Source organism: Mycobacteroides abscessus ATCC 19977 (assembly GCF_000069185.1).
In the GTDB taxonomy this organism is placed as follows: Bacteria; Actinomycetota; Actinomycetes; order Mycobacteriales; family Mycobacteriaceae; genus Mycobacterium; species Mycobacterium abscessus.
Genome location: NC_010397.1, coordinates 1300658 through 1762030 on the forward strand (window position 1 = coordinate 1300658; position 461373 = coordinate 1762030).

The window sequence follows — 461373 nt, forward strand, 5'->3', positions numbered from 1 at the left end:
GCGGGGGTGGCGGCACCCACCTCGTCGGCGGTGGGTAAACCCAGAGTCATCGTCATGCCATCCAGCGTCGCGTCACCGACGGCACCGCTGCAGCGCGTACCTACCCGAATCGGCTAAGTAGTTACCCCCGCAGGCACGGCGAGAAGGTACCTACCGGACTAGCCGCCGAGGGCGGCGATGAGGTCCTTGATCTTGGCGGCCTCGTCCTCTGTGACGGGTTCCTCGGATTCGATTGCCGTCAGGAATCCGACCTTCAGGCCGGCGCCATTGGCGGTTTCCTGCGCGGTAAGACGCGCCCGTCTCCGTGCGGTGTACAGGCGCTGCCCCAGGGTGGCACTGGGGCTGTTGGCGGCCGCCTTCATCAGGTCGTCGTAGCGATGGCGCACCCCGCTCAGCGCGACGATCACCGAGGGCGTCACCCGACTGCGGCCGGCGGCCTTCGAGATCGCACTCTCAAGCTTGCGCAGACCGCTGAGAACTACGGCAACGCGTTCGCCGTACTCAGGGTCGCTGGGGTCGGGCAGGGTGTCGATGGCGGACGAGTACATGTGCACCGCGGCATCGACGAGGCTGACAATGACTGGGGCTTCTCCGTCATCCGGCACGACTTCAGGCACGACCCATCGACTCCTTCTGAAAAGACCGGTAATGACCCCGGAGTAGGCAGGGGTCGCCGACAACCTAGCGCCGATTCACGGCCCGGACAACCCTTATGGAGGAACGGTTTCTGACCTAACCGTCTACGCTGAGTCTACGAACTGTGCTGTGTTACCTATCTTTTCGGCACCACAGTGTGCTCATAGGGCGTGGCGGCTACAGAATTTGATTAGCCGGTGGACACCGGCGCCAGCGCCTCGGTCCGGCTGGGGCGCTCCTGCCAGATGACAGCGATGAGACACAGCGCCGCCAGGGCTGCCACCGCCAGTGCGAAGGTGACCCCCGCGGTGCGCAAGCCCCACGCCTGCGCCGCGAGTCCCTCGCCGATCACCGGCAGGGCGATGCCGATGTAGGCGACTACGAAGTAGCTGGAGGTCACCTCGGCACGGTTGTCCTCGGGGGTCCGGTCGGCGATCGCGGCCAGCCCACGACTGAAGCTGATGCCCTGCCCGATGCCGACCACCACCGCACTTGCCAGGTACCACGGCAACGATGAAGTGTGCAGCGCCAACACCACCAGCAACATGCCGGTCAGCAGAATCGTGCAGCCGATGAGCAAGGCCTTGGCGGCAGCCACCCGGCGGGTGAGAATCTGTGCCACACAAGAAGATCCGAAAGTGAGAAACACGCTTGCCCCGGCGACCGCATGGTTATCGATGCCGAGCACCCCGGACAGGAATCCGGGAGCAACCGCGGTGAAGGATCCCAGTGCGGCGAATCCGGCGAAGCCCGCCGTCGCGGCGGCGGCGAAGGTAGCGCGCACCTGAGGAGGTAGCGAAAGACGTTGCCTACCAAGCTTTCCGTGTTTCGGTGCGGTCTCCGGCACGAAGAGCAGCGCCGCCACGGCTATCGACACCAGGCCGATGTGAACGACGAACGCCAGATGGGTGGGCCAGGGCGCATACTGCACCAGCACACCGGCGAGCAAGGGCCCCAGGCCCAGGCCGCCGGTGTTGGCGACGGTGGCCACGGCGGCCGCACGTCCCCGCCATGTTTCAGGCGCCGACTCGATGACCGCGACGGTGGCGGCGCCGGTGAAAAAGCCCGCTGACAGTCCTGAGACGATGCGCGCGACCAATAGCAGCGGAACTGAGTCCACGAACAAGAAGATGACCGAGCTGAGGATCGCGAAGCCGGCGCCGGTCAGCAACAGCGGACGGCGGCCGAGAACATCGGACCAGCCGCCGAACATCAGCAGCGCGAACAGCACGCCGGCGGCGTAGGTGGCGTAGACGACAGTGGTGGTGAGCACCGAGAAGTGCATCTGCTGCGAGTACAACGCGTACATGGGTGTCGGCATCGTCGTGCCGATCATGACCGCGGAGAAACTGAACGCGAGCAGGACGAAGGCGGCCGAGCGGCGCAGACGGGCAATCACAACCCAATCTAAGTCACCCGCGGTGCCCTGTTGTTCCCTGAGAGATGACAGATGCGACAGCAATCGCGGCGAACTGCTGGGCCCGAAACCTCACGCTTCCTTGCGTGACGGTTCGTCGCCGTACTGCTGATTGACCGCCCGCAGGAATTTCTCGGCGTCGGTCGGCTCGAGCGGCGGCAGCTCGATGGTCTCGCTGACGATGCCGTGCGGGAGACGAGGCTCAGAGCCCAGATCCGGGATGAAGTTCTTCAGGGCGCCGTCGGTGAAGGGCACGCCGGACTTGACCTGGTTATTGGACACCAGATCGAATGCGCGCGTCATCGCGTCCTGCGATTCCTCGGGCAGCCCCGCCTTGATCGCGGCGATTTCAGTGGGGGACTTGCCATCGAAAGACTGCGCGAACTCGTACAGGTATTGCAGCTGGTTCGACGGGATGGTGACGCTCTTACCGGCCGCTAGGTCCTTGAGCTGCTGGTCGTTGAGAAGCGACGCCGCATGGACACGATTGAGCACGGCTTGGTCTTGCGCGCTGGTGCCCTGGAAATGGGCTCCATCCCGGTTTCCCTGAGCGGAGGTCAGTCCGCAGAAGGGGTTGAACGAGGCGGCCAGTGCATCGCAGATGTCTTCGATCTGTTGCTGGGCTTCCAGCTCTGCCGCCCACCACTTGTCATAGGCCCTGCGCATCATCCGGGTGAACTTGGCGGCGTACCGATTGCCCTTCTCGATGGTCTCGGCGCTGGCGTGGGGCTGCATGATCCAGGTGGCCGTGAGGTCCTCGGCCACGGTGTAACCATGATCCACCGCCTCGTTGTAGAGATCGACGGCTTCGCGCCGATACTCGATCGACTGAAACTCCAACGTCACCAGCGCTTTTGGGGCATCGTCGAGCAACATCTGAGTGGCCAGATAGATCGTCTTCTCATCGCTGGCCGCGGTGTCCTGGATGGCCCGGGCGGTGACGCCGTCCCAGGGCAGGCCGCCGGGCCTGTCGATCGAGTTCTTGTAGTCCTGGGCGCGGTGCTGCAATTCGGCGGCGGCCAGCATCGCTTGGCGCAACGGCACGATCGACTGCTCTGGGTGGTTGGTCAATAACCTTCTGGCCGAATACTCCGACTTCATTGCTGCCTCGACAATGACGCGGCCGAAAGGATGGTCTGCCGAACGTATTCTTCGGTGTCCCCGAACCGGGTTTGGGCCTGCTGAGCCAGGTCGGCCATGTTGACGCAGCGCGCCGCAAACATGCGCTGCAACTCGGGGATGACCTCGGTGACCAGTCGCCTGACAGCCGTCAGCGATGGAGCATCGCCCGGTTCAACCCTGGCGGGGTTATCGGCCCGATTGCAGAGCTTGTGGGCCTGTTCTCGTAATTCCGGCGACAGCTTGCGCAACGCCTCTAGATCAACGTCCAATTGGCCTGACAGCGGCAGCCTCCCCGAGCGTGGCGATCTTGGTCGCCCAAGTTGCCGTAGCGTAACACCGCTGAGGTTGTCAAAGTTCAGAAGGAAGGAATGTCACATTGGCGAGATTGCAGCTTGCGCAAGACCCGGCCGCCGATGAGTTGCTGGAGGACAACCCGCTGGCGCTATTGATAGCGATGCTCCTGGATCAACAGATTCCGATGGAGGTTGCTTTCGCAGGGCCCAAGAAGATAGCCGACCGGATCGGCGGTATCGACGCGCACCAGATCGCGGAGTACGACCCCGACAAATTCGTGGCCCTATGTTCGGAGCGACCCGCCATACACCGGTTCCCCGGATCGATGGCCAAGCGCGTTCAGGTGTTGGCGCAGGAAATCGTCGACGAGTACGACGGCCGCGCCGAGAACATCTGGAAGGCCGGAGATCCGGACGGGCCCGAGTTGCTCAAGAGACTCAAGGCGCTCCCCGGTTTCGGCGAGCAAAAGGCGAAGATCTTCCTGGCCTTGCTGGGCAAGCAGTACGGTGTCCAGCCCAAGGACTGGCGCAAGGCAGCGGGGAACTATGGCGAGAAGGGCACACATCTTTCGGTGGCAGATGTCGTCGACGCCGAGTCGCTGGGCCTGGTGCGCGCCCATAAGAAGGAAATGAAGGCTGCTGCCAAAGCAAAGGCGGCCAAGGCATAACGCCCTGACCGCCTTGCTTCGTAGGAACGAGCTACGGCAGCGCCGCGAACATCGGTGCCGACGGAACCAGGCCGGCCCCGGGGGTGGCGGCGGCCGCGGCGGGCAGCCCGGCAGCGGGAGCTGCTGCGGCGGCGGGGATTCCGTTGACCAGCGCCGGCGGGATCAGCGTCTGCTGCACGCCCGCGGGCAGCAGCTTCGGCAGGTTGGTGGCCCACAGATCAACGGTCTGGGTCACACCCTCGGCACCCGGGATCTGCGAGACGCCGGGCACGTTGCTGGTGGCGGGAACTGACGCCGGGGACAGGGCCGCGGCCGCGGCCGGGGTCAGGCCCTGGGCGGCGGCCGGAGGCACGCCGGGGACAGCCGGAGCCGCACCCGGAGCCGGCGCGACCGCGGGGGCGGCCGGAGCGGCACCCGGAACGGCGGGGGCGGCGGGAGCGGCCGGAGCGACCGCAGGCAGGGCAGGCGCGGCCGGTGCGGCAACCGCTGCGGGAGCAGCAGGTGCGTTACCGAAGCCCGATGCGGCCTGGCCCAGGATGGCGGCAGGGTTGGTCGGGTTCGGGGGAGGGCCGGGGATGGGGTCAGCGCTGGCGGTCGACGCCAGGCCCAGCGCCAGGCCGGCCGACGCGAAGGCTGCGATCGACGCGCCCATGAAGACGTTGGTGATCCGTGACATATTGAACTCCAATGCTGTTTCGCTAGACGTGGTTACTGGTGTTAAACGCCAAGGTAATCCGTTACGCGTGTTACTCAAGTGACGCGTGTGGTGTAGACGGAACCGTTACCAAAACGAGTGAGCGAGGTTATCGAAACTCCCGATGGCGACCGAGAAAACTGAGCCGACCAGGGCGAATGTCGAGCCCCCAATGCCGACACGCGGCGCGTCGGCGTGGCGCCGTGTCCGTGCCTGGGGTCCGTGGCTGTTGGGGCTGAGTGTCGCAGTGCGCCTGGCGTGGGCATATCTCACGCCTCATGGCGCCGATCTGGTCGACCTCCACGTGTACGTCAGCGGTCCGGCGACGTTGGGCCACGGAAATCTTTACGAGTTCACTTACCCGGACAAAACCCCAGACTTCCCGCTGCCCTTTACTTATCCGCCTTTCGCGGCCGTGGTGTTCTGGCCGCTACACCTGATTCCCTTCACTCTGCTCGGGCTGTGCTGGATTTTGGGCACCATCGCTGCGCTGTATGCGGTGGTTCGGCTGAGTCAGCGGCTACTCGGGTTTGACGACGCGCGTGCGGCGGCGGTGTGGACGGCGGTCACGATGTGGACCGAACCGGTGCGGTCCACCCTGGACTACGGACAGATCAACGTGTTGTTGATGCTGCTGATCTTGCTGGCGGTGGCCTCTTCACGCTGGTGGATATCCGGCACATTGATAGGGCTCGCGGGCGGCGTGAAACTGACCCCACTGGTCAGTGGGCTCTACTTCCTGGGCGCGCGTCGCTGGACGACCGCCATCTGGGCCGGCGTGGTCTTTCTGCTCACCGTGGTGGTCGGCATCGCCGTGGTAGGGGAGCAGGGGCGGTACTACTTCACCGATCTGTTGGGTAAGCCGGACCGGATCGGTCCCATCGCCACCGTGTTCAACCAGTCTTGGCGGGGCGGAATCTCCAGGATCCTCGGGCATGACGCGGGATCTGGAGTGCTGGTGCTGTTTGCCTACGCGGTCACCGCCATACTCGCTTTCCTGGCATGGCGGGCCGTGAACGACAGGCTGGGGCAGATCTGCGTAGTGGAGATGTTCGGTCTGCTCATCTCACCGATCTCCTGGACGCATCACTGGGTGTGGATGGTTCCGTTCATGGTGTGGCTGCTACACGGTCCGTGGCGAGACAAAGTGGGCGCGAAGGTCTTTGGATGCGGGTGGCTGGTGCTGCTGTTGATTGGAGTGCCCTGGTTGCTCAGCTTCGCCCAACCTGACATCTGGCGCATCGATCGTCCGTGGCCGCTGGCGTGGGCCGGACTGGTGGACATCGTGGCGGCCATAGCAACGCTGACCTGGATGGCGGTGGTGGGCCGGCGAAGCGGCCACCTTGGTCGGCTACCGTGGCGCCATGTCTGAACATTGGACCGTCCTGGTCACCGGCGCTTCCAGCGGGATCGGCGCGAGTGCGGCCCGAATCTTCGCAGAACGGGGACACCGCGTATTCGGAACCAGTCGCAATCCCGACACCATCACCGATCGCGTCCCCGGGGTGCAGTACCTGCGGCTCGATCAAACCGATAAGGCCAGCATCGCTGAATGCGTTGCCCAGGCCGGTGAGGTGGACATCCTCGTCAACAATGCCGGTGAGAGTCAGATCGGTGCGCTGGAAGACGTTTCGATGGATGACTTCGAGAAGCTCTACATGACCAATGTCTTTGGGCCCGTTGCTCTCACCAAGGCGGTGCTGCCCGGTATGCGGGAGCGGCGCCGGGGCGCCGTCGTCATGGTGGGGTCCATGGCGGGCACCTTGCATGTCCCGTTCCGATCGACCTATAGCTCCGCGAAATCGGCATTGCACACCGTGGCCGACTGTCTGCGCTATGAGGTGGCGCCGTTCGGGATCACCGTGAGCACCGTGGAGCCCGGCGTGATCGCCACCGGAATCGAGACGCGACGCAACCGCATCGTCCCCGATGGATCCCCCTACCGGGACGCATTCCGGACGGTCGATGCGGCCATGGCCGCGCGGGAAGAACACGGCACGGCCACCGATGAACTGGGGCGCCTGGTTGTCGATGTGGCGCTGAGTCCGAGCCCGAAACCTTTGTACGCCAAGGGGAGTAATGCTCCGATCATCATGACCGCACAGCGTCTGCTGCCCGCCCGGTTGTTCCTCAAGTTCCTGGCACGCATGCACGGGCTGAAGGTGCGTTAGGTCATGTTCCCTCAAGGTATGCATCCCACCGGATCGTCAGATGCCTTCCATTCCAAGGACATCGGCAGGCTCCTGCTGCAGTGCCCCGATCGGATCGGCGTGGTCGCGGCCGTGAGCGCCTTCCTGGCCGAAGCCGGCGCCAGCATTATCTCGCTGGCACAGTATTCGACGGAGCCGCAGGGCGGCTGGTTCATGCAGCGCACGGTGTTCCACCGTTCCGGGCTTGCCGCCGCGCGCGACGCGATGGAAGCCAAATTCGCTTCCATCGCCGAAGAATTCGACATTCAGTACCGATTCAGCGAGGCCGCCAAACCCAAACGAGTGGCGATCATGGTCTCACGCACGGATCACTGCCTGCTGGACCTGCTGTGGCGTAATCGCCGCGGTGAGCTGGACATGTCGATCGCGATGGTGATCTCGAACCATCCCGACCTGGCCGACCAGGTGCGCTCGTTTGGGTTGCCCTTCGTGCACATCCCCGCAACCCGCGAGAACCGCGCCGACGCCGAACGCAAGCAGCTGGAACTGCTACAGGGAAACGTTGACCTGGTGGTGCTGGCCCGCTACATGCAGATCCTGTCGCCGGAATTCCTCAACGAGATCGACTGTCCGCTGATCAACATCCACCATTCATTTCTTCCCGCGTTCACCGGTGCCATGCCGTACCGGCGCGCTCGTGAGCGCGGTGTCAAAATGATCGGTGCCACAGCGCATTACGTGACTGCTGAGCTCGACGAGGGGCCGATCATCGAGCAGGACGTGATCAGGGTGGACCACACCCACACCGTCGAAGACCTGGTGCGGCTGGGTTCGGACGTGGAGCGCCTGGTGCTGTCGCGGGCAGTGGCCTGGCACTGCGAGGACCGCGTCATGCGGCACGGGAACGTCACCGCGATTCTCTGATCCGGCGCGCGAGCGACACCTTAGGTCCGCTGAATGCGGCGTGTCTTTGTGCGCAACGCCGCGCTCGTGGCTGCTAGCGGCCGATCTGCGTGTCGATGGTTTCGGCCAGCGCCAGATCCTTGTCGGTGATGCCGCCCTCAGAGTGCGTGGATAGTACGAACGTCACGGTGCGCCATCGGATATCGATATCGGGATGATGGTCGACGGATTCCGCGTGCTCGGCGATGCGGCGCACCGCATCGATGCCGTCGAGAAAGGCGTCGAACGTGACGGCGCGGCGCAGCGAGTCGCCCTCGCGTGTCCAGCCGGGAAGCCCGGCGAGCGCCGCGTTGATCTGGTCATCGGTGAGCAGGGCCATAGTGTCAACGTATAGCGTCGAGCACCATGGCGATAGTGGTCGCGGGCGCGGTCATCGACGGAGACAAGCTGCTGATCGCTCAGCGCGCCAAACCCGCCGAACTCGCCGGGCAGTGGGAGCTGCCGGGTGGAAAGGTCGCCGACGGCGAGTCGGAGCCGCAGGCGCTGGTGCGGGAGCTTCGTGAAGAACTCGGCATCGAGGTCGAAGTCGGTGCCCGCCTCGGCGAGGACGTCGTCGTCGGGAATCTGGTGCTGCGTGCCTATAGCGCGCGGTTACATCCGCAGCACCCGGGTAGCCCGCACCCGCATGAGCATCTCGCGCTGCGCTGGGTCACCGCCGGCGAACTCGACGCCGTCGAATGGGTGGCGGCCGACGGCGGATGGATCCCGGCGCTCAAGCAGGCGCTAGTGGGCACGCGCCCGGTGTAGCACCTTCTTCAGCTCTTTTTCCGAGAGTCCGTGATGCTCGGCCTTCTGCATTTTGTGCACCACAACGGGGCACTTGGTGCAGCGTGGCTTGCTTTTGCAGCACTTCTTCTTGGGCTTGAGCCTTGCGACCTTGCTGGCCTTCACTGGCGTCCTACTTCTGGGGCTGACGATGGGTGTTGCTATGTCCGGCGTCACACCAATTGTTCGCCGGTTTCGTGAACTGTGGGCTGTACTGCCAGAATTGGCAGACGTGACCCATAGTTTCCGGAACGTAGCCATTGTTGCGCACGTCGACCACGGCAAGACAACCCTGGTCGACGCGATGCTCAAACAATCGGGTGCGCTCTCGCACCGAGGTGATGACGCCGTTGAGCGCCTGATGGACTCCGGTGACCTGGAGAAGGAAAAGGGCATCACCATCCTGGCCAAGAACACCGCGGTGCACCGCCACCACGCGGATGGCTCGATGACGGTCATCAACGTCATCGACACCCCCGGACACGCCGATTTCGGCGGCGAGGTGGAGCGCGGCCTGTCGATGGTCGACGGCGTGCTGCTGCTGGTCGACGCCTCCGAGGGCCCGCTGCCGCAGACCCGGTTCGTGCTGCGCAAGGCTCTCGCCGCGCACCTGCCGGTGATTCTGGTCGTCAACAAGACCGACCGTCCCGACGCCCGTATCGCCGAGGTGGTCTCCGACAGCCACGACCTGCTGCTCGACGTCGCCTCCGACCTGGACGAAGAAGCACAGAAGGCCGCCGAGGACGCGCTCGGGCTGCCCACCCTGTACGCCTCCGGCCGTGCCGGTGTCGCCAGCACCGTCGAGCCCGCCAATGGCGAGGTGCCCGAGGGGGACAACCTCGACCCCTTGTTCGACGTCCTGCTCGAGCACATTCCGCCGCCCAAGGGCGACCCGGAGGCCCCGCTGCAGGCGCTGGTCACCAACCTCGACGCGTCGGCCTTCCTCGGACGCCTGGCGCTGATCCGCATCTACAACGGCCGGATCCGCAAGGGCCAGCAGGTGGCGTGGATGCGTGAGGTGGACGGCCATCCGGTCATCACCAACGCGAAGATCACCGAGCTGCTCGCCACCGAGGGCGTAGACCGCAGCCCCACCGAGGAGGCGGTCGCCGGAGACATCGTCGCCGTCGCGGGAATGTCCGAGATCATGATCGGTGACACGCTGGCCGACCCCGAACACGCGCATGCGCTGCCGCGTATCACCGTCGATGAGCCCGCGATCTCGGTGACCATCGGCACCAACAGCTCACCGCTGGCGGGCAAGGTGTCGGGACACAAGCTGACCGCGCGGATGGTGAAGTCGCGCCTGGATTCGGAACTCATCGGCAACGTGTCCGTGAAGGTCGTCGACATCGGCCGCCCCGATGCCTGGGAGGTGCAGGGCCGTGGCGAGCTGGCGCTGGCCATCCTCGTCGAGCAGATGCGCCGCGAGGGCTTCGAACTGACCGTCGGCAAGCCACAGGTGGTCACCCGGCAGATCGATGGCAAGCTGCACGAGCCGTTCGAGGCCATGACCATCGACTGTCCCGAGGAGTTCGTCGGCGCCATCACCCAGCTGATGGCCGCGCGCAAGGGCCGCATGGAAGAGATGACCAACCACGCTGCGGGATGGGTCCGGATGGACTTCATCGTGCCCTCGCGTGGTCTGATCGGCTTCCGCACCGACTTCCTGACCCTCACGCGTGGCACCGGCATCGCCAACGCCGTCTTCGAGGGGTATCGCCCCTGGGCCGGCGAGATTCGTGCGCGCCACACCGGTTCGCTGGTCTCCGACCGCTCGGGCACCATCACCCCGTTCGCCATGATCCAGCTGGCCGACCGTGGGCAGTTCTTCGTGGAGCCCGGTGAAGACACCTACGAGGGCATGGTGGTGGGCATCAACCCGCGGGCGGAGGATCTCGACGTCAACGTCACCCGGGAAAAGAAGCTGACCAACATGCGGTCGTCGACCGCCGACGTCATGGAGACGCTGGCCCGGCCGATTGAACTGGACCTGGAGCAGGCCATGGAGTTCTGCGCGGCCGACGAGTGTGTCGAGGTGACACCGGAGATCGTGCGTGTACGCAAGGTCGACCTGGACGCCAACACCCGCGCGCGCAACCGTTCACGCGCGAAGGCGGCCGCCAACAACAGCTAGGTTCGGCTGATGGCATGCCGCATCAGTGAACTTGTGCTCGATTGTCGCGACCCGGAGAGGCTCGCGCGGTTCTGGTGCGAGGTGCTGGATTTCGTCGTGCTGAGTCGTGAGGAAGATGGCTCATTGGAGGTCGGCCCAGGCGGGGGCTTTGGGGGCCTGCAGCCAACGCTGTTCCTCAGTTACAGCGCCGAACCGCAGCGCGGCAAGTCGCGGCTACATATCGACGTGAACCCCACCGACCGCGATCAGGACGCCGAGCTCGAGCGCCTGCTGCGACTCGGGGCGCGCCCAGCCGATATCGGGCAGACCGGGCAGGAACAATGGCACGTGCTGCAAGATCCCGAGGGCAACGAGTTCTGCCTGCTCAAGGCCCGCCTCAAACCGCTCTGACAAACATCGGCCACGCGGCCATGTCGATCCCGACAGATTGTGGTCACAGCGGTTGCCTCGGCTCGATGAACGTGTTTGAGAGATAACGGCTTTCGCGGTCACGCGACAGCGCCAGTGGGTACTATCGCGATATGGCCGAGCAAACCCAGCCCACATCTCGCATCCTCGAACAGAATGCGGCCGCGGCGCAGGAACTCCCGTTCGCCAATACCGCCGACCAGGAAGACGCCGACCGGGGGTTCATCGCTGCGCTGGAGCCGGGAGTGGTTCGCGACGATTCAGGAAAGGTGGTGTGGGACAACGATTCGTATGCGTTCCTGCAGGGCGCATGTCCAGGATCGGTGCACCCCAGCCTGTGGCGCCAGTGCGGGCTAAACATCCGCCAAGGGCTCTACCACGTCACCGAGGGCATCTATCAGGTTCGGGGCCTGGACATCTCGAATATGACGCTGGTCGAGGGTGAACGCGGAGTCATCGTGATCGACCCGTTGGTGTCCGTCGAGACCGCGGCCGCGGGGCTGGCGCTGTACCGGCACCATCGCGGTGACCGTCCCGTGACCGGGTTGATCTATACGCACTCGCATGTGGACCATTTCGGGGGTGCACTCGGGGTGACCAGCCCCGAGGATGTGGCGACCGGGCGCTGCCCCGTGCTGGCGCCTGCCGGCCTGCTGGAACATGCGGTGGCCGAGAACGTGTACGCCGGACCCGCGATGACTCGTCGTGCCGTCTACATGTACGGCGCATTTCTGCCCAGAGGCCCGCTCGGGCAGGTAGGAGCCGGCCTGGGGCAGACCAATTCGCTCGGCACCGTCACCTTGATCCCGCCAACCGTGGACATCACCCACACCGGGCAAGAGGAGACGGTCGACGGTGTGCGCATGGTTTTCCAGCTCACGCCGGGCACCGAGGCCCCCGCCGAGATGAACTTTCATTTTCCCGAGCGACGGGCGCTCTGCATGGCCGAGAACGCAACTCACACCCTGCACAATCTGTTGACATTGCGCGGCGCGCTGGTACGCGATCCGCATGTCTGGGCGCGGTATATCACCGAGGCCATCAATCTGTACGCCCGTGACTCCGATGTGGTGTTCGCCTCGCATCATTGGCCCACCTGGGGCACCGAACGTCTTGTGGAATACCTTGCCTTGCAGCGCGATTTGTATGCCTATCTGCACGATCAGACGTTGCGTATGCTCAACCAGGGACTGGTGGGTTCGGAGATCGCCGAAGATCTGCAACTGCCGCCGGCGATCGCCGGCGCTTGGCACACGCGCGGCTACTACGGTTCGGTCAGCCACAACGTCAAGGCGATCTATCAGCGCTACATGGGCTGGTTCGACGGTAACCCCGCGCACCTCTGGGAACATCCGCCCGTGGAGAACGCGCGGCGACATGTGGAATTCATGGGCGGCGCTCAGGAGGTGCTGCGTAAGGCGCGTATCGCCTTTGAGCAGGGCGACTATCGATGGGTGGCCCAGGTGCTCAACTACGTGATCTTCGCGGATCCTGCCAATGACGCGGCGAAGGCATTGCAAGCCAACTGCTTTGAGCAACTCGGTTATGGCGCCGAGAATGCCACTTGGCGCAACTTCTATTTGATGGGCGCCTATGAGTTACGCCATGGCAGCGTGGGCACACCGGTCTCGATCGGGTCGCCCTCGATGATGGCGGCGTTGAGCGTCGATCAAATCTTCGACGCACTCTCGTTGCGGGTCAATGGCCCCAAGGCGTGGGACGAACGCTTTGTCAGCGACTGGCGATTCACCGACGAGGATCGGGTACACCGTGTGGAACTGCGTAACGGGGTGCTGGTGCACTATGACCTGCCCGAGACTGCCAATGCGCCGCAGCCTGCGGTCGCCTTTACCCTTACTCGGACGGGGCTCGTCAAACTTCTGTTGGCAGGGGAGGACCCTGGGCGACTGTTCGCCTCAGGGGAGATCACGGTGGAAGGCGATGCGAGCGGGTTCGCGCGGCTGGTCTCGGTGCTTGATGAACCCGATCCAGGTTTTGCGATCGTGACGCCGTAGCCGGATGCGCGCATGTTGCCGCTAGCATTGGACGACAATGGTTTTCGGGGGTTTTGGGGGTGTTGCATTGGGTGAGCTGCAGATCACGTTTGTCAGCGAGCCGATTGTTGAGCCCACGGAGTGGTACTTCGACGAGCCCCATCATGTGGTCGCCGTGTACCAAGGCGGACGAATCCTTTCCAAGGAGATCGATTTCGTAGACGGCCTGTCCCGGCGGTACCTGCCCAAGGTTGGTGATGTCCTGGTTGTTCCCATGGGCAGCCGCGCTGCCATCACCACACAAGGAGAGCGTGCTTCGTTCTGCCGCTTCGATATTCCGACGAGGTTGCTCGACCAGCGAGACCTGCAGCCCAGGGTGGCTTATTCAGATCCGCTGATACTGCAGCTGGCATCGAGGATGTACAGCGTCGCCGATCGCACCGATGTGATCGCGCGATTGTTGCGTGAGTCTTTGGCGGACGTCGTGCGACTGCATCTCAGTGACCATTACGCCGCACTTCGCCCGCGGCCGGAACGTCGCCGGCTGCTGGACTCTGCGATGCAGGCCCGGGTGACCGAGTACATCGAGGATGGTCTGGACGCGGACATCAGCTTGTCGGCACTGGCCGGTCATGCGCAGATGTCCACGAGCGAGTTCCGCAAGGCCTTCACCGAGGTGTTCGGCCACACGCCGTATCAGTTCGTCCTGGACCGCAGGATGAGCCGGGCCAAGCAACTACTTGCGACTACCGATCTGTCCGTTACGGATATCAGTGTTGCCGTGGGTTTTTCGAGCCCTAGCCATTTCGCCACCACCTTCAAGACCCGTATCGGCGTGACACCGACGGCTTATCGCAGCGGTGTATGACTCATTTTCCGCAATATGCGCCAGATTTCGAAGGCGCCGCAACATCGCTCTTGCCTACAGTGGCCGGACGTGGTCACGGGGGACGTGATCGCGAGGGTCGGGCGGGTTCTGGTCTCGCGCTGATGCGAGCCAGACCTGCCCGATAAGACCCAGAGGCATTGTGGTGGAGGAGGGTTCGATTTGGCGGCGCGGCGGCTTTACGTTGCCATTATCGGAACGTTGGGCTTGTGTCTGTCCGTCGTGTCCTGCGGCGCGCAGGCCCCTGACTCTTCCGGAGGATCGAGGCCGCCGCAACACGCGAAGGCTCACCAGACAGGTTCGGCGCCAGCCGACAAGCGCACGGATGCGTACTGCGCTCAGAATCACGATGCGAACTGCGCGGCCGGAACTTACCTAGGTCCGCACGCGGCGCCGGGCGCGGGTGCCGGCTACTGGGACAACAACGGCAATCCTGTCGACGGCGGCCCGGTGGGTGCCGATGGTTCGACCGGCAACAACGTGAGCCAGGAGTACTGCGCGCGGAACGAGGATCCGGCGTGCCCGGCGGGTTCGTATGTGGATGCCAAGGCGATCAAGAATCCGGACGGCAGCAACAGCTATGTGCCGTGCGAGGGCACGATCTGCACCAACCCGAACCACGGCGCAGCGGACGAGGCGGGGGGATGGGACTCGCAGGGCCAGCCGGTGAATGGTGGACCGAAGGGTGCCGATGGTTCGACCGGCAACAACGTGAGCCAGGAGTACTGCGCGCGGAACGAGGATCCGGCGTGCCCGGCGGGTTCGTATGTGGGTCCCAAGGCGATCAAGAATCCGGACGGCAGCAGCAACTATGTGCCGTGCGAGGGCACGATCTGCACCAACCCGAACCACGGCGGCGGTGACGACACGGGCGTGCCCGGAGACGCGGATTCGTCCAACCCGTCGGGAACTGGGCAGGATTCGCCCAGCGGACAGTAGGGTCGCCAGTCGTTAGCCGATTTTCCGGCGCATACAGTCGTACCGGCGGTATCCGGCAGCGGCTCCGGGTGTAGCTGGCCCTTGTTGACATCCGACTCACAGCACCCCACCGATAAGGTTGTTCCTCATGCCGACCGACTCACCGCGCCTGCGACTGTGTGCAGTGCTCGGTGTGGTGCTCCTCGCCGGGTGCTCTGTCAGCGCACCTCCGGCCGTGCAGGGCAGCGAGACAACAAGCTCGACCACACCGCCACCACCCAAGAAAGAGCAGATTGTGGTGGGCATCGACTCGATCGGAGCGGGCTTCAACCCGCATCTGTTGTCCGATCAGTCGCCGGTGAACTCCGCGATCAGTGCGCTGGTGCTGCCCAGCGCGTTCCGTCCGGTGCCCGATTCGGCGACCACCACCGGCTCGCGCTGGGAGATGGACCCGACACTGCTGGTCTCGGCCGAGGAAACCAGCCAGGAACCGTTCACGGTCACCTACACGATCCGTCCCGAGGCACAGTGGACCGATAACGCACCCATCGGCGCCGATGATTTCTCCTACCTGTGGCAGCAGATGCTCACCCAGCCCGGGACCGTCGACCCGGCGGGCTACGGAAACATCACCGACGTGCAGTCGCGTGACGGTGGCAAGCGCGTGGTCGTCACCTTCGACCATAAGTACCCGGCATGGCGCGAGCTGTTCAATGACCTGCTGCCCGCGCACATCGTGAAGGACATCCCGGGCGGGTTCGCCTCCGGGCTGGTCAAGTCGATGCCCGCCTCCGGGGGGCGTTTCCGCGTCGACACCATCGACCCGCAGCGTGACGAGATCCTGCTGGCGCGTAATGACCGGTACTGGGCAACCCAGGCCGTTCCCGACGAGATCCTTTTCCGTCGAGCAGGCGCCCCGACGGTGTTGGCCGATTCGATCCGCAACGGGGACACCCAAGTGGCCCAGGTGCACGGCAGCGGGGTGACCTTCGCGCAGTTGTCCAATATCCCCGGGGTGCGCACCGCGCGCATCGTCGCGCCGCGCACCCTGCAGCTGACGCTGCGGGCCGGGCAGCCGACTCTCACCGACGCGAAGGTGCGACGCGGACTGCTGGGCTTGCTCGATGTCGGGCTACTGGCGGCGGTGGCGGCAGGCAATGAAAACTCCGTCACGCTGGCGGCGGCTCAGGTGCGCTCACCGTCGGACCCCGGGTACAAGCCCACCGCACCCGTCGCATTGACCCGGGACGCCTCGCTCGCGTTACTCAAGGAGGCCGGGTACGAGGCCGTGGAGAACCCGGTGGTGCCCCCGGCTCCCAATGCACCCGCCGGTCCGCCGCAGATCACCAAGGACGGGGACCCGTTGACCCTCGTCATCGGCGCGGCCTCCAACGATCCCACTTCGGTGGCCGTCGCCAACACCGCGGCCGACCAGCTGCGCAACGCGGGAGTGCGCGCGAGCGTGCTGGCCCTCGACCCGCCCACGCTGTACGGACAGGCGATCCCGGACGGCCGGGTAGATGCCATCGTCGGCTGGCACCAGGCCGGCGGAGACCTGGCCACCGCACTCGCCTCTCGGTATGGCTGCCCGGCGCTGCAAGCGGGGAGGCTGCCCGACACTCGCACCACGACGCCGCCACCGCCGCCGGCCAGTAATACACCCGCGCCGCCGTCGCGAGAGGATTCTGTTCGCGCCCCGAGCAATCTGACCGGGCTGTGTGATGAGGAATTGCAGGCCAGCATCGACGCCGCGCTGACGGGTCATGCCGATGTGGGCAAGGTCGTCGATCAGGCCGAGCCGCAATTATGGAAGATGGCAACGGTGCTGCCGATCATGCAGGACACCACCATCGCCGCGGCCGGTCCCAGCGTGCAGAACGTGGAGCTGGCCGGTGCGGTGCCGGTCGGGATTGTGGCCACGGCAGGAGAGTGGAAGAAGACCCGCCCATGACGACTCGACGACTCATGCTGGTGCACGCACACCCCGATGACGAATCTCTGACCACCGGGGGAACCATTGCGCGGTACGCCGCCGAAGGCGCCGATGTCCAGTTGGTGACCTGCACTCTCGGGGAGGAAGGCGAGGTGATCGGCGATCGTTGGGCGCAGCTGGCCGTTGACCAGGCCGATCAACTCGGCGGATACCGGATCGGAGAACTCTCCACGGCGCTAAGACATCTCGGTGTCGACGGGCCCACCTTTCTGGGCGGCGCCGGGCGCTGGCGTGACTCCGGCATGGCGGACACCACGCCGTTGCACCCACGGGCCTTCGCGGGCGCCGATCTGAACGAGGCGGTGGGCGCGCTGACCGCGCTGATCGACGAACACCGTCCCCATGTCGTCGTCACCTATGACCCGTTCGGCGGCTACGGACACCCCGATCACATCCAGGCCCACACGGTGACGACCGCGGCCGTGGAAAAAGCGAGCTGGCAGGTGGCCAAGCTGTACTGGACCGTCATCGCGACCAGTGCGCTGGAGACCGGCCTCGCATCGATCACCCAGCTGCCGCCGGGATGCCAGCCGGCGCCGCTGGATCTCATACCCACCTTCGCCGACGAAAAGATCAGTGCCGCCATCGACGTCTCGGGCCACCGCGAGGCCAAGGTCGCGGCGCTGCGCGCGCACGCTACCCAGCTGACGGTGTCCGACGACGGATCCTCGATGGCGCTGTCCAACCTGATCGCGTTGCCCATCGCGGACATCGAGCATTTCGTGCTGGTGCGGGGCGAGCCGGGCGTGGACACCGGGTGGGAATCAGATCTGTTCGCTGGGGTGGAGTTGTAAGCTCGATTCATGCCACCCGATCAAGACCTGGATCCCAACCAGCAGCACTGGCAAGACCGGCTGGACAACTTCCAATGGGTCGTCGGCTCGCTGGCAGCTCAGCTCGATTCGATCCCGATCTAGGCGCCCTGAACGTATTCGTGCGCGGGTTCGTCATGGCCGCGCTCATTTTTGATGGCGTCATCAGCGCGATTCTGGGCGCCGCTCTGCTCAACACACGCTTCGGCGGGGTCCTCGTTCCGCTCGGCCTGATCATCGCCGCCGTACTCAACGTGCTGCTGGTGTGGAGCGCCCTGCAGTGGGCGCCGACCCCGCGATGGGTTGGGGCATCCCTGTGGGCGTTCGTGGCAACAGCGATGGTGCTCTTATTCGGTGGCCCCGGCGGCGATGTTGTCTTCACCGGGTTTTGGCCCGTCCTGCTGATCGTGATCGGTGTGCTGCCCGCGGCGTATCTTTTGCGCCGCCGGATCGACTAGCCCCGGCCTATCCCAGGTACTCCGACTCCAGCACCAGATCCTTCACCAGAGTCTGATACTCCACGTGGGTCTCGTGCTCGATGGTCTGCCAGAGCTTGCCCTGCTGGTCCTTCATGTACGCGCGGTACTTCGGAGCGCCGGGGAAGCGGACGTTATCGGCGACGACGATCGTGCCCGGATGCAGCCAGCCCCGTTCCAGAAGCCGCTGCAGGTCATCGAGATAAATGTCCTTCCAATGGTCGATGAACACGAAATCCAGACATCCCTCGGTAAACCCGTAGTCCTTGGCCAAGGTGTCCAAGGTGACGCCGTCATCGGCCGTCCCGGTGAGACAGGTGGCCCGATCCGCCAGACCGGCGTGTGCCCAGACTCGGCGTGCCACGGAGGCGTTGGCGCCTGATTTCTCGATGGAGAAGAATTTGGCGCCCGGGGCCGCCCGCGCGATCCGTAGGCCGCTGTAGCCGCAATAGGCGCCCAGCTCCAGGGCGATCTTGGGGTTGGCGCGTTTGACGGCGGCATCGAGCAGCTGGCCCTTTTCGTCGCCGACGTTCATGAGAATCGACTGGTCGTACGCGAAGTTGTCGATCGCCTCGATGGCGGCGTCGATATCCCCGGCCGGGGCGGTCGCGACGACATGCTCGGCGGTGGCTTCCTCGCGACCATCGCCCATCTGACCGGTGCGCATGACGTTGAGGCCGCCGAACACCGCCCGCAGAAACGAATACCGCAGAAATGGGAGTTTCTGCTTGAGGGTTCTCGTAAGACTCACGGTGATCAGCCTAGCGATCCGGGGCGTTTCCGCAGGGTGGCCTCGTTGATGAACCCCCGAGTGGTCGGCTTTTCGGTACGGGCGGATGATCTGAGGGTGACCGACGGTTGTACAAACGTGCCCGACGACGTAACGCCGCTGCCGAACCCCGCGTTTCCCTCCCGGAAGGCGGCGTCATCTACCGCGCTGCGGCGGGTGTTGCGACGTGCGCGTGACGGCGTGACGTTGAACGTCGACGAGGCCGCGCTCGCGCTTACCGCCCGTGGGGACGACCTAGCCGATTTGATGGCCAGCGCCGCGCGGGTCCGTGATGCCGGTCTGGAGTCCGGCGGCCGTCTGGGCGCCGAGGGGCGTTTGCCGATCTCGTATTCACGCAAGGTGTTCATTCCGGTAACACATCTGTGCCGGGACAAGTGCCATTACTGCACCTTTGTGACGGTTCCCGGCAAGCTGCGTGCGCAGGGCCAGGGCATGTACATGGAGCCCGACGAGATCTTGGATGTGGCCCGCCGCGGTGCCGAATTGGGCTGCAAAGAGGCGTTGTTCACCCTGGGGGACCGACCCGAAGAGCGCTGGCCCGAAGCCAAACAGTGGCTGGACGAGCGTGGCTATGACACCACCCTGGACTATGTGCGCGCGATGGCGATCCGGGTTCTGGAGGAGACGGGTCTGCTGCCGCATCTGAACCCTGGGGTGATGAGCTGGGCCGAACTGGCCCGGCTCAAGCCGGTGGCGCCGTCGATGGGCATGATGCTGGAGACCACCTCGCGGCGACTCTTCGAGGACCGCGGCGAGGCCCACTACGGCAGCCCCGACAAAGACCCGGCCGTGCGGCTGCGCACACTGACGGACGCGGGTCGGTTGTCGATCCCGTTCACCACGGGCCTGTTGGTGGGCATCGGCGAGAATCTGACCGAGCGCGCCGAGACGATTCATGCGATCCGCAAGGTGCACAAGGAATTCGGCCACGTCCAGGAAGTGATCGTGCAGAACTTCCGGGCTAAGTCGGACACCGCCATGAAGTCGGCTCCGGACGCCGACATCGATGATTTTCTGGCGACGATCGCCGTGACCCGACTGGTGCTGGGGCCGAAGATGCGGGTACAGGCACCCCCAAATCTGGTATCCCGCAGCGAGTGCTTGGCGTTGATCGGTGCCGGAGTGGACGACTGGGGCGGCGTCTCGCCACTCACCCCAGACCACGTGAATCCCGAGCGGCCCTGGCCGGCGCTGGACGATTTGGCCTCGGTGACGGCAGAGGCCGGATACGACCTGGTGCAGCGCCTGACGGCGCAGCCGCAATATGTACAGGCCGGTGCCGCGTGGATCGACCCGCGGGTACGCGGGCATGTGGAGGCCTTGGCCAACCCGGAAACCGGTTACGCCCTGGATATTTCGCCCACGGGATTGCCGTGGCAGGAGCCCGACGAAACCTGGGAGTCGACGGGACGGGTGGACTTGCATGCCGCGATCGACTCCGAGGGGCGCAACACCGACACCCGCAGCGACCTGGCGAGCGCCTTCGGCGACTGGGAGTCCATCCGCGAGCACGTGCGTGAGCTGAATGCGCGTGCGCCGGAGAAGGTGGGCGCCGATGTGTTGGCGGCCTTACGCTCTGCCGAGCGTGATCCGGCAGGATGCACCGACGATGAATACCTTGCCCTCGCCACAGCCGAGGGGCCGGCGATGGATGCCCTTGCCGCGTTGGCTGATTCGATCCGCGCAGACGTGGTGGGCGACGACGTCACCTATGTGGTGAACCGGAATATCAACTTCACCAATATCTGCTACACCGGCTGCCGGTTCTGCGCGTTCGCGCAGCGCAAGGGTGACGCCGACGCGTTCTCACTGTCCGCGGAGGAGGTGGGCGACCGCGCCTGGGAGGCGTATGTCGCCGGGGCCACCGAGGTCTGCATGCAGGGCGGCATCGACCCGGAACTGCCCGTGACCGGGTATGCGGATCTGGTGCGTGCGGTGAAGAAGCGGGTGCCCAGCATGCATGTGCACGCCTTCAGCCCCATGGAAATCGTCAACGGTGCCTCCAAGGGCGGCCAGAGTGTGCGCGATTGGCTGACCGAGCTGCGTGCCGCGGGCTTGGACACCATTCCGGGTACCGCCGCGGAGATTCTCGATGACGAGATCCGCTGGGTGCTCACCAAGGGCAAGCTGCCCGCGTCCGAGTGGATCGATGTCATCAGCACCGCGCACGAGGTGGGACTGCGCTCCAGCTCGACCATGATGTACGGGCACGTCGACACCCCGAAGCATTGGGTGGCACACCTGCGTGTGCTCGCCGGAATTCAGGACCGCACAGGCGGATTCACCGAATTTGTGCCGCTGCCGTTCGTGCATCAGAGTGCCCCGCTATACCTGGCGGGCGCGGCACGTCCCGGGCCCACGAATCGGGACAACCGGGCGGTACACGCGCTGGCGCGCATCATGCTGCACGGGCGCATCGACAATATTCAGACCAGCTGGGTCAAGCTCGGCATCGAGGGCACCCGCGTCATGCTCCAAAGCGGTGCCAACGATCTCGGCGGCACGCTCATGGAAGAGACCATCTCGCGGATGGCCGGGTCCGAGCATGGCTCGGCCAAGACCATTGCCGAACTGGAAGAAATCGCCGACGGCATCGGGCGGCCGGCGGTGGAGCGCACCACCACGTACGCACGGAGGCCGTCCGCGGCGTAGCGGTTCTTGATTATGCCGAAGCCCTCAGCGCGTCTGCCCGAGTGAGGCAGTTGACATCGTGGCCATCGCGATCGAGTTTCGAGCTGTAGCCGGGTTGTCCGCGGTAAAGGGGTGCGGCGCCCGCCGCTCGTGCGGCCGCGCAATTGGGATATGCCTGCGCAAAGGGAGCGAGGGCGACGCCGATCGACGGGCCGCCGATGAACGCGGCGACGGTGAAAAACAGAACCTTGATCCGCAACTAAGCCTCCCCATGTGCAATGTGATCTTGATATTTACCGGATGCCGGGGTGTTCCGGAGACTGATTGGCCGAACATTCCACTGCGCCAGGTGGTTCCGGACTGGTAACGCCCGACCGAGACAGTGGTCGCGCCGCCAGAAGTGGTGCACAGACCGGCAACAAGTTGACGGTCTGTGTTCGCATCTGACTGATTGGGTCGCGGAGAGTTAACTCCATGGGTCGTTTTGGGCATCGTGATGTCCGTGATTGCCCGACTCGTAGCGACAAGCTTCATCGTTGCCATGCTTGGGTTCCTGGACACGGTCCCGGCCAGTGCCGAGCCCAGAGAGATGGCGCCGCAGATGTATTCGCGGACCACGCGTGACGGCTGGCGGCTACAGATCCGGCTGGATCATGAGCAGGTGAATCCGGTACCCAACCTGGCGGGAGCCACAAACTCACGCGAGGCCTTCATCACCTTGTCGGGGACTGCGACCGCCACCGGCGGCTCCAACCCGATCACCGACAGCCTCTTTGTCATCGGATATCAGCTCGGTTGCCAGTCGGATGTCTCCTCGGGGTTGCAGATCGGTGGATCGGCCGGTGTCGCGCCGTCGGTGAGCCTGGGCGTGGCTCCCAGCCCGTCGGTGGGAGTCGGCGGTAGCGCGGGAGTCAGTGGATTTGTGCAGACGGTGGTGCAGCCGGGTGTCATCGTCAATCTGCCGATGGGCAACATGGTGCTTTCCCATGGCGGGACCGGCGCGCTGGACCTGGACAACGTGCACGTGAAGGCCGATGCCTGCGGCGGCGATGTCACCATCCGCTCATTTGCCTCGTTGCGCGCGTCCACTGAGACCGGTCACACCGAGTTCGCGATCTATGGCGATCCGATCAAAATCTGATGAATAAATTCCTTTGTGCCACAGCAGTTTTGCTGAGCATGGCGGGCTGGGCGCCGGCAGCTGCCGCGGAGCCGGGCAATCCGGCCGCACCAATTCCGGTACCCGGTGGGACGCCCAACTATGCCGCGACCGCAGCCCAGCCGCCCTTTGGGCTGAGTCCGGCCCCTCCGCGTGGGGCGCGTATCTCGGCCGGTGTCGACTCCGGGTACACGGCCCGAATCGGCGCCGGTACGACCGCCGGACAACTGGAAGACCCTCGTGGCATAACCCAAGGAGTAGCGCCATGATACGAACATTGTGTGTGGCAACGGTCGTGATGGGCCTGGCAGTCGGGCTCGCGGTGCCGGCAACCGCCGCGCCGCCCCCGCCCAACCCGGCGCCCTATAACCCAGTCTTTTCCCCTGGGCAGGTGCCGGCGCTGCGCCCGTCGCGCGGAACCCAACTGCCGGTGTTGATGTCGGGGCCGTCACGTGGCCCTAGATTCTCTGCCGGGGTGGATGGGGTTCCGGTGCCCGGTGGCGTCAAACCCGGCGTCGGAACCGGGGATGGGACGTTGGAAAGCCCCACCGGAGCGCCGACGCCCTAACCGTCGTTGTCAGCTTCATTGACACATTGAGAGGCTGGGCGCACGCTAGTGCAATGAGTGAGCCGATCGTCTTCATCAATGTCTTCGAGCTTGCCGCGGACAAGGTCGACGCCTTCCTCGCAGGCTGGCGGAAACGCGCCGAATTCATGGCAGCGCAGCCGGGGTTCGTATCGTTCCGGATACACCGAGCAGTGGTTCCCGGCGCGCGCTTTCAGCTCGTGAATGTGGCGACCTGGGAGAGCATCGAGGCGCTGACCACGGCCACGGGCGACGACCGATTTCAGGCGATGATCCGTGACGCCGCGGCCGAATTCGATGCGATCGCCTATCCGGCGGTATACGAGGTCGCCCTCGAGGTGTAGGTGTGCTCGCCGAGCGTGAAGCTGCTGCGACAAATCCACTGATTTCCCACAGCAGCTTCACGCTCGCGACAGTGCTATAGCTTGGCGGCGAGCTCGGTGCCCTGCCGGATCGCGCGCTTGGCGTCGAGTTCGGCGGCCAGCGCCGCCCCGCCGATCACGTGGACGTTGACCCCGGCCTCTTTGAGCACGTCGTCCAGGTCGCGCACCGACTCCTGGCCCGCGCAGATCACCACATTGTCGACCTCGAGCACACGGGGATCCTTACGCTCCTCGCCGAAACTGATGTGCAGCCCGGCATCGTCGATCTTCTCGTAGTTGACCCCGGCCAGCTCGGTGACCTTCTTGGCCTTGAGGGAAGCACGGTGCACCCACCCCGTGGTCTTACCGAGCCCCTTGCCCAGCGAGCCCTTCTTGCGCTGACACAGATAGACCTCGCGAATTGCCGGGGCGGGAATGGGTTTCGTCAGTGACCCGCGCGCGTCGTGTTCTTCGGAAATGCCCCACTCGGCGCGCCATTCCTTGAGGTTCAGCGTGGGCGATTCATCAATCGTCAGGAACTCGGACACGTCGAAGCCGATGCCGCCCGCACCGACAACCGCAACCCGCTTACCCACGGGCTTGGCTTGCTTGATGACTTCCGGGTACGAGAGCACCATCGGGTGATCGATACCGGGGATGGCCGGCACCCTGGGCTTGACGCCGGTCGCCAGAATGACATTGTCGAACTTGCCGGCGATGAGTTCCTGGGCGTCTACCTTTTTGTTCAAAAGCACTGTGACGCCGTACTTCTTGAGCATGGTGGTGTAGTAGCGGATGGTCTCGTTGAACTCCTCTTTGCCGGGAATTCTGCGGGCCATATCGAATTGGCCGCCGATCTCGGCGTTGGCCTCGAACAGCACCACCTTGTGACCGCGTTGCGCCGCGGTGACGGCGGCCGACAGTCCTGCCGGACCGGCGCCCACCACAGCGATCTTCTTGGTGTGCCGGGTCGGCAGCAGCTTAAGCGTGGTCTCATGACCGGCCCGTGGGTTGAGCAGGCAGCTTGCCTTCTTGTTCACGAAGGAGTGATCGAGGCAGGCCTGGTTGCACGCGATGCAGGTGTTGATCTCGTCGGCGTGGTCGGCCGATGCCTTGTTCACCCAGTCTGGGTCGGCCAGTAGTGGCCTGGCCATCGAAATCAGCTGCACCTGACCGTCGTTCAGAATCTGCTCGGCGGACTGCGGCATGTTGATCCGGTTGGATGCCATCACGGGAATACGGACCTCTTGGGCGATCTTGTTGGAGAGGTCGACAAACGCGTTCTGCGGCACCGAGGTGACGATGGTGGGTACCCGCGCCTCGTGCCAGCCGATGCCGGTGTTGATGATGGTGGCGCCGGCCGCCTCGATTTCCTTGGCCAGGGCCACGATTTCATCCCAGGTCTGGCCATCGGGAACGTAATCTGCCATCGACAGTCGGTAGCAGATGATGAAGTCCGGTCCTACCGCCTTGCGCACGGCCTTGACCACCTCGACGGCCAGTCGTCGCCGGTTTTCCGGGTTACCGCCGAATTCGTCGGTGCGGTCATTGGTGTAAGGCGCGAGGAATTGATTGATGAAATAGCCTTCGCTGCCCATGATTTCGCAGCCGTCGTAGCCGGCCTTCTTGGCCATCTTGGCGCTGTGCGCCCAGTCGTCGATGGTCTGCCAGACACCCTTGGTGCTGATTTTGCGCGGCTTGAACGGGGTGATGGGTGACTTCTTGGCCGAGGCGCTCACCGAGAACGGGTGATAGCCGTAGCGGCCCGAGTGCAGCAGCTGCACGATGATCTTGCCGCCGTTCTTGTGCACGGCGTTGGTGACTATTCGATGCCGGTACGCCTCCAGGGAGGTGGTGAGCTTGCCGGCCAGCGGTTTGAGCCACGCTGTGCGATTGATGGCGTATCCGCCGGTGATGATCATGCCAACGCCGCCCTTGGCCCGCTCGGCGAAGTAGGCCGCCAGCGCCGGAGTGTCCCAGGGGAAGTCTTCGAGGCCGGCATGCATGGAGCCCATGACAACTCGGTTCTTCAGCGTCGTGAATCCGAGATCCAAGGGGGATAGCAGGGTTGGGTACGAATTACTCATCGATTTCACTTTCGTCAGTCCGGGCTGGGACATGTGAGCTGGACAAAGCTGACAGCATTTCGTCGCACCAATCGGTGAAGCCCTCCTCCATGCGGATGCCTCCGCGCAGGACGAGGTATTGGTGCAGTGCCGCCCCGGAGAGCTGGTCCGGAGCGGGAAACTGGCGTTTTTGCATGTGGAGGTAGCCCTCCAGGGCCGCAGCGTGGGCATTTCGCTGAGCGCGGATTTGTTCGATGACCACGTCGCTGTCCGCGTAGGTGGCGGCGCGGACCTTGAGGGCGAGGTCGCGCATGTCGGTGCCCTCGGAGCTGGCGATCCAGCGCGACAACTCGCGATAGCCGAGCTCGGCAACGGTGTAGACCTTCTTCGCAGGTCGCCCCTCTTGGTCGACGACCTGACAGTGCAGCCAGCTGTCGTCCTCCATGCGGCGCAGCGTGCGATAGATCTGCTGGTGAGTGGCGCTGTAGAAGTAGCCGATCGACCGGTCGAATCGGTTGGTCAACTCGTAGCCGGAGCCGCTTTGTTCGGCAAGAGATAGCAGTAGTGCGTGGGTGAGGGCCACACGAGCATGTTGGCACGAATCCCGCACCCTATGCAACTTGTTGCAGTGCAACTGTCTGCATATTGAGTCCAGTTAAGTGCTGGCCACGGTAACTGTAACTAGTAGAAACATATAGCTGCTCGGATCTCTTGGGGGGATTTTCTGGCCCGACCGCTCGCGGGCCCGTGGGTGGACGTCAAGGACAAGGGCTTGCGTCGAGGAGTGCCTCGGCGGACGCGTCTACGCGGGCATATGCGCCAGGTGCGTACACCTCGACGAGTGTGTGGATTGCAATGCGTGTGAACCGGTTTGCCCGGTGGGGCGATTTACTGCGAAGGCGATGCGCCCGAGAAATGGGCGGATGCGTACGGGTCAACGCGGACTTCTTCGTCGGGCTCGGCTCGCCATGCGGTGCGCGCCGGCTGGGCAGAATGATCGGGGCGTATCGCTTGTCGAGCAGCACCCATTCGAGAGCTGAGCGTGCCTGCTAGACGCCGAGCCAAGTTAAACGTTAAGCTAAGTACCTGTAACCGGTGGATACGGCTAGATTGACCTCGTTAGTTAGGACAGCCTGTGTCGCGAGGCACATCTGGGGACCGGGATACTGGCCGCAACGCATGTACTGGACAGGAAATAGCCCAGAAAATATCGAGGAGACCTTCGTGACCTACACGATCGCGGAACCGTGCGTCGACGTTATGGACAAGGCATGTATTGAAGAGTGCCCCGTCGACTGCATCTACGAGGGCGGGCGGATGCTCTATATCCATCCCGACGAGTGCGTGGACTGCGGTGCTTGCGAACCGGTGTGCCCGGTCGAGGCCATCTTCTACGAGGACGACGTGCCGGACCAGTGGACCGGCTACATCCAGTCCAACGCCGACTTCTTCGTAGACCTGGGGTCGCCCGGCGGCGCCGCGAAGGTGGGCAAGACCGATTACGACCCGCCGTCGGTCAAGGAGCTTCCGCCCATGGGTGAGGGACACTGAGCTCGCTCGTGCATTCCAGAGTGTCGGCGTCGCTCCCTGAATTTCCGTGGGACACGATCGCCGACGCCAAGGCGGCGGCTGCGGCACATCCCGACGGTATCGTCGACCTCTCGGTCGGCACCCCTGTCGATAGCGTCGCCCCCGTCATACGTGATGCGTTGGCGGCGGCCAGTGACCTGCCCGGGTATCCGGCGACCGCCGGTACGCCCGCACTGCGACAGGCCATCCGTGATGCGGTGACGCGCAGATACGGCGTTGTCCCACTGGCGGACAATGCTGTGTTGCCGGTGATCGGCACCAAGGAACTCATCGCCTGGCTGCCGACCCTGCTGGGGCTGGGCGCCGACGACCTGATCGTCATCCCCGAATTGGCCTATCCCACCTATGAAGTGGGAGCGCGGCTGGCGCAGGTGCCCACGGTTCGGGCGGACTCCCTGACACAACTGGGCCCGCAGCGCCCCACCCTCATCTATCTCAACTCGCCAAGCAACCCGACCGGTGCGGTGCTTCCTGTCGAACACCTGCGCAAGGTGGTCGAGTGGGCGCGCGAGCGCGGCGCTCTCGTGGTGTCCGACGAGTGCTATCTCGGTCTCGGGTGGGATGCCGAGCCGGTGTCAATTCTCGATCCCAGGGTCTGCGACGGCGAGACCGCAGGGCTGTTAGCGGTGCATTCGCTGTCCAAGACCTCGTCGCTCGCCGGATACCGTGCCGGATTTGTACTGGGCGACGGCTCGGTGGTCGGCGAGCTGCTCGCGGTGCGTAAGCACGCCGGGATGATGGTGCCCGGGCCGGTGCAGGCCGCGATGACGGCCGCGCTGAGCGAGGATGAACACCAGCGGGAGCAGCGCGCCCGCTATGAGCACCGTCGCGACAGGCTGTCGAAGGCTTTGACTGACAACGGCTTCCGTATCGATCATTCCGAGGCAGGTCTGTATCTGTGGGCCACCAGGGGCGATTCCTGCGATGATGCGTTGGCGTATCTGGCGCGGCGGGGAATTCTGGTGGCGCCCGGCCGGTTCTATGGGCCCCGCGGTAGAGAGCATGTGCGCGTGGCGCTCACCGCGACCGATGAACGCATCGATGCCGCAGCGCATCGCCTGACTGCCAGCTGATCCACAGCATCACTGAGTACCTTCAGTGCGTGCTGACGACCACCGCGCCCGAAGCTGCCCCCCGTTCTGCCTCTCGTGAGCGAATCACTCTCTGTGCCTTACTGGTTGGTACGGCAACCGTCTACCTGTGGAACCTGTCGGCGAATGGATGGGCCAACCAGTTCTACGCCGCGGCCGTGCAGGCCGGGTCGGTGTCGTGGAAGGCATTCGTCTTCGGCTCGTCGGACGCGGCCAATTCCATCACCGTCGACAAGCCGCCGCTGTTTCTGTGGCCGATGGAACTGAGTGTCCGGCTGTTCGGCTTCAGCCCATGGTCGATGCTGGTACCGCAAGCGGTCATCGGAGTAGCGGCGGTGGCCTTGCTGTGGTGGGCCGTTCGTCGTAATGCCGGGCCGACGGCCGCACTCATCGCGGGGCTCGTGCTCGCGCTCGTTCCCATTTACGCGTCCATGTGCCGATACAACAATCCGGAACCCATGATGCTGCTGCTCATGGTTGCCTCGGTGTGGGCGGTGCTTGAGGCCGTGCGGGACGGGCGGACCCGGTGGCTGGTGCTCTCGGGTGCCTGCGTGGGGCTGGGTTTTCTCACCAAACAGCTCGAGGCATTGATCGCGGTTCCCGCGCTCGCGGCGACGTATCTGTGGTGTGGTCCGCCGCCGCTCTCGGTGCGTACGCGTCAGTTGGGCGTCGCCGCCGTCGCAGCGGTTCTCGGCGGTGGTTGGTGGGTGGCGCTGGCCGAGCTATGGCCGGCGTCCTCGCGGCCTTGGATCGGTGGTTCCCCTTCGAACTCGTTTCTGGAGTTGACGTTCGGCTACAACGGTCTGGATCGGATCACCGGCAAGCATGCGGGCCACAGCCCCATGTCGGCTCTGGCACAGGACAATCCACTGGCTTCTCAGCAGGGATTCGGACGCATGTTCAGTGCGGTCATCGGCGGCCAGATCAGCTGGCTGTTGGCTGCGGCGCTGGTACTCACCGTCGTCATGGTGGTGTTGCTGCGCAAGGCGCCGCGGATCGATCCGGAACGTGCGTGCGCGGTCGCCTTCGGTGGCTGGTTGGTGGTCGTGTGGCTGCTTTTCGATTTCATGACCGGTAAGGGCGGGATGTTCAGCCCGTACTACACCGTGGCGCTGGCCCCCGCCATCGCCGCCCAAATTGGCCTGGGCACGGCCATGGTGTGGCGCCACCGTGAGACACGTTGGGCGCGATGGCTTTGTGCGGCGCTGGTGTTCGGGACGGGGACGTGGGCGGTGGTGGTGCTGGCCCGCGAGCCGGAATTCGTGCCGTGGTTGCGGTGGGTGATTGCCGCGTCCGCCGTGCTTGCCGCCGCGATCTGGGTCAGTGGCCGGTGCCGCGAGGTCGGTGCGGCGACGACGGCGGTGGCCGTACTGGCGGGCCCGGTCGCGTTCTGCGTGGACACCACCGGTCACGGCACCCACGGAGGACTACCGCTGGCGGGACCGACCGCGGCGCATGCCGACTTTGTCCGGGCAATGAGGCAAGCCGCCAAAGAGGCTGGCGAGCAAAAAGAATCAAAGGCGACACCGGCGCTGGCCGCGATCTTGATGGACGCGCCCAAGGATGACGACCGGACACAGGAGAAGAAGCCCGCCCCGGACCTCACGGAGTATCTCGAACACGATGCCGGCCGGTTCACCTGGATGGCGGCGGCGGTGCGGTCCAATACCGCCGCGCCCTATCAACTGACATCCCATCGCCCTGTCCTGCCAGTCGGCGGCTTCACCGGCCGCGACCCATTCCCCGCGTTGGCCCAGTTCCAGGACTACGTCGCGCGGCACCAGATTCATTTCTTCGTCGTAGAACGTTTGGCGGCACCGCCCGAAGGGGGCGACCGGCCAGAAGTGTCCACCGCTATCACCGAATGGGTGGAGCGAACCTTCACGCCGCGCGGGTTCCATGGTGTCGCGGTGTTCGACCTGACCAGCCCGGCACCTGTTCCGGCCGAGCTGACGGCTACGGTGCCCAGCGATCCCTAGTGATCGATACCTCACCTACCACACGTAACGTCCAGCCGGATTTTGCCGCTACCTGAGGTTTCCTTGCGTGTTCGCGCGCAATCTCCGTCAATCCTCGACACCCGTGGGTGAACAGGACGATGCTTGGTACATGGATGCCATCACCACCGTGCCGGCTCCCAGCAATGAGCCGGTGCTCACGTACGCACCGAACACTCCCGAACGTGACCGATTGACGACGGCACTGGGCGAACTGACCGCCTCACCCATCGACCTGCCGCACGTGATCGGCGGTGCCCGGCGGATGAGTGACGGTGAACGTATCGACGTAGTGCAGCCGCATAACCACCGCTCGGTGCTGGGTACCGTCACCAATGCCGGTCATCGGGAGGCTCACGATGCGGTGGAGGCGGCCATTGCCGCCAAGAATTATTGGGCGACATTGCCTTTCGATGACAGGGCGGCTGTGTTTCTGCGGGCGGCGGACCTGCTGTCCGGTCCGTGGCGTGCCATCCTCAACGCCGCCACCATGCTCGGGCAATCCAAGACCGCGTATCAGGCCGAGATCGACTCGGCGTGCGAGCTGGCCGACTTCTGGCGGTTCAATGTGCAGTTCGCGCGGCAGATCCTCGCCGAGCAGCCCAACAGTGGCGGCGGTGCGTGGAACAGGCTGGAGTATCGCCCGCTGGAGGGCTTCGTCTACGCGATCACACCTTTCAACTTCACCGCGATCGCCGGAAACCTACCCACGGCCCCAGCGCTTTTGGGAAACACAGTGGTGTGGAAGCCCTCGGTCACGCAGGCCTTTGCCGCGCACTTCACCCTGGAACTCCTCGAGGCGGCCGGACTACCGCCCGGTGTGATCAATCTGCTGAACGGGGATGGCATCGCGGTATCCGATGTGGCACTGGCTGATCCGCGGCTGGCGGGTATCCACTTCACCGGCTCCACCCGCACGTTTCAGCATCTGTGGCGCCAAGTGGGTACCAATATCGACAGGTACAACACCTACCCGCGGCTCGTCGGTGAGACCGGTGGCAAGGATTTCGTCGTCGCGCATGCGTCGGCGCGTCCAGAGATATTGCGCACCGCCCTCATACGCGGTGCCTTCGACTACCAGGGCCAGAAATGCTCCGCTGCCTCCCGGGCCTTCGTGCCGCGGTCTGTGTGGGATCAGATGGGCGATGAATTCCTGGATGCCACCTCTGGCCTGAGCTACGGCGACGTAACCGACCTGTCCAACTTCGGCGGGGCCGTGATCGACGAGAAGTCGTTCGCACGGAATGCTGCCGCCATCGACCGCGCCAAGAGTGCCGGCGTCACCATCGCCGCGGGCGGTGAATACGACGACAGTCAAGGCTATTTCGTTCGTCCCACGGTGCTGCTCTCGGACGACCCCACGGACGAGGCGTTCTCCACCGAGTACTTTGGCCCGATCCTGGCCGTGCACGTCTATCCCGACGATGACTATGGACGCATTCTCGATGTCGTCGATACCGGTTCGCCCTACGGACTAACCGGTGCGGTGATCGCCGATGATCGCGCGGCGATACGGCAGGCCAGTGACCGGCTGCGCTATGCCGCCGGAAACTTCTATGTCAACGACAAGCCGACCGGCGCGGTCGTCGGTCAACAGCCCTTCGGTGGCGGGCGCGCGTCGGGAACCGATGATAAGGCCGGATCTCCGCTGAATCTGCAGCGTTGGCTATTGCCCCGGTCGATCAAGGAAACATTCAACGCCCCAACGGAATATCAATACCCGCATATGGAGCGTGAGGATGGCTGAATGGTTCGGGAAAACTGCCAGACCTGCCATCCTGGCGGCCAGCAGATCGGCCCGGCTGCGGCACGCCGCCGAACGCATGCCGCTGACCCGACAGGTAGTACGCCGCTTCGTCCCCGGTGAATCTCAGGACGACGTACTCGGTGCCAGCACCGGGCTGCTTGATTCGGGCCGGTTCATCTCCATTGACTATCTCGGTGAGGACACCACCGACAGCGAGCAGGCCACCCGCACGGTGTCGGCGTACCTCTCGCTGCTGGATGCGTTGGCACAGCGCAGCGATGCCGTGCACACCGGCGTGCGCCCGCTGGAGATCTCGCTCAAGCTGTCCGCGCTGGGACAGGCGTTGCCGCGCGACGGGGAGCGCATCGCTCTGGAGAATGCACAGCTGTTGTGCGCCAAGGCGGATCAAGCTGGAGTGTGGGTGACGGCCGATGCCGAGGATCACACCACCACGGACTCGACGCTGAACATTGTGCGTGAATTGCGGGCCGACTTCCCCGGGCTGGGCACCGTGCTGCAGGCATATCTGAAACGTACCTACGCTGACTGCGTTGACTTGTCGGGTAAGGGCTCACGTATTCGGCTGTGCAAAGGCGCCTATGACGAGCCGGCGGCTGTTGCGCATCGAGACCCCGAGGACGTCGATGTCGCCTATCTGCGCTGTCTGCGCGTACTGATGGAGGGTGACGGGTATCCCATGGTGGCCTCGCACGATCCCGCCATCATCGAGGCGGCGGGCCTGATGGCACGTGAGACGGGCAGAGGTCCCGGCGATTACGAGTATCAGATGCTGTACGGAATCCGAGAGGCCGAGCAGCGTCGGCTGGCCGGTGTGGGGCACCACATGCGGGTCTATGTGCCGTTCGGTGAACAGTGGTACGGATACTTCGTGCGTCGTATCGCCGAGCGCCCCGCCAACATGACGTTCTTCCTTCGCGCACTCGTTTCCGGAGGCTAGCTCTAGGCTGGCTTCATGCTGCTTACGTCGCTTCACCCCAAGTCGCCTGATCTAGCGGACGCGGTCCGTATCGGTGAGGACAGCTGGGGGCGCGGTGACCTCGTGGGTGCTGCGACGGCCGCCGCCGAGCGCATCGGCGGGGCTTCAGGACCGATCGCGGTGCTCGCCCGCCCCAGCATCGACACGGTTCTGGCGGTGGTCGCCGGACTCATCGCGGGCGTGCCGATCGTCCCGGTACCCGCAGACGTCGGGATTGCCGAACGACGCCACATTCTGGCCGACAGCGCCGCGGTGGCCTGGCTGGGTGAATCCCCGGACGAGTCAGAGGGATTGCCCCACGTGCCGGTGCGCCGGCACGCACGCTCATGGCATCAATATTCCGAACCGAATCCCGAGTCGACTGCGCTCATCGTGTATACCTCGGGAACCACCGGTGCACCGAAGGGCGTGCGACTGAGCCGGCGTGCGCTCGCTGCCAGCCTCGACGGTCTTGCGGACGCGTGGGAATGGACTGCCGACGACGTGCTGGTGCATGGTCTTCCGCTATTTCACGTGCACGGGCTGGTGCTCGGCCTGCTGGGTTCATTGCGAGTGGGTAATCGGTTCGTGCATACCGTCAAGCCCACACCAGAGGCCTACGCGGCGGCACGAGGCAGCCTGTACTTCGGCGTGCCGACGGTATGGTTGCGGGTGGCCGGCGATGAATCCTGTGCGCGCGCACTGTCTACCGCGCGCCTGCTGGTATCCGGCAGTGCGCCACTGCCGGTGCCTGTGTTCGACGAGCTATGCCGACTTACCGGGCATGCGCCCATCGAGCGCTATGGGGCCACCGAAACCGTCATCACACTTTCCACCCGTGCCGATGGAGAACGGCGCGCCGGCTGGGTTGGCCACCCGCTGACCGGTGTCCGGACCCGTCTGCTGGCAGAGAATGGGTCTCCGGCCGCCCACGACGGGGAAACCGTGGGCCAGCTGCAGATTCAGGGCCCCACATTATTCAGTGGCTATCACAACCTGCCCGAGAAGACGGCCGAGGTACTCACGGAGGATGGCTGGTACCGCACCGGTGATGTCGCCGTCATCGATGCCGGGGGAATGCACCGCATCGTCGGCCGCGAATCGGTCGACCTCATCAAGTCCGGCGGCTACCGAATCGGCGCCGGTGAAATCGAGACCGTGCTGCTAGGGCATCCAGGCATCGTGGAAGTTGCGGTGGTGGGGGTCCCCGATGACGACCTGGGACAACGGATCGTCGCCTACGTTGTCGGTGATGTGGCAGAAGATGACGTGATCGGCTTCGTGGCGCAGCAGCTTTCGGTGCACAAGCGTCCCCGTGAGGTTCGGCGGGTCGACGCGTTACCCCGGAACGCGATGGGCAAGGTCCTCAAGAAGGAGTTGATCACATGAAGGTGGCCGCAGAGGTCGTCGACCAGATCGACTGGCACTGGACGTCTCAGCTGCGGCCCCGGTTCGATGGTCTGACCGATGATGAGTATTTCTGGGAACCTGTGCGCGGCTGTTGGAGCCTGCGGCCGCGTGGCACCGCGACCACGCCACTGCAGGGCGGTTCGGGCGACTATGTGATCGAATTCGCCGCTCCGCCTCCCGAACCCGCGCCGGTCACGACGATCGGCTGGCGGCTCGGCCACATCATCGTCGGCGTGCTCGGGGCACGTATCGCGAGTCATTTCGGCGGACCGCCCGTCGATTACATGAGCTACGACTACCCGGTCACCGCCGCCGATGCGCTGGGGCGTCTTGACTCCATGTACACGGCATGGCGCGATGGTGTGCTGAGTAAGGACGAGGCCGCACTGGCCGCGCCGGTCGGTCCGGCGGAGGGGCCCTGGGCCGAGAAACCATTCCTGACACTGGCGCTGCATATCAATCGGGAACTGCTGCACCACGGGGCGGAGATCGCGCTCCTACGCGATCTGTACGCCTGGCGGTAGAACTTACCTGCGGGTGAGGGCCTTATTGATCCCCGCGGCGATCACGGTCATCGCGCGCAACGTCGGGTGGAAGGCCATGGGCCCGTAATTCAGCGGGGTCGCCGGGAACGTGTAGCCGTAGACCCAGGGGTCCGCGGAACAAATATCGTGCCCACGAGTCAGATCGGATGCCGATACGAAGAGAGCCCCCGTCGCCTGTGCTGCCTCTTTCGTCTTGGCCGCAAGCGTTTTCGCCAGGAACCGGGCACGGTCGAATTGGGCGCTGGTGATGGGTAGCTTGTCCGGGCAGTATCCCGCGTCTGGCAGCACCGTCATGTAATCGACAAAGACGACGGTGGCATGCGGCGCACGCCGGTGCGCTTCCCGGCCAATCTGTTGCAGGCTCGCACCCACTTGTGTTGCCGCCGTGTCGACCTCATCGTCGGGCCGGATGGTGCAGACGCTCAGCCGCCATGAGAAGGACAAGGCGCCGGGATCTTTCGCGCATGCCCAGGCGACGAGATTGGGCAGATAGTAGATATCGTTTCCACCCGCGGTGATGGTGACAAGTTTGGTGGTGTCGACGACCGCGTCGAGCTGCGGTGGCTGAAAGTGCTGCCCTCCGTGCAAGACATTCTGGGCAGTGGCCCCGGAGCAGGTGACATCGGTGAGGCCCAGGTGGCGCAATCTGGCCAGCTGGTGCGGATAGTTGTTGTCCGAGCGAATACAAAGAATGGGGCTCGTCGGGTCGCGGTCGGGTACGCCGGGACCCGCACCGAACGAACTGCCCAGTGCCACATATTCGTGATTACCCGCCGGGGCACGCTTTCCCTGATACGCGATCAGTGCCGTCGCCGTGCCGACCACCATGAGAACCGCCATCACCAACGCGCCGAGCACTTTCAGTGACAGCAGTGCGCCCCGTGCCAGCCGCGATCGCTGCGCCACGGTGTTCGAAGGCGAGTCGGCCTCTTCCGGCGGCGGGGACATCGAGTACTAGTTGGCGTGCAGCGCCGCGTTCAACTCGAACGCGCCGCCGTCGCGCGATACCACCTCAACCGCGCCGGTCTGCGAATTACGCCGGAACAGCAGGTTATTGGCGCCAGACAGCTCCAATGCCTTGATGGTCTTACCGTCCGGTGTAGCGACCTTGGTTCCCGCCGTGACATACAGCCCGGCCTCGATGATGCAGTCATCGCCCAGGCTGATGCCCAGACCGGAGTTGGCGCCCAGCAGCGAGCGCTGACCGACCGAGATCACCTGGCTGCCGCCGCCGGACAGGGTGCCCATGATCGATGCGCCGCCGCCGATATCGGAGCCGTCGCCCACCACAACGCCGGCCGAGATACGGCCCTCCACCATCGACGCGCCCAGCGTGCCGGCGTTGAAGTTCACGAAACCCTCGTGCATCACGGTCGTGCCGGGCGCCAGGTGCGCGCCCAGGCGTACGCGGTCGGCGTCGGCGATACGCACGCCGGTGGGCACCACGTAGTCGACCATGCGGGGGAATTTATCGATGCCGAACACCGTGACCGAGCTATGCGCGCCGGCGCGCGCCTTAAGCCTTGCGCGCACCGCCTCGAATCCCTCGACCGCGCAGGGGCCGAAGTTCGTCCAGACCACATTGGTGAGCACGCCGAACAGTCCGTCCACGCTGGCGCCGTGTGGCTGGATCAGACGGTGCGAGAGCAGATGCAAGCGCAGGTAAGCGTCGTAGGCATCGACGGGCTTGTCTTCCAGCGAGCCAATCGTGGTGCGTACCAACACCTTCTCGACGCCACGATCGGGGTCTGAGCCAGCCAGCCCGGACAACTCCGCGGGCGCGTCGGGCTCGAAGACCCGTTCGGTGCCGGGGGTGCCGGGGGTGTCGGTCAATTCGGGGGCCGGGAACCAGGTATCCAGAACCGATCCGTCCGCCGCGATGGTCGCCAGGCCAAGTGCTACTGCTCCGCTCACGGTGTACACGCTAGCCTGAACCGGTGGCGCTTGAACTCGCTGGTGACCCGATCGCCCTGACGGCTGCCCTGGTAGACATCCCCAGTGAGTCCCGTCACGAGGCCCAGATCGCCGATGCGGTCGAGGTGGCGCTGCGGGAACAGACCAGTGGTTTCGAGGTCATCCGTAACGGCAACGCGGTGCTGGCCCGTACGAATAACGGGCTCGGTACCCGGGTCATGCTGGCCGGGCACCTGGATACCGTGCCCGCCGCCGATAACGTGCCCAGCAGGCACGAGGGAGAGATCCTGCACGGCTGCGGCACCGTCGACATGAAATCCGGGGACGCCGTATTCCTGCATCTGGCCGCCACCGTGACACCCCGGGTGGACCTTACGCTGGTGTTCTACGACTGCGAGGAGATCGAGTCCTCGGCCAACGGGCTGGGCCGCATCGAACGCGAACTGCCCGACTGGCTCGACGCAGACCTGGCCATCCTGGGCGAGCCGACCGCCGGACTCATCGAAGCGGGCTGTCAGGGCACCCTGCGGGTCGTCATCCGGACCAGGGGCACCCGCGCGCACTCGGCGAGATCCTGGCTGGGGGACAACGCCATTCACAAACTGGCCGCTGTACTGGACAGGCTGGCCGCTTACCGGGCGCGCATCGTCGATATCGATGGCTGTCAGTATCGGGAAGGATTATCCGCGGTACGGATCGATGGCGGAGTCGCCGGGAACGTGATTCCCGATGAGGCGGCGGTCACTGTGAATTTCCGGTTCGCTCCCGATCGCAGCCCCGAGCAGGCGCTCGTGCACGTGCATGAGGTATTCGACGGGCTCGATGTCCAGATCGAACTCACCGACTCGGCCGCCGGAGCGCTGCCCGGCCTGGACCGCCCCGCCGCCGCCGAATTGGTCGGTGCGGCAGGGGGAGTGGTGCGGGCGAAGTATGGCTGGACCGACGTGTCCCGGTTCGCGGCGCGCGGTATCGCCGCGGTCAACTACGGGCCCGGCGATCCCAACTTGGCACATACCCGCGGCGAACACGTTCCCGTCCAGCAGATCACCGCCGTCACCGAGGTACTTCGGCGTTATCTCACCGTGTGACGGGTGCGGCGTACGTTCCGGGTGTCTGACCGAGCGTGCGTCGATACACGTCGATGAATGCGCTCGGTGTGGCCCAACCGCATTGATGCGCCACGTAGGTCACCGGACGATCCTCGGCGAGTAGCCGCAACGCGTGATGGAGGCGGATCTGGGTACGCCACTGCGGATACGTCATGCCCATATCGGTACGGAACAACCTGGTCAGCGTGCGCTCGCTGGCCCCCACCCGCCGCCCGAGGTCGGCCACCGTCCACACCTGGGTCAGATCTTCCTCCACCAGTGCGCACGCCTCGGCCAAGCGCTCATCGTGGGGGGTGGGCAGCCTGAGGGCCTGTTCGGGGCTGTGCCGGAGTTGGTCGATGAGCACGACGCGCAACCGGGCGACTTCCTCCTCGGGCAGATCACCAGGGTCAGAACACGTGATGATGAGTTCGCGCAGCAGAGGTGACACCGCGATGACGGTCGGGCTGGCCAGCTCCACCGGGTAGACACCGGGATCGAAAGCCACCGAATGAAACTGGGTGGGGCCATAGAAGCGGTGCTCGTGACCGGCACCGGACGGTATCCACAACGCGCGGTTCGGGGGTGCGATCCAGGTTCCTTCATCGGTGGTGACTGCCAGAACGCCGCTGGCCGGATACACGATTTGGTGTTCCTGATGCCAATGGCGGTTGATGCGATGACCACCGGCCACCGACATCACCCCGGTGAGGTGGCGGTTAATCAACACAAGATGGCATTTTATCGGAGGCTTACGGCTCGGCAAACCCATAATCTCGTCCCTCGTGACCGATTTGGCGAACGATGAACAGCTGACCGTGCGGCATGACCGGCGGATTACGCCAACACCCGTGTCGGCGTGGAATCGCATGCGGTACTGGGTGATCGCGCATGCTGTCGACGACTTCTACCAGGGCCTGGTGCCCGCGGCCATCCCGTTCTTCGTGCTAGAGCGTCACTACAGCTATGCGGCAGCATCGGGTCTGGCGCTCGCCGCGACGCTGGGAAGCGCGCTGCCCCAGCCGCTGCTCGGTCTCATCGCCGATCGCTGGCGACTGCTGTGGATGGCGCCGGCGGGCCTGGCCGCGGCCGGAATAGGCGCCGGCCTCGCCGGACTGGTACCCGGCTACTGGTTGGTCTGGACGATGCTGCTCGTCTCCGGACTGGGGGTGGCGGCCTTCCATCCCGCTGCGGGGCGCGACGCCCGCCGCGACGCGGGTGACAGCGCCACCGCGATGAGCCTGTTCGCCGCGGGCGGCAGCGTCGGTTTCTTTCTGGCGCCGGCGCTGGTGACACCCGCGCTGGTGTCTGCGGGCCTGGGCGCCACGGCCTGGTTCATCCCGCCCGCCGTCATCATGGGATTCGTACTCTGGCGCTATCAACTTCGCCAGGGTTCGGCGAATTCGGTGGACCGGCAGCTGACGGGCAATGATCGTTGGGGCGCATTCTCGATTTTGGTCGCCGTAGAGGTGGTGCGCTCGGCCGTCTACTTCGGCATGAACACCTTCATCGCGCTATACCTGATCGATCACCTTGATGTTTCCGCGGCGGTGGGCGGTGTGGGGCTGGCGATGTTCCTGGGCGGCGGTGTGATCGGCACACTGCTGGGCGGCCGCATCAGCGACCGCCTCGGCATGATCGCCACCATCCGAGTGGGCAGTATCGTCGCGATCCCCGCGTTCGTCGCGCTGCGGATATGCCCGCAGCCGTGGATCGCGCTGGCGCTGGCCGCCGTCGTCGGCATAACCGTCAACATCCCGTTCGCCGTGCTGGTGAAACTGGGCCAGGACTATCTGCCGACACGTCCCGGCACAGCCGCGGGCGTCACGCTGGGCCTAGCGGTCAGCATCGGCGGATTCTTCGTTCCGCTGCTGGGCGTACTTGCCGATCACCACGGGCCGCAGGCGGTGCTGACGACCCTTTGCGTCGCGCCGATTCTGGCGATAGTGCTGGCCTTCTTGCTGCCGCACCCGGAGCGGGAATAGCGAACCGACGGCGGCGGGTTGGCCGAGACGTGAAACTTGGCGTGGCCATCGGCCGACCCCTCAGCGTGCAGAACTCCACAAACCTCGTCGACACATTCATTGCGCACGCGCGCAGGGTGGCCGAGGCCGGTGTTCGCACACTCTGGCTGGGGCAGATGTACCACTACGACTCGATCACCATGGCCGCCGTTGTGGGGCAGACGGTTCCCGACGTGACGGTGGGGGTATCGGTCATTCCGATCAATCCACGCCACCCCATCGAGGTGTCGGCGGCCGCGCAAACCGCGCAGGCCGCCACGCACGGCAGATTCCAGTTGGGATTGGGGCTCGGCGCACCTGTGATCGAAGGCCCGAGCTACGGCTTGCATGTGGACAAACCGATCCGGCGCCTGCGTGAATACCTGATCACCCTGCGGCAGCTGCTGGACGCCGGAACCGCGGACTTTCACGGCCAAACCCTCACCGTCGCACCACAGTTCACGACCTCACAGCCGGGCGGTGAGAACATCCCGGTATTGGTCGCGGCCATGGCGCCGCAGGCCCTGCGCGCGACCGGCGAACTGGCGGACGGCACCATCCCGCTGCATGCCGGCCCCCGCGCGCTCGGTCAGGAGGTCGTGCCCGTTATCAGCGCCGCTGCCGAGCGGGCCGGACGGCCACGGCCCCGCGTTATCGCCGGTGTCGCCGTCGTCGTCACCTCGGAACCGGAACGCGTGCGGGCGCTGGCCATCGAAGACATGGCCTTCTACGAAAATATCCCGTCCTACCGGAAAGTGCTTGACGCCGAGGGTGTTCAGCACACCGGCGAGCTGGCGATCATCGGCGATGAGCAGCACGTGGCCACCGAACTGCAACGGTACTTCGACGCCGGGGCCACCGAAGTGTTCGCCAGCCATACCGAGTTGGGCGGCCCGCAGGACGAAGCTCGCACGCTGGCGCTGCTGGGCGAGCTGTCCCGCGGGAATTGAGTTGCCGGCGGCCCCTAGGCTGGCTAGGTGCCCGATCAACCCCAAACCCAACTCCACGGACCGGTTCGGCTGCGCCGCGACCGGTGTGAGATAACCACCGCCGACCAGCGCCTGCTGGACAGCCACGAATCCGGAGCGTGGACACACACTGATCAATGGCGGGTGTTGCGCATTCAGAGCGAATTCGTGGAGGGATTCGACGCGCTGGCGCAAACACCTAAGGCGGTAACGGTTTTCGGTTCGGCAAGGACAAAGCCGGATTCACCTGAATACCGGCTGGGGCGGGATCTGGGCACCGCGCTGGTGAATGCCGGCTACGCCGTCATCACCGGGGGTGGCCCTGGCGCCATGGAGGCCGCCAACCGGGGCGCCAGTGAATCGGGTGGCTACTCGGTGGGGCTGGGCATCGAGCTGCCGTTCGAGCAGGGCCTCAACGAATGGGTGGACCTAGGCATCAACTTCCGTTACTTCTTCGTTCGCAAGACGATGTTCGTCAAATACGCGCAGGCCTTTGTCTGTTTGCCCGGCGGATTCGGCACCCTCGACGAACTTTTCGAGGCGCTGACCCTGGTGCAGACGCGCAAGGTGACACGGTTTCCGATCATCCTGCTCGGCACCGAGTACTGGTCGGGCCTGCTCGATTGGATCCGCGGCACCATGTTGCCCGCAGGCAAGGTCGGGGAGCAGGACATTGCGCTGCTCTCGATCACTGACAGTGTCGACGAGGCCGTCGACATCATTCTGGCGTCCGCCGTGAACGGGAATGGGAACCACCGATGAATCAGCCCCTGTCGGTCTGTGTGTACTGCGCCTCGGGTCCACGTCACCCCGAGCTCTTGGATCTGGCGACCCGTCTGGGTACCGCCATCGCCGAACGGGGCTGGACCCTGGTGTCCGGGGGCGGGAATGTGTCGGCGATGGGCGCTGTCGCCCACGCGGCACGGGCCGCAGGCGGGCGCACCATCGGCGTCATTCCGAAGACGCTTGTGCACCGTGAGGTCGCCGACACCGACGCCGACGAGCTAGTGGTCACCACCACCATGCGCGAACGCAAGCAGATCATGGAGGATCGATCCGACGCCTTCATCACGCTGCCCGGCGGAATCGGCACTCTCGAGGAGGTCTTCGAGACCTGGACCGCCGGTTACCTGGGATTACATGACAAGCCGGTGGTGCTGCTGGACCCCGACGGTCACTACACGGGCCTGCTGCGCTGGCTCGATGAACTTCAGGACAAGGGGTACGTGGCGGCACCGGCCCGCGACAGGCTGCTGGTGCACACGGATATTGCCGCCGCGCTCGACGCGTGTAAACCAACGGATTGACGGGGCCTGGCCGTTCGTCAACAATGCGGTGAGCCATTGCCTACTCGGCGGTAAGAACAGGGATGACCCGCTCGCGGGACGACCGACAACAGGGAGAACTAGATGTCCGCAAGCAGCACCATCCCGTCGAATCCGCGTGATCGCGTCCGGTTGACCGATGTGCTCGCGCAGCTGCCCGGTTTGGCGCTCGACCTGCCGATCATGGCGCGGGGCATCCTCAGCGGCATCAAGTCCACGCCCAAGGGGCGGTGGTCGATCGGCGGGGTGTTTGCCGAACGCGCCGCCAAACACGCAGACCGAGTGTTCTTGCGTTTCGAGGGCCAGGACATCACCTACGCGCAGGCCAACGCCACCGCCAATCGGTACGCCGCCACCCTGGCCTCGCAGGGGGTGGGGCGTGGCGACGTGGTCGGCATCATGCTGCGCAACTCTCCCGAGACAGTGCTGTTGATGTTGGCGACCGTCAAGCTCGGTGCCATCGCGGGCATGCTCAACTACAACCAGCGTGGCCATGTGCTGGCCCACAGCATCGGGTTGCTTGATTCCAAACTACTGATCACCGAGGCGGAGTTCGAGGAAGCCATCAGCGAATCCGGCGTCAATGTGGTCTCGCAGCTGACCATCGACGAGCTGGACCGGATGTCGGTTTTGGCGCCTACCGCCAATCCGAGTGCCACCGAAGCGGTGATGACCAAGGATCGCGCGTTCTACATTTTCACCTCGGGCACCACCGGCCTGCCCAAGGCCAGCGTGATGACGCACTACCGCTGGTTGCGGGGTATGTCGGGTATCGGCGACATGGCGTTGCGGTTGCGGCCTGACGATGTGCTGTACAGCTGCTTGCCGTTGTATCACAACAACGCGTTGACCCTGGCCGTGTCCACCACCGTCAATGCCGGAGCTACCCTGGCGATCGGCCGGTCGTTCTCGGTGTCGCGGTTCTGGGACGAGGTGATTGCCAGTCGTGCAACGGCTTTCATTTACATCGGAGAATTGTGCCGTTATCTGCTCAATCAGCCGCCGAAGCCCACCGATCGCAAACACAGGGTGCGCGTCATCGTCGGTAACGGCCTGCGGCCGGAGCTGTGGGGCGAATTCACCGCGCGATTCGGGATCAAGCGGGTCTGTGAGTTCTACTCGGCCAGCGAGTCGAACACCGCATTTGTCAACGCGCTCAATATCGACCGCACCGTGGGCATCTGTCCGATGCCCATCGCGTACGTCAAGTACGACGTCGAGAGTGGTGAACCGGTACGTAACGACAAGGGTTTCCTGACCAAGGTCGGGCCTGGGGAGTCGGGACTGCTGCTGAGCAAGGTGACCGACCTGGCGCCGTTCGACGGGTACACCGACCCGACGGCCTCGGAGAAGAAGCTGGTGCGTGACGCCTTCAAGAAGGGCGACACCTGGTTCAACACAGGCGATCTGATGCGCAACCTCGGCTGGGGTCATGCGGCGTTCGGTGACCGGCTCGGCGACACCTTCCGGTGGAAGGGTGAGAATGTGGCCACCACCGAGGTGGAGGCCGCGATCGAACACAACGACGCGGTGGAGGAGTCGACGGTCTTCGGCGTGCAGGTGCCCGGTACCGATGGTCGCGCCGGAATGGCCGCCATCAAGTTGCACGATGGCGTCGAGCTCGATCCAAAGGCTCTGAGCGACACCGTGTATCAGAATCTTCCCGCGTACGCGCTGCCGCTGTTCATTCGGATCGTGGACACCCTGGAGCACACCACCACCTTCAAGAGTCGCAAAGTGGAGCTGCGCGAGCAGGCGTACGGCGAATCGGTGACCGATCCGCTGTACGTGCTGGCCGGCCGTGCGGAGGGATACGTTCCGTTCTATCCCGAGTACCCGGAGGAACTGGCGGGCGGACAGCGCCCCAAGGGTTAGCGCGTCGTAAACCGGCGCGGCTGGCTTGCCGGGATAACGTTCGAGGCATGGCCGGAACTCGTCGTGCGCGGATAGCGAAACGCCGCCGCCTACGGGTAAGTCGTGCCGACAACGACCTCACCGATGCTCAATGGTCGCAGCTCGTGCAGGCGTGGGGTGGCTGTGCCTACTGCGGTGCGACGGGAACGGCGTTGCAGCGCGACTGTGTGCAGCCGATCTCGCGGGGCGGCAGGTACACCCAAGCCAATGTGGTGCCGGCGTGCGGGTCGTGCAACTCCAGCAAATGCAATGCCGAGGTGACCAGCTGGATGCGGCGCAAACGTCTTGACGAGACGGCGTTTCTGCGTCGATATGTGGAGGTCACTCAGGCGCTGGCCTAGGTGGTGTACACGCCCGTCGGCTCGTCGTGATATCCCTTTGCGCCTATCTCGCGCGCCAGCGGACTGCGGAAATCTTGTTCCGCGGCAAGACAATCGAGGATGCGACGGTAGTCGTACCGTGGTTGCCAGCCGAGATCGTCGCGGGCCCTGGCGTTGACGTAGACCCTGTCGATCGTCGGGAACATGGACCATCCGCGTGCCGCGTACAGGCCAGGCTGCTCCGGGAAGTAACGAGCCACCACGGCTCCCGGATCGGTCCGTAGCTGCGCGGCATCGCCCGGGCTGAAGGGTGTTGTCGCCGAGATCACGTACTTGGCCCAGCCGATCTCGGGTCCGCGTTCGGCGGCCAGCAGGTGCGCGTCGACCACATCGGCCAGATCCACTCGCCGGTACAGGTACTCGTTGGCCTTCACGTTGCCGTCGCGGTAGCGGTTGCGCACCCGGTCGTTGTCGTCCTGCTCGGGGAAGAACCGCGAGGTGCGCAGCACGATCACCGGTAGGCCGCTGTCCTGATGCACTACATGCGCGATGTCCTCGGCTGCGGTCTTGGTGGCCCCATAGATGTTCTTGGGCACCGAGGCCACGGCTTCGGTGATCCAGGCCGCCTCGCGCGCCCCGACCAGCGCATGACCGAAGGCGCTGGTTGTGCTGGTGTACACAAAGCTGCGTACCCCCGCCGCAACCGCCGCCTCCAGCACGGACAGCGTGCCTTCAATATTGGTCTCGACGAAATCGGTGCGCGGGTGCGACCCGATATGCGGCTTGTGCAGTGTCGCGGTGTGCAGTACCGAGGTCATCCCGCTCATCGCCTCAGCCACCAGGCCACGGTCGGCGATCGACCCGACGATATCGGTGGCCGGGCCCGCGGCGATATCGATTCCCACGACATCGACGCCGTCCCGCCGCAGCGTGCGGACCAGTGCCTCACCCAGATGTCCCGAGGATCCGGTGACCAGGAATCGCCTCTCGCTCATGTGCCCATACTGCCGAGGCCCGCAAGTCATTTCGCGTGCCGAGAGTGAAGCCGTTGCGGGAAATCGGTCCAAATCCCGCAGCAGCTTCACACTCGGCGCATGGCGAGGCGGGCTGCCCTGCACAATGAGGACGTGCGTGAGACGTTTTGTGGACGACCCGTCCGCACCGATCGTGCGCTCATCATGGCGATCGTGAACCGCACACCGGACTCGTTCTATGACCGCGGCGCCACCTTTACCGACGAGGCGGCGCAGGCGGCGGTGCATCAAGCGGTGGCCGATGGTGCGGATGTCGTCGACATCGGTGGCGTCAAGGCGGGCCCGGGGGAGAACGTCGACGCCGACGCCGAAATCGCGCGGGTGGTGCCCTTCATCGAATGGGTGCGCGGCGCCCACCCCGACTTGCTGATCAGCGTGGATACCTGGCGCGCCGAGGTTGCGGCGAAGGCCTGTGCGGCAGGAGCCGATCTGATCAACGACACCTGGGCGGGTGCCGATCCCGAGCTACCGGCCGTGGCGGCCGCGTACGGCGCCGGATTGGTTTGCTCCCACACCGGTGGCGCGGTACCGCGTACCCGGCCGTATCGCGTCCATTACGGAACCGAGGTCGACGGCGTCGTGCGGGCGGTGCTCGACGAAGTGACCGCGTCCGCCGAGCGGGCGCTCGCCCTGGGGGTGTCGAAGGACGCGATTCTGATCGATCCGACGCATGACTTCGGCAAAAACACCTTCCACGGGCTCGCTTTGTTGCGCCACGTAAACGATCTCGTTAATACCGGGTGGCCCGTGTTGATGGCGTTGAGCAACAAGGATTTCATCGGGGAGACTCTTGGTGTGGGACTGACGGAACGACTCGAGGGCACCCTCGCCGCCACCGCACTGGCGGCTGCTGCGGGTGCTCGCATGTTCCGGGTTCATGAGGTCGGGCCCACACGCCGCACGCTGGAAATGGTGGGCTCCATCGTCGGGACCCGCCCACCGGCGCGAACAGTGAGGGGGTTGGCATGACCTCAACCGTTGGTATCGACTCAAGCTGGATGTCGCCGGCGCCACAGCTCCCGGGCTGGCTGGAGACCCACAGCTGGAACCGGCCCGAATGGACCGTCGAACAGCTGATCGCCGCGAAGAAGGGACGCACCGTTTCTGTGGTGCTGCCCGCGCTCAACGAGCAGGAGACCGTCGCGGCCGTGATCGACACCATCAGCCCGCTGCTGGGCGGTCTGGTGGACGAGCTGATCGTGCTGGACTCGGGCTCTACCGATGACACCGCCATCAGGGCAGTGGCGGCGGGTGCGCGGGTGGTCAGCCGGGAACAGGCGCTGCCCGAGGTACCGCCGAACCCGGGCAAGGGCGAGGTGCTGTGGCGGTCGGTGGCCGCGACCACCGGTGACCTCATCGCGTTCGTCGACTCCGATCTGATCGACCCCGATCCGATGTTCGTGCCACACCTGCTGGGGCCGCTGCTGTTGGGGCAGGGCATTCACCTGGTCAAGGGTTTCTATCGGCGTCCCCTCAAGGTCAGCGGGGCCGAGGACGCCAACGGCGGCGGGCGAGTGACCGAACTGGTGGCCCGGCCCATGCTCGCGGCACTTCGGCCCGAACTCAGTTGTGTCGTCCAGCCGCTGGGCGGCGAGTACGCCGGGACCCGGGAGCTGCTGTCCTCCGTGCCCTTCGCGCCGGGATATGGCGTGGAGATCGGTCTGCTGATCGATACCTACGACAAGCTGGGACTGGGCTCTATCGCCCAGGTGAATCTGGGAGTACGCAGCCACCGCAACCGGCCGCTGGTCGAACTCGGTGTGATGAGCCGGCAGGTGATGGCCACCATGCTGTCACGGTGTGGGATTCCGGACTCGGGTGTGGGCATCACACAGTTCTTCGCCGACGGTGACGGATTCACCCCACGCAGTTCGACGGTCTCGCTGGAGGATCGCCCACCGATGAATACCCTGCGCTAGGCGTCAGGTCTTCTGAATCTCGCGTTCCCCCGCGGTCGGCGACCAGACCGTGACGATCATGTGGCCGTCTTCGAGTCGTACCGCTGATGCGCCCTCGACATCGGCGACGTAGAACGGTGCGAATCGCCGTCCGCGCAGATCGAATCCGATGGTGGCATAGAGATGTTCGGCAAATCTCGCGTGCAGCTCTAGGTCTTGCTCGTCATGCACGGTGCCCCAGACTTTCGCGTCGCCCCGGGTGAGATGGGTGTCGGTGGTTGCGGTGTGCAGCTCGAAACGGGGATCGCGAGCCAGGTCCGAGAGTTTGGTGGTGCCGGGCATGCCGCCGACGATGAGCCTTCCTTCGAAGAGGCGCGGTTCCATCGGGCTGATGCGCGGGGCCCCGCTGCGCCGCAGCGTCGAGAGGAAACACAGATTGCGGGTATCAGCGTGGCGGCGGGTGAAGACTTCGGCGATAGTGGGAGCCAGCCGCGTGAACTCTCGCCAGGAGGTCATAGTGCCACGGTAGGTCCGGATGTCGGACCTCGCTGGCAAGATCGGTGTCGTGACGTTCGCACTGACGTATCTGCTGGTTCTCATCGCGGTGGCCGCCGTGCTGTTCGTGCTGGGCTCGATGCTGTTCGGGCGCGGGGAGCAGCTGCCGCCGCTGCCCAAGGGCACCACCGCCACCGTCTTGCCGGCCGACAAGGTGACCGGCGCCGACGTGGACGCCGTGAAGTTCTCCCTGGTGTTCCGCGGCTACAAGGCCAGCGAGGTCGACTGGGTGCTGGACCGGCTTGCCCGGCAGATCGACGACCTGCGTGCCGAGCTGGACGAGGTGCGGGACGCCCGAGACAACGTCGACGCCAATGCCGAGTAAGGAACCCACCCGGTGTGCCTGGGCCGTGGATTCGGCCGGATCCACGTTGTACACCGAGTACCACGACACCGAATGGGGACGGCCGCTGTACGGCCGCGATGCCTTGTTCGAGCGGCTATGCCTGGAGGCCTTCCAGAGCGGCCTGGCCTGGATAACCATCTTGCGCAAACGCGAGGGCTTCCGGCGTGCGTTCGACGGTTTCCGACCCGAAAAAGTTGCCCGATACACCGACCAGGACATTGCCCGGCTGATGGCGGATGCCGAGATCGTGCGGAACCGCGCCAAGATCGAGTCGGCCATCTCCAATGCCCGCGCCGTCCTCGATCTGGACACCGATCTTTCGGACTTGCTGTGGTCGTTTGCGCCGAAACGCCGCGCCCGGCCACAGCTTCTTTCGGAGGTGCCCGCGGTGACCGAAGAGAGCACCGCCATGGCCAAGGAACTCAAACGTCGGGGGTTCCGTTTTGTGGGGCCTACCACGGCATATGCACTCATGCAGGCCACCGGAATGGTGGACGATCATGTGCGTTCGTGTTGGGTTCCGCGAGCCGAGACCGCACCTATCTGACGGTCCAGTTGAGGGTCTGCTGTCCCCAGATGCCGCCAATAGGGAACAATGGTCCAGTGAAACGGCAGCTCAGATAGGGAACAATGGTCGGAGATGCCGAACACCCTTGGCTGGAATTTGGAGGGAGCACACGATGGCGGCCATGAAGCCCCGAACAGGCGACGGTCCTCTCGAGGCTACGAAAGAGGGGCGTGGAATCGTCATGCGCGTGCCACTGGAAGGTGGCGGTCGCTTGGTGGTCGAGCTGACCCCTGATGAGGCTGCCGCGCTCGGCGACGAACTCAAGAACGTCACCAGCTAGGGCCCACAGCTCTCCGGGCGCTAGCTGCAGACTTTTTGGTAGATCTGCAGCGTCATCTCTGCGATGTGCGCCCACGAGAACTCTTCGATACACCGTGCTCTGCCGGCGTTGCCGTACGCAGTGGCCCGGGCCGGGTCCGCGACCAGTGCGTTGACCGCATCGGCGAGCCCCGCCTCGAACGCGGCAGCTTCGCTGCTCTCGTACGCCACCAGTGTTCCGGTGACCCCGTCGGCAACCACTTCGGGGATTCCGCCGACGCGCGATGCCACCACCGCGGTGCCACACGCCATGGCTTCCAGGTTCACGATGCCCAACGGTTCGTAGATCGACGGGCACACAAAAACCGTCGCCGCAGAAAGCACCTCCCGCAGCTTGGGCGTGGGCAGAAACTCCCGTATCCAGTGAACGCCGGGCCGGGCCGCGGCCAACTCGGTGACGGCTCCGGTGATCTGCTCGGCGATTTCGGGGGTATCGGGCTCGCCCGCGCACAGGATCAGTTGCACCTCGGGCGAGAAACGGTGCGCCGCGGCCACCAGGTGCGCCAGCCCCTTCTGCCGGGTGATCCGCCCGACGAACGCCACAATCGGACGAGTCAGGTCCACGCCGAGCCCGGCAAGCACCGATCCGGGTTGGGCGAACGCCTCCTCCGGATCCACCGGGTACCACGAGGTGGTGTCGATCCCATTGCGCACCACATGAATCCGGTCGGGGTCGAGGCCGGGATAGGTCGCGATGATGTCATCGCGCATCCCGCCGCTGACCGCGATGACGGCATCAGCGGCGTGTATGGCGGTGTGTTCCACCCACGACGACACCCGGTATCCGCCGCCGAGCTGTTCGGCCTTCCATGGGCGGCGTGGCTCCAGGGAATGTGCGGTCACGACGTGCGGGATGCCGTGCAGCAGCTTGGCCAGATGACCGGCCATTCCCGTGTACCAGGTATGCGAATGCACCACGGTCGAGCCGGCGGCCGCGGCGGCCATCACCAGATCGGCGGACAGGGTGGTCAGGGCGGGGTTGGCGCCGTCCAGCGCGGGGTCGGGCCGATGCACGAACGCGTTGTCGCGGGGCGCGCCCATACAGTGCACGTCGACATCGCACAGTGTGCGCAGCTGTGCAACCAGCTCGGTGACATGGACACCCGCCCCGCCGTACACCTCGGGTGGATACTCCCGCGTCATCATGGCCACCCGCGTCATAGCCACGACCGTAGTAGGTGGCTCCGACGGCCGCTGCCTCTGGCTCTTCACGCAAGCGGCTCATCGCCGGCCCGCCACAGGGTGTAGCGCTGGCCGCTTCTGCCGACTGCCGATAGGTTGATTGCTATGAGGGCATCGCCACACGTTCTGGGGATCGTGCTTGCCGGCGGTGAAGGCAAGCGGCTCTACCCGTTGACTGCCGATCGAGCGAAACCGGCGGTGCCCTTCGGTGGCGCGTATCGCCTCATCGACTTCGTGCTGAGCAACCTGGTCAACGCGCGGTTCCTGCGTATTTGCGTTCTCACCCAATACAAATCGCATTCACTGGACCGGCACATCTCGCAGAACTGGCGTCTGTCGGGTCTGGCGGGGGAGTACATCACCCCGGTGCCCGCTCAACAGCGACTCGGCCCGCGCTGGTACACCGGTAGCGCCGATGCCATCCATCAGTCGCTCAATCTGATCTTCGACGAGGATCCCGAGTACATCGTGGTGTTCGGTGCCGACCACGTGTACCGGATGGACCCCGAGCAGATGCTGGACTTTCACATAGAAAGTGGAGCAGCGGTGACCGTCGCGGGCATCCGGGTGCCCCGCACCGAGGCGAGTGCGTTCGGATGCATCGATGCCGACGACACTGGGCGCATTCGCGAGTTCGTGGAGAAGCCGGCGAATCCTCCCGGTACTCCGGACGATCCCGATGCGGCCTTCGTCTCGATGGGGAACTACATCTTCACCACCAAGGAACTCATCGACGTGATCCGCGCGGATGCCGATGACGACCATTCCGACCACGACATGGGCGGTGACATCATTCCCCGGCTGGTGGCCGACGGCCGCGCGGCAGTCTACGACTTCAACACCAACCTGGTCCCCGGAGCCACCGAGCGTGATCACGCCTACTGGCGCGATGTCGGAACCCTGGACGCGTTCTATGACGCGCACATGGATCTGGTGTCGGTGCATCCGGTGTTCAATCTGTACAACCGGCGCTGGCCGATCCGCGGTGAATCGGAGAACCTGGCGCCCGCCAAGTTCGTCAACGGGGGATCGGCGCAAGAGTCGGTGGTGGGGGCCGGCAGCATCGTGTCTGCTGCGTCGGTGCGTAATTCGGTGCTGTCCTCCAACGTCGTGATCGACGACGGCGCCGTCGTCGAGGGCAGTGTGCTGATGCCCGGCGTGCGGGTGGGGCGCGGCGCCGTGGTGCGGCACGCGATTCTGGACAAGAACGTGGTAGTCGGTGTGGGCGAACAGGTTGGCGTCGATATCGAGCGCGACCGGGAACGCTTCAACGTCAGCGCGGGCGGCGTGGTCGCCGTCGGTAAGGGCGTCTGGATCTGAGCCCTGTCCCCCGTTACCGGCCGTCGGCCTCCTGTAATGCGGGCAGGGTGGCCAGTCGGTTGACCGCGTGCCGGATTGTGGCCGGTTTGAGCTGTCCGTATCCGAGGACCAGCCCGGGATTCGACGGGTCGGGACGGGCCCGGTAGTCGTCGAGGTCGGTGATGTGCATACCGATGGGATCGGGCCTGTTCCACGGCCGCTGATGCTGAAATGCCTTGGCGCAGTGATGCCAAGACGTGCAGGCCGGCCTCGGTTCCGGTGACGTGAGTGACGGCGGCGATTTTTTCCAGGGACTGCAACATGGTGGCGCGGCGGTCTTGGTACAGCTTGCGGACACGGGCGATGTGCCGCGCGAGCTCACCGCTGGTGAGCAGGTGGGTGACGGCTTGTTGCACGGGAGCGGAAACGGTTGCGCCCAGTGCGTCGCGGGTATCAAGGACAGGCTGCAGCAGATGCGTTGGTACGCGTAGATAACTGAGCCGCAGGCCCGGATCGAGGACCTTCGACATCGTGCCCAGATAGATCGTGCTCGCGGTGGTGTCCAGACCGGCCAGGCTGGGCAGCGGGGCTACCCCGAACCGGAACTCGCTGTCGTAGTCATCCTCCACCAGGATCACTCCCGCGTCACGTGCCCAGCGCAAGATATCGCCGCGTACACCGGGACTGATTCGATGGCCTAGCGGGTACTGATGGCTAGGTGTCAGATACGCAGCCTCAATTGGCTTCTCGATGGATTGAAGCCCGCTCAGGAACTGATCGGCATCGGTGACGTCGACCGGTACCCACCGCACCCCGAGCGTCTGGAAGGTCCGGCGTATGTCGGGATAGCCGGGGTCTTCGACGGCGACCGCACGCTCTCGCCATTGGAAAGCGAGTGTGAGAAGTGTCAGGGCTTCGGCAGTTCCGGCGCAGACCACAATCTGCGACGGGTCGCATGGCAATCCGCGGGAGGACCGTAGGTAGGTGGACAATGCCGCACGTAGTGCCGCGCTGCCCGGCGGCGGAGGAGGCGTGGTAGAAGGCTCTATCGACCGCCAGGCCGCGCGCCATCCGACCCGCGAGATATCTCCGGGGTTGAGATCTCCTGGGCGCATATCGATTTCGATGTCTTCATCAGACATCGTCGCGGATCCTGCTGGGTCTCGCGCGACGTCGCTCGTGGCGTGCGGGCGGTGGGAGACGACGGTTCCCGAGCCCTGCGAGGACTCGATCCAGCCTTCACCTTCAAGTTCCTGCAGCGCCGCCACTACGGTGCTTCTGGACACACCCAATGCGGAGGCCACCGCACGACTGGATGGCACGGGCGATCCCGGGCCGAGTACACCGGATTCCAGCGCACTGCGCAATTGTTGAACGATCTGCGCGCGAATACTCAGCCGAGAGGCACGATCAACTCTCATCGGGATGTTCAGAGTCAAGACAACACCTCGCCGCCGCAGGTGACCCGTATCATTTCACACCGCACTGGACTGGTTGAAATCACCGAATGTGGTCTGTCGTCTCACCGCGGCCTCGCGAGACCATGTGTCACATGACAGTGAGCACGACGAATACCGATGATCAACTGCGTGACAGCCCAGACCTTTTGGTGCACCGCTATAAGTGGCTGCAGCGGCGTGAGCGGGCCGACTTGTTCGCGATCCTGGACGCGGGAACCATTGCGCATGTCGGTTTTGTCCGTCCTGACGGCAAGCCGATGGTCATCCCCATGGCGTACGCACGGGACGGCGAGTTCCTGCTCATGCATGGGTCTTCGGGTTCGGGACTGACGCGATCGGCCGTTGCGGGCGTTGAGCTGGTGGCCACGATCTCCATCTTCGATGGTCTTGTCTACGCACAGTCATTGTTTGATTCAACGGTAAATTACCGCTGTGCAATGGTTTTCGGTAGAGCGGTGCCGGTCACGGAGCGGGAACGCGAAGATTGCATCCGCGTGATCTCCGAGCGCCTTATGCCCGGGCGTTGGACAGAAGTGCGGCCGCCGACGAAGCGGGAACTGGCCGCCACGTATGTCTTGCGGATGCCGTTGGACATGTCCAGCGTTAAGGTACGTGAAGGGCAACCCACCGAGGACGCCCGTTCCGGAATATGGACGGGATATCTTCCCTTTGAGTCGGTGGTAGGCGAGCCGGTGCCCCAGTTGGGCGTCGATATTGTTCCGGCCCAATCCATCACCATGGCTGCTGACGTGTGGAAGCAGCGGCTCCGGCGGCCTACATCAGCCGAGTGAATGTCAGGGGTGCCCTCACCACACCAGCGGTACCAGGCGGCTGCGCACCTTCTCGGTGTATTCGTCGTAGCCCTGCAGATCATGGCGCAACATCTTCTCTTCGTCGATGATGCGTACCACCAGCGCGGCAGCAGCCGGGACGGTGGCAAGCAGCCCCCAATACGATCCCAGCGCCAGCGGCATGCCGACCATCATCACCAGAGACCCGGTGTACATGGGGTGGCGCACCAGTCCGTACAACCCGGTTGCCGTGACGGTTTGCCCGGACTCGACGGTGATGCTGGCCGCGGCATAGTTGTTCTGGGCCACTACGAGTGTGGCCATCCCCAATCCGCCGATCGTCAGCACTTCACCGACGATCACCAGCCAGGTTGGCGCCTGAGACCAGCCGAACCGATGATCGAACGCGCTCACCACGACGAGCGCCACGAAGGAGCTCAGGAGTAGGGTGACCGCGAACTTCTGCACCGGGCGCGTCTCGGCCATCGGGCCACCGTGTAGACGTCGTTGCAGCACTGCGGGATTCGATCTGGCCAAGTAGATCGAGGAGACCCCGGAGCAGACCACGAAGATCGCCAGGAAGACCCATGCCTGCCAGTAGTGGAATGTGCCTGCGGGCCAGAACAGCGCCGCGCCGAACACAGCCAGGCCAGTCAGGCCCGAAATCAGGGCTTGTGCACCAGTTTTCATGGATGTTCCTTTCTCAGATCGCGTCGCGCCGGCGATACAGGGCACCTGCGGCCGCGGCCAAACCCGCGCCGAGGACGATAAGAAGTGACATGGTGAGCCATGGATACTCCACGGGTGCGCTGACGCGCATCACCGGCGATAGCTTCACCATCCAGGTGGGCAGCTGCAGTATCCCGGCATAGAGCATGCCCACCGAGAATGCCACCACCACCCAGCCAATCCAGCTCTGCCGCAGGGCGACCGCGACAGCCGCGATACCGCACACGACCAACAGTGCCGGAATCTGAGCAAGACCGGCAAGAATAAGACGCCACACCAGATCCGGGTCGTGCAAGGTGCTGGCGGCGCCCAGTCCCGCGCCGAGACCGGCGATCGTCATCAATAGCGCGCTGCCCAGGGCCGTCATCGCCACCGCGGACAGCAGCCAGGTCCAGCGCGACACGGCACGGGCCAGCACCGCCTCGGTGATACCCGATTGTTCGTCCTTGGCAAGCCTCAGGATCGCGGAAACCGCGTACGCGGTGACCGCGATGGCGAGCACCTGATTGAAGGTGGCGAAAATGCTGTCGAGGCCGTGTGCCGTGAACGCACGGGCCAGTAAGGGGTTGGTGTCGATGGAATCTCGCAGGCTCTTGGCCATCGAACCGAATGCCATACCGCCCAGAAAGACTCCGAATCCCCATCCGGTGATCAGTCCACGCTGTAGTTGCCCGTTCAGCCCGACTACCGTCTTGATCTCGGGAGCGTTGGGGTTCTCGCCGCGGGAGGGTAGTACGCCCGCGTCGTATTGGCGATGTCCTTCCAGCAGGTGTGCGGTCAGCATCAGCGCGAGCGTGGTGCCCAGCAGTAATAGGAAGGGCCACCAGCGCAGGTCGACGAAGGGGCGCATCTGCTGGGCCCATGCCAACGGGGAGAACCAGCTGAGCGCACTGCCCTTGTTGTCGATGATGTCGCCGAGGCCACGAACCACGACCGCCGCGGCCAAGGCCGCCATGGCGGCTCCGCTGGCCGCTCGCGCGGTTCGCCACAGCTGTGCGGTAACAGCCCCGAGGCCGGCGAAAACCATGGAGGCTCCGATGATTCCAAGGCTGATGCCGAGGCTGTTGATGAAGTCGAAGTCGGCTGCGGACAATGCCGCCGTCATGGCGACGGCGAGGACGGCATTCATCAGAGCCACCACGATCAGGGCGGCGTAGGTGCGTGCTTGATGGCCGATCACCGCCGACATCACCAGCTCAGCGGCACCGGACTCTTCTTCGGCCCGGGTGTGGCGGATGACCGTCAGGATGGACATGATGGCGGCAGCGGCGATCATGACGGTCATGAGTTCGTTGGCCACCATGACGCCGACATCGGTTTCGTTGATGCCAAAGCTTGGTCCACTCATGATGATCCCGGCTGGTGTCTTCATCATCGTGACCCGCGCCATGCGGTCGGCGGTGGTGGGGTACATGGACTCGAAGGCCAGCGGTGTGTAGGTCATCAGGAGCGTCAGCCAGCCCACCCACATACAAATCCGGAATCGGTCGCGGCGTAGGGCCAACATGATCAATGTGCCGATGCCGGTCAGTGGGTGCCGGGGTGTTCCGTCGGTACCAGGCCGGTGGATGGGAAGTGTCGCGAAATCGGTGCTCACCGCGAGGCGCCCTGGTACTCGCGCATGAACAATTCTTCGAGGGAGGCGGGGGCCACGCTCAGGTCGACGATCCCGAGACCGGCCAATTGTTCCATCGTGCGGTCAAGATCGCTGCGATCCACGGTGAAGGATGCGCGGTTGCCTCCGATGGTGACGTCGCGCAACTGTGGAATCGATTTCAGTCCTGAGGGATTGGCCAAGGTGCGCACCGTGACCGACGTCCGCATGAAGTGCCGTAGCTCGGCCAATGAACCCGAGAGCACGGTACGGCCGGCGCGCACGATGGTGACCCGGTGACAGAGCTTTTCCACCTCGGCCAGAATGTGGCTGGAAAGCAGTACCGCACATCCGCGTGTCGATACCTCGGCCACGCACTCTTGAAAGACCGTTTCCATGAGGGGATCCAGTCCTGAGGTCGGTTCGTCGAGGATGAACAGATCGGCGTCCGAACAGAATGCGGCTATCAGCGCCACCTTCTGACGATTTCCCTTGGAATATGTGCGCGCCTTCTTGGTGGGGTCCAATTCGAAGCGCTCGATGAGTTCATTGCGCCGGCGGATTGAAATATGTTCGGTACCAAGCATTCTGGTGAGGAAGTCGATGGCCTGCCCGCCGGTGAGGTTGGGCCACAGGGTGACATCTCCCGGTACGTAGGCGATCAGTCGGTGCAGGTCGACGGCATTGACCCAGGGGTCGCCGCCGAGGAGCTGTACGGTGCCGGCATCGGCGCGCAGCAGGCCGAGTAGTACCCGGATTGTGGTGGACTTGCCGGCGCCGTTCGGTCCGAGGAAGCCCGCCACTTCGCCATGTGCGACGGACAAATCCAGGCCGTCGAGTGCCTTGGTTTTTCCGAAAAGCTTCGTCAGTCCTCGTATTTCGACCGCCAAATTCGGATACGTCACTTCGGATCTCCTTTGCTGTGAGATTTATCCTGTTGTACGGCAAAGGCATCGAGCATGGTGGAATCTGTCATCAGGCCCTCGGTGTAGACCTCGATCGCGGGGAAGATCAGTTCATCGGCGTAGCGCCGCAAGATTTCTCGCAGGTCCTCATTCGCGTGCATCTGCACGTAGATGATCAGCGAGCCCACGCTGTTCAGTGAGACCCACAAGGCGCGACCCTTGGGATCGCGGCTCGGCTTGATGGTGCCGGCACGTACCCCGTCCTCAAGGTACTGCTCAGCATCGTCGATCGAACGGCGCAGGAAGGCGCGGCCCGGTTCGCCGCCGGATTGCACGCTGTGCAGCAGATATCTGACCATCGGTGCGAACGTTTCGATTTCGTCGATGGCGTCCAGCCAGACTTGGGGGTCATTCGACGTGATGGTGCGCGATTTCTCCGAGCGGATGTACGCCAGCAGGTAGTCGTCCACCGCTTGCCGGAGCCCGTCCTTGGACCCGTAGTGATGGATGACCAGTGCCGGGCTGACCCCCGCCGCGTCGGCGATGGCCCGCACGCTCGCGCCGTTTCCCTGCTCGCCCCACAACTTGATCGCAGCGTCACGAATGCGGGCGGCGGCAGTGAGGTCGTCGGCTGAACGCATGTTTAGCAGATTAAACATGCGTTCAATGCGAAGTCAAGGAGGTCCCCGCGCTTCGAGCGAGAGCCGGTGCCACAAAAAATGCCGGATGTGAGCGGCGGAGCTCACATCCGGCGGGGAGGCGGTGGGACTGGTTAGTCTCGGGTCGCCGCTAGCAGGCCGTCGCCCAGCGGAATCAGGACGGCGGTAAACCTGCCGTCGTCGGCGATGATACGAGCGGCCTCGCGGACACCGACCACGTCTGGATCGTTGGCGCTGGGGTCGCCGGCCCGTCCACCGGCCGATGCCCCGTGGATGACGACGGCGCCGCCCGGGCGGAGCAGCCGGATGCCTCCGGCCAGGAAATCAGGTTGGTCGGCGGGTGCGGCATCGATGACCAGCAAGTCATAGGACTCGTCGGCCAACCGGGGCAGCACCTCCTGGGCGCGTCCACCGATCAATCGCGTGCGCGACGGCGCGATGGAGGCCTCCGAAAATGCCTGTTTGGCGCTGCGCTGGTGTTCGGGCTCCACGTCAATGGTGGTGAGTACCCCGTCCTCGCGCATACCTGAGAGAAGCCACAATCCGCTGACCCCGGCACCCGTGCCGACTTCGACGACGGCCTTGCCGCCGGACAGGCGTGCGAAAACGCTCAGGAGTGCCCCTACCGCGGGTGTCACCGGGCCCGCGCCCAGGTCAACGGCACGTTCCCGGGCGGCGGCGACGATGTCATCTTCGGAGATGGCGCCCTCGGCGTGGCTCACCATCGCCTCGACGGGGGATCGGTCTGCGCTGCTGGTCACGATTCGATCCTGTCGAGCGCGAGTGAATCTGTCCTGCGACACGCCGAACTCCGCCACGATCGAGCGGGTTTCTTGGATGGAACTGCCTGGTGAGATCGGATCGAGACCGCATTCTCAGGAAGAGTTAAGTTAGCTCCTAAGTGACCCACACCTGGGTGGTAGAGGGTCAGTGCATGTCGCGATCCATCCTGAACCAGAGCCCGAGCGACCCGCGTCTATCCGGGAATAACACCGATGGCATCTGGGTTGAGCAGGCTGACGGTCTCCCCACTGGGGGCGAGGCAGCCGTAACCGAACAGGAGGAACACGCGATTTCGCTTACGCGTATCAGCGAGCCCGATTACACCGAATTCGTCGACGCCGCCAACGCCGACGAACTATCCGGGACCGCAGTATTCGATGCCACTGGAGACCAGGCCGCCATGCCGTCCTGGGATGAACTGGTTCGTGAGCATGCCGACCGCGTGTACCGCCTGGCGTACCGGCTTTCCGGCAGCCAGCAAGATGCCGAGGACCTGACACAGGAAACCTTCATCAGGGTGTTCCGCTCGTTGCAGAACTACCAGCCCGGCACCTTCGAGGGTTGGCTGCACCGCATCACCACCAACCTGTTCCTCGACATGGTTCGTCGCCGCGGGCGCATCCGCATGGAAGCGCTGCCCGAGGACTACGACCGGGTGCCGGCTACCGACCCCGATCCCGAGCAGATCTATCACGACGCCCAGCTGGGTGCGGACCTGCAGGCCGCACTGGATTCATTGGCACCGGAGTTCCGTGCCGCCGTGGTCCTGTGCGATATCGAAGGTCTGTCCTACGAGGAGATCGGCGCCACCCTGGATGTGAAGCTCGGCACCGTCCGCAGCCGTATCCACCGCGGTCGGCAGGCCATCCGGGAGTACCTGGCTGCACACTCCTCGGCATCCGCGCTCGCGGCCGCCGAGTAGCGCGCGACACCATTGGTGCAGGTTGGTACGCAATGAGTACATTCGCGCGCTATCTTCGAGGTAGGCCGGTACGAGTCCGCCGGCCATTCCGAACCGAAGGGAGCGTCGCCGTGGTGGATAGCGGCTCGTTCCGTAGGGCGTTCTCGAGTTTCTCCTCTTTCTCGCGACTGCCCTCCCCGTTCGCCTCGCAGAGTGGGGCACCGGTGGGCGCGCCGCGCCAGTTCGGGTCCACCGAGCATTTGTCCACGGAGGCGATCGCGGCGTTCGTCGACGGCGAACTGCGGATGAGTGCGCACCTGCGGGCAGCGCACCATTTGTCGATGTGCGCCGAATGCGCGCTGGAGATCGACGCACAGCGCCAGGCGCGCACCGCGCTGCGCGACTCCGGAGCCATTCGGGTGCCGGGCTCCTTGCTTGGACTCCTCAGCCAGATTCCGCACATCCCGCATGACGTTGCGCCGCCGCAGCCCTCGGCACACGAGGGTGAGCTGCCGCCCGCGTTGGGTGGTGACGCGGTGCGGCCGGATAGCCGCGCACGTCGTAAACGCCGGTAGGGTGGGCCGGTGACCGCAAATCAGGACACCGCCCCCCGGTTGGCGCCGCGCCCGGTTGACCGGCCGCCTGTCGATCCGGCTTCGCAGCGGGCTTTCGGCCGTCCGTCGGGGGTATCCGGTTCGTTCCAGGGCGCGGACAAGTACCGAGACCAAGGGGAGTACACACCGCGAGTAGGTCCGCCGGACCCGGTGTTGGCACAGGCCTTCGGGCGGCCCGACAACGTGACCACGTCGCTTCAACGCCACCCTGCCGACGCCGGCAAGCTCGACGCCGCCGACGAAGGACCGGATGCCGCGGAGGACCCGTGGCGCGACCCCACGGCGCAGGTCCAGCTGGGCAGGCCCGCCGTCAACAAGGCGCCCGTATCGTTGTCCGGTGCACCGGCCCCGAAGCTGGGTGTGCGCGATGTTCTCTTCGGTGGCCGGGTGTCCATCCCCGCGCTCGCCATTCTTGCCGCGGTCGCACTACTGATCGGTCTGGTCGGCGGCATCATCGGGCGCAAGACGGCCGAGGTAGTCGAGGCATTCACCACGTCGAAGGTCACCTTGACCACCGATGACAGCACCCAGCCCGACGAGTCCCGATTCACCGCGGTGGCCAATGCCGTCAAGAGCTCGGTGGTGACTATCGAGGCCAGTTCGGATGACGAGGTGGCCCAGGGCTCGGGAGTCGTGATCGACCCCAAGGGCTACATCATTACCAACAACCATGTGATCTCCGACGCCGCCAAGAACCCCGGCAAGTTCAAGATCGAGGTCATCTTCAACGACAGCAAGAAGGTGCCCGCCAATCTGGTCGGGCGCGATCCGAAGACGGACATCGCGGTGCTGAAGGTCGACAACGTCGACAACCTGACCGTGGCGCGCCTGGGAGACTCCGACAAGGTCGCCGTCGGCGCCGAGGTCATCGCGTTCGGTTCCCCGCTGGGTTTGCGTAGCACCGTGACCGGCGGCATCATCAGCGCCCTGCACCGACCGGTGCCGCTCTCGGGAGAGGGTAGCGACACCGACACCGTGATCGATGCGCTCCAGACCGACGCCGCCATCAACCACGGCAACTCCGGTGGTCCGCTCATCGATATGAAGTCTCAGGTGATCGGGATCAACACCGCCGGAAAATCGTTGAGCGACAGCTCAAGTGGCCTCGGATTCGCCATCCCCATCAATGAGGCTGCCGACGTCGCGCAGACGTTGATCCGCGACGGAAAGATCGTGCACGCGACCCTGGGCATCAGCAGCCGTACGGTCAGTAACGCGACCGCCACCGGGGCCGAGGTGGCCAACGTCAAGGCCGGCAGCCCCGCGGAAAAGGGCGGCATGCTGGAGAACGATGTCGTGGTCAAGGTCGGTAACCGGACAGTGGCCGACGCCGACGAGTTCGTGGTCGCGGTGCGGCAGTTGAAGATCGGGCAGGAAGCCACCATCACTGTGCTCCGTCAGGGTCGGCCCGTCGAGCTCAAAGTCACGCCCGGTCCAGACGGCTCCTGATGTTCGGCAGTGTCGGCTGGGGAGAGCTGCTGGTCCTGCTGATCGTGGGGCTCGTGGTGCTCGGCCCGGAGCGGCTGCCCGGGGCGATTCGGTGGACCACCGAGTCGCTGCGCAAGGTGCGTGACTACGCCAGCGGTGCGACGGCCTCGTTACGCGAGGAGTTGGGGCCCGAATTCGACGATGTGCGCAAGCCGCTCGCCGAGCTGCAGAAGCTGCGGGGGATGACGCCGCGCGCCGTCATCACCAAACACCTTCTCGATGGCGATGATTCGGTGTTCGATTCACTGACCCGGCCGTTGGACGACGTGAAGAAGGCGGTTACCGAGCCTGCGCCCACGCCGATCGTCAACCCCGAACTCGCCAAGCCCGCGGAGCCCGGGCCGACGCGTTACGACGCAGACGCGACGTAACCCGCGTCCACCCCCACCCTGTCCGCGAGCATGCTCAAATGTGCCCGATTCACGCCGAAACAGGCACATTTGAGCATGCTCGCGCGGGAAGGGTCAGTTACGGCGTGCCGTATCGATGTTCAGCGACATGCCCGCCAGGCCGCGGCTGCGCGTCGACAACTTGTCCGCGACTGCCCGAAGAGCTTGGCCTGCGGCCGAATCCGGCTGACTGAGCACGATCGGCAGGCCGTCGTCGCCACCCTCGCGCACCGCCGGGTCCAGCGGAACTTGGCCGAGTAGCGGCACCTTCGTCCCCACCACCTTGGTCAGGCTTTCGGCGACAGTGTCGCCGCCACCGGACCCGAACACCTCCATGCGAGTGCCGTCGGGCAGCACCAGCCAGGACATGTTCTCGACCACGCCGACGATGCGTTGACGAGTTTGAGTCGCGATCGCGCCCGCGCGCTCAGCCACCTCGGCGGCGGCTTGCTGCGGGGTGGTGACAACCAGGATCTCCGCACCGGGTATCAGCTGCGCCACCGAAATCGCGACGTCGCCGGTGCCCGGCGGCAGGTCCAGCAGCAGCACATCCAGGTCGCCCCAGAAAACGTCGGCCAGGAACTGTTGCAGCGCGCGGTGCAGCATGGGCCCGCGCCACACCACCGGGGTGTTGCCCTGGGTGAACTGGGCGATCGAGATGACCTTCACGTCGTGGGCCACGGGGGGCAGGATCATCCGTTCCACCTGGGTGGGCCGGTCGGAGGTGCCCATCATGCGTGGCACCGAGTGGCCGTAGATGTCGGCGTCGAGCAGCCCGACGGACAAACCCTTGGCGGCCATCGCGGCAGCGAGGTTCACTGTGACGCTGGACTTTCCGACGCCGCCCTTACCGGAGGCCACTGCGTAGACGCGGGTGAGAGAGCCGGGCTGGGCGAATGGGATAACCGGCTCGGGGCTGTCACCCCGCAGTTGCTTACGCAGTTCGGTGCGCTGTTCGTCGTTCATGACGTCCAGTTGCACCCGCACGGTGCCTACGCCATCGACATCGGCGGCGGCCTGCGTCACCCGCTCGGCGATCTCGGCCTTCTTCGGACAGCCGGAGGTGGTGAGGTAGATGCCGATCTCGACGTTGTGGGCGTCGTCGAACGTGATGTCCTTGACCATCCCCAACTCGGTGATGGGACGGCGAAGTTCAGGATCGATAACCCCGGCGAGTGCGCTGCGCACGGCCGTGGTGAGCTCGGATGTCACTACCCGAGTCTAGGGCGTGCCGTTTACGGCCTCGGCGCTGCCGGTGCGGGCGCGGGTCCGGGCGCCGGTCCCAGCTCCACCGGGGGTGGCGGCGGGGCAAACGGGTTGAACGGCTGTGGTGCCTGGTTGGGGGCGAACGGGTTGAACGGCTCGGCCGGGGGCTGCGGCGCGAATGGGTTGAATGGTTCGGCCGGAGGTGGCGGCGGGGCGCAGAAGAGCATGCATGGTGCCTGGGGTGCCTCGGGCGCGGGCGGGACGGCTCCCGGCAGGGCCGCGATGACAGCCCGATCCGGAGTCAGCGGATTGACGATGGGCAGCTGGGCCAGCGGATCGTTGGGCGAGAGCCCTGCGACATCGGTTACCGAACCCGGTCCCAGTCCGCGGGACTCGCCGCCGCCCAGATGGGCCTTGCGCTCGGGTGCGACATCGGCGGCGGTAAGCGGCGGCAGATTGAGCGGAAGCACCCCGGTGGCGTATCCGGCGGCCCAGGCGAGCACGTTCTGCGCATAAGCCACCGAGTTGTTGTAGCGCAGGATGGCCGACATCGTTTGCGAGCGATCCCGCAAATTCAATCCGCCACTGCATAAATATCGGGCGGCGGCCAGGCTGGCGTCGAATACGTTCTGCGGATCGGCCTTGCCGTCACCGTCTCCGTCGGAGGCGTAGTGGTTCCACGTGCTCGGCAGAAACTGCATGGGGCCCATGGCCCGGACGTAGACCTGAGCACCCTGGGTTCGGCTCTGCTCGTGGTCCACGATGACCTCGTTGCCCGGCAGCGTGCCGTCCAGGCTGGGGCCGTAGATGGGCCGGACTACACGGCCCTTCACGTCGGTCGCTCCATTGTTGGCGTGGCCGGACTCGATCCGGCCGATGCCCGCCAGCAGGTTCCAGCTCACGCCGCACCCCGGTGCGGCCTTGGCCATCATCTTCTCGGCGTTCTGATAGGCCTCCAGGGCGATCTTCGGAATGCCAAGGCCACCAGGGGCCATCACGATCCCCGGAGGCGGCGGCGCGATCGCGGCGCTCGGGGCGATGCGGTACTGCGTGGGGGGACGCACCACGGTCACCAGGTTCAGTTCACCGACCTCGGCCTGCGGGGTGGCCGCGGAGACCATCGGAACCGGAACAGGCACGACGGCTTGGCCGCTCACCTGGGCGCTGCTCGCCGCGACCGCGAAGCCGACGACCGTCAGGGCGCTGAGCCCACCGACCCGCAGCCACGGCACGGAGGCCGAGTTGCCCCTGATGCGCGATGCCGCGCCACGCGCATGATTCACCGAGGTCGCAACCCAATGTGGCAGCTCCACTCGGTTCCTTCCTTCGGGCCCGTTTCGGGGCCCCTGTGTGTGCGTCCGGGTCCATCTGTCGGCACTCATTCTGACCTATGTAGTCGTGACGGGTGTGACCGATGTGAACCGGGGAAACGATACCGGCGCGATCACGGCCGGGTTGCAAAATGGGCAAACCCCAGCGAATTTCGGTTGGTCGGCCAATCTCGCTCGGGCACGCCGAGTTCGGTGTATGGCGCTGCCAGAAATGGGCGGGTGGCTATCTCGCGCGGAAGGGCCTCGACATTGGCTGACTTACGGTCAGTATCTAGACGTAAACATAATCAATTGATAGCGTTACAACATGACCGCAGCACCGGATGTCGCCGTCCACTGGGAACTTGGCTCCGATCGGCCCCGCGAGGACCATGGCTTCTTCGGGCCCGATTCGCCGACGTGGAAGGTGTGGACCAGCCCCACAGCACTCATCGGATTCCAGCGCTCGGTGGTGCTGGAACATTTCGAACCGCACCTGGCCGCCGCGGTGGCCGACGCGGCCGGCATCTATCGGGATCCGCGTGGACGGATGGACGGGACCCTCGCCTACTTCCTGATCGTCGCGACAGCCGATTCGCGTACCGCCGTCGAGGCCTCCGAACACCTCCAAAAGGTGCACGCACGGTCCAAGGGCATCGATCCGGTCACCGGAACTCGCTACAGCGCCAACGATCCGGCATCTCAGCTGTGGATTCACGTCACCGGTTGGCATTCTGTGCTCAAGTGCTACGAGGTATTCGGCCCGGGACCGCTGAGCCGGGCCGAGGAGGACCGTTACTGGTCCGAGTGTGTGATCGCCGCCGAATTGCAGACCGTCAATCCCGCCGAGGTACCACGATCACGCGACGAGGTCCGTCAGTACTTCGCACGGATGCGGCCCGCCTTGTGCACGTCCGAACGGGCCCAGCGGGCCATGCACTATCTGTTGCGCACCCCGCGGTCGGGCAGCAGCAATATGCAGTTCTGGGCGATCAGCCGACTGCTGGCACCCGCCACTATCGCGACGCTGCCGCGCTGGATGCGTGAGCTGGGGCAATTCGATCAGCCGGGCATTGTCGACGCCGCCTACCGCCCGCTGGTGTCCGCCGGTATGCGTATCGCAGGCATTCCGGCGGTGGAGACCACGATTCTGCGGCGCAGCCTTCCGATGACGCGCACCGCACTGCGCGATTTCCACAAGGCCAAGGCGCCGCTGCGGCCCGTCACCGTCACGCCGGCCGAGGCCAAGGAGCGGTACGGGAGGCGAGCCACCGCATAGGGCGGCGCCTACGCTGACTATCTGTGACAGCACCCGCGTACCGTCCACGCCGCACCACGCTGGCTGTGCCCGGCAGCAGCCAGAAGATGATCGACAAGGCGAAAACCCTTCCGGCGGACGAGGTCTTCCTGGACCTTGAAGACGCTGTCGCCGCACCCGCCAAGGTAGAGGCGCGCCGGCGCATCGCCGAGGCGCTCAACGCTCCGGGATGGTCCGGCCAGCTGCTGTCGGTGCGCGTCAATGACTGGACCACCGAATGGACCTACGCCGATCTGGTGGAGATTGTTTCCCGGGCGGGCGCCAACATCGACAACATCCTGCTACCCAAGGTCACCGCCGCCTCACACGTGACGGCTCTTGATCTGCTGCTCACCCAGCTGGAGCGATCACACGGGCTGCAGGTGGGTGCCATCGGCATCCAGGCCCAGATCGAGAACGCCGAGGGGCTCACCAATATCGACGCGATCGCATCGGCCAGCCCGCGCATGCGCTCACTCGTCTTCGGTCCGGCCGACTTCATGGCCAGCCTCGGCATGCGCACGCTGGTGGTGGGCGAACAGCCGCCCGGCTACGACGGCGAGGCTTATCACCATGTGCTGATGACCATCCTGGTCGCCGCGCGGGCGCACGGAATCGATGCCATCGACGGTCCCTATTTGAAGGTGCGTGACGTCGATGCCTTCCGAACTGCGGCAGCCCGATCGGCCGCACTCGGTTTCGACGGGAAATGGGTGCTACACCCCGCACAGATCGAGGCGGGCAACGAGATATTCAGCCCGCGGCAAGACGACTACGACAGGGCCGAGCTGATCCTGGACGCCTACGAGTGGCACACCTCGGTCGCCGGTGGTGCCCGGGGAGCGGTAATGCTCGGAGACGAGATGATCGACGAGGCCAGCCGCAAGATGGCGCTGGTGATCGCGGGCAAGGGACGTGCCGCGGGAATGGCTCGCCAGGCGGCCCCTTACGAGCCTCCGACGGGCTAGAAAGACCCCGACGTGCTGCTGCTCCCCGCGGCTATCACGATGAGGACCAATATCCACAGCACGGGGATCACCGCGCCCAGGATGATGCCGGCAATCGCTATGCCCTTGCCGTCCTGCTGTCTGGTCTTGAGCTGATTCAACGCGACGACGCCGAGGATGACGCCGACGATGCCGAGGATGATTCCCAGGTAGCAGGTCACGATCGCCGCGATCGAGGTGATCAGGGACGCGATGGCCAGCCCATTGGTGCCGCCGGTCTGCCCGTACGCGCCGTATCCGTAGGGATCGGCGTATCCCGGCGGGGGATATCCGGGATAGCCGCCGGCGACGGGGTAGCCCGGCGGTGGATAGGTGCCGGGCTGCCCCGGCTGATACGACGGATAACTTTGGCCGTATTGCGGATACGCGGCCTGCGAGGCCGTCGGATACGGCGGGGGCGCGGTGGGATACGCGGGGGGAGCCGTCGGGTAGGCGGAGGCCGGGTACGCCGGATAAGAGGCGGTGGGCTGCCCGGGTGCTTCCCAGGCAGGTGGGGGGCTGGGGGTCGGGTTCGCCGCGACCGCGGGATCGGCCGGCGGCGCGGACTTCTCCAGGGACGGGTATTCGTATCCGGATGAGGCGTCAGGGCTTGATCCGGAAGGCTCGTGACCCGGGGTAGTCATGGCGCAAACCTAGCGTATCGAGGCAGGTATGGGCCGCGCTGCGGGCGGAAAGTCGCAGGTCGCGGTCAAAGGGGCACCAACTGGTGCTCCTGGGCGTTAAATAAGTGCTAGCTAGTGCGCCATCGTGCGCCGCCGACTCTCCAGGAGGACCGTACTCGTGGGACAACCGCTCACACCCGGGCAACCACCACGCTCGACGTCACAGCGCTCCCCGCTGTCTTCGTCATTGTCTCTGCCGACACCGCCACAGGGCTGGCCTATCGGTTCATATCCGACCTACGCGGAGGCCCAGCGCGCCGTCGACTATCTGTCCGATGAGCAGTTCCCGGTCGAGAACGTCACGATCGTCGGGGTGAATCTGATGCAGGTGGAACGGGTCACCGGTCGCCTGTCCTGGCCCAAGGTGCTGGGTGGGGGCATGCTCAGCGGCGCGTGGCTGGGTTTGTTCATCGGCCTGGTGCTGGGAATGTTCAGCACGAATTTGGCCGGATCTTTGGTGGTAGGGCTGACTGTCGGCCTGGTGTTCGGACTGGTCACTGCCGCGGTACCTTATGCCATGACAAGGGGCACAAGGGATTTCGCATCGACGATGCAGCTGGTCGCGGGGCGTTACGACGTGCTGTGCGAGCCGGCGCAGGCCGAGGCCGCGCGCGACATGTTGGCCAAATTAGCCATCTAGACCCGGCCTGTTTCGCGCCCTATGGCGCTGGCCGGTGCTGTCTCCGGTGGCTGCTGAGCCCGACACCGCGGACAGCGCCCGCACCGAACATGTTGCATGTCACCTGGTTTTCGCTCTACGGTTGCCGCGCGGGACGGGTGTACCCGCCGTGTGGGCACGCGGAGGTGCTTGAGACACGTCAACGGACCAGGAGGCGGTCGTGCTGGAGTCGTCGGCCAGATGGTTCCGACGCAAGGGTGTGGCGCTGGGCTCGTCCCTGCTGACCTGCCTGACGCTGGCTTCGCTGACCGGATGTGCCCGCTCCGACGACCAGATCGTGATCCGCTTCTATACTCCGGCCAGCGAGGCGGGGACGTTCTCCGCCGCCGCACAGCGATGCAATAGGGAGCTGGGCGGCCGGTTCACCATTCTGCAGGTCAGTCTGCCGAAACGCGCCGACGAGCAGCGGTTGCAGCTCGCGCGCCGGCTGACCGGCAACGACCGGACCCTGGACCTGATGGGGATGGACGTGGTGTGGACCGCCGAGTTCGCCGAAGCTGGTTGGGCGCTACCGCTTTCCGACGACCCAGCGGGTGTGACCGAGGCCGCCGCGCAGCGTGACGCCCTCGCGGGACCGCTGGAGAGCGCCCGGTGGAAGGGCAAGCTGTACGCCGCCCCGTTGAGCACCAATACTCAGCTGCTTTGGTACCGCAAGGATCTGGTTCCCGAACCGCCCGCTACATGGGATCAGACGGTGCGCGAGGCGGAGAATTTCGCGCGGTCTGAGGGTCCCAGCTGGATTGCTCTGCAGGGCAAGCAGTATGAGGGTCTGGTGGTTCTGTTCAACACACTGCTGTCCAGCGCGGGCGGCTCCGTTCTGGCCGGTGACGGTAAGACCGTTACGTTGACGGACACCCCGGCGCACCGGCAGGCCACGGTCACTGCCTTGCGGACCATGAAATCGATCGCGACAGCCGATGGGGCCGATCCCTCGATCACGCAGACCGACGAGGGCACAGCACGTTTGGCATTCGAGCAGGGCAAGGCGGCATTCGAGATCAATTGGCCATTTGTGATGGCCAGCATGATGGAGAACGCCATCAAGGGTGGCGTCCCGTTCTTGCGACTGGACCGGCGGCCGGACCTGACCGGCGCGATCGGCGATGCGGGCCGATTCGCGCCGAGCGAGGAGCAGTTCGCGGCGGCGTACGAGGCTGCCAGCGCGGCGCTCGGTTTCGCGCCATTTCCCTCCGTGGTGGCCGGCCAGCCGGCCCGGGTCACCATTGGCGGGCTGAACATCGCGGTCGCCAAGACAACGCGATACAAGGCGCAGGCCTTCGAGGCGCTGAACTGTCTGCGCAGCCGGGAGAACCAGAAGGCGACAGCCATCGAGGGCGGCTTGCCGGCGGTCGACTCGTCTCTGTACGACGATCCGGAGTTCCAGGCGAAATATCCGGCGTACGCGATCATTCGCGACCAACTGGCCAACGCCGCGGTGCGTCCCGCCTCGCCCTACTATCAAGCCATCTCGACGCGGGTCTCCGCCGTGTTGGCGCCGATCACCGGTATCGATCCCGAGCGCACGGCGGACCTGCTGAACGATCAGGTGCAGAAGGCCGTCGACGGGCGGGGGCTGATCCCGTGACCGACAGGACAAGCTCCGAGGGCAAGAGGGCCGAACGCCGGCTGGGGCTGCTACTCATCGCGCCGGCAGCGCTGCTGATGTTGGCGGTCACCGCATATCCCATCTGCTACGCCATCTGGCTGAGCGTGCAGAAGTACAGCTTCGCCAGTCCGCAGGATCGCAAGTTCGTGTGGTTCGACAACTACATCACCGTCCTGAGCGACAGATATTGGTGGAGTGCCCTTGTCGTCACACTTGTGATCACGGTGATTTCGGTGCTCATCGAGCTCGTGCTCGGGTTGGCCCTGGCGTTGGTGATGCACCGGACCATCTTCGGGCGGGGCGTGGTGCGCACGGCGGTGCTGATCCCGTACGGCATCGTCACGGTGGCAGCGTCATACAGCTGGTACTACGCGTGGACGCCGGGCACCGGTTACCTGGCGAATCTGCTGCCCGCGGGCAGCGCGCCACTGACGCAACAGATTCCGTCGCTTGCGGTGGTGATCCTGGCCGAGGTGTGGAAGACCACGCCGTTCATGGCATTGCTGTTGCTGGCAGGTCTGGCGCTGGTGCCCGATGATCTGCTCAAGGCCGCCCAGGTCGACGGGGCCAATGGGTGGAGCAGGCTGATCCGCGTCACCGTGCCGATCATGAAGCCCGCGATCCTGGTCGCGTTGCTGTTCCGTACCTTGGACGCCTTCCGCATCTTCGACAACATCTATGTGCTGACCGGTGGCAGCAACAACACGGGATCGGTGTCGATTTTGGGATACGACAATCTGTTCAAGGCCTTCAACGTGGGGCTTGGCTCGGCCATCAGCGTGCTGATCTTCCTGTGTGTGGCCATCATCGCCGTCATCTTCATCAAGGGCTTCGGGGCTTCGGCGCCGACCACGGATGGCGAGGAGGCAAGACGGTGAGCCGCCCCGATTCCTCGCGTACCGCCGGCTGGCTGATCGCCGATGTGCTGGTGCTGTGCTATGCACTGGTGCCGGTGCTGTGGGTGCTCAGCCTGTCGCTCAAACCGACGTCGTCGGTCAAGGACGGCAAGTTCTTTCCGTGGCCGATCACCCTGGACAACTACCGGGGCATCTTCAGCGGCAACGTGTTCACCTCGGCGCTGGTCAATTCCATCGGCATCGGGCTCATCGCGACAGTGATCGCCGTCAGTGTGGGCACCATGGCGGCCTACGCGGTTGCGCGGCTGGATTTCCCAGGAAAGAAGGCGCTCATCGGAGCGGCCCTGTTGATTGCGATGTTTCCGCAGATCTCGCTGGTGACACCAATTTTCAACATCGAGCGCTCCGTCGGTCTGTTCGACACCTGGCCGGGATTGATCATCCCGTACATCACCTTTGCGCTGCCGCTGGCCATCTACACCCTGTCGGCCTTCTTCCGGGAGATCCCCTGGGAACTGGAGAAGGCTGCCAAGATGGACGGCGCCACTCCGGCGCAGGCCTTCTGGAAGGTCATTGCCCCGTTGGCCACGCCCGGCATCGTCACCTCCGCGATCTTGGTATTCATCTTCGCGTGGAACGACCTGCTGCTGGCGATCTCGCTGACCGCCACCGACCGATCCATCACCGCCCCGGTGGCCATCGCGAACTTCACCGGCAGTTCGCAATTCGAGGAGCCCACCGGATCGATCGCGGCAGGCGCCATTGTCATCACGGTGCCGATCATCATCTTCGTGCTCATATTTCAACGACGGATCGTCGCCGGATTGACCTCCGGTGCAGTGAAGGGTTAGCGATGGCTGAGATAGTGCTCAACCAGGTGTCCAAGACATACACGGACGGTTCGGCCGCGGTGCGGGACGTGAGCCTGAACATCGCCGATGGCGAGTTCATCATCCTGGTCGGGCCCTCCGGCTGCGGTAAATCGACGACGCTGAACATGATTGCCGGACTTGAGGACATCTCGTCCGGCGAGCTCACCATCGCCGGCGAGCGAGTCAACGAGAAGGCGCCCAAGGATCGCGATATCGCGATGGTGTTCCAGTCATACGCCCTGTACCCGCACATGACGGTGCGCCAGAACATCGCCTTTCCGTTGACCCTGGCCAAGATGAGCAAGGACGACATCAACGCCAAGGTCGCCGAGGCCGCGAAGATCCTGGATCTGACCGATTATCTAGACCGCAAGCCCGCCAATCTTTCTGGTGGGCAGCGGCAGCGAGTGGCGATGGGCCGTGCGATCGTGCGCAGCCCCAAGGCCTTCCTGATGGACGAGCCGCTGTCCAACCTCGATGCCAAACTACGGGTGCAGATGCGCACCGAGATCGCCCGGCTGCAGAAGCGGTTGGGCACCACCACCGTGTACGTCACGCACGATCAGACCGAGGCGATGACCCTCGGAGACCGGGTGGTGGTGTTGCGCGCCGGCAAGGTGCAGCAGGTGGGCGCGCCCCAGGAGCTCTACGACACGCCGGCGAACCTGTTCGTCGCGGGCTTCATCGGTTCCCCATCCATGAATTTCTTTCCGGCGACGCTCACCGACGTGGGTGTGCAGTTGCCGTTCGGTGAAGTGACTCTCGATGCCGGGCTGTACGCGGGTATCACCGCGCGGAAGCCGTCCGGCGATGTGATCGTAGGCATCAGGCCCGAGCAGTTCGAGGATGCGGCACTGGTGGACACCTACAAGCGGATCACCGGCTTGACGCTGACGGTCAACGCCGACGTGGTGGAGTCGCTGGGTTCAGACAAGTACGTGCACTTCACCACCGAGGGCGGCGCCGCGCACTCGGACGAGTTGACCGAACTTGCCCAGGAGTCCGAGGTCGCCGAGAACGAGTTCGTGGCACGGCTTTCCGCGGCGTCAAAGGTCGCCGAGGGGCAGCCCATCGAGCTGATCATCGATACCGGCAAGCTGGTGATCTTCGACGCCGAGTCGGGTGAGAACCTTTCGCTGGCCGCCACCGCAGAGTGATCAGCGCGCAATGAACTCGGAAGAGATTGTCCGCCGGGTGCATGCGCATCTTTTCGGCCATTTCTCCGGCCGTGGTGCGGGAGAGCCGGATTCGGCCTCGGTGACCTTCTTGGGGTCTGAGCCGTATGAGCTGCTGCGCTATGGGCCCGATGACGCCGGGCTGACACATTTTGCCTCGGTCGGGGCGTCCAGATATCCGATGGCCGATCCAGGGGAGATGATTGCCTCCGAACACCTCGGCCCGCGAGCCGAGGTGTTGATCAGCTTGCACGGCAATGTTTTTCCGGGCCTCGCCCGCTCTCTGGCGGTGCTGGCGGCCTCGCCCGCGGTGGAGGGTCTGGTGCTCACCGAAGATGCGCTCATCGACCTCGGGCAGCCGTTGTGGGACGATCCGGACCGGCAGGCGTTTACCGCGGTTCTGCTACAGGCCAGTGATGTCGCGGATCTGTCGCTGCCGGAACCGCTTTCACCGGTGCGATTCCTGGCGGCGGTACCCATCACCGCCAATGAGGCTGCCTGGGTGCGCCTCAAGGGCGCCGAGGCCCTGCAGGATGCCTGGCGGCAAGCCGATATCGACGTGACGGACCCTTCCCGTGCCCACGCGCAACCTAGCTAGCGCGGCGGTTACTGACCTACGGCGGCGAAATCGGTGGGAGTGGCAACGAAGCCGACCTGAGAGCCTCGGAGGTCCATGACGCACGCGAGCTGGTATCCGGCAACGTATGCGCAGTGCGAGTTGTCGAAGGCGTAGTCAACTCCCGGCAGCAGCAGGGGTAGCGGATGTCCTTCGAATTCTGGTGTTTTGGTGAAGTCCACGTCCTCGGTACCGAACCGCAGCGGTTCCGGCGAGTTGTTGAAGAGATGTGCGGAGTTGGCTCCGTCGGGCGCGCCGAAGAATCTGCCGTGGCAGTCGAGTGCGGACATCCCGCGATGTGACGACGATGTGCAGTATGCACCACTGGGAGTCCGGAACCCGCGGACCGAGTAGGCAAGACCGTCTCGTACGGTGAAGTCCTTGGCGGCTGCCTTCGGCATGGAAGAGAAGTCGGGGAGCGCCGGGTCCGCGAATGCGTTCGGCGCGCACACCAGTGCCAGCATGAGCATCAGTGCCAAGCGCAATGTCATGGTCCCCCCGAATGACGAGTATGTCGGTAAGGAATTACAGCCAGCCGTTCTTACGGAAGTTCCGGTACAGCAGCGTGCACACCAAGACCATGACCAGCAGCACGATCGGATACGCGGCGGGCTCGGCCAGCTCGGGCATGTGCTCGAAGTTCATGCCGTAGATGCCGGCAAGCATCGTCGGAAATGCCGCGATACCCACCCAGGCGCTGATCTTGCGCATGTCGGTGTTCTGCTGCATGGCTACCTTGCCCAGCGCCGCGTTCACCAGCGAGGTGAGCAATTCGTCGTAGCTTCCGATCTTGTCCGCCGCGTGCGTCTGATGATCGAGCACGTCACGTAGGTACCGGCGCACTTCCTTGGTGATCAGGTCATTGTGGTCCTGGGTCAGCTTGGCCAGGGCTCCCGTCAGCGGGCTGATGGCGCGGCGTAGTTCCACGACTTCACGTTTGAGCATGTAAATGTGTTCGATGTCGGTGCTGGACCGGGGGGAGAAGACGTTCTGTTCCATCGCCTCGATGTCGGTCTCGACCAGATCGGACACCTCCATATAGGAGTCGACGACGCGGTCCGCGATGGCATGCATGACGGCGTACGGGCCCAGGCGCATGTGGTCGGGATCGGAGTCCATCTGCGCACGGACCTTGGCCAACCCGCTGTGGTCGCCGTGGCGCACCGTCACCACGAAGTCGCCGCCGACGAAGATCATGATCTCGCCGGTCTCCACGATCTCGCGGGCCGACGAGATCGAATCATGCTCAACGTAATTCACGGTTTTCAGGATCAAGAACAGGGTGTCGTCGTACCGCTCCAGCTTGGGCCGGTTGTGTGCGTGCACGGCGTCTTCGACGGCCAGCCGGTGCAGCCCGAAAGGTTGGGCTACCGCCTCCATCTGATGTTCGTCGGGTTCGTGCAGGCCCACCCAGACGAACCCGCGATCCAGCGAGCGCACCTTTTCCAGCGCGGCGTTCGGGGTGTACTTGCCCGGCAGCCGCACTCCGTCCACGTAGACGCCGCAGTCGACGATGGCCCGGGCGAGCGGCACCGGGATGCGTTTGGCATCGGTTTCTGGCTCACGGCCGCGAATGGGGGAACGCAACGACGACGGGGTGACCGACGGAAATCGCGCCATGATGTGGGCTCCCTGTTCGCATACCAATTCTGCGGAACCGTGCTGCGCGATGGTAACCCGCGAACCTGTGCGAGCGCCTGGAAGGCCGATGTGGTGACGTTCGATATCGCGCGGTGTTCAGTCTGCTATCTGCGGGTGGTGATCACTGGCCAGGCCGTAGTAAAGGATTTCCCGAACAGCATGGGCTAACTGTTCGAAGGCAGCGGGGCTTGGGTCTCGAAGGCTGTAAAAGGCGGAGGCCAGGAGCATTCCATTGACTGCTCTGGCGGCGTGGCCCGCGTCCAGATCACTTCTGAAATAACCGGCGCTTATTCCGTGCTGCAGGTATGTGGCCTGAATGGCGGCTGCGGCGTCATAGAAGGCCAGCACCCGTTCGGCCATATCGTCATCGACAGCGGCGGCTTGTAGGAGCAAGAACCGTGCTGCTTGTGGATCTGCGCTAAGGACGCCTGTCAGCGAAGTCGAAATGTGCTCTGCCTGATCTCGGTACTCAGCCAGGCTGGTAGGCGCCGATGGCGGCAGGTCGAGGAGTGCTGCGGACAGACGTTCCATCAAGTCATCGAGTATTTGTTCGACGATCTCACGTTTGCTTTGGAAGTACAGATAGAACGTCCCCTGCGCGATGCCTACTCGCCTCACTATGTCGGCGATGCCCGTCGCGTGATAACCGCGCTCGGCGAAGCAAGCAAGCGCCGCGCCCAAGATCTCACGCCGAGTCTCCTGCTTGCGACGCTCGAAGCGCGACAACTGTTCGGGCACGTAGTGAGGGTACCGCCACGCCTCCGTTGCTCTTCGGCATTGAAATGAACAACTAATCAGTTATTGACTGATACGTCAGTCGCATGTAACGATGCTAGCCAGACCGGCGCCTGAGACCTCGGGTAGCTCGGTGCGGCGGGTGGGACAGGCAAGCCTGATGGTGTGTGCCGGCCAGCGCTCGCGGCCAGTTCGAGACGCAATACCGATGAGAGGAACCATCTCCATGTCCAGTGCTACCCAGATTGGGATCGCGCCCGCCGCTGAGCTGCCCTCGGCAACAGGACGTATCCGGTTCGCCGGTGCCGTGCTGGCGGCCACTGGCGTTGCCCATTTCATCGCGCCGTGGGTGTTTGACCTGATCACCCGGCCGCTGTTTCCAGACGACACGGCGGGGTGGATACGGCGAAATGGCGCAGCAGAGACAGTGATTGGTGCTGCTTTAGTCGCCGACAAGACCCGCGCTGCTGGAGTATCTGGGCTTGCCGTGTATGCCGTGTTCCTCACCGGCAGGCTTTTCCGTGCTTTGCGGAACCGGACCCGGGCGAGCTAGCCGCTGTGAGGGCAAATCGCCTACTAGGGCCTCGGGATGTAGCGCGCGCTGAAATGAACCTGCGTGACCAAGTTGTTTTCATTACCGGTGCGGGTAGTGGCATCGGGCGTGCGACCGCCCTTGCGTTCGCCCGGGGCGGTGCAAAAGTCATAGCCACGGACCGGAATTTGGCCTCCGCAGAGCAGACGGCAGAGCTGGTGCATGTATCCCGTGGTGTGTGCGAGCCGGTCCTGTTGGATGTGGCCGACCCGCTGGCATGGGAGAGCGCCTTGGCGAGAGTCGAAGAGCACCATGGTATTCCGCGCGTTCTAGTGAACAATGCCGGATACACGACAGCGGGCCGCTTTTTGGACCACTCTGCCGATGACTGGGCAGACTTGGTTGCGGTCAACGTGCGCGGTGCGGTTACTGGGTCGCGTTTGTGTGCGCGCCGAATGGTCGACGCCGGTATCCGCGGGCAGATCATCAATGTGGCTTCGGGAGCCGCGTACACGCCGTTGACCGTCAGCTCGCCGTATTGCACGACAAAGGCAGCGGTAATGATGTTCTCGGAAGCGTTCAGATTGGAGCTACGTCCGCACGGGATCGGTGTGACCGCAATCTGTCCAGGTGCCATCAACACCGGTTTCTATACCGCGGCTCGCCATCTGGGCTCCGACGCCGCCGTCAACACTCAACGCCGGGATCTTTCCGCTGGGGCGATAGCCCGGTTCGGAAGCGGGCCAGATGCGGTGGCCAAAGCCATCGTGCGATCGGTGCGCGCCAACCGCGCCATCCAACCGGTTACCACCGAGGCATATCTGGGGTATGCACTGTGGCGACTCAGCCCCACAGTGATGAAGGTGATCGCGCGGTTGAGCGGGGAAGGCACCCTGCGATACGTCGAAAACACGTCACTGGTGCGCACGGCCATGGGTTGGCTCAAGGAGAGGACCAAGTGAAGCGAAGTGACATCAAGCTGGTTGTGGTGACCGGAGCGGGCAGCGGTATAGGACGGGCCGCAGCTGAACGATTCGCACAGCTAGGCGCGCGGGTGATCGTCAGTGACATCAACGAGGTGGCGGCGGAGGCGACCGTCGCAGCGATTCGGGATGCGGGAGGCGATTCGTGTGCCCGCCGTCTTGACGTAACCGATGTAAACGAATTCGAGGATTTTGCGCGTTGGGTCCAGTCCGAACACGGCGTATGCGATGTCGTGGTCAATAATGCGGGAATCGGCATTCTTGGTGAGGTCATCGATACCACAGAATCGGACTGGGACCGCATCGTCGGCATCAACCTGCTAGGCATGGTCCATGGCGCACGTCTGTTCGCGCAACAGATGGTCGATGCGAACAAGCCTGGCCATATCGTAAATGTCGCCTCAGCGGCAGCGTTTCTTCCGATGCCGAACCTGGCGTCGTATTCGGCAACCAAGTACGCGGTCAAGATGTTCACCGATTGCATTCGCGGCGAACTTGCTCCGAATCATATTGGCGCCAGCGTTATATGCCCTGGGCCAATCATGACCAATATCTTCTCGTCCGCGACCCATACCGGTGCCGATGAGCAGGAGCAGGTGCAGCGCTCGGCGCTTACTGGGGCGGCTTTCGAGAAGATTCGCAGCTGGCATCTGATCCCCGGACCCCAGAATGTGGCGCGCGCTATCGAGAGTGCGGTGGTGTACAACCGCAAGACCGTGTTGGTACGGCCGGAAGCATATTTGGTTTACCTGTTGCGTCGGCTGTCTCCAACGCTGCTGTACGCCTTCTCGAATCTTATCTTTGGTTCGCGCACAATCACATTCGCATACCGGCTAGGTAAGAATCCGACGGTGGCGCGACTGTTGGGCAGGTAACCCGCGAACCTGTGCGAGCGCCTGGAAGACTGACCCGGTGGCCTTCGATATCGCGGTGTTCACCTCAGTGTTCATCACCCTTGTGGTCATCATGGACCCGCCGGGGGCGGTCCCGGTCTTCTTGTCGCTGACGGGGCGACTGCCCGCTCCCGAACGCCATCGGGCCGCATGGCAGGCCCCCGCGGTGTCGTTGACCGTTATCTCGATGTTCGCGATCGGCGGGCAGGCGATTCTGGCGTACCTACATATCGGTGTGCCCGCGCTACAGGGCGCGGGCGGTCTGCTGCTGCTCATCACCGGCTTGTCGTTGTTGATGGGCGGGGCCACCAGTCATGACGCCGACAGCGGCGTCAATGTGGCCTTGGTGCCGCTGGGTACTCCGTTGATGGCGGGCCCGGGGGCCATCGCGGCGACCATCATCGCGGTCCGCCAGGCCGGCCAGAGTGATGGCGCGCAGGCACCGGCGCTTGTGGCCATCGCCGCGGCGATTCTCTGCGTGCACGTGGTGCTGTATCTGACGCTGCGGTTCTCGACGGTGCTGATCAGGGTGCTGCGGGACGGCGGAATCATGCTCTTGGCGCGGGTCGCCGGTCTGCTGCTGGCGGCCATCGCGGTGCAGATGATCGCCGAGTCGGTACGCGGATTCGTGGCGGGCGCGTAACGGGCCGCTCACAGTTCCAGAGTCGCCACCAGTGACATGCAAGGGGGACAGTAGTCTCACGCTGTGACTGCATCCGACGTTGTTGTGACAGATGAAGAGATTTTTGAGGCACATATCGACGGGAAGCTGTCGGTAGAGCTCAAGTCGCCGCTGGATACCCAGCGCGCGCTGTCGATTGCCTACACCCCGGGTGTCGCACAGGTATCGCGGGCCATCGCCGCCGATGCCAGTCTGGCCAAGAAGTACACCTGGGCGCACCGCCTGGTCGCTGTGGTCAGTGACGGTAGTGCCGTGCTGGGGCTGGGCGATATCGGCCCGTCGGCATCGCTGCCCGTCATGGAGGGCAAGAGCGCCCTGTTCAAGACATTCGCCGGCCTCAACTCCATCCCGATCGTGCTTGACACCAAGGACCCCGATGAGATCGTCGAGACGCTGATCCGTCTGCGCCCCACCTTCGGTGCGGTCAACCTGGAGGACATCTCGGCGCCGCGCTGTTTCGAGATCGAGCGACGCGTTATCGAGGCGCTCGACTGTCCCGTCATGCACGACGACCAACACGGCACCGCCATCGTGGTGCTCGCCGCCCTTATGGGTGCTTCCCGGGTGTTGGGACGCGATCAGCAGTCCCTCAAGGTGGTCATCTCCGGCGCGGGCGCGGCCGGCGTGGCGTGCGCCAACATCCTGCTGGCCGACGGCATCAACGATGTGACGGTGCTGGATTCGAAGGGGATCGTGCACACCAGCCGCGATGATCTCAACGAGTTCAAGGCCGACCTCGCCGCGCGGACCAACCCTCGTGGACTCACCGGGGGACAGGCCGAGGCACTCGCGGGCGCCGATGTGTTCCTGGGTGTTTCGGCGGGCAAGGTCGACGAATCGCTCATCGCGACCATGGCCGATGACAGCATCGTCTTCGCCTGTTCCAACCCCGATCCTGAGATTCATCCGCATGTCGCGGCCAAGTACGCCGCGATCGTGGCGACCGGGCGCAGTGACTTCCCGAACCAGATCAACAACGTGCTGGCCTTCCCCGGTGTATTCCGCGGGGCATTGGACGCCGAGGCCACCAAGATTACCGAGCGGATGAAAGTGGCGGCGGCCGAGGCGATTTTCTCTGTTGTGGAGCCGGAGCTGGCGCCCAACAAGATTGTGCCCAGCCCACTGGACCCGCGCGTCGGGCCGGCCGTGGCCGCCGCTGTGCAGGCCGTCGCGCACGAGAGCGACTAGCCGTTTGAGGTTGCGTAGGTGGACGGCGGTGCTGCTGGCGGCAGTGGCTGTTCTGGCCGGTTGCTCGGAAAACCACGGCCCGGCACCGTATCTCACGGTGGTGACGACCAACGACGCGCAGTATCGGGTGCTTGCGCACATCTACGCGGCGGTGGTCAAGGCGACCGGCATCGATACCAAAGTGCGTGAGAGCGCCGATCCGGTAACAGAATTGGACACCGGCATTGCCAGCGTTGCGCCCGGTTTCACCGGGCGAGTGTTGCGACGGTTCGCGCCGCAGCAGCGGCCGAGTGGTGACGAGGAGACGGCGTATAAGGCCATGATCGCCGCACTACCCGCCGGTGTCGCCGCCGCCGACTATGGCACCGCCGAGGATCGGGCAGCGCTGGCGGTCACCAGCTCACCGGGCGCGTCGGCCAAGCCGACGCTGGCGGCCTTCGTACGGCACTGCGATCAGCTGGCCCGCGGTGGGCAGGTCGGCCAGGGACCGGTTCCGCTACCGCGCATCGGGTCGTGCGCTACCGGTACGCCGCGTCAATACGCCAGCGCCGGTGAGCTTTTCGCGGCACTCAGGCGTGGTGAGGTCGCGGTGGCGTGGACCAGTACCGCCAACCCGGCCCTACCGGCCGACGGAGTCACACTGCTGGACGACGAGAAGCAATGGTTACCCGCGAACAGTGTGGTGCCGCTGTACCGTCGCAATGAGTTGACCGAGGCACAGGTGTTGTCGCTCAACAAGGTTGCCGGTGAACTCACTACCGGGGACCTCGCGGCGATGACGCGAGAGGTTTCCGGTGGTGCAGACCCGCAGCGTGTGGTCGGCACCTGGCTCAATGATCACCAGATTTTGCTGCGCGGCTGACCGTAGCGCTCTGACCTGCGTAGATACCTCGGGCAATCAGATTGTGACTTGACCGGGTTATTTGACACGTGGTACCCAAATGTCACTATGGCGATCCCACTGGGCCCCAATGTTGCGGCCACAGCACCTGTACGTCGCGACGGGCTATACCCGGGTGACCAGCCCGGATTACGGCTGCCCAACGGAGTGGAAGGCTGGGCGCGGCCCGAGTTGTCCGCCGTCGTGCGCACCTTCGAATGGATGTTCACCAAATACCGGCTGGGCGGCGGCGGCCTGAGCGTCTATGTGGACGGCGAGCCCGCCCTGGATATCTGGGCGGGTGCGGCGGCGGCCGGACAGGGCTGGACACGCGACACCGGAGCCCTCGTCTTCTCGGCATCCAAGGGCATTGCCGCCACGGTCATCCACCGCCTGGTCGATCGCGGACTGATCACCTACGACGCCCCGGTCGCACGTTACTGGCCGGAGTTCGGTGCCAACGGCAAGTCTTCGATCACCGTCCGGCAGGTCCTCGATCATCGCGCCGGGCTCTCCCGTCTCGAGGGAATCGCCTACCACGCAGAGGAAATCGTCGATCACGAGTTGATGGAGCGGCGTCTTGCCGCCGCCCCCGTCGACAAGTTCTACGGTAAGCGCGCGTACCACGCTCTGACCTTCGGATGGCTGCTCGCGGGGCTGGCGCGCTCGGTCACCGGTAAAGACATGCGGGAGCTGTTCCGAACCGAGATCGCCGATCCGCTCGGGGTCGACGGTATCCATCTGGGGCGGCCACCGCGTACCGCGTCGACCAAGGCCGCCTCGATGTATCCATTCCTGGACTCGATGGCGAACAAGCCCGCGGTGGGGAGGCTGCTGCCGACGGTCATTCGTGCCATCGATCGCCTCCCTGGTTTCGAGGGCGCCATCGGCACGATGTACGGACCAGGCATGGAGCGGATTCTGGCCGATGACGGCACGCTGAATTCGGCCCTGTACGACATGCAGGCACCCGCCGCCAATGCCGTGGCGACCGCGCCGGCCCTGGCCAAGATGTATGCCGCCCTGGCTGGGGATGGCAGTGTCGATGGCCGTGAGTTACTTTCGCCGGAAACGGTGGCAGGACTTGCCCGCAAGACCAATCTGACCATCGACCGCACCATCGTGTTCCCCATGGGCATGCACCTGGGGTACATGTCGCTGCCGATGAACGGATTCCGGGGCGGATTCGGCCACATCGGACTCGGCGGCTCGATGGGGTGGGCCGACCCCAAGCGCAAGATTGCCGTCGGCTTCGCACACAACCGGCTTCCGCTGACCATGGCTCTTGACCAGATCTCCTTCGCGTTCTTGTGGCCCCAGATCGTCAAGGCGGTCGGCTGAAGAGCCGGGGTCGTGAAGCGCCCCCAATCGCTGCGCCCCGATTGGGTATCTGTCTGACATCTACGCCATCGCGCTTGCCTTGATGTCGAGTACCTGGTACTCACTGTTACTTATGGCACAACCTCATGGCCTCGATGACGCGGCCACGGAATTACCGCTACCGGCGCGGCCGCAATTCGCCTACCCTCCGCTGGAACGCGGTATGGAGCTACCGCCGGGAGTGAACGGTTGGGCGCGCCCCGAGTTCCGCGGAGTAGTGCGCGTCTTCGCGTTCGCCTTCACCCGTTATCGCGTGGGTGGGGGCGCCGCGTGCGTGTACGTGGATGGTGAGCCCGTGCTCGACCTGTGGGCTGGGGTGGCGCAGAAGGGTGAGGAGTGGACTCGTGATACCGCTCCGGTGATCTTCTCGGCGTCCAAGGGAGTGACCGCGACGATCATTCACCGTCTGGTGGATCGTGGACTGTTGGACTACCGCGCGCCGGTGGCGCGGTACTGGCCGGAGTTTGCCGCCAACGGCAAGGAAGCGATCACGGTCGATGGGATTCTCTCGCACACCGCGGGTCTGTCGCGGCTTACCGGCATTGCGCACAACTACGAGGAGATGTTCGATCCGGATCTGATGGCCGATCGCCTGGCCGCGGCTCCGGTCGATAGATATTTCGGCAAGCCGGCCTACCACGCTCTGTCTATTGGCTGGCTGATGGGACGGCTGGCCAAAGCCGTCACCGGTAGGGATTTGGAGGAGCTGTACCGCAGCGAGCTGGCCGAGCCGCTGGGTGTCGACGGCATCTACATGGGACGCCCGCCGGCCGGTGCTCCGTCGCAATCTGCTGCGCTCACACCGTATTTGGACCGGGTCGCACGGTCTGGCTTCATCCGTCGCGCTGCCCCTTCCGTGATGGGTGTGCTCGACAAGATGCCCGGCGCCAAGGGCGCCGCGTCGACGCTGTACCAGCCGGGCGCGGAAATGCTGCTCGCTGACGACGGGCACGCCAGCGCCGCGGTGATGGACCTGCGGTGTGGTGCGGGCAGCGCATGTTGCACCGCGCCGGCGCTGGCCAAGCTGTACGCTGCGCTGGCCGGCGATGGCAGCGTGGATGGTGTGCGTCTACTGTCGCCGGACATCACCCGCGGACTGGGGCGCAAGAACAGCTATCGGATCGACCACACGCTCGGGCTTCCGATGGGTTGGCACCGTGGGTATCACTCGCTGACGGCCCCCGTGATCGGTGGCGGCTTCGGCCATATCGGTGCCGGCGGATCCTTCGGGTGGGCCGACCAGAAACGCAAAATCTCGGTGGCCATTGTGCACAACCGGCTTCCCCGCACGATGGTGTTCGATCAAACCGTCATCGGTACCTTCCTGCCGTCAATCATTCGCGCCGCGCGGTAACGCGGCGCAAATGATCGGCCCGGGTTACTTCTTACCCGGCCGGGGCAGGATGAAGCGGGTCACCACGGAGAAGATGTCCTGGTAACGGGCACCGGTGAGCCGGACGATGACGTCCAGGATCTTGGCGTCCGGGCCGACCAGTACCCGCGGCTTCTTCTTGCGTACGGCGGTCAGGATGATGCGGGCAGCGGCCTCCGGGCTGGTGTTCGCCAGGTACTTGTCGAACATCGCGGCCATCGCCTGCTGGTCGTAGCCCTCGGCCGTGGTGGAGTTGCGCGCGATGGCGGTCTTGATGCCGCCGGGGTGCACGCAGGTGACGGCGACGGGCTTCTTGCCGATGATCATTTCTTGGCGCAGTGACTCGGTGAAGCCGCGCACCGCGAACTTGGCCGAGTTGTAAGCACTTTGGCCGGGCATGGACAGCACGCCGAACAGGCTGGAGACGTTGACGACGTGGCCGTCGCCGGAGGCGATCAGGTGTGGCAGGAAGGCCTTGGTGCCGTTGACGACGCCCCAGAAGTCGACATCGATGATGCGCTCGATGTCCTTGAACTGGCTTTCCTCTACCTCGCCCTGGTATGCGATGCCGGCGTTGTTGTAGATCTGGTTGACCTTGCCGAAGTGGTCCTTGATGGCGTCGGCGTAGAGCAGGAAGGCTTCGCGCTCCGCGACATTGAGACGATCCGCACGGACCTCGGCGCCGAGCGCCTTGACCTGGCGTTCGGTTTCGGCCAAGCCCTCGTTGTCGATATCGCTGATGGCGATCTTGGCGCCCGATCGTGCCAGCTCGACGGCCAGTGCGCGTCCGATACCCGAACCCGCGCCGGTCACCACGGCCACCTTGCCGCTGAAGCCTTCCATAAGTGTCTCCTTGTTAGACGACTGTCAAATAGTCAGAGTAATGGGTCAATGGGAACGTTTGGGCATCAGGAACCGCTCGCCGAGTACGAACAGATCCTGGTAGCGCGCACCGGTCAGCCGGACCAGAATGTCGATTGCTTTCGCGTCCGGCCCCACAAGCACGCGGGGCTTCTTCTTGCGTACGGCGGTCAGAATGATTCGCGCCGCGGCCTGCGGTCTGGTTCTGGCGAGCATGTCGAACAACTTCGTGAATTCAGCATGGTCGTAGCCTTCGGCGACCGTGGCGTTGCGGGCCACGTTGGTCTTGATGCCGCCGGGGTGCACGCAGGTGACGGCGACGGGCTTCTTGCCGATGATCATTTCTTGGCGCAGTGACTCGGTGAAGCCGCGCACCGCGAATTTCGCTGCGTTGTAGGAGCTTTGGCCCGGGCATGCCATGACTCCGAAGATCGAGGAGACGTTGACGACGTGGCCGTCGCCGGAGGCGATCAGGTGTGGCAGGAAGGCCTTGGTGCCGTTGACGACGCCCCAGAAGTCGACATCGATGATGCGCTCGATGTCCTTGAACTCGCTGGCTTCCAGTTCGCCATGGAAGTCGATGCCGGCGTTGTTGTAGATCTGGTTGACCGTGCCGAAGTGCTCCTTGATGGCGTCGGCGTAGAGCAGAAAGGCTTCGCGCTCCGCGACGTTGAGGCGATCGGATCGGACATCACCGCCAAGGCTCTTGATCTGGCGTTCGGTTTCGGCCAAGCCCTCGTTGTCGATATCGCTGATGGCGATCTTGGCGCCCGATCGTGCCAGCTCGACGGCCAGTGCGCGTCCGATGCCCGAACCGGCACCGGTCACCACGGCGACTTTGCCGCTGAAGCCCTCCATGGGTACTCCTCAAGATTTACGTTGTCAGGCTGACGTCAATCAGTGAGGGTAATGGATGGCCGTACGGCATGATCATGGCGGCGGGCGAGTGACCGTCAGGTCTTGAGGCCCACACAGATCCAGTCGACGGAAACCAGCGGTGGTGTAACGGGTCGCGCCACCGGGCGGTGCACGACCACCTCAAAGCCCGCACCTGCGAACAACCGTTCCATCTCGGTGGCCGTCGGGAAATGCGCCGGGCCACGTTCGCCGGTGCGGTTGCGTGCCCAGCGCCGCTCCCTGGGGCAGATCGTGGCGACCGAGGCCATCCCGCCGGGGACCAGCACGCGGTAGAACTCTGCCAGCGCGGCAGGCTGGTCGAAGAAATGGAAGGCCGACGTCGTCACTACGGCGTCGAGGCTGGAATCCGCGAAGGGGAGCTGCTCGGCGGGCGCCTTGCGCCACTGCACCTGAGCGCACCGCGCCCTGGCCTTGGCGAGCATGCCGTCGGACATATCAACGCCGAAGACGGTTGCCTGGTGCAACTCTGCCCGAATGCGCGATGCCAATATTCCAGTGCCGCAAGCGATATCGGCAACACGCCGGGCGTCGTGCTCGCATAGCTGCGCTATGGTGTCTGTCTGGGCAGGGCTGTAGATATGGCGCTGCACGAGTGGGAAGTTGTAGACCCTGGACATCAGGGTCCAGTACCGCGTGACCAACTCGTTGAGCGAACGCCGCTGGGCGATGGCAGGCATCTGTGAAATCTAGGAGCGGCGGCGGCGCCGGGTCCGCGACTTGTGCCGACCTTGGTGAAAGACACGAGGCGCGCGGCCGGAAGCTATGACCGGTCCCAATAACCCGCGCGTCCCGGAAGGAACCTTCGAGCAAACCTCCGAACTCACCGGGGAGGCGGTAGGGTGCGCAATGGTCTCATGGATGTGATCCGTGGGGGGTCGGATATTCCACGCTGCGGTGGGAGAAGGTTGGAGTCCGCTGATGACGGCGTCACTCAGTGATCGGTTCATGCGCCGGCTGCCGGAGACGGCGCGTCGCGCGGTGGACTGTTTCGCTGCCGAGGTGCCGTACTACGGGATGCTGCCGCGTGAGGTTCTCGACGGCGAGATAACCGAGTTCACCAAGCAGCATTTCCGGATATTCGCCCGGGTCATGCTGGAGTCGCGTGCGCCCACCGACGACGAGTTCGCGGTATCGATCCTGGCCGCGTCCCGCCGGGCGCAGGAAGATATCCCGCTGCCTGCGGTGCTGGCCGTCTACAACGTCGCAGCGCGGGTGGGCATCGAGACCCTCCGGGAACTGGCAACTCCCGACGAGGTGGACGAGGTATTGGCTGTGAGCGTGCAGCTCCAGCGCTATCTGCAATTGATGCTGCCCGCCGTCACCGCCGCGTATCTCGAAGAGCGTCAGGGCGTTTATGGTGCGGCGGCAGATGCCCGCCGTGACCTCTTCGAGGCGTTGGTCAAGGGAATGCCGTGGGAGGAGGCGGCCGAACGGGCGAGCGTCACGCTGGCGCTGTCGTATCACGTGCTGTTCCTGTACATGCCCGAACCCGCGACCAACACCGTGGTGGCGCGGCGGCGCGCACACCGCGTGCAGGACATCGTCGACGAGTATGCGCGCGAGCCCGTGCTGGCCGCGCTGGATGGTCGCGGCGGCACCATCTTGCTGCCCGCGGTGGGCAAGGTGGAATCACTGCTGCCGTTGTTCTCGGAAGTGGCCGGGGGGCCGGTCACGATCGGGCTGTCCGAGGCGGCCGATCCCGCGGAGATCGCCGCCGCTGCCGATGAGGCGCGCGAATTGGCCTTGCTCGCACTGCGACTCGGCCGGGCGCCGGGGGCGTATCGACTCTCCGATTTACTGTTGGAGTACCAGATCACCCGGCCGGGCAGGGCACGCGACCTGCTGGCCGCGACCGTTCAGCCGCTCGCCGCGCACCCACACCTGCAGCAGGCGCTCAGCGCCTACCTGCAGCACGAGCACGGCCGGCAGCTGGCCGCCAAATCACTACATGTGCATCCCAACACCCTCGACTACAGGTTGCGCCGGGTTGCCGAGCTGACCGGATTGGATCCGGCGCAACCGTCCGCGGCGCGGACGCTCGCCGCGGCGCTCTTGGCGGTCAAGGCACGCTGAGAATCAGAGCTTCCCGCTGAGCAGCTGGATGATCCCCCGCTGCCAGCGCATGAACATCCGGATGGCCCGCAGGGTCAATGAGGTGGAGAACACCGTCTGGACATCCGATCTCGCGGGTAATGCCTTGCCGGTCAGCCGTTCATCCAGCCAGGCGAGGGCGTCCGAGCCGCCGGCCAGAGCCAACACGATGTGCTCGGACGCGCGATCGCGTCGATACGTGACATGAGCGCCTCCGGCGATGTAATCCTCGGCGAGCTGATCGGTGTACTGAATCGGCAGCAGCAGGTCGTGTATCGGGTGATACAGATACACCGGTGCGGTCGGCGTCCGTTGCCCCAACGTCATCTCATCGGTGAGTGCGGTGATCTCCGGCCCATCCATGACTTCTTCGAGGGGGCGGTCCAGGATCTTGTTGAAGTCCAGGAATGGCCAGCGCAGCACCGTCTCCAGGAGCGTCATGCGCTCGGACTTCTCGACGATTCGGCGTCCCCTGCGGTTGAGGTGGCGCTCCAGGAACTCGCGGGCCGGCGGATGAGCACGCATCATCGCCGCGAGCACCGGGATGATCAGGCCTGAGGCGGGCCGGGCGCAGTGGTAGTGCACGAGCGGGCCGGGTTGTGCGGCGGGCGCCCCGATCAGCGCGCCCACCATGTTCAGCTCCGGGGCGTATTCACCCGCCAGCTCCGCCGCCCAAGCTGTCGCGGTGCCGCCACCGGAGTATCCCCACACTGCGACGGGGGTTTGCCAGCTCAGCTGCGGGATGCCGTCGTCGCCGGACGCCGCGATGGTGGCGCGCAGGCCGTCGAGCACGTGGTACCCGGGCTGGCGGGCCACCATCCAAAGCCCGTGCGGTCCCTCGTGGTCGCTGATGGTGACCACCCATCCTTTGGTGAGTGCGGCCACCACCAGCAGGAATTCGTTCTGAGACTGGGTCAGGCCAAAGGATCCCTGCTGCAGGTAATACGACGGGAACCGTTTGGGCGTGACGGCGTCGATGGCGCTCTGGAAGGCCAGTAGCGGCGAGTCCGCCGTCGCACGCTGCGGTACGACCACCGTGGTGACCGTGGTTTCCGGATTGCCATGCAAGTCGGTGCTGCGATAGAGGACCTGCCAGGCATGCAGCTTCAGCGGAATGAGGCCGAAGAGCCCGAGCCGCACTCGGCGGCGTCGCAGCGGTGTCCCCGGTGCGGTGCCTTCCCATCCCTGCGGCGCCGGGCCGAAGAAGGGGTCGTAGGCAGCCGACAACGGCTTGTCGACCTGCAGCGGCCATTCGTCGATCGAGGGCGTTGCCGGAGCAGGCCTGGGCGCGGTACCGGCCGTCATCGAGCCTGTTGTCCTTGCACTGGCGGTCCTATCCGGTCGTGAGCACAGTTCACTACCTTGCGCAGCGTATTGACCGGTTGCGGCGCATGACAACGCAATGACCGCAGATCATGTTCACTCACCAAACGGCCGACGGCACCTTGTGACCGCTCACTTCCTACCCGGAGGTGGGAGCAAAGGCCTCGTCGATGATCTCCTGCTGCTCGACGGCGTGCACCTTCGAGGAACCGGACGACGGCGCCGACATGGCCCGCCGGGAGATCTTGGTGAGGCCGGTCAGGCGCGGCACCACCTCGGGCAGGTTCAGTCCGAAGGTCGGCCACGCGCCCTGGTTGGCGGGCTCTTCCTGTACCCAGATGTATTGCGCATCATCCGGGTACCGGCTGAGGGTCTCCTCGAGTCGGTAGCGCGGAATCGGGTACAGCTGCTCGATCCGCACGATCGCGACATCGTCGCGCTTGTCGGAGTTCTTGCGCGCCAAGAGGTCGTAGTACAGCTTGCCGCTGGTCAGCAGGATCCTCTTGACCTTGCTGCGGTCGCCCACACCGTCCTCGTAGGTGGGCTCCTCGAGCACTGAACGGAACTTGCGGTCGGTGAAGTCCTTGATGTCACTGACCGCAGCCTTGTTGCGCAGCATGGACTTTGGCGTGAACACCACCATTGGCCGGGTGATGCCGTCCAGGGCATGCCGACGCAATAGGTGGAAGTAGTTGGCGGGCGTCGACGGCATGGCCACCGTCATCGAGCCTTCGGCGCACAGCTGCAGGAACCGCTCGATGCGGCCCGAGGTGTGGTCGGGACCCTGCCCCTCATGGCCGTGGGGGAGTAGCAATACCACCTCGGAGAGCTGGCCCCACTTGGCCTCACCGGAGGAGATGAACTCGTCGATGATCGACTGTGCGCCGTTGACGAAGTCGCCGAACTGAGCCTCCCACAACACCATTGCGTCGGGATTGCCGACGGAATAGCCGTACTCGAAGCCCAGCGCCGCGTATTCGGAGAGCGCCGAGTCGTGCACCACGAGACGACCGCCCGTCGGGTTGCCCTCGGCGTCCACACCCACCAGCTGCAGCGGGCTGAACTCGGTGCCGTTGTGCCGGTCGATGATCACCGCGTGACGTTGGGTAAAGGTGCCGCGCTTGGAGTCCTGGCCGGACAACCGCACCACCTTGCCCTCGGCGACCAGGGTGCCGAACGCCAGCAGCTCGCCGAAGGCCCAGTCGACCTTGCCCTCGTAAGCCATCTCGCGGCGCTTATCGAGTACCGGCTTGACGCGCGGATGCACGCTGAAGTCCTCGGGAACCGACAGGAAGGCGTCACCGATGCGCTGCAGCAGCGCCTTGTCGACGGCGGTGACCAACTTCTGCGGCAGCTGCTGGTCTTCCTCGACCGATTCGCTGGGACGCTGTTGATACTTTTCCAGGTCGCGTACCTCGTTGAAGACCCGTTCCAGTTGGCCCTGGTAGTCGCGCAGGGCGTCCTCGGCTTCCTTCATCGAGATATCGCCGCGGCCGATCAGGGCTTCGGTGTAGGTCTTGCGCACACCGCGCTTGGTGTCGATCACCTCGTACATCTGCGGGTTGGTCATCGAGGGGTCGTCGCCCTCGTTGTGGCCGCGCCGGCGGTAGCAGACCAGGTCGATGACGACGTCTTTGTTGAATTTCTGGCGGAAGTCCACGGCCAGACGTGACACCCAGACGCATGCCTCGGGATCGTCGCCGTTGACGTGGAAGATCGGCGCACCAATCATTTTCGCGATATCGGTGCAGTACTCGGTGGAGCGCGAGTGCTCCGGCGCGGTGGTGAAACCGATCTGGTTGTTAACCACGATGTGAATAGTGCCGCCGGTGCGGTAGCCGGGCAGGTTGGCCAGGTTCAGGGTCTCGGCCACCACACCCTGTCCGGCGAACGCGGCGTCACCGTGCAGCATCAGCGGCACCACGGTGAAGCGGCCGCCGTCGGTGCCCACGTCGAGAAGATCCTGCTTGGCGCGCACCAGGCCTTCCAGTACCGGGTCCACCGCCTCGAGGTGCGAGGGGTTGGCGGTCAGTGAGACTTCGATGTCGTTGTCGCCGAACATCTGGATATAGGTGCCGGATGCGCCCAGGTGATATTTGACGTCTCCGGAACCGTGGGCGAGCGCCGGGTTCAGGTTGCCCTCGAACTCGGTGAAGATCTGCGAGTACGGCTTGCCGACGATGTTCGCCAGCACGTTGAGCCGGCCCCGGTGCGGCATGCCGATGACCACCTCATCGAGGCCGTGTTCGGCGCTCTGGTCGATGACGGCGTCCATCATCGGGATGACGCCCTCGGCGCCTTCCAATGAGAAGCGCTTCTGCCCAACGTATTTAGTGGCCAGGAAGGTCTCGAAGGCCTCGGCCGCGTTGAGCTTGGACAGGATGTACTTCTGCTCGGCGACGGTCGGCTTGTCGTGCTTGGCCTCGATGCGTTCCTGCAGCCACTTCTGCTGCTCAGGCTCCAGGATGTGGGTGTACTCGACGCCGGCGTGGCGGCAGTACGCGTCGCGCAGTACCGAGAGCACGTCGCGCAGCTTCATGTACTCCTGGCCCTTGAATCCCGAGACCTTGAATTCGCGGTCCAGGTCCCACAGGGTCAGGCCGTGGCTGAGCACGTCCAGGTCGGGATGGCTACGGAAGCGGGTTTTGTCCAGGCGCAGCGGATCGGTGTCGGCCATGAGGTGGCCCCGATTGCGGTATGCCGCAATGAGTTCCAGCACGCGGGCGTTCTTGTCGACGATCGAGTCGGGGTTGTCGATGCGCCAGCGCACCGGCTCATAGGGGATGCCCAGCTCCCGGAAGATGTCGTCGAAGAAATCGTCGGAGAGTAGTAGCTGATGCACTGTCCGCAGGAAGTCGCCCGACTCGGCGCCCTGAATGATGCGGTGGTCGTAGGTGGACGTCAGCGTCATGTGCTTACCGATGCCCAGATCGGCAATGCGCTCTTCGCTGGCGCCCTGGAACTCGGCCGGGTACTCCAGCGCACCGGCACCGATGATCGCGCCCTGGCCGCGCATGAGCCGCGGCACCGAGTGCACGGTGCCGATGGTGCCCGGATTGGTCAGTGAGATGGTGACTCCGGAGAAGTCTTCGGCGGTCAGCTTGCCGTCGCGGGCGCGGCGCACGATGTCCTCGTAGGCGGCGATGAACTGGCCGAAACCCAATGCCTCGCAACCCTTGATGGCCGCAACGACCAGAGTGCGGTTGCCGTCCTTGCCGGGGAGATCGATGGCCAGACCCAGGTTTACGTGGGCGGGGGTGATGGCGACTGGTTTACCGTCCACTTCGGCGAAGTGGCGGTTCATATTCGGGAAATCCTTGATGGCCTGGACGATGGCGTAGCCCAGTAGGTGCGTGAAGGAGATCTTGCCGCCGCGAGTGCGCTTGAGGTGATTGTTGATGACGATGCGGTTGTCGATCATCAGCTTGGCGGGGATCGCCCGGACGCTGGTGGCGGTGGGGATCTCCAGCGAGGCAGACATGTTCTTGACCACGGCGGCGGCGGCACCGCGCAGCACCTGGGCCTCGTCGCCCTCGGCGGTGGGGATCGGAGGGGCGGCGGGCTTTGGCGCCGCTGGGGCCGTGCTCGGTGCGGACGCGGGCTTGACTGCCGGGGCGGGCGCGGGTGCCGCTGCCGGTGCCGGTGCCGGTGCGGGTGCCGCTGGCGTGGGTGCCGGTGCGGGGGCCGCGTGACCGTTGGCGCTGGCGGTCGCGGGCTCGGCCACCGACTCGGCTCCAAAGTCGCTCAGGAACTCGTGCCAGCTCGAGTCGACCGAAGACGGATCTTCCTTGAATCGCCGGTACATCTCTTCGACCAGCCATTCGTTCTGCCCGAATTGTGGATTTGAACCGTTCACGGCAGTCTTCGCCTCGCTCCGTCTCGTTCGATATTCAGTCCGTTTAGCGACCGGTACCAGGCTAACGCGTCGCCATCGGGGGCGGCATGTCGCCGTTCCATGACAGGGGCGACATCATCGGCGCCACTGATGGCTCAGGGGTGGACTCCCGGTGAACGGCCACCCCTGTCCTGCTTAGCTGTCCGGTGCTACCAGTCGCAGCTGCACCGGCCATGCCGTCGGGGGTTCTCCAAAGGCATTGCGTGCGTTCGTGATTATTCTCTTGCCGATAAAGCGGTTGCCGCCCGCGCCGATCACGGCCCCGATTCCGGCCGGCAACAGCTTGCCCGCCGCCATGGCTCCACGCTTCACGGCGAATTTCTTGGTGAACCGCTTGAGTAGCGTGGCGTTGAGATGACTGAGCGCGGGCACCGGCAGCGTCGAGGTGGCCTCGGCCAGCCAGCCTCCGCCGACGGTGCGCTCCTTGCCCAGCACGTCCGAGACCGTGGTCTCACCGTCCTCACCGAGCAGAACCGCGAGCACCAGCGTATGGCGATGCTCGATCTTGGCGAGTTCGATGTCATGGACGGCAGCCAGCGCCAAAGTGAACAGCGATGTCGCCTCCAGGAACAGCACAGCCTCGCCGGCCGTCGCCGACAGCGCGGCCAGCGTGCCTACGCCGGGGAATGCGGCGGCCGCGCCGACGGCCGCACCGCTGCCCATCACCGTTGCCAGATATCGCTTCTCCAGCATCGCGACGACATCGGCGGGTGTCGCGGTGGGGTGAGTGGCTCGTAGCTTCTGGACGTATGCGCGTACCGCGGGCTCCTGAACCTTGGTGCTCTGGTCCAGGACGAGGGAGAGGAGCTTGCCCGAGGCGCCCGGCTTGGACTCCTTGCTCTTGCCCCCCAACGCGAGCTGCCGCTGCGGTTCGGTGATGCGAGTGCTCATCGGCATGTGTTCCTTCAGTGCTGTGGTCTGGGTGGGTCCACTGGTTGTGAGCGAAGATCTGTTCTCACAGTAGTGAAGACGAATGGCGAGTGTCTTTCGTTCCTCAAATAGGGGTCTAAATGGGTGATTTGCGCGACGTTTTGACACTCGCGCGCTGTCCGGGCAACCGATTTCCTGGCAGGGATCCGCTGGCGCGTGCCGATCATGAGCAAAGTCGTGGCGGTGAGCGCCGCCGCCGTAAAAACGCGGTGACGGGACAGGCGCGCTGTGCTTCGATGTTGACGGACCGGCTCTTCGGTGTGTTGTCTATAGCGACGGCGTTCCGGAGCGGGCGACCTGGGGAAATGTGCGTCGGCGCTGATGAGGCCGGTAATGGGGGCGATGTCTCCTCCTGGATGGGAGTGGAGACTTGACCGATTGAGTGAGACGCAGCTCACATTTGTTAGGGAAGGGAAGGTTTTGCCACGTGCGTGCGCTGAGCACTGAGGTGACGAGTGCCCCCGGTAAGACGACAGTCGATGACCCGGCGACCGATCGCACTCCTGCCGGTTCGGTCTCGCCTCCGGCAACCCGCCTGGGTCGGGCATGGCTCATCACCGTGCTGGGCGCCATGGTTGCCCTGGGCCCCCTCACCATCGACATGTACCTGCCGGCCCTGCCCGACATCGGCTCGGATCTGCACGTCAACTCCACCCTCACCCAGCTGACACTGACCGGAACGCTGGTGGGGTTGGGTCTGGGGCAGCTGCTGGTGGGCCCGCTGTCGGATTCACTCGGCAGGCGGCTGCCGCTGATCGCCGGGGCGATCCTGCACATCGTGGCGTCACTGGCCATCACCATCGCCCCGAACATCGTGGTGCTCGGCGTGTTGCGGGCGGTCGAAGGGATGGGCGCCGCGGCGGCCATGGTGGTGGCGATGGCCGTGGTGCGTGACCTCTATACCGATAAGGCCGCGGCAACCGTGATCTCCCGGCTCACACTCGTCATTGGTATTGCGCCGATCCTGGCTCCGTCACTGGGCGCGGCCGTGCTGGTGCATGGGTCATGGCAGAACGTATTCGCGGCCCTGTCATGCCTGGGCGTCCTGCTGCTCATCCTCGCCGTGGTGGCGCTGCCGGAAACACTGCCCCCGTCTGCGCGACGTCCACTGCGGGCAGGGGCCATCCTGCGGACTTACCGCGATCTGCTGCGCGACAAGGTGTTCGTGGTTCTGGTGCTGGTTGCCGGTCTTTCGTTGTCCGGTCTGTTCGCCTACATCTCGGGTGCCTCGTTTGTGTTGCAGGGACAGTACGGCATGAATCAACAGGTGTTCGCGCTCGCATTCGGTGCGGGTGCCATCGCGTTTGTGGCTGCCTCACAGCTGAACGTCGTGCTGCTCAAGCGATTCGAACCGCAGCAGATCGTGCGGTGGTGCTTGTCGCTGGCTTTGATCCCGGCGGTGGTGCTACTGGTGCTGGCGGGTTTCGGTATCGGTGGGCTCGTCGGCTTTGTGGCTCCGGTGTGGACGTTGATGGCATTGATGGGCTTCGTCATACCGAACGCGCCTGCGCTGGCGTTGTCCCGCCACGGTGAGGCGGCGGGTACTTCGGCTGCGGTGCTGGGCGCCGCACAATTCGGGGTGGGTGCCGTGATCGCGCCGCTGGTTGGGGCATTGGGCAACAACGCGCTGGCCGTCGCCATCGTCATGATGATCGGAGTGGTGCTGGCTCTGGCCGGGCTGGCCGTCGTGAGAAATCGTGTCGCTGCCTGACCGACGACTAAGTTCCGTAGCCGTGCGACCTGAATATCCGCGACCGTGGATCACCTTGTGGGTGGTGCTGTTCGGGTTGTTCATGATCTTGCTCGACTCGACGATTGTGTCGGTCGCCAATCCGGCCATCAAGGCAGGTTTCGGTGCCGATTATTCGTCGACGGTATGGGTGACCAGTGCATATCTGCTGGGCTACGCGGTGCCGCTGCTGATTACCGGGCGACTCGGAGATCAATTCGGCCCACGCTCGATGTACCTGTCCGGGCTCGCGGTCTTCACCGCAGCCTCGCTGTGGTGCGGCTTGGCGGGGTCGATCGGCTGGCTTATCGCGGCGCGCGTGGTGCAGGGGATCGGTGCGGCGATGCTCACGCCGCAGACGTTGACCGTGGTGCAGCGGGTGTTCCCGCCGGAGCGGCGTGGGACCGCGATGGGGGTGTGGGGTGCGGTAGCCGGGATCGCGACGCTGGTGGGCCCGGTGGCCGGTGGTCTGCTCGTGGACGGGTGGGGCTGGCAGTGGATCTTCTATGTCAATGTTCCGGTGGGTGTGCTGGGAATCATCCTGGGCGCCATCTATATTCCGCGAATGCCGACACATCGGCATCGGCTAGACCTGCTGGGGATGGCACTTTCGGCCGTCGGCATGTTTGCCTTCGTTTTCGCGCTCCAAGAGGGAGAGAGCTTCCAGTGGGCTCCTGGCGTGTGGGCGATGATGGCCGCTGGCCTAGTGGTTTTGGGTGTGTTCGTGTGGTGGCAGTCGGCGAACCGGGGGGAGCCGCTGATCCCATTGCGATTGTTCGCCGACCGCAACTTTTCGCTTGCCGGCGTCGGTATCGCGTCGATGAGTTTCTGTGTGATCTCGACCGGTCTGCCCATGATGTTCTATACGCAACTGGCACTCGGCTTTTCGCCGACAAAGGCGGCGTTGACCCAGGCGCCCACGGCGATTGTGAGTGGAATTCTGGCGCCCCTAGCCGGATGGCTGGTCGACAGGGTGCGTCCATCGATACTGATCGGCGGCGGTATCGCGTTGATGATCGCCTCGACGCTGTGGTGGACGCTGTTGATGCGGCCTGAGACCCAGATGTGGCAACTCATGCTTCCGGCGGCGGGTATCGGCGCGGCCATGGCGTGCATCTGGGGTCCACTGGCCACTACCGCGACGCGAAACCTGCCGCCGTCGGTCGCGGGCGCCGGGTCTGGCGTCTACAACACACTGCGGCAGGTCGGCGGCGTGGTCGGCAGTTCGGCGATGGGTGCGTTGATGACGGCGCGATTGACGGCGACCATGCCCGCCATGCCTCCCGGTTCCGGGTCCACCCCGGAGGCAGCGCTGCCTCCGGGCTTGCGTGCGCCGTTCTCGGCCGCGATGGCACAGTCCATGCTGCTGGGTATCGCGGCGCTGGCACTTGGTCTGGTGGCCGCGCTGTTCATGCGGCCCGGAGGCTCACAGGTAGGTGCCGTGCCCCTCGACGATGTGGTCTCCGTCGAAGATTAGGACCTCATTGACGAGTCCGCCCTTGTGGTTTCGGTAGTTGAGGACGAGGGCCCGGGCGCCCACGTAGGTGCCGACCGGTTCGAAGCGCAGATCAGGGTTGCGGGTCAGGGCGTCGGCCGCCAGGACCGCCTCGATGTCGTGGGCGTTCCACGCCGCGAACCACTCCCGGCTGAATGTCTCGGGGTCGACGACGAGTGTCATGATTCCGGGCCGAACAGCACCGCGGGGTTCAGAAACCCTGTGGGATCGAACGCGGACTTGACGGCCCGCATCGCGGCGATATCGCCGGCGGTGCGCGCCATGCCGAGGTAGTCGCGTTTGAGAGTGCCGACCCCGTGCTCGGAACTGACATTGCCGCCTAGATCCGCGATCAGCGTCATCATGGGCTGATACAACGTGGTGGAGTCGGGACAGCGCAACACATTTAAGTGTAGATTGCCCTCGCCTACGTGGCCGAACAGCACGGGCATGGCCCCGGGCACCGCGGCGGCGATCAGCTCGGAGGCACGTCGTTCGAACTCGCCGATGTGCGCCAGCGGCAGCGCCACATCGAATTTCAGCGGCGGGCCGTAGGTGCCCAGCGCCTCTGCGACGGATTCGCGTACCTGCCATAGGCGTTCACGCGAGGTGCTGTCCAGGCCGACGGCGGCGTGCTCGGCCACCCCGGCGGCCTCGAGCGCCTCGGCCAGATCGTCGGTGGGGTCGCTGTCGCGCGCGAGTTCGATGAGCAGCAGCCAGGGGTTGTCGAGGGGGCTTGGGACGCCCAGCCTGGAATCCATGAGCTCCAGCGCGGCGATGCCGTCCAGATCCCGGAAGATACGGCTGGCCTCGACAAGTCGATCCAGGCTGTCGAACCCGGTGAGGGCGGCGACGCTGTGTGTGGGCACCGGGTGTAGACGCAGCTCGAGTGCGGTGATGACACCCAGGGTGCCCTCGGCGCCGACAAACAGGCTGGTCAGATCGTAGCCTGTGTTGTCGGCACGAACATCGCTGTGGCGCTCCATGATTGAACCATCGGGCAGTGCGACTTGAATTCCGATGACTTGTTCGCGCATGTTTCCGTAGCGCACCGTACGCAAGCCCCCCGCATTGGTGGATGCCATCCCACCGAGGGTGGCGGAGTCGCGCGAACCGATGTCGACACCGAACTGCAGGTTCTCCTTGGCGGCGGCCTGTTGCAACGCGGCCAGGGTGACACCGGATCCGGCGCGGACGCGGCGTTCGACCGTGTCGATAGGGCCGATCTCGGTGAGCCGCTCGGTGGACAGCAGTACGTCATCGTGCTCGCTGACCGTGCCGGCGACCATTGAAGTACGCCCGCCCTGGGTGGTGACGGCTTGGCTGCGTTCCTTGCAGACCTTCAGGATCTCGGCGACTTCCTCGGCGGTTCCGGGCCGGATCAGGATGCTCGCAGTCCCGAGATAGCGCCCGGTGTGATCGATGGTTCGTCCCGCCAGGACATCGGCGTCCGTGCTGACGTATCTCTCGCCGACGATCTGGACCAGGGCGCGAGCGAGCGTAGACATGGACCCCAGTGTGGCATCCACATCGCGCTTCGGGGGATTCTACCGACGCCTTGAATTCATTCAAATGAATGAATTATGGTCTAGTGGTATGTCCTCTGCGAAAGGTGTTCTCATGGAATCGGTTCCGGCATTGTCATTGGCCGAGCGTGATCGCAGGTGGGGGCTGGCGCGCGAGTTGATGCGCCGGACGGGCGTGGACGCGTTGATCGTGTACGGCGACCGTGAGGCGGGCGCGCCCGCGGCATTCAACGTCGACGGCTACTTCACCAATGACCGCCTGGGGTCCATCGTGCTGTTTGTGCGGGATGAAGCACCCACCGTGTTGACGTTCGCCTCGATGATGATTGCCGATCACCTGCAGGCGCGGTACCGCGGTGACACGCAGTGGATCGAGCCTGACCAGATCTTTGTGGGCAAGACGGGATCTCATCTGGCCGCGGCCCTGAAACACCGTGGTGTCTCGTCAGGACCGGTGGGCGTACTGGGGCTGGAGCCGTACCCGCCGTTCTATTTCGACGGGGCAATCCCATTCCGGACCTTGCACGCGGTGACCGAAGAGCTGCCCGATATCAGCCTCGTCCCCGTCTATCGCCAGTTCTTCGAGCTGGCCTCGGTGCGCAGCGAGGAGGAACTCCGCTTGGTCCGTCACGCCGCGGGTATCGGCGAGCGGATGTGTGACGCGATGAGGGCTGAAGCCCGGCCGGGCGCGACCGAGGCCGACCTGGTCGCCGCCGCGGTGTCGACATGTCTGCGCGATGGCGGGTACACCGCGGAGGTGCTGATCGGCTCCGGCCCGGAACACATCGGGTGGGGACCGGCGGCCTGGAACTACCGTGCCCAGCCGCCTCGGGTACTAGCGGAGGGTGATGTTGTTCTTGCCGAGGTGTTTTCGCTGTTCGGACTGTTTGAGACCCAGCATCAACCGATGATCGCCATCGGAGAGCCACACCCCGAGTTCCTCCGCGCTGCCGCGGTGGCCCGGGCGAGCTATGAGGCGGGTGTCGGCGCCCTGCGCGCGGGCAATACCTTTGGCGATGTGGTGGACGCGATGGAGGCGCCGCTGCTGGAGGCGCAGGGGTGGCACGTACACCCGCTGATTCACAGCATCAATCCATACGGACCCATCGGTTTCGGCACGGCTCCGGGAATCGAAGTGTTCGCGGATGCGGCGGGTTACGGTGATTGCGGCCGGCCGCCGACCGTGGGGCGGGAGGTTGAACTGAAGGAATCAATGTCATTCGCATTCGAGCCCAACTGTGGATTTGGGAGGCGTCTGGCCAATCTCGGAGGAACCGTGTTGGTGGGTACCGACCGAGGGCTGGAATTGAACGGTAATTCGACCAGGTTGATGTGGGCCGATGGCGTCGGCTGAAGCCACCCGGGCGCGTCTCGTCACTGCGGGGCTCGCTCTATTCGCCGAGCATGGACTCGAGGGTGTCCGTACCCGCGCCCTGGCACAGGCGGCAGGGGTGAATCAATCCGCGATCCCGTACCACTTCGGTGGCAAGGAAGGTGTTTATGCCGCGGTGATCGACCATCTCGTGTCTGAGCTCAGTGAGGCGGCGGGTCCGCCGGGCGACATGCTTCTCGCCGAGCTCATGGAGCGGTTTACCCGGGCGATCCTGCACGGCGCGCAGGCCAGGGACCGGATTCTGCTCATCGCGCGCGAACAGCTCAATCCGACAACGCATTACGACCGCTTGTTCGCCGGGTTCGTCGAGCCCACGCATCGGGAAATCTGTGTGCTGGTGGCCCGGGCCACCGGGGCATCGGCCGACGACCACCTCACGATCATCAAGGCGCACGCGGTGATCGGCCAGGCTCTGGGATTCGCGGTGGCCCAGACGACCTACTTGCGCCGGGTGCGGCGTACGCGCCTGTCGGCGGAGGATATCGATCTCATCGCGGGGGTGGTGGGCGAGATGAGCCGAAAGGCCCTGCGGTAGCGGCTTGTTACGAGAAGGTCTTATCGGGGCTCAGTGCCAGGAATGCCCCAAGCTCTACCAGCCCGTCGGGTGTCGTGGGCAGATACTCGGTCAGTGCCGGAGAACGCACGATCACCGCTTGGAACTTGGCTCTGCTGATCGCGACGTTCAAGCGGTTCCGATTCAGCAGGAACGACATTCCACGCGGTACATCATCGACGGCCGAGGCCGTCATCGAGACAAAGACCACAGGCGCCTGACGGCCCTGGAACTTGTCGACGGTTCCCACCAGTACCTCGCCTAATCCGGCGGCGGCGAGTGTGGCGCGTAGCGTCAAGACCTGAGCGTTGTATGGCGCCACCACCAATACGTCGGATTGCTCCAGCGGGCGCGTGCCGGATTCGTCGGTCCAGTCGGAGCCGATCAGCCTGGCGATCTCGGTGGCGATGGCCTCGGCTTCCTGTGGACTGCTGGTGGCATTTCCCTCGTGGTCAACCAGTAATGTCCGCACGCCGGGAGGCTGCCCCGCCAAGCTGCGCTCTGGCGCCGCGGACTCAAGTTCGCCGTCGTATGAGAGCCGTGAAACATATTGGCACAGGGCAGGATGCATCCGGTACGAGCGTTCCAGGAAGTAGCCGCGGCTGGCCGGCAGTGCCCCGTGCCCCTCGACGAGCCAGCCCAGTGCCGAGGTGTCCACCGGCTCGGGATGCACACCCTGCGACACCTGCGGCAGCTGCTGCGGATCACCAAGCAGCAGCAGGTTGCGTGCTCCGCGCGCTACCGCCAGTGTGTTGGCCAAACTGAACTGGCCGGCCTCATCGATCACCAATAGCTCTAACGCGTCATCTGCCACCCTTGTGGCGTTCGCGAAATCCCATGCGGTGCCGCCGATCACGGCCCCTTGGCCGGTATGATCCGCGATGAATCTGGCATAGTCGCTGTCGCGAATCTGAGTCCAGGCGGCATCGCCACTGTATGGCGATGCCTTCTTGGCCACGCGGTCCGCCGGCACGCCCGCCGCCACCACCTGATCGAGCAGGTGTTCCACGACCGCGTGGGACTGCGCCACCACGCCGACAAGCCAGCGGTCCTGCGTCACCAGATCAGCGATGACCCGTGCCGCGGTGAAGGTCTTGCCCGTGCCAGGCGGTCCATGCACTGCCAGGTAGGACGAATCCAGGGCCCGCAGCGCAGAGGTGATCGCCCCAGCGTATCCGCCAGCGTCGACAGGCGGCAATGGCCCGCCACGGGGGTTGCGGCGCAACAGAATATCCAGGGATGCGGTTCGGGGCATCTCGGGCAACCTATGGGCGACGCCCATCGCTACTTCCTCGATGGCAGCTTCCAGTGCCTTGGTCATTACCGGCGGCCCGGGTGTCAGCGCCATTGGCATCGCCGAGAACACCTCGCCGTTCTTGGGCGTGAGCTCGCGGATCGTTACCTCCACCGGGACACCGCCGGACTCGGTGATCTCCACAACAGTGGCCGAACCGGATGCCCGACGGTCGGGGTCGCCATCGCCGAGCCCCGGCGGCGCCGGAGGTTCGTAGAGTGCATAGACGCTGTCCTCCAGGACACCGCCGGCGAGATCGCCGGTCACCTGCACGTGACGTCGGAGCTTGCGCTGACTACCCGACTTGTGCCAGTCCTCGACCAGCCTCGCGCTCTCCACGATGAAGACTCCGGCGGTATCGGCCCACTCGTCGACAGGATTGTTGAGGCGATCGAAGTGGCTCCACCAGAAGGGCTTTCGCTCCCGGTTGTGATATCCGCGGGCAGCCGCGATCATGGCGGCCGCCGTCTGGTCCGGAGCCCGATCGGCCGGGGCGCCGTCTCCGGCGAAATCTGCCAGCGCGCGCCCAACCTCATCGGATTCCTGCTCCGGTTGTTCGCCTGCGGCCGAAGAAGATGACGACAGATGGGTGATGCCGTGCTCGAAGGCCCGTACCAGTAGCCAATCCCGGAGTTTGCGCGTGGAGGCGCAGTCATACCGGTTGTATTCGGCAATGGAGTCAAGCACTTCTTGGGCCCCGGGGTCGCCGTTGTCCCGGAGAGCGCAATAGCGTGCGTACTCGTTGATCGAGTCGACAGCGGTGGTGACTTCACCGGAACGCTTTCCGGATTCGATGAACAGCGGCTCCAGTGCCTTGAGCCCGTATCCGTTGGAGCCGCAACGAATGCTCTTGCGTACCACGGGATAGAGATCGACCAGAATATTGTCGCGCAACAGGTCGTCGATCTGCTGCTCTCCGATGCCGTATCGACCGGCGAGACGCAGTAGCGCGCTCTTCTCGTAGGCCGCGTAGTGGTAGACATGCATTCCCGGATAGCGGCGACGGCGCTTGGCCACCAGCTCCAGAAATGCGAGTAGGGCCTTGCGTTCGGTGCGGCGATCGTGGGCCCAAATGGGCCGGAATTTCTCATTTCCGGATCTGTCGTATTCGAGCACGCCGAACAGGTACTCCAGCCCCCAATGCACGCCGTCCTCGGTCCACAGCGGGTCGCCCTCGAAGTCGAAGAAGACGTCACCAGGATTGGGGGCCGGCAGCGTGCCCAGCGGGATCGGATCGGCCACCTCGAACTGTGGTGTGCCACTGTCGCGTTGGCGAATCTGTAGTTCAGCTTGCGCCATCAGCTGCCGCAGGCTGCGGGCCGAGAGATCCGCGACGGGTTCGGTGCGGGTGGCCAGCTGTGCGACGGTTCCGACACCTGCCTGCAGCAGCGCCGCACGTTGGCTGACCCGCATGCCCGCGACCAGCAGGAGATCATCCGTGCGCTCCACCTCGGGTTCGCATACCGGACACCGAAAACAGGCGCGCACATGGTGATCGGACCACCGCACCGGTACGCCGCCCGAGAGGTGGTGATCCAACAGGTCTTGCAATTGCTTTCGCCGTTGGCGGTAGACGCCCACCAGGTCTGCCGCGGGATAGTCGACGGCCGAACGGTCGCCCAAGATCAGTCGCACCGACGGCGCGACGGGGACGCCTGTCGCCGCCAGGCTGTCGGCGTAGGCCGCCAGCTGTAGCAAAGCCGTCACTTTGGCGCTGCGGGCCAACTTCGTGTCGCAGACCAGGTAGTGCTCGCCCTCTCGGACCACGAAGTCGGCGAAACCGAGGAATCTGCCGTCGAACATCGCGGCCTGGTAGACGGCGGGATACCCCTGCTCGAAGGCCCGTCGTGTGGCGGCCGCGGCAGCCTGCAAGCCCTCGAGGGTGAAGGCGGGCGGAAAAGGGATGCCGGCCACTCCGGCGCCGAACCGCGCCTGGAGAGCGGAAAGGTGGTGGGCTTCGTGCGCGTCACCCAGGATCGCGGTGCGCGCCAGCAGTTCATCATCGCGCGGGGGTGCCGGAGCCCAACCGAGCTTGGCATCGAACACCCGCAGCAGGGCGTATTCACAGCGCGCGGCAGAGGCTAGATCCGAAGCGCTGTAGACCACCCGGTCGTCGAGGACGAACACCCGATCACTGTAGGTGCTGACTCCGACGTGGCCGCCTTACTGCCCGGCTTGTTGCACCTTTTCCACGCCAGTTCCGTTCCAGCGGAACGACACCACGCTCTCCAGACCCGGGATGCCGTTGGAGAAGTTGAGCACCACGGTGTCCAACGTGCTCGCGGACAGATCGATCGCGTTGTAGCCATAGGTGTCGGGAACACCATGAGAGATCACACCGCCCAGGTGGAAGAACACTGCCCGTGTGGGCGGCTGCGGTTCATGCGTATCGGCCGCGACGATGATCGCCGACAGCGGTGCGCATTTGTTGTAGTTGCCCGCCACGGGCACTGGATTCCAGGTGGCCTCGTTGTTCGGCGCCGGGGGGAGTAGAGCGATGGCCGAGGCAACGGCGGGATCTTTCAGGTTCACCGCGCAGTCGTCCTTGGTCGACGGCAGCTTGGGCTTAACCGGTGCGCTCGGCTGTCCCGGAGACGGCGGCGTCGACGACGGCGAGGCAATGGTGTTTGTCGGGGTTTTCGACACGGTGCTGTCGCCGCCGGTGCATGCGCAGGCGAGTGCCGACAGTACGACGAGCAGAGTCGTCAGCACCGGCGGGGTCGTCCCCAGAACCATCCTTCGCACGGCCCCGGACACTACCGACATTTACCGAAGATGCCGCGGAGGCGGGAGTTGAGCGCGGTTACGCCTAGACTCTTTAACGCCATGACCTCTACAGATATCCCCACGCCCGACACCGGCGATTCGAGTGCACCCCCCGCGGATGACACCGTCACCTTCGCGGACCTGCACATTGCCCCCGAGGTGCTGCGTGCGGTGTCCGACGTGGGGTACGAGACTCCCTCGGCCATCCAGGCCGCCACCATTCCGCCGCTGTTGGCGGGCTCCGATGTGGTGGGCCTGGCACAGACCGGAACGGGAAAGACCGCGGCGTTCGCGATCCCGATCCTGTCGAAAATCGATCTGACCTCCAAGGACACCCAGGCCTTGGTGCTGGCGCCCACCCGTGAGCTGGCCTTACAGGTCGCCGAGGCTTTCGGCCGGTACGGCGCTCACATGCCCAAGCTCAATGTGCTGCCCATCTACGGCGGGCAGTCGTATGTGGTGCAGCTGGCCGGACTCAAGCGGGGCGCTCAGGTGGTGGTCGGTACGCCCGGACGTGTTATCGACCACTTGGAGCGCGGCACCCTCGATCTGTCACACCTGGACTACCTGGTGCTCGATGAGGCCGACGAGATGCTCACCATGGGGTTCGCCGAGGATGTCGAGCGCATCTTGGCCGATACCCCCGAGTACAAGCAGGTGGCTCTGTTCTCGGCGACGATGCCCACCACGATCCGACGGCTCACCAAGAAGTATCTGCACGATCCCGTCGAGATCAAGATCGACGCGAAGACGTCGACCGCTGAGAACATCACGCAGCGCTTCATCCAGGTGGCCGGCCCACGCAAGATGGACGCACTCACCAGAATCCTCGAGGTCGAGACCTTCGAGGCGATGATCGTTTTCGTCAGGACCAAGCAGGCCACCGAGGAAGTGGCAGACAAGCTCAAGGCGCGGGGCTTCGCGGCGGCGGCCATCAATGGCGACATCAACCAGTCCCAGCGCGAGCGCACCATCAACGCGCTCAAGGCGGGAACCATCGACATCCTGGTGGCCACAGACGTGGCGGCGCGCGGTCTGGATGTTGAGCGCATCTCCCATGTGCTCAACTACGACATTCCGCATGACACCGAGTCGTATGTGCACCGCATCGGCCGCACCGGCCGTGCGGGCCGCTCGGGCACCGCGGTGTTGTTCGTGTCGCCGCGTGAGCGGCACCTACTCAAGGCGATCGAAAAGACCACGGGTGCCAAGCTCGCCGAGGAGCCGCTGCCCTCGGTCGAGGATGTCAACGCCCAGCGAGTCACCAAGTTCCGCGATGCCATCACTGCGGCGCTCGCGGCGCCGGAGGTCGAACTCTTCCGCCGCCTGGTCGAGGACTACGAGCGCGACAACAACGTCCCGGTGGCCGATATCGCGGCGGCGCTAGCGGTGCTGTCGCGCGACGGCGAACAGTTCCTGTTGCAACCCGATCCGCCGCGTGAGCCCCGTCATGAGCGCGGGGAGCGTCCCGACCGTGGACCTCGTGGAGAGCGTCCGCGCACCCCCGGACTGGCGACATATCGCATCGCGGTGGGGAAGCGGCACAAGGTGATGCCGGGCGCCATCGTGGGCGCGATCGCCAACGAGGGCGGATTGCATCGCAGCGACTTCGGTCACATCACCATTCGGCCCGATCACTCACTGGTCGAGCTACCTGCCAAGCTGTCTCCCAAGACACTGAAGGCATTGGAGAACACCCGGATCTCGGGCGTGCTCATCGATCTGCGCCCTGCCGGTGGTCCGGACGGTGCGCGTCCCGACCGCAAGTACACCGAGCGCAGACGCGCGGACCACAAACATTCGGACCACAAACGTTCGGAGGCGAAGCGTCCCAAGCGGGCCCCGAAGAAACCATGACGGCAGTTTCTCCCACTGAAAGCGCACCCGTTGTCCGCGCTTCCGGTCGCGTCGCCGCGCTCACGGGCGTTCGGGCAGTGGCGGCCACCCTGGTGGTGGCCACCCATGCGGCCTACAGCACCGGAAACTATGTGGTCGATGGGGTTTCCCCGTGGAAGGCCTATCTGCATCTGCTGCAGTCGCGGCTGGAGATCGGTGTGCCGATCTTCTTCGTGCTCTCCGGGTTCCTGCTGTTCCTGCCCTGGGTGCGCGCCGCCGCCGACAACACAGCTTCTCCGTCGGTAAAACGTTATGCCTGGCACAGGTTTCGGCGGATCATGCCGGCGTACTGGATTCTGGTGGCCATCGCGTACATCTGGTACCACATTCGCGACCAGTACCCGAACCCCGGACACACCTGGCTGGGGTTGTTCCGGAACCTCACGCTGACGCAGATCTACACCTCTAATTACGGATATCGCTATATCCACCAAGGCATGACGCAGATCTGGAGTCTTGCCGTGGAGGCCGCCTTCTACGTGGCGCTGCCGTTCCTGGCCTGGCTGCTCGTCAAGAAGCTGTGCGGTGGGCAATGGCGTCCGGCGCGACTATTGGTGGGCCTGGGCGGCCTTGCGCTGGTGACGCCGCTGTGGATGTCGTTGGTATACACCATCGGTGCCTTCCCCGACGGGGCGAAGCTGTGGTTGCCGGCTTACCTGTCGTGGTTCGTGGGCGGCATGATCCTGTCGGTGCTTGCCGTCATGGGTGTGCGCTGCTATGCGCTGGTCACGGTGCCCCTGGCCGTCATCTGCTACCTCATCGTGTCCACCCGGATCGCGGGAGATCCCACCACTTCGCCCTGGGCGCTACCGCAGGCACTGACGAAATCGATCTTCTACGTGGTGATCGCAACGCTGCTGGTCGCCCCCGCCGCATTGGGCGACAACGGTTGGTATGTCAGGTTTCTATCGACACGGCCCATGGTGTGGCTGGGTGAGATCTCCTACGAGCTGTTTCTCATCCACATGATCCTGATGGAAATAGTGATGGTTGATCTGCTGCATTACCACGTTTACACCGGATCGGTGGTGATCGTGTTCTTGGTGACGATGCTGGTCAGTGTGCCCGCTTCATGGCTGATCCATCGGACCGTTGAGGTGATACTGGCCCGGAGCTCACGTCTGCGGAAATCGCTGGCGCAACGAATGCGGTGATCAGCTTCCGCTCGTCTTCCTCGCTGTCCTCGGGATGAGCGAGCAGCGAGACGATCACCCGGACATACCATTTAGCCTTGGCGTGAGTATCGCTATGGGGCGCCGCGCCATTGATGAATGAGGCCACCATGGCGTTGATGACCTCCGAATGCAAGCCGAGCGAGCCGCCGAAGTACTCGCCCGGACGGAACCAGGCGGAAAGTGTGGGGTCCGCGCGTACCAGCCGCAACGCGGTGACCATGGCTTCGGTCAGCAGTTCGGTGGGGTTGTCGATCCCCGCGACGTGCTCGGTGACCTTCCGGGTGATCACTCCGGCGGCACGATGCACATACGCGATGTGCAGAGCCTCGCGATTCTCGAAGTACCGGTAGAGGGTGGCGCGGGAACAACCGGCAGCCCGGGCGATTTCGTTCATGCCAACGGCCGCGACGCCGTCGCGCACAAATAATTCGGCAGCCGCGTCCAGAATTTTTTCCGCGGCCACCGACGTTCGGGTGTCGCCCAGCCAGCTCATCTGAGCTGGTGTTCGTCGCGCAATTGCCTCATCAATCCATCATCGCACGCGGATGGGTACTGTCAGGGGCCTTCGCACGTACGAGCCGTCCGCCCAGGTGACTCCGTCGAGATCGACCTCGAAATCTGGTATGCGGGTGAGTAGTTCCTCAAGAGCAATCCGCGATTGCATGCGTGCGGCGGCAGCTCCGAGGCAGTGGTGGTTCCCATGGCTGAAGGTGAGAATGTTGCGCGGCTTCCGTAAGACATCCAATTCGGCTGCGTCATTGCCGTATTCACGTTCATCGCGGTTGGCACTGCCGTAGAGCAGCAGTGCGCGACGCCCGGCCGGAATGGTGGTGTCGCCGATGATGACGTCGCGGGTCGCGGTACGTGCCAGGCCCTGCACCGGAGACGTCAGCCGCAGGAATTCTTCCACCGCCCCAGGAATGAGCGAAGGATCATCGATCAATTTCTGGCGCTGGGCGGGGTTCTGATGTAGCAGTTGTATTGCGCCGCCCAGCATTCCGGTGGTCGTATCGTTGCCGCCCGTCACCATGGTGAACGCGAAGCCGAGGATCTGGAGCGTCCCGCTGATGTCTCCGTCCGCTCCGACACCCGCGGCGACCAGGTGCGACACGGTGTCGTCTTCGGGCTCTGCGCGCCGTCGTTCGATGAGACCGGTGAAGTACATCATCAGTTCACCGATGGTCTGGGCGACCTCGCCCTGCATGGCTTCGATGTCGATGGCGCCACCGGAGGCTGCTGCGACGATGCCGTCGGTCCAGGCGTCAAACTGGGTGCGGTCTTCCTCGGGTACTCCCAGATAGTGCGCCACGACCATCGAGGGCAGGGGCTTGAAGAGTTCGACGACGATATCGCCCTCGCCGCGTTCTTTCAGTCGCTCGAGGCGCTGCACCACAAACTCGCGGACCTTCGGTTCTACGGCGGTAACTTGGCGCGGGGTGAAACCGCGTGAGACCAGCTTGCGGAACTCGGTGTGCGTGGGTGGGTCCTGCATGACCATGGGCGGGTTGTCGCCCATGCCGGTTTTCTCCAGGTCGCCGTATGTGACGGTGAGCCCCCGGGCAGACGAGAACGTTTCCCAGTCGCGCGCTGCTTCGTAGACGTCGGCATGCCTGGTGAGCACGTAGTAGTCCTGGTCGGGCGTGTACTCGGGCACCACGTGATGCACCGGGTCGTGGTCGCGCAGCGCCGCGTACATCGGCCATGGGTTGGTCCAATTGTCGGCCGTTCCGGGAACGTAGCGCGGCGCAACGGTATGAGACACATCGACTGACATGTCTTATGTGTAAGGCATGTCAGTCGATGTGTCAATATCGCGCCGGTTAGATCAGCGTGCCGGGATTGAGGATTCCGTCCGGGTCGAGCGCCTGCTTGATCCGGCGATTGACCTCGAGTACCTCGGGACCCACCTGATCGCCCAGCCACGGCTTCTTGAGTCGTCCGACACCGTGCTCACCGGTGATGGTGCCGCCCAGTGAGATGGCCAGATCCATGATCTGTCCGAAGGCGGTTTGGGCACGTCGCGATTCGTCGGGGTCGGTGGGGTCGTGCACGATGAGTGGATGTGTGTTGCCGTCGCCGGCGTGCGCGATTACCGAGATCAGTAGCCGGTGCTGTGCGGCAATGGCTTCCACGCCCTCTACCAGCTGCGCGAGTTTCGGTAGGGGGACGCCCACGTCTTCAAGGAGTAGCGACCCCTTGGCTTCCACCGCGGGAATCGCGAACCGGCGCGCCGCGACAAAGGCCTCGCCTTCCTCCTCGTCATCGGTGGAAAAGACCTCGGCGGCATGGTGATCGGTGAAGATGCGGGCGATGAGTTCGGCGTCCTCGGTGGAAGTATGGCCGCGTTCATCCGAGCGTGCTACCAGCATGGCGCCTGCCGCACGGTCCAGACCCATCTTCAGTTTGTCTTCGACGGCGTTGATCGCCACCGAGTCCATGAACTCCAGCATCGATGGCCGGATCTGTGCGGTGATCGCCAAGACTGCGTCGGTCGCGTCATGCACCGACGAGAAGGTCGCCACCACCGTGCACGGCGTCGGCTGGCAGGGGAGCAGGCGCAGAGTGACCTCGGTGATCACCCCCAGCGTTCCCTCACTGCCGACGAATAATTTGGTAAGGCTCAGGCCGGCAACATCTTTCAGACGCGGTCCGCCCAGTTTGAGGACGGTGCCGTCGGCCAGTACCACCTGCATGCCGAGCACGTAGTCGGTGGTTACGCCGTACTTGACGCAGCACAGTCCGCCGGCGTTGGTGGCGATATTGCCGCCGATGCTGCAGATCTCGAAGGATGACGGGTCGGGCGGGTACCAGAGGCCCTGTGCGGCGGCAGCGGCCTTCACCTCGGCGTTGAGCGCACCCGGTTGGGTAATCGCAACCCGGGTGGCGGTATCGATCGTGATGGTGCGCATCCGTTCGGTAGACAGCACCACCGCGCCATCCTGAGCCGTGGAGCCACCCGACAATCCGGTACCCGCGCCACGGGGGACCACGGAGATATGGTGTGCACTGGCCCATTTGAGGGTGGCAGAAACCTCTTCGGTGCTACGCGGGCGCACCACTGCCAGCGGCATTCCGGCATCGGGATCGAAGGCGCGGTCCTGCCGGTACGAGGCGGTGATATCGGGATCGGTGATGACGGCGCCCTCACCGAGGACGGCGGTGAGGGCGTGGAGGGCGTCCCGGCTCATATCATTCGCGCCGTGGCGCCGGCGTCGATCGGCAACACGGTACCGGTGATATGTGAGCTCGCCTCGTCGACCAGGAACAGCACGGCGCGGGTGACCTCTTCGGGTTTGAGGAAGGGGGCATATTGCAGATGCAGGGACGCGAACACGGACTCCACGTCCTTGAGCGTCGGTTTCTCCAGATCGGGCCGCATCGTGCCGAATACGAAATCATTGTGCGTCATCGGGGTTTCGATATTGCCCGGAGCGACGGCGTTGACAGTGATCCCGTAGCCGACGAGATCGTGGGCCGCGCATTTGGTGAGGCCGATCACGCCCCATTTGGACGACACGTAGGAGGCCTGCGCAAAGTTCGCGCTGTGGCCGAGCATCGAGGACACGGTCACGATGCGGCCGTAGTTTCGTTTGATCATTCCTGGCGCGACGGCCGCGATGGTATTGAAGGTTCCGGTGAGGTTAGTGCCGATAACCTCGTCCCACTGCGCGGATTCGACCTCGGGCAGCAGCGCGATGGTGCTGATCCCGGCGTTGGTGATGGCGATGTCGATACCGCCGAGCGTGTCCTCGGCCTCGGCCACAAACGATTCCAGTGCGGCCCGGTCCTTCACGTCCACCTTGGCCGAGATGCACCGGCGTCCGGTCTTTTCGACCAATGCGACCGTCTCGGCGAGGTCGTCTGCGGTTGCCAGCGGATATCCCACGACATCGCTGTTCTCACAGCGATCACAGATCGCGATATCGGCGCCGGCCTCGGCCAGCGCCACCGCGTGCGACCGGCCCATACCGCGCGCGCCGCCCGTGATCAGTGCAGTTTTTCCCTCGAAATCAGCCACGGAGCCGACCCTACCGAGTTGGTTCCTTGTCGGGCTGCGGTTCGTCCTGGTCCAATTCTCGCAAGACACGCATCCGAGTACTCGCGATGGCGATGAGCAGCATCGGTGCACCGAGGATGACCAGAGTTGTGGCGACACCAAACTTGTCGGCGATGGGACCGGCGAGCATGAAACCCAACGGGCCCGCGCAATACGCGGTGGAAGTCATGACGCCGACCACACGGCCGCGCAGGTGCTCGGGAGAGCGGGTCTGCATCACGAAGTTGGCGATCGGTGCGACCGGGCCGTAGATGAAGCCGAGGCAGGCGGCCAGCACCAGCAGTACGGCGATCGGTGGGAGCAGCGACATACCCAATGTGGTTATGCCGGCGGTAAAGGTGGCGCACAGCATGATGGTGCGACGCTGGAAGTGGCGCACCATGGTCGCATAGCCGAGCGCTCCGAGGAGTCCGCCCACGGAGATCGCCATGAGCATCCAGCCGAGCTGTTGGGGTGCGCCGATATCGCTGAAGTGCTTGGGCAGCAACACGCTTTCGATGGGCAGGTACAGCGCGGTAATCGCCATGTCGACCAGCGCGATGGTGCGCAGGATCTTGATGTTCCAGAAGAACCTCAAGCCCTCGAGCACACCACTGAACACGCCCGTCGGCCGGGTTTCGTGCGCGGGCTTTCCGGCGCCGTCGACCTTGAGGAGGGCGATGGCGATGATCGACACGACGAAGCTGGCCGCGGTGACCCACATGGTGTTGACGCCGCCGACGGACGCGATGAGCAGCCCGCCGAGGCCGGGCCCCACGATGTAGGCGACATTGAAGGTCGCCTCGTACATGCTGTTCATCTTGTCCAGAGACCACCCGGCCGACTTCGCGGCCGCCGGCAGCATGGACTCGCGTGCGGTGATACCTGCCGGATCGAAGATGGCGCCGAGGGCGGCCAGCGCGGCCAACAGCGGGACGTTGAGTCCGGTGGTCATCGCAAGGATCGGGATGGCCGAGACCGATACGAGGGACAGGACGTCGGAGAAGATCGACATGACGCGCCGTCCGAAGTAGTCGACGGCGGTGCCCGAGATGAGTGTCGAGAAGACCAGCGGAAGGGTTCCTGCCGCCGCCACGATGGCAGCGTCAGCCGCGGAACCGTTGCGCTGCAATACAAGCCAGGGCAGTGCGACGATAGAGACACCGTTGCCGATGGCTGCGACGACAGATGCGAAGAGCAGCAGGAGAACCGGCCCGCGATTCACCTGATTGATAGTCGGCGAATCCGCCGTCGGAGTGGACATGTCGCACGAAACCTAGCAGCGGGTGGCGGGGTTGGTCGAGCGATTTTCTTGGCTAGTTGGCTTGCACCGCTGCACGGATGATCTGGGCGGTCGCCTCCAGATCGGGATCGCGCCGAACCATGAATCCCTTTGCGAAGGCCAGCTTGTCACCACCGCGGCGGGGCACCACGTGGAGGTGTGCGTGCATGACCGTCTGGAAGGCGACACGGCCGTCGTTGAGCGCCAGGTTGGTCCCGTCGCTCTGTAGTTCCGAGCCGCGCATGGCATTGGCTATGCGTTGGCCGACCGTCATGATGGCGGCGGCATCATCGGGCTTCAGGTCTGTCAGATCTTGGGCGTGAGCCTTTGGAATCACGAGTGTGTGTCCGCGGGTGATCGGACGAATGTCGAGGAAGGCGAGCGTCGTCTCGTCCTCGTACACACGAAACGACGGTGACTCGCCGGCAACGATGGCGCAGAACACACAGGACATGAGCACACCGTAGCCGGTGAGTGGTCACCTCACCTTCGCCTGCGCCCCCACCGCCTCCTCAACCACGGCTGGACCACCCGAAAACACCCCAACGGCACCACCCAATGGATACCCCCACCACAACTCGATATCGAAGATCTAGAGCTGACCGGTCAGGCTGAGCGTGACGAATTGCGCACAGGGCAAACATTTTTCGTGTCGCGGGAATGAGTCGACCGATATTTGCCCACTCGCGTGATCGGGGTAAATGGGTACCCTCGGGGAGATGTCAGACCTTGCGATTCAACTGTCAGAGTCCGGTCGGGATTGGCTGATCCACAGGCCGGTCGACATCGCCATCTACGTCGTTTTGGCGCTCGCGGTTCGGTACGTGTTGCATCGGGCGATCGACCGCCTGGTGCAAGGCGCGAGGCGGCCGGAATCTGCAGAACATCCCCGACGGCAGTGGTGGGCGTTCCTGCGTCGCGGACGTGATCTGGGGGAGAGTGATCGTCTGGACGAGACCGCGCGGCTGCCAGCGAGGACGCGCACGCTGCGAGGGCGCGCACAGGACCCGGCTCGCGATGCGCGCAGGCGGAAGCGGCGGGCGCAGCGAGCGCAGACCCTCGGGTCGGTTCTCAAGTCGGCGGTCTCGTTTTTGGTGCTGGTCTGGGTGATCCTGCAATCGCTGGCGATCCTGGGAGTGAACGTCGCACCCTTCATCGCATCCGCGGGCATCGTCGGCGTTGCGCTTGGCTTCGGCGCGCAAAACTTGGTGCGGGACTTCATTACCGGAATATTCATGCTGTTCGAGGACCAGTATGGGGTGGGCGACGTAGTGGATGTCGGTGACGCCGTCGGCACCGTCGAGAGTGTCGGGCTGCGGATTACCACGGTGCGTGACCTGCAAGGCACGCTTTGGTACGTGCGCAACGGGGGGATCGCGCGGGTGGGCAATTTCAGTCAGGACTATGCGGTGGCATTTCTGCAGATACCCCTTTCCTACAGCGCCGACGTGGATCTGGCCTGCACGATTGCACTCGAGGCCGCCCGGGAGGCGGTCGCCGAGGAAGCCCTGCGCGACGACGTCATTGGGGCCCCGGAGATGCTAGGCATCGACGGCATCACCGCGGACGCAATCAGTCTGCGGTTGACGGTGGCGGTCCGTGCGAACGCGCAGTGGGCCGTGGAACGTGAATTGCGGCGCCGCATCCTCATCGCATTCGACGAGAACGGCATCCGCCCGCTCTACCTGGATGGATTGTCGAGCGGCACCGTCGAAACCCTTGAGAAAGCGAGCCGGTAGCCTGCGCCCACGCGCAGTACGCTGGTGACATGGCTGGTAAGGAAATCGACAAGCAGCGGGCAAACGCCGCGCTGGCGGTGATCCGGCTGCATCCGGGAATGGCGCTGTTCTTGGCGGCCCCGGTCCTGGCTGTCCTCGGAGCGGTGTGGTGGCTCGCCGGTCTCGGATGGGCACTGGTTCTCGCAGTGGTCATCGTCCTTGCGGGCGGAGCCGCGATCGTCATGCGCCGCAGCTGACGCGGTTCGCCGCCATTTCCCGGTTGTTCGCTGTAGGCGAACACCGCGCGGTGTGTAAGTATGTAATTTTGTAATCATGGCACGAGATCAACAGGCGGATGCTTCTGACGCGGCGGAATGGTTCGCCGGACGCTTGCCCGACGGATGGTTCAGCGGCGCTCCTGAAGTCATCGTCGACCGCGAAGAGATCACCGTCATCGGCCGGCTGACCGCCGCCGAGGGCGAGAAAGAGAGTGAGGCGCACGCGGCGGGCCGCGCCTCCCGCTTTCGGGAAGAGACCCGCGCGCACCGAATGCGCATCGCCGACGAGGCGCAGGCTCGCTACGGACGCAAGGTGTCCTGGGGTGTCGACGTCGGCGAAGATCCTGATCGAATCCTGTTCACACACATCGCCGTTCCGGTGATGACCCGGCTGCGCCAGCCTGAGCGTCAGGTGCTGGATACGTTGGTTGAGGCCGGAGTCGCGCGGTCCCGTTCCGATGCGTTGGCGTGGGCGGTTCGCCTGGTCGGTGAACATACCGAGGAGTGGCTGGACAAGCTGCGTGCCGCGATGACCGAGGTTCGGGACCTGCGAACGCAGGGGCCGCGGCTCTAGGACTGCGTCATCGCGAAATAGGCGCCGTGGCGGGCCAGTAGTTCGGTGTGTGTGCCGCTCTCGGTGACGCGCCCGCCGTCCAGCACCACGATGCGGTCAGCGTCGCGGATGGTGGAAAGCCGATGGGCGATAATGAAACTCGTTCGGTCTCGGCGCAACTCGGCCATGGCCCGCTGTATCCGTAGTTCGGTGCGAGTGTCCACCGAACTCGTGGCCTCGTCGAGTATCAGTAGCTGCGGGCGCGCCAAGAAGGCGCGCGCGATGGTGATCAGTTGCTTCTCACCGGCGCTGATGTTTCCGCCGTCATCGGCGATCTTGGTGTCATATCCGTCGGGAAGCGTCCGCACGAATCGGTCCACATACGCGGCACGGGCGGCTTCGAGAATTTCTTCCTGGGATGCCCCCGGGCGTCCGTAGGCGATGTTCTCGACGATGGTGCCGCCGAACAACCAGGTGTCCTGGAGCACCATTCCCATGCGGGACCGCAGATCGTGTCGGGTCATGGTCGAGACATCAATGCCGTCAAGCAGAATTCGTCCGGAGTCGACTTCGTAGAAGCGCATCAGCAGGTTGACCAGAGTGGTCTTACCGGCGCCGGTCGGTCCCACGATCGCGACCGTCTGGCCGGGTTCGACACGCAGCGACAGTCCTTCGATCACCGGCTGGCCGGGGGAGTAGCCAAAGCTGATGTCCTCGAACTCGACGCGTACGGAGCCGGTCGGCGCCGTCGCCGCAGCCAGCGGGTCCGGCGTTTCCTCGTCGGCGTCCAGCAGCTCGAAAACTCTTTCTGCGCTGGCCAGTCCGGACTGCAGCGTGTTGTACATCGCGGCCACCTGTGTCAGTGGCTGATTGAACTGTCGCACATACTGGCTGAAGGCTTGGATGCTACCCAGCGTCAGACCGCCCGAGGCCACCTTGAGGCCGCCGACCACTGCGACCGCCACGTAGCTCAGGTTCCCGACGAACGCTGTCGCCGGCGAGACCAGGCCCGAGAAAAACTGTGCGCCAAAAGCGCTGCGGTAGACCTCGGCGTTTCGGTCCGCGAAGATGGCTTCGGCCTCTGCGCGGTGTCCATAGGTCTTGACTATGGTGAAACCGCTGTACGTCTCCTCGATATGCGCGTTCAACTTCCCGGTATTGGCCCATTGCGCCACAAACAGACGCTGTGACCGGCGGGCGATGGTGCGCGTCACCCACAGCGACAACGGCACGGTCGCCAGCGTGATCACCGCCAGCAGCGGCGAAATGCTCAGCATCATGGCCAGCACGGCGACCAGTGTGAGCATCGAACTCAGCAGTTGGTTGATGCTCATCTGCAGCGATGTCTGGATGTTGTCGACGTCGTTGGTCACGCGACTCAGGATCTCTCCGCGCTGGCGGGAATCGAAGTACGACAACGGAAGTCGATGTATTTTGTTTTCAACTTCTGTGCGTAGGGCCACCACGGTGCGCTGCACGGTGACATTCAGCAGCCGTGCTTGTACCCATGCCAACATCCCGGCTATCAGATACAGGCTCAAGGCCAACGCCAGAGTCATGCCTATCGCGTGGAAGTCGACGCCTTGGCCCGGTATGACATTCATGCCGGAGAGCATCTGTGCGAACTGACCGTCTCCCCGCGCACGGGCGGTTTCAACGGCTTGCTCCCTGCTTTGGCCCGCGGGCAGTTGCCGTCCGATCACCCCGTTGAACAACAAGTCGGTGGCGTGTCCGAGGATCCGTGGCCCGATCACCCCGATCGCGATACCGATCATCGACAGCGTGATCACCGTGGCGGTCAGGAACCGCTGTGGGGCAAGCCGCTTCACCATGCGAATTGCGGTGCCGCGGAAATCGCGGGAGCGCTCTGCCGGTCCCTGTTGCACGCCGCGAAAACCGATCGCGCGGGTCACGCGAACACCGCCTGGGAATCGCAGATCTCCCGATAGGTCCCGCAGCGCCGCGTCAGCTCGGCGTGGGTGCCGGTGGCGGCTACCCGGCCGTCCTCTAGGACGACGATCTGATCGGCGTCTGCCACGGTCGAGATCCGCTGTGCCACCACGATCACCGTGGCATCCGCGGCCACCTCGCGCAACGCGGCCCGCAGTCGCGCATCGGTGTGCACGTCCAGTGCCGAGAACGCGTCGTCGAACAGATAGATGCCGGGGCGGCGAATCACGGCGCGTGCGATCGCGATGCGTTGACGCTGCCCGCCGGAGAAGTTGATACCACCCTGCGACACCGGCATCTGTAGTCCGGCGGCGTGCTGACGAACGAAGCCGGCCGCCTGTGCCACCTCAAGCGCAGCCCACATCTCGTCTTCGGTGGCATCTGCCTTGCCGTAACGCAAATTGCTCTCCACCGTTCCGGAGAACAGGTAACCGCGCTGGGGTACCAAACCCATTACTGTCCACAGGTCTTCCGGGTCATAGCGGCGAACATCGTTGCCGCCCACACGCACTGAACCGGTAGTGACGTCATGCAGGCGGGGTATCAAGTTCAGCAGGGTGCTTTTGCCGCAACCCGTGGCGCCGACGATGGCGGTGATCATGCCGGGCTGCGCGGTGAACGAAATTTCTTCCAGCACAGCGCGTTCGGCTCCGGGGTAGCGGAATCCGGCGCGGGTGAACTCGACGGTGGGGTATGGGTCCGCGACCCGGACCGGGTCGGCCGGGGCGGTGATGGCTCCCGTCGTATCGAACACCTCGGTGATCCGTTCGGCGCAGGCGGAGGCGCGTGGAACCATGACCGCCAGCATGGTGAGCATCATCATCGACATGAGGATCTGCAAGAAATAGGACAGGAAGGCCACCAGCGACCCCACCTGCATCTGTCCCTGGTCAATGCGTAACCCGCCGAACCAGATCAACGCGACACTGGAGGTGTTGATGACCAGTGAAGTCGCGGGCAGCATCAGAGCCTGCCACCGGCCCGCGGCCAGCGCGGCTTCCGACACCTCGGCAACAGCCGCGCTAAACCGTTTACGTTCCACAGCTTCCCGGGTGAATGCGCGAACCACCCGAATACCGGACAGCTGCTCGCGCATCACCCGGTTGATGCCGTCGATAAGGCGCTGCATACGACGGAAGATCGGCAGCATCGAATGCACGATGTACCAATTGGCCAGCCCGAGTGCCGGCATGCTCACCATGAGGAGCCACGACAATCCCGCGTTCTGGTGAATCGCCATGGCGATACCGCCGACACACATGATCGGTGCTGTCACCAGCATGGTGCAGGTGACCTGGATCAGCAGCTGCAGCTGCTGAACGTCGTTGGTGGTGCGCGTCAACAAGGTCGGAGCGCCGAATCGCGCCGATTCCTCGGCGGAGAACCCGGTGATGTGGTGGAACAGCGCCGACCGCATATCTCGTCCGAAGCCCATACCGGTTCTGGAACCGAAGTACACCGCGCCGATCGAGCAGGTGATCTGCACGAGGGTCACGCCGAGCATCACCGCGCCGAGACGTGCGATGGTGCGGGTATCGCCGTGCGCCACCCCGTCGTCGATGATCGCCGCATTGACGGTCGGTAGATACAGCGAAGCCAGGGTGCTGATGATCTGCAACGTGACGACCACCGCGATCAAGCCGCGGTATGGGCGCACATAGCGTGGCAGGAGGGCCCGCAACTGACCCTGAGGCATGGGCACCACTGTCGCACACGCCGCTCGCAACAAACGCGCAGCTCAGTGGTTGACTCCGGTTTGTGCCGCTACAGTGCACATGTGAGGTTGGGCTTGGGTTCACGCAACGTGTGGAGCAAGTGTGCTGTCGCGCTGGTGATGGTCGCACTCGTATTGACCGGCTGTTCGGGTGGTGACAAGTCAGATCAGCCCAATGGCACCGCATCAAATGCGACGGCGCCGCAGCAGACCAAGTCCAAGGGTGTCGACGGTCCGATGTTCACCGAGTGCGGCGGCGTCAGTGACCAGGCCATGATGCAGATGACCAAGGTCGTGGGCCTGGTGGGCACCGCCAAGAACTCGGTCGGTTGTGTCTGGCTGCGCGGGGGAAGCATCGTCGGTCCGCATTTTTCCTTCAACTGGTATCGGGGCAGCCCCATCGGGCGCGAGCGCGCGACGGAAGAGCGGACGCGCCCGAGTGTCGAGGACATCGAGATCGCCGGGTACAAGGGCTTCATCGCCACCAACGGCTACCCGGGCACCGTCACCACGCTGTGCGAGATCGGCATGGATTTCGGGAACGACTTCATCGAATGGTCCATCAACTTTGAGCCGGGTTCAGGTGCTCCGGACTCCTGCGATGTGGCCAAGCAGCTGACCGAGACGTCCATCAAGGCGGCCAAGAAATGATGCATCGAAAGACGAAGTCACTGTTCGCGGCGGCATGCGTCGCACTCGTCGCATTCGGTTCGGCCGGTTGCGGCGGCACGGTCGACGGCGAGGCGGTCATGCCCGGTAAGGGTGACTCGGCAGAGGGGCCCAACGCCGAACAGAAGTACCCCAACCTGCTCAAGGAATGCGAAGTCCTGACCACGGACGTGCTGGCCAAGGCGGTCGACGCGGACCCGAGGGATATTCAGAGCACATTCGTGGGTGCGCTGTGCCGGTGGCAGGCCATGAGTAAGAGCGGTGGGCTGGTCGACATCACCAGATTCTGGTTCGAGACCGGCAGCCTCGAAGCCGAGAAGGCCACAGCGAACAGTCTCAAGTACAACGTCCAGGAGCGGGCGATTCAGGGAATCCCGTCGATCGTGATGAAGCCACCGGACCAACCGGGCGCGTGTGGAGTTGCCAGCGATGCCGCAGGTGTTGTTGGATGGTGGGTCAACCCGCAGGGCCGAGGCGGAGACTCATGCACGCAGGCAATCAAATTGATGGAAATGACGCTGTCAGTCAACATCTGACGCGTCGTGTTCGCTCGTGCCGTCTTACCGGGATGTTCCTGTGTACCGTGCTGGCCCTGGGCGTCCTGCTGAGCGGGGGCTGCTCAAGTCACCACGGTGAACATGAGGGACACAACGCGTCGACCCTCCACGACGTTCGGGTCGGCCCCGCCTACTCCGAGTGCGGCAGCCTCACCACCCCTGATGTCGCGGCGGTGTTGCATCGTGCCGACCTCAAGCTGGTCGCGAAGACTCCGGCAGGCTGTACATGGACGCCCAACGGATATTGGAGCGTGCTCCCGAACGTCACCCTGTCCTGGTATCGCGGCAGCCCGATCGGGCGGGAGCGGGAGGGGGAGGAGCGGACGCGCGAAGAGGTCAGGGACTTTTCCGCGGCGGGCAAGAACGGATTCATCAGCTCGACATATGGCATGTGCGTCACCGCCCTGGAATACGGCGACGATCAGTTCTTCGAATTGGCGGTCACTCTGCTCGGGGCGGGCCACGGCACCTCCTCGGCCGCCTGCCACTGCGCGATGAAGCTTTCCTCCCAGGTGGCGGAGAAGGTCTGAAAACTGCCCGCTAGCGCGGGACGTGAAATGTGGTGAGCGAGGCGCCCCCCAGTTCGAGCCGTGCCCACGGGGAGCGCGTGGTCAGCACCGCGATCGCCGAGGTCGGGAACTTGGTGGCGATGCGGTTCGCCGCCTCGGCGCTACTGGTCCCGGCGTCGGCGAGTGCGAGTGCCAGCTGTGAGGTGGTGGGCTCATGCCCGACGACCAGCACGGTGACCGCCGAATCCGGCACCGCATTGATCTCGCCGAGGGTGATTCCCGGCGTGGAGTCGTACAGCTTGTCGCTGAACCTGACGAGTTGGCTGTGTATCCCGGTCTGAGTGAGCGTCGCGCGGGTCCGGGTCGCGGTGGAACAGAGCACCGCGTCGATCCGATTGAAATGGTCTTGTAGCCAAGTCCCGGCCTGTGCCGCCTGCCGGGTGCCGCGCAAGTTCAGCGGGCGCTGGTGATCATCGACCCCGGGCGGATAGGCCGACTTCGCGTGGCGCATCAGGATCAGGGTGCGCTTGGCGTCATCCGGCATGATTCGTACCGTAGCGGGGCTGTGCGACGAGCGCCGGGCAAATGCCAGACCTGTGGATAGACCCCTGTGTCGGGTGCCGGGAGACAGGCGCGGCGTCCCCGGGGTTGTCGGTCGGCGGTCATAGACTTTCGTTCGTGAAGTTCCTGCACACCGCTGACTGGCAGCTGGGTATGACACGGCATTTCCTTGCCGGTGAGGCTCAGCCGCAGTACTCGGCCGCGCGTCGAGAGGCTATTGCCTCCCTTGGCGAAGTTGCTGTGGCGCAAGGTTGTGACTTCATGGTGGTGTGCGGTGATGTCTTCGAATCCAATCAGCTGGCACCGCGCGTCATCAGCCAGGCGCTGGAGGTCATGCGCGGTGTCGGAGTGGATGTCTATTTGCTCCCCGGCAACCATGATCCGTTGGACGCCGCGTCGGTGTACACCAGTGAATTGTTCCTAGCCGAGAAGCCGGCGAACGTGCATGTGCTCGACACCGCGGGTCGTCATCAGGTGACTCCCGGAGTCGAGTTGGTTGCGGTGCCGTGGCGATCCAAGGCTCCCACGCATGATCTGGTGGCCGAGCAGCTGGATGGACTACCGGCCGACGGCACACGCCGCATAGTGGTGGCCCACGGCGGTGTCGACATGCTCGACCCTGATCCGACGAAGCCCGCGCTGATCGCGCTGAAAGCCGTTGAGGATGCCATCGATCGTGGCGCCATTCACTACGTCGCGCTGGGAGACAAGCACTCCCGGACCCAGGTGGGATCCAGCGGTCGGGTCTGGTACTCGGGAGCCCCCGAGGTCACCAACTACGACGATGTGGAGTCCGACCCGGGGCATGCGCTCGTGGTGGACTTGGACGAATCCGGAGCGATTCGGGTTGATGCCCATGACGTGGGTAGATGGCGGTTCGTGACGCTGCGTTGGTCGGTGGACAACGCACGCGATATTGCCGACCTGGGGTTGAATCTGGAACTCTTCCCCGACAAGGAACGTACGGTGGTCCGCCTGGCGCTCACCGGCACGCTCAGCGTGACCGACAACGCGGGGCTGGAGGAGTGCCTGGACAAGTACACCCGGTTGTTCGCGAGCCTGCGCACCTGGGAACGGCACACCGATATCGCGGTGGTGCCCGCCGATGGAGAGTTCAGCGACCTCGGGGTTGGGGGATTCGCCGAATCCGCGATCGCGGAGCTCAAGGAGTTGGCGGCCGCCGGCGGGAGTTCCTCGGCGGACGCACAAGGGGCGCTGTCGTTGTTGTTGCGGCTCACGTCCGGTGCTGGGCTCGGCAGCCCGGCGAAGGGTGGTGCGAAGAAACGAGGGGCGGCGGCGTGAAGCTGCATCGGCTCTCCGTGACCAACTACCGCGGAATTACGCACCGCGACATAACCTTTCCCGAACGGGGTGTCGTGGTGGTCGGGGGCGCCAACGAGGTCGGTAAGACCTCGATGATCGAGGCCCTGGACCTGCTTATCGAATCCAAGGATCGCTCCACCAAGAAGGACGTCAAACAGGTCAAGCCCACCTTCGCCGATGTCGGTTCCGAGGTTGAGGCCGAGATCAGTTGCGGTCCTTACCGCTTTGTGTATCGCAAGCGATTCCACAAACGCGCCGAGACCCACTTGACGGTTATCGAGCCGCGTCGCGAACAGCTTTCCGGTGACGAGGCGCATCAGCGGGTTCTGGACATGCTTGACCAGTCCATCGACATGAATCTGTGGAAAGCGCAACGTGTCTTGCAGTCGGCAGGGGCGGGTGTGCTGGATCTGTCCTCGAGCGATGCGCTCACCCGTGCGCTGGATCTGGCTGCCGGACAGTCGGTTGCACTGTCGGGTAGCGAGCCCGATCTGGTGGAGCGCATCGATGCCGAGTACGCGCTGTACTTCACCGGGACGGGGCGTCCCACCGGTGAATGGGCCAGGGCCGGAGCGCGACTGACCGCGGCCGAGGATGCTCTTGCCAGCGCACGAGCGGCCATGGCCGAGGTCGATCAGCAGGTCCGTGAGCACGACGAGCTGACCCAGGAGCTGGCCTCCGTCATCGCCGATCGTGCCGAGGTAAACCGCCGGCTGGCTCCCCTGGAAGAAGCATCCCAAGCCGTCACGACTCTCGTGCAGCAGCACGATAACGCCGTGGTTGTTGCCGAGGCTGCCCAGGCGGCCGCGGTGGCGGCCCAGACGAAACGTGATGAGCGAGCCCAGCTGGTCGCCGATATCCGGGCGCGCAGGGTATCCATAGACATGCTGGCGGAACAGCTTTCCGCCACGGCAGAGGCACACGGCACCGCGCAGCAAGTGTGCGAGGCTGCCGAGGCGGCGGCCGCGCAGGCGACGGAGTCGGTCGACGCTGCCCGTGTCCAGCTGGAGGCGGCCCGGGGCACATTGGACCGTGCACTGGCTCGGGATGAGGTGGATGGGCTGGCCGCTCGGGTTTCCCGTATCGACCTCACAAACCGGCAGCTGGCCTCGGTCGGTGCCGAGCTGTCGTCACTGGTCATCACCGCGCAGAGCCTGGGGGCAATCGAGACGGCGGCGCGTGCGGTGGGCATGGCGGAAGCGGCGTTGGAGACCGCGTCGGCGCAGGTCGAGCTCCGGGCACTCGTCGATGTGGACATCGCCGTCAACGGTGAGCAGTTGCGGGTCGCGGCGGGGGACCGGTGGTCCAGCGCCGCCACGGACACCATCGAGATCACCGCGCCCGGTGTGGCAGTCGCTCGAATCATCCCGGGGCCCAACGCGGCCCAGCTGCGTGACAAACTCGATACCGCGCGCCAGACCTTGTCGGGCGCATTGGCCGATGCCGGGGTAGCCGATGTCGGAGAGGCGCAGAAGCAGTTTGAACGTCGCACCGAGCTGAATGCTGAACGCGACCGGCTGACTGCGCTGCTCGATGGTCTGATGGGGCCGGAAAGCCTGGAAGCATTGCGCGAGAAGCTGAGTCGACTGCGTGAGCTGGTTCCGGAGGCGACCGGTTTGTGGGATGCGATCGATCCCGCGCAGGCCCGTGCCGAAGTTGCCCGGCTTGTCGGTGAAGTGGAACGTCTGCAGGCCGAAGAGGTGACCCATCGGCGCGCAGTCCAGACGGCAGGCCAGCAGCTTGCCGAGAAAGCCGCGGAGGCAATGGCTGCACGGGAGAAGCACGCCGCGCGTGCCGAGGAGCTGGCCGCCGCCGAACAACGCCTCGCCCATGTACGTTCGTCGGCCTCGGATGATCTACTCACCGAGCGCCATGAACGCGCGGTTCAGGCGGCCGACTTGACCAGCAGACGCGTCACCGACCTCGTGAGCCAGCTGGCGGCACTGGAGGCCGACCGGGTGCGCGCCGAACTCGCCGAGGTCTCGGCACGGGCGCAGGCTTTGGATCGGCGACACGAGGCGACGCGAGATCGACTGCGCGATATCTCGGTGCGTCTTGAGGTGTTTGGCAGGCAGGGGCGTCAGGATCAGCTGGATGCGGCAGCCTCCGAGCGGGAATATGCGGCAACGGAATTCGCCCGGATTGGCGCGAAGGCACGGGCCGTCGACACGCTGCGATCGGTGATGATGCGTCATCGCGACGGTATGCGGCTGCGGTATGTGGATCCGTTCCGGGCCGAGCTGGAACGGTTGGGCCGCATGGTCTTCGGCCCCACCTTTGAAGTGGATATCGATAGCGACTTGAGTATTCGCAGCCGGACCCTGGAGGGCAGGACCGTGCCATACGAGTCGCTATCGGGCGGCGCCAAGGAACAGTTGGGCATTGTGGCCCGGCTGGCCAGCGCCGCACTGGTGGCGCCTCAGGACGCGGTGCCCGTCATCATCGATGATGCGCTCGGATTCACCGACAGCGACAGGCTGGAGCGCATGGGGGAGGTGTTCGGTGCGGTAGGCACCGAGACTCAGGTGATTGTGCTGACCTGCAGCCCCGATCGCTACCGCGCGGTCACCGGCGCACAGCGAATCAGCTTGTCGGCCTGACCCACTCAGAAGTACGCATTCGCCGGTAGCGGTGTGCCGTGCAGCAGATTCTGACCGATCACTCGCGCTTTGTAATGCACCGGGTTGTGCAGGCTGATGGTTCGGATGTTTCGCCAATGCCGATCCAGGTTGCGAGTCCGGCTGGCGGCGCTGGCTCCGCCCAGATCAAGGAGCTTGGTCGCGGCATCGAGTGCGACAGCATCGATATGCACCTTGGCCTTGGCCACGGCGACCTGAGCCTCCTGGGCTAGCTGTGCATCGGGTACACCGTCTCGGAGGGTTGCGGTGGCGGCTTCGATGGCATCGGCAGCGGCGAGGACGGTGGCCTCTGCGGCGAAAGCGGTCGCGCTCAGCTCGCCAAGGGTGCGCTGCAGCAGTGGATCATCGACCGGGCGCTCAGTGAGCGCGTGACTGAAGTTGCGCTGACGGGAACGTAGCAGTGCCTCGCCGTCATCCACCACGGCCCGTAGTACACCGGCGACGATTGCCAGGATGTAGAGCTGCAACGAAGCGTACTGAGTGGTGGGCACGGGGGCTGCGTCATACGGTGTTTCGGAGAGGATCTCATCGGCGGCGACGTCGACCTGGCTGAAGATCGTGGTGCCGGTACCGGTGCGTCGTTGGCCGAAGCCGTCCCAGTCGTCGACCAGGCGCACGCCGTCACGATCGCCGGGGACGATCACCGAGGCCACTGAGTCGCGGTCGGTGGTCGCGGTGACGGTGAGGTAGTCCGCGAACAATGTTCCGGTGCTGTAGAACTTCTCGCCGTTCAACCGATACGCGTCGCCCACCGGCAGCAGCCGCGTGTTGAATACCAGGCTGCCCACGGCCAGGGAGCCTTTCTCGCTGAACGCGTTCGCGAATAGATTGCCCTCGTTCACCTTGGTAAGCCAGGCCGCCGACACGGGGTCGGCGAGGGTGCGCAGCCGTTCCTCGACAAACCAGAAGTGGGTGCGGAAGATGTGTGCCACGATAGGGTCGGCTTGAGCGACATCGATGATGGCGGAAAAGAGCTGTCGCACAGAAAGTCCCGCGCCGCCCAGTTCGGTGGGGATGCGCAACCGGCCGAATCCCGCCTCCTTGAGCAGCCGGACTTGATCAAAGGGATTCTCGTCGTCCAGATCACGGTCCCGTGCTCCCTCGGCGACTTGGGCGAGCAGATTCCGGTAGGTGTCGGTGCCGGGCAGCGCGCGGATTTCCAGGACTGACGGAGCGGAAGTCATATCTTCGTTGTACGCAGCATGCTCAGTGGCGGCATCGCTTTGAATCAGCCAGAACCGAAGCGGCAATATGGGGCATGATGATTCCGATCGCTGCGCCCTGGTCTCTGTGCATGCGCTGGCTCACCCTGCTGTGTGCCTTCGTGGTCGCCTGCCTGCTGTTGTTCACCCCTGGTGGCACCGTCCCGTCGGGCCCTCCCGGAGCGGACAAAGTAGCGCACTTTCTTATTTTCGCGATGTTGGGCCTGTGCTCGCGTTTCGCATGGATCAGCGAGAAATCCACGCTGGCTTGGGTTCTGATGTTCGCGGCGGCGTCCGAGGTGATTCAGGCGCTGTGGGTTCCGCGCCGGGACGGGAGCCTGCCGGACCTGCTCACCGATGCGATCGGTCTGTTCACGGTGCTGCTGTTGTGGCGGAAGATTCGCTCGGGCGTGCGGCGGGCTCGGCAATGATGGTGGTCATGGTGCGGGTATGAGCCAGCCCACTAGTCACCAGGTCCAGCTGGCGTAGCGCGCGATTCAGGGCTGCGTCCGCGTCGGCCTTGGTGGGGTGATCAGTATCGACCAGCATGCCGATGGTGTTGAGAATGGAGCTGGCGATGAGTTCCGCCGCGATTTCCAGGTCCTCGGTCGTGTGATGGTTCGTCGCCGGGTTGCGGGCGAGTTCCACCACCACGTCGTTGGTGAGCATGCGCATCTCGTTGTTGATGGCACGCCGGATTTGAGGCGAGCCGCCATGACGTTCACGTACCAGAAACCGGAAATTGTTCGCGTGCTCGTTCACCCGGTCGACCATGAGACGGAGAATTTTGGCGGGGTTGTCGCTGCCAGCCTCGCGCCGGGCTTGGCGAAAGGTGTCACGAAGCGCATGAACGCTCTCCTCGGCCAGAACCGTGCCGAGGTCTTCCATCGATTCGAAGTGCCGGTAGAAGGCAGTGGGAACCAATCCGGCCGACTTGGCCACCTCGCGCAGGCTCACAGCCGCGAAGCCACGTACCTTCAGTAGCTCCAAGGTTCCGTCGAGCAATGTGCGGCGGGTATGCAGTTTCTTCTCGGCACGACTATGTCGCATACCTGTCAGTGTACGGGCGTACTCCTACTGTTTGACCTTGTTTCGTTTGAGACCACGTTGATGCCTGGTATTGACAGGTTCATCTAGCTTGCGCACACTGAGCCCAGTGCACGATTGTTCACTATTTGGTTACTGAGACCGGAAGGACAGTGCAGCATGGTGGGACCTGTTGAGCGCAACGTCAACGTCGTCCAGGAAGTTCTGGAGTCGGTCGGGACTCGGGTCGGCCGGATTATTCGCATCATCACGCGGACTGTGGGGGAAGTTGCACAGGAGGTGAGCGGTGTCGTGGCCGACGGGTTCGAGATCGCAGAAGCCAGCAAGCGGGCGCGTGCCGATCATGAGCGGTGGAATGCCGAGGACTTGGCTGACGCGGGGGCAGGCCAGGAAAGCGAAGACGAGGACCAAGGCGAGGACGACCAGGAGGCGGGCGAGCTCGTCGACCTCGACGACGAGGGTGACGCCGCCGACGAGATCGATGCCACGGCGGAAGAGGTGACTTCCGGAGCGGAGCCCGAGGCGCGCGACAACGCCTCAGCACAAGAAAGGGTCTGATCGTGTCGGCTTCAGCGTTGCAGCCCGAACCCCTTTCCGCGCCGGTCGAGGTGGCCGCCGGTGAGTGTCCGGTCAACCATGACCTGTATCCCGGTGGCCCAACCTTCCTGCGGTGGCATCACACTCGCGTCGGCTACCTGAAGTCATGGAGGCTGGCACTCGGGGCGGTATGGTCCACCTACAGACACACCATTTCGGAGTACCTTGCTGATCTCCCTGGTCAGGACGACGTCATCGTCGCCCGGGCACCCATGCGGAAGGCGGTCATCGTTCGCAATCCGGAATTGGCCCGGCATGTACTGGTTGCCAATCAGGACAACTACATCAAGAGCGCCGAATACGATCTCTTGGCAGTGGGATTCGGCCGCGGACTGGTCACCGACCTCAATGAGGGACTGTGGAATCGCAATCGACGGTTGGTGCAGCCCATTTTCGCCAAGCGGCAGGTTGATCTGTTCGCGCCGCAGATGGCAGAGGCTGCCGCGCGCACCATTTCCCGCTGGGATGAGCTGTACGCAGAGGGTAAGCCGGTGGACATCACCGCCGAGATGAATTATCTGACCATGGATATCGTCGCGCAGACGATGTTCGGAATCGATCTCTCCGGCGATATGGCTGAACGGATGCGGATCTACTTCGCGCGACTGCTCAAGCTATTCGGTGTGGGATTCATCGTCGGGGCCGCTCCGCCGCTGCGCTGGGTGGTGGACAAGCTCGCCGCCCATGGCCCAGATGAATTGTCCTCGCACACACCACGTTTAGCTATCAGGGCACTGCGCATCGGCGCGTCGGTCGCCGCACCGCGCACGATGAAGGGGCTGCGGTGGGTGGAACGCACCATCGACCAGCTGATCGCCGATCACCGCAGCGGCCGCATCGCCAGGCAGGACAACCTCTTGGCGCTGTTGATGGCGGCCGAGGACCCGGAGACCGGGGCCAAGTACACGGACCTGGAGATCCGTGATGAGCTGATGACCTTTCTGGGGGCAGGATTCGAGACCACCGCTGCCGCGCTCGCTTGGACCTGGTATCTGTTGTCCCGCAATCCCGATGCCCGCGCCAAGCTGGGGCAAGAAGTTGATCGGGTACTGGGTGGGCGGCAACCTACAGCCGCGGACGTCGACAATCTCCCCTGGACGGCGGCGGTACTGAACGAGGCCATGCGGGTGTACCCGCCCATTCTCGGGCTGGCGCGCACGGCGAAGGCCGACGACGTGCTGGGGGACTATCCGATTTCGGCCGGAACGACGGTCATGGTTCTCATCGACAGCATCCACCACAACGAACGAGTGTGGGATGACGCCAAGACCTTCGACCCTGCGCGGTTTCTGAAGGAGAACCTACAGCCAGAACAACGAAAGGCGCACATGCCTTTTGGTGCGGGCAAGCGAATGTGCGTCGCCTCGGGGTTTGCGAATCTGGAAGCCATCATCGGGATTGCCGCGCTGGCACAGAACTATGAATTGGATCTGCTGCCCGGACAGCAGCCGCGCCGTGAAGTGACATTCACCGGCGGCCCGGAGGGCGAGATACTCATGCGGTTACGTAAGCGGCATCCGTGACCGCGATGTCCGCACACGCCGATGACCTGCGAACGGACTTGTTGCGCCGATGGTCCGAACCGCATCGGCGTCATCACGATGTCGTCCACGCGCTGGGAAGCGGCCTCCCGGCACAATGTTGCCGCTGAGCTACGTAGACTCGCCTGACGGCGTCAGCGTCGCCGCACCGTGACGCGGCCGTTGTTCTTCGGGCAGGACGCCACTCCGCGCGAGTGCCACTTTTCGTCAGGCGCCGTCGTGGTCTCGATGGTGAAGTGCCGCAACACAGTCCGCAGCACTATATCCATCTCCATGTTGGCAAAGGCGGCCCCCACGCAGCGTCGGGTGCCTCCTCCGTACGGAACCCAGGAGTTGCCCGGCTTGGCGCCCATGAATCGCTCGGGGTCGAAACGCTCCGGGCAGGGAAAAGCCACCGGATCGTCGTGCATCAGATTGATACTCACCACGACGGAATGCCCCTGCGGGATGCGGTATGGCCCGATGTCGACATGTGGTGCCAGCACGTGGCGGCCCGCGAAATCGATGACTGGCCGGCTGCGCTGCACCTCAAGGATGGTCGCCTGGCGGTACTCGTTGCTGTCACCCTGTGCTTCCTCGGCCAGTCGAGACAGTACCTCCGGGTGCCGGGTGATCCGCTCGAATGCCCACGCCAAAGTGGTGGCGGTGGTTTCGTGACCGGCTGCCAGCAGCGTGAGCAGCTCGTCGGAGACATCGCTGCGCGACATCGTGGTGCCATCGTCGTAGGTTGAGCGCAGCAGCAGGGCCAGGATATCGGTGCGGTCCTCGAAATCCGGTGCGGCAAGTGCCTTCTCGATGAGTGAACCGATCACTGCGTCGTAATGGGCGCGGTAGGTCTTCAGTCTGCCCCATGGGCTGAAGCGCCCGTAGTTTCGTTTCGGCTGCGGGATTCGAGTTGTCAGCGAGGCCAACACCACCCAGGGCGGTATCAGTCGGCGCAGCACGTCCAGCTCGGCGCCGTCCGCACCGAAGACCGCGCGCAGGATCGCGTTGAGTGTTATCCGCATCATCGGTTCCATGGTTTCGAACTGCTGCCCCTCGGGCCAAGTGGCGCATTCGCGCAGTGTCTCTTCTTCGATGATCTGCTCGTACTGAACCATCGCCTTGCCGTGGAACTTGGGCGCGAGCAGCTTGCGACGATGTCGGTGTTCGTTGCGCTCCAGGGCGAAGACGGAACCGGGTCCGAGCTGCTGGCTCAAGTTGGGCTGGATATTGCCGAGTATCTCGGTGCTGGTGGTGAAGACCTCGCGGGTGAGATCGGGGTCGGCGACCACCACCGTGTATCCGAACTTCGGGATGTTGATCGTGTAGACCTTCCCGTATTTCTTGGCCAGCCGGCTGGTGGTCCAGCGGCGGGACGCCACGAAGGCAATGCCCTGGGCCAGCTTGGGAAGCGTCACGAGCGGGGGAGCGATGGGCTTGGGGACATCGGCTGCCCGATCGATGGTTGAGATCTCAGTCACGTCACCCTCCACGGCGTTGTGGTCTTAGTAGACATGTGTCTGATAGCACAGCGTACCTCTGTTGTGCCGGTCACACCAGGGAAATCGCGAGAGATTTCACCGGCGGGTCGACTTGACAGGGGCAACTCTGGCACCATGTACCTCGTTCGTCTCAGAAGTCACTGAGGTCTTGGAGGGCGCGTTGATTACACGATGGGCGACCGCCGCGGTTGTCAGCGCCGTCCTCGCGCTCTGTGTCCCGGTGATCGCGAGTGCCGAGCCGCTGGCGGCGGGCAAGGACTTCTCGAAACCCGCGATCGTCATCCTTGGATACGGCCTCAAGCCCGACGGCTCGATGCGGGACAAGCTCTATCAGCGCGTGGCGACCGGTAGGGCTATCGCCAACATGTTCCCAAACTCGTTCATCATCGTGACCGGCGGCAATCCGCAGAACGGGGTGTCCGAGGCCGATCAGATGCGCAATATGCTTGTCGGCCTTGGTTACCCGTCCGATCGGATCATCGTGGAGCCGCGGGCCAACAGTACGGTGCAGAATGCGCAGTTCTCGGTACCGCTGGCCAAACAAGCCGGTGCGTCGGGAATCATTCTGGTGACGAATTCCACGCACCAGCAGCGCGCTGACCGTAACTTCGCCGACGCGGGCGGCAATGTGCTGGCCACCGCGAGCTTCCCCGATGGAGATATGTCGACCAATATCGGTCAGTTCATGCGAGACGTCATCAGCCCGTTCCGCTGACAACTATCGGACGATTACGGTTCGCCTGACGGGAATGAACCCGGCAGAATTGGTGGTTGACCGACCAAGGCGCTCATTGGTGTGCGCCGCCGCGCGCGTTCAGCGCAACGCATCCACCGCATACCGCACAGGAGCCCATTCATGACTGCCGTTGTCGATTCACGCGTGCAGCCGGCGGCACCCGTGTCGCCGCGCGTGCGCCGCGGCGCAATCCTCGCACTGGCCCTCGGTGGATTCGGGATCGGGACAACCGAATTCGTGGCAATGGGGCTGTTGCCCAATATCGCGCACGGCCTGCATGTCACCGAGCCGCAGGCGGGGCATGTCATCAGCGCCTACGCGCTGGGTGTGGTGGTGGGGGCGCCGGTAATCGCGGCGCTCACTGCCCGTGCCTCGCGCCGGACATTGCTTGTCGCACTCATGGTCGCGTTCACGATCGGCAATGCCGCCACCGTTTTCGCGCCGGGCTACGCGGCGCTTATCGCATCGAGATTCGTCGCCGGGCTGCCGCACGGCGCGTACTTCGGCGTGGCTGCCCTGGTGGCCGCGCACCTGGCCGGTCCGGGCGAACGCGCCAAGGCCGTCGGACAAACCATGCTCGGCCTCTCGGTGGCCAATGTGGTCGGTGTTCCCGTGGCCACCTGGCTGGGCAACACGGTGGGCTGGCGTTCGGCTTTTGCCGTTGTCGCCGTCATCGGTGCGATCACGATCGCGGCACTGCTGCGGTACCTGCCCGGGCTGACGGATATGCGGATCACCAATCCGTTGACCGAGCTGGGTGCCTTGCGTCGCGTGCAGGTGTGGTTCACCCTGCTCATCGGCATCGTGGGCTTCGGCGGCATGTTCGCCTTCTACACCTACATCAGCACCACCCTCACCAGCGTTTCCGGACTGCCCAGGGCGCTTGTCCCACTTGCGTTGTCGCTCTACGGCATCGGCATGGTCACTGGAAATGTGCTGGGCGGTTGGATGGCCGACCGGAGCGTGGTTCGAGCCATTGCCGTCGGGCTGGTGCTGGTGGCCGCGATGCTGCTCATCTTCGCGGCGGTGTCAAGAAACCCCTGGGCCGCATTGGCTTTGGTCTTCGCGGTCGGCGTCTCCGGGACGTCTTTGGTGCCGGCGCTCCAGACCCGTCTCATGGATGTAGCCGACGACGCGCAAACATTGGCGGCCGCGCTGAACCACTCGGCTCTCAACATCGCCAATGCCGGTGGGGCATGGCTGGGTGGTTTGGTCATCACCGCCGGATACGGCTATCGGGCGCCCTCCCTCGTCGGTGCCGCGCTGGCGATCGCGGGACTGGTCGTACTGGGCCTTTCGGTGCTGTATGCGCGGTCCAGGGCCGTGGCGTTGCCTAGCCGGGCGGGCTAAGTCGTTAACAATCGCTGTAGGCCGTAGTCGAATTGTTTGTCGCGGGCGGTATTTCGCAGGATTTCCAGTCCGGCCCGGACGAGCGGGAAACGTGACTCGTCGATATCGCTTCGCACGGGGGTGTCCCCGGTGCGCTCGCGTTGGTGTGCGGCCTGTTCTTCGATCGCAAACCCGGTGACGTAATACTGCACAGAGAAGGCGAGTAGTACCGCATCCTGCTTGGTCAGACCCGCGTCCAGGGCGGCGCCGATTGCGGCCTCGCCGAAGGTCAGTGTGTGTGATTCGCGGACAAAAGTACCTGCGAGAATGCGCGCGCCATCTCGATGCGACAGGAGGGCCGCGCGTAGGCGGTGTGCCAGTTCGGCGAGTCGCTCCATGCCCGCCGCGCTGCTGTGTGAGTCATCGGCGACGCCCGTCAATAGGTCGTTGGCGAGGGCGTCGATCAGGGCCTGTTTGTTCTCGACATGCCAGTACAGCGTGCCGTGGTTCACCCCGAGTGAGCCGGCGAGCTTGCGCATCGTGAGGGTGTCCAGCCCGTGTGCCTCGATGTAGGCCCACGCGCCCGCCAACACCGCGGCTCTGTCCAGGCGTGCCATCGCGTCCTTCCTGACTCGCGAGCACGATAGCAACCGCCATACTTGACCATTGGTCAAGTATGGCCCTAGCCTGTGGTTATGCAGCCGGCGAGGGGAAATGGTGCGGGTACCGTCTTGATCTGCGGTGCGGGCATCGCCGGCACCGTGGTGGCGTATCGGCTGGCCCGTGCCGGCCTACGGCCCACGGTGGTGGAGCGGTCCGCGGATTTGCGTCAGGCCGGAAATGCCGTCGATCTGCGCGGCCCTGCCCTGCAGGTGATGGCCGACATGGGTGTGCTCGCCGAACTGGAAACGCGCGCGACGCAGTTGAGCGAATTCTTCCGTATCGATTCATCGGGCAAACGTGTCTTCACCATGGCGCCGCACGTGATCGGTGGTGAGATCGAGCTGTTGCGAACAGAACTCAATGCTGTGCTCTTCAACGCCGCTCAAACCGGTGTCGAGTACCGCTTTGGTGATTCGATCCGATCGCTCCACGAGCGGGGCGACGACGTCGCCGTCACATTCGACAGCGGCAGGCATGGCCATTTCGACGTCGTCATCGGCGCCGACGGGCTGCACTCACGTACCCGTACCCTGGCTTTTGGCCCCGAGAGTGATTTCGTTCGCCATCTCGGTTGTTACCAGGCGCATTTCACCACCGGTAACGTTCTCGGCCTGCGCAACGCAGGCTTGTTGTTGAACCGTCCGGGTCGCACCCTGGGGTGCTACACCGTGCACCAGAGTAGAGAGCTGGTGATCGGACTGTTTTTCGAGTCGGCCCAACGTGCCTACGACCGGGCAGATCCGGCCGCACAGCGCCACTGGATACACCGCGTCTTCGAGGGCATGGGATGGCGTACCGCCGAGCTTCTCGAGGCCATGTGGACGTGCGACGACTTCTATTTCGACTCCATCGCACAGGTATCGCTCGCCAACCCCTGCCGGGGCCGAGTGGCGCTGATCGGGGACGCCGCCTACGGGCCTTCGCTGTTTTCCGGTATGGGGGCCACTCTGGCCGTCGTGGGCGCCGCGATTCTGGCCGACGAAATCTCCTGCCATCCGGGTGACCACCGACAAGCCTTCACGCGGTATCAGAGACGTATCCGCGAGATGGCGAGGTTGAGCCGGGAACTCGCGCAGGCATCCCGGGGCTGGTTCATGCCACCTGCTGACGCACATGACATTCCGCCGGAATCGCAACTCGCGGCCGACAGGGAATCGGATGTTCTTCGCGACCGCACGCTGGCGGCCATGCAGGCCGCCTTTGGCAATCCGTCTTCCCCCGCACGAAACTAGTTTTGTTGGAATAGCCTTTTCGGTATGGCTCGAAGCGGCGAAACAAAAGTTGCGGAGAAGGAATCCATCTGGGCCAGGTGGCGTGGGCGTATTTTCGCGGCCATCGCCGTGCTGTTGGCGCTGGTGGCCGTGTACTTCGCGTTGTCGGCCTTCATCCCGCGCTGGTGGGCGCAACGTATCGCCGATATGTCCGGCCACGGCAGTTTCACCAAGGGGATCGGCAGCGGACTGGCGCTCGGTTTGTTGTGCACCGGAATTCCGTTATTGCTGGCGATGTGGGCATTTCTGATAAGAGGTCGCCGCGGCGGGAAATTCTTCGCGGGGGTACTGACGTTATTGGCCGTCCTCATCGCGATACCAAACTTGATGACGCTCACGATTGTGCTCGGGGCCAGCAATTCCGCTCATGCCGGCGAGCGCGTGCTCGATGTCGAAGCACCCGGATTCCGGGGAGCGACGGCGATCGGGGCCATCGTCGCGCTGTTGATCTTCTTGCTTGTGGCGTTCTTCGTGGTACGCGCCTGGCGTAGGCGGGTGAAAGCCGAGAAGCAGCAGCTCCGAGCCGCCGCGGCCGCGGAAACTGATACCGCGGCCGAATGATCGTGTGTGCCCTCGGCAGGAATCGAACCTGCGGCCTTCTGCTCCGGAGGCAGACGCTCTATCCCCTGAGCTACGAGGGCATCAGGGCTTGGAAAGACTAGCGGAGACAGCCTAGCGCATCCACACGTGGACCCCGACCACCGTTTCGGTCGGGGTAAAGGATTCGGGGCCTGGATACCCCAGCCCATAGGATGATCGCCGTGACTCCCGCCGACCTCGCCGACCTGCTGCGTTCCACCGCTACCACGGTGCTGGACGAGCGAGGTCTGGACACGTCGGCACTGCCCGCCGTGGTGACAGTCGAACGGCCCCGTAATCCGGAGCACGGAGACTACGCCACCAACGTGGCCTTACAGGTCGCCAAAAAGGTGGGCGTCGCGCCGCGTGACCTGGCCGGCTGGCTCGTCGAGGCCCTCGTGTCCCACGCGGCGATCGCCGGGGCCGAGATCGCCGGGCCCGGGTTCGTGAACCTGCGGATCGCGGCCGACGCACAGGGCACCATCGTGGCGAACATCCTGAAGGCGGGGGAGACCTACGGGAATTCCGACGCGCAAGGCACGCACACCATCAACCTGGAGTTCGTCTCCGCCAACCCGACGGGCCCGATTCACATCGGCGGTACCCGATGGGCCGCGGTGGGCGATGCGCTCGGCCGCCTGTTGGCTCGTCAGGGCGCCAAGGTCACCCGCGAGTACTACTTCAACGACCACGGCGCCCAGATCGACCGGTTTGTCCGGTCGCTCATCGCGTCGGCCGAGGGGAAGGAAGCCCCGGAAGACGGGTACGCCGGCGACTACATCGCCGATATCGCCAAGCAGGTCATCACCCAGCGGCCCGAGGCGCTCACGCTGACGGAGCCCGAGAGATCCGAGGTCTTCCGAGAGATTGGCGTGGACTTGATGTTCACCCACATCAAGGAGTCACTGCACGAGTTCGGCACGGATTTCGATGTCTTCACCCACGAGGACTCGATGCACACGTCAGGCCGGGTGCAGGAGGCCATCGCCCAGCTGCGCAAGACCGGAAACATCTACGAGAAGGACGGCGCGTCCTGGCTGCGGTCGAGCAACTTCGGTGACGACAAGGATCGTGTCGTCATCAAGAGCGACGGCAACCCCGCCTACATCGCCGGTGATATCGCCTATTACCTCGACAAGCGCGAGCGGGGCTTCGACCTGTGCATCTACATGCTCGGTGCCGATCATCACGGGTATATCGCGCGCCTGAAAGCCGTTGCCGCCGCACTGGGTTACGACGCCGACAGCGTTGAGGTGCTTATCGGTCAGATGGTCAACCTGGTGCGTGATGGCCAGCCGGTGCGCATGTCCAAGCGCGCGGGGACCGTCATCACCCTCGACGACTTGGTAGACGCCATCGGCGTGGATGCGGCTCGCTATGCGCTGATCCGTTCCTCGGTGGACACCTCGATCGACATTGATCTGGAGCTGTGGGCGTCCGCGTCGAGTGAGAACCCGGTCTACTACGTCCAATACGCGCACGCACGGCTCTGTGCACTGGCCCGCAACGCGGCCGATCTGGGTCTGCAGCACTCGACGGAGCACCTGGAGCTGCTCACCCACGAGAAAGAAGGTGCGCTCATCCGTGGGCTCGGCGAGTTCGGCCGGATCCTGCAGAACGCCGCAGCGTTGCGCGAACCACACCGTGTCGCAAGGTATTTGGAAGACATCGCCGGCGACTACCACCGGTTCTATGATTCGTGCCGGGTGCTCCCGCAAGGCGACGAGACCCCCGGCGACCTCCACGCGGCCCGGCTCGCACTGTGCCTGGCCACTCGCCAAGTCATCGCCAACGGCCTGGACATCCTCGGCGTGAGCGCACCGGAGCGGATGTGAGCGCACACCCGGCAGGCCCCCGCCACGCAGAAGGGGAACAGCACACCGCCATGAGCAGTGCACCACCGGCTAATCCGACCGAATTGGCGTCAAATGTATGGCCCCGCAATGCCTCTCGCGGTGCCGACGGTGAAGTGACCCTTGCGGGCCTGGCCGTCTCCGAACTCGCCGAGCAGTACGGCACCCCGCTGTTCGTGATTGACGAGGACGACTTCCGTTCGCGCTGCCGCGACATGGCGGCGGCATTCGGTGGTGCTGCCCGCGTGCACTACGCGTCCAAGGCATTCCTGTGCACCGAGGTCGCGCGGTGGATCAAGGACGAGGGGTTGGGCCTGGACGTTTGTTCGGCGGGCGAGTTGGCCGTTGCCTTGCGTGCCGAGTTTCCGCCTGAGCGAATCGCGCTGCACGGCAACAACAAATCCGAGGCGGAACTGGCACAGGCGGTACAGGCTGGTGTCGGGCATATTGTCGTCGACTCGATGATTGAGATCGATCGCCTGGATGCTATCGCCGGCCGGGCAGGCGTGGTGCAAGACGTGCTGGTGCGAGTCACCGTCGGCGTCGAGGCACACACTCACGAGTTCATCTCCACCGCGCATGAGGATCAGAAGTTCGGGTTGTCGCTCGCGGGCGGGCAGGCTTTGGAGGCCGTCCGGCGGGTCTTCGCCACCGATAACCTTCGGCTTGTTGGACTGCACAGCCATATCGGTTCGCAGATCTTTGATGTCGACGGCTTTGAGGTAGCCGCGCACCGGGTGATCGGGCTGTTGCGCGATGTGGTCGCCGAGTTCGGCACCGACAAGACGGCTCAGCTCAACATCATCGATCTCGGCGGCGGCCTCGGTATCAGCTATGTGCCGTCGGACGATCCGCCGCCCATCGAGGATCTGGCCGCCAAGCTCGGCGTCATCGTGCGTACCGAGTCGGCGCTGGCGGGCCTGCCCGGGCCGCGGTTGGTGATCGAGCCGGGCCGGGCCATCGCCGGTCCCGGCACTGTCACGCTCTACCGGGTGGGTACCACCAAGGACGTGATCCTCTCGAACGGCCAGCGTCGTTACGTGAGTGTCGACGGTGGGATGAGTGACAACATCCGCACCTCGCTGTATCAGGCCGAGTATCACCCCCAACTGGTCTCCCGCGATAGCGACGTCGCACCGGTGCTGTCCCGGGTTGTCGGAAAGCATTGTGAAAGCGGCGATATCGTGGTCAGGGACGCATGGCTACCCGAGGATGTGGCTCCCGGCGATCTGCTGGCTGTCGCTGCCACCGGGGCGTACTGCTATTCGATGTCCAGCCGGTACAACCTGCTGACCCGTCCGGCGGTCATCGCCGTCAAGGACGGAAGGGCGCGACTGATCCTGCGGCGTGAAACCGTCGAGGATTTGGTGAGTTTGGAGGTAAGTGAATGAGCGACGCGATAGGCGTGGCGATCCTGGGCCTGGGTAACGTCGGCAGTGAGGTCGCGCGCATCATCGAAAGCAGCGCAAGTGATCTCGCGGCCCGCATAGGTGCCCCGCTGGAGATCCGCGGCATCGGGGTGCGCCGCGTTGCCGATGGCCGCGGAGTTCCGGTCGACCTGCTCACCGATGATATCGAGGCCTTGGTCGCACGCGACGACGTCGATATCGTGGTCGAACTGATGGGGCCGGTCGAGCCTGCCCGGCGCGGCATCCTTGGTGCCCTCAACGCGGGCAAGTCTGTCGTCACGGCCAATAAGGCGCTGCTGGCGCAGTCCGCCGGTGAGCTCGCCGAAGCTGCCGAAAAGGCAAGGGTCGACCTCTATTTCGAAGCAGCGGTGGCTGGGGCGATCCCTGTTATCCGCCCGCTGACGCAGTCACTGGCCGGCGATTCGGTAATTCGGGTGTCCGGAATAGTCAACGGCACCACCAACTACATCCTGTCTGCCATGGACAACACCGGTGCGGGTTACGGCACCGCGTTGGCCGAGGCGGGAGAGCTCGGCTATGCCGAGGCCGACCCGACCGCCGACGTGGAGGGTTATGACGCCGCCGCCAAGGCCGCGATTCTCGCTTCGATTGCCTTCCACACCAAGGTGAGCGCCGACGACGTGTACCGCGAGGGCATCACGAAGATCAGCGCCGACGACTTCGACTCCGCGCGGGCACTGCAGTGCAGCATCAAGTTGCTGTCCATCTGCGAGCGGCTGACAGACAGCGAAGGACACCAACGTGTTTCTGCTCGGGTCTATCCGGCGCTGGTGCCGTTGACGCATCCGCTGGCGAGCGTCAACGGGGCTTTCAACGCCGTCTTCGTGGAGGCCGAAGCGGCCGGCGAGCTGATGTTCTACGGCCAGGGCGCAGGTGGTGCACCGACCGCATCGGCAGTGTTGGGAGACCTGGTGATGGCGGCCCGTAACCGGGTGCAGGGTGGACGCGGTCCCCGGGCGTCGCGGTACGCCCAGTTGCCCGTCGCGCCGATCGGTCTCATCCCGACGCGTTACTACGTGCGGATGCGGGTGGCAGACAAGCCCGGCGTGCTCGCTACTGTGGCTGCCGAATTCGCCAAGCGTGAGGTCAGCATCGCCACCGTGCGGCAGGAGGGTGAGGTCGACGAGACGGGCGCCCGGTTGGTGGTGCTCACGCACAAGGCAACCGACGCCGCACTTTCGGAAACTGTTGCCGCTCTTGCCGATCTTGATGTGGTACTGGGCGTCGCGAGCGTCATCCGGCTGGAAGGAACACAAGAGTGACAGTTCATACCCCGTGGCCCGGCCTCATCGCCGCTTACCGCGACCGTCTCCCGATCGGTGAGAACTGGCAGCCAGTGACCCTGCGTGAGGGCGGTACGCCGTTGCTCCCCGCGGCTCGTCTCTCCGAGCTCACCGGATGCACCGTGCACCTGAAGGTCGAAGGCCTGAACCCCACCGGGTCGTTCAAGGACCGCGGTATGACCATGGCCGTGACCGACGCGCTGGCGCGTGGCCAGCGCGCGGTGCTGTGTGCCTCGACCGGGAACACCTCCGCCTCGGCCGCCGCATATGCGGCCAAGGCGGGTATCACGTGTGCTGTATTGATTCCGCAGGGCAAGATCGCGATGGGCAAGTTGGCCCAGGCCGTTATCCACGGTGCGCGGATCATCCAGGTAGACGGCAATTTTGATGACTGTCTGGAGCTGGCGCGCAAGACCACGGCGGATTATCCGACCATTGCGCTGGTGAACTCGGTGAATCCGGTGCGTATCGAGGGGCAGAAGACTGCTGCCTTCGAGATCGTGGATGCGCTCGGCACCGCCCCCGATATCCATGCGCTGCCGGTCGGCAACGCCGGGAACATCACCGCGTACTGGCGCGGCTACAACGAGTACCACCGTGACGGTCTGTCGGACCGCCTGCCCAAGATGCTGGGTGCTCAGGCTGCCGGCGCCGCACCGCTGGTCAACGGGGCGCCTGTCGCCAATCCGGAGACCATCGCCACCGCCATCCGGATCGGATCTCCTGCTTCGTGGTCGGGCGCGGTTGCCGCGCAACAGGAATCGGGCGGCAAGTTCCTGGCCGTCACCGATGAGGAGATTCTCAACGCCTACCGGCTGGTCGCATCCAGCGAAGGCGTGTTCGTGGAGCCCGCGTCGGCAGCCAGCATCGCGGGCCTGCTGAAATCGGTCGCAGACGGCTGGGTTGCCAAGGGTTCCACCGTGGTCTGCACCGTGACGGGCAACGGCCTGAAGGATCCCGACAATGCGCTGAGCGGAATGCCCGAGGTGACTCCCATCCCGGTCCAGGCGAGTGCCGTCGCCGAGGCGCTGGAACTGGCGTGAGCGAGGTGCTGCCCGCGGGGCTGGCCACCACGGTCCTGGTGCCCGCATCGAGTGCGAACCTGGGCCCGGGCTTCGACAGCCTCGGGATCGCACTGTCGCTGTACGACGAGATCGAGGTCAATACAACCGAATCCGGTCTCAAGGTGGCCGTCGAGGGTCAGGGCGCCGGAGAGGTTCCGCTCGACGGTAGCCACCTCGTTGTGCGTGCGATCGAGCGCGGGCTCGCTGCCGGTGGAGCTGCCGCCCCAGGCCTGATTGTCCAGTGCCACAACAAAATTCCGCACTCGCGAGGTCTGGGATCGTCGGCCGCGGCAGCAGTAGCCGGTCTGGGTGTGGCCAATGGGTTGCTTGCCAAGGCCGGGCGCGCGGTGCTTTCCGACGACGTGCTGGTGCAGCTGGCGTCGGAGTTCGAGGGACATCCGGACAACGCCGCGGCCAGCGTGCTAGGCGGTGCCGTGGTGTCATGGTCGGAGACGTCGGGGGCGACCCCGATTTATGCCGCTACCCGCCTCGATGTGCATCCCGATATCAAAATTGTCGCGGCCATTCCCGAGGAGCAGTCCTCCACTGCGCACACTCGGGTATTGCTGCCCCAAGCTGTCACACATGTAGATGCTCGTTTTAATATTAGCCGTGTCGCTCTGCTGACCGTCGCTCTCACCGCGCGGCCGGACCTGCTCATGACGGCTACCGAGGATCGGTTGCACCAACCGCAGCGAGCGTCGGCGATGCCGGCGTCCGCGGATGTCCTGGCGTACCTGCGGAGCCAGGGTGTCGCGGCCGTCCTTTCGGGTGCTGGACCTGCGGTGTTGGCGTTGACAACCGTCGATCTGCCCGATTCGGCGGTGAAATACGCTGAAGATCAAGGTTTCTCACTGGTAGCCATGGCTGTGTCGGCGGGTGTGTCGGTTCGATAGCCGACGTTATGGCTGGTGAGCCCGGGGGACTCGCCGGGGGTGCTGGTTGCTTGATGCTCGGCCGGGGGTTATCCTCGATATCAGTCCCAGCAATTGCAGCTTCTGCGCACCTGCGCCGAGAACGAGGACGATCACAAATTCTTCCTGATATTTCAGTTGTCGCCGACAGGCGGCGATATTGGGCAAGGTTGACGGTGAGCTGCCATTTCTCAGGACCTCGTGCGGCCCTATCTGTGTGGGCCCGCAGCATGAACTTCGCGGCCAGCAACCTAACTGGCCGAAGTGAGACCCCTCGCCCCATGTTTGGCGGGGGAAGGAAAGGAAATCCGTGACCGATACGGACCTCATCGCGACCGAAGCCGCCCCGGAAACTCCGGAGGCGCCCGCCGCAGCCTCATCCGACCGCGCCGGTAAGGAGCGCCGGGGTGACGGACTGGGCGCGCTGTCGACGATGGTGCTTCCGGAGCTGCGCGCGCTGGCCAGTCAGGTAGGCGTGAAGGGCACCTCCGGGATGCGTAAGGGCGACTTGATCGCCGCCATTCGCGAGCATCAGGGCGCGCTTGGTGCGCCGAAGAACAACAATCAGGCGGCGCAGAGCCAGCAGCCGCAGGCCTCGTCGGCACCGGCGGAGGCGCCACAGAAGGAATCGGGCCAGAAGGAATCGGGCCAGAAGGAATCGGGCCTGAAGGAATCGGCTGAGCCGACCCAGACCGCGCTCGATCTTCCTGCCGAGGCACCGAAGCCCGTGGCCGAATCCACGCAGGACTCCGAGGGGAAGAAGGCCGAGAACGGCGCGGCCCCCCGTGAGGGACGTGGTGAGCGGCGTCGCAACCAGAACCAGAACCAGAACCAACCGGCCGAGGGCGAGCGCAAGCAGAACGGCAGCCGCGACAACGCCGACAACGCTGAGAGCTCCGGTCGTGATGGCGGCTCCAGTGGCCAGAACTCGGACAACCAGAACCAGGACACCAACCAGAACCAGGGCAATCGCGGCGATGACGGCGAGGGCCGCGGCCGCCGTGGGCGTCGCACCCGGGAGCGTCGTCGCGGTCGCGATCGCAACAACAACGAGGGCGGCGAGACCGAACTGCGCGAGGACGATGTCGTCCAGCCGGTGGCCGGAATTCTCGATGTGCTGGACAACTACGCGTTCGTCCGTACGTCCGGCTACCTGGCCGGCCCCAACGATGTCTACGTCTCGATGAATCTGGTGCGCAAGAACGGGCTGCGTCGTGGTGACGCCATCACCGGCGCGGTGCGCGTACCCCGCGATCCTGACGCCGGTAATCAGAATCAGCGGCAGAAGTTCAACCCGTTGGTGCGCCTGGACTCCGTCAACGGCGGCCCGGTCGAGGACGCCAAGAAGCGTCCCGATTTCACCAAGCTGACCCCGCTGTACCCGAACCAGCGTCTGCGGTTGGAGACGACCACCGAGAAGCTCACGACTCGTGTGATCGACCTGATCATGCCGATCGGCAAGGGGCAGCGTGCGTTGATCGTTTCGCCGCCCAAGGCCGGTAAGACCACGATCATGCAGAACATCGCCAATGCGATCTCGGCCAACAACCCCGAATGCCACCTCATGGTGGTGCTCGTGGACGAACGGCCCGAAGAAGTCACCGACATGCAGCGCTCGGTTAAGGGCGAGGTCATCGCCTCGACCTTCGACCGTCCGCCGTCAGATCACACCCAGGCTGCCGAGCTAGCCATCGAGCGCGCCAAGCGCCTGGTGGAACAGGGCAAGGACGTCGTGGTGCTGTTGGACTCGATCACCCGTCTGGGTCGTGCGTACAACAACGCGTCGCCGGCCTCGGGACGCATCTTGTCCGGTGGTGTCGACTCGACCGCGCTGTACCCGCCCAAGCGATTCCTCGGCGCGGCGCGCAACATCGAGAACGGTGGCTCCCTGACGATCATCGCCACGGCCATGGTCGAGACCGGCTCCACCGGTGACACCGTCATCTTCGAGGAGTTCAAGGGGACGGGTAACGCCGAGCTCAAGCTCGATCGCAAGATCGCCGAGCGCCGGGTGTTCCCCGCCGTCGACGTCAACCCGTCGGGTACCCGCAAGGACGAGCTGCTGATGAGCGGCGACGAGTTCGCGATCGTGCACAAGCTGCGTCGGGTGCTGTCCGGACTCGATTCGCATCAGGCCATCGATCTGCTGATGAGCCAGCTGCGCAAGACAAAGAACAACTACGAGTTCCTGGTCCAAGTGTCCAAGAACACCCCGGGCGCCGCCGGCGCCGAGGAGACGCAGTACAGCTAACGCGTCGGGTCACTGATATGGATCGGTGATCTCCCGCAGCGGCGCCAGTACCTCGACCGTGTGCTCGTAGTGCTCGTACGGCATGGCGCCCACGTGTTGTCGCCGCTGCGCATGCTCCGACGCGCCGGGCTGTCAGATGCCCCAGACAGAATCCGGTCCCGGCCGGGCAGGCCGGTTAACCGACGGAGACCAACGGGATCCAGATTCCAAAGAGCCAGAACCCCCAGGTCCTGAACCCGTCATCCCAGACGGGTTGCACCCGGTGTCCCCAGTAGTCGAAGGCCTGTGGTGGCGGACCCCAGCGGTCGGGGAGTGGACCACGCCATTCCGCACGCGGTGGTGGCGCCCAGCCCCATGGCGGACGCTGGTCGTAATGCCACGGGTTATCGCGCCACTCACGGCGGTCGTCCTGCCATCGGCCGTCATCACGCCAGTCCCGATCCCGATCGCGCCGACTGTCATCGCCGCGCCAGTTGCCGTTGTTGTGCCGGCCATCGTGGCCACCCCAGTCGTCATCGTCGTCGCCATGAGGGCGATTCGGATGGTCCTGGGTGTAGGCGGGATGGCCGACGGGCTGCGCAAACGCGGGAACGGCACCCATCCCGAGCGTGCCCATCGCCAATGCGCCGACCGCAGCCCCCTGCGCCACAAGGCTTTTCAGATTCATGTGCGACTCCTGTCCGAATATCTCGGCGGTTCGCCCCGACTCAACCGTTCTCAACAGCGGCACCGCGCTGGTTATGCCGCGGCTGCCATGTTGAATATCGACAGGATGTCAACAGCCGTTACATGCCCTGGCTCGGGCACAAATCACGGCTGCGGGATCGCGGGAATCTGAGGTATCGGTGGCGCCTGCGGTACTGGCGGCACCCCATTCCCGTCAGGAATCGGCGGTGCCTGAGGGATGGGAGGCGGTGGCGGGGGAGTGATGGGGTCGGCATTGGCGACACCCTGTGCGCCCGCGAACGTGGCGAGTCCCATCGCCGCCGCGGATACGCCTGTCACGATCAATCTCTTGATGTTGACCTTCTTGATGTTCATGCGGAGTCCTTTCCGAATCGGCTTTCCTGGGCGGTTTTCCGGATCGGCAGTGATTCGCAATTCACGCGCCACCAACCAACGTACGCGTTCTTTGCCCGGGCTGCGGGGCTCCAAGCCCGTTCGCGGGCAGGGCCTCGCCCGAAACAGCGCGTTGCAGCGGGATCCAGATGCCCCAGAACCAGAACTCTCACTGGTTGAATCCGGGGTCCCGCATCGGCGTCACCCTGTGCCCCAGTAGTCGAACGGCGCCGGTGGCGACGGTGCTGGGAGATGCTGCGGTGCGCGGCCGTCGATGTCCGCGAGGCCTGGAATACCGTGTGGGCTGTCGTCGTTTAGGTTCTGCGTGACTGAGCTGGCATAATGGCCTCTCAGCCTTTGAAGGGTTCCGGTTCACGCCGTGACGCAGGCGACCCGGCGACCACAACACGAAGAGGAAACACCATGAAATCGGGTATTCACCCCAATTACGTCGAGACCAACGTGGTCTGCGGCTGTGGCAACACCTTCACCACCCGCAGCACCAAGGAGAGCGGCCACATTGTGGTCGAGGTCTGCTCGCAGTGCCACCCGTTCTACACGGGCAAGCAGAAGATCCTGGACAGTGGTGGCCGTGTCGCCCGGTTCGAGGCTCGCTACGGCAAGCGCAAGGCCGCAGCCGACAAATAGCTTCCTTGCCGACGCCCGGATCTGCCGTTTGTGCAGTCCGGGCGTCGGTTTTTTTGTATGACCACTGCGCGTAGGAATGTTGGGAGGAGGGTGCATGAGCGAGACTCCGCTGATCGACGCGATGCTGGCCGAGCACGCTGAGCTGGAGAAGCAACTGGCCGATCCGGCGCTGCACGCCGACGCCGCCGCGGCGCGCAAGGCCGGTCGCCGGTTCGCGATGCTGTCGCCGATCGTCGCCACCCACCGAAAGCTTGCCACCGCCCGCGACGACCTGGCTACGGCCCGTGAGCTGTCGGCGGACGATCCCTCGTTCGCCGATGAGGTGACGGAGCTGGAATCGTCGATCGCCGAGCTGGAAACGCAACTTTCGGACATGCTGGCACCGCGTGATCCTCACGATGGTGACGACATCCTGCTGGAAGTGAAATCAGGCGAGGGCGGCGAGGAATCGGCGCTATTCGCCGCCGATCTGGCTCGCATGTACATCCGCTACGCCGAGCGGCATGGCTGGAAGGTGACGGTTCTCGATGAGACCGAGTCCGACCTCGGCGGGTACAAGGACGCCACCCTGGCGATCGCGAGCAAGGGCGACAGCGCCGATGGTGTCTGGTCACGGTTGAAATTTGAAGGCGGCGTACACCGCGTTCAGCGTGTGCCGGTCACTGAATCTCAAGGGCGCGTGCACACCTCGGCGGCCGGCGTGCTGGTGTACCCCGAGCCTGAAGAGGTCGAGGAAATCCAGATCGACGAATCGGACCTGCGCATCGATGTGTACCGCTCCTCGGGCAAGGGCGGCCAGGGCGTCAACACCACCGATTCCGCGGTGCGCATCACGCATCTGCCCACCGGGATCGTCGTGACGTGTCAGAACGAGCGCTCGCAGCTGCAGAACAAGGCGCGCGCTATGCAGGTATTGGCCGCGAGGCTGCAGGCACTTGCCGAGGAGCAGGCGCAGGCAGATGCCTCGGCCGGTCGTGCCAGCCAAATCCGCACCGTGGATCGCAGCGAGCGGATCCGCACCTATAACTTCCCGGAGAACCGCATCACCGATCACCGCGTCGGGTTCAAGGCGCATAACCTGGACCAGGTTCTCGATGGAGATCTGGATGCCCTGTTCGATGCGTTGGCAGCGGCCGACCGGAAGGCGCGCCTGCAGGAGGCGTGATGAGCCGCTTGCGTGAGCTGCTCGCCGAGGCAGCCGAATCTCTTTCACGGGCAGGTGTTTCCAGCCCTCAGGTGGACGCCGAGGAGCTGGCCGCCCACCTGCTGGGGGTCTCGCGGACACAGTTGCGCTTTACCGAGGCCGCGGCGGACTTTCCGGGGAGATATCGAGATCTGGTGGCACAGCGCGCGCGGCGCATTCCGTTGCAGCACTTGGTCGGAAGTGCTGCTTTTGGTCCCATCGAAGTGCGCGTGGGCCCCGGGGTGTTCATTCCACGTCCTGAAACAGAGTCTCTGTATGCCTGGGCGGCAGGGCAGCTGGCGCCTCACGCGACGGTTGTCGAGTTATGTGCCGGTTCTGCGGCGCTGGCCATTGCTTTGGCGCAGCACGAGCCGACGGCCCGTGTCACCGCGATCGAGGTCGACGTGGATGCCCTGATCTACACCCGGCGAAACGCCGAGGGTACCGGCGTCGAGGTGGTCCAGGCCGATGTGACTTCGCCGGACTTGCTCACCGAGCTGAACGGCGCTGTCGATCTGATCGTCGCGAATCCGCCTTATATTCCCCAAGATACTGAGCTGGAGCCCGAAGTGGCGCGGCATGATCCGCCGCAGGCGCTTTTCGCCGGCGCGGACGGGCTCGCGATCATCGCGCCGATCGTGATCGCCGCCGGAAGGCTCCTGGCGCCGGGGGGCGCCATCGGTATTGAGCATGACGACAGTAAGGGCGGGCGCACACGCGAGTTGTTTACGGCCTGTGACTTTTTCGATGAGGTTGTGCAGCGGCACGACCTGACCGGACGGCCACGATTCGTCACCGCTCGCCGGAAAATCGCGGCGTCCTAGACTGGGCGGGTGACCGTCGTCTACGACTGCCAAGACGCTGCGACCCGCCAGAGCGGGATCGACGCGGCGGTGAGTGCGCTCAAGGCGGGCGAGCTGGTGGTGATGCCCACCGATACGGTCTATGGATTGGGTTGTGACGCATTCGATTCCGGTGCGGTGACGGCGCTGTTGGCCGCCAAAGGGCGCGGCCGGGACATGCCGGTCGGCGTGCTTGTGGGCTCGTGGCACACCATCGACGGCCTGGTGTTCGCGGTCCCGGCTGCCGCTCGTGAACTTATCGAGGCATTCTGGCCGGGACCGCTCAGCATCATCGTGAGGCACGCCCCTTCGCTGTCCTGGGACCTGGGCGATGCCCAGGGGAGCGTCATGCTGCGAATGCCCATGCATCCGGTGGCCATCGAACTGCTGCGCGCCGTCGGTCCGATGGCGGTTTCCAGCGCCAACGTGTCGGGCCGGCCCGCGGCGCTCACCGCCGCCGAAGCGCGCGGTCAGTTGGACGACAAGGTTGCGGTGTATCTGGACGGCGGACAGGCCGAGCTGGGTGCGGCTTCGACCATCGTCGATCTCACCGGCCCGGCGCCGGTGATCGTGCGGGAAGGTCCGATCAGTCGGGAGCAGATCGTGGAGGTGATCGGCGGCCAAGTCGGACCTGTTGAGTCGGGCGAGTCGGGGGAGCCCACAGAATCGTGAAGTACGGTCGGACGCGTGAGTGAGCTGCTGGCCCTTGCCGATCGCGGCGCGGGCGTCCCGTTGCGGGAACTTGCGCTGGTCGGCTTGACGGCAGCCATCACAACTTTTTTCTGCACCGGTGGTGTGCGGATGTTCGCGACCCGGGTGGGCGCGGTGGCCTACCCCCGTGAGCGTGATGTGCATCTGCAGCCGACGCCGCGGATGGGTGGGCTCGGCATGTACTTCGGGGTCTGCGCCGCAATATTTCTGGCTTCGCAGCTACCCGCGCTGACAAGGGGTTTCGTCTACTCCTCGGGCATGCCTGCCGTCGTCGTCGCGGGGGGCATCATCATGATCGTCGGTCTCATCGACGACAAATGGGGCCTGGATGCGCTCACCAAATTCGCGGGTCAGGTCACCGCCGCGAGCGTGCTGGTCACTATGGGGGTGGCCTGGAGCATGATCTACATCCCATTCGGTGGGGTGGGGACGATTGTGCTGGATCAGATGTCGTCGATCCTGGTCACGCTGGCGTTGACGGTATCCATCGTCAACGCGATGAACTTCGTGGACGGCCTCGACGGTCTGGCCGCCGGCCTGGGATTGATCACCGCGGCGGCCATCTGCATCTTTTCGATCGGGCTGCTGCGCAGTCACGGTGGCGACGTCCTGTACTACCCGCCCGCGGTGATCTCGGTCGTGTTGGCAGGGGCCTGCCTGGGCTTCCTTCCGCACAACTTCCATCGGGCGCGGATCTTCATGGGTGACTCGGGCTCGATGCTGATCGGCCTGATGCTGGCCGCAGCCTCGACCACGGCGGCGGGCCCTATTTCGCAGAGCTCCTACGGCGCCAAGGACATGTTCGTCCTGCTTTCACCCTTCCTGCTGGTGATCGCGGTCATGCTGGTGCCGGCACTGGATGCGTTGTTGGCGATCATCCGGCGCACGCGTGCGGGTCGCAGCCCGTTCAGCCCGGACAAGATGCATCTGCATCACCGTCTCCTGCAGATCGGTCATTCGCACCGCAAGGCGGTGTTGATCATCTATCTATGGGTGGCGATCATCGCCTTCGGGGCCGCCAGCACCATATTCTTCGAGCCCCGCTACGCCGGGGCGGTGGTGGTCGGTGCCATCGGCATCGCGATTGTCGCGACGGTCATTCCATTGCTGCGCCGTGAAGACACCGATCCGGCTTTGGCTACCGCGCCGGACTCAAGTCCGGGGACGGAACCGGTCGTGTACGACGAAAAGTAGTAGGGGTGCATTAACCGCCTCTACCATGTGATACGGTTCTGCCATACCCGAAAACTCACGGGTGCCGGCCACACCGGATCGGCAGGGATTTTGGAAGGTCTTTCCAGACATTTCAGACTCTGGCGGACGGATCAACTGACCGACAGGGAGCTGCCCATTGAGGTGAGTTCAGCGAGCCCTCAGACCTCCTATAAGGTCTGGAACCGACGAACGCATTTTTTTGTTCCGCCACCCCGACAAAGATGTGAGGTGACACCCCAGGTGACAACGCCCGACGCCCCGCTGGTTCTTCCGGCATTGGCGTTTCGTCCGTTGCGTCTGGCGGCTTTGTGTGGCGTGCTCGGTGCCCTGGCTCTGCTGGCCTCCGCTCTCCTGGGGCAGTGGCAGTTCGGCGTCTTCTTCGTTACTGGGCTTGGACTCGGATTGGTGAACGCTCTCCTCGTTCGCCAGTCCGCGGAAGTGATTACCGCGCAAGACAATCCAAGCAAGCAAAAGATGGCCATCAATTCCGCTGCGCGGTTGATGATCATCACCGTCCTCGCCCTGGTGCTCGCCTTCGTGTTCCGCCCCGCCGGACTCGGGGTGTTCTTCGGGGTTGCGTTGTTCCAGGTGCTGCTGGTGTTGACCACCGCCGTGCCGGTGTGGAAAGGGATCCGTTCAGTGAATCAGCCGCAGGCTCAGGTTGAGGGGGCATAGCCCAGCATGATTACGACATTCCAGGCGGAAGCCGCCATCGAGGTCGGTCACCACAAGCACTGGACCTGGCACGGTGATTTCTGGCCGTACGAGCTGACATTCAACGTGGACACCATTGTCGCAACCGCCCTGGCAGGGGTGGTTGTGATTGCGCTGGCGCTGTTCCTGCGTGCCAAGGTCACCTCGACCGGTGTTCCCAACGGTGTGCAGCTGTTCTTCGAAGCGGTCACCGTTCAGTTCCGTAACCAGGTCGAGTCGGCCATCGGCATGAAGATCGCGCCGTTCGTCTTGCCGCTGGCGGTGACGATCTTCGTCTTCATCCTGGTGTCGAACTGGATTTCGGTGTTGCCCGTGCAGTACACCGATGACACGGGTAAGACCGCCGAACTCTTGGCACCGCCGGCCTCGGATATCAACTACGTGCTGGCACTGGCCCTGTTCGTCTTCGTCTGCTACCACATCGCGGGCTTCGCGCGCCGTGGTCTCATCGGCCACCCGATCAAGCTGCTCAAGGGTCACACCTGGGTCACCGCCTTCATCAACCCGATCGAGGAGCTGGCCAAGCCTATTTCGCTCTCGCTGCGGCTCTTCGGCAACATGTTCGCCGGTGGCATCATGGTCGCCTTGATCGCGATGTTCCCCGCATGGATCATGTGGGCGCCCAATGCCATCTGGAAGTCGTTCGACCTGTTCGTCGGTCTTATCCAGGCCTTCATCTTCGCGTTGCTGACGGTTCTGTACTTCAGCCAGTCGATGGAGCTGGACGAGGACCATCACTAACCACATAGACCAACCTGTATAGACCCTGGTAGCACAGCTACCACTTAATAAGGAGGAAGAAAATGGCGGACCCCACAATTGTTGCTGGTGCCCTCATCGGTGGTGGGTTGATCATGGCCGGAGGCGCCATCGGTGCCGGTATCGGTGACGGTATCGCCGGTAACGCTCTGATCTCCGGTGTGGCTCGTCAGCCCGAGGCTCAGGGCCGGCTGTTCACCCCGTTCTTCATCACCGTCGGTCTGGTTGAGGCTGCGTACTTCATCAACCTGGCCTTCATGGCGTTGTTCGTCTTCGCGACTCCCGGCGCCAGCTAATCGGCATGGGTGAATTGCACAGTGTCGCTTCTGCCGTCACGGCAGTCGCGGCGGAAGCCGCCGAAGAGGGTGGGAAGCAGAACAACTTCCTCATCCCCAACGGCACCTTCTTTGTCGTCCTGGCGATCTTCCTGATCGTCCTGGCGGTCATCGGAACCTTCGTGGTGCCGCCGATCCAAAAGGTGCTGAAGGCACGCGAGGACATGGTCACCAAGACGGCCGAGGACAACCGGAACGCCGCTGAGCAATTCACCGCCGCCGAGGCTGACTACAAAGATGAGCTGGCCAAGGCGCGCGGTGCCGCAACGGCGGTGCGTGACGAGGCCAGGGCCGAGGGGCGCGGCATTCTTGAGGACATGCGTCAGCGAGCCAACGCAGAAGCAACTGCCGTGACTGAAACGGCAGCAGCGGAGTTGGCCCGTCAGGGCGAGGTAACCGCCGGGGAGCTGGCGACGAACGTCGACAGCTTGTCCCGGACCCTCGCCGAACGCGTTCTCGGCGTGAGCCTTTCGGAACCAGCGAACGCAGGGCGAGGCTAAACACAGATGTCGACATTTATCGGACAGCTCATCGGTTTCGCTGTCATTGTGTTCCTGGTGGTCAAGTACGTGGTGCCGCCGGTGCGCACGTTGATGGCCAAGCAGCAGGATGCGGTACGCCAGCAGCTCGCTGACAGCAAGACCGCTGCGGACAAGCTGGTCGAGGCCGAAGGCGCGCACGCCAAGGCCATCGAAGACGCCAAGGCCGATGCCGCCCAGATCGCGGAAGAAGCCAAGGCCGATGCGGTCCAGATCTCGAAGCAGCTGCGTGAGCAGGCCGATGCCGAGGTCGAGCGGATCAAGGTGCACGGCCAGGAGCAGATCGTGCTCCAGCGCCAACAACTGATCCGTCAGCTCCGCGGCGACCTCGGAGCCGAATCCGTGCGCCGCGCAGGCGACCTGGTGCGCTCGCATGTGGCCGACCCGTCGGCTCAATCGGCCACGGTCGACCGTTTCCTCGACGAGCTGTCGCAGATGGCCGGCAGCGTCGGTGCCGCCAAACGCCCGGTACCCGGTGGCTACTCCGGTATGCACGCGGCCAGCCGCGAATCCCTGGCTGCCCAGGTGAGCACGTTCCGCGAGACCGCGGCTTCGCTGGATTCGTCGGCGCTCAGTGCGCTCGCCGAGGACATCGCCGCCGTCGCCGAGCTGCTGATCTCCGAGCTCGTGCTGCGCAAGCATCTTTCCGAGCCGGTGGACGCCAGCGAGAACGAGGCCAAGCTGACGCTCGTGAATTCGTTGCTCGGCAACAAGATCGGCGCCCCGGCACTCGCCATCGTGCGTTCGGCCGTCACCGCGCGGTGGTCGGCCTCCAGCGACCTGATCACCTCGCTGGAGTACATCGCGCGGCTGGCACTGCTGGAGCGCGCTGAACGGGACGGCCAGATCGAGGATGTCGAAGACCAGTTGTTCCGGGTGAGCCGAGTGCTCGACGCGGAGCCGCAGCTGGCCACCCTGCTCAGCGATTCGACTGCTCCGGCGCAGGGGCGAGTTGCCCTGCTGACCAACGTGTTGGGCGGACGTGCCAACGAGGTGACCACCGCATTGCTCGCGCAGACGGTACGGCTGCTGTATTCGGTTCGCGCCGAGGTTGCGGTATTGGACGTCGCCGAGCTGGCGGTCGCCCGCCGCGATGAGTCGGTGGCTCACGTGAAGGCAGCCGCACCCATCACTGACGCACAGCGCACCCGGCTGGCCCAGGTGCTCGGACAGATTTACGGCCGCACCATCGCGGTGCAGTTGGATGTGGACCCCGAACTGCTGGGCGGGCTCGTCGTCAACATCGGTGACGAGGAGATCGACGGCAGCCTGTCCACCCGGCTTTCCGCGGCCGCCCTACATCTGCCCAACTAACCACCATTAGACCTACCCCGATAGACGAGCAGGAAGACGAAAAGCCATGACAGAGTTGACGATCTCCTCGGCGGATATCTCCGGCGCGATCGAGCAGTACGTCGCGACGTTCTCTGCCGACCCCACCCGCGAAGAAATCGGCATCGTCTCCGACGCCGGTGACGGCATCGCCCACGTCGAGGGTCTGCCCTCCGTGATGACCCAGGAACTCCTCGAGTTCCCCGGTGGCGTGCTGGGCGTGGCGCTGAACCTCGACGAGCGCAGCGTCGGCACCGTTGTCCTCGGTGACTTCCAGGACATCGAAGAAGGCCAGCAGGTCAAGCGCACCGGTGAAGTGCTCTCGGTACCCGTCGGCGACGCCTTCCTCGGCCGCGTCATCAACCCACTGGGCCAGCCGATCGACGGCCGCGGCGACATCGAAGCCGAGACCCGTCGTGCCCTCGAGCTCCAGGCCCCGAGCGTGGTCCAGCGTCAAAGTGTTTCGGAGCCGCTGCAGACCGGCATCAAGGCGATCGATTCGCAGACTCCGATCGGCCGCGGTCAGCGTCAGCTGATCATCGGCGACCGCAAGACCGGCAAGACCGCGGTCTGCATCGACACCATCCTGAACCAGAAGCAGGCCTGGGAGACCGGTGATCCGGCTCAGCAGGTGCGCTGCATCTACGTTGCCGTCGGCCAGAAGGGTTCCACCGTCGCCGCCGTGCGACGCACCCTGGACGAGGCCGGCGCTCTGGAATACACCACCATCGTCGCCGCCCCGGCCTCCGACGCCGCCGGCTTCAAGTGGCTGGCCCCGTACACCGGCTCCGCCCTCGGTCAGCACTGGATGTACCAGGGCAAGCACGTTCTGATCGTGTTCGACGACCTGACCAAGCAGGCCGAGGCCTACCGCGCCATCTCGCTGCTGCTGCGTCGTCCGCCGGGCCGCGAGGCGTACCCCGGTGACGTCTTCTACCTGCACTCGCGTCTGCTGGAGCGTTGCGCGAAGCTTTCCGATGAGCTGGGTGCCGGCTCGCTGACCGGTCTGCCGATCATCGAGACCAAGGCCAACGATATTTCGGCCTACATTCCGACCAACGTCATCTCCATCACCGACGGCCAGTGCTTCCTGCAGACCGACCTGTTCAACCAGGGTGTGCGCCCCGCCGTCAACGTCGGTGTGTCGGTCTCCCGCGTCGGTGGTGCCGCGCAGATCAAGGCGATGAAGGAGGTGGCAGGCTCGCTGCGTCTGGAGCTGTCGCAGTACCGCGAGCTGGAAGCCTTCGCGGCCTTCGCCTCCGACCTGGATGCCACCTCGAAGGCTCAGCTCGAGCGTGGTGCTCGTCTGGTCGAGCTGCTCAAGCAGCCGCAGAACTCCCCGTACCCGGTTGAGGAGCAGGTCGTCGCCATCTACCTGGGCACCGGTGGTCATCTCGACTCGGTGCCGGTTGAGGACGTCATGCGTTTTGAGCAGGAGTTCCTCGACCACGTGCGCGGTTCGCACGCCGACATCCTCGCCGACATCCGGGAGACCAAGAAGTTCTCCGAGGACACCGAGACCAAGCTGACCAACGCCGTGAACGCCTTCAAGAAGAGTTTTGCGGCGACCGATGGCAGCTCGGTTGAGGTCAAGGGTGTCGCCGCCGAGGCGCTCGACGAGTCCGCGGTCGGGCAGGAAACCGTCCAGGTCCGCAAGCCGGCTCCCAAGAAGTAGCAACGAGCCATGGGTGCACAAATCCGAGAACTGCGCCGGCGGATCAAATCCGCCGGAGCGATCAAAAAGATCACCAAGGCGCAGGAACTGATCGCGACATCGCGTATCGCCAAGGCGCAGGCACGTGTCGTGGCGGCACGGCCGTACGCGACCGAGATCACCAACGTGCTCACGGCGCTGGCGGATGACGCCGCACTGGATCATCCGCTGTTGGTGGAGCGGCCTGAGCCCAAGCGGGCCGGTGTGCTCATCGTGTCGTCGGACCGGGGTCTCTGTGGCGGATACAACGCCAACGTGCTTCGTGTTGCCGAGGAGCTGTACGCGCTGCTGCGTGAGCAGGGCAAGACCCCGGTGGTGTACGTCGTAGGCCGGAAGGCGTTGAACTACTACAGCTTCCGCAACCGCAAGGTCACCGAGGCATGGACCGGCTTCTCCGAGCGGCCCGAGTACGCATCGGCTCAGAAGATCGCCGACACCTTGGTGGAGGCCTTCTTGGCGGGCGCCGACGACGAAGGGGATGACCCGGGTCTGGATGGCATCCTCGGCGTGGACGAGCTGCACATCGTGTACACCGAGTTCAAGTCGATGCTCACCCAGGCGGCCGTCGCCAAGCGGATCGCGCCGATGGAGGTCGAGTATGTGGGCGAGGCCGCCGGCCCGACCACCCAGTACTCGTTCGAGCCCGACGCCACTACGCTCTTCGGCGCGCTGCTGCCGCGCTACCTGGCTACCCGGGTGTACGCGGCGCTGCTGGAGGCGGCGGCATCGGAGTCGGCATCTCGTCGTCGTGCCATGAAGGCGGCTACGGACAATGCCGATGAACTCATTAAGGGACTCACCCTGGAAGCCAACGGTGCTCGCCAGGCCCAGATCACCCAGGAAATCAGCGAAATCGTCGGTGGCGTGAACGCGCTCGCCGACGCTGCAGGCCACTAGAGAACGAGAAGAGACGAGTAATGACCGCACCAACTGCTAACAAGACCGCCGGGCGAGTGGTCCGCGTTACCGGCCCGGTCGTCGACGTGGAGTTCCCGCGTGACGCCGTGCCGCCGCTCTTCTCCGCCCTCAACGCCGAGATCACCTACGAGGCAATGGCCAAGACGCTGACCCTCGAGGTGGCACAGCACCTGGGTGACAACCTGGTGCGCACCATCTCGATGCAGCCCACCGACGGCCTGGTCCGTGGCGTGGACGTCGTCAGCACCGGCAACACCATTGCGGTGCCCGTCGGTGACGGAGTCAAGGGCCACGTGTTCAATGCCCTGGGCAACTGCCTGGACGAGCCGGGCTACGGCAGCGACTTCGAGAAGTGGTCGATCCACCGCAAGCCGCCGGCCTTCGATCAGCTTGAGCCGCGTACCGAGATGCTGGAGACCGGTCTGAAGGTCGTCGACCTGCTGACCCCGTACGTGCGTGGTGGCAAGATCGCGCTGTTCGGTGGTGCTGGTGTGGGCAAGACCGTTCTGATCCAGGAGATGATCAACCGTATCGCCCGCAACTTCGGTGGAACCTCGGTCTTCGCCGGTGTGGGTGAGCGCACCCGTGAAGGCAACGACCTGTGGGTCGAGCTTGCCGACGCCAACGTGCTCAAGGACACCGCCTTGGTGTTCGGCCAGATGGACGAGCCGCCCGGCACGCGTATGAGGGTCGCCCTGTCTGCATTGACGATGGCCGAGTACTTCCGTGACGAGCAGGGCCAGGACGTGCTGCTGTTCATCGACAACATCTTCCGGTTCACCCAGGCCGGCTCCGAGGTGTCGACCCTGCTGGGCCGTATGCCTTCGGCCGTGGGTTACCAGCCGACGCTGGCCGATGAGATGGGTGAACTGCAGGAGCGCATCACCTCGACACGCGGCCGCTCCATCACCTCGATGCAGGCCGTGTACGTGCCCGCCGACGACTACACCGACCCGGCACCCGCGACCACATTCGCGCACCTGGACGCCACCACCGAGCTTTCCCGTGCGGTGTTCTCCAAGGGCATCTTCCCGGCTGTGGATCCGCTGGCGTCGTCGTCGACGATTCTGCTGCCGTCCGTGGTGGGCGAGGAGCACTACCGTGTCGCGCAGGAGGTCATCCGCATCCTTCAGCGTTACCAGGACCTGCAGGACATCATCGCCATCCTCGGTATCGACGAGCTGTCGGAAGAGGACAAGCAGCTGGTGGGCCGCGCGCGTCGTATCGAGCGCTTCCTGAGCCAGAACATGATGGCTGCCGAGCAATTCACCGGTCAGCCCGGTTCGACCGTGCCGCTCAAGGAAACCATCGAGGCGTTCGACAAGCTCACCAAGGGCGAGTTCGATCATCTGCCCGAGCAGGCGTTCTTCCTCATCGGTGGCCTGGACGACTTGGCCAAGAAGGCCGAAAGCCTCGGCGCCAAGCTGTAGTTCGTCACTAGCCATCTGAAGGAGGTGCATTGAATGTCCGAGATTGATGTCGAGATCGTCGCCGTCGAGCGTGAGATCTGGTCGGGTAAGGCCACATTCGTCTTCACCCGCACGACCTCCGGCGAAATCGGCATCTTGCCGCACCACATTCCGTTGGTGGCGCAGCTGGTGGACGATGCGGCGGTGAAGATCGAGCGCGAGGGTAGTGATGACCTGTGGTGGGCGATCGACGGGGGCTTCCTGTCGATCACCGACACCAAGGTGAGCATCCTGGCTGAATCCGCGCAGGCTCGTGCGGATATCGATGAGGCCAAGGCCAAGACCGATTCCGGTTCCGAGGATCCACGGGTCGCGGCGCAGGGTCGCGCGCGCCTCCGTGCGCTCGGCCAGACGGTTTAGCTCTACCCGGCTGATACAAGCGTAAAAGGAACCCGCTTGTGAGCGTGACGGCGATGATCGAGATATCGGTCATCGCCGTCCTTGCTTTGGCGGTGGCCGCATTGAGCTTCCGCCTGCTGAAGTTGCGCAACGGCGGTACCGCGGCGCTCTTACGCGATATGCCGGAGGTAGGGGAGGGCCGCTGGCGCCACGGCGTCATGCGGTACCGCGAGTCACAAGCCGAGTTCTATCGCCTCTCCAGTGTGCGGCTCTGGCCCGATCGCCAGCTGTCACGCCGCGACCTGGAAATCATCGACCGCCGGATCCCACGCGGTGACGAGTACGACATCATGACCGCCGAGATCGTGGTCTTGCAGTTGCGCGATGGTGCGCGCGACTACGAAATGGCGCTGGACCGAGGGGCTTTGACCGCGTTCATGTCCTGGGTCGAGTCGCGTCCCTCACCTCGGGCGCAGCGCCGCAGCCGCTAACTTCTTGTATCCAGCCCGGCGACTAGGCGGGTTGTGCCGGCCCACCCGGCTTCCACAGCGTGTCTTTTCCGTTGTTGGCGACCCGCGACAAGATGAACAACAGGTCCGAGAGCCGGTTCAGATACTTGGCGGTCAGCACGTTGGTGCTGTGGGGATAGGTCTCGATGGCGGTCCACGCTGAGCGTTCGGCCCGCCGGGTCACCGTCCGCGCCGCATGCAATAACGCGGATAGTGCGGTACCGCCAGGAAGTACAAAGGAATTCAGCTTCGGCAGGTTCGCGTTGTACTCGTCACACCAAGCCTCCAAACGGTCGACATACGGCTGGGTGATCCGCAGCGGCGGGTACTGAGGGTCGGCTACGACGGGGGTGGACAGGTCGGCACCGGCGTCGAACAGATCGTTTTGGATCTGCAGCAGTAGGGCACTGACTTCCCGGCCCGGGTTGCCGAGCACCACCGCGACACCGATGGCGGCATTGGCCTCGTCGCAGTCCGCATAGGCGATGAGCCGGGGATCGTTCTTGGGTACCCGCGAGAAGTCGCTCAGACCCGTGGTCCCGTCATCGCCGGTACGGGTGTAGATGCGGGTGAGATGCACGCCACTGGAGGCGGCTCGCTCTGATCGGGGGTTCGTCCCGCCGGTGGATGCCTCATCGGTCATGCGTCGTGACGTTACCCGGCTACGCTGTCGGGCGTGAGCGAGCATTTCTTGGTAACCGGCGGCGCCCGGCTGACAGGCAACGTGGCAGTGACCGGCGCCAAGAACAGCGTGCTCAAGCTGATGGCGGCAGCTCTTCTAGCCGAGGGGACCAGCACCATCACCAACTGTCCGGACATCCTGGACGTGCCGCTCATGGCTGAGGTGCTGCGCGGATTGGGCGCGACGGTCGAGTTGGAAGGCGATGTAGTCAGGATCACTTCGCCCGACGAGCCGAAGTATGACGCGGACTTCGCCGCAGTCAGGCAGTTCCGTGCCTCGGTCTGTGTCCTCGGACCTCTGGTGGGCCGATGCCGGAGGGCCAAGGTCGCGCTACCTGGCGGGGATGCGATCGGATCACGACCGCTTGATATGCATCAGGCGGGGCTGCGGCAGCTCGGCGCGGAGTGCACCATTGAGCACGGCTGCGTGGTTGCGGAGGCAAAAGCCTTACACGGAGCCGATATTCATCTTGAGTTTCCGTCGGTGGGCGCCACCGAGAACATCTTGATGGCAGCGGTGCTCGCTGACGGCGTGACGACCATCCACAACGCGGCACGTGAACCCGACGTGGTCGACCTGTGCACCATGCTGGTGCAGATGGGGGCCGAGATCGAGGGAGCGGGAACGTCGACGCTGACAGTAACCGGTGTTTCCGCGCTTCATCCCACCGAGCATCGCGTCATTGGAGACCGAATCGTCGCTGCCACTTGGGGTCTCGCTGCGGCGATGACGCGCGGCGATGTCACGGTCACGGGCGTGGATCCGGAGCACTTGCAGTTGGTACTGCACAAGTTGCACGATGCTGGGGCGACAGTCACGCAGAGCGACGACGGTTTCCGTGTCGTGCAGTACGAGCGCCCGAAGGCGATCAACGTCGCCACGCTGCCGTTCCCAGGATTCCCAACTGACTTGCAGCCCATGGCAATTGGGCTAGCGGCCATAGCTGACGGCACATCCATGATCACCGAAAACGTCTTCGAGGCCCGCTTCCGTTTTGTCGAAGAGATGATGCGTTTAGGGGCCGACGCGCGAACCGATGGGCATCACGCAGTGGTTCGGGGTATCCGGCAACTGTCCAGCGCTCCGGTGTGGTCGTCGGATATTCGGGCCGGCGCGGGTCTGGTACTGGCGGGTCTAGTGGCGGACGGCGTCACAGAGGTATACGATGTGTTTCATATCGACCGCGGTTACCCGTTGTTCGTGGAGAATCTCCAGAGCTTGGGTGCCGAAGTCGAGCGGGTCAGCTAGCGCTGACCAAGCCCCCGACCCGAAGTTGACTCAAGTTCATTGGACTTGGTACAGTGGTCGGGTTGCCCTGAAAGAGCGAGACCGGGACGAGGAAGCGATTCCGAAATCCCGGTCCTAGGTTGGTGCGCAGTTGACCAGCTGAAACCCCTGAGCGTGACTCAAGTTCATTGAATTTGATATAACTCTCGGGCCGCTCATGAAGAGCAAAAGCCGAAATTAACGAAGCAATTCGGAAATAGCGGCGATCGGATGGTGTGCAAGTGACCAGCCAAAACCGGGAATTTGACTCAAGTTCACCGAACTTGATACGGTTTCCAAGTCGCTCGGAAGAGCGAAAGTCGGAATTCAGGAAGAAATTCCAGAATCTCGGCGATCGGATGGTGCGCAGGTGACCAGCCAAAACCGGGAATTTGACTCAAGTTCACCGAACTTGATACGGTTTCCAAGTCGCTCGGAAGAGCGAAAGTCGGAATTCAGGAAGAAATTCCAGAATCTCGGCGATCGGATGGTGCGCAGGTGACCAGCCAAAACCGGGAATTTGACTCAGGTTCACGAACTTGATACGGTTTCCGAGCCGCCCGAAAGGGCGGAGGCGAGAATAAGGGAGAAGATCCCGAATTCGCTGCCAATACAAATAAATGTGTTGCTTGAGAACTCAATAGTGTGTCAGTGTTTACATAGACATTTAATTATGTCGACAAACAATTCTTTTGACAGTTGTTTTGCCGGGATTAAATTTTGTTTGGAGAGTTTGATCCTGGCTCAGGACGAACGCTGGCGGCGTGCTTAACACATGCAAGTCGAACGGAAAGGCCCTTCGGGGTACTCGAGTGGCGAACGGGTGAGTAACACGTGGGTGATCTGCCCTGCACTCTGGGATAAGCCTGGGAAACTGGGTCTAATACCGGATAGGACCACACACTTCATGGTGAGTGGTGCAAAGCTTTTGCGGTGTGGGATGAGCCCGCGGCCTATCAGCTTGTTGGTGGGGTAATGGCCCACCAAGGCGACGACGGGTAGCCGGCCTGAGAGGGTGACCGGCCACACTGGGACTGAGATACGGCCCAGACTCCTACGGGAGGCAGCAGTGGGGAATATTGCACAATGGGCGCAAGCCTGATGCAGCGACGCCGCGTGAGGGATGACGGCCTTCGGGTTGTAAACCTCTTTCAGTAGGGACGAAGCGAAAGTGACGGTACCTACAGAAGAAGGACCGGCCAACTACGTGCCAGCAGCCGCGGTAATACGTAGGGTCCGAGCGTTGTCCGGAATTACTGGGCGTAAAGAGCTCGTAGGTGGTTTGTCGCGTTGTTCGTGAAAACTCACAGCTTAACTGTGGGCGTGCGGGCGATACGGGCAGACTAGAGTACTGCAGGGGAGACTGGAATTCCTGGTGTAGCGGTGGAATGCGCAGATATCAGGAGGAACACCGGTGGCGAAGGCGGGTCTCTGGGCAGTAACTGACGCTGAGGAGCGAAAGCGTGGGTAGCGAACAGGATTAGATACCCTGGTAGTCCACGCCGTAAACGGTGGGTACTAGGTGTGGGTTTCCTTCCTTGGGATCCGTGCCGTAGCTAACGCATTAAGTACCCCGCCTGGGGAGTACGGTCGCAAGACTAAAACTCAAAGGAATTGACGGGGGCCCGCACAAGCGGCGGAGCATGTGGATTAATTCGATGCAACGCGAAGAACCTTACCTGGGTTTGACATGCACAGGACGTACCTAGAGATAGGTATTCCCTTGTGGCCTGTGTGCAGGTGGTGCATGGCTGTCGTCAGCTCGTGTCGTGAGATGTTGGGTTAAGTCCCGCAACGAGCGCAACCCTTGTCCTATGTTGCCAGCGGGTAATGCCGGGGACTCGTAGGAGACTGCCGGGGTCAACTCGGAGGAAGGTGGGGATGACGTCAAGTCATCATGCCCCTTATGTCCAGGGCTTCACACATGCTACAATGGCCAGTACAGAGGGCTGCGAAGCCGTAAGGTGGAGCGAATCCCTTAAAGCTGGTCTCAGTTCGGATTGGGGTCTGCAACTCGACCCCATGAAGTCGGAGTCGCTAGTAATCGCAGATCAGCAACGCTGCGGTGAATACGTTCCCGGGCCTTGTACACACCGCCCGTCACGTCATGAAAGTCGGTAACACCCGAAGCCAGTGGCCTAACCTTTTGGAGGGAGCTGTCGAAGGTGGGATCGGCGATTGGGACGAAGTCGTAACAAGGTAGCCGTACCGGAAGGTGCGGCTGGATCACCTCCTTTCTAAGGAGCACCATTTCCCAGTCGAATGAACTAGGGAACATAAAGTAGGCATCTGTAGTGGATATCTACTTGGTGAATATGTTTTGTAAATCCTGTCCACCCCGTGGATGGGTAGTCGGCAAAACGTCGGACTGTCATAAGAATTGAAACGCTGGCACACTGTTGGGTCCTGAGGCAACACGTTGTGTTGTCACCCTGCTTGGTGGTGGGGTGTGGACTTTGACTTCTGAATAGTGGTTGCGAGCATCTAAACATAGCCTCGCTCGTTTTCGAGTGGGGCTGGTTTTTGCAATTTTATTAGCTAAGTTCTTAAGGGCGCATGGTGAATGCCTTGGCACTAGAAGCCGAAGAAGGACGTAGGAGGCTGCGATAAGCCTCGGGGAGCTGCCAACCGAGCTTTGATCCGAGGATCTCCGAATGGGGAAACCCAGCACGAGTGATGTCGTGTTACCCACTGCTGAATATATAGGCTTTGGGAGGAAACGCGGGGAAGTGAAACATCTCAGTACCCGTAGGAAGAGAAAACAACCGTGATTCCGTGAGTAGTGGCGAGCGAAAGCGGAAGATGGCTAAACCGCATGCATGTGATACCTGGTAGGGGTTGTGTGTGCGGGGTTGTGGGAGTTGTACTTGCCGGTTCTACCAGGCCGGCGGACAGTAAAAAAGTGTCGTGATTAGCGGAAGTGGTCTGGGACGGCCCGCCGCAGACGGTGAGAGTCCGGTACGCGAAAATCCGACACCTGTCTCGTACTTCATCCCGAGTAGCAGCGGGCTCGTGGAATCTGCTGTGAATCTGCCGGGACCACCCGGTAAGCCTAAATACTCTCTAGTGACCGATAGCGGATTAGTACCGTGAGGGAATGGTGAAAAGTACCCCGGGAGGGGAGTGAAATAGTACCTGAAACCATGTGCCTACAATCCGTCAAAGCCTCCTCGTGGGGTGATGGCGTGCCTTTTGAAGAATGAGCCTGCGAGTCAGGGACACGTCGCGAGGTTAACCCGTGTGGGGTAGCCGTAGCGAAAGCGAGTCTGAATAGGGCGCCCATAGTGGCGTGTTCTGGACCCGAAGCGGAGTGATCTACCCATGGCCAGGGTGAAGCGGCGGTAAGACGCCGTGGAGGCCCGAACCCACTTAGGTTGAAGACTGAGGGGATGAGCTGTGGGTAGGGGTGAAAGGCCAATCAAACTCCGTGATAGCTGGTTCTCCCCGAAATGCATTTAGGTGCAGCGTCGCGTGTTTCTTGTTGGAGGTAGAGCTACTGGATGGCCGATGGGCCCTACTAGGTTACTGACGTCAGCCAAACTCCGAATGCCAATAAGTTAGAGCGCGGCAGTGAGACGGCGGGGGAGAAGCTCCGTACGTCGAGAGGGAAACAGCCCAGATCGCCGGCTAAGGCCCCTAAGCGTGTACTAAGTGGAAAAGGATGTGCAGTCGCGAAGACAACCAGGAGGTTGGCTTAGAAGCAGCCACCCTTGAAAGAGTGCGTAATAGCTCACTGGTCAAGTGATTGTGCGCCGACAATGTAGCGGGGCTCAAGTACACCGCCGAAGCCGCGGCATTCATGCAATACATTCCCTTCGGGGCAGTGGCATGGATGGGTAGGGGAGCGTCCTGCACCCAGCGAAGCTGCGAAGTAATTCAGCAGTGGAGGGTGCGGGAGTGAGAATGCAGGCATGAGTAGCGACAGGCAAGTGAGAAACTTGCCCGCCGAATGACCAAGGGTTCCTGGGCCAGGCTAGTCCTCCCAGGGTAAGTCGGGACCTAAGGCGAGGCCGACAGGCGTAGTCGATGGACAACGGGTTGATATTCCCGTACCCGTGTGTGCGCGCCCATGATGAATCATCGGTACTAACCACCCAAAAGGTTCTAGATCAATCTCTTCGGAGTGCGACGTGAACCCGCTGCGTGGGACCTTCGGTGGTAGTAGTCAAGCGATGGGGTGACGCAGGAAGGTAGCTGTACCGGTTAGTGGTTATACCGGAGCAAGCCCGTAGGACGACATCTAGGCAAATCCGGATGTCATACGTCTGAGAGGTGACGCATAGCCGATTGAGGCGAATTCAGTGATCCTATGCTGCCAAGAAAAGCCTCTAGTGAGTTCACACACGGCCCGTACCCCAAACCAACACAGGTGGTCAGGTAGAGAATACTAAGGCGTACGAGATAACTATGGTTAAGGAACTCGGCAAAATACCCCCGTAACTTCGGGAGAAGGGGGACCTCGCTTGGTGACCGGACTTGCTCCGTGAGCTGAACGAGGTCGCAGAGACCAGTGAGAAGCGACTGTTTACTAAAAACACAGGTCCGTGCGAAGTCGCAAGACGATGTATACGGACTGACGCCTGCCCGGTGCTGGAAGGTTAAGAGGACCCGTTAACCCTTGGGTGAAGCGGAGAATTTAAGCCCCAGTAAACGGCGGTGGTAACTATAACCATCCTAAGGTAGCGAAATTCCTTGTCGGGTAAGTTCCGACCTGCACGAATGGCGTAACGACTTCTCAACTGTCTCAACCATAGACTCGGCGAAATTGCACTACGAGTAAAGATGCTCGTTACGCGCGGCAGGACGAAAAGACCCCGGGACCTTCACTATAGCTTGGTATTGGCGTTTGGTTCGGTTTGTGTAGGATAGGTGGGAGACTGTGAAGCAGGCACGCCAGTGTTTGTGGAGTCATCGTTGAAATACCACTCTGATCGTATTGAACCTCTAACCTCGGACCGTATATCCGGTCCAGGGACAGTGCCTGGTGGGTAGTTTAACTGGGGCGGTTGCCTCCCAAAATGTAACGGAGGCGCCCAAAGGTTCCCTCAACCTGGACGGCAATCAGGTGTTGAGTGCAAGTGCACAAGGGAGCTTGACTGCGAGACCTACAAGTCAAGCAGGGACGAAAGTCGGGACTAGTGATCCGGCACCTCTGAGTGGAAGGGGTGTCGCTCAACGGATAAAAGGTACCCCGGGGATAACAGGCTGATCTTCCCCAAGAGTCCATATCGACGGGATGGTTTGGCACCTCGATGTCGGCTCGTCGCATCCTGGGGCTGGAGCAGGTCCCAAGGGTTGGGCTGTTCGCCCATTAAAGCGGCACGCGAGCTGGGTTTAGAACGTCGTGAGACAGTTCGGTCTCTATCCGCCGCGCGCGTCAGAAACTTGAGGAAACCTGTCCCTAGTACGAGAGGACCGGGACGGACGAACCTCTGGTGTACCAGTTGTTCCACCAGGAGCACGGCTGGATAGCTACGTTCGGACAGGATAACCGCTGAAAGCATCTAAGCGGGAAACCTATTCCAAGACCAGGTTTCTTACCCTTTTAGAGGGATAAGGTCACCCACAGACTATGGGTTCAATAGGCCAGACCTGCAAGCGTAGTAATACGTTCAGGGAACTGGCACTAATCGACCGAAAACTTACTAATAAAATCGCAACCACTATTCGTCGTCATTTGACGACCACACTCCACCACCAGATAACTTGTGTGTTGATCACACGATAGAGTTACGGCGGCCACAGCGAGAGGGAAACGCCCGGTCCCATCCCGAACCCGGAAGCTAAGCCTCTCAGCGCCGATGGTACTGTTCTCGACACGGAACGGAAGAGTAGGACACCGCCGAACATAAATTGGAAATGCCCCCCAGGAAACTGGGGGGCATTTTCATATTCTGGCTGCTAGATTTCTGAAACGGCGTCGCGGTAGAGAGCGGTAGAGATAGGAATCGTGTGCAGGCATTCAAGGGGCGCTTCAGGTTGAAACCGGCCGCCACCACGGTGGGTGCGGTGGTGCTTGTACTGGTCATCTACGTGGGGTTTCTCGCCATCTATCGGATGCTGGATCATCACTCCGGTCCGGAGTCGGCCGACCTGGACCTGTCCCGGGACAACGAGACCGTGGTAGTGATCGACCTCCAGGACCTGCGGACGGTGAACAACCGGCTGGACGCGGAGGTGGTGGTGCTGCCGGCGAAAACGACCCTCGACGCCTTCGGGCTGCTGAACGCGGATATGTCGGTGCGATTGGTGTCCTCCCTCGACTACGGCGAGCGTCATTTTCCGCGCGGCACCCTCCCCGCGGCCATGGATGACACGCTGGTCGCGACGGGTGACGCTCAGTCATGGCCGTTCGACGAATACTCGACCGGTAATCTGCGCGCAGAAGTCATGGTGGGTAATGGCGTTGGACGTCGCCCGGTGCCTGCGCGTATCGAAGTGATCGGGAGTTTGGGCGGATGGCGTGTGTCGACGGCGACGTCGCAGGCTCCCGCGGGCAAGGGCGACCAGACGACGATCCGGTTGGTGCGCGCCCGTGGCACCCTGGCATTCGATGTTGGCATCTGCCTGGTGCTGATCACACTGCCCACAATGGCGCTTATTGTGGCCATCGAGACGGTCAAGGGCAGAAAGAAGTTCCATCCACCGCTGACAACATGGTTCGGCACCATGCTGTTCGCGATTGTTCCGTTGCGGAACATCTTGCCGGGAGCGCCGCCGCCGGGGGCATGGATCGATCAGGCTCTCGTGCTGTGGGTGCTCATCGCGCTGGTGGTGGCGATGGTGCTCTACGTCGAGGCGTGGTGGAAACAGTCCGACTAAACAGGCACCGCGAGTTCGGTGGGTTCGGTGCGTCCGCGCAGCGTCACCGTATCGCCGGAACGCCAATGCAGGGCTTCACGATGGTGTGCGCGCAGCACGGTGTCGAGTGAGGCCACCAGGTGTCCGGGCACCGTCTTGGACAGTTCGCAGAGTCGGGCAGCCTCATTGACCGGATCTCCGATGACGGTGTACTCGAAGCGGTCATGAGCGCCGATGTTTCCCGCTACGGCCTGTCCGGAGGCGACTCCGATTCCGGCCTGACATTCGGGCACCTCGGTACGGAGACGGCGGGCAATGGCGCGTGCGGCGGCAAGGGCTTGGCTCTCGGGGCGGTCCTGCCGGACCGGTGCGCCGAACACCGCGAGGGTCGCATCACCTTCGAACTTGTTGACCATGCCTTCGTATCGGTCGATCTCTTCGACGACGACGGTAAAGAACCGGTTGAGCAGCGCGACGACCTCGACTGCGGGGCGGGTCGCCGCGAGGCGGGTTGAACCGACAATATCGGCGAAAAGCACTGCGATATGGCGTTCTTCGCCCCCAAGCTCGGGCTGTTGCTGCTCGGCGGCCGCCGCTACCTCGCGACCCACATGCTTGCCGAAGAGGTCCCTGACCCGCTCTCGTTCGCGCAGGCCCTCCACCATGGTGTTGAAACCGGCCTGCAGCTCGCCGAGCTCGGTGCCGTCGTAGACGACGAGATCGATGTCGAGGTCATTTTGGGCGACCCGCTTGATCGCGGTCTGGACTTCCTTCACCGGCGTAGCCATCAACCATGACGCGATCCAGATCAGGATGAGCCCGAAAGACGGAATCGCGCCGGCGATGATGATCACCGCCACCGCGAGCTGGCTCACCGTGAGGTTGTGTAGTACCAGGGCGCCGATGCCGGTGATCACGATGCCCGCCGCGGGCACTCCGGATCCCAGCATCCAGGCAAGCACCGTCCGCACCATCACCCCCGAAGCCAGCCTGCGTCGGCGATAGCCTGCCTCGAGCGCGCGTGCGGCGACGGGTCGCATCGCGAACTCGGTGAACAGATAGTTGGCGGCGCAGACCACCGCGCCACTGAAGCCGACGGCGAAGAAGATCTTGGGGATGTACATGGGGTCATAGAGCCCGTAAAGCAGCGTGAATAACGCCACGCCACCTGCCCACAACACCGACTGTATGACGGTGAGACGCCACGGCACAGCGAAGGCGTTGCGCTGGTCGGCCTTGGTGGGTGGGCGCTCGTCCAATGCCCACCGCACTGCTTTGAAGATGCGCCGGGTGCCCCAGACGGCGCCGATGAGGACGGCGAGGGCGATGTAGACGGGGACTATGACGAAGTTGACCCAGGCCGGTGCGTCGAAGACGTTGGGGGTGGGGAACGCCACCGTCACTAGCAAAATCACCACGCCGATCCCGATGAGATTGGCGGCCACCACAAACACGGTCAGGATCAGCTGGATTCGGATCCGCTGGATGAATGTGCTCTCGTCGGCCGTCCCGAGCAGCCAGGAACCGTAGCCATTGCCGGTGTTGATGTTTCCGGTCTGTCCTGTAATCGCGCCCAACGCACGGCCCACCCGCCGCGACACTGCGCGAATCGACTCGTTTGCCATAGTTGTTGCCAGCCTAACGCCCTATACAGTGGGCCGGTGCGTCTCGTCGTTGCTCAGTGCACCGTTAATTATGTTGGCCGGCTGACCGCCCACCTGCCATCTGCCAAAAGGCTCTTGCTCATCAAGGCCGACGGCTCGGTGAGCGTGCATGCCGATGACCGCGCGTACAAGCCGCTGAACTGGATGAGTCCGCCATGCTGGCTCACCGAAACCGAGGGTGAAGGTGGCGATGACACCTCGGAATCGGGTGCACCGACCGTCTGGGTGGTGGAAAACAAGGCGGGCGAGCAGCTGCGGATCACGATCGAGAGCATCGAGCACGACTCCGCGCATGAGCTTGGCGTAGACCCGGGCCTCGTCAAGGACGGCGTCGAGGCGCATCTGCAGGAGTTGCTCGCCGAGCACGTCGCGCTGCTCGGCGACGGATACACCCTGGTGCGTCGTGAGTACATGACACCGATCGGTCCGGTGGACCTGCTGTGCCGCGACGCCGACGGTGCGACGGTGGCGGTGGAGATCAAGCGCCGCGGCGAGATCGACGGAGTCGAGCAGCTGACCCGCTACCTCGAACTACTGAATCGCGACACCACGCTGGCGCCGGTGGCCGGAGTCTTTGCGGCGCAGCAGATCAAGCCACAGGCTCGTACGCTTGCCGAAGACCGTGGGATCCGGTGCCTCACACTGGATTACGACGCTATGCGGGGAATGGACTCGGACGAGTTCCGATTGTTCTGACATGGTTCGTCACGGAAAGCGTCGTCAACCGCGCCGAGAGGTCCCGGCGGCGCTGTCGATCGGCGGTGACCAGGTGGAGCAGGGTGTCGATGGCTTCGACTATCACGTCCGTCGCATCGCGGCAGCGCGCGCCGTCAAGGTGTACCGCTGCCCTGGCTGCGATCACGAAATCGCGATCGGGGTCGCACACGTGGTGGTGTGGCCCGCCGAGGGCAATCCGGAAAGCGGGATGGAAGACCGCCGACACTGGCATACGCCGTGCTGGGGTAACCGCGCGAATCGCAGTCCGACGCGCAGATGGAGCTGACGGGAGCTAGTGCGACTCGGTCGGCTGAACGAGCTCGATGAGCACCCCGCCGGTGTCCTTGGGGTGCAGGAAGTTGATCCGCGAATTAGCGGTGCCGATGCGCGGCTCGTCATACAGAACCCGCACACCCGCGGCACGCAGCTGATCGGTCAGTGCATCGATATCGGTGACCCGGTAGGCCAGCTGCTGCAGGCCCGGTCCCTTGGTGTCCAGAAACTTGCCGATGGGGGAGGACGCGTGCAGCGGTGACATCAGCTGAATCTGAGCGCTGCCGGGCTCGGCCCCGGGAAAGGACAGCATGGCCTCACGCACACCCTGGCCTTCGTTGATCTCCTCGTGCACCAGGATCATGCCCAGGTGCTCGTGGTACCACTCGATTGCCACGTCGAGGTCGGGCACGGCGATACCGACGTGGTCGATGGCGGTCACCAGCCCGGTCGATAGGATCGCGGGTACATCAAGAGGAGACGAAGTCGTCATAACGCAACGGTAACCCGTTCCAGAAAACGGCGTCCAATCAAGAAAGTTACGGAAGGACTCCCATGGCCGCGACAAATAGGTCCGTAATAGTTGCTGGAGCACGTACGCCGGTTGGCCGGTTCCAGGGATCCCTGAAGGACTTTTCCGGTGCCCAGCTCGGTGGCATCGCCATCGCGGGCGCCCTGGCGAAGGCGGGCGTGGCCCCGAGCGCAGTGGATTACGTGATCATGGGGCAGGTGCTCACCGCCGGTGCGGGGCAGATGCCTGCACGTCAGGCGGCGGTTGCCGGTGGGATCGGCATGGACGTCCCGGCGCTCACCATCAACAAGGTGTGCCTTTCCGGTGTGGATGCCATCGCCCTTGCTGACCAGCTGATTCGGGCCGGCGAGTTCGAGGTGGTGGTCGCCGGTGGGCAGGAATCCATGACCAACGCACCCCACCTGCTGCCCAAGAGCCGCGCGGGGTTCAAGTATGGGGACGTGACGCTTATCGATCACATGGCGTTCGACGGCCTGCATGACGCGTTCACCGATCAGGCCATGGGCTTGCTGACCGAGCAGCGCAACGCCTCCGACAAATTCACCCGTGAGGAGCAGGACGAATTCGCGGCTCGTTCGCATCAGAATGCGGCCCGCGGATGGAAGGACGGCGCCTTCGCCGACGAGGTGGTCCCGGTGCGGATTCCGCAGCGCAAGGGCGATCCGATCGAGTTCGCCGAGGATGAGGGCATCCGGGCCGACACCACGGCTGCCTCGCTGGCCGGGCTGCGTCCGGCGTTCAGCAAGGACGGGACCATCACTGCCGGGTCGTCGTCGCCGATCTCCGACGGTGCCTGCGCCGTCGTCGTGATGAGCAAAGAGCGCGCGGAGCGCGAGGGGCTGGAATGGCTCGCCGAGATCGGCGCGCACGGTGTTGTCGCCGGCCCCGACTCCAGCCTGCAGCTGCAGCCCGCCAACGCTATTCGCAAGGCATGCGAGCGGGAAGGGATTTCGCCGGAGCAGCTTGACCTGGTGGAGATCAACGAGGCTTTCGCGCTGGTGGGCCTGGCCTCGATCAAGGACTTGGGCATTGATCCGGAAAAGGTCAATGTCAACGGTGGTGCGATCGCGATCGGTCACCCCATCGGAATGTCGGGTGCCCGGATCACGCTGCATCTGGCGCAAGAGCTCAAGCGCCGTGGCGGCGGCATCGGCGTGGCGGCCTTGTGTGGCGGCGGTGGTCAGGGTGATGCCCTGATCGTCCGGGTGTGATTTACGACGTGTTGTAGTAGATAGGCATTGCGCCGGGCACCGCATCGGGCAGACTGAGGGCATGACACAGCTTTTCGACCTGCGGAGCACTGCAAGCAGGTTCCGCACCGTTGCGTTGCTCGAGGCCGTGAGTTGGGCGGGGCTGCTCACCGGGATGTTCTTCAAGTACGTGCCGGATCCGGGCAACGAGATCGGCGTGAAGGTCTTTGGCTGGATCCACGGGATCATCTTCATCGCGTATTTGGTGGTCGCTTTCCTGGCGGGGCGCGAGTACCGCTGGAAGCCACTTACCTGGTTGCTCGCACTGTTAGCTGGCGTTGCCCCATTGTGCAGTGTGATCTTTGTCATATGGGCCGACAAGGCTGGCAAGTTGCCGATCGCCGGCACTGCGGCGGCCGGTGACCCGGCGCCGTAGTGCCGGCGCACGCGCCGTGACAGACTGGAGGGCGTGACCCGACCACGTCCCGCGGTGGCTGCGGCTGCGGCCATGTCCGGAGCCGTCGACCTTTCCGCCCTCAAGCAGCGTGCGCAGGAGCCTGCGTCCGGTGAGCCTTCGGCCGGCGGCGAATGGACCGTCGAAGTAACCGAAGCGAATCTCGAATCCGAGGTGCTGGCGCAGTCCAACCGGGTGCCGGTCATCGTGCTATTGGGGTCGCCGCGCAGCGAGGCCTCGGCGGCGCTTGCCGCCACGCTGGGTGACCTGGTGGCCGAGGATCGCGGCACGTGGGCACTCGCGCGGGTCAATGTCGACACCAATCCGCAGATTGCACAGGTCTTCGGGGTACAGGCGGTACCGACGGTGGTGGCCGTCGCGGCCGGGCGTCCCCTCACCAGCTTCACGGGACCGCAGCCGGCCGATCAGCTGCGCCGCTGGCTCGATTCGATACTGGATGCGGTGGCAGGCAAGCTGCCCGATGCTCCTGTCTCGGATGATGAGGACACCGAGGAGGCTGTCGACCCGGCGCTTGCCGCGGCGCGCGACGCCCTGGATTCCGGAGACTTCGAGGCCGCTCGCACCGCCTACCAGGGCCTGCTCGACGGCGGTGCTACCGGTGCTGTGGCCGCCGAGGCGACGGCGTCGGTGCGTCAGATCGCCTTCCTGATCCGTGCGACCGGCCAGCCTCAGGACGCGGTGCTCACCGCCAATGCCGCACCCGGTGATATCGACGCCGGTTTGGCGGCTGCTGACGTGGAAGTGCTTTCCCAGCAGCCGGATTCGGCATTCGACAGGTTGGTCGCCCTGGTGCGCGGTACCAGCGACGACGACCGGGCCAAGGTACGCGCGCGCCTGCTGGAGTTGTTCGAGCTGTTCGATCCCGCCGATCCCGCCGTGATCGCTGGACGCCGCAAGCTCGCCAACGCCCTGTTCTGACCTTTTCGCCCGTGCCGGTTAGGAGCTAGGGGAAGCGCTTGGCGCAGGTCTGGTCGTTGCCCAGTACGCCGATCCGGTAGGCGTCGATGCGGGAGAAGCCCGCCGGCGCCGTTTCACCGTTCACATCGCTGGAAGCTCTACCGCTGGACAGCAATTCGGAGACCGCCTCATCGAGGTCGCCGCCGGACAGGATGACCGGTGCGCGCGGGGTCACGATGCCCTTGCCCGCCGCACGTGACGTGAAGTACCCCGTTAGGCAGGCAGTGCGCAGCCCGGTCATGATGCCCTCGGTCTCCAGCCCGGCGGCCTTCTGCGCCGCCAGCGCGTAGCGCGAGACGATCACGCTGAACGCCGAGTAGTCGCCATTCACCTGCGCGGAGAACAGGGCACGGTCCGTCGCAGGTTTGGCCATCTTCTGTAGCGCCTGGGGATCCAGCGCGATGGTGTTGTCCTTGGGGCAGTACGACGCCGGTGCTGTGCCCGAACCGTCGGAACATTTCCCGTCCCCGTAGACGGCCTTGGGCGGATTGTCCATGGGAAACACCTGCGAGGCCGCGGCCAGCACCGCGCCGATGGTGTCCGGGTTGATGGGCCAGTTGTCGCCGTTGGGGCCCACGCCCAGACCGCGGGGCAGCTCGCCGCGGCGCTTGATGATCTCCTGGGAGTCGATGCGCTTGCACGCCATGGGGCCGTCGGTGAAACCGAACTGGAAGGCCGACACGCGCTCAAATGCCGAGCCGTGGATGGCCCATTTCTTGCTGGTGTCGTTGTCGCGGATCGCGATCATCGCGGCCATCACCTTGTTGAGCCCATCGGCGGTGTTGAGGGTAAAGCGGGGTGAATCGCCCTGGGTGACCCAGCGCAGATAGGACCCGGCGAAACAGTCCGCCTGTTGTTCCTGATTGAGGTCCATCAGGTACTCGACCTGGTCCCTGCTCATTTTCGGATCGTCGATCGGGTTGATGAGTTGGGCGTGGAACTGGATCGAGTGTCCGTACTCGTGCGCCATCACGGTGTTCATCGCCATATCGCCCATCTGCTTGCGCAGGAACGGGAACAGCTGTCCGCGATCCCATGCGAACGAGTTGTCCAACGGGCAGAACGCGGCGTTGATGAAGTCGGTCAGGTTGCCCCTGCAGAATTCGAGGTCGTCGTTGTTCTTGCGCGAGTCGACCGAGATGAGCCGGGACACGGGCCGGAAATTCGCGAACGAATCTCCATAGAACTGCGTCCAGAAGTCCTCGATATCGGCCAGGGACACCTTGACGTAATCGTCGATCTCACCGTTGTCGGTGTTCTCGATCTTGCGCTTGGGCACCTGGACTCCGGGCTTCATGCCCGATGGGCCGTCGACCGCCGGCATGCCCGCGACCCGCAGGGGATCGGCGTAGATCGACTGAGCTTGCCCACCGAGCGGGCGCCCACACGACGTGATGACCAGCACCAATCCCACCAACAGTGCTACCCAGCGTTTGGACATCAAGCCACCCCTTTGAAATACGCGAGCGTGCGTTTAGCGCATCCTAATGTTTTCTAGAGACGGTCCGAGACGGGTTCTAGCCAGATGGCAGCGGCCGGCGGCAGTGCCAGCGTGGCAGAGGCGGGGCGACCGTGCCACGGGTTCGCCGAGGCGATGACCTCCCCGAGATTTCCCACGCCGCCGCCGCGATACTGCAGCGCGTCGGTATTGATGACCTCGCGCCAGCGGCCGGTGAGCGGCAACCCCACGCGGTAGCTGCTGTGCTCGACGCCGGCGAAATTGAAGATGCATGCCAGCACCGAGCCGTCGTCGCCGAAACGTAGAAAGCTCAGCACGTTGTTGGCCGAGTCATTGGCGTCGATCCATGAATACCCTTGCGGCGCGGTGTCCTGTGACCACAGTGCGCGGCGCTCTCGGTACACCGTGTTCAGGTCGGCCGTCAGCGCCGCGATTCCCGCCGAGTATCCGTCTTCGCTCAACTGGAACCAGTCGACACCGCGCTCGTCGGACCATTCGGCGCGTTGCCCGAACTCCTGGCCCATGAACAACAGCTGCTTTCCCGGGTGTGCCCACATGTACGCCAGTAGGCAGCGAAGTCCGGCAGCCTTGGCATGGCCGTCGCCCGGTATCCGGGTCCATAGTGTGCCCTTGCCGTGCACCACCTCGTCATGACTGATGGGCAACACGAAATTCTCGCTGAACGCGTACAGCATCGAGAAGGTCATCTCGTGGTGGTGAAAGCTACGGTGGATGGGATCGCGGCCCAGGTACCCCAGGGTGTCGTGCATCCAGCCCATATTCCATTTCATGGAAAAGCCAAGGCCGCCAAGGCTAGTTGCGCGAGTAACGCCGGGCCAAGAGGTGGACTCCTCGGCCACGGTGACGATCCCGGGATGCAGCTTGTGCACCGTGGCGTTCATCTCCTGCAGGAACTGGACGGCCTCGAGGTTCTCGCGGCCCCCGTGGATGTTCGGAGTCCAGCCGCCCTGGGGCCGTGAGTAGTCGAGATAGAGCATCGATGCGACGGCGTCGACACGCAGCCCGTCGATGTGGAACTGGTCGAGCCAGAACAGTGCATTGGCGACAAGGAAATTGCGTACCTCGGGGCGTCCGAAATCGAAAACATATGTTCCCCAGTCCAGTTGCTCGGCCCGGTGCGGATCGGCGTGTTCATACAGCGGTGTGCCGTCGAAGCGGGCCAATGCCCAGGCGTCCTTGGGGAAGTGCGCGGGCACCCAATCGACGAGTACCCCGATGCCCGCGCGGTGCAGGGCATCGACCAGATACCGGAAGTCATCGGGTGTGCCGAGCCGTGAGGTGGGAGCGTAGTACGAGGTCACCTGATACCCCCAGGACCCGCCGAAGGGGTGTTCGGCCACCGGTAGCAGCTCAACGTGAGTGAAACCTTGTGCCAGTACGTATTCGGTGAGCTCGCGGGCCAGATCTCGATAGTTCAGTCCGGGGCGCCACGATGCCAGATGCACTTCGTAGGTGCTCATCGGCTCGAATACCGGATTGCGCGAAGCGCGCTGGGACATCCATTCGCCGTCTTCCCAGGAATACGACGTGGTGCTTACCCGCGACGCGGTGGCCGGCGGCAACTCGGTGGCGAACGCGAAGGGGTCGGCACGGTCGGTCACCGATCCGTCGGCGCCGTGCACGCGGAACTTGTACAGCGCGCCGAGCGTCATGCCCGGCCAGAACAGCTCCCAGACTCCCGAGGAGCCGAGTGTGCGCATCGGTGCGTCATTTCCGTTCCACCCATTGAAATCACCGATCACCGAGACGCCACGCGCATTGGGCGCCCAGACCGCGAAGGAGACGCCGCTGACCTCGCCGTCGGCGGTGACGAAGGACCGCGGATGCGCACCGAGGATCTCCCAGAGTCGTTCGTGGCGGCCCTCGTTGAACAGGTGCAGGTCCACCTCGCCCAGAGTGGGCAGAAACCGGTAGGCGTCGGCGATGACGAGCGATGTGCCGCCGTATTCGACATCGAGGCGATAGTCCAAGAGATTCAGGAAGGGCAGCGCCACGGCGAACAGCCCCGAACCAAGGTGCGTCATGTGATGAATCGCGTCACCGACCACCGCCGCGACGGCACTGGCGCCCGGTTTGAACGCGCGAATGACGGTATATCCCTTGCTCTTCGAGCGCGGATACTCGTGCGCGCCCAGGATTGAATGAGGGTTGTGGTGGGTGCCTGCCAGCAGCCGCGCGATGTCCGCGGCATCCGGTTGCAAAGGGGCGGTCGATGGGCTCACGGGCGGTACACCAGCTGCGTTCGTACGGGTTCGCGAACCTGCGGCAGGTTGAGGATGTGCGCTACGGCCTTGGGCGGATCGAGCCGCACGTAGTTGGCTTGGCCCCAGCGGTATTGCTCACCGGTGAGCTCATCACGTACCCAAAAGGTCTCGTGCCAGTCGAGGCCGAGCGCGGGCAGGTCAACCCAGAGGGTGCCGTCCTCGGGGCCGAACGGGTTGAGGTTCACGACGACCAGAACCGCGTCACCGGTGACCGGATCGAACTTGGAGTACGCGAGCAGCGCGTCATTCTCGACATGGTGGAAGGTGATGTTGCGCAGCTGGTGCAGAGCGGGGTGCAATCGCCGGATCTCGTTGAGCCGGGTGATGAACGGCTCCAATGACTCGCCACGCGCCGCGGCCCCCTTGTAGTCACGAGGCCGCAGCTGATACTTCTCCGAGTCGAGGTATTCCTCGCTGCCGTCACGCAGGGGAACATGTTCGTAGAGTTCGTATCCGGAGTACACGCCCCAGGTGGGGCTCAGGGTGCCGGCCAGGACCGCGCGGATGGCGAACATGCCCGGACCGCCGTGCTGCAAGCTGGCGTGCAGGATGTCCGGGGTGTTTACGAAGAGATTCGGGCGCGCCTGGTCGGCCTGTGCGGCGATTTCCCGTCCGAAGTCGGCGATCTCGGATTTTCCGGTGCGCCAGGTGAAGTAGGTATACGACTGGGTGAAGCCAAGCCGCGCCAGCCCGTAGAGCCGGGCCGGGCGTGTGAAGGCCTCCGAGAGGAAGAGGACGTCGGGGTCGGCGGCTTTGACCTCGCCGATCAGCCACTGCCAGAAGTCGGGTGGCTTGGTATGAGGGTTGTCCACCCGGAATATCTTGACGCCGTGGGAAATCCAGTGCTGAACCACCCGCAGTACCTCGGTGTAGAGGCCCGCCGGATCTGTGTCGAAGTTCAGCGGGTAGATGTCCTGGTACTTCTTCGGAGGGTTCTCCGCGTAGGCGATGGTCCCGTCGGGAAGCTCGGTGAACCACTCGGGATGCGCGCGCACCCACGGGTGATCGGGTGCGCACTGCAATGCGAGGTCCAGCGCAACCTCCAGACCCAGCTTCTGTGCGGTGGCGATGAACCGATCGAAGTCCTTGAGGGTGCCGAGCTCGGGATGGATGGCGTCGTGACCACCGGCGACGCTGCCGATCGCCCACGGTGAGCCCACCTCGCCGGGTTCGGAGATCGGATTATTGTTGCGGCCCTTGCGGTTTACCTCGCCGATTGGATGAATCGGCGGCAGGTACACCACGTCGAATCCCATGGCAGCGACGCGGGCCAGATCTGCGGCGGCGGTCGCCAGGGTGCCGTGCATCGGGCGTCCGTCCGGTCCGACGCCACCGGTGGAACGCGGGAACAGCTCGTACCACGCGCCGTACAGTGCGCGGGTGCGGTCCACCCAGATGCCGTACTGGGTGCCCCGGGTGAGCAAATCGCGCAGCGGGAATTCGTCGAGCAGCCCGAGCGCCTCCACGGACAGCGCGTGCTGAAAACGTACGCCCGGATCGTTGTCGGTGCGCAGTGCGTCCGCGGAATCCAGCAGTGGCTGGCGCCGCTTGCGTGGCACGCCGGTGGCGGCCCGCTCGAACAATCGCGCACCGATCTCCAGATCGTTGGCCAATTCGGCGGCACCCTGGCCGGCTTCCAACTTGGCGGCGACGTTGTGGCGCCAGGTAGCGACCGGATCACCCCACCCGTCGACCCGGAAGGTCCACAGTCCCTCGCGGTCCGGCACGAAGTTCGCGTGAAACCGGTCGAGCGCCCCGCCCGGCTGCATCGGGATATGCACCGGCTTGATGCGTGCCGCGTTCTTGTCCCTGTCGCGAGGGGCCGATATGCGGCGCAGCGGTCCCTCGGCGAGCTGGGGGTAGCTGGGTCCGAGGCATCGCACCACCAGGGTTGCGGCGACGGCGTCATGGCCTTCCCGCCAGACGGTCGCCGCCACCGGCACAACCTCGCCGACGACGGCCTTGGCCGGATAGCGTCCACCCGCGATCACGGGGGCGACATCGTCGATGCCTATGCGTCCGGTCACCACGTCCACCGTAGTAGACGGGCCCCTGCCGCGCGGGATAGCAGCGGCTACCGAACCCTCGGCGACACGCCCGCCCGTGGCGGAAACGTGCGATACGGAACCGCCACCACGCGGCGTGTCGGCGGGGAATTGCCGCAGGGCATGCGCTCACCCGAAATCTCAGTAAGGTTCTGAAGGGTGAAAGCCCTACGTCGATTCACGGTTCGAGCCCATCTTCCGGAGCGGTTGGCGGCGCTGGGTGAGTTGTCCAACAACCTGCGCTGGTCCTGGCACCAGCCCACCCGGGATCTCTTCGCCGATATAGATCACCAGCTCTGGGAGCAGACCAACCACGACCCCGTCGCGGTGATGGGGTCGGTACCGGCGCAGCGGCTCGATGAGCTGGCCGCCGATGACGGCTTTGTCGACAGGGTGGCGGCCCTCGCAGGAGATCTACACGACTATCTCAGTAGGCCGATGTGGTACCAGCGCCAGCAGGAGCGCAACGACGAGGAGGGCGATGAGGGCGGAGCATTACCCGCGGCGATCGCATATTTCTCGATGGAGTTCGGCGTCTCCGAGGTGTTACCGAACTACTCCGGTGGTTTGGGCATCCTCGCCGGCGATCACCTCAAGGCCGCGTCCGATCTGGGTCTGCCGCTCGTCGCGGTGGGGCTGCACTACCGGTCCGGCTACTTCCGGCAGTCGCTGACCGCCGATGGCTGGCAGACCGAGCAGTACCCGCTCATCGACCCCGCCGGCCTGCCCTTGCGGTTGCTGGCGCATGAGGATGGCACCCCCATCCTGATCACGGTCCCGATGCCGCAGGACCGGGTGCTCTCGGCCCGCATCTGGATTGCCCAGGTGGGCCGGATTCCCTTGCTGCTCTTGGATTCCGACATCGCCGAGAACGACCGGGAGCTGCGTTACGTCACCGACCGGCTGTACGGCGGTGATCAGGATCACCGCATCAAACAGGAGATCCTGGCCGGTATCGGTGGCGTGCGTGCCATCCGCGCATATGTCGCGTCGAGTGCTTCTGGGCCGGATGCGCCGTCACCCGAGGTGTTTCACACCAACGAAGGGCATGCGGGATTCCTGGGGCTGGAGCGCATCCGGGAATACATCGGACAGCAGGGGCTGGATGTCGAAACGGCCTTGACCGTGGTGCGATCCAGTACCGTATTCACCACGCACACACCGGTTCCGGCGGGCATCGACCGATTCCCCGTGGACCTGGTGCGCCGGTACTTCGGGGAATCCGGAGATTCCACCTTGCTGCCCGGCGTGCCGGTGGATCGCATCATCGCGCTGGGCGCGGAGGATGATCCCTCCACCTTCAACATGGCCCACATGGGACTGCGACTGGCCCAGCGTGCCAACGGCGTATCACTGCTGCACGGCCAGGTGAGCCGGTCGATGTTCAACGGCCTCTGGCCGTCCTTCGATGCCGCGGAGGTTCCCATCGGCTCGATCACCAATGGTGTCCACGCGCCCACGTGGGCGGCGCCACAATGGCTGGAGCTCGGCCAACAACTGGTCGGTGCCGAGGCGTTCAACGACGCCAGCGGATGGGAGCGGATCCACGAAGTCGATCCCGGGCACATCTGGTGGATCCGGTCGCAGCTGCGCGAGCAGCTGATTCAGGATGTGCGTCGGCGGATACGGGCATCGTGGCTGCAACGCGGTGCCGCCGAGGCCGAATTGGGTTGGGTGGATAGCGCCTTCGACCCGGGAGTGCTGACCATCGGCTTCGCGCGCCGGGTGCCCACGTACAAGCGGCTCACGCTGATGCTGCGCAATCCGGACCGGCTGCGTGAGCTGCTTCTCGATGAGCAGCATCCGGTGCAGCTCATCGTGGCCGGCAAGTCGCATCCCGCCGATGACGGCGGCAAGGGACTCATCCAACAGATCGTGAGATTCGCCGATCAAGCCGATGTGCGGCATCGCATCACTTTCCTGCCGGACTACGACATGTCGATGGCCCGGTATCTGTACTTCGGCTGCGATGTGTGGCTGAACAATCCGTTGCGTCCGCTGGAGGCGTGCGGAACTTCCGGGATGAAGAGCGCACTCAACGGCGGACTCAACCTGTCCATTCGCGATGGCTGGTGGGACGAGTGGTACGACGGCGAGAACGGCTGGGAAATACCGACCGCCGAGGGTGTAACCGACGACCACCGCCGTGACGATCTGGAGGCCGCCGCACTGTACGAGCTGCTCGAACAGAAGGTGGCGCCCAAGTTCTACGAACGCGATGAGCACGGTACGCCACAGCGGTGGGTCGAGATGGTTCGCCACACGCTGGAGAAGCTGGGACCGAAGGTGCTGGCATCCAGGATGGTTCGCGATTACACCGTCGGTTACTACGCTCCTGCGGCCAAGTCGCTGCGCGCCACGGTCGGGGCTGACGGCTCGTTTGCCCCGGCTAAGGAACTGGCGCGTTATCGCGAACGGGTGCAACAGGTCTGGCCGTCCCTGGTCATCACCGAGGTTGACAGTTCGGGCTTGCCGGACACCCCATTGCTGGGATCGCCGCTGACGCTCACCGCCTCGGTGCAGCTCGCCGGGCTGGCGCCCGCGGAGGTCGCGGTGCAAGCCGTCATCGGGCGCGTCGACCTTGACGACAAGCTCTCCGATTCGGAGATCGTGCCGATGGTGCACACCGGAAGCCGCGGCGACGGCGTGGAGACTTTCTCCACCACCACAACGTTGCCGGTCTCGGGGTCCGTGGGCTACACGGTCCGGGTACTGCCGCATCACCCGCTGTTGGCAAGCGACAGCGAGCTGGGCCTGGCCGTGTTGGCCGCCAGCGACCTGGAGCACTAGCGGCGCGATCATCACCCGTAGCGGGTGAGGCAGCGGTCGGTGGTTCCGGCCACGCCGTCGCGGAAGGCATCGATCCGGGAGAAGCCGGCCGGAATGGTGACCCCGTTGACATCGCTGGCGACCATGCCGTTGGTCAGCAGGCCCGATACCGCTTCGTCCAGGTCTCCGGCGCTGAGCACCACTGGGTTCGGTTCCTGGGTGGGTGTCGTGGGCTTGGCCAGCGCGGCCGACGCGACGCCTGTCAGGCAGGCGGCGCGTAACGCGCTCTGCCCGTTGTCCAGTGGTAGACCGTGCTGGTTCTCGACCGCCAGCGCGTAGCGCGAGATGACCACCGAAAAAGCGGTGAAGTCGCCGGTTATCTGCCCCTGGTCGTGCGTGGGCTGCGCCAGATCGGTCAGTCGTCGCAGATCAAGGGCAACGGTGTTGGAGATCGGGCAGTAGATCGCAGGCGGGGATGCCACCCGGCGGCCCGGCTCATCGCAGGCGGCTCCCGACACGGTGAGGCGTGGTGCGGTGGTCCCGTTGGTCGGGTAAACCGACTTGAGCACCGTCATCAGGGTGCGCAAGGTATCGACGGAGATCGGTATCTGCGTCGATACGCCGGATGGCGGGCTCACGGGCAGTCCGCCGCGCCGCTTGGTGATTTCGGCCATGTCGATCCGGGTGCATTCGGCCGCACCGTCGATGAATCCGTGTTGAAACGCCGAGACCCGTTCGAATGCGGATCCGTGTGAGTCGACGATGTCGCCGATCTCGATCGGGTCGTCGCGAAAGGCGATGAGCGCCGCGATGACCTTATTGAGGCCATCGCCGGTGCTGAGTGTGAATCGCGGCGAGTTGTTCTGCGCCACCCAGCGCAAATAGGTGCCTGCGAGGCAATCGGCCATCTGCTCACCGACCAGCGTCTGTGTCCGCGAATCGACCATCTCCGATTGGTGTGCGACGGCGTGCCCGTACTCATGGGCCAGCGTCATCGGCACCGCCATGGTCCCGAACATCCGCACGAGTTTGGGCAGTAGCGCGCCTCGGTCCCAGCCGAGAGCGTTCTGGTTGATGCAGTAGCCGGCGTTGTCGAATCCGGTTGTGGGATTACCGCAGAATTCGCCGGTGTTCGGGCCGGTGCTGTCCCATGACATCAACGACTGGACAGGGTGAAACGTGGCCCAGAATGTCTTCGGGTAAGCCTCTTGCCAGAAGTCCTCGATGTCCGCGATCGCATTGACCGCGAGCCGGTCCATCTGGCCGCTGTCGGTGCCGCGCACCGCCCTGTCGGCCGATGTGGGGTGTGGCCGCAGCCCGGAAGGGCCGTCGACGACCGGGAGCCCGGCGATTTGGTAGGCATTCCCGAGCTGCGAAACCGGGGTGCCGTCAACGGTATTGGCACACCCGGCCAGACCCAGGACACAGCAGGCCAGGATTGTCGTCGACGTGTGAAACCACCTGAGCGGGATCGACATGGCCGTCTCTCTGTAGTGGTTATCCCCGTGTAGGGGAACCTCCTCCAGCATAGGTCGCGTCGTGCTGGTTCCTCAGGCGTTGCAGGGCCGCGGTGACCACCGCCAAATCGTGAGTCGACCAGAACGGAGGCAGCGATGCCCGCAGAAACCCGCCGTAACCCGCCGTTGACATCCGTGAATCGAGCACCGCGACAACGCCTCTGTCGTGCGCGCTGCGCAGTAGGCGTCCGGTTCCTTGCGCCAGCAGCAGCGCTGCCTGGGTGCCCGCTACCGCCATGAACCCATTACCCCCGCGCGAGCTGATCGCTCGTTGCCGTGCCGCGCGCAGCGGATCGTCGGGGCGGGGGAACGGGATTCGGTCGATGAGGACCAGCGACAGCGAGGGCCCGGGTACGTCGACTCCCTGCCACAGCGAGAGGGTCCCGAACAGTGAGGTCTGCGGGTCTGCGCTGAATTGCTCGACGAGAATCGACGTCGCGTCATCGCCCTGACACAGCACCGGGGTCTCCAGCCTGCTGCGCATCACCTCCGACGCTTCCTTTGCGGCGCGCATCGAGGAGAACAGTCCCAGGGTGCGGCCTCCTGCCGCCCGCACGAGGGTTTCGATCTCGTCGAGTGTCGCCGCGCCGACACCGTCACGTCCGGGGGCAGGAAGGTGGCGTGCCAGGTAGAGGATGGCGGACTTCTCGTGCTGGAAGGGGGACCCGACATCGATGCCGTGCCAAGTGGCCTTGATCTCGGTGGGGGAGTCCGCGGCAGGCTCTCGGGCGGGCAGCCCCCACGAGGCGGCCATCGCATCGAATCTCCCGCCGAGGGCGAGCGTGGCCGAGGTGAGAACCACGGTGCGCTGTCCGAAGAGCCGGGTGCGCAGCAGCCCGGCGACCGAGAGCGGGGCAATCCGCAACACGGGGCGTATGGAACCCCGGTTGTCCTCATGATCCAGCCACACCACATTGGGCCGTGCGGTGATGTCCGGTTCGGCCCAACAGGCCAATGCCAGCGAAGCCGCGTCGACGATATCGTCGAGAGCGGCAACCGCTTCCGTGCGTGCGGAGGCCGTTGCCGGGTCGGTGGACTGGCCGGTGGGGATCTCGGTACGCGCCGCGGCGGCAGCATCGCGTAACGCGGTCAGGTAGGTCACGGTTTCCTCGTCCGCGCGGTCGATCGTGCCCGGCCTGCTGTCGTGGATCAGTGAGGAGAACGTCGCCGAACTCGCTTCGAAGCGGCTCGCCGTCTCGGGCGACACCAGGCGGCCGATGCGCCGGATGGTGACCGTGAGGCCGACCGCCGAGAGTTCTTGGGTGGCAACGCTTGTCACTCTGTCGACAAGGTCGTGAGCTTCATCGACGATCACCGCGTCGTGCTCGGGCAGGATGTTGATGTCGGCTATCGCGTCAATGGCGAGCAGGGCGTGATTGGTGACCACCACGTCGGACTGTCCGGCCTCGAGCCGGGCCAGCTCGGCGAAGCATTCTGTGCCGAATGGGCACCGGGTGGCTCCCAGGCATTCGCGTGCCGACACGCTGACCTGTGACCAGGAACGGTCGGGCACGCCGGGTTTGAGTTCATCTCTATCCCCGGTCTTGGTGCTCTCCGCCCAATCGTTGAGCCGCTGTACATCGCGGCCGAGCGCGCTCGCGGCGAAGGGTTCGAACAGGGTATCGGGCGCCTCCTGGTCGGATGCGGCACCGTTGTGCAACTTGTTGAGACACAGGTAATTTCCCCTGCCCTTGAGGATCGCGAACCGGGGCTTGCGGGCCAGCGAAGGCGTCAGCGCCTCAGCGAGGCGGGGGAGATCGCGGTCCACGAGTTGGCGTTGCAGCGCAATGGTGGCCGTCGATACCACCACCGGGGAGGATTGCTCGATGGCGTGCGCAAGTGCGGGCACCAGGTATGCCAAGGATTTACCGGTGCCGGTACCGGCCTGGACCACCAGATGCTCACCGCTGTGCAGGGAGTGCTCGACGGCGGTGGCCATGGTGAGCTGTCCGGCACGTTCAGTGCCGCCGAGGGCCGCGACGGCGGTGGCTAGCAGGCCTGTGGATGAGCCGCTCGCGGAAAGACCATGTGATGTTGTGGATGTGTCGCTCAATTTCTCCTTCAGCGGATCACCTCGACGCCGGCGCGCTGGAGCTCGTCCAGGGCGCGATTCACCGATTCCTCAGAGATGCCAACGGAATAGGCGGTAAGCACGCGAGTATGCAGTCCCTCGTGCGCCGCGTCGCGGGCGGTCGCGGCAACGCAGTAGTCGGTGGCGATGCCCACCACGTCGACGTCATTCAGTTCCCGGCTGTGCAGCCAGGCTGCCAGTGCGGTGCCGTCGGTGGCGACGCCCTCGAATCCCGAGTATGCCGCGCTGTACGCACCTTTGGAAAACACCTCGTCGACGGGGCCCATATCCAGATAGGGATGAAAGTCCGCGCCGGGTGTGCCGGCCCGGCAATGTGGTGGCCAGCTCGTCTGGAAGTCCGGATTCTCCGAAAAGTGGCCGCCGGGGTCGACGTGAAAGTCCCGGGTCGCCACCACCGCGTCATAGGCGCCCGAGCGGGTGAGGTGGTTCAGTGTCCGGGCCAGGGCGGCGCCGCCGGGCACGGACAGCGAGCCTCCCTCGCAGAAGTCGTTCTGCACGTCGACGACGATAAGCGCCCTGCCCATGGATCGACGGTACCCCGGCCGGCGCTCAGTTGAAGATTGCCGACACCTGACGGCCCATGCGCGATATGTAGTCGATCAGTTCGTCGCGGCTGATAGCCAGATCGCCCCGTAGATAATCGATGATGGCGCCCGAGGCAGCGCCCACGAGCGACACCGACAGGAACCGGCGGCGTCCGGGGTCATCGATATCGATGAGTGCCTTCTCGGCCAGTGAGGCGAAGGCGAGGGAGCCCGCGAACCCGGCGCTGCCCAGGGTGGGTTCGGTGAACGGGGCCACCATCAGGACCCGTCCGTAGACGGGGTTATCGACGGTTGCCCCGATGAAGGTCTCGACCGCGCGGGTCTCCAAATCGTCGCCTTCGGCCGCGAATTCGGTGACGACGCGCATCACCGATTCGAGCACGTCCTGGTACACGGCACGCACGAAGTCGTCCCGGTCGCCGAACTCCTCGTAGAAATTGCGTTCGGACACACCGGAGGATCGGCACACGGTGCGGATCGTCAGTGCCGGGCCATCGATGGCGCCGAGGGCGGCGATACCCGCGTCGAGCAATGCCCGTCGACGCGTCGCTCGACGCTCCTCGGGAGTGGTTCCCGCCCATTGCCTTCTGGCTGCCATATGACCTCCGGCCCGAATTATCCCACCAGGCGGGTGGCAATCGCAGGGTCCCCGTGGGAAAGGCCCAGCCCTTCCCACGGCAGGCTCAGCAGCCCGGCGTGCACGCGGTTCCGGGCTTCGGTGAGCGAGTGGTATGCCACAGGCTTGCCCCCGCGCACCAGTGCGGTGGTCAGTATCCGGTGTGGCTCGGGCACTGTCGGTTGACCGGCGTCGGCGCGGTACACGACTTCCTCGGTGATGGTCCCCGTTGGTTTGGCGATGCGCAGGGCGCACTTATGGCCACCGTGAGATTCCTTGTGGCTGCTGCGTTTAGCCACGGGAATGCCATCGATTTCGACGAGCTTGTAGACCATACCCGCGGTCGGTATTCCCGAGCCGGTCACCACCGAGGTGCCCACTCCGTAGATGTCGACGGGCTCGGCGCGCAGCGCCGCGATGGAGTATTCGTCGAGGTCCCCGGACACCACGATGCGGGTTCGGTGCGCGCCTAACGCGTCCAGTTGCGCCCGGACCTGCCTCGCCAGCATGCCCAGATCTCCGGAATCGATGCGTACCGCGCCGAGCGCGGTGCCTGCGACGGCGATGGCGTTCTCCACTCCGGCGGTGATGTCGTAGGTATCGACCAGCAGGGTGGTGCCGACGCCTAGCGCCTCTACCTGTGCCCGGAACGCCTCGCGTTCGGCCTCGCCGGGGCTCATGCCGTCCTTGGCGTGCAGCAGCGTGAAGGCGTGCGCAGCGGTCCCCCGGGCAGGCACACCGTAGCGGCGTTGTGCCTCCAGATTGGATGTCGATTCGAAGCCCGCGAGATAAGCCGCACGGGCGCAGGCCACCGCCGCGAGTTCGTGAGTGCGGCGCGATCCCATCTCTATGAGCGGTCGGTCTCCGGCCGCCGACACCATGCGGGCGGCGGCGGAGGCGACGGCGCTGTCGTGATTCAGGATCGACAGGATCAGGGTCTCCAGGATGACGCATTCGGCGAAGGAGCCACGCAGGGTGAGTACGGGGGACCCGGGGAAGTAGAGCTCGCCCTCGGGGTAGCCGTCGATATCGCCGCCGAATCTGTAGGCGGCCAGGTATTCGAGAGAATCTTCGTCCAGAAAAGTAGACACCGATTCTAATTCAGCAGGTCCGAAGCGAAATTCGGCGAGTGCCTCCAGCAACCGGCCCGTACCGGCCACCACCCCGTATCGGCGGCCGTCGGGGAGCCTTCTGGCGAATACCTCGAAGGTGGCGCGACGCCCCGCGGTGCCGTCGCGGAGTGCCGCGGCAAGCATGGTGAGCTCGTATTTGTCGGTGAGCAATGACGTGCAAGGGTGCGTCATGTGCGCCACGTTAGCGGGAGATCAGGCGGTGTGAGCGGGTGCTCGACGGCGTCGCGTGGTCGCGGGAAACTCCGAACTTCGTGCTGACAGACTCGGCAGTCCCGGTATTCTGGGGCCATGGGTGCGCCGGCGCGAGCCTTGCCAGGGACTACAGCGGAGAGGTCTGTCGAACATGTCGACGAGACTCAGTCGCCGTGGGTCACCATTGTCTGGGACGATCCGGTGAACCTGATGAACTATGTCGCCTACGTGTTCCAGCAGCTATTCGGCTACAGCGAGACCGAGGCCACCAACCTGATGTTGCAGGTCCATCATGAGGGCAAGGCCGTGGTGTCCTGCGGTGCTCGCGAGTCGATGGAGATCGACGTCAGCAAGTTGCACGCCGCGGGCCTGTGGGCCACCCTGCAGCAGGATCGATGAGTCACTGATCCGTGCGAAAGTGGAAGCGCGTCAACGCCTCCGATGGAATTCGGTTGCGTTCGGAGATGGAGCCGCACGAGGCGGCTCTGGTGCAATCCATGGTGACATCCATGCTTGCGATGCTGGACGAGCGCGAATCGTCGGCACCCAGTGATGAACTGGCCCAGCTGACGGGTATCCGCACCGGAAACACCGAGGCCCCCACCGATGTCACCCTGGGGCGGCTGCTACCGGACTTTCACCGGCCGGACCAGGACGGCACCAGCAGCATCGAAGCGGTCAGCGGACTCAACAGCGCCCTACGCAGCCTGTACGAGCCGGAGATCATCGACGCCAAACGCGAGGCCGGGCAACGGTTGTTGCGGACGCTTCCCGCGGACGGCGGGCGATTCGAACTGTCCGAAACGGACGCGCAGGCATGGTTGACCGCGCTCAATGATGTGCGGTTGGCGCTGGGCGCCATGCTGGGGATCGATAGCGAAGGGCCTCAGGAGCTGGCCGTCGACGACCCCATGGCCGGACATATGGACATCTACCATTGGCTGACCGTGATGCAGGAGCTGCTGGTGCTCGCGTTGATGGGTAAATCGGCGGTATGAGCCTGTTCTCTGGGGCGATCACCGATGTTCCGGGAATACTCGTGGGTCATCACCAGCGGGTGGACGCCGATGCGAGCCTCGGAGCAGGCTGGGCCACCGGCACCACCGTGGTGTTGGCGCCGCCGGGGACCACGGGCGCTGTCGACGTGCGTGGTGGGGCGCCGGGCACGCGTGAGTCGGATCTGCTCGACCCCGCCAATACGGTCGCGACCGTCGACGCCGTCGTGCTCACCGGGGGCAGTGCCTACGGGCTGGCCGCTGCCGACGGGGTGATGCGTTGGCTCGAGGAGCGCGGTCGGGGAGTGCCGCTGTCCGGAGGCACCGTGCCCATCGTCCCGGCTGCGGTCATCTTCGATCTGCCGGTGGGCGCCTGGAAGAACCGGCCGGACACTGAATTCGGTTACCGAGCGGCAGAACTCGCCGACGATGCGCCCGAATGGGGTGCGGTGGGTGCCGGTGCTGGCGCCAGGGCCGGAACGCTCAAGGGTGGCGTCGGTTCGGCCAGCGTGAATGTGGGCGACGGAATTGTCGTCGGTGCCCTTGTTGTTGCGAATCCTGTTGGGCTGGTGATTAATCCGGCCACTGGGCGGCCCTGGACCGCCGATATCCTGCCTGAGCTGAGCGCGCCGCCGGCTGCCGAGATCGAGAAGTTGCGGGACCTGCCCGATAAGTCGGTGTCCTTGAACACGACGATCGGGGTGGTGGCAACGAACGCCGCCCTGAGCAAGGCTCAGTGCCGCCGTGTCGCGATCGCGGCCCATGACGGGCTGGCCCGGGCCATCAGACCCGCGCATACCCCGATGGACGGGGACACGTTATACGTGCTGGCGACGGGAACGGGCGAGGGCGATGCCGATCCGCTCACCGCCGCGGTGGGTATCGCCGCCGCCGACTGTGTCGAGCGAGCCGTGGTGCGCGCGGTGGTGGGCGCCGCGAGCGTGGCCGGAATACCCGCATATCGTGACGTGTTGCCAGGAGCGTTTTCGTAATGGCCCCAGTGGCCCCAGAAGGCAGGAAGGACCGTTAGTGCTTCGTATTCGTGCCGACCTGGTCGATGCCATGGTCAAGCATGCCCGCGCCGACCACCCGGACGAGGCATGCGGGGTACTGGCGGGCCCGGAAGGCTCCGATCGCGCCGAGCGGCATGTCGCCATGATCAACGCTGAGCGATCGCCGACTTTTTATCGCTTTGATTCCGGTGAGCAGCTCCGGGTTTGGCGTGAGATGGACGACGCCGACGAGGTGCCGGTGGTTATCTATCACTCCCACACCGCCACCGAAGCGTACCCCAGCCGCACCGATATCAGCTTGGCTGCCGAGCCCGATGCCCATTACGTCTTGGTGTCCACCCGCGATCCCGAGCGGCATGAACTGCGCAGCTATCGGATCATCGACGGAGTGGTCACCGAAGAGGACATCACCATCGTCGAGCAGTACTAGAGAAAAGGATTGTCCACAATGTCGATTCAAGTATCGATTCCCACCATCCTGCGGGTCCACACCGGCGGTGAGAAGCGCGTGACCGCAACGGGTTCCACCCTGCAGGCGGTGATCGCCGACTTGGAGTCCAACTATTCGGGGATTTCCGAGCGACTCGTTGATGACGGTAAGCTGCACCGCTTCGTCAACATCTACGTCAACGACGAGGACGTGCGGTTCTCGGGTGGGCTGGACACCGAGATCGCCGATGGCGATTCGGTCACCATCCTGCCCGCCGTGGCCGGTGGCTAGCAGCGCATGACGCGATACGACTCGCTGCTGCAGGCGCTTGGGAACACGCCACTGGTCGGATTGCAGAGGCTGTCCCCACGGTGGGATTCAGGTGGTGACGGTTCTCCGCACGTGCGGTTGTGGGCCAAGCTGGAAGACCGCAATCCGACCGGATCCATCAAGGACAGGCCCGCGTTGCGCATGATCGAGCAGGCCGAACAGGACGGATTGCTGGAGCGGGGAGCCACGATTCTGGAGCCCACCAGTGGGAATACCGGCATTTCGATGGCGATGGCCGCGCAGCTCAAGGGTTACAAGATGATCTGCGTGATGCCCGAGAACACCTCCATCGAACGGCGCCAGCTCCTCGAACTCTACGGGGCCCAAATCATTTTCTCCCCGGCCGAGGGCGGCTCCAACACCGCCGTCGCGACAGCGAAAGAACTTGCCGCGCAAAATCCTTCGTGGGTGATGCTGTACCAGTACGGCAATCCGGCCAACGCCGATGCGCACTATCGTGGCACCGGTCCGGAGATTCTGGCCGATCTGCCGGAGATCACCCACTTCGTCGCCGGATTGGGCACCACCGGAACCCTGATGGGCACCGGAAGATACCTGCGCGAGAACGTGCCAGGAGTCCAGATCGTCGCCGCCGAACCGCGATACGGCGAGGGTGTTTACGCACTGCGCAACATCGATGAGGGATTCGTACCCGAGCTGTACGACCCCGAGGTGCTCACCACGCGCTTCTCCGTCGGGTCCTTCGACGCGGTGCGCCGCACGCGCGAACTGGTCCAGGTGGAGGGCATCTTCGCGGGCATCTCAACCGGCGCGATTCTGCATGCGGCGCTCGGCATGGCCGCCAAGGCGGTCAAAGCCGGGGAGCGCGCGGACATCGCGTTCGTGGTGGCCGATGCGGGCTGGAAGTATCTGTCGACCGGTGCCTACGCCGGTACCGTGGACGACGCAGAGGATGCACTGGAAGGGCAGCTGTGGGCGTGACGGGATATGGCGGTGGACCTGACTATCCAGGTTCTCCTTCCTCCCGTCGTGAGCGGTCGGGCCGTCCGCAATGGGTCACCGGCGGGGTCTTGGTGGCCTCGTTCGTTGCTCTCCTCTATGTCGTCGAGGGCATCGACTCGGTCACCGGTCACCGCCTCGACGAGAACGGCATCCGGCCCCTGGAGACCGATGGTCTTGACGGCATTCTCTTCGCACCGCTGCTGCACGCCAACTGGGGGCATCTGGTGGCCAACACGGTGCCCGCCTTGGTGTTGGGCTTCTTGGCTGCTGCCGCCGGGGTGGGCCGCTTTCTGTTGGCCACTGCCATCATTTGGCTGCTCGGCGGGGTCGGGACCTGGCTGATCGGCAATATCGGATTGCCATACGAGACGAACCACATCGGGGCCTCGGGCCTCATCTTCGGCTGGCTCACCTACGTGATCGTCAGAGGGTTCTTCAATCGCAGTGTGGGGCAGATCCTCATCGGTGCCGTCGTCCTCGTCCTCTACGGCGGCGTGCTGTGGGGCGTGCTGCCCGGACAGTTCGGGGTGTCCTGGCAGGGACACCTCAGTGGCGCCGTGGCCGGCGTGCTGGCGGCCTACTGGCTATCCGGCAGGGAACGTAAGGTACAGGCCGCACGTGGGCCAGGGGTGCCGCCGAGGCTCACGCCATGAGCGACGCACCCATCGGAATTTTCGATTCCGGCGTCGGTGGCTTGACGGTGGCACGCGCCATCATCGATCAGCTGCCCGACGAGGACATCCTGTATGTCGGCGATACCGGCAATGGGCCGTACGGTCCGCTGACCATTCCGGAGATCCGCACGCACGCACTGACCATCGGGGACGATCTGGTAGGCCGTGGGGTGAAGGCCCTGGTGATCGCCTGCAATACGGCATCGGCGGCGTGCCTGCGCGATGCCCGCGAACGGTATGCGCCGGTGCCCGTCATCGAGGTGGTGCTGCCCGCCGTGCGACGAGCCGTACACACCACGCACAACAACAAGATCGGTGTCATCGGCACCGAGGCGACCATCGCCTCGGGTGCGTACCAGGACGCATTCGCCGCCGCGCGCGACACCGAAATCACGGCGGTGGCATGTCCGCGATTCGTCGATTTTGTCGAGCGCGGCATTACCAGTGGGCGGCAGGTACTTCAGCTCGCTGAGGGCTATCTGGAGCCACTGCAACGAGCCCAGGTGGACACCGTGGTGTTGGGTTGTACCCATTATCCGTTGTTGTCCGGGTTGATCCAGCTGGCCATGGGCGAGGACGTCACGCTCGTGTCCAGTGCGGAGGAAACCGCTAAGGACCTGCTGCGGGTGCTGTCGGAGAAAGATCTGCTGCGGCCGCACCCCGAGCGCCCCGGCACCGCGTCTCCGAACCGCGTCTTCGAGGCAACCGGCGATCCGGAAGCGTTCCGCGCGCTGGCCGCCCGATTCCTCGGCCCGGCTGTGACAGCAGTGCAAACTCGGGCTAGCAGTGTTCCCGGTTACACCGAAATTACCCGTTCCAGTTAGACACCCCTGCGCCCCTGTGCAGAGACGCTTGCCAGGCGTGGCAAGCTAGGGCTGTGCGAGTCACCGTGCTCGGCTGCTCGGGCAGTGTCACCGGACCGGATTCACCGGCGTCTGGTTACCTCCTGACGGCACCGGATGCGCCACCGTTGGTCATCGACTTCGGTGGCGGTGTCTTGGGCTCTCTGCAACGTTTTGCCGACCCGGGATCGGTCTCGGTCCTGCTGTCGCACCTGCATGCCGATCACTGCCTGGACCTGCCCGGCCTGTTCGTGTGGCGCCGGTATCACCCGAATCCACCCAAGGGCAAGGCCATCATGTATGGGCCCGCCGACACACTGGTCCGGGTAGGCGCTGCCTCCGCCGAGATCGGGGGTGAGGTTGACGATTTCACCGACATTTTCGACGTCTTCCCGTGGGCCGATGGCGAGCCCGTCCAGTTCGGGTCGTTGACCGTCACACCGACTCGGGTGGCGCATCCGCCCGAGTCATACGGTCTGCGCATCGAGGATTCGTCGGGCACCGTTCTGGCCTACAGCGGCGATACCGGCATCTGCGACGCCGTGGTCGATCTGGCACGCGGTGCCGATGTGTTCCTGTGTGAGGCGTCATGGACGCACATGCCGGGGCACCGCCCGCCGGACCTGCACCTGTCGGGAACCGAGGCGGGACAGATCGCCACCCGGGCAGGCGTGAAGGAACTGTTGCTGACCCACATCCCGCCATGGACCTCGCGTGAGGATGTCATCGCAGAGGCCAAGTCGGCCTTCGACGGACCGGTACATGCCGTGGTCGCCGGGGAGAACATCGACCTGTAGCTCCGTCACTCACGCTCGGCACCGTCGCGGAGACGATAAGGTCGAAGGCGTGTCCAGACGAGAAGACGGCAGACAAGACGACGAATTGCGCCCCGTGACCATCACACGGGGATTCACTTCGCATCCAGCGGGTTCGGTACTGATCGAGTTCGGTCAAACGCGGGTGATGTGCACTGCCAGCGCCACCGAGGGGGTGCCACGCTGGCGCAAGGGTTCTGGACTTGGTTGGCTGACAGCCGAATACGCGATGCTGCCGGCTTCCACGCACACCCGTAGCGATCGGGAATCGGTCAAGGGGCGTGTCGGCGGCCGCACCCAGGAGATCAGCCGTCTGATCGGGCGCTCGCTGCGGGCCTGTATCGATTTGTCGGCGTTGGGGGAGAACACCATTGCCATCGACTGTGATGTGTTGCAGGCCGACGGTGGCACGCGCACGGCCGCGATCACCGGGGCCTATGTGGCCCTGGCCGATGCGGTGACCTACCTGGCCGCGCACGGCAAGCTGGCAGATGACGAACCGCTCTCGTGTGCGATTGCCGCCGTGAGCGTCGGCGTGGTGGATGGCCGGGTGCGCGTCGACCTTCCATATGAAGAGGATTCGCGTGCCGAGGTGGATATGAACGTGGTCGCCACCGATACCGGCACCCTGGTGGAGGTGCAAGGCACCGGTGAGGGCGCGACCTTTGCGCGGTCAACCCTGGACAAGCTGCTCGATGCCGCGGTGGGCGCCGCCGACCAGCTGTTCGTGCTGCAGAAAGAAGCGCTCGCGTTGCCGTACCCCGGGGTACTGCCCGACGCGCCGCAGAAGAAGGCATTCGGTTCGTAGTAGGCCGGGTTCCATGAAAATACTTGTTGCAAGCCGTAATCCGAAGAAGCTCGCGGAGCTGTCGCGAGTGCTCGAGTCGTCGGGCGTCTCCGGCGTCGAGCTGGTGTCCTTGACCGATGTGCCCGAATACGAGGAAGTGCCCGAAACGGGGGCGAGTTTCGAGGACAACGCACTGATCAAGGCGCGGGAGGGCGTCAAGCACACCGGATTAGCATGTGTGGCCGACGATTCCGGACTCGCCGTGGATGCGCTGAACTGGATGCCGGGGGTGCTGTCGGCTCGTTGGAGTGGACGACACGGCGATGACGCCGCCAACACCGCGCTACTGCTCGCACAGCTGTCCGATATCCCCGACGAGCGTCGTGGCGCGGCCTTCGTGTCCGCGTGCGCGCTGGTGACGCCCGAGGGCGAAGAGGTCGTCGTCGAGGGACGCTGGAAAGGGTCTATCGCGCGGATACCTGCGGGGCAGAACGGCTTTGGCTACGACCCGATCTTCGTGCCGCGCGGTGGCCTGCGAACCGCTGCCGAGTTGACGCCGGAAGAGAAGGACGCGGTGTCGCATCGAGGGCGGGCGCTGGCGGCACTGCTGCCGATGCTGCGCAACCTGGTGAATCTGGGCCGCACCGCGCCCTAGTTCATCGGTACCCCCGATCAGACACTTAGTGCGGCCCCTAGCAGGGGTTTTGGTGCACTAAGTGTCTGCTCCACGGGGTTGGCTAAGGCAACAGGATGATCTTTCCGCGGGCGTGGCCGGTCTGCCCGTATTCGTGGGCTTGGCGAGCGTCGCTGAGCGGATAGGTCCGGTCGACGGTGACCTTCAGCTCGCCGTTGCCCGCCAGCCGGATCAGCTCGGGACGCGCGGCAAGCCGGATTTCGGTGCCGGGGTCTGCGCCGGGTCCGCCGCCGAGTGCCTTGAAGCCATCGCTTGCGGCACGGCCGAATCCGGCGATGGTGGCGATGCGCCCCTTGTCTGCGACGAGGGCCAACGAGACATCGGCGGCCTCGTCGGTGCCGACGAGATCGAGTGCGGCGTCCACAGGCCCGATCGCGCTGACACGCTCTTGCAGTCCGGGACCGTATTCGACGGGAAGGGCGCCGTACCCGCGCAACTGATCGTGGCGTGCCGCACTGGCGGTGGCGACCACCGTGGCACCGCGGGCCTTCGCCAGCTGGGTGGCGAGCAGCCCCACGCCGCCTGCGGCGCCGTGGATGAGGACGGTATCGCCCTCGGTGACGTTGGTGGCTTCCAGGAGGTGGACAGCGGTCTGCCCGGTGAGTAGGAACCCGGCCGCCTCATTGAAGGACAGGCTCGCGGGCTTCTTGAATACCTGATCCGCGGCGGCGATGACTCGGGTGGCATAGCCACCGATCTGGCCTGCGGCGATGACGTCGTCTCCGGGCACCAAGCCGTCAACGCCCGCGCCGACGGCGGCGATGGTTCCCGAAATCTCGAGTCCGAGACGCATCGGGAGCTTGTCGGGGTCAGTGCCGAAGGCACCCGAGTACAGCTTCCAATCGATGGGATTAACGCCCGCGGCCTTGACGTTGATGAGCACCTGTCCCGGGCCCGGGCCGGGGGTCGTGATATCTCGAAACTCCAGGACATCTGCACCGCCATATGATGTCGCGACAATCGCTTGCGTCATGTTCATACACGTACGCAATGCCCGTGCTCATGTCAATATTCCTGACATGAGGGATTTTCTTCTGCTCGTGCGTGCAAGTCCTAGATACCGAACTGTTCCTTGACCTGCTTGGTGCGATAGTGCTCGACGATGAAGCCGAGCAGCGGGATGGTGCCCGCAAGTAGGGTGCCGATGGTGCGGGGCCAGGGCCAGCGGACCTTCACGGCCAGGTCGGTGGTGAAGATCAGGTACACGAAGTAGATCCATCCGTGCACGATCCCGATCCAGCTCGGCGGATGCGGTACCTGCTCAACATATTTGAGCCACATCTCCCAGCAGAGAGCGATCAGCCACACACCGGTGGTCCACGCCAGGATGCGGTATCGCCACAGCGCGCTGCGGATCTTCGCCACCGGGGTGGTGACTACTACCGTCGAATCGGGTGTGGTTTCGTTCTCGGTCACGGGGCAGGCTTCCTATCTTCTTCGGCGAGGGCGGCCAGATATGCGTTGTATTCGGTGAGCGTGCGATCTGCTGGGTCCGGTTTCGCGGCGGCCGGCCGCTCGGGCAGCAGACCTTCGGGGATCTCGGTGACCCGATCGGTAGGCGGCGGGGGCGGACCCTCGTCCTCGTACTGGACGAAGCGGCGATAGGCCCAGATCACGAAGGCCGCGAACAGCGGCCACTGCAGGGCGTAGCCGAGGTTCTGGCCGTCGCCGGTCACGGACTCGAAGCGCTGGAACTGCCAATAGGCCAATCCCAAGAACGCGACCACACTGACGCCGACCAGCACGATGAGTGCCGGTCTCCGACGCCGTGTAGTGGACATCTTCTGACGGTACCGTGCGAAGCCGGTACCGATGCCAACGCCCCTGGTCAGCGCTATGGCTCGAGGAACTCGTCACGGCGTGTGGTGAGGAGTCTGACACTCACCAGGTAACATCGAAGCCCTGCGGGCGTGGCGAAATTGGTAGGCGCGCGGGGTTTAGGTCCCCGTGTTCGAAAGAACGTGGGGGTTCGAGTCCCTCCGCCCGCACAACAGCAGGATGTTCATGCCGTCTTGCCGACCGGCGTCAGCGCGGCCCCTCGAGGCCTTACTTTTGTCGAAATCGACGTTCTGCCGACAACGTGCGAGTGAGCCTCTGCGAAACGTAGATCTCGGCGATCTCGGCGCCCGTCGCCGCCGCGCCTAGACTTGAAAACGTGGTGCGCAGTGACGGTTTGCTTGACATCGACGATTGCCTGAATGCCGACGGGAATATCGAGCTACCGCCCGGAACCACGCTGATATCCCTGATCGACCGGAACATCAGGAACGTCGGGGACATGGTCGCCTACCGCTATCTGGACTTCACCGCTTCGGAGGACGGGCATGCCATTGAACTCACCTGGTCGCAGCTCGGCATCCGTCTGAGCGCCGTCGCCGCGCAGCTGCAACGCCACGTCACGCGTGGCGAGCGGGTGGCCATTTTGGCGCCGCAGGGGCTCGACTACATCGTCGGCTTCTTCTCGGCGATCAAGGCCGGCGCCATCGCGGTGCCGCTGTTCGCTCCCGAGCTACCGGGTCACGCCGAGCGGCTGGATATCGCGCTGAGGGACTGCACGCCCACCGTGGTCCTGACGACGGCCGCCGTGCGCGACACTGTCGAAGAGTTTCTCGATGGGCGGCCGGAGGCGCCACTCGTGCTCGCCATCGACGAGATCCCCGACGAAGCAGGGGAGGGCTTCGAGTACGTGCACCTTGTCGATGACGACGTCTCACATCTGCAATACACTTCCGGTGCCACCCGGCCCCCAGTGGGCGTGGAAATCACCCACCGGGCGGTCGGCGTCAATCTGACCCAGATGATTCTGTCGATCAATCTGCTGGATCGAAACACGCACGGCTGCAGCTGGTTACCGCTTTACCACGATATGGGTCTGTCGATGATCGGCTTCCCAACCGTCTACGGCGGGCACTCCACCTTGATGTCACCCACCGCTTTCATCCGCCGCCCGCAGCGCTGGATCAAGGCACTCTCCGACGGCTGCACAGAAGGTCGGGTGATCACCGCGGCACCCAACTTCGCCTACGAGTACACCGCGCAACGCGGGGTCCCGAAGGACGGTGCGGGTATCGACCTGGGCAAGGCCGTGATGATCATCGGCTCCGAGCCGGTCAGCATCGACGCCATCCGTAACTTCGAAAAGGCTTTTGCCCCCTTCGGTTTACCGTCGACAGCGTTCAAGCCGTCCTACGGTATCGCCGAGGCGACACTGTTCATCGCCAACATCGCCCCGGACGCCGAGCCTTCCGTGGCATATCTCGATCGCACCCAGCTCGCCCGAGGTCGCGCGGTGCCGACAGATCCGGATACGCCCCATGTCAGCGTCCACGTTTCCTGCGGTCAGCTGGCACGCAGTCTGCACGGGGTGATCGTCGATCCCGTCGGCACCGATGAGCTCCCAGACGGTCACGTCGGCGAAATATGGTTGCAAGGCAACAATATTGGGCGCGGATACTGGGGTCGCCCGGAGGACACCGAGAAGGTCTTTCATGCACGGCTTGGCGCAAGACAACCGAAAGGCCATGCGGGCGAGGCCGATATCGAGGGCGACTGGCTGCGCACGGGCGACATGGGCTTCTATCTCGACGGTGAGTTGTACGTCACCGGCCGCCTCGCCGACCACATCGAGGTCGACGGCAGCAGCCACTATCCGCAGGACATCGAGGCCAGCGTGGCAGCCGCCTCGCCTATCGTGCGGCGCGGTTATGTGACCGCGTTCACGGTGCCCGGGGGCGGACTGGTCATCGTCGCCGAGCGCGCCTCACGCACGGCCAAGGCCGACCCGCAGGAGGCCATCGATGCGATCAGCGCCGCGGTCGATGCGGAATATGGGTTGAAGCCCGCCGACGTGCTGCTTCTGTCGGCGGGGGCGATCCCGCGCACTACCAGTGGAAAGCTGGCACGGCGGGCCTGTCGCCGCCACTACCTGGAGGGCACGCTGGGCGTCCACTGAGATCCCAGCTAACTCATTTGCCTCATTTGTCCCACGTCAGCGAGCCCATTCGCCACACTCCCGTCGGCCCGGTAGGTTTTCCGGGCCAGTGGCTACGACGGCTGCGCGGCCCGGGGGACAAGCCGCTAGCAATGTGATGGAGGTGTGCGATGAATGATCTGACAGTCGAAGAGCTGTTCGCGCACAACGATGACGTGCAGAAATCCCGTGCGGTCCGCCTGTTGGCCGCCAAGAATCTGGCCCCCTACATCACGCTCATGGAACGCCACCTGGACCGCAGCGCCAAAGTCTCCGAACCTCAGCTGGTGGCCAAGCTGGACCGGGACCTGAGCGCCGTCGGGCTGGGAGAACAGTCCGGGCTGGCCCTCATCAAGAGCTGGGCGAGCGACGGGTGGCTGCACCGAGCGTCGGACGGCACCGGCCCCGATGCCGAGAACGTCTGCTCGCTGACCGAGGACGCGCGCAGCGCGCTGGCCTTTGTGCGCCGCCTGCGCCGTGCTGACACGGTGGCCACGGGCGGGTCCATTGCCGGTATCGCGGCAGGCCTCAAACGGGTGGCCACCCAGCTGGACGGCGACCCGTCACGCCTGCGCGCCGACATCGAAGCCCAGATCGCAGAACTGCAGACCCAGCTGCATGCCATCGACGACGGATATCGTCCGGAACCGGATATCGTCGATCTTGAGGACGAGACCCGGGCCATCGCATACCAGATGGAACAAGTGATCACCGACATCGTCCGCTACGGCAGCATGCAGAACGAGATCACCGCCGGACTCATCGACGCCGCCGAGGACTCCGACTCCGGCTTCCGCGACCGCGCCCGCAGAATGTTCGCGGACTACGACGCCCTCTTCGATTCCCGCGAGCGTGCCTCTTATTCGGCCTTCACGCGGACCATCCAAGATCCGGATCAGCGAGCCGCGCTACGGAGTGATATTGCCTGTGTCGCAGAGGGTTTGCCTGATCTCGACCCCGGGCTGCGTGAGGTCATGAGGAACTTCTTCAAGCTCGTGTCTCAGCAGATCGCGGAGGTCTCCCGCATCGAACAGCGCTGCGCACAGCGCATCCGGCGGTTCTTCGCCGCCGGCACCACGGAGCAGGCTCGTGGCCGTGCGCGACAGCTCAATGACGCGCTGGCGGCCGGGCACGCTCTACTCAAGATGTCGACGGCGGACTCTCCGATCGACGCCGAGCTACCGATCGGGCGTTCCGCCGCAGCGGCGATCGGCGCGCTGTCTTTCACCATCAAGGACACCGCGCCGCCGGTGCTCGCACAGGACGCCCCGTCGGGGCCGCTGGATTTGAGCGGGTTCTCGGCGCTGGCCACCCAGGTGGATATGGCCGCATTGGCCGATACGGTCAACAGTGCTATTGCCAGTGGCCCAGTTTCCTTGCCCGACATGATCTCTCATGTCGAGGCCCCCTACCTAGGTGATGTGATCGTGTTGTGGTCGCTGGCCCTCAAGCAGGACAACACTGCCGACCGCGAATCGGTAAAGGTGAAGTTCCGGTCCCTCGACGGACAGGACCGGGTGATGGAGGTACCTCAGTTGATGTTCCGTGAACCGGTGCTGGCCACCCTCGAAGAGGAGGGATCGACACTGTGACGACACAGGCTTCAGGGACCGCCCTGGGGAACATCAATTTTGACGACCTGCCGGGTGTCGAACCCGATGCCTCGGCACCGCGAATGGCCAAGGGGCCGCGATTCGACGGCGACACCAGTGAGCTTCCGGACAAGGCCTGCTGGGCGCTGCAGAACTTGGTGGCCCGGCGCTACCTGAGTAAGGACGGTCAGCCCGAACTGTGGGCGTCGATGATCGAGCATCGCAAGGTGCTGGCCGCGCGCCTGTCCGAATTGGACCTGCGGCTGCGGGTGTTCGACGATCTCGAGGTTGCCTACGCCGAACCAGCTCCGTTGGAGAACCCCAGCGTGTACGGCGCCAGGGTGTTGCGCCGGGAACCGTTGGGCACCTACGCGTCGATCGTGGCACTGCACCTGGCCAAGATCGCCAGGACCGCGCACGACGAACATGTATTGGTCAGCCGCGACGATATTCACGAACTTTTCGCCAACGTCTCCCACGACATCGACCGCGACGAGGCGATGCTGCGTGATCGCGTTGACGAGGCGATCAAGCGGCTGTCCAAGGCTGAGATTCTGCAGCGCACCCGCGATGACGAGCACAGCTACACCATCAGCCCAGTCATCAACGCGCTGATGTCGGCGCAGATGATCGAGGCACTGCAGCGTCAGTACGAGCAGTTGCAGCGCGGCGGTGCCGCCCCCGAAGACGCCGACGGCGCAGACCCCACCGACGAAGAAGATGGCGAGACCGATGACGACGAGTGATGCAGCGACACAACAGTTCTGGTTGTCCCGGCTGCAGGTCATCAACTGGGGCGTCTTCGACGGCTATCACAGCATCGAGTTCAGCCGTCGCGGTACGCTGATCACCGGCTCCTCCGGTAGCGGTAAATCATCTCTACTGGATGCGATCTCGCTGGCATTCTTGTCTTCGAACCGCCGTAACTTCAACGCTTCGAGCGACACCACCGCCGCAGGTTCCAGCATGGGCAAGCGTACCGTCGACAAGTATGTGCGGGGCTTGTGGGGAGAGCTGAAAAACCCGGGGGAGCGCCCCAAGCAGATGTTCCTGCGCGGCAAGGGTGGGGCCTGGTCGGCTATCGCCGTCACCTACTCCGGCACCGACGGTCGGGTGATCACCGGCCTGGTACTCAAGTGGCTTGCCCCGGGCTCGGACTCGGACTCGTCCAGCCGCTACTACCTGATCGACGCGGACGCCGACATCCGCGATCTCTGCAATGCATGGGCCAGCAAGGGATACGCCGGCTCGGTATTCGAGGGCGCGGGTTGGCGCGGCCACAAGAGCGAACGCTGGTACCTGGAACAGCTATACGCCGCCGTCGGTATTCAGGGTTCCTCTGCCGCGCAGCAGCTGCTGGGCAAGGCCAAGTCGCTCAAGAGTGTCGGCGGCCTGGAGCAGTTCGTACGCGAGTACATGCTCGATGAACCGGAGTCGATGGCAGCGATATCCGAAGCGCTAGGGCAGATCACACCATTGGTCGACGCCCGTGCCGCCTTGGCGATCGCGCAGCGCCAGCGGCAGACGCTGGGCGATATCGAACAGATCCAACAGACGTACGCCAGCGATGCGGCGCAGTTGGCCACCGTGGACGTCGTGGACCATCACACCGTGCGCGACTACGTGGATCAGCAGCGCCTGGCGCTGGCGGGCCCGGAGATCGATCTGCTGGATACCGAGATCACCCGGCTGGGCGGTGAGTGTGACGAAATCCAGTCGCGCCAGGACATTCTCACGGGAGAGCGGGACAAATTGCTCGGCCGGATCGCCGCTGCCGACAGCAATCTGGCACCACTCAAAAGCGAGCTGGCTCATGCTCGTGCCCGCGCAGAAGAGGTGTCGCGCCGGCGTACGGCCTACGACAGTGCATTGTGGGACCTGGGTCATGAAGACGATATCGAATCTGCCGAGGAATTCGAGGCCATGCGGGTGGAGAGCCTGCGGGCAGTCACCCGGATCAACGCTGAGCTCGAAGCCGGCCACGATGCATATGTCATGGCCGCGGGTGCGCTCTCGACGGCACGTGACCAGCTGCGTGCCGCATCCGCCGAATTCAAGCGGGTCGAGCACCTGGGTACCCCGGTGCCACCGGATGAGGACCGCATGCGCGGGGAGATCGCGGCGGCGCTTGGGCTTACCGCCAAGGACCTGCCCTACGTGTGCGAACTGATGGATTTGCGCCCAGGGCAGGAACGGTGGCGCAAATCTGTGGAGAAGGTGTTGCGCTCCACCGGGCTCTGCCTGCTGGTGCCCGATCAGCACCACCGTCAGGTGCTGCGTTACGTCAACGAGAACCCGATGCGTGGCTACCTGCAGATGGAGCGGGTGATTCCCTCCGGTACCCCGCGGCGCGCCGAGCCGGGCACGCTCGCCGACTGTTTGCGCCTGACCAACCCCAACCACGAATGCGCCAGTGCCGCCATGAATCTGGTGGCCGGTGTCGGCGACTACGTGTTGGTCGACAGCCCCGACGAATTCAGCAAGCACCGCCGGGCGGTCACAGATCAGGGACTCCGCAAGGACGGTGACCGGCGCGCGGTCAAGGACGATCGGCGTGAATTGCGGGCCTCCCAGTACATCTATCAGGGCAACGCCGGTGACAAGCGCGCCGCGCTTTCCGACGATGTGGTCGAAGCGCAGCAGGCGGTGAGTGATGCCGAAAAGTTCATCGGCGAAATGGACACCAAGCGCGAAGAGCTGCGTTCGGAGGTGGTGCGGTGGTCCAAGCTGCACAGCCAGTACGAGTATTGGAGCCAGATTGATACGGACTCGGCCGAAGCTGCCGTGGCGCGTCTGCAGGACCAGTACGACGCGATGCTGGAAGCCAACCCCGACCTGACCGGATTGCAGCAGCAGGCCGACTCCTACCTCGACGAGATCAAGAGGCTCTCCGAACGCATCGGAGCATTGCGCAAGCAAGAATCCGAGCATGATTCGCGCCGGACCCGGCTGCTGGATCTGCTGGACAACCTGAGCCCGCGTGAGGTGGGCGGGCACACCCGATCGGGAATCGAGGCCTACGTGCCCCAACTCTCGTCCAGCCTGGATGTGTTGGAACCCGATGCCTACCGACTGGAGCTGTGGCGGCAGATCGAGAAGGATCAGTCGGTGCTGCGTGAGAGCGTCACCCGCTCACGTAACGAGCTGAACCGGATTCTCAACGCGTACGACCGGGACTTCCCCGACTCTATCCCCAACGACAGTGAGAACTTCGACGAGAAGATCCACGACTATGTCGCGCTCTGCCGCCGGATCGATGAACGCGACCTGCCCGCTGCCTACGAACGGATGCTGCGGCTGATCACCGAGCAGGCGCCCACTGCCGTGTTGCGGCTGCACCAGCTCGCCGAGGAGGAGGCACACCGCATCACCGACCAGATCGACCGTGTCAATAGCGGTTTGGGTTCGGTCGAGTTCAACCGGGGTACCCGGCTGACCCTACGTGCCGAGCCGAAGGCGCTCGAAGCGGTCGGCGAGCTCAACGAGCGTGCCCGGCGGATATCCGGGCGTGCCGTCGCCGTTTCGATGGGGGACGAGAAGGCCATCCACGATCAGTACCAGGACATCCTGCAACTGCGTAACCTGTTGGCCGCTGAGACACCTGAGGCGCGCCAGTGGACGCGCGACGCGTTGGATGTGCGTAACCGCTTCGTGTTGTACTGCGAGGAGCGCGATGCCAGGACCGGCGAACCGATCCGTACCTACAGCAACGCGGGTGCGAATTCCGGTGGAGAACAAGAGAAGTTGATGGCGTTCTGCCTCGCCGGCGCGCTGAGCTTCAACCTGGCTAACCCGGAGACGGGGGACAACCGGCCGGTCTTCGCGCAGCTTATGCTCGACGAGGCGTTCTCGAAATCGGATCCGCAGTTCGCCCAGCAGGCGCTGTCCGCGTTCCGTAAGTTCGGATTCCAGCTGGTGATCGTGGCCACCGTGCAGAACACCACCACCATCCAGCCCTATATCGACAGCGTGGTGATGGTGTCCAAGCCGGACGGCCCGGGGGTGCGTCCGGTTGCTTCGACGCGCACTGTGCCGATCGGTGAGCTCGGTGACGTACGCAAGGCCGTGAGCGCCCGCTAGCGGCCCACGAACTCGGCGGTGGTGCGAGACAGAAATGCCTGCACGCCCAGCGTGGCGTCCTCACTGGTGAACAGTTCACGCACGGTGGGCACCAGCTGCTCCTCGGCAGCCGCATCGCCCTCGCGCACAGCCAATCTGGCATTGCGTAGGGTCGCCTGCACGCCCAGCGGTGCCTGACGCGCGATCGTCTGGGCGATGGCAATCGCCGTGTCGACGTGCTCGCCGACCGGCACAATCTCCTGCACGATGCCGATCCGATGAGCCTCGACCGCGTCGAAGGTGTCTGCGGTCAGCATCCACCGCATCGCGTTGCCCCAACCGGCTGTGCGGGGGAAGCGAATGGTGGCGCCGCCGAACGGGTAGATGCCACGGTTGACTTCGAGCTGAGCGAATGTCGCGGTCTCATCGGCGATCACGATATCTGCGGCCAGTGCCAGTTCGATGCCCAGTGTGAGCACCTTGCCGTGTACGGCGACGAGCAGCGGCTTGGAAAGCTGCCTTCCGTCGACCTGCCACGGGTTGATTCCGCCCTCGGGCGTCAGCGATGCGCCGCCTTGAATCTCGGCGGCCACGCTGGCCAGGTCAAGGCCGGCGGTGAACAACGGGCCCTCGCCGTACAGCACCGCGGCACGCAGGTCGGTGTCGGTCTCGTACTCGCCGAGCGCCAGCGCCAGTTCTTCGAGCATGGTCTTGTCGAAGGCATTGCGCTTGGCGGGCCGGTTCAGACCGATGACCAGGACATATCCATCGCGGCGAATGCGCAGGGTTTCGTAGTCGGACATTGACTTCTCCGGATCGGTGGCGGATTATGTAGAGCATCATACATAGACCGGAACTCCTCGGGAAGGACGACGATTGAGCACCCCGCGCGAACGAATGGTTGCCTCGGCAGCCCTGTTGATCCGCGAGCGAGGAGCTCACGCCACGGCCATCTCCGATGTTCTCGAGCACAGCGGTGCGCCGCGTGGCTCCGCATATCACTACTTTCCGGGCGGGCGGACCCAACTGCTGAGTGAGGCAGTGGATCTGGCGGGCGAATACATCGCCGGGATGATCGATGCCAAACCCTCGGCGGTAGACGCGCTGGATATTCTCGTCGCGTCCTATCGAAAACAACTCGTGCGGAGCGACTTCCGGGCGGGGTGTCCGGTGGTGGCAGTCGCGGTCGAGGCCGGCGATCCGGAGAGCCCAGCCAGTAGTCAGAAGCTGATCGAACACTCGGCGGCCGTCTTCCGGCGTTGGATCGACCTCATCGCCGACAAGCTGGTCGCCGTCGGGGTTGTCCGTACGCGGGCCGACGAGCTGGCGATCCTGATGACGACCTCTCTGGAAGGCGCAATCATTATCGCGCGATCGACTCGCGACATCACGCCAATCGACGTGGTGCACAGGCAGTTACGCACTCTCATTGAGGAGGCCGGACAATGACCGCCGAATGGTTGCCCACCGCATGCATCTTGTGTGAATGTAACTGCGGCATCGTGGTGCAGACGGAGGGGCGCACCCTCGCGAAGATCCGCGGTGACAAGGATCATCCGGGTACCAAAGGGTATACCTGCAATAAGGCGTTGCGGCTGAATCACTATCAGAACAATGCGAACCGGCTGACATCGCCCATGCGTCGCCGTCCCGATGGCACCTATGAGGAAATCGATTGGGATACGGCGATCGTGGAGATCGCCGAGGGATTCAAACACATCCGCGACAGCTACGGCGGCGACAAGATCTTCTACTACGGCGGTGGTGGGCAAGGTAACCATCTGGGTGGTGCCTACAGCGGCGCATTCCTCAAAGCCATTGGGTCCAAGTACCGTTCCAATGCGCTAGCCCAGGAGAAGACGGGTGAGGCCTGGATCGACAAGAATCTGTACGGCGGACACACTCGCGGCGAATTCGAGTATGCGGAGGTGTCCGTCTTCGTCGGGAAGAACCCGTGGATGTCGCAGAGCTTTCCGCGGGCTCGTGTGGTGCTCAATGAGATTGCCAAGGATCCGCAGCGCTCGATGATCGTCATCGATCCGGTTAACACCGATACCGCCAAGATGGCGGACTTTCATCTACGCGTACGCCCCGGTACAGATGCCTGGTGCCTCGCCGCGCTGGCGGCGGTGCTGGTGCAGGAGAATCTCTGTGACGAAGCATTCCTCGCCGAACACGTCACCGGAACCGAAGAGGTTCGGGATGTGCTGCGCACGGTGCCGATCGCGGACTACGCACGGCGCTGCGGGGTGGACGAGGACCTCATTCGGCGGGCGGCCCGCCGGGTTGCGGCGGCCGAGAGCGTGGCCGTCTTCGAAGACCTGGGCATCCAGCAGGCCCCCAACAGTACGCTGAGCTCATATCTGAACAAGATGCTCTGGATCCTCACCGGGAACTTCGCAAAACGCGGTGGGCAGCATCTGCATTCGTGGATGGCGCCGCTCATGGGTGGCTTCTTCGGTTACACCCCGGTGACCGGGGCCCGCATCATCGGTGGCTTGGTGCCCTCCAATGTCATCCCGGAAGAGATCCTCACCGATCACCCGGATCGTTTCCGCGCGATGATCGTCGAGAGTAGCAATCCCGCACATTCCCTTGCGGATTCGGCGCGGTGCAAGGAGGCCTTCGCTGCCCTGGAACTCTTGGTGGTCGTGGATGTGGCGATGACCGAGACCGCGCGGCTCGCACACTACGTGCTGCCCGCCGCCACACAGTTCGAGAAGGTAGAGGCCACCTTCTTCAATCTGGAATTCCCGCACAACACCTTTCAACTGCGACACCCACTATTCGAACCCGAGTCAGGAACCCTGCCCGAACCCGAGATCTGGGCGCGGCTGGTGCGGGCGCTGGGAGTGGTTGACGACGCGGATCTGCAGCCATTACGTGAGGCCGCCGCGCAGGGGCGGGAAGCATACTTGCAGGCATTTTTCGCAGTACTGGCCAATCCGGTACTCGGTGCATTGGCTCCGTACGTCCTCTACGAGACCTTGGGCCCCACACTGCCGAGGGGATTGGAAGGCGCTGCAGCTCTCTGGGGCCTGGCGCAGAAGGCGATGATGACCTACCCGCAGGCGGTGGCTCGGGCCGGTCACCCCGACGGCAACGCCTTGTTCGACGCGATCCTGAACAGCCCATCCGGCGTGACCTTTACCGTCCACGACTATGAGGACGACTTCGCCCTCATCACGCACGCGGACCGCAAGATCGCTCTCGCTATTCCCGAAATGCTTGATGAGATAAAGGGGCTGGTGTCGCGTCCGGCACAGCTGACAACGCCGGAATTTCCGATCGTGCTGTCGGCCGGCGAGCGCAGGGCATACACCGCCAACGACATCCTGCGTGACCCGTCCTGGCGCAAGCGTGATCAGCAGGGAGCTCTGCGGATCAGTCCGCAGGATGCACAACAGCTCGGTGTCGCTGACGGTGAAAGGGTTCGGATCGCGACAGCGGCCGGTGCCGCCGAGGCCACGGTCGAGATCAGCGACATGATGCAGCCCGGTCACGCCTCGCTGCCCAATGGTTTCGGCCTCGACTACACCGACGAGTCCGGGGAAACACATATACCCGGGGTGGCGCCGAATGCTCTCACCTCGTCGGCTTGGCGTGACGAGTACGCCGGAACGCCATGGCACAAGCATGTCCCCGCGCGTTTGGAGACGCTGACCGCCGCCATCTAGACAACACGGGCGAGATACTCGAGGACTGTGCGCCCGGATTCGGTCATGACACCGATGTACCCGTCCGGGCGTACCAGCACCAGTGTCGTTGCCGTAACGTCGTAGTCCGGCGATGGCGTCATCTGTTGAATGCACACGTCGGCGATGACGGGAGCCTGGGCGCCGAACGTCAACAGCGTGAAATGCGTGCCACGTAGCACATCAAACAGGCGTACCCCGTTGTCTAGCAAGGCGTCAGGTGCCCGGTCACCGGCTCGGAGATTTCCTTGAAACACGCGATCGTCGACGGCCAACGAGCATCCACGATATGTGATGTCCATCTGATGTAACTGAGGCGCAGGTCCTTTCGCAGGCGCGAAGTTGCGATGGTGCAGGTCGGTGCTCAGTCCCAGCACGGATGCGGCCACCGGCATCCGTTCTTCCTCATAGGTGTCTAGCAATTTCTCGGGGGCGCCGTAGATGACGGCTGCCAGCTTCCATCCCAGGTTGTAGGCGTCTTGCACACTCGTGTTCAGGCCCTGGCCGCCCGCCGAGGAATGCACGTGCGCCGCATCACCGGCCAGGATCACTCGTCCCACCCGAAATCTGTCCACCATGCGCGCATTCACGCGGTAGAGGGAAATCCATCGCAGATCCCGCAACACAATGTCGTCCCGGCCGGAGCGATCGACGACCAGTTTCTGAACCGCGTCCAGTGTCAGCGCGGGAACATCCTCGGTAGCCATGTTCGCGACAAATTGATAGTGCTCACTGCCCGGTAGATTCCAGAGCGAAAAGCGTTCCGACACTTGACCATCCCGTGTCAGCACATGGCAGAAGGATCCCTCCAAGCCATCGGCCCGCACATCGCCGATCAGCGTTCGTTCCCTCTCGAACGTCTCCCCGGCAAACCCCACGCCGAGCATCTTGCGTACTGTGCTGCGCCCACCGTCGGCACCGACGAGGTATGAGGCGTGGAGCAATTCGGGCGCGCCACCCTGGGACACCATCACGCTGACCGCATCCGATCTCTGCGTGAAACCGACTACCTCACAGTTGAATTCCACATCGCCTCCGAACTGACGCAGCCTGTCCAACAGGATCTCGTCGGTACGCCATTGCGGCACCAACCAAAAACCTGGGTATGGGATGCCTGGGCCCGAGGGGATGTCGGTCCCGAGCATCTCCACAAGGCTGCGCTCGGCGACGACCTCATGGCCCGCGTAGATGCGGAAGGGCGGCATGGCCATGCCCCCGCTGTTGATCGCAGGCGCGATACCGAGATCGTCGAACACCTCCTGGGTGCGCGGGGACAGGCCCTTGCCGCGAGAACCGGGGAACAGATCGGGAGCCTTGTCCAGCACCCGGCATGCGATGCCGCGCCGCGTCAATTCGCACGCCAGCGTCAGGCCCGTGGGGCCGGCCCCGGCGATCACCACTGTCATCGGGCCCCGGGTCGGATAAGGACGAGCAAGACGTCATCGACGAGCCGGCCGATGAACGCGTCGTCAAGGGGGCCGCCCAGGGTCAGGCGATGGGTAAGCATTGCTTCGGCGACATCGTGAATGAGCTGACGATCAACATCGACGCCCGCCTCGCCCCGGCCGACCGCGCGCGACAGCGGAGCGTCGAAGGGAGACAGACCTGGGTCGGCGAGATGGCGACGGATCGCGTCGGAGAGTGTCTCGTCGTGCTCCATCGCGCGTATCAGGTCTGGGTAGAGGGTTGGCGGTAGCGCCTGCGCCTTGCGGCGCAGCATGCCCATTGTGGCGATGAGGTCTGTGCGTAATCCGCCGGTGTCGAAGACCTCGTCGTTGAAGCTCGCATCATGAGCGTCCAGTGCGGCCTTGATCAGTTCGGCCTTGTTGCTCCATCTGCGGTAGATCGTAGTTTTGCTGGCATGGGCCAGTGCCGCAACCGAATCCATGGAGAAGCGGTCGTATCCATCGCGTATCAGTACCTGCAATGCGACCGCGAGGAGCGCGGCGCTACGTGTCTCTCCGCGGGCAACCATGACATAAGTGTACGCATACCGTACACTTATGTCACTCCTTCAGTACCGCCTCGAAGGCCACACGGTCTCCGCGGAACAGGGAGCGCACCCGTTCAATCGGGCGCCCATCGGTGTCGAGGGTGCGCCGGTTCATGAGGAGCATGGGCATGGCGATCGAGGTGTCCAGCAGCGATGCCTCGCGGGGTGAGGCGAGTACTGTTTCGATGCGTTCGACGGCACTGCCGAACTGAACTCCTAGCGCGCGAATCGCCGCGTACAGCGAGGTACTGGGGTCAAAGGTGTTGCGCAACTCGGCAAAGCGTGCTTTGGCCAGGTATGTGCTCTCCAGCCCAAGCTTGGCGCCATCGGCGAGCAAGACGCGCTCCAGGTGGATCACCGTCGACCCGCCGCGGATTCCGAGGTCCCGGCACAGGTCGGCGTCGCCGGTGATGTTCTCCCAGGTGACCAGTAACCGCCCCGGTGTTCGCCCCTGGCTTTGCGCCCCCTCGGTATAGGAGCGTAAAGACAGCGGCTGCAATAGTTTTGGTGCCGCCACCACCGTTCCGCGCCCACGCCGTTCGATACGTCCCTCCACCAGTAGCTCATGCAGTGCCTGGCGCACGGTTTCTCGCGACACCGCGAATCGTTCGGCCAGGTCGCGCTCGGGCGGCACGGGGTCTCCCTCGTTGAGTGCCGAGAGAATGTGTTCCAGTTCGGTGCGTACCTGGTAATGCTTGGGCAGTCGCACATCGGCTGTCATGGCGCCACCACCTTTCGGGCCGTCCCGAGGCTGCCCGGAATGGAACCGGCGGCTTCCTTGTCGCGCACGGTGCGCAGTGACTTCGGAACGGCCTCGAGTTCTTCGATCGCTCGCACGGGGTAGAGCGTACGCCAGATTGGTCTATACCAATTGTTCATGTGGTGTTCGAGCGCGTGTCTCTCATTGGTCTAGACCAATGAGAGACGCTGGCGGCATGCGAGTGATAGTGGTTGGCGGCGGCATTCTCGGCACAGCGCACGCGTGGGCCGCGGTCGAACGCGGACACGAAGTAGTGCACCTGGAACGCGAGGTGGAAGCACGCGGAGCGACCGTTCGGAACTTTGGGTTGGTGTGGGTGTCGGGCAGGTCGGCTCTGGAGCTCAAGATTGCTCAGCGCTCGCGAGATCTGTGGCAGGGGATCGCGAAATTGGTACCGGGCATCGGTTTTCGGCAGATGGGCTCGTTCACGCTGCTGCGCACCCATGAGGAGGTGGCGGTGGCCGAGGAAGTGATGGCGCGGTCCGATGCGGATGAGCGCGGGTTCGCTCTGCTCGAACCTGGGGCCGTCCAGCGCCAGAATCCGGCGTTACGTGGCAAGTTTCTTGCCGGGTTGCACTGTGCGCGTGATGCCGCAGTCGAGTCGCGGGTGGCCCTGCCCGCCATGCGGCTGCACTTGAAGACGAACGGTTGCTACTCATTTGTAGCAGGACGAGAGGTGCGCGCAATCGATACCTCGTCCGCGGGTGTTTCGGTGCGTACCGATGACGGTGAGACGTATCGCGGTGAAGCCGTTGTGATGTGCGCTGGGGCGGCACACGGCGGGTTGGCGCGAGAGCTCTTGGGTGACTTCCCGGTTCGGCGGGTCCGGCTGCAAATGATGCAGACCGCCGCACTGGGCGAGGAACTGACCACGGCCATCGCGGATGGGGATAGTCTGCGCTATTACCCGGCATTCGCCGGTCCGGCACTCGACGCGCTCAATGCCACGCAACTGCAAGAACCTACGGCCGCCGAACACAAGATGCAGTTGCTGTGTGTGCAACGACTACACGGCGGACTGACGATCGGTGACACCCATGAGTACGCCGAGCCATTTGCGTTTGACGTTGATGAGGCGCCCTACCGTCATCTCATCACCACGGCCGAAGAGTTGTTGGGACGCAAGCTTCCTCCTGTGGTGCGTCGCTGGGCGGGCGTCTATTCCCAGTGCACAGATCCCGACCAGATCGTCTACCGGCGTCAGGCGGCACCTGCGGTCTGGGTGGTGACGGGGCCCGGGGGGCGTGGGATGACGCTTGGCCCCGCAATCGGTGCGGATACCGCTGACCTGATGAATCTCTGACCAGGACGAATGGACGGAAGGAAAAATCGTGTCCGACATCCCTATCCGGCTCGCCGTGCTCGATATGGCAGGCACCACGGTCGCTGACGGCGGATTGGTGCTGCAGGCATTCGAAACGGCCGCTACCGCAGGTGGTATCGAACAGGACGGGCCCGAACGGGAACGCGCCCGTCAGTACGTCATCGAGACCATGGGGCAATCCAAGATCGCGGTGTTTCGGTATCTGCTCGGCGACGAAGACAAGGCGCAGCACGCGAACCGAACTTTTGAGGATGCCTATGACGCGCTGATCAGTGACGGTCGCGTCACGCCGATCGACGGCGCGGTGCAGGCTATCTCGCGGCTGCGGGATGCCGGCGTGAAGGTCGCGCTGACGACGGGTTTCAGTGCCTCGACCAAGGAAAAGCTGCTGGCGGCACTCGCGTGGACCGATATCGCCGACCTGACGTTGGCTCCATCAGAGGCTGGGCGCGGCAGGCCGTTTCCCGACTTGATCTTGGCGTCATTGCTTCGCTTAAAGGTCAACGATGTTCGCGAAGTGGCGGTATTGGGTGACACCGCGAGCGACATACTGGCCGGTCGCCGCGCGGGTGCACAGATTGTGGCCGGAACACTGACCGGCGCGCACGACGCCGCCCAACTCGGCACCGCACAGCCCACTCATATCGTGCATTCGGTGGTCGAGTTCCCCGACATCATCCTGCGCCGGATCTGAAATCGGAGCATGAAATCGCCTTGGTGGATGCAGATCCTGAAATGGGCCTCGATCGCGGTGCTCGTCGCCGCGGTGAGTGCGTGTGGCGGGACCGGTGGTGGCAATGGCCCAAACTCGGTCACCGTCTACAGCGCCGACGGATTGGGGCGGTGGTATCAGGCCCGCTTCCATGAGTTCAGTCAAATCACTGGAATCTCGGTGAATCTCGTGGAGGCCGGCTCTGCCGAGGTGGTGTCGCGGATAGCCAAAGAGAAGGCCAATCCGCAGGCCGATCTGTTGGTGACATTGCCGCCCTTCGTCCAGAAGGCAGCAGGGAGCGGACTGCTGGTCGGTGCCGATATCGACATCGCCGCGGTCGACCAGAGGAATCGGGATAGGAACGGCAGATACGTCGCCATTGTCGACAACTACCTCACATTCATCGCAAATCCGGCCGCCGCACTGAAAGACCCGCGGTGGGATGACCTCCTCGATCCCCGATTCCGGGGCAAGCTGCAATATTCGACGCCGGGACAGGCGGGTGACGGGACTGCCATGCTGGTTCTCCTTCAACACCTGATGGGGAACCAGGGGGCTGTTGACTACCTGCGCCGGCTGCAGCACAACAACGTCGGTCCGTCCAGCTCCACCGGAAAGCTGCAGCCGAAGGTCAGCAATGGCGAACTGTGGGTCGCCAATGGGGATCTTCAGATGAACCTTGCCTCGATCCGCGAAGACCGCTCCAATTTCTCGATATTCATTCCGGCGGCCAGGGACGGCAAGCGATCCACCATCTCGCTGCCGTACGTTGCCGCTGTCACCAACGGTGCGCCGCACGTGGAGAACGCAAGGAAGCTACTGGCCTACCTACTGTCCGTGCCCGTGCAGCGGACAATTCCGCGCGAAGCGCTGGGTATGCCGGTGCGCGCCGATGTGCAACCCGAAGCGGGGGCCAATACGCCGGCGCAGGTACTTGAGGGCGTACGCATCTGGCACCCGGACTGGGACCAGGTGGTCAGCACGCTCGATGCGTCGTTGATCGCGTACCACCAAGAGACGGGGAGCTGATATGGACAACAATGCCGAATTCGCCTCGCGTGGAAGGCGCAGCGGCGAAATTCTCGCGGGGAGACCTCCTGAATCCGGGCAACCTCCACGCGCGCCAGTGCACGCACCGGCCATTATCTTCGATCACGTGACCGTTGCCTACGGGCGAGGCAGGAAGAGATCGGAGGCGCTACGGAACTTCAACCTGCGCATCGCCCGCGGCGAGACGGTGGCTCTGCTGGGGCCCAGCGGTTCGGGAAAGTCCACCGCGCTCAAGGCGCTTGCCGGATTTGTGCGACCAGTTTTTGGCACCGTGCGATTGGACGGCGAGGATGTCACGGATCTGCCGCCTGCGAAGCGCGGAATCGGCGTGGTGGTGCAGTCCTACGCGTTATTTCCCCATATGCGAGTGCGCGACAACGTTGCCTTTGGGCTGCGCGCGCGCCGAACCAAATCCGATCGGATCGCGGAGTGCGTGGATGACGCACTGGCGATGGTGAGCATGTCCGCCTACGCCGACCGCTATCCGCGCGAGTTGTCCGGAGGACAGCAACAACGCGTCGCCATCGCGCGCGCCCTGGCCATCCGGCCCCGGGTGCTGCTTCTGGACGAACCATTGGCCGCTTTGGACGCTCAGTTGCGTCTATCGATGATCGCTGAGCTGCGGCAGCTGCAGCAGAGCTTGCCGGACACCGCGATGCTGTACGTCACCCATGACCAGAGCGAGGCGTTGGCGCTGGCAGACAGGATCGCGGTGATGCGTGATGCCGAGCTTGTCGATGTCGACAGCGCTCATAATCTCTGGACACGACCGCCCACCGACTTCACCGCGAACTTCCTCGGGGGCGCCAATCTGATCCCATGCACGGTGGGGCGGGTGTCGGGTGAGTCCGCACTGGTTTCGGTAGGGGACAAGATGCTCAGCGTGACCGTTCCCACACCGGAAATCGGCCGTGACCCTTGGGCTCCCGGCGCGTCTGCCCTGATATGTATACGCCCGCATACACTTTCGATAGTGGGCCCCACGGCGCCTGGTGCGCTGCGCGCGCGGGTAGCGAACAAGGTGTGGCGCGGTGCGTCGACCAGGGTGTCCCTCGCAGTAAGCGGGCTGCCCGACCAACTGATCGATGCGGAGGTGCCGGGGCACGCCGACGTTCAACCAGATTCGGTTGTCGGTGTGAAGTTCCCAGAACCAGCCGGAGCGCTCGTCGCAGTACCGGGGGAGGCGTGATGATCGCAGTTCTGGACCGCGTCGACTCCGCAGGTGCGCAACCCCGCCGGAAACGGCGCAGGGCAGTGCCCGTGCTGTGGGCAATCCCGCCCCTTCTGGTGGTGCTCGTCGCCATCGTCTACCCGCTGCTGCGCGTGCTATCGGATTCTGCCGAAGGGGAGGGGAACAGCACGTGGCGTGCGGTGCTGGGCTCGACGCTGTTTCAGCACGCTCTGGTGACCACGGTGTACATTGCCGTGCTCACCACAATCGGTTGTCTGGCGCTGGGCACGTTTCTTGCCACTGTGTTGGCATTCGTGCCTTTTCCGGGCTCAGAGTTGGTTGGCCGCCTCATCGACACCGTCCTGGCGCTGCCTTCCTTTCTGATCACCCTCGCCTTCACGTTCTTGTACGGTGCCGCGGGTGCGGTCAACGCGCTGATCGCGAACCTCACGGGTGGTTCGCGTCCACTGGAATTTCTGTCCAGCCCCGCCGGCGTGATTCTGGCCGAGACCACCTTCTTCACGCCGTTCGTGGTGCGGCCCTTATTGGCCGCGTTTGTGATCGTCCCGCGTGAACAGCTCGATGTCGCGGCCAGTCTCGGCGCCTCGCCGTGGCGGGTGCTGGCCAAAGTGGTGATGCCGGAGGCCTGGCCGGCGCTGATGGCGGGAGGAAGCCTGGTGCTGCTGTTGGCACTCAACGAGTTCGGGATCGTCCTGTTCACGGGAGCCAAGGAAGTTGTGACCTTGCCGGTTCTGATCTACACCAGGGGAATAGTCACCTTTGATCTTCCTGGTGCCGCAGTGATCGCGACCATTCAGATAGTGCTTTCGCTCGCACTGTACGGCCTGTACCGGATCGTCTTCTCGCGCATGCTGGCCGGGCGAGCCAACAGCGAGCCGAAAGGGGCCTGAGGTGCTGCTGTGGAACGGGCGGAGCAGGTTGATTCTGTGGTCGGTCTTCGCAGTGGTGATCACCGTAGTCTTCATCGCGCCGATCGCCACCGTGGTGCTGGCCGGATTCTCCGGGGCGTGGACGGGTCCGTTGCCAACGCAGCTGAGTTTTATGCGCTACGAAAAAGCTTTGGGGGGAGACGATCTCGCGAGTATGGCGGTCAGCCTGCAAACTGCCGTCATGTCGAGCGGCGTCGCGCTGCTGCTGGGCACCTGGGCGGCGCTGAGCGTGCGTGAGGTGCCCTCATGGCTCCGGCGAGTGATCGACGCCGTATTTCACCTTCCCATCGCGATCCCTTCGGTGGCGATCGGGTTGGGGTTGTTGACAGCCTTCAACGAGCCGCCCTTGCTGCTGGGCGGCACGAAATGGATTGTGATTGTTGCGCATACCGCGCTGGTGCTGGCCTTCGCATTCAGCTCGGTGTCGGCGGCGTTGGAGCGTCTCGATCCCGCCTATCGGCAAGTGGCCGAGTCGCTGGGAGCCGGGTCAGTGCGGGTCGTGAGAACCGTTACTCTGCCGCTGCTGATGCCGTCGCTGGGTGCGGCGGCCGGGCTGGCCATCGCCTTGTCGATGGGAGAACTCGGTGCGACGGTGATGGTGTACCCATCCAGCTGGCGCACTCTTCCGGTGACCATCTTTGGTCTCTCGGATCGGGGTCAAGTCTTCTCAGCCGCGGCGTCCACGACGCTGTTGCTGATGGTGACGCTACTTGCCTTGCTCGTGGTCGGCAGGTTGCGCGGAAAGGTGGCTTTTCGCTAGCCGGCACCGGCCCCGACCGGTGCCGGCGCTCCTATGATGTCGCTGTCCACCTCGGAAGACGGGCACGCATTGGCTGATACCGGCGACGGCCACCATCGTTTTGTGGCACAGCCTCACAGCGAGGACGAAGGTCCCAGCGCGGAGGCGGAACGGCGTGCGGCACAAATGCGTTCGGACGAGCACTCGGTCGCCGGGGCACCACCTGGAATCGCCATGCGCCCTTTTACCTAGGCCTGATGGCCTCCGCCGGTGTGGCCGTCACCTATGGCGGCGTCCGGCTGCTCGGTTGATTACTGGTACAGGTAGACACTTTCGGCGGCGCAAGGGGGCCGGTCCTTGCCTTCGATCTCGTACTTGATTCCGTACGTCGCTTCGACGGTGCCTTTGTCACGACGTTTTGCCGACAGCAGCGTGACGTGCCCGCGCACCCGTGCACCCACATGCAGTGGTGCCGGAAACCGCACCTTGTTCACCCCGTAGTTGAGCACCACGTCGTAGGACGCGATTTCCAGGACCTCGTCCAGGAATGCCGGGGCCAGGGCGAGCGTGAGATACCCGTGCACAATGGTCCCTCCGAATGGGCCGGATTTGGCGCGTTCGGTGTCGATGTGAATCCACTGCCGGTCGCCGGTCGCGTCGGCGAACTCGTTGACCTGTTCCTGGGTGATCTGAACCCAACTGCTGGTACCCAATTCGACTCTGCCCAGGGACAGCAGCTCCTGTGGTGTCGCCAGCTTGGTGGACATACCGCGCGCTCCTTTTCGGGTCGTGGTGCCTGATCGCATTACCGACTGGTGCTGTCGGCTGGACTCTTCATACCCGAGATCGCATGGCTGCCACGGGACAATGCCGAAATCCGGGCGAAGACCTGATGCGGGTAATGTTTGCCGACATGAGGTGGTCGGTACCGCTCGTGCTCGGGTTGCTGCTCGCGGTGATTGGCTGCCAGCAAGGCATCGACGGAGAGCCGACGGCGGAAAGAGGTGCAGGGCCGTCGGGACCGATCCAACCCGCTCAGCTTGACCAACTCCTGACGCCGGCATTGTCGCTGGCTGTGACGCCGGGCAAGCCACTGTTCGAAACCGACATGCAGTCAGTTCTGTGGACCGGTGCCGATCCCGCGCAATGCCAGGGAGTCGTCGGGTATGGCCGCCATCCGCTCTTCCCGACGAACTACACCGGCCGTGAGGCGCGGACGCAGACCGACAACCAGTATCCCAACCAGCACCAGCTGCTCGAGGTTTCGGCCACCTACCCCGGCGATTTCCAGGCATCGAAGTTCCTGGAGTCGGTCCGTGCCACGGTGTCCGCATGTCAACGTCCGGTGGCCGCCTGGGGCGATGACGAGAAACATCACATGGTCACGCCCGGCCCGGTCGCTCCGGGCTCGCCGGACATGGTGCGGTGGTCGACCAATCTCACTGGTGATCAATGGATTTGCGAGTTCACAATGATCGCCAAGGCAAATGTGATCTCGCAGCTTGTCACCTGCTCGCCGGATCGGTCCATCGACAACCAGGCGTTGTCCGACCAGCGGCTTCAGAAGATCGACGAGCTGCTGAATTCCAAGGTCTGAGCCCGATCAGGAAGCTTCGCGCGCCGCGATGTCCTGCGCGAGCAGGTTCTCGGCGCGCTCGATGATGGCTTCGACCGTGAAGTCGAAGTTTGCGTCGGAGATCGTCGCGATCGAATGACCGCGGCTTGCCAGCTCGTGCAGGGTCGGGGCCAGCGTGGCGCTCGGTACCAGACTGCGGGCTTCTCCGGAGGCGGGCATCACGGTATCCATGTGCTCAAGCACCACAACCCCGCGAATATGCAAGGACAACGCGAAATACACATCCAGGGCGTTATCCGGGCTGAAGCCGACGCCGATCAGGGTCCGGACAAGTGACTCCAGGTTTTGGATGCTCGCCTGCAGCGCCTCACTGCTGAGCTCGCTGGTGCGCATCAGGATGAGCTCGACCAGTACCGGTCGCTCTCGAAACGCCTCGCGCATTCGATGGGTGTGGCTGCGCAGCGCGTCCTGCCAGGTTTCGTCGCCGACGAAGGGAGCGGCGAAGTGATACTGCTTGGTCGCACGGTCGGTCATCGCGTCGAGCAGCTCACCCTTTTTGCGGAAATACCAGTAGATACTGGTGACGCCGACATCGAGATGCTTCGCTAGCAGCGGCATGCTCAGCCCACTTATCCCAATTTCCTCGGCGAGCTCAAAGGCTCCGGCGATGATGTCCTCGGCCGTGATGGAGCCGCGGCGCCGCCGTTCCCGCTTGGGGCTGTGTGAAGGGCCCTGTGTGCTGGTCGTCCTGGCCTCGTGGCCGACACCGGCATGTCGCATGTGTAATCCTCGTCGTGCCCCCGTGGCGTCGCTCTTTCCCCGTCCTACCGTTGAAGGCCCTGATAGCAAGTTGGCAGGATACCGCAGGAACGTGGCGGTATGGATGGCTCCCTCTCGCGGCCAGTTCGCTGCGGCGGTGATCCTCGGCTGCTCGCGGGGATTTGCGCGGTGGGGTTCGGCACGCCGGCGGTGCGGTAGTACGGCCACGGCCCCCCGCGCCGCCGATCTGGTAATACCCCTGTGCGGTGCCTGGACGGCCAGGCACCATGGACACTCAGGCTGGCGGCATCAAGAAGGGTGTGGCAATGGCGATTGACCGGGATATCGACAAGGACCAAGACGAGGAGCAGGAAACAGCACCAGCCGCCGCATCGAAGACCACGAGGCCCGGATGGTGGGTGAGGCAGTACACCTTCACCGGTACCGCAGTTGGCCTGGTCTTTCTTTGGCTGTCGATGACACCGTCGCTGCTGCCGCGCGGCCCGCTGTTCCAGGCATTGGTGAGCGGAGGATCGGGTGCGATCGGTTACGCGCTCGGTGTGCTCGTGGTCTGGCTGGTGCGGTACATGCGGTCGCAGGATTCGAGTCCGAAGGCTCCGCCCGTCGCCTGGCGGATCCTCGTTGTCCTCGGGCTGATCGGCACCGTGCTGATGATCGTCTGGTTCCACTTCTGGCAGGACCGTGTGCGCGATCTCATGGGCGTACCCCGGCTGAGTTTCTGGGCACATCCACAGACGGCCGTGATGTCGATCATCGTTCTGTTCGTTCTGGTGGAAATGGGACAGCAGATTCGCCGGCTGATCCTGTTTCTCATTGAGCGGCTCAACCGCGTTGCCCCCAAACGCGTCTCGGCGGTGGTGGCCGTCACGCTGGTGGTGGTCCTCGCGATGGCGCTCATCAACGGCGTGGTCGTCAGGGTGGCGATGGACTTCCTGAACAACACCTTCTCGGCGGTGAACAACGAGGAGAATCCGGATAACCCAGCACCAACCACATCGCTGCGGTCCGGTGGGCCCGGCTCGTTGGTGTCCTGGGCGTCGCTGGGTAACCAGGGTCGCGCCTTCGTCGGCGGCGGCGCCACGGCGCAGGAACTCTCGGCGTTCAACAAGACTCCGGCTACCGAACCGATCCGCGCGTACGCCGGTCTGGAATCTGCCGACGGTATCAAGGCGACCGCGGAGCTCGCCGCGCGTGAACTTGAGCGTGAGGGCGGACTGCACCGGAAGGTGGTGGCGGTAGCCACCACAACGGGAACCGGATGGATCAACCAAGCCGAGGCGGATGCGCTCGAATACATGTACAACGGCGACACCGCGATCGTGAGCATGCAGTACTCGTTTCTGCCGAGCTGGCTCTCGTTCCTGGTGGACAAGGAGAACGCGCGTCAGGCGGGGCAGGCACTGTTCGAGGCGGTGTCGGCACGGGTGCGAGCCATGCCGGAAGCTGTGCGGCCCAAGCTCGTAGTGTTCGGGGAAAGCCTTGGATCGTTCGGCGGCGAAGCGCCGTTCCTTTCGGTGAACAACATCGTTGCCCGCACCGACGGTGCGCTGTTCTCCGGTCCCACGTTCAACAACTCGATGTGGCTGGAAGCCACGCACAACCGCGATGACGGATCGCCGGAGGTGTTGCCCATCTACGACCAGGGAAGGAACGTCCGATTCGTCTCGCGCCCAGAGGATCTCAAGCGTCCAGCCGATCCATGGGCGCGCCCGCGCATCGTCTATCTACAGCACGCGTCGGACCCCATCGCCTGGTTCAACCCGGATCTGATCCTGAGCAAACCCGACTGGCTGCGTGAACCTCGCGGCTACGACGTGTTGCCGAGCATGGAATGGATACCGTTCGTCACGTTCCTGCAGGTGTCTGCCGATATGGCGGTCGCGGTCGATGTTCCCGATGGGCATGGCCACGTCTACGTCAAGGCTGTTGCCGATGCATGGGCGGCGGTTTTGCAGCCCCCGGGATGGACACCGGAGAAGACCCAGCGGTTGCGGCCGCTCCTGCACTCCGGCGCGTAGCGGGCCGCCCGCCCGGGGCGAATGTTCCGTACGGTGGCGGGGTGAGTCACACCCTGGGGTCGAGTAATTACGTGACCACTGCCGACGGGCGTGCGTTGCATTATCAGGTGGCCGGCAGTGGTGAACCGACCGTTGTCTTCGAATCGGGAATGGGATTCTCGCGCACGGCATGGGGTTTGGTGCAACCCCTTGTCGCTCGGCGGCTTCGGTCGGTGGTCTACGACCGTGCCAATCTGGGACGCAGCGATGACGATCCCGCGCCGCGCACGCTGGAACGCATCACCGGGGATCTGGATGCGCTGCTGACGGCGCTCGGATCGGGCCCGTACATCCTGGTGGGCCACAGCTATGGCGGCACCATCGCCCTGGCCGCCACGGCGACCGAGCCGTCGCGTATCGCGGGCGTCGTGCTTGTCGATCACTCTGACGAGAACCTCGAGGCGTACTACCGCCCGGCCTCGCCGGGCATGCGGCTTCTTGGCCTGGCCCACCGCGCGGCGCTGGACATATTGGGCCGGGTGGGTTTGTTGCCTCATGTGGTTCGCCGCATGATGCCCCGGATGCCACGCGATGTCCTCGACGACATGGTGTCCGAAGATCTCACGCCGCGGGCCAGGCGAGCCGCCAATGAGGAGGACCGCCGGTTTGTCGCGGGCATGACAGAGCTGCGCAGTAACCCGCCTGCCCTCGACGGCGTCCCCGTCACCGTCATATCGGGTGCGCGCGCGGAACTTCTCAACGAGGAGACGCGGTCGGAGTTGAACGCCGCACACCAAATGACCGCACGTCGCCTCGGGGCACGTCATGTTGTCGCCCGCAAATCCGGGCATCAAGTTGTGCTGACCGAACCGCGCTTGATCGCCGACGAGGTGTTTCGGATTGCCGGCGCCTAGCGCAGGTGTGTGTCGCGTGTGACAAGCGTGGCTGCGGTGTTTGTTGAGGCCACTGTCGTAATCTGAGGCTTGAGTTTTTGGAGTGCTCAGAACGGCCTGGTGAGATTGCAGTGGTTCCCATATCCCGTCGGGATGTCCTCAAATATGCCGCTGCCATACCGGCGGCGGCGCTCGCGGGTGCGGTGTCGGCGGCAGCGCCACGTGCGAACGCGGCGTCGTTGGGAACTCTCATCGACTATGCCGGCGGTGTCCCCACCCCCGAGTCGATCAAGGCCGCCGGGCACCTGGGCGCTATTCGGTACGTATCGGATCCGCGCAGTCCGGGGCTGTCGGCAGGCAAACCCATCAAGCTTGCCGAGGCACGCGACTTGTACCGAGCCGGTCTGAAGATCGTGTCCAACTACCAGTACGGCAAGCAGGACACCGCTGACTGGCTCGGTGGCCACGATGCGGGCATCAAGCATGCGCAGCGGGGCTGGCAATTGCATATCGCTGCCGGTGGTTCCTACAACGTGCCCATCTATGTCTCAATCGACGACAACCCCACGCCCGAGCAATACAAGAACCAGGTCGCACCGTATTTGAAGGCGTGGGAGACGGTGCTGGGACACCAGCGCACGGGCCTATACGGGAACTCCAAGACCATCGACTGGGCTCTGCAGGATGGGCTGTGCTCGTATTTCTGGCAACACAACTGGGGGAGTCCCAAGGGCTTCGTGCATCCCGAGGCACATCTACATCAGTTCGAGATCGACAAGCGTCAGGTCGGTGGAATCGGCGTCGATCTCAATGACATCCTGAAGCCCAATTTCGGGCAGTGGGTTTAGCGCCTGATTCAGCGAACGCGCGGTCGGATTCCCTCCGTGGTCGCCCTACGGGCCGCGCGGAACCGGTGCGGCCTCTGTGTCCACACGGTGCCCGGTGCGGGCCCGTGAAGCGGGGCGTTCTGGCCGGCTGGTGATCGCAGGTGAGGGCGTACGAGATCGATCCGGCTTACCCGCAAGCGCGGTAGGAGCGTGGTTGCGTGGGCTATCCACCGAAACGGATCTCAGGCCTCCAACGCTGAGGCCTGGCTGATCCGATTGTGCTGAACTTCGGGGGCGATTGTCCTTCTTGATGTTTCGGCTCGGCCGACCCGCCAACCACGCCGTTTCGGCCTGTTCAGAAACGGCGATGGAGATGCCGCAACACGGCCGCTGCGCGCAGGGGGACAACCGCCCAGACCGGATCGATACGACCGGGTCGCGGGCCCGACCGCAGGCGCGGGAGGCTGAGTCCTTCGCCGGAATGGCGATGCCGGCCGAGTCGATAACCTATCCGAGGAGACGTGTGCGAGGTGGTGCGCTGGCCGGGATCGCGCAACGGGACAAACCTCATTAGTCACACCAGTCACATGGGTTGCAACGGCGCGGCAGTGTTAGCAAACATTCGGCACACGTTCTGATTTCTTGCCCTGCTGGCATCCTTGGTAGAGCCGCCCACGCCGACACGCGCGAATGTGGTCGGCGCCACCCAAACGCAACATAACGATTCGATAACAATCGATGTCTGATCTGCGATGTTATACCTACTCGACCGTAACCACCTGCATGCAGCACGTTTGATTCGGCGGTTAGTTGCCAGCGCCTGGCCTGGTGTTACGTAAGCGGTGGTTACTCCCGCGTAGAACTCGGCAGTAACTATTACGCCAGAAGAAATCGCAACCCCTCTTATGACACTCTTAAGTCCGGACCCTGCGGTGATGGTGCAGATGAACGTGCCACAACACGCCCCCGATCGACAGAGACGACGACACGGGTGCGGCTGGACTCACGACTGACGGAAAGACGGGTAGGCGGCGACGTGACGATCAATGAATACGACAAGGTGACCAGCTCTGAGGACCCCGACGCCAACGGTGCGGTCGATCCGGGTCCCAGCGCGGGTCCCGCGCTGATCGATCGTCTGGAGTCCGGTGAGCCGTATGCGGTGGCATTCGGCGGGCAGGGCAGCGACTGGTTGGAGTCGCTCGCTGACCTGGCCGCCTCGGCCGGCATCGAATCGGAGCTGGCCACCCTGGCTGGTGAGGCCGAGCTGCGCCTGGAGCCTGTCGCCAAGGAACTCGTCGTGGTGCGTCCCGTCGGTTTCTCACCGCTCACCTGGGTACGTGCGTTGACCGCCGAAGAGCCCGTGCCCGCCGCCGCGCAGCTCACCTCTGCTGCGGTCTCCATGCCCGGTGTGCTGCTGGCGCAGTTGGCCGCGGTTCGCGCGTTGAAGATCCAGGGGCTGGATCTGGCTCAGCTGCCCCCGGTGGCGGTCATCGGCCATTCGCAGGGAGTATTGGCCGTCGAGGCGCTCAAGGCCCATGGCGCCCGCGATGTCGAGCTGCTGGCCATCGCCCAGCTGGTGGGTGCGGCGGCCACGCTCGTCGCGCGCCGGCGCGGCATCGTGGTGCGCGGTAACCGCACCCCCATGGTGTCGGTGACCAACGTCGACCCCGAACGCATGAAGGCGTTGCTCGACGAGTTCGCCCAGGACGTGCGCACGGTTCAGCCGCCCGCGCTGTCCATCCGTAACGGCCGCCGTTCCGTGGTGATCACCGGCACTCCCGAGCAGTTGTCACGATTCGAGCTGTACTGCGAGCAGATCGCCGAGCGGGAAGCCGCCGAGCGCAAGGACAAGGTGCGCGGTGGCGCTATCTTCAGCCCGGTGTTCGACCCGGTCGACGTCGAGGTGGGCTTCCACACGCCGCGTCTGGCCGACGGTGTCGAGATCGCCGGCCGCTGGGCGGCTGCGGCGGGTCTGGACGTCGAGCTGACCAAGTCTTTGACCGAGGCCATCCTCGTCACTCCCGTCGACTGGGTAAATGAGGTGAACCATGTCGCCGACGCCGGCGCGCGCTGGATCCTTGATCTAGGTCCCGGCGACCTGCTCACCCGGCTGACCGCCCCCGTCATCCGCGGCCTGGGAATCGGGATCGTGCCGACCGCCACCCGTGGCGGACAGCGGAACCTCTTCATGCACGGCGCGGTTCCCGAGGTGGCCCGGGCGTGGACCTCTTTCGCGCCCACAGTGGTGTCGCTGCCGGACGGCTCGGTCAAGCTGTCCACCAAGTTCACCCGCCTCACCGGACGTTCGCCGATCCTTTTGGCGGGCATGACGCCGACCACCGTGGACGCCAAGATCGTTGCGGCTGCGGCGAATGCGGGCCACTGGTCCGAGCTCGCCGGTGGTGGGCAGGTCACCGAGGAGATCTTCAGTAAGCGCATCGAGGAACTGACCGGGCTGCTGGAGCCGGGTCGTCAGATCCAGTTCAACTCGCTGTTCCTCGACCCCTACCTGTGGAAGCTGCAGGTGGGTTCGAAGCGCCTGGTGCAGAAGGCCCGTCAGGCCGGGGCGCCGATCGACGGTGTCGTCGTCACCGCCGGTATCCCGGAGCTGGAAGAGGCCGTCGCGCTTATCGATGAGCTCACCGAAATCGGGTTCAGCCACATCGTGTTCAAGCCGGGCACCGTCGAGCAGATCCGCTCGGTGGTGCGTATCGCGGCTGAGGTTCCGACCCGGCCGATCATCATGCACGTCGAGGGCGGTCGCGCGGGTGGTCACCACTCGTGGGAAGACCTCGACGACCTACTGCTGACCACCTACTCGGAGCTGCGTTCGCGCTCCAACATCACCGTGTGTGTGGGCGGGGGCATCGGCACGCCCGAGCAGGCCGCCGAATACCTCAGTGGCCGTTGGGCACTGAAATTCGGCTTCCCGCTGATGCCGGTCGACGGCATTCTGGTCGGCACCGCGGCCATGGCCACCCTGGAAGCCACCACGTCGCCGTCGGTCAAGCAGATGCTGGTGCAGACCCAGGGCACTCCGGAATGGGTGCCTGCCGGAAAGGCGCAGGGCGGCATGGCCTCCGGGCGCAGCCAGCTGGGCGCGGATATTCACGAGATCGATAACGCGGCATCGCGTTGCGGTCGTCTGCTCGACGATGTCGCCGGTGACGCCGACGCGGTGGCCAAGCGCCGCGACGAGATCATCGCCGCGATGGAGTTGACCGCCAAGCAGTACTTCGGTGATGTCGCCGAAATGAGCTACGCCCAGTGGCTCAACCGCTACGTGGAGCTGTCCATCGGTGACGGTGACAGCACCGCGGACACCGCCGTCGCCCACTCGCCGTGGCTGGACATCACCTGGCGTGATCGCTTCGAGCAGATGCTCAAGCGTGCCGAGGCTCGCTTGCACCCCAAGGATTTTGGTCCTGTCGAGACCCTGTTCGCCGACGACACGCTTTTGGAGCGCCCGGCGGAGGCGATTGCTGCCCTGCTGCAGCGCTACCCGGACGCCGAGTCCGTCAAGCTGCACCCGGCGGATGTGCCCTTCTTTGTCGCGCTGTGCAAGACGCTGGGTAAGCCGGTCAACTTCGTGCCCGTCATCGACAAGGATGTGCGCCGTTGGTGGCGCAGCGACTCGTTGTGGCAGGCGCACGATGCCCGCTACACCGCCGAGCAGGTATGCATCATCCCGGGCACCGCTGCGGTGGCCGGCATCACCCGGGTCGACGAGCCCGTGGGCGAGCTGCTGAACCGATTCGAGCAGGCCGCCGTCGATGAGGTCGTGGCCGCAGGAGTGGAGCCGCTGCCGGTTCGTTCGCGGCTACGCCGCCGCTGGGACGTCGAGGGCCCGTTGGCTACCGTCTTGGACGCGCCAGATGTGTTGTGGTCCGGACGCATTGCCGTCAACCCGGTACACCGGATTGCCCCGGATGGAGCCTGGCAGGTCTTCGAGGATCGCACCGCCTCGCACCCGTCGACCGGCGCGCGCCTGGAGGTCATCGGAGCCGCGGGGTCGGCGACATCATCAGAGGCCGACGGCATCGTCAGATTGAGCGTGCCGCTGTCCGGAACATGGGTCGACATCGATCTGACGCTGCCCACCACCACTCGCGACGGCGGCACCCCGGTGGTGACCACCGAAGCCGCATCCGCCGCCATGCGGACCGTGCTCGCGGTGGCCGGGGGCGCCGATACTCCTGAAGGCCTTCCGCCGGTGGAGAATGGCATCGCACGCGTTGTCGCGCACTGGGATCCGGAACGCGTCGCAGACCACACCGGCGTCACCGCGGTGCTTCCGGCACCGCTGGCTCCCGGATCTTCCGTCGTGCCGGACGCGCTGGTCGGACTGTGCTGGCCCGCGGTCTTCGCCGCCATCGGCGACGCGAAGACAACGGACGGCACCGGTGTGATCGAGGGTCTGCTCTCGCTCGTACATCTGGATCACGCCGCTCACCTGATGGCTGATCTGCCTGCGGAGAGTGCCGAACTGACCGTCACCGCAACGGCTTCCGCGGCTATCGACACCGAGGTGGGCCGGGTTGTCCCAGTTGACGTCACCGTGGCGGCAGCCGATGGCGCCGTGCTGGCCACTCTGCAGGAGCGGTTCGCCATCCTGGGCCGCAACGGAGCCGCCGAGCTCACCGACCCGGTGCGGGCTGGTGGCGCGCTCTCCGAGCATGAGGTGGACACCACGCGTCGTCGCCGTCGTGATGTCAAGATCTTCGCGCCCACCGATATGAGTGCGTTCGCGGTGGTCTCGGGCGATCACAACCCGATCCACACCGACAAGTCCGCGGCGCTGCTGGCCGGCCTGGGATCGCCCATCGTGCACGGCATGTGGCTCTCGGCTGCCGCCCAGCACGTGGTCACCTCGGCCGACGCCTCCAGCACGCCGCCACGCACCCTGATCGGCTGGACCTCCCGCTTCCTGGGCATGGTGCAGCCGGGTGACGAGGTAGACATCCGTGTGGATCGGGTCGGAATCGACTCCGGGGCGGAGGTTGTCGAGGTTCAGGCCAAGGTGGGCGCCGACCTGGTGATGTCGGCCACCGCGCGGCTCGCGGCACCGAAGACGGTGTACGCCTTCCCGGGGCAGGGCATCCAGCACAAGGGCATGGGCATGGACGTGCGCTCGCGTTCCAAGGCCGCCCGCAAGGTCTGGGACAAGGCCGACAAATTCACCCGCGATCGCCTCGGCTTTTCGGTGCTGCACGTGGTCAAAGACAACCCGACCAGCCTCATCGCCGGTGGCGTGCACTATCAGCACCCCGAGGGCGTGTTGTATCTGACGCAGTTCACCCAGGTCGCCATGGCGACCGTCGCGGCGGCGCAGATCGCGGAAATGAAGGAGTCGGGATCGTTCGTCGAGGACGCCATCACCTGTGGTCACTCCGTGGGCGAGTACACCGCGCTGGCGACGGTCAGCGGGGTCATCGAACTGGAAGGTCTGCTGGAGGTCGTGTTCCACCGCGGATCGGCGATGCACGACATCGTGCCGCGAGATGAGCTGGGGCGCAGTAACTACCGTCTGGCCGCGATCCGGCCGTCGCAGATCGGTCTGGACGACGCCGACGTGGATGCGTTTGTCGCCGAGATTGCCGAGCGCAGCGGCGAATTCCTGCAGATTGTGAACTTCAACTTGCGCGGCTCGCAGTACGCGATCGCCGGCACGGTGCGTGGTCTGGAACTGCTGGAGGCCGAGGTCGAAAGGCGCCGTGAAGAGTTCGGCGGCCGGCGCTCGTTCATCCTGGTGCCCGGCATCGACGTGCCGTTCCACTCCAAGGTGCTGCGGGTCGGTGTCGCCGAGTTCCGTCGGTCGCTGGAGCGGGTGCTGCCGATGGACGGCGACCCGAACCTGATCATCGGCAAGTACATCCCGAACCTGGTGCCCAAGCCGTTCACCCTGGACCGCGAATTCATCCAGGAGATCCGCGATCTGGTTCCGGCCGAACCGCTTGACGAGGTGCTTGCAAACTACGACACCTGGCGTAACGAGAAGCCGGTCCTGTTGTGCCGCAAGGTTCTTATCGAACTATTGGCATGGCAGTTCGCGAGCCCGGTGCGGTGGATCGAGACCCAGGATCTGCTGTTCACGGAGGAGGCCGCGGGCGGTCTTGGCGTGGAGCGCTTCGTCGAGGTGGGCGTGAAGTCGGCGCCGACGGTCACCGGGCTGGCCAACAACACGCTGAAGCTGCCCGAATACAGCCACAGCTCCATCGAGGTGCTCAACGTCGAGCGTGATCATGCGGTGCTGTTCGGAACGGACAGCGATCCCGAACCCGAGCCCGAAATCGAAGAACCGGTGGAAAGCACTGCGGCTGCCTCCGGTTCCGTCGAGGCAGCTCCGGCTCCTGCCGCAGCTCCCGCAGCCCCCAGCGGCGGTCCGCGTCCGGACGACCTCGGGTTTGACGCCTCCGACGCCACCCTGGCGCTGATCGCGTTGTCTACCAAGATGCGCATCGACCAGATCGAGCCGGTGGACTCCATCGAGAGTCTCACCGACGGTGCCTCCTCGCGCCGCAACCAGCTGTTGGTGGACCTGGGGTCCGAACTGAACCTCAGCGCGATCGACGGTGCCGCGGAAGCCGATTTGTCGGGGCTGCGTGTGCAGGTCACCAAGTTGGCACGCACCTACAAGCCTTTCGGCCCGGTGCTTTCGGACTCGATCAACGATCAGCTCAAGACGGTCTTCGGCCCGTCGGGCAAGCGTCCCACCGCTATCGCCGAGCGCGTCACCAAGACCTGGGAACTCGGACCGGGCTGGGTCAAGCACGTCACCGTCGAACTGGCACTGGGTACCCGCGAGGGCACCAGCGTCCGTGGCGGAGACCTCGGTGGTCTGGCACCCAGCACGCTGGCCGACGGCAATGCCGTGGATACCGCGATCGACGCCGCGGTGGCGGCGGTGGCCGGCCGTCATGGTGTGGGCGTGACGCTGCCCTCGGCGGGTGGCGGCGGCGGTGCAACCGTCGACGCAGCCGCGCTGAGCGAGTTCACCGACCAGATCACCGGTCGCGACGGGGTGCTGGCCTCGGCCGCCCGTCTGGTGCTGGACCAGCTCGGCCTGTCGGCCCCGGTTGCCGTTCCCGACGGCGCCACCGACACCGAGCTCGTCGAGTTGGTTTCTGCCGAATTGGGTTCGGACTGGCCGCGGTTGGTGGCGCCGACATTCGATGGCAAGAAGGCTGTGGTGTTCGACGACCGCTGGGCCAGCGCTCGCGAAGACCTCGCGCGGTTGTGGATCACCGAGGAAAGCGAGATCGACGGCCAGTGGGAGAGCTTAGGCCTGCAATTCGAGGGCGCCGGGCATGCCGTTGCCACACAGGCCAATTGGTGGCAGGGCAAGTCGCTGGCGCAGGGCCGCAATGTCCACGCCTCGCTGTACGGGCGGATCGCCGCCGGTGCCGAGAGCCCCGAGCAGGGCAAGTGGGGCAGCGAAGTCGCGGTGGTGACCGGTGCTTCCAAGGGCTCGATCGCCGCGTCGGTGGTGGCTGCGCTGCTGTCCGGTGGTGCCACGGTCATCGCGACCACATCGCGTCTTGACGAGGACCGGTTGGCGTTCTATCGCAATCTGTACCGGGAGAGCGCACGTTTTGGCGCCAAGCTCTGGGTGGTGCCGGCCAACATGGCCTCGTACGCCGACATCGACGCGCTGGTGCAGTGGGTGGGCACCGAGCAGTCCGAAAGTCTTGGGCCGATGTCGATTCACCTCAAGGATGCGCAGACCCCGACGCTGCTGTTCCCGTTCGCCGCGCCGAAGGTGGTGGGGGATCTGTCGGAGGCCGGCTCGCGCGCCGAGATGGAGATGAAGGTGCTGCTGTGGGCCGTGCAACGGCTCATCGGCGGGCTGTCGGCCATCGGTGCCGAGCGCGATATCGCCTCGCGTCTGCACGTGGTGCTGCCCGGTTCGCCGAACCGCGGCATGTTCGGTGGCGATGGCGCCTACGGCGAGTCCAAGGCGGCACTCGACGCGCTGGTCACCCGCTGGAAGGCGGAGTCTTCGTGGGCATCACGAGTCAGCTTGGCGCACGCGCTGATCGGCTGGACTCGCGGCACCGGTCTGATGGGTCACAACGACGCCATCGTCACCGCCGTCGAAGAAGCGGGAGTCACCACGTACTCCACCGCGGACATGGCATCGATGCTGCTGGCGCTGTGCACCCCGGAGGCGCGGGTACAGGCCGCGCAGGCACCGGTGGAGAAGGACCTCACCGGTGGGCTGGCCGAGGTCCAGCTCGATATGGCCGAGCTGGCCGCCAAGGCCCGCGAGGACCTGGAAAGCAGAGCAGCCAAGTCCAATGAAATCGATGACGAGGACGACCCGAATGTGATTGCGGCACTGCCATCTCCGCCGCGCGGGTACACTTCGACGCTGCCGCCGGAGTGGGCCGACCTCGACGTCGACCCCGCCGACCTGGTGGTCATCGTTGGCGGTGGCGAGCTAGGTCCGTTGGGCTCGTCGCGTACCCGCTACGAGATGGAGGTCGACGACGAGCTATCGGCGGCCGGCGTGCTGGAGCTCGCCTGGACCACCGGGCTGGTCAAGTGGGAGAACGATCCCGAGGCCGGCTGGTACGACACCGAAACCGGTGAGTTGGTGCCGGAGGCAGAGCTAGTCGAGCGATACCACGACAAGGTGGTCGCCAACATCGGTGTCCGCGAGTTCGTGGACGACGGCGCCATTGACCCCGATCACGCGTCGCCGCTGCTGGTTTCGGTGTTCCTGGACAAGGACTTCACCTTCACGGTGTCGACCGAGGCCGAGGCTCGGGAGTTCGTCAAGTGGGATCCCGAGCACACGGTGATTCAGCCGTTGGCCGATGGCAGCGACTGGCAGGTGACCCGCAAGTCCGGCACCGAGGTGCGGGTGCCGCGCAAGACCAAGCTGTCGCGGACCGTGGGTGCGCAGATCCCGACCGGTTTCGATCCCACGGTGTGGGGCATCACCCCCGACATGGTCAGCTCGATCGACCGGGTGGCGCTGTGGAACATGGTTGCGACGGTGGATGCGTTCCTGTCGGCGGGCTTCACCCCGACGGAGCTGATGCGCTGGGTGCACCCGAGTCAGGTGGCCAACACTCAGGGCACCGGCATGGGCGGCATGACCTCGATGCAGACCATGTATCACGGAAATCTGTTGGGCCGTAACAAGCCGAACGACATCCTGCAAGAGGTTCTGCCGAATGTCGTTGCCGCACACGTGGTGCAGTCCTACGTGGGTTCCTATGGTGCGATGATCCACCCCGTGGCGGCGTGCGCCACCGCGGCGGTGTCCGTCGAGGAAGGTGTCGACAAGATCCGGCTCGGCAAGGCGCAACTGGCGCTGGCCGGCGGGTTCGACGACCTGACACTGGAAGCCATCATCGGATTCGGCGACATGGCCGCGACCGCCGATACCGAGATGATGCGCGCCAAGGGCATTGCGGACAAGCGGTTCTCGCGTGCCAACGACCGTCGTCGTCTCGGCTTCGTGGAGGCCCAGGGTGGTGGCAGTGTGCTGCTGGCGCGCGGCGATCTGGCCTTGAAGATGGGCCTGCCGGTGCTCGCGGTGGTGGCGTACGCACAGTCATTCGGTGACGGTGTGCACACCTCCATCCCGGCTCCGGGCCTGGGCGCACTGGCGGCCGGACGTGGCGGCAAGGATTCGGATCTGGCCCGCGCGCTGAACAAGCTGGGTGTCACCGCCGACGACATCGCCGTCATCTCCAAGCACGACACGTCGACCCTTGCCAACGATCCGAACGAGACTGAGCTGCATGAGCGGCTCGCGGCCTCGCTGGGGCGCTCGGACGGCGCACCGCTGTTCATCATCTCCCAGAAGAACCTGACCGGCCATGCCAAGGGCGGTGCCGCGGTGTTCCAGATGCTGGGCCTGTGCCAGGTGTTGCGCGACGGCGTCATTCCGCCGAACCGCAGCCTGGACTGCGTCGACGACGAGCTGTCCACCAGCCAGCACTTCGTGTGGCTGCGCGAGTCGCTGCCGCTGAAGGAGAAGCTGCCGCTGAAGGCGGGCCTGGTGACCAGCCTCGGCTTCGGTCACGTGTCGGGTCTGGTGGCGCTGGTGCATCCGCAGGCGTTCATCGCCTCGCTGCGGCCGGAGGATCGTGCCGATTACGAGACACGTTCGCGTGAACGCGTTCTCGCCGGTCAGCGCCGCCTGGCATCGGCCATGGCCGGCGGTCGTCCGATGTACGAGCGGCCCGATGGTCGGCGCTTCGACCACGATCACGACGAGTCGGAAAAGCGTCAGGAAGCCTCGATGCTGTTGGATCCGGGTGCGCGCCTGAGTGAGGACGAGGTCTACCACCGGTGATTGTCGGTATCGGGATCGACCTAGTGACCATCTCCGAGTTCGGAGAGCAACTAGCCAGTCCCGGAACGGCTTTCGGGTCCGCGTTCACGCCGGGGGAGCGGCGTGACGCGGCCTCGAAGACCGGAGGCGAGGCGCGGTACCTGGCGGCCCGCTGGGCGGCCAAGGAGGCCGTCATCAAAGCGTGGTCCGGGTCGCGGTATTCGCAACGGCCGGTGCTGCCGGAGAACATTCACCGGGACATCGAGGTCGTCACGGATACGTGGGGCCGCCCACGTATCCGGCTGTCAGGTGCGATCGGCGAGTACCTGGCGGACATGACCATGCACGTCACGTTGACACACGACGGAGACACCGCGGCCGCTTTCGTCGTGCTGGAGCAGGAAGGCCAGCCTTCCTCCACCTGACGTCCGGATGCGGCGTCTGTTACAAAGTGCCTATGCCGGTTCCTGAATTCGTCCTCGAACTGCGGCGGCACATCGGACATGCCCCGTTGTGGCTACCCGGGGTGACCGGTGTGGTTATTCGCGGTGAACAGGTGCTGCTGGTCAAGCGCGCCGACAATGGGGCGTGGACCGCGGTCACCGGAATCGTTGACCCGGGCGAGAATCCGGCGGACTGCGCCAGCAGGGAAGTGCTGGAAGAGACCGGCGTTCGGGCGACACCCCGACGATTGGTGTGGGTGCACGTGAGCCGGCCGATCGTGCATGTCAACGGTGATCATGCCCAATACCTGGACCATGTGTTCCGAATGGATTGGGTTGCGGGATCGCCCTTTCCCGCTGACGACGAGAACGATGCCGCGCAGTGGTTCGATATCACGGCGATGCCGGAAATGACGGCCGACATGCGTCGCCGGATCGAGCTCGCGCTTGATATCGGCAGTGCCGAGACGGTTTTCGAGGTTACTGAGCCTTCGGGCTAGCGCGTTGTGTTGATCTTGAGCGTCGAGCGCGAGTCTGACGCGCAATCTCGACTTGTTTTCCGCGCCACGCTCGCACTCGACAGCCGTCTCAAGCCTCAGACGGAGATGTCGCGGCGCAGCTTGGCGACGTGGCCGGTGGCCTTCACGTTGTACTGCGCCACCTCGATGTTGCCCTTTTCATCCACGACGAACGTCGATCGGATGACGCCCTCGACGATCTTTCCGTACAGCTTCTTCTCGCCGAAGGCGCCATAGGCGGTCAGCGTCGTCTTGTCCGGGTCGGAGAGCAGCGGGAAGTTCACGCCGTCGCGGTCGCGGAACTTGGCCAGCTTTTCCGGCTTGTCGGGCGAGATGCCGATGACGTCAAGGCCGGCCTCGTTGAGTTCGGCCAGGCTGTCGCGGAAATCGCACGCCTGTTTGGTGCAGCCGGGGGTCATGGCGGCGGGGTAGAAGTAGATGATCACCTTGCGGCCCTTGTACGAGGACAGCGACACCTTCTTGCCGTCCGCGTCGAGCAGAGTGAACGTGGGGGCCTTGTCGCCAACTTCGAGCCGCTTGGTTTCCGCCATGACCGGTGCCTTTCTGTTGACCCGTACAGTTGTTGCCCTAGGGTAGTTGCTTGAGTTTCATACCGCGGACGTGGAGGAGTGCACGTGGCCAGGGATCCAGAGGCAATCAAGGCCGATATCGACAAGGCGCGCGATCAGCTCGCGGCCACGGTCGACACCCTGAGTGACCGCGCAAATCCGCAGCGCCTGGCCGAGGACGCCAAGGCGTCAGTGCTGGCCACGCTGAACAAGCCGGCCGTCAAATTCACCATCCTGGGCTTCGGTGCCGTGGTTGCGGTGCTGGTGGTCCGCAAGGTCGCCGGCAAGTTCCGCCGCGACTGATGTAGCGGTTATTTGTGGTCTAGAACTCGAACCGCAGGATGCGGGCCGAACGCTTCATCGAGGTGCTGTACCGCGCCAGTTGTGACGAAATCCGCAACCAGGTGGGAAACAACTCGATCTCGGGCGCATCCACCAGATTGAACTCCTCGACAAATCGCAGCCGGGGGTTCCAGCGTTCCGGCGTGCGCGGATCGTTATAGCCCTCGAATCCCCGCAGCTGATTGACCTTCTTGAACATCTTTTGTGGGAACAGCTTGGAGATCCATACCCCCACCACCATGCGTCCGTAGTCATTGAATGCCAGTTGCCCAGTGCTGAAGTGGTCGGTGATGGCCCGCAGGGTGGCGATGATCTGTTCCTTGGTCAGGAAAGCGAAGAACCCGTCGGCGATCACCATCGCCGGACGATCCGACGGTATCCCGCCAAGCCAATTCGGATCGGTAATAGATATCCCGACGGTGTGTTCGCCCGGGCCAGGGGGCATCACTTCATCGCGCAGTGTGGCCATCCCGGGCAGGTCAACGCTGTACCAGTCGACGGTGGCCGGTGGCTGAATACGTCGGTATCCGTCGTCGAGGCCCGCGCCCATGTCCACTACCACCGCGTTCGGGTGCTCGGTGACAAAGGCGCGCACTCGGTCGTCGAGGAGCTTTGCGCGTAGCGATGATTGGCATACCACCGGGGTAATCACCCCGAGTGCGTGGAAGTCGTAGTCGATTTTGGAGACGGCGGCGGTGGCACCCGGATCCCGCAGGATCGGCCGCCGCCAGCCGTCGTTGACGGCCCTGGCCTTCAGGGTGAGAAAGGCGGTCTCTTCCTCGGGGGTGATTCCGCTGACGTCGATGCCCATGGATTCGACTATACAAGCGTGTAGTCAATTGTCCAGTCGTGTAGCATATGGCGATGGAAACCGTGGATCCCGACGACCTCACCGCCCGTGCCCGGATACGGGACGCGGCATTGCGTGAGTTCGGCGACAAGGGGTACGACGGCGCCACCATTCGGGGAATCGCCGCGCGCGCCGGGGTGTCGTCGGGGCTGCTGCGGCACCACTTCGGGTCCAAACAGGAGCTACGGGACGCCTGCGACGAATATCTGGTCAAGACGATGCGCGATATCAACGAGCAGGTGCAGGCGAATGTGGAACGTGGTGATGTGCACTATGTTTCGGCACGTATCCCCGTGGGCCAATACCAGGCCTACATCACCAGGGCGCTGGTCGAAGGCTCAGCCGGGCAGCTCTTCGACGAGATGGTCGCCATGACGGAGGGCTGGCTCGCGGTCGCGGATCAAAACCGTGCCTACCCGGCCGCTGTCGATGTGAAGTCACGCGCCGCCGTCATCACCGCGATGGCCTTGGCGGTCCCGCTGCTCCAGCAACATGTTTCGCGTGGCTTGGGGGTGGACATCGATTCGCCGGAGGGTGATCTGAAGATGGCGGCCACGCTGGTCGACGTGTACGCCAACCCGCTGTTGACTCCTGAGCAGGCAAAATCGGCGCAGGAAGACCTGGCGCGCAGAATGAGGTAGCCATTGTCGGCGCGGCAATATTCGCTGCATCGGATAACAAGTACGCCGCTACCTCGGTACTCTTGTGCTGTGCCAAGTTTCCGTGCACGGGCGGGAATCCGATGATTATCGTCGCTGGTCTACGGCTTGACGCGACCGTCGTCAAGGCGTCGGCGATGATGCTCTATGTCGTCGGGTTCGCCTTCACCGTGTTCGCCGGCGTCGACGGTGTGCGTCTTGCCGTGGTCTTGATCGTCGGAATCGCGGCGACGATATTGCACTACTGGCCACGGCGCGAAGGGTTTGACCGGATCTCGATAGCGGTCTGCGTGGGTCTGGTTCTCGCCTTCGCGCTCGACGCCTGGTCAACCTGGGTGATCGACCACGCGCCGGCGCACGGCATCGGAATTGGTGTGGCGCGCCTGGTGGCATGGCTGTTGTCGGTCGCCGGCATCCTGGCGTTCCCGCGCAGCCTCTTGGACCGAGACTCCGAGCCGGAAGGCTAGGCGCCGGTTCGCTCCAGTCGCGACGGCCTGGTCAATAGGTAGGACAGCACCCCGGCTGTTCGGGGCGAGCGCGCCTTGGACCACCGGAACAGCAGCCCGCGCAGTAGCGGCACGGGCGACCACCAGAACCACTTGCCCAACGCGCCCGCGATCGCGGGCACCACGAAGGTTCTGACGATGAGTGTGTCGATCATCAGGCCCACGCCGATCGTCGTGCCGGTCTGCTCAATGCTGAGTACGTCACTGGACAGCATGGCGAACATGGTGATTCCGAAGACGATTCCGGCCGTGGTGACGACCCCGCCCGTGCCACCGAACGTGCGGATCATGCCGGTACGCAAGCCCGCTCCGTGTAGGAACACCTCCTCGCGCATCCGCATGGTGAGTAGCAGGTTGTAGTCGGCTCCGACGGCGACGAGTGCGATCAGCGCAATGGACGGTACGGCCCAATGCAGGTCGCGGCCGAGTAGGTCCTGCCAGATCAGTGTCGTGACGCCGAGCGCTGACGCGTACGAGATGATTACTGTCCCGATCACCACCGCGGCGGCGACCGGGCTGCGCAACATGACCAGCACGATGAGGAAGACCAACGCCAGCGCCACGGCGGCCAACAGCAGGAAGTCCTCGCTGACGTATCCACGCAATTCGGCTGTACCCGTTCCGAACCCGGTGAGATTGACCGAACTGCCCGCCAGTGTCCCCTCTTTGGTGGCCTCGCTCACCGCGAGCATGATCTGTGGCGAGCGATGTGCCCCGTCGGCGCCGAACACCTTGCCGTCCCCGAACACCAGCATGCGGGTGGAGTGCCCGTCCGGGCCGAAGTAGAGGCCGGCCGCGCGCTGGAATCGCGGGTCCTGCCACGCGCGTTGCGGGAGGTAGTAGCCGCCCTCACCGCTGCTGCGGAAATCCTCCCGCATGGCCCGCAGGTATTCGGTGAGCCCGGAGAACATGGTGCGTGTCTCTCCGACAGCGTGGGTGAGCTGATCGGTGATGGCGCCGAGCTGCGCGACGGTGGCGCGCATGTTCTTGACCGAATCCACCGCCCCGGAGAATGACTTCTGCATGCCTTGGGCGCCCGCGCCGAATTTGGTGGTGCTGGCAGTCAGTGACGCGGTCGCCGCTACCACGGAGTCCATGGGCTCGACGGCCTTGAGCACCAGGGAGCAGATGCCGTCATTGGCGCAGTTGGGATTGCCGTTGGTGAAGTTGCGCAATGGTTCCATGTACCCGGATACCTGGGACACGTTGTCCTGCAGCGCCTTCATGCCCGAGTGCATGTCGCCGATGCCGCCGTTGAGTTCCCCCAGCCCGTTCACGCCACCGGCCAGGCCCTTTTGTAGTTGGGCGATCGCGCCCGAGAACTGGCTCAGTGTTGCCGACAGCTTGTCGACGGCTCCCAGTCGCTGGCTCATTTGGGCGGTTCCGTCATCCAACTGGTCGGCGATGATCCCGGCTTGTTCGGTCAGGGCGGCTTGTTCGGGGATGGTACCCGCGGGGCGGGAAGCGGACTGCACCATCCGAATTCCGGGGATTTCCATGAGGCCCTTGGTGACTCGCTCGACGGCGATGACACCGGCGGGAGTTCGCAGATCGTGGTCGGATTCGATCGATACAATCTCCGGCAACAGCCGGTTCGGCGGGAAGTGCCGGTCCATGGCCTGATAACCGCGGTTCGCGTGAGTGGAAAGCGGTTGCGCGGCAAGCTCATCGAAACCCAATCGCAGGCCCGCCACCGGCAGGGCGCAGACGACCAGGACCAGTAATGATCCGGCCAAAACAGGTCCCGGCCAGCGCGACACCATGGCACCCACTCGGCGCCAACGGCGTCCCGGTTGCCCGCGTAACGGCCGTGGTTGGGCCAGGCCGCGGCGACCTGCCAGCCCGATGAGTGCGGGGAGTAGCGTCAACGAGGCCACCATGCCGGTGAGTATTCCAATGGCACAGGGTAATCCGGCGCTGCGCAGCATGCCGACCTGCGCAAAGAGCAGGCAGGATAGGGCGGCCGCGATCGTCAGTCCGGAGGCCGCGATGACCGGTGCCACCGACCGGTTGGCGATGACCAGTGCCTGCTCGTGGTCCACTCCCGAGCGTCGCTGTTCGTGATAGCGGCCCAGCAAGAAGATTCCGTAGTCGGTAGCCGCGCCGAGAACCAGCGCGGCGAGCAGTGATACCGAGAAGATGGAGACCTCGATGAGATCGCGTTCCCCCAGGAACGCGACGATCGAGCGTGCCACCGCCAGCCCCAGGCCTACGGTCATCAACGGAATCGCGGCGGTAATGACGGACCGGTACACGACAAACAACAGCACCGCGATAAGCACCACGGTGACACCGGTGATCATCAACATCTGGGTGTCGATGGCGGTCAGTTCGTCGGCGATGGTCGCGCCCGGCCCGGTGACCCAGGCCTGCGTCCCGGGAGGGGCGGGCTGGTCGGCGACGATCTTGCGGACGGCAGCCAGTGCGTCGTTCGCCTTGGCGGCGCCGAGCTCGCCGTTGACCCGGAGCATCGTGTAGACCGCCTTGCCGTCCGGGCTCAGCGCGCCCTCCGCGGTCAACGGGTCGGCCCACAGGTCCATCGCGGAGTCCAGATGGGTGGTATCGGCACGCAATGTGGTCAGCAACCGGTCGTGATATTGGTGCTCGACCGGGCCGAGCTTGTGATCGCTTTCCAACACCAGGTAATTGAGATTGTTACCGGCGCCGTCCTGGAACTGCCGGCCCATGACCGCGCCGGCAGCATTGACCGGCGCGTCCTGCGGCAGGAAGCCGCGGGCGTGGTTATGTGCGGTGCTTTCCACCTGTGGCACAAGTAGATTGCCTGCGCCGGCGAGTAGCACCCAGAGTCCGATGATCAGCACCGCATAGCGGCTGGAGAACCTTGCGATGGCGTCCCACATGCCTGCCGACGCTACGGACATGCCGGGGCGGCCGCGTCGTGCTGCGGGCGAGACATGTTCTCCGACCGTGGTATGACATGTGTATCCACGCCAAGGATGATGTGTGGCGGGGCGACCGCCTCTACGCTGGCCCCATGGATCGGTTCCGGGAGACCGCGCTGCGGCGCCGTGCTCTGGTGCCGTACGAGTTTCCGTGGACCGTCCCCGTGGTGATGTATGGAAGCACGCTACTGATCGTGGGTTGTGCGGTGGCACAGCGCGGCTTCACCCGGCCGTGGGTACTGTTGCTCGCGGCTGGTCTGGCACTGGCTCCGATCCTCATTTTCATCATCGCCGGGCGCAAGCTCAACACGTTCTGGACGGTGGCATGTGGTCTGAGTGCGGTGGCACTGTTTCTGACCTGGCCGCCGAACGTCGTCGACGCCGCTCCTTTCCTGCTGATGTTCACCGTGGGGGAGGTGGGTGCGATGGCCTCGGTACGGGTGGGGCTGGCCGCGACGAGTGCCTGTGCGGCATTGCTTGTGGTGGCCGAGCAGCTACATCACCTGGGTATCTTCTCGCTGTACATGATGTTCTTTGTGCTGTGCGGCTGGATGATGGGCCACATCCTGCAACTGCAACAACGGCTGATCTTGCAAGAACGCGCGCAGCAGGCCCGCATCCAGGAACAAGCTGCCTCCGATGAACGCCGCCGCATCGCACGCGAAATCCATGACGTGATAGCACATTCGCTGTCTGTGACGATGCTTCATCTGACTGGTGCGCGGCGGGCGCTACAAGAGGACCACGATGTGGACGACGCCGTCGCGGGCTTGGTGGACGCCGAACGTCTTGGACGTCAGGCCATGTCGGATATCCGGGGCACGGTCGGGCTGTTGAGTGCCGGACCCGGCGGCGTCGAGCCGATGCGGTTGGCTCCCGAACCCGGGATCGCGGATATCCCCGGTTTGGTCGCCGACTTCACGGCGGCGGGGATGTCGGTGGAGTCGCATATCTACGGTTCCGGTGAGGCTGTCAGCGCCGGAGTGGGTTTGGCGTTGTACCGAGTGGCTCAGGAATCTCTGGCCAATATCGCCAAGCATTCGCCTAGGTCATCTGCCGCAGTGCTCCTCGATATCACCGGGTCGGCGGCGAGCCTGACCGTGAGCAATGACCTGGCTGCGGGGTTGCGTCCAGACGTGTGCTCGGGGGGCGGCCTCACCGGCATGCGGCAACGCATCGAGATGCTCGGCGGCGTGTTCCATGCGGGGCGGGCGGAAGATGGCTGGACAGTTTCGGCGAGTGTCCCGTTGGAATCCAATGGGACAGACTGCCGTTCCCGGCGCAGGAAAGTGCTGTGGCGTCATGACTGACACCGAGGTGGGCGTCCTGCTGGTCGATGATCAGGAGCTTGTACGAACGGGGTTGCGCCGGATTCTGCGTCGCAAGGACGGCTTCGCGATAGTGGGGGAGTGCGCCGATGGGAGCGAGGTCGCCGCTGCGGTGAGCCGGGCGCGGCCCGACGTGGTGATCATGGATCTGCGGATGAAGCAGATGAGTGGTATCGAGGCGATTCGCTTGCTGCATGCCGCGCAGGGACCGCCGGCGCTGGCGCTCACCACATTTGACGACGACGAGCTGCTCTCGGGTGCGCTGCGCGCCGGTGCTGCCGGGTTCATTCTGAAGGACTCGCCCGCCGAGGAGCTGGTACGCGCAGTGCATGCGGTGGCGCGCGGTGAGGCGTACCTGGACCCTGCGGTGACCTCGCGTGTGCTCAATGCCTATCGACGGGCACCCGCCGCAGTGTCGGGGGATGCCCAGGACAAACTCACCGCACGGGAACTGGATGTGCTGGCACTCATCGCCTCCGGGGCAACCAACTCCGAAATCGCTGAACAACTCGTGATATCGGAGGTCACGGTCAAGAGTCACATCGGGCGCATCTTCGTCAAACTCGATCTACGGGACCGTGCCGCGGCCATCGTCTACGCCTACGACCACGGCATCGTGACACCGAAATAGATTTACAGCAGGTTCTTTTCGCGGATGCTCTCTAGAGCCTCGTGTAGCTGTTCGAGCTCGCGGCGCAAGTAGTCACGCGTCGCGACCTCGCCAACTGCCAGCCGCAGTGCGGCGAGCTCGCGGGCCAGGTACTCGGTGTCGGCCTTGGTCTGCTCGGCTCGTCTGCGGTCCTCTTCCAGCGCCACCCGGTCGCGGTTCTCCTGTCGGTTCTGCGCCAGCAGGATCAGGGGTGCCGCGTAGGCAGCCTGTGTGGAGAAGGCCAGGTTGAGCAGGATGAACGGGTACGGATCCCATTCCAGTCCCACCGCGAAGAGGTTCAGCGCGATCCACACCACCACGAATATCGTCTGGATCGCGAGATAGCGTCCCGTCCCGAGGAAACGTGCGATGTTCTCACTCACCCGCCCGACGGCCTCGACATCGAGGCCGAGGGACAGCCGGCGCGAGGTGCGCGGGGTATCGAGCCGCTGGCGTGCCGACGCGTCACTCACGGGCGGTCACCTCCCGCCACAGCCTCCGGCTCTTCGGCGCGCCAGCCATCGGGCATGAGGTGGTCCAGCACGTCGTCCACGGTGACGGCACCAAGCAAGTGGTCCTCCCTGTCGATCACCGGGCCGCACACCAGGTTGTAGGCGGCGAAATAGCGGGTCACCTCGGCAAGCGGAGCCTCGGCGTCAAGGTAGGGCAGGTCGGTATCGAGGATGCCACCGACCATCGCGTAGGGAGGCTCGCGTAGCAGCCGCTGAAGGTGCACACATCCGAGATAGCGGCCGGTGGGCGTCGCCGTGGGCGGCCGGACCACGAACACCAGCGAGGAAAGAGCAGGCGTCAGATCTGGATCACGCACGCGGGCAAGAGCTTCGGCGACGGTAGTGTTGGGGGTCAGGATCACCGGCTCTGGCGTCATCATGCCGCCGGCGGTGTTGGGGGAGTGGGTGAGCAGTCGGCGGACGGGCTCGGAGTCCTCCGGATCCATCAGCGCCAGCAGTGATTCCGCCTCCGCGGGCGGCAGCTCGCCCAACAGGTCGGCGGCGTCGTCGGGATCCATCGCCTCCAGCACGTCCGCGGCGCGTTCGTCCTCCAGCTTGGTCAGTACCTCGGCCTGATCATCTTCGGGAAGTTCCTGAAGGATGTCGGCCAGCCGCTCGTCGTCGAATGCGCCCAGCACTTCGTCGCGTCGCTTGGGGGGAAGCTCGCGGATGGCGTCGGCCACCTCGACCGGCCGCATGCCCTCGAATTGGAGCATCAGCTGGGCCACGCCCTGACCGGGCAGGTTGAGTGTCGACGGCGTCAAGCCCTGGATGTGGCTCCAGTCGGTCACCTGCACACCGGTGCGCCGTCCCAGCCGCCGCGGGCTGCGCACCGCCACCCGGGTCACCACCCAGTCGCGGGTGCGGGTCTGTTCGAGGCCGAGGTCCACCACGGTCAGATCCACGCCATGGAACTGTTCGAGCTCGGGGTCGTCGGTGCGCACCGTGGTGTCGAGCACCTGGCCCAGGACCAGCGCTTCGCTGGGCCGTTGTTCGAAGCGTCGCAGCGAGACATTACCTGTGTTGAGCGTCACCGAGCCTGGCTCAATAGCGGTGACACGCAGCATTGGAACGAAAATTCTTCGGCGCGTGAGCATTTCGACGACAAGGCCGATAACGCGCGGCTGTTTTCGGGCAACTCCCATGCCGATCACGACATCGCGGACCCGTCCGATCGACTCGCCGTCCGGGCCGAGAACGACCAGGCCTGAGAGCCTGGCTGCGAACACCTTGCTCACTGCGGCCATGACAGCAAGATTAGGGGGTAACCGTTGCGGCCGTCCGCAGGTGTCTCGAGTTGGGTGGTTAGGGGCCTATTCCGCCGTACATCAGAGCGATGACGGCCGCCGAGAATCGCTCGGTGTCTTGTACCTCGCCGCCTCGTGACGCGTGCAGCCCGTTGGCGAGAATCATCCCGGTTACCGCGCGAGCGGTGTATTCGGTGTCGAGATCGGCACGTAGGTAGCCTTTTTCGACACCATGGCGCAGGTAGGCCTCGGTGAGATGATCGCTTGTGGAGAGCATGCCGAACACGCGCTCGCGCAGCTCACTGTCGACCGAGCCGGCTTCCAGAAGCAGCAGCGGTAGGTGCGGGTTTTCCCTGAACAGGTGCGCCAGAGCGGCGCCGATCCGGACCGACTGTTGTCGGTATTGCTCAATGTCGTCGGCGAGGCCTGCCGCGTTCTCTGCGCCGATTGCCTCAAAGATCTGTCCGGTGACGTCGTCAATGACATGCTCGATGATGTCCCGCTTGCTCTTGAAGTACCGGTAGAAGGTCCCGTGGCCGATCCCGATTCGTCCGGCGATATCCGCGACGCCTGTGGCGTGATAGCCCTGCTCGGCGAAGCATGCGAAGGCGGAGTCCAAGATCTCCTGCCGCATTTCGCGCTTTTTGCGCTCGACACGGCTGAGTGCGGACGGGCTGGACGACATAAGCGGCGATCCTACCGACCTTGACACCCCTCAAGAATGACATATCATTCCGAAACTGACACGCCATTCCGTTTTCCTGGAGGTAGATGTGAGTCGTTATCCGAAGATCGAGCTGGCCGGTGCGGTGGTCGTCATCACCGGCGGAGCCAGAGGAATCGGCGCGGCGACCGCGCGCCTCTTCGCCGATAGGGGTGCTGACGTGTGGATCGGCGACGTCGACGACGTGGTCGCCAAGGAGACTGCGAACGGCATCCCCAATGCACACTCCGGAGCCCTCGACGTCACCAAACCCGAGTCCTGGGCCGGGTTCCTTGACCAGGTGCGCGCTGAATCCGGGCCGGTGGACATCTTGATCAACAACGCCGGCGTCATGCCACTGGGCGGATTCATCGAAGAAAACGAGCGCACCACCGACTTGATTCTCGACGTGAACGTGCGTGGCCCGCTCAACGGTGCACGGGCGGTGTTACCGCAGATGGTGGCCCGTGGGCGCGGGCACGTCGTCAACGTGGCCTCGATGGCCGGCAAGCTGGCCGTGCCCGGAATGGTCACCTACAACGCGTCCAAGTTCGGCGCCGTGGGGCTGTCGGTGGCGCTGCGCAAGGAGTACGGAAATACCGGTGTCAGTGTCAGCTGCGTGCTGCCGAGCGCGGTCCGGACCGAATTGGCCTCGGGTGCGCCGCTGGGCAAGGGCATGCCCACCGTTGATCCCGAGGATGTGGCCGCCGCCATCGTGCGCAGCGTGGACACTCGCCGCGCTCAGATTTCGGTGCCGGGCTGGCTCGCCTTCGGATGGGGTTTGGTGGACCTGTTTGTGCCGGAACCGGTGGAGCGGCTGGCTCGGCGGCTGATCGATGACCGTCGCGCCCTGACGTCACTGGACCTGAACGCGCGCGGTGCCTACATCGAACGCATTGAACGGCAGAGCAAGGAGCATCAGAAGTGAGCGATACGCGCGATCCCAGGGTCATCGTCGTCGGCGCGGGCATGGCGGGAATCGCCGTGGGGCACAAGCTCAAAGAGGCAGGTTTCAACGATTTCACCATTCTGGAGAAGGGTGATGACGTTGGCGGCGTCTGGTACTGGAATCGATATCCGGGGTTGACCTGTGATGTGCCCTCACAGGCGTACCAATACCCGTTCGCGCCCCGGACCGACTGGCCTCGGCTCTTCGCCACCGGTAGTGAGATTCAGGCGTATCACCGCAAGGTCGCCGAGGACCTGGATGTGATGCCGCATATCCGGTGTGGGCAGGAGGTCACGGCGGCGGAATTCACCGGCAGTGGCTGGCGGGTCACCACCGCGGCAGGGGAGGCGCTGGAGTGCGACTTTCTGATCGCCGCCACCGGCGTGCTGCACCACCCCAACATTCCTGATATCCCCGGACTCGACAGCTTCCAGGGCGCCGTCGTGCACACCGCGCGGTGGGACGACTCGGTGCGTTTGGAAGGCAAGCGTGTTGCCGCGATTGGAACGGGCTCCACTGGTGTGCAAGTGGTTTCGGCGATGCAGCCCGTTGTCGCGCAGGTGACCTCATTCATCCGGACCCCGCAGTGGGTGCTGTGGGCGCCCATGTCGTTGCGGCAGCCGAAGTTCGTGGCCAAGCTCCTGGATGCGTTGCCCACCCAACGCATCGTGCGCTTCACGGCCCTGACGGGCACGGATGCTTTGGTCAACATTGTGACCCGGCCCGGTTGGGGACGGCGTTTGGTGCAGCAGTACGCGCGTGCCTGCCTACATCTGATCCGCGACAAGGAGCTGAGGCAGAAGCTCACCCCGGACTACGAGCCGCTGTGCAAGCGTCAAGTGCTGTCCGGTTCGTTCCATCGTGCTGTACAGAAGCCCAACGTCGAGATTGTCACCGACCGCATCAACAGGATCACTCCGACGGGGATCGTGACGGTGGATGGCACCGAGCGCGAATTCGACGTGATCGTCCTGGCCACCGGGTTCCAGGCGCACAACTACATGCGCCCCATGAATCTGGTTGGCAAGGATGGGTATTCGATTGACGAGGCGTGGGAGAAGGGGCCCAAGGCCTATCGGATGACCGCGATTCCGGGCTTCCCGAACTTCTTCACGGTGCTGGGGCCCAATTCGCCGACCGGCTCGATCTGGCTTCAGCACACGGCCGAGCGCACCGCCGAATACATCATCAGCTGGCTCCATCGCTTCGCTCGCGGCGAGATCAACACCGTAGAGGTGAGCTCCGAGGCCACTGACGAGTTCAATGACCAAGCGCGCGAAGCGATGAAGCCGACCGTGTGGGCCACCGGATGCAACTCCTGGTACCTCACCGAGGACGGATCCGTTGACCTGTGGCCCTTTGACCGCAAGACGATGGAGCAGATGCTGGCCTCACCCGAGGAGAGCCACTACATCGTGCGGTGATCCGCGCTAGTGCAAGTTGAACGTTGTCGGATCCGGCCCGATACGGCCGTCGGACGCGTCCAGCGCGGTGATGCGCTCCACCTCGTCGGTGCTGAGCTCGAAACCGAATACGTCGAAGTTGGCCGCAATGCGGGCCGGCGTCACCGACTTGGGGATGACGACGTTACCGAGCTGCAGATGCCAGCGCAGGATCACCTGTGCCGCACTCACGTCGTGTGCCTGGGCGATGGCGCCGATCGTCGCATCCTCCAGAATCGTGCCCTGGCCGAGCGGCGACCACGCCTCGGTGGCAATGCCGTATTCGGCGTGGAACGCGCGCAGTTCGGGCTGGGTGAACCGCGGGTGTAGCTCGATCTGGTTGAGGGCGGGTACTTCTCCGGTCTCATCGATAAGCCGCTTGAGGTTGTCGACGGTGAAGTTGCTGACGCCGATGGCCTTGGCGCGCCCATCGGCCTGGATCCGCTGTAGGGCCTTGAAGCTCGCCACGTACTCATCGAGTTCGGGGACCGGCCAGTGGATGAGGTACAGGTCCACGTAATCGGTGCCCAGCCGCTCCAGGGAGGCGTCGAAGGCGCGTAGCGCGTTGTCGTATCCCTGGTCGGAGTTCCACAGCTTGGTGGTCAGGAAGACATCGCCGCGCGGAATGCCGGATTCCGCGATGGCGGCGCCAGTGCCCGCCTCGTTGTCGTAGATCTTGGCGGTGTCGATGCTGCGATATCCGACCTGCAGGGCTGCCGACACTGCCGCACGCGCCTGGTCGTCGGGAACCTGCCAGACGCCGTAGCCGAGCTGCGGGATCGTGGTGCCGGAATTGAGCGTCACATTGGGGACTATCTGGGGAACTGTCACGGTCAACCCAACACGAGGCGCCGTCGAGTATTCCCGGGCAGCCGCAGCAGAATGAAACACGATGTACGGCCATTGATCGGTGGGGCGGATTCGTCGCTGAGCGCGTGTTTGGGAACGCGCGGATTGATCTGCGGTGTGCGCACTTCCACCCGGAGCGACGCTCCAGCGCTACCCGAGAGGCGCTAGCTGTGAGTCTGAGTGAAGCCCGGTTCGTCCCCGGTATGCCCCATCAGGGTGGTGTATCCGTGTTGCACCACTGTTCCGTCGTCGGTGGTGATGACGTTCTTTGTGGTGACGATGTCGGCGCCGAAGGCAGTGCGGATGTCGTGCATGTGGACCTCACAGTGCAGGACATCCCCGGTGAGGATGGGGCGCAGCATCGTGAACTGCTGATCTACCTGCGCGATCTTCTTGTCGTTGATGGCGATACCGCAGTGCTGGAGAAACCACTTTTGTGCGGCGTATCCCAGGATGCACAAGAACGTCGGCGGTATCACAAGTTCGTCGTGTCCGAGGGCGCTGGCCGCGGGAAGGCTGTGATGTGCGGGGTGGTGGTTCTGGATGGCGAGGGATAGTTCACGGATCTTCTCGCGTCCGACCACGTATGTGGAGGGGTATCGGTGGTGAGTGCCGATCAGGTCGGGAGAGATGGGCATGGGCCTAATGTAAACGTGCGTTGACTTGTGGTCTGGCACAGGGGTCGGGAAAGGGCGCCAACTCGATGTACTTGTGAGGCTTGGTCATACCGTCGCAATGCCCCCAATGTGGATTGACGGACGGGTGCTCGGGCCGCTTCTCAAAGCATGAGGCCGGTGTAGGCGGAATTGATCCTTGCCTACACCGGCCTATCTGGTGCGCCGTCAGGGGCTCGAACCCCGGACCCGCTGATTAAGAGTCAGCTGCTCTACCAACTGAGCTAACGGCGCGTGAACGTGCGTGGAAGACCTTAGCAGCCTCGGCGCCCGTAACGAAAATTGTAATCGTGGCGATAGGCCCGTCGCGTTGGTTGAGGTCGTCGTGCGTCATCGCGAACCCGTACAATCGTGGCTGATTTCGTGCATCAAAATTCAAAGGGAGCAAAGCATGACCCAGGGTCGTCCACGCCTGCACGCTGGCGCGCGTCGGCGGTGGGTTGCCACGCTTGCTCTGCCCGTTGTGGCAATGGCTGTGCTGGCTGGATGCGCCGGTGCCACCACGCAGGAACCCCCGAAAGTCATTGATAAGGCAACGCCTTACGCCGATCTGCTGGTACCCAAGCTGGCGATGTCGGTTAAGGATGGAGCCGTAGGTGTGGCGGTTGACGCGCCGGTGACGGTGACGGCAGGCGAAGGTGTGCTCGGCAGCGTCACCATGGTGAATTCCGATGGCAAAGAGATCGCCGGCGAGATCGGTCCCGATGGCGTCACCTGGACCACCACCGAACCGCTCGGTTACGACAAGCAGTACACGATCAATGCCGATGCCCGTGGTCTAGGCGGTGTGGCGCGGGCCAATGCGACATTCCGAACCCAGTCGCCCGACAACATGACGATGCCGTACGTGATGCCCGGTGATGGCGAGGTTGTCGGCGTCGGTCAAACGGTAGCCATTCGGTTCGATGAAAACATTCCGAACCGTGCGGCGGCCGAGAAGGCCATCAAGATCACCACCAACCCGCCGGTGGAGGGCGCGTTCTACTGGCTGAACAACCGAGAGGTGCGCTGGCGCCCCGAGTCGTTCTGGGACTCCGGTACATCCGTGGACGTCAAGGTCAATACCTATGGCGTGAACCTGGGCGACGGTGTCTTCGGCCAGGACAATGTGGCGTCCCACTTCACCATCGGCGACGCGGTGATCAGCCGCGTGGACGACACCAACAAGATCCTCAACATCGAGCGCAACGGCGAGATCATCAAGACCATGCCCACCTCGATGGGTAAGGACAAGGCGCCCACCAACAACGGCACCTACATCATCGGTGAGCGGTTCAAGGATCTGATCATGGATTCGTCGACCTACGGTGTCGCGGTCAACTCGCCCGACGGCTACCGCACCAAGGTGCAGTACGCCACCCAGATGTCGTACAGCGGTATTTACGTGCACGCGGCACCGTGGTCCGTAGGCGCGCAAGGGCGCACCAACACCAGCCACGGCTGCTTGAACGTCAGCACGGCCAACGCAAAATGGTTCTACGAGAACACTAAACGCGGCGATGTGGTGATCGTCTCCAACACAGTGGGTCCGGTGCTTCCGGGTACCGAGGGTTTGGGCGACTGGAACATCCCTTGGGCGCAGTGGAAGGCGGGAAACGCCCGCCAGCAATAAAGCGGCACACAGACAGCGAAGAAGCCCCCGGCACTTTCACGTGCGCGGGGGCTTCTCCATCTGTGGGGCCTACCCCTCGATGACCTTCTGGTCGAGGACCCGCTTGGACGGCACCATGACGATCGACTTGGAGTTGTCGCGATCGCGGTAGGCCGATTCCAGGGCCGACGGGATGCTCTCCAGCCTCCCGTGCACGCCCATTAGCTGCTCCAGGATCGAGATGCGCTGCTGACCAATCTCTTCCACCGATCGGCGGGCCTGATCCAGGCGTCGCTCGATCTGCTCGTCGGCCAGGCGCAGGCGACGATCCGCCTCATCTTTGGCGTCGGCAAGGCGTTTCTCGCATTCGCCCTGGATGCTGCGGCGCTGTTCGTCGACGGCGCTCTGCGTGTCGGTGCGCAGTTTGGTCAACTCCTCGTCCAATTCCGTTTCAGCTTTCTCACGCCGCTTGGCCTCGGCGGCACGCAATCGCTCGGACTCGCTGACTGCTTGGGCGACAATCTGATTGGCTTCCTCGCGGGCGCGTGCCATCACCTCGGTGTACTCGGTTTCCAGCGCGCTCTGCCGGGCCGCCATGTCGGCGAGCAGTTCCTTGTGCTTGGTGCGCATGGCCTCGGCATCGGCCTTGGCGGAGGCGATCAGCGCGGCGGACTCGGTGCGCGCCTCGTTCTGCATCTCGGCGACCTCGTCGACCGCGATGCGAAGCATCTTCGCCATCCGGTCGGTCATGGCGTGGGCGGAGGGGGAGGTGTCGCTGAGGGTGGTGACCTCGTCCTTGAGTGAGCTGATCTGCTTGGTGGCGTCCTCCAGCCGGCTCTTGAGCGTCTCCACATCGTTCAGCCCCGACTGATGCATGATGGTCAGCCGGCTGATGTACTCGTTGACCTCAATGGGGTCATATCCATTGCGCGTCCGCGTGAAATTCCGGGTGGACTCGTTGAGGGTGGTCGTGGTCACTTGTACCCCTTGGAAACAGGTATGGAAGCAGTGGACGAGTGTTAGCCCGCGAAGAGTATGGCACGCGTTGCCGGTCACCGTACAGAAGTATTGGTAAATAGTGGCGCACGGTGTTCCCAGATGTCCCGCGCCTTACGCACCTGGTCACCGCATCTATTTCGCAAGCTTCTGCCCCCGTGGGTCGATGTCAGCATGTCGACTTCCGATTCCCGATGTTTGTTCCGCTCCGCTGGCTGGGTTTGCTGAATATTTCGGCAGGCATCACTGCGAGAGGGGGCGGTGACAGGCCTGCGGTTTGCCGCAGGTGTGATCGGGTGACGTACACGCCGCAGGAGTCGTTTCCTGTACTTCATCTTGATAGCGCCAGTTCACATAGCGATGGTGCGATCTACCCCGTCGCGGTACGGGGTATCGGTTCGGTGGGAAGAGCGGAAACGGTGGTACCTGCCGTTCCAACAACAGGTGAGCCCGGGAAACGAACATCGCCCCACCCGATACTTGCGGGTGGGGCGATGTTCTTGGTGGGGTGGCTGACGGGACTCGAACCCGCGACAGCCAGGATCACAACCTGGTGCTCTACCAACTGAACTACAGCCACCATTGCCGCGCAGAGCGGCGTGAAAGATCTTAACCGGTGAGGGCGCCTTAGGCCGAATCGGTATCCGGCGCGTTGTCCAGGTCGGCCACGATTGCGACAAGGTCACTGGTAGAGGGCCCAGGATCGGGGACGAAGGCCGCGCGGCGGTAGTAGCGCAGCTCGCGAATCGACTCCTTGATGTCGGCGAGCGCACGATGCGCCAGGCCCTTGTCGGGTTGGCCGAAGTAGATCCGCGGATACCAGCGGCGGCACAGTTCCTTGATGGAGCTGACGTCGATCATCCGGTAGTGCAGGAAGGCGTCGAGTTCCGGCATGTCACGTGCGATGAAGCCCCGGTCGGTGGCGATGGAGTTACCTGCCAGGGGAGCGGTCTTGGCCGACGCCACGTGCTGACGGATGTAGTCGAGCACCATCGCCTCTGCTTCTTGCAGGGTGACGACCGACGTGCGGACCTCCTTGGTGAGCCCCGATTTGGCGTGCATATCGGCGACCACCGGCGGCATCGCGGCCAGGGCGGCGTCATCGGCGTGAATGACGACGTCAACACCCTCGCCGAGGATGTTGAGGTCACCGTCGGTGACAAGGGCGGCGATCTCGATCAGTTTGTCGGAGCCGAGGTCGAGCCCCGTCATCTCGCAGTCGATCCAGACCAGTTCATCGCGTGGAGCACTCACAGTCTGACCACAGTAGCGGTACGTGCGATCCGCGAGTGTGACGTCAGCGCGGAATTTCGCGAGCAATCCATCGCCGACCCCACCGTCGGCGATGACGGAGACCGTCCGGGGCATTAGGGTCGTGGCCATGGCCGAGCAGACCACCGCGGGAGCCACGCCCGCACAGCAGATCGCCGCCGGATACGCCACCACTGGCCAAGCACTTGAACTGGGTTCGGTCGTGGTGGACGGCACTGTCGATCCGGCGGCGCGTATCCGCATTCCATTGGCGACCCTCAACCGGCACGGCCTCATCGCCGGCGCGACCGGTACCGGCAAGACCAAGACCCTTCAGGTGATCGCCGAGCAGCTCAGTGCCGCGGGAGTGCCTGTGGTCATGGCCGACGTCAAGGGCGACCTATCCGGCATCTCCCAGCCCGGCGAGGCCGGCGACAAGACGGCGGCTCGTGCCAAGGACACCGGCGACGACTGGGTGCCGACGGGCTTCCCGACCGAGTTCGTGTCACTGGGCACCAACGGGATCGGTGTGCCGGTCCGCGCGACCATCCGCAGCTTCGGTCCGATCTTGCTGTCAAAGGTGCTGGGGCTCAATGCCACCCAGGAATCCACGCTGGGGTTGATCTTCCACTGGGCAGACCAACAGCAGCTGCCACTGCAGGACCTGAAAGATCTGCGCGCGGTCATCACGTACCTGACCAGCGATGAGGGCAAGGCGGACCTGAAGAACCTCGGTGGTGTGTCGGCGGCGACGGCGGGCGTGATCCTGCGCGCGCTGATCAATCTGGAGGCCGACGACGGCGACACGTTCTTCGGCGAACCCGAAATCGATCCGAACGATCTGATGCGGACGTCTGGAGACAAGGGCGTCATCACCCTGGTCGAGCTGGGGGCGCAGGCCGCGCGGCCGGTTCTGTTCTCCACATTCCTGATGTGGATTCTGGCCAACCTGTTCACGAAGCTGCCCGAGATCGGCGACGTTGACAAGCCCAAGCTCGTGTTCATCTTCGACGAGGCGCATCTGCTGTTCGCCGACGCGTCGAAGGCGTTCCTGGAGCAGGTGGAGCAGACCGTCAAGCTCATCCGGTCCAAGGGCGTCGGCGTGTTCTTCTGCACCCAGCTGCCCACCGACGTGCCCAACAACGTGCTCTCGCAGCTGGGCGCGCGCGTTCAGCACGCGCTGCGTGCCTTCACGCCCGAGGACCAGAAGGCCCTTGCCAAGACCGTCAAGACCTATCCCAAGACGGATGTGTACGACATGGACACGGCGCTGACCTCGCTGGGCATCGGCGAGGCGATCGTCACGGTGCTCTCCGAGCGGGGCGCGCCGACGCCGGTGGCGTGGACCCGGATGCGTGCGCCGCGTTCGCTGATGGCCGCCATCGGTGACGACGCCATCAAGGCCGCCGCCGCGTCCAGCCCCTTGCAGTCCAAGTACGGTCAGACTGTCGATTCGCGATCGGCCTTCGAGGTCCTCGCCGAGAAGGCTGCCCAGGCGCAGCAGGACGCCCCTGTCGGGCAGGCTCCCGCGAAGAAGAACGGCAAGCCGGCACCTGAGAAGCCCAGCTGGTGGCGCCGGCTGCTCAGCAACAGGAGCTTTCAGAGCTTTCTCAGCGCGCTGGGCAAGCAGCTCATCCGCAATATGGGTAAAAAGTAGTTCTGTCGGGCGGATCGTTGCGTGATCGCCGCTGAGACCTAGGCGTCTGCCGTCCGTTTCGACTGTGGCACAAAGTCTTCGGGCAGCATGCGGGACCACCGCCAGAGGTGCTGCACCAGTCGGCCCTCAAGCATGTCGTTCTCGTTCATGACCCGGACCAGCCGCTCGCCGAAGAACCGCAGGTTCGCGTGATAGTGCGGATTGCGCAGTGCGGTCCACGCCGACCGCAGGGGCGGAAGCCCGGCGTCGCGGTACACGGCCGGTTGCACCATGATCAACGGGATTACCGCGGCGCCGGCGGCAACGATCAAGCGCTCCAAGGCCATCCGGCCGCGGCCCGTTCTCTCTACGGCGCGCGCGAGCGCGACGCGTGCGTAGCTGATGTGTCGGGCCTCCTCGATCACGTGAATCTTGGCGATGGCCCGGGTTCGGGGTTGCAGAGTCTCGTCGTTCATCGTTTGTCGCTGCAACCGGTCCAGTATTTCCTCGACCATCAGCATCATCGAGAAGATTGTGGCCGAAAGTGGCGCCAGCGCGGTGATGCCAACCAATGCCCGCGCGATCATGGGCGGGTTGTAGCTGCGGTCGCTCAAGGTGTTGATTTGGCGACCGAACATCACTGAATGCCGGCATTCGTCGGCCACCTCGGTCAGGGCGTACTGTGCTGTGGCGCTTCGCGGATCGCTGACCGAAGCGAGTTTGAGCATGGGATGCATCAGTGCGCTTTCGGCGAGGATCCCCCAGCTGGCCAGGGCCGACGCCTCCAGGCGTCCGAGCCGGATCTTTTCCTCCTCGGTCATCCGCTCGAAGATCTTGGTGCCGTACAACGAGATGTACCTATCGGGCACATACCGCAGGCCGGGTACGTCGGGGGCGTCCCAGTCGACGTCCACCTCCGGGTGGTAGGAGCGATCGACCGAGGACCGCAGCAGCCGCACAGCCGTGCGCTCGATGGGTGAATCTTCCTCGACGCTGGGCGTTTGTGACATGACGTGCCTCCTGCTACTCAGTGCGCCATTTCGTGACAGTACTGCAAAGTACCGGGTACTTCTAGTACCGTCAATGGCATGGCAGATGGTGGTGATGCCCGGAGAGAACGGTGGGCACGGCACAAAGTGCGGGTGCGTCGAAGGTTTGTTGCTGCGGCCGTGGTCTCGATCGAGCGAAAGGGGCCGTCGGCGACGGTAGAGGATGTCGTCCGTGCCGCGCACTCCGCTAAACCCAAGTTGTACAGGCATTTTGACGATCGCGATGATCTGTTCGACTCGGTGGCGCAGGCCATGGTGGCCGCGATCCGGCGCCGGCTCTCCGGCGCTGTCGACATGGATATGCCGCCACGAAAGTCGGCGCAGCGCGCCGCATCCGGCATTGTCGCGTTGGTGCAACGGTTCCCGCAGTCGACCCGTTTCCTGTTCGAGCATCAGATGGTGGGCGTGCGCGGCAAGCCAGCTCCAGCCCTCCGGCCCGACGGAGCCATCCCCGAACTTGCCGGGGCGATCTCGTCATTCCTGGAGCGGGTCAATGTGCACCCATCCGGTGCCGATCAGCTGGCTGCCGCGCTGATCGGCACCGCGGCGACGACGGCGATATGGCACGTTGCCCAGAGCGGCGAGCCGGATGAGTCGGCAGACCGGCGACTTGCCGAGACGCTATGGGCGTGTGTTGATGTCTTTCTGCGCTCCAAGGGCGTCATCGTCGATCCCGATCGAGCTCTGGATGCAGACCGGGTCCGGACGGCCCGCGCCGCGTTGGTGGACTTGCGGGGCGAGGGTCAGTCGCCGAGTTTCTTGTAGAAGCTGCCCACGATGGGAGCGACAACGGCGCGGGGGGCGTAGCCGGCGGCTACCGACATAGCCTTGGATGTGATGCCGGGGACCACGCGCATCTTGTTGCGTTCCAACGCATTCAGGGAGACGCGTGCGGTGTATTCGCCGTTGATCCACAGGAAATCGGGTACCACCTTGTCCACGATCGAGGCCTCCGCGGGGTCCGGCTCGACGGTGCGCACGGGGCCGGGCGCCAGCAACGTGACGTGCACGCCGGTGCCCTTGAGCTCGCCGCGCAGCGACTCGGAGAAGGTGTTCGCAAAGGCCTTGGTCGCCGCGTAGGTGGCGTTGTTGGGGATCGGGGAGTTGCCCGCCGCAGAACCCGAGATCAGGATGCCGCCGGCTCCGCGCGCCAGCATGCCGGGCAGGACCGCCAAAGTAAGGTCGTGCACCGCAACGGCATTGAGCTGCACCTGCTTGCGCTCCCCGGCCGGATCGAGGCCGCGGATCGGTCCGAAGGTCGCTGTCCCGGCGTTGTTGCACAGGATCGAGATGTTGCGTTCGGACAGCTCTGTGCACAGTGCGTCGCGCGCACCCGGATCGGCCAAATCCACCGCACGCACCTCCACGATCACGCCCGTTTTCTCGCTAAGGGCGTTGGCGAGGTCGTTGAGAATCTCACCCCGGCGTGCGGTGATGATCAGATTGTGGCCACGGGCGGCGAGCTCTTCGGCGAGCGCCGCCCCGATCCCCTGAGAAGCTCCGGTGACGACGGCGCGGGCATCGGGACTTGGTGCGGGTATCGGCATGGAGCAATCGTAAAGGTTGCCGATTTGGCGCCAGGCTACGCTTGTCGGTAATGAGCATGCCTGGGGTCGAAGAGCCTAAGGGGCGTCAAGACCCAGGACCCGGTCGACAATTGGACACCCCCACCTCACGTGGCCGGATAGCTGCGTGGGCGGCATTCGACTGGGGTTCTGCGGCCTTCAACACCGTGATCGTGATGTTCATCTTCACGCCGTACCTGACCGGCCGGGTTGGCGCGGGGCTGCCAGATGGCGTGCCGCAGGGACTGTTGGGCTGGATGATGGGTCTCGGCGGTGTTCTTGTCTTCCTACTTGCGCCGGTTATCGGTGTGTGGGCCGACACCCCGCAGCGGCGCCGCGTCGCGCTGGGCACCCTGACGACACTGGTGGTGGCGGTGGCCACCGCGATGAGCATGGTGCGTGAGGACAATCGCTACCTCTGGTTGGGCCTCGGACTATATTGCGCGGGTTCGGTATTCAACGAGCTGGCGCAGGTGCCCTACAACGCGATGCTGCACGGGCTGACCACACCCGCCAATGCCTCCCGGGTCTCGGGGCTGGGCCTGGCGGCCGCCTATATCGGCGGGGTCCTGGTCTTACTGCTGTGCTATCTGGGCTTCATCTCGGGGGACGGCCCTACTCGCGGCCTCTTTCAGGTACCCGCCGCAGACGGATACGACGTGCGTGTGTCGGCCCTGCTGGCGGCGGCATGGTTCGCGGTGTTCGCCTTGCCGTTGGTGCTCACCCGGCCAGTGCCCGACCCGGCGGCGCCGCCGCCCAGCTCGCCCGGTGTGCTCGGGGTGTATCGGGAGCTGTGGCGCGATCTGGTCGAGCAGTGGCACATGGATCGGCGGATCATCTATTTCCTGGTGGCGAGCGCGATCTTCCGCGACGGGATGGTCGCGATGTTCGCACTCACCCCGGTGATCGCCAACGGCGTGTTCCACCTTTCCGGGGCGGATATCACGCTGTTCGGGGTGGCCGGGAATGTGATGGCGGCAGTCGGAGCGGTCGTCGGAGGATTGGTCGATACCCGGTTGGGCTCCAAGGGGATCATCGTTGGTTCACTGGCCGTGATTGTCTCGCTGGGCATCGTGATGATGTTTCTGACAGGGCAGCCCGCGTTCTGGATCTGTGGGCTTGCCATCGCGGCATTCGTCGGTCCGCCGCAGTCGGCCGCACGAACACTGGTGCTGCGGATGGCGCCGGTGGGCCGGGAGGCGTTCGTCTTCGGTCTGTACACCATGACCGGTCGGGCGGTTTCCTTTGTGGGCCCGTGGCTGTTCGCCACGTTCGCGCTGCTGTTTCACGCCACCAGGGCCGGAATCGCTGGACCGGTGCTGATGATCGGGCTGGGAATGGTCGCGGTGATACTCGTCAAGGTTCCCCGCTATGACCCCGTCCGTGATGAGATCGTCAGCGGCGCAGGCTAGCCCAGCGTGCTGCAGGTCGCCATCTTGCCGGAGGTGGCGCTCTTCTGTGCACCGTTGACGAGCAGTGTGCAGGACACGTCGTGCGAGAAATCGGCGGCGATCACCACGGCGTTGGTCACCTGTTCGGTGTTCAGTTTGACTTCCTTGCGCCACGGAAGTTTGACGTTGAATTCCATCTGCAGCGAACCGCTGGCGTCGAAGTAGGTGACGTTGAGGGCGGGGCCGCGGCCTCCCACCTCGTAGACGACGCTCTCCGTCGCGGCTTGACTGCCCTGTGTGGGTGGATTCACCGGGATCGGCGGAATGGTGAAACTTGGGATGGGGGGTATGGTTGGCTGGCTGGGCGCGGTCGTTGTCGAGGTTCGTGTGGTCGGGCTGGAGACGACGGTCGGGGGTTGTTGGTCTTCACGCTGGATCAGTAGGACCAGGGTGATGATCAGCGCGATGATGACCACCAATGCGCCGATGCCTACCACCCACAGCCAGAAGGTGTTTGACCGGCGCGGCGGCTCGGGATCCTTTGGGGCAGGGCCGTACGACCCGTATTGCTGCCCATACTGCTGCGGTAGCACGGCTGTCTGGTTCGGCTGGGCAGTGCCGGAGAGCGCCGGATACTCGAATGCCTGGGACGCGTACGCCGGATCTTCCGGGTAGTCCAACGGCTGGCTGGACTGCGGCCACGAACCGTATGACGTGGAGCCGCCCGGGGCGGCCGCATCGTCGCGGCGGTTGCTGTCCATGGCCGCCAGGGTACCCGTCAAGCTATCAATGCAGGTGAAGGCCGGTCGGCCGTGTTTTCGGTGGTACGTCGCCGGACATGGGCGAATGGCGAGGTTGTGCTGTGATCCCGGTCACGGTGCGGCACGATAGGGGCCATGACAGCGACCGAACCAGCCACTTCCGAGAGCACACCACCGAAGAAACACAAGGACCGCACCCATTGGCTGTATATCGCGGTTGTCGTCGCGGTGGCGCTCGGTGTGGCCGTCGGCATGCTGTGGCCGGGATTCGGCAGGTCGGTGGGTGTGCTCGGCGAGATATTCGTCAGTCTCATCAAGATGATGATCAGCCCGGTGATCTTCTGCACCATCGTGCTGGGCATCGGATCGGTACGCAAGGCCGCAAGTGTGGGACGAGTGGGCGGATTGGCGTTCGTGTACTTCCTGGCGATGTCGACGGTCGCACTGGCGATCGGACTCGTTGTCGGCAATCTATTGGCGCCCGGCACCGGTTTGCACCTTTCGGGCTCCAACCAGGGTGCGGGAGCCAAGTACGTGGACCAGGCTCACGCCGCCGGCGGCACCTGGCACTTCATCAAATCGATTGTGCCGGAGACCATGTTCTCGGCGCTGACCTCCGGCAGCGTGCTGCAGACGCTGTTCATCGCGCTGTTGGTCGGCTTCGCGGTACAGGCTCTCGGTGGTACCGGCGAATCGATCGTCCGGGGTGTGGGGATGCTGCAGAAGCTGGTCTTCAAGGTCCTCATCATGGTGCTGTGGCTGGCTCCCATCGGTGCCTTCGGGGCCATTGCGAATGTGGTGGGGCAGACCGGCTGGGACGCGGTCAAGGAGCTGGGCACGCTGATGCTTGGCTTCTATGTGACCTGCGCGATCTTCATTTTCGGTGTGCTGGGCACGCTGCTGTGGGCGGTATCGCGAGTGTCGATATTCAGGCTGGTGCGCTACCTGGCGCGCGAGTACTTGTTGATCGTGTCGACGTCGTCCTCCGAATCGGCACTGCCCCGGCTGATCGCGAAGATGGCCCATCTGGGTGTGGATAAGTCCACGGTGGGAATTGTTGTCCCAACCGGGTATTCGTTCAACCTGGACGGGACTGCGATCTACCTCACGATGGCCTCGTTGTTCGTAGCCGACGCCATGGGTGCGCCCCTATCGGTGGGCGAGCAGATCTCCCTGCTGGCATTCATGATGATCGCGTCCAAGGGCGCGGCCGGTGTGACCGGCGCCGGAATGGCCACGCTGGCAGCCGGGTTGCAAAGCCACCGGCCCGATCTGGTCGACGGTGTCGGCATGATCGTCGGCATCGATCGGTTCATGTCCGAGGCGCGGGCGTTGACCAACTTCTCTGGAAACGCGGTGGCCACGCTGCTCATCGCGACCTGGACCAAGACGATGGATCGCGATCGGGTCAAGACGGTGCTCTCGGGGGCCGATCCCTTCGACGAAACAACCATGCTCGACGACCATGCCGGCGAGGCGGTTGTGGACAAGGTGGTCAGCTGACCGCTGGTAGCGTGCGCATGTCGCCGATCGGTGGCATCCTGGAATGAGGTAGCCGATACGAGTTCGCCGAGCGCAGATTCGTTACACCACTTGAGCATTGGTGAACGACGTCGACAGCCGGGCAGAAGTTTGTCGAGCACCGCAGGAGGGTGCCATGAACACGCCGAATGCACTCCCTAAAACGACTTTGATCTGGGCTCCGGGCACCTGGGAAGCGGATGCGGCCGACACCGCGGGCGAGAACCCGGCGGAGGACCGCGCGTTTGGTCTAGGGCTGTGGTTGGTCGACTGGCGCTTTCCCAACCGCTTGAATCGGAACCGCTGGAGCTTCAAGATTCTTGTGCCGCCCGGATACACCGGATCGTTCGGCCCGATACCGGGCGGCGGGAAACCGCCGAATTTCGAAGGGCTTTCCTATCAAGAGTCGGTGGACGCCGGCGTGGACTACGCCGTGGACGTGGTGAATCGAACTCCGGGCCCGCTGGTTCTGGGTGGATACAGTCAGGGTGCCGAACTCGCGTCACGCCTGAGTCAGGAATTCATCAACGGCCGCTTGGCTACCCGTGTCAACGACCTGCATGCCATGGTTACTTTCGGTAATCCCCGCCGAGCCAGCGGGCGTGAGATTTCGTGGCAGCCGACGCTGGCCTTCGAGGGCATCGGAAATGACGAACCGGGTGGCGGTTTGACCGCGCCCGTGCCGTGGTGGGACTACTGCTTCCCGTCGGACATATACGGCAATGCCAACCCCGAGAGCTTCTTGCGTTTCGGATACGACGTGCTGACCGATCTGCAGTTGCATAATCCGTGGGAGCTGGCGGGCAGGCTGGCGGAGACGGTCTCTTCCGGAGAGCTGTTGCGGCGGTTGGATCTTCACCCCGAAAGCTGGTGGTGGCGTGTAACCCATCCCGGACTCTACGTCAGTATCGGGCGCAAGACCGCCAACACCGTTGCCGCGGTCAACGAGTTCCTGGTCACCGGCGCGCACGGCCATTATCACGACCAGCCTCTCTGGGAGGATGGTCCGATACCCGTTTGGCATGCGATCGGCCAGCTGAACGCTCTCACCGGACCGGTCGCCATGGCCGCTTGATGTGTCAGTTCATGCGATATGGGTAGTTTGCGACGATGGCGTCGGTGCGGTCGATGAGGTTGGCGGTCAATACAATTCCGGTCTGGTTGTGCAGGATCTGGTGCCAGCGGCGTTTGGTCTTGATCTCGGTGATGAGTACTGTCACCTGGCGGCCGTCGCACTGACGCTTCTTGACGTACTCGACGAGCGGAGTGACCAGCGAACGATGCTTGGTGGGTAGCACGATCAGCTCAAGACCCGGGTTCCATTGCGCCCAGCGTTTGGTAATCGCCGCGGCCCTCTGGTCCGTGCGGCTGATGGTGACCGGCACTACCTCGCCGCCAAGGTGAAGCGCCGCCTCCAGGAGTTGAACAGTGCGCTTGTTGATGTCGTCGATGGGTACGATCACCAACGGTGTCTGGTCGGGCGGGTTGGGGGTGAGCGTAGGCAATTCGTCAAGGGCCAGTTCGCTTCTGACGCTCCGGTAGTAGTTCTCGGTACGTCCGAACAACAGCACCAGCAGCGGGATGACGATGAGAAGGACCCAGGCGCCCTCCGTGAATTTACTGACAAAGAACACCACCATCGCGATCGCCGACAGTGTCGCGCCGAACCCGTTGAGCGCGGCCTTCCAGTGCCAGCCGGCGGTGCGTGCGCCGAACCAATGCTTGACCAACCCGGTTTGGCTGATCGTGAATCCGATGAACACACCGATCGCGAAGAGCGGCAGCAGCCGATGGGTGTCGGCATCGCTGGCGATGAGGATGATCGCGGAGAACAAGGAAAGCGCGACAACGCCGTAGCGGTAGACCGGTTTCTCGGCGCGCAACCCGAACAGGTGCGGCATCCGGTCGTCCTTGGCCAACAGACTCATCAACACCGGCAATCCGCCGAAGCTGGTGTTGGCGGCGAAGCCGAGGATCAGTGCGACGGTCACATTGGTGACATAGAAAGGCAGCCCGGTGCCGAATGCCGCGGCCGAGAGTTGCGCCAGAATGGTCACGTCGCCGCGGGGGACCACATGATGGGCCTTGATCAGGACGCTGAGCCCGATCAACATGACACCCAACAGGATTCCGAGGGCTACTTCGGTGTTCTGTGCTCGCGTGATGGCGGGGTTCTTGAACGCTGGGACGCCGTTGGCGATCGCCTCGACGCCCGTCAGGGAGGAACAGCCGGCCGCGAAGGCCTTGAGGACCAGGACGATTCCCAGCGCGCTCACCGGTTCGACGGGACCGAGTTCCTTGCCGATGACGGCGACCGGCGTGGAGTGCATCAAGCCGAACACGATCACCGCCAGGATGCAGGCGATGAACAGCAGCGTTGGCAGCATCAGCACCTTGGCCGACTCGCTGATGCCGATCAGGTTGATCACGGTCAGTATCGCCAGCCCGATCAACGTGATGGACAACAGGTGTGGCGCCAGGACGGGAAAGGCGCTCGCCAGGCTCGCGGCCCCGGCGGCGAGGCTGACCGCGACGGTCAACACATAGTCGACCACCAGGCTGGCGGCGGCCACCAGGCTGGCGCCCCGGCCGAGATCCTTCTTGGCGACGGCATACGAGCCCCCGCCCTCGGGGTGCACGGCGATCACCTGGCGGTAGGAGAAGACCAGCACGATCAGCAGCACCGTGATCGCGATGGCCACCGGCAGGGTGAACGCGATGGCGCCGACGCCACCGGCGATGAGGGCCAGCACGATGGCCTCCGGGCCGTAGGCGACGGAGGACAGGGCGTCGAGGGACAGCGCGGCGAGCCCGCCGACAGCGGTCAGTTTGTGCGCGTCGTCCTTGAGGACGCGGCGCAGCCGAGGGTCGGCTACACGCTGCGGTTTGGGCTTGGCGGGAGGGGCTGAAACCACCGGGGGAGAATAGGCACGGACATGGCCGTTTTCGTGGTTCTTTACGGAATCTTGAGGCGATCGGCCGGGCACTACACGGGCGCATGGCAGTGGTGTCAATCACGATGACATCGGCGAACCTATGTCCCATGAGGTCAACGGATGTAGACTCTGCGGCATGAAGGGACTCAGTCTTACTGCGATGATCGCGATGGGTGCGGGTGCTGCGGCGATCGCCATGGCTTCCCCGGCATACGCCGACGACGTCAGCTTCAACGAGACACTGCACTCCTACGGCATCTACGCGCCGCCGGACAAGACTGCCTACCTTGGCAAGATCACGTGCCACCGGCTGGACACGGGCCTGGACAAGGACGCCTACCAGTCCACAGATTTCCTGGCCAAGAACCTGGACCGGAAGAGCAGCACCGAGCAGAAGTGGCAGTTCCTGTCCGCTTCGATCGATGAGTACTGCCCGGAGCAGCGCCCCGTGCTGGAGCGCGCGGCCAACCGCACGTAACCCGGTTCGTTCTTAACCGCGCTCAGCGAGCGCGGTTAAGAACGTCGAGTACCTGAGCAACCAGCTCGTCGATATCGGCCCCGGTGGTATCGAGGACGAGTTCAGGATTCTCCGGGGCTTCATAAGGTGCTTCCACGCCCGTCAAACCCTTCAGCTCGCCGGCGCGGGCCCGCGCGTACAGCCCCTTGGGGTCTCGCTTCTCGCATTCGGCCAGTGGCGTAGCGATGTACACCTCGATGAACGGCAGTTTCGCGGCGGCGTTGATGCTGCGTGCGGTCTCGCGATCGGAGCGCAGGGGCGACACCAGCGATGCCAATGCCACCACGCCGGCATCGGCAAACAGCCGCGTCAGATGCGACACCCGACGGATGTTCTCGGCCCGGTCGCCCGGAGAGAACCCGAGGTCATCGGATAACCCGTGGCGCAGATTATCGCCGTCGAGCAGGTATGCGACCTGCCCCGACTCCACCAGCGCACGTTCCACCGCCACCGCGATCGTCGATTTGCCGGATGCCGGCAGGCCGGTGAACCAGATGATGGCGCCGCGCTGAGCGGTGCTGTCCCAACGGTATTCACGATCCAGCGCCGATGGGTGCCACCGGATATCGGTGCGTGAGTGCGTCTCGGGCTTGACCTCGCGCGCCTCGGTGATGGTTCCGGCGCCGACGGTGTCATTGGACGCCTCGTCGATCAGGATGAACGCGCCGCTGTCCCGGCTGTCGGCATAGGAATCGGCTACCACCACCGAACTGGTGCGCAGGGTGACCGCGCCGATGTCGTTGAGCGCCAACTCGACCGGCCCGTCCAACTCGTCGAGTGTCTCCGGGTCAAGGCGGGTGTGCAGAGCCTGAACCGTGGCCCGCACCGTCCGGGTGCCCTGCTTGAGTGCCAGTCGATCGCCCGCGCGTAGTGGTCCGTTGGTAAACCAGCAGACCGTGGCGTCGATCTCGCGGGCGAGGACCGGCAGCACCGCGTCATCGGCACCGCTCACCAGCACGTCGCCGCGCCCCACGTCGATGTCGTCGGCCAATTCGATCGATACCGACAGGGGGGCCACACCAGTGGCACGACTTTCGTCCAGGGTGTCGACCACCGTCACCGTCGAGCGAGTGCCCGAGGGCAGATTGACCACCGAGTCACCGACACTGAGCGTGCCCGCTGCCAGGCGGCCGGTGTATCGGCGACGTTGTTCGGCGGTGGGGCGTGAGACCCACTGCACGGGCAGTCGTAGCTTGGCTGCCTCTGGCTGTGGGGGTGAAAGCTCTACGTTTTCAAGGTATTCGAGGAGTGTCGGCCCCGAGTACCACGGAGTGTTCTCGGAGCGGTGCACCACGTTGTCGCCATGTTTGGCGGCGATCGGAATGACCGTGATCTCTACCTTGCCGAGCCGGTCGGCTAGCAGATGCAGCTCGCGATCGACTTCCGTGAACCGTTGTGCGTCGAAGTCGACCAGGTCGATCTTGTTGACCGCAGCCACGAAGTGCTTGATGCCCAACAGCTTTGCGATGCGGGCATGGCGGCGGGTCTGCCGCAGCACGCCGGCCCGCGCGTCGACCAGCAGGATCGCCACATGCGCGTTGGAGGCACCGGTGAACATGTTGCGGGTGTAGCGCTCGTGACCGGGAGTGTCGGCCAGGATGTAGCTGCGACTCTCTGTGGAGAAGAAGCGGTAGGCCACGTCGATGGTGATGCCCTGTTCGCGTTCGGCACGCAGGCCATCGGAAAGCGCAGCCAGATCGGCCACGCCCTCATCGTCGGTCACGGCTTCCAGATGGTCCACCGGCAGACTGTCGGTGTCGTGCAGCAGCCGTCCGATGAGCGTGCTCTTGCCGTCGTCCACCGAGCCGGCGGTGGCGATACGCAGCAGTTGGCGGGTGTCCACCGCGGTTGGGGTGCTCATCAGAAGTAGCCCTCTCGTTTCCGGTCTTCCATGGCCGCCACGGATGTGCGGTCGTCGGCGCGGGTCTCGCCGCGCTCGGAGACGGTGGCCACGGAGATTTCCGCGATCACCCCTTCGATCTCGGTGGCCTGGGAACGGACGGCGCCGGTGATGGTCATATCGCCGACAGTGCGGTAGCGCACCCATTCGGTGGCGGCCTTCTCGTCGCCCGTGGGAGTGGCGTACTCGGAGGTGGCCAGCAGAATGCCGTCCCGCTCGAACACCTCGCGTTGATGCGCGTAGTAGATCGACGGCAGTTCAAGATCTTCCAGCTGGATGTAGCGCCAGATATCAAGCTCGGTCCAATTGCTCAACGGGAACACGCGGACCTGTTCGCCCTTGCGGATGCGCCCGTTGTACAGCGACCACGGTTCGGGCCGCTGAGCTCGCGGGTCCCACTGCCCGAACTCGTCGCGGAAGCTCAGGATGCGTTCCTTGGCGCGGGCACGTTCTTCATCGCGCCGGGCGCCGCCGAACGCCGCGTCGAAGCCGCCCGCCTCCAACGCGTCCAGCAAGGTACGGGTCTGCTGTCGGTTGCGCGAGGCCCCCGGGCCCGGGTCGGCGACCCGTCCGGCGTCGATGGTCTCTTGTACCGAGGCGACGATGAGTTTGTGCCCGTGTCCGGTGGTGCGCCGGTCGCGGAACTCGATCACCTCGGGGAAGTTATGTCCGGTGTCGACGTGTAGCACCGGGAAGGGCAACGGTGCGGGCCGAAAGGCCTTCTCGGCCAACCGCAGCAGCACGATCGAGTCCTTGCCTGCCGAGAACAGCAGCACGGGGCGCTGCAGCTCGGCGACCACTTCACGGATGATGTGCACCGCCTCGGCCTCCAACAGCCGAAGCTCGTTGACCTGCAACGGATTTTCTATTGTCGTCATAGCGGCAGCCCCTCCTTTTCAGCATCGGCGCGGTATCGGTCCACCCAGTCGTCGGACCGCTGATCTGCCTGCCGTTCCAGCACCGGCGGCGGTGCGAGGCGCGGGTCTTGTCCCAGCGCCTCCAGCACGGTGCCGACCACCTCGGTCAAGTTGCGCCACAAATATGGATACGAGATGTCGATGGGCTCGATGTTCTCCTCGGCGAACCAGCGCCGCCAGCCCGTCTCCTGCGCCTGCAGCATGGTGATGACGTGTGCGATGGCACCGGCGTGGTACTCGGCCCGGGCATCACGCACCGGGTCGGGACGGCCGCGCCAGACTCGGGTCTGGACCGCGCGCCAAAACGAGACAGCTTGAGACACAACGTCCGGTCGGTATACGTGCACCAGGACCGGGTCGCTGCCGATGACGTCGCGTATCGCGGCGAGCAGGCCCTCGCCGGAGCGGTCGGGGAGACCTTGCGCCCGGTTCAGCAGCAGCGGGGTCTGGTTCCACATGAGCTTGCCGCCCCAGATGCCGTTCGGGGTGCGTCCGACGGTGCGGATGTAGTCGCGCCAGATGGTGGCCGGTGCTAGGTCGGGCTTGCCCTCATCCAGCGGATCCAGCAGCCGCAGGATCGACTCGTCCTGTACATCGGCGAACCATTCCCGTGGCTGCGGGGACATGCTTGTGGTGGGTAGGTACTGGAAGAACTCCTGCGGTTCACCGGCCACGCCGGTCGCACGCAGGGATTCGACCAGCAGGGTGCTACCACTGCGCTGCGATGCGAGCACCAGATATGCGGTGGGATGGTCGGGCATGCGCAGTAGCCTAACCGCAATTGTTTTGTATTCGACTAATTGGGTTCGCCATGAATTGCAATCACCGCGAACAAAACTATTGTTCGATACCGCGTTCGTCGGCGATCGCCGACCGGTTAGCTCCAGGTCTGCCATGGATGCGCAGGAATGTCTCGGTGTATCGCTCGGAAATGCGCGTGCCCGCAAAATCGGAGGGGATCACGTCGAGGGTCTTCTCCCGCCAGTCGTTCAGGCGCAGCGCGAGATCGTTGGCGACGGCCTCGGATGCCTCGTCGGCATCGAGTCCCAGCAGGTTATGCGCCTCTTCTGGGTCGGTCCGCAGATCGTAGAGCTCGCGGTGCGCCCTGGGGCCGGTGATATGCGTCGCGACGGCACGGCCGGGCGGACTGTCGGCAATGTCCCAAGGCAGATCCAGCACGGGGCGCGGCGCGTAATTCTCTATATAGCTGTAATTCTTTGTCCTGATAGCTCGAATAGGATCAAAGGAATCGTGATAAGTTTTGGTGGTAAATACCTCGGAGCGCACTTCTTCGAGTTCGCCCGATTGCTTCTGGATATTACCGGCATGGGAAACCCCTTGCACTTCTTCGGGAATTTCGACTCCGAGAAGTTCCAAAAGGGTGGGCAGCAGATCGACCCCGCTGAAGAGCTCCTCATAGCGAAGTGGTTCGGTCGTGCGGCCGCGGGGCGGGCGCACGATCAGGGCGATACCGGTACCGGCGTCATACAGGGTGGATTTGGCGCGTGGCAACGCCGGACCGTGGTCGGTCATGAAGATCACCCAGGTGTTCTGGTCCAGGCCCGTCTCGGTCAATACCTCCAGTAGTTCACCGACTTTGGCGTCGGCCACTGTAATCGAGCCGTAGAACTCGGCCAGGTCATCGCGCACCTCGGGGGTGTCGGGCAGGTAGTCGGGCACGTCCACCGAGCTGGCGTCGGACGGTGCATAGCGCTCCCGCGGAAAAGGACGGTGCGTCTCGAAGAATCCGGCGGTGAGCAGAAACGGTGACTGCGGGGAATTACGCAACCAGCGGGTCGCATGTTCCACCACATATTCGCAATAGGAGTTGGACACGTCGTACTCGTCGAATCCCAGCGTCGCCGGATACGCCGATTCATGCTGCATTCCGAACAGCGCTGTGTGCCAGCCCGATCCGGACAAAATATGGGGGAGTGTGCGCACCCCGGCGCGGTATTCCCAGCCGTGATGAGCCAGTCCGATTAGGCCATTGCTCTGTGGGTATCGCCCGGTGAAAAGGGAACCGCGCGAGGGTGAGCACAGTGGCGCGGTGGCATGTGCACGGGTGAACAGGATGCCCTCGGCGGCCAATCGGTCCAGGTGCGGGCTGGATACGTCGGGATGACCGTAGACGCCCAGATAGCGACCGAGGTCGTGCCAATGGACGATCAGAACATTGTCCCGTGACGCTGCGGCCACTGTGCTCCCTTCCCGAGGTTCGGCGTTCCAGCCAACAGTGTGCCCCCATTGTCTGGCAACCCTTCGGCTCACGGCGAGCGACTACGCCTCAGCGTGATCCCCAATGCCAGGAAGGTGCCTTGAGCGGATCGAGTCCGATGATCTGTGTCTCGCCCCAATCCTTGGTGAGCTCAAGGCGCACCGCGGGCCCCGCGTCGTCGAAGTAGTCTTCCTCGCCCGCGAGAATCTCGCGCAGTGGGCGGGCGGCGAGGTGACTCATCAGAGCGCTTGCGTGCGTGATCACCACCACCTGAGTCTTGGCGGCGGCCGCCTGGATGAGCGTCGCGAGTGGGGCGATGAGGTCGGGATGCAGTGAGGTCTCCGGCTCGTTGAGCACCATCAGCGGCGGCGGGTCGGGACTCAGCAGCGCGGCGGCCCACAGCAAGAAGCGCAGGGTGCCGTCGGAGAGTTCCGCCGCACGCAGTGGACGCAGCATGCCGGGCTGTTGTACGTGAAGGTTGAACATGCCGTCGGTGACTGCTACTGCCACCGTGGCGCCATCGAAGGCCGCGGCGACCACCTTGTCGAGGGTGTCATTACCGGTCTCGACGATGGTCTGAATAGCTGCCGCCACATCGCTGCCGTCGTTGGACAACACCGTTGTGCGCGTGCCGATCTGCGGCTGACGTGCCGGTGCCAGTGCGTCGACCCGGAATCCGTCGTAAAACCGCCAGCCGCGTAGCGTGTCCCGGACGGCGCCCAATTCCGGAAACTTGCCGGCGAATTCGGAGAGCACGCTGCGATACGTCGGCAGTGAGCGACTGAACCCTTCGAATCCGCGGCCCGATTCCGAACGAGCTTCCACCACCGGGCGAGTTCTTCGGACCAGGGTCGCGCTGGGACGAAGGGAGGGGCCGGTGAAGACAGCCTCACCCTTGATCTCCGGGTCGCGTCCGAATGCCGACTCGCTGGGTGTCGGCAGGCCGAGATCCACCAGGTAACCAAAATCTGTTGACGCATAACCCAGTTCGATCGACACCGGGCGGGTGCGCCTGGTGCCCTGAACGACTCCCGTGCGTCGCGCGCGGTTGAGGCTTTCTGGTCCTGCCCACATAGCCGACTGCAGACCGCCTTGCCGCGCCAGGGAGCCGATGATCTCGCCGCTGCCGCAATCGGCCAGTAGCTGCAGGGCGCGGTACAGCGACGACTTGCCGGTGCCGTTGGCGCCGGTGATAACGGTCAGTTGCGCAAGCGGCAGCACAATATCGCGCAGTGACCGGTATCCGCGGATGGCGACGGTGGTGAGCACGCCGCCAGGTTAGCCAGGGGTACCGACAGGTGAGAGGTGTGTTCGGTGTTCGATCATGACCGAGCTGGCGTCCCCGACTATCGTCCGAAACCTGCGTTGCGCAGCGCGTCCGCCATCGAACCCGTCGGGCGGCTCTCCTCCCGTCGGCCGGAATTCTTGTCGCGGTTCTGGTTTCGGCGCCCCTGATTCCGGTCGTCGCGGTTCCTGTCGTCACGACGGGGAGCGCTGGAACGCTCAGAACGCTTGCCCTGTTGCGGATCGTCGTTGAGTCGCAGGGTCAGGCCGATACGCTGACGTGGAATGTCGACCTCGGTGACCTTGACCCGCACCACCTGGCCGGACTTGACCACCTCGTGGGGGTCGGAGACATACCGATCCGACATCGCCGACACGTGCACGAGGCCGTCCTGATGCACACCGACGTCAACAAACGCGCCGAAGGCGGCCACATTTGTCACGACCCCTTCCAGCACCATGCCGGCCTTCAGGTCCGACACCTTTTCGACTCCGGCAGCGAACGTTGCCGTGGTGAATGCGGGACGGGGGTCGCGCCCCGGCTTCTCCAACTCGCCGAGAATGTCTGTGACGGTGGGTATTCCGAACCGGTCGTCGGCGAAGTCGGCGGGCTTGAGCGAGCGCAGTGACCGTTCGTTACCGATCAGCTCGGCCAGGGTCACGCCCGAGCGGTCCAGGATTTTGCGCACCACCGGGTACGACTCGGGGTGCACTCCGGACGCGTCCAGCGGGTCGTCACCACCGCGAATACGCAGGAATCCGGCGCATTGCTCAAAGGCCTTGGGGCCCAGCCGGGGCACCTCAAGTAGTCCCTTGCGGCTACGGAATGCCCCCACCTTCTCGCGGTGGGCGACGATGGATTCGGCCAAGGACTCGGTCACCCCGGACACGCGTGCGAGCAGTGGCACCGAGGCCGTGTTCAGGTCCACACCCACCGCGTTCACGGCATCCTCGACGACGGCATTGAGGCTGCGCGCCAGGGTGCCGGGGGTGACATCGTGCTGGTATTGACCGACACCGATGGACTTGGGTTCGATCTTCACCAGCTCGGCCAACGGGTCTTGCAGACGCCGCGCGATCGAGACCGCGCCTCGCAGGGTCACATCGAGGTCGGGAAGCTCGTGTGCGGCGTAGGCAGAGGCCGAGTAGACCGATGCGCCGGCCTCGCTGACCATCGCCTTGGTGGGTGCCTTAGCGCCCGCGGCCTTGATATCGGCGATGAGTTCTGCTGCCAGTGCATCAGTTTCGCGTGATGCCGTCCCGTTGCCGACGGCGATCAGCTCGACATTGTGGCGGGCGATGAACGCCGCCAGGGTGGCCTTGGCCTCATCCCACTTCTTCTGCGGCTGATGGGGGTAGATCGCGCAGGTGTCGAGCACCTTGCCGGTGCCGTCCACGACCGCGACCTTGACTCCGGTGCGGAAGCCGGGGTCAAGGCCCAGGGTGGCGCGGGTGCCCGCGGGCGCGGCCAGTAGCAGATCCTTGAGGTTGCGCGCGAACACCCCGACGGCGTCTTCCTCGGCGCGTTGGCGCAGCTTGAGCCGGGCGTCGACGGATGCGGAGAACATGAGCTTGGCGCGCCAGGCGACGCGGACGGTGCTGGCTAACCACGGCGTCGCCGGGGTGTTGGCGGTCAGGTTTACGCCAAGTGACTGCGCAACCATGTGCTCGTACGGTGCGTCATCGCCGCCGTCGAAGTTGAGGGACAGAACCTGTTCCTTCTCACCGCGCATGACGGCAAGTACCCGGTGTGAGGGCATGGTTTCCAAGGGTTCGGAGAACTCAAAGTAGTCGCGGTATTTCTGTGCCGCTTCGGTTTTCGCCGCGTCCTCGGACCATGGGGCCGTCCGCAACGCACCTTCCGCCCAGAACTTGGTGCGGGTGGCGCCCACCAGCTCGGCGTCCTCGGCCGCCCGTTCGATGAGAATGTGGCGGGCACCGTCCAGGGCGGCGTTGGCATCGGCGACGCCCTCGGTGAGGAACTCGGCTGCCACCACATCGGGCACCAGGTTCGGGTCGGCCAGCAGACGGTCGGCCAGCGGTTCCAGTCCGGCTTCGCGCGCGATCTGCGCCTTGGTGCGCCGCTTGGGTTTGTACGGCAGGTAGATGTCCTCGACTCGCGCCTTGGTGTCGGCCGAGATCAGCGCGGCCTTCAGTTCGTCGGTCAGCTTGCCCTGCTCCTCGATAGAGGACAGCACCGCGGCACGGCGCTCGTCGAGTTCTCGCAGGTAGCGCAGCCGTTCTTCCAGTTCACGCAACTGGCCGTCGTCCAGGCTGCCGGTGACTTCTTTGCGATAACGCGCGATGAACGGGACCGTCGCGCCCTCGTCAAGCAGCCGCACGGCGGCTGCGACCTGGGCCTCGGTCACAGCCAGTTCCGCAGCGAGGCGGGCGTTTACAGATTTCACGGTCACGCTCTGAGTCACGCCGAGGGACCCTACCCAATATCGGGGACAAGCTAGGCTCACCGGGTGCGTGTCTGGAGCATGTTGGCTCTGATCTTCCTGGTCGCGGGTTGCGGAGCACAGCGCGAGCAGGCGCCGCGCACGTCGACGTCCACCAGCACCACCACGTCGCAGGCCGCGCCGGGCCCGCAGGCCTCGGTGGAATCGGTTACCCGCTGGATCGAGGCGGGCGATCCCGTCGACGCCGAAAAATATCGGACGATCGATCAAGGTGGCACGCCGGGCCGGCTAGCCGAAGGTGACGTGGCGTTCCGTGCGCCCCGCGAGCTCGGTCCTCGAGTCGTCGGCGGCTGCATCACCCAGGTGAAGTATCAGGACCCGTTGTCTTGCCTGCCGGGTCTTCGCAATGCGCAGCCCCGGCCGCCGGGTTTGCCCGGCCAGTGGATCGGAGGCTGGGTGAGCTTCGACGGCGCCACGGTCACCGTCGGCAGCCTTCACGGTGACCCCGGGCCGTTCATCCAAGGGGTTGGCCTTCCGCTTGAGTATGGCAAGCGTCTGAAATTCGGTGACTACCAATGCAGATCGGACCGGATGGGTCTGTATTGCGTCAACTACCCACATCGCTCGGCCATCCGGATGAGCGAGGAGCTTGAGGTGTACGGGTGCGCTCAACGGGCGACTCCGCCGCACGGTATCGGTATGCAGTACGACTGCGGATGAGTGTGATCAGCCGGCCGGTTTCGGCTTCAGCAGGGCTGCCGAGAAGCGATACAGGGCAAGTAGCGAGATGAAGCCAAACATGAAAAGGATGACGCTGCCGACGGACTGGTTGACCGGGTTGAGGAACAGGCCGAATGCGTAGGCCCCGATGACGACGATGGGCGCGGCATCGACCCAGCCGAGCGGACGCTGCTCCGAGAGCGCGAGTGCGTCCTTGCCCAGCAACGGCAGCAGCACGAACGAGATGATGACGGTGATTAGAAAGCCCCACATCGCCCACCCAATGGGCAGAGCTGGGTCACCGAAGAACGAATCCTCTGGGGCCAACGCTTTGGACTTGCCAACCCATTCATAGATGCCGAACTTGGTGCAAAAACCGTTGGCCAAGAACGCGATCCAGGCATGGAGCATGCCGTACAGCGCGCAATGCCAGACAACCTGCCACGGTCGCAGGGCGCGCGGATCTACCACGATCTTGCCGTCGAGAATCACGTTGATGATCACGTAGATCGGCCATAACAATGCGACCATCCCGACGGGAACGAGCAGGGGGACGTTACCGATATGAGGGCCCATCATCGGTATGTCGCCATAGCGCAGATCTCCCCAGATGAATCCGCCGTAGCTGATGTTGGCCTGTTCGAACGCCCATTCCACGACGGATGCGATGACGAAATAGGCCAAAGCCAGCTTCACGCCCAGGTGTTTGAGCATGTGCCCGAATACCGCGACCACCAGTGCCAGCGAGGTGATGGTCTGGGCGACGACGGGCAGGCCAGCGCCGCCCGTGGAGATTCCCGACCACAGCGTCATGACAACCCACACCACGCAGGCGACGCCGAGGGCTATGTCGATGGGATTGGCCTGCCGCGCTTGGCTGTTCGTGCGGTTGTCGGTGCTGGTACTCATTCTGCGCCGTCCTTTCGGGTCTGAATCCGCCCTCGATTGGAAAATTATTCTAGAACAATTCTCTAGTCAAGGGATGATTCAGTACTCTTCGGGGGTGCCCCCTGCCTCGAACGCCGGTGTCGCCCGTCGTCGCGCGATCCTCGACGCAGCGCTCACGTCCTTCCTGAAGAGCGGTGTGGCCGGCGCCACGGTCGAGGCGCTACACCGGGAATCCGGCGCCAGCGTAGGCAGCATCTACCACTTCTTCGGGAGCAAGGAAGGCGTCGCGGCCGAGCTATACCTGGAAACGCTTCGCGACTACTACAACGCGTATCTTGCGGTACTGCAGTCAAGTTCAGGCCCGCACGATGGGGTGGTGGGTGCGGTGAGCTTCCATCTGCAGTGGGTAGCGGCCAATGAAATGCGGGCGCGTTTCCTGTTCCATTGCCGCGAGTTCGAAGTGATCGAGGAATCGCGCTCGACGATCACCGCACTGCACGAGGACTTCTACTCACAAGCCAGCGCGTGGCTGCAACCGCACGTCGAGAAACGGCGCATCAAACCTCTACCGCCCAGGTTGTGCCAGGCACTGTGGATGGGGCCGTGCGTGGAGTACGCCCGCCTCTGGCTGGCGAGATCGGCCGACTTCGACATGCTCGCTGCAGCGCCGGTTCTCGGGCAGGCCGCGTGGGATGCGGTGAAGGTCTAATCCGTACGGGCGCTGGATGTTCATGCCGGTGGCGGTGGCGCCGGGTTCAGCGCATTCGGGCATAGCTCGCTTTGCACAATGTCCAGGTACACCTGTGGGGCAGGAGCGGGTGCCACGCCATGGCCCCAGGGGAAGGAATTGCCCACCTCTTCGGGCGGGACGCCGTTGTGTAGATCCCGGCACGCCTGGTGACCGGCCTGAATCACGTATGGTTCGGCGTCCTTGTGGATGAAGACTCCCGCGGCGCGCAGGCTGTCCAGGAAGGTGTGGTCATTCGCCTGGGCGATGCCCGCGCTAAACGGGCTACCCACTGACATTCCGACAGCAGCGATCCCGATGACGACCCTGGTGCGGAGCTTGTCCATCCTTGTGTCCTTCCGGTCACCAGCATTATTGCCATGGGGATGGGCCCCGCATTGGCGAATGCCCGAAACGGCCCAAGCGGTTCCGTCATTAGCTGATCGGGCGCGACGGTGGTGACTACCATGCGAACAGACTCGGCTGGACGGGCTAGGGCGGTGCACATCGTGGACAGAGCGTGGCCCGGAGCTGTTGGCGTGGATGCCGCCGAACTCGCGGAGTTGGAATTTTTCGCGGGCAGTTCGACTGGTGCACTTGCTCCGCTGGCGGGGCTGCTCTCACCGCTGCGGGCGGCTGCCGGAGCAGTGCTGATGCGCCAGCGTGAGCCAGCCGACTGGTTCCTGCTCGTGGGCTCGGGTAGCGGTGAAGTCATCCACGCCGGGAACGGCGGAAGTTCCGTCGTCGCGCATCTGGTACCCGGCACGGTAGTTGGCGAAATCGCACTATTGCGGGGGACGGCCCGCACGGCGACCGTCGTGGCCACCCAACAGGTCCAGGGCTGGTCCGGCGGCCGCGACGCATTCGCCACGATGCTCGAAATCCCGGGTGTCTCCGAGTCATTGGTGTGGACGGCGCGTCAGCGGCTGGCCACCTTCGTCACGCCGATACCGGTGCGCCTGCGCGATGGTGCGGAGTTCTACCTGCGGCCCATCTTGCCCGGCGACAGTCAGCGCCTGGCGCGGCTGTCCCCACGCACGGTGTACCGCCGGTTTATGGGAGTGCCGGGTAAGCGGATGATCACCTATCTATTCGAGGTCGACTATCTCGAACATTTCGCGTGGGCCCTCACCGACGAGCCTGACGGTCTCGTCGTCGCCGATGCCCGATTCATCCGGCACACCGATGAACCCGACTGCGCCGAGCTGGCGTTCACAGTGGGTGACGACTATCAGGGCCGCGGGATCGGGACACTACTGATGGAGGCGTTGTCGGTGTCCGCGCATGCCGGCGGGGTGCGCCGATTCACTGCCTCGGTCCTCGCGGAGAACCACGCGATGCGCAGCATTCTGAACAGGTACGGTGCGCGCTGGGAATCGGATGGGCCGGGCGTGGTCACGACGATCCTCGATGTGCCGCGCACGAGGGATCTGAATCTTTCCCCGCGGGTGTCCATACAGATCGATGTCGCTACCCGGCAGATGGTGCAGGCGTTGTGCTGAGGTGAACCAGCGCTCGCGCAGGAATCGGATCTGTGATTTGGGAATTTGGTGACCGGTGGCTCCGATGGGGGTTCCGGAAATGTACTTGCTTGTGCAGTAACGGTTCGACTCGCCGAATCCGGACGAAGCGAGGGGCAGCCAGCGCCCTAGCCGGCCTTGTCGATGGGGATCACTCCGGCTCTTTGACCGCCTGGCGCTAGGTCAGCTCACCGAGTTCTGTCTCGGCAACCTTGGCTGACTGGGTGTCGGCTGGTCATGTCGGGTTGGATCTTGGTGTCACGTGCCCCCAAGGGGGTGCCGTCAACCTTGTTTGCCCTCTGTATCTACGCGATCTTGGCTTATTGATTATGCTGGGCTGATTGTTGGGTCGCAATTCATGTTGTGGTTGCGGATGTCGGGAGGGTGAACCGTCGTTGAGTGCCGTGAACCGTGATGTGACCGAGGCGGCGAGCGTGCTGGCATGCCGTGATCTGACTCATTCCAGCGAACCCCAGGCTGCACCTGTCCCCGAGGCTCCGTCCACCGGCGATACCGCACGCCGGGTCGCGGCTGTTTTCGCTGGGGCGGTGTTGGTGGTGGCGGCGGTCACTGGTCTGCACGGCCTGTATCGGGCAGGTGGCGATGTCGTCGCGTGGAGTGTGTGGGTCGTGGAACTGCTGGCGGGGATGACAGCGCTCGGTGGCGGAATCAAGCTCATCGCGTGGGGTATCAAGCCCGCGATCACGGCAGTGTCTGTTGCCGGTAAGCACCGGTTGGCTGAGCCGGTGCAGGCCGTGATTGCTGCTGTTGCGGTGATCGCCGGGGCGCTGGGTATGTGGTGGACGCTGCGTGGCGGCTATGCCGAGTGGTGGCAACACCTTTCAGGCGAAACCAGCTGGACACTGCTGCTCGGTATCGGACAGATGCTGATGGCCGTCCTTGCCGGAGCGGCCCTGTTCACAGGCGGTAAGTACCTCACCGGCCTGGCCACAGAGGTTTTGACCGATGCCGGGATGCTCGGGGCACGCGACCGCACTCCCGGTAGCGAAGGGGCTGGCGCGCACCGTAACCAGTCCCGCACGGACCGGGACGAGTCGGTGTGGCATCCGGGTCTGGTGGCCGCACTGATCGGTGGCGGTTTGGGGTTGGTACTGCTGACCGCCGGGATCACGCCCCGGCTGTATGTGTGGATTACCGGTCCGGATGTGTTGCCTGCTGTCGCTGCGATTGTCGCGGTGTTGGTTTGGGGTGTGGGGGCCAATCTGGGGTGGTGGAAAGGTCTTGCGGGTCTGTGGCAGTGGGCTACTGATGCTTCGCATAAGGCGGCCGCGACGTCGGGGGTTGTTGCGTTGTTGATGTTCTCGGCGGGTGGATTGGGTTTGGGCTGGTTTACTCCGGCCACGGTGCCCCAAGCGCATGCGCAGTGTCCGCCGGATTGTGGGGGTGGTTCGAACGGGTCTGGTTCGTATGGGCCGGATGCTTCGCAGTTTCAGCCGCCGCAGATGCCCGGTCAGATGCCGGATTATCAGGGTGGGATCAATCAGCCGGCGCTGGACCAAAACAGCTCGATCTCGATCTACAACACGCAGGCTCCGTCGGTCAGTAATAACGGGGTTCAGGGGTCTAGTGGGCAGCAGGGACCACAGCAGAGCTGGGATCAGCCCGCGCATGGCACTCAAATCCCGGATTATCAAAATGCCGCCCCGTATACGCAGGGACCGGGCAGGCCGAATCCGGATTTCAATCCGGGATCGCAAGGCGGGCAAGCCAACCCTGGATCTGATGCGGGATCGCAAGGTGGGCAGCCGAATCAGGGCGCACAGCAGCCTGTGCAACAACCGCAACAGGCATCGCAACAACCGACGCAACAAGATGCTGGGCAGCAGCCCAACCAATCGCCGGATCAGTCCTCCGATCAGCAGAAGATCGACGATCTGACGCGTCAGCTGCAGGAGAAGCAGCAGCAGTCCAGTCAGGATCGTCAACGCATTGATGATCTGACCAAACAGCTGCAGCAGCAGGGTCAGCAGAGGCAGAACGGCAATCAGAAGCTGCCGAAAGCCCCGTCCAAGGACAAAAAGCAGGACGACAAGGACCAGCAAGATCGCGACGATCAGTCCGGTGATAATGATCTGTCCGCGCTGTTGCTCGGTGCGGCCTCCACGCGGCGCCGCAAGCAGGACGAGCAAGACTCGTCTGACCAACAACAGCCGCAAGGCCCCGATACCCAGGCGCTGGCTCAAGATGGTGCGCAGCTGGGTCAGTCGCTGCCCGGTGATATCGCCAATACCGTCTCTGACAGTGTGAATTTGGGGCAGTCGGCGGGGTCGGCGGCACAAAACTTCGGCTCGGCTGCCCAGGCGGGGGCGTCGCTGGCTTCTAGCGCTCAGTCGGGTGCGGTCAACCCGATGGACGCTGTTGCGTTGGTACAAGGGGTTTCTGGAGGGATCAGCGACACCGCTGACGCGGTGGGCTCGGGTGCCTCGATTGCCTCCACCTGGCTCAATAACGCCGGGCAGGGCGCACAACTGGCCGCCGATGCCAACCCGCAGCTCAAGGCCGAGGCCGAGCAGGCGCAGCAGCTCACCCAGGCCGGTGGTCAGGTCGCCGACCTGACCGGCAAGGTCGCAGGCGGTGTCTCCCAGGTCTCCGGGATGGTCAACACCGCATCCAGCCTGGGCACATCCGGTATGCCCGACACCTCGGATGTGGGGGATGCCACCGATGCACTCTCGGGGACTGCGACCGCTGTCAACGGGCCCGGCGATGTCCCCAAACCCACGCCTCCCACGCCCTCGCAGCCCTCTTCTGCCAGTCAGTTACTGGGCAACATGGTCGGTGGGCCCCAGCAGCCGACCCAACCTGCCGCGCCGGGTAATCCCAATGCGGGGAGCCTGCAAGGAATTCTCCAGCCGTCACCTTCAGCAGATGCCGTGCAGAAGCAACTCGATCTGGTCAACCAAGCCCAGGACCGCGTCAAGCAGGCCCAGTCCGTGGTGGATCAATCTGCGGCGCAGGTCTATATGTCGCCCCAGAATGCTCCCGGCCCCGATGATGTGAAGCGGCAGGGCCAAGCACTGTTCGATGCCCGCCGTGAACTCACCGACCAGACCCTTGCGCTCACGGAAATGAATCAGCGACTGATCGATAACGGTCAACCGCCGATTCAGATACCGCTGCTTCCCGACAATGTGTCTCGGCAAGCCTTCCCGCCGGAACCGTCTAAGGCTCAGGAGTTTTCGGGCGCATGGTCTGAATTCAGCAAGAGCACCTACGGGATCGTCCCTGATATTCCTACGGACATTCGCACGGCGACCAACTTTGACCAAGCATCAGGTGCCGATAAGGCTGCTCTCGCACTGGACGGTATGGCTATCGTGCCCGGCCTCGGCGCGATAGGACGCGGACTTAAAGGCATCGAAGGCATCCGAGGCGGCGAGGCCGCCATCCGCGCTGCGGACGACATACCTCTGCCGTCCAAACCCGTCGGCACGTCGGTCGTAACCGACATCACAAAACAGGGCGGACAAGCCGTCTACCAGGGGCTCGACAACCTCGGACGACCCACTGGCATCACCGCACGCATCACCCCAGACATGATCGGCACCGGCGCTAAAGCGGGCAAAGCGAAACCACCTGGGTGGGTGGATAACAGTGGCTTCGCTCGGGGGCACTTGTTTGCAAGACAGCTGGGCGGAGGAAAAGAATCCGAGAACATCGTCACGTTAATCCAGCGTCCGGTGAATGCGCCTGTAATGAGTGGATTTGAGGGTGCGGTACGCACGGCGGTCGAAGGCACTAAGGATGTGCCGGGTCAAATAGTGAACTATACGGTGACGCCGCTATACAAGGGCAGCGAGTTAATGCCCGCAGCCGTACAAATCATCGCTAAAGGCGAAGACGGATTTAATCTTGCCGTCACCATATTGAACAGGTAGCCTGGAGAATGCACACGTCCGCTCCGATGGAGGAATATTCCGGATGGCCTTGATAGAAGATTTGACCGCCCTAGTTGCACCTCCACACGCTGCTAGCCGTGTGGCTAGGGATTGGGAGGCTATCGATGCTCATTTGGGGTTCGTAACGCCGCCTGACTATCGTGAGATCGTTGAAACGTATGGTTCCGGCAAGTTCGATGATTTCCTCATGGTGCTTATGCCCCAAGATGGCAATATCCACCTTGACCTTGGTTCGCAAATTTCAGGATGGCGCGATGCTCTTAGGATGTCCCTAGACAGCGAGAAGTTGCTAGGCGTACCACCTGCGGTGGTGCCTTATCCAATTGAATCGCTTACTGCTTGTGCGTATACAGATAATGGTGATGTCGTCTACTGGTTAACGAACGAATCGGCAGATTCGAATAAATGGCCGGTTGTTATCCAGGCTACGCGAGATAACGAGTGGGATAAATTTGATGGATCGTTGCTTGAATTCCTAGTCTCGGTTTTCGGTAGAACGTATGTCTGCCCCATTTTTTCAGATGATTTCCCAGAACAAGATGGCAGCTATTTCACGCCGTCAGCCTAAGCCCGCGTTTGTGCCTGCGATGTGGTTTATCCCGAGGCCAGCGTGGCTACGCGGGCATTACATGCGCGGTTGTTCGGCCCCCAGTCCGCGTAGCTGTGTGTCTGTTTCGGTGAGCGCGTCGTGCACGTACCCGTAGGAATGGCCGTGTGCGGCAGCTGGGGGGCGGATGCTGCGCCAGCTTCATGGGCGGCTTTCAGCGAGAAATATCCTTCTACCAGCGCCCCCGGCAGGAATCGAACCTGCGACCTAGGGATTAGAAGGCCCTTGCTCTATCCAACTGAGCTACGGAGGCATGCGGCGCTAGCCGGACGGGAGTCTATCGAACCGGTGGCGGTGTGGATCGCATCTCGCCATACCCTTGACTGGTGACCACAGCTCCCACCGCCCGGAAGACCGATTCGCCGATCTGGACAATCGTCGTCGGTCTCGCGGTACTGGCGGGCCTGGTCGCTGCCACCATCGGCGCGTTGTCTCTCGCGGAAGCCCTGCTCGCGACCGGTCTGCCCAACCCTGGCCCCGTAACCTCCTATGGTCTGCCGTTCGTGCGCGCGGCCGCGGAAATCGCCGCCGTAGTTGCCGTCGGCGCGTTTCTGCTGGCGGCTTTTTTCGTGCCGCCACAGACCAGCGGGGTGCTCGACGTGGACGGATATCGCGCGCTGCGCCTCGGCACGGCCGCCGCGACGGTACTCGCGGTGCTCTCCGCCGTCATGGTGCCGCTGTCAGTGTCCGACGTGTCCGGTCAGCCGCTCAGCGATTTCGGTCCGGGAGAGCTGTGGACATTGGCAAGTGAGATCGAAACGGTGAATGCCTGGCGCTGGATGGCCTTCATCGCCGCCGGCGTCGCGATCACCAGCCGTGTGGTGCTGCGCTGGTCGTGGACCCCGCTGCTGGTACTCGGATCGGTGGCCACGCTGATGCCGCTGGCCCTCGTGGGGCATTCGGCCACCGGTGGCGCTCACGACCTGGGCACCAACAGCCTCATCATCCATTTGGTGTCGGCGGCACTATGGGCGGGCGGGCTGGTTTCGCTGCTCATCCACGCGCTGCGCGGCGGCGGGCACCTCGATGTGGCGGCGCGCCGATTCTCCATGCTGGCGCTGTGGTGTTACGTCGCCATCGGCCTTAGCGGAATCATCAACGCCCTGATCCGGGTGCAGCTTTCAGACCTGTTTACCACCCGCTACGGCTGGCTGCTGATGGGCAAGGCCACGGCGCTGCTGCTCTTAGGCGTGCTGGGGTATCTGCAACGGCGTTCGGCGATAACGGCACTGGATGAGGACCCCGAGAACCGGCAGCCACTGATTCGGCTGGCCGGAGTGGAAGCCATCATCTTCGCGGTCACCTTCGGCATCGCCGTCGGGTTGGGGCGCACCCCGCCTCCGCCGCCGGTCAACCTCAATCCATCCCCGGTCGAGGTTGCCATCGGATACAACCTCGATGGTCCGCCGACGCCGGGCCGGCTGATGTTCGATTGGCGCTTCGACCTCATCTTCGGAACGGCCGCCATCGTTTTCGCTATCGCGTATGTCGTGGGTGTGCGTCGCCTCAAGCAACGTGGTGACGAATGGCCCATCGGGCGCACCATTTCGTGGCTATTCGGCTGCGGCTTCTTGCTGATCGCCACCTCATCGGGTGTCGGCCGGTACATGCCCGCCATGTTCAGCATGCACATGGTCGCGCACATGATGCTCTCGATGTTGGTGCCGGTGCTGCTGGTACTGGGTGGTCCCGTCACGCTGCTGCTGCGGGTGCTGCCCGCGGCAGGCAAGAGTGATCCGCCCGGACTGCGCGAGTGGGTCCAATTGGCGTTGCACAGTAAGTTCTCTCGCTTCTTGACCCATCCGTTGGTGGCGACCTCGTTGTTCATCGGCGGGTTCTACGGCCTCTACCTCAGCGGGCTGTATGACGCCGCCGTCGACGTGCACGCGGCGCACCTGGCGATGAATCTGCACTTCCTGCTCAGCGGCTACCTGTTCTATTGGGTGGTCATCGGCATCGACCCGTCGCCGCGCCGTCTGCCCCCGGTCGCGAAGCTGGGCATCGTGCTGGTCTCGCTGCCGCTGCATGCCTTTTTCGGGGTCATCCTGATGGGCACGAAATCGATTCTCGGCGAGAAGTTTTACAGCAACCTGGCATTGCCATGGAGGATCGACCTGGCCGCCGACCAGCACATGGGGGGCGCCATCACCTGGGCAACGGGCGAGCTGCCATTGATGGTGGTGATGATCGCCCTGGTGGTCCAGTGGTCACGCTCGGATGAGCGCCTGGCCCGCCGCCAGGATCGCGCCGCCGACCGCGATGACGACGCGGACCTGGCCGCCTACAACGCCATGCTCGCGAAAATGGCCCAGCACAACGAGAAAACGCGCGGTTAGACCGCTCCGGCCGCGATGGCTGCTGGCCAGCTGCCGTGCTCGCTGATGTCGACGCCGGCCTGTGCGGCGGCACCGTCGCATCCAAAGCCGGTGCGCCACAAGCCGTCATCACATTCGACCTTGCCCAGCAGCATCGGTTCAGGCAGCTGCGCGAGGAAGGTGCCCAGCGCGGCGGGGGAGAGGCGCCAGACCTCGCCGCCGATGCTCACGCCGTTCTCCTCGGAGCGGGTAAGGCCCGGTTTGGGTGGCGTGGTGCGCAGCGCCGACATCCGGTACTTCGTCGCGGTGCGGATCGGGCCGACCCACCGTGCGCCCAGGTCGGTGAGTTGAAACTCCAGCGGGCCGCCTTTGAGATGTGCGCCGAACACCGCAAGTTCATGGGACAGCGTGATCGCGGCAGGCCAAACATCTTGTCCCGCAGGTGCTCCGGTAGCGAGCGCGGCGATGTCGAAGGCGACCGCATCATCGAATGCCCGCGCGATAACCGTCACGCCAAACTGGGCGTCGCCCGCGGTTCCGGCGGGCACCGACACCGCGCACAGATCGAACAGGTTGCAGAAGTTGGTGTAGGTCCCCATGGTCGCGTTGACGCCGATGGGGTTGGCATTCACCTGCTCGATCGTGGGATGTAGCGGTGCTGTCGGCACCAGTAATGCATCCGCACCCGCCAGCGAGGTCATGGCCTGCTCGCGTAGGCGCTGCACCTCGGCGCGGTCGTGGACCAGGCGATGCGCCGGGATATCGCGTGCACCGGAAATGATCTGTGCAACAGTGGGATCCAGCGATGCCTCGGGGTGGGCGTCGATGAACTCGCCCACCGCGGCATAACGCTCGCTGACCAGCGCGCCCTCGTACAGCAGCTTCGCGGCAGCCAGGAACGGGGTGAGATCGATCTCGATGATGGTCGCGCCGGCGGCGCGCAGATCGTCGACGGCTCCGCGAAACGCGTTACACCACACCTCGTCCAGGGCGGGCAGCTCGCGCGGGACGGCGATCGTGGGTTGCGGCGGAGCGGCCAGCCGGGTGTTGGCGGGCCAAAGCCGGGGCCCCGCCGCCGCGCCCATCGCGGCCATCGCCGCGTTGGCGGTGGTTAGGGAGGGGGCGAAAATGGTTACACAATCGTAGGATTCGCATGCCGGAACCACGCCTTCGGTCGAGATGACGCCGACTGTTGGTTTGATGCCGACAATGCCCTGCAGCCCCGCCGGCACGCGGCCGGAACCGGCGGTGTCGGTGCCGATCGCGATATCGGCCTGTCCGGTGGCGACGGCCACGGCGGATCCCGAACTGGAACCGCCGCTGATGTACTCGGGACGGCGGGAGTCCGATACCGCGCCATACGGGGAGCGCGTGCCCACCAGCCCGGTCGCGAACTGGTCCAGGTTGGTCTTGCCCACCACCACGGCGCCTGCCGCACGCAGCGCCGCGACGGCCGGCGCATCCTGATCGGGTACGTATGCGTACTCGGGGCAGGCGGCGGTAGTCGGCACGCCGCCCACGTCCACATTGTCCTTGACCGCCAGCCGTACACCGGCCAACGGCCCTGATGAGGCCTCCAATTCGGCAGCGATGTCATCCTCGGGGCGGCGCATGATCCAAACCGTCATGTCAAGCAAGGTACGGGTGCCCTGACCCATCGGCCACTTATCCCCAATCCAATGTTCATCCACAACCACCGTCCGGACGTGCCCACGTCTGTCGGCGGGTGTCGGTGTCGCCGGGGTTACTGGAGTCACCAAGAGCACCCGCCAGTGGTGCGGAGACAGAGATACAGAGACAGGTAAGAAAGGGCACGGACCATGTTTGAAACTCCAGTGACTGTGATCGGTTCCATCGTCGGGGACCTCAAGCGGCGCCAGGTCGGATCCGACGAGATGATCAAATTCCGCGTCGCCAGCAACGCGCGCCGACGGCGCGAGGACGGCAGTTGGGTGAATTCGAACTCCCTCTTCATCAACGTCACGTGCTGGGGCCGACTGGTTACCGGCGTCGGCGCTGCGCTGGGAAAGGGGGCGCCGGTGATCGTGCACGGTCATCTGCACACCAGCGAGTTCGAAGACAAGGACGGCAACCGTCGTCAGGTGACGGAAATGAAAGCGATCGCGGTGGGGCCGGACCTGTCGCGGACCATCGCCCGGATCGAGAAGGTCGGGTACACCGGCAAGCCGGACGATGCCGAGGCGGCCGAGCAACCCGATCCCGGTGCCGAGGAATCGGCAGTAGTGCAGCCGGAAGGGGGCGAGAGCAGCGAAGAGTCGGTGAACCTGCGGTTGAGCGCTTAACCCAGGGCTGACACCGGCGACTGCGTGGTCGCCTCTCACCTAGGATGGTTCGGGCAGCTCAGCAGAACGGTCGTGAGCTGCGGCGAAAGAACTTAGAGGAGAGGCGACAGCGCGGCATGGCTGAGTACATCTACACGATGATGAAAGTCCGCAAGGCGCATGGCGACAAGGTGATCCTCGACGATGTCACCCTGAACTTCCTGCCCGGCGCAAAGATTGGTGTGGTCGGCCCGAACGGCGCCGGTAAGTCCAGCGTCCTGAAGATCATGGCCGGTCTGGACAAGCCGAACAATGGCGAGGCGTTTCTGGCCAACGGGGCCAGTGTCGGGATCCTGCAGCAGGAGCCGCCGCTGGACGAGACCAAGACGGTGCGCGAAAACGTCGAGGACGGCGTGGCCGTCAAGGCCAAGCTCAACCGGTACAACGAGGTCGCTGAGCTGATGGCCACCGACTACTCCGATGAGCTCATGGAAGAAATGGGCAAGCTCCAGGAGGAACTGGACGCCGCGGACGCCTGGGATATCGACTCCCAGCTGGAGCAGGCGATGGATGCGCTGCGCTGCCCGCCGCCGGACGAGCCGGTGACGCACCTGTCCGGTGGCGAGCGCCGCCGGGTGGCGCTGTGCAAGCTGTTGCTGTCGAAGCCAGACCTGCTGCTGCTCGATGAGCCCACCAACCACCTGGACGCCGAGAGCGTGCTGTGGCTTGAGCAGCACCTGGCTACTTACCCGGGTGCCATCCTGGCCGTGACTCACGACCGATACTTCCTGGACAACGTGGCCGAGTGGATCCTCGAGCTGGACCGTGGTCGTGCCTACCCCTATGAGGGCAACTACTCCACCTACCTGGAGAAGAAGGCAGAGCGTATCGCCGTGCAGGGGCGCAAGGACGCCAAGCTGCACAAGCGCCTGCAGGAAGAGCTCGCGTGGGTGCGCTCGGGCGCCAAGGCGCGGCAGGCCAAGAACAAGGCTCGTCTGCAGCGATACGAGGAGATGGTCACCGAGGCGGAGAAGACCCGGAAGCTCGACTTCGAGGAAATCCAGATCCCCACCGGCCCGCGACTGGGCAATGTGGTGGTCGAGGTCGAACACCTCGACAAGGGTTTCGAGGGCCGCGCCCTCATCAAGGACCTCTCGTTCACGCTGCCCCGCAACGGCATCGTCGGCGTGATCGGCCCCAACGGTGTCGGCAAGACCACCCTGTTCAAGACCATCGTCGGGCTGGAGAACCCCGACGGCGGCGAGGTCAAGGTGGGCGAGACCGTCAAGTTGAGCTATGTCGACCAGAGTCGCGCCGGGATCGATCCCAAGAAGAACGTCTGGGAGGTCGTTTCCGACGGGCTCGACCACATTGTGGTCGGCCAGAATGAAATGCCTTCGCGGGCATATGTTTCGGCCTTTGGCTTCAAGGGCCCGGATCAGCAGAAGCCGGCGGGCGTGCTTTCCGGTGGTGAGCGCAACCGTCTGAACCTGGCCCTCACTCTCAAGCAGGGCGGCAACCTGATCCTGCTCGACGAGCCCACCAACGACCTGGACGTCGAGACCCTGGGCTCACTGGAGAACGCGCTTGAGCAGTTCCCCGGCTGCGCGGTGGTCATTTCACACGACCGGTGGTTCCTGGACCGCACCTGTACGCACATCCTGGCTTGGGAAGGAAGCGACGATAACCCCGCTTCTTGGTTCTGGTTCGAGGGCAACTTCCAGGCGTACGAAGAGAACAAAGTCGAACGTTTGGGTATCGATGCGGCCAGACCGCACAGAGTTACCCACCGCCGCCTGACGCGCGACTAGGGTGAAGTTGCGTGCCGAAACCCGGTACGCAACCTCGGCCAGGAGCGTTCTGCGTGACTGTTAATACAGGGACCACCACTTCCGAAAACACGCCATCCGCCAATGGATCTGGCGTACCGACGATCGAGGCGCTGACGGCTGCGTTCAGCGGCGCCCGGTACATGGGGGAGATGGACTGGGACGAGCCGCTGGAACCTGACGGTCACGCCGCCCCCGCCGCTCCACCGGTGCGGGAGGCGCTCATGCGTGCGCTGCTGCGGTTGGCCGCGCGGCGCCAGCCGCACGAGATCGCGATGGCGACCTACCGCAACGGCGACGACGCGGGACTCGGTACCGCCCTGCAGTTGGTCACCGACTACACGCCGTTGCTGACCGAGTCCATCACCGTGCTACTGCGCAGGCAGGGCGTGGCCATCGTCGACCTGATGGACCCCGTCTTCTCCGTGGAGCGCGCTGCCGATGGGACACTGCTCTCGGCGGCCCCGGTCGACCATCCGCAAAGCGACACGGCGCCCAATGCCGAGTGCTGGATTCATCTGCAGCTGCCGCCGTCCATCGACGCCGAGCGGCTGGCATTCATCGAGACCCAGCTGCCGCACACGCTGGAAGACGGCAGCCACGTCGCCGCCGACACCGACGCCATGCGCGACGCGGTGATCGAACTGGCCAGTGATCTGGACGCCGCGCCCGGCAACGCCAGGTTTTCCTCGGCCGAGCTGACAGAGGTCGCGAATCTGTTGCGCTGGCTGGTCGACGGGAACTTCACGCTGCTGGGATACCAGCGGTGCACCGTCGAGAACGGGCACGCCACCGTCGATGAGTCGAGCCGGTTGGGGCTGCTCAAGCGCCGCGAAGAGGTGCTCCCACAGCTCACCCACAACGATCAGCTGCTGGTGCTCGCGCAGGCCACCACACCCACCTACCTGCGGTATGCCATCTACCCGAATATTGTGGTGATTCGGCAGGACAACGGCAGCGGGCCGGCCATCGAGCACCGGTTGGTCGGGGTCTTCACCGTTGCCGCGATGAATGCCGATGTGCTCGCCATCCCGGTGGTTTGCGATCGCGTACACCAAGTACTTGGCCGCTCGGATGCCACCCAGGATTCGTTGGCCGGTCACATGTTGATCGAGTTCATGCAGAACCTGCCTCGCGCAGAGCTGTTCGCATCCAGCGTGGACAGGCTTTACGACATCGTCACCGCATCCAGAAACATTGGGGCGCACCCAGGTTCGCTGCTCTTTCTGCGGGCCGATGAGCTGGGCAATTTTGTGACCGCGCTGGTGTACCTGCCGCGTGACCGCTACACCACCACCGTGCGGCTCGCCATGCAGGACACGCTGGTGCGAGAGCTTGGCGGCACCGGGATCGACTACACCGCGCGTGTCAGCGAATCACCCTGGGCATTGGTTCATTTCACTGTGCGGTTGCCGGAAAACAGCCCGCACAACAGCATCGACACCTCCGAAGCCAACCGGGTCCGCATCCAGGGGTTGCTGACCCAGACCACCCGCACCTGGAGCGATCGTCTGGTCCGGGCGGTACGCCCCGACTCACCGATCGACAGGGCATGTGCCGAGCGCTATTCCGTCATCCTGCCGGAGGTCTTCAAACAGAACGTCCCGCCCGCCGAGGCCATCGCCGATATCGCCAGAATCGAAGGACTGCAAGAGGACTCCATCGATCTTGCCTACGACGCCGACGAGTTGGGCACCGGTGTGCTCAGCATGTATCTGGGTGGCCGGTCGGCATCACTGAGCCAGGTGCTGCCGGTGCTGCACAGCATGGGTGTCGACGTGCTGGAGGAACGCCCATATCACTTCACCCGGCCCGACGGCCTCGCGGTCTCGCTGTACGCCTTCCGCATCGTGGTGCACCCGGCGATCGCACGCACCTTCGACGCCGAGGGCACCGCGCGCCGCGCCGACCTGCTCACCCGCGCCATTGATGCCGTCTGGCATGGCCGCGTCGAAACCGACAGGTTCAACGAGCTGGTGCTGCGTGCCGGGCTTACCGCCGGCCAGATCACCATCCTGCGCGGATACGCCAAGTACCTACGTCAGGCCGGTTTCCCCTACAGTCAAGCGCATATCGAAACGGTGCTGGCCGACAACTCCCAGACCGCACGCGATTTCGTGGAGCTGTTCGAGGCCCGGTTTGATCCGGAGAGCACCGACGACACCATCGCCGACGCCAAGGCTGCGCAGGTACTCGCCGAGATCGACAAGGTGGTCAGCCTGGACACCGACAGGGTGCTGCGCGCCTTCTTCGGCTTGATCCAGGCCACTCTGCGCACCAATTACTTTGTGAAAAAGGAGGACTCGGCGCGCGCCAAGGGCGTGCTGTCCTTCAAGCTCAATCCGCGTGAAATCGCCGAGCTGCCCGAACCGCGTCCTCGCTTCGAGATCTTCGTGTACTCGCCGCGGGTGGAGGGTGTGCACTTGCGGTTCGGTCCGGTGGCGCGCGGCGGCCTGCGCTGGTCCGACCGTCGCGAGGACTTCCGCACCGAGATCCTGGGGCTGGTCAAGGCGCAGGCGGTGAAAAACGCCGTCATCGTGCCGGTCGGCGCCAAGGGCGGGTTCGTCGTCAAGAATCCTCCCGCCGTCACCGGAGACGCGGCCGCAGACCGTGACGCGTTCCGCGCGGAGGGTGTCGAGTGCTACCGGCGCTTCATCAGCGGCCTACTCGACATCACCGATAACCGCGATCGCACCACCAACGCGGTGGTGCCGCCCGAAGGGGTGCGGCGCCGCGACGGGGACGACCCGTATCTCGTGGTGGCGGCCGATAAGGGCACCGCCACCTTCTCCGACATCGCCAACGATGTCGCGCTGTCCTACGGATTCTGGCTCGGCGACGCGTTCGCATCCGGCGGCTCCGTCGGGTACGACCACAAGGCGATGGGCATCACCGCGCGGGGCGCCTGGGAAAGTGTCAAGAGGCACTTCCTGGAAATAGGGATCGACACCCAGACGCAGGATTTCACCGTTGTCGGGGTCGGCGATATGAGTGGCGATGTGTTTGGCAACGGCATGCTGCTGTCTCAGCACATCAAGCTGGTCGCCGCCTTCGACCACCGGCATATCTTCTTGGACCCCAACCCCGATCCCGCGTCCTCCTGGGCCGAACGCAAGAGGATGTTCGCACTGGAGCGCTCCAGTTGGGCCGACTACAACTCGGCACTGATCAGCGCCGGCGGTGGTGTCTACAGCAAGGAACAGAAGTCGATCCCGATCAGTCCCGAGGTGCGAGATGTCCTCGGCCTCGACAGCGATGTCGTGGAGATGACGCCGCCGCAGCTTGTGCGCGCCATCCTGCTCGCCCCGGTCGATCTGTTCTTCAACGGCGGCATCGGTACCTATGTCAAGGCCGAGAGTGAATCGCAGGCCGACGTGGGCGACAAGGCTAATGATGCCGTCCGCGTCAACGGAAACCAGGTGCGTGCCAAGGTGATCGGTGAAGGCGGCAACCTGGGCCTGACATCGCGGGGTCGCATCGAATTCGAGTTGAACGGCGGACGGGTCAATACCGACGCGCTAGACAACTCCGCGGGTGTGGATTGCTCCGACCACGAGGTCAACATCAAGATTCTGATCGACTCTCTGGTGAGCGCCGGCAAGATCGAGGCTTCCGAGCGGACGGCCCTGCTGGAATCGATGACCGACGATGTGGCCACGCTGGTGCTGGCGGACAATGAATCCCAGAACAATCTCATGGGCACCAGCCGCGCAAACGCGGCCTCGCTGCTGAGCGTGCACGCCCGCCAGATCGCCTACTTGGTCAATGAGCGTGGCCTCGACCGCGAGTTGGAGGCGCTGCCCTCCGAAAAGGAGATCGACCGCCGGGCGGCGCTGGGGATCGGTTTGACCTCACCGGAACTGGCCACGCTGATGGCACACGTCAAGCTCGGGCTCAAGGATGATCTGCTGGCCAGTGACGCCCCGGACCAAGAGGTCACCCTGCGGCGCATGGTGCACTACTTCCCGGACGTGCTGCGTGAGCGATTCGACGCGGAGATCCGCCAGCATCCGCTGCGCAAGGAGATCTACGCCACCATGCTGGTCAACTCCGTGGTCGACTGCGGCGGAATCACCTACGTGTACCGGCTTTTCGAGGATGCCGGGACTGGCTCGGTGGACGGACTCAAGACGTACGTCGCCGTCGAAGCCATCTTTGGCCTGCGTTCGCTGTGGGACCGTATCCGTCACGCCGATGTGCCGGTTGCGGTTTCGGATCGGCTGACGCTGGACATGCGGCGTCTGTTGGATCGGGCATCCCGCTGGCTGATCAGTTACCGGCCGCAACCCCTTGCGGTCGGCGCCGAGATCAACCGCTTCGCCGAGGGCATCGCCGAGCTGAGCCCGAAGCTCACCACGTGGCTGCGCGGCCACGACCTGGAGATCGTCACCAAGCAAACCGAAGACCTGGTGGCACTAGGTGTTCCGTTCGATCTAGCCAGTGATGTCGCCAGTTGCCTGTACGGATTCAGCCTGCTGGACATCATCGATATCGCCGACATCGCCGACCGTGATGGTGCCGAGGTGGCCGATCTGTACTTCACCCTTATGGACGATCTGCGGGTGGATGATCTGCTCACCGCCGTCTCGCAGCTGGAGCGCAATGACAGATGGCATTCCTTGGCCAGGTTGGCGATCCGCGACGACATCTACTCCTCGCTGCGGGCGCTCACCATGGACGTGCTGTCCGTGGGCGAACCCGATGAAACCGGTGAGCAGAAGATCGCAGAGTGGGAGTTCACCAACGCGTCGCGTCTGGAACGGGCCCGCGGCACGCTCGCGGAGATCTTCGCCGCGGGCGAGCCGGACCTGGCGACGTTGTCGGTGGCAGCACGCCAGATCAGAGGGATGATCAGGAGCAGTATCACCGGTCCTGCATGATGGTGGGATGAGCGTGAGCGAAGACCGCACGGCACAGGTGAGTTCTGAGAAGCCCGGCTATGTCGCGGCGGTACCGGTCCGCTGGTCCGATATCGACATGTACCAGCACGTTAACCACGCGACGATGGTGACGATCCTGGAAGAGGCGCGAGTGCCTTTCCTGCGTGACGTTTTTGGCGCTGAGATCACGACCACCGGTCTGCTCATCGCCGACGTGCATGTCAAGTACAAGGGGCAGGTGCGGCTGGCGGATTCGCCATTGCAGGTGACCATGTGGGTCTCGAAGATCCGTGCGGTGGACTTCACCATCAACTACGAGGTGCGTTCGGTCAATGCGGCGCCGGACTCCAAACCGGCAGTGATCGCGGATACCCAGTTGGTCACCTTCCACCTCGATAGCCAAACCCTGCTGCGTCTCACCGGCGCACATCGCGAGTACCTGCAACGGTGGACGCGGCCATGACCGAGGCCGCGCTACGAGTGCCGGACACTCACGACCGCAAGGACCTGGGGACGTTCCTGGCTCGGGTGTCACAGCTCGACGAGTCGGCCGTGGTGCGGCTGCGCGCTCGGGGTGATGGGCGGGTGGTTATCTGGGCCGCAACGCAGTTCGACGTGTTGGCCTGCCGTGCGGTGCGTGGTGAACTCAGAACCCCCGATATCACGGCGGCCGTCGACGAAGTACTGCGTGGTCTACAGAGCCCCGATGCCGATGGATACGTGCACACGGGATATCCGATGGATTCGGTGTGGCGCGGCGCGTTACCGGCAGACAACGGCTTTGAGTATCTCGACGACATCCCGGCACGGTCAGTGCTGGAACTGGCGCAGCGCGGGGGAGAGCTGGCACGCGAGCACGGCAGCGCCCACGGCCCGCCGGTATCGCTGCTTGATCAGTCGGTTGTCACGGTCGACGGAGTCGGCGGTCAGCAGGTGGACGTGCCTATGCGTTGCGTCTTTGCTTTAACGGCAATGGGTTTCATTCCGGCGAGTCCGGCGGAGGATGAGCCGGTACGGGTGCGGGCATTGCCGTCATGGTTGCGGCTGGACGCCCGCTTCGGCTCGGTGTACCGCCATCGGGCCGATCTATCGCTGCTGGTGCGCTAACGGCGGTGACCGATAAAGTCGGTCACCCGGCCAACTGTGGTTTTTGCCGACTCCTCTTGTGATTCAGACATTTATCGCCGTACCGTGCATTTCCCAAATGAGTAGTTCGGCACCTTCGTCTGTGGCGGAAACGCGGTGTCCTCCGGACCGTGTGAGCCGCACTGCGTCGCCCTGCTGAAGGAGGCCTTGGCCCTCGAACTCGGCCTGCCCTCGAGATACGAAAACATGACCGTACAAGGCATCGGGTACATTTACCGAACGTCGCGGATCCAGGAGGGCGACATGCAGTGTGGCGTAACGGTTCCCGAACGAAATGGCCGCGTCGCCGCTGTACTTGGGCATGCCGGACGCTATGGGTAGCAGCGTGTTTCGCCGAAGGTCGCTTGTGATGTCGGATTCTTGGTAACTCGGCGCTCTATCTATTTCATCAGGAGGAATCCACATCTGGACCACGTGCAGCTGCTGTCGTTCAAGTCGTCCTGCGCCGTTTCGCTCCGTATGTGTGATCCCGGTTCCAGCACTCATCCGTTGCACGACCCCTGGGCGGATTTCTCCGGAATTCCCTAGGGAATCTTTGTGCACCGCAGTGCCTTCGAGTACCCACGTAATAATTTCCGTGTTGCGGTGCGTGTGCGCGTCAAAGCCTTCGCCCGGGTCGATTGTGTCCTCATTGTTGACCATCAGAAGGCCATGGGCATTCCCGGCCAAATCGAAATTGCCTGTCACGGGGAACGACTGCCACGACTCAAGCCATTCATTCCGCCAGTGCCACCGATCGGAGGCTCGAACTATACGAACGGCGGACACGTCCTTGGCCACGGCACGTTCCTTCCGCTTCGTAAGGCCGGCGCTAGACGATCCAGGCCGCGGTGTTCCGTGGCAGCTTGCCGTTGACAAGCGGCCCGCTGGTCAGGATGACTTCGCCCTCGGGCAGGTCCACCAGATCGCTGCTCACGTTGAGGGCGCATGTCAGGCCACCGCCTTTGACGCGGAAGGCCAGCGCCCCCGGTGGGCTGCCGTACCACTCCAGGCTGGTACCGGTGAATTCCTTGCGGCTCTTGCGCAATTCGATGGCCCGCCGGTACAGCGACAGCATGGAGTCGGTGTGCTCCAGCTGGCGTTCCACGGTGTACTCGGCCCACCCGTGTGGCATGGGCAGCCAGGTCTGGGCATTGCTCGAGAAGCCGTACGGGGGATCGGTGCCCTCCCAGGGGATGGGTACGCGGCAGCCGTCACGGCCTCGCTCGGTGTGGCCCGAGCGCTCCCATACGGGATCCTGCAACGCCTCATCGGGCAGTTCGACATTCGGTAGCCCGAGCTCAGAACCGTTGTATATGAACACAGTTCCGGGCAGTGCGAGCATCACCAGCGCCATGGCCCGCGCGCGCCACTGACCTATCTGGCCGTCACCGTAGCGCGTCACCTCGCGCTCGACGTCGTGGTTGGACAACGTCCATGTGGGTGTCGCACCCACAGAATCGACTGCGGCAAGCGAGTTTTGGATGGCGGCGCGGATCTGGTCGGCATCGAAGTCGGCTTCGACCAGTTTGAAGTTGAAGCCCAAGTGCAGCTCGTCGGGCCGGACGTATTCGGCAAAGCGGGTGTTGTCGTTGACCCAGATCTCGCCGACGGCCACCACATCGCGGTACTGGTCGAGCACCTTGCGGATCTTTCGGTGGTACTCGTGTACACCCTCGTTGTTGAAGCGTGGGTCCTCGTCGGCGATATGCAGCATCGAGGTTTCGGTGTCTTCGATATCGGGCAGACCGGGCGGTTTGGCCATGCCGTGCGCGACGTCGAGGCGGAATCCGTCGATGCCGCGGTCCAGCCAGAAGCGCAGGGTATCGGCGAAGTCGTCGAATACCTCGGGGTTGTCCCAGTTGACGTCGGGCTGTTCGGGGGCGAACAGGTGCAGGTACCACTGGCCCGGGGTGCCGTCCGCTTCGGTGACCCGGGTCCAGGCCGGACCGCCGAAGACCGAAGGCCAGTTGTTCGGGGGCAGTTCGCCATGTGCGCCCTTGCCGTCCCGGAAGATGTAGCGCTCCCGGGCGTCGCTGCCCGGCGGGCTCTGGAGCGCTTCCAGGAACCACGGGTGCTCGGAACTGGTGTGGTTGGGGACCAGGTCCATGATGACCTTGATGTTGTGGCGGTGCGCCGAGGCGATGAGCCGGTGCATGGCGATCGATCCACCGAAAAGCGGATCGATCTCGCGCGGGTTGGACACGTCGTAGCCGTGGTCCGCCATCGGCGATCTGGTCACAGGATTTAGCCAGATGCCCTCGACGCCAAGCAGGTCAAGGTAGCCGAGTTTTGCTGAAATGCCGTCGATATCGCCGACACCGTCGCCGTCACTGTCACCGAAGGAACGCGGGTAGATCTGGTAGAAGACGGCCCGCGACCACCAGGGGTCGTCATGTTGGCCCAAGTAGGCGGCGGTCACGGTTGATCATTCTGCACCACGGCGGCCCCGGCCTCGAATCGCGATCGGCACTTAGAACGGTGAGTTGACCATTGACTGCGCGGCCATCTCCAGGTAGCTCCATAGCTGGGCACGATGGTCGTCGTCCAGGGTGTTTCGGTCGATGGAATCGACGGCTGTCCGCATACAGCGCAACCATGCGTCGCGTTCGATGGGGCCGATCCGAAACGGTGCGTGACGCATCCGTAACCGCGGATGCCCACGCTGGTCCGAATAGGTACGCGGGCCGCCCCAGTACTGCTCGAGGAACATCCGCAGGCGATCCTCGGCGCCGGTCAGATCTTCCTCCGGATAGAGCGGGCGTAGCACCTCGTCGTCGGCGACAAGCTCGTAGAAGCGGGCCACTATCGCGTGGAAAGTGGCGGCGCCACCGACCGCGTCGTAGAAGTTATCCGGCGTAGGCGCCGGGGACAGCTCTGCCACGTTCTCCATTGTGCTGGTACCCGTATCGGCCGCCGCGCCGGGCTGGTCACGTGATGTTCATTGGATTGACCTGCGAACACGGGGCAAATTGTCATGCGAAGACCGCCGAATCGTGGTGCACTGGTTGTAATGGCGCAACACAAGAAGAGCCGTGGGCACCGGCATAACAGTGCCAGCGCTGGGCCGACCCAAAATGGGACGGCCCGAATACTGCACAGCGTTCCGGGAGTGCCTGAGAGCAGGATTCCTGGGGCGATGCCTCCGCAGCAGTCCAACGACGCCGGTTCCCTTTGGGGCCGGCGTCGCGTGTTATTGCTGAACTCCACGTATGAGCCACTGACCGCGTTACCGATGCGTCGAGCGGTGATCATGCTGCTGTGCGGTAAGGCCGATGTGGTGCACGACGACCCCGCTGCCCCCATCATTCACTCCGCCACGACGTCGGTGGCGGTCCCTTCGGTGATCAGGCTGCGGACCTTCGTGCGGGTGCCGTACCGGGCACGGGTGCCGATGACGCGCGCCGCGCTGATGCATCGCGACCGATTCCGGTGCGCCTACTGCGGCGGACGGGCCGACACGATCGATCACGTGATTCCACGTAGCAAGGGCGGGGCGCACTCGTGGGAGAACTGCGTGGCGTGTTGTTCGTCCTGCAACCATCGCAAGGCCGACCGGCTGTTGGCGGAGCTGGGCTGGTCGCTGCACACCACCCCGATGCCGCCCAAGGGGCAACATTGGCGGCTGTTGTCGTCGGTCAAGGAACTGGACCCGGCATGGGTGCGATATCTAGGGGAGGGCGCGGCATGACTTCCAGGTGCGGTCGGCTACGGTTTGCATCGTGAGCTTCCTCAACAGCCCCACGTATATCGGGATGCCGGTCTGGGTAGCCCTGATCACCCCGGTCGCCTTCGTGCTCATCGGACTTTGGACCATGCGCAAGAAGGGGCCGCACCCCGCGACCTACAACATGAACGACGGCTGGACGCACGGCCCGATCCTGTGGGCCGCCGTCGACGAGAACATTGGTGACGCGCATGGGCACGGCCACGGCCACGCCGGCGCCGAGGCGATTGGAGGGTCCGCAAGTGGCAAGTGGTGACGTCGCAGTCAAGCCCGCCGGAGACCTTCCTCGCGGCTGGGCCGAGACCGTCAGTGGGCGCCTCTCCGGTGTTACCGAGCCCGGCGAACTGTCGGTCCACTACCCGTTCCCCAACTACCAGCTGGCGACGCTCGACGACGCGCTGACGTACGGGTCGCGGCAGTCGAAGGCTCGCTTCTCGGTCTACATCGGCGATCTGGGTAATGACACCAACGCCGGCGCGCGTGAAGTCTTCCTCAAGGTGCCGACCCCGGATGAGGCCGTACTGATCGCTGTTTCCCCGGACCAGCACGTCGTCGAGGTTGTGTACGGCGAGGCACTCAAGGGACGTGGCGCCGAGTCGGCCGCCGACCTTGGTGTAGCCGCCGCGCTGGCTGCCTTCAAAGAAGGCAACCTGCTCGACGGGATCATCAGCGCGGTGCGCGTGATGAGCGCCGCCATCGCCCGCCCCTAGTTCTTCGCGCGGGGTTTCCCCGCGCACCCGCTACGCCGAGCGTGAAGCTGCTGCGAGAATTTCGAACTTTTCCCGCAGCAGCTTCACGCTCGCCGCGTGTCAGGGGTTGAGCGCACACTGCCCGCATGGGGGAACCATTCGTGGGCAGCGAGGCGGTCAGATCCGGCAGGCTGACGGCGTACGCCCTGCGCACCCGCTACGTCGCGATCCACCCAGACGTCTATCTGCCGCGCGGCGCGCAACTCACGCCACTGGTGCGCGCTCAGGCCTCGTGGCTGTGGACGGGTCGCAGGGGGATCCTTGCGGGCCACTCGGCATCGGCGCTCCATGGCGCTCGGTGGATCGATGCAGCGCGCAATGCCGAGATAGTTCATGACAATCGGCATCGACAGCCGGGAATCACCGTCTGGTCCGGGGAAATCGCGCCCGACGAGATCTGCGTCGTCCGGGGAATGCGGGCGACTACCGCCGCCCGCACCGCCCTCGACCTCGCCTGTCGGTGCCCGCGAGGACGCGCGGTGGCCGCGATCGATGCGCTGTGCCGCGCGACTGAACTCCAGATCTCCGAGGCGCTCGAACTCGCGTCAAGACATGCCGGGATGCGCGGCATTCGCCGGGCACGTACAGCTTTCGAGCTTGTAGACGCCGGCGCGCAGTCGCCCAAGGAGACGTGGCTGCGTTTGTTGCTCCGGGATGCGGGGCTGCCGCCGGTAAGCACGCAGATCCTGGTGCACAACGGGGACTTCGTCGCACTCGCCTACATCGACATGGGTTGGGAGGACGTCATGGTCGGCATCGAGTACGACGGCGACCAGCACCGCAGCGACCGCCGCCAGTACCTCAAGGACATCAGGCGGCTAGAGATGCTCGAGGGCATGGGCTGGCTGATCGTCCGAGTAGTCGCCGAGGATCACCCCCACGACATCATTCGCCGAGTAAGGGAGGCTCTAGCCCGCCGAGTGTGAAGCCATTGCGGGAAAAGTGCGATAACCCCCGCAGTAGCTTCACGCTCGGCGCCATGGGGCTATGAGCCGGCGTCGAACTCGCGAGCTCGTAGTGACCTGACGATGCCCGCGCGTCCCTCGGAGACCAGACGGCGCAGTGCCGACGGGACCTCCTTGGCCAAGAAGGCGTCGGCCAGGCCGAGGGCCTCCGGCGATATGTCCCAGGACGGGTACAGGCCGATCACCACGGTCTGGGCCACCTCACTGGAACGGCGCGCCCACACGTCCTCGATGACATCGAAGTACCGACCCGAGAACGGCGCCAGCAGCTCGGCCTGGCCGGGCTGCACGATGCCCGCGATCACCGAACGTGCGGTGATGTTCGGCAGCGAGTCATCCTCGATGACCTGCTTCCACGCGGTCTCCTTCACCTCGGCCACCGGACGGGCCGCGCGCGCCTGCGCCGCCTGGCGCTTGCCCGCCGCGGTCGGATCGCGCTCCAGCTCGGTGTCGATGAACACCGAGGCGTCGGGCTCCAGTGCGCCGGATGCGGCCAGCGCGTTCACGATTCGCCACCGCAGGTCGGTATCCACCGTCAGGCCGGGCAGATCCAGCGATGCCGGATCCGAGTCCAGCAGCGCCTGCAGTACCACGGTGTGGCCGGCCGAGAGCACCGAGCCGGTGAGGGCGTTCACGAACGCCAGCTGATGATCCGAACCCGGCTCGGCGGCGCGAGCCAGCTCCAGCAGCCGATCGGCGAAGGCGGGCCAGCCGTGCTCGCGCGCCCACGCAGGTTCCGCGTAGGAGCTCAGCGCGGTCTGAGCCTGCAGCAGCAGACGCTGTGCCACACCGACTTCCGATTCGGCGTGCACACCCGAGGACACCAGCGCCACGAAGTCGCGTGCTCGTAGCTCGGCCTCGCGAGTCATCTCCCATGCCGCCGACCAGGCCAGCGTGCGCGGCAGCGGCTCGGCGATATCGGCGATCCGTGTCAGCAGCGTCTCCAGGGATTCGTCGTCGAGTCGCAGCGAGCAGTACGTCAGGTCATCGTCGTTGACCAGCACCAGCTTGCCGCGGGAGACGCCAACCAACGCAGGCACATCCGTCAACGGGCCTTCGACGTCCAATTCCTCGCGGTGGATTCTGACGAGTTTGCCGCTGGCCCCGGATGTCGCCGAGTCCGCGGCTCCGGCGTCGTCGTAGATCCCGACGGCCAGGCGGTGCACGCGTGTCTCACCGGCGCCCGGCGCCGCGCCGGACTGCTTGACCGCGAACCGCGTGAACTTACCCTCGTCGTCGACCTCGAAATCGGGGGACAGGGTATTCAGGCCGGTGGTCTTGAGCCACTGTGAACCCCAGTCCGACAGGTCGCGTCCGGATGCCTTCTCGAGTGCGCCCAGCAGGTCGTCGAATGTCGCATTGCCGAAAGCGTGATCGCGGAAATACGACCGCAGGCCCGCCAGGAAGTTCTCCAAACCGACATACGCCACAAGTTGTTTGAGCACGCTGGCGCCCTTGGCGTAGGTGATGCCGTCGAAGTTCACCTCGACGGCGGCCAGGTCCGGAATGTCAGCGGCCACCGGGTGAGTCGACGGCAACTGGTCTTGCCGGTACGCCCATGACTTCTCGACATTGGCGAAGGTGGTCCACGCCTCGGTGTACTCGGTGGCCTCCGCCTGGCACAGCACCGAGGCGAAGGTCGCGAACGACTCGTTGAGCCACAGGTCATCCCACCAGCGCATGGTCACCAGGTCGCCGAACCACATGTGGGCCATCTCATGCAGCACGGTCTCGGCGCGGCGCTCGTAGGAGTACTTGGTGACCTTGGAGCGGAAGACATAGTCCTCCAGGAATGTCACCGCACCGGCGTTCTCCATGGCGCCGGCGTTGAACTCCGGCACGAACAACTGGTCATACTTGCCGAACGCGTACGGGGTGCCAAAGTTCTTGTGATAGAAGCCGAATCCCTGTTTGGTCTCGGTGAATAACCGGTCGGCGTCCATGAACTCCGACAGCGAGGCGCGGCAGTAGATGCCCAGATCGATGGTGCCGTGCTCATCGGAGTACTCGTCATTCCACCGCGCGTACGGCCCGGCGATCAACGCGACCAAGTAGGTGCTCATCTTCGGAGTGGTCGCGAAGGTGTGTACGCCGTCGGCGACGGACAGCGCAGCGCCGTTGGAGATCACCTGCCAATGGGCGGGCGCGGTCACCGTGACGTCGAAGGCGGCCTTGAGGTCGGGCTGGTCGAAGCACGCGAACATCCGCTTGGCATCGGCGGTCTCGAACTGTGAGTACAGGTACACCTCGTCATCGACGGGGTCCACGAAGCGGTGCAATCCCTCACCGGTGTGCGAGTACTCGCAATCGGCCTCGACCACCACGGTGTTGGTGGCAGCCAGGCCGGGCAGCGTGATGCCCTGCTCTTCGTCGTAACCGCTGACATCCAGTTCGGTCCCGTTGAGCTCCACACGGCGCACCGTGCGAGCGGCGATATCGATGACGGTCGACGTCCCCGGCTGCGCGGTGAAGGTGACGGTGCTCGACGAGTGGAAGGTCTCTTCGCTTGGGCCGCCATCGTCGTTGGTGAGGTCGAGGGTGATCGCGTAGTGCTCGACGTCGATCGCAGCGGCGCGGGCCGCGGCCTGGTCACGGGTGAGGTTGGGAAGTGCCACGTACCTAACGTAGCGGGTGCGGGGCGGAAGAGGCGGGACAAGGACGGGGCGCCGAACCGCGTCGGGAACAGGGCGGCACGATGGGGAGTTGCGTTACTTGTTGGCCAACTCACATCTGAAAGGTGCGCTATGTCTGCAGACAAAAAGGATCTTGCCGAGTTCTGGTTTGACCCGCTATGTCCGTGGTGCTGGATCACCTCGCGGTGGATCCTCGAGGTTCAGAAGGTTCGCGACATCGAGGTGAAGTTCCGGGTGATGAGCCTGGCGGTACTCAACGAGGGGCGCGACAATCTGCCGGAGCGCTATCAGGAGCTGATGAAGACCGCCTGGGGGCCGGTACGCGTGGCCATCGCGGCCGAGCAGGCCAAGGGCCAGGAAATCCTGGAGCCGCTGTACACGGCGATGGGAAACCGGATCCACAACCAGGACAACAAGGACCTACCGGCCGTCATCGCCGAATCGCTGGCCGAGGTGGGGTTGCCGGCGGATCTTGCCGACGCGGCCGAGTCCACCGACTACGACGAGGCGCTGCGCGCGAGCCACCACGCCGGCATGGACAAGGTGGGCCCGGACGTCGGCACCCCCACCATCCACGTCAACGGGGTTGCCTTCTTCGGCCCGGTGATCTCCAAGATCCCGCGCGGAGAAGAAGCCGGCAAGCTCTGGGATGCGTCGGTGATCTTCGCCTCGTACCCGCACTTCTACGAGCTCAAGCGCACACGCACCGAGCCGCCGACGTTCGACTAGTAGCGCGGCGGGTTGTCGTAGGTATACGCCTGGGCCGGTGGGACGTAGCCGTGCGGCATCGGGGGTGGCGCGGGCGGTAGCAGGGGCGGCACCGGAGGAACGGGAGTCGGCGGCAGCAGTTTGGGTCGGAAGAATAGTGACCCGGCCTGCTGCCGATTCCGTAGCGCCGCCGCCCGCCAGGTGTGTACCGGGTGCCCGGAGAGCATGTTGACCAGCCAGACGAAGAAGCCCGTCTCCAGGGTCGCCCGGTTGGCCAGCGTGTCGAACTCGACCCGCTTGAGCAGATATTTGCCTGCCGCCATGACGCCGATGGCCCCCTGAATTCCGGTGGGCCGCATGGCATATCCATGGTTGTCGGCGGTGTACTCCATGGACCGTGACAATGACGTGCCCAGGAACGGGACGAAGTTCATCGCGGTCTGGGCGAACTGACGCCAGTACGACGCATGGCCCGCGGCGATGTGACCGACCTCGTGGCCGATGATGAAGGCCAGTGCCTCGGGGTCACGCGCCTCGCCGCCGATTTCGAATAGATCGCTGTATACGACGACGAACCTGCGGAATCCGTGCCCGCTGGCGAACGCGTTGATCTGTCCATTGCCCAGCACGACGTATGCGTCGGGCACCTCCTGCAGGCCGAACCGCTGCGCGGCCTCGACCACCATGGCGTACCCCTCGGGGAACTGGGTGGGCGACATCTTCACGCCGTTGACTCGCTGCTGCCCGTAGAGGATGCCTCGACCTATGAGCAGGGTCAGGGGTGTGGCGGCCAGCGCGACGATGATGATGTTCAGCTGGACGTGCTCGGGGTCCGCCAGAAAACCGATGATGCCCATGATCGCGCCGAGATACAGCAGCACCGTGAACAGGATGACGACGACGAGCAACCCGATCTCCCACGGATGGCGTCGCGGGGGATAGGTGTACTGGGGCAGTCCGACCGGGTACATGCGCGCCACGGTAACCGACCGCGGGGCAACCTGGCGCAACGCGACTGTCACAATTGGGGCATGCGCGTCTATGTGGGAGCCGATCACGCCGGTTACGAGTTGAAGCAGAAGATCATCGAGCATCTTCGGGGCCGGGGTCACGAGCCGGTGGATTGCGGGGCCTTTGAGCTGGACCCGCAGGACGATTACCCCGCGTTCTGCATCGACGCCGCCCGGCGCACGGTCGCCGACCCGGGCAGCCTCGGCATCGTGTTGGGCGGTTCGGGCAATGGTGAGCAGATTGCCGCCAACAAGGTTCCGGGCGCGCGCTGCGCACTGGCGTGGAGCCTGGAGACCGCGGTGCTGGCCCGTGAGCACAACAACGCACAGCTGATCGGGATCGGCGGCCGCATGCACACGGTGCCGGAAGCGCTTGCCATCGTCGACGCGTTCCTGGCCGCCAAGTGGTCGGAGGAGCCGCGGCACCAGCGCCGCATCGACATCCTGGCCGAGTACGAGACCACGCGCGTGGCGCCGCCGGTACCTGGCGCCAGCTCGTAAACGCCTGTGCCGGAGGGTCATACCCTGCACCGGCTGGCCCGGTTGCACCAGCGCCGGTTCGCCGGTGCGCCGGTGTCGGTGAGCAGCCCGCAGGGACGGTTCACCGAAGGCGCGGCCGCGGTCAATGGACGTACCTTTGTCCAGGCGCACGCCTGGGGTAAGCATCTGTTTCACGACTACGGCCCTGTCGGCGTGGTGCATGTGCACCTTGGGCTGTATGGCGCGTTCACGGAATTACCCGTGCCGATGGGCCTGCCGGTTGGTCAGGTGCGGATGCGTATCGAAGGGGCCGAGTTCGGCACCGACCTGCGTGGCGCGACGGCATGTGAGCTCATCGACGCCCCGCAAGTCGACGCCATCCTGGCCCGCCTGGGCCCTGACCCACTGCGTCCCCGATCGGATCCGGCGTCCGCGTTCGAGCGGATCGCTAAGTCGCACAGGCCAATCGGCGCATTGCTGATGGATCAGAAGATCATCGCCGGTGTGGGGAATGTGTATCGCAGCGAGGTGCTGTTCCGTAGGCGGATCGATCCGTACCGCGAGGGGAGCCGCCTCGATCCGGAACAGCTCACCGCGCTCTGGAGCGATCTGGTGGATCGGATGCGCGTCGGACTGCGGGTCGGCAAGATCGTCACCGTCGATCCTGAGCACGACTGCGGCGACCCGTCCTATGCTCCGGACCGCCCGCGCACCTACGTGTACCGGCGTGCAGGTGCGCCGTGCCGGGTGTGCGGAACGCCGATCCTCACCGCGGAAATGGACGCGCGAAACCTCTTCTGGTGTCCCTCATGTCAAATTGGCTGATGACCGCCGTGATGACGCCTGCGGTTGTAAGCTGCGCTGAATGGGACGCCGAGTACCAATAACCCGAGAGGTGGGTTCATGACGCGACCGGGTGCGCCACTGGGAAAGCTCATGGCACGCGCGGTCCGCGGGCTTGGCTCGCATCCGGAACCGGACGATATCGAGACCCGGCTACTGGACGCCGCCATCGAGGTCTTGTCCGAGCGGGGCACGCAGACGGCCACCATCGACGAGGTGGCCCGACGGGCGAAAGTGGGACGCGCCACAGTATTTCGGCGCTTTTCCAGCAAGGACCAGTTGTTCGAGCGGGCGCTTGCTCAAGAAATGCGCAAGTTCCTGGACGAGCTACAGGCGCGTGCGGGCGAGTTTGACGACATTGGCGAGCGGGTCGCAGAGGGATTCGCTGTCTGCATCGAGATTGTGAATCACCCTCTGCTGCGTGGTGATTCACTCGTGGCGAGGATGACCGCAGTGGAAGCGATCACCCAGGGCGATCCGGCTCCCATCGAGCTGGCACGAAACTATCTCGCCGCCCAGATCGACCAGATGCGTGAGGAAGGACGCATTCCGCCGGGCGACTCGCGACGGCAGGTCGACGTCCTGATTCACCTGGTGTTGGGATATCTGGCCGCCCCGGCGACAACCATCGACCTCGGCAACACCGAAGAGGTGCGAGCGTTGGCGCGGGAAACCTTCGCGCCCATCCTGCTCACGCCCAACGTGCCCCTGAAGGCGCCGTAGGTCGTCCTAGAAATCCCCGAAGTCGCCACCGAAGTCGCCGCCGCCGCCATCCCAACCGCCGCCGTCCCAGCCGCTGCCGCCACTGTCCCAACCGCCGCCCTGGTCCCACCCTCCACCTTGATCGGCGCCCGAGCCTTGATCCCAGCCGCCCTGGTCCGCTCCGCTGTCCTGTCCGGCATTCAGGCCGGCGTCGTAGCCGTCCGAATACCCTTGGCCGAAGCCACTTTCGAAGCCCTGCGCACCGTAGCCGACACCGTGCATGCCAGAGAAGAGTGAGTTGAACAGCAGCGCCGAACCCACGCCCCAGGCGCCGGCGACGAGGGCGGGCTTCCACCATGGCTCGGAGTACCAGCCGGCCGGTACCGGGCGCCCTGCGACCGTGCCGCCGGGGTAGTAGTTGGGCGTACGGCCGGACGGCTGCGGCGACGCCTCGATCTCGCGGCCCTCGAAGTTGATGCGACGTTCCTCGCTGACTGCACCGGCTCGGCTCTGTCCGGCGGTCGAGGGGAGTTCGGGTCCAGGATCCATCCCCATGGCGAGTCGGGCCGCCCGCACGTAGTACAGCCCCTCGATGGCGCTTTCCTTGGCCAGCGCGGCCTGCGACGGCGTGCGCGCCTGCTCGATCGCCGAGGACGCCGCCGTGTAGCGCTCGGAGGCATCGGCGAGTGCCTGCCGCGAGGCGTCGTCGGTTCCGCTCAAACCGAGCACCTGGCCGCCCAGCCGCTCGGTGAGCCGACGGGCCTCGGCCTTGGCATCTTCGAGTTGTTCGCCGCGCCGGCGAGTTGACCCCTGTGTGTAGATGATCGCGCCGCCGACGATCACGCCGAGCAGAAGCAGGCCCAGGATGATTTCCATGGCACCTACGGTACTGATGCCGGCCGGAGCGTCAGCGGAGTCGGGGCGGCCAGCCCGGCCGAGAAGAATGCGACGAGATCATCGATCAGGTCTTGTCCATCGGCGCCCGGATCCAGTCCGTATTTCTGTGCCAGCTGCATTCCGTCGAGCACATGAATGGTTGCCATCTTGAGCAGCCGCTCCACCCGATATCCCAGGACCTCCGGCGGTTGGCCGGGCAATAACGGTGCCAACGCCGCTGTCACGCGATCGATACCGGTCTGTACCGAACTGCGTCTGGTTTCGTCGAATCGCTGATCGCCCCCGAGACGTGGCTTGACGCTCACCTCCGCGTACAACGCCACATGGCGTTGATCGACCCGCAGCATGGATTCCAGGAGTGCCCGCACCAGGTCGTCGACGGTATGCCCGGGAGTTCCGGCGACTTCATCGAGGCGTTTGGCTCGTTCTGCCAGCACGGGTTCCATCACCCGCGTCAGCAGCGCGTCGAGCAGCGCCTCCTTGCTGCCGAAGGTGTAGTTCACCGCCGCGACATTCACCCCTGCGACGGCGGTAATGCGACGCAGCGACGCACCGGCAAGGCCGTCGTCGAGCAGAACCTGCTCGGCGGCGTCCAGCAGGAGGGTCCGGGTGTCACGGGTCACAGCAACCTATTCAAACACTGTTTGCATGGACTCCACCAGCGAGCTAGCCTTCACAAACAGTGTTTCAAACACTGTTTGAATCGAGAATTGCCGGACAAGTGGAGGTTGAGAAAGATGGAATTCCTGCAGAAGATGCGCGGCGCAACCGCGCGCCTGGCTGCTGTTGCCGCGGTCGCTGCGGCGATATTGCCCGGTCTGATCGGCGTGACAGGCGGTTCGGCGATCGCGGGGGCCTTCTCACGCCCGGGATTGCCGGTCGAATACCTGCAGGTGCCTTCGCCCGCCATGGGGCGCGACATCGTGGTCGAGTTTCAGCCCGGTGGTCCCCACGCGGTCTACCTACTGGATGGCCAGCGTGCCCGCGAGGATTACAACGGCTGGGATATCGAGACGACCGCGTTCGAGGACTACTACCAGTCGGGTATCTCGGTCGTCATGCCCGTCGGTGGGCAATCGAGCAATTACACCGATTGGTACAACCCGGCCAAAGGCAAAGACGGGGTATGGACGTACAAGTGGGAAACCTTTCTGACCACAGAATTGCCGCAGTGGCTGGGTGTCAACAAGGGCATCTCGCCGGCGGCGAACGCCGTGGTCGGACTGTCCATGGCGGGCCCGTCCGCCCTGACGCTGGCGATCTACCACCCGCAACAGTTCGTATACGCGGGTGCACTGTCTGCGCCGCTTCATCCCTCCGACCAGAAATGGCAGATCCGGGTGGCTATGAGCGATGCCGGTGGCTTCAACGCGGACGACATGTGGGGCCCGGACAGCGATCCAGCGTGGGCTCGCAACGACCCGTTTCTGCACATCGATCAGCTCATCGCGAACAACACTCGACTGTGGATCTATTGCGGCAGTGGTGATGCCACCGACCTCGACAAGGATCGCAACGGCCTCGAGGTCATCTCCGGTGGCGTCATCGAGGGGCAGGTGATCGATTCGGACAAGAAGTTCGCCGAGGCCTATGGCTCGGCGGGTGGCGCCAACGCACACTTCGAATTTCCCAAGGGAGGCATCCACAACTGGACATACTGGGGCAACCAACTACGTGCCATGAAGGCCGATCTGGTCGGGTACCTGACCAAGCCGGGCACGGCCGCCGTATGAGCCGAACTCACCGATGAGAGGAGTGGTCAATGGGCCGCGGGCGCCCCGATCGGGTTCTCCACCTGATCGGGCGTCGGCCCCGGAGTGCTGCTGGAGCGGGTGACGGGAATCGAACCCGCGTAGCTAGTTTGGAAGACTAGGGCTCTACCATTGAGCTACACCCGCATGCGTGCGAGGTTGTCCCGTACGCGCTGATGAATGTACAGCGCCGGGGCGGATCAAATCCAATTCATGAGCGAGGTCACGTCCTGCGATGAGCCGCTTTCGCGGAGAGCATGAGGTAGGCCGTAGGATCACCAGGTCTTGCACGGAGTCTTGGGCGAAGTGATGGACGCAGGTCCGACGGGGTGTAGCGCAGCTTGGTAGCGCATCCGCTTTGGGAGCGGAGGGTCGCAGGTTCAAATCCTGTCACCCCGACAGCACGACAGTATGAAAAAACGCAGGTCAGGATGGCCTGCCGCGAACTACAAAGGAGCACTGCACGTGAAGAGCACCGTCGAAAAGCTGAGCCCGACCCGGGTTCGCATCAACGTCGAGGTTCCCTTCGCAGAGCTCGAACCAGATTTCTCCAAGGCCTACAAGGAGCTGGCGCAGCAGGTTCGCCTGCCCGGTTTCCGCCCCGGCAAGGCTCCCGCCAAGCTGCTTGAGGCCCGCGTCGGCCGTGCCGCCGTGCTGGAGCAGGTCGTCAACGCGGCCCTGCCGGCCCGCTACAGCGAGGCCGTCACCGCCTCCGACGTCAAGCCGCTGGGCCAGCCGGAGATCGAGGTCACCAAGATCGAGGACGGCCAGGAGCTGACATTCACCGCTGAGGTGGATGTGCGCCCCGAGATCGAGCTGCCCGACCTGAGCGGAGTTGCCGTCACCGTCAAGCCCGTCACCGTCGAGGACTCCGAGGTCGAGGCCGAGCTGGACGCGCTGCGCGCCCGGTTCGGCACCCTTAAGGGCGTCGAGCGCGCCGCCGAGAACGGCGACTTCGTCTCGATCGATCTGTCGGCCACCGTTGACGGCAAGGAGGTCGAGGAGGCGGCGACCACCGGTCTGTCGCACGAGATCGGCTCCGGACAGCTGATCGACGGCCTGGATGAGGCCATCATCGGGCTGAAGGCCGGCGAGGAGAAGGTGTTCACCACCAAGTTGGCCGCCGGCGAGTTCGCCGGCCAGGAGGCTGAGGTCACCGTCAAGGTCGGCTCCATCAAGGAGCGCGAGCTGCCGGACGCCGACGACGACTTTGCACAGCTGGCAAGCGAATTCGACACCATCGGCGAGCTCAAGGACAGCCTCACCGAGCAGGTGAAGGGCCGCAAGCGCATCGCGCAGGCCGACGAGATCCGCGACGAGACCATCACCGCGCTGCTCGACAAGATCGAGATCCCGGTGCCGGAGAAGATCCTCGAGGAGCAGATCGGCAACAACCTGCATGAGGCCGTCCACGGCCTGGACCACAACGAGGAGCGTCTCAACGAGCTGCTTCAGGAGCAGGGCAGCTCGCGCGAGGAGTTCGACAAGGACATGCGTGAGTCCGCGACCAAGTCCATCAAGACCGAGCTGCTGCTGGACGTGATCGCCGACAAGTTCGACATCAACGTCGACCAGCAGGACCTCACCGAGCGCCTGGTGCTCATGTCGCGCCAGTACGGCATCGAGCCACAGCAGCTGGTGCAGTACCTGACACAGCAGCAGCAGCTGCCCGGCCTCTACGTCGACGTGCGTCGCGGCAAGGCCATCGCCGAGGTCATCCGGCAGGCCAAGGTGACCGACTCCACCGGCGCCGACGTGGACGTCGACGCCGTGCTGGGACCGCGCCGCGGCGGAGCCGACGAGGCCGGCGCTGAGGCAGAGGCGGCCGAGGAGAAGCCGGCGAAGGCCAAGAAGAGCGCGGACAGCGAGAAAACAGACAAGTCCGAGAAGGCCGAGAAGAAGTCCAAGAAGAAGAGCAAGGACGACGACGCCGAGTAGTGCGCGTCACGCGGCGATGAGAGTCTCGCGCGAAGAGCATCACGCTCTGAGCGAACTCGCCCGTGGCGGGGAGTGCGCAGCAGCCGATGTTGGTTAATGTCGGCAGTACGCAAGATGGTTCTCAAGATTGGTTTCAAGCGAACCCCGAAGAGCTAGACGAAGGCAGGTTGCACAGTGACTGAAATGCGTTCGGCGACAGCCGGGCTCAACCTGATCGACTCGGTGTATGAGCGCCTGCTCTCCGAGCGCATCATTTTCCTGGGTCAGCAGGTGGACGACGACATCGCCAACAAGCTGTGCGCGCAGATTCTGCTGCTGACGGCGGAGGACCCCACCAAGGACATCCACCTGTACATCAACTCTCCGGGTGGATCGATCAGCGCGGGCATGGCGATCTTCGACACCATGCAGCTCTCGGAGTGCGATATCGCCACCTACGCGATGGGCATGGCCGCATCGATGGGTGAGTTCCTGCTTGCCGCCGGAACCAAGGGCAAGCGCCACGCGTTGCCGCACGCCCGCATCCTGATGCACCAGCCGCTCGGTGGTGTCACCGGTAGCGCCTCGGACATCGCCATCCAGGCCGAGCAGTTCCAGGTGATCAAGAAGGAAATGTTCCGTCTCAACGCCGAATTCACCGGCAAGAGCATCGAACAGATCGAGCAGGACTCGGACCGCGATCGCTGGTTCACCGCTCCCGAGGCACTCGAGTACGGGTTCGTCGACAAGATCATCACCCGCGGCAATCTGAACGGCAGCAAGGGAGCCTCCAAGTGATCTCGAAGCACCTCAACCCGGAACTTGCCCCGCAGGCCCGGTACATCCTGCCCTCGTTCATCGAGCACTCGAGCTTCGGTGTCAAGGAGTCGAACCCCTACAACAAGCTGTTCGAGGAGCGCATCATCTTCCTCGGCGTGCAGGTCGACGACGCCTCGGCCAACGACATCATGGCCCAGCTGCTGGTGCTGGAGTCGCTGGATCCCGACCGCGAGATCACCATGTACATCAACTCCCCGGGTGGCTCGTTCACCTCGTTGATGGCGATCTACGACACCATGCAGTACGTCCGCTCCGACATCCGCACCGTGGTGCTGGGTCAGGCCGCGTCCGCGGCTGCGGTGCTGCTCGCTGCCGGCACCCCGGGCAAGCGGATGGCTCTGCCGAACGCACGCGTGCTCATCCACCAGCCCGCACTGTCCGGTGTCATCCAGGGGCAGTTCACCGACCTGGAGATCCAGGCCGCCGAGATCGAGCGCATGCGCGTGCTGCAGGAGACCACGCTGGCCCGCCACACCGGCAGGCCGGCCGAGGAAATCCGCAAGGACACCGACCGCGACAAGATCTTCACGGCCGAGGAGGCCAAGGAGTACGGGATCATCGATGTCGTGCTGGAGTACCGCAAGCTCTCCGCTCAGACAGCTTCGTAGCTGCCGGACGCGAGCCCGGATAACAGTTGCAACACACCGGTCTCCGGTGCGCGTCATCCGGGGCTGCAGTCGGTGTGAGGCGATATGTTCTCCAGCACGGCAGCGCGTAAATGCCGTCGGTGCGATTCGCTTTATCGGTCGCGGTGCGGCCGATATTGCGGGTAGCGTCGGGACCAACAGGTCAGAGGACGTGTTGACACCACGATCCACCACCGCGTGACAGGAAGTAGGACTGGCCACCATGGCACGTATCGGAGACGGCGGCGACCTGCTGAAATGCTCGTTCTGCGGAAAGAGCCAGAAGCAGGTCAAGAAGCTCATCGCCGGCCCCGGCGTGTACATCTGCGATGAATGCATCGACCTCTGCAACGAGATCATCGAAGAGGAGTTGGCCGACGCCGACGACGTCAAGCTTGATGAACTGCCCAAGCCCGCAGAGATCCGCGACTTCCTGGAGAACTACGTCATCGGCCAGGACACCGCGAAGAAGACGCTGGCTGTCGCCGTCTACAACCACTACAAGCGCATCCAGGCCGGGGACAAGGCTCGCGACGCCCGCGGCGAGACCGTTGAACTGGCCAAGTCCAATATCTTGATGCTCGGCCCGACCGGCTGCGGCAAGACCTACCTGGCGCAGACGCTCGCCAAGATGCTCAACGTGCCGTTCGCGATCGCAGATGCCACCGCGCTGACCGAGGCCGGATATGTCGGCGAGGATGTGGAGAACATTCTCCTCAAGCTGATTCAGGCCGCCGACTACGACGTGAAGCGTGCCGAGACCGGCATCATCTACATCGACGAGGTCGACAAGATCGCCCGCAAGAGCGAGAACCCGTCCATCACCCGCGATGTCTCCGGTGAGGGCGTACAGCAGGCGTTGCTGAAGATCCTGGAAGGCACGCAGGCCTCGGTGCCCCCGCAGGGTGGCCGCAAGCACCCGCATCAGGAGTTCATCCAGATCGACACCACCAACGTGCTCTTCATCGTGGCGGGCGCATTCGCAGGCCTGGAGAAGATCGTTTCGGATCGTGTCGGCAAGCGCGGCCTGGGCTTCGGCGCCGAGGTCAAGTCCAAGGCCGACATCGACACCACCGACCACTTCGCAGAGGTCATGCCCGAGGATCTGATCAAGTTCGGGCTCATCCCCGAGTTCATCGGCCGTCTGCCGATCGTCGCCTCGGTGACCAACCTTGATCGCGAGTCGCTCATCAAGATTCTGTCCGAGCCGAAGAACGCGTTGGTGAAGCAGTACACCCGCCTCTTCGAGATGGACGGGGTCGAGCTGGAATTCAGCCAGGACGCGCTGGAGGCCATCGCCGATCAGGCCATCCACCGTGGCACCGGTGCCCGCGGTCTGCGCGCCATCATGGAGGAAGTCTTGCAGCCGGTGATGTACGACATCCCGAGCCGCGACGATGTCGCCAAGGTCGTTGTGACCGGAGAGACCGTGATCGACAACGTGCTGCCGACGATCGTTCCGCGTAAGCCCTCGCGCACCGAGCGGCGCGACAAGTCCGCGTAGGTCCTCGTGCAGAGCGCCATGGAGCTGGCGCGGGCCGAGCGTATCGACCTCGCCGACTTTCTGGCCGGATTGACCGCCGAGCAGTGGGATGCGCCCTCGTTGTGCACCCAATGGCGGGTGCGTGACGTGGTCACGCACATGATCGGGTACGAAGATCTGAGCCGTGCCGAGTTCTACTCCCGAGTGGCCAAGGCAGGTTTCAACCCCAACAAGGCCAATGCCAACCGCGTTGCCGAATTGGCCGGCCGCACGCCGCAGGAGTTGCTGGCGATGGTGCGTGCCGCCCAAACGCCGGGCGTGCTCACATCAGGGTTCGGCGGCCGGATCGCCTTGCTGGACGGCATCATCCATCAACAAGACATCCGGCGCCCGCTGGGGATGCCGCGTCAGATTCCCGGCGACCGGTTGACCGTGGCCATGGATTTCGCGCGGTGGGCACCACCGGTGCGCGGAGCGCTCCGGGCGCGTGGGGTGCGGCTGGTGGCCACCGACCTCGACTGGTCACGGGGGAGCGGACCCGAGGTCACCGGGCCGGCGGAGGCCCTGCTGATGGCGATGGCTGCCCGTCCCTGTGCGCTTGCCGAGCTTGAGGGGCCTGGTAAATCTACCCTGGCGCAACATATTTCGTAGCTGCTCGTAAGCTGGTGATGATGTCCACCGAGTTCCTGAGCCAACCGACGCTAGAGGGGCCAACGCTCACCCTGCGCCCGTTGGGAGAAGACGACCTTGAGCCGCTGTACCGTGCCGCCAACGATCCGCTGATCTGGGCACAACACCCCAGCTCGGACCGTTACGAGCGGCCGGTCTTCGAGAAGTGGTTCGCGGAGGCTCTTGCCGCCAAATCTCTTGTCATCATCGATCACTCGACAGGGGAGATGATCGGGTCTTCGCGTTTTTACGAGTGGGATCCGGACAAGCGCGAGGTGGCGATCGGATACACCTTCATCACCCGTGAGTACTGGGGTGGCACCGTCAACGCCGAGCTCAAGACGCTCATGTTGGATTATGCGTTCATCAACGCCGACCTGGTGTGGTTCCACGTGGCCGCCGCTAATCTCAGATCGCAGAAGGCGCTCGCCAAGATTGGCGCTCACGAGCACCATCGCCAAAAGCGCGAGATCAACGGTGCCCTGGAGGACTACGTGTATTTCACCATCACCGCGACCGACTGGCGGGACGCCTCCGACTGAGCGCGACGCTCGCCGGTTAGCGGAGCGCCGCGCCCGTCAGGGACCGATCAGTGCGCGGCGGGGTCTTCGTCGGGGTCGGTGATGTGCCGAGAACGGTCCTGCTCGGCGCGCTGGGCCGCTTCACGCATCTCGAAGGCGTCCGTGGCGATCTCACCGATCTGCCTGGTGACGTCGACCACCGCATTGGTGATGATCTTGGCGATCTCACCGACATGCTCGGCGGCGGACGACACGACCTCTTGGGCCAGGTCCTTGTTGCGTTCGAACTTGCTCACCACGTCCCCTAACTTACGCGTCCACCAGCTCGCCGGCGCCGCTGGCCGGGGACATCACGTTGCCGCGCTCGTCAACGACGATGACCTCGGGCTCCGGGGTGGTGGCCGCTTCCTTGTGCTTGTTCCGTTCGATGTGGACCACGAGCTGGTCATCACCGCGGAACCAGCCGTTGGGCAGCGACAGGCGGGCGATCTTCTTCCAGGTCGATGAGAGCTGGGCGAACAAGCCGCCCGTGTTGTAGGGCAGACCGTACTTCTGGCACAGCTCGCGCACCTCGGTGGCCATCTCCGGGTAGCGGTTCGCCGGCAGATCGGGGAACAAATGGTGCTCGATCTGGTGGGACAGGTTGCCGCTCATGATGTGAAAGAGCCTGCCGCCCTCGATGTTCGCCGAGCCGAGCAACTGCCGCAGATACCATTCGCCCCGCGTCTCGTTGGCGGTTTCCTCCTTGGAGAAGGTCTGGGTGCCGGACGGGAAGTGCCCGCAGAAGATGATCGAGAACGTCCACAGATTGCGCACGAAGTTGGCAGACATGTTGCCCAGGAAGGTGATCGGGAACAGCGGCCCGGTGAGCGCGGGGAAGATCACGTAGTCCTTGAGAACTTGTTTACTGGCCTTACGCCACATGCCTTTGATCAGCGGTTTGAGGTCGTACCACTTGCGCTTGCCCCTTACGATGTTCTCGGCCTCGAGCTCGTGCACCATGACGCCCCACTCGAAGAACACCATCAGCGCGGTTGCCCAGGCCAGATTGCCCAGGTAGTAGGGGTTCCACTTCTGTTCGGGTGCCATGCGCAGGATGCCGTAACCCACGTCGCGGTCCATGTCGACGATGTTGGTGTAGGTGTGGTGCATGTAGTTGTGCGAGTGCCGCCACTGGTCGGCGGGGCACACCGTGTCCCATTCGAACTCGCGTGAGTTGAGGCCCTTTTCGCGCATCCAGTCGTACTGGCCGTGCATTACATTGTGGCCGATCTCCATGTTGTCCAGGATCTTGGAGACGGACAGGGCGCCCACGGCGGCGAGCCACACCGGCGGGATGAATCCCAAGTACATCAGGGCCCGCCCGGCGACCTCGCAGCCGCGCTGTGTCTTGATGATCGAGTAGATGTACTCGCGGTCGCGATCGCCCAAGTCGGCGACGATACGGTCGCGCAATTCATCGAGGTCCTTGCCCAGCGCTTCGATATCCGCTGCGCTGATGGTGATTTCGTTGCTGGTCATCGTCTATCTCCTGGGGTCTAGAGGTTGATCGAGACGTCACCGACGGGCGCGGTGATGCAGAGCTGGATATGTTGATCGGGATCGTCGTTCTCATCGCCGGTGCGCAGGTTGCGGGTGCACCCGGATGTCTTCACCGCGGTGCAGGCGAAGCAGATTCCCATCCGGCAGCCGAATTCGGGCTGCAGGCCGGCCGCCTCGGCCTGTTCGAGGATCGGTCGTCCGTCGTTCTCGGCGGTGATGCCCGATGTCGCGAAGCGCAGCACGCCCCCGGCCTCGCCGGTGTTGCCCGCGGTGGCGAGGGTGAATTCCTCGGTGTGCAGACGGTCGGAGAGTCCGCGTTCGGCGTATAGCGCGCTGACCGCCTCGTGCAATGACGGCGGCCCGCACAGGAAGGTCTGCGCGTCGGCATGCCAGGGTGCGACGGCCTGCAGCTGTTCGGCGCTGAAGTGTTGCCCGCCGTCGCGGGTGTACTCCACCCGCACCGTCACCGACGGCACCTCCCCGAGAGCGGCCAGTTCACCGGCGTAGGCGTTATCCGCGGCAGTCGGCGCGTAGTAGAGCACGGCGAGCTGTCCCGGGTAGCCATTGCCGACGAGTGTTCTTGCCATTGAGAGCACGGGTGTAATCCCACTTCCGGCTGCGATCAGGAGCGTGCGGATGGGCCGGGGTGCGGGTAGGACGAACGTGCCCGCGGCGGGGGTGATGCTGTACACGTCCCCCACGGCGGCGTGCTTGTAAAGGTAGTTCGAGACGAGACCATCGGGACGGCGCGCGATGGTCAGCTCGATGATCTCCCTGGCGTCGTCGGCACAGGACGGGGAGAAGCAGCGGACGTGCCGCACACCGTCGATCACGACGCCCAGTTGTACGAACTGACCTGCGTGAAAGCCTTTGAACTGGTGTGTTGTGCGCAACGTCAGGGTCACCGACCGGGTGGTACGGCGCTGCACGCGGATAACGCGGGCGCGAGCCTCTTCCCAGGTGATCATCGGGTCGACCAGCTCGAGGTAGCGGTCAACGGCGTGCGGGGTCAGGGCGGCTGTCAGCAGCCTGCCCAGCGACGAGTCGGGGGTGAGGATGCGCCGGGTGGCTTTAGTTAGAAATGTCATTCGAACTCCCTCCGTTAGGTTAACGAATGTACACTGAAATTGTGAACCAATATGCCCCCACTCAGTCAAGCCGTAATCACCGTGTCGGTCATCACAGCGATACAGTGATCGTCATGACCAGTCACCGCGAGCGGGGAGCGCGTGCGGGTGCGTCCTCGCGCCGGGATTCGGTCCGGGGTGAGCAGAAACTGCGCACCCGCACCGCTCTGATGGAGGCCGCCCTCGAGCTCTCACGTACACAGGCGTTCTCGGGACTGAGCCTGCGTGATGTCGCCCGCGGTGCGGGCATTTCACCGACGGCGTTCTATCGACACTTCTCCTCCCTGGACGACCTGGGCGTGGCGCTGGCCGAGGAGGGCATGCGCATTGCCCGCGGAATCGCACGAGAGATACGCCGTCGTGAACCGGCGACGTTGGCGGAGTCGATGCGCATCCTGGCCGAGCAGGTTCAGGAAAACCCGGATCAGCTGCGGTTTGTTGTCACCGAGCGGTACACCGCCCCCACGGAGGTGCGGCGAGCAGTGAACATCGAGATGCGGCTGCTGGCAGGCGAGCTGGCGATTGACCTGGCCCGACGCGATCAGATGCGGTTATGGGATTCCGCCGACCTGACGACGGCGGCGAACCTCATCCTGTCGATCGCCGCCAACGCGGTGGCCGAGTTGGTTCAGCCCGACACCGACACCACCGAGGTGGTCGACAGCGCTTCCAACGCGTTGACGATGGCGTTCGTCGGTCTACAGAACTGGAAACCGGCACAGCGCTAGCCGCGAGGCTCCGATTCGCCCAGTCGTTGATGTAGCCGATCGCGGATCTCTTCGACGGTGTACGCCTCACGTTTGCGTTGATCGCGGGCGACCAGCACGCCTCCGGCGGCCACTCCGACGGCTCCGGCGAGCCCGACCCACTTCCAGATGTTGGCCATCGGTCCAGGCTACGGTGCCAACATGACCGAGCAAGCGAGTGTGTCGATCGAGGAGGCGCTCGACGCGACACGGACCGGCGATATTTGGGTGTTCCGCGGGCGCTCGGGCCCGGACCGGCTGATCCAGACGTTGTCGAACAGCCCGGTCAACCATGTCGGTATGACGTTGGCCATCGATGATCTGCCGCCACTGATGTGGCACGCGGAACTGGGCAACAAGCTCACCGATGTGTGGACGGGCGACAACCATCGGGGCGTGCAATTACACGATGCCCGCGAGGCGATCGAGCGCTGGGCACACGTGTATGGGCAGCGGTGCTGGCTGCGCCAGCTCAGCCCGCGGGTGAGCCGTGAGCAGGAGGACATCGCGCTGCGTGTGGTGGCGCGCATGGACGGCACGCCGTTTCCAGCGACCGCGCGGTTGACGGGCCGCTGGATGCGCGGCCGGCTGCCGACGGTCAGTGACCTCACGCGTGGACTTCCCTTCGTGCACAAGAAGGTTCGCGAGGCGGCCGAGCGCGATATCCAGAAGAAGCGGCAGGCCGGGCTGGAGACCGCGTTTTGTGCCGAGACGGTGGCGATCACCCTGGAGGAGATGGGGTTGCTCGTCACCGAGAAGCGTTCGAACTACTTCGATCCGGGATCGTTCTGGAGCGGTGACAATCTGCCGTTGGCGCCCGGTTATTCATTGAGCAGGGAAATCGCTGTCGACGTGCCGGCGGCTAGCTGACTCGATCCGCTCGGGTGTAGATGTTCATGCTGTCCTCTCGCAGGAATGCCACCAGCGTCATCCCCGATTGTGCCGCGAGATCCACAGCCAGGGACGAGGGCGCCGACACCGCGGCCAGAATGGGAATGCCTGCCATGGTTGCCTTCTGGGCGAGTTCGAAGGAGGCGCGCCCACTCACCAGCAGCACAGTCCCGGTCAGTGGCACCTTGTCGTTTTCGAGTGCCCACCCGATGACCTTGTCCACCGCGTTGTGCCGGCCGATGTCCTCGCGCACCGCCAGCACGGTCCCATCCAGGGTGAACAGCGCGGCCGCATGTAGCCCGCCGGTCGTCGCGAAAACCTTTTGTCTCGAGCGAAGTTTGTCCGGCAGGCCGGCCAGCGTGTTCGATCCGATGGTGGACGGGTCGTCACCGGGGGAGAAACGGCTGATGGTTCGCACCGCGTCCAGCGAACCCTTGCCGCACACACCGCACGAGGACGTGGTGTAGAAGTTCCGCGTCACCGTGGGGTCCGGCGCGGCCACGCCCGGGGCGAGAGCGACGTCCAGAACGTTGTAGGTGTTCAGGCCATCGGGTCCCTCGCCCTGGCAGTACCGCACGGTGAGCAGGTCGTCGCGGCTGGCAATGACCCCCTCGGTGAGCAGGAAGCCTTGAGTGAGTTCGACATCGGAGCCGGGAGTGCGCATGGTGACGGCCACCGCCTGCCCGTTCACCCGAATTTCCAGGGGTTCCTCGACCACGAGTGTCTCGCTGCGGTCGCCACGCCCCACGCCCTCGATGCGCCGGACCTTGCGCCTGTCGGTGACCCTACCCACGGGCGACCAATCGGATCACGACGGCCTTGGACACCGGAGTGTTGGATCTTTCCGCGACATGATCAAGGGGGACAAGCGGATTGGTTTCCGGATAATACGCGGCGGCATTGCCGCGCGGGGTGGAATAGGGTACGACAAGAAAGTCCTCGGCCCGGCGTTCCTCGAGTGTGCCGTCGGACCCCGGGTATTCGGACACCAGATCAACCCGCGAGCCCTCAGACAACCCAAATGCCGTCAGGTCTTCCGGGTTGACGAAGACCACGCGCCGACCCCCCTTCACGCCGCGATAGCGGTCGTCTAACCCGTAAATGGTCGTGTTGTATTGATCGTGACTGCGTAACGTCTGCAGTACCAGACGCCCTTCGGGCACCGGCACCCACTCCAGCGGTGCGGCGGAGAAGTTGGCCTTACCCGTGTGGGTGGGGAACTGGCGATCGTCACGTGGCGGGTGTGGCAGCGCAAAGCCGTCCGGCCGGCGCACCTTGGCGTTGTAGTCGGCACATCCGGGTACCACCCGTGAGATCGCGTCGCGAATGGTGTCGTAGTCGTCGGCGAAACGTTCCCAGGGCACGGGATGCGCGGGTCCCAGGATTGTCCGGGCCAGCTCGCACACGATGGCGACCTCGCTGCGCAGCAGCGTGCTCGGCGGGTGCAGACTGCCGCGTGAAAGATGCACCATGGACATCGAATCCTCAACGGAAACAAGCTGTTTACCCGACTTCTGGATGTCTTTGTCGGTGCGTCCGAGAGTGGGCAGGATGAGTGCGGTGCGACCGTTCACCAGGTGGCTGCGGTTGAGCTTGGTGGAGATCTGCACGGTGAGGGAGCAGTTGCGCAGCGCGGCCTCGGTGACGGCGGTATCGGGCGTCGCCGAGGCGAAGTTGCCGCCCATCCCGATGAAGACACCGACCTTGCCGTCCCGCATGGCCCGGATCGCGTCGACAGTGTCGAACCCGTGCTTGCGGGGCGTGGAGATTCCGAACTCGGAATCCAATGCGGCCAAAAATGATTCGGGCATCTTCTCCCAAATACCCATGGTGCGGTCGCCCTGGACGTTCGAGTGGCCGCGCACCGGGCACACCCCGGCACCGGGCTTGCCGATCATGCCGCGCATCAACAGCAGGTTCGTCGCCTCGCCGATGGTGGCCACCGCGTGCCGGTGCTGGGTAAGCCCCATTGCCCAGCAGAAAATGGTGCGCTGTGAATTGGCCAGCATGTCGGCCACGGTCCGGAGCTGGTCCATATCGATACCCGTTGCCCGGGTGACGGTTTCCCAGTCGACGGCGCGTGTGCGCTCGGCCCATTCTTCGTAACCCGCACAGTGTTTTTCGATGAATCGCCGGTCGACGATGCGCCCCGGGCTGGCGTCTTCGGCCTCCAGTAGCAGTCTGCCGAGCCCTGCGAACAATGCCATGTCGCCGCCGAGGCGGATCTGCACGAACTCGTCGGCAATCGCCACACCATGGCCGACGACGCCGTGGACCTTTTGCGGATCCTTGAATCTGAGTAGGCCCGCTTCGGGCAGCGGATTGACGGCAATGATCTTGGCGCCGTTGGCTTTCGCCTTTTCCAGTACGGACAGCATGCGGGGATGGTTGGTGCCGGGGTTCTGGCCCGCGATGAGGATTACGTCGGCGTGCTCAACATCGGGCACCGACACCGAGCCCTTGCCGATACCGATCGAGTCCGTCAGTGCCGTGCCGGACGATTCGTGGCACATGTTGGAACAGTCGGGCAGGTTGTTGGTGCCCAGGCTGCGGACCAGCAGCTGGTAGCAGAATGCGGCCTCGTTACTGGTACGGCCCGAGGTATAGAAAACCAACCGATCGGGGTCGTCGGCCGCCCTGATCTCGTCGGCGATGAGCGCATAGGCGTCGTCCCAGTCGATAGGGCGGTAGTGCGCTTCACCCGGGCGCAGCACCATCGGGTGGGTTAAGCGGCCTTGCTGGCTGAGCCAGTATTCGGGTGCCTGCCGAAGTTCCTCGACGGAGTGTTCTGCGAAGAACGCGGGGGTGACGGTGCGTGTGGTGGCCTCCTCGGCGACGGCCTTGGCTCCGTTTTCGCAGAACTCAGCGAGTTTGCGGTGGCCGGGGGTCTCCGGCCAGGCGCAACCGGGGCAATCAAAGCCGTGACGCTGATTCAGCTTGGTCAGTGTCGCGGCGGTGCGTAGCGGTCCCATTTGTTCGATACCGCGTTGCAGGGAAACCCCGACCGCCGTCAGTCCCGCCGCCACGCTCTTGGCCCCGGTAACGGCGATATCGGCCTCGGCGTCTCCGCTGGGTTCGGCCTGCCCGTCGTGATGGGCTGTCGGTATCCGGTGCCCGGTCATGGTTCTCATTCTGGACCTGTGGTGCCATTCGGGCGCCACAACCCCTGCTGACATTTCCGCGGTGGACGGTGCGGGGGAGTAACCAAGCAGATGCTTGGCTGATCCTTGTGATTTGCCTCACGTCTACCGGCGGGTAGCGCGGTAACGGCACTGGCCAGGCAGCGGGAATAGCTCGACAGGTGTCAAGTTTTGCACCTGAGGGTATGCCCTGGTCAAGGTCAGCGGTGTGAAAGTGCAATAATCGGTACCGAGAGTGACAGAAAACTCTGCTGAATGGTGGCGTACGTACCGTCACCGCCAGAGTTCGTCGTGAAAGGTAGGTCACCGGTGGGCGACGGAGCCGTATCGGAGAAGCTGGAAAAAGTCGTCATCCGGTTTGCTGGAGACTCTGGCGACGGTATGCAGCTCACCGGAGACCGATTCACCTCCGAGGCTGCGATCTTCGGCAACGACCTCGCAACCCAGCCGAATTACCCTGCCGAGATCCGCGCCCCTCAGGGCACGCTGCCCGGTGTCTCCTCTTTCCAGATTCAGATTGCCGACTACGACATCCTCACCGCGGGCGACCGGCCCGATGTGTTGGTGGCGATGAACCCGGCGGCGCTGAAGGCGAACATCGGCGACCTGCCGCGCGGCGGCATGGTGATCGCCAACTCCGACGAATTCACCAAGCGCAACCTCGCCAAGGTCGGCTACCAGTCGGATCCGCTGGAGCATGACGATATGTCCGACTACGTGGTCTATCAGGTGCCGATGACCACCCTGGCGCTCGGCGCGGTCGAGCCTGCCGGTGTCTCCAAGAAGGACGGCGCGCGTACCAAGAACATGTTTGCGCTGGGGCTGCTGTCCTGGATGTACCACCGCCCGCTGGAGGGCACAGAGCAGTTCCTGCGCGAGAAATTCGCGAAGAAACCCGACGTGGCCGAGGCCAACATCCTGGCCTTCCGGGCGGGCTGGAACTACGGCGAGACCACCGAGGCATTCGGAACCACCTATGAGGTGGCCAAGGCGTCACTGCCCGCCGGCGAATACCGACAGGTCTCCGGTAACACCGCGATGGCGTACGGCGTTGTCGCGGCGGGCCGGCTCGCGAACACCAAGGTGGTGCTCGGCACGTATCCGATCACCCCGGCCTCGGACATCCTGCACGAGCTGAGCAAGTACAAGAACTTCGATGTACTGACCTTCCAGGCCGAAGACGAGATCGCCGGAATTGGTGCGGCCCTTGGTGCTTCGTTCGGAGGTGCCCTGGGTGTCACGAGCACCTCGGGGCCCGGCGTGGCGCTCAAGAGTGAGGCCGTGGGCCTGGCGGTGATGACAGAGCTGCCGCTGCTGGTCATCGATGTGCAGCGCGGTGGGCCGTCGACAGGCCTACCCACCAAGACCGAGCAGGCCGACCTGTTGCAGGCCCTGTACGGCCGCAACGGCGAGTCCCCCATCGCGGTGCTGGCCCCTCGTTCGCCCTCGGACTGCTTCGACATCGCCATCGAGGCCGTGCGGATCGCACTGACCTACCGGACTCCGGTGATGATCCTGTCGGACGGCGCGATCGCCAACGGCTCCGAGCCGTGGGCAATCCCGGATATCGCAAGCTATCCGGCAATCCAGCACACCTTCGCCTCTCCTGACCAGGATTTCGCACCTTACAACCGTGATCCGGAGACGCTGGCTCGTCAGTTCGCCGTTCCCGGAACCCCGGGTCTGGAGCACCGCATCGGTGGTCTGGAGAAGGCCAACGGCTCGGGCAATATCTCCTATGACCCGGCCAACCACGACCTCATGGTGCGGTTGCGCCAGCTCAAGATCGACGGAATCACGGTGCCGGACTTGGAGGTTGACGATCCGACCGGTGACGCTCAGCTCCTCATGATCGGCTGGGGCAGTTCGTACGGCCCGATCGGTGAGGCGTGCCGGCGTGCCCGTCGTAAGGGACTCAAGGTTGCCCACGCGCATCTACGACATCTCAACCCCTTCCCGCAGAATCTGGGTGAGGTGCTCCGCAAGTACCCCAAGGTGGTGGCGCCGGAGATGAACATGGGCCAGTTGTCACTGCTGCTGCGCGGCAAGTATCTGGTGGATGTGCAATCGGTGACGAAGGTGCAGGGTATGGCCTTCCTCGCCGACGAGGTCGAAGAAATCATCGATGCGGCCCTGGACGGGTCGCTCGCCGAAAAGGAAAGTCAGAAGGCTGTTCTCGCGCGTGAATCCGCGGTGGCCGTAGGGGATCGAGCATGACCGACTTGTTGAACGAAGCCAGCACCGCGAACGGAACCGGCAGCCTGAACGGACTGGAGCTTGGCCTGACCGCAAATGCTCTGGTGCCGACCACCGATGAGGAGCAGAAGGCGAAGGACTTCACCTCCGATCAGGAGGTGCGCTGGTGCCCGGGCTGCGGTGACTACGTCATCCTCAACACCATCCGTGGCTTCCTGCCCGAGCTTGGCCTCAAGCGCGAGAACATCGTGTTCATCAGCGGTATCGGCTGCTCCAGCAGGTTCCCGTACTACTTGGACACCTATGGCATGCACTCGATTCACGGGCGTGCCCCGGCCATCGCGACCGGTCTGGCATTGGCTCGTGAGGACCTGTCGGTGTGGGTGGTGACCGGTGACGGCGACGCGCTGTCGATCGGTGGTAACCACCTGATCCACACCTTGCGCCGCAACGTGAACCTGACCATCCTGCTGTTCAACAACCGGATCTACGGTCTCACCAAGGGGCAGTATTCGCCGACCTCGGAGACGGGCAAGGTCACCAAGTCCACGCCGATGGGCTCGTTGGATTACCCGTTCAACCCGGTGTCGCTGGCCCTGGGCGCCGAGGCCACTTTCGTTGGGCGAGCGCTGGACTCGGATAAGAAGGGTCTGTCCGAGGTGCTGCGCGCGGCTGCCGCGCATCGTGGGGCGGCGCTGGTCGAAATTCTGCAGGACTGCCCGATCTTCAATGACGGGTCGTTCGATCTGCTGCGCAAGGAAGGCGCCGAGCAGCGCGTCATCAATGTGCGTCACGGCGAGCCGATCACCTTCGGGGCCGAGGGTGAACTCTGCGTCATCCGTTCAGGTTTCGGCCTTGAGGTGGCCAAGACCGCGGACGTGAAGGTGGAGGACATCGTGGTGCACGACGCGCATTCGGATGATCCGGCCTATGCCTTTGCATTGTCACGGCTGTCCGAGCAGGACTTGGAGCACACCGTGATGGGCGTTTTCCGTAGCGTGCAGCGCCCCACCTATGACGATCTGGCTCGTGAGCAGCTGACTGCTGCTGCCGCGGCCAAGCCGAGCGACACCGCCGCATTACAGGCGCTGTTGACCGGTCGCGATACCTGGACCGTCAGCTAGGCACGCATGCTGCCGGGCAATGGTGCCGGCGGCACGCGGTTCGGTCTCTTCGTCGTCCTGCGCTTGCGGCGGCTGGATTTCTCTTCGCGCGCGATATGCGGTTGCTCTCGTAAGATGCAATGACGTTGACGTTGCGGGCCGGTCAAACTGGCGTGGGAACGCAACCTTCATGCCCGAGATGTGAGGTGAGAAGGCCGTGAGACAGTCGCTGATTGCGGTACTGGCAGCAGTGGCGGCGGTCGCTGTCTCGTTGGGCGGGGCGGTGGTCGCGGCGGCCGCTCCCGGCGCCGGCAATGCCAACGACGTCATCAACGAGCTCAAGGCCAACGGCTATCGGGTGATCATCACCAAGAGCGGGGCCGGAGATATGAGCAAGTGCACGGTCACCTCGGTGGAGAAGCAGTCTCCGGTGACGGATGTGGGTGCCGGGCGCGATGCCCAGAACTATCCCACCACCGTTCCGGTGACCTCGCGCAAGATCGCCGTGGTCGCGCTGCGCTGCTGATCAACACTCGGTCGGGCGGTGAAATGGCTTCTCCGCCAAGGCCTTTCCGCATATTGCGCAAAATTGGTGAATGTGACCCTTTTTTGGGTGAAACAATTGTGCCGCAATTGATAAATGGCAAATAGTGTTGCTCCTGATAAAAGAGTGAATATAGTGAATTTGTCAATGTGCCACGCCGCATGTTGTTGAAGTTCCTATTGTGACCCAAGTGATTTGCCGCCATGGTGGCACGGCTCACAAAATCGACGTGATCTGACTCACTAAGGCCAGGTGGGGGCGACTCTAAGAGAACCTGAGAATTTCCTAAGCGACCTGCGGTTAGTCGCTGAAGATTGGCTCTGTAATTGTTTTGTTATTGGTTTGGTATCCGCGTGTCGCGAGATGACTTTCGCAGAATGGTTCCGTACGGTCCGATCGTCAACAAATTGGAGCAAAGCTCCCAACCGTGAACCCTGTGTGTAAATGGGGCCAGTAATGCCGCCAGGCGGTCACTGGCCGCCGGCCGCCACGTGCCGGTGAGGCAGCAGCCGCCTCCCTTGTCGCGCCCGACCGAGACGGCGCGATCCGACGAAGATGTCCGCCTCCTGGGAGGCGTACCTGAGCCCGCTGCGGTATCCGCGAGCGGGTGTGGTCGGTGCGTGCCCGGCGAGAGGAAAGACATGAAGTACGTCCGCAAAACGCTCACCACCCGTGCCGTCCTGTGGGCCATGGCCCCTGCGCTTGTCGCGGCTCCGATGGCACTGGCTGGAACGGCGAGTGCGGATCCGGTCAACTGGGATGCCATCGCCGCATGCGAGTCCGGTGGCAACTGGGGGATCAACACCGGAAACGGCTACTACGGCGGTCTGCAGTTCAACCTGGGCACCTGGCGCGCCAACGGTGGCTCCGGCTCTCCGCATCTCGCCTCGCGCGAGGAGCAGATCCGGGTTGCCGAGAACGTGCTGGCCCGTCAGGGGATCGGTGCATGGCCCGTCTGCGGGCGGCGCGGCTAGACCCAGGGAAACACAGAACCACCTCCGACACGCCACCAGGAGCGGATCCCCGCATCTTGGTGGCGTGTTGGCATATGTGCGTACCTTTCTTGCATGAACCAACTCGCGGCGGTGGTACTCACCGGCGGGGCATCGCGGCGCATGGGGCGCGACAAGGCGACTCTTCGCTGGTGCGGGGAGACTCTGGCGGGGCGCGTCGTGCGGACGGTGGGCTCACGCTGTGCGCCGGTGATTGTGGTGTGCGCCCCCCATCAGGACGTCGGCGATGTGCGGGCCATCGTGATCGAGGATCTGTGGCCGGGGCAGGGGCCGCTGGTGGCGATGGGGCAGGGACTGCGGGCTGCCGCAGAAAGGGGAGCGGGTCGGGCCTTCGTCTGCGCAGTCGACATGCCTCTGGTTGCCCCGGCTCTGATTGACGAGCTTGCGGCGGGCGGCGATCGCATCGTGCTCGCCACCGCGGGCGGCCGGGACCACTATCTGGCCGCCGTCTATGACGTAGGCCTATGCGAGACCATTGATGAATTGACCACGGCCGGCGAGCGCCGCCTCGGCACGCTCGTCGAGCGCGTTGGTGCCCAACGAATTTCGATATCCGAGCCGAAATGGATCGTGAACGTGAACACAGCGGCCGACCTGGCGGCGTTGCCACCCTTACCCTGACAGTCGTGTCACATTCACATACCCATTCCCACGCTCATCATGGCCTGGGGCCGAAAGGAACCGCGCCCTTCGATTCCACTGCGGCCCGGATAGTGGTGGGCTTGCTCGCCGCAATGGGTATCGCTGTTCTCGTTGGGTTGGTTGCCCTGTGGCCCGAGCATCGCACGGTGGATATTCCGCTGCCGTACCAAAATGCTCATGGCGGAGCGGTAACCACCGAATCGGGCACCGTGCTGGCGACACGCCTCGGGGAATGCGGCAGCCCGTCGACAGGGCAGGTGCTCACCGCCGACCCCGCGGCGGGGCAGACGCCGGATTCGGCATGTGCGCTCGACCTCATCGCCATCACCTCCGGCCCCAATTCCGGCGCCAAGACCCAACTTGAGTTCACCGCAGGCGGTGGGCAGCCGACTCTTGCTGCCGGAGAACACATCCGGATCACCAGGCAGGTCGATGCTCAGGGCGCGACCAGTTACAGCTTCTACGACTACGAGCGGACCTGGCCGCTGATCGCGGTTGCCGCGGCCTTCGCGATCGTCATCTGCCTGGTGGCGCGCTGGCGCGGATTGCGTGCCTTGGTCGGTATCCTGGTGGCCTTCTTGGTGCTTGCCGTCTTCCTGCTTCCGGCATTACGCGATGGCGGCCCGGCATTACCGCTGGCCCTGATCGCGTCGGCGGCGATTCTCTTTGTGGTCATCTATCTGGCGCACGGCGTGAGCATGCGCACCAGCGCGGCGCTACTGGGCACCCTCACCGCGATGCTGCTCGCGGCGGGGCTGTCGTGGGCCGTCATCGAATTGACTCATCTGACCGGCCTGTCGGATGAGCAGAACAATGAAGTCGCCGCGTATATGGGCGGGGTTTCTATCTCCGGGCTGCTGCTTGCCGGATTCATCATCGGGTCGCTCGGTGTTCTCAACGACGTCACGGTCACCCAGGCGTCAACGGTCTACGAGCTCGCCGAATTGGGCGACGGCTCCAGCCGCAGGGATATATTCCTGGGTGCCATGCGGGTGGGGCGCGATCACATCGCCAGCACGGTCTACACCCTCGTCCTTGCGTACGCCGGAAACTCACTACCCCTCATGCTGCTGTTCAGCGTCGCCAATCGGTCCCTGGGCGACGTGCTGACCAGCGAGGGTGTGGCGATCGAGATCGCCCGGTCCGCGGTGGGCGGTATCGCGCTGGTGCTGTCGGTGCCGTTGACCACCGCTATCGCGGCGGCCCTGGCGACGCCGGGCAAGGTGCGCACGGGGGCCTAACCGAAGGCGCAGAACTCGTTGCCGTCTGGATCGATGAGCACCGTCCAGCGGATGTCGGTGTCGGGACCGCGCAGAGCCCGAGCGCCCTCGCGTACCAACTCGGCGGCATCGCCGTGCACATCCCAGTGCCAGCGGTTCTTGACCACGCGCGCGTCGGCAACCCGGACGAATTTCCAGATCAGATCGCCCCAACCGGCCGCCTCGCGCAACCAGCGCAGGGTTCCGTCGGGGCCGGGGGCGAGTGTGCCGCCGACGCGGTCGTGCCACCAGCGCGCTATTTCGGCAGGTTTGTCGCTATCGGTGCAGAGCGCGAAGAGCCTTGCCGGTGTATCGCTTTCGAGATTTGGGTCGAGGAAGACGCAGAACTCGTTGCCCTCGATGTCCGCCATCACCACCCGGTCCGGCTCGTGTTCTTCCAGCAGTGTTGCGCCCAGTGCGACGAGGTCGGCTACGGCGCGGGTGTATACATCGAAATGCACGCGGTTCTTGACGCCCTTGGCCTCCGGCACGCGATTGACCCAGATGTCGACGGCCTTGCCGCGCCGAATGAACGCCTCCCCGGCGTCGTCGACATCGACCTCACCCCCGATGGCGGCGGCCCAAAATTTGGCGACGGGCACCGGCGACGTTGCGTCGATGCAGAAATCCTTGAGGCTGGCACTGGCCGCGGGATGGGATCCGAGATCAGACACAAAGGAATCCTAGGGGCGAACCGCGAGATTACCGGCCTCATATCCGGCAATGCTGCTCAGCTGCCGCCAGAAGACCGAGGCTGGTATCCGGGCCGAGGCCCGGGTCAACAGTCCGCCTACCACCGCGGGCCGGGCGAACGTCACATTGCCGATGTGGCGGCTCCGGCTCACCACAGCGCGGGTGCGCGACCTGCGACGGCGCGCATATTCACGGAAAGCGCTTGGCAGAGATGAACGTTCAGATATCGCGACGCTGAGTACCGCGGCGTCCTCCAGGGATTGGCAGCCGCCCTGTCCCAAGTGTGGGCGCATGGGATGCGCCGCGTCGCCCACCAGCACCACCCTTCCGCCGGCGACCCGCCGTAGGCGACCGCGGTCATAGACATCGCCGCGCAGCACCGAGGACTCTCTGCTTTGGCGCAGCAGGCGCGGGATCGGGTCCGCCCAGTTACCGAACTTCCGTGCCAGGTACTCGATTTCGCCGTCGGGGGCGCGTTGCGCTTCCAGGGATCGTTCACCGGCGAACCAGTAGGTGCGACCGAGAGACAGCGGCAGGTGCCCGAATTCGATTCCCGGTCCCACAGTGAGGCCGGCCAGCTCATCCGGAATGGAGATATCGGCGATACCGCGCCAGGCGGTGTAGCCGGAGTAGCGGAACGCGAGGGGTCCGTTCAGATATTGCGCGACGAGCGAACCGATCCCGTCGGCACCGATCACCGCGGCGGCCGTGAGCGATTGGCCATCGGCCAGCTCGACGGAGGTGCCGTGCAGGCCGTCCCGAACATTGCTTACCCGGGCGCCGTAGCGGACGGTCCCCGGCGTCAGCCGGTTCGCCAGAATCGCCAGGAGTTGATTGCGGTCGGTGACCGCGACAGGCTCGCCCACGGCCTCGGTGAACTTTCCGCTGGGAGGCTCCCGCAGAATTCGCCCGTCGTACCAGCGCATGGTTCCGGCCTCGACCCGTGCGCTTGCGGCACGCACGTCCTCGCCGATACCAAGCGCATCGCACGCTGCTAATGCGTTGGGCCACAGGGTAATCGCGTAGCCGGCGGAGGTTCCGTCACGGTCGTCGACAACCACGACATCACGCCCGGACTGTTGTATCGCGACTGCGGTGGCAAGACCGGCAATCCCGGCGCCAACCACGACGATGTGGTCGCTCATAGCTTGACGTTATGGGTGGACCCCACAGCGGTAAAGGGTCTGGGGTTGTGATGTTCGGCATTCGTTCACTCGGGGCTGATCTGCTTGGCTAAGGTTCACCAAACCCCAGAAATCTAGGAGGAGACCCATGGCCACACTCGACGAGCTGCTCAACGAGATCCCCACCGATCAGATCGCAGCGAAGCTCGGGGTCGACAACGAGACGGCCGACAAGGCGATCAAGTCCGTGGTCCCGCTATTGGTGGGTGGGCTGCAGGCCAACGCCGATGACCCGGATAAGGCCGCCGATTTGCAGGCCAATGTCAACAGTGCCCCCAGTACGCTCCTTGACGGTGGCGTGAATGTTGATGACGTCGACCAGCAGGCGGGCAACGCGGTGGTTGCTTCGCTGTTCGGCGACAACAACGCGGACGATGTGGCCGCGAAGCTGGCGGGTGCCGGCGCGGGGAACAGCGACCTGATCAAGCAGCTGCTACCGATCCTGACCCCGATCGTGCTGGCGTTTGTTGCCAAGAAGCTCACCGGCGGCGGTGCGGCGGCCGCGCCTGCCGAGGCGCCCGCGGCCAGCGGTGGCGGCATCGGCGACATCCTCGGCAACATCCTGGGCAGTGCGGTCGGTGGCGGGGCAGCCGCGGGCGGAAACAACCCGCTCGGCAGCATCCTGGGCAGCGTACTCGGCAGCAAGGGCGGCAGCGACGCCCTCGGCAGCATCCTCGGCGGGCTGCTCGGCGGCAAGAAGTAGTCACCCAGTCTCAATCGGAACGGCCCGGCGCCCCAGGGCCCGGGTCGTTCTGTCATACGGCGTCCCGCCCGCCCGGATGGACTGCACCACCTCCATGCGGGCAGCCGCGTCGATCGCCTAAAACGCCCGTGAAAATCCGACTGGACCGGCAACCCTAGAATCTGATGGGTGACCCAAACCCCTGATACGAACGCCGCCAGCTCCCTACCCACCTCATGGGATCCGGGTGCGGTAGAGGCGGAGCTCTACCAGGGCTGGGTCGACGCCGGATACTTCACCGCCGACCCGTCCAGCGACAAGCCCGGCTACTCGATCGTGCTGCCGCCCCCGAATGTGACCGGCAGCCTGCACATGGGCCACGCGCTGGATCACACGCTGATGGACGCGCTGACGCGCCGCAAACGGATGCAGGGCTACGAGGTGCTGTGGCTGCCCGGTATGGACCATGCCGGTATCGCCACCCAGAGCGTGGTGGAGAAACAGCTTGCCGCTGACGGGAAGACCAAAGAGGACTTCGGTCGCGAGCTGTTCATCGAGAAGGTGTGGGACTGGAAACGCGAGTCCGGCGGCACCATCGGCGGGCAGATGCGCCGTCTTGGTGACGGTGTGGACTGGAGCCGCGACCGATTCACCATGGACGAGGGCCTGTCCCGCGCCGTGCGCACCATCTTCAAGAAGCTGTTCGACGCCGGACTGATCTACCGGGCGGAACGACTGGTCAACTGGTCGCCCGAACTGAAGACCGCGATCTCGGATCTGGAGGTCAAGTACGAAGAAGTCGAGGGCGAACTGGTCTCGTTCCGGTACGGCTCTCTCAACGACAACGAGCCGCATCTGGTGGTGGCGACCACCCGCCTGGAGACGATGCTCGGTGATACCGCCATCGCGGTACACCCCGATGACGAGCGGTACCGGCACCTGATCGGTACCGAGCTGGCGCACCCGTTCCAGGACCGCAGCATCCCGATCGTCGCCGACAACCATGTCGATCCGGAATTCGGCACCGGTGCGGTCAAGGTCACACCCGCGCACGACCCGAACGACTTCGAGATCGGGCTGCGGCATAACCTGCCGATGCCGACCATCATGGACGTTCACGGCCGGATCTGTGACAGCGGAACGCAATTCGATGGCATGGACCGATTCGAAGCACGTGTCAAGGTGCGCGAGGCGTTGGCCGAGCAGGGCCGCATCGTCGCCGAGAAACGTCCCTATCTGCACAGCGTGGGGCATTCCGAGCGTTCCGGTGAACCCATTGAGCCGCGCCTGTCCATGCAGTGGTGGGTCAAGGTCGAGTCGCTGGCCCGAAAAGCAGGAGACGCCGTCCGTTCCGGTGACACCGTGATTCATCCGGCCAGCCTGGAGCCGCGCTGGTTCGCCTGGGTCGACGACATGCACGACTGGTGCATCTCTCGTCAGCTGTGGTGGGGCCACCGCATCCCGATCTGGCACGGCCCGGGCGGCGAGATCGTGTGCCTGGGACCCGACGAGGCCGCCCCCGAGGGCTACGAGCAGGACCCTGACGTGCTCGACACCTGGTTCTCCTCGGCGCTGTGGCCGTTCTCCACCATGGGTTGGCCCGAGGCCACCCCGGAGCTGGAGAAGTTCTATCCCACAAGCGTTCTCGTCACCGGATATGACATCCTGTTCTTCTGGGTGGCGCGGATGATGATGTTCGGCACCTTCGTGGCCGATGGCCCCGCACTGCATGGCGGCAAGGTGCCCTTCGACAACGTCTTCCTGCACGGTCTGATTCGCGATCAGTTCGGTCAGAAGATGAGCAAGTCCAAGGGCAACGGCATCGATCCGCTGGACTGGGTCGAGATGTTCGGCGCGGACGCGCTGCGCTTCACCCTGGCCCGCGGAGCCAGCCCCGGCGGTGACCTGTCCATCGGCGAGGACGCGGCCCGCGCCTCTCGTAACTTCACTACGAAGTTGTTCAACGCCACCCGTTTTGCGTTGATGAATGGTGCCGCGCTCGGTGAGCTGCCCGATGTCGCCGAGCTGACCGACGCCGACCGGTGGATCCTGGGCCGCCTCGAACAGGTGCGGGCCGAGGTGGACGGCGCACTGGACCGGTACGAGTTCAGCGTGGCTTGTGAGGGGCTGTATCACTTCGCGTGGGACGAGTTCTGTGACTGGTACCTGGAATTGGCCAAGGTGCAGATGGTCGACCGTGCCGAGAGCACCCGCGTTGTACTCGCCACGGTGTTGGACACGCTGCTGCGGTTGCTGCATCCGGTGATCCCCTTTGTGACCGAGGTGCTGTGGAAGTCCGTCACCGGCGGTGAGTCGGTGGTCATCGCCGCCTGGCCCACCGGCTCGGGTATCGAGCTCGATGGCACTGCCGCACAGCGCATTGCCGACATGCAGAAACTGGTGACCGAGGTCCGCCGATTCCGTAGCGATCAGGGTCTGGGGGACCGGCAGAAGGTCGCGGCCCGGCTTTCCGGCGTTGGCGAGGCCGGGCTGGACGACCAACTCGCCGCCGTGACGTCGTTGGCCTGGCTGACCCCGGCCGAGGAGGGCTTCAGCCCGACGGCCTCGGTGGAGGTCCGGTTGTCCGGCGCCACCGTGACCGTCGAGGTCGACACCTCTGGCACCGTGGACGTCGAAGCCGAGCGCCGGCGGCTGGAGAAGGACCTTGCCGCCGCGCGCAAGGAACTGGACGGCACCACAAGCAAATTGGGTAACGATGCGTTCTTGGCCAAGGCCCCGGAGGCGGTCGTGGAGAAGATTCGGGTTCGCCAGCAGGTGGCTACCGAGGAAGTCGAGCGGATCACCGCCCGTTTGGCGGCGCTGGCGTGAGTGAACCACTGAGTTCGGAGCCTTCACCCGACGAGATCGCGGCTCTGCTGCAGATCGAGTATCTACTCGACCAACGCTGGCCCGAAACCAAGATCGAACCGTCAACCGATCGCATCGTGGCCCTCATGGAATTGCTGGGCTCGCCTCAGCGCGCGTATCCGTGCATCCATGTTGCGGGTACCAACGGCAAGACCTCGGTGACCAGGATGATCGACGCGCTCTTGACGGCACTGCACCGGCGCACCGGCCGCACCACCAGCCCGCATCTGCAGTCCGCGGTGGAGCGCATTGCCATTGACGGACAACCGATCTCGCCAGCGAAGTACGTGGAGATCTACTCCGAGATCGAACCGTTCGTGGAGCTGGTGGACAAGCAGTCGCAGGAGCAGGGCGGACCCGCGATGAGCAAGTTCGAAGTGCTGGTCGCCATGGCTTTCGTGGCGTTCGCCGACGCGCCCGTCGATATCGCCGTGGTGGAGGTCGGGCTTGGTGGGCGCTGGGATGCCACCAACATCATCGACGCCCCGGTCGCCGTCGTCACCCCCATAGGCATCGACCACGTCGAGTTCCTCGGACCAGACCTGGCCTCGATCGCGAATGAGAAGGCCGGAATTATCAAGCGGCACAAGCTTGACGCGATGACCGGTGAAGCCGGCGCCGATACGGTCGCGGTGATCGCCCAGCAGCAGCCGGAGGCGATGGAAGTGCTGCTGCGTCAAACGGTGGAAGCCGACGCGGCCGTCGCACGCGAGGGTTCGGAGTTCGCGGTGTTGTCCCGGCAGGTGGCGGTCGGCGGCCAGCTCCTGGAATTGCAAGGTCTGGGCGGGGTGTACCCGGAGATCTTCCTGCCGCTGCACGGTGAGCATCAGGCACACAACGCGGCGGTGGCACTCGCGGCAGTCGAGGCGTTCTTCGGGGCGGGGGCCGATCGTCAGCTCGACATCGAGGCGATTCGCTCGGGTTTCGCCTCGGTGATCATCCCGGGACGCTTGGAGCGGGTGCGTAGTGCTCCCGCGGTATTCCTGGACGCCGCCCACAATCCGCATGGGGCCGCCGCACTGGCCGAGACCCTGCAATCGGAGTTCGACTTCCGACGTCTGGTCGGCGTCATCAGCGTGATGGGCGACAAGGATGTCGCGGGAATTCTGGGCGCACTGGAACCCGCATTCGACGAGATCGTGGTGACGCACAACGGATCTCCCCGCGCGATGGAGACGGACGCGCTGGCGGGTATCGCCCTGGAGATCTTCGGTGAGGATCGCGTCGTGGTGGCGCCGACATTGCTCGATGCGGTCGAGACGGCCACCGCGATGGTGGAGGAGGCCGCCGAGGACGGGGGAGCGGAGGGCTTCTCCGGCACCGGCATCGTGATCACCGGATCGGTCGTCACCGCGGGTGCCGCACGGACCCTGTTCGGAAAGGATCCGCAATGAGTGATCCCGAGGACGGCATCGAACCCCGCGCGGACCAGAATGTCGCCGGCGCGGCTCCGCCAGATCCCTGGCGGAGTTTCCGCGGCGTGATGGCGGGCACGCTCATCTTGGAGACGATCGTGGTGCTGCTGGCCATCCCGGTGGTGAAGATGGTGGGCGGGGGACTTTCCCCGCTATCGCTGAGCTACCTCATCGGGGTCGTCGTCGCCCTGGTTCTGCTGTGCGGTATGCAGGGCCGGCCGTGGGCGCTACAGGCCAATCTGGCACTGCAGCTGGTCCTCGTCGCCGGGTTCTTGGTGAACGCCGCGGTCGGCTTTGTCGGACTGTTGTTTCTCGGCGTCTGGCTGCTCATCTGGTACATGCGCAACCAGGTCCGCGACCGTCAGAGCCGCGGCGAGCTGCCGGGTCAGCAGGGCAGCGCTACCGACCAGTAGGCTGTCGCCCGTGACTGAGCGGACTCTGGTTTTGATCAAGCCCGATGGTGTGCGACGGGGACTTGTCGGTGAGGTGTTGAATCGGATCGAGCGCAAGGGCCTGACACTGGCCGCGCTCGAGCTGAAGAACGTCGATGACGCGACGGCCCGGGCCCATTACGCCGAGCACGCGGAGAAGCCGTTCTTCGGCTCGCTGCTGGAGTTCATCACCTCGGGTCCGCTCGTGGCGGCAGTGCTGGAAGGTCCGCGTGCTATCGCCGCGTTCCGCCAGATCGCCGGCGGCACCGATCCGGTGGAGAAGGCGGCGACCGGCAGCATCCGCGGCGACTTCGCCCTGGAGACCCAGGAGAACCTGGTGCACGGTTCCGACTCGCCCGAGTCCGCTGCGCGTGAGATCGCGCTGTGGTTCCCTGCGCTCTGACCCAATCGATCTGATCTGAAACCCACGAGTGTGCGGTTTGCGTCGGTTCCTCCGGGAATCTCGACGTAAACCGCACACTCGATTACGTATATGGGTCGCCTGATGGAGCCCATTTGTGTCTTGGTCCCCGCTACCTGATTCGTATGGGATACTGACTGTGGGTCACGGCACATGCGGCCACAACCGGCCAGCCACCGACCCGAATGACGACACGGCGAGCGCGGTTGCCCGATCGGACTACACCGCAGCACGTCAAGCCATCATTCCAGCCAGGCACCGGGTGGGTTCGGAACTGCGGTATAGCAGCGACGGATCGCTCGGAGCGAGACCACCACAAACCCGGACCTACCCGGGTACATAGAGAGAAAGCCCTCGCGTGGCCGCGTCTAAAGACGCGCCCGGGGGCTTGAGGAGAATAAGTGGCCGACTATGAGCTACCAGAAGACCTACACACCAGCGCTCCAGAAGGGGAACACGCCGCGCTAACGCCGGACACCCCGCCTGCCCCAGCTGAGCAGGGAGAACTTCCCGAGAAGCTGAGGGTGCATTCCCTGGCGCGCGTTCTGGGAACCTCGACACGCCGCGTGCTCGACGCGCTGTCCAACCTGGACGGGCGCGCCCGCAGCCCGCACTCCAATGTCGACAAGCAGGACGCGGCCAAGGTGCGTGAGGTGCTTGCCAATGAGGCGGAGGCGGCTCCCGTAGTCGCCGAGACACCGGCCCCGGTGGCTGCCGAGGAAGCGCCCGCCGTCGTCACCGGCGACTCGGCCGATTCGGCAGAAGACCCCGACAACCCGCCGACCACGCCCATCCTCATCGCCGAGGCGACGGTCATCGAGGCCGCCGCGGTGCCGGTGCCGGCAGCCGCTGCTCCTACCGCATACGACTACGGGCCACTGTTCGTGGCCCCACAGGCTCCCGAGCCCCAGGAACGGCCCGCGCCCGTCCGTACCGAGAAGGCCGAGGACGTCGACGAGGACGCCGGTGAGACGGACGATTCCGACGCCGATGGGGAGGGCGATGGCGATCGTCCGGCACGTCGCCGGCGGCGGGGACGCCGTGGCCGTGGCCGTGGACGCGGCGAACAGGGCGGTGGCGAAGGCTCCGACGACTCCGGTGACGATGCGGCAGCCGAGGGTGGCGAGGCCGCCGAGGGCGATGACGCCGCCGACGGTACCGGGGACGATTCGCCGGCGCCCGACGGTGACGAATCGAATGCCGAGGACGGTGACACTCCCGAGGGTGCCAGTCGCCGCCGGCGCCGGAGACGTCGTCGCAAGGCCGGAAGCGGTGACGACGGGGATGGCCCGTCGGATGACGATCCGCCGAACACCGTTGTGCACGAGCGCAAGCCGCGTGCCGAGCGGGGCGACGAGATTCAGGGGATTTCCGGTTCCACCCGCCTGGAGGCCAAGCGCCAGCGCCGCCGCGACGGCCGCGACGCCGGACGGCGCCGGCCCCCGATCCTGACCGAGGCCGAGTTCCTGGCCCGGCGCGAGGCCGTCGACCGGGTGATGGTGGTGCGGGACAAGACCCGTTCCGAGCCCCCGCACGAGGGCGCCCGCTATACGCAGATCGCTGTTCTCGAGGACGGTGTGCTCGTCGAGCACTTCGTGACGTCGGCGGCCTCCGCGTCGCTGGTGGGCAACATCTACCTCGGCGTTGTACAGAACGTGCTGCCGTCCATGGAGGCGGCATTCGTCGACATCGGCCGCGGCCGCAACGGTGTGTTGTACGCCGGTGAGGTCAATTGGGACGCCGCCGGTCTCGGCGGCTCCAACCGCAAGATCGAGCAGGCCCTCAAATCCGGTGACTACGTGCTGGTTCAGGTCAGCAAGGACCCGGTGGGACACAAGGGCGCACGGCTCACCACCCAGATCTCGCTGGCGGGCCGCTACCTCGTGTACGTGCCAGGTGCGTCGTCAACCGGCATCAGCCGCAAGTTGCCCGATACCGAACGTCAGCGCCTCAAGGAGATCCTGCGGGACATCGTGCCGGCGGACGCCGGTGTCATCATCCGCACCGCCTCGGAAGGTGTGCGGGAAGAGGACATACGCGCCGATGTGCAGCGGTTGCAGGAACAGTGGCAGGGCATCGAACAGAGTGCCACGGACCTCACCTCCAAAGCGTCCGGCGCTGCCGTGGCGCTGTATGAAGAACCCGACGTGCTGGTCAAGGTGGTTCGTGACCTGTTCAACGAGGACTTCTCCAAGCTCATCATCGAGGGTGACGCCGCGTGGGACACCATCGATGACTATGTGAAAACGGTTGCCCCCGATCTTCTTTCGAGGATTGAGCGGTACGAGAGTGGTGAGGGTCCGGACGTGTTCGCGGTGCACCGCATCGACGAGCAGCTGGCCAAGGCACTGGATCGCAAGGTGTGGCTGCCCTCGGGGGGAACCCTCGTGATCGATCGCACCGAGGCAATGACGGTTGTCGACGTCAACACCGGGAAGTTCACCGGAGCCGGCGGCAACCTGGAAGAAACCGTCACCCGCAATAACCTGGAAGCTGCCGAGGAGATCGTGCGGCAATTGCGTCTGCGCGACGTCGGCGGCATCGTGGTCATCGATTTCATCGACATGGTGCTCGAATCCAACCGCGACTTGGTGCTGCGGCGTCTCACCGAGGCGCTGGGCCGCGACCGCACCCGTCACCAGGTGTCCGAGGTGACGTCGCTGGGATTGGTGCAGCTGACTCGCAAGAAGCTGGGTACCGGGTTGATCGAGGCGTTCTCGTCCACCTGCACGCACTGCGCGGGCAGGGGAATCGTGCTGCACGTCGACCCCGTCGACAATGCGAGCAACGCGTCCTCCCCGGCCAAGAAGGCCGAAACCGGACGCCGGGCCAAACGGTCCCGCAAGGGTAAGACCGACGATGTGGTGGTTGCACGCACACCCTCGCACCCCCAGGGCGAGCATCCGATGTTCAAGGCGATGGCGGCGGCCAATGGCCACCACGAAGATGATGAAGACGCGGACGTGAACGAGGATGCGCTGGACGACGACGCGCTCGAGGAGGTCGAGGAGGTCGAGGAGATTGTCGAGACCATCCAGAGCGCCGAGACGCCAGACAACGTACCGGACCAGGACGAACCCGAGCACGAGCCGGCGTCGGCGGGCAGCAATGCCGCGTCGGAGCCGTGGGCCGAAGGTGCACCCGAGGCCGCTGCCACCGAGCCCGGGACGGCAGAGCCCGAGGCTCCGGCAGCGACGCCCGAGCCCGCTGCCGCGGCGCCCACCAGGCCCCGGCGCAGGCGTTCAGCGGCCCGTGCCGCGGGGCCTCCGGTAGAGCACTAGGTCGCGCGTTTATCGCTCCTGGCAGCGTTCCCGGAAATCGCCAAGTGGTCGACGAATCTCGTGCAGATCGGCCTTGACTTGCGGATTTTCCTCTAGGTACTGCTGGGCACGTTGGCGTACCTGATCCTTGGGGAGGCCCTTGAGGCCGGTGAAGAAGTCGTTGACGTCCGGATGCGTGAACAGGTACGACGACGTGGCGGCGGAAACGCCGGTCGCGACGCCCGCCAGGTCAGCGGCCGTGCAGTTGGGCGGGGGATCGGCCGCGGCCATGAGGGGTCCGGCCAGCGACGCGGCGACCGCGCATAGCCCCGCGGTCAACTTGTGCGCGACACGTGCTGTCATGATGACTCCTCTGTTTTCGAATTCGTCAGCGCGATAACGATATTGGTCAGCGTGGCCGGACGATGCTGCCTCCGCCTCCGCCTCCGCCGCCGGGGCGGCCGGGACGCCCGAAATCGGGCGGCGGTGACGGATTGACGGTGGGCGGGGGCGGTGATTCGTGATCGGACCCCAAGATGATGTCCATCTCCCAGTTGTCGCAGGACCAGTCGCTCTCGCAGGGGTAGGGGACGTATGGCGTCGAGGACGTCGTGCTTCCGCCGCCACGCACGTCACCCTGGGCGCACAAGGTGGTCCCGTTCGCGTTGACACAATCGGCCGCGGCGGTCGGCGCGACGATGACGCCGAGCGCCGAGAGGGGGATCACCACGCCGGCCGAGAGGTAACACCGCATCGTTCGCATAGCCGCACCTTCGCGCTCGGGGGCCGATCGCCCGTCCGATCTGTACGGTTATCAGCGGCGGCCCGGGCTCGGTGAGGGCAGTTTAGTTCCGATCACACCCCTGCCGAGCGTGATTGGGGCCTTGGCATCGTCGGCCGCAGGGGTGCCGGTTTGACCCTTAGCCCGCTGGTCACGTACCCTTAGGACCTTAAGAAGACCGTCGCGAGGCTTCCGGCCCGCGGCATGCGGCCCAGCGGAACAACCGAGCGGGCCCACCCACGATCCAGACGCGTCAACCGACCTGGTTGCGCGCGTCCGAACAGCAGAGCAGAGGTAGACGCAACGATGGCGACCTACGCAATCGTCAAGACTGGTGGCAAGCAGTACAAGGTTGCCGTCGGTGACCTGGTGAAGGTCGAGAAGATCGACTCGGAGCCCGGCTCCTCGGTGCAGCTGCCCGTTGCCCTGGTCGTGGACGGCGCCACCGTCACCACCGATGCCGACAAGCTGGCCAAGGTCGCAGTGACCGGTGAGATCGTCGAGCACACCAAGGGCCCGAAGATCCGCATCCACAAGTTCAAGAACAAGACCGGCTACCACAAGCGGCAGGGTCACCGTCAGCGGTTGACCGTGCTCAAGGTCACCGGAATCAAGTAGGAGCGTCTGACACATGGCACACAAGAAGGGCGCGTCCAGCTCGCGCAACGGTCGTGATTCCGCCGCACAGCGGCTCGGCGTCAAGCGGTTCGGTGGCCAGGTCGTCAAGGCCGGCGAGATCCTGGTTCGCCAGCGCGGCACCCACTTCCACCCCGGCGTCAACGTCGGTCGTGGCGGCGACGACACCCTGTTTGCGACCTCGGCGGGCACCGTCGAGTTCGGCGCCCGGCGTGGTCGCCGGGTCGTCAACATCCTCCCGGTCGACGCTTAATTTGTTGTTCAGTGTCCGGCCTTGACCGAACACTGAACAGTTGAAGGAGGCTCCAAATGCCTCGTTTTGTTGATCGCGTTGTCATCCACGCCAAGGCAGGTACCGGCGGTCACGGCTGCGCTTCGGTGCACCGCGAAAAGTTCAAGCCCCTTGGCGGGCCCGACGGGGGTAACGGCGGACGCGGCGGCAGCGTGATCCTCGAAGTAGACCCGCAGGTACATACCCTGCTGGACTTCCACTTCCATCCGCACCTACAGGCGCCCAACGGTACCCAGGGCATGGGGGGCCACCGCAACGGCGCCAACGGTGATGATCTGATCCTCAAGGTGCCCGACGGTACCGTCGTGCTCGACGATGACGGCCGCATCCTCGCCGATTTGGTCGGCGCGGGGGCGCGTTTTGATGCCGCCGCCGGTGGCCGGGGCGGACTGGGCAACGCGGCGTTGGCATCCCGCGCGCGCAAGGCACCCGGTTTTGCCTTGCTCGGCGAGGCCGGAGCCGAAGTAGACCTCACTCTCGAACTGAAAACTGTCGCCGATGTGGGGCTGGTCGGTTTTCCCTCGGCAGGGAAATCCTCTCTGGTCTCGGTGCTTTCGGCCGCCAAGCCGAAGATCGCCGACTATCCGTTCACGACATTGGTGCCCAATCTCGGGGTGGTGACCACGGGCGAGAACTCCTTCGTGATGGCCGATGTGCCCGGACTTATTCCCGGCGCCGCCGAAGGGCGCGGACTGGGGCTGGAATTTCTGCGCCATATCGAGCGCTGCGCCGTGCTGGTCCACGTTGTCGACTGTGCGACGCTCGAACCCGGCCGTGACCCGGTCTCCGATATCGACGCACTGGAAAATGAGTTGGCGCGGTACCAACCCACGTTGCAAGACGACTCCGTGCTCGGCGACCTGGCCGACCGGCCGCGTGCGGTGGTGCTCAACAAGGTGGACGTACCCGAGGCCGACGAGCTTGCCGACTTTGTCACCGAAGAGGTTTCCCAGCGTGGCTGGCCCGTCTTCAAGGTGTCCACGCTGACCCGGGACGGACTGCGGCCGTTGACTTTCGCGCTGTGGGAGATGATCGTGGCGGCCCGCGCGGCCCGCCCCGAACCCGTGAAGACCCGCCCGGTGATTCGGCCCATTCCCGTCGATGAGAGCGGGTTCACCGTTTCTGCGGACCCGCAGAATCCGGGTGGCTTTGTGGTGCGTGGTGTGCGCCCCGAGCGCTGGATTCGACAGACCAACTTCGAAAACGACGAAGCCGTGGGCTATTTGGGCGATCGATTGGCACGTCTGGGTGTCGAAGACGAGCTGCTCAAACTCGGGGCGGAGCCCGGCTGTGCGGTCACCATCGGCGATATGACATTCGACTGGGAGCCGCAGACGCCGGCGGGTGTCGACGTGACCATGAGCGGACGCGGTACCGACGCGCGCATCGACAAGACAGATCGGGTGGGTGCGGCCGAGCGCCGCCAGGCCAGGCGAGTGCGACGTGGGCAGGTGGAGCCGGAGTGAATCCAGGTGCGCAGGCGCGTGAGGCCATTCGCTCGGCGCGCACCGTCGTGGTGAAGGTCGGCACCGCCGCACTCACCGATGAGACGGGGACCTTCAGTGCCGACCGCATGGAATACCTCGTCGAGGTCATCGAAGGCCGGATGAAGGCTGGATCCGATGTGGTGATCGTGTCCTCCGGGGCGATCGCGGCGGGCATGGTTCCGCTCGGATTGACCAAGCGCCCAACGGATCTGGCGACCAAGCAGGCGGCGGCCAGCGCTGGTCAAGTGGCCCTTATCGGCGCCTGGAGTGCGGCCTTCGCGCGTTATGAGCGCACCGTGGGCCAGGTGCTGCTGACCGCCCACGACATCTCGATGCGCGTGCACCACACCAACGCGCAGCGCACCCTCGACAGACTCACCGCATTGCACGCGGTTGCCATCGTGAATGAGAACGACACCGTGGCTACCAACGAGATTCGTTTCGGAGACAATGACCGCCTCTCGGCGCTTGTCGCGCATTTGGTGGGCGCCGATGCGCTGGTGTTGCTCTCCGACATCGATGGACTCTACGATTCAGACCCCCGAAAGGGGAACGCGCGCTTCATTTCTGAGGTGAGCGGCCCCGAGGACCTGGCCGACGTGATCGCCGGCCCTGGCGGTTCGCGTGGTACTGGAGGAATGGCCTCCAAGCTCTCCTCGGCGCTGCTGGCTTCCGACGCCGGTGTGCCGGTGCTCTTGGCCTCGGCGACAGAGGCGGCGGCGGCACTGGGAGACGGCTCTTGCGGAACCGTTTTCGCCGCGCGGCCGCAACGCATGTCCGCCCGCAAGTTCTGGGTGCGTTACGCCGCCGAGGCCACCGGTTCACTGACGCTGGACGCCGGCGCGGTACGCGCGGTCGTGGCGTCCCGGCGTTCGTTGCTGCCTGCCGGTATCACCGGGGTGTCCGGACGCTTCCACGGGGGCGATGTCGTTGAGCTCCGCGACGCGGACGGCACCATGGTCGGCCGGGGTGTCGTCGCCTATGACGTAGCTGAATTGGCGACCATGCTGGGCCGCTCCACCAACGAACTCCCCGAGGATCTACGGCGCCCCGCCGTGCACGCCGACGACCTCGTCACCTGAGCGGTTCACGCATTTGCTCGAAAGAGTGGCACATCGCAACGGCGCCTGATAGAAACGTTCAGCTAGTTTCCAGCTTGGGGGTGTGCCCTGGGCTTCGTGTGGGAGGGTTCAGATGACAGGCCGGATTACGGGGATTGTCAGCGCCTTGGTGGGCGCGGTAGCACTGGTGCTGGGACTGTTCGGCTCGATGGCAGTGGCCACCGCCTCGCCGGATACCGCCGAAGCGCAAATCAAGGGCCTGATCGCCGGTCAGCTGAGCGCACTGCAGGCCGTCGACGCCGTCGCGTACGGCGCCACCTACTGCGCCGACTACCGCGACAAGGTGGAATCCGACCACAGCCAGATGTTCACACCGCCGGATGCCACGCGGCTTGCGGGCGCCAACTCCAAGAAGCTGCGCGCCAAGATCAAAGAGGTCTTCCCGCTGGCATCCAGTGATGCGGTCGAGTCCTTTGTGCAGGCGGTCGCCGACGAAGATCAGGGCGCGGTGGACGCCGCCTGGCACCAGCTGTGGGCGAGCTCGTTCGCGAAGCTGTCGTATCGGGTGAAGAGCGTCGACGTCACCGGCGACAATGCCGAGGCCGTGGTCGCCGTTCGGGTTGGCGGCAAGAGCAGCAGCCAGCGCTGGGAGTTGGTGCGCGAGGACCAGGAGTGGAAGGACTGCACCGCGCCGCCGGAGCAGGACACCATCGAGGGCATTGTCGGCGGCCAGGGCCGCCAGGGTCTGCTGGACGCTCCCCTGACAGGGGAGTAGTCCGCCGGTACCGGTTCTTTGGACCGCGTATGACTGGCGATGTCCTCTCGACCGTTTGGCCCTCTCGACCGTTTGGTGAACGCGATTTCCGCACGGCGCCGACTGGTAGGTTTGCTCGGTGAGGGTGCACGAGCTGATCTGGACTGATAGAAATTAGCTCGGAGGTAAGTGATCTATACGAGCGAGGGTAGTCATGGTTTGCCGGAGATGGGCTGCAGCGGTGCTGGTGGGGGCCCTGTTGCTGGGCGGTGTGGGTTGTACACGAACCGTCGAGGGTGACGGTCAGCCCAACGCCGAAGCGCTAGCTGCCGTGCATGACGAGAAGCAGATCAACGACCTGGTGCAGCAGCAAAACACCTACGCCGGAAATTTTGACTTCGCCAAACTCGCCGAGACCAAGTGCGCCAAGTATCGGGACGCCACGGCCCAGGGCGGACCGCCCATCCCCGCGATGAACGAGATCGTGCCCCCGGAGATCGCCACCACCCCGGGTGCCGGCGACGCGCTGCGCGGGTTGTTGGCCCAGAAGTTCCCCACGGTGCCACCCGATGTCATCAGTGCCGTGGTGGACAGCCTCGTCAATCAGGACGAGCCGGCGTATCAGGCCGCGATGCGCAACCTGCTGAAGTCGCTCATCGTGGTGAAGGCCGAGGTGCAGGACATCGAGATCAAGGGCGATCAGGCCACCGCGGAGCTGACGGTCACCACCACAACCGGCGACAAGCCGCCCAAACGTGAGCAGCAGACCGTCAAGTTCGTCAAGGAGAACGGCAAGTGGCTGGACTGCAATCCGCCGGGCGCCGGTAGCTAGCCGGACGTAACGGACACCGCATCCCACGGCGATAACGTCGTGTGAGGTATCGCAGCCCAGGGGAGGGAACCATGAAGCGCATGCTCGCCGCCACGGCGCTCACCGCCGCACTGACGGCTCTGGGCACCCCCGCGGTCCATGCGGCGCCGAACCGTGAGGCGGTGACCGAACACGTGCGCGCCTGGGAAAAGGCGTACAACGATGTCGACACCAACAAGATCGGCGACTTGACCTGCGACAAATACCGCGACCGCGAGACCGCGAACAATGAGTCGCGGATTCCCACCTGGGACGACTTCGTCAAACCCAGGGACCTGTACGCCAAGTTTCCCAAGCTCACCCAGGAAACGCTTGATCAGCTACTCGATGCCGCCAAGCGCAAGGACGCCGCAGCCTTTCGGCAGGCGTCGGTTCAGGTGGTGCGTGAGAACGCGCATCTGACGGTCACCAATATCGACAAGATCAACGTCATCGAGGCCAAGAACGCGACGGTCACGGTGACCACCTCATCGGTGTGGGGCAACGATTCGCCCAAGACCACCACCTCCGATTGGTATCTGACCTACGAGCGTGACGCCTGGCGTTACTGCAACCCGGTGATCACCGTTCGCTGACTCAGGACCCCTTGAGCGACAGCTCGATCCTGGCGCCGGTCGGCGCGCAGTTTCCGGCTCCCGCGCGCAGCGTGGCCAGCGCCCCGGCCACATTCGCACGCCGGAGGGCAGTCTCGGCACCCTGGGGCCACCAGGCGGCCAGCACCCCGGCGAAAACGTCACCGGCGCCGGTGGTGTCCAGCGGTCGCACCGGGTAGGACGGCACCGTGATCTGCCCTTGCGGACTGCGGTACCGAGAACCCTCGTCGCCGAGGGTGGTCACCAGATGGCGCGACGGGTACAGCCAGGACCGCGCCTCGGTTTCGTTGACGACGACCACGCTCGCCCGAAAGGCCAGCTCCGCTAGGTCGGGGGAGCGCTCGGGTACGGGAGAAGCGTTGAGCACGAATTGCTTTCCGGCCTCGGCGGCCCAGCGGGCCGCGGTCAGCGCCACTCGCACCGGAATTTCCAACTGGCACAGCAGCACGTCGTGCGAGCAGATGATGTCCTTGTGCACCTTCTCGTCCAGGGTGAAGGTGGTATTGGCCCCGGGCGCCACCACAATGCAGTTCTCACCGGAGTCCTCCACGGTGATGGTGGCCATTCCGCTGGGGCCGTCGACCTCGACCAGGCCGTCCAGACCAACGTTGTTGTCCGCCAGGTGAGATCGCAGCATCGGCGCCGCGCCATCGGAGCCCACCGCGCCGATGAACTGCACCGAGGCGCCCGCACGTGCGGCTGCCACGGCCTGATTGGCGCCCTTGCCTCCCGGAGCGGGCATGGCCGATGTCGCCAGCACCGTTGCTCCAGGGGCGGGAAGCTCCTCTACCCGCAACGTCAGATCCATGTTGACGCTACCGAGGACGCATACCGTGGCTAACTCAGTCACCCGCCTAGGTTAGTCCTGGCGCAGCTACATTCCGGGCACCCGGATACCCTGACACGATGAGCGTTTCAACCAACGAGTTGGCTCCTGGAGCCGCGGGGTCGGCGGCGTCCGCTCCGGTGACCGAAGCGCCTGCGACAGCGGACCTGCGCGCGGGCGTTCATGACGCCGCTCGCCGGGCGCGTGTGGCCGCCCGCGACCTGGCCCGTCTGACAGCCGATGCGAAGAATTCCGCACTGCTCGCGGCCGCCGACGCGATCGTGGCGTCCACCGATTCGATCATCGCGGCCAATGCCGACGATCTGCGGCGCGCGCGGGACGCCGGCATCGGCGAGGCCATGCTCGATCGATTGGCCCTGGACACGGCCCGGGTGGCCGGTATCGCCGACGGTTTGCGTCAGGTCGCGGGTCTGCCCGATCCGGTCGGCGAGATACTGCGTGGCTCCACCCGTCCCAATGGGCTGCGATTGCGCCAGATCAGGGTGCCGCTCGGGGTGGTCGGCATGGTGTACGAGGGGCGCCCGAACGTCACGGTGGACGCATTCGGGTTGACCCTCAAGTCGGGCAACGCGGTGCTGCTCCGCGGCAGTTCCTCGGCGGCAACCTCCAACACCGAGCTCGTGCGGGTGCTGCGCAGCTCACTGGTCGCCAGTGGCTTGCCCGCCGACACGGTCCAACTGCTCGACAGCCGGGACCGGGTGACCGTGACTCACCTCATCCAGGCGCGCGGGCTCGTTGACGTGGTGATCCCGCGCGGTGGGGCCGGCCTCATCGACGCCGTGGTGCGTGACGCGCAGGTACCCACCATCGAAACCGGGGTGGGCAACTGCCACGTGTACGTGCACGCCGATGCCGACCTTGCGCTGGCTGAGCGGATTCTGTTGAACTCCAAGACCCGTCGGCCCAGTGTGTGTAATGCCGCGGAGACGCTGTTGATCGACCGGGCCATAGCGGAGGTCGCCGTCCCGCAGCTGGTCGGCGCCTTGCAGGCGGCCGGAGTGACCGTGCATGCCGATCTTCCCGTGCCGGGCGTGGTGCCGGTGACCGAGGATGACTTCGGCACCGAATACCTGTCGTTGGACATCGCGGTCGCGCTGGTTGATGGTCTCGACGCGGCGATCGAGCACATCGACCGGTACTCCAGTGGGCACACCGACGCCATCGTCACCACGAACCTCAGTGCGGCCCAGGAATTCACCGATCGTGTGGACAGCGCCGCCGTGATGGTCAACGCCTCCACCGCGTTCACCGACGGCGAGCAGTTCGGATTCGGTGCCGAGATCGGAATCTCCACCCAGAAGTTGCATGCCCGTGGTCCCATGGGGCTGCCCGAACTGACCACCACCAAGTGGATCGTCCTCGGCGACGGTCAGATCCGTCCCGCCTAACACCTGGAGTACCGTGTCTGACCCTCTTCGCCCGAGTGGCTCATCGCAGTCCCGAACCCAGACCGCGCCGCTGTTCACGAGCATCGACGATGTCACCACACGTTTGGCCGAGACCGGTTACCTCGCCGACACGGCCACGGCCACAGCGGTATTCCTCGCAGATCGGCTGGGGAAGCCGCTACTGGTGGAGGGCCCGGCGGGTGTGGGCAAGACCGAGCTGGCCAGGGCGGTGGCGCACACCACCGGTTCGGGCCTGGTACGGCTGCAGTGCTATGAGGGTGTCGACGAGGCGCGCGCGCTCTACGAGTGGAATCACGCCAAGCAGATCCTGCGTATTCAGGCCGGATCCGGTGATTGGGACGAGACGAAAACCGACGTCTTCGCCGAGGAGTTCCTGCTGTCGCGGCCGTTGCTGACGGCGATCCGTCGCGAGGACCCCACGGTGCTCCTCATCGACGAGACCGACAAGGCCGACATCGAGATCGAGGGCCTGCTGCTGGAGGTGCTCAGCGACTTCGCGGTCACCATTCCCGAACTCGGGACCATCGCGGCGAGCCGAAAGCCCTTCGTACTGTTGACCTCCAACGCCACTCGCGAGCTGTCCGAAGCGCTCAAGCGGCGCTGCCTTTTCCTGCACATCGACTTTCCCGATGCCGAGCTGGAACGCCGAATCCTGCTCAAGCGCGTCCCCGAGCTGCCCGCGTCATTGGCCGAGGAACTGGTGCGGATCATCGGCGTGCTGCGCAACATGCAACTCAAGAAGGTTCCCTCGGTCGCCGAGACCATCGACTGGGGCCGCACCATCTTGGCGCTCGGACTGGACACCCTGGACGATGCCGTCATCGCCTCGACACTCGGTGTGGTGCTCAAACATCATTCCGACCAGCAGCGTGCCGCAGGAGAGCTGAGGCTGAACTGATGAGCACTCGCGCGACGAAGAGACGGCGCTAATGCCTCCGCGTAAGCCTCCGAAGGCGGTGTTGCCCCTGGCACCGCACGGTCTGCCGGGTCATCTGGTCGGATTCGTGGAAGCGCTACGCGAACAAGGTATTTCGGTGGGGCCGTCGGAGACCGTGGATGCGGGCCGGGTGATGACGGTGCTGGGACTGCAGAGCCGCTCCGAACTGCGGGAGGGATTGGCCTGCGCGGTGTTACGGCGTGCCGATCATCGGCCCACCTTCGATGTGCTGTTCGATCTGTGGTTCCCGCCCGCGCTCGGTGCGCGCTTCGTCGAGGTGGGTGAAGAGGGCATCGATATCGACGACATCGAGCAGGTGCGCGACGAGCTGGTGGACCTGCTGGCCTCCGATGCCGGAGACCTACCGCTGAATTCGTTGATCGCCCAGATCGTGGAGGCATATGGGAAGTACAACTCCACCCGCGGCACCTCGTATTCGGCCTACCAGGCCATGAAGTCGCTGTCCCTGGATCAGATCGAGGCCAAGCTGCTGACCGGTCTGCTCGGTGGTGGAGACGAGGACTCCCCGGTCTCGCCTACGGACCAGGCGGTTGCGAAAGCGATTGCCAAGGAGCGTATCTCGAAAGTTAGGCAGCTTGTCGAGGCGGAGACCAAACGCCGTACCGCCGAACAGCTGGGCCGTGAACGCGTGACCGCGTACGGCGTGCCACAACTGGCCGAAAACGTCGAGTTCCTGCGCGCCTCGGGGGAGCAGTTGCGCAACATGCGCCGAGTGGTGCATCCGCTGGCGCGGATGTTGGCCAGTCGGCTCGCTGCCCGGCGCCGGCGTGCGCACACCGGCCAGATCGATCTGCGTCGCACCCTGCGCAAGTCCATGTCCACCGGTGGTGTGCCGATCGACGTCGTGCAGAAAAAGCCCCGGCCCGCGCGCCCCGAGCTGGTGGTGCTTTGTGACGTGTCAGGTTCGGTGGCCGGTTTCTCGCATTTCACCCTGTTGTTGGTCAATGCGCTGCGTCAGCAGTTCTCGCGGGTGCGCGTCTTTGCGTTCATCGACACCACCGACGAGGTGACTCATCTCTTCACGCCAGATACCGACCTGGCTGAGGCCATTGTGCGGATCACCCGGGAAGCGCAGGTGTTCACCGGCGACGGGCACAGCGACTACGGGCATGCGTTCAAGACGTTTGTCGAGAAGTTCCCCACGGTGCTGTCCCCGCGCAGCGCGCTGCTCATCCTGGGGGATGGGCGCACCAACTATCGCAACCCCGCGGTTGAGGTGCTGTCGTCGATGGTGTCCTCCAGCCGTCATGCGCACTGGCTCAATCCCGAACCAAAGAACCACTGGGGAACGGGCGATTCGGCGGCCAAGCGGTACCAGGATGCCATCACCATGCACGAGTGCCGGTCTGCCAAGCAGCTGGCCGCGGTGATCGACAATCTGCTGCCGGTTTAGCGCTCGCGGCGGGTCGGGGCTGAAACAGATGTCGTGCGTGCCCGGCTATGAGCGACAACCGTCGCGGCCTCACCCGGATCACTCCAGTAAGCTGGCAATTCGTGCAATCTGAGCGACGCAGACTTGGGGTGATGGGTGGAACCTTCGATCCCATCCACAACGGTCACTTGGTTGCCGCCAGCGAGGTCGCCGATCGGTTCGCACTCGACGAGGTCATCTTCGTGCCGACGGGGCAGCCGTGGCAGAAGCAGGGACGCAAGGTCAGCCCCGCCGAGCACCGCTATCTGATGACCGTGATCGCCACCGCGTCGAATCCGCGATTCACCGTCAGCCGCGCCGATATAGATCGCGGCGGCGCGACCTATACCGTGGACACCCTCACCGATCTGCGGACCGCCCACCCGGATGCCGACCTGTACTTCATCACCGGGGCGGATGCACTGGCATCGATCTTGTCGTGGGAGAACTGGGAGCAGCTGTTCACGCTGGCCAAGTTCATCGGGGTCAGCCGACCCGGGTACGAACTGAGCTCCGATCACATCGCCCATGCCGAACTCCCGCCCGACGGGTTGTCACTTGTCGAGGTGCCCGCGCTCGCCATCTCGTCGACCGACTGCCGGATTCGGGCGGGCCAGGCACGGCCGATCTGGTACCTGGTGCCCGACGGTGTCGTGCAGTACGTCGCAAAACACCGCCTTTACAGCGGAAACAAAGGAAATCAAGGAGGCCTCGCATGACCGCCGTCGCAGAAGCCGTCGAGCTGGCCACACTGGCCGCCCAGGCCGCCGCATCCAAGCTCGCCAGCGATGTCGTCGTCATCGATGTGTCCGAGCAGCTGGTCATCACCGACTGCTTCGTCATCGCGTCGGCGTCCAACGAGCGTCAGGTGAACGCGATTGTCGACCAGGTCGAAGAGGTGTTGCGCCGGGCCGGGCACAAACCCGTGCGCCGCGAAGGCGGCCGAGAGGGACGCTGGACGCTGCTGGACTACGTGGACGTCGTAGTGCACGTGCAGCATGAGGAAGAGCGTAATTACTATGCGCTGGAACGCCTTTGGCGTGACTGCCCGACCATTCCGGTCGACCTGGACGCGCTGCCCGCCGAGTACTCCACCGACGCACCGGCCGACGCGGAGGAAGGCGCATGATCCGGCGGTTGGTGCTGCTGCGACACGGACAGACAACCTTCAACGCCGACAGCCGCATGCAGGGACAACTCGACACGGGGCTGTCGGATCTGGGCCGGGCTCAGGCCGTGGCCGCCGCCGAGGTGCTGGCCAAGCGGTTGCCGTTGGCGATCGTTTCCTCGGATCTGCAACGTGCCTATGACACCGCGACGGCGCTGGCCGACCGCTGCCACGTCGGGGTTTCCGTCGACGAGCGCCTACGGGAAACACATTTGGGTGACTGGCAGGGATTGACACACCACGAGGTGGACGCCATCGCCCCCGGCGCCCGGGCCGCCTGGCGCGACGACGCGACGCTGGCGCCGCACGGGGGAGAGAGCCGGATCGACGTGGCCAATCGCAGCGTGCCGCTGGTGGCAGAACTCGTTGACTCGGTGACAGAGTGGGGAACCGATGAGCGCGATCATCCGGTGGTGCTGGTTGCGCATGGCGGGCTGATCGCCGCACTCACCGCCGCGTTGCTGCGGCTGGACGTGAGCAATTGGCCAGTGCTCGGCGGGATGGGTAACGCGAGTTGGGTTCAGTTGGGCGGACATTCGGCCGACGGGGCGGGATTCGATGACATCCGGTGGCGCCTGGATGTGTGGAATGCCTCGGCACAGGTGACCAATGACGTCCTCTGACGGTAGCGCCGAGCGCAAGACGCTGCTGGTCTTCGCGGACTCGCTGTCCTACTACGGACCCACCGGCGGACTGGCCGCCAGTGACCCCAGGATTTGGCCCAATATCGTTGCCAAGAAACTTGATTGGGATCTGGAGTTGATCGCGCGGATCGGCTGGACCTGTCGGGACGTGTGGTGGGCAGCAATACAGGACCCGCGCGCTTGGGCGGCGGTACCCACAGCGGGTGCGGTGATCTTCGCGACCGGAGGCATGGACTCGCTCCCGTCTCCGCTACCTACGGCGCTGCGCGAATCCATTCGGCTGATCCGGCCCGCCAAGCTGCGCAGCTGGGTCCGAGAGGGTTACGGCTGGTTGCAGCCCCGACTGTCGCCGATCGCGCGCGTTGCGCTGCCGCCCAAGCTCACCGTGGAATATCTCGAAAAGACACGTGGTGCACTCGATTTCAACCGCCCGGGGCTACCCATGGTCGCATCGCTGCCGTCGGTGCACATCGCCGAGTCCTATGGGCGCGTGCATTCCGGCCGGGAAGCGACCGCGTCGGCCATCGCGGCTTGGGCGTCCGAGCACAAGATTCCCGTGGTGGATCTGAAGCAGGGCGTCGGTGAGGAAGTGTTCTCGGGCCGGGCCAATCCGGACGGAATCCACTGGAACTTCGTGGCTCACGAGCGCGTTGCCGAATTGATGATTGACGCACTGCAGTCTGTGCTGCCTGAGCTCAAGGCCAGGTGAACCATGCCGGTTGTCGTGGTGACGGATTCGGGAGCGCGACTGCAACCGCAAGACGCCGAGATGCTGGGCATCCGGTTGGTGCCCCTGCACGTACTGACCGGTGAGCAGGACCTGCGCGATGGAGTGGACCCCATCCCCGCCGCGGTGTACGAGAAGGGCCGTGCCACCACCGCGGGGGCCTCGCCGGCCGAGCTGACCGAGGTGTACCGGCAGGCGCTCATCGACAGCGGTGGCGACGGGGTGGTTGCGGTCCACCTGTCGGGCAGGTTGTCGAGCACGTTCGAGGCCGCCGAGCAGGCGGCGCGTGAGTGCGGCGAGCGGGTGCACGTTGTCGATTCGCAGTCTGCGGCCATGGGAAGCGGCTTTGTCGCGCTGGCTGCCGCGCGGGCTGCTGCCGCCGGAGCAGACCTGAGTGCGGCGTATCAAGCCGCACGGGATGCGGTGGGGCGTAGTCGCTGCGTCATGGTGGTGCACAAGCTGGATCACCTGCGGCGCAGCGGACGCATCAGCGCCACTTCGTCCTGGCTCGGTACGGCGCTTGCTCTCAAGCCGGTGTTGCAGATCGACGAAGAAGGCAAGCTGGTTCTTGCCCAGCGCGTACGCACCGCGACCAAGGCGATCGGCGCGATGGTCGACAACATCGTCGAGTTTGTCGGTGAGCGCCGGGTCTCGGTGACGATCCATCACGTGGATAACACCGAGACCGCCGAGAAGGTGAATGAACTGGTGTGCTCGCGGCTCGTGACCGCACATGAGCCGGTGATCTCGGAGATGGGACCGGTGCTGGCGGTGCATGTGGGCCCCGGCGCCGTGGGAGTGTGCGCCGAACCGGTGGACTGACCGGGTCTGTCCACAATCTCGTGTTGATCCACAATTGCCGATCTCACGCTGGTCCGGGGCGGTGCCGTTTTCTAGCGTCAAGACATGGAACCCGAGCTGTTACACCGGCGTCTGGCACCCGCCGGGCGCGAGTTCGACGACGATGACGACGACGACGACGATGACGAGGACGATGACGAGGACGAGGACCTCGCGAGGGCGGCCGCCGGGTCTGAGCCGGAGTCGGCTTTACGTTGGCTCCCCGACTCGCTGACTGCGGGCGGCACGCGGGGCTGGCTGGAGTCGGTCCGCACCGACCCGGGCCGTGCCGGTGTCGTCGCCTTGGGTGCGATTGGCGTGTTGGCGGTGCTGGTCACCGTCTTCACCGTGATGCGCCAGCCGCCCGCCCCCGTCAGCGCGAATCTTCCTCCGGTACAACCGGTATCATCCAGCTCGGTGTCGGCGCCGAGTTCCTTGGTCATCAGCGTGGTCGGCCTGGTCAAGCGTCCTGGCTTGGTCACGTTGGCCACCGGTGCACGAGTAGCCGACGCGGTCACGGCGGCAGGGGGAGCTGTCGACGGTGCCGACGTGATCACCCTGAACATGGCGAGGCCAGTCGCTGACGGTGATCAAATCGTGGTCGGCCTGGCTCCGGTGCCGGGGCAGCCCGTGGGGATGGCAAGTTCGATTGTCGCGGCCGGACAGACGCCGGCCGGGAGCACAGGCAGCAAGGGGCCGGGCGCGCCCGGCCGGGTAAATCTGAACACGGCAACAGAATCCGAGCTCGATGCGCTGCCGGGCGTAGGGCCGGTCATGGCGGCGTCGATCGTGCGGTGGCGATCCGAGCACGGGAAGTTCACCAGCATCGACCAGCTCGCGGAGGTGGACGGGATCGGTCCCTCGCGGCTGGACAAGTTGCGCGATTTCGTGGTGTTGTGACGTCGGCGGGTGCTGATGAGCCAGTACTGGATCTCCGGTTGGTGCCGCCCGCGCTCGCCGCCTGGGCTGCAACTGCTACTGGAATTCTCTGGCCGACAGGCTATTTCACGGCAGCGGCGTTGGGCATAGGCGCGATCTGGGTGCGGCTGAGCCGGCGTCGATGGAACGGGGCGGTTGCCGCCGCGGTGGCGAGCATCCTCATCGCGGGGATGGGATTCTCGGTGGCTGCCGCGATACGGCACCATGGGGTGCAGAACCATCCCCTGCGATCCCGGGTGGGGCAGATCGTCACGGCGCAGCTGCGGGTGACCGACGATCCGAGGAGCGTCACGGGCGGTCGCGCGATGATGCGCGCCGACCTGGTCGGTTTGGGTGATCCGGTGCAGGGGATGACAGGTGCGGTGCTGGTTTTCGGATCCTCCTCTCTGCTGGGCCGGGTCGCGGTCGGTGACACGGTGCGGGCGCGCGCGGCCGTTGCCCGCCCCGGTCGCCGTGACTTGACGGTGGCAACGCTCACTGTGGTGGCGGAGCCCTCGATCTTCGGGCATTCGCCGATTCATGGTGTGGCCAACGGTATTCGTGATCGTTTTGTCGACGTTTCTCGAAACGCGCTGCCGGCCGGCGAGGCCGCGCTACTACCGGGCCTGGTGCTGGGGGACACCAGCGCGCTCGACGCGCAGACGGTGGCGATGTTTCGTACGTCCGGGCTCACGCATCTGATGGCGGTCTCGGGGGCCAACGTATCCATCGTGTGCGGGGCGGTGCTGCTGCTGGGCCGGCTGATCGGCCTGCGGACCTCGGTGGTGTTGGCGGGGTTGGTGCTTGTGGGCTTCGTCATTCTGGTGCGGCCATCGCCGAGCGTACTGCGAGCCGCGGTGATGGGTGCGATCGGTCTGCTGGGCGTGCTGACGGCACGCCGCCGTCAAGCCATACCTGCCTTGGCCGCAACAATTTTGGTCCTCCTCGCGGTATCGCCGGGGCTGGCCGTCGACATCGGCTTCGCGTTGTCGGTGGTGGCCACCGCGGCTCTGGTGGTGTTGGCGCCGCGCTGGTCGATGCGCCTGACGGCGCGGGGCTGGCCCAAGCCGCTGGCCGATGCGCTGTGCGTCGCGGTCGCCGCCCAGCTGGTGACCGCGCCTGTGATCGCGGCGATCTCGGGCAGCGTAAGCATGGCCTCGATAGCGGCCAATGTGCTCGCGGGGCTGGTGATCGTGCCCATTACCGTGCTCGGTACCGCGGCCGCGGCTCTCACGGTCGTCTCACCGCAGGTGGCCGGGCTGCTGGCGAGGTTTTGCGGGCCCGAATTGTGGTGGCTGCTGCGGGTCGCCGATTACGCGTCCGCAGGTGGTACAACAGCGATTCCGGTGCCCGCCGGCGTGCTCGGCTTCGCTGTTGTAGCTGTGCTGCTTGGTATTGCGGTGTGGTTGTGGCGCCGGCGGTGGTTCCGTGGGCTTGTCTGGACCGGGGTGCTGTGTGCGCTTGCGCTGATGATTTCGGCGAGAGTGGTGAGCTAGCCGGGCTACACCCCGGACAGGGTGAGTTGGCGCTGAGGCGCGGGCGCCGTGGAAGTTTCATGACGGCGCCAGCAGTGGCGAAGCACGCGCAGCACGAACGTGGGCCGCCTCATCGACCGCGGTGCGTCCTGCATGTTGTTGACCCGCAATATCGTTTCGGTGATGGCGATGTCGTTTCGCGCCGCCATCAGCATCTTCGCGGACCACCATGCCATCAGATTCCACTTGACTCGTTGTCCGAAGGTCGCGCTGTCGGGGGCCGAGCTGTGAAGTGGTGCCGTCATTCTGTTGTGTTCCCACGCCGTGCTGATGCGCTTGCCGACCGTTTGAAAATACCGGCGGGCGAGGTCCGCGTCACCCTCGAACAGGCAGTCTCGCAATGCCGCCGCCTCGAGGAGCGCCATCGTCATACCCTGGCCCCTGATGGGGTCCAGGCTGCAGACGGCATCGCCGATGACCAGTAGTCCCTCCGGGAACCCGTCCATCTCGTCGTATCGCCGCCACACGGCATCGCGGTACCAGAAGTTGTGGACTGCGCCCACCGGTTCCGCCGACCGTAGCGTCTCCACGACCGCGTGGGGCACGAATTGCTCTGCGAGGGTTATCATTTCAGCGAACGTGGTGGGCGGCTCGTCCAGGTTGAACTGGCCCAGAGTCATCATGACCGTATCGTTCTCGCAGCGGGCGATAGCCCCGCCGAAGGGGCGACCGGGCGCGGCGTTGAGAAAGGTGAGCTTGTCCAGGTCGGTGTCCTCGGAAACGTGTAGCAACTGGCTCGCGTACGTCACCGGCGACGCCACGCGAGTCTCGGCTGGCCGGGCAAAACCGAGCCGGTCCAGGAATGTCTGCGTGCGTGGGGTGCGGCCGGTCGCATCCACCACCAGATCGCAGATGAGTGTTGTCACCAGACCGGTGGAGCGCCGCGCCACCCGCACGCCGGTAATGCGGTGCTCGGCGGTCATGGGTTCGATGACATCGTGCCCATCCAGGAACTTGACATTTCCCAATCGCTGAACACGTTGTCGTACATGGAATTCCAGGAATGGGCGGGTGGTGAGATACAGCTTGAATGTTTCCGGATCGCTGAACTTTTTCGTGCGATTGAACATCTCGTGAGTGCCGAGCAGCATCCTGATGCGCGACAGGTCGCCCTCATCGCAGACCGTGGCGCCATCCGTGCGGAGGTCGTCGAGGATTCCGGGGAACAACTGTTCCAGCCCCTGTGTCCCAGCGGCCATGAACATATGGATGTGGTGTCCCTGCGGTACCCCGCTACGCGCAGCGGCAACCTTGTGCAGTTCGTCACGCTCGACCACCGTGACCGATGCGTACGACTCGGATAGCACTCTGGCTGCCAGCAGCCCCGCCATCCCGGCGCCAAGGACTACCGCGTGATCTCTGTGGTCCCGAACGTGAGGTGTCATCGCTGATCCTTTCGTCCCGATGCACCCTACCCTTAGATATCCCTTATTTTCTTAGAATTACCTTAGATTCGGATTACTTTTGAGTGGTCAGCCGCCGAAGAGCAGGTACAGCCCGGTGAAGGTGTAACCGACCATTACCAGCATCATCGCCAGCTGCCCGGTCACCTGATGCTGCTTGGGCAGCACCTTCAGCGCCTGGTCATGCGCCGCGACCACCCCCGCGATGTGGCCCGCCAACACGAACCCCACCTTGAGTGTCGCCAGCACGGATGGGTGCATGGACAGGGCATACGAGACATCGACATCGGCCAGCCACCCGCGCCCGAGCGGATCCGCGAGCCGCAGCACGGTCTGCTGTCCGCGCTCCACCAGATAGGTCAGATAGTGCGCGAATATGTAGCCGATCACGATGGGGATCAAGGAGTGCGCCAACAGCCCTGGCAGATTCCGTCGGGTGGCGCGGTCCACGCCGCCGGTGGCGCGCGCCGCGAGGCAGAACGTTGTCGCGACCACGATCACGAAGACCGTCAGCCCGGCGGTGCGGATGGCCACCGATGCCACCGTCGATCCTTGGGCAAGCGCATCGACGAGTCCGCGCCACTCCGGCATCGCCGAGAAACTGTCGAACGCGGTGGAACCGAGCAACACCGCGAGCACCGCCACCATGCCCGGCCGTATCGGCAGCGACGGTAGATGATCGAACGGATTGCCGTACGCGATAAGGCCATCGGTGTTGCGCCGCAAGGGCGACAGCCGCGAGGCCACCATGCTGTACACCTCGAACGGATCGGCCTGCGCGCACCAGCGTGTGCCGCAGGCCAGTGCGCCCGCCATGGTGACGCATAGATACCCCAGCAGCCAGATCTTCACCGCGCCAAGAGATCCTGGATCAGCGCTGGCTAGCTCCAGCCAGACGAACAGGTACAGTCCTGCGGCAGCGGGCCAATAGCCCCAGCGTCGCGGGTATGCCACGGGGGGCGGCCGCCGCGCCAGCGGCAGCAGACGGTACGCGGCACGCACGGGTGACAACACCCGCCATACCGGCCCGCACAGCAGCGACGCCGCCACCACGCCCACCCAGAGCAGAACATAGAAGACTCCCGGCAATGCGTTCCTGCCGTCCTGTGGGCCGAGCACTGCGGCGACGGTGATCCATGCGGTCGCGGCCAGTACGACTGCGGTGACCGCCCCGCGCGCGGCAGGTGCGTCGACAATCGCGGTAACCCAGCAGGGCAGTGGTCGCCCCGTTCGGTTCGTGTCGAATCGGGGCTTCCTCCATGCCAGCGCCACTACCGCAAAGGTGAACGTGAGCGCCCACGCCGCGCCGATCAGTGCGTAGGTGTACGGGATCGGAAGATCGGCCGAGCCGCCCAGCCCATGGGCCAGAACGGTCGTCGTCCGATCGCCCGTCATGGCTGCACGGTGATGGTGGCGACGGTCTTCTTCAGTTTGTGCAGTTCCACGTCGACCTTCCCGGGCACATTCACGGTGAACTGGAATGTCTGGCCGCTCTTCGGTTCGATGTCAAAGCTGTGATCGGGGGTGGAGTGCACGTGCAGCTCATCGGCGGCGTCGCTATCCACGTGTACCACGATGGGCTCGGAGACCCGCGCGGACAACGCGGCGTTGGTCGGTGTGACGACCCCGCCCCTGATACTGATGTCGACCGCCAGCGCAGGGGGCGGCGTGCCGGATTCGGTGGTGGGGGTCTCCCTGGACGTGCCGCAGCCGCTGCAGAGCAAGACGGCAGCGGTCATCGTGGCGAGGGCTCTGATCATCCTCGGTTCCTCCTAGTCGCGGTTTTCTTCCTCATTGGCCTGATCGTCTTCGTTGCCCCGTCGGCGGTCCCGCATGGCAACCCAGATGACCACGCCAGCCACCACTACCGCTGGTGCGAACGCGGGCAGTGCCAGTAGTAGGGAGTGGTCGGCCAGATGCTCGACGGTCATTTGCCGTGCGGCACCGGCTCCTTGGGGCCCGGCGTTGGCAATGTGTCACTGTCACTGCGTGATTCGGTGCCGTTGATGCGTCCGGCGCCCCAGCTCAACACTGCGATCAGTACCAGGGTGCAGAACAGCACCACCAGCGACGCCGCCTCGAACAGCCAGGACGGATGGTTCTGATTGCGTTCGCGCTGCAGGATCGACAGTTCCTGAGTGAACGGCCTTGTGCTTGACGCCAACGCGGGTGTCTCTTGCGCCCCGATGCCGGGATCCGCGGGCAGGAAGATCGGGACACCGGTCATGGTGGTGCCGTCTTGTACGCGCAGCAGGGTCTTCCACGAGCCGTATACCGGGATCGGCTGAGTCGAGCGGTAGTGGCCTTCACTGATCTTCCGCAGCGTGTCGATCGCCAGACCGTGATCATTGGCCAAGCCGCCCTGCCAGGACAAGATGGTGACCCACTCGGGATCATCGCTGATGAGGTCGTGCGGATTGATCACCACATCCGCGGACACCATCCGCCTACCACCGTCATTGGACAGGTCATTCAAGGTAATTGTGGCGGTGGCACGCTCGGGTACTTCGGTGCGCAGGCCATTGGCGACCGCCGCGCCCAGGATCAGTACCGTGAGGACCACCGCGGTGATGCTCACGGGCCGGGCGGGCAGCTTCTGGCCGATGAGCACCATGCCCAGCAGCGCCCCACAGATGCCCATGGCGATCGCGGCCGGTACCGCCATCGCAAGTGCCTCCGGCCACATGCTCACGGGCCACGGGTAACGGTAGACGGCGCCGATCCAGAGCGATTCCAGCCACAGACCTGCGGTGCCCACGCCCAGGCCCGCGAGCGCACCGAAGAGTATGGGGCGCTTGATGAGTGGTGTCAGCGCGATGAGCTCGACCACCAGCGCCGGCCCGAGGTAGAGGGCGAACCAGCTGGTCGGTCCGCCGAGGATCGGCCCCGCGAGCAAGGCGACGGCCGCACGCAGAACAATGGCGAGCAGGGCGCCGATGATTGCTGCGCCACGCCCCATCACAATTCGCGCGCACACCGCGGCGAACGCCGCGGCCGCGGCGATCATCATGGGTTGCTGTACCAGTCTGAACTGTTCAACCCCGAAGTCGTATTCGATCTGGAACACCGAAAGCCCAATGAACAAGCCGCCAAACGATAAGTAGCGCAAGAACTTCACAAATCGTGTGTCATCGTCGGCACTGAAGCCGATGGCTCGTCGGCCCTCGTATTCGAGGATCAGTACCGAGACCAGGGATAGCCCGGCGCCGCCGATCAGCATCAGGTGGGTGGGGCCCCAGAGCGTGACGTCCTGGCCGAAGATGCGATGCCAGATGTCATCTAGTGGAAACCCGATCAATGCATACAGGCCGCACATGGCCATTAGCAGTCCGCCGACCGGTGCATACCAGGTGCGGGTGATGCGCACCGCCGCCGATCCGGGCTTGTCGTAGGGCAGGACCATCGCCAGCGTGCCGGCGATGAACAGTAAGAACAGCCCGAACAGGATGAAGTAATGGGCGGGATTGGCTAGCGGGCCCGCGTCGCGGCCCTTGCCGATGTGCAGACTGACATCCCAGATGAAGCCGAACAGCGCGGCGACGATCGTGGTGACGAACAGACAGATCTGGAGTGCGACCCAGGGCGGCCGGTTGAACTTGTTGCCCACTTTGTCCGCGAGGCTCTGTAGCCAGGTGATCCGTCGCTGACGGTGTAGATAGCCGATCCACAACAGACCCACCGAGACGATCGTGGCAGCCACAGACATTCCGATCACCTGGTCGAGCGCCGCTCCACCGCCCTCATTGGCGGCTGCGATGATGCGCACAGAGTGTGTTGTCATGGGCTCGCCATCCTGTCGGTTGAGTAGGGGGCAACCGGTGGTGCTGGCGGGCAATATTTCCAGAATTCGTCCGCTCAAACAGAGGTACGTGTCAATCGACCACTCAATCGATATCGGACTCTGGCTGTCCGCGGGGCATGGGACGATCATCGGGTGACCGATGCGCTGCACCTCATCCTGGGAGACGAAGAATTACTGGTCGAGCGTGCGGTGACCTCGGTACTGCACGCAGTCAGGGGTAAAGCAGGAGCCGATATTCCGGTCAATCGGCTGCGCGCGGGTCAGGTGGACGTTGCCGAACTCGCCGAATTACTGAGCCCGTCGTTGTTCGCCGACGAAAGGGTCATCGTCATCGAGGCGGCTGCCGAGGCCGGTAAGGATGCTGTCACTCTCATCGAGCAGGCGGCCACCGATCTGCCGCCCGGAACCTTTCTGCTCGTCCAGCATTCGGGCGGCGGTCGTGCGAAGGCGTTGGCCACCACGCTGCAGAACCTGGGCGCCTCGGTCCACAACTGCGCACGCATCACCAAGGCCGCTGAGCGGGCGGACTTCGTGCACAAGGAGTTTCGTCGCCTGGGGCAGAAGGTGGACGCCGACGTGGTGGCCATCGTGATCGACGCCGTCGGCTCGGACATCCGCGAATTGGCGGCCGCTTGTTCGCAGTTGGTCTCCGATACCGATGGCAGTGTCGACGGGGCCGCGGTGCGCCGATACCACTCCGGGCGCGCCGAGGTGTCCGGATTCGATATCGCCGACAAGGCGGTGACGGGTGACATCGCGGGCTCGACGGAGACGCTGCGCTGGGCGATGCAGCGAGGTGTGCCGCATGTGCTACTGGCCGATGCGCTCGCCGAGGCGGTCCACACCATCGCGCGGGTGGGCCCCATCAAGCAGAACGCGTACGCCGCGGCCTCCGAGCTCGGTATGCCGCCGTGGCGCATCGAGAAGGCTCAGAAGCAAGCACGCCGCTGGACGCGTGACGCGGTGGCGGAGGCGATGCGGGTGGTGGCCGCCCTCAATGCCGATGTGAAGGGCGTGGCGGCCGATGCGGATTATGCGCTGGAATCGGCAGTGCGCCGGGTGGCCGAATTGGTGAGCACCTAGCCCGGTGTGTACCTAGCCGGTTGCGAATGGGGCCGAGGGCACGAAAAACGCCGAGTGTGCGCGGAAGCGCTGACACTCGGCGTTGATCAGGAAAGGATCAGAGCTTGTTCAGAGCCAGGGCGAGCGCCGACTTCTTGTTGGCGGCCTGGTTCTTGTGGATGACGCCCTTGGTGACGGCCTTGTCCAGCTTGCGGCTGGTGGAAACGAGCAGCTCGCCCGCCTTCTCCTTATCGCCCTCGGCGATCGCCTCACGCAGGCCGCGGATGGCCGTACGCAGCGACGACTTGGTCGCCTGGTTGCGCAACCGGGCACGCTCGTTGGTGCGGATGCGCTTTTCCTGCGACTTGATATTGGCCACGCGTCTAAGTCCTTCGGTAATTCGTCTGGTGGGGCGGCAGGCCCGGCATCATTGGACCCGGGGCAGCTGAGCAGCGCCGCAGGGGAAGAGACTACCAGGAGGACGGCCAAAACCTGAAACCGGAGGCACAGCGCACAACGCGAGATGTCGACCAGGTGGCCAGCAAGTATCGGCGATACCCGCGCACGCACTGCCGAATCCGGCAAGTTGGTGCAGCATAGGCAAGGTGAGCCTGCGAACAGTGATGCCGAACTCGGGGCGCCCGGCACGCACGGCGGCAACGCCACGGCTAACCCGGCGCGACGATCAGATATTCGGCGGATACCGCGAACTGGTGTCCGAGAAGGGGTCCTATTCCAAGGCCTTCGACGAGATGTTCGATGCCGACGGCAACGTGCGCGGCCCGTACAAGGGCATCTATGCCGAGCTCGCGCCCACCGACGCCGCCGACCTGGCAGCGCGGGCCGACGCCCTGGGCAGGGCGTTCATCGATCAGGGCATCACCTTCTCGTTGTCGGGTCAAGAACGTCCGTTTCCGCTGGACCTGGTGCCGCGCGTCATCGCCGCCGCGGAATGGTCCCGGTTGGAGCGGGGCATCGCCCAGCGGGTCCGGGCCCTGGAGATGTATCTGGCCGACATCTACGGAGACCAGGAGATCCTGCGCGATGAGGTGATTCCGCGGCGGCTGGTAACGTCCTGTGAGCACTTCCATCGCGAGGCCGCGGGGATCAATCCGCCCAACGGTGTACGGATACATGTCGCGGGCATCGATCTGGTCCGTGACGCTCAGGGCACCTTCCGGGTGCTGGAGGACAACCTGCGGTCGCCCTCCGGGGTCTCCTACGTGATGGAGAACCGGCGCACCATGGCGCGGGTCTTCCCGGACCTGTTTGCCACGCACCGGGTGCGGGCGGTGGATGACTATTCCTCGCATCTGCTGCGGGCATTGCGCAAATCGGCGGCCACCAATGAGGCCGACCCCACGGTGGTGGTTCTCACACCGGGTGTTGCCAACTCTGCCTACTTCGAGCACTCACTGCTGGCTCGCCAGATGGGCGTGGAACTCGTCGAGGGGCGCGATCTGTTCTGCCGCGACAACCAGGTCTACATGCGCACCACCGAGGGTGAGCGCCAGGTCGACGTGATCTACCGCCGCATCGATGACACCTACCTGGATCCCATGCAGTTCCGTCCCGATTCGGTGCTCGGAGTCGCGGGCCTGCTCAACGCCGCGCGCGCCGGGAACGTGGTGATCTCCAGCGCGGTGGGCAATGGGGTGGGTGACGACAAGCTCGTCTACACCTATGTCCCGACCATCATCGAGTACTACCTGGGCGAGAAACCCATTGTGGCCAACGTGGACACGTTCCGATGTTGGCTCGACGAGGAACGCGAGGAGGTGCTGGATCGTCTCGAGCACCTCGTCATCAAGCCCGTCGAGGGCTCCGGCGGATACGGCATCGTTTTCGGGCCGGACGCATCGGAGAAGGAGCGTGCCGCGATCGCCAAGAAGATCAAGGCCGATCCGCGCGGCTGGGTGGCTCAGCCGGTCGTGCAGTTGTCCACGGTGCCCACCAAGATCGACGACCAGTTGGTGCCGCGGCACGTGGATCTGCGTCCCTTCGCCGTCAACGACGGTGATGACGTGTGGGTACTGCCCGGAGGGCTGACCCGGGTGGCGCTGCCGGAAGGCTCGCTGGTGGTGAACTCCAGCCAGGGCGGCGGTTCCAAGGACACCTGGGTGCTGGCATCGCGGGCATCGGTGGCAGAGCGCGAGCTGGCGGGCGCCGAGCTGGTGTCCGAACTACCGCAGGCCGCCGAGGTCGAACAGGGGCCCGAGGTCGCCACGGCGGGGTTGCAGCAGCATCATGTGCAGCAACAACAGCAACAGCAACAGGGCCGGTGGCGCTGATGCTGGCCCGAAACGCGGAATCGCTGTACTGGATCGGTCGCTACGTCGAACGTGCCGATGACACCGCGCGCATCCTCGATGTCACGGTGCATCAACTGCTGGAGGACGCGAGCGTGGACCCCGATCATGCTTCCCGGGTGCTGTTGCGGGTTCTGGGGATCGAGGCGCCGGACACCGTGCTCGATGTGTGGTCGCTGACCGAGCTCGTCGCATTCAGCAGGGGAGTGCAGGGCGGTTCGATCGTGGACTCGATCTCCGCGGCCCGTGAAAACGCGAGGGGCGCACGCGAAGTGACCTCCACGGAAATGTGGGAGTGCCTCAATACGACGTTCAATGCGCTGCCGGATCGCGAGCGTGCTGCTCGCCGGCTGGGCCCGCACGAGTTTTTCACCTACGTGGAGGGGCGTGCCGCGCAGTTCGCGGGGCTTGCCGATTCCACCCTCAGCCGCGATGACGGCTACCGGTTCCTGGTGCTCGGCAGGTCCATCGAGCGGGTGGACATGACGGTGCGGCTGCTGCTTTCACGTGTCGGTGACCGCGCCTCGTCACCGGCCTGGGTGACGCTGCTGCGCAGCGCGGGCGCGCACGACACCTACCTGCGCACGTATCGCGGCGTGCTGGACGCCAATCGGGTGGTGGAGTTCATGCTGCTGGACCGGTTGTTTCCGCGCTCGGTGTTCCACTCGTTGCGGCAGGCCGAACAGAGCCTGGACGAGCTGGATCACCGGCCGCACAGCCGGGTTGGGGCGCGCGCCGAGGCGCAGCGGCTGCTGGGCCGCGCCCGCAGCGAGTTGGAGTTCATGAGACCGGGTGTGCTGCTGGAGGATCTACCGACCCGGCTGGCCGGGTTGCAGCAGACGTGCCGCGAGCTCGGTGAAGCGGTGGCGCTGCAGTACTTCCACGCCGCACCGTGGGTGGCCTGGTCCGATGCCGGAGGAAGACACGACGTGGATCCCATCGAGGAGGGGGAAATCTGATGTGGCGCCTGCGCATCATGCATGCCACCGGGTATGCGTACAAGACGCCGGTGACCGCCTCCTATAACGAGGCGCGGTTGACGCCGCGCAGTGACGGCCGGCAGAACGTGATCCTGAATCGGGTGGAGACCGTCCCGGCCACCCGGTCGTACCGGTATGTGGACTATTGGGGTACTGCCGTCACGACCTTCGATCTCCACGCCCCGCACACCGAACTCGAGGTGACCGGTCTGTCGGTGGTCGAGACCGACGTCGCCGAGAAGCCCGAGGAGGTCGTGGACTGGGACGAGGTGCACACCACGGCGGTGGTCGATCGATTCGATGAATACCTGTCGCCCACCGCGTATGTGCCGCAGAGCAAGAAGGTGCAATCTGTGGGCAAGAGGATCGCCAAGGATGTCAGCCCCGCGGAGGCCATCATCGCCGCGTCGAAATGGGTGCACTCGGAGCTGGACTACATGCCGGGCACCACGGGCGTGCACTCCTCGGCGCTGGATGCGCTGCGAGAAAGCAAGGGGGTCTGCCAGGACTATGCGCATCTGACGCTGGTGCTGCTGCGCAGTATGGGCGTCCCGGCTCGCTACGTGTCGGGCTATCTGCATCCGAAACGGGACGCGGCAGTGGGGGAAACCGTGGATGGGCAGAGCCATGCCTGGATCCAGGGCTGGGCCGGCGGTTGGTGGGACTACGACCCCACCAACGACAGCGAGATCAACGAGCAGTACGTCACCGTCGGCGTCGGGCGGGACTATTCGGACGTTAGTCCTCTCAAAGGCATCTATTCGGGCGGTGGCTCGACCGATCTGGACGTTGTCGTCGAGGTGACGCGACTCGCCTAAACGGCGCAGAAATAGCCGGTTATTGCACAGGTGTCTGGCAAGAAGAGTAATAATGCGTAGACCATGGTGACCAAACAAGCTACCGGGCTATACGGCGGACGAACGGCAGACGAGCGCCGTGCAGAGCGGCGGCGACGCCTGCTCGAGGCGGGGCTAGAGGTGATGGCCAGCTCGGGCTGGGCAGCGACAACGGTCCGCGAGATCTGCAAGACCGCCGGACTGAACACTCGTTACTTCTACGAGTGCTTCGACGGTCTCGACGAGCTACTCGTCGCGGTCTTCGACTGGATCATCGAGGACAGCATCGCCACGGCAGGTTCGGCCATGGCTGCTGCCGACAAGGACTCGCGCTCGCAGGTGCACGCCGGCGTTGTCGGTGCGGTCACCGCGTTGACCGCCGACCCCCGGCGCGCCCGTGTGATCGCCACCGAGGCCATGGGCAGCCAGCGGCTCACCCGTCGCCGGATGCGGTTGACGCACTACATGGCGCTGATGCTGGGTGCGGCGCGCGCCGAGTTCGACCCGGAGGCCGATCCCAACTACACCGCGGTTCAGGCCGAGGCCCTGGCCGCGGGTGTAGCCGGCACCGTCCTGGCGTGGCTCGACGGCCGGCTGCGGCTTGAACGCGAAGAGCTGGCCGAATACACCGCGCAGTTCGTCGATCAAGCGATGTTCACGCCGCTGCCGGTACACAACTCCGTCGAGCACTGAGCACGCTGGGGCTTCACGGGCCTCCCGCTCAGCTCCAGGAGAATTGGGCGCGCAGACGCGCCGCGACCACGTTGAATCGCTCCACGTCCAGAATCGCGCCCTCGCGGCGGATGCCCTCTTCGGGTACGTCCAGCACCCGGTCGAGGCGCACCCAGCTGGGCCGCCCGTCGTAATCCCAGCTGCCGCTGCCCAGCGCCACCCAGTCCGGATCGCTGTCAAGACGTTCCCGGCTCGAGAGCATCAGGCCCAGCAGCAGTGCGCCATCGCGCCCCACCACCAGCACGGGGCGGTCCTTGCCCTGTGCGGGGTCATCCTCGTAGACCACCCAGGTCCATACGATCTCGCCGGGATCGGCGCGCCCATCCAAGTCGGGGGAGTACTCGATGCGGCGGGCCCGGTGGGCGGTGGGCACGCTGCGGTTGGTCACCGGACGGCCCGGGATGGCGGTCTGCTGCTCCGGTTCGACGACGCCGATCGCTTCCAGCCCGAGCTGAAGCCCGCGCTGGACGAATTCCGAGCCCTGCAGTTGCCGCAGCACCTTCGGGCCTTCGCGGAACACGACTTGTTCCAGAGTGTTCACCGCGATCTTCCCGAGCTTGCGCCCGAGCGTCTGCCACTGTGACGCCATGGTGCGAGCATACTGACCGGTAGTCCCTCACGACGTGCGTGTCAGAAGCATGCCGCGCGGCATGGGAGCATGGTGCCGTGCCAAGTTTTGCCGACACGACGTTCACGGATCCGGCGCTGATTCGTAACTTCTGCATCATCGCCCACATCGACCACGGGAAGTCGACCCTGGCCGACCGGATGCTGCAGCTGACCGGTGTGGTCGACGAGCGTTCCATGCGCGCGCAGTACCTGGATCGCATGGATATCGAGCGTGAGCGCGGCATCACCATCAAGGCACAGAACGTGCGGCTGCCGTGGCAGCTCAATGGCCAGGACCATGTGCTACACCTGATCGACACCCCCGGGCACGTCGACTTCACCTACGAGGTGTCGCGCGCCCTGGAGGCGTGCGAGGGGGCAGTGCTGCTGGTCGACGCCGCGCAGGGCATCGAAGCGCAGACGCTGGCCAACCTGTACCTGGCGCTGGACAAGGACCTGACGATCATCCCGGTCCTGAACAAGATCGACCTGCCCGCGGCCGATCCGGAGCGTTACGCCGAGGAGATCGCGCACATCATCGGCTGCGAGCCCTCCGATGTGCTGCGGGTGTCCGGTAAGACCGGGGAGGGCGTCGCGGCGCTGCTCGACGAGGTGGTGCGGCTCATCCCAGCGCCGCAAGGTGATCCGGATGCGCCGGCGCGGGCGATGATCTTCGACTCGGTCTACGACATCTACCGCGGTGTGGTCACCTACGTGCGCGTCGTGGACGGCAAGATCACTCCGCGCGAGAAGATCGCGATGATGTCGACGGGCGCCACCCACGAACTGCTGGAAGTGGGCATCGTCTCGCCGGAGCCCAAACCCTCCGCGGGACTCGGGGTCGGCGAGGTGGGCTACCTGATCACCGGCGTGAAGGATGTGCGCCAGTCGAAGGTCGGTGACACCGTCACCGCCGCGCGCAACGGCGCCAAGGAGCCGCTGACCGGCTACCGCGAACCCAAGCCGATGGTCTATTCCGGGCTGTACCCGGTGGACGGATCCGACTACCCGAACCTGCGCGAGGCGCTGGACAAACTCCAGCTCAACGACGCCGCGCTCACCTACGAGCCGGAGACCTCGGTGGCGCTGGGCTTCGGATTCCGTTGTGGCTTCCTGGGATTGCTGCACATGGAGATCACCCGTGAGCGCCTCGAACGCGAGTTCAACCTCGACCTCATCTCGACGGCTCCCAACGTGGTGTACCGGGTGATTACCGAAGGAATGACGGCCGATGATCCAGGGATGATGGTGACCAATCCGTCCATCTGGCCCGAGGGCAAGATCCGGTCGGTGTTCGAGCCGGTGGTCAAGACGACGGTGATCGCGCCGAGTGAATTCATCGGTTCGATCATGGAGCTGTGCCAATCGCGGCGCGGCGAGCTCGGCGGCATGGACTACCTGTCACCCGAACGCGTCGAGCTGCGCTACACGATGCCGTTGGGCGAGATCATCTTCGACTTCTTCGACTCGTTGAAGTCGCGTACGCGCGGCTACGCCAGCCTGGATTACGAGGAGGCCGGCGAGCAGGAGGCCGATCTGGTCAAGGTCGACATCCTGCTGCAGGGCGAGGCGGTCGACGCGTTCAGCGCCATCGTCCACAAGGACGGGGCCTCGGCCTATGGCAACAAGATGACCGTCAAGCTCAAGGAACTCATCCCGCGCCAGCAGTTCGAGGTGCCGGTGCAGGCCGCTGTCGGATCGAGAATCATTGCGCGCGAGAATATTCGGGCCATCCGTAAGGATGTGCTCTCCAAGTGCTACGGCGGTGATATCACCCGTAAGCGCAAGCTGCTCGAGAAGCAGAAGGAGGGCAAGAAGCGCATGAAGACCATCGGTCGCGTCGAGGTGCCGCAGGAGGCGTTTGTGGCGGCACTGTCCACCGAGTCGACGGCGGACAAACCGAAGAAGTAGCGGTACCTCCCGAACAAGCGCGGTACCACCGCGAGCATGCTCAAATACCCCGTTTCAGATCGATTTCAGGCACATTTGAGCATGTTCGCGCCGGAGGTGTGCTCGGCATACCGACCCACCCGGGTGGGAAAACTCATCGCGTCGATACGCTGGGTCGCATGAGTACCGTGCTTGCCGGGCTTCGTCTTCCAGTGGTTGGTGCCCCGATGGCAGGCGGCATCACCGTCCCCGCATTGGCGCGTGGGGTGAGCGCGGCGGGGGGATTCGGCCTGCTGCCCGCCGGATACCGCACCATCACACAGCTGGAGCAGGATCGCGAGGCCATGGGGGAGTTGCCCTTCGGCTTCAATGTATTCGTGCCCACCCCGGATCAGGGCGCCGATCTGAGGGAGTACCTGGACAAGCTGAAGGTCTGGGCCGACAAGCTTGAGGTCGCTCCCGGCGATCCCGTCTGGCACGACGACGCGTACGCCGACAAGATCGAGTATCTGGTGGCCAATCCGGTACCGGTGGTGTCCTTTACCTTTGGCGTGCCCACCGCGCCGGACGCGCACCGGCTGCGCGAGGCCGGATCGGAGGTCTGGATCACCGTCACCAGTGCAGCGGAGGCCAAGATCGCCGAGGGCATCGGTGCCGATGCGCTGGTTGTGCAGGGCCCGGAGGCGGGTGGGCATCGCAGCAGTTTCGACGCGGGTGCCCCGGACGAGCCGTTATTGGATCTGATCGCGAGCGTTCGGTCGGTGACCGCGCTGCCGGTCGTCGCCGCCGGCGGAATCATGGACGGCGCCGATATCGCCCGGGTGCTCGCCGCGGGTGCCGCGGCCGCCCAGTTGGGCACCGCGCTGGTGGTGACCGACGAGTCGGGGGCCAAACAGGTCTATAAGGATGCCCTGCTGCAGCCGGCCGATACCGTAGTCACCCGGGTCTTCTCCGGCCGGCCCGCACGCAGTATCTCCAACGCGTTTCAGCGCGACATGGAAGCGGTTGCCCCGGTGAGCTTCCCGGCCCTGAACTCCGCCACCAAGGAACTACGGGCCAGCGGTGATCCGGATGTCATGTCGTTGTGGGCCGGTACCGAACACCACCGCGCCCGCGCGCTTCCGGTGGCCGAACTGATGGCCACGCTGGCCACTGAACTGAGCGCGGCTCAAGGATAGGTGGGTATGAAACCAGCCACTCTCATCTGGACGGTGCTCGTTGCCGCGTTCCTGTTGATCGGCCTCGATCTGGTCATCTACCTGGCGGGCCCGCGCAGCGGAGGTTCCACCGGTGTTCTCGTGTCGCTCTTGGTATTCAATCTGCTGCTCTTCGGTGGACTCGGCATCTACCTGCGTGGGCGGCGTTAAATAGCGGGTGCGTAGCCAGGTCGCACCTACGATGGTCGGATGGTGTCATCCCTTGATCCCGAACTGTCGTTGGAAGGGCTACTTTCCAGTCAGTCTCCTGTTCAGCGGCGCGGGCCCTTCCCGCCGATTGCCGACTACGCGTTTCTCTCGGATTGGGAGAACACCTGCCTGATCGCCTCCAACGGGTCGGTGGAATGGATGTGCGTACCGCGGCCGGATTCTCCGAGCATCTTCGGGGCTGTCCTCGACCGCGGGGCGGGCCATTTCCGGATCGCGCCCTACGGGCATAATGTGCCGGCCGCGCGCCGCTACTTGCCGGGCAGCCTGATGGTGGAAACCACGTGGCAGACCAAGACCGGGTGGCTCACCGTCCGTGACGCGCTGGTGCTGGGGCCCTGGCACGATGTCGATTCCCGTTCAAAAACGCATAAGCGCACCCCGACCGACTGGGATGCCGAGCACATCCTGCTGCGCACGGTGCGCTGTGTCAGCGGGACAGTCGAGGTGCTCATGAACTGCGAGCCTGCCTTCGACTATCACCGTGAGGGGGCCGTCTGGGAGTACTCCGGCGATGGATACGGCGAGGCGATATGTCGGGCTGCCAAGAACCCCGACGCCAATCCGACGCTGAAGCTCACCACGAATCTGCGGCTGGGACTGGAAGGCCGGGAAGCGCGCGCCCGCACCCGGCTCACCGAGGGCGATAACGTGTTCGTCGCGCTGAGCTGGTCCAAACACCCTGTGCCGCAGACATATGCGGAGGCGGCCGACAAGATGTGGAAGACCGCCGAGGCCTGGCGGCAATGGATCAACATCGGCGAATTCCCCGACCATCCGTGGCGCTCGTACCTACAGAGCAGCGCTTTGGTGCTCAAGGGACTGGCCTATTCACCCACCGGAGCGCTGCTGGCGGCCTCGACCACTTCGCTGCCGGAAACTCCTGGGGGAGTGCGTAACTGGGATTACCGCTACTCCTGGGTGCGGGACTCGACCTTCGCACTGTGGGGCCTGTACACCCTCGGCCTGGATCGTGAGGCGGACGATTTCTTCTCGTTCATCGCCGACGCGTCCGGTGCGAACAACGGCGAGAAACATCCCTTGCAGGTCATGTATGGCGTGGGCGGCGAACGCACGCTCACCGAGGGTGAGCTGCCGCATATGTCCGGGTACGACGGCGCCCGGCCGGTCCGGATAGGCAATGGCGCATTCGACCAGATTCAGCACGATATCTGGGGAACCATGCTCGATTCGGTGTACGTGCACGCCAAGTCGCGCGAGCAGATTCCCGCGACGTTGTGGCCGATTCTGAAGAACCAGGCCGAAGAGGCGGCACGGCACTGGCGTGAACCCGACCGTGGCATCTGGGAGGTGCGTGGCGAGCCGCAACATTTCACCTCATCCAAGATCATGTGTTGGGTCGCGATGGACCGAGGTGCCAAACTCGCCGAGATGCACGGTGAGAAGAGCTATGCCCAGCAGTGGCGTGCCGTCGCCGATGAGATCAAGGAAGACATCCTTGAGCACGGCGTCGATGAACGGGGTGTGTTGGTACAGCGTTATGGCTCAACAGCTTTGGATGCCTCGCTGCTGCTCGCGGTGCTGAACCGTTTTCTGCCGTCCGACGATCCGCGGATCCGGGCGACGGTGCTGGCGATCGCCGATGAGCTGACCCATGACGGCCTGGTGCTGCGCTATCGGGTGGAGGAAACCGATGACGGGCTCTCGGGTGAGGAGGGCACCTTCACCATTTGCTCGTTCTGGTTGGTCTCGGCCCTGGTCGAGATCGGGGAGGTGCGCCGCGCGCGGCACCTTTGTGAGCGACTGCTTTCCTTCGCAAGTCCACTACAGCTCTACGCCGAGGAGATCGACCCGGCCACCGGGCGTCACCTGGGCAACTTCCCGCAAGCGTTCACCCATCTGGCGTTGATCAATGCAGTCGTCCACGTCATCCGGGCCGAAGAGGAGGCAGACGTGAGCGGAACATTCCAACCCGCCAACGCGCCGACATGACGGTCCGGAGCGGTGCCGCCGCCGTCGCGGTGGTGATGTGTGTGATCGTGGGCGGCTGCGGCCGCACCGACGATCAGGCGCAGCATACGACCGCGGCGTCCGGTTCCTCTTCGGGGGCAACGCCGCCGGGTTCGTCGACAAACTCCGCCCCGGCCGGGCCGGCACCGGGTACCGCGCCGCCTGCCTTCGGGTACACCCCCGAATTGGTGGCGGCGAAGGGGGCGGACGGGACGGTCACCTATGACGTGCATCTGCCTCAACTGTCCGGCGGCGTGGATGCCGTACGCGATCGGTTCAACGACGGCACCCGCGCCGCGTTGCGGGATCTGATCGAGAACCTGCCCGGACCGAGCAGGGACCTGACGGTGTCCATCAACGACGGGGACGTGGGGCCCGGCCCCGAGACCACGCGCGTCGCCCTCATCGGGCCGCATGTGGTGGCAGGCATCCAGGTATACCTCTGGTACGCGGGCGGTGCCGCTCATCCCAATGTGTCGGTTTCGACGACGGTGGTCAACGGCGATACCGCGCAACCCATCACCTATGACGATCTGTTCCCCAACCAATACGCGGCGATGGCACGGTTACGGGAGGTGTTGCCCGGTCTGGATCCGACCGGGCGGGTGCGCCCGGACAGCATCAATGTGCGACTCGAGCAATGGCTACCCGCACCGACCGGCCTGCGGTTCTATGTTCCGGTCTCACATGCCGCCGGCGATTTTGTTCCGATCACCGTGCCATGGGAGAAGATTACTGATCTGGTCGATCCCACGGTCGTGCCGGTGCTGCGTCAGTAATGGGGGTAATCGCTTGTGAAGATCGGTCTCGTCTCGGCGCTTTTAGTGACGTGTGAGCTTGTCGCCGGGTGTCTGGAGCCGCCGCCGCAACCCGCTCAGCCCTCGGTCACCCCGCCCTCCGCCAGTCCGATGCCATCGAAACCGGCGGTGGCGCTTACCCCTGCCCAGGCGCCACCCACCGCGACACCGGCATTCGGGTTCAGCCCCATGCTGGATCAGGTGAGCGGCAAGCAGGGGAAGGTCGAGTACAAGGTCAAACTGCCCCAGGTCACCGGCGATAAGGCCGCGGCCCGCGACCGATTCAACGAGGGCATGCGCACCGCGCTGGACGATACGGTGCGCGGGTTGGACGATGCCAAGCTCACCAAGCCGGCAACGATTGGGGACGGGCAGCTGCAGGCGCAGGAGTCGAGTCGGGTCTCATTCATCGGCCCCCATGTGTTGACGGGGGTGGCGGTGTTCCTGACGAATAGTGGTGGCCCGTACCCGAGTCATCGGGTGGCAACCATCACCATCAATACCGATACGGCACAACCGATCATGTTCGGAGAGGTATTTGCCGATCAGGAGGCCGCCCGGGAACGGCTGCGCGCACTGGCCCTGGAACTCGGCGCCCCGGATCGCATCAAGGCGGCCGGGGACATGAAATCGGAGCAGTTCCTGCACTGGGTTCCGGTTCCCAAGGGATTGACGTTCTATATCTCCGTTCCGCACGCCGCCGGAGACTATGTGCCGGTCACGGTGCCGTGGGCGAAGATTCGTGATCAGGTGGTCCCCGCCATGGTGCCCGTCCTCAGTCAATAGGGGAGCGGCGGGCGAAATCGGGTGCGTGCTCGGGCAGTGGCCCGATCGCCACGCCGTAGGCGGGAACAGCTTGTAGCCATGGATATTTGGTGGCGATGGACAAGACCGACGCGATCTTGGCGTTCGAGGCGGCCGTGGTGGACGAGTCCACCGCGGAGAACACCCGCCGGTGCACGGCCCGCTGTATGCGCTGGATGAGGGCGGTCGGTACCCACCGGCGCAGCTGAACCTTGCGGAGGTCGGCTGTTGTCAATGTGCCTGTGCGTAGCGGCTCGGCCAGGATGCGCGCGGTGGCGACCGCGTCGGCGATCGCTAAATTGATGCCGACTCCGCCCACCGGGGACATCGCGTGCGCGGCATCGCCGATGAACAGCAAGCCGTCGCGGTACCACTTGCGTAGCCTATTAAGTTGTATATCAAGCAGTTTCACGTCGTCCCAACTGGCGATGGCGTTCGTGCGGGCGGCCAGCCATGGCGCCATTTCGGCGACCCGGTCGCGCAGCACCTGTACATCGCCGCTGCGCATCTGCGAGTCGGTGCCCTTGCCGATGAGGTACCCGCATTGGAAGTAGTCTCCGCGGTCCAGTAGCACCATGAACCGGTTGGCACCGACCCGCGCGCGCGGTCCCTGCGGATCATCGGGATGCTTGGGGAGGCGGAACCACCAAATGTCGATCGGCACGCCGAACTGCCGTGGACGCATCCCGGCCGCGGCGCGCAGCGCCGAGCCGCGGCCGTCGCAGGCGACGGTGAGATCGGCCTTGAGCGCGCCGGTTTCGCCTGAGGCGGTGCGGTATTCGATTCCGGTGATGCGGTCGCCCGAGCGCAGTAGGCCGGTGACCTCTGTGCTGCGCCGCAGACGGAAAGTGGGCTCGGTTTCCGCGGCAGTGGCCAGCATTTCCAGGAAGTCCCATTGCGGCGCCATCGCGATGTGTTTGTGCGGTCCGGGCAGCCGGTTCAGATCGCCCAACCGGAATGTCTGTTCGCCCAGGTCCACCGTGACCTGCTCCACCAGATTGTGCGGCATGGCCGCGAACCTGGGACCCAGCCCCAACTCGTCGATCAGGTTCAGCGTGCTGGCGTGCACCGTGTCACCGCGGAAGTCTCGCAGGAAGTCGGGGTGCTTCTCTAGCACGGTGACGTCGATACCGGCACGCGCCAACAGCAACGCCAGCATCATTCCGGCGGGCCCGCCACCGGCGATGGCACATGTGGTGCCCTGTGGCAGTTCAGGTTTGATCATGGGTCCTCCTCCACGCCACGATAAGGACACCGATCAGCGCGAACAGCGGAATCAACGAGATCGTCCAACTCAGCGCCAGGGGTGGCCCCGGCTGGGACAGCACGTTGAGGTCGAGCGTGCCCTTTCCCGGCCCGCGCGGTCCGTCGATATCGAAGATGAACTGGAAGCGACCCTCCTCCTGCAACGCCCTGATGTCCAGACCCCAGACCTCGCGTTTGCGTGGATGGCGGGCCAGCGGCTCGGGGAGATGCGTGTGTCCGTCGGGAGAAACGATGGTGAGAGTGCCGGACTTGCCGGTGATGCCGTCGGCGGGAATGAAGGTGAAGTCCAGGGATTGCATGGCGCGCAGCGGCCACGTCGAGAAGCCGATGGTCAGCGCGTAGGGGCCGGCGGCGACATGTTCGGTGTGCACCACGTTGACGGGTGCGTAGGCGTTGGCAGGCGCGCTTACCCCAACGGACAGGGCGAGAACGGTGAGGAGCGCCATCAGGATTCGGACGTGCCTCATGCGGTGGTCCCGGCGGGATCGATAGTGTTTCCGGGTACCCGCAACATGAGGCCGATGCGCTGGGCCAGGAACCCCGCGAGCGCGCCCAGCGCCAGGCCGATGACGCCGACGGTGAGGTAGCTGCTCAGCGTTTCGGTACCTTGCCGGTACACCAGAGCTCCCTGCAGCAGGTACCCCAGACCGGCCAGGGAGCCGAGGATGGCACCGATGACGGTCATCGATCGACGCTGCCATGCCCGCTCCTTGGCCAGCTGCAGTAGCCCCGCCGCGACGGCCGCGAAGACCACCAGAAACATCGGCATCATCGCCGGTATCGCAGGAGCCCCACCCCAGAGGTCGTCGCGCAGCGGTAGTCCCACCGCGGCGGCGTATTCGCGTGCGGCCCAGGGAGAGAACCACCAGAAGACGGCCTGCAGAGCACCCATGATCACCGCGACACCAAACGGCGCGACAGGCGACCGCAGCACCCCGGCCACGATCAGCAGGACGAGCGGAACAATGAACGCCGATCCCAGTGAGATCGGGTTGAAGTCGAATTTGAAGAGATACAACGCGCTGAACGGTACCGCCGTCATCGCTGCCACCAAGGAGGATTGCGCCATCAAACCGGCAGTTCCCCAGCGGAACCGCCGTGCGGCGGCAAAGGTCACGATGCTGCCCAGATCGGTCACGGTGCCGGAGACGAACAGTGCGAAGTGTGGCGGCGAGGCCAGCACCGCATCGAACCCGTATACGGTGTGCCACCACAGATCTAGGAGCCCGTACAACAGGAACGACGCGGCCCCACAACCGGAGAGTAGGAAGCCCAGGGGAGCGGTGAACCTGCCACCGAACACGCGGATCGGTACACCGCCCACCCAGCGCGGTACCTGCTCGCCCGCGCGCTGGGCGCCGGTGACCATCAAAACCATGGTGAGGCTGACGATTCCGCTGATGGCGCTGCCCGAGTAGAGAAACAGGTGCGGCAGGGTGAAGAATGTGTCGGGACCTACGTCGCTGTGCCACTGCACATCCCACGTGGTTCCGGTTGCGCCCACCAGGCTGCCCAACAGCACCCCGTACGCTCCCAACGGGGCGTATCTCTCCATGATGGCACTGGTGATTCTGGACGTCTGTTGGGTGCCGCTGCTCGCGGTGCTGGCTCCGGCGCTCATCTCAACCTCCACTCACCCATAGTGGCATCGTCACACGTTCGTCGGGATCACCCGACGGCGGTGTGATGGTCACGACTATGTCCCACGGACCGGCCATCGGCAGCATCACCTGGTCGAATTTCGTACGGCCAGATACCACCTCACGTAGCGGGGGCATGGCGTGGCCCATCAGCGGCATGACCAATTCGACCGTCACCGGTTCGGATCCGGGGAGGTCGTGATCCTCCCTCTCATCGATGGCGAGTTCCAGCGCGGTCGTTCCGACCCGCGGGGAATCCACGGTCACCGTCACGGTGTAGTGCTCGGTGCCGCAGTACAGGGTGACGGCCTTGCGCGGGCTGGGCCAGGCGATCCAGGTCAGTGCCAGCACCGCGGCGACGATAATCGCGAGACCGGCCCATACGCGGCGGGTCATGAGATGTCCAGCCGCACCGGGATGGTCAGCACCCGATAGTCGCGCTGGGCCTGAATCCAGGCGAGGTATCGGCCCGGCTTGGGGAAGGTAAAGGTGAAAGGGACGTCGGGGCCGAAGGCGGCGACCGTCTCATCGGGCGGGCTGTCCCCGTTGAGCGGGGGAACGCCTACCATGGGCGGCATCGGATCATCTTGCGCGGACTGGTGATTGGCGCTGTGCTCCATGCCCGGCATCCCGGTTGCGCCGTGCCCGCCCATGGAATGTGCGTGCGCCCAGATCGCCGAATCCTGCACCGCCGTGCCGAGGTCGGTGGCGGAAGCCATACGTGGAATCGGGCCGGCGACCACCAGATGACCGAGCATGCCCAGCCACGGTTGCAGCACCGGCTCGGATCCGATGGTCGCGGACAGCGTCGTCGGCCGGCCGGCCCGCAGACCGGCCGCGCTGACGTGCACGTGCAGTCCGTTCATCATGCGCATGCCCGGCCCGTCGAAGGGCGCGGGCGTCGCGGGTCTGCCGCCGCGCACCGTGAGCGCGCCCGGCAGACGCACCGTCTGCACGCCGCCACCACGGCGCACGAATTCGGCCGAGACGGCGTAACGGCCCGCTATCGCCGCCGACAGCGGCACCGAATAGCGGCCCGGCGCAACCCGTATCGGATGCAGATGGGACAGCTGCCCGTCGGGGGCCACCACGAGCAGGTGGATCAGCGCGCTGTCGTGGATCACCAGGTCATCGGCGGGCAGCCCGGTGGCGGTGTCGATGAGCGAGAAGTAGATGTCGGTCGCGTGTCCCGGGTCCAGTTCGGGTTGTTCGGCCACGAGCATCGCCGACGGCCGTGAGTAGTCGGTGACTGCGGGACGGTCGAGCCGGTACGGATTGGCGGCATTGTCGACGGTCGGGTCGCGTTGCGGGCCAGGCTCCGGCGGCGGTGGCGCCGACGTGGACAGCACGGCGCCGGTGATGGCCACCGCGAGAGCCGCCACCGTGGCCGTGACGGGCAGCGCGATCCACACTCCGCGACGCACCCGGGTGGCCACCACCAGCGAGATCACCAACAGCAGCCCGGTCGTGGCCAGGCCCACATAGGCCACCCGCTCCGGCGGCGACATCGCCTGCCCCGTGAGAACCAGGGGGATCCTGGAGATGTGCACACCATCGCTGATGGTGAGGTCGGCCGGGCCGGGGCGGTCAACGTCGAGCGTCGTGCTGTACGGCCCCGGTTTGTCACCGAGGACAACCATTTCTGTCGATGTCGGCACGCCCGGTGCGGGTTCGTGTTCGTCGGTATCGGCACCGGTGGGCACGAGCTGTACGCGGAGCGGGCCCGCGGGGGCGCCCTGATGGGTGATGACGTCGACATATAGCGGGCCGGGGATGCTGGTGACCCGACGGGCGACGACGGTGAGCTCTCGCTCGCCGAGACTTTGCGCGACCTGCACGTCGGCGCCGGCGCTCGCGGAGTCGGCCAGCGCGACCGGGGTACCGCTGAACAGTGTGAATAGTGCAAGCACCAGGAACAGGCATTTCGTGTGCAACCCGGTCATCGGAGTCCAGTCTGCCCTGCGCCGACAGGGGCGCGACGCGGTCCGCCTAAACTGGCCGCGTGAACAGCGACAGCGTGATCGGCATCCTGAGTTGGTGGGACGGTGTCGAGCTGTGGCTGAGTGGACGCGGCTTCATCCTGCAAACGATCATCGTGATGCCGGTTGTTCTGGCGTTGGCATATGTGATGGCCGTGACCGGTGACAAGATCCTATTCTTGCTGCTCAGCATGGTTAATCGGCTGGGCCGGTTCTCCCCGGCGGCCCGCCGTCATCCCGTGGAGAATCCGGTAGCCGTCGCCGCCCCGGCGGACCTCTCATGAGTGGTATGCCGCAGTCGCGCGTGACGTTGGCGCTGGTTGCGCTGGCGGTGCTGGTGATAGTCGCCTGGCTGTTGAGCCGGTAGCGACCAACCGTTGAGGTAATAGCGTCTCTACCTGGTGCTTCGTCTGTTAAGACGGCATCAAAAAGCTCTGCTAGGCTTCCCGCCATGCTTTCCGGATACCAGCCGCGCCATGAGTTGGCGCTCATTGCTGTGGGTCCGGTTGCCGACGTCGCCTGTTGTCGCTGACGGTTTTCGCCCGTCCGCGCGTGCCGCCTCGGCCCAGGTCCATCCGACCCTCTCGCTGAGCTGACGTCCGCACTCCGTGGCCGGGCCCGAGATTCCTTTTGGTTCTCCTTCTCATCCCAGCCACGGAAAGGGTTGTCTTGATCCCCAGTAGATCGTCAGCGCGCGGTTCCCATCGCTCGTCGCCCAAGGGACTCATCGCCGGCGCGCTCGTCGTCGCCGCCGCCTTGACCGCCGCATGCCAGGGCGGGCCGAGCGATGTTCCCGGCGGGGGTCGAGGCGGAGATGCCGACACCACGCTCACCCTGGTGGCCTATGCGGTTCCCGAGCCGGGCTTCCGCGAGATCATTCCGGCCTTCAACGCCACCGAGGCCGGTAAGGGCATCCAGATCACCCAGTCCTACGGTGCCTCCGGGGACCAGTCTCGTGGGGTCGAGGGCGGCAAGCCCGCCGACATCGTGAACTTCTCGGTGGAGCCGGACATCACCCGGCTGGTCAAGGCCAAGAAGGTTTCCGCGGACTGGGATAAGGACGCATTCGGCGGTATCCCGTTTGGGTCGGTGGTGACTTTGGTTGTGCGCAAGGGCAATCCGAAGCACGTCAAGGACTGGGACGATCTGCTGCAGCCCGGCCTCGAGGTCATCAGCCCCAGCCCGCTGAGTTCCGGTTCGGCCAAGTGGAACCTGCTGGCTCCGTATGCCGCGAAGAGCGAAGGCGGCAAGAACCCGCAAGCCGGACTGGATTTCGTCTCCAAGCTGGTGCGTGAGCATGTCAAGATGCGACCGGGTTCGGGACGTGAAGCGACCGAGGTCTTTGTGCAGGGCAGCGGTGATGTCCTGATCAGCTACGAGAACGAGGCCATCTTCACCGAGAGCCTCGGCAAGCCGATCGAGCATGTCAATGTGCCGATCACCTTCAAGATCGAGAACCCGGTGGCGGTGGTGTCCGAGAGCTTGCATGTCAAGAAGGCCACCGAGTTCAAGAATTTCCTGTACACCCCCGAGGCGCAGCGTATCTGGGCCAAGACGGGCTTCCGGCCCGTGGACCCCGGGGTGGCCGCGGAATTCGCATCCTCCTTCCCGGTGCCGTCGAAGTTGTGGACCATCAAGGATTTGGGCGGATGGAAGAGCGTCGACAAGGAATTGTTCGACAAAAACGACGGATCCATCACCAAGATCTACAAAGAGGCGACCGGATGAGTACCGTGATCGAAAATCCCACCTCACAGGACAATCCGGAGGACAAGGTGCCACCGACGGGAGAGTCCGGCACGGCCGTGGGCCGTTCGCGTAAGCGCTTCAGCGATGACCCGTTGCGCATCGGTGTGGCCAGCATCTGGTTGTCGGTGATCGTGCTGCTGCCGTTGGCGGCCATTGTGTGGCAGTCCGCCGAGGGTGGGTGGGGCGCGTTCGTCAGCGCCGTCACCTCCAACTCGGCACTGGCCTCGTTCAAGGTGACACTGCTGATCTCCATCGCGGTGGCAGTGCTCAATGGTCTGTTCGGGCTGTTGGTGGCCTGGGTGCTGGTCCGGGACAATTTCCCGGGCAAGCGGATTGTGGACACGTTGATCGATCTGCCGTTCGCCCTGCCCACGATCGTGGCCAGTATCGTGCTGCTTGCCCTGTACGGTCCGAGCAGCCCGATCAATGTGCACTTGCAGCACACCAAGTGGGGCGTCGGGATAGCTCTGCTGTTCGTGACGCTGCCGTTTGTGGTGCGGGCCGTGCAGCCGGTGCTGCTTGAGCTCGAACGAGAGGTGGAAGAGGCCGCGGCCTCGCTGGGTGCCAGCAACCCGGTGATCTTCAGCAAGGTGATCCTGCCTGCGTTGCTGCCCTCACTGCTGTCCGGTGTCGGGCTCGCATTCTCCAGGGCCATCGGTGAATTCGGTTCCGTGGTGCTGATCGGTGGCGCGGTGCCGGGGGAGACCGAGGTGTCCTCGCAGTGGATCCGGACCCTCATCGAGAACGACGACCGGACCGGCGCGGCCGCCATCTCCATTGTGTTGCTCGCCATTTCGTTTGTGGTGTTGTTCATCCTGCGCGGCCTGGGTTCACGCGCGGCCAAGCGAGAGGAACTTGATCGATGACGCTCTCTCCCGCGGTCAAGTACGCGCTGCGCATACTGGCGCTGCTCTACGTCGCCGTGCTGCTGATCGTGCCCCTGGGACTCATCCTGTGGCGTGCCTTCGCGCCGGGCCTGGTCCAGTTCTGGGAGTACATCTCCACCCCGGCTGCGATTTCCGCGTTCAACCTCTCCCTGCTGGTGGTCGCGATTGTGGTGCCGCTCAACGTGATCTTCGGGGTGCCGACGGCGTTGGTGCTGGCCCGCAACAAGTTCCGTGGCAAGGGCGTTCTTCAGGCCATCATCGACCTGCCATTCGCGGTGTCGCCGGTCATCGTAGGTGTGGCCCTGATCGTGCTGTGGGGCTCGGCGGGCCTGCTGGGATTCGTGGAGAACGACTGGAAGTTCAAGATCATCTTCGGACTGCCGGGCATCGTGCTGGCGAGCATCTTCGTCACGCTGCCGTTCGTGATCCGTGAGGTCGAGCCGGTGTTGCATGAGATCGGCGACGATCAAGAACAGGCAGCCGCGACGCTGGGTGCCAATCCGTGGCAGACGTTCTGGCGCATCACCCTGCCGTCCATTCGGTGGGGTCTCACCTACGGCATCGTGCTGACCGTCGCCCGCACCCTGGGTGAGTACGGTGCGGTGATCATGGTGTCCTCCGGCCTGCCGGGTAAGTCGCAAACGTTGACGCTATTGGTTTCCGATCGTCACCTGCGAGGTGACGAATACGGGGCGTACGCGCTGTCTGTCGTGCTGATGGCGGTGGCTCTCATCGTCCTCGTCGTGCAGGTGGTTCTCGATCGCAACCGTGCCAAGACCTCGAAATAGCCTGAGCTACCAAGGAGCTTCCTCATGACCGCTGAAAACACCATCACCGTTCGCGGTGCCAACAAGCATTACGGCGACTTCGCCGCCCTGGACAATATCGACTTCGATGTGCCGAGCGGATCGTTGACGGCGCTACTGGGCCCATCGGGATCAGGCAAGTCGACCCTGCTGCGGTCTATCGCCGGGCTCGACAATCCGGACAGCGGCACCATCACCATCAACGGCCGGGATGTCACCGGTGTCCCGCCGCAGCGTCGCGACATAGGTTTCGTGTTCCAGCATTACGCCGCGTTCAAGCACCTGACCGTGTGGGAGAACGTCGCGTTCGGGCTGAAGATTCGTAAGAAGCCCAAGGCGGAGATCAAGAAGAAGGTCGACGATCTGCTGGAGGTGGTGGGGCTCAGCGGTTTCCACACCCGCTACCCGGCTCAGCTGTCGGGTGGGCAGCGCCAGCGCATGGCGCTCGCGCGTGCGCTGGCGGTTGATCCGCAGGTGCTGCTGTTGGACGAGCCGTTCGGTGCGCTGGACGCCAAGGTGCGTGAGGACCTGCGGGCGTGGCTGCGCCGGCTGCATGACGAGGTGCACGTGACCACCGTGCTGGTGACGCACGACCAGGCCGAGGCGCTGGATGTCGCCGACCGCATCGCGGTGCTGAACAAGGGGCGGATCGAGCAGGTGGGTTCGCCGGAGGATTTGTACGACCGTCCCGCCAATAGCTTCGTGATGTCGTTCCTGGGCCCGGTGGCCAAGCTCAACGGAATCCTGGTTCGCCCACACGATATTCGCGTGGGACGCAACGCGGATCTGGCGCGGGCGGCGGCCGAGGGCACGGGAGAGACCACCGGAGTCACGAAGGCGACCGTCGACCGGGTGGTGTACCTCGGCTTCGAGGTGCGTGTCGAGCTGACCAGCGCGGCGACCGGTGAGCAGTTCACGGCGCAGATCACCCGCGGCGACGCCGAAGCGCTGGGGTTGCGCGAGGGCGATCCGGTGTATGTGCGGGTGACGCGGGTGCCCGATGTCGGTGAGTTGGCCGAGGTCGCGTCTTAGTCCTCCACGCCCGGGAAGTGCACCGGCACGTGCCCGGCTATGAGCGACACATGTCGACCTGTCGGTGGTGGATGCCATCGTGCGTACATGACGGCGAGGGCACGGGTACGCGGTATTGAGCTGCGATATCTGCTGACGTTGTATGTGTACCGGTTCGGCGTAACGACGGTGGCCGAGCTGGTGCAGATGTTGGACCGCAAGGGGTTCGACACCGATGGGCGTGCCTCAAAGGCGGTGTCCGATGCGTTGCGCTGGGAGGTTCGCCGAGGTCGGCTTCATCGTATTGACCGGGGACGTTACGGTCCAGGCGAGCGACTGCCACGCGGCACCGAACACCGGATGCTGCGACGGGAGCAGGCGCTGTTGTCGCTCGTAGCTGGGCACATCGACCCATGGTCCTGACGCGGGCGGGATAGAGAAATGGCCCCCGGATTCCGGAGGCCATTTGGTTGTCGAGTTCTAGTGCTCGTCGTAGTGATCGCCGTGCGGTGCGTGGCGATGCCCGTCGTGGATGTAATCCACGTGATCCTCGTGAGCAACTGCTTCGTGGCCGCAGTCCGGGCCGTGGACGTGGTCGGGATGGCTGTGGGTTTCGTGCTCGGTGCTCGTCATGGGTATGACCGTATCGCAAACATGCGCATATAACAATGAATTGACCCGAAAGGCCACCGTGGCCTGGAGGAGGGTTTATTAGTGAGGCGTCGGAACGGGCGCGGCGATGGCCGACGCGTATCGCTGCACCACGACGTCGGCGACCAGCCGGTCGGCGCCGAGCGGAGCCGCCACCGGCATGTCCAGTTGTGCGGCCTCGGCGCGCACCCGGTCCAACAGCAGACCGGGGGAGAGGAACCACGGCGCCACCACGATGTCCGTGGCGCCGCGGGCCCGTAACGACTCCGCCGCTTCGGCGAGGCTTGTCGGGTCCCCTGTGGCGAACACCGTCGTGGAGATGGGCCACTGGGCCGCCAGTGCACGGGTGCGTGTGTTGGCGGTGGAATCGGACGATCCGACCGCGCTGAGAATGACGCCGGGGTGGGCGATGCCAAGCTCGGTCACCCGTCGCCGGGCGAGCGCCAGCAGCCGATTGTCCGCGCCGAGCACGCACGCCTGCATCACCCGTAGCCGGGCGGGTGCCGCGGACAACACCGTCGGCAGATCGATGCGCGCGTGATAGGCGTCGGACAGCAGCAGTGGTACCACCACCGCGTCACCGCTCAGGTCGCCAAGCACGTCAAGAAGATTCGGTTCGGACAGCTCGAGGAAAGCCAGCCGGACGTCCAGATCCGGCCGTAGCGAGCGCACCTGTCGGACCACTCGGCGCGCATTCTGCGCGAACCGCGCATCGCGGCTCCCGTGCGCGACGGCGACGAGCGTCGGATTACGCACGATTCAGTTCGACGGCGCGCAGGGCATTACCGACCAGCCCAGCCGCCAGCGTGTTACCGCTGGACGGATCGATCAGCAAGAAGCTGCCCGCCGTCCGGTCGTCGACGTACTCATCCACGCTGATGGCCTCGGCCAGTCGAATGCTGATCTGTCCGATGTCGTTGAGTTCCAATGACTCCGGTGCAGGATCGGCGGACAAGTTCTGCTCGTCGAAGCGCTCCACCAGCGCACCGATGATCGCGGGAACCGTACGGGTGCCGTGCTTGAGTAGCAGGCGTGCGCCGGCCTTCAACGGTTTGTCGGCCAGCCAGCACACGGTCCCGTCGAGCTCGGAAACCGGATCCGGCACGTCCAGAGATGCGATCAGGTCTCCCCGCGAGGCGTCCACGTCATCGGCGAGAATCAGGGTGATGCTGCGGCCGGCCTCGGCCACCTCAAGCGGCCCATCGGCGGTGTCGATGCCCGCGACCGTGGTGCGCTGCCCGGCGGGGGAGATCACCACCTCATCGCCCACCCGCACGGCACCCGCGGCCACCTGACCGGCATACCCGCGGTAATCGGGGTACTCGGCGGTGCGCGGGCGGATCACGTATTGGACGGGGAACCGCAGACCGATGGTGCCGGACGCTCCGTCGGATTCACCATGCGCCGGAACCGATTCCAGGTGCTCGATGAGGGTGGGCCCGTTGTAGAAGCCGGTGCGCTCGCTGCGGGTGGCGATATTGTCGCCGTGCAGTGCCGAGACCGGGATCTCGACCACGTTCTCGGGCTTCCAGCCCAACGAGCTGGTCAGCTCGTTGAATTCGGCGCTGATGGCCTCGAAGATGCGGGCGCTGTCGGGCACCAGGTCGATCTTGTTGACCGCCAACACCAGCCGCGGCACACCCAAGAGCGCCAGCACCGCCGCGTGCCGGCGGGTCTGCTCGATGACACCCTTGCGGGCGTCAACCAGCAGGATCACCAGTTGCGCGGTCGAGGCGCCGGACACCGTGTTCCGGGTGTACTGCACGTGGCCCGGGGTGTCGGCGAGGATGAACGAGCGCTTGGGTGTCGCGAAGTAGCGGTACGCCACGTCGATGGTGATGCCCTGCTCGCGTTCGGCGCGCAGCCCGTCGACAAGTAGTGACAGGTCGGGAGTGTCGAGTCCACGCGACTCGGAAGCCTTTGTGACGGCATCGAACTGGTCGATGAGCACCGACTTGGTGTCGTACAGCAGCCGGCCCACCAGAGTGGACTTTCCGTCGTCCACACTGCCGGCGGTGGCAATGCGCAGAAGATCGCTCATGATCAGAAATAACCCTCTCGCTTGCGGTCTTCCATCGCCGCCTCGGACACTCGGTCATCGCCACGGGTGGCGCCGCGTTCGGTGATCCGGGAGGAAGCCACCTCGGCCAGCACCGCATGCACATCGGCGGCGTCGGAGAGCACAGCACCGGTGGTCGAACCGTCGCCGACGGTCCGATAGCGCACCGAAAGTGTCTGCAGCTCTTCACCGTCCCGTGGTCCGCCCCACGGGCCGGGGGTCAGCAGCATGCCGTCGCGGTTGAACACCTCGCGCTCATGCGCGTAGTAGAGGCTGGCCAGCTGCACGTTCTCGCGGGCGATGTAACGCCACACGTCCAGCTCGGTCCAGTTACTGATCGGGAACACCCGGACGTGCTCGCCCGGAGCATGCCGGCCGTTGTACAGGCTCCACAGCTCGGGACGCTGCTTCTTCGGATCCCACTGGCCGAAGGCATTGCGCAGGCTGAAGATTCGCTCCTTGGCGCGCGAACGCTCCTCGTCGCGGCGCCCGCCACCCAGCACCGCGTCGAACTTGTTGTCGGTGATGGCCTCGAGCAGCGGAATCGTCTGCAGGGGATTGCGGATTCCGTCCGGGCGCTCGGTCAGACGGCCGTCGGCCAGGTAATCCTCGACGTTCGAGACCACCAGGCGCAGGTTGTGGCGCTCGACGATCTCGTCGCGGAAGGCCAGCACCTCGGGGAGGTTGTGCCCGGTGTCGACGTGCAACAGCGAAAAAGGCAGGGGTGCCGGCCAAAAGGCCTTGAGTGCGATATGCAGCAGCACCGTCGAATCCTTGCCGCCGGAGAACAACAGCACCGGGCGCTCGAACTCGCCGGCCACCTCGCGGATGATGTGGATCGATTCGGATTCCAGGTCGGTGAGTGTCTCTGTCTGGTTCAACACAGCTTCCGTTCCGATTTCAGTCGTCATGAGGCGTGCAACCCGCATTCTGTCTTGGCAAGGCCCTGCCAGCGTCCGCTTCGTGCGTCGCCGCCGAGTACCGGTTTGGCCGTGCACGGGGCGCAGCCGATCGACGGATACCCCTCGTCCACAAGCGGATTCACCAAGGTTCCGTGTTCATCGATGTACTTCTGCATGTCCTCGTCGGTCCACGCCGCGATCGCATTGATCTTGACCAGCCCGAATGCCTCGTCGAAGCTGATCAACGGCGCGTTGGCGCGGGTCGGTGCGTCGACCCGGCGCAGACCGGTTACCCAGGCCGCGTATCCGGCGAGCGACTTGCGCAGTGGCACCACCTTGCGCAACCGGCAGCATTCGCCCGGATCGCTGGCGAACAGGTCCTTGCCCACCAGCTCGTCCTGCTGCGCGACCGTCTGCTCGGGTGCCACGTTCACCACGTGGATGTCGTACACCGACTCCACCGCGTCGCGGGTGCCGATGGTCTCGGCGAAGTGATATCCGGTGTCCAGGAACAGCACATCCACCCCGGGGCGCACCTGTGCGGCGAGGTCGACAAGAACGGCGTCCTGCATGTTGGAGGCGACGACGTAGTTGCCCCCGAAGTTCTCGTCGGTCCACCGCAGCAGCTCCTCGGCGGAAGCGTCCTGCAATTCGGCGGCGCCGCGTTCGGCCAGCGCGCGCAGCGAATCGAGATCCTTGGTGGTTGTCTCCCGGCTCATCGCAAGTCCGCCTCCTCAGCGCGAACCGCCCACTGCGCGAAGCGCTCTCCGTCGGTGCGCTGCGCGACGAAATTGCGCACCACCCGGTCGATGTAATCGCCGAGCTCGGTGCTGGTGACCTTGTGCTGACGCAACTTGCGGCCGAATCCGCTGTCCAGACCCAGGCTTCCGCCCAGATGCACCTGGAAGCCTTCCACGCTGTTCCCGTTTCCGTCGTCGACCATCTGGCCCTTGAATCCGATGTCGGCGGTCTGGGACCGTGCGCACGAGTTGGGGCAGCCATTCATGTTGATGGTGACGGGCGTATCGATCTGGGCGTTCAGATCATCGAGCCGCTTCTCCAGCTCGGGAACCAAACTCTGGGCCCGCACCCGGGTTTCGGTGAAGGACAACTTGCAGTACTCAATGCCGGTGCAGGCCAACAGGTTCTTGCGCCAATGCGAGGGCCGGGACGGCAGCCCCAGCGCGTTGAGTCCGGCCTCGAGCGCAGGCAGCTCGTCATCACTGACGTCCAGAATGATCAGCTTCTGGTGCGGGGTCAGGGCCACCCGGTTGGAGCCCGCCTTCTCGGCCAGGTCGGCGATCGCCGACAGAATGGTGCCGGAGACCCGCCCGGCGATGGCCGAAATGCCGATGGCGTTGAGCCCGTTCTTGAGTCGCTGCACACCGACGTGATCGATCGGGTGCGTGGGGGGAACGGGCGCGGGCCCGTCGATCAGCGGCCGCTTTAGGTACTCGGTCTCGAGAATTTCCCTGAACTTCGCCACGCCCCAGTCCTTGACCAGGAACTTCAGCCGGGCCTTGGAACGCAGGCGGCGGTAGCCGTAGTCGCGGAAGATTCCGACGACGCCCTCCCATACGTCGGGCACCTCGTCCAGGGGCACCCACGCACCGAGGCGCTGGGCCAGCATCGGGTTGGTCGACAGGCCACCGCCCACCCATATGTCCAGACCGGGGCCGTGCTCGGGATGCACCACACCGACGAACGCGACGTCGTTGATCTCGTGCACCACGTCCTGCAGGCCGGAGATCGCCGTCTTGAACTTGCGGGGGAGGTTCGCGTACTCCTTGTTGCCGATGTAGCGGCGGGTGATCTCGTCGATTGCCCACGTCGGGTCGAGCACCTCGTCCAGGGACTCGCCTGCCAGCGGCGACCCGAGGATCACGCGGGGGCAGTCACCGCAGGCCTGGGTCGTGTAGAGGCCGACCTCGTCCAGCCGCCGCCAGATCTCGGGCATGTCCTCCACCCGGATCCAGTGGTACTGCACGTTCTGGCGGTCCGAGATGTCCGCGGTGTCGCGGGCGTACTGAGTGGACAGCTCGCCGATGGTGCGCAGCGCCTGCGTGGTCAGCGCGCCGCCGTCGCAACGCACCCGCAGCATGAAGTGGTCGTCCTCGAGCATGTCGGTGTTGTCGTCACCCGTCCAGGTGCCGTCGTAACCCTGCTTGCGCTGTGTGTACAGACCCCACCACCGGAAGCGGCCACGCAGATCGGCCTTGTCGATGCTGTCGAAACCCTGCTTGGAGTAAATGGTTTCGATGCGCTCGCGCACATTGAGCGGATGGTCGTCCTTCTTGACCTGCTCGTTGGAGTTGAGCGGCTCGAGCTCGCCCAGGGCCCACTGGCCCTCACTGCGTTGCTGCTTGGGGCGAGCGGGCCGGGTCTCGCTGGTTGTCATGGTGCTCCTAACGAAGGCAGGCACAGTCGTGGGCGACACACCGGGGGCTGACCGGAGGCGCAGATCCTCACGACCGTTCGGGTGGCTGGTGGTAGGACGGGGCCAAATACGTCAGTAAGGGAGACAACACGCGCTACAGACACGCTTCAGGTCGATATGCCGCCGCGCGACAAGAGGAACCTGATGTGTGCTCACGGTGCCAATTGTGCCATGTAACGGCAGGACCCCACGCCACCGGGGCGTAATTCCGCTCATTGTGAGCAAAACCTCCATCCGGTCTGGAGGATTCCCGCCACCAACCACACAGATTTTCACTCCCGCCGTCCCTGGCACACACTTGACGGGTGAGGCCCGACGTGACTGCCACTCTGCCGCCCCTGGTGCCGGCGCCCGGGCGTCCGTTCGGGATCTACGTGCATGTGCCGTTCTGCGCCACACGCTGCGGGTATTGCGATTTCAACACCTACACCGCCGACGAGCTGGGCGAGGGAACCTCGCCCGCCGGCTGGCTGGAGGCCTTGCGTGCCGAGCTGGAGTTGGCGGCGCGAACCCTGGCGGGGAATCCGCCGGTAGAGACGGTGTTCGTCGGGGGCGGTACGCCGTCCCTGCTGGGTGGTTCCGGGCTCGCCGAGGTGCTCGATGCGATCGGCGCACATTTCGTGCTGGCACCCGGGGCCGAGGTCACCACGGAGGCCAATCCCGAGTCCACCTCACCGGCTTTCTTCGACACCATCCGCGCGGCCGGGTACACCCGTGTCTCGTTGGGCATGCAGTCCGCGGCCCCGCACGTGCTGGCAACCCTGGATCGCGTGCACGCGCCGGGACGGGCGGTGGCGGCGGCGCGGGAGGCTCGCGCGGCCGGACTGGGGCACGTCAACCTGGACCTCATCTACGGCACCCCCGGTGAGACCGACGACGACCTGCGCCGGTCCATCGCCGCCGTGCTCGAGGCCGGGGTTGATCACGTGTCGGCATATGCGCTGGTGGTCGAGGAGGGCACTGCCCTGGCGCGGCGCGTGCGCCGCGGTGAGCTGCCCAATCCCGACGAGGACGCGCTGGCCGACCGTTACCAGCTGCTGGATGCCGCGCTCACCGAGGCCGGGCTGGACTGGTACGAGGTCTCCAACTGGGCGCGGCCCGGCGGGCAATGCCGTCACAACCTCGGTTACTGGGCGGGTGGTGACTGGTGGGGCGCCGGTCCGGGGGCCCATGGGCACGTCAACGGGGTGCGGTGGTGGAACGTCAAGCACCCCAACACCTATGCCAGACGGCTACTAGGGGAAGGGCAGCTGCCAGTCGGTGGCCACGAGATCCTCAGCCCGGTAGAGCGGCACACCGAGGAGGTGCTGCTGGCGGTCCGGCTCAACACCGGAATCGCGTTGACGGACTTGACTATCGAAGAACGGGGCCGCGTTCCGGCGGTGGTGGATCGCGGGCTGGGCCGGCTCGTGGACGAGCGGCTGGTGCTCACCGATCAGGGACGACTGCTGGCCGACGGCGTGGTCCGCGCGATCCTGGACTAGCCGGCGGTTAGACCACCCGCAGCTGATCCATGTCGAAGACCCTGGCGTGCAACACAACTCGATTGCGTAGCGCGGCCCGCACGGCCCGGTGCAGGCCGTCTTCGAGGTAGATGACGCCCTGCCATTTCACGGCATGCGGGAATAGGTCTCCGTAGAACGTGGAGTCCTCGCTGAGTAGACGGTCCAGGGCGAGCACCGTGGTGGTGGTGACCAGCTCGTCGAGCCGGATCTGCCGGGGCGGGATGCGTGACCAATCCCGGGTGGAGAGTCCGTGTTCTGGATACGGCTTCCCCTCGCGTACACCCTTGAAGATCATCGGTGACGGGCCTCCATAACACCTGAGATTAGCGTGGACGGCTATGGCGGCGGGGCGGAGCGGCCTGGCCCCGTAAAATAAAGGGCAAAATCACGCCCGAGGGAGGTGACCATGGCAAGTGCGGATGACCGGCGTTTCGAGGTGCTGCGCGCCATCGTCGCCGACTACGTCACCACCAAGGAGCCCATCGGCTCCAAGGCCCTGGTCGACAGGCACGGCCTGGGCGTTTCCAGCGCCACCGTCCGCAACGATATGGCCGTGCTGGAGGCCGAGGGTTACATCGCCCAGCCGCACACCAGCTCGGGGCGCGTTCCCACGGAAAAGGGCTACCGCGAATTCGTCAACCGGCTCGAGGACGTCAAGCCTCTCTCGGGCGCCGAGCGCAAGGCCATCCTGAACTTCCTGGAGGGTGGCGTCGACCTCGATGACGTGCTGCGCCGGGCGGTGCGGCTGCTGGCGCAGATGACCCGTCAGGTCGCCGTCGTGCAATATCCGACACTGTCCTCGTCCAGTGTGCGTCATCTGGAAGTGGTGTCGCTGAGCCCGGCCCGGCTACTTCTGGTGGTCATCACCGACACCGGGCGCGTCGATCAGCGCATCGTCGAGCTGGGCGATGTGATCAACGATGAGCAACTTGGCCGCCTACGAGTGTTGCTCGGTGCGGCATTGGACGGCAAGAAGCTGTCCGCGGCCTCGGTGGCCGTGGCCGAGCTCGCCGAGCAGTCCGACGACGATCTGCGTGATCCGATCACCCGGGCGGCCACCGTCCTGGTGGAGACGCTCGTCGAACATCATGAGGAACGACTGCTGCTAGGTGGTACGGCCAACCTGACCCGCAACGCCGCCGACTTCGGTGGGCAGCTGCGCACCGTGCTGGAGGCGCTGGAGGAGCAGGTCGTGGTGCTGCGCTTGCTCGCCGCGCAACAGGAGGCGGGCCGGGTGACCGTGCACATCGGCCACGAAACCGCGGCCGAACAGATGATTGGCACCTCCGTCGTCTCTACCCCGTATGGTGCGGGCGGAGCGGTTTTCGGCGGCATGGGTGTGCTGGGGCCCACACGGATGGACTACCCGGGAACCATCGCGAATGTTGCGGCGGTTGCCATGTATATCGGCGAAGTGCTAGCTAATCGCTAGCAGCATGTGAAGTAGACAGATACCAACGGAGCGAGATCAACACAGTGGCGCGTGATTACTACGGCATCCTCGGGGTGAGCAAGGGTGCCAGCGACAGCGAGCTCAAGCGGGCCTATCGCAAGCTCGCCCGCGAGCTGCACCCCGACATCAACCCCGATGAGCAGGCGCAGGCCCGGTTCAAAGAGGTCAGCATCGCCTACGAGGTGCTGACCGACCCCGAGAAGCGGCGCGTGGTCGACCTCGGAGGCGACCCGCTGGAGAACGGCGGCGGTGGCAACGGGTTCGGCGGCTTCGGTTCGGGCTTCGGCGGCCTGGGCGACGTGTTCGAGGCATTCTTCGGCGGATCGGCGGGCGGATCACGCGGTCCGCGTGGCCGGGTGCAGCCCGGGGCCGACTCCCTGCTACGGATGCGCCTGGACCTGGTGGAATGCGCGACGGGCGTCAGCAAGCAGGTGACCGTCGACACCGCCATCCTGTGCGACGGGTGCGCCGGTAAGGGCACGCACGGAAACTCGGCACCGAGCGCCTGCGAGACCTGCGGCGGCCGTGGCGAGGTGCAGACCGTCCAGCGTTCACTGCTCGGTCAGGTACTGACATCGCGTCCCTGCCCGACCTGCCAGGGTGCCGGTGAGGTCATCACCGACCCCTGCCACAAATGTGGCGGCGACGGCCGCGTGCGGGCGCGCCGGGAGATCACCGTCAAGATCCCGGCCGGTGTCGGCGATGGGATGAGGGTGCGGTTGGCGGCCCAGGGCGAGGTCGGTCCCGGGGGCGGCCCGGCTGGCGACCTGTACGTCGAGGTGCACGAGAAGCCACACGATGTCTTCATTCGCGACGGCGACGACCTGCACTTCACGGTGCGTGTCCCGATGGTCGAGGCGGCGCTGGGCACCAGCGTCTCCGTGGAGGCCATCCTGGACGGCGACACCGTCATCAAGGTCGAGCCGGGCTCGCAGCCCGGGTCGGTGGTGACACTGCGTGGCAAGGGCATGCCCCATTTGCGCACGGGCGTGCGCGGCAACCTGCACGCTCACCTCGACGTCGTGGTGCCGACCCGGCTGGACTCCAAGGAACGCGAGCTGTTGAAGGACTTCAGGGCTCGCAACAAGGAAGGTGCCGAGGTCGTGTGGGCCGAGTCGGCCTCCGGCGGGGTGTTCTCGCGGCTGCGCGAGGCCTTCACGGGGCGGTAGATGGCGGCAGCCACGATCTTCTACGTTCCGCGGGTTCCCTCAGCCGGGGAGCAGGTGCTGCTCGACGGGGATGAGGGCCACCACGCGGCGCGGGTGTTGCGCATGCGAGTCGGCGAGCCTGTGATGGTGTGCGACGGTGCCGGTGAGGTCGGGGACGGCGTCGTTGCGTCCGTTGACCGCACCGGCCTCGCAATCGAGGTGACCGGGCGCTGGAGTGTTGCCGCCGTTAACCCCAAAGTGACTGTGGTGCAGGCACTTCCTAAATCGGATCGCTCCGATCTGGCGGTCGATCTGGCGGTAGAGGCTGGTGCCGATGAAGTGATCCCGTGGCAGGCGCAGCGGTGCGTGTCGCGCTGGGATGCGCACAAGGCAGAAAAGGGCCGGCGCCGCTGGGAAGCCGTCGCCCAGGCAGCATCGCGGCAATCTCGCCGGGCCCACGTGCCATCGGTGCCCGAGCTGCACTCGACGGCGCAGCTGGCTGAGCTGGTGGGTGCCCGCGCGGCGGGCGGAGCCGTCGTGCTGGTGCTGCACGAATCGGCGGAATCGGGTCTCGGCGCCCTGGGAGCGCGGCTCTCGTCGGCGTCGTCGGTGGTGTTGATCGTGGGCCCCGAAGGCGGTGTCGCGGACGAGGAGCTGCGGATTTTGGCGGACGCCGGTGCCGCTCCGGTGCGGTTGGGGCCGACGGTGCTGCGTACCTCCAGTGCCGCCGCCGTCGCACTGGGCGCGCTCGGGGTGCTGACGGATCGCTGGGCCGCCGGCCCGCTGGTGCACCGGTGAGCGCTAATCGCGTGGAGGCCGACGGTTGCCGGCGGTAAACTCAAAGCAACTTCACAACCCAAGAAAGCAGGCGACCTTAACCACGTGACGAGCCGAGAAGAAGGTGCCGCTGTGCCGTCTGTGTCTACTGCGGACGTACGCAGCAGCGTCGAGATTCCGAACGATCTCATCATGGGCCTGTTGGGGTCAGCTGATGAAAACCTGCGAGAGCTTGAGGACGTCCTTCCTGCCGATGTCCACGCCCGCGGTAACACCATCACCTTCACCGGTGTGCCCGCGGAGGTGGCGCTTGCCGAGCGGGTGATTTCGGAGCTGATCGTGATTGCCCGCCGGGGGCAGCAGCTCACGCCGTCGACCGTCCGGCACACGGTGGCGATGCTGACCGGCGATGGGGACGAGTCGCCTGCCGAGGTGCTGAGCCTGGACATCCTGTCCCGGCGCGGCAAGACGATCCGCCCAAAGACGTTGAACCAGAAGCGTTATGTGGACGCGATCGATGCCAACACCATCGTGTTCGGGATCGGCCCGGCCGGCACCGGCAAGACGTACCTGGCAATGGCCAAGGCGGTCAACGCCTTACAGAGCAAGCAGGTCACCCGCATCATCCTCACGCGGCCGGCGGTGGAAGCCGGGGAGCGGCTGGGATTCCTGCCCGGCACGCTGAGCGAGAAGATCGACCCGTATCTGCGCCCGCTGTACGACGCGCTGCACGACATGATGGATCCGGAATTGATTCCCAAGCTGATGGATGCTGGGGTCATTGAGGTCGCCCCGCTGGCCTACATGCGCGGTCGGACCATCAACGACGCGTTCATCATTCTCGACGAGGCGCAGAACACCACCGCCGAGCAGATGAAGATGTTCCTCACCCGGCTTGGCTTCGGTTCCAAGATCGTGGTGACCGGTGATATCACTCAGGTCGACCTGCCCGGAAACGCCCGTTCAGGACTGCGCGCGGCCATGGATATTCTCGGCAACATCGAGGGAATTCACTTCTCGGAGTTGACCAGTGCCGATGTGGTGCGCCACCGGCTGGTATCGGAGATCGTGGATGCCTACGCGCGTTTCGAGGACTCAGATTTGACGGGTAATCGCGCGCAGCGGCGCGCGTCGGGAAATCGGAGCCGGCACCGATGAGCATTGAGGTAGTCAACGAGTCGGGTATCGACGTTGCCGAGGGCGAGTTGGTCAGCGTCGCACGGTTCGCCATCGCGGCCATGGACGTGCATCCGGCGGCCGAGCTGTCGATGATGCTCGTCGACCTGGCGGCGATGGCCGACCTGCACATGCGGTGGATGGATCTGCCCGGTCCCACCGATGTGATGTCGTTCCCGATGGACGAGTTGGAGCCCGGCGGGCGTCCCGACGCGCCCGAGCCGGGGCCGTCGATGCTCGGCGACATCGTGCTGTGCCCGCAGTTCGCGGCCGAACAGGCCGAGGCGGCCGGGCATTCGCTGGCGCATGAGCTGGCACTGCTGACGGTGCACGGTGTGCTGCATCTACTCGGTTACGACCACGCCGAGCCCGAGGAAGAGCGCGAGATGTTCGCGCTGCAGAACCAGCTGCTGCAGGACTGGTACGAGCAGCAGGCGCAGCTGTACCGAGATAGCCGTCTGCTCGACAAATCGCGCAACTTCGACGAGTGATGAGCGTCTTGCGCGAAGAACGTTGGTTTTGAGTATGAGCAGCATCGGGCTGCTGCTGGCGGCGATTGCGCTGGTTGGTCTGGGGGGTGCCTTCGCGGCCATCGATGCGGCCATCAACACGGTCTCTCGGGCACGCGTCGATGAGCTGGTTCGTGAGGAAAGGCCAGGAGCGGTACGGCTTTCCGCGGTCATCCGGGAGCGCCCGCGCTATGTGAACCTGGTCGTACTGCTGCGCACCACCTGCGAGATCTTGTCGACGGTGTTTCTCGTCGGGTACCTGACCGCGCGGATCAGCCTGGGTGCCGCGCTCACGATTTCGGCGATCGTCATGGTGGTGACGAGTTTCGTGGCGATCGGGGTGGGGCCGCGCACACTGGGACGCCAGCACGCGTATTCGATCGCGCTGGGCGCCGCCGTTCCGCTGCAGGTGATTTCGGTGCTGCTCGGCCCCATCTCGCGGCTGTTGATTCTGCTCGGCAACGCGGTGACACCCGGACGGGGATTTCGCAACGGTCCATTTGCCTCCGAGATCGAGCTGCGTGAGGTCGTGGACATGGCGCAGCAGCGCGGTGTGGTGGCCGACGAGGAGCGCCGGATGATCCAGTCGGTGTTCGAGCTCGGCGACACTCCGGCGCGTGAGGTGATGGTGCCGCGCACCGAGATGGTGTGGATCGAAAGTGATAAAACAGCCGGCCAAGCCACGTCACTCGCGGTGCGCAGCGGGCACTCTCGCATCCCGGTGGTGGGGGAGAACGTCGACGATGTGGTCGGCGTCGTCTTCCTCAAAGACCTTGTGCAGCAGACGTACTACTCGGTGAACGGTGGACGGGACGTCACCGTGGCGCAGGTGATGCGACCGGCGGTGTTCGTCCCGGACTCCAAGCCGCTGGACGAACTGCTGCGTGAGATGCAGCAGCATCGCAAGCACATGGCGCTGCTGGTGGACGAGTACGGCGCGATCGCTGGACTGGTGACCATCGAGGACGTGCTCGAGGAGATCGTCGGAGAGATCGCCGACGAGTACGACCACGACGAGGTTGCCCCGGTGGAGGAGCTGGGCGACAAGATGTTCCGGGTCTCTGCCAGGTTGCCGATCGAGGACCTGGGCGAGCTGTACGGCATCGAATTCGACGAGGATCTGGACGTGGAGACCGTCGGTGGCCTGCTGGCGCTGGACCTGGGGCGAGTGCCGCTGCCGGGAGCCAAGGTCGCCTCGCATGGACTTTTGTTGCAGGCTGAGGGTGGCCCGGACGCGCGTGGCCGGGTGCGCATCGGCACCATCCTGGTGCAGCCCGACCCCGATGCGGAAAGCGACGAGAAAGCGGAGGAACGAGATGAGTGAGTCAGGCGCGAGTCTGGACGCCGAAGATAACAAGCTCGTCGTGCTGGCCCGTGGGGCGATGGGGCGCGCCGAGGCGAAGTCGGGCGCGGCAGTGCGCGACGGTGACGGGCGCACGTATGCCGGTGCTCCGGTGTCGCTTTCGCAGCTGTCCTTGACGGCATTGCAGGCCGCGGTGGCGGCTGCGGTGTCCAGCGGCGCGTCCGTGATCGAGGCGGCCGTGCTGGTCGGTGGTTCACATGAAGACCCGGGTATCGCGGCGGTACGGGAACTGTCGCCGTCGGCGACGGTCATCGTGACCGACCGCACCGGTGTGCCCGCGGGGCAATTGTGAGCTCGCCGGAATTCCGTTCCGGTTTCGTCTGTTTCGTCGGGAGGCCGAACACCGGCAAGTCGACGCTGACCAACGCGCTGGTCGGGCAGAAGGTGGCCATCACGTCGAACCGGCCGCAGACGACCCGCCACACCATTCGCGGCATCGTGCACCGCGAGAACTTCCAGATCGTGCTCGTCGACACCCCGGGGCTGCACCGGCCGCGCACGCTGCTCGGTCAACGGCTCAACGACCTTGTGCGCGATACGTATTCCGAGGTCGACGTGATCGGGTTGTGTATCCCGGCCGACGAGGGTATCGGGCCGGGGGACAAGTGGATCTACGAACAGATCAAGCTCGTCGCGCCGCGCACCACGCTGATCGCGATCGTCACCAAGATCGACAAGGTGAGCAAGGAGCGGGTGGCCGAGCAGCTGCTGTCGGTGTCACAGCTTGTCGGTAAGGAGGTGGACATCGTCCCGGTATCGGCGGTGTCGGGAGCCCAAGTCGAGGTGCTGACAGAGGTTTTGGCGTCCAAGCTGCAGCCTGGTCCGGCGTTCTATCCCGATGGTGAATTGACCGATGAGCCCGAAGAGGTGCTCATGGCCGAGCTCATTCGTGAGGCCGCGCTCGAGGGCGTGCGGGACGAGCTGCCGCACTCGCTGGCGGTGGTGATCGACGAGTGCAGCGAGCGCGAGGGGCGTCCCGAGGGCTCGGAGCTGATTGATGTGCACGCGATTCTCTACGTCGAGCGGGACAGTCAAAAGGGCATCGTCATCGGCAAGGGCGGCGCCCGGCTACGCGAGGTGGGGACCAACGCGCGTACGCAGATCGAAAAGCTGCTCGGCACAAAGGTGTTCCTGGATCTGCGGGTCAAGGTCGCCAAGAATTGGCAGCGCGACCCCAAGCAGCTCGGCAAGCTGGGGTTCTGAGCGACCCGCAGCCCTCCCCGCCGACACGCCGTGTTATGCGTTGGCTACTCGCGAAATACATCAGAAACCGTAGTTTCGGTGACTTGTCGGTACGCCGTGCAAGGGTCCTGCTATGGGTGGGCTCATTGTGGCGAGCGAGGCGTTGGCCTCGGGCGATGTCACTCGACAAGAATTGCGCAAGTACTATGTGAAGGTCTTCCACAACGTGCATCTGCGGCGGGGTGTCGAACTGACGGCTGCGTTGCGCGCCGAGGCTGCGTTTCTGTGGTCCGGGCGTAAGGCTGTTGTATCGGGGGTATCTGCAGCGGCGTTGCACGGTAATCAGTGGATCTCGGCCGAGCGGCCCGCGGAGCTTGTCCGCGTACGACACGATTCGCCGCCGGGAATCATCAGCCACCACGACAGGTTGCTGCCCTGCGAACAGATGACGGTGCGAGGAATCCCGGTGACGACGCCGGCACGTACGGTATTCGACGTCGGCCGACGTGTGCGGTTGAACCGAGCAGTCGAGCTGACGGATGTTCTGCTCGGGTTGTGTACTGCGGATTCGGTGATGCGCATCGCTGAGCAGCATCGTGGGGCGCGGGGCCTGAGACAGTTGGACAGGGTGCTGGCGCGTGCGGATGCAGGTGCAGAGTCCGTGCAGGAGACACGCTTGAGGCTGTGCCTGGTGGATGGGGGATTACCCGAACCGGAGACTCAGATCGAACTGTGTGGGCCTGATGGACGAATGATTCGCCTGGACATGGGCTGGCGGGAGCAGCAGGTTGCCGCGGAGTTCGACGGCGCACAACACTGGGGAGATTCCATACAGCACCGTCGAGACATCGAGCGCCAGGAAGCAATCGCGTCGCTGGGATGGAGGCTGGTTCGGGTGAGCCGTGATCAGCTGTCCCAGCGGCCCGCCGCAGTCATCGAACGTGTGCGGGCGGCCTTGGCTGCGGCACGGCGCGCGGTGTAGCAATCGAAACTACGGTTTCTGATGCATATCTCGAGTGGCCGACGCACAATACGGCGTGTCGGCGCAGAGGCGGCGCAGAGGCGGCGCCGTAGGCGCGCGCCTCTCACCACCAGGGATCGGGGATCTCCGACGCCCAATTGTTGATCGACTCCAGCTGCGCGGCAAGGGAAATCAGCAGCGGCTCGCTGTTCGCCGGGCCCATCAACTGCACACCGATCGGCAGCCCGTCGGCCGTGAAGCCGGCGGGCACATTGATCGACGGCCAGCCCAGCACGTTCCATGGCCACGTCATCGGACACGCGCCGACCTGCCCGCGATCCGTGGCGAGGCTGCCGACATCATCGAAATCGTAAATGCCCGTGGGCGGTTGGGCGGTTGTCGGTGCCAACACCACATTGAAGCTGCCGAAGATCTTGCCCACTCGGGCCTGCAGCCGCGGCTCGGCGGCGCGGGCTCGCCGCAGCGCCCAGCCGGCTAGGCGCCGGCCGGTGCGCATATTCGTCACCGTGCGCGGGTCCCAATGCGCTCCGGCGTCCAGCCGATCGCGCCACGGCAGCAGCCCGGCCGTCGCTCGCGGCAGAAAGTTCAGGCCGAGCCCCACGCCATAGTCCGGGTCGCCCTCGGACACCATGTGCCCCAGTGAACGCAGCTGGTGGGCCACATAGCGGGTGGCGGCCTCGATGGTCGGATGCAGTTGCGCCGGGAAACCCGAGAACGGAACCTTGAGCGATAACGCGACGCGCAGTTGTCCCGGGTCCTCGTGGACGGCGTCGAGCACCCGGACGTGCGGCGGCTTGTGCAAGTCCCCGGGGACGTTTCCCGATGCCGCGTCCAGCAGCAGTGCGGCATCGGCGACCGTGCGGGCCAACGGTCCGTGCACCGTTATCCCGTTGAAGGCCTCGGCAAACGGCCAGGTGGAGATGCGGCCGCGTTGCGGCTTGATACCGATCAGGTGCGTCCAGGCCGCCGGGATCCGGACGCTTCCGGCCCCGTCCGAACCGATGGCGCCGGCGACGAGCCCGGCCGCCACCGCCGCGGCGCTTCCACCTGAGGATCCGCCCGGGGTGTGGCCGCGGCTCCAGGGGTTGCGGGTGTGCCCGAAGCCGGGCCCGCTGGTGAATCCCCACTGGCCCAGCTCGCAGGTGTTGGTCTTGCCGACGATCACCGCGCCCGCCGCGCGCAATCGGCGCACCAGCTCGGCGTCCTCGGACTCCGAGCCGACGGCCCCGGCGGTACCGAATGCGGTGGGAGTGCCCGCCAAGTCGGTGTCGTCCTTGATGGCGATGGGCACTCCGAGCAACGGCAGGCGCTCACCCCTGGCTAATCGCTTGTCGGCCTCGGTGGCTTCGGCCAGGGCCGTCTTGGTGCACACCACCCGGAATGCGTTGAGGGTCGACTGGCTCGACTTGATCGCGTTGAGCGCCGTGAGGGTGAGCGAGACCGAACTCTCCGAACCGTCAGATAGCGCTGCGGCCTGGGAAGTCAGCGTGGGAAAGCCCGACATGACCAGAAGGGTAAGCGGTCGAAATAGTGCGTCAATGCGGGGATTCGTCGGTACCAGATGGGAAACTATCCGAATGCGGCTTTATCGGGATCGTGCTGTCGTGCTGCGGCAGCACAAGCTCGGCGAGGCCGATCGCATCGTGACCCTGCTGACCCGTCAACACGGGCTGGTGCGCGCGGTAGCCAAGGGGGTGCGCCGCACGCGCAGTAAGTTCGGCTCGCGGCTGGAACCCTTCGCGCATATCGACGTGCAACTGCATCCGGGGCGCAATCTGGACATCGTCACCCAGGTGCAGGCCATCGACGCCTTCGCCGCGGACATTGTCAGTGACTACGGCCGGTACACCACCGCTTGCGCCATCCTGGAAACCGCCGAGCGGATCGCCGGTGAGGAGCGGGCCCCGGCCGTTGCCCTGCACCGCCTCACCGTTGGTGCGCTGCGGGCCATCGCCGATCAACAGCGCTCCCGCGAGCTTATTCTCGACGCATACCTCTTGCGCGCCATGAGCATTGCCGGATGGGCACCCGCCATCGGCGAATGTGCGCGGTGCGCCACCCCGGGCCCGCACCGCGCCTTCCATGTGGCCGCGGGCGGCAGCGTGTGTGTGCACTGTCGTCCCGCGGGTGCGGTGACCCCGCCGCAGGGTGTGCTGGAGTTGATGGCGGCCCTGCATGACGGCGACTGGGCGGCCACCGATGACGTGCCGCAGACCCAGCGCACCCAGGCCAGCGGATTGATCGCGGCGCATTTGCAGTGGCATCTGGAACGCAAGCTACGGACACTCCCGCTCGTCGAACGTGGCAGCAGGTTAAATATGAGCCATGGTGAAGAGCAGCCAGCCCGATCCGCAGCAGGATAAGTACTACACCGACTGGGCCGACGTCCCGCAGGGCTATAACCCGACGTTCCCGGATAAGACGGTGTTTCCTGCTGTTTTCCCCAAGCTGCTGCCCGGCGTGGGTCCCGGCGGTACCCGCCCGCACCCCGCGCCGAAGCACCCGTCGGGTGCGGTGCCCCCGGCGATTCCCAAGGAACTGATTCCGCGCCACGTCGCGGTGGTGATGGACGGCAACGGGCGCTGGGCGCGGGCCCGTGGGCTGCCGCGTACCGAGGGCCACAAGATGGGCGAGGCCACCATGATGGACATGGTCTGCGGAGCCATCGAGATGGGCATCCCGTGGCTCACCACCTACGCGTTCTCCACGGAGAACTGGAGGAGGCCCGCGGACGAGGTCCGATTTCTCATGGGCTTCAACCGCGACGTGGTCAAGCGGCGCCGCCATGATCTGAACAACATGGGTGTGCGGTTCCGCTGGGCCGGGCAGAAGACGCGGTTGTGGAGCAGCGTCTACAAAGAGCTCGAGATCACTGAGGAGCTCACCAAGAACAACAGCACCCTGACGCTGACCACGTGTATCAACTACGGCGGCCGGGCTGAAATCGCCGAGGCGACAAGAAGAATCGCCCGGCTGGTGGAATCCGGGCAGCTCAAGCCGGATCGCATCACCGAGGAGACGATCGCCAAGTACCTCGACGAGCCGGACATGCCCGATGTCGATCTGTTCCTGCGGCCTTCCGGCGAGTTCCGGTCCAGCAACTTCATGATGTGGCAGTCGGCGTACGCCGAGTTCGTGTTCCAGGAGAAGATGTACCCGGACTTCGACCGCCGTGACCTGTGGGCGGCCTGCCTCGAGTATGCCCAGCGTGACCGGCGATTCGGGTCGGCGTGATGACAGATCCCGAAGGCGCAGCCGGCAAGATCCTCGATCGGGTGTACCGCGTGCTGCACCCGGTGCTGCCGGTTACCAGGGAAGCCGACGGGGCGCTGACCGCCGACTACGAGGGGACCTTGACCTCGATCCGCGCGGTTACCATCGCGACGGGCCTGGATGTGGTGTCGCTGTCACAGGTGTTGGCGTGGGATGTGGCCGTCAATGCGAAATCGAGGCATCTGGTCGACGGACTCGCGCAGAAGTCCCTGTTTGGCAACATTCTGTTGATCGCCAAGGGGCGCAAGGCAGATGTGTTACTGCGCTACAACTTTCCGGCCACCGGGATCGATGACGACGACGCCCTGGTGACACTGCTCATGATGGTGTTCGCCACCGGCGCTGACGCGCGAAAGGCATTGGGCAACTAGGAGCTTCGGCGCTCGGCGGTGCAGCGGCTGCAGAAACCGAAGACCTCGACGGTGTGGTGTACCTCGGTGAAACCGTGCTCTTCGGCGATGTCGGTCGCCCACTTCTCGACCGCGCCTGCCTGCACCTCGACCGCGAAACCGCAACTCTGGCAGACCAAGTGATGGTGATGGCCGTCCGAGCAGCGCCGGTACACCGACTCGCCGGTGTCGTTGCGCAGCACATCCACCTCACCCGATGTCGACATCGACTGCAGGGTGCGGTAGACGGTGGTCAGGCCGATGCCCTCGCCGTCGCGCTTGAGCTCGTCGTGTAGATCCTGCGCCGACTTGAATTCATCGGTGCGCTTGAGCAGGGCGGTGATGGCCGCGCGCTGACGGGTGGAACGCACCGTTCCGCGCAATGCCGGCCTGTCCTCGTGCACGCTTGGCGACCCCCCGGCCTGCGCGGGAGTCATCTTTGTTCCTCGGTATGGGCAACCGCGTCGACCACGATGTGGGAGAGGTGGTCGTCGACGAGGCGGTACATCACCTCACGGCCCTGCCGTTCGCCCGAGACCACGCCGGCGGCCTTGAGTACCCGTAGGTGCTGGCTGATGAGCGGCTGGGCCACGCCCACCGCGTCGACCAGCTCGTGCACGCAGCGCTGCGACTCGCGCAGCTGCAGCACGATGGCGATGCGTACGGGCGCGGCGAGCGCGCGGAGCAGCTCGCCGGACTGTTCGAGGATCTCGCGTGGGGGCAGCGGGCCGGGCGGCGTGAGCGGAGCATGTGGTGGCTCGTCATGCGCGGAACTGAGCACGGTGTTCACCACGGCGGTCTACCTCAACCTGAATCACGCCCCGGCTTGTCCGGAGACCCAATGTTCGAGTCCGGCGGCAAACCGGGCCCATCTATTGAGGGTAGTAGCCGATTGCGCATCTGGTGGGAGGGGTGTGGCCGTGGCGGCCACGGCGCGGCCGGAGCCACCCGTCCGGACAGGTCAGCCCATCGATGGCCGTTGTATTTGCTGTGCTCGCTCCATCCGTCAACAGGGATGTCGTACCGAGGCGCAGAAGCACCTGCAAGTCCCCGGTATACGGGCATTACCTGCCTGTCCGGCATGGCGTTCACTCCCGGTCCGTAAGCGGCCGCGCATCTACCACTAATCATCAAATTATGCGTTCTAACTGCTTGGTTACGGGTGAGCAGGGTCACAGCGTGCTCGCAGGCTCCGGCGTTGACACCGGGCACCGGGATCTCTACGTTATGAAAACGATAATCATTATCAATTAAGACTCTGACGCCTACCCGAGGATGATCGTGATGGCCACCTTTGCTACCGACACCAATGAGCTGAAGAACATCGATGGCGAAAGTCGGCCGGGCTGGTTTGTCAGCAGACGCGTCGACATCCTCTTCGTGTTCGGGTTGGGCGCGCTGCTCTCGGCGGTGCTCTTCGCGGCCGACGGGCATAAGGGCGTGTTCCTGGTGGGGGCGGTGGCCTTCTCGCTGCTGTCCGACCTGCCGCATGTGCTGACGACCACCGCCCGGGTGTGGATGGATCCCCGCGAGCGATCGCGGTACTGGTCGCATTACGTGATCAGCTTCATCGTGGTCGGCGCGATCGTCGGCACGCTGTGGTTCGGCGGCTGGTTGGTGCCGCTGCTGGCCATCTGGGCCTACTGGCAGGTCTTCCACGTTCTCAAACAGCACTTCGGCATCATCAACATCTACGCAGCGAAGAACGGCTACAAGGGTCCGCGAAACCGGATCAAGTACGCCTTGTATGGCGTCTGCCTGGCTCCGGTGCTGTTCCGGGCCAGCCACGGGCTCAATTTCTCCGAGTACGAGGTCTTCGGTCACCGGCTGCCGTTCTCGAACCTGAGCGTCCCGGTGCCGCCCATTCCCGGCTTCTTGGTCATCGGTGGGTTCGTTTGTGCCGCAGTCCTGTTGGGTGCCGCGCTGTGGGAGCAGGTGCAACTCAAGCGGGCCGGACAACGGACCCTGCCGGCCATGGCCGTCGCCACCTTTGTGATCGCGGCACTGTCCTACAACCTGTCCTACCTGCTGGTTTCGGATCTGTTCGCACTGATCCTGATCGCCACGACCACCCATAGCCTGCAGTACCACCTGATCAATTGGACGCGGAACAACACGCGCTTCGCACGCACCCAGGACCCGGGCGAGAAGAAGCTGCTGTTGGCGCGGCTGTCGACGCGTAAGGCACTGCCGCTGTATATCGGCTTCTTTGCGGGATTGGGCATCCTGGCCGGACAGCTCGATACGGTCATCTTCGCGGTACCACTGACGTTCGTGTTGCACCACTTCTACATGGACGGCGCGCTGTGGAAGAGCAAGGGCAATCCGGAGCTGGCGCATGACTTGGGAATTGTCCGTGCTGGATAGGGGATTGATCGAGTCACCGACCCGGCAGCGACAGAGGCGCTCGCCGGTATCGGTGCGTCGCGTCGAATCTCACCGGGATGCCAAGCAATTCATCGCTATGCCATGGCATATCTACGGCGACGACCCCCGGTGGCGCCCTACCCTGCGCCGTGTCATGCAGGCGAAGATGAACTCCAAGCACAACCCCCTGCACGGGGAGGTGCAGGTCGAAAACTTCGTTGCCTACCGTGGCGGTAGCCCTGTCGGACGTATCTCCGCCGCGATCGACTCGGCCTATGTGCAGCGCTACGGCGAGTGCGCGTTCTTCGGGTTCTTCGAAAGCGAGGACGACGAGTCGATAGCGGGCGCGCTGCTGGGGGAGGCCGAGCGCTGGGCGGCGCGCCGGGGCGTCACCAAAATGGTCGGTCCGTTCAGCTACACCTCCCGCGAGGAAGTCGGGCTGCTGGTCTCCGGCTATGACAGGCCGCCGGCACTCATGCAGCCCTACAACCCGCGGTACTACCCGGCGCTGGTGGAGGCATCCGGATACCGCAAGAAGTTCGACACCGCCTCGTACCGTTGGCATCTGGACGGCAGCCAAGATGTTCGGCAACGCCTGGTGCGACGGGCCGACGCGGTGATGCGCGACCAGGCAGTGACGGTGCGCTCGGTGCGCATGCGCCACTACACCGAGGAATTAGAGCTGCTGCGCGGTCTTTACAACGACTCGTTCGCTCACCATCCCGAGAACGTTCCCCTCAGCCGCGAGGTGTTCTCGGGGATGGCCGCCGAGATGCGGCCGTTGATCGATCCGAACATCGTCCGGATAGTGGAATCCGAGGGCACTCCGGTCGGATTCCTACTGATGCTGCCGGATGTCAACGAGATCGCCGGACGGTCCGGTCGGCTCACCCCGGCCCTGCTGGCCCGGCTGGCGGCGCGCCGCGACGGGCGCATCCGCGGGATCGATACCGCCGTCGTGGTGCTCATCGGCGCGGTGCAGACCCAGTTCGGGGCGGGCATCGGCAGAGTTCTGGCGGGCGAGATCGTCCGGACGATCACCGGCAGCGGCTATTCCTCGGTCGCCACCACCTGGGTGCATGAGGACAATGTGTGGTCGAATTCGCTTACCGCCCAGATGAAGACGGACCCCGAAAAGATCCATCGGGTCTACCAGAAGGCACTGTGATGAGCGGCCGGACATTGGTCACCGGTGCCACGGGGTACCTGGGGTCAACCCTGGTGGCTTCCCTGGTGCAGGCCGGTGAGCGCGTCACCGTCCTGATGAATCCGCACGAACCCGCCGTGCTGCCCGGCGAACTGCGCCCACATGTGGAAACTGCGTACGCCGATATCGCCGACGCGCGCGCCGTTGACGACGTGATGCGCGACGTGTCCCACGTCTATCACCTTGCCGGTATCGCATCGCCGAATTCGCGTCTCGGGCATAGGATCTGGCAGACAAACGTCCTAGGCAGCTATCACGTGGCCCGCGCCGCGCTGCGGCACGGTGTGCAGCGCGTGGTGCACGTGTCGTCCACCGCGGCCATCGGGTACCCGCCCAACGGTGTGGTGGCCGACGAAGACTTCGACCCATGCGATTCGGTGCTGGATAACGTGTACTCGGCGACCAAGCGTGCGGGTGAGCGGCTGATGCTGGACTTCGTCGAACGAGGTCTGGACGTGGTGGTGGTCAACCCCGCCGCCGTGTTCGCGCCGGGAGCGGGGCCCGCTCGCTCGTGGCAGGGGCTGCTGGTCGCGGCCCGCAAGGGCCTGTTGCGTGTCGTGCCTCCCGGCGGAACCGCGGTGTGCTCGGCTCGCGACTTCGTCGCGGGCATCACTACGGCGATGGCCAAGGGGGACAACGGGCGCCGGTACATCCTGAGCACCGCCAACCTCTCTTATCGGCAGATCGGGGAGCTGCTGGTGGCCGCGGTGGGGCGCCATCACCCGGTGCGGCCGGCGCCGATGGGGCTGTTCCGGACGGCGGGGCGGGGCAACCGGCTGCTGCGGGACCTCTCCGGGCGCTTCGACCCCGACGATGTGTTGGTTGCCGAGAACCTCGAATTGATGGCCCGCGAGTTGTATTACGCGCCCGACAGGGCAGTGCGAGAACTGGGCATACCCAAGGTCTCTACTCACGAATTGATAGCGGAGTTTGTGCGATGAGCAGCATGCGCGAAGATCAGCAGGGCAGGCTGACGGTCCAGCCACGGCAGGTGCAGGGCGGCTCCAAGGAGGCGCTGGGCATATCGATGGCCGACGCGCGAGCACTGGTGGCAGACCTCGCCGCCCGCCGCCAGTGGATCTATTGGCTTGATCTTGCCGCCTGTCTGGCGGTTGGATACACGGCCTTCCTGTTGTGCCCGGTCGAGAACCTGCTCTCGTTGCCGGCGGTGGCGTGCATTGTGGTGGCGGCGTTCGCTTTCTATCGCGCCGTGTTGTTCGTCCATGAGCTGGTGCACGCCGAGGACGACCTGCGCTGGTTCTCGGTGGTGTGGCACGCGGTGTGCGGAATACCTTTCCTGACACCGAAATTCACCTTTGAGTTTCATCATGAACACCATGCGTCGCGCACCTACGGCACGGCGGAGGACGGTGAATACGTCACCTATGCCAGTGAGCCGCGCTGGCGCATCATCGTGTTGCCGTTCAGCGCGCTGGGCGGGCCGCTGGCCTTCGTTTTCCGATTCTTGGTGCTGGCGCCGCTGAGCTGGCTGATCCCCGCGATACGGCCCATTGTGCTGACCCGGGCATCATCGTTGATGATCGATGCCGATTTTGAGCGGCCATTGCCGCCGTCGGGCACCCCACGCTCCTGGCTGGTGCAGGAAATTGCTTGTTTCGTGTACACCACAACGCTTTTGGTGCTGCTGCTGCTGGGCGCCTACTCGCCGTATCGGCTGGTGGAGGCGTATGCGGTGATCGCCCTGGCGCTGTTTGTCAACTGGCTACGGGTACTCGTGGCGCACCGGTACGAAGGTAAGAGCGAGCGCATGACCTTTCCCGAGCAGGTTCTCGATTCCATCGATCACCCGTCGGTGCCCGTCCTCGGCTCGCTGTGGGCACCGGTCGGCTTGCGTTTCCATGCGGTGCACCACTTCTTCCCTCAGCTGCCTTACCACCAACTGGGCGAGGCGCGCCGCCGGCTGATGGCGGCGATCCCGCCCGATGCCGGGTACCGGGCCACCGAAGACCGTTCACTCGCCTCATCGCTGCGGCGGCTGCTCGCCCACCCGCGAAAGGAGGCGGTATGACCGTCAGTCAATTCACATCCACCGCAAGAGAGTCCGCGGCCGCGACGTACTCACGACGTTTGCCGATCCGGCCCGTCGAGGCGCGGGGCGCCCGGGTGCGTGCCGAGGACGGCCGCTGGTACGTCGACTGCCTGGCCGCGGCCGGTGCCATGTCGCTGGGCTGGAATCACCCGGCCGTCAACGAGGCGGTCATGAAGACGGTTTCGTCCGGTGAGCCGCTGTTGTCACTGGACTTTCACACCCCGTCCCGCGACCGGTTCGTCGAGGAGCTGCTGTCCATCCTGCCGGTCAGGCTTGCCACGGACGCCAGCATCCATCTGTGCTCGCCCAGCGGAGCCAGTGCGGTGGAGGCAGCGTTGATGCTCGCCGAGATCGCCACCGGTGGCCGCGAACACATTGGTGTGCAAGGTGGTTTTCATGGATGCACCCGAGCAGCGCGTGCCGCCAGTTCCGGGGGCGGGCTGCGCAGGCAGCCGGTGGTGCTCTCCCCACAGGCGAGCTTCCTGCCGTACCCACAGGAGTACCGCAGCCCTTTCGGGGTGAGCGGTGAACGCGGCGTCGAGTTGGCGATCGCAGCGGCCGAGGCGGTTGCCCGCCCACACAGCGGCGTCACCGCACCGGCCTCATTGATCGCCGAGTTCGTTCTGGGCGAGGGCGGCGTGATACCGGCGCCCGCGCGGTGGGGCCAGGCGCTGCGCCGCACGGCGTCGACGCTGGGAGTGCCTCTCATTGCCGACGAGGTACAGGCGGGCATGTACCGCACCGGCCCGGCATGGGCATTCCAGCACAGCGGTATCGAACCCGACATGATGGTGATCTCCAAGGGACTCGGGTCTGGTATCCCCATCGCAGTCCTGGTGGTCCGCAAGGAATTCGACGTCTGGGAACCCGGTGCGTTCACCGGAACCTTCCGTGGGAACGCCATGGCCTTCGCCGCCGCGAGCGCCGTGATCCGCTTTGCGCGGGAGAACGGGCTGCGCGGGCAGGTGACCGCCCGCGGCAAGATCTTCCTCGATGGCCTGAACGCGGTCGCATCCGATTCGGCGCTGGTGGGTGACGTGCGCGGAGTCGGGCTCATGCTGGGTGTGGAGATCGTGGACCCCGACATGCCATGGCCGGATGACGCCGGAGCGCCCGCGCCCGAACTTGCCGCCCGCATTCAGCAGGCTTGCCTGCAGCACGGACTGATCGTCGAAACCGGCGGCCAGTACGGCAACGTGGTGCGGTTCCTGCCGCCACTGACGATCGACGAGCCGGATATCGCCGCTGCGCTCAACGCGTTTGACGCCGCACTCAGTGCGGTGGAGCGCACGCGGTGACGGCCCATCAGAGTCCCTTCGTGCAGAGTCCCTTCGTGAGCGACTTTCTCACGGGCGACAGCGCGCACACGTACCGCGAGGCCGTCGCGCTGGCGGCCGAACGGGCAAGTGTCACACTGGGCGGGGCCACCGCACCGGGACTGGTGGACGGCTATTCCGCGCTCAAACGCGATGCCGAGCGGCTCGATCTCGACGATCCCGATGGGGTGGGGCTGAGCCGGGCACTGGACGAGGCTACGGGGTTGCTCGCCGAGAAATCAGTGGTGGTAACCCATCCCGCATACCTGGCGCACCTACATTGCCCACCCGCATTGCCGTCGCTCGCCGCCGAGGTGCTGATCAGTGCGTTCAATCAATCGATGGACTCGTTTGACCAGGCGCCGGCCGCCACCGCGATCGAACAGCAGGTAGTGGAATACTTGTGCACCAGAATGGGTTACGGCCGCGAGTCGGACGGTACCTTCACCAGCGGAGGTACCCAGTCGAATCTGCAGGCGCTGCTGCTGGCGCGGGACCTGTTCGCGCGCAAGGCCGGATGGGATATCGCGGGCCTGGGGCTGCCGCCCGAGTCCGGTACCTGGCGGGTGCTGTGCACCCGGCAGACACACTTCTCGGTGCAGCAGGCACTCCGGCTACTCGGACTGGGCACCTCCGCCATCATCGAGGTACCCACCGATGATGCGGGGCGGTTGCGGGCCGAGACGCTCGCCGGAATCTTGCGGGACGCCGATCATGCGGGCACACCGGTGTTCGCGCTGGTGCTCACTGCCGGGACAACGGATTTCGGAGCGATTGACCCGCTCGAGGAAGCCACCGCGATTGCCCGGTCACACGGCATCTGGGTACACGTGGATGCCTGCGCGGGTGGCTGCCTGATCTTCAGCGCTCAGCACCGGCAGTTGCTGCGTGGTATCGAACAGGCCGACTCGGTCGCCATCGACTTCCACAAGCTGCTGTTTCAGGCGATCAGTTGCAGCGCGCTGCTGGTGCGCAATCGGGAGAGCTTCGGCGTGCTTGCCGCGCACGCGGATTACCTGAATCCCGCCAGCGACGCCGAGCACGATGTGCTGAATCTGGTCGGCAACTCGCTGCAGACCACCCGGCGTTTCGATGCGCTCAAGGTGCTGGTCACGCTGCGGGCCGTGGGGCAGCGTCAGGTGGCCGCGATGATCGATGCCACTGTCGCTGCGGCGGCGGCCGCGGCCCAGGTGGCTGCCGAGCATCCCGACCTGGAACTGGTGGCGCCGGTATGCACCAACACGGTGGTGCTGCGCTGGCGGCGACCGGAGGCCACGCGCGACGCGCGTGACGACGTCAACGACGCGGTCCGCGCCGAGCTTGCCCACAGCGGTAGGGCGATCGTGGGCCGGTCCGGTGCGGCCGGGGCGCAGGCGATCAAACTGACGTTCGTCAATCCTCTGGTCACGACCTCGATGGCGGGCGCGATGGTCTCCGACATTGCCGCCCATGGCAACCGGATCTGGCGTGCGCGCACACCGGAGGTCAGTGCCGTATGAGCAACAACCTGGCGCGCGTCGAGCGCGTTGCGGCATCCGATGCTCGCTTCGCCTGGGCCAAGAACATCGAGTTCGCGATCTTCGGGTTGGAGAACGACTTTGCCGACGATGTCGATATCGCCGCGGGGGAGATGGTGCACTACCGCCCGTGGGAGCGGTCCTCGGAAATCTATGTGGGCTTCTCGGGCGACTCACCCGAGCACCCGGTCGGTGTACTGAGATCGCTTCGGCACGATCCCGAACTGGGGCTTGCCAGCTTCAGTACCCTGCGCGACGCAAGAAGCTACCGGGATGGAAACAAGACCGCCCGCAATTACCTGTATCCGCACTGGGAGTCGTTCTTTGGCGGGATTGCTCCGGAGCGTATCGCGGAGCTTGCCACCCAGGGCGTGCGTAAGAAACACCGTCGCGCCGGGATGATCGAGCAGATCTGGCGGGAGTTCTTCGGTGCTCTGGCCGCAGAGGGAGTTCAGTTTGTGACGGTCGCCCTGGTGGTGCCGCTGTTCGACTGGTATCAGCATCTGCTGCCCGACCGTCTGCACCAGATCGGCGACATCCTGCCGAACTACATCGGCGCCGACAGTGTGCCGGCCGTCGTCGACATCAGCGGGTCCTTCGTCCCGGACGCCTCCCGCGCCGTTGATGACGCCTCCCTGCTGGCCGCCACCACCACCCCCTCGTCCCCCAAGAAGGAAAGAGTCCGATGAGATCGATTCACACCGAAGAGCATGTGTTCCGCAAGGTCAGCGAGATCGACTGTCCCGTAGACAAAGTGTGGGAGCGGGTGACCACCCAAGAGGGCATCAATGACGAGATGGGCCCGTACATGAAGATGACCATGCCCAAGCAGTTCCGCGGCAAGTCCATCGCCGATGTCACGCCGGGCACCCGCATCGGTAAGAGCTTCCTGCTCCTTTTCGGGGTGCTCCCGTTCGGGTTCGATGACATCACGGTGGCGCGGCTCGAACCCGGCCGGATGTTCCGGGAGGAGTCACTGATGACAGGGATGCGGATATGGGTACACCACCGCACCCTGGAGCCCTTGGGGGACAAGACAATCGTCACCGACGAGGTCACCCTGGCCCCGCAGGCTCCCATGGGTCTGATCCCCGGCTGGGGCAGACTGCTGAGCAAGATCTTGGCGGCCTTCTTCACTCACCGGCACCGTCGCCTGAGCCGCACCCTTTCCGCCACGGGAGTTCCGCGATGAGACGCCTGGGTGTGGGCGTTGCCGTGGTGCTCTCGGTCGCGGCGTGCACCCCGGTGAACGAGGAAGCCGGAAAGCCCGTGGGCCACGCCTTCCAGCTGTTGAAGTACCCGACGGCGCAGTCTGATCCGGCCCCAGAGCCCCAGGGCAGGTCGCCGTTCGGTGACTATGCGCTGGAGGTATCGGGTTCGGTGACCTACCTCGGCGAGACGAGCGAACTGCCCGGTGCGGGTGTGATGACCGTCGGGCCGGGGCCGCGGCGCGGAGAGCTGAAGATCGAGCAGTATTACCGGGGCGACCGGTTCCCGTACGAGACCGGGGTCGTCTCCGCCGGTGAGGGCAAGCCCAGCACCCTGGATGCCATCACCATCGTCAACCCGCTGGACTCGCGGGTGACGCTGCAATGCGCGGTGGACGGCGGAATCGCCCTGGCGGACATCGAAGGTGAGCGCGAACTCACCGGGACCTGCGGCGGTGGATCGAAGGCACACGGTCATGTCAGGGCCGAGGGCAGCCGCAAGGCGACCTGGCGCGACAAACCCGTCGAACTGGTCCGAACGGTCGTGGATCTCACCGTTACCGGTGCGAGCAGCGGAGAAATCCATCAGGTCAACGAGGTACCCAAGGACAGTGCGGTCGCCAGCTTCCCCCTGTACACGTCGATTGACGTGAACATGACGGCGCAGGGCATCAGCCTCACTCAGAAGCTGCAGCGCCATGTCCTCCCGAAGGTGAAGGACTGATTCATGACAACGGACACACAGATTCCCGCGTTGCGCGCTGCCGAGTTGGTCAAGGCCTATCCCGGTTCGGACGCCCGGGCGGTCGACGGCCTGGATCTGACGATTCCGCAAGGGATCGTCTATTGCCTGCTCGGCCGCAACGGCGCGGGCAAGACCACCACCATCCGCATGGCGACCACGCTGCTGGCCCCCACCCGCGGGGAGCTCGAGGTGCTCGGCGTTCCGGTTGACAACACCAAGGAGCTGCGCCCCCTGATCGGTGTGGCACTGCAGGAGGTCGCGCTGGACCTGTGGATGTCACCGGTCGAGCAGATCCGGATGAGTCTGGCCATCGCGGGCTGGCCCAAGGCGCGCCGGAAGGCGCGTGAGGACGAGCTCGTCGAGCAGTTCGGCCTGAGCACCTACGTCAACCGCAAGGTGGGTGCGCTGTCCGGCGGTATGCGGCGCCGCGTCGATGTCGCGCTGGCCGTTGCCCACAACCCGCAGATGTTGTTCCTCGACGAGCCCTCCAGTGGGCTGGATATCGAAGGTAAACAGGAGGTTTGGAATGCCATCCGGCTGCTGCGCTCCGAAGGACGCACCGTCGTGCTGACCACTCACGATATGGACGAGGCGGTGTCGCTGGCCGACGAGGTGGGCATCGTGAAGAGCGGCCGGTTGGTGGCCTCCGGTTCCACCCAGGAGTTCACCCGGAGCCACGGGTATGCCGTGGAGGTCTCGGCAGACAGTGTGATACCCGAGGAAGCCGCCGGACGGCTCGCGGAGGCGGGATACGCGCTGCGGCGCACCGACTCCGGAACCCTTTCGGGGACCTTGGATTCCGCCTCTGCCGCGGACCTGGGCGCGTTGAGCGCCGAGCTCGACCGCGTGGGCCTGGGGGCGGCCAGCATCGAGGTGCGTTCCACCTCGCTGCGCGACGCATTCCTGGAGGTGACCCAGTGACCGCACTGTCGAACACCGCGCGGCTGTTCCGCCGGTACGTCGTGGTCGGATTGCGGCAACCGGTATTCGGATTTATCTTCCCGATCGTCTTTCCGGTGGTCCTGGTGATCTTCGTGCGGTCCATGTTCCAACGGGTCGCCGACCTGCCCGGATTCCCGCTGTCTTCCTATACGGCATACATCGCACCCGGGCTCATCATGCTCATCCCGATGCTCGGTGCCGGGTATGGCGCCGGGACACTCATCGACGAGATCCGGTCGGGGTTCACCGATCGGCTGCGGCTCTACGGGGTATCCACCGGACAGATCATGGCGGCCAAGATCGGCTTCGAGATGTTCCGCATCTTGCCGGCCGCGGTGATCGTCATCGGGCTGCTGGCCTTCCTGGACGCACCGCTGCGGTCGGGTCTGCTCACCGGGGTCTTTCTGGTGCTGGTCATGTTCCTGTGGTCGGCGGCCTACAGCTCACTGTTCTACCTGGTGGCGTTGCGCACCCTCAATCCGCAAGCGCCGGTGGCGATGCTGCCGCTGGCCCTTCCGGTGCTCTTCGTCAGTCAGGCGCTGATGCCGTCGGTCTTCCTGTCCGACTGGCTCCGGATCAGCATCAACGCGAATCCCTTCTCTCACATCGTGTCCGCGGCCTCCACGATCATGTATGGCGACTTCGACGCGATGCTGGTAGTCAAGGGCGTCCTGGTGGCCATCGGGATGTTCGCGCTGCTGCAAATTCCCATCCATCTGGTGATCCGCCGGAAAATTGGCAAGTAGAAGGCATAGAGAAAAATATGGAAACCCCATCACAACCTGATGTTCTTCACGCAAGCGGCTCATCACACGTCCGCGAGTTTCTCATCGAATTCATCGCCGAGGAGCTCGAGCTGCCCACCGCGGATGTCAACGACTTCTCCGAGCTGGTCGGCGATCTCGGATTCGATTCGTTGTCGTTCGCCCTCGGAGTCTCGGAGATCAAGGGCCGCTTCGGCATTCAGTTGACCAAGGATGATGTCTTCGAATGCAAGACCTTGGGTGCGCTGATCGAGCTGGTGGAGAGTCGGCTGTGATGAGCCGCTTGCGCGAAGACCGTCCTGGGTCGAACCCCGTCATCGACCGCCTGCTGGCCGGGGCCGGTATCACCGGCCGCGGCCTCACCTCGGCGCCGATAGGCCCCGACGGCGCATCGCAGCTGGATGAGTTGAGCACCACGGCGTGGGCGGACGTGCACCGGACGGGGCTGCGTATCGCAGGTGCCCTGCAGGCAGCAGGTGTGCGGCCCGGTGATGCCGTCGCGGTATTGGCCGGTGCCCCTGGGGAAATCGCGCCACTGGTACAGGGCATCTGGTTCTCCGGTGCCTCGGTCACCATGTTGCATCAGCCGACCCATCGCTCCGATATGCGGCTCTGGGTGGAGGACACCGGCCGGGCACTGGCCGCAGTCGGCTCTTCGACGGTCGTGGTGGGTGATCCCTTCATGGCCGCGGCGAGCCAGTTCGGCGCTGTCGCCGCACAGGTTCTGGAGATGTCCGCGCTGCTGGATGGTCCGCCCGGCGAGATTGTGCAGAGTGATCAGGACGCTATCGCGTTCTTACAGTTGACCTCTGGATCCACCGGCACACCGAAGGCCGTCAGCATCAGCTATCGCAATATCGAGGCCAATCTGCGGGCCATGGTGAGCGCGTCCGGCGCGGATCCCGAAACAGATGTGGTGGTGAGTTGGCTGCCGCTGTTCCACGACATGGGCATGATGGGATTTCTCATCGTGCCCATGTGCCGGGCCATGAGCACCGTCAGCGTGACCCCCATGGACTTCCTCGGTGATCCGCTGTTGTGGGCCAAGCTCATCAGCACCTACCGGGGCAGCATGACGGCGGGTCCCAACTTCGCCTACTCGCTGCTGGCCCGCCGCCTGCGCAAGGCGCCCGACGGCGCATACGACCTGTCCTCGCTGCAATTCGCGCTCAGCGGTGCCGAGGCCATCGATGTCGCGACCCTGGAACGGTTCGTCGCCGAGGGCGCCCGCTTCGGCATGCGTGCGGACGCCGTCGTCCCCGCCTACGGGATGGCGGAAGCCACCCTGGCGGTCTCGTTTGTGCGGCGCGGCGAGGGCTATCGGGTGTGCCCGCCGCATCCCGATCTCGTTGCGGCGCAGGGTACGCAGGCCAGCGCCCGTGTCCCACTGGGGCTACCGCTGCCCGGGTGCGAGGTACGGGTGGTCACCGAGGACCGCCAGGTGTTGGCTCCGGAATCGATCGGCGAGCTCGAGATCCGCGGTGACAACGTCACCGCGGGATACCGCACGGCATCCGGATTCGAGTCGATGCTCGATGCGCAAGGCTGGCTCTCCACCGGCGATATCGGCTATCTCACCGCGGACGGCCAGCCCGTGATCTGTGGCCGCAAGAAAGACATCCTGATCATCTCCGGGCGTAACGTGCATCCGGAGGACATCGAACGCTCGGTGGCCGGAATATCCGGGGTGCGTTCCGGTGGCGTGGCTGCCGTGCGCCTGCACACCGCTTCCGCCGGCGAGGGATTCGCGATGGTGGCGGAATCGGCCCTGCATGCCGATATCGCCGAGAGCGAGCGCATCCGCGCGGAAGTGGCCGACCGCGTCTACCGCACCCTGGGGGTGAGCCCACGCGATGTCCATGTGGTTCCCGCCGGATGGATTCCCAAGACGTCCTCGGGGAAGCTGCGCCGGAGGGCCACCTCTGAACGGCTGAAGAGGTGTGAACCGGCCCGATGACGACACGGGATCAACTAGTCCGTGTCGGCGGCCAGATGCCCAAGAGGATTCGCACACTTGGTGCCTGCGGCGCGGGATATGTGCGGCACCACCCGATCGCGGCGCTCACCACCGTCGGCGAACAGTTCGTTCTCGGTGTGCACACCCTGCGGTACTTCGTGGCCGACCTGGTGATGGGCCGCTTCCAGTGGGCGGAGTTCGTGCGGCAGGCAGCGTTCATGGCGGGCACGGCCGTGATGCCGACGGTGTTGGTGGCGCTGCCCATCGGGGTGACACTGTCCATCCAATTCGCCCTGTTGGCAGGCCAAGTCGGCGCCACCTCACTGGCGGGTGCCGCTAGCGGCCTGGCGGTGGTGCGGCAGGCCGCCTCGCTGGTCGCGGCCATGCTGCTGGCCTCGGCGGTGGGCTCGGCGATGACCGCGGACCTCGGCTGCCGGACCATGCGGGAGGAGACCGCTGCCATGGAGGTCATGGGGGTGTCGGTGGTGCGGCGCCTGGTCGTACCGCGCTTCGCCGCGGCGATCGTCATCGGCATCGCGTTGACCGGTGTGGTCTGCTTTGTCGGATTCCTGGCCAGCTATTTGTTCAATGTGTTTGTGCAGGGCGGTGCCCCAGGAAGTTTCGTGTCGACGTTCGCATCCTTTGCGACCCCTGCGGATCTGCTGCTGGCGCTGTTCAAGGCCGCCGCGTACGGCGCCATCGTCGCGGTAATCGCCTGTCAGAAGGGGCTGGCGGCCCATGGTGGGCCGACCGGCGTGGCCAACTCGGTCAACGCGGCTGTGGTCGAGTCGGTACTGCTGCTGATGATCGTCAACGTCGTGGTCAGCCAGGTCTATACCATGCTGTTTCCCAGGGCGGTGCTGTGACCGCGACACTGCGAACTCGCCCGGACCCGGTGCGCCCCATGGCTTACACGGTGGACACCGCGGCCAGACCGTTGGCGCGTTTCGGCCATATGGTCACCTTCTTTGTGCACGCCTTCCTCGCGATTCCCATCGCGTTGCGCCGGTACCGTCGCGAGTTCCTGCGGCTGCTGTCCGATATCACCTGGGGCAACGGCTCGATCGTGGTCGGCGGCGGCACCGCCGGAGTGGTACTGGTGCTCGGTGTCACCGCCGGAGCGCTGGTGGCCATCGAGGGTTACAACTTCCTGGAGCTCATGGGGCTGGGGCCGGCCACCGGTGTCATCTCCTCGCTGGTCACCACCCGCGAGCTGGCCCCGATCATGGCCGCGCTGGCCTTCGCCGTGCAGGCGGGGTGCCGCTTCACCACACAGCTCGGGTCGATGCGCATCGCCGAGGAAGTCGATGCGATGGATTCTCTTGCCATCCGGCCTATTCCATACCTGGTGACCACACGCCTGCTGGCGTCCGTGGTCGCGATCATTCCCCTGTACGTGGCCTGCCTGACCATCAGTTACCTGTCCTGCCAGATCATGGTCGGCATCGTCAGCGGTGGCTCGATGGGGCCGTATCTGCACTACTTCACCCTGCTGGCCAGCGGCACCGATATCGCCTATTCCGTGGGCAAAGCCATCATTTTCGTCTGGATAGCCTCGGCGGTGCAGTGCTACTACGGCTTCTGCGCCGACGGCGGTCCGGAGGGGGTAGGGATCGCGGCGGGGCACGCCATGCGCGCCAGCATCACCGCGGTGATCATCGTCAACATGCTGCTGACCATGGCGCTGTGGAGCGTCGACTCCGGTGCCAGGTTCGGGGGATGAGGTGCTGAATCGCCGTGATAGCCACCACGATCTAGATGGTGCCGTGTTCTCGCGCCGTCAACTGCTGGTGCGCGGGGGCGCCGCGCTGGCTCTCGTCGCCGTCCTGACGGCGGGACTGCTGATCAAGTCGACCGGGGTGCTGGACCGATACGTGAATGTCATCGCGGACCTGCACAACGTCGGCGATGGGCTGCCGCCGCGCTCGGACGTCAAATACCGGGGAGTGCTCGTCGGCGCCGTGGACGGGGTCACGCCGTCGGCGGGCACGCAGCCCAATCGGGTTCGGGTGCGGCTAAAACCCATGTACGCCCGATCGATTCCCGCCACCGTCACCGCGCGAGTGGTACCCAGCAATGTGTTCGCCGTCTCGGCCTTACAACTCGTCGACCATGGGCCCGGAGCGCCCATTCGCGAGGGCGGGCATATCGCCGAGGACACCCGACTGCCTACCGTGTTGTTCCAGACGACCGTCAACAAGCTGCGCCAGATCTTGACCGCGGCCGGCCGCGGCCGCGAGGACAACACCGTGGGGATTCTGGCGGCGGTCGGGGCCGCCACCAATCATCGGCGCGCCGAACTGCTCACCAGCGCCGCGCAACTGGACCGCATGCTGGATCAGCTCAACGCCATCGTCGCGACCGACCAGGGCCCCTCGACGGTCTCGGCGTTGGTGCAGGCCGCACACGGACTCTCGCAGACCGCACCGGATCTCGTCGATGCCCTGCATCAGGCGGTGCGCCCCATGCAAACCCTGGCCGAGAAGCGCGAGCAGCTGCGCACATTCATCGGCGCCGGGGTACAGACCACCGGCACCACGGTCCGGTCCCTGCACAATCACACCGACCAGCTCATTCAGATCACCACCGATCTGACCCCGGTACTCGGTGTGCTGGCCGACAACGCGCAGCACTTCGTGCCGATCACCCGGCGTATCACCAGGTTTTCTGACACCTTTTTCCGGGAGGTGTGGGATCCGGAATTGGCCACTGCCAAGGGACGGGTGAACCTGTCCTTCACCCCGTCGTATACCTACACCCGGGCCGACTGCCCACGGTACGGGGAACTCAAGGGGCCCAGCTGTTTTACCGCCCCGCAGATCGCGGTGCGCCCGGACCTTCCGGAAGTACTGCTGCCACAGAACTATCAACCACCGGCCAATCTGGCGCCGCCGCCGGGAACCGTGCTCGGCGACAACGGCAATCTCATCGCGGTGGGTCCACCGTTGGTCAACCCGAACCCTGACCTGCGTGACCCGAACCCGCCGGTGCCGCCGTGGCTCACTCCCGCACCGCCGGTGCCGGGCAGCGCCGACCCCGGCCAGATCCTCACCGCACCGGCATCGTTCGGCGGCAACGTCGGCCCGGTCGGCAGCACCCAGGAACGCGGTCAATTGGGGCAAATCCTGGGGCAGCCGGCCACATCGGCAGACCAACTGGTGCTGGGCCCCCTCGCCCGGGGCACCGTCGTGACACGCGCCGCAGACCCACATGAGGAAGGAGGAGCCCGATGAGAGGCACGGCGGCACGCGGCCCGCTGATCGGGCTGGCCGTCTTCCTGGTCATCGCCACGGCGCTGACCTGGCTGGTGTATGTGACCCTGCGCCGGGATGTCAAGGGTGCCACGGTGTCCTACGGAGCGATGTTCACCGATGTCTTCGGGCTGCGTGAAGGCGACGATGTGCGGATCGCAGGTGTGCGCGTCGGGAGGGTCCAGCACATCGAACTCGTCGGAACCACCGCGAAGGTGAGCTTCGCGGTCCAGGACGGTCAGCGCCTCCCCGCCAGCATCAACGCGTCGGTGACCTACCAAAACATTGTGGGCCAGCGTTATCTCGCGTTGACGCAGACGCACCCGGACCAGGGTGGTCTGCTCGCGCCAGGTGCGGTCATCCCCGTCGAGCGCACCGAGCCTTCCTTCGATATCGGCACCCTGCTCAACGGCTACGAACCACTTTTCGCGGTGCTGGATCCCGCACAGGTGAACAACCTCACCCAGGCCGTCATCGGGTCGCTGCAGGGCGACACCGCGGCCTTCGCCACCCTAGTCGACCAGACCTCAACACTGACAAAGACATTCACCGGGCGTGATGATGCCCTGGATCATGTCATCGCGAGCCTGGACACGGTGGTGGGCACTCTCGCCGCGCAGAACCGCGATTTCGAGGACGCCATCGGCGCGACCCGCCAGGTGGTCGATCACTTCGACAGTCGCCGTCCCGAGTTGGTGTCCTCGGTGGGAAAGATGACCGAAGTGGTCAGGAATCTGTCCCGGATCGCCCGGGACGTGGACCCCTCCGTGCACGAATTACTCACGCGCGAACCCGGATACACCCGTCACATGCTGGATATCGAACCGCAGATCGCCTACACGGGCCTCAATACACCGCTGTTCCTCAAGGGCCTGGCACGCATGTTCGGGGAGGGCGCCTACATGAATGCCTACGCCTGCGATGTGAACCCCTACGGATTCTTCCCGGGGCTCAATGAGGTCGTCCCGATCATCGTCGACGCGGCCACTCCGGGAAACAAGGCGAAGCACACCGCACGGTGCAGAAACGCGGGAGACGGTGGCTGAGATGATCAGGCCGCTGGACTCATACAACAAGACTTGGCTCGGTGTCGCGGCCGTGGCCGTTGTCGCCGCGCTCATCGGTGGCCTGCTGCTGGTGAAGCAACTGGGCATCGGATACCGGCAATTCACCGCGGAATTTCTGCAGGCGGCCGCGTTGCGCCCGGGAAACATCGTCACCGTCGCAGGGGTACAGGTCGGTTCGGTGACCGGCGTGCGGTTGGCGGGTGATCGTGTTGAGGCGACCTTCCGGGTGCGTGACAACATGGCGGTCGGCACCGATTCGCGCGCCGCCATCAAGATCACCACCCTGTTCGGCTCGCGATACGTCGACCTGAGGCCCGCAGGCGCCGGGACGCCGGCAGGCCGGCGGATCAGCCTGCAGCACACCGAAGTTCCTTACGACTTGCAGGCCGCGCTGGCCGACTCTACCCGCACCTTCGAGCAGGTCGACGCCGACCGCATCGCCTCCTCGCTCAACGTGCTGGGCACTCAGCTGGATGGGTTGCCCGGTGTGGTGCCCCAGGCCATGGAGAACGTGCGTGCCCTGTCCGCGGTCATCGCGCAACGGCGCGAACAATTGGGCACGTTGCTGACGAGCACCGAGAACGTCACCAGCATGCTGCGTCGCCAGCAGTCCGACATCGGCACCTTTATCCGGCAAGGACAAGAACTGGTGGGTGAGTTCGTGGCGCGCTCGGCGGCCTTCCACGCGATGATGCGCTCGCTACAGAGCATCGTGGCGTCACTGCGCACCATCGTGGTCGGTGATCACCGTGCGCTCGACGGCGTCATCCACACCCTGGAGGAGCTCAGTGGCAAGCTCGCCGACCAGGATGCCTTGCTGCGCAACCTGCTCCAGATCGCGCCGGTGCCCATTCGCGAGATCGCCAATGCCACCGGATTCGGCAACTCGATCGAGGGTAACCCCGGCGGCGGCGCGCTCATCGACTCGTGGATGTGTGCGATCAGTGGCCGGGCCAAGCAATTTGGGATGATCGAGTACTTCAAGGACTGCCAGTGACCACGATTCGTAAGATGCTCCTGATATGTCTGGGGCTGGCCCTGGCCGCGACGACGGCGGGCGCGGCATGGTCCGTCACCCGGGACCGTGGAACCATCACCGTCACGGCCCAATTCGACAGCGCCGCGGGCCTGTATCCGGGAAATGTGGTGGCAGTCCTCGGCATGCCGGTGGGGCAGGTCTCTAAGATCACCGCCCGGGGCGGCTACGCCGAGGTGGAGTTCACGGTGGACAGCCAGGTGAAGGTGCCCGCCGACGCCCAGGCCGTCACGCTCTCGACGTCGATCCTGACCGACCGCCAGATCGAGCTGTCCCCGCCGTATCGCGGCGGACCTGAACTGCGTGACGGCGACACCATCGGCCTGAGCCGCACACGGACGCCCGTCGAATTCGACCGGGTGCTGGGCATGCTCGACAAACTCTCCGGGTCCCTGCGCGGTGACGGTGCCGGTGGTGGGCCCATTGCCGCGGTGCTCAACGCGGGCGACGGTGTGGCCGCGGGCAATGGTGATCGCATCAAGACGGCGCTGGACGAGTTGTCGCGGGCCTTGCGGCTGGGCGCCGACGGTGGGGCGCACACCCGCGAACAGATGACGGCCATCGTCAAGAACGTCAGTGGCCTACTGGACGCGGCGGCCCGCAATGACGCGAGCCTGCGTCAGTTCGGTTCGACGGTACGACAGCTCAGCGATGTGCTGGCCGATGAGAATTTCGGGTCGGGCAACACCGGGCGGCAGTTCAACGAGGTGATCGAGCAGACGGGGAATATCTTGCAGGCCAACCGGGATGCGATCCGGCGTGGTATTGCCAACGGCAACAAGAGCATCCAGACGGTGTATGACCGCCAGCGGGAGGTCGCCGAGTTCTTCGATGTGTTGCCGCTGATGGCCGACAACCTGTACAACGCCATCGACCAGCGCAACGGCGCCATCCGGGCGCACTTCCTGGCCGACCGCATGGTGTTCGACGGCCAGATGGCCAAGGAGATCTGCAATCTGATGGGCTTGCGACAACTCGGCTGTAGCACCGGGACACTGCAGGATTACGGCCCCGATTTCGGGCTGACCTACATGCTCGACGGTCTTGCGGCGATGGGGCAGAAGTGATGGGCCGCGGATTGCCGGTGTTTCTCGCCGTCGTGCTGCTGAGCGCCGGATGTTCCACCGGCGGGCTGGCCGACCTGCCGCTGCCAGCCCCGGGTCTGGGCGCCGGGGGATACCGGCTCACAGCGGTTTTCGCCAATGCGCTCAACCTCCCCGAGCGCGCCAAGGTGAAGCTCGCCGGAGCCGACATCGGCGAGGTGGAGTCCATGGCCGCCGTCGACTTTCGTGCGGTGACCACTCTGCGTATTCGGCATGACGTCACTCTGACGGCGGGCAGCACCGCGCAGTTGCGCACGGCCACACCGCTTGGCGATGTTTTCGTGGCCATTACGCCGCCGGACCAACCCGGCACCGGCATGCTCGCCGACGGCGACACCATTCCCATAGACCAGACCGGTGCGGCGGCGACCGTCGAGTCGGTGCTCAGCTCGGCGGCGATCCTGGTGAACGGGGGCGCGGTGCACAACCTGACCAACGTCGTGAACGGCACGGGCAGGGCAGCGGGCCAGGACGGTCAGGCCTTCGGGCGCATGATCGGAAAGTCCAACGAGCTGCTGGGCAAGCTGAACGCGCGGTCGGGGCAGCTGGATGCCGCGATGACCGAGACGGCTCAGCTGGCCCGGGCGCTGGATGGCAAGAGCGCCCAGCTCGGGCAGGTGCTACACGCGGCGGCCCCGGCAACGGCGACATTGCAGGAGAACGCCGGTCAGATCTCCGATCTGGTGCTGCTGTTGGGTGACACCGCACGCGAGTTGGGTAAGTTCCCTTCCATCGCGGGCACCGACACCAGCGGGCGCAGCGTGGTCGCCGACGCCAACGCGATTTCCCGGTCCTGGAACGACGTGGTGCTGGACCCGGAGACCAGCCTGCTCTCACTGAATCGGCTGTACGCGCCGTTCATCAAAATTACTGCGGGATCGGCTATTTCCGGGCGGGCGGGTATCGATCGCCTGGTCCTGGGCGCGATCCCGGACGCCGGATTCGGGGGAGATCCGGGCTTCCACGGCCCCAAGCGGTACGACTGGGCGAAGTTCGTCGGGACCATCAAGTACTCGTTGTGGCGGCTACAAGAACGCGTCGTCGGGCAGGGGCCCGCAGCGCAGGGCTTCGGTGTGCAAGGCCCCACCCGATGAGCCGCGCCTGGGCCAGCGGCCTGTCTCTCGTTTTCCTGCTGGTGGTTTCAGTCACCTACCTGTTGGTGGGCGTGCTGCACGTGCGGCCATTGGCGTCGAGCTATCCGCTGACCATCCAACTTGCCGAATCCGGCGGACTGCTGCCCAACCAGGACGTGACGCTGCACGGGGTACGGATCGGCTCGGTCGACTCATTGACCTTCACCGGAACCGGTGTCAACGCGGTCGTGAACGTCGACGGCGGTGTGCGGGTGCCCGCGTCCGCGGTGGTGCGGGTTTCGGGGCTGTCGCCGGCCGGCGAGCAGTACCTCGACTTCTCGGCGGGATCGGACACCGGTCCGTTCCTGACCGCGGGTGACGTGATCACCCGGGATCGCACCGACATCCCGGTGACCCCGGCGCAGCTGCTGTCCCACGCCGATGGTGTGCTGGCACAAGTAGATCCGTCGAAGATCGAGCGCATCAAGAAGGAACTGAGCCTGAGCGCCGCGGGGCCGCGCAAGCTCACCGACATCGTCGACGGCGGGGTGTTCTTGTTGGCCACCCTGGATTCGGTTCTGCCCGAGACGGTTAGCGCCATCAAGGACAGCCGCACGGTGTTGTCGGCGGCGGTCGATGTCAACGGGGGCATCGCGGCCACCGCACGCAATCTGCGCGGCACTCTCACGGGTATCAATGCCATGGACGGGGGCTACCGCACACTCATCGGCCAGGCTCCGCAGGTTCTGCACGCCGCCGACAAGCTTTTCGACGACAACTCCGACACCATGGTGCAGCTGCTGGCCAACCTGGCCGTGAACGCGCGGCTGTCCTATGTGCGGGTGCCGGCGCTGAACGCCTTGTTCCCCAACTACCGCGGTTCGGCGCTGGAGGCGTTCATCAGCACCATGCATGACTACGGGCTATGGGTGACCGCCGACCTGTATCCGCGGTATGCCTGCGATTACGGCACCCCGCGGCACCCACCCTCGGCGGCCGACTACCCGGAGCCGTTCCTGTATACGTACTGCCGCGACGACGATCCCGCCATCCTGGTGCGCGGCGCCAAGAACGCCCCGCGCCCGGCGGGGGACGACACCGCCGGGCCGCCGCCCGGCGCCGACCTGGGCGCCAGGTCCGACCCGACGCCGCCGGGCCGCTACACCATCCCGACGCCCTACGGTGGGCCGGCGCTGCCCATCGAGCCACCGAGGTAGATGATGCCGGCCAACAATTCGCAACCGCGCCCGTTGTCGGCCGCCAGCCGCGCCGTGCACACCCGCCGCATCGCGTTCACCTTCGATCGGTCCGCGCCCTCGCGGCGGCACTTCATGGCCGGCGATATCGCCATGAGTCATCTGGTGGCGCTGTTGTCGGGGTTCTTCCCGTCCGGGGAAGAGTTCTTCATCCAGTCGGTGCGGCGCTACGACCGGCAGATCCTCGACCCGGTGCTCAAAAAGCAGGTCGCGGGCTTCATCGGGCAGGAGATGACGCACGGAATGCAGCACCGCGAACTGAACACCCAGCTGGTGCGTCGTGGCTACTGGGCGACCGGGCTCATGGATCGCGTGGGCACCCGACTGGTCAAGCGCATGAAACAGCACCGGGAGCGGATGCCGGATACCGTCGCCCGGGCGGCGCTTGCCGTCACCGCGGGGGTGGAGCACCTCACCGCGATTCTCGGGGAACAAGTGCTCAGCGTGCCCTGGATACAGCAGCAGCTGACCGACCCCGAGGTGCGCGCGATGCTGAACTGGCATGCCATCGAGGAGATGGAACACAAGTCGGTGGCCTTCGACGTGTACCGGTACGTCGGCGGGACCGAGCGGATGCGTATCGCGGCGATGGTTCTCACGCTGGGGCTCTTCCTGACCCGGACGGTGATCCTGCTGGCCTCGATCGTCACCGATCCGTGGGCCTGGCGCCGCCCCGCGCGGACCCTGCGCAGCCTGGCAACCCTGCCGCGCACCCCGCTGTTCGCGGGGCTGGGAGCTAAGATTCGCTGCTACCTGCGGCCCGGCTTCCATCCCGACGACATCGACCATGGCCCTTTGCTCGAGAAGTGGCGCGAGGAGTACTTCGGTCCCGAGGGCACCCTGCTGGACCATCTGAAGTAGTTGCCGCAAGGCGACCGAGGTAGAAAGCGTTTTGTCCGGCCCTTAGGCTGTCCAGGTCAATTACTGCTGTCTTGTGGACCTCAAGAGGAGCCTGAGCGAATCGTGGCCGCCAAGCCGAACGCCGCTGGTAAGAAGATCGAGGCCGTCGTCAACCTCGCCAAACGCCGGGGACTTGTGTACCCCTGCGGCGAGATCTACGGCGGAACCAAGTCGGCGTGGGATTACGGGCCGCTCGGCGTGGAACTCAAGGAGAACATCAAGAAGCAGTGGTGGCGCTCGGTCGTCACCAGCCGCGACGACGTCGTCGGCCTGGACTCCTCGGTGATCCTGCCGCGCCAGGTGTGGGTGGCCTCCGGCCACGTCGAGGTGTTCAACGATCCGCTGGTGGAGTGCCTGAACTGTCATAAGCGCCACCGCCAGGACCACCTGCAAGAAGCCTATAGCGAAAAAGAGGCGAAAAAGGGCCTCACAATCGCGCCCGAGTCGGTTCCCATGACCGAGATCGTGTGCCCGGACTGTGGCAACAAGGGCCAGTGGACCGAGCCGCGCGACTTCAACATGATGCTCAAGACCTACCTGGGTCCCATCGAGACCGAAGAGGGTCTGCACTACCTGCGCCCCGAGACGGCACAGGGCATCTTCATCAACTTCAAGAATGTCGTGACCACCTCGCGGCAGAAGCCGCCCTTCGGCATCGGCCAGATCGGCAAGAGCTTCCGCAACGAGATCACCCCCGGCAACTTCATCTTCCGCACGCGCGAATTCGAGCAGATGGAGATGGAGTTCTTCGTCGAGCCGTCCACGGCGCCCGAGTGGCACAAGTACTGGATCGACACCCGGCTGCAGTGGTACGTCGACCTGGGTATCGACCCGGAGAATCTGCGGCTGTACGACCACCCCAAGGAGAAGTTGTCGCATTACTCCGACGGCACCGTCGATATCGAGTACAAGTTCGGTTTCAGCGGCAACCCGTGGGGCGAGCTGGAAGGCATCGCCAACCGCACCGACTTCGATTTATCCACGCACGCAAAGCATTCCGGTGAGGATCTGTCGTACTACGATCAGGCCGAGGACCGCCGGTACACCCCGTACGTGATTGAGCCGGCGGCCGGTCTGACCCGGTCCTTCATGGCCTTCCTGGTTGATGCGTACCACGAGGACGAGGCGCCGAACGCCAAGGGCGGCGTGGACACCCGTACGGTGCTGCGGCTGGATCCGCGGCTGGCCCCGGTCAAGGTCGCGGTACTGCCGCTGTCGCGCAATGCCGACCTGAGCCCGCGGGCCAAGGCGCTGGCCGCCGAGCTGCGCCAGAGCTGGAATGTCGACTTCGATGACGCCGGGGCAATCGGCCGGAGGTATCGTCGACAGGACGAGATCGGTACCCCGTTCTGCGTCACAGTCGATTTCGACTCGCTCGAAGACGACTCCGTCACCGTTCGCGACCGCGACGAGATGACCCAGCAGCGTATTCCGATCGGCGGCGTGGCCGATCATCTCGCCAAAACCCTCAAGGGCTGCTAGCCGAGGAGCAGAAATGACTGACGTTCAGAATCACATCGGAATCGATCCCGCCAGCGCGCCGATCGAGGCTCCCGCGGCCGAGGCGCAGGTCCGCGCCGACGACCGTGGGCACGTTTTCCACTCATGGTCCGCGCAGGCGATGATCGACCCGCTGCCGATCGCCGGTGGTTCGGGCGCGACATTCTGGGACTACACCGGCAAGGAGTACCTGGACTTCGCCTCGCAGCTGGTCAATCTCAACCTGGGGCACCAGCATCCGCGTCTGGTCGAATCGATCCAGCGTCAGGCCGGTCGGCTGGCCACCATTGCCCCCGCCTTCGCCAACGACGTGCGCGGCGAGCTTGCCCGCCTGGTCGCCGAGCGCGCGCCCGGAACCCTGAACAAGGTGTTCTTCACCAACGGTGGCACCGAGGCCGTCGAGCATGCGGTGCGCATGGCGCGCCACCACACCGGGCGCCGCAAAGTGCTTGCCGCATACCGCAGCTACCACGGCGGCACCACCACCTCGATGTCGCTGACGGGTGAGCCGCGCCGCTGGGCCAACGACCCGGGTGACAACTCCGTGGTGCACTTCTTCGGTCCGTATGCCTACCGTTCGGTGTTCCACTCCACCACGCCCGAGGAGGAAACCCAGAGGGCGCTGGAGCATCTGGAGCAGGTCATCAACCTGGAGGGCCCGCCCACCATCGCCGCGATCATCCTGGAATCGGTGGTCGGCACCAACGGTGTGCTGGTGCCCCCGCCGGGCTACCTGGCCGGCGTTCGGGAGATCTGCGACCGGTACGGCCTGGTGTTCATCGCCGACGAGGTAATGGTCGGCTTCGGCCGATTCGGGGAATGGTTCGCCATCAACGCCTTTGATGTCACCCCGGATCTCATCACCTTTGCCAAGGGCATCAACTCCGGTTACGTCCCGCTGGGTGGTGTGGTGATCTCCGATGCCATCGCCACCAGCTTCGACCACCGCCCGTACCCGGGTGGGCTGACCTACTCCGGCCATCCATTGGCCTGCGCGGTGGGCGTCGAGACCATCAAGGTCTTCGAGGATGACCAGATCCTGAAGCGGGTGCGCGATCTCGGTGAGCGCGTGGTGCGTCCGGAGCTGGAACGCTGGGTGCAGGCGCACCCGAGCGTCGGTGAGATCCGCGGCCGTGGCCTGTTCTGGGCCGTGGAACTGGTGCGCAACAAGGAAACTCGTGAACCCCTGGTGCCGTTCAACGCCAGTGGTGAGGCGGCGGCGCCGATGAACGCGTTCGCGGCGGCGTGCAAGAAGGCAGGCCTGTGGCCGTTCACGCACTTCAACCGCACGCATGTGGCGCCTCCGCTGATTATCAGCGAGGAAGATCTGCGGCGCGGGCTCTCGATCATCGACGCGGCGCTGAATGTCGCCGACGGGTACGTGGATTAACCGGTAAAGGCGCCGCTGTAGGCGTTGAGGGCAGGCTGGCCGCCCAGATGGGCATACAGCACGGTTGAGCCGGGCTCGATCGTCCCGTTCGTGACCAGGTCGATCAGGCCTGCCATCGACTTGCCCTCGTACACCGGATCGGTGATCATCGCCTCCAGCCGTCCGCACAGCTGGATCGCTTCGATTGTGGAATCGACAGGTACGCCGTACTTTTCGCCTGCCCAACCCTCGAGCACGGTGATTTCTTCGGGGCGCAGCTCGCGTTCGAGTCCGATCTGGTCCGCGGTATGGCGTGCGATGCGGGTGACCTGGTCGGTGGTCTGCGTGAGGGTGGCGGACGCGTCGATACCGAGCACCCGCCGCGGCGGGCCTCCGGCGTCGGCGAGTGCGGCGAATCCCGCGATCATCCCGGCGTGCGTGGAACCGGTGACGGTGCACACGACGATGGTGTCGAAGAAGACGCCCAGCTGTTCTTCTTGCGCGGCGACCTCATAGGCCCAATTGGCGAAGCCCAGTCCGCCGTACTTGTGTTCGGACGCCCCCGCCGGGATGGGATAGGGCTTGCCGCCGGCATTTTCGACGGCGGTGAGTGCCTCTTCCCACGATTGACGGATGCCGATATCGAAACCCGCTGGATCCAGCTGGGTGTGGGCGCCCATGATTCGTGACAGCAGGATGTTGCCCACCTTGTCGTTGCCGGGGTCGTCCCAATCCACCCAGCGTTCCTGCACCAGGTGGCACCGCATACCCAGCACCGCCGCCACCGCGGCCACCTGCCGGGTGTGGTTGGACTGGTAGCCGCCGATGGATACCAAGGTGTCGGCGCCGCTGGCCAGGATGTCCGGGACGATGTACTCCAGCTTGCGTACCTTGTTGCCGCCGAAGGCAAGTCCGGAGTTGCAGTCCTCCCGTTTGGCCCAGATCTGCGCGCCGCCGAGGTGGCTGCTCAGCCGCTGCAGGGGATGGACGGGGCTGGGGCCGAAGGTCAGTGGGTAGCGGGCAAAATCGTGGATCGACACGGGCTCTCCTGGCGTTGTGTGGTGATATCGATGCGGAACAACGTTTTTCAGCCGGCTCCGCGTTCTTCGTGTGCGGCGCCCTCGGGCGCCGCAATGAGGGTGTGCCAGTTGTCGCGCGCGGCGCGGCCCGCGCCCTCGCTGTCACCGGCTTCGCACCGGGCGATGATCTGCTCGTGCAGGGCCACCGAATGGCGTCCGTCGCGGCTGGCGAAGCGGATTCGTTCCAGGCGGCGCAGCACGGGGGTGACCTGTTCGAGTACGGCGGCGATGTAGGGGTTGGCGCTGGCTTCGACGGCGACGGCGTGGAATTCGTCGTCCGCGGCCAGAGCGGCGTCGGGATCGTGGGCGTCCAGGGCGGCGGCGAAGCGGGTGTTGGCGTGCCGCATCGCCGCGAGGTCGCCGGGGGAGATGTTGGTGATCGCCTCCCGGACGGCGAGCTCGTGCATCGCGGCGGCGACGGACTGCGCGGCACGTGCCTCGCGGACGTCGATGGGACTGACGATGGTGTGCCTACCCGGTTGGGTCTGCACCAGGCCGGCTTGCTCCAGGCGGGCCAGGGCCTCGCGGATCGGGGTCCGGCTCACTCCCAGCCATCGGCTCAACTCGTCGTCACGCAGGCGTTCACCGGGGGCGAGTGTGCCGTCGACGATGGCCGTACGCAGGGCCTTGTAGGCGTTATCGCGGAGCAGGGATCGCGCTGCGATGCCCTCCGAGGGCGGTACCGGCATGCAATATATTGCACATCGGTAGGCGGCGCAGGTCAAGTACCAGGGCCGCGCCGGATGGATGCGGCCAGTTAGAAGCGGCCCCCGCCGCCGCGGAAGCTCGATCCGGAGGATCGGGAGGATCCGCCGTAGGACGACGACCCGGAACCTGACCAGGAGCTGTGGTGGCCCGCTCCACCGCTGAGCATGCCGCGCAGGATTCCGCCGATCACCGCGCCGGCGACATTGCCGGCCACGTCGCCGGCCACGCTGTACCCGCCGTATCCGTTGCCGTAATACCGCTGAGCGCTCTGCACCTCCTGCTGTGCCGAGTATTGGGCCTGGGTCGCCAGTTCGGCGGCGCCGTTGGCGAAGAGGATCGCATCGGACGGATTGGAGGCCCGGCTCTGCTCGGCAGCGGCCAGCCGGCGCTGTGCCTCATCCAGATTCCAGCGCGTCCTGGCGCCCACGGCGCCGCGGTGCAGGCCGATGTACTGGTTGACCGCGTCCAGTCGCTGGCGCGCGGCCACGAGCGCTTGATCGAGCACGCGGGCACGCCGTTCCGCGGCCGCCCTTTCTTCCTGTGCCGCCGCCAAGAGTTTGTCCAGCTGTGCGTCGGCGGCAGCGAGGTGAGTGAACGCGGTCAGCGGGTCGGTCGCGCCGATGCGCTCGGCGTCGGCGACGGCCGCCACGGCGGCGTCGTGCGCCTTGGTCAACTCCTCCGAGGACGGCAGCCTGCCTTGTTTCTGGAATTCTTCGGCCTGCGCGATATCGGATTTCGTGTCGGCGATGGACGCGGCCAGCGAGTCGATGGCGTGGCGGATGTTGTTGGCGGCGTTGTCGATCGCGTCCAGCAGGGCGTTGGCCTGCGTCAGCGCCGATTCGGCACCACGGATGGCATCCACGAGGCTCATCTGCTGGCCCTCCAGGGCGCGGGCCGCCAGTTCGCGCCCGTGCGTGATGCGGGAATCGGCAAAGCGGACACGCTCGGTGGCCTCGGCGACGTTGTCACCGATGGATGCCAATGCCGCGGCATCGAATTCGGTGCGCAGCTGGCCGAGAATCCGTTCGGACTCCGGTAGCCGGGCGGTGACGGCCACCACCTGTTGCGTGAGGGTATCCAGCTTGGCGGGCGCGTTGATCACCAAGTTCCGTAACGCGTCGAAGGCGCTGGACTGGTCCTCCAGGGTGCGATCGGCGCGGGCGGCCGTGGTGATGACGTCGATCAGCAGCCGCCGCTGTTCCAGCGGTGTTTCCGGGATCGCGTCATCGAGCTGCTTGCGCACCGAGAATGCTTGGGCCAGTGCCTTTTTTGCCGAATCGACGGCCTGCTGAAAGGGCGCGGTGGATTCGGTGCCAAATTCCTCGACGGCCAGCGCGAGTTCGGCCTCGCTGGTACGCACCGCGTTGTCGACGTTCACCACAATGGATTTGGACAAGCCGTCCAGCGCGGTGACCGGCTGCTTCGCCAGCGCCTCGGCGTCCGAGGGGTCGATGCCCTTGGCCGCTTCGATTTCCGCCCGCCGGCGCGAGCGGGTGCGGAACCAGGAGAACAGCATGAACGCGCCGACCAACACGGCGCCAAAGGCCAGTGCACCCAGGACCGGCTTCCAGGGAATGGAGGCCGATGAGGAGGCGGCTGATTCCAGCCCGGTGGCGGTCTTGATGGCGGCGCCGTCCCAGTCCGACGTGCGTAGCGCGGGTTCGATCGTGTTGGTCCGCAGATTCTCGATCTCCGAGTCGCTGACGTTCTTGATACCCGAGGCCACCTGGAACGCGTAGCTGCGCTCCTCGGTCGCCACCGCCAGCAGGGCGTCACGGTCTCCCAGGTTGCTGGCCTTGATGGTCTTGTCCGCCCACGCCGTTGGGTCGGTGCCCTCGAAGTCCTTGACGTATACCACCCAGAGCCGGACGTGCTGCTGGTCGTAGAGCTGGTCGACGGCGGCGCGCACCTTCGCCGGGTTTTTCAGCGCCCCGGCCCGGTCGGTGACATAGCCCGGTATCCGGAACGGCGGATCGGCGCTCGCCACCGGTGCCAGCAGCAGCGTCGGGGCACAGACCGCGATGAGGACTCCGAGCAGGCCCGCGAGGGCACGCAGCAGACGCATGGTCGTCAATCTAGTGCCTCGCAAGACGCTTCGACCCGCCCTGGCAGACTGTGCCTACGATGCGTAAAAAGGATGCCTACACCGATTCCGACCGTGAACGCGTCGTCACCGAGTCACCCAAGACGGCGGCCGTCGTTGATATCCCGGCTGCTTCTTTGACGGAGTACCGGACCGATTTCGCGCGGGATCGGGCGCGTGTTCTGCACAGCGCCGCGTTCCGGCGGCTGGCCGACAAGACGCAGGTGGTGGGCCCGCGTGAGGGTGACACCCCGCGCACGCGGCTGACGCACTCGGTGGAGGTCGCGCAGATCGGCCGCGGTATCGCCACGGGGCTGGGCGCCGACCCGGATCTGGTCGATCTGGCCGGGCTGGCCCATGACATCGGCCATCCGCCGTACGGACACAACGGCGAGCGTGCCCTCGATGAAGTGGCGGTGGATTGCGGCGGGTTCGAGGGCAACGCCCAGAACCTGCGCATCCTGACCCGGCTGGAGCCCAAAGTCGTTGATGCCGCAGGCAACAGCGCGGGCCTGAACCTCACGCGGGCCGCCCTGGACGCGGCCACCAAGTATCCGTGGCTGCGCCCACCGGGCGGCGGCAAGTTCGGCGCCTATGACGATGAAGTGGAGGCGCTGACCTGGGTGCGCGCCGGGGCGCCGCCGCGGCGGCGCTGCCTGGAAGCGCAGATCATGGACTGGTCGGACGACGTCGCCTACTCGGTGCACGATGTCGAGGACGGCGTCATCTCGGGTCGTATCGACCTGCGGGTGCTGGCGTCGCGGGGGGAGGCTCAGGTGCTCGCCGAGCTGGGGGTGCGGTCGTTCGGCGGCTTGCAGCAGGGCGCGCTGGAGGAGGCCGCCGCGCGGCTGGCCATGCTGCCGGTGGTCGCCGCCGTCGGCCCGTACGACGGAACGCTGAGCGCGTCGACGGACCTCAAGCGATTGACCAGCGAATTGGTGGGCCGGTTTGCCTCGGCGGCGATCGGTGCCACCCGCGATGTGGCCGGCGCCGGGCCGCTGATCCGGTTCGAGGCCGAGCTGACCGTGCCCGAGGTGGTGGCCGCCGAGGTGGCGGTGCTGAAAATGCTTGCGCTGCAATTCATCATGTCTGATCCGAAGCACATCGCGGTGCAGGCGCGTCAGCGTGAACGCATTCACCGGGTGGCGCGCTGGCTGGCCGAGGGGGCGCCGGCCACCCTGGACCCGGTGTTCTTGCCCGCCTTCGAGTCCGCGGCCGATGACGCGGCGCGCACCCGGGTGGTCGTCGACCAGATCGCGTCCTACACCGAGAGTCGTCTGGAGCGTGTCGACCGCGATAGCCTGGGTGTTCAGGCCAGCTGGGGGTAGGGCGGCATAGACTGACCCAAATGGCCGGACGTATTCCTGATCGCGACATCGCGGCGATCCGTGAGCGCACCCGGATCGAGGACATCGTCGGTGACTACGTCCAGCTGAAACGCGCGGGTGCGGACTCGCTCAAGGGGCTGTGCCCGTTCCACGACGAGAAGTCCCCGTCGTTTCACGTACGGCCCAATCACGGGCACTTCCACTGCTTCGGCTGCGGCGAGGGCGGCGACGCCTACACCTTCATCCAGAAGATCGAGCACATCACCTTTGTGGAGGCCGTCGAACGGCTGGCCGATCGCATCGGCTACACCATCAACTACGAGGGTGGCGGCACCGCGGCACAACGTGACCGCGGCACCCGGGCCCGGCTCGTCGCCGCCAATGCCGCCGCGCAGGAGTTCTACGCCGCCGCACTGGATTCCCCCGAGGCGGCCCCGGCGCGTCAATATCTGACCGAGCGCAACTTCGATGGTGCCGCCGCCAAACAATATGGTTGCGGCTTCGCGCCGTCCGGCTGGGACACCCTGACAAAGCATTTGATGCGCAAGGGCTTCGAATTCAAGGAGCTGGAGGCCGCGGGGCTGTCGCGGGAGGGGCGCCGCGGGCCGATGGACCGCTTCCACCGGCGGCTGCTGTGGCCGATCCGTGCCAGCAGCGGCGAGGTGATCGGCTTCGGCGCGCGCAAGATCTTCGACGACGACACCATGCCCGGCAAGTACGTCAACACCCCGGAAACCATGTTGTACAAGAAGTCGTCGGTGTTGTTCGGTCTGGATCTGGCCAAACGCGATATCGCCAAGGGCCATCAGGCCGTGGTTGTGGAGGGCTACACCGATGTGATGGCCATGCACCTGGCCGGGGTGACCACGGCCGTGGCGTCCTGTGGCACCGCCTTCGGCGACGAGCATCTGTCGATGCTGCGGCGCCTGATGATGGACGACTCGTATTTCCGTGGCGAGCTCATCTACGTGTTCGACGGCGATGCCGCCGGTCAGGCCGCGGCGCTGAAAGCCTTTGAAGGCGAGCAGAACCTGGCAGGGCAGTCATTCGTGGCGGTGGCTCCGGACGGCATGGATCCGTGCGATCTGCGGCTCAAATCGGGGGAGGGGGCGCTGCGGGATCTGGTCGCGCGCCGAATCCCGCTTTTCGCCTTCGCGATTCGGTCGGCGCTGGCGGAGTCCGATCTGGAGATCGCGGAGGGCCGCGTGGACGCGCTGCGCCGGTGCGTGCCGATGGTCGCCAAGATCAAGGACCCCACGCTGCGCGACGAGTACGCCCGTCAGCTTGCCGGCTGGGTCGGCTGGGATGACGTGGCCCAGGTGCTGGCGCGGGTGCGTGAGGAGGCCGGCAAGGCGGCCAAGGGCGGCTCTGTGTCCGCGGATCGTCGTCCCCGTGGCACCGAGACGGCGGCGGCACCCAAGGTGTCGATGCCCGATCCCAAGGACCCCACGCTGTGGCCGCAGCGCGAAGCTCTCAAGGCCGCGTTGCAGTTCCCGGCCTTCGCCGGTCCGGTGTTCGACTCGCTGACCACCGACAGCTTCACCCACCCCGGGTATGTGGCGGTGCGCACCGCGATCGAGGTCGCCGGCGGTACCGCCGCGGGGATCGTCGGTGCGGAGTGGATTGACGTGGTCCGGCGACAGGCGGCAAGTCCGCACGTGGTGACGCTGATCAACGCCCTGACCGCCGAGGTCATCCAGGTTGATAGTGACGAGCGGTTGCCCCGGTACATCGGTTCGGTGCTGGCCAAGCTGCAAGAGGTGTGGGTCGGTCGGCAGGTGGCCGAGGTGAAGTCGAAGCTGCAGCGGATGTCGCCGGTGGACAACGCCGACGAGTACCACGCGCTGTTCGGCGATCTGGTGGCCCTGGAGGCGTACCGGCGCAGCCTGCTGGAGCAGGTCAGCGGCGACGATCTCTCGGTCTGACCGGCCCCTACTTCTTGTCGAGCTGCGGCTCGGGCTCCAAGATCATGGTCGTCTCGTCGATGGGTGTGAGTTCGACCATGTGGGGGTCCGGGGACAGCGAGTTGGCCAGGCGCCGTCGGCTGATCTCGATCAGCTTCTTGGTCGCGGGGCTACCGGTGACGGCCTGATACCCGTTGACGATCTGCTCGTATCGGCGGCGTCCAGCCTTCGCTCCCAGCACGTAGCCGGCTGCCAGCACCAACAAAACCCGAATCACGAACCCTCCACCAACTAACGAAGTTCTCCCTATCCTGCCTGACGCACCCGGGAACGGCTGCGTCAGGAGTGTCACATCTGCCCGGCTCTGAGCGACAACACGTCATGCCAGTCCTCTTTGTCGCTCGTAGGTGGGCCATCCGGTTTGGCTTTCACCCCCGCTCGTAGGCTAGAGTCATGCCTCGGCTCGCGGCACAACCACCGCGTCCCGGGTAATCCCCTGTAGCTCAATTGGCAGAGCATCCGACTGTTAATCGGACGGTTATTGGTTCGAGTCCAATCGGGGGAGCCACCAGGTTTCGCGCCATGATCTCCGTCTCCCAGTGAGGCGGAGTTTTGCGTTTCACCGGCCCGGAAGGCGCTCAGTCGCCCAGGTACGCGTCGGCCCACGCCCCGATGATCCGTCCCGCACGGCGCGCTTCTCCGGGCCCGAACAGAAAGTGGTTGGAACCCTCCAGGGAGACAAAGCTGCGCGGGTGCCGTGCGGTCTGGAAGATCCGGCTGGCGTTCTCGATGCCCACGGTGTTGTCCGTGGGCGAGTGCAGGATCAGCAGCGGCAGGCGCAGGCTCCGGATTTTTTCCTGTAGATCGGCGGCGCGGACATCCTCGACGAAGGCACGTTTCAGCGTGAGCGCTTTGCCGCCGACCATCCAGGTGGCGCTGCCCTCGGCGAGCACCGTCTCGACCACGGCGTCGTACTGGATTTCGGCATGGACGGGGTCCATCGGCGCCCCGACGGTGACGACGGCGCGCACACCGGGGGAGTCCCGCGCGGCCGCCAGCACCGCGGCCCCACCGAAGGAATGCCCGATGAGAATGTCGGCCGGGGTGCCGCGCTCGGCCATAAATGTGCATGCCGCAATAACGTCGTTCGCTTTCACGGTGAATGACCCGTCGCCCCAGTCGCCGTCGGAATCGCCGAGCCCCAGAGCGTCGAATCGCATCATCGCGATGCCGTCCTTGGCCAATTGCTTGCATATGCGCGCCGCGGCAGGGCAATCCTTGCCGAGTGTGAACCCGTGGGAGAAGACTCCCCAGCCCCGAATGGCCCCGTCAGGCCGGTCGATGACCCCGGTGAGGGTGGGGCCGGTGCAACTGGGGAACGTAACGCGTTCAGCCATGAGGGAGGTTTATCACCTTTGCGTGAAAGGCGCTGGGAGAGGACTATCCTGGAGTTATGAAGCGACCACATAATGTGGCGCGAATTCTCTGCTCCGTGTTTATTGCCGGGGCTCTGGCTTCAGCGCCATTTGTTTTGTCCAGCCCTTCCGCCGGCTCTGCCCAGGCGACCGTCTGCGCGACGGCCGGCTACACCACCCGCTGCGAGGGCGTGCCCAGTTCGGCGTGGTACGGGTATGGCTACTACCCGCCGGGGGCCTACTGGGGAGCCCCGGGATACCCGCCGTTGGGCGCTGGGGCGGGCATCCCGATACGCCCTATCCCTTAACGGCGTTGACGGCCTTCACGAAGACATCGGAGAGGTCGTTGCGGTCGACATCGCCCATGCCTGACACCGAGATGGCGTGGTGGTCGTCGAGCTGAGCGGAGTAGGCCACCTGCGCCATCTCCTTTTCCATGCCGGGCGCGCTGATCTTGATGCTCGTGGAGGTGCCGGTCGTCTGCACACCGTCAATGGCGGGTGCGTCGATCTTCTCGCCGGTGCCCTCTGCCATGCCGGCGATCGACAGGGTGAACTTGTCGCAGGCGCCGCCGGTGGTATCGGCGGGGATCGGGTTGACCGTCTCCATCGCCGCGGCGATGATCATGGTCTTGGACATCGGATCCGCGCCGTCCTTGGCGCCGGTGACGCCCTGCATCGTCGTCCCGGTCACCTGCGGGAAGGCGCCCAGCATCTTGTCGGCGCACTCTTGCGGGGTGAAGGTGGCTTTGTCGAAGATGCCCTTCATCTGATCGAGCATCTGCTGGGTCACCGTGGTCTTGGGCTGTACCTCGACGGTGTATCCGGCGGGGAACTGATCCTTGATGGCGTCGATCTTCGCAATGTCGAAGGTGCTGGCCGCGGCCGTCGAGGTGGCGGCGCTGCTGCTGGCCGACGTGCCGGCGGACTCGTCCTTCTTGTCATTGTTCGAACACGCCAGCAACATCCCGCCGGTCAACACCACAGTGCCGAAAACGGTCAATGAACGATTCATGTCGGTAATTCCCCTCTGAACAGTGCGTTTTCAGCAACCTGGAAGTAGATTCAAACATCGTGGCAATCGACGGCTCTACGGGATCTGCCGAACTACCGCATGAATTTGACCACACGCACCCCGACGTGTCCGGGGGATGGTTGCGTGCGGCCACGTTCGGCGCCATGGACGGGCTGGTAACCAACACTGCTCTGGTTGCGGGTGTGGGTGCCAGCGGGCTGGACGCGCACGCGATCGTGCTGACCGGCGCCGCCAGTCTGGTGGCGGGTGCGTTCTCGATGGCGCTGGGCGAGTTCACGTCGGTATCGACGTCCAATTCGCAGATCGAGCACGAGGCGAGCGTGGAACGCCGCGCCATCCAGCTGCACCCCGACGCCGAGAAGCAGGAGCTGATCTCCATGCTCGGCGATATTGGGCTCTCCCCGCAGACCGCGGCGGCGGCGGCCGACGAGATCCACCGGGACGAGAACACCGCGGTGACGATCCACCTCACCCGCGAGCTTGGTATCAATCCCAACGAGACCCCGTCGCCGTGGGTGGCCGCCCTCTCGTCGTTCGTGACGTTCTCGGTGGGCGCGGTGGTGCCGTTGATTCCATTCCTGCTGGGATTCGCCTCACTGCTGGCGGGGTTGATCTGTGGCGGCGTGGGCCTGCTCATCGCCGGCTGGGTGGCCGGAAGTTTCACCTCGCGGCCACGGTGGCTGAGCGCGTTGCGGCAGTTGACATTCGGTGCCATCGCGATCGGGGCCACCTACCTGATAGGCCACCTGATCGGCGTCGCGGTGAATTAACGCCCGGTCGCGCCAAGCTGAGAATGTCCTGAGAGCGGGTAAACCTGCTGGCAGAATTGTGAAGTGAATTTCGCCAGGGTGCCGTTGAAGCCCGATGAATTGGCTCAGGCGGCCGTCATGGCCGCGCTCACCGCGGCCATGGTCATCGTCGGAATCGCCCTGCCGATCCTCGGTGCCGTGCAACTGCTCGGTGCCGTGCCCATGGGTCTCCTGGGCTATCGCTACCGCATCCGCGTGCTGCTGGCCGCCGCCGTGGCCGGGGGAGTCATCGCGTTCCTGCTGGCCGGTCTCGGCGGATTCATCGCCATGTGCCAGTGCGTCTATATCGGGGGCCTGACGGGCGTGGTGCGCCGCCGCGGTCACGGCATGCCGCTGCTGACCGTGATCGGGGTGATCTGTAGTGCGATCATCGCGGCGCTGGCGGTGGGTGCGCTGACGCTGCTGAACCGGATGCGCACCCTGCTTTTCGACGCGCTGCGCGCCTCGCTGGAGGGCCTGTTCAAGATGATCGGGCACATCCCGCATCTGGAGGCGGTGGGTGTGAACGCGACAAGCGCCATCGACTACGCGATGCGCAACTGGATGTGGTTTATCGGCGGCATCGTCTTCACGTTCGTGCTGCTGAATACGATGTTCGGCTGGTGGGTGCTCTCCCGGGTGATTCGGCGCCTATCGGTGATTCCGGATGTGCACCAGCTCGATCCGCCCGCGGTCGCGGGAGCGGTGGGCCCGGTGCCGGCCCGCCTGCATGAGGTGAGATTCCGCTATCCGCGTGGTGAATCCGATGCGCTGGCACCGCTTTCTATGAATATCGACGTCGGCGAGCACGTCGCGATCACCGGGCCCAACGGCTCTGGTAAGAGCACGCTGATGCGCATCCTGGCCGGCCGCGAACCCACGTCAGGTCAGATCGAGCGGCCGGGCTCGGTGGGCCTGGGTGCCATCGGCGGCACCGCAATCGTCATGCAGCACCCGGAAAGTCAGGTACTGGGCACCAAGGTCGCCGACGACGTCGTGTGGGGCCTGCCCGCCGACCACAAGGTCGATATCGGCGGTCTGCTGCGTGAGGTCGGTCTGGAAGGGATGGCGGAGCACAGCACCTCCTCGCTCTCCGGTGGCGAGCTGCAACGCCTGGCGGTGGCCTCGGCCCTGGCCCGCGACCCCGCGCTGTTGGTGGCCGACGAGATCACCAGTATGGTCGACCCGCAGGGTCGTCAGGATCTGCTGGGGGTGTTGTCCCGGCTCACCCAGCAGCACCGAATGTCCTTGGTGCACATCACACATTTCCAGTCCGAGGCCGCGGCTGCCGATCGCGAGGTGGCCCTGCGCGCGGTCAACGGCAAGGCGGCGCGCACCGCGATCCAGACCGTGCCGGTGCCGGCGACCTCGGCCGCGCGGCCCGATAACGAGTCGCCGGTGGTGCTCGAGTTCGATTCCGTGGGGCACGAGTACGCCAGCGGCACACCCTGGGCCAAAACAGCATTGCGCGATGTCTCGTTGGCCGTCCACGAGGGCGACGGGGTACTCATCCACGGCGGCAACGGTTCGGGTAAGTCCACGTTCGCGTGGATCGCGGCCGGGTTGACCAAACCCACGACGGGTCAGTGCCTGCTCGACGGCCGTCCGGTGTCCGATCAGGTGGGGTCGGTGGCAATCAGCTTCCAGGCCGCCCGGTTACAGCTGCTGCGCAGCCGCGTCGACTATGAAATTGCTTCGGCAGCAGGATTTTCGGCCCGAGACACTGATCGGGTGGTGCGGGCCCTGGCCAGTGTGGGGCTCGAGCCCGATCTTGCCACGCGCCCCATCGATCAGCTCAGCGGCGGTCAGATGCGCCGCGTGGTGCTGGCCGGGTTGCTGGCGCGCTCGCCGCGCGCGCTGATTCTCGATGAACCGCTGGCGGGGCTGGACGCCGAAGCGCAGGCGGGCCTGCTGCGGCTGCTGGTCGAGGTGCGCGAGCGCGAGCGGCTCACCATCGTGGTCATCTCGCACGACTTTGACGGCATGCAGGAGCTGTGTCCGCGCACCGTGCATCTGCAGTCCGGTGTGCTGCTGCCCGAAGCGGTGGGGTCGGGGAGACGCGGATGACGAAGACACGTGCACCGCGCCGTCCGGTGGTGCTGCTGCGCCCGGTGCCCGGTACCTCCACCATTCACGAGCTATGGGCCGGGACCAAACTTATTGCGGTCTTTCTAATTTCGGTGCTGCTGACGTTCTTCCCCACCTGGACGGCGATCGGCGCGGTGGCGGCGCTGGTGATTCTCACCGCGTGGCTGGCGCACATCCCGCGCGGGGCGGTGCCCACCATTCCGATCTGGATGGTCGCGTTGGTGATCGGCGGCAGTCTCACGGTGTTCTTCAGCGGCGGACCGCCGTTCTGGCATATCGGGGGGCTCACCATCGGATTTCACGGTGTGCTCGCGGTGGCCCGCACGACGGCGGTCGCCGCGGTGCTGCTGGGCACGGGCGCCATGGTGTCGTGGACGACAAATGTCTCCGAGATCGCGCCCGCCGTGGCCGTGCTGGGGCGGCCCTTGAAGGTCTTCGGGATCCCGGTCGATGAGCGGGCCGCAACCCTGGCGCTGGCACTGCGTTCGTTCCCGATGTTGTCCGATGAGTTCCGGGTGCTCATTGCCGCGCGCCGGCTGCGTCCACCGCAGGTGCGGGAGGGCAGGCGCGGGCGGCGCGGGTTGCGATGGATCGCCGAGGCGGTCGACATGCTCACCGCGGCCATTACCGCGGCGCTACGCCGCGCTTCGGAGATGGGGGACGCCATCACCGCGCGCGGCGGCACCGGCCAGATCTCGGCGCATCCCGCGCGGCCCGGCCTGAATGACGCCATCGCGTTGCTCCTGGTGATCGCCGTAGGAACGGCCGTCGTGTTATTCGAGGTGCTGTAGCCCGCTCCTCAGCGCCGAGCATGCGCAAATGTGCCTCAAACGGCCGGAAATCGGGATATTTGGGCATGCTCGGCACGGGGGTGACGCGCGGGCTACCGCTCCAGTGCCCTGTTCGCCGCGCGCTGCGCCTGTTGCAGCGCCTCACGCACGTCAAGGCGCCCCAGGAACATCTCGGCGAAATAGGGCTTCAGCGCGGCGAATCCGGCCCCGAAGCCCTGTCCACCGGGGGCGGCGATCTGCTGACCGCGTAGCACCTCGAAGAAGGGGGACACGTCGACGCCCTTGTCTGCCCAATACTGAAAGTAGGGTGCCCGCGCGCTTAGCACGGCGGGGATGGCCGAGCCGCTGCGGCCCAGGAAGGAGTTCCCGTCGGTGCTGCCCATCCAGGCCAGCACCTTGTGCACCGCGTCGGGATGCGGCGATGACGAATTGGCGGCAGCGACAATCCCGTTGGTGACGCTGACCCGGCCTTGCGGCCCGGCAGGCATCATCGCCACATCCCAGGGAAAGGTGGCATTCGCCTGGATCTGAGCCAGGTTGTAGGTGCCCGATTGGAACAGCGCCATCCGCCCCTGCAGAAACTGGTTGCGGGAGAAGTCGTTGTTGTCATTGGTGTCGGCGGCCGACGGTGCCACCCTGTCGACGTTGATCAGGTCCACCAGGTACGTGAACGCCATCTCGGCGCGGGGCTTGGCGAACGCGAACTTGTCGTCGGCCTGAAACACCGCACCGGCCGACCCGAGGTAGTTCAGGTAGATGCCCTGTAAGTCGTTGGCGGCGTTGTATCCCCAGTGCCCGGGCGCCGTGAGCCGGTGCAGCATGGGGCGCAGGGTGTCGACCTCGGGGTCGGGGTCCCAGCGCAGTTCGGCCAGCTCTGCCGGGTCGACTTGGGCCGCGTCGAGCAGGTTCTTGTTGTAGTACAGCGCAATTCCCGCGTCGCTGAGCTGCGGCACCCCCCAGAGCTTGCCGTCCCGGGTGAACTGCGCGACGACGGACGGGTCCCAGTCCGCCCGCGGTTCCACGGGAACGAGGTTCCCGGTGTCGGCGTAGTCGGACAGGTAGGCATTACTGAGCCAGAAGATGTCGTCGGCGCCGTGCCCGGCCACATCGGTGCGCAGGCTGTTGAAGTAACTCGCGTACGACGTGACGGTCACCGCGACCTGGATATCCGGATTGCGGCGGCTGAACTCGTCGAACGAGCCGCGGTACGCCTCGGCCACCTGCTGGTCCCAGACCCGAACGGTCACCACCGTTTTGCCGTGCGGCGTGGTGGGAATCCCGAGCCAGGCCGCGACCCCGAAGAGCAGCAGCGCCACCAGTGCGAGGGTGAGGGCGGCGCGGGTAGATGCCTTCATCACTTGAGTCCGCTCAGGGTGATGGAGCGGACGATGTACTTCTGGAACGCCACGAACAGGATCACCAGCGGCACGATCGCCACGGTGGTCGCCGCCATCACGATCGGCCACTGCGCGTTGAACTGGGACTGCAGCCCGGCGGTGGCCACGGTCAGCACCCGCCAGTTGCCGCCGCTGGTGATCACCAACGGCCACATGAAGTTGTTCCACTGTGACACCACGGTGATCAGGGTCAGCGTGATCAGGATCGGCCGGCTCACCGGCACCACCACATGCCACAGGATGTCGAGCGTATTGGCCCCGTCCAGACGTGCGGCGCGGATCAGATCGTCGGGAATGGTGCGGAAATGCTCACGCAGCAAGAAGATCGCATACGGCGAGCCGAACATGAACGGGATGACCAATGCCCAGAAGGTGTTTCGCAGGCCCACCTGGGTCAGCATCAAGTACATCGGCACCACGGTGACCGTCGCCGGAATCATCAGTGTCGCCAGATATATCCAGAACAGTCCGTCGCGGCCCGGGAAACGCAGCCGCGCAAAGGCATACGCGGCCAATACCGAGAACGTCAGCTGCCCGATCACGATGATCGCCGTCATCAGCACGGTCACCAGGGCGGCCCGCCCGAATCCGGCATCGGCGAGCCCGGTGTAGTTGGCCAGTGTGAATGGGTTCGGCGGCGCCAGCGGTGTGCCGGTGGCGAACTGCTTCGCGGTCTTCAGCGATGCCGACACCGCCAGCAGGAAGGGGCCCAGTGTCAGCACAGCGCCCACGGTCAACAGCAGGTAGACGAGGACATTCCTAGACCAGGTCATAGCTCACCCGGGCGCGGAAGTAGCGGTGCTGAATCACCGTGATGGTCACCAGGATCAGGAACAAGATCAGCGACATGGCGGCCGAACGCCCGACATGGGCCGCTTCGAACGCCTCGGCGTACACGCGGTGCGCCGCCAGGTCGGTGCGGTTCTGCGGGCCGCCGCTGGTGAGCGCGTACACGGTGTCGAAGGTCTGCACCGCGCTCACCACCCCGGTGACGAGCACGAAGAAGAAGGTGGGCCGCAGCATCGGCAGGGTGATGCGGCGGAACCGCTGCCAGGCCGTCGCACCGTCGACCCGGGCCGCGTTATGGACATCGCCGGGGATGGCCAGCAGACCCGCCATGAAGAACAGGGCCACGTAGCCGACATTCGTCCACACGCTGACCGCCGCCACCACCGGCAGCGCCAGCGAGGGATCGGTGAGCCATTCGACGCGCTGCCCCAGCAGTGCATTGACGGCGCCGTCGGTGGGCGCCAGCATCCAATGCCACAGCACACCGATGGCCAGCGGCGCGCATATCCAGGGGATCACGTAGATGGTCCTGAAGAGCACGGTGCCGGGCAGGCCGCGCACCAACAGTGTCGCCGCCGCCAATCCCAGCGCGGTCTGCACCGGGATCACCAGCGCCACGAAGAGCAGTGTCACCAGCAGGGAATGGCCAAAGGTGCCGTCGGTGAGCACCGAGCGCCAGTTGTCCAGGCCCACGAATTCGATGGGACCCAACAAGTCCCAGCGGCACAGGCTCAGCCACACCACCACCAGGATGGGCAGCAGCAGAAACGCCGCCACCCCGAACAGGCTCGGGGCCAGCAGCCCGTATGCGACGGCTGTCTGCCGCGACCGACTCACGGGACCATTAAATCGCCGATGAGCCGCTTGCGCGAAGAGCGGGTGCCTGGACATCCCCGGTAGCGTTGGGCACGTGACACGGTCAGTAGATCCCGATTTCCTGGCGCTGCCCCGCGCCGAGCTCGCCGACGCCGCCCTGAACGCGGCCCGCGCCGCCGGTGCCAGTTATGCGGACCTGCGCATCCATCGGTTGATCAACGAGGAGCTGATGCTGCGCGACGAGCAGGTGGAGACCGCCGTCTCCGGGCGCACCATCGGTTTGGCGGTGCGGGTGATTGTCGACGGCACCTGGGGATTCGCCTCGCATGTGCAGCTGGATACGACGGCCGCCGCCGAGACCGCGCGCCGGGCCGTGGCGGTGGCCCGCGGGCTGCGCAGCCTGAACCGTGAGCGCGTCGAGCTGGCCGACGAACCGGTCTACGCCGATGTGCAGTGGGTGTCCGACTACGCGATCGACCCGTTCGGGGTGCCGCAGGCCGACAAGATCGCGGTGCTGCAAGAGTATTCGGCGCGGCTGCTGGCCTCCGATGGCGTGGACCACGCCTCGGCATCGCTGACGGCGGTCAAGGAGCAGACCTTTTACGCCGACACCTTCGGCTCGTCCATCACCCAACAGCGGGTGCGGGTGATGTCGCAGCTGGACGCCATCGCCGTCGACGCAGCCACCGGATCATTTGAGACCATGCGCACGCTGGCTCCGCCGATGGGCCGCGGCTGGGAGGCCGTCGGCGGTGACGGGGTGTGGGACTGGAGCGCCGAGCTGCGCGAGATCCCGGAGCTGCTCACCGAGAAGGTGAAGGCGCCCAGCGTGGTCGCCGGCCCCACCGACCTGGTGATCGATCCGACCAACCTGTGGCTCACCATTCACGAATCCATCGGTCACGCCACCGAATACGACAGGGCCATCGGCTATGAGGCCGCCTATGCCGGGACCTCGTTCGCGACCCCCGACAAGCTGGGCGCCATGAAGTACGGCTCGCCGGTCATGAACGTGACCGCCGACCGCAACGAGGTGCACGGCCTGGCCTCGGTCGGATACGACGACGAGGGGGTGGCCTCGCAGCGCTGGGACCTGGTGCGCGACGGCATCTTCGTCGGTTATCAGCTGGATCGGGTGTTCGCGCCGCGGTTGGGCCAGGAGCGTTCCAACGGCTGCTCGTATGCCGACTCGCCGCATCACGTGCCGATCCAGCGGATGGCCAATGTGTCGCTACAGGCCTCCCCGGAGGAGCGCAGCACCGACGATCTGATCTCCGGGGTGGAAGACGGCATCTACATCGTCGGTGACAAGTCGTGGTCAATCGACATGCAGCGCTACAACTTCCAGTTCACCGGGCAGCGGTTCTACCGCATCCGTGGCGGCAAGCTGGACGGGCAGCTGCGCGATGTCGCCTACCAGGCCACCACCACCGACTTCTGGGGTTCCATGGAAGCCGTTGGTGGACAATCGACATGGCGCCTGGGCGGTGCCTTCAACTGCGGTAAGGCCCAGCCCGGCCAGGTCGCGGCGGTCAGCCACGGCTGCCCGTCGGCGCTGTTCCGTGGCGTCAATGTTCTCAACACCAAAGAAGAGGGCGGTAGCAGCCGATGAGCCGCTTGCGCGAAGAGGAGACGGCACAGTGATTCCCGCACAGCAGGTCGCCGACGATGTCCTGGCCGAGGCCGCACGACGCGGCGGTGCTGACGACACCATCGTCTTGATCCAGGACAGCAGTGAGGCCTCGCTGCGTTGGGCGGGCAGCTCCATGACCACCAACGGCGAGTCGGTCAAGCGCAGCATCGCGGTGATATCGATTCTGCGGCAAGGGGACCAGACGCGGGTGGGTTCGGTGCTCACCGAGGATGCCGACCCGGCCGCGCTGGCCGATCTGGTCGCGGCCAGCCAGTCCGAGGCCGCGTCGGCCCCGCCGTCGCGCGATGCCATGCCGCTGCTGGGCCCCGGTGAGACCGTGGGGGAGAGTTGGGATGCGGAGATCGTGCCCACCAGCGCCGGGGTATTCGGCTCGCTGGCCGCCGACCTCTCCACCGGATTCGACGGCCCCGACACCCTGTACGGCTATGCCCGCCACGAACGGCAGACCACATTCTTGGCCTCGTCGACCGGGCTGCGGCGCCGATTCACCCAGCCGACAGGGCAGGTGGAGATCAATGCCAAACGCGGGGTGGGCAGCGCGTGGGCCGGGGTGTGCACACCCGAATTCGTCGATGTGCCCACCGAAGCGCTGCTGCGTCAGCTCTCCGAACGGCTGACCGCCGCGCAGAACCAGATCGAGCTCACGGCCGGCCGCTACGAGACGCTGCTGCCGCCGTCGGCCACCGGCGACCTGATGCAGTACCTAGTGTGGACCATGGGCGGGCGCGGCGCGCACGAGGGACGCAATGCCTTCGCCGGGCCGGGCGGCACCCGCATCGGGGAACGGCTGACGGACCTTCCCGTCACGGTGTATTCGGACCCGTCGTACCCGGGCCTGGAGAGCAGTCCCTTCGTGGCGACCCCGATTTCCCGGGAATCGCTGTCCGTCTTCGACAACGGGGTGGGTATCGAACGCGTCGACTGGGTACGTGACGGCGTGATCAACGCGCTGAGCTATTCGCGCGCCGATGCCGCCGAGTTCGGTGCCGCGCCCACGGTGGGCGCCGACAACCTCGTCATGACCGGGGGCGGCAGCCAGACGCTGGAACAGATGATCGCCGCCACCGAGAACGGTCTGCTGCTGACCACGCTGTGGTACATCCGCGAGGTGGACCCGACGACGCTGCTGCTGACCGGGCTGACCCGCGACGGGGTGTACCTGGTGCGCGACGGGCAGATCACCGGCGCCGTGAACAACTACCGGTTCAACGAGAGCCCGATCGATCTGCTGCGGCGCGTCTCGCAGGTGGGCGCCACCGAGTACACACTGCCGCGCGAGTGGAGCGACTACGCCACCCGCCAGGCCATGCCGGCGCTGCGGATCCCGGATTTCCACATGTCGTCGGTCAGCGCGGCGCAGTAAGGGGGCCGGGAAGGGTCTCCACAGAACCTTCACAAAAGGCTCCAGCCATCCCCACAACCGTCAAATAACCTGTTCATGTGCCCAGCCAGCGAAGAATCTTGGTCGTTGACGACGAACCCACGATCTGTGCGTCCATTTCCGCACGGCTGCGCGCCGAGGGGTATGCGGTAGACACCGAGGACAACGGCCTGGACGCGGTGCGGCATTGCCGCGAAAACCCGCCGGACCTGATGGTGCTGGATGTCATGCTGCCCGGACTCGACGGGCTGGAGGTGTGCCGCCAGGTGCAGGCCCACGCACCCATCCCGGTGCTGATGCTCACCGCGCGGGGCACCGAAACCGACATGCTGGTGGGCCTGGGGGTGGGGGCCGACGACTACCTGCCCAAGCCCTTCAGCATGCGGGTGCTGGTGGCCCGGGTGGCCGCGCTGCTGCGCCGCACCCATCGGATCGCGCCGCCGAGCACCGATGTGCGCATCGGGCAGGTACGCATCGACGTGTCCGAGCGCCGCGTATATCACCGCGACGACGAGGTGCACCTGACCCGCACCGAATTCGACCTACTGGCCTACCTGGCCGACAACCCGCGGGTGGCCATCAGTCGTGATCGTCTGCTCGATCAGGTGTGGGGCTGGAGCGCGGGGCTGCCCTCGGGGCGGCGCACCGTGGACAGTCACATCAAGGCGCTGCGCCGCAAGCTCGGTCAGGAGCTGATCCGCACCGTCCACGGCATCGGATACGCGTTGGAGGCACCGCGATGAGCCAACTGCTGGAACTGCTGCCGCGCCCGCTGGATCCGTTGCGCTCGTTCAAGTTCAAAACGGCGGTGCTGGTGGGGGTGGCGCTGCTGATCGCCACCTGCCTGCTGTGGATCACCGCCGAATGGAAGCTGCGGTACGCACTCACGCTCGCCTTGTTTGTGTCCTTCGGGGTGACGTGGTTTCTGGCGCACGGCATGACCTCGCCGCTGCGCGATATGACGGCGGCGGCCCGTTCGATGGCCCAGGGCGACTATTCGCGCCGGATTCGTTCGACCTCTCGTGATGAAGTGGGCCAGCTGGCAACGGCTTTCAACCATATGGCGGCCGAGCTGCAGTCCGCCGAACGGTACCGGCGCGAGCTGGTCGGCAATGTCTCGCACGAGCTGCGCACGCCGATTACCGCGCTGCAGGCGGTGCTGGAGAACATTGTCGACGGGGTGGCCGAGCCGGACCCGCAGACGCTGAAAACCGCGCTGGCGCAGACCGAACGGCTGGGCAGGCTGGTGGACGATCTACTTGACCTGTCCAAACTCGAGAACGGATCGGTTCCGGTGCAACGCGAATCGTTCGCGGTGCGCGAGTTCGTCGATGACGCTGTCGCTGAAGCGAAGACGACCGGGCGCCAGGTGCGCTATCACGTGACCGTCGAACCCTTCGATCTGGCGGCGGTCGCCGATACCGCGCGGCTGCATCAGGTGGTGGCCAATCTGCTGGACAACGCCTCGCGGCATAGCCCGCCCGGGGGACAGGTGTCGGTGTTCGCGCGCACCGAGAACGACGCGTTGCTGCTGGAGGTCGCCGACACCGGGCCGGGCATCGCCCCGCACGAAAGATCACGAGTGTTCGAGCGATTCACCCACGGGGGATCACGCGATGGCGGCACCGGTTTGGGGCTGGCCATCGCGCAATGGGCCGTCGATCTGCATGGCGGCCGCATCGAAATCGTGGACGCGCCCGGCTGCCGGGTGCGAGTCACGTTGCCGCAGTTCGATAACGAGGAGGGGAATTCATGACCACTGGTTCCACGGTGCCGTCGCCGTATCCATATCCGATTCCGGGAGCACCGGTTCCGGGTGCGCCCGCCGGGCCACCCGTGCCGCGCCCGCCGGTGCCGATCTTCGGGCCGCCGACGAAGTTCCTGACGGCGTGGCCGCGCGATATCCGGTCCAAGATGACGCAGGGCGCGTTGCTCAGCGGTATCGGGGCCGGGTTGGTCGCGGCGCTGTGCTGGCGGTTCTCGCTGCCGGGCCTGGGGTGGACGTTGACCGCGCTGGCGGTGGCGCTCGCCGCGTTCGCGACGCAGAAGGTGCGGTGGACGCCGACGCGCATCGGCGCGGTCGGGCTGGCACTGTGCCTGGCGGTGGTGCCGACCGTGCGGGATGCCGATTGGCTGGTCGCCCTGTGCGTGCTGACCTCGCTGGCGCTGTGTATCTATGCGCTGGCCCCGGCCCGCACCTGGACCGGTCTGGTCTATGGGCAGCTGGTGATGGTGCGGGCGCCGCTGCGGGTGGCGGGCTGGATGCGCCGCGGCACCCGCACGATGTCGCGGGGACGCAAGGTCAGCCCGGACCGGGTAGCGATCGTGGTGCTGGTCACGGTGGCGCTGGTGGTGGCGTTCGGGGCGCTGCTGGCCGATGCCGATGCCCGGTTCAGCGCGCTGGTCACCGGGGTGCTGCCGTTCATGTCCGTCGGCGACATGATCGGACGGGTCATCGTCGGGGTGCTGGTCGGCGGGTTCGCGTTGGGGGCCATCTACGTGCTGTCGAAGCCGCCGGCCTTTGACCGGCTGGCGCCCACGGAGCCCAAGCGGCTGCCGTGCTGGGAGTGGAGCCTGCCGCTGGCCGCCCTGAACCTGTTGTTCATCGCGTTTGTGGGCGTGCAGATTTCGGTGCTGTTCGGGGGAGACGAGCATGTGCAGGTCACTGAGGGGTTGACCTACGCAGAGTATGCGCGGCAGGGTTTTTGGCAGCTGCTGTTTGTCACCATCCTGGTGCTGGGGGTGATCGCGGTGGCGATCCGGGTGGCGGGGCGGGAGGAGGCGCGTGACCGGCTGTTCTTGCGGGTGCTGATCGGCGGGCTGTGCCTGACCACGCTGGTGATCGTGGCCTCGGCCATTCACCGGATGTCGCTGTATGAGAACGCCTACGGGTACAGCGTGGAGCGGCTGCTGGTGCGCTGGATCGAGCTGGGCCTGGGTCTGGTGTTGGTGCTGATCTTGGTGGCGGGGATTCGGATGAGTGCCCGGTGGCTGCCCACCGCGGTGGTGGCGGTCGGGGCGTTCGGGATGCTGGGACTGGCCATCTTCAATCCGGAAAGCTATGTGGCGCAACGCAACGTGCAGTTCTTTGAGCAGACCGGCAAGATCGACCAGTGGTACATGGGGAGCTTGTCGTCGGATGCGTTCGCGGCGACGAAATCGCTACCCGAGGACGTACGGGACTGCGTGCAAGGCAAGATTGCGTATCACCTGCGGGAGACGGCGCCCTGGTACGAGTACAACGTGAGCCGGGCGAAGCTGCGGTCTGCTGAGGTCAAGGCGGCGTCGTGCAACCTGGACCGCGACCACAGGTGACCTGGCGTTCAGGGGCGTGGCGGGGGATCGGCTAGAGTCGTCACCTGCTGGGGGCGGTAGCTCAGTTGGTTAGAGCCGTGGACTCATAATCCGTTGGATGGGGTAGAATGAAGTGCAGATACTTGTCAAATCGCCTGGCAGAAGCCATATTGACGAAGTGTGCTAGGCCATGATGGGCCCTACGTAGGCTACAGTGTAGGCTACAGTGGCGGACGAAGGAGTTTGCTGATGGAGCAAACGGAGCGAGTAAAGAAGCGCCCCGCCTGTAAGTGCAAGCACGTCTACTTCGCACACCCCAATGAGGGCCCATGCAATCAATGCGGCGACTGCCCGAAGTATCGCGAACGTGAGCGGCGTGAGCGCGGCGAGGGCGGCCTCTTCCAACGTGCCGACGGGATGTGGGTCGGGTCGGTGGAAGTCCCCTCCGAAGATGGATTGCGCCGCCGCCAGACTGTATCCGCGAAAGACAAGGGTGTGGCGCTGGACAAACTGCGAGACCTGCGGAGCGCCATCCGATCCGGTAAATCCCCAACCTCATCGAAGGTTCACCTCGAACAGTGGCTTAACCACTGGCTCGAAACCATCCAGAAGCCCCGCGTCCGGCCAACGACCTATAAGTACTACGAGACCACTGTTCGGCTGTACATTCTCCCATTCATTGATGGACGCACACAGCTAGGCAAGCTCACCCCAGCGCAAGTGCGCAAGATGATCGCCAAGAACGGAACACGTAACGCACAGAAGGCCCACCAAACCCTCGTCAAAGCATTGGGTGATGCGATGGACGAAGGCATGCTGGACAAGAACGTTGCCGCAGTTGTCGACAAACCCAAGCATGTCGCCATCGAGCGCCAGCCATTCACGTTCGATGAGGCCCGCCAGATCATCGCCACCGCGATCAAACGCAACGACCCATGGGCCACGATGTGGGCGGCCATGTTCTTCACCGGGGCCCGCCAAGGCGAGATCATCGGCATGGAATGGGACCGCTGCGACCTTGAGAAAGGACTGTTCGACTTCTCCTGGCAGCTCCAACAACTCCCGCCCGAACTCCCCAGAGGATTCAAGCACCGCCCCTGCCATCTCTCCCTGGCGTGGACGAAGCCGAAGACGAAAGCCGGTGCCCGCGTGGCCCCCATGACTAAACCGCTACAGGCGATCATGGAGGCGTACGCCAAAACGGACACGGGTCCGAATCCACATGGGCTTGTGTGGCGCCACCCGGACGGACACCCGATCTCACCGACAGATGCATCCGATGCGTGGCGCGCGCTAGTGAAAGCCGCCGACGTCCCATACCGATCGATGCACTCAGCGCGGCATACAACCGCCACTCTGCTCAACAATGCTGGCGTCAGCCAGGAGACCCGCATGAAGGTAGTCGGCCATTCATCGGCGGTGGCCCAGCAGATCTACGTACACGTCGACCACGAACCTGCCAGGGCAGCGCTTTCTAACCTCAACGAGCTGCTGAGCTAAGGGCAGTTCGGGTAGATGGACATTGCGGTGCGTACGAACTCCACAGCCTGATCCAGAGGAGTATTCGTCTCCGCGCTGAGGGACTGCTGTACGAACTGCACGGTGTTGCCCTGAGTGAGTAGTGAGCATGATTGCCGTGCGTTGTGGGTCATCCCGTCCGCATCGGTGATAGTCCAGCCCAGTGCCCGCATCTTGCTCAAGAACTTCTGGTCGTAGACGGCGGGCTGCACGGCGGCGGGTTTTGGGCAGTAGTGCTCGAGTGCCGCGGTCACGATGATCCGGGCTTTGTCGTACGGGTAGGCGGTCCGTTTTTCGGCGATAGTCATAGCCAGATCGACTATCTGCATGGACGGGTTGTCGCGGTGGGTGACGCAGGTGGCTTGCCCCATCTGAATAAGTGCCCCGCGGTTTACGTCCGAGACCGGGATTCCTTGGCTGAAGACATCCGCTAGGTATGCGTCATCGACGGGTGATTTCGGATCTGCCGCAACAACCTTCGGTGACTCGGCAACGACAGTGGTCGGCGGCGCAGTGGGTTTTGGGCTTTGGCCGAAGAAGACGTATGCGCCACCGGCAACCAATCCCGCGACCGCTGCTGTAGCGGCAAAGATGACTCCGCTGATCAACCAGTTGCGTCGGCGGGGATCGTCGTACGGTTCAGGCTCTTCAAGCTCTTCCGTCTCGGACCAGGCCGTGGGTGCGGTCTCTACAATACCGGTCTCAGCCAGTGCGGCAGGTGACACCATTGTCGGCTCTTGCTCTTCCATGAGCCCTCCCTTGACCTGCACATTCTACGACTTGGGCAGTATTCTGCGTGCCCATCTGAGAATCGGCCAGGACCATTCATATCTGCATACTTCAACTATCCCGCCGACTTCGCCTGAGCCTCTAAGTAGTAGGTCAGGATGGCGCGTAGGTCAGCTGAATTACCTCCTGCCGCTGCGCGGGCAATTGCCGCACGCTGCGGTTCTGCGCACCAGTTCGCGTATTCCATAGCCATCTTCCATGTCGGGAAGATGGACCCGCCGGTAATGCAACCCACTTTGGGCAAGTAATGTTTCACGACCCAAGGGAATCTGGGATGGGGCTTGTGAGATACCGTCCATCGCTCTGTGTCGCCGTAGCAATCAGTCATCCCTCAATTATCCGCCGTTTCAACCGAAGTCGCGGTGTCTAGACGGCCACCACTTGCTTCCGTTTCTTCAACGCCAGAGTGCGTTTCTCAACAATGAACCAGCTCATTGCCGCCAGCGGCAGGGTTAGCAAGGTCGCCAAAACGAAGAAGGGGAACACCCCGAGTGTTCCGAGGCCGATGATGACGAGTAGCTGTTGGATGGGGAAGGCGTAGATGTACACCCCGTAGGAGAGGTCGTTGCGCAGGTTCGGGCGTTTGAGCATAGCGCCGGACGCTATGACGAGGTACGCCAAAGGGATTGCTGCCAACACCCGATAATTCGGTAGCAGCCCGGAGATAAGCACCACTCCTGCCGCTAGTGCGATGAGCGACCAGCGGGCGGGAATCTTGTCCTGGTACTGGTAGATCAACGCCCCAGCCGCGAACATCACCGCGAACCGGGTAACCATCTGGGGGATGGTCTGCATCGCGAACGCCGGATACCCGAACACCGCCGTCCCACACAGGGCGAGGACGAAAGCTACAGGGATAGTCGAGCGGTATTTCAGTAGTCCCGTGACACCGAGGATGGCGACGAAGATGTAGCAGCCCATCTCAAAGGTGAGGGTCCACAAAGACCCATTCCACACCCCTGGCCACGGCACATCCTGAGGTGTCCCACCAATACCGGGATAGAACGGGTTCAGCAGGCCGCCGTTGATGATGTAGGCGACCGCCGACATGGGGCTGGGCATCGTCCCATGCTTGATCCACACACTTACCGGTGCGATCACAAACGCGGTGATCAGTAGGCACACCCACAACCCGGGAAAGATCCGCAGGCAGCGGGCGGTGAAGTACGTCTTCGGATTGGGGTGCCGCATCCAACTGGACGTGATCAGAAACCCCGATACCGCGAAGAACCCATCCACCCCCACTTGCGAGAGCAATTGCGTGATCGGCCTGGCGGGGATCTCATGGCCAGTCAGTGGCCAGGTGTGCCACAGGATCACAGAGGTGGCCAGGATTAGTCGCCATGCGTTGAGCGCGTTGTTGCGTGGGTCGAATACGCGTCCGAGCACTTCCCCTCCAGGGCTTGGTGATTGGACGATACGCCGCTTCAAGATCGCACGCAGGAGATTCCCAGCTTCGGGCATGATTACTACGTTTGTAGTGATCATGCGGATTCATCTGTCCGTAATGCCAACGACCCCTTCCATTCAACTAGCAGTCCGGTGTAACCTACGTCACACCACCTCGGGGGTGGCTCAAATCCCATATCGCACAAAGGCTTTCGGCGATGCATGCTGCCCTCATCATCTTCACTATCACCACCATCGCATGGTCGCTGTGGGTACGAAGACTCACGTGGCAATGCAAAATGGAAGTTGCCGCAAGCATTAACCTCGTTTTGCAGGCCGGGGCCGTGGTCTTAATGAGCCCGTGGGCATCCGAGGTGGTCGGCCTACGCCTGTACAGCCTGACGGGCCAGCACAACCTAGAGGACTTACTGGGCCACGACTTATATGTGATCGCTGCGAGCTCGGTGGTTTACCACCTCATTTTGAGGCTCGATCAGCGCCAGATGGCTATCCGGTTTAAGACTCATGTCGAGCTGCCTGCGACGATATGCCTGCCCTTGATGTACGCCACGTTCACCGCTGGCGCCGGTACTGAAATCTATCGGCGTGACTTTTTCCGGGTGCCGTGCGACTTCTGGCTGGCGTCCTACTGGTTCATCATGTGCGGCACCACCGCCTACCTGCTCGTCTACAGCGTTCTAGCACTGGTGCCCATGCTGCAAGCGCACGCCCGTCTCGCCCGCCTGTACCTCGTCGCCAGTGGGGCTGGAATAGGGGCTTGCGCGGCCCGGCTAGTCACCGCAGTGCTGCCCGATCACCTTCAGGACACGTTCACGGCTTCGATCATCGTGTGGTTTCTAGCCTGCTCATGTGGGGCGGCCTTCGCCCTCATCTCTGGCTATTCCTGGCTTCAGCGGCAGCGGGCCCTCATAGGGGCGGCCCCTTAGGGTCATAGGCGTCACGATGAGGGAAAGAACCGCCACCCATTCGCCGCTGGACCTCCGCGAGCAGTTCCATGTCGCTCGCATCACGGATGGACCCCGCTGTGCCGATTGGAGTGGGGGAACCGCCCGTGAGGATGTCGATAGCCGAACCTGGTTCCCATCGCAGTGCCGCGTCGAGCATGCGGAGAGTGGAGCCACGGGGGCGAGGCTTAGTCCCGTCGTTGTTTTCAATGCGGGACTGAATCACATCCGACGGGCCGCCCGCCTCCTGCACCTCCGCCTGGCTCAACTTCAGTTCCTCACGCCGGGCACGAACCATTCGCCCGAGCCTCCCCCACTGCTCGCCTGTGGCCTTCGTCGCCTCCGTCATGCCCATAATCATCCGGAAAATATTCGGCAAACACAACCCGCGTTGGGCTAACAACCGGCATGTAATTCACGGCTTCACCTGCCAGAACCGGACTATTCGCACTGGTCTACAACATTTCCCGAACAAAGCCTTGTAATGCCCAGATGTTTGCCGTATGTTGGGACACATGCCAACGGGTGCCAAACTCTCACAAGCCAGGGGTGATGACCGCCCGCTGCGGACCCCACCCCACGTGCCCATCGGCGCTCTACGTCTGGTCGCAGATATCACCCTCGATGAGCTCGCGGTAGGGATCGCCGAGATCTTGACCGTGAAGCAAGGGCGCGAGGCGACACCCCCGAGTCGAGGAACACTGTCCGCCATTGAGTCCGGGCGGCGCGGCGCATCGGCAGAGCTCCTGTCTGCCATCGAGGAGTTCTTCCAACTGCCCGCCGGAACGATCACAACTACTTACCGCCCGCGCCCCAAGGCGCGATTCGCCGCTTAACGAAAAGGCCCCCACCCGGTCCAGGGGTGAGGGCGCCGACAACCGAAAGAGGATCGGAATGTCAGACATCCAGAATATCAACACTGAGCTGGTCTTCATGGGAGACAACGGCGAGCCGTTCACAACGTCGATGGTGGTTGCCGCCGAAACCGAGAATGAGCATGCGTCGGTCATAAAGACCGTGCGCAAGCACCTATCTGATCTAAATGAGGTCGGAAGGGTGCGATTTGAAATCCAACCCTTCGAAACTGCGGGTGGGACACAGCGCCGCGAGGTTGCCCAACTTGACGAGCCTGCCGCCGCACTGCTGATCACCAACCTCAAGGGCAGTCCGGTCGTGTGGGACTTCCGCAAGCGGCTGGTCGCTGGGTTCTATGCCATGCGGCAAAAGCTCGCCGAGCGTTCCGCCGCGCACCCACTGCAGGGACCGGAACTACTAGCCGCAGCAGTACTCGAATCGCAGAAGATGATCGAGCAGCGCGACGCCCGCATTCACCAGCTGGAGCAGAAGGCGATCGAGGCGGCGCCGAAGGTGTCCTATGTAGACACCTATGTCACGGACGCCGACCTGCTGTCCGTCTCCACGGTTGCGTCCACGAATAGCGTCACTGAGAAGTGGCTACGAGAACTCCTGATCGCCAAGGACTGGATCTACAGCCAGCAGGACTCCAGATGGTCAGAGAAGAAGCAACAGAAGGTCATCCGCAACCGGTACTCAGAGAAGGCCGACAAAAAGCGCTACTTCCGCCGCGTTGAGGTGCATGAGGCCCCCCGGTTCCGCGGCTCCGAGGTTATGCACACATTAAAGATCACGCCGCAGGGTGCCGAGGCCATCGCCCGGTTGATCGCGCGAGAGGCGGCATAGTGTCCGGGCCACCGGGCATCGCCCGGATATCAGCCCTCGGATGTAGTACCGGATCTGAGGATCGGATCGACAAGGTGATCCGCGCGGCGCACAAGGCGCTTGCCGAATCGGGCGTGTCGATGTCGCCACGCAAGGTCAGCAAGATCGTTCGAAGGTTCGGCATGAACGCCCGAAAGCGCGGCGTCAGCTTCCATGAGTACTTGTCAGCAGAGGCGAATCTATCACCGGCACAACAGCGTTACCTGGCGGCCAACCCTGACCTACAGATAGTCATCGCGTACGCCGATCCCACCGGAGAGACCGCAGTAAACAACGTTATGCGAGGGAGAGGGTAGTGAAGGGTCACGTGAAGCGCACACTGGAAGTGCTGGAGGCGCTGGGGTTCACGCGCGAAGACGACATGTTCGGGCGGCGCAAGTGGACTTTCCATCATTCATTCGCCCCCGACGAACAGCTGAAAGTATGGGAGGGCCAATCCGAGGCGGCATGCATAGCCGTGCAACAGAAGGCGCATGCCATTTCCGAAACCGGATCTTCCGGCCCATCCATGCCGAAAACCGTTGGGCGGCGCAAGCATCGCGTCAAAGCGGCGTCATCGGGGCCGACCATCATGGAACTTGCTCGACAGGACCGTGAAGCCGCGCGCAAGGAACGGGACGCTGCACGGATCGAGGCGCGCCACGATCGCGAGATCAAGTCGCTAATGCAACCCGGTTGGGGGAGGTGACGGCATGAGCATCTCTGAATCCCGCCTACGGGAGATTGTTCGACAAGAGATAGAGCGGTCAGCCGGCGGTGCGCTACCCGCAGATGAGGCAGCCAAGTATTGCGGCATCTCGAGGTCAACACTCGATAGGCATCGGCAGGCTGGACACGTGCTGCCGCGTCACCCCGGAAGCCGACCCGTCTACCTCATCTCTGAGCTCAACCGATTTCTTGAAGACCTGCCGTCAGAACCCAAGGGGGCGGCATGACGACAAAGGGTGTGCCGACACCATTGGGTGTTCGCGTCCGCACGCTACGTAAACAGCGTGGGTGGAGTGCGCAGAAGTTGTCCGATGAGACTGGCGGCTCGGTAACCCGTTGCGTGATTGCGGATTTGGAACTAGGCCGTAAAAAAGATCTATCACTAACCGCGGGAGCGGCTATCGCCTCCGCGTTTGGGATGAGCGTAGATCAGCTGATCTACTACGCCGTACCTGCGGGGGCGTATGCGGCCGCGCGGGAAATCGTGGATACAAAGCTCCGACTGGAATCAATTCTCGCCCTCAAGGCTGTTGCTGTTTGGCCGAAAGAGCCGTGGCCGCCACCCGATCCAGCTTCATCAGCATCAATAGCCGACGGCCTAGCCGAGTACGGACGCAGTG

433 protein-coding genes, 8 tRNA genes, 3 rRNA genes and 4 pseudogenes (2 of these 448 only partly in view) are annotated in these 461373 nt (G+C 64.7%); 290 read left to right on the forward strand and 158 right to left on the reverse strand.

The window, feature by feature from the left end; all coding sequences use genetic code 11:
* The 5 genes from MAB_RS06715 to MAB_RS06735 form a co-directional block, all read right to left on the reverse strand.
* Positions 1-56: the 5' portion of an acyltransferase family protein gene (locus MAB_RS06715; protein ID WP_005114093.1), read on the reverse strand. It extends 1243 nt beyond the left edge of the window; 56 of the gene's 1299 nt are visible here — the first part of the coding sequence; its start codon is at positions 54-56; its stop codon lies off the left edge, out of view.
* Positions 57-158: 102 nt separating this feature from the next.
* Positions 159-548, reverse strand: coding sequence for a hypothetical protein (locus MAB_RS06720; RefSeq protein WP_005092964.1), 390 nt, complete (start codon positions 546-548; stop codon positions 159-161).
* Positions 549-826: 278 nt separating this feature from the next.
* Positions 827-2035 carry an MFS transporter gene (locus tag MAB_RS06725; protein ID WP_005084375.1) on the reverse strand — a complete coding sequence of 403 codons (1209 nt, stop codon included), beginning with the start codon at positions 2033-2035 and terminating at the stop codon, positions 827-829.
* A gap of 90 nt (positions 2036-2125) precedes the next feature.
* Positions 2126-3154 carry a TPR repeat domain-containing protein gene (locus MAB_RS06730; protein ID WP_005084377.1) on the reverse strand — a complete coding sequence of 343 codons (1029 nt, stop codon included), beginning with the start codon at positions 3152-3154 and terminating at the stop codon, positions 2126-2128.
* The gene (locus tag MAB_RS06735) at positions 3151-3444 is read right to left on the reverse strand and encodes a hypothetical protein (protein ID WP_005059522.1); all 294 of its coding nucleotides are present in this window, start codon (positions 3442-3444) and stop codon (positions 3151-3153) included. The genes MAB_RS06730 and MAB_RS06735 overlap by 4 nt, the downstream gene beginning before the upstream one ends.
* Before the next feature lie 116 nt (positions 3445-3560).
* On the opposite strand from MAB_RS06735, the gene MAB_RS06740 reads away from it, so the two are divergent.
* On the forward strand, positions 3561-4136 hold the full coding sequence (locus tag MAB_RS06740; protein ID WP_005059527.1) for an HhH-GPD-type base excision DNA repair protein: 576 nt from the start codon (positions 3561-3563) through the stop codon (positions 4134-4136).
* 31 nt (positions 4137-4167) lie between these two features.
* Here MAB_RS06740 and MAB_RS06745 read toward each other — a convergent pair whose 3' ends face one another.
* Positions 4168-4812, reverse strand: a complete 645-nt coding sequence (locus MAB_RS06745) for a hypothetical protein (RefSeq protein ID WP_005084381.1) — start codon at positions 4810-4812, stop codon at positions 4168-4170.
* A gap of 142 nt (positions 4813-4954) precedes the next feature.
* Here MAB_RS06745 and MAB_RS06750 point away from each other — a divergent pair, with 142 nt between their 5' ends.
* From MAB_RS06750 to purU, 3 genes are read left to right on the forward strand one after another with little or no spacing between them, the layout of a single operon-like run.
* Positions 4955-6202, forward strand: a complete 1248-nt coding sequence (locus tag MAB_RS06750; RefSeq protein ID WP_005084383.1) for a mannosyltransferase — start codon at positions 4955-4957, stop codon at positions 6200-6202.
* On the forward strand, positions 6195-7001 hold the full coding sequence (locus tag MAB_RS06755) for an SDR family oxidoreductase (RefSeq protein ID WP_005088003.1): 807 nt from the start codon (positions 6195-6197) through the stop codon (positions 6999-7001). Before MAB_RS06750 ends, MAB_RS06755 begins: the two co-directional genes overlap by 8 nt.
* A 3-nt stretch (positions 7002-7004) precedes the next feature.
* Complete coding sequence (gene purU / locus MAB_RS06760) at positions 7005-7904, forward strand: formyltetrahydrofolate deformylase (protein WP_005084387.1); 900 nt, start codon at positions 7005-7007, stop codon at positions 7902-7904.
* A gap of 73 nt (positions 7905-7977) precedes the next feature.
* On the opposite strand, the gene MAB_RS06765 is transcribed toward purU, so the two are convergent.
* Entirely contained in the window at positions 7978-8262 is a 285-nt protein-coding gene (locus MAB_RS06765) for a 4a-hydroxytetrahydrobiopterin dehydratase (RefSeq protein WP_005074197.1), read from the reverse strand.
* A gap of 26 nt (positions 8263-8288) precedes the next feature.
* Here MAB_RS06765 and MAB_RS06770 point away from each other — a divergent pair, with 26 nt between their 5' ends.
* From MAB_RS06770 to MAB_RS06810, 9 genes are all read left to right on the forward strand, one after another.
* A complete protein-coding gene (locus MAB_RS06770) occupies positions 8289-8690 on the forward strand; it encodes a (deoxy)nucleoside triphosphate pyrophosphohydrolase (RefSeq protein ID WP_005092968.1) in 402 nt (133 codons plus the stop codon).
* A 250-nt stretch (positions 8691-8940) separates the two neighbouring features.
* On the forward strand, positions 8941-10845 hold the full coding sequence (typA, locus tag MAB_RS06775; protein ID WP_005066672.1) for a translational GTPase TypA: 1905 nt from the start codon (positions 8941-8943) through the stop codon (positions 10843-10845).
* A gap of 9 nt (positions 10846-10854) precedes the next feature.
* The gene (locus tag MAB_RS06780) at positions 10855-11235 is read left to right on the forward strand and encodes a VOC family protein (protein WP_005110060.1); all 381 of its coding nucleotides are present in this window, start codon (positions 10855-10857) and stop codon (positions 11233-11235) included.
* Positions 11236-11366: 131 nt separating this feature from the next.
* Positions 11367-13268 (forward strand): alkyl/aryl-sulfatase, encoded by a 1902-nt coding sequence (locus MAB_RS06785; protein ID WP_005110061.1) that lies wholly within the window; start codon positions 11367-11369, stop codon positions 13266-13268.
* 37 nt (positions 13269-13305) lie between these two features.
* Entirely contained in the window at positions 13306-14115 is an 810-nt protein-coding gene (locus MAB_RS06790; protein ID WP_005084398.1) for a helix-turn-helix transcriptional regulator, read from the forward strand.
* A gap of 180 nt (positions 14116-14295) precedes the next feature.
* The gene (locus MAB_RS06795; protein ID WP_005110063.1) at positions 14296-15072 is read left to right on the forward strand and encodes a hypothetical protein; all 777 of its coding nucleotides are present in this window, start codon (positions 14296-14298) and stop codon (positions 15070-15072) included.
* A 127-nt stretch (positions 15073-15199) separates the two neighbouring features.
* The gene (locus tag MAB_RS06800; protein WP_005084402.1) at positions 15200-17002 is read left to right on the forward strand and encodes an ABC transporter family substrate-binding protein; all 1803 of its coding nucleotides are present in this window, start codon (positions 15200-15202) and stop codon (positions 17000-17002) included.
* The gene (gene mshB, locus MAB_RS06805) at positions 16999-17838 is read left to right on the forward strand and encodes an N-acetyl-1-D-myo-inositol-2-amino-2-deoxy-alpha-D-glucopyranoside deacetylase (RefSeq protein WP_005088014.1); all 840 of its coding nucleotides are present in this window, start codon (positions 16999-17001) and stop codon (positions 17836-17838) included. Before MAB_RS06800 ends, mshB begins: the two co-directional genes overlap by 4 nt.
* Positions 17839-17978: 140 nt before the next feature.
* Positions 17979-18314 (forward strand): hypothetical protein, encoded by a 336-nt coding sequence (locus tag MAB_RS06810; RefSeq protein WP_005110064.1) that lies wholly within the window; start codon positions 17979-17981, stop codon positions 18312-18314.
* Between the two features lie 7 nt (positions 18315-18321).
* Here MAB_RS06810 and MAB_RS06815 read toward each other — a convergent pair whose 3' ends face one another.
* Positions 18322-19083 carry an O-methyltransferase gene (locus MAB_RS06815; RefSeq protein WP_005084412.1) on the reverse strand — a complete coding sequence of 254 codons (762 nt, stop codon included), beginning with the start codon at positions 19081-19083 and terminating at the stop codon, positions 18322-18324.
* A 117-nt stretch (positions 19084-19200) separates the two neighbouring features.
* Here MAB_RS06815 and MAB_RS06820 point away from each other — a divergent pair, with 117 nt between their 5' ends.
* A complete protein-coding gene (locus tag MAB_RS06820; protein WP_005092974.1) occupies positions 19201-21774 on the forward strand; it encodes a bifunctional FO biosynthesis protein CofGH in 2574 nt (857 codons plus the stop codon).
* Between the two features lie 10 nt (positions 21775-21784).
* Here MAB_RS06820 and MAB_RS06825 read toward each other — a convergent pair whose 3' ends face one another.
* Positions 21785-22012 (reverse strand): excalibur calcium-binding domain-containing protein, encoded by a 228-nt coding sequence (locus MAB_RS06825; RefSeq protein WP_005110065.1) that lies wholly within the window; start codon positions 22010-22012, stop codon positions 21785-21787.
* 243 nt (positions 22013-22255) lie between these two features.
* Between MAB_RS06825 and MAB_RS06830 the strand changes: the two genes are divergently transcribed.
* The 4 genes from MAB_RS06830 to MAB_RS06845 are packed head-to-tail and all read left to right on the forward strand — an operon-like array spanning position 22256 to position 23842.
* Complete coding sequence (locus MAB_RS06830; RefSeq protein ID WP_005092977.1) at positions 22256-22894, forward strand: MspA family porin; 639 nt, start codon at positions 22256-22258, stop codon at positions 22892-22894.
* Entirely contained in the window at positions 22894-23181 is a 288-nt protein-coding gene (locus MAB_RS06835) for a hypothetical protein (RefSeq protein WP_005084419.1), read from the forward strand. Before MAB_RS06830 ends, MAB_RS06835 begins: the two co-directional genes overlap by 1 nt.
* Entirely contained in the window at positions 23178-23480 is a 303-nt protein-coding gene (locus MAB_RS06840; RefSeq protein WP_005110066.1) for a hypothetical protein, read from the forward strand. The genes MAB_RS06835 and MAB_RS06840 overlap by 4 nt, the downstream gene beginning before the upstream one ends.
* 53 nt (positions 23481-23533) lie before the next feature.
* Positions 23534-23842 (forward strand): antibiotic biosynthesis monooxygenase family protein, encoded by a 309-nt coding sequence (locus MAB_RS06845; protein WP_005088024.1) that lies wholly within the window; start codon positions 23534-23536, stop codon positions 23840-23842.
* Positions 23843-23916: 74 nt separating this feature from the next.
* Here the strand turns inward: MAB_RS06845 and MAB_RS06850 are convergent, their stop codons facing one another.
* The gene (locus MAB_RS06850; RefSeq protein WP_005088026.1) at positions 23917-25947 is read right to left on the reverse strand and encodes an NADPH-dependent 2,4-dienoyl-CoA reductase; all 2031 of its coding nucleotides are present in this window, start codon (positions 25945-25947) and stop codon (positions 23917-23919) included.
* Complete coding sequence (locus MAB_RS06855; RefSeq protein ID WP_005084426.1) at positions 25940-26509, reverse strand: PadR family transcriptional regulator; 570 nt, start codon at positions 26507-26509, stop codon at positions 25940-25942. The genes MAB_RS06850 and MAB_RS06855 overlap by 8 nt, the downstream gene beginning before the upstream one ends.
* A 141-nt stretch (positions 26510-26650) precedes the next feature.
* On the opposite strand from MAB_RS06855, the pseudogene MAB_RS25465 reads away from it, so the two are divergent.
* The 8 genes and pseudogenes from MAB_RS25465 to MAB_RS06890 all read left to right on the forward strand — a co-directional run bounded on the left by MAB_RS25465 (position 26651) and on the right by MAB_RS06890 (position 35261).
* Positions 26651-26979, forward strand: a pseudogene (locus MAB_RS25465) (4Fe-4S dicluster domain-containing protein).
* A 171-nt stretch (positions 26980-27150) separates the two neighbouring features.
* Positions 27151-27477: a ferredoxin gene (fdxA, locus tag MAB_RS06860; RefSeq protein ID WP_005059593.1), complete on the forward strand. Its 327-nt coding sequence runs from the start codon at positions 27151-27153 to the stop codon at positions 27475-27477.
* A gap of 20 nt (positions 27478-27497) precedes the next feature.
* Positions 27498-28589, forward strand: a complete 1092-nt coding sequence (dapC, locus tag MAB_RS06865) for a succinyldiaminopimelate transaminase (protein ID WP_005088031.1) — start codon at positions 27498-27500, stop codon at positions 28587-28589.
* 29 nt (positions 28590-28618) lie between these two features.
* Positions 28619-30586 (forward strand): glycosyltransferase family 39 protein, encoded by a 1968-nt coding sequence (locus MAB_RS06870; protein ID WP_005110067.1) that lies wholly within the window; start codon positions 28619-28621, stop codon positions 30584-30586.
* 130 nt (positions 30587-30716) lie between these two features.
* A complete protein-coding gene (gene pruA, locus MAB_RS06875) occupies positions 30717-32351 on the forward strand; it encodes an L-glutamate gamma-semialdehyde dehydrogenase (RefSeq protein ID WP_005092981.1) in 1635 nt (544 codons plus the stop codon).
* The gene (locus MAB_RS06880; RefSeq protein ID WP_005110069.1) at positions 32344-33309 is read left to right on the forward strand and encodes a proline dehydrogenase family protein; all 966 of its coding nucleotides are present in this window, start codon (positions 32344-32346) and stop codon (positions 33307-33309) included. Before pruA ends, MAB_RS06880 begins: the two co-directional genes overlap by 8 nt.
* Positions 33310-33324: 15 nt before the next feature.
* The gene (locus MAB_RS06885) at positions 33325-34716 is read left to right on the forward strand and encodes an acyl-CoA synthetase (protein ID WP_005110070.1); all 1392 of its coding nucleotides are present in this window, start codon (positions 33325-33327) and stop codon (positions 34714-34716) included.
* On the forward strand, positions 34713-35261 hold the full coding sequence (locus MAB_RS06890) for a DinB family protein (RefSeq protein ID WP_005092983.1): 549 nt from the start codon (positions 34713-34715) through the stop codon (positions 35259-35261). The genes MAB_RS06885 and MAB_RS06890 overlap by 4 nt, the downstream gene beginning before the upstream one ends.
* 3 nt (positions 35262-35264) lie before the next feature.
* On the opposite strand, the gene MAB_RS06895 is transcribed toward MAB_RS06890, so the two are convergent.
* Together MAB_RS06895 and dapD are read right to left on the reverse strand one after the other, a co-directional pair.
* Positions 35265-36230, reverse strand: coding sequence for an SGNH/GDSL hydrolase family protein (locus tag MAB_RS06895; protein ID WP_005110071.1), 966 nt, complete (start codon positions 36228-36230; stop codon positions 35265-35267).
* Between the two features lie 6 nt (positions 36231-36236).
* Complete coding sequence (dapD, locus tag MAB_RS06900) at positions 36237-37196, reverse strand: 2,3,4,5-tetrahydropyridine-2,6-dicarboxylate N-succinyltransferase (protein ID WP_005084448.1); 960 nt, start codon at positions 37194-37196, stop codon at positions 36237-36239.
* 23 nt (positions 37197-37219) lie between these two features.
* On the opposite strand from dapD, the gene dapE reads away from it, so the two are divergent.
* A complete protein-coding gene (gene dapE, locus MAB_RS06905) occupies positions 37220-38284 on the forward strand; it encodes a succinyl-diaminopimelate desuccinylase (RefSeq protein WP_005092984.1) in 1065 nt (354 codons plus the stop codon).
* Here the strand turns inward: dapE and MAB_RS06910 are convergent.
* A complete protein-coding gene (locus tag MAB_RS06910) occupies positions 38274-39014 on the reverse strand; it encodes an AraC family transcriptional regulator (protein ID WP_005110072.1) in 741 nt (246 codons plus the stop codon). The two genes, dapE and MAB_RS06910, sit on opposite strands and share 11 nt — an antisense overlap.
* Positions 39015-39069: 55 nt before the next feature.
* On the opposite strand from MAB_RS06910, the gene MAB_RS06915 reads away from it, so the two are divergent.
* From MAB_RS06915 to MAB_RS06940, 6 genes are all read left to right on the forward strand, one after another.
* Positions 39070-40269 (forward strand): MFS transporter, encoded by a 1200-nt coding sequence (locus tag MAB_RS06915; protein WP_005114987.1) that lies wholly within the window; start codon positions 39070-39072, stop codon positions 40267-40269.
* Positions 40270-40298: 29 nt separating this feature from the next.
* Positions 40299-41237: a TIGR03564 family F420-dependent LLM class oxidoreductase gene (locus tag MAB_RS06920; RefSeq protein ID WP_005088045.1), complete on the forward strand. Its 939-nt coding sequence runs from the start codon at positions 40299-40301 to the stop codon at positions 41235-41237.
* Positions 41238-41264: 27 nt separating this feature from the next.
* Positions 41265-42017, forward strand: a complete 753-nt coding sequence (locus MAB_RS06925; RefSeq protein WP_005074240.1) for an LOG family protein — start codon at positions 41265-41267, stop codon at positions 42015-42017.
* A complete protein-coding gene (locus MAB_RS06930; RefSeq protein ID WP_005088046.1) occupies positions 42014-42562 on the forward strand; it encodes an LOG family protein in 549 nt (182 codons plus the stop codon). The genes MAB_RS06925 and MAB_RS06930 overlap by 4 nt, the downstream gene beginning before the upstream one ends.
* Before the next feature lie 102 nt (positions 42563-42664).
* Entirely contained in the window at positions 42665-44455 is a 1791-nt protein-coding gene (fadD6, locus tag MAB_RS06935; protein WP_005074247.1) for a long-chain-acyl-CoA synthetase FadD6, read from the forward strand.
* Positions 44456-44502: 47 nt separating this feature from the next.
* The gene (locus MAB_RS06940; protein WP_005084459.1) at positions 44503-44835 is read left to right on the forward strand and encodes an HNH endonuclease; all 333 of its coding nucleotides are present in this window, start codon (positions 44503-44505) and stop codon (positions 44833-44835) included.
* Here the strand turns inward: MAB_RS06940 and MAB_RS06945 are convergent.
* On the reverse strand, positions 44832-45809 hold the full coding sequence (locus MAB_RS06945; protein ID WP_005110075.1) for an NAD-dependent epimerase/dehydratase family protein: 978 nt from the start codon (positions 45807-45809) through the stop codon (positions 44832-44834). The genes MAB_RS06940 and MAB_RS06945 overlap by 4 nt on opposite strands.
* Positions 45810-45941: 132 nt before the next feature.
* Here MAB_RS06945 and folP point away from each other — a divergent pair, with 132 nt between their 5' ends.
* Together folP and MAB_RS06955 are read left to right on the forward strand one after the other, a co-directional pair.
* Positions 45942-46817 (forward strand): dihydropteroate synthase, encoded by an 876-nt coding sequence (folP, locus tag MAB_RS06950; protein WP_005114102.1) that lies wholly within the window; start codon positions 45942-45944, stop codon positions 46815-46817.
* Positions 46814-47767 carry a glucosyl-3-phosphoglycerate synthase gene (locus MAB_RS06955; RefSeq protein WP_005084466.1) on the forward strand — a complete coding sequence of 318 codons (954 nt, stop codon included), beginning with the start codon at positions 46814-46816 and terminating at the stop codon, positions 47765-47767. The genes folP and MAB_RS06955 overlap by 4 nt, the downstream gene beginning before the upstream one ends.
* Before the next feature lie 3 nt (positions 47768-47770).
* Here MAB_RS06955 and MAB_RS06960 read toward each other — a convergent pair whose 3' ends face one another.
* Positions 47771-48262: a pyridoxamine 5'-phosphate oxidase family protein gene (locus MAB_RS06960; protein WP_005088052.1), complete on the reverse strand. Its 492-nt coding sequence runs from the start codon at positions 48260-48262 to the stop codon at positions 47771-47773.
* Between the two features lie 49 nt (positions 48263-48311).
* On the opposite strand from MAB_RS06960, the gene MAB_RS06965 reads away from it, so the two are divergent.
* The 3 genes from MAB_RS06965 to MAB_RS06975 all read left to right on the forward strand — a co-directional run bounded on the left by MAB_RS06965 (position 48312) and on the right by MAB_RS06975 (position 49495).
* Complete coding sequence (locus MAB_RS06965) at positions 48312-48626, forward strand: DivIVA domain-containing protein (protein WP_012296422.1); 315 nt, start codon at positions 48312-48314, stop codon at positions 48624-48626.
* Positions 48616-49194 carry a DNA-3-methyladenine glycosylase I gene (locus MAB_RS06970; protein WP_005114103.1) on the forward strand — a complete coding sequence of 193 codons (579 nt, stop codon included), beginning with the start codon at positions 48616-48618 and terminating at the stop codon, positions 49192-49194. Before MAB_RS06965 ends, MAB_RS06970 begins: the two co-directional genes overlap by 11 nt.
* Positions 49195-49327: 133 nt before the next feature.
* Positions 49328-49495: a DUF3117 domain-containing protein gene (locus tag MAB_RS06975; protein WP_005059648.1), complete on the forward strand. Its 168-nt coding sequence runs from the start codon at positions 49328-49330 to the stop codon at positions 49493-49495.
* A gap of 20 nt (positions 49496-49515) precedes the next feature.
* Here MAB_RS06975 and glgA read toward each other — a convergent pair whose 3' ends face one another.
* Positions 49516-50694, reverse strand: a complete 1179-nt coding sequence (gene glgA, locus MAB_RS06980) for a glycogen synthase (protein WP_005133762.1) — start codon at positions 50692-50694, stop codon at positions 49516-49518.
* 126 nt (positions 50695-50820) lie between these two features.
* Here glgA and glgC point away from each other — a divergent pair, with 126 nt between their 5' ends.
* Entirely contained in the window at positions 50821-52035 is a 1215-nt protein-coding gene (gene glgC / locus MAB_RS06985) for a glucose-1-phosphate adenylyltransferase (protein ID WP_005059650.1), read from the forward strand.
* Positions 52036-52048: 13 nt separating this feature from the next.
* Here glgC and MAB_RS25145 read toward each other — a convergent pair whose 3' ends face one another.
* Positions 52049-52204: a hypothetical protein gene (locus tag MAB_RS25145; protein WP_005110078.1), complete on the reverse strand. Its 156-nt coding sequence runs from the start codon at positions 52202-52204 to the stop codon at positions 52049-52051.
* A 61-nt stretch (positions 52205-52265) separates the two neighbouring features.
* Positions 52266-53435, reverse strand: a pseudogene (gene pdxR / locus MAB_RS06990) (MocR-like pyridoxine biosynthesis transcription factor PdxR); the annotation flags it as partial.
* A 131-nt stretch (positions 53436-53566) separates the two neighbouring features.
* On the opposite strand from pdxR, the gene MAB_RS06995 reads away from it, so the two are divergent.
* On the forward strand, positions 53567-54265 hold the full coding sequence (locus MAB_RS06995) for a pyridoxamine 5'-phosphate oxidase family protein (RefSeq protein WP_005084476.1): 699 nt from the start codon (positions 53567-53569) through the stop codon (positions 54263-54265).
* 15 nt (positions 54266-54280) lie between these two features.
* On the opposite strand, the gene MAB_RS07000 is transcribed toward MAB_RS06995, so the two are convergent.
* The 5 genes from MAB_RS07000 to MAB_RS07020 form a co-directional block, all read right to left on the reverse strand.
* Complete coding sequence (locus MAB_RS07000; protein WP_005122144.1) at positions 54281-54955, reverse strand: methyltransferase family protein; 675 nt, start codon at positions 54953-54955, stop codon at positions 54281-54283.
* Between the two features lie 13 nt (positions 54956-54968).
* Positions 54969-56591, reverse strand: a complete 1623-nt coding sequence (locus MAB_RS07005; protein ID WP_005110082.1) for an ABC transporter permease — start codon at positions 56589-56591, stop codon at positions 54969-54971.
* Positions 56588-57493: an ABC transporter ATP-binding protein gene (locus MAB_RS07010; RefSeq protein ID WP_005110083.1), complete on the reverse strand. Its 906-nt coding sequence runs from the start codon at positions 57491-57493 to the stop codon at positions 56588-56590. Before MAB_RS07010 ends, MAB_RS07005 begins: the two co-directional genes overlap by 4 nt.
* On the reverse strand, positions 57490-58134 hold the full coding sequence (locus tag MAB_RS07015; RefSeq protein WP_005097973.1) for a TetR/AcrR family transcriptional regulator: 645 nt from the start codon (positions 58132-58134) through the stop codon (positions 57490-57492). Before MAB_RS07015 ends, MAB_RS07010 begins: the two co-directional genes overlap by 4 nt.
* Positions 58135-58265: 131 nt before the next feature.
* Positions 58266-58970 carry an O-methyltransferase gene (locus tag MAB_RS07020; protein ID WP_005084486.1) on the reverse strand — a complete coding sequence of 235 codons (705 nt, stop codon included), beginning with the start codon at positions 58968-58970 and terminating at the stop codon, positions 58266-58268.
* Positions 58971-59260: 290 nt separating this feature from the next.
* Between MAB_RS07020 and sigE the strand changes: the two are divergent.
* The 4 genes and pseudogenes from sigE to tatB form a co-directional block, all read left to right on the forward strand.
* Positions 59261-59857: pseudogene (gene sigE, locus MAB_RS07025) on the forward strand (RNA polymerase sigma factor SigE); the annotation flags it as partial.
* Positions 59858-59967: 110 nt separating this feature from the next.
* Positions 59968-60411, forward strand: a complete 444-nt coding sequence (gene rseA / locus MAB_RS07030; protein ID WP_005088067.1) for an anti-sigma E factor RseA — start codon at positions 59968-59970, stop codon at positions 60409-60411.
* 9 nt (positions 60412-60420) lie between these two features.
* Positions 60421-61899, forward strand: coding sequence for a serine protease HtrA (htrA, locus tag MAB_RS07035; RefSeq protein ID WP_005110085.1), 1479 nt, complete (start codon positions 60421-60423; stop codon positions 61897-61899).
* Entirely contained in the window at positions 61899-62309 is a 411-nt protein-coding gene (gene tatB / locus MAB_RS07040; RefSeq protein ID WP_005059662.1) for a Sec-independent protein translocase protein TatB, read from the forward strand. The genes htrA and tatB overlap by 1 nt, the downstream gene beginning before the upstream one ends.
* A gap of 93 nt (positions 62310-62402) precedes the next feature.
* Here tatB and MAB_RS07045 read toward each other — a convergent pair whose 3' ends face one another.
* The gene (locus tag MAB_RS07045; protein WP_005074275.1) at positions 62403-63539 is read right to left on the reverse strand and encodes an Mrp/NBP35 family ATP-binding protein; all 1137 of its coding nucleotides are present in this window, start codon (positions 63537-63539) and stop codon (positions 62403-62405) included.
* Positions 63540-63562: 23 nt separating this feature from the next.
* The gene (locus MAB_RS07050) at positions 63563-64846 is read right to left on the reverse strand and encodes a lytic transglycosylase domain-containing protein (RefSeq protein ID WP_005110086.1); all 1284 of its coding nucleotides are present in this window, start codon (positions 64844-64846) and stop codon (positions 63563-63565) included.
* A gap of 325 nt (positions 64847-65171) precedes the next feature.
* On the opposite strand from MAB_RS07050, the gene MAB_RS07055 reads away from it, so the two are divergent.
* Positions 65172-66122 (forward strand): oxygenase MpaB family protein, encoded by a 951-nt coding sequence (locus MAB_RS07055; protein WP_005110087.1) that lies wholly within the window; start codon positions 65172-65174, stop codon positions 66120-66122.
* 23 nt (positions 66123-66145) lie between these two features.
* On the forward strand, positions 66146-67108 hold the full coding sequence (locus MAB_RS07060) for an HpcH/HpaI aldolase/citrate lyase family protein (RefSeq protein ID WP_005110088.1): 963 nt from the start codon (positions 66146-66148) through the stop codon (positions 67106-67108).
* On the opposite strand, the gene MAB_RS07065 is transcribed toward MAB_RS07060, so the two are convergent.
* On the reverse strand, positions 67105-67770 hold the full coding sequence (locus MAB_RS07065) for a DUF4190 domain-containing protein (RefSeq protein WP_005110089.1): 666 nt from the start codon (positions 67768-67770) through the stop codon (positions 67105-67107). The two genes, MAB_RS07060 and MAB_RS07065, sit on opposite strands and share 4 nt — an antisense overlap.
* 157 nt (positions 67771-67927) lie before the next feature.
* Between MAB_RS07065 and MAB_RS07070 the strand changes: the two genes are divergently transcribed.
* The 6 genes from MAB_RS07070 to MAB_RS07095 all read left to right on the forward strand — a co-directional run bounded on the left by MAB_RS07070 (position 67928) and on the right by MAB_RS07095 (position 73596).
* Positions 67928-68449: a YflT domain-containing protein gene (locus tag MAB_RS07070; RefSeq protein ID WP_005110090.1), complete on the forward strand. Its 522-nt coding sequence runs from the start codon at positions 67928-67930 to the stop codon at positions 68447-68449.
* Positions 68450-68648: 199 nt separating this feature from the next.
* Positions 68649-70073 (forward strand): ABC transporter substrate-binding protein, encoded by a 1425-nt coding sequence (locus MAB_RS07075; protein WP_005110091.1) that lies wholly within the window; start codon positions 68649-68651, stop codon positions 70071-70073.
* Positions 70070-70972 carry a carbohydrate ABC transporter permease gene (locus tag MAB_RS07080; RefSeq protein WP_005074284.1) on the forward strand — a complete coding sequence of 301 codons (903 nt, stop codon included), beginning with the start codon at positions 70070-70072 and terminating at the stop codon, positions 70970-70972. Before MAB_RS07075 ends, MAB_RS07080 begins: the two co-directional genes overlap by 4 nt.
* Positions 70969-71802: a carbohydrate ABC transporter permease gene (locus tag MAB_RS07085; RefSeq protein ID WP_005059671.1), complete on the forward strand. Its 834-nt coding sequence runs from the start codon at positions 70969-70971 to the stop codon at positions 71800-71802. Before MAB_RS07080 ends, MAB_RS07085 begins: the two co-directional genes overlap by 4 nt.
* Positions 71803-71804: 2 nt before the next feature.
* Positions 71805-72980, forward strand: a complete 1176-nt coding sequence (locus tag MAB_RS07090; RefSeq protein WP_005110092.1) for an ABC transporter ATP-binding protein — start codon at positions 71805-71807, stop codon at positions 72978-72980.
* Positions 72981-72990: 10 nt separating this feature from the next.
* On the forward strand, positions 72991-73596 hold the full coding sequence (locus MAB_RS07095) for a suppressor of fused domain protein (protein ID WP_005110093.1): 606 nt from the start codon (positions 72991-72993) through the stop codon (positions 73594-73596).
* Positions 73597-73604: 8 nt separating this feature from the next.
* Here MAB_RS07095 and MAB_RS07100 read toward each other — a convergent pair whose 3' ends face one another.
* From MAB_RS07100 to MAB_RS07110, 3 genes are all read right to left on the reverse strand, one after another.
* A complete protein-coding gene (locus MAB_RS07100) occupies positions 73605-74105 on the reverse strand; it encodes a hypothetical protein (RefSeq protein ID WP_005110094.1) in 501 nt (166 codons plus the stop codon).
* 34 nt (positions 74106-74139) lie between these two features.
* A complete protein-coding gene (gene corA / locus MAB_RS07105; RefSeq protein WP_005059676.1) occupies positions 74140-75234 on the reverse strand; it encodes a magnesium/cobalt transporter CorA in 1095 nt (364 codons plus the stop codon).
* 117 nt (positions 75235-75351) lie between these two features.
* A complete protein-coding gene (locus MAB_RS07110) occupies positions 75352-75993 on the reverse strand; it encodes a TetR/AcrR family transcriptional regulator (protein ID WP_005088087.1) in 642 nt (213 codons plus the stop codon).
* A 223-nt stretch (positions 75994-76216) separates the two neighbouring features.
* On the opposite strand from MAB_RS07110, the gene MAB_RS07115 reads away from it, so the two are divergent.
* The 8 genes from MAB_RS07115 to MAB_RS07150 all read left to right on the forward strand — a co-directional run bounded on the left by MAB_RS07115 (position 76217) and on the right by MAB_RS07150 (position 83882).
* Positions 76217-76543 carry a hypothetical protein gene (locus MAB_RS07115; protein WP_005088089.1) on the forward strand — a complete coding sequence of 109 codons (327 nt, stop codon included), beginning with the start codon at positions 76217-76219 and terminating at the stop codon, positions 76541-76543.
* 53 nt (positions 76544-76596) lie between these two features.
* Positions 76597-77484, forward strand: a complete 888-nt coding sequence (locus MAB_RS07120; protein ID WP_005074289.1) for an SDR family NAD(P)-dependent oxidoreductase — start codon at positions 76597-76599, stop codon at positions 77482-77484.
* On the forward strand, positions 77481-78380 hold the full coding sequence (locus tag MAB_RS07125; RefSeq protein WP_005074290.1) for an SDR family NAD(P)-dependent oxidoreductase: 900 nt from the start codon (positions 77481-77483) through the stop codon (positions 78378-78380). Before MAB_RS07120 ends, MAB_RS07125 begins: the two co-directional genes overlap by 4 nt.
* 37 nt (positions 78381-78417) lie before the next feature.
* Positions 78418-79041, forward strand: coding sequence for a MarC family protein (locus tag MAB_RS07130; protein WP_005110095.1), 624 nt, complete (start codon positions 78418-78420; stop codon positions 79039-79041).
* 84 nt (positions 79042-79125) lie between these two features.
* Positions 79126-80268: an NAD(P)-dependent malic enzyme gene (locus MAB_RS07135; protein WP_005074294.1), complete on the forward strand. Its 1143-nt coding sequence runs from the start codon at positions 79126-79128 to the stop codon at positions 80266-80268.
* Positions 80269-80278: 10 nt separating this feature from the next.
* Positions 80279-81130, forward strand: a complete 852-nt coding sequence (locus MAB_RS07140) for a glycine betaine ABC transporter substrate-binding protein (protein ID WP_182853399.1) — start codon at positions 80279-80281, stop codon at positions 81128-81130.
* Positions 81131-81217: 87 nt separating this feature from the next.
* On the forward strand, positions 81218-82489 hold the full coding sequence (locus MAB_RS07145; RefSeq protein WP_005088097.1) for a serine hydrolase domain-containing protein: 1272 nt from the start codon (positions 81218-81220) through the stop codon (positions 82487-82489).
* Between the two features lie 112 nt (positions 82490-82601).
* Entirely contained in the window at positions 82602-83882 is a 1281-nt protein-coding gene (locus MAB_RS07150) for a serine hydrolase domain-containing protein (protein ID WP_005088099.1), read from the forward strand.
* Positions 83883-83906: 24 nt separating this feature from the next.
* On the opposite strand, the gene MAB_RS07155 is transcribed toward MAB_RS07150, so the two are convergent.
* The 3 genes from MAB_RS07155 to MAB_RS07165 form a co-directional block, all read right to left on the reverse strand.
* On the reverse strand, positions 83907-84743 hold the full coding sequence (locus MAB_RS07155) for an SDR family NAD(P)-dependent oxidoreductase (protein ID WP_005088102.1): 837 nt from the start codon (positions 84741-84743) through the stop codon (positions 83907-83909).
* A gap of 45 nt (positions 84744-84788) precedes the next feature.
* Positions 84789-85619: an SDR family NAD(P)-dependent oxidoreductase gene (locus MAB_RS07160; protein ID WP_005110096.1), complete on the reverse strand. Its 831-nt coding sequence runs from the start codon at positions 85617-85619 to the stop codon at positions 84789-84791.
* 95 nt (positions 85620-85714) lie between these two features.
* Positions 85715-86356, reverse strand: coding sequence for a class I SAM-dependent methyltransferase (locus MAB_RS07165; protein ID WP_005110097.1), 642 nt, complete (start codon positions 86354-86356; stop codon positions 85715-85717).
* 241 nt (positions 86357-86597) lie between these two features.
* On the opposite strand from MAB_RS07165, the gene MAB_RS07170 reads away from it, so the two are divergent.
* Positions 86598-87752 carry a PucR family transcriptional regulator gene (locus MAB_RS07170; protein WP_005059698.1) on the forward strand — a complete coding sequence of 385 codons (1155 nt, stop codon included), beginning with the start codon at positions 86598-86600 and terminating at the stop codon, positions 87750-87752.
* A gap of 3 nt (positions 87753-87755) precedes the next feature.
* Here the strand turns inward: MAB_RS07170 and MAB_RS07175 are convergent, their stop codons facing one another.
* The 3 genes from MAB_RS07175 to MAB_RS07185 form a co-directional block, all read right to left on the reverse strand.
* On the reverse strand, positions 87756-89075 hold the full coding sequence (locus MAB_RS07175) for a lipase family protein (RefSeq protein WP_005110099.1): 1320 nt from the start codon (positions 89073-89075) through the stop codon (positions 87756-87758).
* Positions 89076-89232: 157 nt separating this feature from the next.
* Positions 89233-92949 (reverse strand): multifunctional oxoglutarate decarboxylase/oxoglutarate dehydrogenase thiamine pyrophosphate-binding subunit/dihydrolipoyllysine-residue succinyltransferase subunit, encoded by a 3717-nt coding sequence (locus tag MAB_RS07180; RefSeq protein WP_012296425.1) that lies wholly within the window; start codon positions 92947-92949, stop codon positions 89233-89235.
* Positions 92950-93123: 174 nt separating this feature from the next.
* Entirely contained in the window at positions 93124-93885 is a 762-nt protein-coding gene (locus MAB_RS07185) for a hypothetical protein (protein WP_005059710.1), read from the reverse strand.
* Between the two features lie 460 nt (positions 93886-94345).
* Between MAB_RS07185 and MAB_RS07190 the strand changes: the two genes are divergently transcribed.
* Both MAB_RS07190 and MAB_RS07195 read left to right on the forward strand, forming a co-directional pair.
* Positions 94346-95629, forward strand: coding sequence for a multidrug effflux MFS transporter (locus MAB_RS07190; RefSeq protein WP_005084531.1), 1284 nt, complete (start codon positions 94346-94348; stop codon positions 95627-95629).
* Positions 95630-95651: 22 nt separating this feature from the next.
* On the forward strand, positions 95652-97124 hold the full coding sequence (locus MAB_RS07195; protein ID WP_005096459.1) for a DHA2 family efflux MFS transporter permease subunit: 1473 nt from the start codon (positions 95652-95654) through the stop codon (positions 97122-97124).
* On the opposite strand, the gene MAB_RS07200 is transcribed toward MAB_RS07195, so the two are convergent.
* Both MAB_RS07200 and MAB_RS07205 read right to left on the reverse strand, forming a co-directional pair.
* Entirely contained in the window at positions 97074-97325 is a 252-nt protein-coding gene (locus tag MAB_RS07200) for a hypothetical protein (protein WP_005084535.1), read from the reverse strand. The genes MAB_RS07195 and MAB_RS07200 overlap by 51 nt on opposite strands.
* On the reverse strand, positions 97322-98650 hold the full coding sequence (locus MAB_RS07205; protein WP_005093017.1) for an FAD-binding oxidoreductase: 1329 nt from the start codon (positions 98648-98650) through the stop codon (positions 97322-97324). Before MAB_RS07205 ends, MAB_RS07200 begins: the two co-directional genes overlap by 4 nt.
* Positions 98651-98762: 112 nt before the next feature.
* Between MAB_RS07205 and MAB_RS07210 the strand changes: the two genes are divergently transcribed.
* Both MAB_RS07210 and MAB_RS07215 read left to right on the forward strand, forming a co-directional pair.
* On the forward strand, positions 98763-100022 hold the full coding sequence (locus MAB_RS07210) for a M24 family metallopeptidase (protein WP_005110107.1): 1260 nt from the start codon (positions 98763-98765) through the stop codon (positions 100020-100022).
* Entirely contained in the window at positions 100009-100596 is a 588-nt protein-coding gene (locus tag MAB_RS07215; RefSeq protein WP_005084541.1) for a CerR family C-terminal domain-containing protein, read from the forward strand. The genes MAB_RS07210 and MAB_RS07215 overlap by 14 nt, the downstream gene beginning before the upstream one ends.
* 7 nt (positions 100597-100603) lie before the next feature.
* Here the strand turns inward: MAB_RS07215 and MAB_RS07220 are convergent, their stop codons facing one another.
* Complete coding sequence (locus MAB_RS07220; RefSeq protein ID WP_005093019.1) at positions 100604-104035, reverse strand: TM0106 family RecB-like putative nuclease; 3432 nt, start codon at positions 104033-104035, stop codon at positions 100604-100606.
* Positions 104036-104071: 36 nt separating this feature from the next.
* Complete coding sequence (locus MAB_RS07225; protein ID WP_005059723.1) at positions 104072-104644, reverse strand: LppP/LprE family lipoprotein; 573 nt, start codon at positions 104642-104644, stop codon at positions 104072-104074.
* A 90-nt stretch (positions 104645-104734) separates the two neighbouring features.
* Here MAB_RS07225 and MAB_RS07230 point away from each other — a divergent pair, with 90 nt between their 5' ends.
* Positions 104735-106531, forward strand: coding sequence for a DEAD/DEAH box helicase (locus tag MAB_RS07230; protein WP_005090032.1), 1797 nt, complete (start codon positions 104735-104737; stop codon positions 106529-106531).
* Complete coding sequence (locus MAB_RS07235; protein WP_005093020.1) at positions 106528-107724, forward strand: acyltransferase family protein; 1197 nt, start codon at positions 106528-106530, stop codon at positions 107722-107724. The genes MAB_RS07230 and MAB_RS07235 overlap by 4 nt, the downstream gene beginning before the upstream one ends.
* On the opposite strand, the gene MAB_RS07240 is transcribed toward MAB_RS07235, so the two are convergent.
* The 6 genes from MAB_RS07240 to MAB_RS07265 are packed head-to-tail and all read right to left on the reverse strand — an operon-like array spanning position 107627 to position 113517.
* The gene (locus MAB_RS07240; RefSeq protein WP_021268912.1) at positions 107627-108238 is read right to left on the reverse strand and encodes a TetR/AcrR family transcriptional regulator; all 612 of its coding nucleotides are present in this window, start codon (positions 108236-108238) and stop codon (positions 107627-107629) included. The two genes, MAB_RS07235 and MAB_RS07240, sit on opposite strands and share 98 nt — an antisense overlap.
* 39 nt (positions 108239-108277) lie before the next feature.
* Positions 108278-109519 carry a cytochrome P450 gene (locus MAB_RS07245; protein WP_005125735.1) on the reverse strand — a complete coding sequence of 414 codons (1242 nt, stop codon included), beginning with the start codon at positions 109517-109519 and terminating at the stop codon, positions 108278-108280.
* A 46-nt stretch (positions 109520-109565) separates the two neighbouring features.
* Positions 109566-110933: an FAD-binding oxidoreductase gene (locus MAB_RS07250; protein WP_005110109.1), complete on the reverse strand. Its 1368-nt coding sequence runs from the start codon at positions 110931-110933 to the stop codon at positions 109566-109568.
* Complete coding sequence (locus tag MAB_RS07255; protein ID WP_005110110.1) at positions 110930-111763, reverse strand: mycofactocin-coupled SDR family oxidoreductase; 834 nt, start codon at positions 111761-111763, stop codon at positions 110930-110932. The genes MAB_RS07250 and MAB_RS07255 overlap by 4 nt, the downstream gene beginning before the upstream one ends.
* Before the next feature lie 10 nt (positions 111764-111773).
* Complete coding sequence (locus MAB_RS07260) at positions 111774-113045, reverse strand: MFS transporter (protein WP_005110111.1); 1272 nt, start codon at positions 113043-113045, stop codon at positions 111774-111776.
* A gap of 52 nt (positions 113046-113097) precedes the next feature.
* Complete coding sequence (locus MAB_RS07265; protein ID WP_005090019.1) at positions 113098-113517, reverse strand: HIT family protein; 420 nt, start codon at positions 113515-113517, stop codon at positions 113098-113100.
* A gap of 247 nt (positions 113518-113764) precedes the next feature.
* On the opposite strand from MAB_RS07265, the gene MAB_RS07270 reads away from it, so the two are divergent.
* From MAB_RS07270 to MAB_RS07280, 3 genes are all read left to right on the forward strand, one after another.
* On the forward strand, positions 113765-114802 hold the full coding sequence (locus MAB_RS07270) for a mechanosensitive ion channel family protein (protein ID WP_005093024.1): 1038 nt from the start codon (positions 113765-113767) through the stop codon (positions 114800-114802).
* Between the two features lie 29 nt (positions 114803-114831).
* Complete coding sequence (locus MAB_RS07275; RefSeq protein ID WP_005110112.1) at positions 114832-115038, forward strand: hypothetical protein; 207 nt, start codon at positions 114832-114834, stop codon at positions 115036-115038.
* Between the two features lie 76 nt (positions 115039-115114).
* On the forward strand, positions 115115-115633 hold the full coding sequence (locus MAB_RS07280) for a hypothetical protein (protein WP_005084563.1): 519 nt from the start codon (positions 115115-115117) through the stop codon (positions 115631-115633).
* Here MAB_RS07280 and MAB_RS07285 read toward each other — a convergent pair.
* Positions 115630-117525 (reverse strand): ABC transporter ATP-binding protein, encoded by a 1896-nt coding sequence (locus MAB_RS07285; protein ID WP_005110113.1) that lies wholly within the window; start codon positions 117523-117525, stop codon positions 115630-115632. The two genes, MAB_RS07280 and MAB_RS07285, sit on opposite strands and share 4 nt — an antisense overlap.
* The gene (locus MAB_RS07290) at positions 117522-119243 is read right to left on the reverse strand and encodes an ABC transporter ATP-binding protein (protein WP_005110114.1); all 1722 of its coding nucleotides are present in this window, start codon (positions 119241-119243) and stop codon (positions 117522-117524) included. The genes MAB_RS07285 and MAB_RS07290 overlap by 4 nt, the downstream gene beginning before the upstream one ends.
* A gap of 153 nt (positions 119244-119396) precedes the next feature.
* Here MAB_RS07290 and MAB_RS07295 point away from each other — a divergent pair, with 153 nt between their 5' ends.
* The 3 genes from MAB_RS07295 to MAB_RS07305 are packed head-to-tail and all read left to right on the forward strand — an operon-like array spanning position 119397 to position 121032.
* Positions 119397-119927 (forward strand): DUF3558 domain-containing protein, encoded by a 531-nt coding sequence (locus tag MAB_RS07295; protein WP_049234608.1) that lies wholly within the window; start codon positions 119397-119399, stop codon positions 119925-119927.
* Complete coding sequence (locus MAB_RS07300) at positions 119924-120481, forward strand: DUF3558 domain-containing protein (protein ID WP_005059758.1); 558 nt, start codon at positions 119924-119926, stop codon at positions 120479-120481. The genes MAB_RS07295 and MAB_RS07300 overlap by 4 nt, the downstream gene beginning before the upstream one ends.
* Positions 120482-120513: 32 nt before the next feature.
* Complete coding sequence (locus tag MAB_RS07305) at positions 120514-121032, forward strand: DUF3558 family protein (protein WP_005090010.1); 519 nt, start codon at positions 120514-120516, stop codon at positions 121030-121032.
* 10 nt (positions 121033-121042) lie between these two features.
* Here the strand turns inward: MAB_RS07305 and MAB_RS07310 are convergent, their stop codons facing one another.
* Positions 121043-121555 (reverse strand): SixA phosphatase family protein, encoded by a 513-nt coding sequence (locus MAB_RS07310; RefSeq protein ID WP_005084578.1) that lies wholly within the window; start codon positions 121553-121555, stop codon positions 121043-121045.
* 134 nt (positions 121556-121689) lie between these two features.
* Here MAB_RS07310 and MAB_RS07315 point away from each other — a divergent pair, with 134 nt between their 5' ends.
* Both MAB_RS07315 and MAB_RS07320 read left to right on the forward strand, forming a co-directional pair.
* Positions 121690-122874, forward strand: a complete 1185-nt coding sequence (locus MAB_RS07315) for a metallophosphoesterase family protein (RefSeq protein WP_005090007.1) — start codon at positions 121690-121692, stop codon at positions 122872-122874.
* Positions 122871-125495 carry an AAA family ATPase gene (locus MAB_RS07320; RefSeq protein WP_005110116.1) on the forward strand — a complete coding sequence of 875 codons (2625 nt, stop codon included), beginning with the start codon at positions 122871-122873 and terminating at the stop codon, positions 125493-125495. Before MAB_RS07315 ends, MAB_RS07320 begins: the two co-directional genes overlap by 4 nt.
* A 5-nt stretch (positions 125496-125500) precedes the next feature.
* Here MAB_RS07320 and MAB_RS07325 read toward each other — a convergent pair whose 3' ends face one another.
* Positions 125501-126784: an acyl-CoA dehydrogenase family protein gene (locus MAB_RS07325; RefSeq protein WP_005110117.1), complete on the reverse strand. Its 1284-nt coding sequence runs from the start codon at positions 126782-126784 to the stop codon at positions 125501-125503.
* Between the two features lie 11 nt (positions 126785-126795).
* Between MAB_RS07325 and MAB_RS07330 the strand changes: the two genes are divergently transcribed.
* A complete protein-coding gene (locus MAB_RS07330) occupies positions 126796-127167 on the forward strand; it encodes a VanZ family protein (RefSeq protein WP_031216788.1) in 372 nt (123 codons plus the stop codon).
* Here the strand turns inward: MAB_RS07330 and MAB_RS07335 are convergent.
* Positions 127109-127786: a TetR family transcriptional regulator gene (locus MAB_RS07335; protein ID WP_005110120.1), complete on the reverse strand. Its 678-nt coding sequence runs from the start codon at positions 127784-127786 to the stop codon at positions 127109-127111. The genes MAB_RS07330 and MAB_RS07335 overlap by 59 nt on opposite strands.
* A gap of 156 nt (positions 127787-127942) precedes the next feature.
* Between MAB_RS07335 and MAB_RS07340 the strand changes: the two genes are divergently transcribed.
* Both MAB_RS07340 and MAB_RS07345 read left to right on the forward strand, forming a co-directional pair.
* Positions 127943-128341 carry a hypothetical protein gene (locus tag MAB_RS07340; protein WP_005084592.1) on the forward strand — a complete coding sequence of 133 codons (399 nt, stop codon included), beginning with the start codon at positions 127943-127945 and terminating at the stop codon, positions 128339-128341.
* A 2-nt stretch (positions 128342-128343) separates the two neighbouring features.
* Positions 128344-129903, forward strand: coding sequence for a cytochrome P450 (locus MAB_RS07345; protein WP_005084594.1), 1560 nt, complete (start codon positions 128344-128346; stop codon positions 129901-129903).
* A 152-nt stretch (positions 129904-130055) separates the two neighbouring features.
* Here the strand turns inward: MAB_RS07345 and MAB_RS07350 are convergent, their stop codons facing one another.
* On the reverse strand, positions 130056-131396 hold the full coding sequence (locus tag MAB_RS07350; protein ID WP_005093031.1) for a cytochrome P450: 1341 nt from the start codon (positions 131394-131396) through the stop codon (positions 130056-130058).
* Between the two features lie 157 nt (positions 131397-131553).
* Here MAB_RS07350 and MAB_RS07355 point away from each other — a divergent pair, with 157 nt between their 5' ends.
* Together MAB_RS07355 and MAB_RS07360 are read left to right on the forward strand one after the other, a co-directional pair.
* On the forward strand, positions 131554-132120 hold the full coding sequence (locus tag MAB_RS07355; RefSeq protein WP_005084597.1) for a YdcF family protein: 567 nt from the start codon (positions 131554-131556) through the stop codon (positions 132118-132120).
* A 141-nt stretch (positions 132121-132261) separates the two neighbouring features.
* Complete coding sequence (locus tag MAB_RS07360) at positions 132262-133491, forward strand: MFS transporter (protein ID WP_005084599.1); 1230 nt, start codon at positions 132262-132264, stop codon at positions 133489-133491.
* Here MAB_RS07360 and MAB_RS07365 read toward each other — a convergent pair.
* Positions 133488-134087, reverse strand: coding sequence for a TetR/AcrR family transcriptional regulator C-terminal domain-containing protein (locus MAB_RS07365; protein WP_005059796.1), 600 nt, complete (start codon positions 134085-134087; stop codon positions 133488-133490). The genes MAB_RS07360 and MAB_RS07365 overlap by 4 nt on opposite strands.
* A 78-nt stretch (positions 134088-134165) precedes the next feature.
* Here MAB_RS07365 and MAB_RS07370 point away from each other — a divergent pair, with 78 nt between their 5' ends.
* Positions 134166-135365, forward strand: coding sequence for an FAD-dependent monooxygenase (locus MAB_RS07370; RefSeq protein WP_005114125.1), 1200 nt, complete (start codon positions 134166-134168; stop codon positions 135363-135365).
* Between the two features lie 24 nt (positions 135366-135389).
* Positions 135390-135965, forward strand: coding sequence for a hypothetical protein (locus MAB_RS07375; protein WP_005110122.1), 576 nt, complete (start codon positions 135390-135392; stop codon positions 135963-135965).
* Between the two features lie 7 nt (positions 135966-135972).
* On the opposite strand, the gene MAB_RS07380 is transcribed toward MAB_RS07375, so the two are convergent.
* Positions 135973-136045, reverse strand: a tRNA-Arg gene (locus MAB_RS07380).
* A 120-nt stretch (positions 136046-136165) separates the two neighbouring features.
* Between MAB_RS07380 and argS the strand changes: the two genes are divergently transcribed.
* The 6 genes from argS (at position 136166) to rho (ending at position 144778) form a co-directional block, all read left to right on the forward strand.
* Entirely contained in the window at positions 136166-137818 is a 1653-nt protein-coding gene (gene argS / locus MAB_RS07385; RefSeq protein ID WP_005110123.1) for an arginine--tRNA ligase, read from the forward strand.
* Positions 137815-139227 carry a diaminopimelate decarboxylase gene (lysA, locus tag MAB_RS07390; RefSeq protein ID WP_012296430.1) on the forward strand — a complete coding sequence of 471 codons (1413 nt, stop codon included), beginning with the start codon at positions 137815-137817 and terminating at the stop codon, positions 139225-139227. The genes argS and lysA overlap by 4 nt, the downstream gene beginning before the upstream one ends.
* Positions 139224-140528: a homoserine dehydrogenase gene (locus MAB_RS07395; RefSeq protein ID WP_012296431.1), complete on the forward strand. Its 1305-nt coding sequence runs from the start codon at positions 139224-139226 to the stop codon at positions 140526-140528. Before lysA ends, MAB_RS07395 begins: the two co-directional genes overlap by 4 nt.
* Complete coding sequence (thrC, locus tag MAB_RS07400) at positions 140525-141592, forward strand: threonine synthase (RefSeq protein WP_005110129.1); 1068 nt, start codon at positions 140525-140527, stop codon at positions 141590-141592. The genes MAB_RS07395 and thrC overlap by 4 nt, the downstream gene beginning before the upstream one ends.
* Positions 141589-142509 (forward strand): homoserine kinase, encoded by a 921-nt coding sequence (thrB, locus tag MAB_RS07405; RefSeq protein ID WP_005110130.1) that lies wholly within the window; start codon positions 141589-141591, stop codon positions 142507-142509. The genes thrC and thrB overlap by 4 nt, the downstream gene beginning before the upstream one ends.
* 328 nt (positions 142510-142837) lie before the next feature.
* Complete coding sequence (gene rho / locus MAB_RS07410) at positions 142838-144778, forward strand: transcription termination factor Rho (protein ID WP_005110131.1); 1941 nt, start codon at positions 142838-142840, stop codon at positions 144776-144778.
* Between the two features lie 175 nt (positions 144779-144953).
* Here the strand turns inward: rho and MAB_RS07415 are convergent, their stop codons facing one another.
* Complete coding sequence (locus tag MAB_RS07415; RefSeq protein WP_005084617.1) at positions 144954-145445, reverse strand: hypothetical protein; 492 nt, start codon at positions 145443-145445, stop codon at positions 144954-144956.
* A gap of 143 nt (positions 145446-145588) precedes the next feature.
* Positions 145589-145819, reverse strand: a complete 231-nt coding sequence (locus MAB_RS07420) for a hypothetical protein (RefSeq protein WP_005059821.1) — start codon at positions 145817-145819, stop codon at positions 145589-145591.
* Positions 145820-146260: 441 nt separating this feature from the next.
* On the opposite strand from MAB_RS07420, the gene rpmE reads away from it, so the two are divergent.
* The 15 genes from rpmE (at position 146261) to MAB_RS07495 (ending at position 159046) form a co-directional block, all read left to right on the forward strand.
* Complete coding sequence (rpmE, locus tag MAB_RS07425; protein WP_005059822.1) at positions 146261-146485, forward strand: 50S ribosomal protein L31; 225 nt, start codon at positions 146261-146263, stop codon at positions 146483-146485.
* Between the two features lie 94 nt (positions 146486-146579).
* Positions 146580-147650 (forward strand): peptide chain release factor 1, encoded by a 1071-nt coding sequence (prfA, locus tag MAB_RS07430; protein ID WP_005059825.1) that lies wholly within the window; start codon positions 146580-146582, stop codon positions 147648-147650.
* Complete coding sequence (prmC, locus tag MAB_RS07435) at positions 147650-148492, forward strand: peptide chain release factor N(5)-glutamine methyltransferase (protein WP_005110132.1); 843 nt, start codon at positions 147650-147652, stop codon at positions 148490-148492. The genes prfA and prmC overlap by 1 nt, the downstream gene beginning before the upstream one ends.
* A 9-nt stretch (positions 148493-148501) precedes the next feature.
* The gene (locus MAB_RS07440) at positions 148502-149182 is read left to right on the forward strand and encodes an L-threonylcarbamoyladenylate synthase (RefSeq protein ID WP_005084624.1); all 681 of its coding nucleotides are present in this window, start codon (positions 148502-148504) and stop codon (positions 149180-149182) included.
* A gap of 15 nt (positions 149183-149197) precedes the next feature.
* A complete protein-coding gene (locus tag MAB_RS07445) occupies positions 149198-150415 on the forward strand; it encodes a glycosyltransferase family 4 protein (RefSeq protein WP_005059832.1) in 1218 nt (405 codons plus the stop codon).
* 261 nt (positions 150416-150676) lie between these two features.
* Positions 150677-151111, forward strand: coding sequence for an ATP synthase subunit I (locus tag MAB_RS07450; protein WP_005074366.1), 435 nt, complete (start codon positions 150677-150679; stop codon positions 151109-151111).
* A gap of 6 nt (positions 151112-151117) precedes the next feature.
* Entirely contained in the window at positions 151118-151891 is a 774-nt protein-coding gene (gene atpB, locus MAB_RS07455) for a F0F1 ATP synthase subunit A (protein ID WP_005059839.1), read from the forward strand.
* A gap of 62 nt (positions 151892-151953) precedes the next feature.
* The gene (locus MAB_RS07460) at positions 151954-152205 is read left to right on the forward strand and encodes a F0F1 ATP synthase subunit C (protein WP_005059842.1); all 252 of its coding nucleotides are present in this window, start codon (positions 151954-151956) and stop codon (positions 152203-152205) included.
* A 5-nt stretch (positions 152206-152210) separates the two neighbouring features.
* Positions 152211-152744: a F0F1 ATP synthase subunit B gene (locus MAB_RS07465; RefSeq protein WP_005059844.1), complete on the forward strand. Its 534-nt coding sequence runs from the start codon at positions 152211-152213 to the stop codon at positions 152742-152744.
* A gap of 6 nt (positions 152745-152750) precedes the next feature.
* Positions 152751-154097 carry a F0F1 ATP synthase subunit B/delta gene (locus tag MAB_RS07470; protein WP_005110133.1) on the forward strand — a complete coding sequence of 449 codons (1347 nt, stop codon included), beginning with the start codon at positions 152751-152753 and terminating at the stop codon, positions 154095-154097.
* Between the two features lie 46 nt (positions 154098-154143).
* Entirely contained in the window at positions 154144-155790 is a 1647-nt protein-coding gene (gene atpA / locus MAB_RS07475) for a F0F1 ATP synthase subunit alpha (protein WP_005084634.1), read from the forward strand.
* Positions 155791-155799: 9 nt separating this feature from the next.
* On the forward strand, positions 155800-156726 hold the full coding sequence (locus tag MAB_RS07480; protein ID WP_005074370.1) for a F0F1 ATP synthase subunit gamma: 927 nt from the start codon (positions 155800-155802) through the stop codon (positions 156724-156726).
* A gap of 20 nt (positions 156727-156746) precedes the next feature.
* A complete protein-coding gene (gene atpD, locus MAB_RS07485; RefSeq protein WP_005059850.1) occupies positions 156747-158177 on the forward strand; it encodes a F0F1 ATP synthase subunit beta in 1431 nt (476 codons plus the stop codon).
* 33 nt (positions 158178-158210) lie between these two features.
* Positions 158211-158576: a F0F1 ATP synthase subunit epsilon gene (locus tag MAB_RS07490; RefSeq protein ID WP_005084641.1), complete on the forward strand. Its 366-nt coding sequence runs from the start codon at positions 158211-158213 to the stop codon at positions 158574-158576.
* Between the two features lie 53 nt (positions 158577-158629).
* A complete protein-coding gene (locus MAB_RS07495) occupies positions 158630-159046 on the forward strand; it encodes a DUF2550 domain-containing protein (protein WP_005093041.1) in 417 nt (138 codons plus the stop codon).
* 22 nt (positions 159047-159068) lie between these two features.
* On the opposite strand, the gene MAB_RS07500 is transcribed toward MAB_RS07495, so the two are convergent.
* On the reverse strand, positions 159069-159644 hold the full coding sequence (locus MAB_RS07500; protein ID WP_005093042.1) for a cob(I)yrinic acid a,c-diamide adenosyltransferase: 576 nt from the start codon (positions 159642-159644) through the stop codon (positions 159069-159071).
* Between the two features lie 96 nt (positions 159645-159740).
* Here MAB_RS07500 and murA point away from each other — a divergent pair, with 96 nt between their 5' ends.
* The 5 genes from murA (at position 159741) to MAB_RS07525 (ending at position 167834) form a co-directional block, all read left to right on the forward strand.
* Positions 159741-160994, forward strand: coding sequence for a UDP-N-acetylglucosamine 1-carboxyvinyltransferase (murA, locus tag MAB_RS07505; RefSeq protein WP_005084647.1), 1254 nt, complete (start codon positions 159741-159743; stop codon positions 160992-160994).
* Positions 160995-161733: 739 nt separating this feature from the next.
* A 16S ribosomal RNA gene (locus MAB_RS07510) occupies positions 161734-163249 on the forward strand.
* Positions 163250-163548: 299 nt separating this feature from the next.
* Positions 163549-166662 (forward strand): 23S ribosomal RNA (locus tag MAB_RS07515).
* Positions 166663-166743: 81 nt separating this feature from the next.
* Positions 166744-166860 (forward strand): 5S ribosomal RNA (gene rrf / locus MAB_RS07520).
* Together the 16S, 23S and 5S rRNA genes form the textbook arrangement of a ribosomal RNA operon.
* A gap of 104 nt (positions 166861-166964) precedes the next feature.
* Positions 166965-167834 carry a DUF4436 domain-containing protein gene (locus tag MAB_RS07525; protein ID WP_005084649.1) on the forward strand — a complete coding sequence of 290 codons (870 nt, stop codon included), beginning with the start codon at positions 166965-166967 and terminating at the stop codon, positions 167832-167834.
* Here MAB_RS07525 and MAB_RS07530 read toward each other — a convergent pair.
* Complete coding sequence (locus MAB_RS07530; protein WP_005074376.1) at positions 167831-169438, reverse strand: adenylate/guanylate cyclase domain-containing protein; 1608 nt, start codon at positions 169436-169438, stop codon at positions 167831-167833. The two genes, MAB_RS07525 and MAB_RS07530, sit on opposite strands and share 4 nt — an antisense overlap.
* A 36-nt stretch (positions 169439-169474) precedes the next feature.
* On the opposite strand from MAB_RS07530, the gene nucS reads away from it, so the two are divergent.
* A complete protein-coding gene (gene nucS, locus MAB_RS07535) occupies positions 169475-170173 on the forward strand; it encodes an endonuclease NucS (RefSeq protein ID WP_005059861.1) in 699 nt (232 codons plus the stop codon).
* A gap of 1 nt (position 170174) precedes the next feature.
* Positions 170175-170480 (forward strand): hypothetical protein, encoded by a 306-nt coding sequence (locus MAB_RS07540; protein WP_005084651.1) that lies wholly within the window; start codon positions 170175-170177, stop codon positions 170478-170480.
* 6 nt (positions 170481-170486) lie between these two features.
* On the opposite strand, the gene mce is transcribed toward MAB_RS07540, so the two are convergent.
* Positions 170487-170960 carry a methylmalonyl-CoA epimerase gene (gene mce / locus MAB_RS07545; RefSeq protein WP_005059866.1) on the reverse strand — a complete coding sequence of 158 codons (474 nt, stop codon included), beginning with the start codon at positions 170958-170960 and terminating at the stop codon, positions 170487-170489.
* 62 nt (positions 170961-171022) lie between these two features.
* On the opposite strand from mce, the gene MAB_RS07550 reads away from it, so the two are divergent.
* The 3 genes from MAB_RS07550 to MAB_RS07560 all read left to right on the forward strand — a co-directional run bounded on the left by MAB_RS07550 (position 171023) and on the right by MAB_RS07560 (position 173582).
* Positions 171023-172210, forward strand: a complete 1188-nt coding sequence (locus tag MAB_RS07550) for an acetyl-CoA C-acetyltransferase (protein WP_005084654.1) — start codon at positions 171023-171025, stop codon at positions 172208-172210.
* Between the two features lie 61 nt (positions 172211-172271).
* On the forward strand, positions 172272-172625 hold the full coding sequence (locus tag MAB_RS07555) for a DUF3817 domain-containing protein (protein ID WP_005084656.1): 354 nt from the start codon (positions 172272-172274) through the stop codon (positions 172623-172625).
* Positions 172626-172697: 72 nt separating this feature from the next.
* Entirely contained in the window at positions 172698-173582 is an 885-nt protein-coding gene (locus MAB_RS07560) for a co-chaperone YbbN (protein ID WP_005084659.1), read from the forward strand.
* Positions 173583-173607: 25 nt separating this feature from the next.
* On the opposite strand, the gene MAB_RS07565 is transcribed toward MAB_RS07560, so the two are convergent.
* From MAB_RS07565 to MAB_RS07575, 3 genes are read right to left on the reverse strand one after another with little or no spacing between them, the layout of a single operon-like run.
* Positions 173608-175062, reverse strand: a complete 1455-nt coding sequence (locus MAB_RS07565) for a neutral zinc metallopeptidase (RefSeq protein WP_005093046.1) — start codon at positions 175060-175062, stop codon at positions 173608-173610.
* 53 nt (positions 175063-175115) lie between these two features.
* Complete coding sequence (gene glgB, locus MAB_RS07570; protein ID WP_012296433.1) at positions 175116-177323, reverse strand: 1,4-alpha-glucan branching protein GlgB; 2208 nt, start codon at positions 177321-177323, stop codon at positions 175116-175118.
* Positions 177320-179392 carry an alpha-1,4-glucan--maltose-1-phosphate maltosyltransferase gene (locus MAB_RS07575; RefSeq protein WP_005110136.1) on the reverse strand — a complete coding sequence of 691 codons (2073 nt, stop codon included), beginning with the start codon at positions 179390-179392 and terminating at the stop codon, positions 177320-177322. Before MAB_RS07575 ends, glgB begins: the two co-directional genes overlap by 4 nt.
* Positions 179393-179569: 177 nt before the next feature.
* On the opposite strand from MAB_RS07575, the gene glgP reads away from it, so the two are divergent.
* The gene (glgP, locus tag MAB_RS07580) at positions 179570-182200 is read left to right on the forward strand and encodes an alpha-glucan family phosphorylase (protein ID WP_005084670.1); all 2631 of its coding nucleotides are present in this window, start codon (positions 179570-179572) and stop codon (positions 182198-182200) included.
* An 11-nt stretch (positions 182201-182211) separates the two neighbouring features.
* On the opposite strand, the gene MAB_RS07585 is transcribed toward glgP, so the two are convergent.
* Genes MAB_RS07585 through MAB_RS07605 form a run of 5 tightly spaced genes read right to left on the reverse strand, consistent with a single transcriptional unit; the run spans position 182212 to position 188253 of the window.
* Complete coding sequence (locus tag MAB_RS07585; RefSeq protein WP_005110137.1) at positions 182212-183657, reverse strand: neutral zinc metallopeptidase; 1446 nt, start codon at positions 183655-183657, stop codon at positions 182212-182214.
* Between the two features lie 19 nt (positions 183658-183676).
* Entirely contained in the window at positions 183677-185749 is a 2073-nt protein-coding gene (locus MAB_RS07590) for an ATP-dependent DNA helicase (protein ID WP_005089963.1), read from the reverse strand.
* Between the two features lie 8 nt (positions 185750-185757).
* Positions 185758-186312: an isochorismatase family protein gene (locus MAB_RS07595; protein WP_005084677.1), complete on the reverse strand. Its 555-nt coding sequence runs from the start codon at positions 186310-186312 to the stop codon at positions 185758-185760.
* Positions 186313-186337: 25 nt separating this feature from the next.
* A complete protein-coding gene (locus MAB_RS07600; RefSeq protein WP_005110138.1) occupies positions 186338-186931 on the reverse strand; it encodes a TetR/AcrR family transcriptional regulator in 594 nt (197 codons plus the stop codon).
* Positions 186932-186948: 17 nt separating this feature from the next.
* Positions 186949-188253: a nicotinate phosphoribosyltransferase gene (locus tag MAB_RS07605; RefSeq protein ID WP_005093052.1), complete on the reverse strand. Its 1305-nt coding sequence runs from the start codon at positions 188251-188253 to the stop codon at positions 186949-186951.
* Positions 188254-188370: 117 nt separating this feature from the next.
* On the opposite strand from MAB_RS07605, the gene clpS reads away from it, so the two are divergent.
* Genes clpS through rdgB form a run of 11 tightly spaced genes read left to right on the forward strand, consistent with a single transcriptional unit; the run spans position 188371 to position 195778 of the window.
* Positions 188371-188673, forward strand: a complete 303-nt coding sequence (gene clpS, locus MAB_RS07610) for an ATP-dependent Clp protease adapter ClpS (RefSeq protein ID WP_005059905.1) — start codon at positions 188371-188373, stop codon at positions 188671-188673.
* Positions 188674-188684: 11 nt separating this feature from the next.
* Entirely contained in the window at positions 188685-189272 is a 588-nt protein-coding gene (aosR, locus tag MAB_RS07615) for an oxidative stress transcriptional regulator AosR (protein WP_005059906.1), read from the forward strand.
* The gene (locus MAB_RS07620) at positions 189269-190261 is read left to right on the forward strand and encodes a P1 family peptidase (RefSeq protein ID WP_005084683.1); all 993 of its coding nucleotides are present in this window, start codon (positions 189269-189271) and stop codon (positions 190259-190261) included. The genes aosR and MAB_RS07620 overlap by 4 nt, the downstream gene beginning before the upstream one ends.
* A 37-nt stretch (positions 190262-190298) precedes the next feature.
* Positions 190299-190712 (forward strand): M67 family metallopeptidase, encoded by a 414-nt coding sequence (locus MAB_RS07625; protein ID WP_005084685.1) that lies wholly within the window; start codon positions 190299-190301, stop codon positions 190710-190712.
* A gap of 18 nt (positions 190713-190730) precedes the next feature.
* Positions 190731-191003, forward strand: a complete 273-nt coding sequence (locus tag MAB_RS07630) for a MoaD/ThiS family protein (protein WP_005059911.1) — start codon at positions 190731-190733, stop codon at positions 191001-191003.
* A 6-nt stretch (positions 191004-191009) separates the two neighbouring features.
* On the forward strand, positions 191010-191984 hold the full coding sequence (locus MAB_RS07635; protein WP_005084687.1) for a cysteine synthase: 975 nt from the start codon (positions 191010-191012) through the stop codon (positions 191982-191984).
* Positions 191975-192658 carry a rhomboid family intramembrane serine protease gene (locus tag MAB_RS07640; RefSeq protein ID WP_005084689.1) on the forward strand — a complete coding sequence of 228 codons (684 nt, stop codon included), beginning with the start codon at positions 191975-191977 and terminating at the stop codon, positions 192656-192658. The genes MAB_RS07635 and MAB_RS07640 overlap by 10 nt, the downstream gene beginning before the upstream one ends.
* Positions 192655-193503: a glutamate racemase gene (murI, locus tag MAB_RS07645; protein ID WP_005084691.1), complete on the forward strand. Its 849-nt coding sequence runs from the start codon at positions 192655-192657 to the stop codon at positions 193501-193503. Before MAB_RS07640 ends, murI begins: the two co-directional genes overlap by 4 nt.
* A gap of 53 nt (positions 193504-193556) precedes the next feature.
* The gene (locus tag MAB_RS07650; protein WP_005059917.1) at positions 193557-194318 is read left to right on the forward strand and encodes a cyclic nucleotide-degrading phosphodiesterase; all 762 of its coding nucleotides are present in this window, start codon (positions 193557-193559) and stop codon (positions 194316-194318) included.
* Positions 194319-194367: 49 nt separating this feature from the next.
* A complete protein-coding gene (gene rph / locus MAB_RS07655) occupies positions 194368-195144 on the forward strand; it encodes a ribonuclease PH (protein WP_005059918.1) in 777 nt (258 codons plus the stop codon).
* Positions 195145-195157: 13 nt separating this feature from the next.
* Positions 195158-195778: an RdgB/HAM1 family non-canonical purine NTP pyrophosphatase gene (gene rdgB / locus MAB_RS07660; RefSeq protein WP_005066929.1), complete on the forward strand. Its 621-nt coding sequence runs from the start codon at positions 195158-195160 to the stop codon at positions 195776-195778.
* A gap of 82 nt (positions 195779-195860) precedes the next feature.
* Here the strand turns inward: rdgB and MAB_RS07665 are convergent, their stop codons facing one another.
* From MAB_RS07665 to MAB_RS07675, 3 genes are all read right to left on the reverse strand, one after another.
* A complete protein-coding gene (locus MAB_RS07665) occupies positions 195861-196796 on the reverse strand; it encodes an NADP-dependent oxidoreductase (protein WP_005110139.1) in 936 nt (311 codons plus the stop codon).
* Between the two features lie 74 nt (positions 196797-196870).
* Positions 196871-197233, reverse strand: coding sequence for a DUF3817 domain-containing protein (locus MAB_RS07670; RefSeq protein WP_005084697.1), 363 nt, complete (start codon positions 197231-197233; stop codon positions 196871-196873).
* Entirely contained in the window at positions 197230-197598 is a 369-nt protein-coding gene (locus MAB_RS07675) for a hypothetical protein (RefSeq protein ID WP_017206813.1), read from the reverse strand. The genes MAB_RS07670 and MAB_RS07675 overlap by 4 nt, the downstream gene beginning before the upstream one ends.
* A gap of 123 nt (positions 197599-197721) precedes the next feature.
* Here MAB_RS07675 and MAB_RS07680 point away from each other — a divergent pair.
* The 5 genes from MAB_RS07680 (at position 197722) to MAB_RS07700 (ending at position 205459) form a co-directional block, all read left to right on the forward strand.
* Positions 197722-197805, forward strand: a tRNA-Leu gene (locus MAB_RS07680).
* Between the two features lie 167 nt (positions 197806-197972).
* Positions 197973-199769 carry a fatty acyl-AMP ligase gene (locus MAB_RS07685; protein ID WP_005114137.1) on the forward strand — a complete coding sequence of 599 codons (1797 nt, stop codon included), beginning with the start codon at positions 197973-197975 and terminating at the stop codon, positions 199767-199769.
* 149 nt (positions 199770-199918) lie between these two features.
* The gene (locus MAB_RS07690) at positions 199919-201379 is read left to right on the forward strand and encodes a DUF3375 domain-containing protein (protein WP_005093055.1); all 1461 of its coding nucleotides are present in this window, start codon (positions 199919-199921) and stop codon (positions 201377-201379) included.
* Entirely contained in the window at positions 201376-202125 is a 750-nt protein-coding gene (locus MAB_RS07695) for a DUF4194 domain-containing protein (protein WP_005093056.1), read from the forward strand. The genes MAB_RS07690 and MAB_RS07695 overlap by 4 nt, the downstream gene beginning before the upstream one ends.
* Positions 202112-205459: an ATP-binding protein gene (locus MAB_RS07700; RefSeq protein ID WP_005084705.1), complete on the forward strand. Its 3348-nt coding sequence runs from the start codon at positions 202112-202114 to the stop codon at positions 205457-205459. The genes MAB_RS07695 and MAB_RS07700 overlap by 14 nt, the downstream gene beginning before the upstream one ends.
* Here MAB_RS07700 and MAB_RS07705 read toward each other — a convergent pair.
* Complete coding sequence (locus MAB_RS07705; protein WP_005110142.1) at positions 205456-206241, reverse strand: crotonase/enoyl-CoA hydratase family protein; 786 nt, start codon at positions 206239-206241, stop codon at positions 205456-205458. The genes MAB_RS07700 and MAB_RS07705 overlap by 4 nt on opposite strands.
* 73 nt (positions 206242-206314) lie before the next feature.
* Here MAB_RS07705 and MAB_RS07710 point away from each other — a divergent pair, with 73 nt between their 5' ends.
* Complete coding sequence (locus MAB_RS07710; protein WP_005093058.1) at positions 206315-206887, forward strand: TetR/AcrR family transcriptional regulator; 573 nt, start codon at positions 206315-206317, stop codon at positions 206885-206887.
* Positions 206884-209115, forward strand: coding sequence for a molybdopterin-dependent oxidoreductase (locus MAB_RS07715; protein ID WP_005084710.1), 2232 nt, complete (start codon positions 206884-206886; stop codon positions 209113-209115). Before MAB_RS07710 ends, MAB_RS07715 begins: the two co-directional genes overlap by 4 nt.
* Here the strand turns inward: MAB_RS07715 and MAB_RS07720 are convergent.
* The 3 genes from MAB_RS07720 to MAB_RS07730 are packed head-to-tail and all read right to left on the reverse strand — an operon-like array spanning position 209112 to position 211847.
* Positions 209112-210539 (reverse strand): FAD-dependent monooxygenase, encoded by a 1428-nt coding sequence (locus tag MAB_RS07720; RefSeq protein ID WP_005114138.1) that lies wholly within the window; start codon positions 210537-210539, stop codon positions 209112-209114. The genes MAB_RS07715 and MAB_RS07720 overlap by 4 nt on opposite strands.
* A complete protein-coding gene (locus MAB_RS07725; RefSeq protein WP_005084713.1) occupies positions 210536-211108 on the reverse strand; it encodes a TetR/AcrR family transcriptional regulator in 573 nt (190 codons plus the stop codon). Before MAB_RS07725 ends, MAB_RS07720 begins: the two co-directional genes overlap by 4 nt.
* Positions 211109-211139: 31 nt before the next feature.
* Positions 211140-211847 (reverse strand): GntR family transcriptional regulator, encoded by a 708-nt coding sequence (locus MAB_RS07730; protein ID WP_005084715.1) that lies wholly within the window; start codon positions 211845-211847, stop codon positions 211140-211142.
* A 214-nt stretch (positions 211848-212061) separates the two neighbouring features.
* On the opposite strand from MAB_RS07730, the gene MAB_RS07735 reads away from it, so the two are divergent.
* Genes MAB_RS07735 through MAB_RS25150 form a run of 7 tightly spaced genes read left to right on the forward strand, consistent with a single transcriptional unit; the run spans position 212062 to position 218084 of the window.
* Positions 212062-213189, forward strand: a complete 1128-nt coding sequence (locus MAB_RS07735; RefSeq protein WP_005084716.1) for a TIGR03364 family FAD-dependent oxidoreductase — start codon at positions 212062-212064, stop codon at positions 213187-213189.
* A gap of 28 nt (positions 213190-213217) precedes the next feature.
* Positions 213218-213904, forward strand: a complete 687-nt coding sequence (locus tag MAB_RS07740; protein WP_005084718.1) for a phosphonatase-like hydrolase — start codon at positions 213218-213220, stop codon at positions 213902-213904.
* 27 nt (positions 213905-213931) lie between these two features.
* The gene (locus MAB_RS07745; protein ID WP_005089938.1) at positions 213932-214951 is read left to right on the forward strand and encodes a 2-aminoethylphosphonate ABC transporter substrate-binding protein; all 1020 of its coding nucleotides are present in this window, start codon (positions 213932-213934) and stop codon (positions 214949-214951) included.
* 1 nt (position 214952) lies between these two features.
* Positions 214953-216161, forward strand: a complete 1209-nt coding sequence (locus MAB_RS07750) for an ABC transporter ATP-binding protein (RefSeq protein WP_005110147.1) — start codon at positions 214953-214955, stop codon at positions 216159-216161.
* Positions 216161-217054, forward strand: a complete 894-nt coding sequence (locus MAB_RS07755) for a 2-aminoethylphosphonate ABC transporter permease subunit (protein ID WP_005089933.1) — start codon at positions 216161-216163, stop codon at positions 217052-217054. The genes MAB_RS07750 and MAB_RS07755 overlap by 1 nt, the downstream gene beginning before the upstream one ends.
* Position 217055: 1 nt before the next feature.
* A complete protein-coding gene (locus tag MAB_RS07760; RefSeq protein ID WP_005084727.1) occupies positions 217056-217853 on the forward strand; it encodes an ABC transporter permease in 798 nt (265 codons plus the stop codon).
* 33 nt (positions 217854-217886) lie between these two features.
* Positions 217887-218084, forward strand: a complete 198-nt coding sequence (locus tag MAB_RS25150) for a hypothetical protein (protein WP_005093072.1) — start codon at positions 217887-217889, stop codon at positions 218082-218084.
* 59 nt (positions 218085-218143) lie between these two features.
* On the opposite strand, the gene MAB_RS07765 is transcribed toward MAB_RS25150, so the two are convergent.
* The gene (locus MAB_RS07765; RefSeq protein ID WP_005059970.1) at positions 218144-218599 is read right to left on the reverse strand and encodes a MaoC family dehydratase; all 456 of its coding nucleotides are present in this window, start codon (positions 218597-218599) and stop codon (positions 218144-218146) included.
* A gap of 134 nt (positions 218600-218733) precedes the next feature.
* Here MAB_RS07765 and MAB_RS07770 point away from each other — a divergent pair, with 134 nt between their 5' ends.
* Complete coding sequence (locus MAB_RS07770; RefSeq protein WP_005084731.1) at positions 218734-219429, forward strand: sensor domain-containing protein; 696 nt, start codon at positions 218734-218736, stop codon at positions 219427-219429.
* A gap of 6 nt (positions 219430-219435) precedes the next feature.
* Here the strand turns inward: MAB_RS07770 and MAB_RS07775 are convergent, their stop codons facing one another.
* Complete coding sequence (locus MAB_RS07775; RefSeq protein WP_005059974.1) at positions 219436-220188, reverse strand: TetR/AcrR family transcriptional regulator; 753 nt, start codon at positions 220186-220188, stop codon at positions 219436-219438.
* 266 nt (positions 220189-220454) lie between these two features.
* On the opposite strand from MAB_RS07775, the gene MAB_RS07780 reads away from it, so the two are divergent.
* From MAB_RS07780 to MAB_RS07805, 6 genes are all read left to right on the forward strand, one after another.
* Positions 220455-222206, forward strand: a complete 1752-nt coding sequence (locus MAB_RS07780) for an alpha/beta hydrolase (protein ID WP_005084734.1) — start codon at positions 220455-220457, stop codon at positions 222204-222206.
* A gap of 71 nt (positions 222207-222277) precedes the next feature.
* A complete protein-coding gene (locus MAB_RS07785) occupies positions 222278-223099 on the forward strand; it encodes an alpha/beta fold hydrolase (protein ID WP_005084736.1) in 822 nt (273 codons plus the stop codon).
* A gap of 110 nt (positions 223100-223209) precedes the next feature.
* Positions 223210-223926 (forward strand): DUF1906 domain-containing protein, encoded by a 717-nt coding sequence (locus MAB_RS07790; RefSeq protein WP_005110152.1) that lies wholly within the window; start codon positions 223210-223212, stop codon positions 223924-223926.
* A gap of 1015 nt (positions 223927-224941) precedes the next feature.
* Complete coding sequence (locus MAB_RS07795) at positions 224942-234220, forward strand: type I polyketide synthase (protein ID WP_005110153.1); 9279 nt, start codon at positions 224942-224944, stop codon at positions 234218-234220.
* Positions 234217-234624 (forward strand): holo-ACP synthase AcpS, encoded by a 408-nt coding sequence (acpS, locus tag MAB_RS07800; protein ID WP_005084743.1) that lies wholly within the window; start codon positions 234217-234219, stop codon positions 234622-234624. Before MAB_RS07795 ends, acpS begins: the two co-directional genes overlap by 4 nt.
* Before the next feature lie 32 nt (positions 234625-234656).
* Entirely contained in the window at positions 234657-235142 is a 486-nt protein-coding gene (locus tag MAB_RS07805; RefSeq protein ID WP_005084746.1) for an NUDIX hydrolase, read from the forward strand.
* A 95-nt stretch (positions 235143-235237) separates the two neighbouring features.
* Here the strand turns inward: MAB_RS07805 and bcp are convergent, their stop codons facing one another.
* On the reverse strand, positions 235238-235711 hold the full coding sequence (gene bcp / locus MAB_RS07810) for a thioredoxin-dependent thiol peroxidase (protein ID WP_005093079.1): 474 nt from the start codon (positions 235709-235711) through the stop codon (positions 235238-235240).
* Positions 235712-235795: 84 nt separating this feature from the next.
* On the opposite strand from bcp, the gene MAB_RS07815 reads away from it, so the two are divergent.
* On the forward strand, positions 235796-236032 hold the full coding sequence (locus MAB_RS07815; protein ID WP_005059996.1) for a DUF3618 domain-containing protein: 237 nt from the start codon (positions 235796-235798) through the stop codon (positions 236030-236032).
* Between the two features lie 19 nt (positions 236033-236051).
* On the opposite strand, the gene MAB_RS07820 is transcribed toward MAB_RS07815, so the two are convergent.
* Positions 236052-236882: a class I SAM-dependent methyltransferase gene (locus tag MAB_RS07820; protein WP_005093080.1), complete on the reverse strand. Its 831-nt coding sequence runs from the start codon at positions 236880-236882 to the stop codon at positions 236052-236054.
* A 53-nt stretch (positions 236883-236935) separates the two neighbouring features.
* Here MAB_RS07820 and MAB_RS07825 point away from each other — a divergent pair, with 53 nt between their 5' ends.
* Both MAB_RS07825 and MAB_RS07830 read left to right on the forward strand, forming a co-directional pair.
* Entirely contained in the window at positions 236936-237562 is a 627-nt protein-coding gene (locus MAB_RS07825) for a TetR/AcrR family transcriptional regulator (RefSeq protein ID WP_005084755.1), read from the forward strand.
* A gap of 101 nt (positions 237563-237663) precedes the next feature.
* Positions 237664-238047, forward strand: coding sequence for a hypothetical protein (locus MAB_RS07830; protein WP_005084757.1), 384 nt, complete (start codon positions 237664-237666; stop codon positions 238045-238047).
* On the opposite strand, the gene MAB_RS07835 is transcribed toward MAB_RS07830, so the two are convergent.
* Positions 238044-240947: an MMPL/RND family transporter gene (locus tag MAB_RS07835; protein WP_005093082.1), complete on the reverse strand. Its 2904-nt coding sequence runs from the start codon at positions 240945-240947 to the stop codon at positions 238044-238046. The genes MAB_RS07830 and MAB_RS07835 overlap by 4 nt on opposite strands.
* 134 nt (positions 240948-241081) lie before the next feature.
* On the opposite strand from MAB_RS07835, the gene MAB_RS07840 reads away from it, so the two are divergent.
* Together MAB_RS07840 and MAB_RS07845 are read left to right on the forward strand one after the other, a co-directional pair.
* Positions 241082-242299, forward strand: coding sequence for a sensor histidine kinase (locus tag MAB_RS07840; RefSeq protein ID WP_005093083.1), 1218 nt, complete (start codon positions 241082-241084; stop codon positions 242297-242299).
* Entirely contained in the window at positions 242292-242948 is a 657-nt protein-coding gene (locus MAB_RS07845; protein ID WP_005093084.1) for a response regulator, read from the forward strand. The genes MAB_RS07840 and MAB_RS07845 overlap by 8 nt, the downstream gene beginning before the upstream one ends.
* Before the next feature lie 2 nt (positions 242949-242950).
* Here the strand turns inward: MAB_RS07845 and MAB_RS07850 are convergent, their stop codons facing one another.
* The 3 genes from MAB_RS07850 to MAB_RS07860 are packed head-to-tail and all read right to left on the reverse strand — an operon-like array spanning position 242951 to position 245410.
* Positions 242951-243439, reverse strand: a complete 489-nt coding sequence (locus MAB_RS07850) for a DUF1003 domain-containing protein (RefSeq protein WP_005060011.1) — start codon at positions 243437-243439, stop codon at positions 242951-242953.
* Positions 243436-244725, reverse strand: coding sequence for a magnesium transporter MgtE N-terminal domain-containing protein (locus tag MAB_RS07855; RefSeq protein ID WP_005084763.1), 1290 nt, complete (start codon positions 244723-244725; stop codon positions 243436-243438). The genes MAB_RS07850 and MAB_RS07855 overlap by 4 nt, the downstream gene beginning before the upstream one ends.
* A 58-nt stretch (positions 244726-244783) precedes the next feature.
* Positions 244784-245410 (reverse strand): TetR/AcrR family transcriptional regulator, encoded by a 627-nt coding sequence (locus tag MAB_RS07860; RefSeq protein ID WP_005084765.1) that lies wholly within the window; start codon positions 245408-245410, stop codon positions 244784-244786.
* 88 nt (positions 245411-245498) lie between these two features.
* Between MAB_RS07860 and MAB_RS07865 the strand changes: the two genes are divergently transcribed.
* Together MAB_RS07865 and MAB_RS07870 are read left to right on the forward strand one after the other, a co-directional pair.
* Positions 245499-246356: an SDR family oxidoreductase gene (locus MAB_RS07865; protein ID WP_005060018.1), complete on the forward strand. Its 858-nt coding sequence runs from the start codon at positions 245499-245501 to the stop codon at positions 246354-246356.
* Positions 246353-247801: a flavin-containing monooxygenase gene (locus MAB_RS07870; protein WP_005084767.1), complete on the forward strand. Its 1449-nt coding sequence runs from the start codon at positions 246353-246355 to the stop codon at positions 247799-247801. Before MAB_RS07865 ends, MAB_RS07870 begins: the two co-directional genes overlap by 4 nt.
* 6 nt (positions 247802-247807) lie before the next feature.
* On the opposite strand, the gene MAB_RS07875 is transcribed toward MAB_RS07870, so the two are convergent.
* From MAB_RS07875 to MAB_RS07885, 3 genes are all read right to left on the reverse strand, one after another.
* A complete protein-coding gene (locus MAB_RS07875) occupies positions 247808-248623 on the reverse strand; it encodes an aldo/keto reductase (protein ID WP_005091311.1) in 816 nt (271 codons plus the stop codon).
* Positions 248624-248832: 209 nt separating this feature from the next.
* Positions 248833-249306: an FAS1-like dehydratase domain-containing protein gene (locus tag MAB_RS07880; RefSeq protein ID WP_005091313.1), complete on the reverse strand. Its 474-nt coding sequence runs from the start codon at positions 249304-249306 to the stop codon at positions 248833-248835.
* Positions 249307-249500: 194 nt separating this feature from the next.
* Positions 249501-249576, reverse strand: a tRNA-Lys gene (locus MAB_RS07885).
* 157 nt (positions 249577-249733) lie between these two features.
* Here MAB_RS07885 and MAB_RS07890 point away from each other — a divergent pair.
* A complete protein-coding gene (locus MAB_RS07890; protein WP_005084773.1) occupies positions 249734-250954 on the forward strand; it encodes a L,D-transpeptidase in 1221 nt (406 codons plus the stop codon).
* 69 nt (positions 250955-251023) lie between these two features.
* Here the strand turns inward: MAB_RS07890 and MAB_RS07895 are convergent, their stop codons facing one another.
* The 3 genes from MAB_RS07895 to orn form a co-directional block, all read right to left on the reverse strand.
* Positions 251024-251911 (reverse strand): DivIVA domain-containing protein, encoded by an 888-nt coding sequence (locus MAB_RS07895; RefSeq protein WP_005093086.1) that lies wholly within the window; start codon positions 251909-251911, stop codon positions 251024-251026.
* A 522-nt stretch (positions 251912-252433) separates the two neighbouring features.
* Positions 252434-252509, reverse strand: a tRNA-His gene (locus tag MAB_RS07900).
* Positions 252510-252556: 47 nt separating this feature from the next.
* A complete protein-coding gene (gene orn, locus MAB_RS07905) occupies positions 252557-253183 on the reverse strand; it encodes an oligoribonuclease (protein WP_005096508.1) in 627 nt (208 codons plus the stop codon).
* Between the two features lie 127 nt (positions 253184-253310).
* On the opposite strand from orn, the gene MAB_RS07910 reads away from it, so the two are divergent.
* Entirely contained in the window at positions 253311-254837 is a 1527-nt protein-coding gene (locus tag MAB_RS07910) for a helicase HerA-like domain-containing protein (RefSeq protein ID WP_005110154.1), read from the forward strand.
* A 38-nt stretch (positions 254838-254875) separates the two neighbouring features.
* Here MAB_RS07910 and MAB_RS07915 read toward each other — a convergent pair whose 3' ends face one another.
* Positions 254876-255826, reverse strand: coding sequence for an AurF N-oxygenase family protein (locus tag MAB_RS07915; protein ID WP_005084781.1), 951 nt, complete (start codon positions 255824-255826; stop codon positions 254876-254878).
* 126 nt (positions 255827-255952) lie between these two features.
* Between MAB_RS07915 and MAB_RS07920 the strand changes: the two genes are divergently transcribed.
* The gene (locus tag MAB_RS07920; protein ID WP_005093088.1) at positions 255953-256630 is read left to right on the forward strand and encodes a TetR/AcrR family transcriptional regulator; all 678 of its coding nucleotides are present in this window, start codon (positions 255953-255955) and stop codon (positions 256628-256630) included.
* Here MAB_RS07920 and cmrA read toward each other — a convergent pair.
* On the reverse strand, positions 256609-257412 hold the full coding sequence (cmrA, locus tag MAB_RS07925) for a mycolate reductase (RefSeq protein WP_005084785.1): 804 nt from the start codon (positions 257410-257412) through the stop codon (positions 256609-256611). The genes MAB_RS07920 and cmrA overlap by 22 nt on opposite strands.
* Positions 257413-257522: 110 nt before the next feature.
* On the opposite strand from cmrA, the gene MAB_RS07930 reads away from it, so the two are divergent.
* Entirely contained in the window at positions 257523-258842 is a 1320-nt protein-coding gene (locus tag MAB_RS07930; protein WP_005084788.1) for an MFS transporter, read from the forward strand.
* Here MAB_RS07930 and MAB_RS07935 read toward each other — a convergent pair.
* A complete protein-coding gene (locus MAB_RS07935; RefSeq protein WP_005093089.1) occupies positions 258839-259582 on the reverse strand; it encodes an MmpS family transport accessory protein in 744 nt (247 codons plus the stop codon). The two genes, MAB_RS07930 and MAB_RS07935, sit on opposite strands and share 4 nt — an antisense overlap.
* 135 nt (positions 259583-259717) lie before the next feature.
* On the opposite strand from MAB_RS07935, the gene MAB_RS07940 reads away from it, so the two are divergent.
* Both MAB_RS07940 and MAB_RS07945 read left to right on the forward strand, forming a co-directional pair.
* Positions 259718-261085 carry a C4-dicarboxylate transporter DctA gene (locus tag MAB_RS07940; protein WP_005084792.1) on the forward strand — a complete coding sequence of 456 codons (1368 nt, stop codon included), beginning with the start codon at positions 259718-259720 and terminating at the stop codon, positions 261083-261085.
* Between the two features lie 154 nt (positions 261086-261239).
* Positions 261240-262178, forward strand: a complete 939-nt coding sequence (locus tag MAB_RS07945) for an alpha/beta hydrolase family protein (RefSeq protein WP_005084793.1) — start codon at positions 261240-261242, stop codon at positions 262176-262178.
* A 4-nt stretch (positions 262179-262182) separates the two neighbouring features.
* Here the strand turns inward: MAB_RS07945 and MAB_RS07950 are convergent, their stop codons facing one another.
* Positions 262183-264018: an APC family permease gene (locus MAB_RS07950; protein ID WP_005093091.1), complete on the reverse strand. Its 1836-nt coding sequence runs from the start codon at positions 264016-264018 to the stop codon at positions 262183-262185.
* A 157-nt stretch (positions 264019-264175) separates the two neighbouring features.
* On the opposite strand from MAB_RS07950, the gene MAB_RS07955 reads away from it, so the two are divergent.
* The gene (locus tag MAB_RS07955) at positions 264176-264517 is read left to right on the forward strand and encodes a DUF732 domain-containing protein (protein ID WP_005093092.1); all 342 of its coding nucleotides are present in this window, start codon (positions 264176-264178) and stop codon (positions 264515-264517) included.
* A 22-nt stretch (positions 264518-264539) separates the two neighbouring features.
* Here the strand turns inward: MAB_RS07955 and cysC are convergent, their stop codons facing one another.
* From cysC to MAB_RS07985, 6 genes are all read right to left on the reverse strand, one after another.
* Positions 264540-266417, reverse strand: coding sequence for an adenylyl-sulfate kinase (gene cysC / locus MAB_RS07960; protein ID WP_005084798.1), 1878 nt, complete (start codon positions 266415-266417; stop codon positions 264540-264542).
* Positions 266417-267334 (reverse strand): sulfate adenylyltransferase subunit CysD, encoded by a 918-nt coding sequence (gene cysD, locus MAB_RS07965; protein WP_005060060.1) that lies wholly within the window; start codon positions 267332-267334, stop codon positions 266417-266419. The genes cysC and cysD (MAB_RS07965) overlap by 1 nt, the downstream gene beginning before the upstream one ends.
* On the reverse strand, positions 267331-268134 hold the full coding sequence (gene stf0 / locus MAB_RS07970) for a trehalose 2-sulfotransferase (RefSeq protein WP_005093093.1): 804 nt from the start codon (positions 268132-268134) through the stop codon (positions 267331-267333). The genes cysD (MAB_RS07965) and stf0 overlap by 4 nt, the downstream gene beginning before the upstream one ends.
* A gap of 76 nt (positions 268135-268210) precedes the next feature.
* Positions 268211-269572: a sulfatase family protein gene (locus tag MAB_RS07975; protein ID WP_005093094.1), complete on the reverse strand. Its 1362-nt coding sequence runs from the start codon at positions 269570-269572 to the stop codon at positions 268211-268213.
* Between the two features lie 88 nt (positions 269573-269660).
* On the reverse strand, positions 269661-270860 hold the full coding sequence (locus tag MAB_RS07980; protein ID WP_005084806.1) for an AAA family ATPase: 1200 nt from the start codon (positions 270858-270860) through the stop codon (positions 269661-269663).
* Positions 270861-270937: 77 nt separating this feature from the next.
* Entirely contained in the window at positions 270938-273301 is a 2364-nt protein-coding gene (locus MAB_RS07985) for a Tex family protein (RefSeq protein ID WP_012296438.1), read from the reverse strand.
* A gap of 60 nt (positions 273302-273361) precedes the next feature.
* Here MAB_RS07985 and MAB_RS07990 point away from each other — a divergent pair, with 60 nt between their 5' ends.
* Positions 273362-274000, forward strand: a complete 639-nt coding sequence (locus MAB_RS07990; protein ID WP_005093096.1) for a hypothetical protein — start codon at positions 273362-273364, stop codon at positions 273998-274000.
* A 6-nt stretch (positions 274001-274006) separates the two neighbouring features.
* Here the strand turns inward: MAB_RS07990 and MAB_RS07995 are convergent, their stop codons facing one another.
* Positions 274007-274909 carry a hypothetical protein gene (locus tag MAB_RS07995; protein ID WP_005093097.1) on the reverse strand — a complete coding sequence of 301 codons (903 nt, stop codon included), beginning with the start codon at positions 274907-274909 and terminating at the stop codon, positions 274007-274009.
* Between the two features lie 73 nt (positions 274910-274982).
* Between MAB_RS07995 and MAB_RS08000 the strand changes: the two genes are divergently transcribed.
* Positions 274983-275597, forward strand: a complete 615-nt coding sequence (locus tag MAB_RS08000; RefSeq protein ID WP_005093098.1) for a TetR/AcrR family transcriptional regulator — start codon at positions 274983-274985, stop codon at positions 275595-275597.
* A 20-nt stretch (positions 275598-275617) separates the two neighbouring features.
* Here the strand turns inward: MAB_RS08000 and MAB_RS08005 are convergent, their stop codons facing one another.
* Complete coding sequence (locus MAB_RS08005; protein WP_005074484.1) at positions 275618-275962, reverse strand: DUF732 domain-containing protein; 345 nt, start codon at positions 275960-275962, stop codon at positions 275618-275620.
* Positions 275963-276154: 192 nt separating this feature from the next.
* Here MAB_RS08005 and MAB_RS08010 point away from each other — a divergent pair, with 192 nt between their 5' ends.
* From MAB_RS08010 to MAB_RS08020, 3 genes are all read left to right on the forward strand, one after another.
* On the forward strand, positions 276155-277117 hold the full coding sequence (locus MAB_RS08010) for a GNAT family N-acetyltransferase (protein ID WP_005098072.1): 963 nt from the start codon (positions 276155-276157) through the stop codon (positions 277115-277117).
* A 413-nt stretch (positions 277118-277530) separates the two neighbouring features.
* Positions 277531-281034 (forward strand): DNA/RNA non-specific endonuclease, encoded by a 3504-nt coding sequence (locus tag MAB_RS08015; protein WP_005110155.1) that lies wholly within the window; start codon positions 277531-277533, stop codon positions 281032-281034.
* Between the two features lie 43 nt (positions 281035-281077).
* Positions 281078-281623: an SMI1/KNR4 family protein gene (locus MAB_RS08020; protein WP_012296439.1), complete on the forward strand. Its 546-nt coding sequence runs from the start codon at positions 281078-281080 to the stop codon at positions 281621-281623.
* A 26-nt stretch (positions 281624-281649) separates the two neighbouring features.
* Here the strand turns inward: MAB_RS08020 and MAB_RS25375 are convergent.
* A pseudogene (locus tag MAB_RS25375) lies at positions 281650-281853 on the reverse strand (helix-turn-helix domain-containing protein).
* Positions 281842-281915 (reverse strand) — tRNA-Arg (locus tag MAB_RS08025). The pseudogene MAB_RS25375 and the gene MAB_RS08025 overlap by 12 nt, the downstream one beginning before the upstream one ends.
* A 73-nt stretch (positions 281916-281988) precedes the next feature.
* On the opposite strand from MAB_RS08025, the gene MAB_RS08030 reads away from it, so the two are divergent.
* Positions 281989-283998 (forward strand): bifunctional copper resistance protein CopD/cytochrome c oxidase assembly protein, encoded by a 2010-nt coding sequence (locus MAB_RS08030; protein ID WP_005093101.1) that lies wholly within the window; start codon positions 281989-281991, stop codon positions 283996-283998.
* Here the strand turns inward: MAB_RS08030 and atzF are convergent.
* Positions 283995-285605, reverse strand: coding sequence for an allophanate hydrolase (gene atzF, locus MAB_RS08035; protein WP_005093102.1), 1611 nt, complete (start codon positions 285603-285605; stop codon positions 283995-283997). The two genes, MAB_RS08030 and atzF, sit on opposite strands and share 4 nt — an antisense overlap.
* Before the next feature lie 192 nt (positions 285606-285797).
* Here atzF and MAB_RS08040 point away from each other — a divergent pair, with 192 nt between their 5' ends.
* The 5 genes from MAB_RS08040 to MAB_RS08060 all read left to right on the forward strand — a co-directional run bounded on the left by MAB_RS08040 (position 285798) and on the right by MAB_RS08060 (position 294075).
* Positions 285798-286280, forward strand: a complete 483-nt coding sequence (locus tag MAB_RS08040; protein ID WP_005110156.1) for a single-stranded DNA-binding protein — start codon at positions 285798-285800, stop codon at positions 286278-286280.
* A gap of 116 nt (positions 286281-286396) precedes the next feature.
* Positions 286397-288070, forward strand: a complete 1674-nt coding sequence (gene ettA / locus MAB_RS08045) for an energy-dependent translational throttle protein EttA (protein WP_005084843.1) — start codon at positions 286397-286399, stop codon at positions 288068-288070.
* Between the two features lie 227 nt (positions 288071-288297).
* Positions 288298-292968 carry an NAD-glutamate dehydrogenase gene (locus tag MAB_RS08050; protein WP_005110157.1) on the forward strand — a complete coding sequence of 1557 codons (4671 nt, stop codon included), beginning with the start codon at positions 288298-288300 and terminating at the stop codon, positions 292966-292968.
* A 7-nt stretch (positions 292969-292975) separates the two neighbouring features.
* Entirely contained in the window at positions 292976-293431 is a 456-nt protein-coding gene (locus MAB_RS08055) for an acyl-CoA thioesterase (protein ID WP_005060104.1), read from the forward strand.
* Positions 293428-294075: a DUF8185 domain-containing protein gene (locus tag MAB_RS08060; protein ID WP_005110159.1), complete on the forward strand. Its 648-nt coding sequence runs from the start codon at positions 293428-293430 to the stop codon at positions 294073-294075. The genes MAB_RS08055 and MAB_RS08060 overlap by 4 nt, the downstream gene beginning before the upstream one ends.
* A 63-nt stretch (positions 294076-294138) precedes the next feature.
* Here MAB_RS08060 and MAB_RS08065 read toward each other — a convergent pair whose 3' ends face one another.
* The 3 genes from MAB_RS08065 to MAB_RS08075 are packed head-to-tail and all read right to left on the reverse strand — an operon-like array spanning position 294139 to position 296986.
* Positions 294139-294894, reverse strand: coding sequence for a pirin family protein (locus MAB_RS08065; RefSeq protein ID WP_012296441.1), 756 nt, complete (start codon positions 294892-294894; stop codon positions 294139-294141).
* Positions 294895-294925: 31 nt separating this feature from the next.
* Positions 294926-296515 (reverse strand): glycoside hydrolase family 13 protein, encoded by a 1590-nt coding sequence (locus tag MAB_RS08070; protein ID WP_005084851.1) that lies wholly within the window; start codon positions 296513-296515, stop codon positions 294926-294928.
* 51 nt (positions 296516-296566) lie between these two features.
* Positions 296567-296986, reverse strand: a complete 420-nt coding sequence (locus MAB_RS08075; protein ID WP_005060114.1) for a globin — start codon at positions 296984-296986, stop codon at positions 296567-296569.
* 120 nt (positions 296987-297106) lie between these two features.
* Here MAB_RS08075 and MAB_RS08080 point away from each other — a divergent pair, with 120 nt between their 5' ends.
* The 4 genes from MAB_RS08080 (at position 297107) to MAB_RS08095 (ending at position 299495) form a co-directional block, all read left to right on the forward strand.
* Positions 297107-297784: an HNH endonuclease gene (locus MAB_RS08080; RefSeq protein ID WP_031599960.1), complete on the forward strand. Its 678-nt coding sequence runs from the start codon at positions 297107-297109 to the stop codon at positions 297782-297784.
* 31 nt (positions 297785-297815) lie between these two features.
* Entirely contained in the window at positions 297816-298076 is a 261-nt protein-coding gene (gene ctaJ, locus MAB_RS08085) for an aa3-type cytochrome oxidase subunit CtaJ (protein ID WP_005060120.1), read from the forward strand.
* Positions 298063-298530, forward strand: a complete 468-nt coding sequence (locus MAB_RS08090; RefSeq protein ID WP_005084855.1) for a DUF5130 domain-containing protein — start codon at positions 298063-298065, stop codon at positions 298528-298530. The genes ctaJ and MAB_RS08090 overlap by 14 nt, the downstream gene beginning before the upstream one ends.
* Positions 298531-298655: 125 nt before the next feature.
* Entirely contained in the window at positions 298656-299495 is an 840-nt protein-coding gene (locus MAB_RS08095) for an endonuclease domain-containing protein (RefSeq protein ID WP_005114156.1), read from the forward strand.
* A gap of 59 nt (positions 299496-299554) precedes the next feature.
* Here the strand turns inward: MAB_RS08095 and pepN are convergent, their stop codons facing one another.
* Positions 299555-302149: an aminopeptidase N gene (gene pepN / locus MAB_RS08100; RefSeq protein WP_005110162.1), complete on the reverse strand. Its 2595-nt coding sequence runs from the start codon at positions 302147-302149 to the stop codon at positions 299555-299557.
* A gap of 129 nt (positions 302150-302278) precedes the next feature.
* Here pepN and MAB_RS08105 point away from each other — a divergent pair, with 129 nt between their 5' ends.
* Entirely contained in the window at positions 302279-302896 is a 618-nt protein-coding gene (locus tag MAB_RS08105) for a mycothiol-dependent nitroreductase Rv2466c family protein (protein ID WP_005110163.1), read from the forward strand.
* Here the strand turns inward: MAB_RS08105 and MAB_RS08110 are convergent.
* Positions 302893-303897, reverse strand: a complete 1005-nt coding sequence (locus tag MAB_RS08110) for a M48 family metallopeptidase (RefSeq protein WP_005084863.1) — start codon at positions 303895-303897, stop codon at positions 302893-302895. The genes MAB_RS08105 and MAB_RS08110 overlap by 4 nt on opposite strands.
* A gap of 9 nt (positions 303898-303906) precedes the next feature.
* On the opposite strand from MAB_RS08110, the gene MAB_RS08115 reads away from it, so the two are divergent.
* The 3 genes from MAB_RS08115 (at position 303907) to MAB_RS08125 (ending at position 305931) form a co-directional block, all read left to right on the forward strand.
* The gene (locus MAB_RS08115) at positions 303907-304386 is read left to right on the forward strand and encodes a ribose-5-phosphate isomerase (protein ID WP_005084865.1); all 480 of its coding nucleotides are present in this window, start codon (positions 303907-303909) and stop codon (positions 304384-304386) included.
* A gap of 6 nt (positions 304387-304392) precedes the next feature.
* The gene (locus MAB_RS08120; RefSeq protein WP_005084867.1) at positions 304393-305190 is read left to right on the forward strand and encodes an Fpg/Nei family DNA glycosylase; all 798 of its coding nucleotides are present in this window, start codon (positions 304393-304395) and stop codon (positions 305188-305190) included.
* A gap of 78 nt (positions 305191-305268) precedes the next feature.
* Positions 305269-305931 (forward strand): TetR/AcrR family transcriptional regulator, encoded by a 663-nt coding sequence (locus MAB_RS08125; RefSeq protein WP_005084868.1) that lies wholly within the window; start codon positions 305269-305271, stop codon positions 305929-305931.
* A gap of 6 nt (positions 305932-305937) precedes the next feature.
* Here MAB_RS08125 and MAB_RS08130 read toward each other — a convergent pair whose 3' ends face one another.
* On the reverse strand, positions 305938-306786 hold the full coding sequence (locus tag MAB_RS08130) for a FliH/SctL family protein (protein ID WP_005110165.1): 849 nt from the start codon (positions 306784-306786) through the stop codon (positions 305938-305940).
* 5 nt (positions 306787-306791) lie between these two features.
* Positions 306792-307430, reverse strand: a complete 639-nt coding sequence (locus MAB_RS08135; protein WP_005084874.1) for a TetR/AcrR family transcriptional regulator — start codon at positions 307428-307430, stop codon at positions 306792-306794.
* 114 nt (positions 307431-307544) lie between these two features.
* Here MAB_RS08135 and MAB_RS08140 point away from each other — a divergent pair, with 114 nt between their 5' ends.
* The gene (locus MAB_RS08140) at positions 307545-308540 is read left to right on the forward strand and encodes an esterase family protein (protein ID WP_005110166.1); all 996 of its coding nucleotides are present in this window, start codon (positions 307545-307547) and stop codon (positions 308538-308540) included.
* A gap of 91 nt (positions 308541-308631) precedes the next feature.
* Here the strand turns inward: MAB_RS08140 and MAB_RS08145 are convergent.
* Positions 308632-308705, reverse strand: a tRNA-Gly gene (locus tag MAB_RS08145).
* A gap of 178 nt (positions 308706-308883) precedes the next feature.
* Here MAB_RS08145 and MAB_RS08150 point away from each other — a divergent pair.
* The 7 genes from MAB_RS08150 to MAB_RS08180 all read left to right on the forward strand — a co-directional run bounded on the left by MAB_RS08150 (position 308884) and on the right by MAB_RS08180 (position 314635).
* Positions 308884-308957, forward strand: a tRNA-Pro gene (locus tag MAB_RS08150).
* Positions 308958-309023: 66 nt separating this feature from the next.
* Positions 309024-310496, forward strand: coding sequence for a trigger factor (gene tig, locus MAB_RS08155; protein ID WP_005093116.1), 1473 nt, complete (start codon positions 309024-309026; stop codon positions 310494-310496).
* A gap of 183 nt (positions 310497-310679) precedes the next feature.
* Positions 310680-311273, forward strand: a complete 594-nt coding sequence (locus MAB_RS08160; protein ID WP_005060147.1) for an ATP-dependent Clp protease proteolytic subunit — start codon at positions 310680-310682, stop codon at positions 311271-311273.
* Positions 311270-311923: an ATP-dependent Clp protease proteolytic subunit gene (locus tag MAB_RS08165; RefSeq protein WP_005074514.1), complete on the forward strand. Its 654-nt coding sequence runs from the start codon at positions 311270-311272 to the stop codon at positions 311921-311923. The genes MAB_RS08160 and MAB_RS08165 overlap by 4 nt, the downstream gene beginning before the upstream one ends.
* A gap of 241 nt (positions 311924-312164) precedes the next feature.
* Positions 312165-313445, forward strand: a complete 1281-nt coding sequence (gene clpX / locus MAB_RS08170) for an ATP-dependent Clp protease ATP-binding subunit ClpX (protein ID WP_005060151.1) — start codon at positions 312165-312167, stop codon at positions 313443-313445.
* 18 nt (positions 313446-313463) lie between these two features.
* Positions 313464-314075 carry a maleylpyruvate isomerase family mycothiol-dependent enzyme gene (locus tag MAB_RS08175; RefSeq protein ID WP_005087536.1) on the forward strand — a complete coding sequence of 204 codons (612 nt, stop codon included), beginning with the start codon at positions 313464-313466 and terminating at the stop codon, positions 314073-314075.
* A 17-nt stretch (positions 314076-314092) separates the two neighbouring features.
* On the forward strand, positions 314093-314635 hold the full coding sequence (locus MAB_RS08180; protein WP_005060155.1) for a GNAT family N-acetyltransferase: 543 nt from the start codon (positions 314093-314095) through the stop codon (positions 314633-314635).
* Between the two features lie 47 nt (positions 314636-314682).
* On the opposite strand, the gene MAB_RS08185 is transcribed toward MAB_RS08180, so the two are convergent.
* Genes MAB_RS08185 through MAB_RS08195 form a run of 3 tightly spaced genes read right to left on the reverse strand, consistent with a single transcriptional unit; the run spans position 314683 to position 317244 of the window.
* Positions 314683-314913, reverse strand: a complete 231-nt coding sequence (locus MAB_RS08185; protein WP_005074517.1) for a hypothetical protein — start codon at positions 314911-314913, stop codon at positions 314683-314685.
* A 10-nt stretch (positions 314914-314923) separates the two neighbouring features.
* On the reverse strand, positions 314924-316135 hold the full coding sequence (locus tag MAB_RS08190; RefSeq protein ID WP_005093119.1) for a fatty acid desaturase family protein: 1212 nt from the start codon (positions 316133-316135) through the stop codon (positions 314924-314926).
* Between the two features lie 17 nt (positions 316136-316152).
* Positions 316153-317244, reverse strand: coding sequence for a ferredoxin reductase (locus MAB_RS08195; protein WP_005074520.1), 1092 nt, complete (start codon positions 317242-317244; stop codon positions 316153-316155).
* A 104-nt stretch (positions 317245-317348) separates the two neighbouring features.
* On the opposite strand from MAB_RS08195, the gene MAB_RS08200 reads away from it, so the two are divergent.
* Positions 317349-318011 (forward strand): TetR family transcriptional regulator, encoded by a 663-nt coding sequence (locus MAB_RS08200; protein ID WP_005093121.1) that lies wholly within the window; start codon positions 317349-317351, stop codon positions 318009-318011.
* Here MAB_RS08200 and MAB_RS08205 read toward each other — a convergent pair.
* The gene (locus tag MAB_RS08205) at positions 318008-318169 is read right to left on the reverse strand and encodes a hypothetical protein (RefSeq protein WP_005110167.1); all 162 of its coding nucleotides are present in this window, start codon (positions 318167-318169) and stop codon (positions 318008-318010) included. The two genes, MAB_RS08200 and MAB_RS08205, sit on opposite strands and share 4 nt — an antisense overlap.
* Before the next feature lie 40 nt (positions 318170-318209).
* Here MAB_RS08205 and MAB_RS08210 point away from each other — a divergent pair, with 40 nt between their 5' ends.
* Positions 318210-318899, forward strand: a complete 690-nt coding sequence (locus tag MAB_RS08210) for a hypothetical protein (protein WP_005093122.1) — start codon at positions 318210-318212, stop codon at positions 318897-318899.
* On the opposite strand, the gene fdhD is transcribed toward MAB_RS08210, so the two are convergent.
* Positions 318892-319713, reverse strand: a complete 822-nt coding sequence (gene fdhD / locus MAB_RS08215; RefSeq protein WP_005084892.1) for a formate dehydrogenase accessory sulfurtransferase FdhD — start codon at positions 319711-319713, stop codon at positions 318892-318894. The genes MAB_RS08210 and fdhD overlap by 8 nt on opposite strands.
* Positions 319706-322042: an FdhF/YdeP family oxidoreductase gene (locus MAB_RS08220; RefSeq protein WP_005110168.1), complete on the reverse strand. Its 2337-nt coding sequence runs from the start codon at positions 322040-322042 to the stop codon at positions 319706-319708. The genes fdhD and MAB_RS08220 overlap by 8 nt, the downstream gene beginning before the upstream one ends.
* 273 nt (positions 322043-322315) lie before the next feature.
* Here MAB_RS08220 and MAB_RS08225 point away from each other — a divergent pair, with 273 nt between their 5' ends.
* The 6 genes from MAB_RS08225 (at position 322316) to MAB_RS08250 (ending at position 328799) form a co-directional block, all read left to right on the forward strand.
* Positions 322316-324277: a 2-oxoacid:acceptor oxidoreductase subunit alpha gene (locus MAB_RS08225; RefSeq protein ID WP_005096563.1), complete on the forward strand. Its 1962-nt coding sequence runs from the start codon at positions 322316-322318 to the stop codon at positions 324275-324277.
* Positions 324274-325380: a 2-oxoacid:ferredoxin oxidoreductase subunit beta gene (locus MAB_RS08230; protein ID WP_005084896.1), complete on the forward strand. Its 1107-nt coding sequence runs from the start codon at positions 324274-324276 to the stop codon at positions 325378-325380. The genes MAB_RS08225 and MAB_RS08230 overlap by 4 nt, the downstream gene beginning before the upstream one ends.
* A 196-nt stretch (positions 325381-325576) precedes the next feature.
* Complete coding sequence (locus tag MAB_RS08235; RefSeq protein WP_005060178.1) at positions 325577-325885, forward strand: hypothetical protein; 309 nt, start codon at positions 325577-325579, stop codon at positions 325883-325885.
* Positions 325886-326544: 659 nt separating this feature from the next.
* The gene (locus MAB_RS08240) at positions 326545-326877 is read left to right on the forward strand and encodes a transglycosylase family protein (protein WP_005084899.1); all 333 of its coding nucleotides are present in this window, start codon (positions 326545-326547) and stop codon (positions 326875-326877) included.
* 93 nt (positions 326878-326970) lie between these two features.
* Entirely contained in the window at positions 326971-327537 is a 567-nt protein-coding gene (gene mobA, locus MAB_RS08245; protein ID WP_005084901.1) for a molybdenum cofactor guanylyltransferase, read from the forward strand.
* A gap of 5 nt (positions 327538-327542) precedes the next feature.
* On the forward strand, positions 327543-328799 hold the full coding sequence (locus MAB_RS08250) for a YibE/F family protein (protein WP_005114158.1): 1257 nt from the start codon (positions 327543-327545) through the stop codon (positions 328797-328799).
* Here the strand turns inward: MAB_RS08250 and MAB_RS08255 are convergent.
* Positions 328796-329491, reverse strand: coding sequence for a VOC family protein (locus tag MAB_RS08255; protein WP_005110169.1), 696 nt, complete (start codon positions 329489-329491; stop codon positions 328796-328798). The two genes, MAB_RS08250 and MAB_RS08255, sit on opposite strands and share 4 nt — an antisense overlap.
* A gap of 9 nt (positions 329492-329500) precedes the next feature.
* Complete coding sequence (locus MAB_RS08260) at positions 329501-330655, reverse strand: FAD-dependent monooxygenase (RefSeq protein WP_005110170.1); 1155 nt, start codon at positions 330653-330655, stop codon at positions 329501-329503.
* A 127-nt stretch (positions 330656-330782) separates the two neighbouring features.
* On the opposite strand from MAB_RS08260, the gene MAB_RS08265 reads away from it, so the two are divergent.
* The 6 genes from MAB_RS08265 to MAB_RS08290 all read left to right on the forward strand — a co-directional run bounded on the left by MAB_RS08265 (position 330783) and on the right by MAB_RS08290 (position 339792).
* Positions 330783-331397 carry a DUF937 domain-containing protein gene (locus MAB_RS08265; protein ID WP_005060195.1) on the forward strand — a complete coding sequence of 205 codons (615 nt, stop codon included), beginning with the start codon at positions 330783-330785 and terminating at the stop codon, positions 331395-331397.
* 168 nt (positions 331398-331565) lie between these two features.
* Positions 331566-334205 (forward strand): valine--tRNA ligase, encoded by a 2640-nt coding sequence (locus MAB_RS08270; protein WP_005110171.1) that lies wholly within the window; start codon positions 331566-331568, stop codon positions 334203-334205.
* Positions 334202-335638 carry a bifunctional tetrahydrofolate synthase/dihydrofolate synthase gene (folC, locus tag MAB_RS08275; RefSeq protein WP_005110172.1) on the forward strand — a complete coding sequence of 479 codons (1437 nt, stop codon included), beginning with the start codon at positions 334202-334204 and terminating at the stop codon, positions 335636-335638. Before MAB_RS08270 ends, folC begins: the two co-directional genes overlap by 4 nt.
* A complete protein-coding gene (locus MAB_RS08280; protein WP_005074540.1) occupies positions 335635-336072 on the forward strand; it encodes a DUF4233 domain-containing protein in 438 nt (145 codons plus the stop codon). Before folC ends, MAB_RS08280 begins: the two co-directional genes overlap by 4 nt.
* A gap of 10 nt (positions 336073-336082) precedes the next feature.
* Positions 336083-336493, forward strand: coding sequence for a nucleoside-diphosphate kinase (ndk, locus tag MAB_RS08285; protein WP_005060204.1), 411 nt, complete (start codon positions 336083-336085; stop codon positions 336491-336493).
* A 419-nt stretch (positions 336494-336912) separates the two neighbouring features.
* Positions 336913-339792, forward strand: a complete 2880-nt coding sequence (locus tag MAB_RS08290) for an Rne/Rng family ribonuclease (protein ID WP_012296446.1) — start codon at positions 336913-336915, stop codon at positions 339790-339792.
* A 9-nt stretch (positions 339793-339801) separates the two neighbouring features.
* Here MAB_RS08290 and MAB_RS08295 read toward each other — a convergent pair whose 3' ends face one another.
* On the reverse strand, positions 339802-340134 hold the full coding sequence (locus tag MAB_RS08295) for a heme-binding protein (protein WP_005084922.1): 333 nt from the start codon (positions 340132-340134) through the stop codon (positions 339802-339804).
* Positions 340135-340180: 46 nt separating this feature from the next.
* Entirely contained in the window at positions 340181-340534 is a 354-nt protein-coding gene (locus tag MAB_RS08300; RefSeq protein ID WP_005084926.1) for a hypothetical protein, read from the reverse strand.
* Between the two features lie 324 nt (positions 340535-340858).
* Between MAB_RS08300 and rplU the strand changes: the two genes are divergently transcribed.
* From rplU to MAB_RS08335, 7 genes are all read left to right on the forward strand, one after another.
* Complete coding sequence (rplU, locus tag MAB_RS08305; RefSeq protein WP_005060209.1) at positions 340859-341170, forward strand: 50S ribosomal protein L21; 312 nt, start codon at positions 340859-340861, stop codon at positions 341168-341170.
* 13 nt (positions 341171-341183) lie between these two features.
* Positions 341184-341441 carry a 50S ribosomal protein L27 gene (rpmA, locus tag MAB_RS08310; RefSeq protein WP_005060213.1) on the forward strand — a complete coding sequence of 86 codons (258 nt, stop codon included), beginning with the start codon at positions 341184-341186 and terminating at the stop codon, positions 341439-341441.
* Between the two features lie 56 nt (positions 341442-341497).
* Complete coding sequence (gene obgE, locus MAB_RS08315) at positions 341498-342946, forward strand: GTPase ObgE (protein ID WP_005084930.1); 1449 nt, start codon at positions 341498-341500, stop codon at positions 342944-342946.
* A complete protein-coding gene (gene proB / locus MAB_RS08320; RefSeq protein WP_005060218.1) occupies positions 342943-344049 on the forward strand; it encodes a glutamate 5-kinase in 1107 nt (368 codons plus the stop codon). Before obgE ends, proB begins: the two co-directional genes overlap by 4 nt.
* 112 nt (positions 344050-344161) lie before the next feature.
* Positions 344162-344803 carry a hypothetical protein gene (locus tag MAB_RS08325; protein WP_005110174.1) on the forward strand — a complete coding sequence of 214 codons (642 nt, stop codon included), beginning with the start codon at positions 344162-344164 and terminating at the stop codon, positions 344801-344803.
* 220 nt (positions 344804-345023) lie between these two features.
* Positions 345024-345614, forward strand: a complete 591-nt coding sequence (locus tag MAB_RS08330; protein WP_005084936.1) for an MTB12 C-terminal domain-containing protein — start codon at positions 345024-345026, stop codon at positions 345612-345614.
* 71 nt (positions 345615-345685) lie between these two features.
* On the forward strand, positions 345686-346228 hold the full coding sequence (locus MAB_RS08335; RefSeq protein ID WP_005060223.1) for a hypothetical protein: 543 nt from the start codon (positions 345686-345688) through the stop codon (positions 346226-346228).
* Position 346229: 1 nt separating this feature from the next.
* On the opposite strand, the gene MAB_RS08340 is transcribed toward MAB_RS08335, so the two are convergent.
* The gene (locus MAB_RS08340) at positions 346230-347096 is read right to left on the reverse strand and encodes a ribokinase (RefSeq protein WP_005114163.1); all 867 of its coding nucleotides are present in this window, start codon (positions 347094-347096) and stop codon (positions 346230-346232) included.
* 56 nt (positions 347097-347152) lie between these two features.
* Between MAB_RS08340 and MAB_RS08345 the strand changes: the two genes are divergently transcribed.
* The 10 genes from MAB_RS08345 to MAB_RS08390 all read left to right on the forward strand — a co-directional run bounded on the left by MAB_RS08345 (position 347153) and on the right by MAB_RS08390 (position 356664).
* Complete coding sequence (locus MAB_RS08345; protein WP_005110175.1) at positions 347153-348481, forward strand: glutamate-5-semialdehyde dehydrogenase; 1329 nt, start codon at positions 347153-347155, stop codon at positions 348479-348481.
* 13 nt (positions 348482-348494) lie between these two features.
* The gene (locus MAB_RS08350) at positions 348495-349400 is read left to right on the forward strand and encodes an AAA family ATPase (RefSeq protein ID WP_005084944.1); all 906 of its coding nucleotides are present in this window, start codon (positions 348495-348497) and stop codon (positions 349398-349400) included.
* A 31-nt stretch (positions 349401-349431) separates the two neighbouring features.
* Entirely contained in the window at positions 349432-350853 is a 1422-nt protein-coding gene (locus MAB_RS08355; protein WP_005110177.1) for a vWA domain-containing protein, read from the forward strand.
* 47 nt (positions 350854-350900) lie between these two features.
* The gene (nadD, locus tag MAB_RS08360; RefSeq protein WP_071997867.1) at positions 350901-351590 is read left to right on the forward strand and encodes a nicotinate-nucleotide adenylyltransferase; all 690 of its coding nucleotides are present in this window, start codon (positions 350901-350903) and stop codon (positions 351588-351590) included.
* On the forward strand, positions 351587-352000 hold the full coding sequence (gene rsfS / locus MAB_RS08365; RefSeq protein ID WP_005074555.1) for a ribosome silencing factor: 414 nt from the start codon (positions 351587-351589) through the stop codon (positions 351998-352000). Before nadD ends, rsfS begins: the two co-directional genes overlap by 4 nt.
* Entirely contained in the window at positions 351997-352662 is a 666-nt protein-coding gene (gpgP, locus tag MAB_RS08370; protein ID WP_005084950.1) for a glucosyl-3-phosphoglycerate phosphatase, read from the forward strand. The genes rsfS and gpgP overlap by 4 nt, the downstream gene beginning before the upstream one ends.
* Entirely contained in the window at positions 352649-353392 is a 744-nt protein-coding gene (gene octT, locus MAB_RS08375; RefSeq protein ID WP_005084952.1) for a diglucosylglycerate octanoyltransferase, read from the forward strand. Before gpgP ends, octT begins: the two co-directional genes overlap by 14 nt.
* A gap of 3 nt (positions 353393-353395) precedes the next feature.
* On the forward strand, positions 353396-354232 hold the full coding sequence (locus tag MAB_RS08380; RefSeq protein ID WP_005084954.1) for a DegV family protein: 837 nt from the start codon (positions 353396-353398) through the stop codon (positions 354230-354232).
* Positions 354233-354316: 84 nt separating this feature from the next.
* Positions 354317-355150: a ComEA family DNA-binding protein gene (locus MAB_RS08385; protein WP_005110179.1), complete on the forward strand. Its 834-nt coding sequence runs from the start codon at positions 354317-354319 to the stop codon at positions 355148-355150.
* Positions 355147-356664 carry a ComEC/Rec2 family competence protein gene (locus MAB_RS08390; RefSeq protein ID WP_005087550.1) on the forward strand — a complete coding sequence of 506 codons (1518 nt, stop codon included), beginning with the start codon at positions 355147-355149 and terminating at the stop codon, positions 356662-356664. Before MAB_RS08385 ends, MAB_RS08390 begins: the two co-directional genes overlap by 4 nt.
* A gap of 5 nt (positions 356665-356669) precedes the next feature.
* Here MAB_RS08390 and MAB_RS08395 read toward each other — a convergent pair whose 3' ends face one another.
* From MAB_RS08395 to MAB_RS08415, 5 genes are all read right to left on the reverse strand, one after another.
* Entirely contained in the window at positions 356670-358088 is a 1419-nt protein-coding gene (locus tag MAB_RS08395) for an NAD(P)/FAD-dependent oxidoreductase (protein ID WP_005110181.1), read from the reverse strand.
* A gap of 87 nt (positions 358089-358175) precedes the next feature.
* The gene (locus MAB_RS08400) at positions 358176-359501 is read right to left on the reverse strand and encodes a hypothetical protein (protein WP_005084962.1); all 1326 of its coding nucleotides are present in this window, start codon (positions 359499-359501) and stop codon (positions 358176-358178) included.
* Positions 359498-359866: a hypothetical protein gene (locus MAB_RS08405; protein WP_005087553.1), complete on the reverse strand. Its 369-nt coding sequence runs from the start codon at positions 359864-359866 to the stop codon at positions 359498-359500. The genes MAB_RS08400 and MAB_RS08405 overlap by 4 nt, the downstream gene beginning before the upstream one ends.
* A gap of 12 nt (positions 359867-359878) precedes the next feature.
* Positions 359879-360037, reverse strand: a complete 159-nt coding sequence (locus tag MAB_RS08410) for a hypothetical protein (RefSeq protein WP_005084965.1) — start codon at positions 360035-360037, stop codon at positions 359879-359881.
* The gene (locus MAB_RS08415; RefSeq protein WP_005087554.1) at positions 360034-361887 is read right to left on the reverse strand and encodes a hypothetical protein; all 1854 of its coding nucleotides are present in this window, start codon (positions 361885-361887) and stop codon (positions 360034-360036) included. The genes MAB_RS08410 and MAB_RS08415 overlap by 4 nt, the downstream gene beginning before the upstream one ends.
* Before the next feature lie 153 nt (positions 361888-362040).
* Between MAB_RS08415 and holA the strand changes: the two genes are divergently transcribed.
* A complete protein-coding gene (gene holA / locus MAB_RS08425; protein ID WP_005110184.1) occupies positions 362041-362991 on the forward strand; it encodes a DNA polymerase III subunit delta in 951 nt (316 codons plus the stop codon).
* Positions 362992-363088: 97 nt separating this feature from the next.
* Here the strand turns inward: holA and rpsT are convergent, their stop codons facing one another.
* Positions 363089-363349 carry a 30S ribosomal protein S20 gene (gene rpsT, locus MAB_RS08430; RefSeq protein ID WP_005060261.1) on the reverse strand — a complete coding sequence of 87 codons (261 nt, stop codon included), beginning with the start codon at positions 363347-363349 and terminating at the stop codon, positions 363089-363091.
* A 244-nt stretch (positions 363350-363593) separates the two neighbouring features.
* Between rpsT and MAB_RS08435 the strand changes: the two genes are divergently transcribed.
* From MAB_RS08435 to gplR1, 4 genes are all read left to right on the forward strand, one after another.
* Positions 363594-365261, forward strand: coding sequence for a circularly permuted type 2 ATP-grasp protein (locus tag MAB_RS08435; RefSeq protein WP_005084969.1), 1668 nt, complete (start codon positions 363594-363596; stop codon positions 365259-365261).
* A complete protein-coding gene (locus tag MAB_RS08440; protein ID WP_005060265.1) occupies positions 365261-366238 on the forward strand; it encodes an alpha-E domain-containing protein in 978 nt (325 codons plus the stop codon). Before MAB_RS08435 ends, MAB_RS08440 begins: the two co-directional genes overlap by 1 nt.
* Positions 366238-367077 (forward strand): transglutaminase family protein, encoded by an 840-nt coding sequence (locus MAB_RS08445; protein WP_005093147.1) that lies wholly within the window; start codon positions 366238-366240, stop codon positions 367075-367077. Before MAB_RS08440 ends, MAB_RS08445 begins: the two co-directional genes overlap by 1 nt.
* 63 nt (positions 367078-367140) lie before the next feature.
* Positions 367141-367788 (forward strand): TetR/AcrR family transcriptional regulator GplR1, encoded by a 648-nt coding sequence (gene gplR1, locus MAB_RS08450; protein ID WP_005084972.1) that lies wholly within the window; start codon positions 367141-367143, stop codon positions 367786-367788.
* 28 nt (positions 367789-367816) lie between these two features.
* Here the strand turns inward: gplR1 and MAB_RS08455 are convergent, their stop codons facing one another.
* Complete coding sequence (locus tag MAB_RS08455; RefSeq protein WP_005074591.1) at positions 367817-368416, reverse strand: type II toxin-antitoxin system PemK/MazF family toxin; 600 nt, start codon at positions 368414-368416, stop codon at positions 367817-367819.
* Between the two features lie 77 nt (positions 368417-368493).
* Here MAB_RS08455 and lepA point away from each other — a divergent pair, with 77 nt between their 5' ends.
* The 6 genes from lepA (at position 368494) to MAB_RS08485 (ending at position 375304) form a co-directional block, all read left to right on the forward strand.
* Positions 368494-370347 carry a translation elongation factor 4 gene (gene lepA, locus MAB_RS08460; RefSeq protein ID WP_005084973.1) on the forward strand — a complete coding sequence of 618 codons (1854 nt, stop codon included), beginning with the start codon at positions 368494-368496 and terminating at the stop codon, positions 370345-370347.
* A 158-nt stretch (positions 370348-370505) separates the two neighbouring features.
* Positions 370506-371504 carry an NAD(P)H-dependent flavin oxidoreductase gene (locus MAB_RS08465; RefSeq protein WP_005129986.1) on the forward strand — a complete coding sequence of 333 codons (999 nt, stop codon included), beginning with the start codon at positions 370506-370508 and terminating at the stop codon, positions 371502-371504.
* Between the two features lie 6 nt (positions 371505-371510).
* A complete protein-coding gene (locus MAB_RS08470) occupies positions 371511-371693 on the forward strand; it encodes a hypothetical protein (RefSeq protein WP_005084975.1) in 183 nt (60 codons plus the stop codon).
* A 39-nt stretch (positions 371694-371732) separates the two neighbouring features.
* On the forward strand, positions 371733-373703 hold the full coding sequence (locus tag MAB_RS08475) for a glycoside hydrolase family 15 protein (protein WP_005060281.1): 1971 nt from the start codon (positions 371733-371735) through the stop codon (positions 373701-373703).
* Entirely contained in the window at positions 373700-374500 is an 801-nt protein-coding gene (locus tag MAB_RS08480; protein ID WP_005110186.1) for a hypothetical protein, read from the forward strand. The genes MAB_RS08475 and MAB_RS08480 overlap by 4 nt, the downstream gene beginning before the upstream one ends.
* A gap of 147 nt (positions 374501-374647) precedes the next feature.
* On the forward strand, positions 374648-375304 hold the full coding sequence (locus MAB_RS08485; RefSeq protein ID WP_234708521.1) for a hypothetical protein: 657 nt from the start codon (positions 374648-374650) through the stop codon (positions 375302-375304).
* Here the strand turns inward: MAB_RS08485 and MAB_RS08490 are convergent.
* From MAB_RS08490 to MAB_RS08510, 5 genes are read right to left on the reverse strand one after another with little or no spacing between them, the layout of a single operon-like run.
* Positions 375294-376547, reverse strand: coding sequence for an FAD-dependent oxidoreductase (locus MAB_RS08490; protein WP_005110188.1), 1254 nt, complete (start codon positions 376545-376547; stop codon positions 375294-375296). The two genes, MAB_RS08485 and MAB_RS08490, sit on opposite strands and share 11 nt — an antisense overlap.
* Positions 376534-377055, reverse strand: coding sequence for a hypothetical protein (locus tag MAB_RS08495; protein ID WP_005115018.1), 522 nt, complete (start codon positions 377053-377055; stop codon positions 376534-376536). Before MAB_RS08495 ends, MAB_RS08490 begins: the two co-directional genes overlap by 14 nt.
* The gene (locus MAB_RS08500; protein ID WP_005093157.1) at positions 377052-378209 is read right to left on the reverse strand and encodes a hypothetical protein; all 1158 of its coding nucleotides are present in this window, start codon (positions 378207-378209) and stop codon (positions 377052-377054) included. The genes MAB_RS08495 and MAB_RS08500 overlap by 4 nt, the downstream gene beginning before the upstream one ends.
* A 1-nt stretch (position 378210) precedes the next feature.
* On the reverse strand, positions 378211-378624 hold the full coding sequence (locus tag MAB_RS08505) for a hypothetical protein (RefSeq protein WP_005084981.1): 414 nt from the start codon (positions 378622-378624) through the stop codon (positions 378211-378213).
* Complete coding sequence (locus tag MAB_RS08510; protein WP_005110191.1) at positions 378621-380171, reverse strand: hypothetical protein; 1551 nt, start codon at positions 380169-380171, stop codon at positions 378621-378623. Before MAB_RS08510 ends, MAB_RS08505 begins: the two co-directional genes overlap by 4 nt.
* A 74-nt stretch (positions 380172-380245) precedes the next feature.
* Between MAB_RS08510 and MAB_RS08515 the strand changes: the two genes are divergently transcribed.
* The 6 genes from MAB_RS08515 to MAB_RS08540 all read left to right on the forward strand — a co-directional run bounded on the left by MAB_RS08515 (position 380246) and on the right by MAB_RS08540 (position 385083).
* The gene (locus tag MAB_RS08515; RefSeq protein WP_031599952.1) at positions 380246-380491 is read left to right on the forward strand and encodes a hypothetical protein; all 246 of its coding nucleotides are present in this window, start codon (positions 380246-380248) and stop codon (positions 380489-380491) included.
* A gap of 385 nt (positions 380492-380876) precedes the next feature.
* Complete coding sequence (locus tag MAB_RS08520; protein ID WP_005087645.1) at positions 380877-381935, forward strand: sulfate ABC transporter substrate-binding protein; 1059 nt, start codon at positions 380877-380879, stop codon at positions 381933-381935.
* A gap of 113 nt (positions 381936-382048) precedes the next feature.
* Positions 382049-382822, forward strand: coding sequence for a sulfate ABC transporter permease subunit CysT (gene cysT / locus MAB_RS08525; protein WP_005093159.1), 774 nt, complete (start codon positions 382049-382051; stop codon positions 382820-382822).
* On the forward strand, positions 382819-383631 hold the full coding sequence (gene cysW / locus MAB_RS08530; protein ID WP_005074620.1) for a sulfate ABC transporter permease subunit CysW: 813 nt from the start codon (positions 382819-382821) through the stop codon (positions 383629-383631). The genes cysT and cysW overlap by 4 nt, the downstream gene beginning before the upstream one ends.
* A gap of 24 nt (positions 383632-383655) precedes the next feature.
* Positions 383656-384681: a sulfate/molybdate ABC transporter ATP-binding protein gene (locus MAB_RS08535; RefSeq protein WP_005060315.1), complete on the forward strand. Its 1026-nt coding sequence runs from the start codon at positions 383656-383658 to the stop codon at positions 384679-384681.
* An 87-nt stretch (positions 384682-384768) separates the two neighbouring features.
* Positions 384769-385083, forward strand: a complete 315-nt coding sequence (locus tag MAB_RS08540; RefSeq protein ID WP_005110193.1) for a hypothetical protein — start codon at positions 384769-384771, stop codon at positions 385081-385083.
* 57 nt (positions 385084-385140) lie between these two features.
* Here the strand turns inward: MAB_RS08540 and MAB_RS25380 are convergent, their stop codons facing one another.
* The 7 genes from MAB_RS25380 to MAB_RS25470 all read right to left on the reverse strand — a co-directional run bounded on the left by MAB_RS25380 (position 385141) and on the right by MAB_RS25470 (position 390943).
* Complete coding sequence (locus MAB_RS25380) at positions 385141-385293, reverse strand: hypothetical protein (RefSeq protein ID WP_005093161.1); 153 nt, start codon at positions 385291-385293, stop codon at positions 385141-385143.
* A gap of 78 nt (positions 385294-385371) precedes the next feature.
* A complete protein-coding gene (locus MAB_RS08550) occupies positions 385372-386067 on the reverse strand; it encodes a sirohydrochlorin chelatase (protein WP_005084991.1) in 696 nt (231 codons plus the stop codon).
* On the reverse strand, positions 386060-387352 hold the full coding sequence (locus MAB_RS08555; protein ID WP_005110195.1) for a sulfate adenylyltransferase subunit 1: 1293 nt from the start codon (positions 387350-387352) through the stop codon (positions 386060-386062). The genes MAB_RS08550 and MAB_RS08555 overlap by 8 nt, the downstream gene beginning before the upstream one ends.
* Before the next feature lie 2 nt (positions 387353-387354).
* Positions 387355-388281 carry a sulfate adenylyltransferase subunit CysD gene (cysD, locus tag MAB_RS08560; RefSeq protein WP_005060324.1) on the reverse strand — a complete coding sequence of 309 codons (927 nt, stop codon included), beginning with the start codon at positions 388279-388281 and terminating at the stop codon, positions 387355-387357.
* Entirely contained in the window at positions 388278-388991 is a 714-nt protein-coding gene (locus MAB_RS08565) for a phosphoadenylyl-sulfate reductase (protein ID WP_005084994.1), read from the reverse strand. The genes cysD (MAB_RS08560) and MAB_RS08565 overlap by 4 nt, the downstream gene beginning before the upstream one ends.
* Positions 388988-390670, reverse strand: coding sequence for a nitrite/sulfite reductase (locus MAB_RS08570; RefSeq protein ID WP_005084995.1), 1683 nt, complete (start codon positions 390668-390670; stop codon positions 388988-388990). Before MAB_RS08570 ends, MAB_RS08565 begins: the two co-directional genes overlap by 4 nt.
* Positions 390671-390781: 111 nt before the next feature.
* Positions 390782-390943: an Ms4527A family Cys-rich leader peptide gene (locus tag MAB_RS25470; protein ID WP_350494468.1), complete on the reverse strand. Its 162-nt coding sequence runs from the start codon at positions 390941-390943 to the stop codon at positions 390782-390784.
* Positions 390944-391026: 83 nt separating this feature from the next.
* Between MAB_RS25470 and hemW the strand changes: the two genes are divergently transcribed.
* Positions 391027-392193, forward strand: coding sequence for a radical SAM family heme chaperone HemW (gene hemW / locus MAB_RS08575; RefSeq protein WP_005087641.1), 1167 nt, complete (start codon positions 391027-391029; stop codon positions 392191-392193).
* Positions 392194-392200: 7 nt separating this feature from the next.
* On the opposite strand, the gene MAB_RS08580 is transcribed toward hemW, so the two are convergent.
* Positions 392201-392509, reverse strand: coding sequence for a type II toxin-antitoxin system VapB family antitoxin (locus tag MAB_RS08580; protein ID WP_005060335.1), 309 nt, complete (start codon positions 392507-392509; stop codon positions 392201-392203).
* A 111-nt stretch (positions 392510-392620) separates the two neighbouring features.
* Here MAB_RS08580 and hrcA point away from each other — a divergent pair, with 111 nt between their 5' ends.
* From hrcA to MAB_RS08625, 9 genes are all read left to right on the forward strand, one after another.
* Complete coding sequence (gene hrcA, locus MAB_RS08585) at positions 392621-393646, forward strand: heat-inducible transcriptional repressor HrcA (protein ID WP_005060339.1); 1026 nt, start codon at positions 392621-392623, stop codon at positions 393644-393646.
* A gap of 44 nt (positions 393647-393690) precedes the next feature.
* Positions 393691-394836 (forward strand): molecular chaperone DnaJ, encoded by a 1146-nt coding sequence (dnaJ, locus tag MAB_RS08590; protein WP_005074629.1) that lies wholly within the window; start codon positions 393691-393693, stop codon positions 394834-394836.
* Positions 394837-395613 (forward strand): 16S rRNA (uracil(1498)-N(3))-methyltransferase, encoded by a 777-nt coding sequence (locus MAB_RS08595; RefSeq protein WP_005110198.1) that lies wholly within the window; start codon positions 394837-394839, stop codon positions 395611-395613.
* Between the two features lie 84 nt (positions 395614-395697).
* On the forward strand, positions 395698-396750 hold the full coding sequence (locus tag MAB_RS08600) for a PhoH family protein (protein WP_005110199.1): 1053 nt from the start codon (positions 395698-395700) through the stop codon (positions 396748-396750).
* Positions 396747-397259 (forward strand): rRNA maturation RNase YbeY, encoded by a 513-nt coding sequence (gene ybeY, locus MAB_RS08605; RefSeq protein WP_005060346.1) that lies wholly within the window; start codon positions 396747-396749, stop codon positions 397257-397259. Before MAB_RS08600 ends, ybeY begins: the two co-directional genes overlap by 4 nt.
* A 34-nt stretch (positions 397260-397293) precedes the next feature.
* Entirely contained in the window at positions 397294-398601 is a 1308-nt protein-coding gene (locus MAB_RS08610; protein WP_005085002.1) for a hemolysin family protein, read from the forward strand.
* Positions 398594-398932: a hypothetical protein gene (locus tag MAB_RS08615; RefSeq protein ID WP_005060350.1), complete on the forward strand. Its 339-nt coding sequence runs from the start codon at positions 398594-398596 to the stop codon at positions 398930-398932. The genes MAB_RS08610 and MAB_RS08615 overlap by 8 nt, the downstream gene beginning before the upstream one ends.
* Positions 398929-399843, forward strand: coding sequence for a GTPase Era (era, locus tag MAB_RS08620; RefSeq protein WP_005085003.1), 915 nt, complete (start codon positions 398929-398931; stop codon positions 399841-399843). Before MAB_RS08615 ends, era begins: the two co-directional genes overlap by 4 nt.
* Before the next feature lie 112 nt (positions 399844-399955).
* The gene (locus MAB_RS08625) at positions 399956-400804 is read left to right on the forward strand and encodes a DUF559 domain-containing protein (protein ID WP_005114171.1); all 849 of its coding nucleotides are present in this window, start codon (positions 399956-399958) and stop codon (positions 400802-400804) included.
* Positions 400805-400907: 103 nt separating this feature from the next.
* On the opposite strand, the gene MAB_RS08630 is transcribed toward MAB_RS08625, so the two are convergent.
* Positions 400908-402308 (reverse strand): amidase, encoded by a 1401-nt coding sequence (locus MAB_RS08630; RefSeq protein ID WP_005093170.1) that lies wholly within the window; start codon positions 402306-402308, stop codon positions 400908-400910.
* A 73-nt stretch (positions 402309-402381) separates the two neighbouring features.
* Here MAB_RS08630 and recO point away from each other — a divergent pair, with 73 nt between their 5' ends.
* Genes recO through MAB_RS08645 form a run of 3 tightly spaced genes read left to right on the forward strand, consistent with a single transcriptional unit; the run spans position 402382 to position 404448 of the window.
* Positions 402382-403167, forward strand: a complete 786-nt coding sequence (recO, locus tag MAB_RS08635; RefSeq protein WP_005060357.1) for a DNA repair protein RecO — start codon at positions 402382-402384, stop codon at positions 403165-403167.
* Complete coding sequence (locus MAB_RS08640; protein ID WP_005067194.1) at positions 403130-404038, forward strand: isoprenyl transferase; 909 nt, start codon at positions 403130-403132, stop codon at positions 404036-404038. The genes recO and MAB_RS08640 overlap by 38 nt, the downstream gene beginning before the upstream one ends.
* Complete coding sequence (locus tag MAB_RS08645; protein ID WP_005085006.1) at positions 404038-404448, forward strand: hypothetical protein; 411 nt, start codon at positions 404038-404040, stop codon at positions 404446-404448. The genes MAB_RS08640 and MAB_RS08645 overlap by 1 nt, the downstream gene beginning before the upstream one ends.
* On the opposite strand, the gene MAB_RS08650 is transcribed toward MAB_RS08645, so the two are convergent.
* From MAB_RS08650 to MAB_RS25385, 3 genes are all read right to left on the reverse strand, one after another.
* A complete protein-coding gene (locus MAB_RS08650) occupies positions 404445-404837 on the reverse strand; it encodes a Fur family transcriptional regulator (protein ID WP_005093173.1) in 393 nt (130 codons plus the stop codon). The two genes, MAB_RS08645 and MAB_RS08650, sit on opposite strands and share 4 nt — an antisense overlap.
* A gap of 62 nt (positions 404838-404899) precedes the next feature.
* Positions 404900-405259: an ArsR/SmtB family transcription factor gene (locus MAB_RS08655; protein WP_005060366.1), complete on the reverse strand. Its 360-nt coding sequence runs from the start codon at positions 405257-405259 to the stop codon at positions 404900-404902.
* A gap of 11 nt (positions 405260-405270) precedes the next feature.
* A complete protein-coding gene (locus tag MAB_RS25385; RefSeq protein WP_005110203.1) occupies positions 405271-405678 on the reverse strand; it encodes a hypothetical protein in 408 nt (135 codons plus the stop codon).
* Between the two features lie 72 nt (positions 405679-405750).
* On the opposite strand from MAB_RS25385, the gene MAB_RS08660 reads away from it, so the two are divergent.
* The 24 genes from MAB_RS08660 to MAB_RS08775 all read left to right on the forward strand — a co-directional run bounded on the left by MAB_RS08660 (position 405751) and on the right by MAB_RS08775 (position 431115).
* Positions 405751-406833: a hypothetical protein gene (locus tag MAB_RS08660; RefSeq protein ID WP_005085008.1), complete on the forward strand. Its 1083-nt coding sequence runs from the start codon at positions 405751-405753 to the stop codon at positions 406831-406833.
* Entirely contained in the window at positions 406805-408001 is a 1197-nt protein-coding gene (locus MAB_RS08665) for a hypothetical protein (RefSeq protein ID WP_012296451.1), read from the forward strand. The genes MAB_RS08660 and MAB_RS08665 overlap by 29 nt, the downstream gene beginning before the upstream one ends.
* The gene (locus MAB_RS08670; RefSeq protein ID WP_005110204.1) at positions 408001-408981 is read left to right on the forward strand and encodes an NAD-dependent epimerase/dehydratase family protein; all 981 of its coding nucleotides are present in this window, start codon (positions 408001-408003) and stop codon (positions 408979-408981) included. Before MAB_RS08665 ends, MAB_RS08670 begins: the two co-directional genes overlap by 1 nt.
* Entirely contained in the window at positions 408978-410069 is a 1092-nt protein-coding gene (locus MAB_RS08675) for a fatty acid desaturase family protein (RefSeq protein WP_005085012.1), read from the forward strand. Before MAB_RS08670 ends, MAB_RS08675 begins: the two co-directional genes overlap by 4 nt.
* Entirely contained in the window at positions 410066-411388 is a 1323-nt protein-coding gene (locus tag MAB_RS08680; RefSeq protein WP_005085013.1) for an aminotransferase class III-fold pyridoxal phosphate-dependent enzyme, read from the forward strand. Before MAB_RS08675 ends, MAB_RS08680 begins: the two co-directional genes overlap by 4 nt.
* Positions 411389-411423: 35 nt before the next feature.
* Positions 411424-412905: a pyridoxal phosphate-dependent decarboxylase family protein gene (locus tag MAB_RS08685; RefSeq protein WP_005093179.1), complete on the forward strand. Its 1482-nt coding sequence runs from the start codon at positions 411424-411426 to the stop codon at positions 412903-412905.
* Entirely contained in the window at positions 412902-413612 is a 711-nt protein-coding gene (locus MAB_RS08690; protein ID WP_005110205.1) for a hypothetical protein, read from the forward strand. Before MAB_RS08685 ends, MAB_RS08690 begins: the two co-directional genes overlap by 4 nt.
* Complete coding sequence (locus tag MAB_RS08695) at positions 413609-414115, forward strand: SRPBCC family protein (RefSeq protein WP_005060387.1); 507 nt, start codon at positions 413609-413611, stop codon at positions 414113-414115. Before MAB_RS08690 ends, MAB_RS08695 begins: the two co-directional genes overlap by 4 nt.
* Positions 414112-414855: a hypothetical protein gene (locus tag MAB_RS08700; protein ID WP_005087627.1), complete on the forward strand. Its 744-nt coding sequence runs from the start codon at positions 414112-414114 to the stop codon at positions 414853-414855. The genes MAB_RS08695 and MAB_RS08700 overlap by 4 nt, the downstream gene beginning before the upstream one ends.
* 3 nt (positions 414856-414858) lie before the next feature.
* Positions 414859-415797 (forward strand): ABC transporter ATP-binding protein, encoded by a 939-nt coding sequence (locus tag MAB_RS08705; protein ID WP_005110206.1) that lies wholly within the window; start codon positions 414859-414861, stop codon positions 415795-415797.
* Positions 415794-416564, forward strand: a complete 771-nt coding sequence (locus MAB_RS08710; protein ID WP_005060395.1) for an ABC transporter permease — start codon at positions 415794-415796, stop codon at positions 416562-416564. The genes MAB_RS08705 and MAB_RS08710 overlap by 4 nt, the downstream gene beginning before the upstream one ends.
* A 17-nt stretch (positions 416565-416581) precedes the next feature.
* Positions 416582-416857 (forward strand): acyl carrier protein, encoded by a 276-nt coding sequence (locus MAB_RS08715; RefSeq protein WP_005085018.1) that lies wholly within the window; start codon positions 416582-416584, stop codon positions 416855-416857.
* Positions 416854-418539, forward strand: coding sequence for a fatty acyl-AMP ligase (locus MAB_RS08720; protein WP_005093182.1), 1686 nt, complete (start codon positions 416854-416856; stop codon positions 418537-418539). Before MAB_RS08715 ends, MAB_RS08720 begins: the two co-directional genes overlap by 4 nt.
* A gap of 137 nt (positions 418540-418676) precedes the next feature.
* Positions 418677-419405, forward strand: a complete 729-nt coding sequence (locus MAB_RS08725; RefSeq protein WP_005074663.1) for an MlaE family ABC transporter permease — start codon at positions 418677-418679, stop codon at positions 419403-419405.
* A gap of 38 nt (positions 419406-419443) precedes the next feature.
* Positions 419444-420262, forward strand: coding sequence for an MlaE family ABC transporter permease (locus tag MAB_RS08730; protein ID WP_012296452.1), 819 nt, complete (start codon positions 419444-419446; stop codon positions 420260-420262).
* Positions 420243-421772, forward strand: a complete 1530-nt coding sequence (locus MAB_RS08735; protein ID WP_005085022.1) for an MlaD family protein — start codon at positions 420243-420245, stop codon at positions 421770-421772. Before MAB_RS08730 ends, MAB_RS08735 begins: the two co-directional genes overlap by 20 nt.
* On the forward strand, positions 421769-422836 hold the full coding sequence (locus tag MAB_RS08740) for an MCE family protein (protein WP_005067231.1): 1068 nt from the start codon (positions 421769-421771) through the stop codon (positions 422834-422836). Before MAB_RS08735 ends, MAB_RS08740 begins: the two co-directional genes overlap by 4 nt.
* A gap of 1 nt (position 422837) precedes the next feature.
* Positions 422838-423854, forward strand: a complete 1017-nt coding sequence (locus MAB_RS08745) for an MCE family protein (protein WP_005110210.1) — start codon at positions 422838-422840, stop codon at positions 423852-423854.
* 14 nt (positions 423855-423868) lie between these two features.
* Positions 423869-424960, forward strand: a complete 1092-nt coding sequence (locus MAB_RS08750) for an MCE family protein (RefSeq protein WP_005115021.1) — start codon at positions 423869-423871, stop codon at positions 424958-424960.
* Positions 424960-426090, forward strand: a complete 1131-nt coding sequence (locus tag MAB_RS08755; protein WP_005087621.1) for an MlaD family protein — start codon at positions 424960-424962, stop codon at positions 426088-426090. The genes MAB_RS08750 and MAB_RS08755 overlap by 1 nt, the downstream gene beginning before the upstream one ends.
* Positions 426087-427286 carry an MlaD family protein gene (locus MAB_RS08760; RefSeq protein ID WP_005110213.1) on the forward strand — a complete coding sequence of 400 codons (1200 nt, stop codon included), beginning with the start codon at positions 426087-426089 and terminating at the stop codon, positions 427284-427286. The genes MAB_RS08755 and MAB_RS08760 overlap by 4 nt, the downstream gene beginning before the upstream one ends.
* Before the next feature lie 3 nt (positions 427287-427289).
* Positions 427290-428186 (forward strand): metal-dependent hydrolase, encoded by an 897-nt coding sequence (locus tag MAB_RS08765; protein ID WP_012296454.1) that lies wholly within the window; start codon positions 427290-427292, stop codon positions 428184-428186.
* A gap of 102 nt (positions 428187-428288) precedes the next feature.
* Entirely contained in the window at positions 428289-429707 is a 1419-nt protein-coding gene (locus tag MAB_RS08770) for a glycine--tRNA ligase (protein ID WP_005060419.1), read from the forward strand.
* A gap of 13 nt (positions 429708-429720) precedes the next feature.
* Positions 429721-431115 carry an aspartate aminotransferase family protein gene (locus MAB_RS08775; protein WP_005110217.1) on the forward strand — a complete coding sequence of 465 codons (1395 nt, stop codon included), beginning with the start codon at positions 429721-429723 and terminating at the stop codon, positions 431113-431115.
* On the opposite strand, the gene MAB_RS08780 is transcribed toward MAB_RS08775, so the two are convergent.
* The 3 genes from MAB_RS08780 to MAB_RS08790 all read right to left on the reverse strand — a co-directional run bounded on the left by MAB_RS08780 (position 431112) and on the right by MAB_RS08790 (position 434946).
* Positions 431112-432134: a 1-aminocyclopropane-1-carboxylate deaminase gene (locus MAB_RS08780; RefSeq protein ID WP_005110218.1), complete on the reverse strand. Its 1023-nt coding sequence runs from the start codon at positions 432132-432134 to the stop codon at positions 431112-431114. The two genes, MAB_RS08775 and MAB_RS08780, sit on opposite strands and share 4 nt — an antisense overlap.
* Positions 432135-432181: 47 nt before the next feature.
* A complete protein-coding gene (locus MAB_RS08785; RefSeq protein ID WP_005074680.1) occupies positions 432182-432862 on the reverse strand; it encodes a GntR family transcriptional regulator in 681 nt (226 codons plus the stop codon).
* 68 nt (positions 432863-432930) lie between these two features.
* Positions 432931-434946 (reverse strand): TPM domain-containing protein, encoded by a 2016-nt coding sequence (locus tag MAB_RS08790; protein ID WP_005110219.1) that lies wholly within the window; start codon positions 434944-434946, stop codon positions 432931-432933.
* Between the two features lie 59 nt (positions 434947-435005).
* Between MAB_RS08790 and MAB_RS08795 the strand changes: the two genes are divergently transcribed.
* Together MAB_RS08795 and dnaG are read left to right on the forward strand one after the other, a co-directional pair.
* Positions 435006-436292 (forward strand): deoxyguanosinetriphosphate triphosphohydrolase, encoded by a 1287-nt coding sequence (locus MAB_RS08795; RefSeq protein WP_005085034.1) that lies wholly within the window; start codon positions 435006-435008, stop codon positions 436290-436292.
* Between the two features lie 20 nt (positions 436293-436312).
* Positions 436313-438217, forward strand: coding sequence for a DNA primase (gene dnaG / locus MAB_RS08800; RefSeq protein WP_005085036.1), 1905 nt, complete (start codon positions 436313-436315; stop codon positions 438215-438217).
* 7 nt (positions 438218-438224) lie between these two features.
* Here dnaG and MAB_RS08805 read toward each other — a convergent pair whose 3' ends face one another.
* Positions 438225-438473, reverse strand: a complete 249-nt coding sequence (locus MAB_RS08805; RefSeq protein WP_005060436.1) for a hypothetical protein — start codon at positions 438471-438473, stop codon at positions 438225-438227.
* 215 nt (positions 438474-438688) lie between these two features.
* Between MAB_RS08805 and MAB_RS08810 the strand changes: the two genes are divergently transcribed.
* A tRNA-Asn gene (locus MAB_RS08810) sits at positions 438689-438764 on the forward strand.
* A gap of 70 nt (positions 438765-438834) precedes the next feature.
* Here MAB_RS08810 and MAB_RS08815 read toward each other — a convergent pair.
* The gene (locus tag MAB_RS08815; protein WP_005085165.1) at positions 438835-439593 is read right to left on the reverse strand and encodes an alpha/beta hydrolase family protein; all 759 of its coding nucleotides are present in this window, start codon (positions 439591-439593) and stop codon (positions 438835-438837) included.
* A gap of 315 nt (positions 439594-439908) precedes the next feature.
* On the reverse strand, positions 439909-440625 hold the full coding sequence (locus MAB_RS08820) for a DUF5642 family protein (protein ID WP_005074687.1): 717 nt from the start codon (positions 440623-440625) through the stop codon (positions 439909-439911).
* Between the two features lie 59 nt (positions 440626-440684).
* Between MAB_RS08820 and MAB_RS08825 the strand changes: the two genes are divergently transcribed.
* The 3 genes from MAB_RS08825 (at position 440685) to MAB_RS08835 (ending at position 444313) form a co-directional block, all read left to right on the forward strand.
* Positions 440685-441416 carry a VIT1/CCC1 transporter family protein gene (locus tag MAB_RS08825; protein ID WP_005087607.1) on the forward strand — a complete coding sequence of 244 codons (732 nt, stop codon included), beginning with the start codon at positions 440685-440687 and terminating at the stop codon, positions 441414-441416.
* An 84-nt stretch (positions 441417-441500) separates the two neighbouring features.
* A complete protein-coding gene (locus MAB_RS08830) occupies positions 441501-443501 on the forward strand; it encodes an ABC transporter ATP-binding protein (protein WP_005110220.1) in 2001 nt (666 codons plus the stop codon).
* On the forward strand, positions 443498-444313 hold the full coding sequence (locus MAB_RS08835) for a CbiQ family ECF transporter T component (protein ID WP_005085167.1): 816 nt from the start codon (positions 443498-443500) through the stop codon (positions 444311-444313). Before MAB_RS08830 ends, MAB_RS08835 begins: the two co-directional genes overlap by 4 nt.
* Before the next feature lie 92 nt (positions 444314-444405).
* Here the strand turns inward: MAB_RS08835 and MAB_RS08840 are convergent, their stop codons facing one another.
* The 3 genes from MAB_RS08840 to MAB_RS08850 are packed head-to-tail and all read right to left on the reverse strand — an operon-like array spanning position 444406 to position 447336.
* The gene (locus MAB_RS08840; RefSeq protein ID WP_005110221.1) at positions 444406-445668 is read right to left on the reverse strand and encodes an ABC transporter substrate-binding protein; all 1263 of its coding nucleotides are present in this window, start codon (positions 445666-445668) and stop codon (positions 444406-444408) included.
* Positions 445668-446483, reverse strand: coding sequence for a carbohydrate ABC transporter permease (locus tag MAB_RS08845; protein WP_005110222.1), 816 nt, complete (start codon positions 446481-446483; stop codon positions 445668-445670). Before MAB_RS08845 ends, MAB_RS08840 begins: the two co-directional genes overlap by 1 nt.
* The gene (locus MAB_RS08850) at positions 446470-447336 is read right to left on the reverse strand and encodes a carbohydrate ABC transporter permease (protein WP_005074694.1); all 867 of its coding nucleotides are present in this window, start codon (positions 447334-447336) and stop codon (positions 446470-446472) included. The genes MAB_RS08845 and MAB_RS08850 overlap by 14 nt, the downstream gene beginning before the upstream one ends.
* A gap of 73 nt (positions 447337-447409) precedes the next feature.
* On the opposite strand from MAB_RS08850, the gene MAB_RS08855 reads away from it, so the two are divergent.
* The 6 genes from MAB_RS08855 to MAB_RS08880 all read left to right on the forward strand — a co-directional run bounded on the left by MAB_RS08855 (position 447410) and on the right by MAB_RS08880 (position 455144).
* The gene (locus MAB_RS08855; protein WP_005110223.1) at positions 447410-448927 is read left to right on the forward strand and encodes a TldD/PmbA family protein; all 1518 of its coding nucleotides are present in this window, start codon (positions 447410-447412) and stop codon (positions 448925-448927) included.
* 28 nt (positions 448928-448955) lie between these two features.
* Positions 448956-450332 (forward strand): metallopeptidase TldD-related protein, encoded by a 1377-nt coding sequence (locus MAB_RS08860; protein WP_005110224.1) that lies wholly within the window; start codon positions 448956-448958, stop codon positions 450330-450332.
* A gap of 98 nt (positions 450333-450430) precedes the next feature.
* Positions 450431-451093, forward strand: a complete 663-nt coding sequence (locus MAB_RS08865; RefSeq protein ID WP_005110225.1) for a response regulator transcription factor — start codon at positions 450431-450433, stop codon at positions 451091-451093.
* Positions 451090-452106 (forward strand): HAMP domain-containing sensor histidine kinase, encoded by a 1017-nt coding sequence (locus MAB_RS08870; protein ID WP_005093199.1) that lies wholly within the window; start codon positions 451090-451092, stop codon positions 452104-452106. Before MAB_RS08865 ends, MAB_RS08870 begins: the two co-directional genes overlap by 4 nt.
* Positions 452103-453665, forward strand: a complete 1563-nt coding sequence (locus tag MAB_RS08875; protein WP_005110226.1) for a DUF4153 domain-containing protein — start codon at positions 452103-452105, stop codon at positions 453663-453665. The genes MAB_RS08870 and MAB_RS08875 overlap by 4 nt, the downstream gene beginning before the upstream one ends.
* Positions 453666-453893: 228 nt before the next feature.
* Positions 453894-455144: a tyrosine-type recombinase/integrase gene (locus MAB_RS08880; protein WP_005110228.1), complete on the forward strand. Its 1251-nt coding sequence runs from the start codon at positions 453894-453896 to the stop codon at positions 455142-455144.
* Here MAB_RS08880 and MAB_RS08885 read toward each other — a convergent pair.
* Complete coding sequence (locus MAB_RS08885) at positions 455141-455911, reverse strand: DUF732 domain-containing protein (RefSeq protein WP_005110229.1); 771 nt, start codon at positions 455909-455911, stop codon at positions 455141-455143. The genes MAB_RS08880 and MAB_RS08885 overlap by 4 nt on opposite strands.
* 406 nt (positions 455912-456317) lie before the next feature.
* Complete coding sequence (locus MAB_RS08890; RefSeq protein WP_005110231.1) at positions 456318-457340, reverse strand: acyltransferase family protein; 1023 nt, start codon at positions 457338-457340, stop codon at positions 456318-456320.
* Between the two features lie 218 nt (positions 457341-457558).
* Here MAB_RS08890 and MAB_RS08895 point away from each other — a divergent pair, with 218 nt between their 5' ends.
* Positions 457559-458287: a hypothetical protein gene (locus MAB_RS08895; protein WP_005115843.1), complete on the forward strand. Its 729-nt coding sequence runs from the start codon at positions 457559-457561 to the stop codon at positions 458285-458287.
* Here the strand turns inward: MAB_RS08895 and MAB_RS08900 are convergent.
* Entirely contained in the window at positions 458268-458654 is a 387-nt protein-coding gene (locus MAB_RS08900) for a helix-turn-helix domain-containing protein (protein WP_012296456.1), read from the reverse strand. The two genes, MAB_RS08895 and MAB_RS08900, sit on opposite strands and share 20 nt — an antisense overlap.
* 166 nt (positions 458655-458820) lie before the next feature.
* Here MAB_RS08900 and MAB_RS08905 point away from each other — a divergent pair, with 166 nt between their 5' ends.
* From MAB_RS08905 to MAB_RS08925, 5 genes are all read left to right on the forward strand, one after another.
* The gene (locus tag MAB_RS08905) at positions 458821-459141 is read left to right on the forward strand and encodes a helix-turn-helix domain-containing protein (RefSeq protein ID WP_012296457.1); all 321 of its coding nucleotides are present in this window, start codon (positions 458821-458823) and stop codon (positions 459139-459141) included.
* A gap of 58 nt (positions 459142-459199) precedes the next feature.
* Entirely contained in the window at positions 459200-460006 is an 807-nt protein-coding gene (locus MAB_RS08910; protein ID WP_005110236.1) for a Rha family transcriptional regulator, read from the forward strand.
* Positions 460006-460341 carry a hypothetical protein gene (locus MAB_RS08915; RefSeq protein WP_005110238.1) on the forward strand — a complete coding sequence of 112 codons (336 nt, stop codon included), beginning with the start codon at positions 460006-460008 and terminating at the stop codon, positions 460339-460341. The genes MAB_RS08910 and MAB_RS08915 overlap by 1 nt, the downstream gene beginning before the upstream one ends.
* Positions 460341-460733 carry a hypothetical protein gene (locus MAB_RS08920; protein ID WP_005115845.1) on the forward strand — a complete coding sequence of 131 codons (393 nt, stop codon included), beginning with the start codon at positions 460341-460343 and terminating at the stop codon, positions 460731-460733. Before MAB_RS08915 ends, MAB_RS08920 begins: the two co-directional genes overlap by 1 nt.
* A 243-nt stretch (positions 460734-460976) precedes the next feature.
* On the forward strand, positions 460977-461373 hold the 5' portion of the coding sequence (locus MAB_RS08925) for a helix-turn-helix domain-containing protein (protein WP_005110240.1). It continues 293 nt past the right edge of the window; the window shows 397 of its 690 coding nt (coding positions 1-397); the start codon lies at positions 460977-460979; the stop codon falls past the right edge of the window.

Coding starts and splice junctions, on each gene's coding strand:
- prfA (WP_005059825.1), top strand. CDS start 146,580: ATGAGCGAGACTCCGCTGATCGACGCGATGCTGGCCGAGCACGCTGAG.
- MAB_RS08325 (WP_005110174.1), top strand. CDS start 344,162: ATGACAGGCCGGATTACGGGGATTGTCAGCGCCTTGGTGGGCGCGGTA.
- MAB_RS08510 (WP_005110191.1), bottom strand. CDS start 380,171: ATGACCGGGTTGCACACGAAATGCCTGTTCCTGGTGCTTGCACTATTC.
- MAB_RS07600 (WP_005110138.1), bottom strand. CDS start 186,931: ATGGCAGCCAGAAGGCAATGGGCGGGAACCACTCCCGAGGAGCGTCGA.
- MAB_RS08055 (WP_005060104.1), top strand. CDS start 292,976: ATGAGCGTGAGCGAAGACCGCACGGCACAGGTGAGTTCTGAGAAGCCC.
- MAB_RS08785 (WP_005074680.1), bottom strand. CDS start 432,862: ATGCCGGTACCGCCCTCGGAGGGCATCGCAGCGCGATCCCTGCTCCGC.
- bcp (WP_005093079.1), bottom strand. CDS start 235,711: ATGGCGGAAACCAAGCGGCTCGAAGTTGGCGACAAGGCCCCCACGTTC.
- MAB_RS07230 (WP_005090032.1), top strand. CDS start 104,735: ATGACCTCTACAGATATCCCCACGCCCGACACCGGCGATTCGAGTGCA.
- MAB_RS07560 (WP_005084659.1), top strand. CDS start 172,698: ATGTCCGGAGCCGTCGACCTTTCCGCCCTCAAGCAGCGTGCGCAGGAG.
- MAB_RS07835 (WP_005093082.1), bottom strand. CDS start 240,947: ATGTGGGACGCCATCGCAAGGTTCTCCAGCCGCTATGCGGTGCTGATC.
- dnaG (WP_005085036.1), top strand. CDS start 436,313: ATGGCCGGACGTATTCCTGATCGCGACATCGCGGCGATCCGTGAGCGC.
- MAB_RS07990 (WP_005093096.1), top strand. CDS start 273,362: ATGTTGGCTCTGATCTTCCTGGTCGCGGGTTGCGGAGCACAGCGCGAG.
- MAB_RS07300 (WP_005059758.1), top strand. CDS start 119,924: ATGATGCATCGAAAGACGAAGTCACTGTTCGCGGCGGCATGCGTCGCA.
- MAB_RS08660 (WP_005085008.1), top strand. CDS start 405,751: ATGGCCACCTTTGCTACCGACACCAATGAGCTGAAGAACATCGATGGC.
- MAB_RS06945 (WP_005110075.1), bottom strand. CDS start 45,809: ATGAGCGAGAGGCGATTCCTGGTCACCGGATCCTCGGGACATCTGGGT.
- MAB_RS07720 (WP_005114138.1), bottom strand. CDS start 210,539: ATGACAGTGGTGATCGCCGGGGCCGGCCCCACGGGCCTGACGCTGGCG.
- obgE (WP_005084930.1), top strand. CDS start 341,498: ATGCCTCGTTTTGTTGATCGCGTTGTCATCCACGCCAAGGCAGGTACC.
- MAB_RS08490 (WP_005110188.1), bottom strand. CDS start 376,547: ATGATCAAACCTGAACTGCCACAGGGCACCACATGTGCCATCGCCGGT.
- MAB_RS08260 (WP_005110170.1), bottom strand. CDS start 330,655: ATGAGCGACCACATCGTCGTGGTTGGCGCCGGGATTGCCGGTCTTGCC.
- MAB_RS07225 (WP_005059723.1), bottom strand. CDS start 104,644: ATGGTTCTGGGGACGACCCCGCCGGTGCTGACGACTCTGCTCGTCGTA.
- MAB_RS07995 (WP_005093097.1), bottom strand. CDS start 274,909: ATGAGTACCAGCACCGACAACCGCACGAACAGCCAAGCGCGGCAGGCC.
- MAB_RS07420 (WP_005059821.1), bottom strand. CDS start 145,819: ATGAACATCAAGAAGGTCAACATCAAGAGATTGATCGTGACAGGCGTA.
- MAB_RS07170 (WP_005059698.1), top strand. CDS start 86,598: ATGACGGCGTCACTCAGTGATCGGTTCATGCGCCGGCTGCCGGAGACG.
- MAB_RS08295 (WP_005084922.1), bottom strand. CDS start 340,134: ATGACAGCACGTGTCGCGCACAAGTTGACCGCGGGGCTATGCGCGGTC.
- MAB_RS07780 (WP_005084734.1), top strand. CDS start 220,455: ATGGACACTCAGGCTGGCGGCATCAAGAAGGGTGTGGCAATGGCGATT.
- MAB_RS07540 (WP_005084651.1), top strand. CDS start 170,175: ATGGTTCGTCACGGAAAGCGTCGTCAACCGCGCCGAGAGGTCCCGGCG.
- MAB_RS07945 (WP_005084793.1), top strand. CDS start 261,240: ATGAACACGCCGAATGCACTCCCTAAAACGACTTTGATCTGGGCTCCG.
- MAB_RS07690 (WP_005093055.1), top strand. CDS start 199,919: ATGAATGATCTGACAGTCGAAGAGCTGTTCGCGCACAACGATGACGTG.
- cysC (WP_005084798.1), bottom strand. CDS start 266,417: ATGAGCACCCCAACCGCGGTGGACACCCGCCAACTGCTGCGTATCGCC.
- MAB_RS08910 (WP_005110236.1), top strand. CDS start 459,200: ATGTCAGACATCCAGAATATCAACACTGAGCTGGTCTTCATGGGAGAC.
- MAB_RS08880 (WP_005110228.1), top strand. CDS start 453,894: ATGGAGCAAACGGAGCGAGTAAAGAAGCGCCCCGCCTGTAAGTGCAAG.
- MAB_RS06720 (WP_005092964.1), bottom strand. CDS start 548: ATGTACTCGTCCGCCATCGACACCCTGCCCGACCCCAGCGACCCTGAG.
- MAB_RS07675 (WP_017206813.1), bottom strand. CDS start 197,598: ATGTCCACTACACGGCGTCGGAGACCGGCACTCATCGTGCTGGTCGGC.
- MAB_RS06765 (WP_005074197.1), bottom strand. CDS start 8,262: ATGGCCCTGCTCACCGATGACCAGATCAACGCGGCGCTCGCCGGGCTT.
- MAB_RS07750 (WP_005110147.1), top strand. CDS start 214,953: ATGGACAACAATGCCGAATTCGCCTCGCGTGGAAGGCGCAGCGGCGAA.
- MAB_RS07955 (WP_005093092.1), top strand. CDS start 264,176: ATGAAGGGACTCAGTCTTACTGCGATGATCGCGATGGGTGCGGGTGCT.
- gpgP (WP_005084950.1), top strand. CDS start 351,997: ATGATCCGGCGGTTGGTGCTGCTGCGACACGGACAGACAACCTTCAAC.
- MAB_RS08500 (WP_005093157.1), bottom strand. CDS start 378,209: ATGAGCGCCGGAGCCAGCACCGCGAGCAGCGGCACCCAACAGACGTCC.
- MAB_RS07880 (WP_005091313.1), bottom strand. CDS start 249,306: ATGCCCATCTCTCCCGACCTGATCGGCACTCACCACCGATACCCCTCC.
- MAB_RS08665 (WP_012296451.1), top strand. CDS start 406,805: ATGACTTGGGAATTGTCCGTGCTGGATAGGGGATTGATCGAGTCACCG.
- MAB_RS07860 (WP_005084765.1), bottom strand. CDS start 245,410: ATGTCGTCCAGCCCGTCCGCACTCAGCCGTGTCGAGCGCAAAAAGCGC.
- MAB_RS06835 (WP_005084419.1), top strand. CDS start 22,894: ATGAATAAATTCCTTTGTGCCACAGCAGTTTTGCTGAGCATGGCGGGC.
- MAB_RS08555 (WP_005110195.1), bottom strand. CDS start 387,352: ATGAGCGATCTTCTGCGCATTGCCACCGCCGGCAGTGTGGACGACGGA.
- MAB_RS07940 (WP_005084792.1), top strand. CDS start 259,718: ATGACAGCGACCGAACCAGCCACTTCCGAGAGCACACCACCGAAGAAA.
- MAB_RS08615 (WP_005060350.1), top strand. CDS start 398,594: ATGAGTGAGTCAGGCGCGAGTCTGGACGCCGAAGATAACAAGCTCGTC.
- MAB_RS08815 (WP_005085165.1), bottom strand. CDS start 439,593: ATGGCTGAACGCGTTACGTTCCCCAGTTGCACCGGCCCCACCCTCACC.
- MAB_RS08645 (WP_005085006.1), top strand. CDS start 404,038: ATGACAGATCCCGAAGGCGCAGCCGGCAAGATCCTCGATCGGGTGTAC.
- MAB_RS08895 (WP_005115843.1), top strand. CDS start 457,559: ATGCATGCTGCCCTCATCATCTTCACTATCACCACCATCGCATGGTCG.
- MAB_RS08130 (WP_005110165.1), bottom strand. CDS start 306,786: ATGGAAATCATCCTGGGCCTGCTTCTGCTCGGCGTGATCGTCGGCGGC.
- purU (WP_005084387.1), top strand. CDS start 7,005: ATGTTCCCTCAAGGTATGCATCCCACCGGATCGTCAGATGCCTTCCAT.
- MAB_RS07765 (WP_005059970.1), bottom strand. CDS start 218,599: ATGTCCACCAAGCTGGCGACACCACAGGAGCTGCTGTCCCTGGGCAGA.
- MAB_RS07730 (WP_005084715.1), bottom strand. CDS start 211,847: ATGACAGCCGATGTGCGACTGCCCAAGCATTACCAGGTACGCACCGAA.
- MAB_RS08335 (WP_005060223.1), top strand. CDS start 345,686: ATGAAGCGCATGCTCGCCGCCACGGCGCTCACCGCCGCACTGACGGCT.
- corA (WP_005059676.1), bottom strand. CDS start 75,234: ATGGCGCGATTTCCGTCGGTCACCCCGTCGTCGTTGCGTTCCCCCATT.
- MAB_RS06885 (WP_005110070.1), top strand. CDS start 33,325: ATGCTGCTTACGTCGCTTCACCCCAAGTCGCCTGATCTAGCGGACGCG.
- MAB_RS08140 (WP_005110166.1), top strand. CDS start 307,545: ATGGAATTCCTGCAGAAGATGCGCGGCGCAACCGCGCGCCTGGCTGCT.
- MAB_RS06770 (WP_005092968.1), top strand. CDS start 8,289: ATGGCGATAGTGGTCGCGGGCGCGGTCATCGACGGAGACAAGCTGCTG.
- MAB_RS07260 (WP_005110111.1), bottom strand. CDS start 113,045: ATGTCCACTCCGACGGCGGATTCGCCGACTATCAATCAGGTGAATCGC.
- atpA (WP_005084634.1), top strand. CDS start 154,144: ATGACAGAGTTGACGATCTCCTCGGCGGATATCTCCGGCGCGATCGAG.
- MAB_RS07160 (WP_005110096.1), bottom strand. CDS start 85,619: ATGGAGGGCTTCAGCGGCAAAGTCGCCGTGGTGACCGGTGCCGGTTCG.
- MAB_RS06880 (WP_005110069.1), top strand. CDS start 32,344: ATGGCTGAATGGTTCGGGAAAACTGCCAGACCTGCCATCCTGGCGGCC.
- ybeY (WP_005060346.1), top strand. CDS start 396,747: ATGAGCATTGAGGTAGTCAACGAGTCGGGTATCGACGTTGCCGAGGGC.
- MAB_RS08740 (WP_005067231.1), top strand. CDS start 421,769: ATGAGAGGCACGGCGGCACGCGGCCCGCTGATCGGGCTGGCCGTCTTC.
- MAB_RS08845 (WP_005110222.1), bottom strand. CDS start 446,483: ATGACCTGGTCTAGGAATGTCCTCGTCTACCTGCTGTTGACCGTGGGC.
- MAB_RS06850 (WP_005088026.1), bottom strand. CDS start 25,947: ATGAGTAATTCGTACCCAACCCTGCTATCCCCCTTGGATCTCGGATTC.
- MAB_RS08715 (WP_005085018.1), top strand. CDS start 416,582: ATGGAAACCCCATCACAACCTGATGTTCTTCACGCAAGCGGCTCATCA.
- tatB (WP_005059662.1), top strand. CDS start 61,899: ATGTTCGGCAGTGTCGGCTGGGGAGAGCTGCTGGTCCTGCTGATCGTG.
- MAB_RS08435 (WP_005084969.1), top strand. CDS start 363,594: ATGCCGAACTCGGGGCGCCCGGCACGCACGGCGGCAACGCCACGGCTA.
- MAB_RS08595 (WP_005110198.1), top strand. CDS start 394,837: ATGGCGGCAGCCACGATCTTCTACGTTCCGCGGGTTCCCTCAGCCGGG.
- MAB_RS07055 (WP_005110087.1), top strand. CDS start 65,172: ATGACCGCAGCACCGGATGTCGCCGTCCACTGGGAACTTGGCTCCGAT.
- MAB_RS08640 (WP_005067194.1), top strand. CDS start 403,130: ATGGTGAAGAGCAGCCAGCCCGATCCGCAGCAGGATAAGTACTACACC.
- MAB_RS07555 (WP_005084656.1), top strand. CDS start 172,272: ATGACACAGCTTTTCGACCTGCGGAGCACTGCAAGCAGGTTCCGCACC.
- MAB_RS07700 (WP_005084705.1), top strand. CDS start 202,112: ATGACGACGAGTGATGCAGCGACACAACAGTTCTGGTTGTCCCGGCTG.
- MAB_RS08160 (WP_005060147.1), top strand. CDS start 310,680: ATGCGTTCGGCGACAGCCGGGCTCAACCTGATCGACTCGGTGTATGAG.
- MAB_RS07310 (WP_005084578.1), bottom strand. CDS start 121,555: ATGCCGGATGACGCCAAGCGCACCCTGATCCTGATGCGCCACGCGAAG.
- MAB_RS08230 (WP_005084896.1), top strand. CDS start 324,274: ATGACCGACTTGTTGAACGAAGCCAGCACCGCGAACGGAACCGGCAGC.
- MAB_RS07820 (WP_005093080.1), bottom strand. CDS start 236,882: ATGGGCATCGACGTCAGCGGAATCACCCCCGAGGAAGAGACCGCCTTT.
- MAB_RS08205 (WP_005110167.1), bottom strand. CDS start 318,169: ATGGCCAACATCTGGAAGTGGGTCGGGCTCGCCGGAGCCGTCGGAGTG.
- MAB_RS08630 (WP_005093170.1), bottom strand. CDS start 402,308: ATGTCGGGCTTTCCCACGCTGACTTCCCAGGCCGCAGCGCTATCTGAC.
- MAB_RS07340 (WP_005084592.1), top strand. CDS start 127,943: ATGGTGGGACCTGTTGAGCGCAACGTCAACGTCGTCCAGGAAGTTCTG.
- MAB_RS08875 (WP_005110226.1), top strand. CDS start 452,103: ATGACCACTGGTTCCACGGTGCCGTCGCCGTATCCATATCCGATTCCG.
- glgA (WP_005133762.1), bottom strand. CDS start 50,694: ATGACGCGGGTGGCCATGATGACGCGGGAGTATCCACCCGAGGTGTAC.
- MAB_RS08900 (WP_012296456.1), bottom strand. CDS start 458,654: ATGACGGAGGCGACGAAGGCCACAGGCGAGCAGTGGGGGAGGCTCGGG.
- MAB_RS07330 (WP_031216788.1), top strand. CDS start 126,796: ATGATTCCGATCGCTGCGCCCTGGTCTCTGTGCATGCGCTGGCTCACC.
- MAB_RS07365 (WP_005059796.1), bottom strand. CDS start 134,087: ATGGCACGCCTGGACAGAGCCGCGGTGTTGGCGGGCGCGTGGGCCTAC.
- MAB_RS06750 (WP_005084383.1), top strand. CDS start 4,955: ATGGCGACCGAGAAAACTGAGCCGACCAGGGCGAATGTCGAGCCCCCA.
- MAB_RS25145 (WP_005110078.1), bottom strand. CDS start 52,204: ATGCACATCACCGACCTCGACGACTACCGGGCCCGTCCCGACCCGTCG.
- MAB_RS07805 (WP_005084746.1), top strand. CDS start 234,657: ATGCCGGTTCCTGAATTCGTCCTCGAACTGCGGCGGCACATCGGACAT.
- cysW (WP_005074620.1), top strand. CDS start 382,819: ATGACGCTCTCTCCCGCGGTCAAGTACGCGCTGCGCATACTGGCGCTG.
- MAB_RS08115 (WP_005084865.1), top strand. CDS start 303,907: ATGCGCGTCTATGTGGGAGCCGATCACGCCGGTTACGAGTTGAAGCAG.
- MAB_RS07120 (WP_005074289.1), top strand. CDS start 76,597: ATGAACCTGCGTGACCAAGTTGTTTTCATTACCGGTGCGGGTAGTGGC.
- cmrA (WP_005084785.1), bottom strand. CDS start 257,412: ATGCCGATACCCGCACCAAGTCCCGATGCCCGCGCCGTCGTCACCGGA.
- MAB_RS08040 (WP_005110156.1), top strand. CDS start 285,798: ATGTTTGAAACTCCAGTGACTGTGATCGGTTCCATCGTCGGGGACCTC.
- MAB_RS08225 (WP_005096563.1), top strand. CDS start 322,316: ATGGTGGCGTACGTACCGTCACCGCCAGAGTTCGTCGTGAAAGGTAGG.
- MAB_RS06785 (WP_005110061.1), top strand. CDS start 11,367: ATGGCCGAGCAAACCCAGCCCACATCTCGCATCCTCGAACAGAATGCG.
- MAB_RS07240 (WP_021268912.1), bottom strand. CDS start 108,238: ATGAGCTGGCTGGGCGACACCCGAACGTCGGTGGCCGCGGAAAAAATT.
- MAB_RS06800 (WP_005084402.1), top strand. CDS start 15,200: ATGCCGACCGACTCACCGCGCCTGCGACTGTGTGCAGTGCTCGGTGTG.
- MAB_RS08400 (WP_005084962.1), bottom strand. CDS start 359,501: ATGACGGGCGATCGGACGACGACCGTTCTGGCCCATGGGCTGGGCGGC.
- MAB_RS06890 (WP_005092983.1), top strand. CDS start 34,713: ATGAAGGTGGCCGCAGAGGTCGTCGACCAGATCGACTGGCACTGGACG.
- MAB_RS08670 (WP_005110204.1), top strand. CDS start 408,001: ATGAGCGGCCGGACATTGGTCACCGGTGCCACGGGGTACCTGGGGTCA.
- MAB_RS07000 (WP_005122144.1), bottom strand. CDS start 54,955: ATGAAAACTGGTGCACAAGCCCTGATTTCGGGCCTGACTGGCCTGGCT.
- MAB_RS07460 (WP_005059842.1), top strand. CDS start 151,954: ATGGCGGACCCCACAATTGTTGCTGGTGCCCTCATCGGTGGTGGGTTG.
- MAB_RS08570 (WP_005084995.1), bottom strand. CDS start 390,670: ATGACAACCAGCGAGACCCGGCCCGCTCGCCCCAAGCAGCAACGCAGT.
- MAB_RS08835 (WP_005085167.1), top strand. CDS start 443,498: ATGACGAAGACACGTGCACCGCGCCGTCCGGTGGTGCTGCTGCGCCCG.
- MAB_RS08750 (WP_005115021.1), top strand. CDS start 423,869: ATGCTCCTGATATGTCTGGGGCTGGCCCTGGCCGCGACGACGGCGGGC.
- MAB_RS08075 (WP_005060114.1), bottom strand. CDS start 296,986: ATGGAGAACGTGGCAGAGCTGTCCCCGGCGCCTACGCCGGATAACTTC.
- MAB_RS06845 (WP_005088024.1), top strand. CDS start 23,534: ATGAGTGAGCCGATCGTCTTCATCAATGTCTTCGAGCTTGCCGCGGAC.
- MAB_RS08240 (WP_005084899.1), top strand. CDS start 326,545: ATGAAGTACGTCCGCAAAACGCTCACCACCCGTGCCGTCCTGTGGGCC.
- MAB_RS07495 (WP_005093041.1), top strand. CDS start 158,630: ATGATCGAGATATCGGTCATCGCCGTCCTTGCTTTGGCGGTGGCCGCA.
- MAB_RS07530 (WP_005074376.1), bottom strand. CDS start 169,438: ATGGCAAACGAGTCGATTCGCGCAGTGTCGCGGCGGGTGGGCCGTGCG.
- MAB_RS07415 (WP_005084617.1), bottom strand. CDS start 145,445: ATGAATCTGAAAAGCCTTGTGGCGCAGGGGGCTGCGGTCGGCGCATTG.
- MAB_RS07465 (WP_005059844.1), top strand. CDS start 152,211: ATGGGTGAATTGCACAGTGTCGCTTCTGCCGTCACGGCAGTCGCGGCG.
- MAB_RS07265 (WP_005090019.1), bottom strand. CDS start 113,517: ATGTCCTGTGTGTTCTGCGCCATCGTTGCCGGCGAGTCACCGTCGTTT.
- MAB_RS07270 (WP_005093024.1), top strand. CDS start 113,765: ATGGGTACCCTCGGGGAGATGTCAGACCTTGCGATTCAACTGTCAGAG.
- MAB_RS25150 (WP_005093072.1), top strand. CDS start 217,887: ATGATGTCGCTGTCCACCTCGGAAGACGGGCACGCATTGGCTGATACC.
- MAB_RS07635 (WP_005084687.1), top strand. CDS start 191,010: ATGACGCGATACGACTCGCTGCTGCAGGCGCTTGGGAACACGCCACTG.
- MAB_RS08775 (WP_005110217.1), top strand. CDS start 429,721: ATGACTGACGTTCAGAATCACATCGGAATCGATCCCGCCAGCGCGCCG.
- MAB_RS07245 (WP_005125735.1), bottom strand. CDS start 109,519: ATGTCAGTCGATGTGTCTCATACCGTTGCGCCGCGCTACGTTCCCGGA.
- MAB_RS07095 (WP_005110093.1), top strand. CDS start 72,991: ATGAACTCGGAAGAGATTGTCCGCCGGGTGCATGCGCATCTTTTCGGC.
- MAB_RS08795 (WP_005085034.1), top strand. CDS start 435,006: ATGCGTAAAAAGGATGCCTACACCGATTCCGACCGTGAACGCGTCGTC.
- MAB_RS07620 (WP_005084683.1), top strand. CDS start 189,269: ATGAGCCTGTTCTCTGGGGCGATCACCGATGTTCCGGGAATACTCGTG.
- MAB_RS06755 (WP_005088003.1), top strand. CDS start 6,195: ATGTCTGAACATTGGACCGTCCTGGTCACCGGCGCTTCCAGCGGGATC.
- octT (WP_005084952.1), top strand. CDS start 352,649: ATGACGTCCTCTGACGGTAGCGCCGAGCGCAAGACGCTGCTGGTCTTC.
- MAB_RS08105 (WP_005110163.1), top strand. CDS start 302,279: ATGTCTGCAGACAAAAAGGATCTTGCCGAGTTCTGGTTTGACCCGCTA.
- MAB_RS06745 (WP_005084381.1), bottom strand. CDS start 4,812: ATGTCACGGATCACCAACGTCTTCATGGGCGCGTCGATCGCAGCCTTC.
- atpD (WP_005059850.1), top strand. CDS start 156,747: ATGACCGCACCAACTGCTAACAAGACCGCCGGGCGAGTGGTCCGCGTT.
- MAB_RS08690 (WP_005110205.1), top strand. CDS start 412,902: ATGAGCAACAACCTGGCGCGCGTCGAGCGCGTTGCGGCATCCGATGCT.
- stf0 (WP_005093093.1), bottom strand. CDS start 268,134: ATGCCCGACCATCCCACCGCATATCTGGTGCTCGCATCGCAGCGCAGT.
- MAB_RS08625 (WP_005114171.1), top strand. CDS start 399,956: ATGGGTGGGCTCATTGTGGCGAGCGAGGCGTTGGCCTCGGGCGATGTC.
- MAB_RS07395 (WP_012296431.1), top strand. CDS start 139,224: ATGAGCGACGCGATAGGCGTGGCGATCCTGGGCCTGGGTAACGTCGGC.
- MAB_RS07250 (WP_005110109.1), bottom strand. CDS start 110,933: ATGAGCCGGGACGCCCTCCACGCCCTCACCGCCGTCCTCGGTGAGGGC.
- MAB_RS08885 (WP_005110229.1), bottom strand. CDS start 455,911: ATGGAAGAGCAAGAGCCGACAATGGTGTCACCTGCCGCACTGGCTGAG.
- MAB_RS07210 (WP_005110107.1), top strand. CDS start 98,763: ATGGAATCGGTTCCGGCATTGTCATTGGCCGAGCGTGATCGCAGGTGG.
- mce (WP_005059866.1), bottom strand. CDS start 170,960: ATGACGACTTCGTCTCCTCTTGATGTACCCGCGATCCTATCGACCGGG.
- MAB_RS08395 (WP_005110181.1), bottom strand. CDS start 358,088: ATGACACCTCACGTTCGGGACCACAGAGATCACGCGGTAGTCCTTGGC.
- MAB_RS08745 (WP_005110210.1), top strand. CDS start 422,838: ATGATCAGGCCGCTGGACTCATACAACAAGACTTGGCTCGGTGTCGCG.
- MAB_RS07550 (WP_005084654.1), top strand. CDS start 171,023: ATGGCCGCGACAAATAGGTCCGTAATAGTTGCTGGAGCACGTACGCCG.
- MAB_RS07360 (WP_005084599.1), top strand. CDS start 132,262: ATGACTGCCGTTGTCGATTCACGCGTGCAGCCGGCGGCACCCGTGTCG.
- MAB_RS08790 (WP_005110219.1), bottom strand. CDS start 434,946: ATGCGTCTGCTGCGTGCCCTCGCGGGCCTGCTCGGAGTCCTCATCGCG.
- MAB_RS07165 (WP_005110097.1), bottom strand. CDS start 86,356: ATGCCTGCCATCGCCCAGCGGCGTTCGCTCAACGAGTTGGTCACGCGG.
- nadD (WP_071997867.1), top strand. CDS start 350,901: ATGAGCGACAACCGTCGCGGCCTCACCCGGATCACTCCAGTAAGCTGG.
- MAB_RS07830 (WP_005084757.1), top strand. CDS start 237,664: ATGATTATCGTCGCTGGTCTACGGCTTGACGCGACCGTCGTCAAGGCG.
- MAB_RS08095 (WP_005114156.1), top strand. CDS start 298,656: ATGGGGGAACCATTCGTGGGCAGCGAGGCGGTCAGATCCGGCAGGCTG.
- rpmA (WP_005060213.1), top strand. CDS start 341,184: ATGGCACACAAGAAGGGCGCGTCCAGCTCGCGCAACGGTCGTGATTCC.
- MAB_RS08700 (WP_005087627.1), top strand. CDS start 414,112: ATGAGACGCCTGGGTGTGGGCGTTGCCGTGGTGCTCTCGGTCGCGGCG.
- MAB_RS08220 (WP_005110168.1), bottom strand. CDS start 322,042: ATGACCGGGCACCGGATACCGACAGCCCATCACGACGGGCAGGCCGAA.
- MAB_RS07065 (WP_005110089.1), bottom strand. CDS start 67,770: ATGACTACCCCGGGTCACGAGCCTTCCGGATCAAGCCCTGACGCCTCA.
- MAB_RS07630 (WP_005059911.1), top strand. CDS start 190,731: ATGTCGATTCAAGTATCGATTCCCACCATCCTGCGGGTCCACACCGGC.
- MAB_RS08125 (WP_005084868.1), top strand. CDS start 305,269: ATGACGCGACCGGGTGCGCCACTGGGAAAGCTCATGGCACGCGCGGTC.
- atzF (WP_005093102.1), bottom strand. CDS start 285,605: ATGACGGTTTGGATCATGCGCCGCCCCGAGGATGACATCGCTGCCGAA.
- MAB_RS07375 (WP_005110122.1), top strand. CDS start 135,390: ATGGCTCGAAGCGGCGAAACAAAAGTTGCGGAGAAGGAATCCATCTGG.
- MAB_RS07335 (WP_005110120.1), bottom strand. CDS start 127,786: ATGCGACATAGTCGTGCCGAGAAGAAACTGCATACCCGCCGCACATTG.
- MAB_RS06955 (WP_005084466.1), top strand. CDS start 46,814: ATGACCTCAACCGTTGGTATCGACTCAAGCTGGATGTCGCCGGCGCCA.
- rsfS (WP_005074555.1), top strand. CDS start 351,587: ATGACCGCCGTCGCAGAAGCCGTCGAGCTGGCCACACTGGCCGCCCAG.
- MAB_RS06960 (WP_005088052.1), bottom strand. CDS start 48,262: ATGACCTCCTGGCGAGAGTTCACGCGGCTGGCTCCCACTATCGCCGAA.
- MAB_RS08610 (WP_005085002.1), top strand. CDS start 397,294: ATGAGCAGCATCGGGCTGCTGCTGGCGGCGATTGCGCTGGTTGGTCTG.
- MAB_RS08870 (WP_005093199.1), top strand. CDS start 451,090: ATGAGCCAACTGCTGGAACTGCTGCCGCGCCCGCTGGATCCGTTGCGC.
- cysD (WP_005060324.1), bottom strand. CDS start 388,281: ATGACGACTGAAATCGGAACGGAAGCTGTGTTGAACCAGACAGAGACA.
- MAB_RS07205 (WP_005093017.1), bottom strand. CDS start 98,650: ATGTCTACGCTCGCTCGCGCCCTGGTCCAGATCGTCGGCGAGAGATAC.
- MAB_RS07935 (WP_005093089.1), bottom strand. CDS start 259,582: ATGGACAGCAACCGCCGCGACGATGCGGCCGCCCCGGGCGGCTCCACG.
- MAB_RS06790 (WP_005084398.1), top strand. CDS start 13,306: ATGGTTTTCGGGGGTTTTGGGGGTGTTGCATTGGGTGAGCTGCAGATC.
- MAB_RS06940 (WP_005084459.1), top strand. CDS start 44,503: ATGGCCGGAACTCGTCGTGCGCGGATAGCGAAACGCCGCCGCCTACGG.
- MAB_RS08580 (WP_005060335.1), bottom strand. CDS start 392,509: ATGATCTTCAAGGGTGTACGCGAGGGGAAGCCGTATCCAGAACACGGA.
- MAB_RS07565 (WP_005093046.1), bottom strand. CDS start 175,062: ATGTCCAAACGCTGGGTAGCACTGTTGGTGGGATTGGTGCTGGTCATC.
- MAB_RS08190 (WP_005093119.1), bottom strand. CDS start 316,135: ATGACCAGCAACGAAATCACCATCAGCGCAGCGGATATCGAAGCGCTG.
- rpmE (WP_005059822.1), top strand. CDS start 146,261: ATGAAATCGGGTATTCACCCCAATTACGTCGAGACCAACGTGGTCTGC.
- murI (WP_005084691.1), top strand. CDS start 192,655: ATGAGCGACGCACCCATCGGAATTTTCGATTCCGGCGTCGGTGGCTTG.
- MAB_RS08440 (WP_005060265.1), top strand. CDS start 365,261: ATGCTGGCCCGAAACGCGGAATCGCTGTACTGGATCGGTCGCTACGTC.
- MAB_RS25380 (WP_005093161.1), bottom strand. CDS start 385,293: ATGACGAGCACCGAGCACGAAACCCACAGCCATCCCGACCACGTCCAC.
- MAB_RS08405 (WP_005087553.1), bottom strand. CDS start 359,866: ATGATCAGAGCCCTCGCCACGATGACCGCTGCCGTCTTGCTCTGCAGC.
- MAB_RS08480 (WP_005110186.1), top strand. CDS start 373,700: ATGACGGTCCGGAGCGGTGCCGCCGCCGTCGCGGTGGTGATGTGTGTG.
- MAB_RS07705 (WP_005110142.1), bottom strand. CDS start 206,241: ATGTCCGACTACGAAACCCTGCGCATTCGCCGCGATGGATATGTCCTG.
- MAB_RS07370 (WP_005114125.1), top strand. CDS start 134,166: ATGCAGCCGGCGAGGGGAAATGGTGCGGGTACCGTCTTGATCTGCGGT.
- MAB_RS07840 (WP_005093083.1), top strand. CDS start 241,082: ATGGATCGGTTCCGGGAGACCGCGCTGCGGCGCCGTGCTCTGGTGCCG.
- MAB_RS08695 (WP_005060387.1), top strand. CDS start 413,609: ATGAGATCGATTCACACCGAAGAGCATGTGTTCCGCAAGGTCAGCGAG.
- MAB_RS08840 (WP_005110221.1), bottom strand. CDS start 445,668: ATGAAGGCATCTACCCGCGCCGCCCTCACCCTCGCACTGGTGGCGCTG.
- MAB_RS07155 (WP_005088102.1), bottom strand. CDS start 84,743: ATGGAAGGCTTCAGCGGCAAGGTGGCCGTGGTGACCGGCGCGGGTTCG.
- MAB_RS08730 (WP_012296452.1), top strand. CDS start 419,444: ATGGCTTACACGGTGGACACCGCGGCCAGACCGTTGGCGCGTTTCGGC.
- MAB_RS07470 (WP_005110133.1), top strand. CDS start 152,751: ATGTCGACATTTATCGGACAGCTCATCGGTTTCGCTGTCATTGTGTTC.
- MAB_RS07150 (WP_005088099.1), top strand. CDS start 82,602: ATGGCACAACCTCATGGCCTCGATGACGCGGCCACGGAATTACCGCTA.
- MAB_RS08505 (WP_005084981.1), bottom strand. CDS start 378,624: ATGACCCGCCGCGTATGGGCCGGTCTCGCGATTATCGTCGCCGCGGTG.
- MAB_RS08465 (WP_005129986.1), top strand. CDS start 370,506: ATGAGTACCGTGCTTGCCGGGCTTCGTCTTCCAGTGGTTGGTGCCCCG.
- clpS (WP_005059905.1), top strand. CDS start 188,371: ATGGGTGCGCCGGCGCGAGCCTTGCCAGGGACTACAGCGGAGAGGTCT.
- MAB_RS07305 (WP_005090010.1), top strand. CDS start 120,514: ATGTTCCTGTGTACCGTGCTGGCCCTGGGCGTCCTGCTGAGCGGGGGC.
- MAB_RS08380 (WP_005084954.1), top strand. CDS start 353,396: ATGCCGGTTGTCGTGGTGACGGATTCGGGAGCGCGACTGCAACCGCAA.
- ettA (WP_005084843.1), top strand. CDS start 286,397: ATGGCTGAGTACATCTACACGATGATGAAAGTCCGCAAGGCGCATGGC.
- hrcA (WP_005060339.1), top strand. CDS start 392,621: ATGGCAAGTGCGGATGACCGGCGTTTCGAGGTGCTGCGCGCCATCGTC.
- MAB_RS07090 (WP_005110092.1), top strand. CDS start 71,805: ATGGCTGAGATAGTGCTCAACCAGGTGTCCAAGACATACACGGACGGT.
- mshB (WP_005088014.1), top strand. CDS start 16,999: ATGACGACTCGACGACTCATGCTGGTGCACGCACACCCCGATGACGAA.
- MAB_RS08005 (WP_005074484.1), bottom strand. CDS start 275,962: ATGGACAAGCTCCGCACCAGGGTCGTCATCGGGATCGCTGCTGTCGGA.
- MAB_RS08475 (WP_005060281.1), top strand. CDS start 371,733: ATGGTGTCATCCCTTGATCCCGAACTGTCGTTGGAAGGGCTACTTTCC.
- MAB_RS07235 (WP_005093020.1), top strand. CDS start 106,528: ATGACGGCAGTTTCTCCCACTGAAAGCGCACCCGTTGTCCGCGCTTCC.
- MAB_RS08470 (WP_005084975.1), top strand. CDS start 371,511: ATGAAACCAGCCACTCTCATCTGGACGGTGCTCGTTGCCGCGTTCCTG.
- MAB_RS06895 (WP_005110071.1), bottom strand. CDS start 36,230: ATGTCCCCGCCGCCGGAAGAGGCCGACTCGCCTTCGAACACCGTGGCG.
- MAB_RS07275 (WP_005110112.1), top strand. CDS start 114,832: ATGGCTGGTAAGGAAATCGACAAGCAGCGGGCAAACGCCGCGCTGGCG.
- MAB_RS08280 (WP_005074540.1), top strand. CDS start 335,635: ATGAGTGATCCCGAGGACGGCATCGAACCCCGCGCGGACCAGAATGTC.
- MAB_RS06840 (WP_005110066.1), top strand. CDS start 23,178: ATGATACGAACATTGTGTGTGGCAACGGTCGTGATGGGCCTGGCAGTC.
- MAB_RS08820 (WP_005074687.1), bottom strand. CDS start 440,625: ATGAATCGTTCATTGACCGTTTTCGGCACTGTGGTGTTGACCGGCGGG.
- cysD (WP_005060060.1), bottom strand. CDS start 267,334: ATGACGACAATAGAAAATCCGTTGCAGGTCAACGAGCTTCGGCTGTTG.
- MAB_RS07915 (WP_005084781.1), bottom strand. CDS start 255,826: ATGTCACAAACGCCCAGCGTCGAGGAAGATTCACCCATCGAGCGCACG.
- MAB_RS08020 (WP_012296439.1), top strand. CDS start 281,078: ATGGCCTTGATAGAAGATTTGACCGCCCTAGTTGCACCTCCACACGCT.
- MAB_RS08765 (WP_012296454.1), top strand. CDS start 427,290: ATGCCGGCCAACAATTCGCAACCGCGCCCGTTGTCGGCCGCCAGCCGC.
- MAB_RS07480 (WP_005074370.1), top strand. CDS start 155,800: ATGGGTGCACAAATCCGAGAACTGCGCCGGCGGATCAAATCCGCCGGA.
- MAB_RS07585 (WP_005110137.1), bottom strand. CDS start 183,657: ATGTCGATCCCGCTCAGGTGGTTTCACACGTCGACGACAATCCTGGCC.
- MAB_RS08415 (WP_005087554.1), bottom strand. CDS start 361,887: ATGACAACACACTCTGTGCGCATCATCGCAGCCGCCAATGAGGGCGGT.
- rplU (WP_005060209.1), top strand. CDS start 340,859: ATGGCGACCTACGCAATCGTCAAGACTGGTGGCAAGCAGTACAAGGTT.
- MAB_RS07890 (WP_005084773.1), top strand. CDS start 249,734: ATGACCCAGGGTCGTCCACGCCTGCACGCTGGCGCGCGTCGGCGGTGG.
- MAB_RS06995 (WP_005084476.1), top strand. CDS start 53,567: ATGACAGTGAGCACGACGAATACCGATGATCAACTGCGTGACAGCCCA.
- gplR1 (WP_005084972.1), top strand. CDS start 367,141: ATGGTGACCAAACAAGCTACCGGGCTATACGGCGGACGAACGGCAGAC.
- MAB_RS08175 (WP_005087536.1), top strand. CDS start 313,464: ATGGAGCTGGCGCGGGCCGAGCGTATCGACCTCGCCGACTTTCTGGCC.
- MAB_RS08535 (WP_005060315.1), top strand. CDS start 383,656: ATGACCGCTGAAAACACCATCACCGTTCGCGGTGCCAACAAGCATTAC.
- MAB_RS08565 (WP_005084994.1), bottom strand. CDS start 388,991: ATGAGCCGGGAGACAACCACCAAGGATCTCGATTCGCTGCGCGCGCTG.
- MAB_RS08265 (WP_005060195.1), top strand. CDS start 330,783: ATGGCCACACTCGACGAGCTGCTCAACGAGATCCCCACCGATCAGATC.
- MAB_RS07490 (WP_005084641.1), top strand. CDS start 158,211: ATGTCCGAGATTGATGTCGAGATCGTCGCCGTCGAGCGTGAGATCTGG.
- glgC (WP_005059650.1), top strand. CDS start 50,821: ATGAGGGCATCGCCACACGTTCTGGGGATCGTGCTTGCCGGCGGTGAA.
- MAB_RS08345 (WP_005110175.1), top strand. CDS start 347,153: ATGAGCGTTTCAACCAACGAGTTGGCTCCTGGAGCCGCGGGGTCGGCG.
- MAB_RS08385 (WP_005110179.1), top strand. CDS start 354,317: ATGGAACCCGAGCTGTTACACCGGCGTCTGGCACCCGCCGGGCGCGAG.
- MAB_RS07015 (WP_005097973.1), bottom strand. CDS start 58,134: ATGCGTTCAGCCGACGACCTCACTGCCGCCGCCCGCATTCGTGACGCT.
- MAB_RS08455 (WP_005074591.1), bottom strand. CDS start 368,416: ATGGCGTCACAGTGGCAGACGCTCGGGCGCAAGCTCGGGAAGATCGCG.
- MAB_RS08000 (WP_005093098.1), top strand. CDS start 274,983: ATGATTCAGTACTCTTCGGGGGTGCCCCCTGCCTCGAACGCCGGTGTC.
- MAB_RS08705 (WP_005110206.1), top strand. CDS start 414,859: ATGACAACGGACACACAGATTCCCGCGTTGCGCGCTGCCGAGTTGGTC.
- recO (WP_005060357.1), top strand. CDS start 402,382: ATGCGGCTTTATCGGGATCGTGCTGTCGTGCTGCGGCAGCACAAGCTC.
- MAB_RS08675 (WP_005085012.1), top strand. CDS start 408,978: ATGAGCAGCATGCGCGAAGATCAGCAGGGCAGGCTGACGGTCCAGCCA.
- MAB_RS08060 (WP_005110159.1), top strand. CDS start 293,428: ATGACCGAGGCCGCGCTACGAGTGCCGGACACTCACGACCGCAAGGAC.
- MAB_RS07775 (WP_005059974.1), bottom strand. CDS start 220,188: ATGCGACATGCCGGTGTCGGCCACGAGGCCAGGACGACCAGCACACAG.
- MAB_RS06975 (WP_005059648.1), top strand. CDS start 49,328: ATGGCGGCCATGAAGCCCCGAACAGGCGACGGTCCTCTCGAGGCTACG.
- MAB_RS07595 (WP_005084677.1), bottom strand. CDS start 186,312: ATGGGCAGGGCGCTTATCGTCGTCGACGTGCAGAACGACTTCTGCGAG.
- fadD6 (WP_005074247.1), top strand. CDS start 42,665: ATGTCCGCAAGCAGCACCATCCCGTCGAATCCGCGTGATCGCGTCCGG.
- MAB_RS07855 (WP_005084763.1), bottom strand. CDS start 244,725: ATGGCCGCAGTGAGCAAGGTGTTCGCAGCCAGGCTCTCAGGCCTGGTC.
- MAB_RS08905 (WP_012296457.1), top strand. CDS start 458,821: ATGCCAACGGGTGCCAAACTCTCACAAGCCAGGGGTGATGACCGCCCG.
- mobA (WP_005084901.1), top strand. CDS start 326,971: ATGAACCAACTCGCGGCGGTGGTACTCACCGGCGGGGCATCGCGGCGC.
- MAB_RS07745 (WP_005089938.1), top strand. CDS start 213,932: ATGCAGATCCTGAAATGGGCCTCGATCGCGGTGCTCGTCGCCGCGGTG.
- MAB_RS08355 (WP_005110177.1), top strand. CDS start 349,432: ATGCCTCCGCGTAAGCCTCCGAAGGCGGTGTTGCCCCTGGCACCGCAC.
- MAB_RS08410 (WP_005084965.1), bottom strand. CDS start 360,037: ATGACCGTCGAGCATCTGGCCGACCACTCCCTACTACTGGCACTGCCC.
- MAB_RS06970 (WP_005114103.1), top strand. CDS start 48,616: ATGCCGAGTAAGGAACCCACCCGGTGTGCCTGGGCCGTGGATTCGGCC.
- MAB_RS08300 (WP_005084926.1), bottom strand. CDS start 340,534: ATGCGAACGATGCGGTGTTACCTCTCGGCCGGCGTGGTGATCCCCCTC.
- MAB_RS08680 (WP_005085013.1), top strand. CDS start 410,066: ATGACCGTCAGTCAATTCACATCCACCGCAAGAGAGTCCGCGGCCGCG.
- MAB_RS07845 (WP_005093084.1), top strand. CDS start 242,292: ATGACTGACACCGAGGTGGGCGTCCTGCTGGTCGATGATCAGGAGCTT.
- MAB_RS07215 (WP_005084541.1), top strand. CDS start 100,009: ATGGCGTCGGCTGAAGCCACCCGGGCGCGTCTCGTCACTGCGGGGCTC.
- MAB_RS08195 (WP_005074520.1), bottom strand. CDS start 317,244: ATGACATTTCTAACTAAAGCCACCCGGCGCATCCTCACCCCCGACTCG.
- MAB_RS07665 (WP_005110139.1), bottom strand. CDS start 196,796: ATGAACATGACGCAAGCGATTGTCGCGACATCATATGGCGGTGCAGAT.
- MAB_RS07910 (WP_005110154.1), top strand. CDS start 253,311: ATGGCCGAGCAGACCACCGCGGGAGCCACGCCCGCACAGCAGATCGCC.
- clpX (WP_005060151.1), top strand. CDS start 312,165: ATGGCACGTATCGGAGACGGCGGCGACCTGCTGAAATGCTCGTTCTGC.
- MAB_RS08495 (WP_005115018.1), bottom strand. CDS start 377,055: ATGAGGCACGTCCGAATCCTGATGGCGCTCCTCACCGTTCTCGCCCTG.
- prmC (WP_005110132.1), top strand. CDS start 147,650: ATGAGCCGCTTGCGTGAGCTGCTCGCCGAGGCAGCCGAATCTCTTTCA.
- atpB (WP_005059839.1), top strand. CDS start 151,118: ATGATTACGACATTCCAGGCGGAAGCCGCCATCGAGGTCGGTCACCAC.
- MAB_RS07825 (WP_005084755.1), top strand. CDS start 236,936: ATGGAAACCGTGGATCCCGACGACCTCACCGCCCGTGCCCGGATACGG.
- MAB_RS06780 (WP_005110060.1), top strand. CDS start 10,855: ATGGCATGCCGCATCAGTGAACTTGTGCTCGATTGTCGCGACCCGGAG.
- MAB_RS08180 (WP_005060155.1), top strand. CDS start 314,093: ATGATGTCCACCGAGTTCCTGAGCCAACCGACGCTAGAGGGGCCAACG.
- rdgB (WP_005066929.1), top strand. CDS start 195,158: ATGAAAATACTTGTTGCAAGCCGTAATCCGAAGAAGCTCGCGGAGCTG.
- MAB_RS07115 (WP_005088089.1), top strand. CDS start 76,217: ATGTCCAGTGCTACCCAGATTGGGATCGCGCCCGCCGCTGAGCTGCCC.
- MAB_RS07200 (WP_005084535.1), bottom strand. CDS start 97,325: ATGACACTCGTCGTCGACCCCGAGACATTCAGCCGGGAGTGGTTCGCG.
- MAB_RS08760 (WP_005110213.1), top strand. CDS start 426,087: ATGAGCCGCGCCTGGGCCAGCGGCCTGTCTCTCGTTTTCCTGCTGGTG.
- MAB_RS07715 (WP_005084710.1), top strand. CDS start 206,884: ATGACCGCCGAATGGTTGCCCACCGCATGCATCTTGTGTGAATGTAAC.
- MAB_RS08080 (WP_031599960.1), top strand. CDS start 297,107: ATGGCGCAACACAAGAAGAGCCGTGGGCACCGGCATAACAGTGCCAGC.
- MAB_RS07175 (WP_005110099.1), bottom strand. CDS start 89,075: ATGACGGCCGGTACCGCGCCCAGGCCTGCTCCGGCAACGCCCTCGATC.
- MAB_RS07295 (WP_049234608.1), top strand. CDS start 119,397: ATGGTCGCACTCGTATTGACCGGCTGTTCGGGTGGTGACAAGTCAGAT.
- MAB_RS08755 (WP_005087621.1), top strand. CDS start 424,960: ATGGGCCGCGGATTGCCGGTGTTTCTCGCCGTCGTGCTGCTGAGCGCC.
- MAB_RS07725 (WP_005084713.1), bottom strand. CDS start 211,108: ATGGTTGCCCGCGGAGAGACACGTAGCGCCGCGCTCCTCGCGGTCGCA.
- MAB_RS07605 (WP_005093052.1), bottom strand. CDS start 188,253: ATGACGCACCCTTGCACGTCATTGCTCACCGACAAATACGAGCTCACC.
- MAB_RS06730 (WP_005084377.1), bottom strand. CDS start 3,154: ATGAAGTCGGAGTATTCGGCCAGAAGGTTATTGACCAACCACCCAGAG.
- MAB_RS07770 (WP_005084731.1), top strand. CDS start 218,734: ATGTTTGCCGACATGAGGTGGTCGGTACCGCTCGTGCTCGGGTTGCTG.
- MAB_RS07145 (WP_005088097.1), top strand. CDS start 81,218: ATGGCGATCCCACTGGGCCCCAATGTTGCGGCCACAGCACCTGTACGT.
- MAB_RS08445 (WP_005093147.1), top strand. CDS start 366,238: ATGTGGCGCCTGCGCATCATGCATGCCACCGGGTATGCGTACAAGACG.
- MAB_RS07185 (WP_005059710.1), bottom strand. CDS start 93,885: ATGCCGATGAGCACTCGCATCACCGAACCGCAGCGGCAGCTCGCGTTG.
- MAB_RS07735 (WP_005084716.1), top strand. CDS start 212,062: ATGCGAGTGATAGTGGTTGGCGGCGGCATTCTCGGCACAGCGCACGCG.
- MAB_RS06930 (WP_005088046.1), top strand. CDS start 42,014: ATGAATCAGCCCCTGTCGGTCTGTGTGTACTGCGCCTCGGGTCCACGT.
- MAB_RS07755 (WP_005089933.1), top strand. CDS start 216,161: ATGATCGCAGTTCTGGACCGCGTCGACTCCGCAGGTGCGCAACCCCGC.
- MAB_RS25470 (WP_350494468.1), bottom strand. CDS start 390,943: ATGGAGGTTTTGCTCACAATGAGCGGAATTACGCCCCGGTGGCGTGGG.
- pruA (WP_005092981.1), top strand. CDS start 30,717: ATGGATGCCATCACCACCGTGCCGGCTCCCAGCAATGAGCCGGTGCTC.
- MAB_RS07280 (WP_005084563.1), top strand. CDS start 115,115: ATGGCACGAGATCAACAGGCGGATGCTTCTGACGCGGCGGAATGGTTC.
- MAB_RS08540 (WP_005110193.1), top strand. CDS start 384,769: ATGACGGCGAGGGCACGGGTACGCGGTATTGAGCTGCGATATCTGCTG.
- MAB_RS07100 (WP_005110094.1), bottom strand. CDS start 74,105: ATGACATTGCGCTTGGCACTGATGCTCATGCTGGCACTGGTGTGCGCG.